Origin of the sequence: Mycobacterium hackensackense (genome assembly GCF_025822555.1) — a bacterium.
Taxonomy (GTDB): domain Bacteria; phylum Actinomycetota; class Actinomycetes; order Mycobacteriales; family Mycobacteriaceae; genus Mycobacterium; species Mycobacterium fluoranthenivorans.
The window spans coordinates 280,345-622,824 of the sequence record NZ_JACKUC010000038.1 but is presented as its reverse complement, the minus strand read 5'-3'; the positions used below and the strand labels follow the sequence as shown (position 1 = coordinate 622,824).

Below are 342,480 nucleotides of genomic sequence, written 5' to 3'. Positions count from 1 at the left end.
GGGCTGCTGGCCGGTGCGGGGTTGGCGTTGACGCCGGTGGCGGCGTTGATGTTCCGGTTCAACAATCCCGATGCGGTGATGGTGTTGTTGATGACCGCGGCGGCGTATTGCACGGTGCGGGCTCTGGAACGGCATGGCTTGCGGTGGATGGCATTGGCCGGTGTCGCGCTGGGTTTCGCGTTCCTGGCCAAGATGCTCGAAGGGCTCATGTCGATGCCTGCGGTGGGGGTGGTCTATCTGATCGCGGCGCCGGTGGCAATGCGGTCGCGGTTGGTGCACCTGCTCGGGGCGCTGGTCGCGTTCCTGGTCTCGGCGGGCTGGTACGTGCTGCTGACGCTGGCGTGGCCGGCGTCGTCGCGGCCGTATCTCGCCGGGTCCACCGACAACAACTTCATGAATCTGGTGCTGGGCTACAACGGGTTCGGCCGGGTGCTCGGGCACAACAACTACGGATTCCAGGACGAGGCGCAGATCGGCGCCTCGGCCGGTCAGGCCGTGGCACAACCGCATCACGGTATGGGTGGCTGGGGTGACCAGAAGCAGGGGCTGCCAAGGCTGTTCACCGGGGAGTTCGGCTATGAGATCGGCTGGCTGCTGGTGGGTGCGCTGCTGGCGACGGTGCTGGTGCTCGTGTCCCGTGGGCGTGCACCGCGCACCGACCGGGTGCGGGCCGGCACCATCCTGTTCGGCGGTTGGCTGCTGATCGACGGCCTGGTACTGAGCTTCATGAAAACGAATGTGCACCCGTACTACTGCATGTCACTGGCACCGGCGGTGGCCGCGATGTTCGCCATCGGGCTGCAGGAGATGTGGCGGCGCCGCGCCGGCTGGTTCGGTCGCATCGGTCTGGCCGTGCTGCTGCTGAGCACCGGTGTCTGGAGTTGGTGGATCCTGGGCCGCAACGCGAGCTGGGTGCCACCCCTGCGCTGGGTCATCCTCGGGGTGAGTGTTCTCGCCACGGCCGCGCTGCTGTGGGCGCTGGCCTCGTCCCGGCGCGGACGGGCCGCGACGGTCGCGGTGACGGTGGCCGTGTTGGGCGGGCTCGCGGGTTCGGCGGCCTACTCGGTGGCCACCATCGGCCAACCGCACACCGGCGGGGGACCGTTGGTGGGTCCGGCTCAGGCCGGTGACCGGCACGGCGGCTGGGGCCAGGACATCGACAGCCCGCAACTGGATGCCATGCTCAAGGGCACCACGACGGCGTGGTCGGCGGCGATCAACCGATCCTCGGCCGCGTCGTCGCTCGAATTGTCCAGCGGCACAGCGGTCATGGCGATCGGCGGATTCATCGGCAGCGACCCGGTGCCCACTCTGAGTCAATTCAAGGACGATGTGGCGGGCCACCAGATCACCTATTACATCCTGCCGGCCGCCAACGGTCACGGCGCCTTCGGTCGCAACGTGCACACCGATATCTCCGACTGGGTCCAGGCGCATTTCACGCCGGTCAAGGTGGGCACCGACACGGTCTATGACCTCACCGCACCGAAGGCCGGTCAGCGCTCAGACCACGGGCAGTAGCAGTCGTGACGACGAGGCGACGGTGTTCAGACTGCTGGTGCCCACACTCGCGTGCCGGAAGTTCATGATCGCGGGCACGTTCGGATCCTGATCATCGCCGGCCAGCACCAGCTGGATACGGTGCCCCTTACCGAAGCGCCGGGCGTTGGGTACCAGCGGAATTCGATATTCGACGGGCTCGCCGATCGGGACCGCGATGGGTCGGCGGCAGGGTAGCACCGGGGCTCCGGGCGTACTCGCGGCCGGGTCCACCTCACGCAGACCGGCCCGCAACCAGCCGGCCGTCACATCGGTCACCTCGCCGTCGGGTGCCACATCCTGCAGGGTGGCCAGCCAGGCCGTGTCGGCGGCGGTGGCCGACGCGATGAGCCGCAGCTCGATCTCCCCGACGACGTCCAGCTCGGCCGGCAGCTCCGGCGATGTCCAGGTGAGCAATGCCGGCGGGTCGAGCTCGCCGGCCTTGACCCGGCCGGTCCCGGCGCCCAAGGTCATGTACTCCCTTGTGCCGGGCTGCCCTTCGTCCGGGCCGAGAACGCCGTCGGCGCGCAGCGCGAATTCGGTGGCGGTCGCTGCCGGCGGCCAGGACGTGCTGGTGTGCCATTCCGCTGGCTCACCTCCGGGAAGGGCGTACCGGACGCGGTCGCCGTCGAGGATCCCGGTGTCGCGACCCTTGAGCCAGTGGTCGTACCAGGCCAGCGCCTCGGTGTGCATGCTTTCCCAGGGCCACGTCAAGCCGTATCGGTCGAGCATGCCCAGTTGCACATTCGGGTTGTGCGCCAGCGCTTTCCACGTGATGAACGTCGAGGGCAGGTGCAGCGGTACGTTCTCCCAGTCGCAGCCCAGGTAGACGGGGATGTCGATATTGCCCAGCAGCGGTGTGAGATCCCGGTCGTCCCACCATTCGTCGCGCACGGGGTGGGTGACGAACACATCCAGCCAGAGGTCATCCCAGGGGTGCGGGTCGTGCGGCAGCTTGAGCAGTTGGTGCATCAGCGTCACCGCGGCCTCGCCGTTCATGGTGCCGAACTTGCGGTGCAGCGGCGGCAGATTGAGCACCTTGCGGGCAATCTGGAGCGGCAGGCTGCGCCAGAAGTCGTCGCTGCGGGCGGCGGTCAACCCCATCATCGACAGGAACGGCGTGATGAAGGCCGAACTCACCAGGCCGTGGTGTGAGGCCGCCTCGAACAGGTCCGAGGTGACGGCCAGCGGGAAGATGGCCTTGAGGTGCGGAGGTCGCTCGACCGCGGCTTCCAGTTGGGTCATCGCGAAGTAGCTGATGCCGATCATCCCCACGTTGCCGTCACACCACGGTTGGGCCGCGGCCCATTCGACGAGGTCGTGCATATCGCGACGTTCCTGCCCGTCGAAGAAGCCGAATTCGCCACCCGATCCGCCCCTCCCGCGGACGTTGGCGATCACGTGTGCGTAGCCGCGCGATACCCAGAACGGGGTGTTGCCGGCCTCGATGAAGCCCATCGGCGCGCCGAGGTCCTGGATCTGACGTGGGTAGGGCGAGGCGGCGATCAGGGCGGGGAAGCGGCCGTCGGCGTCGGGCCGGTGTACGTCGGCCATCAAGGAGGTGCCGTCGCGGACCGGCACGCCGACGTTGATGTCGTGCCGGATGCCGTACTGCGGCTCGCTGAGATTGCGGAACGTGCGGCCGGTGGTCTGCGGCCCGTTCAGTGGGGCTTTCAGGAGGGACGTTGCCATAGTCTCACGGTACGTTGAAACTAGTCTCAACGCAACGTGAAAATATTGATAGGGTGTCGCCATGGCGAAGAAGGCGGTGCCCCCGGGGCCGCGAGACGAACGCGGCGTCCTGCAGGCGCGCATCCTGGCCGCTGCCCGCGATGCCTTCGCGGACACCGGATACGCCGGGACGACGATCCGGTCGGTGGCGCGGGCGGCCGATGTCGATCCGGCGCTGGTCTACCACTACTTCGGGTCCAAGGATCGGCTGCTGGATGCGGCGACGACACCGCCCACGCGCTGGTTGGAGAACGTCGCCAAGACCTGGGCGACACCGCTGCCCGACCTCGGTGCCGCACTGCTACGGCTGATGCTCGGCGCGTGGGCCGATGACGAGATCGGGCCCGTACTGCGCTCGGTGCTGCAGACCGCGGCCCACGAGCAGAGCACCCGGGAGAAGTTGCGTCGCGTGGTCGAAGGTCAGCTGATGGGGGTGGCGCAGCTGGGTGCCGACGAGCGCGATCGCAAGGTGCGCAGCGGCCTGGTGTCCTCGCAGATCATGGGCTTGGCGATGATGCGCTACATCTGGCAGATCGAGCCGGTGGCCACCATGACCGAGGACGAACTGGTCGCCGCCGTCGCGCCGAACCTCCAGCGCTATATCGAAGGGGAGCTGTCCAAGTAGAGTGGACAGCCGGAGTTAGACCAGAAAGAGGGCGTACCTGCATGAGCGGCCATTCCAAGTGGGCCACCACAAAGCACAAGAAGGCGATCATCGACGCCCGTCGAGGCAAGAACTTCGCCAAACTGATCAAAAACATCGAGGTGGCCGCGCGGACCGGTGGTGGTGATCCGGGTGGCAACCCGACCCTCTACGACGCCATCCAGAAGGCCAAGAAGTCCTCGGTCCCCAATGACAACATCGAGCGGGCCCGCAAGCGGGGCGCGGGTGAAGAGGCCGGCGGCGCCGACTGGCAGACCATCACCTACGAGGGCTACGGACCCAACGGTGTCGCGGTCCTGGTGGAGTGCCTGACCGACAACAAGAACCGGGCGGCCGGCGAGGTCCGGGTGGCGATGACCCGCAACGGCGGCAATATGGCCGATCCCGGTTCGGTGTCCTACCTGTTCTCCCGCAAAGGCGTGGTGACACTGGAGAAGAACGGGCTGTCCGAGGATGACGTGCTGGCCGCGGTCCTGGAGGCCGGCGCCGAGGAGATCAACGACCTGGGCGAGAGCTTCGAGATCATCTCCGAGCCCACCGACCTGGTCGCGGTGCGCACCGCGCTGCAGGACGCCGGGATCGACTACGACTCGGCCGAGTCCGGCTTCCAGCCGTCGGTGAGCGTGCAGGTCGACCTGGAGGCCGCCCGCAAGGTCCTCAAGCTCGTCGACGCGCTGGAGGACAGCGACGATGTGCAAGAGGTCTACACCAACGTCGACATCCCCGAGGATGTCGCGGCTGCGCTCGACGAGGACTAGAGCGCCTCGCTGATCGGGGTGTTGCCGCCGATCAGCTCGAACGTGCGCCCGGCGGTGCTCGGTGTGTCCAGCACCGCCAGCAGCACGGCGGCCACGTCGGCGCGGGGGACCGCGCCCCGCCCGGTCGACTCGGCGATATCCACCAGGCCGGTGCCCGGCTCGTCGGTGAGCCGGCCGGGCCGCACGATCGTCGTCTGCAACCCGGCGCGGGCCCGCACGTTCGCATCCGCCTCGGACTTGGCCCGGATGTACGCGCGGAACACCTCGTCATAGCCGGCGTCGAGGCTGCGGTCATCGGCGGAGATCGCCGATACCATCACGTACCGCGCCACCCCCGCCGCTTCCGCGGCATCGGCGAGCAGCACCGCGGCATCACGATCGACGGTCTGCTTGCGCGCGGCCCCGCTGCCCGGCCCGGCGCCGGCGGCGAACACCACCGCGTCGGCGCCGCGGACCACCTCGGCGACCTGATCGACCGACGCCTGCTCCAGATCGAGCACGGCCGGCGCAGCGCCGGCGGCCTCGAGGTCGGCGGCCTGGGACGGGTTGCGGGTGATGCCGGTGACCGTGTCACCACGTTCGGCCAGCAGGCGTTCCAGGATGAGGGCGATCTTGCCGTGTCCACCGGCGATGACGACGCGCATGCCGTCCACTGTGCCATTCGCTGACACGACGGCCGACGCACAGCAAGATGTCTCCCATGGCAGTCGTCACGGACCCCAATGGGGCGCAGTGGTCGGTGCACCGACGGTGGTGGCCGTTCCCGGACATGTCCGATGTGCTGGATCTGGACTGGTTCACCTGGTTGCTGGCCGCGCCGTTCGTACTGCTGTGGCCGTTCTGGTTGTTGTCCAAGGGGTTGGGTGCGCGGTGGCGCATCGTCATCGAACGTGGTGGGCACGAAGTGGAGACCGAACTGGTGCGCGGCTGGCGACGGTCCGGCGCGCGCATCGACGAACGTGCCCGGGAACTGGCGCAGGGCTGGCGATCAGGGCACTACACGATCTGATCCGTGCGTGTCCCTGCCCGGCGGTGACAGACCGGGCCGCTAGGCTAATCGAACACGTGTTCTGTTCGGAGAAGGGGTTGGCGTGCGGGTAATGGGAGTCGATCCCGGGCTGACGCGCTGCGGTCTGTCGGTCATCGAGACCGGGCGGGGCAGGCATGTCATCGCCCTCGATGTCGATGTGGTGCGCACGCCTGCCGACAGTCCGCTGCACAAGCGACTGCTCACCATCAGCGACACCGTCGAGTACTGGATGGACACCCATCGCCCCGATGTCATCGCCATCGAGCGGGTGTTCGCCAATCAGAACGCCAACACCGCGATGGGCACCGCCCAGGCCGGCGGGGTCATCGCGCTGGCCGCGGCCAAACGCGATATCGACGTGCACTTCCACACGCCCAGCGAGGTCAAAGCCGCCGTCACCGGAAACGGCCGGGCGGATAAGGCGCAGGTCACCACGATGGTCACCAAAATCCTTGCCCTGCAGCAGAAGCCGACCCCCGCCGACGCCGCAGATGCCCTCGCACTGGCCATCTGCCACTGTTGGCGGGCGCCGATGATCGCCCGGATGGCCGAAGCCGAGGCCAAGGCCGCCGAAGCCCGACGTACCTACCAGGCCCGACTGAAGGCGGCCCGCGCATGATCGCATCGGTACGCGGCGAGGTGATCGACATCGCCCTGGATCACGCGGTCATCGAGGCGGCGGGGGTGGGCTACAAGGTGATGGCCACCCCGTCCACACTGGCGACTCTGCGCCGTGGCGACGAGACCAGACTGATCACCGCGATGATCGTGCGCGAGGATTCGATGACGCTGTACGGGTTCGTCGACGGCGAGGCCCGGGACCTGTTCGCCACCCTGCTCGGGGTATCCGGAGTGGGTCCCAAGATCGCGCTAGCGACCCTTGCGGTCTACGACGCCCAGGCGCTGCGTCAGGCGCTCGCCGACGGCGATGTCACCGCACTCACCCGGGTTCCCGGTATCGGAAAGCGGGGCGCCGAGCGCCTGGTGCTCGAACTGCGCGACAAGATCGGCGCGGTCGCCGGGGCGGGCCCGGCCGCGGTGGGCGGGTTCGGCGTTCGCGGCCCCGTGGTGGAAGCCCTTGTCGGGCTTGGCTTTGCGGCCAAACAGGCCGAGGAGGCCACCGACAAGGTGCTCGCCGGCGACCCGGAGGCCACCACCTCCAGTGCGCTGCGCGCCGCATTGTCCATGCTCGGTAAGAAGTAGACATGGGTCGGTTCGGTGAAGACACCGAGGATCCCGACGAGCGGGAAGTCTCACCCGCGCTGACGGTCGGCGAGGGCGATGTCGACGCCAGCCTGCGGCCGCGCTCACTGGCGGAGTTCATCGGCCAGCATCGGGTCCGCGAACAGCTTCAGCTCGTCCTCGAGGGCGCCAAGAACCGCGGCGGCACACCGGATCACATCCTGCTGTCGGGGCCGCCGGGCCTGGGCAAGACCTCGCTGGCGATGATCATCGCCGCCGAGCTCGGTGCGGCGCTTCGGGTCACGTCCGGGCCCGCCCTGGAACGCGCGGGCGACCTGGCGGCGATGCTGTCCAATCTGGTCGAAGGCGATGTGCTCTTCATCGACGAGATCCACCGGATCGCCCGGCCCGCCGAGGAGATGCTCTATCTCGCGATGGAGGACTTCCGGGTGGACGTCGTCGTGGGCAAAGGTCCTGGCGCCACCTCGATTCCGCTCGACGTCGCGCCCTTCACCCTGGTCGGTGCCACCACCCGGTCCGGCGCGCTGACCGGGCCGCTACGTGACCGGTTCGGCTTCACCGCCCACATGGACTTCTACGAGCCCACGGACCTGGAGCGGGTGCTGGCCCGCTCGGCCGGAATCCTCGGCATCGAACTCGGCGCCGAGGCCGGTGCCGAGGTGGCCCGGCGCTCCCGCGGCACACCCCGGATCGCCAACCGGCTGTTGCGCCGGGTGCGTGACTACGCCGAGGTCCGGGCCGACGGCGTCATCACCCGCGATATCGCCAAGGCGGCGCTGGAGGTCTACGACGTCGACGAGCTGGGCCTGGACCGGCTGGACCGTGCGGTGCTGTCCGCACTGACCCGCAGTTTCGGCGGTGGGCCGGTCGGGGTGTCGACGCTGGCTGTCGCGGTCGGAGAGGAACCCACCACCGTGGAGGAGGTCTGCGAGCCGTTCCTGGTGCGGGCCGGGATGATCGCCCGCACCCCGCGCGGCCGGGTGGCGACCTCGCAAGCCTGGACACACCTCGGCCTCCAACCACCAGTCGCCGGTCTGGGCGGGGTCGGACTGTTTGAATAGACGACATGCTGACTGCCGGTGTGATCGTCGCGGGCCTCGCCGCGTTGCTGCACGTCTACATCTTCGTGATGGAGTCGCTGACCTGGACCTCGGCCCGCACCAGGGCGACCTTCGGTCTCACGGCCGAAGAAGCCGCCGCCACCAAGGAACTCGCGTTCAACCAGGGTTTCTACAACCTGTTCCTGGCCATCGTGTCGGGCATCGGGATCGGCGCGCTGCTGACGGGACACACCGCCGTCGGTGCGGCGCTGATCTTCGCCGGCGTCGGATCGATGTTGGCCGCCGCGCTGGTGCTGCTGGTGTCGTCGCCCGAGAAGGCGCGCGCCGCGGTCACACAGGGTGTGTTCCCGCTGATCGCGGTGGTGCTGCTGGCGGTGGGGCTGGTTTAGACGGCGGCGGGGCGTCCAGTTCGCGACAGTCGACCCGGTTGCCGCCGGCGCGTTTCGCGGTGTACATCGCCTCGTCGGCCAATTCGACGAGCCGATCCAGCAGTGACCGGATGTCACCGTCGGTGGCCGACGGGGTACACGCGGCGCCGACGCTGATGGTGACGCCGTGCGGGAGGTGGTTCACCTCGGCGCGGACCCGCTCGGCCAATGCGCGCAGGCCGCTGCCGCCGAGCGCCATGGCGATCAGGAATTCCTCGCCGCCCACCCTGGCGGTGACGGCCGACTTACCTGCGACCCGGCGAAGAGTGGCAGCCACCGCGATCAGCACCCGGTCACCGGCCGCGTGCCCCTCGGTGTCGTTGATCCGCTTGAAGTCGTCGATGTCGACGAGCACGACACCGACGCGGGAGCTGCGGTAACTACGCGCACGGGTGATCTGCTCTGCGGCGCCCCGGTAGAAACCGCGCCGGTTGTGCAGTCCGGTCAGCGCGTCGACATCGGACTGCACCGCGCCCGTGCCCAGCATCTGCACCATGATCTGTCCCACTCCGGGCACGGTGACGATGCCCACCAGCACGATGATCGCCTTGCTCACTCCGCCCAGCGGGTCGCCGAGCATGGCGATCTTGGCCGCGCAACCGGCGACGGTCGCCAGCGCGATCCCGCAGATGAGCGCCAGGTACGGACTGGTGTGGGTGAAGGCGACCAGACCGGCGATGGCCGCGAAGATGCTGCAGCCGATCAGACCGGCTTGCGGATCGGGCTCGGCCACGCAGGCGACGCCGACGCAGACCGCCGAGCCGATCGCGAACACCCGGGACTGGGTGCGGGTGGGCCATCGGCGTAGCCACATCGCCGCCATGGCGAGACACAGCCCGGTGGCGGTGACCATTACGATGACGGCGAGCGCGCCCGAAGGTCCACCACGACCGAGCTGTATCAACACCGGGATGGCACTGAGCACCGCGAGCGTCACCGCAAGAAAGATGCGAATCGGCCGTTGCTGGCCCTGTGACTCCAGATAGTCCGACAGCCAGTCGTAGTGGTCGGGTTGCCGCCACCACCTGCGTATCCAGTCCACTGTCAGCTCGTTCGTTTGCGGTTGGGGCATTCCGAACCGATAGTACGCAGCCGTTTGAGGGTTTGCTGCGACTTGCCCGATTGAGCGGCGCCAAGGGTGGGTATCCCGCTTCTGGACCGAGGAGGAGACATGACCGAAACGGTGGTTTCAGCCCGTCGCGGACGGCTGGCGATTCCGCGCAGCCGCGGCGCGGCGAGCGGATTTCTGGTGGTTCTGCTGGGGGCCTGGGGCGCGCTGGCGCCGTTCGTCGGTCCCTATCTGGACTTCGCGTACACCCCGGCCCAGGCCTGGACCTGGACCGCGGCCCGGGGTTGGCTGGAGGTGCTCCCGGGAGCGGTCGCGGTGGTGGGTGGCCTGCTGCTGCTGATGTCGGGTAACCGGGCGACGGCCATGCTCGGCGGGTGGCTGGGCGTGGCGGCCGGGGTCTGGTTCGTGGTGGGCAGGTCGTTCACCGCCACACTGGCGATCGGCGACCTCGGCACCCCGACGGCCACGCTCAATGCCCAGGGTGTGCTGCTGCTGGAATTGGCGTTCTTCACGGGGCTGGGATCGCTGATCGCGGTTCTGGCGGCGATGGCGGTGGGCCGGCTGTCGGTACGCAGCGTTCGCGACGCGAGTTACGCGCGGCGCCCGGTCGCGACCGACGTCGACGAACCGCAGGACATGCGGGAGCCGCGGCCCCGTCGCCACTTCTGGCATCGGCGCACGCCGGTGCCGCACTGATCCGCGCTCACCGCGACATGTGGACCCGGTTGCCACCGGCTCGTTTGGCGCTGTACATGGCGTCGTCGGCGGCATCCACGAGGCGGTCCAGGATGAGCTGCAACTCGTGATCCTCCGCGTCGCGGATATCCGCTGTGGCAGCCCCGATGCTGACGGTGATCGCATCCGGTAGCGCCGCCACGTCACGACGTACGTGCTCAGCCAAGACCGCTGCTCTGCTTTCGTCGAGATGGCCGGCGATGACGAACTCCTCGCCCCCGAACCGGGCTGCGACGGTATCGCGGGGGGCGTGCCTGCGCAGGATGTCGCTGACCGCCACCAGCAGTTGATCGCCGGCGGAGTGCCCGCGGGTGTCGTTGATCCGTTTGAACCCGTCGAGGTCGACGAGCACCATGCCGGTCGTGACACCGGCCTCGCGGGCCCGGGCGAACAGGTCGCAGCCCACGCGACGGAAGCCGCGCCGGTTGTACACGCCGGTGAGTGCGTCCAGATCCGATTCGGCGGCGTCGCTGCCCAGCAGGTGGACGAGTACCTGTACCGAGCACGGCACGGCGAGCACTCCGACTGTCACGACGAGAAGTTCGGCCGTGGCGCCGGCCGGATCGCCGGCCGCGGCCAGCCGGGCGGCGTTGATCGCACTGGTGACCAGTGCCAGCACGATCACGCTGACCAGAACCGGGCTGGTGTGGAAGAACGCGACGTAGCCCGCGATCGCGGCGAAGACGGCGCAGCCCAGCAGACCGGCGGCCGGATCGCGTACCAGCAGTGCGGCCGCGGCGATACAGGCGGCGGCGACCACGGCGAAGAGCCGGGACTCCCGCCGCGTCGGCCAGTGCAGCGCCCAGGGCACCGCCAGGGTGGCCGTGATCACCGTCACCCCGCTGGAAAGCGTGCGGGGCAGCCCGGCGGTCGGACCGCTCGGGCTCCAGTGCAGGAGCAGCGGTCCGGCACCCAGCAGGAGGATGACCAGCACCATCATCAGTCGCGTGGGGCCACGCAGTCCCTGTGTCGCGAGATAGCTCGACAGCCAGTCGTAGTGGTCGGGCTGGCGCCACCACGACCTCAACGCGGCGATGTAGGCCCTCATCGGTCATCCGTCGGTCAGGAGAGTGTTCCGACGGATGCTACCCACCGGCTCGGCTACGGTGTGAACACCGTCACATGCCCGGCGGTGCCGGGCGCCGGGCTCAGAGTGTGGCGAGCGCCGCGGCCAGCACGTCGAGACCTTCGTGGAGCAGGTCATCCGAGATGGCCAGCGGGGGCAGGAAACGCAGCACGTTTCCGTATGTCCCACAAGACAATACGATGACGCCCTGGGCGTGCGCGGCGGTGCACAGGGACTTGGTGAGCTCGGCGTCGGGCTCCGTCGTCCCGGCCTTGACCAGTTCGACGGCGATCATCGCGCCGCGGCCACGGACATCGCCGATGCGGTCGTCGTCGGCCTGGATCCGCCCCAGCCGCTCCTTCATCAGCGTCTCGATCTCGGCGGCGCGGGCCACCAATCCGTCGGCCTCGATGGTCGTGATGGTCGCCAGGGCCGCCGCGCATGCCACCGGATTACCGCCGTAGGTGCCGCCCAGCCCGGATACGTGCGGGGCATCCATGATCTCTGCGCGGCCGGTGACCGCCGACAGCGGAAGGCCGTCGGCGATGCCCTTGGCGGTGACGATCAGGTCGGGGTCGATGCCCTCGTGCTCGCAGGCGAACATCTTGCCGGTGCGGGCGAACCCGGTCTGCACCTCGTCGGCGATGAAGACGACATCGTTCTTGCGGCACCAGTCCAGCAGGGTGGGCAGGAAACCCTCGGCGGGCACGATGAAGCCACCCTCGCCCTGGATCGGCTCGATGATCAGCGCGGCCAGGTTGTCCGCGCCCACCTGCTTGTCGATCACACTGAGGGCACGCTTGGCGGCGAGCTCGCCGTCGGTGGCCAGTTCCTTGCCGAACTCCGCGTCACGGAACGGGTAGGACAGGGGAGCGCGGTACACCTCGGGGGCGAACGGGCCGAAGCCGTGCTTGTAGGGCATCGACTTCGCCGTCAGCGCCATCGTCAGGTTGGTGCGACCGTGATAGGCGTGGTCGAACGAGACGACCGCCTGCTTACGGGTGTAGGACCGGGCGATCTTGATCGCGTTCTCGACCGCTTCGGAACCGGAGTTGAACAATGCCGAGCGCTTGTCCCCGGCCACCGGTGTCAGCCGGTTGAGCTGCTCGCAGACGGCCACGTACTCCTCGTACGGGGTGACCATGAAGCAGGTGTGGGTGAACCGGGCGGCCTGGGCCGCCACCGCGTCGACCACGCGCGGTGACGCGTTGCCGATGGTCGTGACGGCGATGCCGGAGCCGAGGTCGATGAGCCTGTTGCCGTCGATGTCTTCGACGATGCCGCCGGCGGCGCGCGCGGCGTAGACCGGCATGGTGGTGCCGATTCCGCGGGATACCGCAGCATTCTTGCGGTCGGCCAGGGCCGATGACTTCGGCCCGGGGATGGTGGTGGCGAGATGGCGGGTCTGCTCGACGGCAGTCACGGTTGACTCCTGCTCGGTGTGCACGGCGGGGATGACACGCAATCGGAAGCCTAATCCGCCAACCGCTCACGCGGGTGAAAACAGAAGTTGAACAGCTGTGTGACTTCGGATCGAGTGTTGCACGGTCTATCTTGCCACGATTTCCGTCGTGTTGAACGCATCCGACGGTCGGTTTGCCGGCTCGGGCGCCCGCGGTGGCGCAGGCAGGGCGTCGCGGTTCCCGTCGGCGATGATGGCACACTGGGTGCGACGAGGCGCCGCGACCGAGCTCGCACAGCCATGCCCGCGCAACAATCACGAAAGACAGCCGTTTCATGGACTTGGTCGTATTCCTGCCGCTCATCCTCATCATGGGCGCCTTCATGTTCTTTGCTTCGCGTAAGCAGAAGAAAGCCATGCAGGCCACCATCGACCTGCACGAATCGCTGAGTGTCGGCGACCGGATCCACACCACGTCGGGGCTGCAGGGCACCATCACCGGCATCTCCGACGACAACATCGAGCTGGAGATCGCACCCGGTGTGATCACTACGTGGATGAAGCTTGCGGTGCGTGACCGCATCGAGGACTCCGCCGATGACGAGGAGTTCGACCATGTCGACGAGGAGTCCGGTGCCGTGGAGCTCACGGATCGTCCGGCTCCCAAGGCCGACGGCAACTGACCGCAACCGGCTCAGGCTCACCGCGTACCCTCCCCGTAACACTCGCCCCGCGTAGACCGCTTTCCAAGGAGACCCAACAACCGTGGCATCGACTTCGGCGCCGGTGCATCCTGCCCGCTATCTGGCGCTCTTTCTGATCCTCCTGGTCGGCGTCTACCTTCTCGTCTTTCTCACCGGCGACAAGCAGGCCGAGCCCAAGTTGGGCATCGACCTGCAGGGCGGCACCCGCGTCACCCTGACTGCGCGTACCCCGGACGGCTCCGAGCCGTCCCGGGAATCCCTGATGCAGGCGCAGGAGATCATCAGCTCGCGTGTGAACGGTCTCGGTGTGTCGGGCTCCGAGGTCGTCATCGACGGCAACAACCTCGTCATCACCGTCCCGGGTAACGACGGCAGCGAGGCCCGCAACCTGGGGCAGACCGCACGGCTCTACATCCGCCCGGTGATCCACGCGATCCCCGCGCAGGGCAAGGGGCAGCAGCCGCCCCAGGGCGCTCCGGGTGCACCGCCGGGAGCACCACCCGGTATGCCGCCCGGTGGTGGCTTGCCGGCGTTGGCACCGGCCGAGCCTGAAGCCCCGGTCACCGCGCCGGGCCAGGCGGGTACGCCGGCCCCGGCGGCCCCACCGGCTCAGCCGCGTCCGTATCCGCAGGAACCCGCGCCGACGCCGGCACCACCCGCACCCGGTACGCCCGCGCCGGGCGCACCAGCGCCGGGTGCACCGCCCGCGCCGGGCGCACCGGCCCCTGCGCCGCCGGGATCCAAAGCCGATCTGGCCCAACGCATCTCCGATGAGAAGCAGCTGCGCCAGAGCGCCGACCAGAGCATCCAGTTGCTGGCCCTGCAGTTTCAGGCCACCCGCTGCAATGACGAGGACGTGCTGGCGGGTAACGACGATCCGAACCTGCCGCTGGTGACCTGTTCCTCGGACCACACCACGGTGTACCTGCTCGACAAGTCGATCATGAGCGGCGAGCAGATCGAGAGCGCCAGCTCGGGGCTGGATCAGCAGCGCGGCGACTATGTGGTCGACGTGCAGTTCAAGCCGGAGGGCGCCAAGATCTGGGCGGACTTCACCGCCGCCAATGTCGGCACCCAGACCGCGTTCACGCTCGACTCCCAGGTGGTCAGCGCGCCGGAGATCCAGGAGGCGATCCCCGGTGGGCGCACCCAGATCACCGGCCGGTTCACCCAGGACTCGGCCCGGGAGCTGGCCAACGTGCTGAAATACGGCTCACTGCCGCTGTCGTTCGAGTCGTCGGAGGCCGAAACCGTCTCCGCCACACTCGGTTTGACGTCACTGCGGGCCGGCCTCATCGCCGGCGCGGTGGGGATGGCGCTGGTCCTGGCGTACGCGTTGCTGTACTACCGGGTACTCGGTCTGCTGACAGCACTGTCCCTGGTCGCTTCCGGCGCCATGGTTTTCGCACTACTGGTGCTGTTGGGCAGGTATATCAACTACACCCTGGATCTGGCCGGCATCGCCGGTTTGATCATCGGTATCGGCACCACCGCCGACTCGTTCGTGGTGTTCTTCGAACGCATCAAGGACGAGATCCGGGAGGGCCGCTCCTACCGGTCGGCGGTGCCGCGCGGTTGGGCCCGCGCCCGCAAGACGATCCTGTCGGGTAACGCGGTCACCTTCCTGGCCGCGGCCGTGCTCTACGTGCTGGCGGTCGGCCAGGTCAAGGGATTCGCGTTCACCCTCGGCCTGACGACCATCCTGGACGTGCTCGTGGTCTTCCTGGTCACGTGGCCGCTGGTGTACCTGACGACCAAATCGGCGACGCTGTCCAAGCCCGCGTTCAACGGTCTCGGCGCGGTGCAGCAGATCGCTCGCGAGCGGCGTGCCGCGCACACCACGGGACGGGGATGACACATGTCGGCCAAGCACAGCACTGACAGCACCGACCTGGAAGACTCCGGCGCCGTCGAGGCACCGGCTCTGGATTCGGCCGAGTCGTCGAACCTGCCGCAGCACAGTTTCTTCGTCCGGCTCTACACCGGCACGGGTGCGTTCGAGGTCATCGGCAAGCGCAAGATGTGGTTCATCATCAGCGGTGTCATCGTGGCGGTGGCGATCGCCGCGATGCTGCTGCGCGGCTTCACCTTCGGTATCGACTTCGAGGGCGGCACCAAGGTGTCCATGCCCGTCGACGGGGTCAAGGGCCAGGCCACCTCGGAGCAGGTCGAGACGGTCTTCAGCAAGGCCCTCGGTACCGCACCGGAGTCGGTGGTGATCGTCGGCAACGGCGCCTCGGCCACGGTGCAGATCCGCACCGAGACGCTGAGCAATGCCGATACCGAGAAGCTGCGCGTGGCACTGTTCGACGCGTTCGAGCCCAAGGGCTCGGACGGCAAGCCCAGCAAGCAGGCCATCAGCGACTCGGCGGTGTCCTCGACCTGGGGTGGCCAGATCACCAAGAAGGCGCTCATCGCGCTGGTGGTGTTCCTGGTGATCGTCTCGATCTACATCACCGTGCGCTACGAGCGGTATATGGCCATCGCGGCGCTGGCGGCCATGTTCTTCGACATCATCGTGACCGCCGGGGTGTACGCGCTGGTCGGATTCGAGGTCACCCCCGCCACCGTCATCGGTCTGCTCACGATTCTCGGTTTCTCCATCTATGACACCGTCATCGTGTTCGACAAGGTGGAGGAGAACACCCACGGGTTCGAGCACACCACTCGGCGCACCTTCGCCGAACAGGCCAACCTCGCGGTGAACCAGACGTTCATGCGGTCGATCAACACCAGCCTCATCTCGCTGCTGCCGATCCTCGCGCTCATCGTGGTGGCGGTCTGGCTGCTCGGCGTCGGCACGCTCAAGGACCTCGCGCTGGTGCAGCTGGTCGGCATCATCGTGGGTACCTACTCGTCCATCTACTTCGCGACGCCGCTGCTGGTCACGATGCGAGAGCGCACCGAGCTGGTGAGCGCACACACCAAGCGGGTGCTGCGCCGGCGCAACGCGGCGGCCAAGGCCGGCGCGGTCACCGAGGGCGCGACCGGCACGGAGATCGAGGATTCCGTCGCGGCGGATGTCGTCACCACGCCGGCTCCGGACAAGCCCGTTCCCGGGGCGCGTCCCGTCCGGCCGACCCGACCGTCGGGCAAGCGGCGTCGCTAGTGCGCGGACGGTCGATCGCACGAATCGGTGCGGCGGTTGCCGCGCTGATGCTGGTGGTCGGTACCTCGGTCGCCTGTTCGTCGGCCGAGGACCACGTCATCGACTACGCCGTCGACGGCACGCTGATCACCTACAACACCAACACGGTGGTGGGTGCCGCATCGGGCGGGCCGCAGGCGTTCGCGCGCGTGCAGACCGGGTTCACCTACCGTGGCCCCGACGGCCAGATCATCGGTGACCGCGACTACGGCAGTGTCGCGGTGGTCGGCCGCTCTCCGCTGATCCTGGACTACGAGATCAACGCCAATGCCGTGTATTCCGACGGCAAACCGATCACCTGCGACGACATGGTGCTGGCCTGGGCCGCGCAGTCGGGGCGCAACCCGGGCTTCGACGCGGCCAGCACCGCCGGGTACCGCGATGTCGCCACCGTCGACTGCGCCCCGGGTGCGAAGAAGGCCAGGGTCACGTTCGCCCCGGACCGCGGTGTCGTGGACTACGGCCAACTGTTCGGGGCCACCTCGCTGATGCCGTCCCATGTGATCGCCGACGAGCTCGGCCTCGGCGACGGCGCGGTGACGACGGCCCTGCAGACCGGTGACGCCCCGGCCATCGACCGCATCGCCAAAGCCTGGAACACGCTGTGGAATCTCGGCCCCGATATCGACCTCAAGAAGTTCCCGTCATCGGGTCCCTACAAGATCGCGTCGGTGGCCAAGGACGGCGCCGTGGTACTGACCGCGAACGACAAATGGTGGGGCGCCAAGCCCGTCGCCCAGCGGGTCACGGTGTGGCCCAGGGGAGCTGATATCCAGGACCGGGTGAACCGCGGCGCGTTCGACGTGGTGGACATCGCCACCGGTTCGTCGGGCACGCTGAACCTGCCCGCGGGTTACACCCGTACCGACACGCCGTCGGCCGGGATCGAGCAGCTGATCTTCTCCGCGCAGGGTCCGCTGGCCGCGCCGCCGGCCCGGCGTGCGCTGGCCCTGTGCACACCGCGCGACACCATCGCCCGCAACGCCGGGGTCCCGATCGCCAACGTGCGGCTCAGCCCGACCGTCGACGACGCGCTGGCGGCCGCCGAAAGTGCGGGCGAGGCAGGGCAGTTCAGCGTGGCCAACCCGGACGCCGCCCGCGCGGCCCTGAACAATCAGCCGCTGACCGTGCGAATCGGTTACCAGACCCCCAACGCCCGGATCGCCGCGACGGTCGGGGCGATCGCGCAGTCATGTGCGCCGGCGGGGATCACCGTCACCGACGAGTCCGGTGACTCCGTCGGCCCGCAGGGCTTGCGCGACAACAGCATCGACGTCCTCATCGGTAGCACGGGTGGCGCGGTCGGCAGCGGATCCACGGGATCCTCCGCGCTGGACGCCTATGATCTGCGATACGGCAACGGCAACAATCTGTCCGGGTACGCCAACGAGCGCATCGACGGCATCATCGACGCGCTCGCGGTGACCGCGGACCCTAAGGAGCTGAGCAGGCTGCTCGGCGAGGCCGGGCCGATCCTGTGGGGCGATATTCCGACCCTGCCGCTGTACCGTCAGCAGCGCACCCTGGTCACCTCGAAGCGGGTGTCGGCGGTGCAGGCCAACCCGACCCGCTGGGGTGCGGGATGGAATATGGACCGATGGGTCTTGGAATAGTGAGCAGGTTGAGTTATGTCTAGTGCCGCCGCCGTGATCGCCGAACTGACCCGCACCGTCGCCGATTTCCCGCAGCCGGGTGTCCAGTTCAAGGACCTCACCCCGGTGCTGGCCGACGCCCGCGGGTTGGCCATCGTCACCGACGCGCTGGCCGAGGCGGCCGACGGCGCCGATCTGATCGCCGGGATCGACGCCAGGGGTTTCCTGCTGGGCGCGGCCGTCGCCCTGAAGCTGGGCACCGGGGTGCTGGCCGTGCGTAAGGGCGGCAAGCTGCCGCCGCCCGTGCACGCCGAGCGGTATGAGCTCGAGTACGGGTCGGCGACGCTGGAGATCCCGGCCGACGGTATCGATATGGTCGGCCGGCGCGTTCTGGTCATCGACGATGTGCTGGCCACCGGAGGAACGCTGGCGGCGGCGGCCCGGCTGTTGGAACGCAGCGGTGCGCACGTCACCGGAGCGGCGGTGGTGCTCGAACTGACCGCCCTGCCCGGGCGTGCGGCGGTGCAGCCGTTGCGCGTCACCAGCCTGACCACGGTGTGAACGGCGTGGGGGATATCCTTTAATTTCAGGAGGTGATCATGCCCGACGAACCCGTCACAGGGCAGGCCGTCGCGGTCCCGCCACAGCCGGGGGATACCGCCGCGCTGGACACCTCCAAGACCAGCGCCTCGCGCCGGGTGCGGGCCCGGCTGGCCCGCCGGATGACGGCGCAGCGCAGCCTGGTCAACCCGGTGCTCGAGCCGCTGGTCGCGGTGCACCGCGAGTTCCATCCGAAGGCCGATCTGGCGATTCTGCAGCGCGCCTACGATGTGGCCGAGGAGCGGCATGCCGATCAGCTGCGCCGCTCCGGTGACCCGTACATCACCCACCCGCTGGCGGTGGCGAACATCCTGGCCGAGCTCGGTATGGACACCACCACCCTGGTGGCCGCGCTGCTGCACGACACCGTCGAGGACACCGGTTACTCGCTGGAGGCGCTGACCACCGACTTCGGCAGCGAGGTGGGACATCTGGTCGACGGGGTGACCAAGCTGGACAAGGTGGCCCTGGGCACCGCCGCCGAGGGCGAGACCATCCGCAAGATGATCATCGCCATGGCCCGGGATCCCCGGGTACTGGTCATCAAGGTCGCCGACCGGCTGCACAACATGCGCACGATGCGCTTCCTGCCGCCGGAGAAGCAGGCCCGCAAGGCCCGCGAGACGCTGGAAGTCATTGCCCCCCTTGCTCATCGACTCGGTATGGCGACGGTGAAGTGGGAGTTGGAGGATCTGTCGTTCGCGATCCTGCACCCGAAGCGCTACGAGGAGATCGTGCGCCTGGTGGCCGACCGGGCGCCGTCGCGGGACACGTACCTGGCCAAGGTGCGGGCCGAGATCGGTACGGCGCTGTCGGCGATGAAGATCAGCGCGAAGGTGGAGGGCCGGCCCAAGCACTACTGGTCGATCTATCAGAAGATGATCGTCAAGGGCCGCGATTTCGACGATATCCACGACCTGGTCGGCGTCCGCATCCTGTGTGACGATATGCGCGACTGTTACGCCGCGGTGGGCGTGGTGCATTCGCTCTGGCAGCCGATGGCGGGCCGGTTCAAGGACTACATCGCGCAGCCGCGCTACGGCGTGTACCAGTCTCTGCACACCACGGTGGTCGGGCCGGAAGGCAAGCCGCTGGAGGTGCAGATCCGCACCAACGAGATGCACAACACCGCCGAGTTCGGCATCGCCGCGCACTGGCGCTACAAGGAAGCCAAGGGCCGCAACGGTTTGCCCGCCGGTCACACGGCCAACGAGATCGACGAGATGGCCTGGATGCGCCAGCTCCTGGACTGGCAGCGGGAAGCCGCCGACCCGGGGGAGTTCCTGGAGTCGCTGCGTTACGACCTTGCCGTGCAGGAGATCTTCGTGTTCACCCCGAAGGGCGACGTCGTCACGCTGCCCACCGGGTCGACGCCGGTGGACTTCGCGTACGCGGTGCACACCGAGGTCGGGCACCGCTGTATCGGCGCACGGGTCAACGGCCGACTGGTGGCGCTGGAGCGCAAGCTCGAAAACGGGGACCAGGTCGAGGTTTTCACCTCCAAGGCCACCACGGCGGGACCGTCGCGCGACTGGCAGACGTTCGTGGTGTCACCGCGGGCCAAGGCCAAGATCAGGCAGTGGTTCGCCAAGGAGCGTCGCGAAGAGGCGCTGGAGGCCGGCAAGGACGGGATCGCCCGTGAGGTGCGCCGCAGCGGACTTCCGTTGCAGCGCTTGCTCAATGCCGAGTCGATGTCGTCGCTGGCCCGGGAGCTGCACTACGCCGACGTCTCGGCGCTGTACACCGCCGTCGGTGAGGGGCACATCTCGGCACGGCACGTGGTGCAGCGCCTGGTAGCCCAACTCGGTGGTGACGAAGAGGCCGAGGACGAGATCGCCGAGCGCGCCACACCGACCACCATGCAGGTGCGGCAACGCACCAGCGATGACGTCGGGGTGTCGGTGCCCGGGGCGGTCGGTGTGCTGACCAAGCTCGCGAAATGCTGCACCCCGGTGCCGGGCGACAACATCCTCGGCTTCGTCACCCGTGGTGGTGGGGTCAGCGTGCACCGCACCGACTGCACCAACGCGACGTCGCTGCAACAGCAGTCCGAACGCATCATCGAGGTGCATTGGGCACCGTCGCCGTCCTCGGTGTTCCTGGTGGCGATCCAGGTGGAGGCCCTGGACCGGCACCGGTTGCTCTCCGATGTCACCCGGGTCTTGGCCGACGAGAAGGTGAACATCCTGTCGGCGTCGGTGACGACGTCCAATGACCGGGTGGCGATCAGCCGGTTCACCTTCGAGATGGGCGATCCCAAGCATCTGGGCCACGTGCTCAACGTGGTGCGCAATGTCGAGGGTGTGTACGACGTCTACCGGGTGACTTCCGCGGCGTGAGCCGCAGTCAGGCCTGAGCGGCGTGAGCCGCAGTCAGGCCTGAGCGGCGTGAGCCGCAGCTGCTCGGCGGGTGGTCAGCGCGCCGACACCCGCCGCGCCCAGGCAGGCGAGCGCCACCGCACCGGCGAACCACGGGAACACCGCGTGCAGCTGCCACTGCGTGGCCGCCCAGCCGGCGACGATGGTGGGCACTGCCATCGCGGTGTAGGCCAGCAGATAGAACGCCGACATGGTCTCGCCGCGACGGTCGGCGGGTACCACCTCCGACAGGTGGCGCAGTGAACCGCCGAACCCGAGCCCGAAGGTGGCGCCCAGCAGCGCGGCCGCGGCGAAGACCAGCCACTGATTCCCGGTGGCGAGCACCGGAATGGTGAGGACCAGCGCCACCGCCATCCCGATATCGCCGTAGATCGCGGCCCTGTGTGCCGGCACCCGGGCAGACCACAACTGGGCCAAGGCGGCCGCGAAGGCGGTGGTGCCCACCACGACGCCGCCGAACACCACGTTGTGCACATGGGTCTGCTGGGCGGCCAGGGAGGGATACAACGACAGCAGCACGCCGAGCACCGACCAGGAGGCGGCCGCGCCCAGCGCGGCGAACCAGAAGTCGCTGCGGATGTGTGCGGGCACGGACGGGCGGGCGAGCCGGATGGGCCCACGGGTGCGGGCCAGGTGTGGTTCGCGCAGGGCGATCACCCCGATACCGACGAGGGCGACGATCGCCGCCACCACCGCGTACGGCGTGCGCATGGGGTGCGGTGCGTATTGCGCGAGGACCGACGAGCCGACGATGGCGACGGTCATCCCGATGTTGAACGCGACGCCGGACAACTGGCCCGAGCGCACCCGGTGGTGTGGCCGCAGATCCAGCAGGGCGGCGGCACCGGCGACCACGATGGAACCGACGGCGGCGCCGTGGATGACACGGGCAAGCAGGAGCATCGCCATGTTGTCGGCGATCAGGAACACGACGAGCCCGACGATCATCGCCACCAGCGCACCCAGCAGCACCGGTTTGCGTCCGATTGCGTCGGAGATCCGGCCCGACACCAGCACCGCGCCCAGTGCGGCCACCGCATAGACGGCGAAGATGACCGTGGTGGCCAGCGGGGTGAGGTGCCAGACCTCTTCGTACATCCCGTACAACGGGGCGGGCACCCCGGACACGCCCAGCGCCACGCCGCTGAGTACCAGCAGCAGGGTGTAGGCGCCCCGCTGCACTTCGACGGGTGTGGCCGCGTCCGCCGTCACGATGTCTCCTCGGGGTGGTGGTCGGCACAAGTTTCTCGTGCAACACGCGTGCCGCCGGACATCATCTCAACCAGCCGGGTGACACGGATCTCACAGGCTGCGATACTGCGACGATGCGTGCAGCCATGGCCGTACTCCTTGCTTCCCTGGCCGTCCTGGCGGCCGGCTGTGGTTCCACCATCAAGCCCGAGGGTGCCGCCGAACAGGTGGTCAAGGTGGTGTCCAAGACCGGATTCAAGCCGACCGACGTGACATGCCCGTCGGGGGTGAAGGCTGAGGTCGGCACCCAGTTCGACTGCCACTTCACCGGCCCGGACGGCAACTACACCGCGCATATGAAGATCACCAAGGTCAGCGGCGACGATGTCGAGTTCTACATCCAGTCCAAGCGGGACTGAGCCCGCGGCTCAGATGAGCTCGATGGCCTCGGCGATCGACGGCAGCACGAGGCCCGGCCGGAACGGGTAGCGGGTGATATCGGCCTCGGTGGTCGAGCCGGTGAGCACCAGGATGGTCTCCAGGCCCGCTTCGATACCGGCAACCACGTCGGTGTCCATCCGATCGCCGACCATGACGGTGGTCTCCGAATGCGCGGCGATGCGATTGAGGGCGCTGCGGAACATCATCGGGTTCGGTTTCCCGACGAAGTACGGTTCGCGTCCGGTGGCCTTGGTGATCATGGCCGCCACCGAACCGGTCGCCGGGAGCGGCCCCTGCGCCGAGGGCCCGGTCACATCCGGATTGGTGGCGATGAACCGGGCGCCGTCGCCGATCAGCCGGACCGCCTTGGTGATGGCCTCGAACGAATACGTCCGTGTCTCGCCGAGGACGACGAAATCGGGGTCGGTGTCGGTCAGGGTGTAGCCGACTTCGTGCAGCGCGGTGGTGAGGCCGGCTTCGCCGATGACATACGCCGACCCGCCGGCGAGCTGATCATCGAGAAAGGTGGCGGTGGCCAGCGCCGAGGTCCAGATCGACTCCTCGGGCACGGTCAGCCCCGACCGGCTCAGCCGCGCAGCCAGATCGCGGGGGGTGAAGATCGAATTGTTCGTGAGGACCAGGAAGGGGCGTTCCTTCTCGGTCAGCCGCGCCAGGAACTCGGCGGCACCGGGAAGGGCGTGCTCTTCCCGTACCAGGACGCCGTCCATGTCGGTCAGCCAACACTGCGCCGGTACGCGCATTCGTGCCGTGGAGTCCCCAACGCCGGCAACAGCAGCCGTGCTGCGCATGAATTTCGTTCTCCTGGTTGATATTTCCCATGCCGCCAGCCGGCGGTACAGGTATCGTCACCCCAGCCTAGCCGTCGGTCGGCTACTGCACCCGCACCGTCGTGATGTTCACCGGATCGGCCGGCTTCCCGTCGTCACCACCGCCGGCGACACCGCTCGCGGCGATCCGGTCGAGCACCGCCAGCCCGGGGGCCGCGATGGTGCCGAACGCGGTGTACGTCGGCGGCAGTTCGGAGTCCTTGTAGACCAGGAAGAACTGGCTGCCGTTGGTGCCCGGTCCGGCATTGGCCATGGCCAGGGTGCCGCGCGGATAGACCACCGGAGTCTTGGCGGCCGGATCGGTCAGCCGGTACTGGTTGGTCGGGTACTCGTTGGGGAACTGGTAGCCGGGTCCGCCCTTGCCGGTTCCGGACGGGTCACCGCACTGCAGCACGCCGAGGTCTGCGCCGACGGTCAGCCGATGGCAGGGTGTGCTGTTGAAATAGGCCTGTGCGGCCAGGCTGGCGAAGTTGTTGACCGTGCACGGCGCCTTGGCGTTGTCGAGCACCACCGGGATCACCCCGCGGTCGGTGGTGATGACCGCGTTCACCGTCGCCGGGGCGGTCGGCACCTTGCCGACGCGGGGCGGGCGCACCGGCCGCACGGCAGCCTCGGTGGTGGCCGGGTATTGGCAGTTGGCGCCGAGGTTGACCGGCGGCTGGAACGGGGGGAGCGGCTGACCGGCGGCGGGGGCGGCGGTGATGGTCGGATTCCACTCGTACCGGTCGAGCCCGTTGCGGAAATCCTGGAGCAGCAGCCGGGTCACCACGATGGTGAAGACCAGGACCAGCGTGCCGAGCACGGTCACCACATACCCGATCACCAGGCCGGCGATCGCCATGCCGCGGCCCTCTTCGCCGCTGCGCTTGATCTGCGACAGCGAGATGTGGCCGAACACGATGCCCAGCGGCGCGATCAGGAACGCACAGATCAGCGAGGCGATCGCGAGGGCGTTGGTCGGGCGCGGCGGCGGTGGATAGCCGTACGGCGGGGGATAGCCGCCGTACGGCGGGGGGACCGTCACCGACTCAGTCCAGCTGAATGGACTTCACCGTGACTTCTTGCGCGGGCTTGCCGTCTTGGCCGCCGCCCGCCACGCCGGCCTTGGCGATCTTGTCCAGCGTCTCCAGGCCGGTCTGATCGATGGTGCCGAACACGGTGTAGTTCGGCGGCAGCTGAGAGTCCTGGTACACCAGGAAGAACTGGCTGCCGTTGGTGCCCGGACCGGCGTTGGCCATGGCCAGGGTGCCGCGCGGGTACAGCACGGGCTGCTGCAGCGCCGGGTTGTCCGGCTGGTACTGGTTGGTCGGGTACTCGTTGGCGAACTGGTAGCCGGGGCCGCCGGTGCCCTGGCCGGTCGGGTCGCCGCACTGCAGGACCGCCAGCCCGCCGGTGGTCAGCCGGTGGCACGGGGTGTCGTTGAAGTACCCCTGCTGGGCCAGGCTGGCGAAGCTGTTCACCGTGCACGGGGCCTTGGCATTGTCCAGCTGCAGGCCGATATTGCCCTGATTGGTGGCCATGCTCGTGCTGATCTGCGCCGGGTCCGTCGGCACCTTGCCGGTGCGCGGCGGGTTCACCTTCTTGGCGGCCGCCTCGGTGGTCGCGGGGTACTGGCAGTTGGCGCCCAGGTCCGCGGGAGCCACGAAGGCGGGCAGCTTGCCGTCGGCGGCCGGCTGCGGGGCGGTGGAGGAACTGGGTGAGGCCGACGCCGTCGCGCTCCCGGAGTCCTTGTTGGTGTAGATGACGGTGAACACCGCGGCGGCCACGACCGCGATGACGCCTGCCACCGAGGCGATGATCGTCAACAGACGCCGCCGGCGGGCCTGCGCGGCCCGGCGTTCGAGCTGCCTGTCGAGCTTGCGCTGGGCCGTTTCGCGTCGTTGTTTGTTCGTCGGCACCGCCGCTGTCCTCCTACGTCTGGGTCACACTCGGCAACGAGTCTGCCAGGCGTAACTGAGTGCGTGTGGCGCGACCCGCGGTCGCGTAACCGCGCATGGGAAAATGGGGGCATGCTCATCACCGGGTTCCCGACCGGAGCGCTGGCGTGCAACTGCTACGTCATCGCTCCGCACGAGGGTGCCGATGCGGTGATCATCGACCCCGGACAGCGGGCGTCGCGGCCCCTACAGCAGATTCTGGACCGGCATCGGCTGACCCCGGCGGCGGTGCTGCTCACCCACGGCCACATCGATCACATGTGGTCGGCGCAGAAGGTGGCCGACACCTACGGTTGCCCGGTCTACATCCATCCGGATGACCGCGCGATGCTCACCGATCCGATCATGGATCTGGGTGTGGCGGGGAAGGCGCAATCGCTGCTGCTGGGCTTCGGCAAGCGTGCGGTGGCCGCGTTCTTCACCGAGCCCCGGCAGGTCGTCGAACTCACCGGCGACGGCGAGCTGCTGGATCTCGGTGGTATCCCGGTCACGGTGGACCACACCCCGGGGCATACCCCGGGATCGGTCGTCTTCCGTGTCGGCGCCCACGAGCGTGGCGACGGGGGGATCAGCCCGGCCTCCGCCTTCACCGGTGACACCCTGTTCAAAGGTGCGATCGGCCGTAGCGACCTGCTCGGCAGCAGCGGACGTCAACTGCTCACCTCGATCGTGACAAAACTGTTGGTGCTCGACGATGACACCGTGGTACTACCGGGACACGGTGAGAAGTCCACGATCGGGCTCGAGCGCCGCACCAACCCGTTCCTCGAAGGTTTGCGATTGTGACTGATTACTGTGGCTGATTTCAAAGCGCCCAAGGGCGTACCGGACTACCTGCCTCCCGACTCCGCGCAGTTCGTGGCGGTGCGTGACGGTCTGCTCGGGCCCGCCCGGCGGGCCGGGTACGGCGATATCGAGTTGCCGATCTTCGAGGACACCGCGTTGTTCGCCCGCGGCGTCGGCGAGTCCACCGATGTGGTGAGCAAGGAGATGTACACCTTCGCCGACCGCGGAGAGCGTTCGGTGACCCTGCGTCCCGAAGGCACCGCCGGGGTGATGCGGGCGGTCATCGAACACGGTCTGGATCGTGGCCAGCTACCCGTCAAGCTCTGCTACGCCGGGCCGTTCTTCCGCTACGAGCGTCCGCAGGCCGGCCGCTACCGGCAGTTGCAGCAGGTGGGTGTCGAGGCCATCGGTGTGGACGATCCCGCCCTGGACGCCGAGGTGATTGCCATCGCCGACGGCGGCTTCCGGTCCCTCGGACTCGAGGGGTTCCGCCTCGAGATCACCTCGCTGGGCGATGACAGCTGCCGCCCGCAGTACCGGGAGTTGCTGCAGGAGTTCCTGTTCCGGCTCGACCTCGACGAGGAGACCCGCCGCCGCGCGGAGATCAACCCGCTGCGCGTGCTCGACGACAAGCGCCCGGCGGTGCGCGAGATGACCGCCGGCGCGCCGCTGATGCTCGATCACCTCTCCGATATCGCCAAGGCGCATTTCGAGACGGTGCTGGGGCACCTGGACGCCCTCGGCGTGCCCTATGTGGTCAACCCACGGATGGTGCGCGGGCTGGACTACTACACCAAGACGACGTTCGAGTTCGTGCACGACGGCCTGGGCGCCCAGTCCGGTATCGGTGGCGGCGGCCGCTACGACGGGCTGATGCGTCAACTCGGTGGCCAGGACCTGTCCGGAATCGGGTTCGGCCTCGGGGTGGATCGCACCATGCTGGCGCTGAAGGCGGAGGGCAAGTCCGTCGGTGCGGTGGGACGCGTCGATGTCTACGGGGTCCCGCTCGGTGAGACGGCCAAACTGGAACTGGCCAAGATCGCGGCGGCGCTGCGAAACGCGGGGGCGCGCGTCGACCTGGCCTACGGTGACCGCAGCCTCAAGGGCGCGATGAAGGGTGCCGACCGTTCCGGGGCGCGCATCGCCCTGGTGGCCGGTGACCGCGATATCGAGGCCGGCACCATCGGTGTGAAGGATCTCTCCAACGGTGAGCAGAGCGATGTCGCCGCCGGTGACGTGGTGGCCGAGGTGTTGTCCCGGTTGGGCTAGGTGTGATGACAGCTAGGGCCCGAACACCGCTGCGGTGAGCACGCGGTCCAGGTTGCCGACGCTGCCGCCGAACGGGTTGCCGCGCTTGAGAATCCGCGTTCCCGTGGGGGTGACCGCCACCAGCATCGCCGAGCTGGAGGTGAGTTGTACCCGGCACTCGAACCGCACCTGGTCCAACGGTGCCACCGGCCGGCCCGCACCGTCGCGGTAGACGCGGCGGGCCCGGTCGAACACCGCGACCGGGGTGAAGGCGCTGACCGGGGCCCGTCTGCGCCTGCGGATCGCCCCGGCCGTGCCGAGCGCTCCCACGCCGGCGGTCAGGCCCACGATCAGCAGCACTGCGCTGAGGGCGAGCGGGACCTCCGCGGTGAACAGTGCGATCATCCCGAAGCCGCCACACACCAGGGTCAGGATCGCCAGGACGAACGTCGCGATCTGCCACCCGCCGCCACCGCGGTCGATCACCAGGATGTCGGGTCCGGTCTGCGCGATCACCAGACCGCCCCGGTCGGCCAGGATGTGCGGCTGCGATGGTGCGCTCACCACCACACCTTAAGGTCAGGGCATGCGAGTTCTGGTGCAACGGGTGACCTCGGCCCGCGTGGTGGTCGACGGCGAGATCGTCGGACGGATCGACCCGGAGGGGCAGGGACTGCTGGCACTGGTCGGCATCACGCATGCCGACGACACCGCACTCGCCGCGAAGATGGCCGAAAAGCTTTGGCGACTAAGGATTCTCGATGGGGAACAGGCCGCCGCCGACGTCGCCGCGCCGATCCTGGTCGTCAGTCAGTTCACCCTGTACGCCAACACCGTGAAGGGGCGCCGGCCGTCCTGGAACGCCGCGGCACCCCGGCCCGTCGCAGAACCGCTGATCCACGCGTTCGCGGATGCGCTGCGGGGCCTGGGTGCCGAGGTGAGCACCGGGGTGTTCGGCGCGGATATGGCGGTCGAGTTGGTCAACGACGGTCCGGTGACGGTGCTGCTGGAGTTGTAGCCCCGCCTGCCGGGTAGGTCGGTGCCGTCAGATTGCCACGACGGCGGTGCCGTCAGATGGCCATCGCGGCGCGGACCTCTGCTTCGGAGGCCGAGCCGCCGGTGCCCGACGAGGTGACCCGCCCGGACTCCAGGATGTAGTACTGCTGTGCGGATTCCAGCGCGAACCCGATGTGCTGCTCGACCAGCAGCACGCCGAGGTCACCGCGCGCGGTGAGTGCGGTGATCGCGGCCTCGATCTCCGCCACCACCGAGGGCTGGATGCCTTCGGTGGGCTCGTCGAGAATCAGGCACTTGGGGCCGGTGATCAGCGCGCGTGCGATGGCCAGTTGCTGGCGCTGCCCGCCGGAGAGCAGCCCGGCCCGCCGGGTGAGCAGCTCCTTGAGCGCGGGAAACAGATCGAGCTGCTCATCGATGAGAGCCTTGCCGTTCTTCCGGCCGTCGGCCACGACCTGCAGGTTCTCCGCGGTGGTGAGCTGGCCGAAGGACTGCTGGCCCTGCGGCACATAGGCCAGGCCTTTGGCGACGCGGGCACTGGGCCTCAGTTTGGTGATATCGGCGCCGTCGAAGCGCACCTTGCCCGCCGTGCATTTCAGCAGTCCGACCGCGGCCCGCAACAGGGTGGTCTTGCCCGCGCCGTTGTGCCCCATCACCGCGGCCACCCCGGCCGACGGCACCTCGATGCTGACCCCGTGGATGACCTCGGAACGGCCGTAACCGCTGTGTACGTCGATCAATTCGAGCATCAGGCGTCCTCCTCGGAGAGGCCGGCCGCGGCGGTGCCGAGGTAGACCTCCTGCACCTTCGGATTGGCCTGCACCTCGGCGACCGAGCCTTCGGCGATCACCTGGCCGCGGGCCAGCACGGTCACCGAGGTGGCGAAGGCACGCATGAAATCCATATCGTGTTCGACGACCACCACGGTGCGTTCACTGCCGATGCGGCGCAAGAGATTTCCGGTCTCTTCCCGTTCCTCATGGCTCATGCCCGCCACCGGCTCGTCGAGCAACAGCACATCGGCGTTCTGCACCAGCAGCATGCCGATCTCCAGCCACTGTTTCTGCCCGTGTGCCAGCACCCCGGCCGGCTTGTCGGCCAGGGCCGTCAGGCCCGTCGTCTCCAGGGCCTCCTCGATCGAGGGCAGGATGCCCGATCGGCGCCGCAGCAACGTCCACGGGGACCGGCCCGCCCCGGCGGCGATATCGAGGTTCTGCAGCACGGTGAGCTGCTCGAAGACCGTGGCGGTCTGGAATGTGCGTCCCACCCCGAGCCGGGCGATCTGATGGACCTTGCGGCCCAGCAGTTCCTTCCCGGACTTGCTGACCGAACCGGTGGCGGCGACGAGGCCGGTGATGGCGTCGATCACCGTGGTCTTGCCGGCGCCGTTGGGCCCGATCAGGAAACGCAAGTCACCTTGGAACAGGGTCAGGTCGACATCGCTGACGGCCTTGAACCCGTCGAAATCGACGGTCAGGCCCCGTACCTCGAGGTACTGCGTGCCCATGCCCACATTGCCGCCGGCCACCGGCTCGGTGGCGGTCTCGGCCTTGGTGTCGGTCATGTGGCGGCACCCACCTTCTCGGGTTCTGGATCCGGGGCGGGATCGGGTGTCGGTGCGGCGCGCCGGCGCTTGAGGAACACCCCGAGTCCGGCCAGACCGGCCGGGAAGAATCCGACGACGACGATGAACAGCAGCCCCTGGGCGTAGGTCCAGGCCGACGGAAACTGTTCGGAGAACGCGGTTTGCGCCCAGGCGACCCCGATGGCGCCGAGCACCGGGCCCAACAGCGTGGTGCGTCCGCCGATCGCGACACCGATCAGGAAGGCGATGGAGGGCACGATGCCGACCTGCGCCGGGGTGATGAATCCGATGATCGGTGCGAACAGGGCGCCGGCGATGCCGGCGAACAGTGCTGCCGTGGTGTACGCCACCACCTTGATATTGGCCGGGTCATAGCCCAGGAACCGGACCCGCTCCTCGCCGTCGCGGACCGCGACCAGCAGTTCGCCGTAGCGGCTCTGCATCAGCTGGCGTACCACGGCGACGACGATGAGCAGCACCGCCGCGGCGATGAAGTACAGCATTTGCCGGTTCACCGGATCGGACAGCCGGAAGCCGAAGAAGGTCCGGAAGCCGTTGAGCCCGTTGCTGCCCCCGAGGGTGGCCTGTCCGACGAGCAGGATCGCCAGGGCGGCGGCCAGGGCCTGCGAGAGGATCGCGAAGTAGGCACCCTTGACCCGGCGCTTGAACACGCCCAGACCGAGCAGTGCGGCGATGGCCGTGGGCACGATGAGGATCGCCAGCATCGTGAAGGCGGGGGAGGCGAACGGCTCCCAGTAGGCGGGCAGTTTGGGGATACCGGCGATCTGCATGAAGTCCGGGACCGTCTGCTTGCGGATCTCGGCGTCGGCGATCTTGAGATGCATACCCATCATGTAGGCACCGAGACCGAAGAAGACACCCTGTCCCAGGGTGAGCATTCCGCCACGGCCCCAGGCCAATCCGATACCGGCGGCGACGATCGCGTAGCACAGGTACTGGCCGAGCAGGCCGAGCCGGAAGCTGGACAGCACCGCCGGTGCGACGCCGAACAGCAGTGCTGCGGCCACGGCGAACCCGGCCCAGGTCTGCCAGCGGCCGATCAGTGTCCTCATACGAGACTCCTTGTCCGCACGGTGAACAGACCCTGGGGCCTGGCCTGCAGGAAGATCACGATCACCACGAACACGATGACCTTCGCCAGCGACGCGGTGGTGCTGTACTCGATGAACGAATTCAGCAGACCGAGGCTGAAGGCCGCGATGACGGTGCCCTTGATCTGGCCGAGTCCACCGACGACCACCACCAGGAAGGCATCGATCAGGTAGCTCTGCCCGGTGGTGGGGCTGGTGGACCCGATCAGGGTCAGTGCCACCCCGGCCACCCCGGCCAGACCGGAGCCGATGAAGAAGGTAGTGATATCGGTTCTGCGCGAGGAGATTCCACTGGTCTCGGCGAGATCGCGGTTCTGCACGACGGCGCGGATCCGCCGTCCCATCGGGCTGGCCTTGAGCACCACGGCCAGCACGGTGACGCACAGGACGGCCAGTACCAGGATGAAGATCCGGGTTCTGGGCACCACCGCGCCGAGGATCTCGACGCCGCCGGACAGCCAGCTGGGTGCGCCGACGTTGACCGCGGGTGCACCGAAGATGTCGCGCGCCACCTGCTGCAGGATCAGGCCCACGCCGAAGGTCACCAACAGGGTGTCCAGCGGACGGTGATACATCCGCTGGATCAGTGTGGTCTCCAGCAGAACTCCGAGCAGGCCGCCGACGACGAACCCGACCAACAGCGAGATGAGCAGTGAGGCACCGGCATTGGACACCAGTTGCTGCACCAGGTAGGCGGTGTAGCAGCCGGCCATGATGAATTCGCCGTGCGCCATATTGATGACGCCCATCTGCCCGAAGGTGAGTGACAGGCCCAGTGCAGCCAGCAACAGGATCGAGCCGAGGCTCAATCCCGTTGCCAGCTGTCCGATCAGGACATCCACGGTGCTAGTTCCCCGTCGCTTTCGCTCGCCCCGGCGCTATCCGGACAGACCGGCAGCCCAGGGGTAGGACTTGAGGTAAGGATCCGGCTTGATCGGACCCTTGGACTCCCAGATGGTGTAGATCAGGCCGTCGGGGTGGATCTCGCCGATCCGGGCGGTCTTGGTGATGTGGTGGTTCTCGCCGTCGATGGTGACCAGCCCCTCGGGGGCGTCGAAGGTCACGCCACCCGCATTGTCCTGAATGGCCTTGGTGTCGAAGGCCTTCGCCTTCTCCACCGTGTTCTTCCACAGGTACACCGAGACGTAGGCCGCCTCCATGGGGTCCGACGTCGGCTTGTTCTCGCCGTAGGCTTTCTTGTAGGCCGCGACGAACGCCTTGTTCACCGGGGTGTCGATGGTCTGGTAGTAGTTCCAGGCGGTGAGCTGTCCCTCGATGTTCTTGGCGCCGATTCCGGTGACCTCTTCCTCGGCGATGGACACCGACACCACGGGCATCTTCTGCGGGGTCAAGCCGGCGTTGGTGTACTCCTTGAAGAACGCCACGTTGGAGTCACCGTTGAGGGTGTTGAACACCGCACCGGCATTGGACGCCCGCACCTTGTTGACGATCGTGGAGAAGTCGGTCGAGCCCAGGGGGGTGTAGTCCTCGCCCTTGATCTCGATCCCGTTGGCGCCGGCGTAGGCCTTGATGATCCGGTTGGCGGTCTGCGGGAAGACGTAGTCGCTGCCCACCAGGTAGAGCGACTTGACGCCCTTCTCCTTGAGGTAGTCCAGCGCCGGCACGATCTGCTGATTGGTGGTGGCGCCCGTATAGAAGATGTTCTTGCTGGATTCCAGGCCCTCGTACTGCACCGGGTAGTACAGCAGCGAGTTGTTGCTCTCGAAGACCGGCAGCATGGCCTTGCGGCTCGACGATGTCCAACCGCCGAAGACGGCCGCGACACAGTCGTCCTTGATCAGCTTCTCGGCCTTCTGGGCGAAGACCGCGGGATCGGAGGCGCCGTCCTCGCCGACGATCTGGATCTGCTTGCCCTGCACGCCGCCCTTGGCATTGATCTCCTCGACGGCCAGTTTGATGGCGTCGCGCACCGTCACCTCGGAGATGGCCATGGTGCCCGACAGCGAGTTCAGTGAGCCGACCTTGATGGTCGAACCGGAGGTGTCCACGCAGGACGCGGCCGCTGCGGTGCTGTCGCTCTCGCTGGCCTTGCTGCCACATCCCGACAGCACGAGGGCGGTCGCTGCGACCACGCTTCCGGCTGCCAGGACCGACCTGTTGAGTCGCATCTATTGCCTTTCCATCGATTTCGCTTATCGCGAGGGAATCGCGGGCTCACGTGCACACGCGGGAGGCGTGTCGAATCGGGACGTTAGAGCTGGCAGGTTTCTGTGGAATTTCTGTATGTGACGAACAAATTAACCTGTTGGTCGATCGGTATTGGTCCGTCGTTAGCCGGGGGCGCCGAGGTGCTGATGTGGCAGTTGTAACGATCGGGTAGCGTCCGGCGATGTGACGGACATGCGAAAAGGTATGAGCAAGGTCGGAGCGGTGTTGATCTCGGGCGCGGCCCTCATGGCGACCACCGGCGTGGCACACGCCGAGCCGGCGGCGGGGCACCAAGTGCGCTACACCCTCACCTCAACTGCCCCGTATGACTTCCAGGTGCTGTATCTGACGGCCCAGCCGGCCGACAAGGCCGCCTACAACGCCGATGCCTACTCCTATGTGAAGCGCGAGACCATCAACGTCGCGCCGGACCGGCCGTTCGTTTTCGAGACCACGCTGGCCGATCCGCAGTGGGCGATCCTGCAGGTGAGCAGCACCACCAAGGGTGGGGTCGGTGCACCGAACCCGCATTGCGATGTCGCCGTCGACGGTCAGGTCATCGTGGCCCAGGATGCGCCGTACAGCGTGGTGTGCCAGGGCTCGCAGTGGTGACCCACCGCTAGCTGGGTGCCCGGCTCTGCCTTCGCCTGACGGGTGAAGTCATCGGCAAGGACCTCGCCGGCTCCGGATTCGACACCGTCGAGCACCTGCCGCACCACACCGTGAGGTGTGGACTTGGGGCCGTCGGCGAATGACGTCATACCTCGGGCTGCGGAAGGAACTCCTGCGAGGCCCATCACCGGTATTCATGATCGTCTCTGACGTTCACCACGACCTTTCCTCTGGCGTGGCCGCTTTCGACGTAGGCCAAGGCGTCGAGCGTGGAGCCGAACGGATACACCCGATCGATGACAGGACGGATGACACCCGCATCGACGAGGGTCGCCAACTCGCGTAGTTGATCCCCGTTCGCGGTCATGAACAGGAATGAGTAGGTCACCGAGCGCTGTTTCGCTTTGCGCCGCACCGAGAAACTCAGTGCGCGCATCGCCTGCACCAGCAGCCAGTTCGCCCCGAACTCACGTGCAAAGGTCGGCTCGGGCGGCCCCGCGACCGAGATGACCGCGCCGCCGGGTTTGACGACCTGAAAGGACCTGTCCAGGGTCTTACCACCCTGAGTGTCCAGGACGAGGTCATAGTCACGCAGCTCGGTGGCGAAATCCTGGGTTTTGTAGTCGATCACGATATCGGCGCCGAGCTTCCTGACCCATTCGACGTTCTGGGTGCCGGTGGTGGTCGCGACGGTGGCCCCCAGATGTTTGGCCAGCTGAATCGCGATGGTGCCCAGGCCACCGGAGCCGGCGTGGATGAGCACTTTCTGCCCTGGCCGCAACTGTGCCTTGTCGACCAACGCTTGCCAGGCGGTCAGGCTGACCAGCGGCAGCGCGGCGGCTTCGTTCATGTCTACGCCGGCCGGCTTCTTCGCTACGTCATTCTCGTTGACGGCGAGGTATTCGGCGAAGGTGCCGATCCGGTCCTGACGGGGTTTGGCGTAGACCGCGTCGCCGGGGGCAAATCGCCGCACGCGAGGACCGGTCTTGACCACGATGCCCGCCAGATCGTTTCCGAGGACGAGTGGAAGGTTGTAGGGCAGCAGCGGCTTGAGCTCGCCGTTCCTGATCTTGAGATCCAGGGGATTGACGCTGGTGGCGTGTATCTGCACGAGCACGTCATCGTCGCGCAAGTCAGGGACGGCGCGCTCGACGGCGCTGACCGTGTCCTTCTTGCCGTAGCGGGTGAGGGCGAACGCTTTCATCGGATGGCCTTCTCGGTGCAGTGGTTGGTCTGCGCCGCGGGCACGGCGCGCAAGGGGTCCTCTCGGGCGTTGTCGCTACGACTCGCCATCGGCGAGGAATGCCGCGGCGATCGGTGCGAACTGCTCGTGGTACTGGAATATGCCGCCATGTCCGGAGTTGGGATAGATGATCAATTCCGATCCCGCGATGCGCCGATGTAGATCCTCGGATAGCACCGAGGGCACCATCCGGTCGTGGTCACCGTTGGCGATCAACGTCGGCTGAGTGATCTTCGACAGATCCGACGGTCTGGATCGGCCGTACGCCTTGATCGCTTTGAGCTGGGTCTGGAAGGCGCTGATCGTGATGTCCTTGTCGCGGTCGGTGGTGCGCTCCTTGAGTCGGTCGACGAACTGCTTGCCGGCGCGCCTACCCTCGGCATCACGGTTGAAGAACAGGAACTCCTTGGGATCGGAACGTGTCAGTGTGGCCCGCAGCGTGTCCCAGTAGGTGATACCCGCAACCTTGTCGATGTCTTTGCCGCCGCGCGGTCCGGTCCCGGTCAGCACCAGCCTGCGGACCAGTTGGGGATGCTTCAGTGCCAAATCCTGAGCAATCATGCCGCCCATCGAGAACGAGAACACATCGATCCTGCTGAATCCCAACGCGGTGACGAAGGTGTAGGCATCGTCGGCAGCTTCTTCGATGGTGCCCGGCACTGACCCGCTGGACGCGCCCACGCCCTTGTTGTCGAAGGCGATCACGTGGCGGTTCTTGGCGATCGGGTCGATGATTCGTGGATCCCAATTGTCCAAGGTCGCGGCGAGGTGCACGAAGAAGACCACCGGGATGCCGCCTTTGGGACCGAGTTCACGGTAGGCATAGGTGGTGCCGTCGGCGGTCACAGTGTGCGACTGTGCCTTGGCGTAGGACGTGATGAATTCACTGATGCTGCTCATGAGGTACTCGTTTCTTCAATAGTGTGGTGATGCACGCGATTTGAGTGACCCGACTTCGGCTCAGTCGGCGAGGAACTCGAGAGCGTCAGCCACGAAGGTGAGGTGATGCTGGAATATCCCGCCGTGCCCCGAGTTCGGGTAGATCTTCAGCTCTGCGTTGGGGATTCGGCGTGCCATGTCTGCGGACAAGCTGCTCGCCACCATGAGGTCGTCATCGCCGTTGGCGACCAGGACGGGGACCGTGATCCGTGACAGGTCATCGGGAGTGGCCTTGCCGCCGTCGACGATCGCTCTGAGCTGCGCCAGCCGCGCCTGCAGCGAGACCTTCTCGTCCCGATCGAAGGTTCGCTCCTGCAGGCGGGTAAGGTATTGGGAGGCAGCACGTTTGCCTTCTGCGGTCCGGGGGAAGAACAGGTATTCGCGGGGGTCCTTCCGCGACAGGAGAGCCTTGGTGTAGGCGCCGGCGACGATTCTGCGCATCGCGTCGATTCCGCCGCCACCGCGAGGCCCGGTACCCGCCAGGATCATTCGGTGAACCAGATCGGGCGATTTGAGGGCCACCAGCTGGGCTACGCCTCCGCCGAGGGAGAACCCGATCAGATCCACCTTCGTCAAGCCGAGCGCTCGGATGAACGCGATTGCATCGTCGGCCATCTGGTCGACGTTGTCCGGGACTTTGGATCCGGTGGCCCCGACGCCTCGGTTGTCGAAAGCGATGACGCGGTGGTATGCCGCAATGCCGTCGATGACTCTCGGGTCCCAGTCGTCGAGCACAGCGGTGAAGTGATGCAGGAACACGACGGGCACGTCGGATTCGATGCCGAGTTCCCGGTATGCGAACGGCACTCCGTCGACATCGATTGTCTTGGTGGGTATGTCTTTCCAGGTGAGCATGTCAAACCTCTCGGCGTCGATGGGAGTGTGGAGTTCAGGGCGTTATCGGATCCCGCGTTTGGGACGCAGGGACGCGGATCCGTTGCGCTTGAGCATCGCGAGGGTGGTGGCAAGTCGACCGCGGTCAAGGTCAGGTTCGTTCCCGGCTCCGAGCCGGTGGAGCTGATCGGTGCTCCAGCTGATGTTGAGCACGCCGTCGAGCGCTTTGACATCGACGAATCGACTTATCAGCCTTCGCATTCCGTACTTGAGTTCGCGGGTCGGAAGAACGTCCAGCCGGCCGGACAGGATGGCTTCGGCGGCATCGGGCATGGTCACCGTCGGGCGAGCCAGGCCGACCACGTCGCAGTCTCCTGATTCGACCGCCTGCGCCATGGCCTCCCTCGACCGGAAACCGCCGGTGACCGCCAGCGGCACCTGTCCCGCCGCCGCGCGAACGGTGCGCGCGTAGTCGAGGAAGTAGGCTTCGCGGGCTCGGGTGCTGGCTGCAGTCGATCCCGACATGGCCGGCGACTCGTAATTCCCGCCGCTGATCTCGATCAGGTCGATGGCTTCTCCGGCCAGAGCGCTCACCACGTCGCGCGAATCATCTTCGGTGAATCCACCCCGTTGAAAGTCGGCCGAGTTGAGTTTCACGCTCACCGCGAATGATGGTGATACCCGGGCTCGGATACCACGGATCACGTCCAGAAGGAATCGCATCCTGCGCACACTGTCGCCACCCCACCCGTCCTCGCGCAGGTTGGTCAGCGGCGACAGGAATTGGGTGACCAGATATCCGTGTGCACCGTGGATCTGCACGCCGTCGAATCCCGCCGTTTCGCATACCTGCGCCGCGGTCACGAAACGGTCGATGATGTTCTCGATCTGCGGGCCGGTCAACGCGCGCGGCGTGGGCGAGCCAGGCAGACTCAAAGGCACGGCACTGGGGGCGACCGGTGTATGGCCGAGGGACAGCGGGTTGGATTGCCGCCCGGGATGATTGAGCTGTGCCCAGATCGGCACACCCGCGTCGTGAGTGGACTTGACCCACCGTGACAGCGCTGCGAGATCCCGGTCGTCCTCGATCACCACGTTCCCCGGTTCGCCCAACTGGGTGCGGTCGACCATCACGTTGCCGGTGATGAGCAGCCCGTAACCTCCGCGACTCCATCGGTCGTAGAGACGTACCAAACGGTCATCGGGGGCGTGGTGGCCGTCTGTCAGCGCCTCACTCATTGCGGCCTTCATGATCCGGTTGGGCAAGACCAGGCCATTGGGTAGCCGGAGCGGTTGGTGCAGGGCGTTCATCTGAGCCTCTCGACGCGACGCATTGATATTACGAGCATAATATTATGACTGTATTATCATCGTCAAGGGTGGTTCGGGACACAAGCGGAGGTGGGTTCCATGGCGCGATATGGAGCGGAACACAAGACTGAGACCCGTCGGCGCATCATCGCGGCAGCCGGCCGGCGTCTCAAGCGCGACGGTATCGACGGTTCGGGGATCGCCGCGGTGATGTCCGACGCCGACCTCACCAACGGTGCGTTCTACGCGCATTTCGGATCCAAGAATGATCTCGTCGCGAATGTCGTCACCGATCAACTCGAACGGCAGCGTGCCGCCGTCAGCGCCCTACCTGCTGATCGAGATTCGCTGGAAGGTTATATCCGGGGCTATCTGTCCATCGAACACCGGGACAATCAACCCGAGGGCTGCCCGACGGCGGCATTGCTGAGCGAAATCGGACGGTGCGACGGCATCGTCCGGGACGCCTATTCCGCTGGGGCGCAGTCGATCGTCCAGGAGATTGCCGTGCACCTCCCGGCCGCGAGGTCGGAAGTGGATCGAATGCAGAGAGCGTGGGGTCTGTTCAGCATTCTGGTCGCGTCCCTGCAACTCGCCCGAGCGATCACCGACCCCGCGGTCTCCGCCGAAGTGCTCGACGCCGGGATCAACAATGCACTTCGGATACTCGATAGTCTGGAATGACCTCGCCGGCGCAATGTGAAGGCAGTGACCTCTGCCATGCGAGGAGACTCGCCGCGCCGATGGTCTCCAGAGCCATCGCTCCTACCGCGACTGGGTGCGGTCGTCCGCGCTGTTGCCATGAACGCATGCGGGCCAGACCACCGATGAACGTGGTTGCCAACGAGAACGTCACCGTCCGCGACCGCTCGACACGGCCGAGTTGAGGCCACATCATGAGTGCCATCGCGAACTTGAACACGTTGGCATATCGAAGTGAACTGTCCACCGTGGGCGGTACATTCGGCGATCCGCCCGGTACACCCTGGGCGCCACGAACGATCTCACCGACCGCGCTGGCCATCGGGATCACCGCCACCGCCGCCAGTGTCCACTGCAGTCCTCGGCGACTCCGACCGTTGCCGGGTTGAGACACCGCGCGCTCCATGTTTGCGTTCCTCATTTCGACGTCGTGGCGGCAGCCAGGATCGCGTCACTGATCGCGGCCGGGGTGACCGCGAAGGTGAGTTTCTGGGCGCGACTGAGGGTGTCGAGCAGGTACCGACGTTTGGGATGTCTCGATGTCAGTGCGTGGTTGACCGCCTTGGTGACCCGTTTGGGGTCGGCGGCCAGCTTCTGCATACGGCCCATCAGTTTGCGGCTGCCGACCAGGTGCGAAGCGTACAGCCGGCGATGCGTCTCGGACAGTTGTTCGGTCATGCGGTCGTAGTCGTCGAGTGCGCTGCCCCACATATCGGTGCGGATCGGGCCAGGCTCGATGAGCGAGACCGGAATCTTCCATGGGCGCAACTCCATTCGCAGCGCATCGGCCAACGACTCGATCGCATACTTCGATGCGTTGTACGCGCCGGTGCCCGGAGTGGTGATCAACCCGCTGACCGAGGACATGAACACCAGCCGCCCGCCGGCTTCGCGGATTTTCGGCAGCACCGCCTGGGTCACCGCGATCTGAGAGATCACGTTGACGTCAAGCTGGTCGGTCAGGTCATCCAGCGACAATCCCTCCACCGGTCCGTTGACGATGATCCCTGCATTGTTGACGAGGCCGTTGAGACCTGCCGGCAACCGGGCGGGCAGTGCGGCGATATCGGAGCGGTCGGTGATGTCCAGCGGGATCGGATGCACGTGGGGTAATCGATTCAGACTGTGCAACGCGGCATCAGAGCGGGCGGTGGCATACACATCCCAGCCCCGCGAGCTCATGTGCTCGGTGATTGCCAGCCCGATGCCCCTCCCGGCGCCGGTAACCAAAACAGAAGGCATCTTCATCTCTTCTCTCGCTGACACGTCCGCAGCTCGGGAATGAGGGCGAAGGATCGTGCCTGCAGGCATTGATAACGACCGTTACCGTAACGCACGGTATGATAACTGCGGCAGTCTGTCAATCGACCGAGAGGCGCTGGTTGTGCGGTATCCACCGGACCACAAGGAGAAGCTCCGTGCTGTGCTGCTGGAAGCCGCAGTCCAACAAATGAAGGTCAACGGCTTCATGGGGATCGGCGTCGACGGCATCGCCGGCGCTGCCGGTGTCACCTCTGGGGCCGTCTACTCACACTTCACCAACAAGGCTGGGCTGCTCGCTGCGATCATCGAGACGTACCTGGGCCAGGTCTCCGGCGCTGCCGATTCCCCGCGGGACGACATAGACGGACTGAGAGATTTCCTGACCTACTACATCGGCAATGCGCACTGTCTCGATATCGAAAATGGTTGCGTCATGCCCGCATTGAGCGAAGATGTGGCCAGGCATCCGGCAGCCCGAGAAGTCTACGACCGTCAGGCCACGGTCTTTGCCACGCGAATCGCCAACGCTCTCGGCGGCGAGCCTCAGCAGGCTCAGCACCGCGCATGGAGCCTCGTCGCCCTGATGGTCGGTGCGGTGACGGTTTCGCGGGCAATGATTCCCGGCAGTCATGCGCAACAACAAGTACTTCAGGCGGGACTCGCCGCGGCGATGGCCATCGTCGATGGTGGCGAGGCTGATGGGCCTACCGGCGCATCGGCCATCTGACCGGCGACGGCAGGTCCGCTGATCGGATCTTTGCTCGAACGGTTCCGCCGGTGCACGGACGCGAGTAGCTTCGAAGTCGTCCATACCTATGGGCGAAGGAGCCCGCGATGGCCATCGACGAAGACAAGCTCCAGGCGTTTCTGGGTCGCGCGATAGGCGATCTCGGCGCGGCGATGAGCGCCATGCTGGTGCTGATCGGCGATGAGCTCGGGCTGTACTCGGCACTTGCCGAGGGGGCATGGTCCTCCGCCGGACTGGCCGAACGGACCGGTACCGACGAACGCTACGTGCGGGAGTGGCTGGCCAATCAGGCCGCGGGTGGTTACGTCGAGTACGACAGCGCGGCGGACACCTACCACCTCACCGAGGAACAGGCGCTGTGCCTGGCGAATCCGGACGGGCCGGTGGATCTGCCGGGCGGTTATGCGGTGGTGGAGGACCTGTTTCACGTCAAGGCGCGCGCAGTCGAGAACTTCCGCACCGGTGCGGGCATGGAGTGGGGCGAACACCATCCGTGTCTGTTCCGCGGGACTGAGCGGTTCTTCCGGGCGGGCTACCACGCCCACCTGCTGTCCTCCTGGCTGCCCGCGCTCGACGGTGTCGTGGAGAAGCTCAGGGCCGGCGCCCGGGTGGCCGATATCGGCTGCGGGCACGGCGTGACGACGATTCTCATGGCGCAGGCGTTTCCGGACTCCCGGTTCGTCGGTGTCGATTACCACGAGGCGTCGATCGCGACGGCGCGCGAGCATGCGGCGCAGGCGGGTGTCCCCAACGCGACGTTCGAGGTGGCCGATGCGACCACCTACGGCGGCGGGGAGTTCGACCTGATCGCGTTCTTCGACTGCCTGCACGATATGGCCGACCCGTCCGGCGTTGCCCGTCACGCACGGCGGTCGCTCAAGTCCGACGGCCACTGTCTGCTGGTCGAACCCTTCGCGGGGGATGTCCTGTCGGACAACCTGAATCCCGTCGGCCGGGTGTTCTACGGCGCGTCCACGCTGATCTGCGTGCCCGTCTCGCTGGCGCAGCGGGGCCCAGCGCTGGGCGCCCAGGCGGGGGAGCGCCGACTGGCCGAGGTGATGGTCCGCGACGGTGGATTCACCCGGTTCCGTCGTGCCGCCGAGACACCGTTCAACCTGGTGTTCGAGGCGCGCCCTTGACAACTGCCATCGAACAATTGTTCGATGTACCGCATGCGGTGGGACGGACAGAGCGTACGCGTCGATGACGGCGCCCTGCCCGGCCTGCAGCGGATGGGGCTGGTCCGCAGCGTGTGCACCCCGCAGTTCGACGGGATCACCTTCCACGAGGTGTTGTGCAAGTCGGCGCTGAACAAGGTGCCCGGTGCATCCATGCTTCCCTTCCGGTACACCGTCAACGGCTACCGGGGTTGCTCGCACGCCTGCCGGTACTGCTTCGCCCGGCCCACCCACGAGTACCTGGAGTTCGACTCCGGAGCCGACTTCGACACCCAGGTCGTCGTCAAGACCAACGTGGTCGCCGTGCTGCAACGTGAGCTGTCCCGGCCGTCCTGGACCCGGGAGACGGTGGCACTGGGCACCAATACCGATCCGTATCAGCGGGCCGAGGGCCGGTACGCCCTGATGCCGGGCATCCTGCGAGCGCTCGCCACCTCCGGCACCCCGTTCTCGATCCTGACCAAAGGCACCCTGCTGCGCCGTGATCTGCCGTTGATCGCCGAAGCCGCCCAACTGGTTTCGGTCAACGTGTCCCTCTCGCTGGCCATCGGGGACCCCGAGTTGCACCGGGCAGTCGAGCCGGGCACCCCGTCGCCGCAGGCGCGGCTGGGCTTGATCTCCGCGGTGCGCGAGGCCGGGCTGGACTGTCATGTGATGGTGGCGCCGGTGTTGCCGCGGCTGACCGATTCACCCGAGCACCTGGACGATCTGCTGCGCCGGATCGCCGAGGCCGGCGCCACCGGGGTGACGGTCTTCGGCCTGCATCTGCGCGGTTCGACACGGGGCTGGTTCATGCAGTGGCTGCAACGCAGCCACCCGGAGCTGGTGTCCGATTACCGCCAGCTCTACCGTCGCGGCGCGTACCTCCCGCAGGACTATCGCGACATGCTTCGTACCCGGGTCGCACCGTTGGTGGCCCGGTACGGGTTGACTGGGCGAGCGCCCATGGCGAGCGCCGGTGCCGTTTCCTCCGAAGTCGCGGCACCGGCGCACCCCACCCTGTTCTAGGTGCGCCCGCGTTTGACCTGATTGAACGGCACCCCGCGGTCGGCGGCGGCCTCGCGCGGGAAGCCGAGCACCCGTTCACCGATGACGTTGCGGGCCATCTCCGAACTGCCACCGCCCAGTGAGCCGGTCTGCCGGGACAAGTAGCGCACCCCGATATCCAGCAGGCCCGATCCCTCATCCACGACACCGGCCGCCCCGGAGATCGCCAGTGCGGTGTCGACCTCGAGTTCGGTGGTCTCCGCGTGGAACAGCCGGATCAGCGTGCCCGCGTTCGGGGGCAGCGAGCCGTTGGCGATGGACGCCGAAACATGATCGATCAGTTGACTTTTCACGGTGCGTCGGACCAATGCCCGGCCCGCGAGGTTCTGCACCATCGCGTCGTCGAGCTGTCCGGTGGCCGCCGCCAGGCCCACATGGTCGGGCGGCATCTCGTTGGCGTTCTCGGCGCCGGTGCCACTGGCGAACTCGGATCCGCCGCCGACCGCCCGGCGCTCGTGATGCAGCTGACGCGTTGCCACGGTCCAGCCGTCGTTGACCGCACCCACCACGGCCTCGTCGCCGAGCTCCAGGCCGTCGAAGAATTCTTCGCAGAATTCCTCGTTGCCGTTGACCTCGGTGATCCGGCGCATCGTGATACCCGATGCAGTCAGTGGGACCAGGAACATGGTGAGGCCCTCATGCTTGGGCACCGTCCAGTCGGTGCGGGCCAGCATCAGTCCGTAGTCGGCGGCGAAGGCGCTGGTGCTCCAGGTCTTGGCGCCGTTGATGATCCACTTGTCGCCGACGCGGTCGGCCCGGGTGAGGACCCCGGCAAGATCGGATCCGCCGCTGGGCTCGGAGAGCAGCTGGCACAGCACCTCGTCGCCGCGGATGGCGGCCGAGATGCGCGCGCGCTTCTGCTCCTCGCTGCCCATATCGAGAATGGTGGCGCCGCAGATGGTGAACGAGGGGGTGTTCAGGATCAGCGGCATCTCGTAGCAGCGGCACTCGGCGTTGAACGCCTTCTGATAGGCGTCGTCCAGACCGAGGCCGCCGTACGCGCGCGGGAAGCAGATGCCGGCGAAACCGCCTTCATAGAGCCGCTTCTGCAGGTGCCGGGCGCGTTCCCAGGACTTCTCCTCGGCGCGTACGGAGAACGGCGGGTTGTCGGGATCGATGCGCGGCATGTTCTCGGCCAGCCATGCCCTGGCGCGCACGGTGAAGTCCGCCACCGACTCGTCGGTGCCCGTCGAGATCGCCGTGTCTGTCATACGAACGCCTCCTCGGGCAGTGTGCGGCTGAGTTCGAACACGGCGCGGTGATGGTCTTCGGGGGAGCCGTACATGGCCCGGTTCAGCACCGTGCGTCGCAGATACAGATGCAGGTCGTGTTCCCAGGTCACCCCGATACCACCGTGTAGCTGCACGCAGTCCTGCAACATCATCGGCGCGCGTTCGGCGACATAGGCTTTCGCGACACTCACCAACATCGGTGCCTCCGGTGATCGCGCGCCGACGGCTTCCACCGCGCCCGCGGTGGTGGCCCGGCACGCTTCGAACCACATCTTCATATCGGCGAAACGGTGTTTGAGCGCTTGGTAGGAAGCCAGCGGCCGACCGAAACTGTGCCGGTCCAACAACCACTGGTTGGTCATCGCCAGGACGGCATCCAGGATGCCGACGATCTCGGCGCACTGCAGTATCAGGGCCACCTGGCGCTGCCGTTCGATCACCGCGCCGGTCTGCTCGGCGCTGCCGAGCACCGCGGATGCGTCGATGTCGACGCCGTCGAATTGCACTCTGGCATAGGTCTTCACCAGGTCGACGGACTTCTGCGTCGTGACGCTCACCCCGGGTGCGTCGGCGGGAACCAGGAATTGGCGCAGCGCACCGTCGGATTCGGCGACGACCAGGAACAGGTCGGCCTGCGTCCCGGCCTCGACGCGGTCCTTGACGCCGTCGATGCGATACCCGCTCTCGGTGCGGCTCGCGGTGGTGTGCGCGGACGAGGGTTCGAATGGGCGGTGTGGCTCATAGACGGCCCAGGAGGCGACCGTTTCCCCGGACACCAGCGCCTCGATGAGGTCGGTATGACCGTCCGGTGCCTCGACCAGGCCGCTGAGCACCACGCTGACCGGGTGTAGCGGACCGGGTGCGACGGTGCGTCCGGCTTGTTCGGCGACCAGGGCAAGGTCGGCCACCCCGGCGCCGGACACACTTCCGCCACCGAGTTCTTCGGGTACCAGCACGCTGGTCCAGCCGAGCTCCGCGGCTCGCTGCCACCAGCCGGGTTCGAAGGAGACGGCCCGCGCATGCAGATCGCGGACCGTGCCAAGGGATGCCTCTTTGTCCAGGAATGCCCGCGCCGTCGAGGCGAACAGCAGCTGTTCGGGGTTCGTCATCAGCCGGCGCGGAAGACCGGGTAGTCGAGGATGCGTGAGGGCATGTCCGCCTCCGGGAAGTCTAGTTATCCTGTAGTGGTAATGAAGTTACCACTTGGGTGTGGCGAGAGACACCAGCGTGGGCACCATTGCGCATCCGTATACCCGAGGTTGCCGAGGATGGTCAGCGCGGACTTCGTGAACCGTATTGTGCGATCAGCGAGAATGGCGTTACCGTTTTTGTAGAGCGAGTACGCGGGCCTGCCGCTGCCGGGAAGGACACATGACGAACTCGGACACCACAGCGGAGCGGGCGACCGACGAGGTGCAGTGGACCCTGGAAGGTCTGCTCGACCTCTTCGAGCCGGCCGCCGACGGGCCGAACCGGTTCCTGGCCCAGACCGGTCTGGCCGGCGCCGACGACCGCCAGGTCGTGGAGGGCACCCAGGTGCTGGCACAGGCGATCGTCGCGGCGGCCGCACGCTTTCCCGACAAGTCGGTGCGCTCGGTGCAGGCGGTGTTCGCCCGAGTGGTGCTGGTCGGGCCGCCGGTGCAACTCGATATCGACGTGGTGGCGGAAGGGCGCTCGACGGCGACGGCGGTGATCTCCGCCTCCCAGCACGGAAAACGGTGTATCACCGTCACCGTGCTGCTGGATGTGCCGTCCGGCGACGTCATCCGGCACCACCTGCCCAAGCCGGACGTGGCGGCCCCGGCCGACGCCAACGTCGGGCATATGCCGATGACCGGCCGCGAACTGCGGCTGGTCGATATCGTCGACGTCAACAGCCCCGACGAGGTCGGACCGCCGGAGCTGTATGCCTGGCTGCGCTACGATCCGGTTCCGCCGCGGGCCGACCTGGCCAAGGCGCTCATCGCGTATTTCACCGGACACCTGGGGATTTCGACGACCATGCGAGCACATGAGGGGATCGGCACGGCCCAGGCGCACCTGACGGTGTCCACCGCGCCGATGACCGTTTCGGTGAGCTTCCACGAACCCGTGGAGTGGAAGGGCTGGTTGTTGTACGGCCACGAGAGCACCCAGGTCGGCGCCGGGATGTCCTATGTGCGCGGCACCGTGCACACCGAGGAGGGGGAGCTGCTGGCCTCCTTCACCCAGGACGCGCTGATCCGCCCACTGCGCACCACCGATACCGACATCACGCATCAGTCGCGGTTGTAGCTCCGATCTTGCGGTGACCCTGTGGTCAGTCACCCGACTGATGGCAAATGGCCGTGCCGGCTTGAAGACTGCCACCATGACCCGATCCGCCAAGCGCAGCGCCGACCGAGTGGTCGACGTCCTGACCGACCACGGTGTCCAGTACGTCTTCGGCGTCCCGGGCGCCAAGATCGACGCCGTGTTCGATGCCCTGCTGGACGGCGGACCCGAGGTGGTGGTGTGCCGCCACGAGCAGAACGCGGTCTTCATGGCCGGTGCGATCGGCCGGCTCACCGGACGCCCCGGGGTGGTGCTGGTGACCTCCGGTCCAGGCACCGCGAACCTCGCGACCGGACTGCTGACCGCGAACACCGAGCAGGATCCGGTGGTGGCGCTGTGCGGCGCCGTCAGCCGTGGCGCCCGGCTCAAGCGCACCCATCAGTCGATGAACGCCGCCGCCATGCTGCGTACCGTGACCAAGTACACCGGCGAGGTCGATGATCCCGACGATGTCGCCGAGGCGGTCGTCACCGCATTCCGCGCCGCCACGACCGAGCCCTACGGGGCGGCCGCGGTGGTACTTCCGTCGGATGTGCTCGCGGCCGTGACGGCGTCCACGCTCGCCGGAGCCCGCCCGGTACCGGAGCTGGGCAGCGCACCCGACGGCGCGACGGGCGCTGCGGCCGAACTCATTCGCCGGGCTCGGCGCCCGGTGGTGCTGGTGGGTATCCGCGCCGCCGACCCCGGCAGTTGTGCGGCGGTGCGCGCCCTGATCTCGGCCACCGGACTTCCCGTCGTCGAGACCTTCCAGGCGGCCGGGGTGATGTCGCGGGACCTCGAGCAGCACTACGTCGGACGGGTCGGCCTGTTCCGCAATCAGCCGGGGGACGTTCTGCTCGCGCATGCCGATCTCGTCCTCGCCATCGGCTACGACGCCGTCGAGTACGACCCGGCACTGTGGAACTCCGATCCCGGCCGTGCGATCATCCACGTCGACACGGTCGGCGCCGAGATCGACGAACACTACCAACCCGTCGCCGAGCTGCGCGGATCGGTGGCCGCCACCCTGGGCCGCCTGGTACCGCAGTTGTCCGGGGTGGCGCCGTCGGAGGAGTTCACCGCCGAGTTGGCCGGGTACCGTGCCGATCTCGGGGCAGCCGACGAGGCCGCCCGCGCGACACCGGCGACCCCGGCGGGGATCGATCCCGCCAGGCTCGTCCTCGCGCTGCGCGACGGACTGGACGACGACGCCACCGTGGCATGCGATATCGGCTCGGTCTACATCCACATGGCCCGGCACTTCCGCGTCTACCAACCGCGGCACCTGCTGTTCTCCAACGGTCAGCAGACCCTCGGCGTCGGGCTGCCGTGGGCCATGGCCGCCAGCCTGGTTCGGCCCGGCACCCAGGTGGTCTCGATCTCCGGGGACGGCGGCTTCCTGTTCTCGGCCCAGGAGCTGGAGACCGCCAAGCGCCTCGGCCTGACATTCACCCATGTGGTGATGCGCGACAACTCCTACGACATGGTCGGCTTCCAGGAGGTGCTGAAGTACGGGCGCAGGTCAGGGGTTCAGCTGGCCGATTACGATATCGTGGCCTACGCCAAGGCATTCGGAGCTCGGGGTTACCGCGTGCACACGCTGGAGGAGTTCACCGCCGTGCTCGCCGAGGCCCTGAACCAGGACGGACCTACGCTGATAGACGTGCTCGTCGACTACAGCCGCAACATCGAACTTGCCGCCCACCTGCACGGCGACGTCTTCGAATGACCGACGCCCGCTCCGGTTTCTGGGACTGGGCCCGGTCGGTGGTCGAGCACCGCCGCGCCCAGTCGCCGGTGGCCCGTGCCGGGCAGCTGTACCAGACCTCGACGATGGACGCCCTGCTCGCCGGCGTCTACGACGGCGATGTCACGGTCGCAGAACTGTTGCGCCACGGCGATTTCGGCCTCGGCACGTTCAACGGGCTCGACGGTGAGATGGTCGTCCTCGACGGGACGTGCCATCACCTGCGCGCCGACGGCACCGCGGTGTCGGCCGCGCCCGACGAGCGCACACCCTTTGCCGCCGTCACCCGTTTCGGACCCGGCCGCACCGTCTCGCTCACCGAGCCCGCGAACTGGGCCGAGGTCACCGCGCGGATCGACGATCTGGTCGGCAGCGACAACGTGATGTGCGCGGTCCGGATCCGCGGTGACTTCACGGCACTGCAAACCCGCACCGTGGCCGCCCAGCACCACCCCTACCCGCCGCTGGTGGAGGCCACCGCGAGCCAGGCGAAAGCGCGGTTCACCGATGTCTCCGGCACGCTGGCCGGGTTCCGGATGCCCGAGTTCGAGCAGGGTATCTCGGTGGCCGGGTACCACCTGCATTTCCTGACCGCCGACCAGCGCCGGGGCGGGCACTGCCTGGACTTCCAGATGTCCAGCGGGACCATCGAGGTCGCTCAGCTCAGCGAGTTGCACCTGTCCGTGCCGCAGACCGAGGCGTTTCGCAGCGCGGCGCTCAACGCCGCGGACACCTCCGACCAGATCCGCCGCACCGAGGGCGGCCATTGACGCCGGCGGCGATCAGGGTCAGAAGAGTTCGCCGGTGACGTCCCAAGCGTGGTGCGCGATATCGTGCAGGTGATAGAGGGCGATGGTGGCGATGGTGAATTCGCTTCCGTTGCTGCGTAACCCGCGCCGGGACCAGGCGTCGTCGGGGACGGAGCGATAGGTGTCCGACACCGTGGTGGCGGCATCGAACAGCTCGAGCGCGACCACCGCGGGGTCCTGGGCGCCGTAGTCGTCGGCCAGCGCGGTGGCATCCTGATCCCAGTTCGGGAATCGGGGTACGTCCTCGGTGAGCATCAGCCGGACCCGGTGGGCGAAGATGCGGTGCACGTCGCGGATGTGGCAGCCGTATTCCAGGATCGACCACACATCGGGCGCCGGGCGCTGCCGCACACCGGAGCGGGTCAACCGGTCGACCCAGTGGGTGGCATCGGTGGCGATGCGCTCGGCGACGTCGGTGTGGGCCACCCGTGCCGGGTCGAATCCGCAGTCCGGACAACGGCGGTCCAGCACCCAGGTCCAGTCTTTGGTGTCCGGTGTGACCGGATCGGTGCTCATCCCAGATCGCGGGCGGCGAAGGTGTCGCACTTCTTCGGATCGCCGGTCTGATAGCCGGTGGTGAACCACTTCTGGCGTTCGGCCGAGGATCCGTGCGTCCACTGTTCGGGGTTGATCCGGCCCGTCGACGCCTTCTGGATGCGGTCGTCGCCGACGGAGGACGCCGCCGACAGTGCGTCGGCAATATCCTTGTCGCTCAACGGCTCCAGGAACGGAACGCCGGTGCTCTCCTGTCTGGTGATCGACGCGTAGTGCGCCCAGATGCCGGCGTAGCAGTCGGCCTGCAGCTCGGTGCGCACCCCGTTGCCCTCGGCACCGCCCGGGCCCTGCTGGGCGCGGCCCAGGTTGCCGAGCAGGTCCTGCACGTGGTGGCCGAACTCGTGGGCCACCACATACTCCTGGGCCAGCGGGCCGCCGCTGGAACCGAATTGGTCGACCAGCACCTGGAAGAAGTCGGTGTCGAAATAGGCCGTCTTGTCCGCCGGGCAGTAGAACGGGCCGACGTCGGTGGTGGCCGGCCCGCAACCGGTGTCCACACTGCCGGTGAACAACCGGACGTGCGGCCGGGTGTAGCCCTTCAGCAGTTGTGACCAGACCCCGTCCACCGAGTTACCGGTGGCGATGATGCGGCAGCCCAGGATGTCGTTCGCGTCGGCGCCGGTCTTGCACTGGGACACGTCGAACCCCGGGGTGACCGACTGCTGGTTCTGGGTGACCTCGTTCTGCCCGAGCACGCTGTTGGGGTCGACTCCCAGGAACATCGCCACCACCACGATCAGCAGACCGCCCAGGCCGCCGCCGATCGCGATGCCGCGGCCCGGACCGCGGCCGCCACCGCTGCTGGAGGTGGTGCTCGTATCGATCTGCATGCCTTCGTTGAAGGTCATTTCCCCCACCAACTCCCTCTGCATCGTCGGCAACCGGCTGGGCTCAGCTTCCCACACTACGATTGCGGTGTGTCTCTCGTCGCTGAACTCCCGACGATCGTGGCGACCTCGCACGGCAAGCTGCGCGGCAGCACCGAAGGCGGTGTCGGAGTGTGGCGCGGTGTCGGCTACGCCGAACAGCCGTTGGGGGAGCTGCGTTTCCAGGGGCCGGCGCCCCTGCAGCCGTGGTCGGGGGTGCGCGATGCTCTCGAGCACGGTCCGCTGCCGCCGCAGGGCCGGTCCTTCGTGGGGGGTGGCCGGGACGACCCCAAGATGCGGGATGAGGCCTGTCTCACGGTGACCGTGTGGTCGCCGGACGTGTCGGGCTCGTTGCCGGTGATGGTGTGGATCCCCGGTGGTGCGTTCGTCTACGGTGCCGGGCAGCTGCAGTTGTACAACGGGTCCAGGCTGGCCCGTAACGGCGATGTGGTGGTCGTCAACGTCACCTACCGGCTCGGGGTGTTCGGTGGCTTCGAGCTGGGCGACCTGGGCGACGGCTTCGACGACAACCTGTGCCTGCGTGACCAGATCGCTGCGCTGCAATGGGTGCGCGACAATATCGCGGCGTTCGGCGGTGACCCGCAGCGTGTCACCGTGTTCGGCGAATCCGCCGGTGCCACATCGGTATTGGCGCTGCTGGCCAGTCCGGCCGCCGAGGGATTGTTCACCAGGGCGATCGCGCAGAGTCCCGCGCTGCCGCTGATCGCCGACCGGCAGACCAGGGCGCGGCAGGCGCAGACTTTTCTCGGGGAACTCGGCGCCGACGTCGACCATCTCAAACAGCTGCCGCAGCGCCGGTTGCGCCGGGCCGCCGGTGTGGTGCAGGCGGCCAGCGCCGCCGACACGCCGACGCTGGCCTTCGGGCTCACCCATGGTGTCGACCTGCTGCCACGGCATCCCATCGAGGCGGCCCGGGCCGGCGCGGTGCACGCCATCCCGCTGATCATCGGCACCAACAGTCATGAGGCGTCGATGTTCGCGTGGGGCAAACCCCCGATGCTGCCGACCACGCTGGAGTCGATCGACGGATTCTTCGCGCGCAGGGCGCCGCACGCCCGCAACCGGGTGCTCGGTGCGTACCCGGCCTACCCGCGCCGCCGGGCACTGGTGGATTTCGGCTCCGATGCCATGTTCGGCGCCCCGACCTGGGCGTTCGCCGACGCCTACAGTGCCCATGCGCCGGTGCACATGTACCGGTTCGACCACACCACCTGGACGTTGCGTGCCCTGGGCCTGGGCGCCACGCACGGCAGCGAGATCGTGCACATTCAGCACAGCTACGGCTCCTATCTGGGCCGTAAGCTGCATCCACTGGGCCGGCGGGTGCAGCCTGCGGTCGGCCGGCGGATGCAGCGTTCGTGGCTGGAGTTCGCCAGGGGCGGGCTGGACGAGTGGCCGTTCTACGACGCGCAGCGCCGGGCCACCCGGCTGATCGGCAGCGCACGGGACGTGACGGTGGAGGACCCCGACGAACGCCGGCGTGCGGCCTGGGCCGGCGTGTACTAGCGGGCGTAACGCCGGTCGGTGTACCGGCGCAGGTTGTGCAGGAATCGCTGGAACAGCCAACCCATCACCGGGCGGCCCGCGGTCATGCCGAGACGAGCAGCGGTGCCGTTGGGCTTCATCGCCATCACCCAGGTCAGGTTGCAGCCGCCTTCGGTGGGCACCACCCAGTAGTCCTCGGCGAACGCCGCGATGCTGTTGGTCGAGGCCTGATTGAACCGGAAAGCCATATGGCTGTGCGGTTCCCAGGACAGGAACTCTTCATCGCCGATGATGCCGCCACGCATGTGGACGGTGCGGGTGGTGCCGACGCCGTACGGCTGCGGGCTGGTCCAGGTCACCTTGGTGATGACGGAGGCCCAGTGCGGCCAGGACTGCGCGTCGGAGAGCACCTCGAACACCTGCTCCGGTGTGATGGCGAGGTCGACGGTGCTGACGAAACGGAACGGTGCCTCGGAGATGAAGTCCAGATCCACGGGTTCGCACGGATACATTTTCGGCACCCGTCGACCCTATCCGGGGTGGTCCGGGGAATGCTCATCGTGTAGCGGTGTCGGGACGAGCCGATCGCACTCTCTAGACTGGCTCAGTCGTCCCACCCGTCTTCATGAGGAGTTTTAGTGCTGCGCAGCCATGCCGCCGGTTCGTTGCGGTCCACCGATGCCGGTCAGACGGTGACGCTGGCGGGCTGGGTGGCACGCCGGCGCGACCACGGCGGCGTCATCTTCATCGACCTGCGTGACGCGTCCGGGGTGTCCCAGGTGGTCTTCCGTGATGCGGCGGTGCTGGAGCAGGCGCACCGGCTGCGCGCCGAATACTGCGTCGCGGTGACCGGCACCGTCGAGGTGCGGCCCGAGGGTAACGCCAACACCGAGATCCCCACCGGTGAGATCGAGGTCAACACCACCTCGCTGACCGTGCTCGGCGAAAGCGCACCGCTGCCGTTCCAGCTCGACGAGACCGCCGGTGAGGAAGCCCGGCTGAAGTACCGGTACCTGGACCTGCGCCGGGAGGGCCCGGGCAACGCAATCCGGTTGCGCTCCAAGGTCAATGCGGCGGCCCGCAATGTGCTGGCCGAGCACGATTTCGTCGAGATCGAGACCCCGACGCTGACCCGGTCCACCCCGGAGGGCGCGCGCGATTTCCTGGTGCCGGCACGGCTGCAGCCGGGTTCCTTCTACGCCCTGCCGCAGAGCCCGCAGCTGTTCAAGCAGTTGCTCATGGTCGCCGGGATGGAGCGCTACTACCAGATCGCCCGGTGTTACCGCGATGAGGATTTCCGCGCCGACCGTCAACCGGAGTTCACCCAGCTGGACATGGAGCTCAGCTTCGTCGAGGCCGACGATGTGATCGCGGTCTCCGAGCAGGTGCTCAAGGCGGTCTGGGCGCTGATCGGCTACGACCTGCCGTTGCCGTTGCCGCGGATCGGCTATGACGAGGCGATGCGCCGTTTCGGCTCCGACAAGCCCGACCTGCGGTTCGCCGTCGAACTCGTCGAGTGCACCGACTATTTCAAGGACACGCCGTTCCGGGTGTTCCAGGCGCCCTACGTGGGTGCGGTGGTCATGCCGGGCGGGGCGTCGCAGCCGCGGCGCACGCTGGACGGCTGGCAGGAGTTCGCCAAGCAGCGTGGCCACAAGGGCTTGGCCTATGTGCTGATCGGTGAGGACGGCACGCTGAGCGGTCCGGTCGCCAAGAACCTGACCGATGCCGAGCGTGCGGGACTGGCCGCGCACGTCGGGGCGAAGCCGGGGGACTGCGTCTTCTTCGCCGCCGGCACCCCCAAGGCGGGACGCGCCCTGCTCGGTGCCACCCGGATCGAGATCGCCAAGCGGCTGGACCTGATCGACCCGACGGCGTGGGCGTTCACCTGGGTGGTGGACTGGCCGCTGTTCGAGCCCGCCGACGATGCCACCGCCTCCGGTGACGTGGCGGTCGGCTCCGGTGCCTGGACCGCGGTGCACCACGCCTTCACCGCGCCGCAGGCCCAGTCGGTGGACACCTTCGACACCGATCCCGGTACCGCGCTGGCCGACGCCTACGACATCGTGTGCAACGGCAACGAGATCGGTGGCGGCTCGATCCGTATCCACCGCCGCGACGTCCAGGAGCGGGTCTTCGCGATGATGGGCATCGATCACGCCGAGGCCCAGGACAAGTTCGGATTCCTGTTGGACGCCTTCACTTTCGGCGCCCCGCCGCACGGCGGTATCGCGTTCGGCTGGGACCGCATCACCGCGCTGCTGGCCGGGTTGGACTCCATCCGCGAGGTCATCGCGTTCCCGAAGTCCGGTGGCGGGGTGGACCCGTTGACCGATGCGCCGGCCCCGATCACCGCGGCCCAGCGCAAGGAGTCGGGAATAGACGCCAAGCCCAAGACGGCTGACTCCACACATGAGTGACATCGACAAGGAAAAGCTCGTCGCCGACCCCGCGGCCCTCGACGAGTTCAACCGCAACATCATCGAAGAATTCCGCGCGAACGCCGGCAAGGTGGCCGCGTTCGAGGGTGGCAACCTGCTGTTGCTGCACAGCATCGGCGCCAGGACCGGCCATCCGCGGGTGACGCCGCTGGCCTACCTGAGCATCGACGGCCGGATGTACATCGTGGGTTCGTACGCGGGTGCGCCGAAGGATCCCGCGTGGGTGCACAACCTGCGGGCCGATCCGCACGCCAGGATCGAGGTCGGCACCGACGCGTATGACGTAGCGGTGCGCGAGCTGCCGCTGCCCGAGCGTGACGAGATCTATCCGAAGATCGCCGCCGCGGCGGCCGCGTTCGCCGAGTATCAGGCCAAGACCAGCCGGGTCATCCCGCTGTTCGAGCTGCAGCGGGTCTGAATGCGCGCCCCGAGCAGGGGCGATGGTCCCGAACGTGGTTGCGACGGTTACCGCGTCACCCCGAAATCAAAGTTCGGGGCCCGAAACCTGCAATTGTCACGTTTGCCGTTTGCGTTCGCGCATTCCCAGTTTTCCCTTAGGGTGGCAGTAACAGTGCTGCATACGACGCCGACGAAGTAGTCGGCGGCCGACTCCCGGAATGTCTTGCTGGGTCGCTGACTACCGGGCTCGACTCACCACTTCCCATGGGGGGATTTTGGAGACTCTGTCAGAACGCGTTTTCGCTGATCGTGCGCCACAGCGCGCCGACAACACGGTGGCCTATATCGACCAGGCGTCCTATGTGGGCCTGCGCGCACTTGGTCGCGGCCCGGTCATCCAGTTCACCTGGATCTACGAGCGCGGTGTCGATCTCGACGGGTTGCGCCGGCTCTGCCGCAATCTCGGGCAGACGATCCTCGGTCGCCGGTTGGAGCGGTCCCCGCTGCCGTTCGGCAGGCACCGCTGGGTGGCGGCGCCGCCACCCGGCGATATCGAGGTGATGGCCGTCGAACGCACCCGTGAGTCCATCTGGGAATGGGTGAGCGCGCGTGCCGACAAACCGGTGGACCCCGAGACGGGGCCCGCATGGCATCTCGCGGTGCAACCACTGACCGGTGGTGGCGATGCGGTGTCGCTTGCGGTGTCGCACACCGTGTCCGATGCCGGCGGGATCATCATGTCGATCGCGGAGGCACTCGACGGCACCGCGCGCGATCTCGGCTATCCACCGCCGCGGTCGCGCTCGTTGCCCACCGCCCTGCGTCAGGATCTCGGCACGACGCTGAGCACGCTGCGCCGAGTCCCGTCGGCGGTGATCGGCGCGGCGCGGATAGCGCGTGAGCAGAAAGACGAGCTGACCGATTCGGCGAAGGCGGTCCAGCCGGTGCGCCCCCACGTCGCGGACTCGGTCACCGTGCCGACGCTGGCGGTCAACGTCGACCTCGCCGAATTCGATGCGGTGGCCTCGGCGCTCGGTGGCACCCGCAACGTCCTGTTCGCCGCGGTGGCCGCACGACTGGGCCAGCTCATCGGACGGGTGGACGGTGCGGGCCGGGCGATGTTGTCCTTCCCGGTGAGTGAGCGCTCAGAGGGTGACACCACGGGTAACGCCCTGAACACCATCACGGTGCTCGTCGACCCGGCCACCGTCCTCGACGATCTCCGCGGGCTGCGTGCCGAGATGAAGCGGGCGCTGGTCACGATGGGCGAGCGGCGCGACGCCCTGATGGCCCCGCTGCCGTTGACGCCGTTCATCCCGAAGTTCGCGGTGCGGCGCCTGGAGAAGATGGTGCTCAAGGTCGGGGGACCGATCGGCTGCTCGAATCTCGGCGATCTGCCGGATCAGCTGAACCGTCCCGACGGCACCCACGCGGACTACTTCGATGCCAGGCTGGTCGAACCCGGTGTCACCGCAGCCGATTTCGCCGGTCGTGGCGGCCTGCTCTGGCTTGCGGTGGCCTTCCTGCACGGCAGGATGTCGCTGAACATCAGGTCGTGGTCGGTCGACGGCCCGAATTCCGTTGCGGGACTGTCCGAAGCGGTGATCGGAGCGTTCGCGGAATTCGGGCTGTCGGCCGTGATCGAGCACTGACGGCGGCCGAGTACTAGAGCCGTTCGATGATGGTGGCGTTGGCCATGCCCCCACCCTCGCACATCGTCTGCAGCCCGTAGCGGCCGCCGCGTTGCTGCAGGGCATTGACCAGGGTGGTCATGATCCGCGCGCCACTGGCGCCCAGCGGGTGCCCGAGGGCGATGGCGCCGCCGTTGACGTTCACCTTGGCCAGGTCGGCACCGACCTCCGAAGCCCAGCTCAGCACGACCGGCGCGAACGCCTCGTTCACCTCGAACAGGTCGATGTCCGACAGCGCCAGTCCTGCCTTGCGCAGCACCTTCTCGGTGGCCGGGATGACGCCGGTCAGCATGTACAGCGGATCGGAACCCACGACGGTGGTGGTGTGGATCCGGGCCAGCGGTGTCAACCCCAGCCGCGCGGCGGTCGCACCGCTGGTGATCATCACCGCGGCACTGCCGTCGGACAGCGGTGACGAGTTGCCGGGGGTGATCTCCCAGGCGATCTGCGGGAAGCGCGCGGCGTACGCCTCGTTGTAGAACGCGGGCCGCAGACCGGCCAGGGTTTCCACGGTGGTGCCCGGCCGGACGATCTCGTCGGTGCTCAGCCCGGCGAGTGGGGCCAGCTCGTTGTCGAACAGGCCGGCCTTCGTCGCGGCCGCCGCCTTCTCATGGCTGCCCGCCGAGAACTCGTCCAGCTGGGCGCGCGAGAGCTGCCACTTCGCCGCGATCAGCTCCGCGCTGATGCCCTGCGGGACAAGGCCGTCCGGGTAGCGGGCCGCCATATCGAGGCCGAAGGGGTCGCTTCCGGGCAGCACCGACGAGCCCATCGGCACCCGCGACATGGACTCCACACCCGCGGCGATGACGATGTCGTAGGCGCCGGCCAGCACGCCCTGGGCGGCGAAGCTGATGGCCTGCTGGCTGCTGCCGCACTGGCGGTCCACCGTGGTACCGGGCACCGTCTCCGGGAACCCCGCGCCCAGCAGGGCGTTACGGGCGATGTTCACCGCCTGGTCGCCGACCTGGGTGACCGCGCCGGCGATGACATCGTCGACCTGAGCCGGGTCGACGCCGGTGCGGGCGATCAGCTCGCGCAGGCTGTGCGCCAGCAGATCGGCCGGCAGCACGCCGTGCAAGGCGCCGTTGGCCTTGCCCTTGCCGATCGGGGTGCGTACCGCACCGACGATCACCGCATCGCGACCTGAGTATCCGGACATGTTCGCTCTCCTCGCCACTGAGTATTGCTTTCTATACTCAGATGTAACACCTGGGTATATCTACATCAACCCAGCGGTAGAGTGATGTGCATGACAGTTCTGCAGGGAGTGCTCGCGGACCGCGATGCCTGGTCGGCGGCGGGGCATTGCCCCATCGAGAAGGCGATGGGGCTGATCGGCACCAAGTCGGCGATGTTGATCATGCGTGAGGCCTTCTACGGCACGACCCGGTTCGACGACTTCGCCCGCCGGGTCGGGATCACCAAGGCCGCCGCGTCGGCGCGGCTGTCCGAACTGGTCGACGCCGGGCTGCTGACCAAGCAGCCCTACCGGGAACCGGGGCAGCGCAGCCGGGACGAGTACGTGCTCACCGAGGCGGGCACCGACCTGATGCCCGTGGTGTGGGCGATGTTCGAGTGGGGTCGAAAACACCTCAAGGACAGCGGCCTGCGGCTCACCCACCTGGACTGCGGGTCCGACGCGGGAGTGGAGGTCCGGTGCGCGCAGGGCCACCCGGTGCCGCCGGCCGAACTCGGTATGCGGCTGGCCAGAAGGGGCACAAGCCGCACATAGCAAACGCTCACGCCATCCACCGGGATGTCATATGCTCCTCGCGGAATTCGAGATCACGTGAGCCAGGGGGGCCCAGCCGCGTGCCGATCGATCAGCCACGGCGAGAAAGGCCCCCACACCGGTATGACGCTCCCGCCTGACAATACGCTGGCCTATATGGACCAGGGCTCCTATCTCGCCCTGCGGGCGCTGGGGCGCGCCCCGGTCATCCAATACGTCTGGATCTACGACCGCAGTGTCGACCTGGCCGGTCTGCGGACCTTCCACGCCAACCTGCACGACGGTTTGCTGGGCCGTCGGCTGGAGCGGTCGGTGGTCCCGTTCGGCAGGCACCACTGGGTCCGGTCGGACAACCCGGAGAGCCTCGACATCGCAACCGTCGAGCGCAGCCGCGACGAGGTCTGGGACTACGTCGAGGAACGGGTGAACGTGCCCGTCGACCCCGAACACGGGCCGCCCTGGCATCTCGGGGTGCAACCGCTGATCGGGGGCGGCGCGGTCGTCACGCTGGTGGTGTCGCACACCGTGGCCGACGCCGGTGCGCTGATCGACTCGATCGTCGGCGCGGTCTCGGGCACCGGCCGGAACCTGAACTATCCGGCGCCGGGCGCGCGGACGCGGCGGCAGGCGTTCGGTGCCGACCTGCGCACCGCGTGTCGCGCGCTCCGGGAGGTTCCCGGCGCCCTGGCCGGCGCCGCTCGGCTGGCCCGCGAGCAGTCGGGTGAGCTGTCGGCCTCGGCGCGTTCGACGCCGACGGTGCGGGCCCGGCGGTCGGACCGCCCGGTCGGGCTGCCCATGGTGGCGGCGGCGGTCGACCAGACCGCCTGGGACGAGCGGGCCAAAGCGCTGGGCGGCACCAGCAACGTGTTGCTGACCGGTCTGGGTATCCGGGTCGGGGTGCTGATGGGGCGCGTCGGCGCCGACGGGCAGGCGATGCTGTCGTTACCGGTCAGCGAGCGGGTCGAGGGGGACACCCGGGGAAACGCCCTCAACTCGATCACCGTCCACACCGGCGCCGCGGCGGTCACCTCCGATCTCGGGGAGGTGCGGCGCGGGATCAAGACCGAACTCACCCAGTTGGCGGGGAAGCGGGAGTTGTTGCTGGCGCCCCTGCCGCTGGTGCCCTACACCCCGAAATTCCTGCTGCGCCGCCTGGAGATGGTGGCGCTCAAGGTCGGTAAGCCCATCGGGGTGTCGAACATGGCCGACCTGCCCAAGGAGGTCAACCGTCCGGACGGCTCGGAGGCGGACTTCTTCACCTCGCGGTTGGCCGAGCCCGGTCTGACCGAGGCCGATCTGGACCGGATGGGCGGCCGCATGATGCTCGCCTCGGGCAACGTGGCGGGCAAGGTGTGCCTGTCCGTGGTGGCGTGGGAGCCCGGCGCTGCGAATACCAAAGCGGCACTCGTGGAATCGGTGCGGCAGGCGCTGACGGACTTGGGTCTGAGCGCCGACGTGGAGTAGCGCCGGTGGGCGCCGGATAGCCTTCAGGCGTGCTGCAGATACGGGTGATCGCGCCGGCGGAACTGACCGAGTCGGTGCTTGAGCTCTGCCGGCACACTCCGGGCGTCGCGCATGTCGTCGTGCACCGCGGTGCCGCCGTCGAACCGGCCGGCGACCTCGTCGCCGTCGACGTGGCGCGGGAGTCGGCCGACAGGATGGTCGGCCGGCTCAAGGCGCTCGGTTTGACCGACGACGGCGCCATCACCCTGGAGGCCCTCGGCACGGTGCTGTCCAAGGCCGGGTTCAGGGCCGACGACGAGGCCGAGGGCGACGGGGCCGACGCGGTGTTGTGGGACGAGTTGCTGGCGCGCACCCGCGAGGAGTCCAGTCTGTCGGTGACCTTCCTCGCTTTTCTGTGCATCGCCTGCTTGCTGGCCGCGGTGGGTGTGCTGACAGATTCGGCGGTCACGGTCGTCGGCGCCATGGTGGTGGGTCCGGAATTCGGTCCGCTGGCCGCGTTGGCGGTGGCGCTGGTGCGGCGCCGCGCAGCCCTGGCGCGGCGGGCGGCCGCGGCGCTGTTGATCGGCTTTCCGCTGGCGATGGTCCTGACGGGTGTCGCCACCCTCGGTTTCGAGGCGCTCGGCTGGGTGGCACTGACCAGCACCCGGAACCTCGAGCAGGTCGACTTCATCTTCCAGGTGGGCCCGTTCTCCTTCGTGGTGGCGCTGCTGGCTGGAGCTGCCGGAATGCTGTCGCTGGTGTCTGCCAAATCGGCTGCCCTGGTAGGGGTTTTCATCTCGGTCACCACGGTGCCCGCCGCGGGCTTCGCGGTGGTTGCTGCCACCGTCGGCGATTGGGACATCGCGGCGTACTCGGTCTTGCAGCTGATGGTCAATCTGATCGGCATCGTGGCGGCCGGCGTCGTGGTGCTGGCAGCACACCGGAGGCTGCACGACGCGTAACCGTGCTGCGCGGGCCCCTGTGGTGTGGTGGGATTCCCGTCATGGGAATCAAGGTGGCGCTGGAGCACCGCACCAGCTACACGTTCGACAGACTCGTGGAGTTGTATCCGCATGTGGTGCGGCTGCGCCCCGCCCCGCACTCCCGCACCCCGATCGAGGCCTACTCGTTACAGGTCGAGCCGGCCGACCACTTCATCAACTGGCAGCAGGACGCCTTCGGCAACTTCCTGGCCAGGCTGGTGTTCCCGAACCGGGCCAGCAGCCTCACCATCACCGTCGGTCTGATCGCCGACCTGAAGGTGATCAACCCCTTCGACTTCTTCATCGAGGAATGGGCCGAAACGGTCCCGTTCACCTACCCGCGGGCGCTGGCCGAGGATCTCAAGCCCTACCTGCGCCCGGTCGACGAGGCCGGTGCCGGCACCGGCCCCGGTGAGCTGGTCGCAGCCTGGGTGAAGAACTTCCACGTCCCCGACGGCACGCGCACCATCGATTTTCTGGTGGCGCTCAACCGCGCCGTGAACGCCGACGTCGGCTACAGCGTCCGGATGGAGCCGGGTGTGCAGACCCCGGACCACACGCTGCGCACCGCGATCGGTTCCTGCCGCGATTCGGCGTGGCTGCTGGTGTCGATCCTGCGCCAGTTGGGCTACGCCGCGCGGTTCGTCTCCGGCTACCTGGTGCAGCTGACCTCCGATGTCGAGGCGCTCGACGGTCCGTCCGGCCCGGCCGCCGACTTCACCGATCTGCACGCCTGGACCGAGGTGTACGTGCCCGGCGCCGGGTGGATCGGCCTGGATCCCACCTCGGGTCTGTTCGCCGGGGAAGGTCACATCCCGCTGTCGGCCACGCCGCACCCGGAGTCCGCCGCGCCGATCACCGGCTCGACCGGAAAGTGCGAGACCACGCTGGAATTCTCCAACGTCGTCACCCGGGTGCACGAGGATCCGCGCGTCACGCTGCCCTACACCCCGGCCGCCTGGGCCTCGATCATCGATCTGGGGGAGAAGGTGGACGCCCGGCTGTCGGCGGGCGATGTCCGCCTGACCGTGGGCGGCGAACCGACCTTCGTCTCCATCGACAACCAGACCGATCCCGAATGGACCACCGAGGCCGACGGCCCGCACAAACGCCAGCGGGCCTCGGCGCTGGCTGCCCGGCTGAAGAAGGTGTGGGCACCGCAGGGACTGGTGCAGCGCAGCCAGGGCAAGTGGTATCCGGGAGAACCGTTGCCGCGCTGGCAGATCGGGTTGTTCTGGCGGGTCGACGGTGCGCCGCTGTGGAGCGACCCGTCGCTGCTCGCCGACCCCTGGGGCCAGACCAATCCCGAGCCGGCCCCCGACGGGGCCGACGCCGCACTGCTGGGAGCGGTCGCCGACGGGCTGACGCTGCCGGCCAGCCAGGTCCGGCCGGCCTTCGAGGATGCGCTGAGCCGGTTGGCGGGTGCGGTGCGGCTGCCCGCCGGTGACCCGGTCGACACGGCCGACGACCTGAGTGCCGACGATGCGGCGTCCCGCGCCGCGTTGCTGGCCCGCCTCGACGAATCCGTCGTCGAACCCGCCGCGCACGTGCTGCCGCTGCACCGCCGCGACGACGACTCGGGCTGGGCCAGTGCGGACTGGCAGCTGCGGCGCGGCCGCATCGTCCTGCTCGAGGGGGATTCACCGGCCGGTCTGCGCCTGCCGCTGAACGCCATCAGCTGGCATGCGCCGCGACGGACCTTCGAGGCCGACCCGCTGACCCAGGACGGCACCCTGCTACGGGGCCCAGCCCAGCAGGCCGAGGCATCCGTCGAGCCGACCGAGGATGCACCCCCCACCGCACTGGTGGCCGAGATCCGGGACGGTTTCCTCTACGTCTTCCTGCCGCCCACCGACACCCTGGAGGACTTCCTCGACCTGGTGTCACGGGTGGAAGCCGCGGCGGCGGCGATCGCATGCCCCGTGGTCATCGAGGGGTACGGGCCACCCCACGACGGCCGGCTGACGTCCATGACGGTCACCCCCGACCCGGGTGTCATCGAGGTCAACGTGGCGCCCACGGCCAGCTTCGCCGACCAGCGAGCGCAGCTGGAGACGTTGTACGAAGAAGCCCGGCTGGCGCGCCTTTCCACCGAGTCGTTCGACGTGGACGGCACCCACGGCGGCACCGGCGGTGGCAACCACATCACCCTGGGCGGCATCACCCCGGCGGACTCGCCGCTGCTGCGCCGTCCCGATCTGCTGGTGTCGCTGTTGACCTACTGGCAGCGCCACCCCTCGTTGTCCTACCTGTTCGCGGGTCGCTTCATCGGCACCACCTCGCAGGCGCCGCGGGTCGACGAGGGCCGCTCGGAATCCCTGTACGAATTGGAGATCGCGTTCGCCGAGATCGCCCGGCTGGCCGAGATCGGTGCCGCCAAACCGTGGGTGACCGACCGCGCGCTGCGGCATCTGCTCACCGATATCACCGGCAACACGCACCGGGCCGAGTTCTGCATCGACAAGCTCTACAGCCCCGACAGCCCGCGTGGCCGGCTCGGCCTGCTGGAGCTGCGCGGGTTCGAGATGCCACCGCACCACCAGATGGCCATGGTGCAGTCGCTGCTGGTGCGCTCGTTGGTGGCGTGGTTCTGGGATGAGCCGCTGCGCGCCCCGTTGATCCGGCACGGGGAGAATCTGCACGGCCGATACCTGTTGCCGCACTTCCTGATTCAGGATATCGCCGATGTCGCCGGTGATCTGCGTGCGCACGGGGTCGACTTCGACACCAGCTGGCTGGACCCGTTCACCGAGTTCCGCTTCCCGCGGATCGGCACCGCGGTGTTCGACGGCGTCGAGATCGAACTGCGGGGCGCCATCGAGCCGTGGAACGTGCTGGGGGAGGAGTCCACCGCCGGGGGCACCGCACGTTATGTCGACTCGTCGGTGGAGCGCGTGCAGGTGCGCCTGATCGGCGCGGACCGGCACCGGTACATCGTCACCGTCAACGACCAGCCGATCCCGTTGCTGGCCACCGACAAGGCCGACGTCCAGGTCGGCGGTGTGCGCTTCCGCGCCTGGCAGCCGCCCAGCGCGCTGCACCCCACCATCACCGTCGACGGGCCGCTGCGCTTCGAGCTCATCGACACCCTCACCGGTTCGTCGAAGGGTGGCTGCACCTACCACGTGGCCCATCCCGGCGGCCGCGCCTACGACAGCCCACCGGTGAACGCCGTCGAGGCCGAATCGCGCCGCGGACGCCGGTTCGAGGTGGCCGGATTCACTCCGGGCCGGCTGGATCTGTCCGATCTCCGGGAGAAGCAGGCGCGCCAGTCCACCGATATGGGTGCGCCGGGGATTCTTGACTTGCGCCGGGTGCGTACCGTTCTGCGGTAATGGTCCTTCGCGCAAACGGCTCACCGGAGCCGAATATCGGTGTGTCCGGCACCACCTCGGCTTCGACCGACGATGTGCTGGTGGGGTACCGCGCTGCCCGCGCCCAGCAGGCGTTGTTCGATGTCCGGGGCATGGCGGGCAGCGGATACGACGAGTTCGTCGACCCCGCGGGCGGCGTTCGGCCCACCTGGCGTGAACTGGCCGAGTGCGTCGGCGAGCGCGGTCGCGACGGTCTGGATCAGCTGCGCGGTATCGTCCGCGGGCTGGTCGACGACGACGGCATCACCTACGTGCACGTGGATCCGTCCTCGCCGGCGAGTGACGGCGTCTCGGTGCCGTGGCACCTGGACGCGCTGCCCCTGCTGGTGTCGGCCGCGGACTGGAACGTGCTGGAGGCGGGCCTGGTGCAGCGCTCCCGGCTGCTGGACGCCGTACTGACCGATCTGTACGGCGAACGCCGGTCCATCACCAGCGGCGTGCTGCCGCCCCAGTTGCTGTTCGCCCACCCGGGCTATGTGCGTGCGGCACACGGTATCGAGGTGCCGGGCCGCCACCAGTTGTTCCTGCACGGCTGTGATGTCAGCCGCGCCGCCGACGGCAGCTTCCGGGTGAACGCCGACTGGACCCAGGCGCCCTCGGGCGCCGGATACGCGATGGCCGGGCGGCGCGTCATCGCGCACGCCGTTCCCGATCTGTACGAGCGGGTCGGTCCGCGCCCCGCATCGCCCTGGGCGCAGGCGTTGCGACTGGCATTGATCGACGCGGCGCCTGAGACCGCCGAGGAACCGGTCGTGGTGGTGCTCAGTCCGGGTGCGCATTCCGAGACCGCCTTCGACCAGGCGTACCTGGCCACCGTGCTCGGTTTCCCGCTGGTCGAGAGTGCCGACCTGGTGGTGCGCGACGGCCGGTTGTGGATGCGTTCACTGGGCACGCTCAAACGGGTCGACGTGGTGTTGCGCCGGGTCGACGCCGAGTACGTCGACCCACTCGACCTGCGTGCCGACTCGCGGCTCGGGGTGGTCGGCCTCGTCGAGGTGCTGCGCCGCGGGGCCGTGACGGTGGTCAACACACTGGGCAGCGGTGTCCTGGAAAGCCCTGCGCTGCTTCGCTTTCTGCCCGAGCTGGCCGAACTGCTGGTCGGCGAGGTACCCCAGTTGCACAGCGGTGGGGTGTATTGGGCCGGCTATGCCAACGAGCTCTCACACATCCGGGCGAACCTGGCCACGCTGCTGATCAAACCGGTCGACGGCGGTCGCACCATCGTGGGCCCGACGCTGCCGCCGGCTCGTCGCGACGAGCTCGCTGACCGGATCGCCGCGACGCCGTGGCGATGGGTGGCACAGGAACTGCCCGAGTTCTCCTCCGCGCCCACCGATTACTACAAGGGTGGGCTGTCCGCGGCCAGTGTGGGTATGCGGCTGTTCACCGTGGCCCAGCGCGGCGGCTACGCGCCGATGATCGGCGGACTGGGATTCCTTCCGGCGCAGGGAAGTTCGGCGTACACGATGAACACCGTGGCCGCCAAGGACATCTGGGTGCGCACCCCGGACCGGGTCAGGGCGGTGCCGGCGCCGTCGATCGAGCTGCCGGTGATGACACCGAGCCCGACCCGCGCGGTGAGTTCGCCGCGCGTGCTGTCGGATCTGTTCTGGATGGGTCGCTACGCCGAGCGCGCCGAGAACATGGCGCGTCTGCTGACGGTCACGCGCGAGCGGTATCACGAATACCGCTACCGCCAGGACATGGACGGCAGCCAGTGTGTGCCGGTGCTGCTGTCCGCGATCGGTTCCATCACCGGTACCAATATCGGCGCGGGCAGTGACGATCACGAGATGATCGCCATCGCGCCCAGCACGCTGTGGGCGGTGACCGCCGACCGGCGGCGCTCCGGGTCGTTGGCGCAGGCGGTGGAACGTCTGGGCCTGGCCGCCCGCGGTGTGCGCGACCAGATGTCCAACGACACCTGGATGGTGCTGGCCTCGGTGGAGCGCGCCGTGGGACACCGGGCCGCCACCCCGCCCGAATCGCAGACCGACGGTGACGCCTACCTGGCCGCCGCGCACAGCAAGACCCTGGCCGGCATGCTGGCGCTCTCCGGGATGGCGGCCGAGTCGATGGTGCAGGACATCGGCTGGACGATGATGGACATCGGCAAGCGCATCGAGCGGGGCCTGGGCCTCACCGCGTTGCTGCGGGCCACCCTCACCGAGGTGCGCAGCCGGGACGCCGAGCAGACGGTCACCGAATCCACGCTGGTGGCCTGTGAATCGTCGGTCATCTACCGGCGCCGGATGCTGGGCCAGGTCAGCCTGGCCGCGCTGACCGAACTGGTGCTCTTCGACGGGGAGAACCCGCGATCGTTGGCCTATCAGTTCGAACGGTTGCGCGCCGGCCTGAAACGGTTGCCGTCCGCGTCGGGTGCCTCGCGCCCGGAACGGCTGGTCGAGGAGATCGCCACCCGGTTGCGTCGTATCGACCCGCTGGATCTGGAGGTGGTCGCCACGGATGGCACCCGCGCCGAACTGGCCGAGCTGCTCGACGGGATCCACGCCAGTCTGCGTGATCTGTCCAACCTCATCACCGCGTCGCATCTGTCCCTGCCCGGCGGTATGCAACCGCTGTGGGGACCCGACGAGAGGCGGGAATTACCGTGAGCTCCAGGGGTTACGAGATCACCCACCGCACCACCTACCGGTACTCCGACGTGGTGACCAGCTCCTACGGCCGGGGCTTCCTCATCCCGCGCAGTTCGTCACGGCAGCGCTGCCTGGCCCACGAACTGCTCATCGACCCGGATCCCGCCGACAGCTCCACCAGCCGCGACGCCTACGGCAATATCAGCTCCTACTTCCACGTCACCGAACGCCATCGCACGTTGACGGTCACCAGCCGCGCGGTCGTCGAGGTCGACGCGCCGCCGCCGGACTATTACACCGATGCCGCCCTACAGCTGCCGTGGGAGCAGGCGCGCCCGGTCGGGTTGGCCTGCGAATTCGCCATGGATCTGGTGCCGCCGGAGATCACCGACGAGATACGTGCTTACGCGGCACCGAGTTTCACGCCGGGGCGGCCGCTCATCGAGGTGGTGCGCGAGCTCACTTCGCGGATCTACCACGATTTCACCTACCTGCCCGGGTCCACCACGGTGTCCACCGGTGTCGCCGAGGTGCTCACCGAGCGCGAGGGCGTGTGCCAGGATTTCGCCCGGTTGGCCATCGCCTGCCTGCGCGCCAACGGGTTGGCCGCGAGCTACGTTTCGGGCTATCTGGCCACCGACCCGCCGCCGGGCAAGGAGCGGATGGTCGGGGTCGACGCCACCCATGCCTGGGCCTCGGTGTGGACACCGGGGGATCGGTGGCTCGCCTTCGATCCCACGAACAACCAATTGATCGACGAACGCTACGTCGTCGTCGGCTTCGGCCGCGATTACGCCGATGTTCCCCCGTTGCGCGGCATCATCTACACCGACTCGGAGAGTAGCGTGATAGACGTCGCGGTCGACGTCGCGCCGTACTAGGGGGAGGGTTCATGCGGGATTTCACGTGCCCGAACTGTGGTCAGCACCTGGCTTTCGAAAACTCGGTATGTTTGTCCTGCGGTGCCGCGCTGGGATTTTCGCTCGAGGACAAGGCGCTGCTGGTGATCGCGTCCGCCGAGCACAGCGGGCATGCCGGCGCGGTGGCCAGCAGCGAGTATCAGCTGTGCGCCAATCTTCATGTGGCCGAATGTAACTGGCTGGTCCGAACGGCGGGGCCGCCGCAGCTCTGTGCCTCGTGCATGCTCACCCGGACCCGGCCCAGTGACGGCGACGAAAAGGCGTTGGCATCGTTCGCGGGGGCGGAACGGGCCAAACGCCGACTGTTCGTCGAACTGTACGAGTTGCACCTGCCGGTGGTCGGGCGCGATGTCGACCCGCAGTACGGCCTGGCGTTCGATCTGCTCTCCAGTGAGCACGAGAAGGTGCTCACCGGTCACGTCAACGGCGTCATCACCCTGGATCTGGCCGAGGGCGACGATGTGCACCGCGAGCAGTTGCGTATCGAGATGTCCGAGCCGTACCGCACCCTGCTCGGGCACTTCCGCCACGAGATCGGGCACTACTACTTCTACCGGTTGGTGGGACCGTCGCCCGACTACCGGGCGCGGTTCGAGGCGCTGTTCGGCGATCCCGATGCCGACTATCAGGCCGCGCTGAACCGGCATTACAACAACGGAGCGCCGCAGGGCTGGGAGGAGACCTACGTGTCCTCCTATGCGACCATGCACCCGGCCGAGGACTGGGCCGAGACCTTCGCCCACTATCTGCACATCCGCGACACCCTGGACACCTCTGCGGCGTTCGGGTTCGCTCCGGCCAGCGCCACCTTCGATCGTAAGATGTTGGGCCCCAGTGGCTTTGACACCATCATCGAGATGTGGCTGCCGCTGGCCTGGGCGCTGAACATGGAGAACCGGTCGATGGGCAAGGACGATCTGTATCCGTTCGTGCTGCCCCCGGCTGTGCTGGAGAAGATGCGGTTCATCCATACCGTGGTCGACGAGTCGACCTCGGCCAAGCCGGCCGAGCTCAGCGCCTCGACGCGCTGAGCTCGAGCAGACTCTGGGCGGTGGCGGTGACCGCATCGGCCGCCGAACGTGGCTGCCAGCCCAGCATTTCGGTGGCCTTGGCGTGCGACACCTGTTTCGGCTCGCCGAGCAGACCGGCGAAGATCGCCAGCTCCGGACGGGTGGCGGCGACGGCACGGAAGTCGTCATCGTCGACGACGAGTTCGGGCACCTGCGCCGCGCGGTCACCCAGCCGGGAGCGAAGCGTCGCGGCGATCTCGGGCAGCGTCACCGCGGCACCGGCGCTGGCCAGGTAGCGCTGTCCGGCCGCCACCGGGCTGGCCATGGCCCGCAGGTGCAGGTCGGCCACGTCGCGGACGTCGACCACGGCGAAGGACGCCCTCGGCAGCGGTGAGGGTCGACCGCTCAGCAGCATGGCGATGATGCCGACCGAGCTGGACAGCTTCGGCCCGAGAACCGGCCCGAACACGCCCACCGGATTGATCACCGTCAGCTCGGGTGCCCCCGGCGTGGCCGCGACGAAGTCCCACGCGGCCCGTTCGGCGAGGGTCTTCGACAGCACATAGGGGCTGTTGTCGTCGGACGGGTCGGTCCAGTCGGATTCGTCGTAGACCCATCCCGCCGGTCGGGGGCTGTACCCGACGGCGGCGAAGGATGAGGTCAGCACCACGCGCCGGACACCGCCCGCCGTCGCGGCGCGCAGCACCCTCAGGGTTCCTGCACGGGCCGGCACGATGAGATCGTCGGGATCGTCGGGCTGCTGCGGGGGAAAGGGCGACGCCATGTGCAGGACGTAGGTGACACCGGCCACCGCCTCGGCCCAGCCGGTGTCCTCGGTGAGGTCGGCCGCGGCGAAACTCAGCTCGGTGGTGTCCGCGCCCGCCCTGGTGAGGGTGTCGCGCACCTCGGCTTCACCGGCGGCCGATCGCGCCGTGGTGCGCACCCGGTGTCCGGCCGCGAGCAGTTGCGCAATGGTGTGTCCGGCAAGGAATCCCGATCCGCCGGTGACCAGGGTCAGGGCCGTGGGTTCAGTCATGGTGTGTTGCCTCTTCCTCAAGTAGTCGGTTGCCCAGCGCGATGATCTCCGGGATCAGGCGTTGTTCGGCGTCGCTGTCACCGCATTGGCGGGCCGCCCACATATCAGCCTTGGCCGCGACATAGCGCCGGCGCACCTGCAGCCGCCTGATCTCGTCGCCCAGGCGCTGCGCGTGTGCGGCGAACAGCCGCTGCTGGTCGGCCGCCGAGTCGGGGCCGCCGCGCATGTTGTCCACGTAGGTCCGCATATCCCGCACCGACATCCCGGTGCCGCGCAGGCAGGCCAGTGATTCGACCGCCGTGACCAGCTCCGGCGGGTACCGGCGGTGTCCGCTGCTCGGGTCGCGGGGAACCGGGTCGAGCAGCCCGATGCGCTCGTAGTAACGCAGCGCCGACTCACTCAACCCGGTGCGCCGGGCCACCTGTTGGATGGTCAGGTCGGCGAGGACGGGGACGGCCAGGTCGATGGGCATACCTGCACTCTGCCGAACTTGAACCGCTTCAAGTCAAGTGTGGTTCGCCTCACTGGTCACGGTCCGGTGACGCGGGCATGTCGCAGCGGCGCTGCGGCGCCCGCCGTTCCTAGCATCGCGCGGGTGAGTGATCGTTACGGTTCCGACATCCTGGCCCGAAACCCGCACACCCCGAAGCGGGTTCGTTCGGTGGAACATCCCGCGGACAAGGGCCTGGTGGTCGAGGAACCGACCAGTGGGTTCGTCGGCGCGGTGGTGCGGGTCGGGAACAACCGGGTGGAGCTGGAGGACCGCCACGGCCGGGTCCGGTCCTTTCCGATGGGCCCGGGATTCCTGGTCGAGGGCAAACCCGTCATCCTGACGGTGCCGAAGGTGGTCAAGGCCCCGGTACGCACGGCATCCGGCTCGGTCGCGGTGTCCGGGGCCAAAGCCAAGGTGGCGCTGGCCAGCCGGATCTACGTCGAGGGCCGTCACGATGCCGAGCTCGTCGAGCAGGTGTGGGGCGCGGACCTGCGGATCGAGGGTGTGGTCGTCGAGTATCTGGGTGGTGTGGACGATCTGGCCGGGATCGTGGCGGAGTTCCGGCCCGGGCCCGGCCGCAAGCTCGGGGTGTTGGTCGACCACCTGGTGCAGGGATCCAAGGAATCGCGGATCGCGGACGCGGTGCGTCGTGGGCCCCATGGTGAGCACTGCCTGGTGGTGGGGCATCCGTTCATCGACATCTGGCAGGCCGTCAAACCAGAACGACTGGGCATGAAGCAGTGGCCGGTGATCCCCCGGGGCACCGACTGGAAGCACGGGATCTGCGAGGCGCTGGGCTGGCCGCACGCGACGCAGGCCGATATCGCCGGGGCCTGGCAGCGCATCCGCGGCCGGGTGCGGGACTGGAACGACCTGGAACCTGCACTGATCGGCCGGGTTGAGGAACTCATCGACTTCGTCACGGTGCAGCCCTGAGCTGCGGTCGGTGCGGCGTGGTAAGCAGAAGGCGTGTCTGACAGCCTGTTCGACGTACCGGGTGGGGAGCAGTCGTCCTCGGCCGGCATCGACGCGCCGTCGGCCGCCAGCCCGCTCGCGGTGCGGATGCGTCCCGCCACTCTCGACGATGTCGTCGGCCAGCAGCACCTGCTCAAACCGGGTTCACCGCTGCGCCGCCTGGTCGAGGGCTCCGGTGCCGCGTCGGTCATCCTGTACGGGCCGCCCGGCACCGGCAAGACCACGCTGGCGTCCCTGATCTCCGGTGCCACCGGCCGCCGGTTCGAGGCGCTCTCGGCGTTGTCGGCCGGCGTCAAGGAGGTCCGCGCCGTCATCGACAAGGCGCGCCACGCCCTCATCAGGGGCGAGCAGACGGTGTTGTTCATCGACGAGGTGCACCGGTTCTCCAAGACCCAGCAGGACGCGCTGCTGGCGGCCGTCGAGAACCGGGTGGTGCTGCTGGTCGCCGCCACCACCGAGAATCCGTCGTTCTCCGTCGTCGCGCCGTTGTTGAGCCGGTCGCTGATCCTGCAGTTGCAGCCGCTGGGCGCGGCGGATATCCGCACCGTGATCCGCCGGGCCGTCGCCGACCCGCGCGGCCTGGGCGGCGCGGTCGGGATCGACGACGACGCGGTGGAACTGCTGGTGAAGCTGTCGGCCGGCGATGCGCGCCGGGCGCTGACCGCCCTCGAAGTCGCCTCCGAGGCGGGGGAACAGATCACCGTCGCGGTGGTCGAGCAGTCGCTGGACCAGGCCGCGGTGCGCTACGACCGCGACGGGGATCAGCATTACGACGTCATCAGCGCCTTCATCAAATCGGTGCGCGGCTCCGATGTGGATGCCGCCCTGCACTACCTGGCCCGGATGCTGACGGCCGGGGAGGATCCGCGGTTCATCGCACGCCGGCTGATGATCTTGGCCAGCGAGGACGTCGGGATGGCCGATCCGACCGCCCTGCCGACCGCGGTGGCCGCGGCGCAGACCGTGGCGCTGATCGGGCTGCCCGAGGCTCAGCTGACGCTCGCCCACGCCACCGTGCACCTGGCCACCGCGCCGAAATCGAACGCCGTCACCACCGCGCTCGGGCAGGCGATGGGCGATATCCGGGCGGGCAAAGCCGGCCTGGTGCCGCCGCACCTGCGTGACGGGCACTACTCCGGGGCGTCGAAGCTGGGCAATGCGGTCGGCTACAAGTACGCCCATGACGCGCCGGGTGGTGTTGCGGCCCAACAGTATCCACCGGACGAACTGGTGGGAACCGACTACTACCGGCCCACCACGCACGGCGCCGAGCGCGAGATCACCACCCGGCTGGACAAGTTGCGCGCCATCGTGCGGCGCACCCGCTGACGGGCCGGTCAGACCAGTTCGGGCACCCTCAGGTGGGCGACGGCCAGTTCGAACTCGGCCTCGTCGACCTCGGACGCCCCGGCCGCGCGCATCGACGCCATCTTCAGCGCGGTGGCCTGGTCGCGGTTGTCCACCATGGCGTCGTGGCTGCTGAACGACACCGACGAGACCCCGCGCCCGGTGGCCCGGTCGATCATCAGGCTGGCACTGCAGAACCCGGGCAGATGCTCCACCTGCGGCAGCACCGCGCCGCGGAAATAGTCGATCCCGGCGTCGATCAGATCCAACGGCACCGACACCCAGGTGGCCCGCACACATGCCCGCCGGCTGTCGGAGCTGTGCGTGCGGTGCAGGACGGCGATCTCCCAGTTCTCCGTCCACGCGGTGCCGCCGAACTCGTTGGCCGCCTGGTTCCGCATCTGCGCCGTCTCCTCGAAACTGGAGCGCATCGCGTCCTCGGATTCCCAGGCGGTGGTGACGATGCACCGGCCGGACTCGCGGTCGACCATCAGAGACAATCCGACCCAGCCGGGCAGTTCCGGCAATGCGGTCATGACCTCGTCTCGGACGTGAGCGATGCCGGCGTCGATCTTGTCAAGGCGCGCCATCACCGTGGTAGAACGTGCGAACACGGTCCACCCCCTCTTGGTTCGGGGCAGCGCCCCGGCGGCGCCACCGGTCACCCACCACTGTCCTCCCGCGCTGCGCCACGCACAATAGTCATTGGCTGCGCACCGCGCAGGCGGTCAACACGGTTCCCGGTAGTGTTATGCGGTCGACCACCGGCCCAGCGAATGAAGGACAGCAGCACGTGCAAACACACGAGATCAGGAAACGTTTCCTCGATCATTTCGTGAAGGCGGGACACACCGAGGTGCCCAGCGCCTCGGTGATCCTCGATGACCCCAACCTGCTGTTCGTCAACGCCGGCATGGTCCAGTTCGTCCCGTACTTCCTGGGTGCCCGCACCCCGCCGTACGAGACCGCCACCAGCGTGCAGAAATGCATCCGGACCCCCGATATCGAAGAAGTCGGTATCACCACCCGGCACAACACCTTCTTCCAGATGGCGGGCAACTTCTCGTTCGGCGCCTACTTCAAGAAGGGCGCCATCGAGTTGGCCTGGTCGCTGCTGACCAACCCGGTGTCCGAAGGCGGCTACGGGTTCGACCCCGAAAAGCTCTGGGCGACAGTCTATCTCGACGACGATGAGGCGATCGGCCTGTGGCGGGAGGTCGCCGGCCTGCCGGCCGAGCGTATCCAGCGCCGCGGGATGGCCGACAACTACTGGTCGATGGGCATCCCCGGGCCGTGCGGACCCTGTTCGGAGATCTACTACGACCGTGGGCCCGAGTACGGCATCGACGGCGGTCCCGAGGCCAACGAGGACCGCTATATCGAGATCTGGAATCTCGTGTTCATGCAGAACGAGCGGGGTGAGGGCACCTCGAAGGAGAACTTCGAGATCCTCGGGCCGCTGCCGCGCAAGAACATCGACACCGGTATGGGTATCGAGCGCATCGCCTGCCTGCTGCAGAACGTGGACAACGTCTACGAGACCGATCTGGTCCGTCCCGTCATCGACGTCGTCGCCGGTATCGCGCCCCGCGGATACGGGCAGGGCAACCACGACGACGATGTGCGCTACCGGATCATCGGCGACCACAGCCGCACCGCGGCCATCATCATCGGCGACGGGGTCACCCCCGGTAACGAGGGCCGCGGTTACGTGCTGCGCCGGCTGCTGCGCCGCATCATCCGGGCGGCCAAACTGCTCGGCGTGGAACGCCCGATCATGGCCGAGCTGATGGCCACGGTGCGCGACGAGATGGGGCCGTCCTACCCGGAACTGGTGACCGATTTCGAGCGCATCAACCGCATCGCGGTGGCCGAGGAGACGGCGTTCAACCGCACCCTGGCCGCCGGGTCCCGACTGTTCGACGACGCCGCGGCGGCCACCCGGGCTGCCGGGAAGTCCACGCTGTCCGGTGACGACGCCTTCACCCTGCACGACACCTACGGCTTCCCGATCGACCTCACCCTCGAGATGGCCGCCGAGGCCGGCCTGACCGTCGACGAGGAGGGTTTCCGCGGCCTGATGGCACAGCAGCGCCAACGCGCCAAGGCCGACGCCGCTTCCCGCAAACAGGCCCATGCCGATCTGTCCGCCTACCGCGAGCTGGTGGACGCCGGCCCCACCGAGTTCACCGGATTCGACGAATTGTCCTCGCAGGCAAAGATTCTCGGCATCTTTGTGGAGGGTAAGCGGGTTCCCGTGGTGGATCACGAGAGCGCGCGGGGCCATCGGGTCGAGCTGATCCTGGACCGCACCCCGTTCTACGCCGAATCCGGCGGGCAGATCGCCGACGAGGGCGCCATCAGCGGAACCGGCTCCTCGAGCACCGCGAAAGCGGCCGTCACGGATGTGCAGAAGATCGCCAAGACGCTGTGGGCGCACCGGGTCACGGTGGAGTCCGGCGAGTTCGTCGAGGGTGACACCGTCACCGCCGAGGTCGACCCGCAGTGGCGCCACGGCGCCACCCAGGGCCACTCGGGCACGCATATGGTGCACGCCGCACTGCGGCAGATCCTGGGGCCCAACGCCGTTCAGGCCGGCTCGCTGAACCGGCCGGGCTACCTGCGGTTCGACTTCAACTGGCAGGGTGCGCTCTCGGAGGACCAGCGCACCGAGATCGAGACGGTGGCCAATGAGGCGGTGCAGGCCGACTTCGCGGTGAACACCTTCAACACCGGACTCGAGCAGGCCAAGGCCATGGGTGCGATGGCGTTGTTCGGCGAGAACTACCCCGACGAGGTGCGGGTGGTCGAGATCGGCGGACCGTTCTCGCTGGAATTGTGCGGCGGCACCCATGTGCGCAGCTCCGCCCAGATCGGTCCGGTCACGCTGCTCGGCGAATCCTCCGTCGGGTCGGGTGTGCGCCGCGTCGAGGCCTATGTCGGGCTGGAATCGTTCCGGCACCTGTCCAAGGAACGCGCCCTGATGGCCGGGCTGGCGTCCTCGCTGAAGGTGCCGTCGGAGGAGGTGCCGGCCCGCGTCGCCAATCTGGTGGAGCGGCTCAAGGTGGCCGAGAAGGAACTGGACCGGGTCCGGCTGGCCAATGCCAGGGCGGCCGCGGTGAACGCCGCCGCGGGCGCCGAGACCGTCGGCAAGGTGCGCTTGGTGGCCCAGCGGATGGCCGGCGGGATCTCCGCCGGTGACCTGCGCAGCCTGGTCGGCGATATCAAGGGCAAGCTGGGCAGCGAGCCCGGTGTCGTCGCTTTGATCGCGGAGGGCGAGGACGACTCGGTGCCGTTCGTGGTGGCGGTCAATGCCGGTGCTCAGGACCTCGGGTTGAGTGCCAACGACCTGGTGAAGCAGTTGAGTGCCGCGGTCAACGGCCGTGGGGGCGGCAAGGCCGATCTGGCACAGGGTTCCGGCAAGGGGGCGGCGGGTATCGACGCGGCATTGGCCGCGCTACGCGCAGAGATCGCCCGGAGCTGAGCCGGGTGGGAGACGATGCCGAGCGTCTGCCGGACCGGCCGGGTCCCGATGATCCCGGCCGCGGTCGCCGGCTCGGTATCGATGTCGGCACCGTCCGGATCGGTGTCGCCGTGTGCGATCCCGACGGCATCCTGGCCACCCCGCTGGAGACCGTCCGCCGCGAACGCGACGGACGTCACCTGCGCCGGCTGGTCAAACTCGCCACCGAACACGAGGCCGTCGAGGTCGTGGTCGGACTGCCGCGTACGCTCGCCGACCGGGCCGGCTCCTCGGCGCACGACGCCGTCGAGCTGGCCGACACCATCGCCGCACGGATCGCACCGACACCGGTGCGCCTCGTCGACGAGCGACTGACTACGGTGAGCGCACAACGTTCACTGCGGGATGCGGGTATCCGAGCCAAGAACCAGCGGACCATGGTCGATCAGGTTGCCGCAGTAGCAATTCTGCAGACCTGGTTGGACCAGCGCCGGTCCGGACTAGGGGTTGCCGATGACTGACGACTGGGGTACCGACCGTCACGAGCCCGTCGCGGTGGGACCGCCGCGACGGCGGATGAGCCGCGCCTCGCGGGCCCGCGCGCGCCGCATGCAGCGGCGCCGGCGGTTCTACAGCGGTATGGCGGTGGTGGTGCTCGTCGCCGTTGTGCTCGTCGTGGTGTTCCTCGGCTCACGGATGTGGCACGGCATGTTCGGGTCGAGCAGTGATTTCGCGGGTGACGGCACCGCCGACGTCGTCGTCGAGGTGCACAGCGGAGACTCGACCACCGCGATCGGCCAGACGCTGCAGCAGCAGAACGTGGTGTCCTCGGCCAAGGCGTTCGTCGAGGCCGCGTCGGGTAATCAGGCCATCGCGGCGATTCAGCCCGGCTTCTACAAGCTGCGCACCGAGATTCCCGCCTCCGGGGCGGTCACCCGGCTGGCGGACCCGAAGAACCGGGTGGGTCAGCTGGTGATCCCCGAGGGCCGGCAACTCGACGATGTCGCCGATGTGAAGACCAATGCGGTCACCGACGGCATCTTCACGCTGATCTCGAAAGCCTCCTGCGTGGATATCGACGGTGACCACAAATGTGTGCCGGCCGCGGATCTCAAGAACGTCGCCGCCACCGGGAATCTGGCGGCGCTGGCGGTGCCGGACTGGGCCACCGCGCCGGTGACGGCGATGGGCCCGGACCACCGCCGGCTGGAGGGACTGATCGCGCCGGGCAGTTGGAACGTCAACCCCTCCGGCACGCCGCAGGACATCCTCACCAGCCTGATCACGGCGAGTACCGCGCAGTACGAGGCCAACGGCCTGCTCGACGCCGCGGCCGCCACCCATCTGACGCCGTACCAGATCCTGGTGGTCGCGTCGCTGGTGCAGCGCGAGGCCAAACCGCAGGACTTCGCCAAGGTGGCCCGGGTGATCTACAACCGGCTGGCCGAACACCGCAAGCTGGAGTTCGACTCCACGGTGAACTACTCGCTGGACCGCCAGGAGGTGGCCACCACCGACGCCGATCGCGAACGCGTCACACCGTGGAACACCTATGCCTCCGAGGGGCTTCCGGCCACCCCGATCTGCTCGCCGGGACAACCCGCCCTGGCTGCGGCCGAGAACCCGGCACCGGGGGACTGGCTGTACTTCGTGACCATCGATATGCAGGGCACCACGCTGTTCACCCGCGACTACGAGCAGCACCTGGCGAATATCGAGCTGGCCAAGCACAACGGTGTCCTCGACAGTGCACGGTAGCCGGGCCGGCCGAAAAGCAGCGGTTCTCGGCTCGCCCATCGCACATTCACGCTCGCCCGATCTGCACCTGGCGGCCTACCGTGCGCTGGGGCTGACCGACTGGACCTACGAGCGCATCGAGTGCACCGCCGAGCAGCTGCCCGCCCTGGTCGCCGGTCTGGGCCCGGAGTGGGTCGGGCTGTCGGTCACCATGCCCGGCAAGTTCGCGGCGCTGCGGTTCGCCGCCGAACACACCGCGCGCGCCGCGCTCGTCGGCTCGGCCAACACCCTGGTGCGCACACCCTCGGGGTGGCGGGCCGACAACACCGATATCGACGGGGTGATCGGCGCGCTCGAGGGGTCGGGCGAGCGAAGCGACGGGGGATATGCCTTGCCCGGCGCGCGTGCGGCGGTGCTGGGCTCCGGTGGCACGGCGCCGGCCGCGGTGGTGGGCCTGGCCTCCCTCGGGGTCCGCGAGATCGCCGTCGTCGCCCGCAACGCGGACAAGGCGGCGCCGCTGGTGGCGCTCTCCGAACCCCTCGACGTGACCGTGCACTGGGTCGAACTGGGCACGCCGATCAGGGCGGATGTGGTGGTCAACACGCTGCCGGCAGAGGTCGCCGCCGCATACGCGCCCACCGTCGCGGGGGTGCCCGTGCTGCTGGACGCGATCTACGATCCGTGGCCCACCCCGCTGGCCGGCGCGGTGTCGGCGGCGGGCGGCCGGGTGATCAGCGGCCTGCACATGCTGCTGAACCAGGCTTTCGCCCAGGTGGAACAGTTCACCGGGCAGCCCGCCCCGAAAGAGGTGATGAGGCAGGCGCTGGCCGGCCTTTAGCCTCGAGAGGTGGCGGCGCTGGTGGCGGGGTGGCTGATCGCCTTGAGCGCCTTCGATATCCGGCAACGCCGGTTGCCCAATGTGCTGACCCTGCCCGGCGCCGTCGTGGTGCTGGGTGGCGCGGCGACGGCGGGCCGGGGCTGGCCTGCACTCGCCGGGGCGGCGGCGCTGACGGCGGTGTACCTGCTGGTGCACCTCGCCGCGCCGGCCGGCCTGGGCGCCGGCGACGTCAAGCTGGCGATCGGGTTGGGCGGGTTGACGGGGGCGTTCGGCCCCGACGTGTGGATTTTGGCCGCCGCGGGGGCCCCGATGCTGACCGGACTCGTGGCGCTGACCGCTCTGGCCACGGGCCGGCGTGATCCGCTGCCGCACGGGCCGTCGATGTGCGCGGCCTCCGCAGCATCGGTCGCCCTGGTGTGGGTGTAGCCCTACCGTGAGAAAGCATGTCCGTGCGCACGGCGACCGCCGATGACCTGCCCGCCATCGCCGATATCTATGCCCACTACGTCGCCACCAGTGTCGCGACGTTCGAACTCGACGCGCCCGATCTCGCCGAATGGACCGACAGGTTCTCCGCGATCGTCGAAGCCGGGTTGCCGATCGTGGTCGCTGAGCGCGACGGTGCGGTGGCCGCCTACGCCTACTGCGCGCCGTGGAAGACACGCCCGGCCTACCGGGCCACCGTCGAGGACTCGGTCTACGTCGCACCGTGGGCCATCGGGACCGGGTGCGGCGCCGAACTCCTGGCGGAGCTGCTGCACCGATGCCGCGGTGTGGGGGTGCGCGAGGTCATCGCCGTCATCGCCGATTCCGGTGATCCGGCTTCCCTCGGGCTGCACCGGCGGTTCGGGTTTCGGGACGCAGGTCGGCTGGTGCGCGTCGGGTACAAACACGAGCGCTGGATCGACACGGTGCTGCTGCAGTGGAGTGCCGGTTAACGGATTGGGTCGCGCGGATACCCGCATGGGAGAATGACACCCGTGTTGCGTTGGACTACCGCTGGTGAATCCCATGGCCGTGCCCTGGTCGCGATGGTTGAAGGCATGGTTGCGGGACTGTCCGTCACCTCCGACGATATCGGGACCCAACTGCAGCGCCGCCGCCTCGGCTACGGCCGCGGCGCGCGGATGAAGTTCGAGAAGGACCAGGTGACGGTGCTCGCCGGGGTCCGGCACGGGGTCACGCTCGGCGGTCCTATCGCCATCGAGATCGGCAACACCGAATGGCCCAAGTGGGAGACGGTGATGGCCGCCGACCCCGTCGACGCGGACCGATTGGACGGTGACGCGGCGCGCAACGCCCCGCTGACCCGCCCCCGCCCCGGCCACGCGGATTACGCGGGCATGCTCAAGTACGGCTTCGACGACGCCCGCCCGGTGCTGGAACGGGCCAGCGCCCGCGAGACCGCGGCCCGGGTGGCGGCGGGCACCGTGGCCCGCGCGTTCCTGCGCCAGGCCCTTGGTGTCGAGGTCATCTCCCATGTCATCGCCATCGGCGCCGCCAAGCCGTACGACGGCCCCTCGCCGTTGCCGCAGGATCTGGATCGGATCGACGCGAGCCCGGTCCGCGCCTTCGATGAGCAGTCCGAAGCACTCATGATCGCCGAGATCGAGGCGGCCAAGAAGGACGGCGACACCCTCGGCGGTGTGGTCGAGGTGGTGGTCACCGGTCTGCCGATCGGGCTGGGTTCGTTCACCAGCGGCGACAACCGCCTCGACAGCCAGTTGGCTGCCGCGGTGATGGGGATCCAGGCCATCAAGGGTGTCGAGATCGGCGACGGTTTCGAGACCGCGCGCCGGCGCGGCAGTGTCGCCCATGACGAGATGTACCCCGGTCCCGACGGCGTGCTGCGGTCCACCAACCGCGCGGGCGGTCTGGAGGGGGGCATGACCAACGGTCAGCCGCTGCGGGTACGCGCCGCGATGAAGCCGATCTCGACGGTGCCGCGCGCGCTGGCCACCGTCGATATGGCCACCGGCCAGGAGGCGGTGGCCATCCACCAGCGCTCCGATGTGTGCGCGGTGCCCGCCGCGGGTGTCGTGGTGGAGACCATGGTCGCGCTGGTGCTGGCCCGGGCCGCGCTGGAGAAGTTCGGCGGCGACTCGCTGGACGAGACCAAGGCCAATATCGAGAGCTACCTGGCGGCGGTCCGCGAACGCTCCGGCGGGCAGGAGCGTGGCGACACGGGGAACGCCGACGCGGGGAACGACACAGCCCCACAGGCGGGGTAACCCATGGCGCCCAAGGCTGTGTTGGTGGGGATGCCGGGTTCCGGCAAGTCCACCATCGGGCGGCGGCTGGCCAAGGCATTGCAGGTGCCGCTGCTGGACACCGATGCCAAGATCGTGGAGACCACGGGCCGCAGCATCGCCGAGATCTTCACCGAGGGCGAGCAGGAGTTCCGCCGGATCGAAGCCGACGTGGTGCGTGCGGCGCTGGCCGAACACGAGGGTGTGGTCTCGCTCGGCGGTGGCGCCATCACCACCCCGGCGGTGCGCGAAGCATTGGCCGGACACACCGTCATCTATCTGGAAATCAGTGCGGCAGAAGGCATTCGCCGCACCAGCGGCAGCGGGCGACCGCTGCTGGCCGGTGACGATCCAGGGGAGCGGTACCGCACGCTGATCGCCGAGCGGGTCCCGCTGTATCGCGAGGTGGCCACCATGCGGGTCAACACCAATCGGCGCAACCCCGGTGCCGTGGTCCGCCACATCGTCACCAGGCTGGACGGTTGCGGCCAAAATCACCGTTCACGCCGGCGCCGGCGCCCCGCGTGGCGGCGGCCCACCATCCTCAACCCGGCACCCACCACAGATGCGCCGCCCACCCCCGCGGCGCTGGCCAAACGAGCAGAGGCGCGCAATGAGTGAATCCGTGACAGATCCGGTGACCGTGGATGTCCTCGTGGACCGGCCGTACCCGGTGATCATCGGCACCGGTCTGCTCGAGGATCTGGGCCGGGTGCTGGCGGGTCGGCACAAGGTGGCGATACTGCACCAGCCCACCCTCACCCAGACCGCCGAAGCGATCCGTAAGCACTTGGAAGACAAGGGAATCGACGCGCACCGCGTCGAGATCCCGGATGCCGAAGCCGGGAAGGAACTGCCTGTCGTCGGCTATATCTGGGAGGTGCTCGGCCGTATCGGGGTGGGCCGCAAGGACGCCCTGGTGAGCCTCGGCGGCGGGGCGGCCACCGATGTCGCGGGCTTCGCGGCGGCGACCTGGCTGCGTGGGGTGGACATCGTGCACGTGCCCACCACGCTGCTCGGCATGGTCGACGCGGCCGTCGGTGGCAAGACCGGTATCAACACCGACGCGGGCAAGAACCTCGTCGGCGCCTTCCACCAGCCGCTGGCGGTGTTGGTGGATCTGGCGACCCTGCAGACGTTGCCCCGCAACGAGATCGTCGCCGGTATGGCGGAGATCGTGAAGGCCGGGTTCATCGCCGACCCGGTGATCCTGGACCTCATCGAGGCCGACCCCGAAGCCGCGATCGATCCGTCCGGATCCGTGCTGCCCGAGCTGATCCGGCGCGCGATCGCGGTCAAGGCCGAGGTGGTCGCCGCCGACGAGAAGGAATCGGCGCTACGCGAGATCCTCAACTACGGACACACCTTGGCGCACGCCATCGAACGCCGCGAGCGCTACAAGTGGCGTCACGGCGCCGCGGTGTCGGTGGGACTGATCTTCGCCGCCGAACTCGGCCGGCTCGCCGGGCGTCTCGACGATGACACCGCCGACCGTCATCGCCGGGTGCTCACCGCCCTCGGGCTCCCGGTGAGCTACGACCCCGACGCGCTGCCTCAACTGCTGGAGTACATGGCGGGGGACAAGAAGAACCGGTCCGGCATCCTGCGGTTCGTCGTGCTCGACGGCCTGGCCAAGCCGGGACGTCTGGAAGGACCCGATCCCAGCCTGCTGGTCGCGGCGTACTCGGTGGTCGGAAGCTAGTCCTTCTCGATGGCGGTGGTGGGCGCTTCGCCCGCCTCGGCGGGCGCGGGTGTCACCGCGGCGAACACGTCGGTGTCCGCGCGGTCGTCACCTTCGCGGCGGCGCTCGTACGGCGGCGCCTTGCGGTCGACGTTCCACCGGCCGATGGTCACCGCGACGACACCGGCCAGGAAGACCAGCAGGGCGGTGAACGCGGCGAACGAGGTCAGCTCACTGATCAGGTTGCCCGTGTAGACCGCCGGGTAGATCAGCCCGATGAACCAGGTGACCAGGTCGCCCAGCAGGCCGGCCACCAGACCGGCCAGCAACCAGACCATCGCCAGATCGGCGCGGCGGTCCGGGTCGGACTGCGCGTTCGCGTCGGCGCGGCCGTCGAAATACGCCCAGACCAGAGCGGGGACGGCCAGGAACAAACCGAGCGCGGGGCTGATCAGACCGGCTTGCGTCGGGAAGGCGTCGACCAGCGCACCCTGGATCAATCGCAGGACAACCACCAACGCCGCGAACACGAGTCCACGCAGCAACCACTTACTCATGAGGGCACAGCGTAGCGAGTACCGTCAGCGGTCGTGACGATTTCGCAGCGCAGGGATCGATTGAGGCAGCGGCTGGCCATCGCCAAGCTGGACGCGATACTGGTAACCGACCTGGTCAACGTGCGCTATCTGTCGGGTTTCACCGGTTCCAACGCCGCGCTGCTGATCCGTGCGGACGACGACACGCCGCTGCTGGCCACCGATGGCCGCTACGTCACGCAGGCCGCGGCGCAGGCTCCCGACGCGGAATTGGTGATCGAACGAGCCTGCGGACCGCATCTGGCCGGCCGCGCCGCCGCCACCGGTATCCACCGGCTCGGGTTCGAAAGCCATGTGGTGACCGTCGACGGGTTCGGTCTGCTGGAACGGGCCGCCGAGGGTATCGAGTTCGTCCGGGCGGCCGGCATGGTGGAACGGCTGCGCGAGATCAAGGACGCGGGGGAGATCGCGATGCTGCGACTCGCGTGCGAGGCCGCCGACGCCGCGCTGCGCGAGCTCGTCGAGGGCGGCGGGCTGCGGGCCGGGCGCACCGAGAAGGAGGTGGGCCGTGAGCTGGAGTCGCTGATGCTCGACCACGGCGCCGACGGGGTGTCCTTCGAGACGATCGTGGCCGCAGGGGCGAATTCGGCGATCCCGCACCACCGCCCGACCGATACGGTGCTGGCGCCGGGTGACTTCGTGAAAATCGACTTCGGCGCGCTGGTGGCCGGCTACCACTCGGATATGACGCGCACCTTCGTGCTGGCCCCCCTGGCCACCTGGCAGCGCGAGATCTACGACCTGGTCGCCACCGCCCAACGGGCCGGCCGCGAGGCACTGGTGTCCGGCGCCGCACTCAAGGATGTCGACACGGCATCGCGGCAGGTCATCGCCGATGCCGGGTACGCGGAGAACTTCGGGCACGGGCTCGGACACGGGGTCGGGCTGCAGATCCACGAAGCGCCGGGAATCAGCGCGTCATCCGTCGGTACACTGCTTGCTGGCGCTGCGGTGACCGTGGAGCCCGGCGTCTACCTGCCCGGCCGGGGCGGTGTCCGCATCGAGGACACCCTGGTCGTGGGCAGCCAGGACGCACCCACACCCGAGTTGCTCACCCGGTTCCCCAAGGAACTGGTCGTCGTTAACTGATCTAGGAGCTGTACAGACCGTGGCATCAACCGCCGACTTCAAGAATGGACTCGTCCTCAACCTCGAGGGCCAGTTGTGGCAGATCACCGAGTTCCAGCACGTCAAGCCAGGTAAGGGCCCGGCCTTCGTGCGTACCAAGCTCAAGAACGTGCTGACCGGCAAGGTCGTCGACAAGACGTTCAACGCCGGGGTGAAGGTCGAGACCGCGACCGTCGACCGCCGCGATGCCACCTACCTGTACCGCGACGGTGCCGACTTCGTCTTCATGGATTCGGAAGACTACGAGCAGCACCCGCTGCCCGAGGCGCTGGTCGGCCGGCTGGCCGGCTTCCTGCTCGAGGGCATGGTGGTGCAGATCGCCTTCCACGAGGGCGTACCGCTGTACCTGGAACTGCCGGTCACCGTCGAACTGGTCGTCACCCACACCGAGCCCGGTCTGCAGGGTGACCGTTCCAGTGCCGGCACCAAGCCCGCCACCGTCGAGACCGGCGCCGAACTTCAGGTTCCGCTGTTCATCAACACCGGCGACAAGCTGAAGGTCGATTCGCGTGACGGCAGCTACCTGGGAAGGGTCAATGCCTAGCCAGGGCGAGCGAAGCGCAGCGGAGCGACGGGGTGAGTGACCGCAGGGGGGATCGCGGTCGGCATCAAGCCCGCAAGCGCGCCGTCGACCTGCTCTTCGAAGCCGAGGCCCGTCACCTGACGGCCGCCGAGGTGGCCGACGGGCGCAACGCCCTGTCCCACTCGCAGGCCGATATGAATCCGCTGAACCCGTACACGGTCACGGTGGCGCGTGGCGTCACCGACAACGCCGAGCACGTCGACGAACTCATCTCGGCCCACCTGCAGGGCTGGACGCTGGACCGGCTGCCCGCCGTGGACCGCGCCATCCTGCGGGTGGCGGTGTGGGAGCTGTTGCATGCGCAGGATGTGCCGGAGCCGGTCGCCGTGGACGAGGCCGTCGAGCTGGCCAAGGAGCTGTCCACCGACGACTCACCCGGGTTCGTCAACGGGGTGCTGGGCCAGGTGATGCTGGTGACGCCGCAGATCCGGGCCGCGGCCGCGGCGCTGCGCGGGTCCCAGGAGCACTAGACGCGATGAATGCACCTCAGGACTGGGCGCCCTATATGAGCGTGCAGGACGCTGCGACGGTGTATCTGCGAGACCCCGAGCTGGCCCTGGAGCAGCTGAGGTCGGTCGTCGAATTCCCCGGTATCGCGTCGTTCATCATGTCGCGGGGCGAGAGCGAGGAGTCCTGGGGCAGCGCCCTGTGGCAGGAAGTGGTCGCCACCGACGGCCGCCGGCTGATCATGTGGCGCGCCGACGACGAGTACCGCGACGATCGCCGGCAGCTGGCGTCCTCGGTGCGGACCATCCTGTTGTCGACGATCACCGACCACATCCTGAGCACCGAGTTCGACGTGCTCGACGACGGGACCCGCAGGCTCTCGGAGGTCCGGCTGCGGATGTACACCCAACTGGTCACCCGGGCCCGCCAGACGTCGGCGACCGAGAGCGATCTGTACTGCGAGTCGTTCCGCTATACCAAGTCGGTCGGAAACGGCGGGCTGGCGCAGATGGAGCGGCTGCTGCAATTCGGCCGGGTGCTCTCGCGGTCGATGTGAGGGCCCAGCGTTCGGCTCAGCGCGATCCGAACTGCCGGTGGCGTCGCGCAGGTGGCGCAATAGCATCATCGCCGAGATTTAGGGCTGGTACGTGGCAGGTACCCGTCCCGGTACAGGCGGCGCAATCGGTTCTCGCGCGCATCGGGGCCGCTCAGCGCCCCGAAACCGGCCCCGCGGCACCCTTACGGTGGGTGGGTGCCACCAGCCCCTGAGCCCACTCCGATCCGCCGGTCCCGCGCCGACCAGGCCCGGTTGGTCGCCGATGTGCTCCGCCACCACATCCACGCCGGTGGCTATCCGGACGGATTGCCCGCCGAGAGCGAACTCGCCGCGGATTTCTCGGTGTCGCGCAACGCCATCCGCGAAGCGCTCACCGTGCTCAAGGACGAGGGGCTGATCGACCGCGGCACCAAGGTCGGCACCCACGTCGCGGTGCGCAAATACGACCACGGACTGGACGCGCTGGTCGGTCTCAAGGAGACCTTCAAGGACTACGGCGAGGTGCGCAACGAGGTCCGCGCCGTGCTGCGAATGGCCGCACCGCCGGCGGTGGCGCGCAAGCTCGCCCTGGCGCCGGGCACCCAGGTGGTCTACATCGAGCGGTTGCGCTACCTCGGTGATCTGCCACTGTCCCTGGACCTGACCTATCTGGTGCCCGATATCGGGGATCTGGTGGTCGAACACCCGCTGGAAAGCAACGACGTCTTCACGCTCATCGAGCAGGTCAGCGGCCAGCGTTTGGGCTCGGCAACCCTTGCCCTGGAGGCGATTTCGGCCGACCCGCATTCCGCGGCGACCCTGGCGGTACCCGACGGCGCGGCACTGCTGATGCTGGAACGGCTCACCAGCCTGAGTGACGGGCGTCCCGTCGACCTCGAGTACATCCGCATGCGTGGTGACCGGATCACCATGCGCGGCAATCTTTTCCGAAACTAGCCGATCAGGAGCTGACATGGCTTTGGTGAACACCCGCGTCGATGTGCCGGTGACCATCGATGAATCCCTGTGCATCGAGGGCTGCACGCTGTGCGTCGAGATCTGTCCGATGGATTCGCTGGCGATCAACCCGGACAACGGTAAGGCCTATATGCACGTGGACGAGTGCTGGTACTGCGGGCCGTGTGCCGCCCGCTGTCCCACCGGTGCCGTCACCGTCAACATGCCCTACCTCATCCGTTAGTCGCCAAAGGACCTGCCATGAAGAAATCTCTCGCGGTGCTGCTTGCTGCCCTGACACTGTCGGGGTGCTCGCTCGACTCGACCGCCAAATCCGATGATGTCGTCGACGTCGTCATCGGCTACCAGTCCAAGACCATCAACACCGTCACCGCCGGGACGCTGCTCAAGGCGCAGGGCTACCTGGAGCACCGGCTGGCCGACATTACCACCCGCACCGGCACCAAGTACCAGGTGACCTGGCAGGATTACGACACCGGAGCGCCGATCACCGCGCAGATGGTCGCCGAGAAGATCGACATCGGATCGATGGGCGATTACCCGATGCTGATCAACGGGTCCAAGACCCAAGCCAACGAGCGCGCCCGCACCGAAATCGTCTCGGTCACCGGATACAACCCCAAGGGTGCGCTGAACATGGTTGTGGTGCCACCCGATTCGACCGCCCGCACCCTGACCGATCTGGCCGGGAAGAAGGTCTCCGCCAGCGTCGGCTCGGCTGGGCACGGCACGCTGGTGCGGGCGCTCGCGCAGGCCGGTCTGGATCCCAAGACCGGTGTCGAGGTGCTCAACCAGCAGCCACAGGTCGGTGCCTCGGCGTTGGAATCCGGTCAGGTACAGGGACTTTCGCAGTTCGTGGCGTGGCCGGGCCTGTTGGTGTTCCAGGACAAGGCCAGGTTGCTCTACGATGGCGCTCAACTGAACTACCCGACGCTGCACGGAGTGGTGGTCCGGCGGGACTACGCGGGCAAGCACCCCGAGGTGCTCGACGCCTTCCTGCAGGCCCAGCTCGACGCCACCGACTTCCTCAACACCAAACCGCTGGAGGCGGCGCGGATCGTCGCCGAGGGCAGCGGACTTCCGCAGGAGGTGGTGTACCTCTACAACGGTCCGGGCGGCACCTCCTTCGACACCACGCTGAAGCCGTCCCTGATCGAGGCGCTCAAAGGTGATGTGCCGTACCTGAAATCGATCGGCGACTTCGCCGAACTCGATGTCCCCGGATTCATCGAGGACGGACCGTTGCGGGCCGCGTTCGCCGAACGCAAGCTCGACTACGACACGGCGATCAAGGCGACGAGTACCCCGGCGACGGGCGAACTCTGGCTGCAGGGCGCCGACACGACCCAGTCCGTGGCCGGCCCGACACAGCTGTTGCGCGCGGTGCGTGAGGCGCAGGCACGTGGGGCCACGGTGCGGGCCGCCTATGTGCCCGACACCGAATTGGGCACCCGCTGGTTCGCGGACAAGTCCACCTGGGTGCGCGACGGGCAGAACTACCTGCCCTTCGACACCCCGGCCGGTGCCGAGCGTTACGTCGCCGCCCACCCCGGCAGTAGCACCGTGGACTACCAGCAGGCGCTCGCGGGTGCGATATGACAGACCTGCTGACGCGGCCGAAGGCACCCGTCGCGGCGCCGCGCGGCACCGGTGGCGGTGGGGTCTGGCGGCACCGGCTGATCCAGGTGCTGTCCGTGCTGGCTGCGATCGGCCTCTGGCAGGTGTTGACCGCCAACGGGGTTCGGCTCTGGCTGCGCTTCGACACGCTGCCGACCGTCACCGAGATCGGGGCGGCGCTGGCGCACCTGCTCGGCACCGGTGAGTACTGGCTGGATCTGGGGCAGTCGCTGATCCGCATCCTCACGGGGTTCGGGCTGGCCGCGGTGGCCGGTGTCATCACCGGAATCCTGCTCGGCCGTTCGGCGCTGTTCGCCGATGTCTTCGGCCCGATCACCGAACTGCTGCGCCCGATCCCGGCGATCGCCATCGTGCCGGTGGCGATCCTGCTCTTCCCGAGCGATGAGACAGGCATCGTGGCCATCACCTTTCTGGCCGCCTATTTCCCGATCATGGTCAGCACCCGGCACGCGGTGCGGGCGTTGCCGACCATCTGGGAGGACTCGGTGCGCACGCTGGGCGGCGGGCGCTGGGACGTGCTGCGCCAGGTGGTGCTGCCCGGCATCCTGCCCGGACTGTTCGGCGGCCTCTCGGTCGGGATCGGGGTGGCGTGGATCTGCGTCATCTCCGCGGAGATGATCTCCGGCCGCCTCGGCGTGGGCTACCGCACCTGGCAGGCCTATACCGTGCTGGACTACCCGGGGGTGTTCGTCGGGATCATCACCATCGGTGCACTGGGTTTCGGCACCGCGGCGGCGATCGAGCTGATCGGGCGCCGCGCCACCCGCTGGCTGCCGCGCGGTGAGGAGAGTTCGCGATGACCACCGCCTCGGCCACCGGCCTGCTGCTCGAGCTCGACGAGGTCACGTTGTCCTACACCGGGGCGCCGGTGCTGAGTGGACTGACGCTCGCCGTGCAGCCGGGGGAGATCCTGGTGCTGACCGGCCCGTCGGGGTGCGGTAAGTCCACGGTGCTGCGGGCGCTGGCCGGCCTGCTGGTACCGGACGCCGGCCGGGTGCGCGCCGATGGCGCGCAGATCACCGGGACGTCACGTGACCGCGGCATGGTGTTCCAGGACAGCGCCCTGCTGCCGTGGCGCAGTGTGCGCTCGAATATCGAACTGGCCCTTCAACTCCGGGGCGAGCCCCGGTCGACCCGGCGGGCCCGGGCCGAGCGCTGGATCGACGAGGTCGGACTGACCGGGTTCGCCGACTACCTGCCCAAGAGCCTGTCCGGCGGCATGCGACAGCGGGTGCAACTGGCCCGCGGGCTGGCTGGCGCGCCGCGCGCGGTGATGATGGACGAACCGTTCGGGGCACTCGACGCCCAGACCCGCGCCGCCATGCAGCGGCTGCTGATCGCCACCTGGCGGGCGCATCCCACCACCATCGTGTTCGTCACCCACGATGTCGACGAGGCACTGATCCTCGGCGACCGGGTGGCGGTGTTGGGTGGCGGCGGCCTGCGCGTGCTGCAGGACATCCCCCAGCCCCGCACCGAGAAGGTCGACCGCAGCGCGTTGCGCACCGAGATCATTGAGGCATTGGACAATTCATGACCGAGATTCCCGACCTTGCCGACACCGTCCGGTTGGACTGCGATGTACTGGTGATCGGTGGTGGCACCGCGGGCACCATGGCCGCGCTGACCGCCGCCGAGAACGGTGCGCGGGTCCTGTTGCTGGAGAAGGCGCACGTGCGGCATTCGGGCGCGCTGGCGATGGGCATGGACGGGGTGAACAACGCCGTCATCCCGGGCAAGGCGGAGCCGGAGGACTACGTCGCCGAGATCACCAGGGCCAACGACGGAATCGTCAATCAGCGCACCATCTATCAGACTGCGACCCGTGGTTTCGCGATGGTGCAGCGGCTGGAACGCTACGGGGTCAAGTTCGAGAAGGACGAACACGGCGAATACGCCGTTCGCCGGGTGCATCGGTCGGGGTCCTACGTGCTGCCGATGCCGGAGGGCAAGGACGTCAAGAAGGCGCTCTACCGGGTGCTGCGGCAACGCTCGATGCGGGAGAAGATCCAGATCGAGAACAGGCTGATGCCGGTGCGGGTGCTGGTTTCGGAGGGGAGAGCCGTCGGGGCGGCCGCGCTGAACACCCGCACCGGCGAGTTCGTCGCCGTCGCCGCCAAGGCCGTCATCCTGGCCACCGGGGCCTGCGGTCGGCTCGGCCTGCCCGCCTCGGGTTATCTGTATGGCACCTACGAGAATCCGACCAACGCAGGCGACGGGTACGCGATGGCGTATCACGCCGGGGCAGAGCTCTCCGGTATCGAATGCTTCCAGGTGAACCCGCTCATCAAGGACTACAACGGGCCGGCGTGCGCGTATGTGGCCAACCCGTTCGGCGGCTATCAGGTCAACGCCGCGGGCGAGCGGTTCGTGGATTCGGACTACTGGTCCGGGCAGATGATGAGCGAGGTCCGCAGCGAGATCGAATCCGCCCGCGGCCCCATCTATCTCAAGGTGACGCACCTGCCGGACGAGACGTTGTCCGCGCTGGAGAACATCCTGCACACCACGGAGCGACCGACCCGCGGTACCTTCCACGCCAACCGCGGGCACGACTACCGTACCCACGACATCGAGATGCACATCTCCGAAATCGGCTTGTGCAGTGGGCATTCCGCGTCCGGGGTCTGGGTCGACGAGCATGCCCGCACCACCGTGCCCGGACTGTACGCCGCCGGCGACCTGGCGTGCGTGCCGCACAACTACATGATCGGTGCGTTCGTCTACGGCGATCTGGCCGGTGAGCACGCCGCGTCGACCCTGGCCGACACCGACGCGCCCGCCGAGCTGCCTGCCGATCAGCTGGCCGATGCCCACGAATTGATCTACCGCCCGCTGCGACAGCCCGACGGCCCACCGCAACCGCAGGTCGAGTACAAGTTGCGGCGCTTCGTCAACGACTATGTGGCACCACCGAAGACGGCCCCCAAACTGTCCATCGCGGTGCAGACCTTCGACCGGATGCGCGATGAGGTGGCCGGGATCGGTGCGCGCACCCCGCACGAGCTGATGCGCGCGGCGGAGGTCTCGTTCATCCGGGACTGCGCGGAGATGGCGGCCCGGTCCTCGCTGACCCGTACCGAATCGCGCTGGGGGCTCTATCACGAGCGCTCGGATGTGCCGGAGCGTGACGACCGGCAGTGGAACTACCACCTGAACCTGCGTAAGGGTGCCTCCGGGGAGATGGAGTTCCTCAAACGCCCGGTCGCCGAATACTTCGTTCCGGTGCCCGGTCTGGAGCATGTGCCGTCGGACAAGCCCGTCGTACCCGTCGAACAACCCCCGTTGTTCGGTGGGAGGGCGCCGGCATCGGTGGTGTCCCGGGTGGCGGCGGCTCCCGCACCACCACCGTCGCCACGGATCGCTGCGGTGCTGGCCCTGCAGGAGCCGACGGTCGCGGATCTGGCCGAGTTCCTCTCGGACACCGACGCCGGGGTGCGGCGTACCGCGGTGGCGACACTGGTCGAGAACCTGCCCGACGGCTACGGTGGCGCCTTGCTGGCGGCGCTGGCCGACCCCGACGCCGGCGTGCGCCACGAGGCGGCCGACGCGGCAAGGGAATTGGTGGAGGTGTTGCCTTCGCCGGAAGCCATTGCCGGACAGGTTAATTCGCCGGACGCGGTGGTACGGGCAGTGGCGTTGTATGTGACCAGCTCACGCCGGGTGCCGGCAGACTTCCGGGCCGCACTGGGCGATGGCGACCATCGGGTGCGGATCGAAGCGGTACGGGCCCTGGTGTCCGTCGACGACGCCGACGGGGTGGCGCTGGCGGCCACCGACGACAACCGCGAGGTCCGGATCACCGCGCTGAAGGGGCTCGCCACCATCGGCGCCGGTGTCGAGACGGTGCGGGCCGGCCTGATGGATGACGATCCGCTGGTCCGTGCCGCCGCCCTGAGCGCGTTGGGCAGTCTCGGCGGGGATGCCGGTGACGTCGCGTTGATCGAGCGGGCGCTGGGGGAGTCGGCCTGGCAGGTCCGCGAGGGCGCGGCGCGGGCGCTGTCCGGGGTGACGCCCGATATCGCAGTGCCGTCGCTGTCACGCACCCTGACCGATTCGCATCTGGATGTGCGCAAGGCCGCGGTGCTCAGCCTCACCCGGTGGGCGACCTCGGAGTCTGCGGCCCGGGAGGCGCTGGGGCTGGCGCTGGCGGATGCCGACGCCGATGTCCGGGCCTATGCGCGCCGGGCGCTCGATGCGGTGGGTGTCTGAGAGTGGATCGCGGCCACACCCGCACCCACACCCAAGCCGCCCGCATCAACGCCGAACGCCGCCTCAACCAACACACCCTCGACGAGAACGCCAAACCACCACCGTTCTGAACGGCGCTCAGTATTCCGGCAGCGCTATCGAATCGGCGGTGGTGAACCACTTCCGCTCGGCGATGGGCCGCAGCGGCCAGCGTTGCATCCACTTCATCACCGCGGCGGTCACCGCGATATCGCTGTTCGATTTCGGCAGGTAGCCGTCGATTCCGTTGGCCAGCGTCTGGCAGCGGTCGATATACGGACGCATCACCGTCTCGTAGCGTGCCATCGCCGCCGGAAGTGTCTCAGCGGCAAAGAGATCCGCCGGACCCAGCTCGCCGGCCAGCACGTACGCCCCGACCAGGGCCAGGCTGGTACCCATCCCGGACAGGGGTGAGGCGCAATACCCGGCGTCGCCGACCAGTGCGACGCGCCCCCGGGTGAACGAGTCCATGTGGACCTGCAGGAACGCGTCGAAGTGGAAGTCATCGGCCTCGGCCGCGGCCGCCAGCAGTTGCGGACAATGCCATTGCGCCTCCGCGAAATGGCTTCGCAGCAGGTCGATCTGGGCTTCGGTATCGCGGCGGTCGTAGTCGAGTGGACCGGACCGGAAGGCCAGCCCGGCCTTGGCCACCGCGGGATCGTGGGAGGGTCGCATCGAGGCGTTCAGGCCGGGCTCCTGGTACAGCAGGTACCAGCCGTCGAGTCCCACCGCGTCCGGGGCGCTGAACCATGCGTTGTAGCCACCGAGCGGCGTGGTGAACCGGTCTTCGGGGCCGAATACCAGGCGGCGCACGGCCGAATGCGGTCCGTCGGCCCCGACGATCAGATCCGCGGTGACGGTGCTGCCGTCACTGAGTGTGGCGGTGGTGTCGTCGATCTCGGTGATGCGGGTGCCGAACCGGTAGTCGGTTCGCGCCCTGGTGGCCTGGTAGAGCACGTCCACCAGGTCTCCGCGCAGGATCTCCAGCTTGGAGACCAGGCCGTTGCCGTGAAAAGCCGTCACCGGCATCTCGGCGCGGCGGGAGCCGTCGGTGCGGACCCAGGCGGCCCCGCGCTGATCCAGCGCCTTCGCCGATACCGCCTCGAGCAATCCCATCCGCTCGGCGACATCGTGACCGGCGCCGCGCAGGTCGACGGTCTGCCCGCCGGAACGGACCTCGGGCGCGACCTCCACCACCACGACGCGGTAGCCGGCGCCCGTCAACCAATGCGCGAGCGCAGGACCGGCGATCCCGGCGCCACTGATCAACACGGTGGGCATGGGCGGCTACAGGCCGAGTTCCTGGTACGTCCGGCGCACGAACTTCGGTTGTGCCGACTGAAGTTTCGCCATCGAGGTGTTGCCGCGCACCGCCGCGACGTCAGCGCTCAGGTCGGGGAAATTCTGGATCAGATACAGCAGGACGACATCGTTCGCCGGGTCGGCCTGCCACCAGGTTCCGTAGGCGCCCGGCCAGCCGAACGTGCCCAGCCCGCCCGGCCCGAAGAACTGCCGGGACTGATCCGGGTCGGTCACCACGGACATGCTCAGACCGAAACCGCGGCCGATCCAGAACGGGCCGCCGAGGAAGTTCTGCTGTTTCTGCTCATCGGTCAACCGGTCCGTGCGCATCAGCCGCACCGACTCCGGTGAGAGCACCCGCACGCCGTCGACGGCGCCGTCGCCCAACAGCATCCGGGCGAACTGCAGATAGTCATCGGCGGTCGACATCAGCCCGGCGCCGCCGGCGCAGAAGTCCGGCGGGGTCAGCGGGGGCGGTCCCATCACATCGTCGCGCAGCCGAGCACCCTCGCCGAGGGCGTACATGGTGGCCAGCCGGCGCCGCTGCACCAGCGTGAGCGCAAAACCGGTGTCCGCCATGCCCAATGGTGCGAAGATCCGCTCGGTGAGCAGCTCGTGCAGCGGTTTGCCCGCGATCCGTCCCAGCGCGATACCCAGTACGTCGGTGCCGTGACTGTAGGTGACCCGTTCGCCGGGCTGGTGCGCCAGCGGCAGCTGCGCCAGCTCGGCCAGCCACCGGTCCTCGTTCTGCCGGTACGACAGCCGCGCATACGACCGCGCCAGCGGGCCGGTCACCGAGAACGGGTAGGCCAGCCCGGACCGGTGGGTCATCAGGTCCTCGAACGTGATCGGCCGGCGCAGCGGCACCGTGGCGTCCACCGGCCCGTGCGGTTGGGCCAGCACCCGCACCCCGGCGAGCTCGGGCACCCAGTGCGCGATCTCGTCGCGAAGGGTGAAACGGCCCTCTTCGACCAAGGTCATCGCCGCGGCCACCGTCACCGGTTTGGTCATCGACGCGATCCGGAACACCGTGTCGCGTTGCATCGGTAACCCGGCCGCGATGTCACGATGGCCCAATTCGTTGACCTGGACCACCTCGCCGGCGTGCCACACCAGGGTGACCGCACCGGCCAGCAGCCCGGCCTCGATCGCCTCGGTGATGGAGGCGCCGTTCGCGTCGAGATTCATCCGCGTCACGATACTGGGCGGACACCGTGGGTTTGCTGTGCGGGCGATTCGAGTAGCCCGATACTTATCACTGTGCGGCGCGCCGCCGACACAGTGGAGGCATGACCGGACATATGAGCCCCCGGGAGCGTGCCCTGCGCACCCTGTCAGCGCCGTACTCACTGGGTTTGCGTTTGCGTGAGGCGGGGGTGGCCCCAGAGGTGATCTGCGACTACCTGGACGTGGAGCTGGACAACCTGGACGCTTTCTACCGGCTGGCCGATGCCAAACTCGCTGCGGCGGAGAGCCGGATCGCCGTCCCGAAGTCGGCGAAGACCCCACTGTCCGATCGCACCAACCGGTGATCAGTCGGCGGCGTTGGCAGCCGCCGCGGCTCGGGCCAGTTCGGCCAGCAGTGGCGGCACGTCATCGCGATCCACCACCACTTCGATGACGGCCATCCGGTCCCGGTGCTGCGCGGCCGCCGCCAGGGCGGCCTCCAGCTCGCCCACGGTGTGGGCGCGCACCGCCAGCGCGTCGGGTACACCGAGCGCGGCGGGCAGCTCCTGCCAGCGCCAGCCCACGATGTCGTTGTAGTACGCCTGCGGGCCGTGAATGGCCCGCTCCACGGTGTAACCGTCGTTGTTCACGACGATGATTACCGGAGCGATGCCCTCGCGGGCCATCACCCCGATCTCCTGCACCGTCAGCTGGGCCGCCCCGTCGCCGATGAGCAGCACGATCCGGCGCTCGGGGTGTGCCAGTGCCGCTCCGAGCGCGGCCGGCAGGGTGTAGCCGATCGATCCCCACAACGGCTGTCCGATGAACGTCACCCCGGCCGGTAGCCGGTGCCCGGCCATCCCGTAGAACGAGGTGCCCTGGTCTGCCAGCACCACATTGCCCGGGGTCAGGGCCTCGGACACCTTGTCCCACAGCACTTTCTGCGTGAGCGCGGTGTCTGGCCGCGGGGTCGCGGTGGGCGCCGGTACGACGGCGGCCGGTACGGCAGGCGAGGTGATACCCCGGTCGGTGAGGATGCCCGTCAGGGCCTTCAACGCGGCGTCGATATCGATCGGGGCGTACACCTGCCCGGCGACCGTCGACTGCACCGCGCCCACGTCGATGGTGCGGGCCGGATCGATCTGCTGGGAGAAGAAGCCGCTGACCATATCGGTGAACTGCACGCCGGCGGTCACCAGCACGGGCGCGTCCTCGACGGCGCGGCGCACCGGTTCGGCGCTGGCCGCTCCGGCGTAGATGCCCAGATAGCTGGGGGAGCTCTCGTCGAGCAGGCTCTTGCCCCACATCAGCGTCGCGTACGGCACGGTGTCGGCGGCCAGCAGGCCGTCGAGCGCTTCGACCGCATTGAGCCGGTGCACCAGCAGATCGGCCAGCACCGTCACCTGATGGGTGCCGATGAGCCGGCGTGCCGCCTCGGTGAACAGCGCCAGGGCCCGCGGGCTGGTGCCGTTGCCGTAATGCGCCAGCGGTGCCGACGGTGGGTCGACCGGGAAGCGGGCCACATCGGTGGCCAGCAGCAGGTACCCGGGGCGCTTGTGTTCGCGGACCTCCAGCAGCACCCGGTCGATCTCCCGGGTGGCCGTGGCCGGAATGAGATTGGCCTGGGCGCAGGTGATCTCGCGGGCCATCCGCAAGAAGTGCTCGAAATCGCCGTCGCCGAGCGAGTGATGCACCACGCGGCGGGCCCCCTGCGCGTCCTTGGACGGCGCACCCACGATGTGCACCACCGGTACATGTTCGGCGTAACTGCCGGCGACGGCGTTGGCCGCCGACAGCTCACCGACACCGAAGGTGGTGACCAGCGCCGAGATTCCGCGCAGTCGCCCGTACCCGTCGGCGGTGTAGCCGGCGTTGAGTTCATTGGCCCCGCCCACCCAGCGCACGGTGTCGTGCGCGAGCACGTGGTCGAGGAACTCAAGGTTGAAATCGCCTGGCACACCGAACACCTCGGTCACTCCGAGCTCGGCCAGCCGGTCCAGCAGATAGTCGCCCACGGTGTACTCGGTATCGGCCATCACCCGAGCCTACGCAGGAGGGCATACTGCCCGGGTGACGACTGCACACCAGGAGCCGGTGGCCGCCCCGATGAAGAAGGTGGCCTTCGCCAGCTTCGTCGGGACCGCCATCGAGTTCTACGATTTCTACCTCTACGGCACCGCCGCGGCGCTGGTGTTCCCGAAGATCTTCTTTCCCAACCTCAGTCCGACGATGGGCACCGTGTCCTCGCTGGCCACCTTCGCCGCGGCGTTCCTCTCCCGCCCGGTGGGTGCGGCGGTGTTCGGGCACTTCGGGGATCGGCTGGGCCGCAAGAAGACCCTGATCGCCACCCTGCTGATCATGGGGATCTCCACCTTCGCCGTCGGGCTGGTACCCGCGGCGTCCTCCATCGGTGTGCTGGCCCCGATCATCCTGCTCACCCTGCGGCTCTGCCAGGGTTTCGCCGTCGGCGGGGAATGGGCCGGATCGGCGCTGCTGTCCGCGGAATACGCCCCGGCCGACCAGCGCGGCAAGTACGGCATGTTCACCCAGCTCGGCGCGGGCGCCGGGCTGGCGGTGAGCAATCTGGTCTTCCTGCTCGCCAACGTCACCATCGGTGAGAAGAGCCCGGTGTTCCTGGAGTGGGGCTGGCGGGTGCCGTTCCTGTTCAGTGGGCTCCTGGTGATCGTCGCGCTCTACGTCCGGCTGAGCATCGACGAGACCCCGGTGTTCGCCGCCGAGAAAGAGAAACAGCGCGGCAGCGTCGTGCAGGCGCCGCTGAAGGAGCTGCTGCGGACCCAGAGCGCGCAGGTGCTGCTGGCGGCGGGCTGCATGGTCGGCATCTTCACCATGAGTTTCCTGGGCGGCACCTATCTGCTGAACTACGCCGCCACCAAGATCGGGCATCCGCGCAGTCTGGTCCTCACCGTCGGGGTGCTGGCCGGGGTGGCGTTGATGACCTTCACCGCCATCTCGGCAGTGCTGTGCGACCGGTACGGCCGGCGACGGATCATCCTGGCCGGCTTCCTCGTCGCGCTGCCGTGGGCATTCCTGGTGATGCCGATGATCGACACCGGCTCACCCTGGCTGTTCGCGCTGGCGATCGGCGGCATGTTCGCCATCTTCGGGACGTCCTACGGTCCCATCGCCTCGTTCCTGCCCGAGATCTTCGCCACACGGTACCGCTACACGGGCGCCGGGCTGGCCTTCAACCTGGCCGGCATCGTCGGTGGCGCGGTGCCGCCGCTGATTGCCGGGTTGCTGGTCAGCGCCTTCGGCCCCTGGTCGGTGGGGGCGCTGATGGCGGTCTTCGTGGTGGTCAGCATCGCCTCGACGGTGCTGTTGCCGGAGACGAAAGGCGCGGCGCTGATCGACGACGCGGCCTGCTAAGCTCTCCGGCAGTTCGACGTCCTTTAACGATCCGTCCCGAGAGGCGGAGAAGGAGGTCCAGGTTCACTGTGGGCAATCCTGATGCCGCACACGCAGACCGGGAATTGATGTCCGCCGCTGATGTGAGCCGGACCATATCCCGCATCGCGCACCAGATCATCGAGAAGACCGCGCTCGACGCCGCGGACGCCCCGCGCGTCATCCTGCTCGGCATCCCCACCCGCGGGGTCATCCTGGCCCGCCGGATCGCCGAGAAGGTCAACGAGTTCGCCGGCGTGGAACTGGCCCACGGCGCGCTGGACATCACGCTCTATCGGGACGACCTGAACTCCAAACCGCCGCGTCCGCTGGAGGTCACCTCCATCCCGGTCGGCGGTATCGACGGCGCCCTGGTGATCCTGGTCGACGACGTGCTCTACTCCGGGCGCTCGGTCCGCTCCGCGCTGGATGCGTTGCGCGATATCGGCCGTCCCCGGGCGGTGCAGCTGGCCGTGCTGGTCGACCGTGGCCATCGGGAACTGCCCGTCCGGGCCGACTACGTCGGAAAGAACGTCCCGACCTCCCGCAGCGAGAACGTCAAGGTTCGCCTGCAGGAGAACGACGGCTACGACGGCGTCAAGATCGCCCCGCAAGGGGGGCCCCTACGGTGATGAGCGCCCGCGCGAAGAACGGACGATTCTGGTGAGACATCTGCTTTCGGCTGCCGATCTGTCCCGGGACGAGGCGACCGCCATCCTCGACGACGCCGACCGGTTCCGCGAGGCGCTGCTGGGCCGTGAGGTGAAGAAGCTGCCGACGTTGCGCGGACGCACCGTCATCACCATGTTCTACGAGAACTCCACCCGCACCCGGGTCTCGTTCGAGGTGGCCGGTAAGTGGATGAGTGCCGATGTCATCAACGTCAGCGCCTCGGGTTCCTCGGTGTCCAAAGGTGAGTCGCTGCGCGACACCGCGCTGACCCTGCGCGCCGCGGGCGCCGACGCGTTGATCATCCGCCATCCGGCTTCCGGTGCGGCACAACAACTCTCGAAGTGGACAGTGGAACCCGACGGGACCGGTCCGAGCGTCATCAACGCCGGCGACGGCACCCACCAGCACCCCACCCAGGCGTTGTTGGACGCGCTCACCATCCGGCAGCGGCTCGGTTCCATCGAGGGCAAGCGCGTGGTGATCGTCGGCGACATCCTGCACAGCCGGGTGGCCCGCTCCAATGTCGAACTGCTGGCCACCCTCGGTGCCGAGGTGGTCCTGGTCGCCCCGCCGACGCTGCTTCCGGTAGGTGTGACGAGCTGGCCGGTCAGCATCTCCCACGAACTGGACGCCGAACTGCCCGCCGCCGACGCGGTGCTGATGCTGCGGGTGCAGGCCGAACGGATGAACGGCGGGTTTTTCCCGTCCACCCGGGAGTACTCGGTGCGTTACGGGCTGTCGGAGAAGCGGCTGGCCACGCTCGCCTCCGACGTCGTGGTGCTGCACCCCGGCCCGATGCTGCGCGGTATGGAGATCGCGCACTCGGTGGCCGACGCCCCGCAATCGGCGGTGCTGCAACAGGTTTCCAACGGTGTGCATGTCCGGATGGCGGTGCTGTTCCACCTGCTGGTGGGGGCGGAATCCGACAAGGCGGGGGTGGTTTCATGACGGTTCTGATCAAGGGTGTGCGGCTCTACGGTGAGGGCGAGCCGGTCGACGTGCTGGTCGCCGACGGACAGATCGCGCAGATCGGCGCAGGCCTGACCGCGGACGGTGCCGACATCGTCGACGCCGCCGGACAGATCCTGCTGCCCGGTTTCGTGGACCTGCACACCCATCTGCGTGAACCGGGCCGCGAATACGCCGAGGACATCGAAACCGGTTCGGCAGCAGCCGCACTGGGTGGCTACACCGCAGTCTTCGCGATGGCCAACACCGATCCGGTCGCCGACAGCGCGGTGGTCACCGACCACGTATGGCACCGCGGCCAGCAGGTCGGCCTGGTCGACGTGCACCCCGTCGGCGCGATCACCGTCGGGCTACAGGGCAAGCAGCTCACCGAGATGGGCCTGATGGCCGCCGGTGCCGGGCAGGTACGGATGTTCTCCGATGACGGTATCTGCGTCGATGATCCGCTGGTGATGCGCCGGGCCCTGGAATACGCCAGCGGACTGGGTGTGCTGATCGCCCAGCACGCCGAGGAGCCGCGGCTGACGGTGGGCGCGGTCGCCCATGAAGGTCCCCACGCCGCGAAGCTGGGCCTGGCCGGCTGGCCGCGCTCGGCCGAGGAGGCGATCGTCGCCCGCGACGCCATCCTGGCCCGCGATGCCGGCGCCCGGGTGCACATCTGCCACGCATCCACCGCGGGCACTGTCGAACTGCTGAAATGGGCCAAACAGCAAGGTATCTCGATCACCGCCGAGGTGACCCCGCATCACCTGCTGCTCGATGACGGGGTGCTGGCCGACTACGACGGCCGTAACCGGGTGAACCCGCCGCTGCGCGAGGCCAGCGATGTGGCTGCGCTGCGGCAGGCGCTGGCCGACGGCGTCATCGACTGTGTGGCCACCGACCACGCGCCGCACGCCGAACACGAGAAGTGCTGTGAGTTCTCGCACGCCCGCCCGGGCATGCTCGGGCTGCAGACCGCGCTGTCGGTCGTGGCGCAGACCATGGTCGAGCCGGGCATGCTGACCTGGCGCGATGTCGCCCGGGTGATGAGCGAGGCGCCCGCGGCGATCGTCGGCCTGGCCGATCAGGGCCGCCCGCTGGAGGTCGGCGAGCCCGCCAACCTCACCGTCGTGGACCCCGACGCCATGTGGACGGTCAGCGGACCCGCGCTGGCCAGCCGCTCGGACAACACGCCGTACGAGTCGATGACGCTGCCCGCCACGGTGACGCTGACCCTGCTGCGCGGCAAGATCACCGCGCGGGACGGGGCTGTCTCTTGAACACTCCCACACTGATCGCGTCACTGATCATGGCCGCGCTGCTCGCGGTGCTGATCGGTTTCCTGATCCGGCAGATGCTGCGCGGCTGGCTGCACCGCGCCCAGCGCCAGGCCGACCTGATCGGGGCGCTGCCGTCGCTGCCGGACACCGTGGGACCGGCGCTGATCGGGCCCACCAAGGGGCTCTATGTGGGCAGCACCCTGGTGCCGGACTGGAACGACCGGATCGCGGCAGGCATGCTCGGCTTCCGCGCAAAGGGTGCGCTGACCCGCTATCCGGAGGGAATCATGGTGCAGCGCAGCGGCACCGGGCCCATCTGGATCCCCGACGAGTCCATCGTGGTCATCCGCACGGAGCGGGCCATCACGGGTAAGGCGCTCACCCACGACGGGATCCTGGCGATCCGCTGGCGGCTGCCGTCGGGTACCGAGATCGACACCGGCTTCCGGGCCGACGACCGCAACGAGAACCTGAAATGGGTCAAGGAGGAAGCAGCGTGAGCAAAGCTCTGCTGGTACTGGAGGACGGCCGGGTGTTCACCGGCACGCCGTTCGGCGCGATCGGCGAGACGCTCGGCGAGGCGGTGTTCTCCACCGGGATGTCCGGCTATCAGGAGACGCTGACCGACCCGAGCTACCACCGACAGATCGTGGTGGCCACCGCCCCCCAGATCGGCAACACCGGCTGGAACGGCGAGGACGGCGAGAGCCGCGGCGACAAGATCTGGGTGGCCGGGTACGCCGTGCGCGACCCCTCGCCGCGGGCCTCCAACTGGCGCGCCACCGGCACCCTCGACGAGGAACTGGTGCGCCAGGGCATCGTCGGCATCGCCGGTATCGACACCCGCGCGGTGGTCCGGCATCTGCGCACCGCCGGTTCGATGAAGGCGGGCGTGTTCTCCGGCGAGGCCTTGGCCGACACCGAGACCCTCGTGGATCGGGTGCGCAGCCAGCCCTCCATGCTCGGCGCCGACCTGGCCGGCGAGGTCAGCACCCAAAGCCGTTATACGGTCGAACCCGTCGGACAGCACCGCTTCACGGTCGCCGCCATCGACCTGGGGATCAAGACCAACACCCCGCGCAACTTCGCCCGCCGTGGAGTGCGCAGCCACGTGCTGCCGTCTGCGGTCAGCTTCGACGAGATCGCCGACCTGCGCCCGGACGGGGTGTTCCTGTCCAACGGGCCCGGTGACCCGGCCACCGCCGATCACATCGTCGAGGTCACCCGGGCCGTGCTCGGCGCCGGTATCCCGTTGTTCGGCATCTGCTTCGGCAACCAGATCCTGGGCCGGGCGCTGGGCCGCTCCACGTACAAGATGACCTTCGGCCACCGCGGCATCAACATCCCGGTGATGGATCACGCGACCGGCCGGGTCGCGGTCACGGCCCAGAATCACGGGTTCGCGCTGGAGGGCGAAGCGGGCGAGGAGTTCGACACGCCGTTCGGCCGTGGCATCGTCAGCCACACGTGCGCCAACGACGGTGTCGTCGAAGGCATCAAACTCGTTGACGGCCGGGCGTTCTCGGTGCAGTACCACCCGGAGGCCGCCGCCGGGCCGCATGACGCGGAATACCTGTTCGACCAGTTCATCGACCTGATGGCTTCGGGGGAGAAGTAATGCCACGCCGTTCCGACCTCAACCACGTCCTGGTGATCGGGTCCGGCCCGATCGTCATCGGCCAGGCCTGTGAATTCGACTATTCGGGCACCCAGGCCTGCCGCGTGCTGCGCGCCGAAGGCCTGCAGGTCAGCCTCATCAACTCCAACCCGGCCACCATCATGACCGACCCGGAGTACGCGGATCACACCTATGTCGAGCCCATCACGGCGGCATTCGTCGAGAAGATCTTCGCCCAGCAGGCCGAGCGCGGTAACAAGATCGACGCCGTGCTGGCCACCCTGGGCGGGCAGACCGCGCTGAACACCGCCGTGGCGCTGTACAACGAGGGCATCCTGGAGAAGTACGGCGTCGAGATGATCGGTGCCGACTTCGACGCCATCCAGCGTGGCGAGGACCGGCAGAAGTTCAAGGACATCGTCGCCAAGGTGGGCGGGGAGTCGGCGAAGTCCAAAGTGTGTTTCACCATGGACGAGGTCCGCGAGACCGTCGCCGAGCTGGGTCTGCCCGTCGTCGTGCGGCCGTCCTTCACCATGGGTGGGCTGGGCTCCGGTATGGCCTATTCGGCCGAGGACGTCGAGCGGATGGCCGGCGACGGCCTGGCCGCCTCGCCGAGCGCGAACGTGCTCATCGAGGAATCCATCTACGGCTGGAAGGAATTCGAGCTCGAGCTGATGCGCGACCACCACGACAACGTGGTGGTGGTGTGCTCGATCGAGAACTTCGACCCGATGGGCGTGCACACCGGTGACTCGGTGACCGTCGCCCCGGCGATGACGCTGACCGACCGCGAATACCAGGTCATGCGTGACCTGGGAATCGCAATCCTGCGTGAGGTCGGCGTGGACACCGGCGGCTGCAACATCCAGTTCGCGATCAACCCGAAAGACGGCCGGCTCATCGTCATCGAGATGAACCCCCGGGTGTCGCGGTCGAGCGCGCTGGCGTCGAAGGCCACCGGATTCCCGATCGCCAAGATCGCCGCCAAGCTGGCCATCGGCTACACCCTGGACGAGATCGTCAACGACATCACCAAGGAAACCCCGGCCTGTTTCGAGCCGACCCTGGACTACGTCGTGGTGAAGGCCCCGCGGTTCGCGTTCGAGAAGTTCCCCGGCGCGGACCCGACGCTGACCACCACGATGAAATCGGTGGGCGAGGCGATGTCGCTGGGCCGCAACTTCATCGAGGCGCTCGGTAAGGTGATGCGCTCGCTGGAGACCAAGCGCGCCGGCTTCTGGACCGCACCCGACCGCGACGCCACCCTGGACGAGCTTCTGACCGATCTGCGTGTCGCGACCGACGGCCGGATGTACGTCATCGAACAGGCACTGCGCCTGGGTGGCAGCGTCGAGCAGGTCGCCGAGGCCTCCGGGGTGGACCCCTGGTTCGTCGACCAGATCGCCACCCTGGTGGCGCTGCGCGCCGAACTGGTCGATGCGCCCGTGCTGGACGAGACGCTGCTGCGCCGGGCCAAGCACAGCGGCCTGTCCGACGGCCAGATCGCCGCGCTGCGGCCGGAACTGGCCGGCGAGACCGGGGTGCGATCGCTGCGCGAACGCCTGCGCATCCACCCGGTGTACAAGACCGTCGACACCTGCGCCGCGGAGTTCGAGGCCCGCACGCCCTACCACTACAGCAGTTATGAGCTGGACCCCGCGGCCGAGACCGAGGTGGCCCCGCAGACGGAGAAGCCCAAGGTGCTGATCCTGGGCTCCGGGCCCAACCGGATCGGCCAGGGCATCGAATTCGACTACAGCTGTGTGCATGCCGCCACCACGCTGAGTGCGGCCGGTTTCGAGACCGTCATGGTCAACTGCAACCCCGAGACGGTGTCCACCGACTACGACACCGCCGACCGGCTGTACTTCGAACCGTTGACCTTCGAGGACGTCCTCGAGGTCTACTACGCCGAACAGGCCTCCGGCGCAGGTGGTCCCGGTGTGGTCGGCGTGATCGTGCAGCTGGGCGGGCAGACCCCGCTGGGGCTGGCCGAGCGGCTGGAGCGCGCCGGGGTGCCGATCGTGGGCACCAGCCCCAAGGCCATCGACCTGGCCGAGGACCGCGGCGAATTCGGCGAGGTGCTCACCAAGGCCGGGCTGCCCGCACCGCGCTTCGGCACCGCCACCAGCTTCGACCAGGCCCGCCGGATCGCCGCCGATATCGGCTACCCGGTGCTGGTGCGACCGTCCTATGTCCTCGGTGGCCGCGGGATGGAGATCGTCTACGACGAGGAGACCCTGCAGGGTTACATCGCCCGGGCCACCGAGCTGTCGCCCGAACACCCGGTGCTGGTGGACCGGTTCCTGGAGGACGCCATCGAGATCGACGTCGACGCCCTGTGCGACGGTGCCGAGGTCTATATCGGCGGCGTGATGGAGCACATCGAGGAGGCCGGTATCCACTCCGGTGACTCGGCGTGCGCGCTGCCCCCGGTGACGCTGGGCCGCCAGGACATCGAGTCGGTGCGCCGCGCCACCGAGGCGATCGCGCACGGGATCGGCGTCGTCGGGCTGCTCAACGTGCAGTACGCCCTCAAGGACGATGTGCTCTACGTCCTGGAGGCCAACCCGAGGGCGAGCCGTACCGTTCCCTTCGTCTCCAAGGCCACCGCGGTACCGCTGGCCAAGGCGTGCGCACGGATCATGCTCGGTGCCACCATCGCCCAGCTGCGGGAGGAGGGGGTGCTGGCCGCCACCGGTGACGGTGCCACCGTGTCCCCGCATGCGCCGATCGCGGTGAAGGAGGCCGTGCTGCCGTTCCACCGGTTCCGCAAGGCCGACGGTTCGCAGGTGGACTCCCTGCTCGGGCCGGAGATGAAGTCCACCGGCGAGGTGATGGGTATCGACCGCGATTTCGGCACCGCGTTCGCCAAGAGCCAGACCGCGGCCTACGGCTCGCTGCCCGCCACCGGCACGGTCTTCGTCTCGGTGGCCAACCGGGATAAGCGCTCGCTGGTGTTCCCGGTGAAGCGACTGGCCGACCTCGGCTTCCGGGTGCTGGCCACCGAGGGCACCGCGGAGATGTTGCGCCGCAACGGGATTCCCTGCGAAGTGGTCCGCAAGAACTTCGAGGAGCCGGGGGAGGGCCGGCCCGCCCTGTCCGCGGTCGACGCGATCCGCGCCGGCCAGGTGGACATGGTGATCAACACCCCCTACGGCAATTCGGGGCCGCGTATCGACGGCTACGAGATCCGGTCGGCGGCGGTGTCGGTGAACATCCCGTGCGTCACGACGGTGCAGGGCGCCTCGGCCGCCGTGCAGGGCATCGAGGCCGGCATCCGCGGTGATATCGGGGTGCGGTCGCTGCAGGAGCTGCACAGCCAGCTGGCCGAGAAATGAGCCCCTTCGGGGTGCGGCTGGCCCAGGCCGTCGCGGCGCGGGGCCCACTGTGCCCGGGCATCGACCCGCATCCCGAACTGCTCACCGCGTGGGGCCTACCCGTGAACGTGAGCGGCATCCGGGCGTTCAGCGACATCTGTGTCGAGGCGTTCGCGGGATTCGCCATCGTCAAACCACAGGTCGCGTTCTTCGAGGCCTACGGCGCGGCGGGGTTCTCGGTGCTGGAGGACACCATCGCCGGCCTACAGGCCGCGGGAGTGCTGGTGCTCGCCGATGCCAAACGCGGCGACATCGGCTCCACCATGGCCGCCTACGCGCAGGCCTGGGCCGGCGACTCGCCGCTGGCGGCGGACGCGGTGACGGCATCGCCGTATCTCGGGTTCGAGTCGCTTCGTCCCCTGCTGGACACCGCCGCGGCCCATGGCCGGGGGGTGTTCGTGCTCGCCGCGACCTCCAACCCGGAGGGGGCCGGCGTGCAGCGCGCGACGGTGGCCGGGCGCACCGTCGCGCAGTCCGTCGTCGACGCGGCCGGCGCCGAGAATCGGGCGACGGGCACCGGTTCGGTGGGGGTGGTGATCGGCGCAACGCTGACCGAGCTGCCCGATCTGACCGGGCTCGACGGACCGGTGCTGGCGCCCGGGCTGGGGGCTCAGGGCGGCCGTCCGGAGGATCTCGGCAGGCTGGGTGCCAAGGTGCTGCCCGCGGTGTCGCGTGAGGTCCTGCGTGCAGGCCCAGACGTGGCGGCGGTGCGTGCGAGCGCGGAGCGGCTGCGCGACAGCGTGGCCCATCATCTGCGCTACTTGGCCTGACGGCGGCACCGGCGGACCGCCGGTAACGGTTCGCGCACCGGTCGATCGCGGCACGGTCACGGCGGCTGGAATCCCGTCGGACCGCTCCGACACGCCGACACGCCATGACCAGCAAGAATTTCTTATCTGACCGCCAGAAACGCCGGACCGGCGACGGCGTCGCCCGCACCTGGTGAACAGGAAAAGGCCCACCCGTAACGCAATAAGCCCTGGATATGCAGGTAGATCGCGTGCAGTGACGGTGGTCGCACCGTTGCGGGAGGCAGCTGCGGCGAACGCCGGGATCAGCCCGCGCGCGCCCTACACGCTGGCCTTTTGGCCCCATCAGCCGGGGGTGGGGTTAGCTTTCGTCAGGATGCGTGGGTACGGTCGTCGTCGCTGGCTGGTTACGTAATCCAGCCGTGATGAAACAACAGATGGCGAGAGACGGAGGAACCCCGTGGCCCTTCCCCAGTTGACCGACGAACAGCGCGCGGCAGCGTTGGAGAAGGCTGCTGCCGCACGTCGAGCGCGAGCCGAGTTGAAAGACCGGCTCAAGCGCGGCGGCACCAACCTCAAGCAGGTGCTTACCGACGCCGAGACCGATGAGGTCTTGGGCAAGATGAAGGTCTCCGCGTTGCTGGAGGCTTTGCCGAAGGTGGGCAAGGTCAAGGCTCAGGAGATCATGACCGAACTGGAGATCGCCCCGACGCGCCGCCTGCGCGGCCTCGGCGATCGTCAGCGCAAGGCCCTTCTGGAGAAGTTCGACTTCTCCTGAACACGGACCTGACGAACAAATGAAGAATGGTGGGGGGTCGGGCAGCGCCGCTGTCGTGGTGCTGTCCGGCCCATCCGCCGTCGGGAAGTCCACGGTGGTGCGCTGTCTGCGCGACCGGATTCCCGACCTGTATTTCAGTGTGTCGGTCACGACACGCGCGCCGCGACCCGGTGAGGTCGACGGCGTTGACTACCGCTTTGTCTCGACCGAGCAATTCCAGAATCTGATCGACGACGGCGAGCTGCTCGAGTGGGCCGAAATCCACGGCGGATTGCACCGCTCGGGGACACCCGCAGCACCCGTGCGTGAGGCGACCAGGGCTGGTGTGCCGGTGCTGATAGAGGTCGATCTGGCCGGTGCCCGCGCCGTGAAGGCCGCGATGCCCGAGGTCACCACCGTGTTCCTCGCGCCGCCCAGCTGGGAGGCGCTGGAGGAACGGCTGATCGGCCGGGGTACCGAGAGTCCCGAGGTGCAGGCCAGGCGGTTGGCCACGGCACGAGCCGAACTGGCCGCCCAGAAGGACTTCGATGTGGTGGTCGTCAACAGTCAATTGGAGTCGGCCTGCGCGGAATTGGTATCCTTGCTGGTGGCCCACTAACCGGACCGTGCCCAGACACGTTCCCAGGTCGTCACACAGACACCAACTGCATCTTCTCTAGCACTTAAATCTCAGGACTCCGTCCTGAAAACACTCCGGGAGAACCTTCGTGAGCACGCCTGTCGAGAACATCGACGCCGCCAATGCCTATGACACACCGCTGGGCATCACCAACCCGCCCATCGATGAGCTGCTCGACCGCGCGTCGAGCAAGTACGCCCTGGTGATCTACGCCGCCAAGCGGGCCCGCCAGATCAACGACTACTACAACCAGCTCGGCGACGGCATCCTGGAGTACGTCGGCCCGCTGGTGGAGCCGGGTCTGCAGGAGAAGCCGCTGTCGATCGCCATGCGTGAGATCCACGGCGACCTGCTCGAGCACACCGAGGGCGGCGAGTAACTCACGGCGGCGGCGCGAGACATGACCGACCGCAAGCGCATCGTCGTCGGCGTCGCCGGCGGTATCGCCGCCTATAAGGCGTGCACGGTCGTCCGCCAGCTGACCGAGGCCGGGCACTCCGTCCGCGTCGTCCCCACCGCGTCGGCTCTCAAATTCGTCGGCGCCGCCACCTTCGAGGCATTGTCGGGCAACCCGGTGCATACCGGCGTGTTCGAGAACGTCGACGAGGTGCCGCACGTCCGGATCGGCCAGGAGGCCGATCTGGTGGTGGTGGCCCCGGCCACCGCCGACCTGCTGGCCCGCGCGGTCGCCGGCCGCGCGGATGACCTGCTCACCGCGACCCTGCTGACCGCGCGCTGTCCGGTGCTGTTCGCCCCGGCCATGCACACCGAGATGTGGTTCCACCCCGCCACCGTGGACAACGTGGCCACGCTGCGCAGGCGGGGCAACGTCGTGCTCGAGCCCGCCTCCGGCCGGCTCACCGGCGCCGACACCGGTCCGGGCCGGCTGCCCGAGGCCGAAGAGATCACCACCCTGGCCGGCCTGCTGCTGGAGCGCGCGGATGCCCTGCCCTACGACCTGGCCGGGGTCAAGGCACTGGTGACTGCCGGCGGCACCCGTGAACCGCTGGACCCGGTCCGGTTCATCGGCAACCGCAGCTCCGGGAAACAGGGTTATGCGATGGCCCGGGTGTTGGCCCAGCGGGGCGCCGAGGTGACCCTCATCGCCGGTAACACCACGGGCCTCATCGATCCGGCCGGTGTGCACGTGGTGCACATCGGCTCGGCCAGTCAACTGCGTGACGCAGTGTCCAAACACGCCCCGGACGCCGGCGTGCTGGTGATGGCTGCGGCCGTCGCGGATTTCCGGCCGGCGCAGGTGGCGACCGCCAAGATCAAGAAGGGTGGCGCCGGCGAGCCCAGCTCCATCGACCTGGTGCGCAACGATGACGTCCTGGCCGGTGCGGTGGCGGCCCGCACCGAAGGCCAACTGCCGAATATGCGGGCCATCGTCGGGTTCGCGGCCGAGACCGGCGATGCCAACGGCGACGTGCTGTTCCATGCGCGCACCAAACTGAAGCGCAAGGGCTGCGATCTGCTCGTGGTCAACGCCGTCGGCGACGGTAAGGCCTTCGAGGTGGACGACAACACCGGCTGGCTGCTGGCCGCCGACGGCACCGAGTCGGCCCTGCCACACGGGTCGAAGACTTTGATGGCCAGCCGTATCGTGGACGCGATCGGTGCGTTCCTGAAGACGGAGTAATCCCGCTGGCATCAACCTGCGGGTAAGGCTTGCGTCGGCCCGGGGGGTGCGGGTTGGCTGCCAGTGAGCGTGTATACGATTCGACTACCTAACTACTTGGAGGATGACACTGTGAGCGCAGGTCGGCTGTTTACCAGCGAGTCGGTCACCGAAGGACACCCCGACAAGATCTGTGACGCCATCAGCGATTCGATCCTCGACGCGTTGCTGGCCGTCGATCCCAAGTCGCGCGTGGCGGTCGAGACAGCCGTCACCACCGGCCAGGTGCATGTCATCGGTGAGGTGACCACCTCGGCCAAAGAGGCGTTCGCCGATATCAACAACATCGTGCGCGAACGCATCCTGGAGATCGGCTACGACTCCTCGGAGAAGGGCTTCGACGGCGCGACCGCCGGCGTCAACATCGGTATCGGCCGCCAGTCGCCCGATATCGCCCAGGGCGTCGACACCGCACACGAGACCCGCGTCGAGGGTGCCGGCGATCCGTTGGACCTGCAGGGTGCCGGCGACCAGGGCCTGATGTTCGGCTACGCCATCAAGGACACCCCGGAGCTCATGCCGCTGCCCATCGCGCTGGCGCACCGGTTGGCCCGCCGGCTCACCGAGGTCCGCAAGAGCGGAGTGCTGGACTACCTGCGCCCGGACGGCAAGACCCAGGTCACCGTGCAGTACGACGGCACCACCCCGGTGCGACTGGACACGGTCGTACTGTCCACCCAGCACGCCGCCGGTATCGACCTGGACAGCACCCTGGCCCCCGATATCCGGGAAAAGGTCGTCAACACCGTGCTGGCCGACCTCGATCACGCCACGCTGGACACCTCCGATTTCCGGCTGCTGGTCAACCCGACCGGCAAGTTCGTGCTCGGCGGCCCGATGGGCGACGCCGGCCTGACCGGCCGCAAGATCATCGTCGACACCTACGGCGGCTGGGCCCGTCACGGCGGTGGCGCGTTCTCGGGCAAGGATCCGTCGAAGGTGGACCGCTCGGCCGCGTACGCGATGCGCTGGGTGGCCAAGAACGTCGTCGCGGCCGGCCTCGCCGAGCGCGTCGAGGTGCAGGTCGCCTATGCGATCGGCAAGGCGGCCCCGGTCGGTCTGTTCGTCGAGACGTTCGGGTCCGAGACCGTCGACCCGGCCCGGATCGAGAAGGCCATCACCGCGGTGTTCGACCTGCGGCCCGGTGCCATCGTCCGCGACCTGGATCTGCTGCGTCCCATCTACGCACCGACCGCCGCGTACGGCCACTTCGGCCGCACCGATATCGAGCTGCCGTGGGAGCAACTGAACAAGGTCGAGGAACTGCAGGCTTCCGTCTAGCCGTCACAACGCTCGGGCTGCCACGAGTGCAGGGACGGCAACAGGGCCGTCTTCTTGTAGTGATGGTCCGTCATGCGTTTCAGGATGTCGTCGAGGACGCCGACGGCGTCCCCGACGTGCGGTCCCTTGTTCAACATCACGCACTCCGCGCGTTCGCTCATCGCGGCGTCGCTGATCTCGGCGCGGGACGGATTGCCGGTCCTGGCGAGTTGTTCGAGGACCTGGGTCGCCCAGATCACCGGCAGGTGCGCGGCTTCGCACAACCACAGGATCTCCTCCTGCAATTCGGCGAGGCGTTCGTAGCCACACTCGACGGCCAGATCGCCCCGCGCGATCATCACCCCGACGCGCGGGTGCCGCATGAGGGTGAGCAGCAGTTGCGGAAGGTGCTCGAACGCCTGGCGGGTCTCGACCTTGAGCACCACTCCCAGTGATCGGTCGCCGAGGCGCGCCAGCTCGTCGAGTAGCCGCGCGATATCGGAAGGTTCACGCACGAAGGACATCTCGACCAGATCGGCCAGCTCCACCACGGCCGCCAGGTCCGCGACGTCCTTGTCGGTCAGTGCCGGGATAGCGAGTTCGATGCCGGGGACGTTCACCCCCTTGCCGGCGCGCAGACGCGATCCGCCATCGGCGGCGTGCTCGATCTGTAGACGCAGTACCGCGGGCCCGGCGCCGACGATCCTGCCCCGTATCCGGCCGTCGTCGAGGTGCACCGTCTGTCCGGCGCACGCGTGGTCGAACAGTTCGGGCAGGGTGCAGCCGATCCGGGGAATCCCGCCGTCCAGGACGGGCGCGGGCGAGCAATCCCTGGTCAGTTCGAGGATGTCACCGCGATGCAGGACCAGGCTCTGCTCGGTAGGGGGAATATCAGCCAGCGGCGTGGCATCCTGGTCACCCTCGGCCTGCAGCATGGTCGCGGCGCCGAGGTAGGTGGTCCGCTCGACGGTGGCCACGAATCCCTCGGGCGCGCTCGGCGACCGGCCCACGGCGCTGAGCACCATCCGGCGCCTGGCGCCGCGGGTGTCAATCAGGTGCACGATGTCCCCGTCGTGGCGACGGGTGAGCCACTGTTCGCTCACCGGTAGTGACACCATGCCCGGTTCCGGTGCGGAGGTGGGGGATTCGGCTGCGGTCAACCATGCCCTCGCTACGCCGACGACCTGACCGAGGGCGTTCTTGGGGGCCTTCAGTTTCACCACCCGCGGTCCCGGCTCAAGCGGGCCGGTCCGCAGCTTGGGGCCGCCCAGGTCCATGGCGATCATGCAGGTCCGGCCGGTGCTCGTGGCCGCCTGCGCGACGTGCTGCGCCATGGCGCGCCACGCCGTCGCGTCGTCGTGCGCACAGTTGATGCGTGCCACATTCATGCCCTGCTCGACCAACCGGCGCACCAGGGGGGCGTCGGTCGCCGCCGCCGACGGCAGCGTGACCATGATCCGGGTGGTGCGATCGGCTGGGTCGGGTCCGAGCAACTCCCGCGTTCGCTGCTGCAACAGTTCCGGGCCCTGGTTGATCGGCACCCCACCCACGATCGGCTGACGCCACACGTCGTCGAGCGTGGCGCAGATCGCCGCCCTGACCAAGTGCAGGGTGGCCTCGACATGTGGTTCGCTACGGCCCAGCGACGACAGTCCGAACGACGACAGCCGGGCCTGCAGGTCGCGCAGATCGTATTGCCGTATCGCCCAGTACTGCACCATGTTTCGAGCGCTGGACTGGTACTGCGGCGCCACGTCCGCGAGCCAGTGCGACCATGTCGACTCGGCCTCGGGTAATCGTCGCAGCAGGGCGTCCACGTTGTCACGGATCTCAAGCAACTGCCGCCGGACGTTCTCGCCGTCGCTGCGCGTCTGCGGCACGGGGTCATCACCGACCATGGTGGCCACTACCGGCTGCCTGGTCCGTGTGCGGGGTTCGGTGGTGGGCATGTTTCGGCGTCATCCTTGATCTGCTGCAGCGTGGCTCGCAGGATGTGGGCCACGAATGGCCGGATGAACCACCAGTATCGCAAGAATCGGCGGCGCGAGCCGGGGTCGGTGGTCGACGTGCGGCACTCGTAACTCAACAGCGAGGCCGACTCGCCGTACGGGCGCACCGACAGGTTCGCCGCGATCTTCCCCCAACCCGATTCGGCGAAGCTGGGGAACTCCTCCGGGGCAACCGGATGCCATTCGATGACGGGTTGCCAGAATCTTCCCACCGCACCGAAGGCAAACTCGCGGTCGGGCTGCACACCGAGCACCATCCATCCCGGTAGCGCCATGTCCTCAAGTACCAAGCGGGGCAAGGGCGCAGGGCTGCGCCCCGTCCATCGGGCGGGCAGCCCGCGAATCCAGAACGACAGTGTGAGCAGCGGCGTGCGCACGGTGAGCAGGTCCAACTTCCGAACGGCGGTGAAGGTGGTTCCCGGATCCGCCTCTACCACCGTGTGTTCGGCGATCACGACGTCATAGGTGGGCATCGCCGATTCGATCAACATTCGATGGTTGTCGGCAGCGGCCACGCCGTAATCATCGACCGGGCCTGCGGGGCGTACCTAGGGTCCAAAGTCCCGATGTCGGGTGTTCTGCATCACGTATTCGAGCCCTGTGCTTTGCTGATCCCGGGTCCCCGGGAAGCGGGCTTTCTCTCGGCGAATAATGTTCAGGGACAAGTGGTTTGCCGTTCACCTGTCGTTCAGGAAAGCGCGTGGAAGAACGGCCGCCTTAGGGACTTTGGACCATAGACTCGGCGAAACCGCTCACGCATGCTGGGCGCATGAATGACACACTGCCCCGGTTACGGCTGACGGGACGACGAGCTCCGTCCGAGCACATCGACGGCGCGTGGTGGCCGACATCGAAACGCTTGGCAGACGAACTTCCCGCCCTGATGGCCGCGGTGAGTGACGCCATGCCGCACATCGCCATGGTGGGTTACCGTCGCGACGGCTGGATCGCCCCGCTGAGTCTCACGCTCGACGGCGCACACCCGGTGGAGCTGTTGGAGTTCGTCAGCAGCGAGCCGCCCACGGTGATCCTGATCGGCGAGGACGGCCACCACCTGACTTTGCGCGTCATCGATCCCGACACCGACGAGGGCCAGGCGCAGCGGTCGCTGGCCGAAATCCCCCGACGGACCGCGGATATCGCGCCGGCGGGCGGAGTACATGCACGCTCGGTCCACGAGGTGGCGAAGAAACTGGCCGAACACGAGGGCCGCAACGACCCCGCACGCGACGCCCAGATCCTGCAATGGTGCGAGGATGCCGCCGTCCAGTTCGACGAGGCCCGCATCCAGACGTTCGTGCCCATTCTGGTCGAGCACATCGTCAACAATCGGATCCACGAGGAACACCACTCGGCGACGTGGTCTAGTCGAAGATGAGGACGAGTCGGCCACGGACGCCACCCTTTTCGAGTGCACGGTGCGCCGCGGCGGCATCCGCGGCTGGGAAGGTCTGCGCCACCCGCAGGGTGATCTGACCCCGCTCGGCCAGTACGCGGAGGCCGTCGAGCTTGTCGGTTGCGTGGGCGTAGTCGGGCACCCACACGTCGCGGATCGTGATGCCGCGTTCGGGATGCAGGTCGGAGGTGCCGCGCTCGCCCGGACGACGAACGATCGCGAGTTGACCGTCGTCGCTCAGTGCGGGCAACACCTCGTCGCCCTGTATGGCCGCGTCGACGACGGCCTTCACACCTTCGGGGTGGAGGTGACGAATCCGTTCGCCGACACCCGCTCCTCGCGCCACGAGCTCGTCGGCGCCGAGTTGCGTGACGAGTTGCTCGTCGGCGGGGGCGGCATCGGCGATCACCCGGAGCCCGTCTGCCTTTGCCAGTTGGACGACGTAGCCGCCGACAGCACCGGCGGCGCCGGTGACCGCGAGGGTGTCGCCCGCCGTCAGGTGCAGTACGTCGAGTGCGCGACGGGCGGTGAGCCCGTTCATCGGCAGGGTCGCCGCCTGGGCATGAGTGCTTCGTGCGGGGGCGGCGGCCACCTGGTCGGTCTCGACGACGACGTATTCGGCGTAGGCGCCGCCGGACTCGTCGATGGGCATCAGGATCGCCATGACGCGGTCACCGATGCGGAGTTCGGTGTCGGCATTCGGCCCGATCTCGTCGAGGAACCCGGAGACCTCCATACCAGGGCGGTACGGCGGCGACAGCCTGCTGGCACGCAATGCGTCGTCGATGTCGCCGACCCGCAGCAGCGCATCGGCGGGATTGACCGTCGCCGCGTGCACCCTGATGCGAAGTTGGCCGGCGCCGGCGTGGGGCTCTTCGATGTTCACCTGCCGCAGAACCTCTGGGCCGCCGTACCGAGTGACCACCACAGCTCTCATGGCCGGATCTCCTATCCGGGGATGTCTCCCCGTTTACCTGGGACGTAGACTCAAACGGGGAACCCTCCCCAGATATTCCGCCGGCGATCACGGAGGTCAGTGTGCGTGCCGATGCCGAACGCAACCGGTCTGCCGTGCTGGCCGCTGCCGAGGCGGTCTACGCCGAACAGGGTGTGGAGGTATCGCTGAACGAGATCGCCCGGCGCGCCGGGATCGGCAACGCGACCTTGTACCGGCATTTTCCGTCGCGTGAAGCGCTGCTGTCCGAGGTCTACGCGGGGCAGCTGGAGCGCTACTGCGCCATCGCCGAGGCCGCCGCGCACGCCGACGATCCGGTGACCGCGCTGCGGGACTGCGTCACGGCCACCTGCGCGCTACAGGCGACGAACCGAGGTCTGGCCGATCTACTCGCGTCGCTGCGGCCGCTGTCGCCGCACGTCGAAGAACTCCGGGCTCGGCACTACCGTGCCATCGCCACGTTGTTCCGGCGTGCAGTGCGCAGCGGCAAGGTGCGCGTCGACGCGTCGCCCGCCGACCTGGCCGTGCTCCTGATCGCCAACGCCGGTCTGATCCACCGGACCGCCGATCACGCCCCACGGTCCAGCCCGCGGTTGGTCGCGCTGTGGTTGGCCGGTCTCGTCTCCCGCGAGAGCCTCGAGGTGCCGCCGGCCCCCACCGATCCTCAGGTCCGTCGAGCGCTGGACACTTGAGCGCAGCGGAACCGCGTGTGGTGATCCGCTTACCCGTGCAGCGCCGCCCGCAGGGCGGTGAGCCCGCGCTCGGTGGCCTCGGTCGCCGCGGGGGAGGCCAACGCCAGGCTGACGTACCCGTGCACCATCGTCGGTTCATTGCTGTGCTGCACGGGAACCCCGGCGGCGGTGAGCAGTTCGGCATATCTGCCGCCGTCGTCGCGCAGCGGGTCATGCCCGGCGGTGCCGATGAACGCCGGTGGCAGACCGGCCAGCGATGCGGCGTTGGCCGGCGCCACATCGGTGGGCAGCGCGGCCGGATCGTCGAGATCGACCCCCGGCAGATACCAACTCAGGAACGCGTCGCTGACCGCCTGGTTGAGGATGTAGGCGTCGGCGTTCTCGTGGAAGGACGGGGCGTTGCGGTCACCGACGGCGACCGGGTACCACAGCAGCTGGAACACCAGCGCCGGCCCGCCGGCGTCGCGGGCCCGTAGCGCCATCACGGCCGAGAAGTTGCCACCCGCGGAGTCACCGGCCACCGCGATGCGGGCCGGGTCACCGCCGAGCTCGGCGGCATGCTCGCCCACCCACCGCAGCGCCGCCCAGGCATCCTCGACACCCGCCGGGAACGGATGTTCCGGTGCCAGCCGGTAGTCGACCGAGACGACGATGGCCTCGGCGCCGACCGCATGGGCCCTGGCCACGTGGTCGTGGGTGTCCAGGTCGCCGATCGCCCAGCCGCCGCCGTGGTAGTACACGACCACCGGCAGATCGTCGTGCTGCTCCACCGGCGGCCAGTAGATCCGCACCGGGATATCGGTGAGCTCCCCGTATCCGACGGTGTGTTCCTCGATCCGCAGCTGTGGGAGCAGTGCCGACGGCGGTTTCACCGCACGCAGTCGCTCGCGGGCCAGCTCCACCCCGTCCTCCTGGGTGAACTCCAGGGGCACGGCATCGAGCAGGGCCTTCAGATTCGGATCGACATCGGGCCTCGTCGTGGACGTCATACGTCAGGCTAACGCGGCCCGCAGCGCGGCCAACCCGCGGTCGACGGCGTCGGTCGCGGCCGGCACCACCCCGTGATAGCCGAGGTAACCGTGCACCAGGGTCTGGGCGAGGTGGACCTCGGCGGGCACACCCGCGGACTCCAGCAGCTCGCCGAAGCGCACACCGTCGTCGCGCAGCGGGTCGTAGCCCGCGACCGCGATATAGGCGGGTGCCACCCCGGCCAGGGATTCGGCGCGGGCCGGGACCAGCGTGGCCGGTGGGTTGCGCAGGTCGGTGTCGCCGGCGTACAGCAGGGAGAACCCGCCGATATCCGCACGGCCCAGGATCGGGGCGTCGGCGTTCTCGCGGAACGAGGGGAGTGAGGTGTCCCAGGTGGTGGCCGGGTACCACAGCAGCTGCAACCGCAGCGGGATGCCGGCATCGCGGGCCAGCAGCGCCACCACGGCCGCCAGGTTGCCGCCGGCCGAATCACCGGCCACGGCAAGGCGTTCCGGATCGGCCCCGAGCTCACCGGCGTGGGCGGCTACCCATTGCGTCACCGCCCAGACATCGTCGACGGCGGCCGGATACGGATGCTCGGGGGCCAGCCGGTAGTCCACCGACACCACCATCGCGCCGGTGGCGACGGCGTGCTCGCGTGCGGTGCCGTCGTAGCTGTCCAGGTCGCCGACCACCCAGCCACCGCCGTGGAAGAAGAGGGTCACCGGCGGGCGGGAGCGGAGCGACTCGGGGATGGATACCGGCGGGCTTGCCTCTGTGCTGTCAGGCCAGTAGATCCGGACCGGCACGTCCGCGATGGTGCGGTCCTCGGTCCGCAGGTCCGGGTGCACCGGTCGGCGCGGCAACGCGCGGAACCGTTCCCGGGCCGCCTCCGGACCACCGTCCATCGTCAATTGGAACGGCACCGCTTCCAGTACCTTTTCCAGAATGGCGTCCAGGGCGGGTCTGTCGGTATCGGATTCAGGCATGGCAACACCGTACGCAGCGCGCGCGACCCGGCTGCTGTGGGTGCTGGCGCTGGTCGCGGGTGCGGGTTACGGCGTCTTTCTCGTGACGGTGGCGGCGCGGGTCCCCGCCGGCGCCGAACTGACCGGACAGTTCGCGCTGCAACCCGCGGTGAAGGCGAGCGCGGCCGTGCTGCTCGCGGCGGCGGCACTGTGGCACCCGGTCACCCGAGAGCGGCGCTGGCTGGTGCCGGCGCTGGGCTTCTCCGCGGCCGGGGACTTCCTGTTGGCACTGCCGTGGTGGCCGCCGTCGTTCGTGCTGGGCCTGGCGGCCTTCCTGCTGGCCCACATGTGCTTCCTGACCGCGTTGTACCCCTTGGCGCGGCGCAGTCCGGTGCGCTTGGCGGCCGCCGGGGCGGTGCTCGTCGCATGTGTGGCGCTGCTGGTGTGGTTCTGGCCGAGCCTGCTCGCGCAGGGGATGGCGGCACCCGTGGTGGTCTATATCGGCGTGCTGGGCGCGATGGTGTGTGCCGCGCTGCTGGCCCGGCTGCCGACGCCGTGGACGGCGCTGGGGGCGGTGTGCTTCGCGGTGTCCGACGGGATGATCGGGATCAGCAAGTTCGTGCTGGGGTCCGAGCAGTTGGCGGTGCCGATCTGGTGGGCCTACTGCGCGTCGCTGTTGTTGATCACCGCCGGCTTCTTCTTCGGCCGCGAGCGGTGATACCCGCCGAGCACGAGCCGATCGCCCGGGTGCTGCCGATGCTGTCGGTACCGCACCTGGATCGCGAGTTCGACTATCTGGTGCCCGCCGACCAGTCCGATGACGCCCAGCCCGGGGTCCGGGTCCGGGTCCGTTTCCACGGCAGGCTGGTGGACGCCTTCGTTCTCGAAAGACGTTCGGACACCGACCATTCCGGGAAACTCGGTTGGCTGGACCGGGTGGTCTCGGCCGAACCGGTGCTGACCCCGGAGGTGCGGCGGCTGGTCGACGCGGTGGCCGCCCGCTACGCGGGCACCCGGGCCGATGTGCTGCGGCTGGCGGTGCCGCCGCGCCACGCCCGGGCCGAGAAGCAGGTGACCGCCGAGCTGCCGCCGTTGGCCGAGCGGGTCATCGACGAATCCGCCTGGGAGGCGTACGGGCGCGGCGGGCAGTTCCTGGCCGCGATCCGGGAAGGCCGGGCCGCGCGTGCGGTGTGGCAGGCGCTGCCGGGGGAGATGTGGGCGCAGCGGCTCGCCGAGGCGGCCGCGGCGGCGGTGCAGGGCGGGCGCGGTGCGCTCATCGTGGTACCGGATCAGCGCGATGTGGACGCGGTGCACACCGCTGCGCTCGAACTGCTGGCCGAACCCGAGGTGGTCGCGCTGTCCGCGGGGCTCGGCCCGTCACAACGGTACCGCCGCTGGCTTTCGGTGCTGCGCGGTCAGGCCCGGCTGGTGATCGGCACCCGCAGTGCGGTGTTCGCTCCGGTCGCCGACCTCGGCCTGGTGGCCATCTGGGACGACGGTGACGACACCCTGTCCGAACCGCGAGCCCCGTACCCGCATGCCCGTGAGGTTGCCATGCTGCGCGCCCATCAACTGCGCTGCGCGGCACTGCTCGGCGGTTACGCCAGAACGGCCGAGGCGCACGCCCTGGTACGCAGCCGCTGGGCCCATGACCTGGTGGCCACCCGGGCGGTGGTGCGGGCCCGGGCCCCGCGGGTGGTCGCGGTCGACGACAGTGCATTCGACCAGGAGCGCGACCCCGCGGCGCGCACCGCGCGGGTCCCGTCGATGGCACTGAGGGCGGCCCGCACGGCGCTGGCGGCCGGGCACCCGGTACTGGTGCAGGTGCCGCGCCGCGGGTACATCCCGGCACTCGCGTGCGCCCGGTGCCGCACCGTGGCCCGCTGCCGGCACTGCACCGGGCCGATGTCACTGCCCGACCGCGACACCCACGGTGCGGTGTGCCGCTGGTGTGCCCGCACCGAACTGTCGCTGCGGTGCGTCAGTTGCGGATCGGATGCGGTGCGCGCCGTGGTGGTCGGGGCCCGCCGTACCGCCGAGGAACTGGGCCGCGCGCTGCCCGGGTCGGTGGTCATCACCTCCGGTGGCGATTCGGTGCTGTCCACGGTGCGCGAGGGCCCCGCCGTCGTCGTCGCCACACCGGGCGCCGAGCCCGTCGCCCCGGGTGGCTACGGGGCTGCGCTGCTGCTGGACGGCTGGGCGCTGCTGGGCCGCCAGGATCTGCGCGCGGCCGAGGATGCCCTGCGCCGCTGGATGGCCGCGTCCGCCCTGGTGCGCAGCCGCGCCGACGGGGGAATGGTGGCCGTCATCGCCGAGTCGGTGATTCCGACCGTGCAATCACTGATCCGCTGGGATCCCTTGGGCCATGCCGAAACCGAGCTCGAGGCCCGCACCGAGGTGGGGCTGCCGCCGGCCGTGCATCTCGCGGTGCTCGACGGGACCCCCGACGCCGTCGCCGCCCTGCTGGACGCCACCACGCTGCCCGCCGGCGCCGAACCGCTCGGACCGGTGGATCTGCCGCCGGGCGCCCGCCGGCCGCCCGGTGTCGCGGTGGACAGTCCGATCAGCCGGATGCTGGTGCGGGTGCCCCGTGACACCGGCCTGGAACTCGCCGCTGCGCTGCGCAAGGCGATCAACACGATGTCCGCCCGCCACGATCAGCAGCCGGTGCGGGTGCAGATCGACCCGCTGCACATCGGGTGATCACCGGAGGACGGCCTACTGCCGCGTGCGTGCTGGGTCACCGTCAGGCGCCGTAGTGCAACCAGATGGGCAGGCACACGTCGAGTTGTTCGATGAACTTCTCCAGACCGACCCGGTGTTCACCGAATCCGGTGGGGTCCACCCGGTACCCCGGAAAGGCGATACCGATACCGAACAGTCCCGGCGCAATGATGCCGTTGGACGCGTTGTGTTGCAGCGGTCCCCACTGCGGCGCGTCGATCCGCCGAGGCTCGAACCCCACGGTGTAGACCACCTGATCGCACTGGCCCAACAACTCGTCGAACCGCGGGTCGCCGACGTGGCAACGCTCCAGCCGCTCGGGCAGCTGCCCGTCGAGATTCTCCCGGGCCCATTGGGCCGCACGGCCTTTCAACCCGGTGTCGTCGAACAGCGTCCAGTCGCCGAACTCGACGGCGTACCGGAGCGGATGCTGGTAGAAGTTGACGATCTTGGCCACGGGTTGGCGCAGCAGATTGGGCAACACCAGCATGGTCGAATGCGACGAGCCGAACACCGCGACCGTCGCACCCTCGAGCGGCTCGGCGCCCAGCTTGTGCACGTCCACGGCCACGTCGAGCGGAATCTCCCGAACCCCTGGATAGTCCAGCCTGCGCGCGTCGGACCCGATGGCCAGCACCACATTGTCCGAGGTGAGCACCGACCCCTCGGTGTGCACCGCCCAGCGCCGCTGATGTAACTCCAGACGGGTGGCGGTGGCCTTGACGGTGACCACCCGCTCGGCCAGGCGGCCAGTGATCCATTGCAGCGGCTCGGCGACGGAACCGAGCGAACAGGTCTGGCGCGGATCGAATCCCCGGATCGCGAAATCGGGGCCCTGCCGGAACTGGAATGCCGAGCTGGCTTCCAAGAAGTGCGTGAAGCCACTCACCCGGGTGTTGCTCGAGACGACGGACCATTTGACCCCGAAATCGCCGACGGCGAATTCCGGGTCCACCCATGCGATTTCGTCAGGTGCGATACCGCTGTCGATCAGGCGGCCGACCGTGGCGATCCCGGCCGGCCCGGCTCCGATGACGGTCCACCGGAAGTGCGTCGGATGCATGATTGTGGCTCCTTCGATGCGAAGTCGGCGACTGCACTGCCGTGCTGGTCGCGTGGTGCCGTCGAGCACCACATACTCATCCTCGGATCGAGCAGCGGCCGGCGGTACGGGTGCCGGCTTTGTGGACCCACAAACGACGTTTGTGGGATGACCGCACTCAGGTCTGCATGGTGCCGATATGGCCGAGGAGATCGCGAACCGCACCGGCCGGGGGCGTGCGTCCACCGATCCAGATGGCCCGAAGGTCTCGGCGCAGATCCAGCTCGGGAATGGCCACCTCACGCAGCCGTCCGAAGGCGAGATCGTCGGCCACCGTGAGCCGGCTCATCACCGCGGGTGCCTGGCTGGCCAGCACCGCCGCACGAACGGCTGCCGCCGAGGACAGCTCCATCAGGGGAGTCACCTGGTCGGTGGGATCGTATCCGGCCCGTTGAAAGGCCGCGATGAGCGAGTCCCGGGTGCCCGATCCCGCTTCACGGCAGATCAGCGGGGTCTGTGCCAGCTCGGCGGGGGTGATTGCCCGTGTCCGCCGAGCCCATTTGTGGCCGGCGGCGACCACGACCACCAGCTCATCGCGGGCGACCACCCGGGTGCGCACTCCGGAGGGCACGGCGGGACTCTCGACGAACCCGACGTCGGCCGCGCCACCGGTGACATCGGCGATGGCGTGATCGCTGTTGGTGGCGGTCAATGTCACCTCGGGGGCGGGTGCCCCGCGTCGTACCGCCGCGGCCTGCAGTGACACCAGCCAGCGCGGCAGCAACTGCTCGGCGACCGTCTGGCTGGCCGAGATCTTGATACGGCTACGGGACTCCGCACGCAGCGAAGCCAATCCGGCATCCACGTGCGCGGCGATGTCGAGCAGTTGACGGGCCCATTCGGCCACGACCACACCGGGTGGCGTCAGCTGTGAACCGCGCGGTGTGCGGACCGCGAGCTTCACCCCGGTCTGCGCCTCCATCGACGCCAGCCGGGCCGACACGGCTTGCTGGGTCAACCCGATCTTGCGGGCCGCCGCGCCGAGGCTGCCCGTTTCGGCGATGGCCACCAGAACCTCGAATTCGGCGAGGTTTGGCATCCGCGAACTCAAAGCCATGCACTCGATGAAAGCACAGGGCGCGACATGGCGGCTGGGTGAGCTCGCGTCGGCGCGGCGAGTCACAACCAGAGTTTGTGAACCGACAGGGACCGGACCACTACTGCGGCCCCCGATATCGGCGAATCGTGAATATCGCTACCGCACAACCGATATAGGAGGAACCAGAGATGATTCTCAAAAAGAAGGCAACCATGGCAATGCTGGCACCCGTGGCCGCGGCTGTGGCGATCGCGCTCGCGCCCGTCGGCGGCGTCGGTGTCGATCCCGGTACGGCATACGGCACCAACCCGACGACCTCCACCGTGCCCACCTACCACGTGGACAACCAGGACGAGGTGGATACCTCCGGCGGATTCGTCGATCAGGCGTTCTGAGCGCCGCCCCACCCGAGACCCTGCGGCGGGGACCCGGCTGCGTCGGTAGAACCGGTTGTATGGGCAAAACGGCGCACGCCACATAAGGTAGGGCACAGCCAATGCACAGGAGGTGGGTATGGGGCGACTGTTCCGATGGTCGATCCTGTTGGTGCTCATCACGTTTGGCTTCCTGTGGCCGGTGATCTTCAGCGGCGGCGCGGGCTCGGCGACCACCGTCGACGACCCGGTGGAGATCGCCGACTACACCGCCTCCTACACGGTGGACGCCGCCGGCCGGCTCGAAGCGGTAGAGACCATCACCGGCGAGTTCCCCAGTGGCCGGCACGGCATCTTCCGCTACTGGGACGTCGCCAACCCCAACAGCCCCCGGGTACGCCAGGTGCCGCAGATCGAGTCGATCCTGATGGACGGCGAGCCCGCGCCCTACCGGATGCTGTGGGAGGACGGCGAGCGGTTCCGGGTGGCCAAGATCGGCTCGCCGGACGTCACCCTGGACTGGGGCAGGCATGTCTTCGAGATCCGCTACCACATCGACGGGGTACTGGACCCGGGAAAGGTGGGCGCGGACAAGCGTTTCGCGTCGACGACCGGCCGGCCGCTGGCCGAGACCGCCTTCTACTGGAACGTGATCGCGCCGTCCTGGAACAACATCATCCACCGGGTGAACATCACCGTGACGCTGCCGGCGAAGGTCGTCGGTGCCCAGTGCGCGGTGGGTTACGGCACCGGGCGCGAGTGCACCGATCTGACGGTGCGCGGTGACACGGTGACGCTGCGGGCCACCGGATTGCAGCCCCGCACCCCGGTCACCCTGCGTGCCGGTATCGACATGCCCACCCCGGCGCGCACCCAACTGCTGTGGCCCTATCAGTACGACCGGGTGCTCGGGCAGTCGCCGGTCCGCGTGGTCGTACTGATCGGGTTGTCGGTGCTCGCCGGTGCGGCCGCGGTGTGGGCCCACCGCGCCACGGTGGAGCCCGCACCGGGATTTCCGCTGCAGTACGCACCCCCGCCCGGCCTGGGGCCGGTGCAGTGCGAATACATCCGCACCGAGGCCGTCCCGAAAGACGGTCTGACGGCGACGCTGTTCTATCTGGCCGAGCGCAAGCTGGTGGACCTGCGCCAGGTCAACAAGAAACAGTGGAATGTCACCGGTATCGCCAAACCCGCCGAGTGGGCCGACGTGGATCAGGTGAGTGTGGCGGTCGGTTCGGCGCTCAAAGTCATCGGGCAGGGCACCGAGTTCGAGGCCAAGAAGACGGCCACGGCGGGTAAGAAGCTCACCAAGGCCAAGACCGATATGACCGAAGCCGTCCGCGAATGGGCGACCGACGACGGTCTGGTGGTCAAACGCCGGAAGGAACTGTGGGTGCGCACGGCCAACGCGGTCGCGGCGATCCTGATGGTGTGCGGTTTCTTCCGGTGGGGTTTCCCGATCACGCTGTGGGCGTTGCCGTTCGTGGTGTTCTTCCTGCTGTCGGTGCGTTCGTGGGCCGCCGGTGTCGGCAGCCGGCGCACCGAGGCCGGGCGTCAACTGTGGTCGCAGGCCGGTGGCTTTCACCGCCTGCTGGCCACGGACTCGGCCGAGACGCGTTTCGACTTCGCGGCCCGCAAGGACCTCTACACCGCCTATGTGCCGTTCGCGGTGGCCGCCGGAGTCGCGGCGCTGTGGGCGCAGAAGTATCAGACGGCGACGGGAGCGGTTGCCCCGCAGCCGGATTGGTATCACTCGTCCTCGGATTCGACGCGTGATTCGGCATCGTTCTCCGGTTCGTCGGGACCGAATTTCGACAGTTTCGAATCGGCGTTGTCCTCGTCGATCGGTGCGTACACCGCATCGCAGTCATCGTCCTCCTCGAGTGGCAGCAGTAGCAGTAGTAGCAGCTCCAGCGGGGGTGGCGGCGGCGGTGGCGGCGGAGGTGGCGGAGGCTCGTGGTGAGGAAGACATGGTGAGATTCCTGCTGATCTTGGTGCTGCTGCTCGCGGTGGCGGTGCTGATCGGATTCGTGGCGGGTTACAACAAGCTGCGCGGCGCGGATATCCGGGTGGCCGAGGCACTGTCCGGTATCGATGTCGAGTTGACCCGGCGGGCCGCCCTGATCCCCAGCCTGGTGCACATCGTCGGGTCGTTCGCCGCCCACGAGAAGGCGATCCTCGACCACGTGACAGATGCGCGCGCCGAACTGACCGCGGCCACCACCGGAACCTCGGTGACCCAGCGCAGCGCCGCCGAGCGGCACCTGGACGATGCAGTCGGTCAGGTGCTCGCGCTGGGGCAGAGCTACCCGCAGCTCAACTCGTCGAGCAACTTCCTGGATCTGCAGCGCAATCTCACCGACACCGAGAACAAGCTGGCCTTCGCCCGGCAGTACTACAACGATGCGGTGGCCACCGTGAATCGGCTCATCGCCACCATGCCGTGGATGTTCGTCGCGCCGCTGGCCGGGGTGAGCGAGCGGGAGTTCTATCAGGCGCCGCGCTAGCGGGCCCTAGACTGTCTCGGTGCGTCTCGTCTTCGCCGGTACACCGGAACCCACGCTACCGTCGCTGCGGAAGCTCATCGACTCACCTCGTCACGAGGTGGTCGCCGTGCTGACCCGCCCGGACGCGGCGGCCGGGCGGCGCGGCACCCCGGCGCCGTCGCCGGTGGCGCAACTGGCGGCCGAACACGGCATCCCCGTCCTCAAACCGGCCAAGCCCAACAGCGCTGAATTCGTCTCGGAGCTGGCCGAATTCGCGCCGGAGGCGTGTGCGGTCGTGGCCTACGGTGCCCTGCTGCGCGACGAACTGCTCGCGGTGCCCACCCACGGCTGGATCAATCTGCACTTCTCCCTGCTGCCGGCCTGGCGCGGCGCGGCGCCGGTGCAGGCCGCGATCGCCGCCGGCGACACGCTGACCGGGGCCACCACGTTCCTGATCGAACCGGCACTGGATTCCGGACCTGTGTACGGGGTGGTGACCGAGACCATCCGGCCGACCGATACGGCGGGCGACCTGCTCGACCGTCTCGCCGTCTCCGGCGCTGGTCTGCTGGAAGCCACCATGGACGGGATCGCCGACGCCACGCTGGTGCCCAAGCTGCAACCGGCCGACGGAATCACCGTGGCGCCCAAGATCACCGTCGAAGAGGCCCGGGTGCGCTGGGAACTGCCGGCCCACGTCGTGGACCGCCGGATCCGCGCCGTGACCCCCAATCCGGGCGCGTGGACCACGATCGGTGACACCCGGCTCAAGGTCGGGCCGGTGACCGTGGACCAGGACCGGCAGGGCGAGCCCCTGGCCCCCGGACAGTTCGAGGTGGGCCGCCGCGATGTGTGGGTGGGCAGCGGATCACAGGCATTGCGGCTCAGCTGGATTCAGCCGCCCGGAAAGAAACCGATGAAGGCTGCGGACTGGGCACGCGGTGCCCGGCTCGACGAGGAGACGCGCGCACAATGAGCCGGTACCACGACCAGAACAAGCCCAAGCAACGCAAGGGGCCGCCGCGCAAGCCGCTGGACCCGGCCCGGCGGGCTGCCTTCGATGTGCTGCGCGCGGTCAGCGAGCGCGACGCGTACGCCAACCTCGCCCTGCCGGCCCTGCTGCGTGAGCGCGGGCTCTCCGGCCGTGACGCGGCGTTCGCCACCGAACTCACCTACGGCACATGCCGGACCCGCGGTCTGCTCGACGCCGTGATCGCCGCCGCGGCGGCCCGGCCGGTCGACCAGATCGACCCGGTGCTGCTGGATCTGCTGCGCCTGGGTACCTATCAGCTGCTGCGCACCCGGGTTGACGCGCATGCGGCGCTGGACACCACCGTCGATCAGGCCGGCATCGAATTCGACACGGCGCGAGCCGGTTTCGTCAACGGTGTGCTGCGCACCATCTCCGAACGCGATGAGCAGTCCTGGTTGGCCGAGATCGCCCCGCCGGCGGCGTCGGATCCAGTGGGCCACGCCGCCCTGGTGCACGCCCATCCCCGCTGGGTGGCCCAGGCGTTCGTCGATGCGCTCGGCGCCGACGCCGGGGAACTGGACGAGCTGCTGGCCAGTGACGATGCGCGACCCGTCGTGCACCTGGCGGCCCGGCCCGGGGTGCTCACCGCCGCCGAGTTGGCGGCTCAGGTGGACGGCACCGTGGGCCGGTACTCGCCGTACGCGGTGTATCTGACCGGCGGCGACCCGGGTGAGCTCACGGCGCTGCGCGACCGCGCCGCCCAGGTCCAGGACGAGGGCTCACAGCTGGTGGCCCGCGCGCTGACCCTGGCCCCGCTACAGGGCGAGGACGACGGCCGCTGGCTGGATCTGTGTTCCGGGCCCGGCGGTAAGACGGCACTGCTCGCGGCCCTCGCGGGCGACCATGCCACGGTGACGGCGGTCGAACCCACGCCGCACCGCGCCGAGCTGGTCGAGCACAACACCGTCGGCCTGGGCGTGCGCGTGCTGCGCGTCGACGGCCGCGAATCCGGGCTAGAACCCGGCAGCTTCGACCGCGTGCTGGTGGACGCACCATGCACCGGGCTGGGGGCGCTGCGGCGCCGACCCGAGGCGCGGTGGCGCCGTCAACCCGGGGATGTGCCTGCGTTGGGCAAACTGCAGAAGGAGCTGCTGGCCGCGGCGATCACCTTGACTCGTCCGGGCGGGGTGGTGCTGTACGCCACCTGCTCACCGCACCTGGCCGAAACGGTGGGCGTGGTCGCCGACGCACTGCGCCGCCGGCCCGTGCAGGCGCTGGATACCCGCGAACTGTTCGAAGGGGTGGACCGCTTGGGTGACGGGCCGTACGTACAGCTGTGGCCGCACCGGCACGGCACCGACGCGATGTTCGCGGCTGCCTTGCGGGTGAACGAAGCCTGACCAGTACGCTAACCGGCATGGCAGGCCCCTCTCCCGTCGCGTCGCTCGCCCCAGCCCCGCTCATCGCGCCGTCCATTCTGTCCGCCGATTTCGCCCGGCTGGCCGACGAAGTCGCCGCGGTGGCCGGGGCGGACTGGCTGCACGTCGATGTGATGGACAACCATTTCGTCCCGAACCTGACGCTGGGCCTTCCGGTGGTGGAGAGCCTGCTCAAGGTGACCGATATCCCGATGGACTGCCATCTGATGATCGAGAACCCCGAGCGCTGGGCCCCGCCCTACGCCGAGGCGGGCGCCTACAACGTCACCTTCCACGCCGAGGCGACCGACAATCCGGTGGCGGTGGCCCGGGATATCCGCGCGGCGGGCGCCAAGGCCGGACTGAGCGTGAAGCCGGGCACCCCGATCGACCCCTATCTGGAGATCCTGCGCGATTTCGACACGCTGCTGGTGATGTCGGTCGAGCCGGGCTTCGGTGGACAGAGCTTCATCCCCGAGGTACTGGCCAAGGTCGGCATCGTGCGCCGTCTCGTGGATGCCGGGGAGCTGCGGATCGTGGTGGAGATCGACGGCGGGATCAACGCCGACACCATCGAGGCCGCCGCCGAGGCGGGCGTGGACTGTTTCGTGGCCGGTTCGGCGGTGTACAACGCCGACGATCCTGCGGAGGCGGTGCGGCGGTTGCGCGCCCAGGCGGCAGCGGCGTCGGGCCATCTGACCCTATGACGTTCGGGGCCGCCATGCGCCAGGCCATCGAGTGCTCCGAGCAGGTGAAGGGGACCACGTACCCGAATCCTCCTGTGGGCGCGGTGATCCTGGACGCCGGCGGGCAGGTGGCCGGTATCGGTGCCACCGAACCGCCAGGCGGTGCGCACGCGGAGGTGGTGGCGCTGCGAGGGGCGGGGGAGCGCGCCCGCGGCGGTACCGCGGTGGTCACCCTCGAGCCGTGCAACCACCACGGGCGAACCCCGCCGTGCGTGGACGCTCTGCTGGCCTCCGGTGTGGCCCGGGTGGTGTACGCGGTCGGCGATCCCAACCCCGAGGCGGCCGGTGGTGCCCAGCGCCTCGGTACGGCCGGTGTCGAGGTCGTCGGCGGTGTGCACGAGGCCGAGGTCGCCGCCGGCCCGCTGCGTGAGTGGCTGCACAAGCAGCGCACCGGAATGCCGCACGTCACATGGAAATTCGCGACGAGCGTGGACGGGCGCAGTGCGGCCGCCGACGGCAGCAGCCAATGGATCACCAGTGCGGCCGCGCGACTGGATGTGCACCGGCACCGCGCGGCGGTCGACGCCATCGTGGTGGGCACCGGCACCGTGTACATCGACGATCCGACCCTCACCGCCCGGCTGCCCGACGGCACCCTGGCCGAGAGCCAGCCGCTGCGTGTGGTGGTCGGCGAGCGTGAGATCTCACCGGAAGCCAATGTGCTCAACGATGATTCGCACACCATGGTGATCCGGACCCGTGATCCGCACGAGGTCATGCGGGCGTTATCGGACCGGACCGCGGTGCTGGTCGAGGGCGGACCGACGCTGGCCGGGGCGTTCCTGCGGGCCGGGGTGATCGACCGGATCCTGGCCTATGTGGCGCCGATCCTGCTGGGTGGACCGATCACCGCCGTCGACGATGTCGGCGTGCTCAGCATCGCGGGGGCCCAGCGCTGGCGGTTCGACGGCGTCGACACGATCGGCCCCGACGTACGACTAAGCCTGGTTCCCCAGGGTTCCTGACGTTCCCTTGTGAGCGACGGCACAGTTGCCGGGTCGCGGCCCCCGTGAAAATCGGCACGCCGGTACACTTTTGGCAAAGCACTGTTATCGCCGAGACGCCCAGAGTGTGAACAAGGACGGAGACCATGACTGCCCTGCAGGACTGGCTCGGTATCGCCCCGCTGGCCCAGCGCACCGTGCGGTCATTCGTTTCGGGCGCGCTCCGTGCCACCACGCCGGCAGCACCGCCGCGCCGCGAGCCCAAGGCCATGCGGCGCGGCGTCGAGCGCTGCTGACCTACTTGGCGTGCCGCGGCGCGTCGGCCACGGGTTTGCTTGATTCCGAATCGGTTTCGACCTGATCGGCATGCTCGTTGCGGCCGCTGACGAACAGTGCGAACGCGGCACCCACCACACACACCACCGCGGTGATCAGGAAGATGCTGGCGTACTGCATGGTGTACGCCTCTCTGGTCGCCTGTCCCAGGCGCGCGCCCTGCGCGATGAGGATGCCGCCGGGCGTATCGGCCTTCGGCGCCGGCAACGCGGCCAGTCGCTCCTGCAGGTACTGGTTGAACTTGTAGAGGCCCCAGGCGCTCAGCGCGGCGATGCCGATGAGCATGCCGATCATCCGGGCGACAACCACTGCCGCCGAGGCGATCCCGTGTTCGGCGGCGGGCACCACTCGCAGGGTTGCCGAGGTCAGCGGACCGATCACCAGGCCCAGTCCGAGGCCGGCCAGTGCCAGGTCGGTGCCGAAGGTCGGGAGCGCGACGAAGCCCAGATCATGATGTGCGGACAGCACATTGGTGTCCCAATGTGACACCAGCCAATAGGCGAACGCGGCGATCAGCAGACCGACGAACCCCACCGAGCGGTCGCCGATCCGGGTGGCCACCCAGCCGCCGATCAGGGCGCCGATGGGCAGGGCGCCGAGGAACCACAGCAGCAGGAACACCGCTTCGTCCTGGCTCTTGCCCAGCACACCCTGGCCGAACAGTTCGACGTTGACCAGCGTGACCATCAGGGCGGCGCCGGCGCACAACGAGGCGCCGAGGGCGGCCAGGAACGGGCGGAAGTGCACTCCCGCGGGTTCGATCAGCCGGGTCTTGGCGAACTTCTCCCAGACGAAGAAGCCGACGGCCACCACCAGGGCGGCGATCAGGACGGGCGGCCCGTAGCTGGGCAGCACCTGCTTGCCGTCGGGGGACTGGTTGTACATGCCGACGACGGCAAGGCCCAGCGCGACGGCCAGCAGCACGCCGCCGACCACGTCGATCTTCTCGGGCTCTTTGCTGCGGTCCCGCGACGGCAAGCTGAACTGGATCAGCACCATCGCGATGAGGACCAGGGGCACGTTGATCCAGAACACGTCGCGCCACGTGCTCAGCGCCCACACCACGGCCAGGCCGTAGAGCGGTCCGAGCACGCTGCCCAGTTCCTGGGCGGCGCCGATCCCGCCGAGCACGGTGGCCCGGTTGCGGGCCGACCACAGATCGGCGGCCAGGGCGAGGGTCACCGGCAACAGCGCGCCGCTGGCGGTGCCCTGGATGACCCGGCCGATGACCAGCATGGTCAGGTCGGTGGACAGCGCGGTGACCACCGACCCGACGGCGAAGCCGATCAGACTGGCCTGTAGCAGCAGCTTGCGGCCGAACCGGTCCGAGGCCCGGCCCAACAGCGGCATCGCCGCGATATAGCCCAGCAGGTACCCGGTGATGATCGGGGTGACCTGCTGAATCTGGTTCAGCGGGATGCCGATACCCGCGGGTGGGGCCGCCATGATGTCGCGGATCACCGCGATGACGACGTAGGTGTCGAGCGCTCCGAGCAGAACCGCCAGGCCGCCCGCGCCGATCGCGAGGCTGCGGTTGGTGCGGGCCGGCATCAGGCGGCGGGTTTGTCGACGGTGACGGTCTTACCCCAGTCCGACAGCGTCATCTGAATGCTCTTGCCCTCGGCGATGTCGAACTTGACCTGCTGCAGCTGGTGGTCGCCGTCCTCGCGGATCCAGGCGGTACCGGGGATCGGTCCGGTGACCTTCAGTGCCGGAGCGATCTTGTTCATGGCGTCCGCGGGCACGGTCCCGGTGATCTTCACGGCGTCGGCGCCGTTGACCGACTCACGGCCCTCGGCCTTGGCATCGGTGAAGCTGCTCAGGATGTTGGCCAACCCGTTCTCCGGGCTCAGGATCGTCGAGATGTCGTAGATGTCGGCGGCGGGCCCGAAGTTCTCCATCGCGCCACCGGCAGTGATGGCCCCGTACAGGTTTCCGTCGGACACCACGAACTTGACGTCGGACAGCTTCTGGCCGAGGAACATGATGTCGGCCTTGCCCTGCGCGGCGACCGCGGGCTTGAGGGTCATGTCACCGGTGAGGATCGTGATCGGGAGCGACTTGATGTCCCCGGTCGTCGTCAGCACCACGTGCGCGCTCGTCTGGGCGCGAGTGGTGTCGGCGGACTGCTTCAGCAGCGTCGTGGCGTCGGGGAGTGGCGCGTTGTTGGCCTTCGGTGAGGACGAGCACCCGACGAGTCCCAGCGCGGCCAGGACTACGGCCAGGAAGGGGATCAGGAAACGGAAATGGCTGGCACGGCGTTGGCGCGTCTGCATACCCAGCATCGTATAGGTGCGGCCGGGATGGCCTGGCTCTACACCGATCACATCCCACTAACCTGGTACCCATGTTCACCGGAATCGTCGAGGAACTCGGCGAGATCATCGATATCGACAACCTCGCCGATTCGGCTCGTCTGGTCATCAAGGGGCCGGTGGTGACCTCCGATGCCGGTCACGGTGACTCGATCGCCGTCAACGGGGTGTGCCTGACGGTGGTGGAGGTGCGGCCCGACGGCGCGTTCACCGCCGATGTGATGGCCGAGACCCTCAACCGGTCGAGCCTGGGCGCCATCGGTGTCGGGAGTCAGGTGAACCTGGAGCGGGCCGCCGCCGTCAACAGCCGCCTCGGCGGCCATATCGTGCAGGGCCATGTCGACGGCACCGGCCGGGTGATCTCGCGGTCGCCGTCCGAACATTGGGAGGTGGTGCGCATCGCGCTGCCGTCCGAACTGTCCCGGTATGTGGTGGAGAAGGGCTCCATCACGGTCGACGGAATCTCGCTGACGGTGTCGGGTCTCGGGAGCGGGGCGAGCGAAGCGACGGGAAATGGCACCGGGGCGAGCGAAGCGACGGGGGACTGGTTCGAGGTGTCGCTCATCCCCACCACGTTGGCATTGACCACGCTCGGCAGAGCGGCAGTGGGCACCCCGGTGAATCTCGAAGTCGACGTCATCGCGAAGTACGTCGAGAGGCTGATGTCGGCCCGATAGCGGCGGGCACGTCCCATTGCTGGTTTACACACACTCGTCACTTCAGCAACAAGAACGTGTTGCAGGACGGGGTGTCGCGACGCGGCACATGTTTTTCTCAGGAAAAGCTGTTTTTGTATTGACGCTCGTGTTAACTTTCCCGGCAGTCAATTAAGAACCCGCTGGGTATGCCGCTGTCGAAGCGACCTCACGGTGGGCGGCCGGAAGGAACACGGGTGGCGACACATCGCAAGCGTTCAGCGAAGACGAGGAAGCGTGCTAGCGAGTTCGCAGTCGCTGCATTTCTCGGACTTTCCGTCGCAGCCGCTGCTCCCGCGATCGCCTCCGCCGACACCGGCGACGCCAAGGCCCCCAGCGGGGATTCCCCGTCGGGCACGACCGGCTCGACGACCGGCACCGGCTCGACGACCGGCACCACCGGCACCACCGGCACGGGTTCTACGACCAGCACCGGCACGGGTTCCACGACGGAAGAGACCACCGGAAGCACGGGCACCACCGGTGGCAGCACGGGCGGCAGCACGACCACCGGCTCGACCACCACCGGCACCACCAAAGAAGAGACGACCACCAGCGGGTCGACCGGCTCCTCGACCACGACGTCCACCAACGGCGGGCCGACCACCACGGTGAGCAGCTCCGGCGGTGCTCACACCTCGACGTCGGGGACCTCGACCTCCTCGACGTCCACCTCGACACCCAGCACGGGCACCACGACCCCCAGCACGGGCACCACCGAGACCCCTGAGGTCCCCGCGACCACGGGAACGACGGGCACGGGAACCAGCACGACGGAAACCTCCACCGTCGAGACACCGGTCGTCACCACCCCGGTCGTCGAGACGCCCACCGTTCCCAAGTCGGACACCACACCAGGGGTGGCCGCACCGGTGGTGGCCGCGACCGAATCCGGCTCCGGCACCTCGGCCGCCAAGACCTCGTTGTTCAGCGCCGCCGCCACGCCGGTCTCGGGTGCGGTGGCCGCCACGTCGCTGGCCGACCTCGTGCCGGCGCCGCCGGACATCCCGGCGTTCCGGCCGTTCGCCGCCTTCATCGAGCAGTTCGCGAAGGCCGTCGACAAGTTCTTCCCGGCCTACCCGGACAACCCGATCCTGGCCCCTTCGCAGGTCGCCGCCGGATACGTGGTCACGCTGCAAACCCTGTTGCAGGCGACCCTGTTCAACGGCGCACCCACGCCGTTGACCGTGCCGGTCTACCTGTTCCTGGCCGCGGCCTACACGCGCTACGAGCGGCTGGCCACCAACCACCTGCCCGGCACGCCGATCATCTCCGCCGGTCCGCTGCCGGGCACGTACAAGCTCACCAGTAGCGATCCCGACGGCGATCCGCTGATCTACACGGTCGGTCTCAACCAGCAGCCCAGTGAGGGACTCATCGTGATGGGTCTGGACGGCACCTTCACCTATGTGCCGTCACCGACCGGTCTGGTCAACGGTGCGGACGTCACGTTCAAGGTGACCATCAACGACGGCCTCGGCGCCCTCGCGCATCCGATCGCGCCCGACGGTAACGACGTCGAATACCAGGTGAGCTTCCACTACGACGGCAGCCCGATCCTCGGCAACAAGGCCCCGGTCTTCGACACCGCGCCGAGCATCACCAACACCAACCACACCACCGGTGTGCTGACCGGCACGTTCCAGGCGCACGACCCCGACGGGGACACGCTCAGCTTCACCGGACTCGGGGTGCTGGGCACCGTCGACGTCGCCGAGACGCCGGACGAGAACGGCTGGTACACGTTCACCTACACGCCGTACCTCCCGCACGCCGCGGCGGGCTTGAACCTCACCGACCTGGTGACCATCACGGCCTGGGATCCGGGTCTGCTCTCGGCCTCCGAGACCTTCACCGTGCACCTGTCCAACACGGTGAACCAGGTCCCCGTCGCGAGCTACGAGAACACCGGCAGCAGCACCCTTCTGGGCACGGTGACCGGCAAGATCAACGTCGATTCCGACGACGACATCGTGCACTCCTACTCGCCGATTGCGATCACCACCAGCAAGGGCACCGTCGTCGTCAGCGCACTGACCGGTGACTACACCTACTTCGCGAACGCGGACGCCCGTGCCGCAGCCAGCGTGGTGGGCGCCCCGGATGCCGCCAAGACCGATTCCTTCACCATCACCGTCGACGATCTGCACGGCGGGACCACCGATGTGCTGGTCACGGTCACCATCCCGACCACGAACCTGGCCCCGGTGTTCGACAGCACCCCGACCGTCACCAACTCCAACACCGACACCGGGGTGCTGACCGGCACGTTCAAGGCGCATGATCCCAACGGTGACTCGCTCACCTTCACCGGTGTCGGACTTCTCGGTTCGATACACGTCGACACGACACCGGCCGCCGACGGCACCTACACGTTCACCTACACGCCGTACACCCCGCGTCTGTCGTCCGGGTTGACCGATCTGGTCACGCTCACGGCGTCGGATGGCAACGTGCTCTCCTTCGACACCACGACCTTCCAGGTTCACCTGGCGACCGTGGTGAACCACGCGCCGTTCGGTGGGGTGGCGTCCAACATCATCGCCGACAGCAACGGCATCGTCCGCGGGCAGATCACCCTGGTGACCGACGTCGACGGTGATCCCCTGAGCTACTCGATCAAGGGCGCGACGGGTGCGGATACCTCCACCTCGTACACCGGCGCGGGCGGCATCGCCCATGTGGACTCCGACGGCAGCTACACCTACATCCCGAAACTCGGTGGGGCGCTGGGCTATTACGACTCGTTCAGCGTCACGGTCAGCGACGGTCACGGTGGCACCACCGATGTGCTGGTGGGCCTGGGCGCGATCATCGCCCCCACCCCGTCACTGGACAACGTGAACATCACCAAGACCAACACCACCGCGGGTGTCACCACCGGCTCGGTGAGCCTGGGGTCGGCCTCGAACAACGGGCTGTTCACCAACTACACCGCCAGCGGCGCCGACTACGGCACCGTCACCTTCAACGGCACCAGTTACACCTACACGCGTACCGCACCCGGCCATGTCGGTGGCACCGACGACACCTTCGACGTGATGGGCACGGCCTACGGTCTGCAGATCAAGGTCGGGACCGTCACGGTCACCCCGATCATCGGTAACGCCGCACCCACCGCGGGCACCACCACCATCACCAGCTCCTCGGTGACCAACGTGCTCGGCGTGTACTGGCAGTCGAGCAACGGCAAGGTGACCCCCGCCGACGCCGATGGCGATGCCGTCTCGGTCTTGGGTGGGGTGCTGGGCAGCCAGTTGATCGGCACGAGTAACGGTGGCACGGTGACGTTCCGGGACGACGGCACCTTCACCTACACGATCGGCAAGACCTACGGCTACTACCACGGTGCGTCGGCTGACGGGGCGACGGGTAACGCGCTCAACGACACCTTCAACGTCACCGTCACCGACAGCTTCGGCGCCCACAGCACCCTTACCATCTCGATCCCCATCGAGCAGCTCAACAGCGCCCCGTCGGCGAGCGTGCCGACCAAGAACAACTCGACCGATGCCCTGGGCGTCGTGCGCGGCACCCTGAACGGTTCCGACGACGATGACGACTCACTGACCTACACCCTGGTCGGTGCGACGAACGGGTCGGTGAAGGGCAGCAACGGCGGCATCATCACGGTGTCGGGCAGCTCCTACACCTACATTCCGACGGCGGGTAAGACGACCGATACGTTCCAGGTGCTCGTCGACGACGGGCACGGCGGGACGTCGACCGCGACGGTCAGCCTCAGTGGCCTGTCCACCCCGTCACCGGTCACCCTCACCAACCCGTCCTCCGGCGTGCAGAACGTCACGCTGAACGTGCCGGGGGCCGACGCCGGCCTGCTGACCTTCAGCGTCGGAAGCCAGGGGACCAAGGGCACCGTGGTCCGCAATGCCGACGGCACCTACACCTACACCCGTACCGCGGGGCTGGGTCACACCGTCACCCCGGCGGACTCGTTCACCATCGTCGGCACCACCGCCGACGGTAAGACGGTGACGATAGCGACCGTCAATGTGGCCCCGTCGATTCCGAACAGCGCGCCGACGGCCAACGGCGTGACGGTCAGCACGTCGTCGTTGAACACGGTGGACATCGGTATCAACCGGCAGCAGACCACCACGGGCACCATCAAAGCGACGGATGCCGACGGCGACGCCGTCACCTTCGCGGCCGGCACCTACGGCACCGCCAACGGTGGGTCGGTGACCGTCTCCTCCGACGGCACGTTCACCTACAGCTCCCCGAAGAAGCTCAAGAACACGATCTTCGGTGGCGAGGATTCCTACTGGCACAACGCGGCGGTGCCGGGTGCCCCAGGGGATACGTTCACGATCGCCGCCAGCGATCAGTTCGGCGGCTCGAACACGTTGAGCTTCTCCATCCCGATCGAGAAGCTCAACAACACCCCCGATTCGAGCGTGTCGGTGGGCGGCAAGAGCACCGACGCACTGGGGGTGGTGCGTGGCACCATCAGCGGTTCCGATGACGACAGCGACTCACTGACCTACTCGCTGGTCGGTGCGACCAACGGGTCGGTGAAGGGCAGCAACGGCGGCATCGTCCAGATCAACGGCAGCTCGTTCACCTACGTCCCGACGGCGGGTAAGACGACGGACACGTTCCAGGTGCTCGTCGATGACGGCCACGGCGGAACGTCGACGGCGACCGTCAGCCTCAGCGGGCTCAGCACGCCGTCACCCGCCACGGTGACCAATACCTCGACCGGTGTGACCAAGGTGACGCTGAACGTTCCGGCCAACGACGCGTCGCTGCTGACGTTCACGGTCGGCAGCCAGGGCACGAAGGGGTCGGTGGTCAAGAACGCCGACGGCACGTTCACCTACACCCGTACGGTGACCGGTCACACCCAGACCCCGGATGACTCGTTCACCATCACGGCCACCGACGCCTCGGGCAAGTCGGTGACCATCGCGACGGTGAGCGTTGCGCCGACGGTGTCCAACGCCAACCCGGCGGCCAGCACCACGACCATCACCAGCTCGAGCCTCGATGACAACCGGGTGCTGGGGATCGGCACCTTGAAGCAGACCACCACGGGCACGCTGACGGCGACCGACTCCGACAGCGACGCGGTCACCTACACGTCCGGGTCGTACTCGACGACCAACGGTGGGACCGTGGTGATCAACTCCAACGGCACGTTCTCCTACACGATCGACAAGTCGTACTCGTACTACCACGGTGCGGCGAAGATCGGTGCCTCGGGCACTGCCGTCGCGGACTCCTTCTCGGCGACGGCCACCGACGCGTTCGGTGGCAGCACCACGTACTCGGTGTCGGTGTCGATCTATGCGGTCAACGACGTGCCGTCGCTGAGCAACGGCGTCTCGTGGTCGGGCAGTTCCTTCCTGGGGACGTACGGGTACTACACCTCGGTATCCGGCTCGGACGATGACAACGATTCGCTGACCTACACCATCACCGCGCAGCCGCAGAACGGGAGCGCGTCGTACAACTCCGGCACGCAGATCCTCAGCACCAGCGGCACCAAGGACGGCAACACCGTCACGCTGACGGTGACGGATGGCTACTACGTCACCACCAACGGCGTGGTCACGAGCACACCTTCGAGCTCCAGCAAGACCTACACGATCCACAGAGGCTTGTAAGGCTCGCAGTCGCGTTGATGCCCGCCGGTCCCTACGGACCGGCGGGCATTAAACGTCCTAGGGCGGTGGTTCATACTGAGGTGGAAATGCGAACGCTAGAAGGTGGCACCAGATGACGAGGCTCGATTCGATCGAGCGGGCAGTGGCCGACATCGCGGCGGGCAAGGCCGTCGTGGTCATCGACGACGAGGACCGCGAAAACGAGGGCGATCTGATCTTCGCCGCCGAGAAGGCCACCCCGGAGCTGGTGGCGTTCATGGTGCGCTATACCTCGGGTTACCTGTGTGTGCCGCTGGACGGCGCGGTCTGTGACCGCCTCGGCCTGCTGCCGATGTATGCGGTGAACCAGGACAAGCACGGCACGGCCTACACCGTCACCGTGGACGCCAAGCTGGGCGTCGGCACCGGTATCTCGGCATCGGACCGGGCCACCACCATGCGCGCGCTGGCCGACCCGGCCGCGGTCGCCGACGATTTCACCAAACCCGGTCACGTGGTGCCGCTGCGGGCCAAGGACGGTGGCGTGTTGCGCCGCCCCGGTCATACCGAGGCCGCCGTGGATCTGGCCCGGCTGGCCGGTCTGCAGCCGGCCGGCGCGATCTGCGAGATCGTCAGCCAGAAGGACGAGGGCGAGATGGCCCAGACCGACGAGCTGCGTATCTTCGCCGACGAACACAACCTGGCCCTGATCTCCATCGCGGACCTCATCGAGTGGCGCCGCAAGCACGAGAAGCACATCGAGCGGATCGCCGAGGCCCGCATCCCGACCCGGCACGGCGAGTTCCGGGCCGTCGGGTACACCAGCATCTACGAGGACGTCGAGCACGTCGCACTGGTGCTCGGCGATATCGCCGGACCGGAATCCGACGGCCACGACGTGCTGGTCCGGGTGCACTCGGAGTGCCTGACCGGCGACGTGTTCGGTTCCCGGCGCTGCGACTGCGGCCCGCAGCTGGACGCCGCCATGGCGACGGTGGCCCGAGAGGGCCGCGGCATCGTGCTCTACATGCGGGGCCACGAGGGCCGCGGTATCGGCCTGCTGCACAAACTGCAGGCCTACCAGCTGCAGGATGCCGGTGCCGACACCGTGGACGCCAACCTGGAGCTCGGCCTGCCCGCCGATTCCCGCGACTACGGCATCGGCGCCCAGATCCTCGTCGACCTCGGGGTGCGCTCCATGCGGCTGCTCACCAACAACCCGGCCAAGCGGGTGGGCCTGGACGGCTACGGCCTGCACATCATCGAGCGGGTGCCGCTGCCGGTGCGCGCCAACGCGGAGAACATCCGCTACCTGATGACCAAACGCGACCGGATGGGCCACGACCTGGTGGGCCTGGAGGACTACGACGAAGTGTCGCCCCCCGGCGAATTCGGTGGCGCCCTGTGAGCGGTCACGGCGTCCCCGATCTGCCCGATATCGACGCCTCGGACATCTCGCTGGCCATCGTGGCCAGCACCTGGCACACCACCATCTGCGATGCGTTGCTGGACGGGGCGGTTCGCGCCGCCGCGCAACTGGGCGCCGTGGATCCCACGATCGTGCGGGTGCTCGGCGCGATCGAGATCCCGGTGGTGGCACAGGCGCTCGCCGTCAAGTACGACGCCGTGGTCGCCCTCGGCGTGGTGATCCGTGGCGAGACACCGCATTTCGACTATGTGTGTGACGCGGTAACCCAGGGCCTGACCCGGGTGTCGCTGGACGAGTCGACCCCGGTGGCCAACGGCGTGCTCACCACCAACACCGAGGCGCAGGCACTGGACCGGGCCGGTCTGCCGAATTCCAGTGAGGACAAGGGTGCGCAGGCCGTGGCCGCCGCGCTGTCGACCGCATTGGTGTTGCGCGACATCCGGTCATGACCGCCGCCAGCGAGCGGCCGGAGGCGGATGGGGCCTGGGACCTGGTCATCACACCGCACCTGACCCCGTATTTCGTCTACCTGGCGGCATTCCTGATCGCCGCGGCGCACATCACGGTGGGCTTCCTGCTCAAGATCGGCTCCAGCGGGGTGCTGTTCCGCACCTCCGACCAGGTCGCGATGGGCGTGCTCGGAGTCCTGCTCGGTGGTGTGGTGCTGTTGTTCGCGCGGCCCCGGCTGCGTGCCGGGGCGTCCGGGATCTCGGTGCGAAACCTGCTCGGGTACAAGCTGATTCCGTGGAGCGATGTGGCGGGAGTCTCGTTCCCGTCCGGGGCCAGGTGGGCCCGGGTGGATCTGGCCGACGACGAGTACACCCCGCTGATGGCGATCCAGGCGGTGGACAAGGAACGTGCCGTGGACGCGATGGATCGGCTGCGGGCACTGCTGGAGCGCTACCGGCCCGATCTCAGCTCACGTCCAGCGACATCGTGACCTCGTCGAGCTCCCCGGCACCGCTCACGACGAAGCCCAGACTGTCGTAGACGGCGCGCGCCCGGGCATTGTCGACGTTGACGCGCAGCGTGACGTGGCGCACCCGCTGGGTGCGGGCCCAGCGCACCGCCTCGGCGACCAGGGTCCGGCCCAGGCCCTGGCCGCGCGCCGCCGGGTCCAGCCACAGCGAGTAGAGGTAGACGGCCTCGGAGCCCTGCCGCTGGGCGCCGATGAGGCCGACCGGGTGGTGGTCCACCACCACGGCGAACTGGGCGTGCGCGCGCAGGCGCCGCCGCCACTGGGCGGCGGTGAACGTCGACTCCTGGCGGAACTGGGGATCGTCGGAGCCCAGCGAGTCGGTGAGCGCGCGCAGGCGCACACCCGCGAAGGCGCGCCAATCGGTCTCGGTCAACCGGGCCACCCGTGCCTCACCCATGCGTGTGCCTGTCCCGCCGTCGCGCCTCACGCCGTCCAGTATCGCCGCTGATCGCTGCGGTAGTATCGGCATGTCGATGACTACTCTGGAGTTCGTATCAACCTCGGCTGACGGCCTATCCGAAAGCGCCACCCCGCTCGTCTCGGCAGCCGCGCTCCTCACGGGTCCCGGAACCCACCCCACGGTCACCCTTCCGGTGGTGCCCGGCCGCGCGCCCGACACCGAAGCCCTCTGGCGCTGGCTCGCCGAACCCGCGGACTTCTTCGGTATCGAGATGCCCACCATCGCGCACTTGCGGCGCGCCCTCACCGATTTCACCGATGAACTGCAGCGCCGGCACGGTCCGCGGGCCGCTGTCGTCACCGTCGTGGTCGTGGACGCACACGTCGTCGTCAGTGGCACGCCCATCAGCCCGGTCCGCACCGAGCCCGTGCACCTGGCGCGGTGCGCGATGGCGCCCCCCATGCCCTCCTGGCGACAGATGGCCGCCCGCACCACCAGCCGCGCCGCGCAGCTGCGCACCGAGCGTCAGCTCGCCGGCTCCGGTCACGCCGACGCGGTACCCGCCGATTCCGGTCACCTCGGAGTGCCGCTGTTGGGCGCGCTGGTGTGCGATACACCGGGCGGCCGCGTGGGTCTCGGCGCCGCCCGGCTGGGCCGACTGCGCGCCGCCGGACTGCTCGACACGTCGACGACACTCACCGACGTGCCGCTGGAACCGGCCGCGGTGACGCGGGCGTGGTGGGTGTCCCCGCGATACGAGACCCACCCTGTCGCCTCGATCGGGGAGCTACGATGGTGAGCACATTCCGCCCGGAATCCTTCGACGCCCTGGTGATCGAGGGCTACGACGTCGGTGCCGGCGGCGTGCTGAATCTGCACTACACCCTGCGTGGCCCGGATCCGGTCCGCTTCACCGAGGTGATCGACTTCGGCGCCGGTCTGGCGGGCGCGGCACCGCATCCGAAGCTGACCGGGCTGCTCGCCTTGACCTGTTCGCTGAGCTATTACAAGGCCGCCGCCCCGCCTAGGATCGAGATCGCTTTTCCGACAAGCGAATTCGAGAAGCACTATCTTCGGACTCTGGTCGAGGGCGGGTTGGGTGAATTCGCCTATCGCAACGAGTTGCCGGGAGCGCTGAGCCCGGAGATCATCGGACCGGATATCTCGGACACCGAGGCCACCGCGGCCACCGGGGATGTGGCGGACTCCTGGGATCCGGCGGGCACGCCGCTGGTACCGGTGGGCGGCGGCAAGGACTCGGTGGTCAGTATCGAGGCGTTCCGGCGCCACGGGGTGAAGCCGGTCCTGTTCAGCGTCAACAGGTATGACCCCATCGACCGCTGTATCGAGGTCAGCGGGCTGGACAGCGTGCACGTCCGGCGCAGAATCGACCGTGCGCTGATCGAGGCCAACGCCAACGGCGCCCACAACGGCCACGTGCCCGTCACGGCCATCAACAGTGTGATCGGTCTGATCGTGGCCGACGCCAACGGTTTCGGGCCGGTGGTGCTGTCCAATGAGCGGTCCTCCAATGTGGGCAACATCGAGTGGCTGGGCCGCGATATCAACCACCAGTGGTCCAAGAGCCTCGTCTACGAGACGCTGCTGCGGGACACGCTGTCGCATTACGGGCTGAACCCGGACAGGTACTTCTCGCTGCTGCGGGGGCTCTCCGAGTCCGAGATCGCCGACCGGTTCGCCACCTGCACCGAGTATTTCGATGTCTTCACCAGTTGCAACCGGCTGTTCGCCCTGGATCCGGCGCGCCGGGCCACCTCGTGGTGTGGGCACTGCCCGAAATGTCAGTTCGTCTTCGTGCTGCTGGCTCCCCGGCTGGGGCGGGCCCGCCTGGAGGAGATCTTCGGCGCCGACCTGTTCGACGACGACGCCCAGTACGACGGGTTCGCCGATATCCTCGGTCTCGGCGTGCACAAGCCGTTCGAATGCGTGGGGGAGTACTACGAGGCCGCCGAATCGATGCTGGCCGTGCTCGACGACGACACCTGGGCCGGCTTGACCCTTGTCGACCGGTTCGCCTCGCGCCGTACCGAATTGGAGACCGTCGCGGCCGCCGAGGCGGACCCGGCGCCCGTCGAGCACCATGTGCCGGCGCGCTATGCGAAGCTGCTCGATGACTGATCTGACGGGTCGCGTCGTCGGTATCTGGGGGCTCGGCAAAGAAGGCCTGTCCATGGCCCGCACCGCCGCCGCGCACGGGGCCGCCCGCATCGTCGCGGTGGACGACCGCGCCGGTGAGCCCGTCGACACCGGTATCGGCGGGCTGTCCGTGCATTACGGTGCGGAGTCCGTACCGCTGCTGGGCGAGACCGATATCGTGTTCGTCAGCCCCGGTGTGCCCTGGCGGAATCCGTTGTTCGAAGAGCTGCGGCGCAGCGGTCCGCCGGTGTCGAGTGCGGCCGACTGGTACCTGGCCGCGCACGGTGCGCGCACCATCGGCGTCACCGGGACCAAGGGCAAGAGCACCACGGCGGCGTTCCTGGCGCATCTGCTCGCCGGACTCGGGGTTCCGGCCGTGGCGGCGGGGAATATCGGCACCCCGTTGTCGGATCTGACGGCGCCGGACCGGGCACCGCACGACGGGCAGTGGGTGGTCGCCGAACTGTCCAGCCAGCAGTGCGCGCTGCTGCGCACGTCGCCCGCGGTGGCGGTGATCACCAACCTGTACCAGGACCATCTGGACTTTCACGGCGACATCCCGAACTATTACGCCGCCAAGGCGCGCATCTTCGAGCACGGGGCCCGGGTGCTGATCACCACACCGGAGGTGGTGGCGGCACTGGACCGGATCGGGATCACCGACCTGCCGCCGGTGCGGTTGGTGCACCCCAGCGAGGCGCGGGTTCCGCTGTCCGGCGGCGTGATGTCCTATGAACACAATGTCGCCAACGCGGCACTGGCCGCACTGGCCGCCGCCGAGGTGCTCGGGCGACCGGTCACCGACGCCGAGATCGATCACGCCGCGGGCACCTTCGCCGGCCTTCCGCACCGGCTGCAGACGGTGCGCACCACCGGAGGGATCCGGTGGGTGGACGACACGCTGGCGACCACCGGCGAAAGCGTGGTCGCCGCACTGCGCGCCATGCCGGCCGGGGCGGCGGTGGCCCTCATCGTCGGCGGGATGGACCGCGGGCTCGACTACCGGGGCCTCGATGACTACCTGTGCAGCGGCGCCCGCCGGGTGACCCTGATCCAGGGGCCGTCCAACGGCGCGCTGATCGGGACCCGGTTCGCGCAGGAGCATGCCGATCGCACGCACCCGGTGGACAGCCTGGAGGCGGCCGTCGCCGCTGCCGCCGGGCTCGGCGGTATCGACATCGTGCTGCTGTCACCCGGCGCGGCCAGCTACGACACCTACCGCAACTACGAAGCCAAGGCCGCAGCGTTCTGCGGCTACATCGACACGCTCTAACCTGGACCCGTGCCCGATCCAGCGACGTACCGGCCAGCGCCGGGTTCCATTCCGGTGGAACCCGGTGTCTACCGATTCCGGGATCCGCACGGCCGGGTGATCTACGTCGGCAAGGCCAAGAGCCTGCGCAGCCGGCTGAACTCGTATTTCGCCGATATCGCCGGGCTGGCGCCACGCACCCGGCAGATGGTGATGACGGCGGGCAGCGTCGAGTGGACCGTGGTGTCCACCGAGGTCGAAGCGCTGCAGTTGGAATACAACTGGATCAAGGAGTTCGACCCGCGGTTCAACATCCGCTACCGGGACGACAAGTCCTACCCGGTGCTGGCAGTGACCCTCAACGAGGAGTATCCGCGGTTGTTCGTCTACCGCGGCCCGCGCCGCAAGGGCGTGCGTTACTTCGGCCCGTACTCACATGCGTGGGCCATCCGCGAGACCGTCGACCTGCTCACCCGGGTTTTTCCGGCCCGTACCTGCTCGGCGGGAGTATTCAAGCGGCACAACCAGATCGACCGGCCGTGCCTGCTGGGCTACATCGACAAATGCTCGGCGCCGTGCGTCGGGCGGGTCAGCGCCGAACAGCACCGGCAGATCGTGCTGGACTTCTGCGACTTCCTGTCCGGTAAGACCGACCGGCTGGTGCGCGATATGGAGCGGCAGATGACCGCCGCGGCAGAGGATCTCGATTTCGAGCGGGCGGCCCGGCTGCGCGATGACATCGGTGCGCTCAAACGCGCGCTGGAGAAGCAGACGGTGGTGTTCGGTGACGGTACCGACGCCGACGTGGTGGCCTTCGCCGCCGACGACTTGGAAGCGGCGGTACAGGTGTTCCATGTGCGCGGCGGCCGGGTCCGCGGCCAGCGCGGCTGGGTGGTCGAGAAGACGGGTGAACCCGGGCAGTCCGGTGAGGGATACCTCGTCGAGCAGTTCCTCACCCAGTTCTACGGCGATCAGGCCGAGCTCAGCGCAGACGGCCCCGGCACTCAGGACGAGACCACCAACCCGGTGCCCAAACAGGTTCTGGTGCCGGTGCTTCCGGACAACGCCGACGAACTCGCCGACTGGCTCTCGGGTCTGCGTGGATCACGGGTGGCGCTGCGGGTCCCGGTGCGCGGTGCCAAGTTGGCGCTCGCGGAGACCGTGGGCCGCAATGCGAGAGAGGCGCTGACCCAACACAAGCTCAAACGTGCCGGCGACTTCAACGCGAGATCGGAAGCCCTGCAGAGCATTCAGGATGCGCTGGAGCTGTCCGACGCGCCGCTGCGCATCGAGTGCGTGGATATCAGCCACGTCCAGGGCACCGATGTGGTGGCCTCGCTGGTGGTGTTCGAGGACGGGCTGCCGCGCAAATCGGATTACCGGCACTATTCGATCCGGGAGGCGGCGGGCGGGGGCCGTTCCGATGATGTGGCCTCCATCGCCGAGGTGACCCGGCGCCGGTTCGCCCGGCACGTCGCCGACGCCGACGCGCCGATGGTGGCCGAGGGCAAGTCGCGCAAGTTCGCCTACCCGCCCAACCTCTACGTCGTCGACGGTGGCGCACCCCAGGTCAACGCCGCCGCCACGGTGCTCGACGAGCTCGGTATCACCGATGTCGCCGTCATCGGGCTGGCCAAACGGCTCGAAGAGGTGTGGGTGCCGTTCCAGGACGACCCGGTGATCTTCCCGCGCAGCAGCGAAGGGCTGTATCTGTTGCAGCGCATCCGTGATGAGGCCCACAGGTTCGCCATCACGTTCCACCGCAGCAAACGGTCCAAGCGGATGACGGCGTCGGCATTGGACTCGGTGCCCGGCCTGGGTGAGCACCGGCGCAAAGCACTGGTCACCCATTTCGGGTCCGTGTCGCGGCTGTCGGCGGCCAGCATCGAGGACATCACCGCGGTGCCCGGAATCGGGCTGGCCACCGCGCGCGCCGTCCTCGACGCCCTCGGCGAGGGTGCCGCGGGGTCGGGCGAAGCCGATTCCGACGCGCCAGCGGCAGTTTTCGACAATGATCGAACAGACCAAGATCAACAGGCATCGGGGTGACTGAGCAATATATGAGTGACGAATCTGGTATCGAGGTCGTCCTCGTCACCGGGCTCTCCGGTGCGGGACGCGGTACCACCGCCAAGGTGCTCGAGGACCTCGGTTGGTATGTGGCCGACAACCTGCCGCCGGAACTGATCGCCCGAATGGTCGATCTGGGGCTGGACGCCGGATCGCGGATCACCCGGCTGGCCGTCGTGATGGATGTCCGGTCGAAGGGTTTCACCGGCGATCTGGACTCGGTACGCACCGAACTGGGCACCCGGGGTATCGCACCACGGGTGTTGTTCATGGATGCCTCCGACGAGACGCTGGTGCGCCGCTACGAACAGAACCGGCGCAGTCACCCGCTTCAGGGAAACCAGACCCTGGCCGAGGGCATCACCGCCGAGCGGACGATGCTGGCGTCGGTACGGGCGGTCGCCGACCTGGTGATCGACACCTCGACACTGGCGGTGCCGGCCCTGCGCGAGAGCATCGAACGCGCCTTCGGTGAGGAGACCGTCGCCCACACCAGCATCACCGTGGAGTCGTTCGGCTACAAGTACGGCCTGCCCATGGATGCCGATACCGTGATGGACGTCCGGTTCATCCCGAACCCGCACTGGGTGGACGAATTGCGCCCGCACACCGGCCAGCACCCGGCGGTACGGGACTACGTGCTGGGCCAAGAAGGCGCCGCGGAGTTCCTGGACACCTACCATCGGCTGCTGGGAGTGGTGATCGACGGTTATCGCCGGGAGGGAAAGCGCTATATGACGGTGGCCATCGGCTGTACCGGCGGCAAGCACCGAAGCGTGGCGATCGCGGAGGCCCTGGCCGGCCGGCTGCAGGGCGGTGAGCAGTTGACGGTGCGGGTGCTGCACCGCGATCTGGGGCGCGAATGACGGCGCGTAGGCGAGCGCGCGCGAGGATCGCAGCGAGGAACGAGCGAGGACCGGAACGCGTGGGAGTCACGCGATGACGGCTCGTGTGGTGGCTCTCGGTGGCGGGCACGGTTTGTATGCCACCCTGTCCGCGGCCCGTCGGCTGACCCCGCATGTCACCGCGGTGGTCACCGTCGCCGACGACGGTGGATCCTCGGGCCGGCTGCGCAGCGAGCTGGATGTCGTGCCGCCCGGTGATCTGCGAATGGCGTTGGCGGCGTTGGCTTCTGACAGCCCGCACGGCCGGTTGTGGGCGACCATCCTGCAGCACCGGTTCGGTGGCAGCGGTGCGCTGGCGGGTCACCCGATCGGCAATCTGATGCTGGCGGGCCTCAACGAGGTGCTCACCGATCCGGTGGCCGCCCTCGACGAACTCGGCAAGATCCTCGGCCTCAAGGGCCGGGTCCTGCCGATGTGCCCGATCGCCCTGCAGATCGAGGCCGATGTCGCCGGACTGGAGACCGATCCGCGGATGTTTCGGGTGATCAGGGGTCAGGTGGCCGTCGCCACCACGGTGGGCAAGGTGCGCCGGGTGCGGCTGTTGCCGGGTGACCCGCCGGCCACCCATCAGGCGGTGGACGCGATCATGGCCGCCGACCTTGTCGTGCTCGGCCCCGGGTCGTGGTTCACGAGTGTGATCCCACACGTTCTGGTACCTCAGCTGGTCGCCGCCTTGCAGGCCACCACGGCCCGGCGCGCCCTGGTGCTCAACCTGGCGGCCGAACCGGGGGAGACGGCCGGATTCTCGGCCGAGCGGCACATCCATGTACTGGCCCAGCATGCGCCCGGGTTCACCGTGGACGAGATCGTCGTCGACGCGGCGAGGGTGCCCAGCGACCGCGAGCGCGAGCAGTTGGTGCGCACGGCGGCCCTGCTCGGTGCGGACGTGGAGTTTGCCGACGTGTCCCGGCCTGGTACACAGTTACATGACCCATCGATGCTGGCCGCCGCATTGGAGCGGGTCCGGCTGCGCGGCAGGGCATCACGTCCTGATGACAGCGATTCCACCGCTCCGCACCCGGCCCGGCCGGTCGGGGGAGCAGAGGGGCAATCGACGGTGAATGTATCGAGGGGTGACGATTCGTGGCGATGACCGCTGAGGTGAAGGACGAACTGAGCCGGCTGGTCGTGAATTCGGTGAGTGCACGCCGGGCCGAGGTCTCGTCGCTGCTGCGGTTCGCCGGTGGACTGCACATCGTGGCCGGCCGGGTGGTGGTCGAAGCCGAGGTGGATCTGGGCATCATCGCGCGGCGGCTGCGCAAGGACATCTACGACCTGTACGGCTACAACGCGGTGGTGCATGTGTTGTCGGCCAGCGGGATCCGCAAGAGCACCCGCTACGTGGTGCGGGTCGCCAAGGACGGCGAAGCCCTGGCCAGGCAGACCGGACTGCTCGACCTCCGGGGCAGACCGGTGCGCGGGCTGCCCGCCCAGGTGGTCGGCGGCAGCGTCAACGACGCCGAAGCCGCCTGGCGCGGTGCGTTTCTGGCGCACGGTTCGCTCACCGAGCCGGGCCGGTCCTCGGCGCTGGAGGTCAGCTGCCCGGGTCCGGAGGCCGCGCTGGCGCTCGTCGGTGCGGCGCGGCGGCTCGGGGTCAGTGCGAAGGCCCGCGAGGTCCGCGGTAGCGACCGGGTGGTGGTCCGTGACGGCGAGGCGATCGGGGCGCTGCTGACCCGGATGGGCGCCCAGGACACCCGGCTGACGTGGGAGGAGCGCCGGATGCGGCGCGAAGTCCGCGCCACCGCCAACCGGCTGGCCAATTTCGACGATGCCAACCTGCGCCGCTCGGCGCGCGCGGCGGTCGCCGCGGCCGCCAGGGTCGAGCGCGCCCTGCACATCCTGGGCGACACGGTGCCCGATCATCTGGCGCAGGCCGGCCGGTTGCGGGTCGAGCATCGGCAGGCGTCGCTGGAGGAACTGGGCCGGCTGGCCGAGCCGCCGATGACCAAGGATGCGGTCGCGGGCCGGATCCGGCGACTGCTCTCGATGGCCGACCGTAAGGCCAAGCAGGACGGTATCCCCGACACGGAGTCGGCGGTGACGCCGGACCTGCTCGACGACGCGTAGCGGCTAGCTCGACGCTTTCGCGGCGTGCTTGCCGCGGATGTGCTTGGTGCTCGGCTTCGCCGTGCTGGTTTTCGTGGATTTGGCCGTCTTCGTCGACGATTCTTGGGAGACAGCGCTTTTCGACGATGCCGCGGGTGTCGCCGCGTTGGCCGTGGCTGTCTTGGGTTTGGTGGCTGCGGACAACGATTTGCCCGCATTGGTCAGCGCGGTCGACACGGCGGCGGCCAACCGTGTCGCCGCCTTACCGGCATTGTCGGCCGCGGTCGTGACCCCGGTTCCAACGGCTTGTGCCGCATGTCGCAAGGCGGTCACCTGGTTGGCGACGATCTTGTCTGCGGTGGACACGACGGCCGTGGTGACCGGGTGCGCGGCGATCCAGGACTTGACGACGGCGACGGCCGCCCGCGGCGTCCATTTGCTGGTGAAGAGCCCGTAGGTGCCGCCGGAATAGTCGGAGTCGACGAGCGAGAAGATGAACGACGGTCCCACCCCGGACAGGGTGGCCCAGGTGGTGAGGAAGTCCTGGATGAACGTCGCCTGTTTCGTCTCGCCGTTGGTGCCGGTGGCGGGCTCGCCGTACTCCGTCGCCCAGATCAGCTTGAGCGCATCCCCATTGGCGTTCATCAGTGCGCGCAACGCCTTCAGTTGTTGCAGAGCCGAGTTGGCGACCGTCGCGCCTGCGGAGAACAGGCTGGTGGAGTACGGGTGGAACGACAATGCGTCGAAGAATCCGGCCGCACCGTCGGCATACATCTGGGTCAGGAAAGTCACCGGGTTGACGGTCAGTGATCCGATGGTGACGCCCGCTCCGAGAGCGCCGGCGATGACCTCCGCACTGGGGTCGACCGCCTTGATCGCGGTGTAGGCGGCCTTCAACAGCGCGGTGTACGCCGCGGCGTTCGGCGTGGGAGACCACCCTGCGAACCCGTTCGGTTCGTTCCATATCTCGTAGGCCGAGATCTTGGCGTCGCCGTTGTTGGCCGCCGCACCATAACGACTGGCCACTGCGCTGACGAAGGCCGCGTAATCGGCATCCGAGGTGGGTGCACCGTTGGGTGCCCATCCTGCGCCGCTGAATGTGGTCGCCCACTTCGGTGTGCTGGTGATCGCCGCGTCGACGGCGATCCCGTAGGAGGCCGCCGTGTCGAGGAGTTGGTCGGCCTGCGCCCAGTTGTAGCCGCCGTTGGTCGGTTCCATCTGGCGCCACGGCAGGTAGACCCGGATCTGGGTGACACCGATGGCCTGGAGTTCCTGCATCGCGGTGGTCAGTTGGTCCTTGGACATGAAGTAGAAATCGGAATCGGCGATACCCGTGGTGGACGACGACGTGTCGATGGTGGCGGTGAGTTCGACCTCCGCGCTCGTCAGCCGGGGCGGCGACGGTGTCCAGAGGCCGGCCGAGGCGCCGATCACGGCGACCGACAGCAACGGGACGAAGAGCATATTCAGTCGAGAAATTCGGTGGTCACGGCGGGTGAACATATCCCACTCCCAACGCTGTGTAAAAGGCCCTCCGAGCCGGAGTAAGCAGGACTTTAATGCACGAAAAACGGCTGTCCGGGCGACCATTCTCGGCCGCCGCCCGACAATTGACGGCGGTAGAAATTCGACAATTCTTCCGATGCCGGGCTAACGCGAATTCAGCAAATCGATTTCGATTCTCTCGACTTCCGCCGGGTAGTTGATTTCGCAACCAGACGTCGATGTTGGCGCCGGGTATCGCCGGGAGGTTCTTTGCTGGTCGTCGTCGCGGGCAAGTTACCGGTGTGTTCAGTGCGTATCCGGTCACGTGAGGACCGCGGTGCCGTGCGCTTCCGCATGACGGCCGGCCAGCGGGTCCGCGCGGAGAATCCTCGGCTTGGGTGCAGTACGGCCGCACACTGGATGTTGTGCGTGAAAACGCGGGGCTGGCAATGCAAATCGGGGCGATCAGCGCCGATACCGCAGAAGCCGGACCATCAGCATGCTGTACGCATATCCACAGGTGATATGCAGGACCTCAGCTACCGAAATTGCCGGCTCGGAAAAGTCGCCGCCGCGCAGCCTCGCCGGGACGGCGGCCGCGTGCCACTCAGACGACGATCCGGCGTTGTACTGTGTGGCGACAAACTGGACGTCCACACCATAAAGAGGCGACGGTCGCGATGAGACTGATCCTTGAGCTGATCCGCCCCTACCGGTGGCTGGTGGCCGGCATCTTCGGTGTGCTGCTGATTCAGATCGTGATGGGTCTGGCCGCGCCCTGGCCGCTGAAGGTGGTGCTCGACAGTGTGGTCGGCGATCACCCACTGCCGGGCTGGTTGCACGGGCTGCTGCAGCCGCTGCTCGGCGGCGAGGGCCGGATGCACATCGCCGGCCTGGCCGCCATCATGGTCATCGTCATCGCGGTCATCGCCGCGCTGGCCACCTACGCCGCGAACTACCTGACCGAGACGGTCGGCCAGCGCATCGGCAACGATCTGCGTACCCGGGCTTACCACCATCTGCAGCAGCTGTCGCTGAACTACTTCGACACCCACCGCGTCGGGCCGATCCTGAGCACGCTCACCGATGACGTCGACACCATCCAGGATTTCGCGTCGGCCTCCACCCTCGGTATCGCGACCGATCTGCTGACGATCCTCGGCATGCTGGTCGTGATGCTGTGGCTGCAGTGGGATTTCACCCTCGTCGCGCTCGCGGTGGCGCCACTGCTGCTGCTGTTCGTCTCCCGGATTCGCAAGGCCGTGAAGGCGGCCACCCACGAGGTCCGGCGCAGGGAATCCGACATCGTCGCGGTCGCCGAGGAAGGCCTGCAGTCCATCCGCGTGGTCAAGGCGTTCGACCGGGAGGACCTCCAGGAGCGCCAGCTCGCCCTGGCCGGCCAACAGGCGGTGGACGCGGCCCTGAACGCGCGGCGGGTGAAATCGGTGGTGTCACCGATCGTCGCCGTCGTCGTGGCCGCCTGCACCGCGCTGGTGTTGTGGCGCGGCTCGGCACTCATCCTCGCCGGGGCGATGACGGCGGGGACCCTGACCGTCTTCATCTCCTATCTGGTGTCGTTCTTCAAACCGGTTCAGGACCTCGCGAAGCTCACCAACACCATCGCGATGGCCTCGGTCGGGGTGGACCGGGTCAATGAACTGCTGACCGCCGAGACCACGGTCGAGGAGAAGCCGGACGCCGTCGAACCGTCCCGTATCAAGGGCGCCATCGCCTTCGAGCGGGTGGCGTTCAGCTACAACGCCGAAACCCCGGTGCTGCGCGATGTCACCTTCGAGGTGGCGCCGGGCCAGCTGGTGGGCGTCGTCGGACACACCGGCAGCGGGAAGTCCAGTCTGGTCAGCCTGATTCCGCGGTTCTACGACCCGAGCGTGGGTACCGTCCGGATCGACGGGGTGGACCTGCGCGACTACAAACTGCACGAACTGCGCCGCCAGATCGCCTACGTGCTGCAGGACACGGTGTTGTTCCGCGGGACGATCCGCGACAACATCGCCTTCGGCCGGCCCGACGCCGATCATGACGAGATCGTCGAGATGGCCAAACTGGCCAATGCCCACGAATTCATCTCCGAGATGCCGCAGGGTTACGACAGCGCGGTGGGGGACCGGGGACTGACCCTGTCCGGCGGTCAGCGTCAGCGCATCGGCATCGCCCGCGCGCTGATCCGCGACAGTCCGATCCTCATCCTCGATGAACCGACCGCGGCGCTGGACGCCGAGTCCGAGCATCTGGTGATGTCGGCGCTGCAGCGTTTGATGAAGGATCGTACGGTGATCACGATCGCGCACCGGCTCAGCACCATTCGCGACGCGGACAAGATCGTCGTGCTGGAAGAAGGTCGTGTGGTCGAAGAGGGCACGCACAATGACCTGCTCACCGCCGGTGGCAGATACGCCGACCTGCACCGCATCCAATACGAGGACGACACACCGTGACGCGTTCGCTGATCATCCTGCCCGACGACTCCGCGAAGCCGGTGCTCGACGCGATCCACGCGGCCACCAAGTCGGTGCGCATCAAGATGTTCGCCTTCAGCCACCGGCCGCTGCTGGAGGCGGTGGTGGCCGCGCACCGGCGCGGTGTGGACGTGAAGGTGATGCTCAATCCCGAACGGCGCGACGGCGAAACCGATAACGACGCCGCCCGGGAGACGTTGCAGCAGTTCGGGATCGAGGTACGCGAGAGCAATCCCGCCTTCGACCTGACACACGAGAAGTCGATGGTCGTCGACGATGAGCACGCCTTCGTCGAGTCGCTGAACTGGACCGAGGAGAACTTCACCCTCACCCGCGACTACGCCGTCGTCACCCCCAGCGCCTACGAGGTCGCCGAGATCATCGACTGCTTCGAAGCCGACTGGGCACGCGAGGAGTTCGATCCCGGCACCGGCGCCCACCTGATCTGGTGCCCGTCCAACGGCAGGCACCGGATCGCCGACTTCATCGATCATGCCGAGCACACTCTGTTCCTGCAGAACGAGCGCTACCAGGATCCGGTGATCATCGAGCGTCTGGTCCGGGCCGCGCACCGCGGGGTGAAGGTGCACGTGATGGCGCGGGCGGCACATCATCTCAAGGACGGCAAGCTCGTCGAGGGGGTCAGCGGTATGCGCATCCTCGACGATGTCGGCATCAAGATCCACCGGCTCAAGCACATGAAACTGCACGCCAAGATGATTCTCGCCGACCACGAGCGGGCGGTCGTCGGCTCGATCAACTTCTCACCGGGCAGCTTCGACCACCGTCGCGAGCTGGCGATCGAGGTGACCGACCATGAGATCACCAAACGGTTGAACGAAGTGGCCCATCACGATTGGAAGCACTCCGAGCGGATGGACCTCTCCGATGCCGGATTGATCGCCGACCTCACCGGCCGGGGCCGGGACCCGCACGATATCGACCAGCTCGCCCTGCACGACCCGGACGCCTGACCGTTCAGGTCAACAGCAACCAACCGACGCCGAATGCGGCGGCCAGCGACGCCACCGTCAGCGGGATGCCGAACCGCACGAACGTCGCCGTCGTGTACCCGCCCGGGCGCATCACCATCAGATTCGACTGATGGCTGAACGGGTTCAGGAACGTGAACGAGATACAGGTGCCGACCAGGATCAGCAACAGTGCGGGGTCCAGGCCGGTGCTGGCCGCGATCGTCAGCACGACGGGGGTCAGGATCGCCGCGGCGGCGGCATTGGTGACGATATTCGTCACACATGTGGTGCCCAGCGCGACCACCAGCACCACCAGCGCCGTATTGGATCCCGACAGGGCGATGATCGCCGACGAGATATGGTCGCCCAGACCGCTTCTCACCACGATCGTGCCCAGCCCGATGGAGCCGGCGATGATGGCCAGGATGTTCCAGTTGAGCGCACGCACCGCGGAGTGCGGGGTGAGCACCCCGGTGAGCACCATCATCGCCGCGCCCGCGACGGCGGCGATCTCGATGGGCGCCAACCCGAAGGAACCGGACACGATCACCGCGAGCAGGATCGCCAGGGCGATCCATGTCTTGCCGGTCTGCGGTGCTTTGTCGGTGGCCTTCTGCCACAGCGCCACCAGCGGATGACGGTCCAGGGTGTGCACCGATGCCGCGGTCACCAGGCACAGTCCGCCCGGCTGGGCGGGGGCCCGGCTGAGCCGCTCGTCGGTCTGGGCGGCGATCACCACGATGGTGCTGCCCTCACCGGCCTCGTCGACGTCCTCCTCGAGGTCGCGCACCGTCTTGTGCTCTTCGTTGGTGGCCACCGCGACCAGGTACAGCGGTTGCGGTGACTGGTTGAAACGCGGGCTGCCCCACAGCATCCGAACCCCGGCCTCGGTGGCCCGGTAGAGCATGATGTCGTCGGTCTCCAGGGCGGCATCGCCGTCGATGCGCTGCCCCTGGCGCCGGATACCGAGAAGTGCGTACTCCGCCGTGGTGTGGATCCCCAGCGCGGCGGCGGTGCGGCCGACGGCGTTGGCGCCGGCGGCCAGCGGGATCTCGGCGCGCCAGGACAGGTCGGGCGTCTCGGCGGGCGCCTCGCCGCGCAGCATCAGCGGCGCGGTCACCAGCAGGACCACCCAACCCACCAGCGCCACCGGCACCGCGATCGGCACGAACGAGAACATCGACAGGTGCACGCCCGCCGGCTCGGCCAGTGCGGCGATCAGCAGGTTCGAACTGGTGCCGATCAGCGTGGCCGAACCTGCCAGCGTGGTGGCGTGCGCGATCGGCAGCAGCACCCGGCGGGCGGGGACTCCGGATCGCTGCTGCAGTTCGGCGGCGGCCGGGATGAGCATGGCGACGATCGGCGTGGTGTTGATCAGGGCGGAGACGAACCCGACCGGGGGAATCAGCCGGCGCAGCGCCTGACCGGCCGTGTGTACGCCGTCGAGCAGCCGATACGTCACCCGTGACACCACCCCGGTGTGCAGCACGCCCTTGGCGATCACCAGCATCGCGGCCACGGTGATGACACCGGCGTTGCTCAGCCCGGCGAACAGCTCAGCGGGAGTGGCGATCCCGATCAGGCCCGCGGCGACCAGCGCGCAGATGAGCGCCAGCACCGCCGGGGCGCGGCCGGTCGTCATCGCCACCAGGGTGAGAACGACGATGACCGCCGCGACGAGTGCCATGTAGGGCATTATCGGGACCAGTCCCGGCCGTGTCCTGACCAGCCCGCACGCGGGCGAAGCAGCACTACTAGGCTGACGTGCGAGCAGTTCACCGCGATTTCCCTCGACGATCTAGGAGAGACACTGTGACCATCCGGGTAGGCGTCAACGGCTTCGGCCGAATCGGGCGCAATTTCTTCCGCGCACTGGACGCGCAGAAGACTGCGGGCAAGAACACCGACATCGAGATCATCGCGGTCAACGACCTGACCTCGAACGCCACCCTGGCGCATCTGCTCAAGTTCGACTCGATCCTGGGCCGGCTGCCCTACGACGTCACCCTCGAGGGTGAGGACACCATCGTCGTCGGCGACACCAAGATCAAGGCCCTCGAGGTCAAGGAGGGCCCGGCGGCCCTGCCCTGGGGCGACCTGGGCGTCGATATCGTCGTGGAGTCGACCGGCATCTTCACCAAGCGCGACAAGGCCCAGGGCCACCTGGATGCGGGTGCCAAGAAGGTCATCATCTCCGCGCCGGCCACCGATGAGGACATCACCATCGTGCTGGGCGTCAACGACGACAAGTACGACGGCAGCCAGAACATCATCTCCAACGCCTCGTGCACCACGAACTGCCTGGGCCCGCTGGCCAAGGTCCTCAACGACGAGTTCGGCATCGTCAAGGGCCTGATGACCACCATCCACGCGTACACCCAGGATCAGAACCTGCAGGACGGCCCGCACAGCGATCTGCGCCGCGCCCGTGCCGCCGCGATCAACATCGTGCCGACCTCGACCGGTGCGGCCAAGGCCATCGGCCTGGTGCTCCCGGAGCTCAAGGGCAAGCTCGACGGGTACGCGCTGCGGGTGCCGATCCCCACGGGTTCGGTCACCGACCTCACCGCCGAGCTGGCCAAGCCGGGCACCGCCGCCGAGATCAACGCCGCCATGAAGGCCGCCGCCGAGGGCAAGCTTAAGGGCATTCTCAAGTACTACGACGCACCGATCGTCTCCAGCGACATCGTCACCGATCCGCACAGCTCGCTGTTCGACTCGGGTCTGACCAAGGTCATCGACAACCAGGCCAAGGTCGTTTCCTGGTACGACAACGAGTGGGGCTACTCCAACCGCCTCGTGGATCTGGTGGCGCTGGTCGGTAAGTCGCTGTAATCGGGGCGAGCGAAGCGACGGGATAGAGACACAGTGGTTGCCACGCTTTCTGATCTGCTCAAAGAGGGTGTCGAAGGTCGGGGTGTGCTGGTGCGCTCCGACCTGAACGTCCCCCTCGACGACAACGGCGTCATCACCGATCCGGGGCGCATCATCGCCTCGGTGCCGACGCTGAAGGCACTGGCCGACGCCGGCGCCAAGGTGGTCGTGACCGCGCACCTGGGCCGCCCGAAGGGTGCACCGGAGGCGAAGTTCTCGCTGGCCCCGGTGGCCGCGGCGCTGGGGGAGCGGCTGGGCCGCCACGTCCAGCTCGCCGGCGATGTGGTCGGTTCTGACGCGCTGGCGCGTGCCGAAGGTTTGACCGACGGTGACGTGCTGCTGCTGGAGAACATCCGCTTCGACGCGCGGGAGACGAGCAAGGACGACGCCGAGCGGCTGGCGCTGGCCAAGGCCCTGGCCGGCCTGGTCGAGGGTGCCGACGGCACGCCGGGGGCGTTCGTCTCCGACGGTTTCGGTGTGGTGCACCGCAAGCAGGCCTCGGTGTACGACGTCGCGACCTTGCTGCCGCATTACGCGGGCACGCTGGTGGCCACCGAGGTCAAGGTGCTGCAGCAGCTGACCAGTTCGACCGAGCGGCCCTACGCGGTGGTGCTCGGTGGCTCCAAGGTGTCCGACAAGCTCGCGGTCATCGAGAACCTTGCCACCAAGGCCGACAGCATCGTCATCGGTGGCGGCATGTGCTACACCTTCCTTGCCGCGCAAGGGCTTTCGGTGGGTAACTCGCTGTGCCAGGTCGAGATGATCGACACCTGTAAGAAGCTGCTGGAGACCTACGGTGACGTGATCCACCTGCCGGTGGACATCGAGGTCGCCGACGGGTTCGCCGCGGATTCGCCGCACGAGACGGTGGCTGCCGACCAGATCCCGGACGGCCGGATGGGCCTGGACATCGGCCCGGAGTCGGTGAAGCGGTTCACCGCGCTGCTGTCGAACGCGAAGACGGTGTTCTGGAACGGCCCGATGGGTGTGTTCGAGTTCCCGGAGTTCGCCGCGGGCACCAAGGGGGTCGCCGAAGCGATCATCGGTGCCACCGCCAAGGGCGCGTTCAGCGTCGTCGGCGGCGGCGACTCGGCGGCCGCGGTGCGTCAGCTCGGCCTGCCCGAGGACGGCTTCTCGCACATCTCGACCGGCGGCGGCGCGTCGCTGGAATACCTCGAGGGCAAAACCCTGCCCGGCATCGATATCCTGAAATAGAAGTACTGGAGTCGTAGAAATATGGCACGTAAGCCGCTGATCGCCGGCAACTGGAAGATGAACCTCAATCATTTCGAGGCCATCGCGCTGGTGCAGAAGATTGCATTCGCCTTGCCGGACAAGTACTTCGACAAGGTGGATGTGACCGTCATCCCGCCGTTCACGGATCTGCGCAGTGTGCAGACCCTGGTCGACGGGGACAAGCTGCGGCTCACCTACGGTGCCCAGGACGTGTCCCAGCACGATTCCGGTGCCTACACCGGCGAGATCAGCGGTGCGTTCCTGGCCAAGCTGGGGGTCACCTTCGCCGTCGTCGGGCATTCGGAGCGGCGCACCTACCACGGCGAGTCCGACGAGTTGGTGGCCGCCAAGGCCAAGGCCGCACTCAAGCACGGGCTGACCCCGATCGTCTGTATCGGGGAACAGCTCGATGTGCGCGAGGCGGGCAACCACGTCGAGTTCAACGTGAACTCGTTGCGTGGCTCGCTGTCGGGGCTGTCGGCCGAGCAGATCAGCCAGGTGGTGATCGCCTACGAACCGGTGTGGGCGATCGGCACCGGGCGGGTCGCCAGTGCCGCCGACGCGCAGGAAGTGTGCAAGGCCATCCGCGACGAGCTGGTGACGCTGGCCTCACCGGAGATCGCCGCCGGGGTGCGGGTGCTCTACGGCGGTTCGGTCAATGCCAAGAACGTCGGTGAGATCGTCGGCCAGCCCGATGTGGACGGTGCGCTGGTCGGTGGTGCGTCCCTGGACGGCGAGCAGTTCGCCACGCTGTCCGCGATTGCGGCGGGCGGGCCCCTGCCGTGATTTCGGGCCCGGTAGGCTGACCGCCATGGAACTCGCTCTGCAGATCACCCTCGTCGTCACCAGCGTTCTGGTGGTGCTGTTGGTGCTCCTGCATCGCGCCAAGGGTGGCGGCCTGTCGACCCTGTTCGGTGGCGGTGTGCAGTCGAGCCTCTCCGGCTCGACGGTGGTGGAGAAGAACCTCGACCGGTTGACCTATTTCATCGTCGGTATCTGGGTGGTGTCCATCATCGGGATGGCGCTGCGCATCAAGTACAACGTCTGACGGCCGGCTTTCTCGGCTAGCTCGCCCATCGTCTAGCTCTCGGTCGCCAGCCGCACGCCGAAGCCCACCAGGACCAATCCGGTCAGGGTGTCCAGCCGGCGGCGGATCCGCGGGGTCTGCATCCAGTTCGCGATGGTGCCCGACGCGGCCACCAATCCCGCGCAGTAGCAGGCGGTCAGCACGATGAAGAGGCCGCCGAGGGCGAGCGTCGTCCAGCCGACCGGGTAGCCGGCCGGTACGAAGCCGGGCAGGAAGCTCACGAAGAACACCCCGACCTTGGGGTTGAGGATGTCGGTGAGAAATCCGGACATGAATCCGGGCTGCAGCAGGCCGAGCCTGGTGGTGTCCGGCCCGGTCGCTGGGCCTTCAAGCTCCGAGGCGCTCCGCCGCAGCGAGCGCAACGACTGCACACCCAGCCACACCAGGTAGCAGGCGCCGGCGATCTTGAGCGCTTCGTAACCGACCTCGCTGGCCCGCAGAAGTGCCGCCAGCCCGAATGCCGCCGCGGCGACCCACACCGTGAGGCCGCACAGCACGCCCAGTGCCGTCAGCACCCCGCCCTTGGTGCCCCCGCGCACCATGCCGCGAACCACGGCCAGGGTGTCCGGGCCGGGTAACAGCACCACGATCACCGCCGCGGCGGCGAAGGACATCACATTCATCAGCACCGGGTCAGCGTAGGACAGTGGTACCGCCAGTCTCGTCATGCACAGGCACACGCGGCCGTCGATAATCGAGCACATGGCTGACAACGGACGCGTGGAAACAGTGCTGGAACCGATCGGATCGGTGCGGCGGACCCACGTGGGCCGTGAGGCCACCGAACCGATGCGCGAGGATATTCGGCTGCTGGGTGCGATCCTCGGTGACACCGTCCGCGAGCAGCACGGCGATGTGGTGTTCGACCTGGTGGAGCGTGCCCGGGTCGGCGCGTTCCAGGTGCGCCGCTCCGAACTCGACCGGGCCGACCTGGCCGACCTGTTCGCCGGTGTCGACATCCATCTGGCGATTCCCGTCATCCGGGCCTTCACCCATTTCGCCCTGCTGGCCAATGTCGCCGAGGACATCCACCGCGAACGGCGCCGGGCCGTGCATGTCGCGGCGGGTGAGCCACCGCAGGACAGCAGTCTGGCCGCCACCTACCTCAAACTGGACGCCGCCGGCCTGGATCCGGAGCATGTCGCCGAGGCGCTGCGTGGTGCGCTGGTCTCCCCGGTGATCACCGCGCACCCCACCGAGACGCGGCGCAGGACGGTGTTCGACACCCAGCACCGGATCACCGAGCTGATGCGACTGCGGGCGCAAGGGCACACGGCCACCGCGGACGGCCGCGATATCGAGACCGAACTGCGCCGGCATATCCTCACGCTCTGGCAGACCGCGCTGATCCGCCTGTCACGGCTGAAGATCTCCGATGAGATCGAGACGGGCCTGCGCTACTACCAGTCGGCGTTCTTCGAGGTCATCCCGCAGGTCAACGCCGAGGTGCGGACCGCGCTGGAAACCCTGTTCCCCGGGGCCGACCTGCCGGCCGACCCCATCCTGCGGCCGGGCTCGTGGATCGGCGGCGACCGCGACGGCAACCCGAACGTCAACGCCGATATCGTGCGGCTGGCGACCGGGCGGGCCGCCTACACCGCGATCGCGCACTATTTCGACGAGCTCACTGCGCTGGAACAGGAACTGTCCATGTCGGCGCGGCTGGTGCACGTCACCGACGGCCTGCTGGGGCTGATCTCGATGTGCACCGAACCGGCCCGCGCGGACGAACCGTACCGCCGGGCGCTGCGGGTCATCCACGCCCGGCTCACCGCGACCGCCGCGGCCATCCTGGACGAACAGCCGGAGGCGGTGCTCGATCTGGGTCTGGAACCGTATGTGACCCCGGCCGAACTGCTCGCCGATCTGGATATCGTCGACGCGTCGCTGCGGGCCAACGGAAGCGCGGTGCTGGCCGATGACCGATTGAGCCGGTTGCGGGAAGCCGTGCGGGTCTTCGGTTTCCACCTGTCCGGGCTGGACATGCGGCAGAACTCCGAGGTGCACGAGGAGGTCGTCGCCGAATTGCTGGCATGGGCGGGCGTGCATCCCGATTACGCCTCGCTGCCGGAGGAGGAGCGGGTGGCGTTGCTGGCCGCCGAGATCGGCACGCGCCGGCCACTGATCGGCGAGGGTGCCGAACTGTCCGAGCTGGCACGCAAGGAACTCGGGATCGTCGCGGCCGCGGCGCGGGCGGTCAAGGTGTTCGGGCCGCAGGCGGTCCCCAACTACATCATCTCCATGTGCCAGTCCGTCTCCGATATGCTGGAGGCCGCGGTCCTACTCAAAGAGGCTGGGCTGCTTGATGTTTCCGGTGATCAGCCGTACGCCCCGGTGGGTGTCGTACCGCTGTTCGAGACCATCGACGACCTGCAGCGCGGGTCGGCCATCCTGGAGTCGGTGCTCGATCTGCCGGTCTACCGCGCCATGGTGACCGCGCGCGACGAGCATCAGGAGATCATGCTTGGCTACTCGGACTCGAACAAGGACGGCGGCTATCTGGCGGCCAACTGGGCGCTGTACCGGGCCGAACTCGATCTGGTCGAATCGGCCCGGAAGACCGGAATCCGGTTGCGGCTCTTCCACGGTCGCGGCGGTACCGTCGGCCGCGGCGGTGGGCCCAGCTACGACGCGATCCTGGCCCAGCCGCCCGGGGCGGTGAAGGGTTCGTTGCGGCTCACCGAGCAGGGCGAGATCATCGCCGCCAAGTACGCCGAGCCCCGCATCGCCCACCGCAATCTGGAGACGCTGCTGGCGGCGACCCTCGAGTCGACGCTGCTCGACACCGAAGGGTTGGGCGGTCTGGCCGAGGACGCCTATGCGGTACTCGACGACCTGGCTGCCCGCGCTCAGCGCGCGTACTCCGAATTGGTGCACGAGACACCGGGTTTCGTCGAGTACTTCAAGGCCTCCACACCGGTCAGTGAAATCGGGGCGCTCAACATCGGCAGCAGGCCCACCTCACGCAAGCCCACGACGGCCATCTCCGACCTGCGCGCCATCCCGTGGGTGCTGGCCTGGAGCCAGTCCAGGGTGATGCTGCCCGGCTGGTACGGCACCGGCACGGCGTTCGAGGAGTTCATCTCGGCCGAGGGCCCGCAGGACGAAGCCGCCCGCCTCGAGGTGCTGCAGGACCTCTACGAGCGGTGGCCGTTCTTCCGGACCGTGCTGTCGAACATGGCGCAGGTGCTGGCCAAATCGGATATGGGCCTGGCGGCGCGGTATTCGGAGCTCGTCGAAGACGAGGAGCTGCGGGCCCGGGTGTTCGACAAGATCCTCGCCGAGCACGACCGGACCATCCGGATGCACCGGCTCATCACCGGCCAGGACGACCTGCTGGCCGACAACGCCGCGCTGGCCCGCTCGGTGTTCAACAGGTTCCCCTACCTGGAGCCGCTGAACCACCTGCAGGTGGAACTCCTGCGGCGCCACCGGGCCGGCGATACCGAGGAGCTGGTGCAGCGCGGCATCCTGCTCACCATGAGCGGGCTGGCCACCGCGCTACGCAACTCCGGGTAGGCCCGGTGGGCCGGGCTCGCGGCTCAGAGCTTGGTGGCGGCGGCCTCGTCGAGCAGCCACACGGTCTTCTCCTTGCCGACGGCGCCGGCGGCCGGGACGTCCACGGCAGCGGCGCCGCCGAGAGCGGCGGCCACGGCGTCGGCCTTCTCGGCACCCGCGACCACCAGCCACACCTCACGGGCGCGGGCGACGGCGGGCAGCGTCAAGGTGATCCGCCGCGGTGGGGGCTTGGGGGAGTCGGTCACCGCGACCACGAGGCGGCTCGTCTCGCGCACCGCGTCGGTATCGGGGAACAACGAGTTGATATGTCCCTCACCGCCCATGCCCAGCAGGTGCACGTCGAATTCCGTGGGCAGCAGTGCTTCGTAGGCAGCCGCGGCATCCTCGATGGCATCGCCGAACTCGCCGTCGCTGGCCGCGATCGCGTGCACGTTGGCCGACGGGATGTCGATGCTCTCCAGCAACGCCTCCCGGGCCTGCTTGAAATTCCGGTCCTCGTCGGCGGCCGGCACGAAGCGTTCGTCACCCCAGTACAGCGTCACCTTGGACCAGTCGATATCGGTGCCGAATCCGACGACATGGCGCAGCAGCTTGATCCCGACGGTCCCGCCGGTCAGCACGATCGAGGCTTCGCCGCGGTTGGCGATCGCCGAGGTGATGGCGCCCACCAGCCGGGCGCCGGCCGCCGCGGCCAGCTCGTCCGGGTCGAGGTAGGTCTCGATCACGCGCTCAGACATAGTCCACCTTGTCGATTCCCTGCAGTGCTTCGAAGTAGATCTCGTCGGCGTCCAGCCGGCGCATATCCTCGGCCAGACAGTCGCGGGTCTCCCTGCGGGCCAACGGAATCTGCGCGTCCGGCCGCCCGGTGCGGGTCAGGGTTGCGGTGATGCCCTCCTGCGGGCGGCTCAGCACGATGGTCTCGCCGGCCCGGGTCAGTTCGACCTTGAGCTCGCCGACCGCGCGCGATACCGGGCAGTCCAGCCGGCCGGCCAGCCAGCCGGCCAGGATGTCCAGGGCGGGTTCGTCCTTCAGTCCCGACACCAACACCGAGGTGATGGGCTCGTACGGCGCCTGATCCAGCGTCGCGGCCAACAGCGCCCGCCAGTAGGTGATGCGGCTCCACGCCAGATCGGTGTCACCCGGGGAGTATCCGGCCAGCCGGCTCTTGATACATGCCAGCGGATCGGCGCCATTGGTGGCATCGGTGATCCGGCGGATCGCCAGTTTGCCCAGCGGATCCTCGGCCGGTTTGGCCGGCGCCAGGTCCGGCCACCAGGTCACCACGGGGGTGTCGGGCAGCAGGAACGGCATCACCACGCTGCTGGCGTGATTGGCCAGCGGACCCGAAAGGTGCAGCACGACAACCTCGTTGGCGCCTGCGTCGCGGCCCACCCGCAGCTGCGCGTCCAGCCGGGCCTCGGTGGTCAGCCGGTCGCCGGGGATGACGACGATGACCCGGCAGGGGTGTTCGCGGCTGGCGGCGTTGGCGGCCTCGATCGACTCCTCCAGCAGCGATTCGCTGTCGGGCGCGACCACCAGCGTCAGCACCCGGCCGAGGGTGATCGCACCACCCTCTTCGCGCAGTTCGACGATCTTCTTGTTGATGGCACCGGTATCGGTGTCCGGCAGATCCAGTATCACGCTAGGGACGCCTCCATTCGCGCCCGGTTCGGCGCAACATCTCGAACGCCGAATCGGGGCCCCACGTTCCGGACTCGTACGGATCCGGTTTGCCGTGGGTGGCCCAGTACTCCAGCGCGGGATCCAATATCTTCCAGGCCAATTCGACCTCGGCGTTCACCGGGAACAGCGACGGCTCGCCCAGCAGCACGTCCAGGATCAGCCGTTCGTAGGCCTCCGGGGACTCCTCGGCGAACGCCGATCCGTAGGAGAAGTCCATGCTGACATCGCGGACCTCCATGAGGTGGCCGGGAACCTTGGACCCGAACCGCAGCGTGATGCCCTCGTCGGGCTGGACCCGGATCACCAGGGCGTTCTGGCCCAGCTCATCGGTCATGGTGTTGTCGAACGGCAGATGCGGTGCCCGTTTGAACACCAACGCGATCTCGGTGACCCTGCGGCCCAACCTCTTTCCGGTGCGCAGATAGAAGGGCACACCGGCCCAGCGCCGGGTGTCGACCTCCAGCGTGATGGCCGCAAACGTCTCGGTGGTCGAGGTCTTCGAGAAACCCTCCTCGTCCAGCAGGCCGACCACCTTCTGGCCACCCTGCCAGCCCGCGGCGTACTGCCCCCGGGAGGTGGTCTCCTCCAACGGTTCCACCAACTTGGTCGCCGAGAGCACCTTGATCTTCTCGGCCTGCAGTTCGGCGGGGGAGAAGCTCACGGGCTCCTCCAGCGCCGTCAGCGCGAGCAACTGCAGCAGGTGGTTCTGGATCACGTCACGGGCCGCGCCGACCCCGTCGTAGTACCCGCCGCGCCCACCGAGGCCGATGTCCTCGGCCATAGTGATCTGCACGCTGTCGACGTAGTGCGAATTCCACACCGGTTCGAACAACTCGTTGGCGAAGCGCAGCGCCAGGATGTTCTGGACGGTCTCCTTGCCCAGGTAGTGGTCGATGCGGAACACCGACGACTCCGGGAACACGCTGTTGACCACGCCGTTGAGTTCCTCGGCGCTCTTGAGGTCATGCCCGAACGGCTTCTCGATGACGACCCGGCTCCAGCTGCCCTCCGGTTTATCGGCCAGCCCGGACTTCGACAGCTGCTCGCAGACCTGGGGGAACGCCTTCGGTGGGATCGACAGATAGAAGGCGTGATTACCGCTGGTACCGCGGTCGACGTCGAGTTGGTGCAGGGTGTCCTTGAGCCGCTCGAAGGAGGCCTCGTCATCGAAGGTGCCCTGGACGAACCGGAAGCCTTCGGCGAGGCGGTCCCACACCTCCTGACGGAACGGGGTGCGGGCGTGTTGTTTGACCGCGTCGTAGACGATCTTGCCGAAATCCTCGTCCGCCCAGTCGCGCCGGGCGAACCCGACCAGCGCGAAACTGGGCGGCAGCAGGCCGCGGTTGGCCAGGTCGTAGATGGCCGGCATCAGCTTTTTGCGGGCCAGGTCGCCCGTGACGCCGAAGATCACCACCGCACACGGCCCCGCGATGCGGGGCATGCGCTTATCGCGCTTGTCCCGCAACGGGTTACGCCATGCGGCAGCTGTGTCGGTGGCCACCGTCATTTCTTCGCAGCGTCCAGCTGTCCCTGGGTGGCCTCGAGCAACTCGCCCCAGGCCTTCTCGAATTTGTCGACGCCCTCGTCCTCGAGCACCTTGAACACGTCGGCCAGATCGATGCCGATGGCCGAGAGCTTGTCGAAGACCTCCTGCGCCGCCGCGGCGGTGCCCGAGATGGTGTCCCCGGTGACGACGCCGTGATCGGCGACGGCCTCCAGGGTCTTCTCCGGCATGGTGTTGACGGTGTTGGCGGCCACCAGCTCGGTGACGTAGAGGGTGTCGGAGTAATCCGGGTTCTTCACGCCGGTCGACGCCCACAGCGGACGCTGCACCCGCGCACCGGATTCCTTGAGCGCGCCGAATCGCTCGCCGCCGAACACCTCTTCGTAGGCGGCGTACGCCAACCGGGCGTTGGCCACCCCGGCCTGTCCGCGCAGTGCCAGCGCCTCCTCGGTGCCGATCTTCTCCAGCCGGGCGTCGATCTCGGTGTCCACCCGCGACACGAAGAACGAGGCCACCGAGTGGATCTTGGACAGGTCATGGCCCGCTTCGGCGGCGGCCTCCAGGCCGGCCAGGTAGGCGTCGATGACCGCCCGGTGGCGCTCCACCGAGAAGATCAAGGTGACGTTGACCGAGATGCCCTCGGCGATCACCGCGGTGATGGCGGGCAGGCCGGCCAACGTCGCGGGGATCTTGATCAGCAGGTTGGGCCGGTCGACGATCTTCCACAGTTCGATGGCCTGCAGGATCGTCTTGTCGGTGTCGTGCGCGAGCCGCGGGTCGACCTCGATCGAGACACGGCCGTCGACGCCGCCGGAGGCCTCGTAGGCCTTGGCCAGCACGTCGCAGGCGTTGCGCACGTCATCGGTGGTGACGGTGCGGATGGTGGCATCCACATCGGCGCCACGCTCGGCGAGTTCTTTGACCTGCGCGTCGTAGGCGGTGCCCTTGGACAGCGCGGCCTGGAAGATCGACGGGTTGGTGGTGACGCCCACCACGCTGCGGGTGTCGATCAGCTGCTGCAGGTTGCCGGTCTGCAGCCGCTCGCGGGACAGGTCGTCGAGCCATACGGAGACGCCTGCGGCGCTCAGCGCCGCGAGGTTCGGGTTCTGAGTCATGGTCTGCCTTTTCTTGTACTGGTCTAGTTATCGAGGGAGCGTTCCGCGGCGGCGACGACGGCCTCTGCGGTGAAGCCGAACTCACGGAACAGCGTCTTGTCGTCCGCGGACTCGCCGTAGTGTTCGATCGAGATGATCTCGCCGGTGTCGCCGACCAGCTTGTGCCACGGCTGGGCGATCCCCGCCTCCACCGCGACACGTGCCGACACGTCCGGCGGGAGCACCGAATCGCGGTACTCCTTGGGCTGCGACTCGAACCATTCCACGCACGGCATCGACACCACGTAGGCGACGATGTCCTTGGCCGCCAACTGTTTCTGCGCCTCCACCGCGAGCTGCAACTCCGAACCCGTCGCGATCAGGAGCACGTCGGCATCGTCGGCGGGGTTGCCACCGCCCAACACATAGCCACCCCTAGCCACCCCGTCGGAGTCGGTGCCTTCCAACACTGGGATGCCCTGTCGGGTCAGGATGAAACCCACCGGGCCGCTGCCGTTGCCGCGGGCGATGATGCTGCGCCACGCGTAGGCGGTCTCGTTCGGGTCGCCGGGGCGCACCACCGACAGATTCGGGATGGCGCGCAGGGCGGCCAGGTGCTCGATCGGCTGATGGGTGGGGCCGTCCTCACCGAGACCGATGGAGTCGTGCGTCCAGATGTAGATGGTGTCGATATCCATCAGGGACGCCAGCCGCACCGCGGGCCGCATGTAGTCCGAGAACTGCAGGAAGGTGCCGCCGAAGGCGCGGGTCGGCCCGTGCAGCACGATGCCCGACAGGATCGAGCCCATCGCGTGCTCACGGATACCGAAGTGCAGCACCCGGCCGTAGGGGTCCGCGGTGTAGTCCGACGTCGAGATCGACGGCGGCCCGAACGACTTCACCCCGTTGATCGTGGTGTTGTTGGAACCTGCGAGATCGGCTGAACCACCCCATAATTCGGGAAGCTTGGGGGCGACGTCGTTGAGCACCTTGCCGAACGCGGCACGGGTGGCGACGGCCTTGGAGCCGGGCTCCCAGTAGGTCAGGTCGGCGTCCCAGCCCTCGGGCAGTTCGTTGGCCAGCAGTCGGTCCAGCAGCTTCTTGCGCTCGGGCTCACGCTGCGCCCAGGCGTCGAAACCGACCTGCCACTTCTCGTGGGCTTCCCGGCCGCGGTCGACCAGCTTGCGGGTGTGCTCGATGACCTCCGGGCGCACCTCGAAGGTCTTGTCCGGGTCGAAGCCCAGCACCTTCTTGGTGGCGGCCACCTCGTCGGCGCCGAGTGCCGAACCGTGCACGCCACCGGTGTTCATCTTGGTGGGGGCGGGGTAGCCGATGATGGTGCGCACCGAGATGAACGACGGTTTGTCGGTGACCTTCTTGGCCTCCTCGATGGCGGCCTCGATACCGGCGACGTTCTCGCCGCCCTCGACCTCCTGGACATGCCACCCGTACGCGCGGTAGCGGGCCGCGACGTCCTCGCTCAGCGCGATATCGGTGTCGTGCTCGATGGAGATGTGGTTCTTGTCGTAGAAGACGATCAGGTTCCCCAACTGCTGGGTGCCCGCCAACGAGGAGGCCTCGCTGGTGACGCCTTCTTCGATATCGCCGTCGGAGGCGATCACATAGATGAAGTGGTCGAACGGGCTGGTACCCGGCGCGGCGTCGGGGTCGAACAGACCGCGTTCGTAGCGGGCGGCCATCGCCATGCCGACCGAGCTGGCCAGCCCCTGGCCCAACGGGCCGGTGGTGATCTCCACACCCTTGGTGTGGCGGAACTCCGGGTGCCCGGGGGTCTTGGACTTCCAGGTGCGCAGCGCCTCGATGTCGTCGAGTTCCAGGCCGAAACCGCCCAAGTACAGCTGCAGATACAGCGTCAGGCTGGAGTGTCCGCACGACAGGATGAACCGGTCGCGGCCCAACCAGTGCACATCGCTGGGGTCGTGCCGGAGCTGGCGCTGGAACAGGGTGTAGGCCAGCGGGGCCAGGCTCATCGCGGTGCCCGGATGGCCGTTGCCGACCTTCTGCACCGCATCAGCCGCGAGAACCCGCACGGTGTCGACGGCGACCGAGTCGAGGTCCGTCCAGTCGTCCGGGTGGTTGGGGCGGGTGAGGGCGGAAATCTCCTCGGTGGTGGTCACTACGCGTGCTCCTAGCGTCTGCGAGATCAGCTGCTTGTTCCTCTAAAACACCCTAGTAGGACCGACTCATCCGTGGCAGACCGGTTGGCGCAGGTTTACTTCTCCGTTCACCAGAATTGACCCTGCGGTGTCAGACCCACAGACCCGCGGTCTACCATCGTCTGTAGTAGAAGCCCGCGTAACGCTGCCCAAGGAGTTATTTGCGTGAGCATTCGCGAGCGCCGGTCAGCTAGCGAAGCGCCGAGTCGGATCCGCACCACGTTTCTGGCCTATCTGGCGCTGACCAAACCCCGCGTGATCGAGCTGCTGCTGGTCACGGCGATCCCGGCCATGTTGTTGGCCGAGCGCGGCACGGTCGATCCGTTGCTCATCCTGAACACCTTGATCGGCGGCATGATGGCCGCCGCCGGCGCCAACACCCTGAACTGTGTTGCCGACGCCGATATCGACAAGGTCATGAAGCGCACGGCGCTGCGGCCGCTGGCCCGCGCGTCGGTGCCCACCCGGCATGCGCTGATCTTCGGTCTGGTGTTGTCGGCCGGCTCGTTCGCCTGGCTGTGGTGGACCACGAACCTGCTCTCCGGCGTGCTCGGGCTCGTGACGATCGCGTTCTACGTCTTCGTCTACACGCTGTTGCTGAAGCGGCGCACCTCGCAGAACGTGGTGTGGGGCGGGGCGGCGGGCTGCATGCCGGTGATGATCGGCTGGTCTGCGGTCACCGGAACCGTGCAATGGCCCGCCCTGGTGATGTTCTTGATCATCTTCTTTTGGACGCCCCCGCACACCTGGGCGCTGGCCATGCGATACAAGGACGACTACAAGGCCGCCGGGGTGCCGATGCTGCCCGTGGTGGCCACCGAGCAGCAGGTCACCCGTCAGATCGTCATCTACACCTGGTTGACGGTGCTCACCACGTTCGCGCTGGCGCTGGCCACCGGCTGGCTGTACGCGACGGTGGCACTGGTGGCCGGAGTCTGGTTCCTGGTGATGGCACACCAGCTCTACGCCGGGGTGAAGCGTGGCGAACCGGTGAAGCCGCTGCGATTGTTCCTGCAGTCCAACAACTACCTCGCCGTGGTGTTCTGCGCGCTGGCCATCGACTCTGCTTTGGCCCTGCCGAGGGTGCTGGGCGGCTAGATTTGTTGGGGTGAGCCGACTGGTCAGCCCGGATAATTTCGCGCGCGCCGAATCCGATCTCTACTTCTCCGGTATTGCCAGGGATGGTGGTTTCAGCGCGTTCCTGCACTATCGCGAACTCTCGCCGATCGACCACCAAGTGGTCATCCGGCAGAACCGCGACACCCTGTATTCGGCGGCCATTTTCGACCTGGACGCCGGGGATGTGACGATCACCTTGCCCGACAGTGCCGGTCGGTTCATGTCGGTGCAGATCATCAATGAGGACCACTACTCCGTCGAAGTGGCCTACGCGCCGGCCACGGTCATCTTGTCCCGCGATATCGTCGGCACGCGCTATGCGCTGGCTGCCGTACGTTCCCTGATCGACCCGAACGATCCGGCCGACCTGACCGCCGTGCACGCCCTGCAGGACGCCATCGAGGTGACCCAGCCGGAGCCGGGCAGCTTCGAGATCCCGGATTGGGATCCGGTCAGCCAGAAGACGGTGCGTGAAGCGCTGATCACGCTGTCGACCACATTGACCGACTCGGCGCGTACCTTCGGCGCCAAGGACGAGGTCGATCCGGTGCACCACCTGATCGGTTCGGCCTTCGCCTGGGGCGGCAACCCGGAGCGCGACGCGCTGTATCTCACCGTGGTGCCGAAGGCCAACGACGGCGAGACAGTGCACCGGCTGGTGGTGAAAGACGTTCCGGTGGATGGCTTCTGGTCCATCACGGTGTACAACAAGGACGGCTATTTCGAGCCGAACCCGCAGAACGCGTATTCGGTGAACAACATCACAGCCGTGCCGGATGCCGACGGCTCGACGACCGTCCAGTTCGGTGGGGACGGTGCGGCCAATCTGCTGCCGATCACCGAGGGCTGGAACTACATCGTGCGCCTGTACCGTCCGCGGGCCGAGATCCTGGACGGGTCCTGGACGTTTCCGGCGGCGCAGCCCGTCTGACCCGTCAGTCGACGCCGCTGAGATCCTCGGCCGACCAGCGGACGGCAGTGACAGGCCTTGCGGTGATGACATTGGCCAGTGCGGTCTCGATGGCATGGTCATCGCGTTCTTCGGCGACCACGATCGCGGTGATCCGCACCTCGCCACCACCCACATCGGAGTCGACGTCGACCGCGGAGATGGACTGAATGGTGAAGTGCGGTTGGGTGATCGCCCCGACCACCAGGGCGCGCACCTCCCCTTCGGCTTCGACCAGACAACGCACCTCGAAGCGGTACTCGGTGGGGCCGGGTTCGGTGCCCAGTGCGCGATGCCGGTCCAGTGCCCGGCTGACCGGACGCAACAGGACGTTGGCGGCGATGACCGCTCCGGTCCCGATTCCGGCCGCGCCGTACATACCCGCGCCGACCAGCGTGCCCACCGCTGCCGATGCCCACAGGGTCGCGGCGGTGTTCAGCCCGGAGATGCTCGCACCCTGTTTGATGATCACGCCGGCGCCGAGAAACCCGATTCCGGAGGCCACCTGCGCGGCCACCCGGGTCGGATCACCGGCTCCGAACGCGTAGGCGCCCATCAGGACGAACAGCGCCGAACCCAGGCTGACCAGTGCATTGGTCCGCAGGCCCGCCATCTTCGAACGCCACTGCCGTTCCAGGCCGATGGCCGCGCCGAGGCCGGCCCCTGCGGCGATCCGCAGCGCGATGTCGAGGGTGTCGATCACGTGAGGTTGGTACCACCCACGGGTGAACGGACCGCGGCGCGGGGGTGAACCGATCGATTCAGGGCACCAGCACGATCGACCCGACCGTCTTGCGGCTCTGCAGGTCAATATGGGCGCGGGCGGCTTCGGCCAGCGGATAACGCTCGCTGACCGTCACGGCGATCGACCCGTCGGCGATGGCGCTGAGCAGTTCACCTGCCCGCCAAGAGAATTCATCGGGTGTGCGGGTGAAGTCGCCCAGTTTGGGCCGGGTCAGGAACACCGATCCGGCCGCGTTGAGCCGCTGCGGATCCACCGGCGGCACCGGACCGCTGGCGGCGCCGAACAGCGCCAGGGTGCCGCGCACCGCGAGGCTGGCCAGGCTGGCGTCGAAGGTGGTGGCTCCCACCCCGTCGTATACCGCGGCGACGCCCGCCCCGTTGGTGAGATCGCGGATCGCGGTGCCGAACTCGGTGGGATCGTCGGGATAGTCGAGCACCTCCACCGCGCCGGCCTGCCTGGACAGCGCGGCCTTCTCCGGAGTGGATGCCGTGGTGATCACCCGGGTGCCGATACTGGTCGCCCACTGGGTGAGGATCAGCCCCACCCCGCCCGCGCCGGCGTGCACCAGGATCGTGTCGTTGGGCTGTACCGGATAGACGGACTTGATCAGGTAGTGCGCCGTCATCCCTTTCAGCAGGGCCGAGGCCACCGACTCGGGCGCCACGCCGTCGGGCACATAGGCCACCCGGTCGCTCTGGGCGACGCAGAATTCGGCGTAGGCGCCGTCGGCGTCGGCGGTCACGACGCGGTCACCGACGGCCAGGGCGGCGACATCGTCACCGACGGCCGCCACGGTGCCGCACACCTCGGTTCCCACCACGAACGGGACGTCCCGCTGGTAGAGCCCGGACCGGAAGTAGGTGTCGATGAAGTTGACACCGATGGCCTCGGCCTTGATCAGGACCTGACCCGGCCCCGCAATCGGTTCGGGCTTCTCGACGTAGGTGAGGACCTCGGGCCCTCCGGTCTGGGCGACTTCGATGGCATGCATGACGCCTATCATCCTCTGGTGAAGCTGGCCCGCCCCGACGTGTTCCATCCGCGCCTCGTGTTCGCGAGCTGTCCGGCCCTGCCGAAAGGCGACAGTGACGACGACGGGCTGGTCGCGGCCCTGCGTAACCGGGGTCTGCACGTGCAGTGGAAATCCTGGGACGACCCGGCCACTCTGCAGGCCGATCTCGTGATCCTGCGCGCCACATGGGATTACGCGGACCGCCTCGACGAGTTCCTGACGTGGACCCGGCGGGTGCGTCATCTGCTCAACCCGCCCGACTTGGTGGCGTGGAGCACCGACAAGCACTACCTGCTGGACCTGCAGGCCGACGGCGTGCCGATCGTGCCCACCCGCTACTTCGGTGTGCGCGAGCCGGTGGCCGTGCCCGCCGGTGAGGTGGTGGTGAAACCCGCGGTCGGCGCCGGCTCGGCCGGGGCCCAGCGGTTCGCCGACGTGCCGGCGGCGCGGGCGCACGCGGCGGCGCTGCAGGCGCAGGGCCGGGCCGTGCTGGTTCAGCCCTACGACCCGCGGGTGGCCGCGGGGGAGACCGCGCTGGTGTTTCTGAACGGGGAACCGTCGCACGCGTTCACCAAGGGCCCGCTGCTGCCGCCGCCGGGCGGTGCGCCGGTCTTCGAGGAGACCGGCACCTTCGCGGCGGAGACGCTGTCCCCGGCCGACCCCGACGAGGAACTCTGGGATGTCGGGCACGCCGCCGTGGTGTCGGTGGCCCGCCGATTCGGGATGCGGCGCGAGGATCTGCTCTACGCGCGTGTCGACATCCTCGGCGGGGCAGACGACCCGCGACTGCTGGAACTCGAACTCGTCGAGCCGTCGCTGGGGTTCCGGCAGTTGACCGCCGAGGAGAAGGCGCGGGCCGAACGGGATTTCGCGCTGGGGATCGAATCAGCCCTGGAGCGGCTGGGTCTCGGGCCCCTGTCGCATCGTGGTATTTCGCATGGAAGCCCATAGCGCCGCGGTGGCCGCGGTGCACGCCGCCGCGAACGCCACGTGCACGGCGACCAGCGCCGCGGGCACACCCGTGTAGAACTGCACGGCGCCGATCATGCCCTGGACGGCGACCAGCACCACCAGGACGACCCACCGGATGCGCACCACCCGCGGTGCCCGCACCGCCAGCAGGCCGAACCCCAGCCCGATCAGCAGCGCCAGATAGGTCACCAGCAGCGACGAATGCACATGCACCAGGGTGGTGATCTCCACCTGCAGGCGGGGCACCACCCGGTCCAGGCTCTTGTCACCCGCGTGCGGGCCCGCGCCGGTCACCAGCGTGCCCGTCACCAGCACCAGGGACAGCACGACGGCGGACAGAAAAGTCAACTGGCGCAACGGCTGCACGACCTGCTCGGTGACCACGCCGGTGTCGGGCTCGCCGATCTTGACGTAGAGCAGCACCGCCAGCCACACCATGATCATCGATGCCAGCAGGTGGATCGCCACGGTCCACCAGAGCAGGCCGGTGAGCACGGTGATACCGCCCATCACGGCCTGCGCGACGGTCGAGGCCGGCATCAGCCAGGCGTACACCAGCACCTCACGCCGGCGCCGGGCCCGGGTGACGGCCAGCACCGCCAGCGCCGCGGTCGCCACCACGCCGAAGGTGAACATCCGGTTGGTGAACTCGACCGCCTGGTGCACCACCGCGACCTCGGCGTGCGGCACCGGGACGAAGCTGCCGGGGAAACACTGCGGCCAGGTGGGGCAGCCCAACCCCGACGCGGTGACCCGGACGATCGCCCCGGTGACCGAGATGCCGCCCTGGGTGAGGATCACCAGGAAGGCGATCAGCCGCTGCGCACGCAGATCGGGTAGGGGCAGCAGGTCGACGACTCGGAGAAACCACCGTCGGAGTGCCACGGCCCTGATCGTAGAGCAGCGCTAACTACAGGCCGTAGTAGGGGCTGGTCAGCACCAGATCGCGATCCGCCGGCCACGCTCGTCGACCTGCGGCGGGTCGGGCACGCTGTACGCCGCGCCCGCGGCGATCCGGGCGGCGCTCCACGATGCCGCCGCGGCGTCCAGCACGTCGTCGGCCGGCACATGCGCCGCCGCGCCGAGATCCTCCGGCAGCTCGATCCCGTGGTCGGCCAGCACCCGCAGCCGCGCCCGCTGCCCACGCCAGGACTTCTTGGTCCCGTCCTCGAATCCCAGGCCCATCTGCCGGAACGACAACTCCGGGTGCACCTCCCACAGTGGTGCGGCGCCGTCGTCGTACACCGTGTTGGCGTCGAGCAGTTTGGCCCGCAACCCCCAGGACTGGATGCTCATGCCCTTGCCCATCAACTGCCGGCTCAGGGCGCTGGCCGCGGCGTGGTCCGGCTGCTCCCAGCACGGCCGGGGGGCGATCTCGAACACGGTGGACCGCCGGCGACCGAGCAGGGCCCGGGCGGCGGTATCGGTGCCGCGCGTCCCGGCGGCCATCAACCCCAGCGGAATGTCCACCCCGATCGCCGCGGCATCGCCGATATCGCGGACCAGGTCGGCAAGTCGGCCGGCGACGACGATGCCGGCGTAGGCGCCGTCGCGCAACGTCACGCCGACCCAGCCGCCGCGGTAGGCATCGACGCCGGCGACCGTTGTCACGTCAGGGCCCGGCGCGGCTCAGGTGAAGCGGAACCAGCGCAGCGCGCACAGGGCGGCCACGCCGCCCCAGACGGCCAGCACGACCACGCCGAACCAGTCGACCGACAGGGTCATCGCCTGCGTCAGCGCCTCGGTGAGCGCACCCGAGGGGGTGAGGCGGGCGATCCAGGCCACCGCGTGCGGTACCAGCCCGCCCTCCAGGGTCAGCGCGCCGAGTCCGGCGAAGACGAACCACATCAGATTGCCGACGGCCAGCACGATCTCGGCCTTGCACGTCCCGCCCAGCAGCAGGCCCAGCGCGGCGAACGACGCGGTGCCCAGCGCAATGACGACGGCGCCGAGCAACAGTCCCAACACCGGCGGGCGCCAGCCCAGTGCCACACCGATGGCGCCCAGCAGGATCGACTGCAGGAACACCACCGTCACGACGGCCAGCGATTTGCCCGCGATGATGCCCCACACCGGAAGAGCCGTCGCCCCAAGGCGTTTCAACGCGCCGTACCGGCGGTCGAAGGCCACCGCGATGGCCTGGCCGGTGAACGCGGTCGAGATGACGGCCAGTGCCATGATGGCGGGCGCGAACGTCCCCGCCCGGTCCGGGCCGAACGAGCCCAGCGGCATCAACGTCAGCCCGACCAGCAGCGTGATGGGGATGAACATGGTCAGCAGCAGCTGCTCGCCGTTGCGCAACAGCAACTTCAGCTCCAGCCCGTACTGCGCGGTCAGCATCTGGCGCACACCCGCCGGACGCGGGTCCGGTGTGAAGGTGCCCGCGGCGAACCGGTTATCGGTCATGACCTCAGCTCCCGGCCGGTCAGATCGAGGAACACGTCCTCCAGGCTGCGTTGTTCGACGCGCATATCGGTGGTCAGTACGTTGACCCGGGCGCACCACGCGGTCACGGTGGCCAGCACCTGCGGATCGATGTGGCCCTCGACCAGATACTCGCCGGGCGCGGTTTCGGAGCTGCGGTACGTCTCGGGCAGCGCCGCCACCAGCAGCGACAGATCCAGTTTCGGCGGCGCGCTGAACCGCAGCTGGTTCTCGGCGCCGTTGCGGGTCAGCTCGGCGGGCGTGCCCGCGGCCACCGTGGTGCCGTGATCGATGATGACCAACCGGTCGGCCAGTTCCTCGGCCTCGGACAGGTGATGGGTGGTCAGCACCACGGTCACCCCGTCGCGGCGCAGCGCGTCGATCAACTCCCACACCACAATCCGGGCGTGCGCGTCCATCCCGGCGGTGGGTTCGTCGAGGAAGACCAGCTCGGGGCGGCCGACCACGGCGCAGGCCAGCGCGAGGCGCTGTTGTTGGCCGCCGGAGAGCCTGCGGTAGGTGGTGCGGGCGGCCTCGGTGAGTCCGAGGGTGTCCATCAGCCACTGGGGGTCCAGCGGGTTGGCGGCGTAGGAGGCGACCAGGTTGAGCATCTCACCGGCCCGCGCGGCCGGATAGCCGCCGCCGCCCTGCAGCATCACCCCGATGCGTTCGCGCACCCGGCTGTTCTCGGCGGCCGGGTCCAGGCCGAGGATCTCGATACTGCCCTCGTCGGGCCGCAGGAAACCCTCGCACATTTCGACGGTCGTGGTCTTTCCCGCGCCGTTGGGTCCCAGCAGCGCCAGCACCTCTGCGCGCTGGACGTCGAGGTCGAGCCCGGAAACCGCGGTCGTCGACCCAAACCGTTTGGTCACCCCGCGCAGGCGCACGGGCACGGGCAATCCGGTGGTCACGGGGATTCAGCGTATGCGGCGGGCCTGAGGACTCCGTCGTCGGGCATTACCCGCCACGGCAGACGCCGCCAGGTCAGCGCGATGAGCAGTACCACGATGACGGCGCTGGCCAGGACGGCGTCCACGATCTGGAACAGGGCGAAGCGATCCCCGTTGGCCGTCGGGCCGAAGATACCCACCACCAACGTGATCGCGATGGTGGACCCGCGGAATCCCGGCCGGGTGGCCCAGGTGGCCAGCGGGATGATGGCCCACAGTAGGTACCACGGCTGTACCACCGGGAAGAGCAGCACGGTGGCGCCGAGCGCCACGCCGAGGCCGCCCACGGGATGCAGCCGGCCACGGAACACGGCGAGCAGGAGCCACGTCACCAGGATTCCGATGATGATCACACCGATGCCACGGGTGAGCCCCAGCACCGCGGTGGTGTGGTCGCCCAGTCCGAGCAGGATGCCGACCTGTCCGGTGCCCAGGGCGATCAGCGTCGGCGGCGACATCCACGACCGCACCACGTTGGCGGTACCCAGGGTGGACAACCAGCCGAAGCCCAGGCCGCTGGCCCAGCCGATCACGGCCATCACGAGCAGCGAGAGGGCGCCGAGGGAGAAGCCGGCGGCCAGGAAGGACTTGACGGTGCCGCCCCACCGCCACGCCAGCGCCATCGCGACGAAGCCGATGGCCAGCAGTGAGGGCAGCTTCACCTGGGAGGACAACGCGATGAGCACGGTGCCGAAGACCAGCATGCCCAGTGGTCGCGGTGCCAACCGCCAGCTGCCGTCGCGCACCCCGTCGATACCGCGGAGGGCGAATTCGGTGCCGGCGAGCATCAGCCCCAGCATCGGTGCTTCGTTGTGGATCCCGGCGACCAGGTGCATGAACAACAGCGGGTTGCACGGTCCCAGCCACAGGGCGCCGACCTCGGTGACACCGCAGCGCCGGGCCAGCCGGGGGGTGGCCCAGACGATCAGGCCGACGCCGAGCAGCACCACCAGCCGGTGGCACAGCACCGCGGCGACGATGTTCTCGCCGGTCACGGTCGAGATTCCGCGCCCGATCCACAAGAACAGCGGACCGTAGGGCGCCGGGGTCTCGCGCCAGATGGTGGGCACCGACAGGGTGAACACGTGGTCCAGCCCGAGGCCCGGGGCCGGGCCGACCTTGTACGGGTCCAGCCCGATGCGGGCGATCTGGCTCTGCGCGAGGTAGGAGTAGACATCCCGGCTGTACATCGGTGGGGCGATGAGCAGCGGCAGGGCCCACAGCAGCAGGGTGCGGTCCAGCTGGCTGCGCGACATCCGGTGCGGTCCCAGCGCGAAGCGTCCCAGCATGAGCCAGGCCAGCGTCATCATCACCGCGCCGGTGGTGGTCATGGTCAACGAGACGGTCTGGATGCGGGAGGGCAGATTGAGCAGACGCACCCCGAACGTCGGGTCCTGTACGACGGGGCGGGCACCGGCACCGAGGGCGCCGATCGCCATGAGTACGGTGCCGGTCGCGCCGAATACCCTGGTACGACGGAGCGAGGCGACCTCGGCGTCGTTGAGCGGGGAACCGACCGTTCTCTCGTCGGCATGCCATCGGGCGACCGCCGAGCTGAAGGACCCGAGCGCGGTCATCCCAGCAGCGTAGACGGTGGCCCGGTGAGCCTTTGCACAGTTAGGGTGCCCTTGCTGGAACCGCAGGTCGAATTCCGTCACAATAGTGTTGTGAAATTAAACCCGGAGGTAGGCGGCGCCGTTGCGGCCGCGCCTGCGTCCACCGGGTTGGCAAGTCTGTCAGAAGGTCACACCCGGTCGGCCATCGTGCAGTTGCTGCTCGAAGGTCCGGTCACCGCGGGCGATATCGGCGAGCGGCTGGGTATCTCGGCCGCCGGTGTCCGTCGTCATCTCGACGCGCTGATCGACGCGGGGGACGCGCAGGCCAGTGCCGCAGAGGCCTGGCAGCACACCGGTCGTGGCCGCCCCGCCAAGCGGTACCGCATCACCGCTGCCGGACGGGCCAAGCTGGCGCACTCCTACGACGACCTGGCCGCCGCCGCCATGCGGCAGCTGCGCGAGATCGGCGGTGACGAGGCGGTACAGACCTTCGCCCGTCGGCGCATCGACGGCATCCTGGCCGACGTGGTCAACGCGCCGGCCGCCGCCGATGTGGCCGAAACGGCCGACCGGGTGGCCTCCGCACTCACCAAGGCGGGTTACCGGACCACCACCACACCGGTGGCCGGGCCGCTGTCGGGTGTGCAGATATGCCAGCATCATTGCCCGGTCTCGCATGTCGCCGAGGAGTTCCCGGAACTCTGCGATGCCGAGCGGCAGGCGTTCGCCGAGATCCTCGGCACCCATGTTCAGCGGCTGGCCACCATCGTGAACGGTGACTGCGCCTGTACCACCCACGTTCCGTTGGGGCCTGACAAGCCCGCACCAGTTCGGCCCGCAGCCCGCGCCGAATCCACCACCACACAAGGAGTGTCGCGATGACCCTCACCCCGGAACAGCTGACTCAGGAGGAGACCATTGCCTCCCTGGGTACTTACGGCTACGGCTGGTCGGACTCCGACGCCGCCGGTGCCAGCGCCCAGCGCGGACTGTCCGAGGCTGTCGTCCGCGACATCTCGGCCAAGAAGAGCGAGCCCGAGTGGATGCTCGAGATGCGGCTGAAGGCGCTGCGCACCTTCGAGAAGAAGCCCATGCCGAACTGGGGCTCCGATCTCGAGGGCATCTTCTTCGACAACATCAAGTACTTCGTGCGCTCCAGCGAGAAGCAGGCCGCGACGTGGGATGACCTGCCCGCCGACATCAAGAACACCTACGACAGGCTGGGTATCCCCGAAGCGGAGAAGCAGCGCCTGGTCTCCGGTGTCGCCGCGCAGTACGAGTCCGAGGTGGTCTACCACTCGATCCGTGAGGATCTGGAGGCCCAGGGCGTCATCTTCCTGGACACCGACACCGCGCTGAAGCAGCACCCGGAGCTGTTCAAGCAGTACTTCGGCACCGTGATCCCGGCCGGCGACAACAAGTTCTCCGCGCTGAACACCGCGGTGTGGTCCGGTGGATCGTTCATCTACGTGCCCAAGGGCGTGCACGTCGACATCCCGCTGCAGGCCTACTTCCGGATCAACACCGAGAACATGGGCCAGTTCGAGCGGACGCTGATCATCGTCGACGAGGACGCCTACGTGCACTACGTCGAGGGCTGCACCGCGCCGATCTACAAGAGCGACTCGCTGCACAGCGCCGTCGTCGAGATCATCGTCAAGCCCGGCGGCCGCTGCCGCTACACCACCATCCAGAACTGGTCGAACAACGTCTACAACCTGGTCACCAAGCGGGCCCGGGCCGAGGCCGGCGCCACCATGGAGTGGGTCGACGGCAACATCGGCTCCAAGGTCACCATGAAGTACCCGGCCGTGTGGATGACCGGTGAGCACGCCAAGGGTGAAGTGCTCTCGGTGGCGTTCGCCGGCCCGGGACAGCACCAGGACACCGGCGCCAAGATGCTGCACCTCGCGCCCAACACGTCGTCCAACATCGTGTCCAAGTCGGTCGCCCGCGGCGGTGGCCGCGCGTCCTACCGGGGCCTGGTTCAGGTCAACAAGGGCGCGCACGGGTCGCGATCATCGGTGAAATGCGATGCGCTGCTGGTTGATTCGATCAGCCGCTCGGACACGTATCCGTATGTCGACATCCGCGAGGACGATGTCACGATGGGTCACGAGGCCACCGTGTCCAAGGTCAGCGAGGATCAGCTGTTCTACCTGATGAGCCGCGGCATGACCGAGGACGAGGCGATGGCCATGGTGGTGCGCGGCTTCGTCGAGCCCATCGCCAAGGAACTGCCGATGGAGTACGCCCTGGAATTGAACCGGCTCATCGAGCTGCAGATGGAAGGCGCGGTGGGATGACCGAGCCCACAATCGCTTTGGCCGACGCCAACAAGGGACAGGCGTTCACCTCCTTCGATGTCGACGCCTTCGAGGTACCCGCCGGCCGTGACGAGATCTGGCGGTTCACCCCGCTCAAGCGGCTGCGCGGCCTGCACAACGGCACCGCCGGGGTGGACGGGAAGGCCACCGGCAGTGCGCTGATCGAGGTGTCCGAACGTCCCGGTGTCACCGTCGAGACGGTGCAGCGCGGCGACGAGCGGCTCGGCCAGGGCGGTGTGCCCGCCGACCGCGTTGCCGCACAGGCGTTCTCGGGTTTCGGTAACGCCACCGTCGTGACGGTCGGGCGCAATGTGCACGTCGACGAGCCGATCGAGATCACGGTGACCGGGCCCGGCGAGGGCGTCACCGCATACGGCCATCTGCAGATCCGGGTGGAAGAACTCGGCGAAGCGGTGGTGGTCATCGATCATCGCGGCAGCGGAACCTACGCCGACAACGTCGAGTTCGTGCTCGGTGACGCGTCCCACCTCAAGGTGGTGTCCATCGCGGACTGGGCCGATGACGCCGTGCACGTCAGCATGCATCACGCCTCACTCGGCAAGGACGCGGTGTTCCGGCATTTCGCCGTCACTCTCGGCGCCGAGGTGGCTCGCTTGACCGGACGGGTGCAGTATCGCGGCCCCGGCGGCGACGCCGAACTGCTGGGCCTGTACTTCGCCGACGACGGCCAGCACCTGGAGTCCCGGCTGCTGGTCGACCACTCCCAGCCCAACTGTCGCTCGCACGTCACGTACAAGGGTGCGCTGCAGGGGGATCCGTCCTCCGACCGGCCCGACACCCACACCGTCTGGATCGGCGACGTGCTGATCCGTGCCGAGGCCACCGGCACCGACACCTACGAGGTGAACCGCAATCTGGTGCTCACCGACGGCGCCCGCGCCGACTCGGTGCCCAACCTGGAGATCGAGACCGGCGAGATCGTCGGCGCCGGACACGCCAGTGCCACCGGACGTTTCGACGACGAGCAGCTGTTCTATCTGCGCGCCCGCGGTATCCCGGAGGACCAGGCCCGCCGGCTGGTGGTGCGCGGTTTCTTCGGCGAACTCATCGGCAAGATCTCGGTGCCCGCGGTCCGCGACCGTCTCACCACCGCCATCGAACACGAACTTGAACTGACCGAAGGACATATCCACTCATGACCACACTGGAAATCAAGGACCTGCACGTCAGCGTCGTCTCCAAGGAGGACGGAACCGACATCCCGATCCTCAAGGGTGTCGACCTCACCGTGAGCTCGGGTGAGACGCATGCGGTGATGGGCCCCAACGGATCCGGCAAGTCGACGCTGTCCTACGCCATCGCCGGCCACCCCAAGTACACCGTCACGTCGGGGTCGATCACCCTGGACGGCCAGGATGTGCTGGAGATGTCCATCGACGAGCGTGCGCGGGCCGGGCTGTTCCTGGCCATGCAGTACCCGGTCGAGGTGCCCGGCGTGTCGATGTCGAACTTCCTGCGCACCGCGGCCACCGCCGTGCGCGGTGAGGCACCCAAGCTGCGGCACTGGGTCAAAGAGGTCAAGGCCGCGATGACCGACCTCGACATCGACCCCGCGTTCGGCGAGCGCAGCGTCAACGAAGGTTTCTCCGGCGGCGAGAAGAAGCGCCACGAGATCCTGCAGCTCGGCCTGCTCAAGCCCAAGATCGCCATCCTCGACGAGACCGATTCCGGGCTGGACGTCGACGCGCTGCGCATCGTCAGCGAGGGTGTGAACCGCTACAAGGAGACCGAGCACGGCGGCGTGCTGCTGATCACGCACTACACCCGCATCCTGCGCTATATCCAGCCGCAGTTCGTGCACGTGTTCTTCGACGGGCGCATCGTCACCTCGGGCGGTCCGGAACTGGCCGATGAGCTCGAAGAGAACGGTTACGAGCGCTTCACTGCGGCCTCCGATCAGGCACACGCCGGAGCTTAGCGATGACCGCGTCAGTCGATCTGGATGTGACCAGGATCAGATCTGACTTTCCGATCCTGAGCCGGGTGATGCGCGGCGGAAACCAGTTGGCCTATCTGGATTCCGGCGCCACCTCGCAGAAGCCGTTGCAGGTGCTCGACGCCGAACGCGACTTCCTGACCACCTCCAACGGTGCGGTGCACCGTGGTGCACATCAGCTGATGGAGGAGTCCACCGACGCCTACGAGCAGGGCCGCGCCGATATCGCGGCGTTCGTCGGCGCCGACGATGACGAGCTGGTGTTCACCAAGAACGCCACCGAGTCGATCAACCTGGTGTCCTACGCGCTGGGTGACCGCCGGTTCGAGAACGCCGTCGGTCCGGGTGATGTCATCGTCACCACCGAGCTGGAACACCACGCCAACCTGATCCCGTGGCAGGAGCTGGCCCAGCGCACCGGGGCGACCCTGCGCTGGTACGGGGTCACCGATGACGGACGTATCGACCTGGACTCGCTGGAACTCGACGAGCGGGTCAAAGTGGTGGCCTTCAGCCATCATTCGAACGTGACGGGCGCGGTGGCCCCGGTTGCCGAGCTGGTCTCGCGGGCCAGGGCCGTCGGCGCGCTGACCGTGCTGGACGCCTGCCAGTCCGTGCCCCACCAGCCGGTGGACTTCCACGCGCTCGATGTCGACTACGCGGCGTTCTCCGGGCACAAGATGCTGGGGCCCACCGGTATCGGTGTCCTCTACGGCCGGCGCGAGCTGCTCGGCGCCATGCCCCCGTTTCTCACCGGCGGTTCCATGATCGAGACCGTCACGATGGCGTCCACCACCTACGCCCCGGCCCCGCAGCGGTTCGAGGCCGGCACGCCGATGACCTCGCAGGTCGTCGGATTGGCCGCCGCCGCACGGTATCTCGGCGCACTGGGGATGCCCGCGGTGACCGCGCACGAGAACGAACTGGTCGCTGCGGCGCTCGAGGGTCTGGCCACCATCCCGGCGGTGCGCATCATCGGGCCGGCCACGCTGGAACACCGGGGTTCGCCGGTGAGCTTCGTCGTCGACGGTGTGCATGCCCACGATGTCGGGCAGGTGCTCGACGACGAGGGTGTGGCAGTGCGCGTCGGGCATCACTGCGCCTGGCCGCTGCACCGGCGGTTCGGCATCGCCGCCACCGCGCGGGCCTCGTTCGCGGTGTACAACACCCACGACGAGGTCGATCGGCTGGTGGCGGGCGTCAAACGCGCGGTGGAGTTCTTTTCATGACGGCGGGCTGGAGCGAAGCGACCCGGGGCAGCAGATGAGAATGGAACAGATGTACCAGGAAGTCATCCTGGACCACTACAAGCACCCGCACCATCGTGGGCTGCGTGAGCCGTTCGGTGCGCAGGTCCATCACGTCAACCCGACGTGCGGTGACGAGGTGACCCTGCGGGTGGCGCTGTCGCAGGACGGCGAGACCGTCGAGGACATCTCCTACGACGGCCAGGGCTGTTCGATCAGCCAGGCCGCGACGTCGGTGCTCACGGATCAGGTGATCGGCCAGACCGTCGGCGACGCCCTCAAGACGGTCGCCGCGTTCACCGAGATGATCTCGTCCCGCGGCAATATCGAGGGCGATGAGGATGTGCTCGGCGACGGTATCGCGTTCGCGGGCGTATCCAAGTACCCGGCCCGGGTGAAATGCGCCCTGCTGGGCTGGATGGCTTTCAAGGCGGCGCTGGCGGAGGCCAGGCCAGGGGTTGACGCTCTGGCATTCGATGAGGTGGAGGACAAACGATGAGTGAAGCCCAGAGCGAAGAGCTGTTGCTGGCCGACGTCGAGGAGGCCATGCGCGATGTGGTCGACCCCGAGCTGGGTATCAACGTCGTGGACCTCGGCCTGGTCTACGGGCTGAACCTGGAGGAGGGGGAGACCGGCAAGGTCGCGCTCATCGACATGACGCTGACCTCGGCGGCCTGCCCGCTCACCGATGTGATCGAGGACCAGACCCGCACCGCACTGGTCGGCGCCGGACTGGTCAACGACATCAAGCTGAACTGGGTGTGGAACCCGCCGTGGGGCCCGGACAAGATCACCGACGACGGCCGCGAGCAACTGCGGGCGCTCGGCTTCACCGTCTGAGCGATCCCGTCCCGCAGGTCCTCCCTCGGTCCGAACCGTTGTTTGCTGGCGCTCGATGATCGCGTCGCGCACCGCGTCGTGCCGCGTGGTGCGTGACGCGGGTGGGGTGGGGAATGCGGTCCGAGCGGCCGGTGCCGGCCAAGGGCACGCGCGGGGCCGGCGGGGCAGTTGTTCACGTTGGTGAAACAAACACGTTGAACGACACCACGATTCGGTATTTCCGCGCGATCGGGCGGTGATGGTGGCGGCGCCGTCTCGACACCCACATTGTCGTTGACGTCAATTTGTCCGCCGACCGGATGACACGCGCTGTCCGCTGAAGATACAACAAACCAATTCTTTGCCACTTTTGTCATGCCGCGGCACACCGGCTCGGCTTAACATCCGACCACGCTCCGGCCTGCCCGGTAGCGGTTCCGGCCCGATGGCGGTCGGAGCAGGATCGGCCGGAGAGGAACCCGGGTGGTCGTCGAACCGAAGGACTTCGGCCGGTCGGTGGCCGCACCTGCTCGGGACACGGCAACGCCACGCCTGTCACCGCAGATCGGTACCAAGGTGCCGAGTGGTTTCCGTCCCGATATCGAGGGACTGCGTGCCGTTGCCGTGCTGGCCGTCGTCCTGTTCCATGCGGGCATCCCCGGATTCCGGGGTGGCTTCGTCGGGGTCGACGTCTTCTTCGTCATCTCGGGATTCCTGATCTCCGGGATGCTGTGGCGCGAGGTCGGCACGTCGGGCAAGGTCAGCCTGCGCCGGTTCTGGGGCGCCCGCGCTCGCCGGCTGCTGCCGGCCTCTGCCTTGGTGGGCGTCGTCACCATCGCCGCGTCGGCGTTCATCCTGTCGCCCCTGCAGGTGAAAACCGTCGCCGTCGATGCCATCACCAGCGCGCTCTACGTGAGCAACTACTGGTTCATCTTCTCGGGGGTCAACTACTTCGGCAAAGACAGCCTGACCACCCCGACACCGTTTCAGCACTACTGGTCGCTGGGCGTGGAAGAGCAGTTCTACCTGGTGTGGCCGGTACTGATCATCGCGACGGCCTGGTTCCTCCGGCGGGTACGACGCCGCGGGGGCCGCGACGCGTCCACACCCGCACCGGCCCCGTACGTCACGGTGCTCGCCCTGGTTGCGGTGGTGTCGTTCGCGCTATCGCTGGTGCTGACCTTCATCATGCCGCCGGCCGCCTATCTGTCCCTGCCCACCCGCGCCTGGCAATTGGCAGCCGGCGGACTGGTGGCGTTGACCGTGGTGCACTGGCAGCGGCTCGGGCGAGTGCCGGCCACGGTGATCGGCTGGACCGGACTGGGGACGCTGCTGTTCGCCTGTGTCTGGGTGAAAGGCTCGTCCGACTACCCCGGGGTGCTGGCGCTCCTTCCCACCCTGGGCACGGCTCTGGTCATCGGTGCCGGGTGCGCGCACGCCGAGCAGGGCTGCGGTCGCCTGCTGGGGCTGGCCCCGATGCGCTCGATCGGCCGCATCTCGTATTCGTGGTATCTGTGGCACTGGCCGGTGCTGGTGCTGATCCCGGCGCTGCTCGGGCACCCGGTGGGTCTGGTCACGAGACTGGCCGCGATGGCCTTCTCGGCGGTTCTGGCCGTGCTGACGTGGAAGTTCGTCGAGAATCCGCTGCGGTTCTCCGCGCGCTTCCGCGGGTCTCCGCGTAACAGCCTCGTCCTGGGTGCCGCGGTCACCGCCATAGCGGTGGCTGCGGGAGCGATCACCTTGGTGGGGACACCCGCGCCGGTCGGTCCCGGGCCGGCCGCGCGGCCATTGGTCATCGCCGCGGAGCCGACGCCGCCCGGCCTGCCGTTGCAGGTGTACGACACCGCGGTGCGCAATGTGTTCGCCCAGGTGAACGAGCAGGTCACCGCCTCGGTGGGGATGACCGCCGTGCCGTCGAATCTGAGTCCGCCGCTCACCGGCACCGCCGCCGAGGTCAAGTCGATCGTCGCCAACGGGTGCCTGCGCTCGCTGCCGTTCGACGGCAGCCAGCCCGAGTGCCTCAGCGGAAACCGGTCGTCGGAGACGACGATCGCCCTGATCGGCGACTCCCACGCCGCGATGTGGAACCCGGCATTCCGGCGGGCGGTCGATGACCGGAACTGGCGGATGCTGCTGATGGCGAAGGCCTCCTGCCCGATTGTCGACCTGCCGCTGACGGATCACCTCAACGAGATGTCGGAGGGATTGCAGCGCTGTGCGCAGTGGCGTTCCGGGATCATGGCCCGGCTGCGCGCCGACCCTCCGCAACTGGTGGTCGTGTCCGCGGTGCGAAGCTACGGCGCGCACGGCACCGCGGTGTGGGGTAAACCCGGATTCGACCCGTTCAACCCGGCCTGGATCGACGGATTGGGCGACCTGGTGCACGAGCTTCGCAGTTACGGCTCGAAGGTCCTGGTGCTGGGGCCGGAGCCGAAGCTCGCGTCGGTGGCAACCAACTGCCTGTCGGCGCACCTGGAGGACGCGAAGGCGTGCGAGGTCCCGTGGCGTGCCACCAACAACGCCGGTATCGAGGCCGAATCCTCGATGGTCCGCGGCAACGGGGGAGACTACGCGAACACCGTCGACTTGTTCTGCTCCGGCGACCGCTGCCCTCCGGTGGTCGGCAACACCATGGTGTTCTACGACGCGAGCCATCTGACGAAGGAGTACTCCCAGGCCCTGGGGCCGGCCGTGGGTGCCTTGATCGACCGGTCGCTGGCCCACGACTGATCTCGGGGATCCGGAATCTGCCGCCCGCCGGTGCTGTTGGATCACGGCATGGCCGACCTCTTCAGTCCGCTGCGCATCCAGAACCTGACGTTGCGCAACCGTTTCGCCATGGCTCCGATGACCCGCCGGGCCTCGCCCGGCGGCGTCCCCGGCGCCGATGTGGCCGACTACTACGCACGCCGGGCAGCCGGCGGGGTGGGGCTGATCATCACCGAGGGCGTGCGCATCCCGCACCCGACGGCGGGCTACCCGTCGAGCATCCCCACCCTCGACGGCGCGGACAGCCTGGCCGGCTGGCAGGCGGTCACCGGCGCCGTGCGTGCACAGGGTGCGGCGATCGCCGCCCAGCTGTGGCATCAGGGCGCCGAGCGCGACGACCGCGACGGTGTCGTCCCGGTCAGCCCGTCCGGCCTCAACAGCGTGGGGCAGGCCCGGGGTGTCGCGCTGGACGACGACGGACTGGATGCCATCCGGCAGGCCTATGCCGCGGCCGCACGCAGCGCACGTGCGGTGGGCTTCGACGCGGTGGAACTGCACGGTGCGCACGGCTACCTGCTCGACGAATTCCTCTGGGACAAGACGAATATCCGGGCGGACGCCTACGGGTCGGACCGCACCCGGTTCCCGGCCGAGGTGATCGCCGCGGTGCGTGACGCCGTCGGTCCGGACTTCCCGATCATCCTGCGGTTCTCGCAGTGGAAGGCCAACGCGTACGGCGCCAGCCTGGCCGACAGCCCCGCCGAGCTGGAGCGGATCCTGGCCCCGTTGGTCGACGCCGGCGTCGATGTCCTGCATCCGTCGACCCGCCGGCACTACCTTCCGGCGTTCGAAGGGGAGTCACCGACCCTGGCCGGCTGGACCAAGAAACTCACCGGCCTGCCCGTGATCGGCGTCGGATCCGTCGGCCTGGCCACCGAATTCAAACCCGGATCGACGAGCAGGGCCCGCATCGAACCGGCGCCGGTGGACCGCCTGCGCGAACTGTTCGACGCCGGCGAGCTCGACGTGATCGCCATCGGGCGCGCCCTGCTGGCCGACCCAGGGTGGGTGAACCGGTTGCGTGACAACACCCTTGGCGAATTCACCGGATACGACGCCGAGAGCGCACTGGCCCGGTTGCACTAGCACGCCGCGCACCAGGCGGCAAAGATGGTCGTCAGAAGTCGAGAACGGAACAACCGGACTCAGGAAAACGTTAGGACAAACGTGGGTACACGAGACATCACCGCAGCCGAATTCAAGGGCATCCTCGACGACAACGAGATCGTGATCGTCGACTTCTGGGCGTCGTGGTGTGGTCCGTGCCGCGCCTTCGCTCCGACGTACGGCGCCTCCGCCGACAAACATCCCGATGTGGTGCACGCCAAGGTCGACACCGAAGCGGAGCCCGAACTGGCCCAGGCCGCCGAGATCCAGGCGATCCCGACGCTGATGGCGTTCAAGAAGGGCCACCAGGTGTTCCGCCAGTCCGGTGCGCTGGGCCCGGCCCAACTCGACGAGTTGATCACCAAGATCAAGGAGTTCGACATCGATGAGGCGATCAGCCGCCAGGGGTGAGCCGGGCACGCGCTAGCGTGCACGTGTGACCGAGCCCACCGATTTCGTCCTCGTCGACCGACCACAGCCCGGGGTGGCGGTGGTCACCCTGAACCGGCCCGAGCGGATGAACTCGATGGCCTTCGATGTGATGGTGCCGCTGCGCGCCGTCCTGGAGGAACTCCACTACGACAACGATGTCCGGGTGGTGGTGCTCACCGGCGCCGGCCGCGGCTTCTCCTCCGGTGCGGACCACAAATCGGCGGGCTCGGTGCCGCACGTGCAGGGCGTGACCCGGCCGACGTTCGCGCTGCGGTCCATGGAGGTACTCGACGAGGTGATCCTGGCGCTGCGGCGGCTGCACCAGCCGGTGATCGCCGCCGTCAACGGCGCCGCGATCGGCGGGGGCCTGTGCCTGGCCTTGGCCTGCGATATCCGGGTCGCCGCGGCCGGGGCGTACTTCCGGGCCGCCGGGATCAACAACGGCCTGACCGCCAGCGAGCTGGGGCTGTCCTATCTGTTGCCGCGGGCCATCGGTGCGTCGCGCGCCTTCGAGATCATGCTCACCGGGCGTGACGTCGACGCCGCCGAAGCCGAGCGGATCGGCCTGGTCTCGCAAGTGGTGGCCGAGGACGAGTTGCTGGCATACTGCTACGGCATCGCCCAGCGCATCGCGGCGTTTTCCCGGCCCGGAACCGAGTTGACCAAGCGAACGCTGTGGAGTGGACTGGACGCCGGCAGCCTCGAGGGGCATATGCAGGCCGAAGGGCTGGGCCAGTTGTTCGTGCGCCTGCTCACCGCCAACTTCGAGGAAGCGGTCGCTGCGCGCGCCGAAAAGCGGGCGCCGGTGTTCACTGACGAGCGCTTGCGCGAGGAATCGACGAGCACCGACGACAAGTAAGACAAGTACGAGGAGGCAGCAGCGTGATCACCGCAACGGACCTGGAGGTCCGCGCCGGGGCGCGCACGCTGCTGTCCATCGAGGGCGCCGCGCTGCGGATCCAGCCCGGCGACCGGATCGGTCTGGTGGGGCGCAACGGTGCGGGCAAGACCACCACCATGCGCATCCTGGCCGGCGAGGGTGAGCCCTACGCGGGCAAGGTCGAATCCACCGGTGAGATCGGCTACCTCCCGCAGGATCCGCGGGAGGGCGACCTCGACGTGCTGGCCCGCGACCGGGTGCTCTCGGCCCGCGGTCTGGACACCCTGCTGTCGGATCTGGAGAAGCAGCAGACGTTGATGGCCGAGGTGGCCGATGACGACGCCCGGGACAAGGCCGTGCGCCGCTACGGTCAGCTCGAGGAGCGGTTCGCCGCGCTCGGTGGATACGCCGCCGAGAGCGAGGCGGGCCGCATCTGCGCCAGCCTCGGCCTGCCCGATCGCGTGCTGACCCAGCCGCTGCGCACCCTGTCCGGCGGCCAGCGCCGCCGGGTGGAGCTGGCCCGCATCCTGTTCGCCGCGTCCGACACCGGTTCCGGTTCGGCGACCACGCTGCTACTCGACGAGCCCACCAACCACCTCGACGCCGACTCGATCGGCTGGTTGCGCACCTTCCTGCAGAACCACACCGGCGGCCTGGTGGTGATCAGCCACGATGTGGACCTGCTCGCCGATGTGGTGAACCGGGTGTGGTTCCTGGACGCCGTACGTGGTGAGGCCGATGTCTACAACATGGGCTGGCAGAAGTACCTCGATGCCCGCTCCACCGACGAGCAGCGTCGCCGCCGCGAACGTGCCAATGCCGAGAAGAAGGCCGGCGCCTTGCGGGTCCAGGCCGCGAAGATGGGCGCCAAGGCCACCAAAGCCGTTGCCGCGCAGAATATGTTGCGCCGCGCCGAGCGGATGATCGCCGAGCTCGATGCCGAGCGGGTGGCCGACAAGGTGGCCCGCATCAAATTCCCCACACCCGCACCGTGCGGTAAGACACCGCTGGTAGCCAAGGGGTTGACCAAGACCTACGGTTCGCTGGAGATCTTCACCGGTGTCGACCTGGCCATCGATCGTGGTTCCCGCGTCGTGGTGCTGGGCCTCAACGGCGCCGGGAAGACGACGCTGTTGCGCTTGCTGGCGGGCACGGAGTCCGCCGACGCCGGTGCCCTGGAACCGGGGCACGGTCTCAAGATCGGCTACTTCGCCCAGGAGCACGACACCCTGGACAACGAGGCGACGGTCTGGGAGAACATCCGGCATGCCGCCCCGGACACCGGGGACCAGGACCTGCGAGGTCTGTTGGGCGCCTTCATGTTCACCGGGCCGCAGCTCGAACAACCGGCGGGCACGCTGTCCGGTGGCGAGAAGACCCGGCTGGCACTGGCCGGGCTGGTCGCCTCCACCGCCAATGTGCTGCTGCTCGACGAGCCCACCAACAACCTCGATCCCGCCTCCCGCGAGCAGGTGCTCGACGCACTGCGCAGCTACCAGGGTGCGGTGGTGCTGGTGACGCACGACCCGGGTGCCGCCGAGGCGCTGGACCCCCAGCGGGTGGTGCTGCTGCCCGACGGCACCGAGGACTTCTGGTCCACCGAGTATCGAGACCTCATCGAACTCGCCTGATATCGCGGCACTTTGCCCGAAATTCATACATCAGGTTTCACCGGTTCCTAGGCTGTGTACCCGCGGGATGCATTCGCTTAAGTGGGGAGACATCTGATGAACGAAAGCAGTAAGTCCCGAGACCAGGTACTCGACGACCTGCGCACCGCCTACGAGCGGGGTGCGAGTATCCGCTCACTGGTGGCGATCACCGGCCGCTCGTACGGGTCCGTGCACAGCATGTTGCGGGAGTCCGGCACCACCATGCGCAGTCGTGGCGGGCCGAACCACCGGCGTGCCATGGGCTGACCGGATCAGCCGCGCTGGCGCACCGACTCCTCGACGAGGTCCAGTACCGCGCTGAGGTTTTCGGTGGTGTCGCCGGATGCCAGCCGGGCCACCAGCCCGTCGAGCACCAGATCCAGGTAGTTCTGCAGCACCGAACCCGGCACGTCGTCGCGCAGCCGGCCCGCCTTCTTCTGCTGCCGCAACCGCTCCGAGGTCGCGGCGGACAACTCCGCCGACCGTTCCGCCCAGCCGGCATGGAAAGCCGGGTCGTTGCGCAACTTGCGGGCGATCTCCAACCGGGTGGCCAGCCAATCGAACTGCTCCGGCGCAGCGATCAACTCGCGCATCACCTGGATGAGGCCCTCGCGGGAGGCCACCTCGGCCATCCGCTCGGCGTCCTCCCGGGCCAGCTCGAAGAACAGGGTGTCCTTGTCGCGGAAGTGGTGGAAGATGGCGCCGCGCGACAGCCCGATGGTGTGTTCGAGCCGCCGCACGGTCGCCTTCTCGTACCCGTATTCCGCGAAGCACCTGCGGGCACCGTCGAGTATCTGGCGCCGGCGTGCCGTCAGATGGTCGTCGGTGACCCGCGGCATGGTGTGCGCCGCTACCTAGTTCGACTTGAGCATGTTGCGCAGCACGTACTGCAGGATGCCGCCGTTGCGGTAGTAGTCGGCCTCACCGGGGGTGTCGATGCGGACCACCGCGTCGAACTCGACCGTCTCCCCGTTTTCCTTGGTGGCCGTGACCTTGACGGTCTTCGGGGTCTTGCCCTCGTTGAGCGCGGTGATACCCGTGATGTCGAACGTCTCGGTGCCGTCCAGCTTCAGGCTCGCCGCCGACTCACCCACCGGGAACTGCAGCGGGATGACGCCCATGCCGATCAGGTTCGACCGGTGGATGCGCTCGAAGGACTCGGTGATCACCGCGCGCACACCCAGCAGCGTGGTGCCCTTGGCCGCCCAGTCCCGCGAGGAACCCGATCCGTACTCCTTGCCGCCCAGCACCACCAGTGGGATGCCGGCCGCCTGGTAGTTCACCGAGGCGTCGTAGATGAACGCCTGCGGACCGCCCGGCTGGGTGAAGTCGCGGGTGTAGCCACCGGAGACGTCATCGAGCAGCTGGTTCTTGAGCCGGATGTTGGCGAAGGTGCCGCGGATCATCACCTCGTGGTTGCCGCGCCGCGACCCCAGCGAGTTGTAGTCCTTGCGGTCCACACCGTGCGCGTCCAGGTACTGCGCGGCCGGGGTGCCCGGCTTGATCGCACCGGCCGGGCTAATGTGGTCGGTGGTCACCGAATCGCCCAGCAGGGCAAGAACTCTCGCACCGGTGATGTCCTTCACCGGCACCGGCTCGGCGGGCATGCCGTCGAAGTACGGCGCCTTGCGCACGTAGGTGGAGCTGTCGACCCACTCGAAGGTGCTGCCCTCCGGCGTCGGCAGTGCGCGCCAGCGCTCGTCGCCCTTGAACACGTCGGCGTAGGAGTCGGTGAACATATCCCGGTTGATCGAGCTGGCGATGGTCTCCTGGATCTCGGCGGCCGTGGGCCAAATGTCCTTGAGGAAGACGTCGTTGCCCTCGGTGTCCTGCCCGAGCGGATCGGTCTCGAAGTCGAAGTCCATGGTGCCCGCGATGCCGTAGGCGATCACCAGCGGCGGTGAGGCCAGGTAGTTCATCTTCACGTCGGGGGAGATGCGGCCCTCGAAGTTGCGGTTGCCCGAGAGCACTGCCGTCACCGACAGGTCGTTGTCGTTGATGGCCTTGGAGATCTCGTCGGGCAGCGGCCCGGTGTTGCCGATGCACGTGGTGCAGCCGTAGCCGCCCAGGTAGTAGCCCAGCTTCTCCAGGTACGGCCACAGGCCGGCCTTGTTGTAGTAGTCGGTGACGACCTGCGAGCCGGGCGCCATGTTGGTCTTGACCCACGGCTTGGAGGTCAGCCCCTTCTCGACGGCCTTCTTGGCCAGCAGGGCGGCACCGAGCATGACCGACGGGTTGGAGGTGTTGGTGCAGGAGGTGATGCCCGCGACCACGACCGCGCCGTGATCGAGCACGAACTCGCCGCGCTCCTCGGAGCGCACCGTGACCGGCTTGGACGGGCGGCCCGAGGCGCCGTTGGCCGCCGACGGGCGCGCGTCGACCGCCCCGTCGTCGGCGAAGGACAGCGATACGGAATCGCTGGCCGGGAAGGACTCCTCGACCGCCTCGTCCAGCTTGGTCTCCGGAGTCGGGTGGTTCTCCTCGACGTAGTTGTGGATGTCCTTGCGGAAGGCGTTCTTGGCATCGGTCAGTTCGATACGGTCCTGCGGGCGCTTGGGGCCCGAGATGGACGGCACCACGGTCGACAGGTCCAACTCGATGTACTCGGAGAAGGCCGGCTCGTGATCGGGGTCGTGCCACATGCCCTGCGTCTTGGCGTAGGCCTCCACCAGGGCCAGCTGCTCCTCGGTGCGCCCGGTCAGGCGCAGGTAGTTGATCGTCTCTTCGTCGATCGGGAAAATCGCTGCGGTGGAACCGAATTCGGGGCTCATGTTGCCCAGGGTGGCGCGGTTGGCCAGTGGCACCTCGGCCACACCCTTGCCGTAGAACTCGACGAACTTGCCGACCACGCCGTGCTTGCGCAGCATGTCGGTGGCAGTCAGCACCACGTCGGTGGCGGTCACGCCGGGCTTGATCTCACCGGTCAGCTTGAAGCCGACGACGCGCGGGATGAGCATCGAGACGGGCTGGCCCAGCATGGCCGCCTCGGCCTCGATACCGCCGACGCCCCAGCCCAGCACGCCCAGGCCGTTCTCCATCGTGGTGTGGCTGTCGGTGCCCACACAGGTGTCGGGGTAGGCCACCCCGTCGCGGACCATGGTCACGCGGGCCAGGTATTCGATGTTGACCTGGTGCACGATGCCGGTGCCCGGGGGGACGACCTTGAAGTCGTCGAACGCGCCCTGGCCCCAGCGCAGGAACTGGTAGCGCTCGCCGTTGCGTTCGTATTCGAGCTCGACGTTGCGCTCGAAGGCGCCGGCGTTGCCGAAGACGTCGAGGATGACGGAGTGGTCGATGACCATCTCGGCGGGGGAGAGCGGGTTGACCTTGTTCGGGTCGCCACCGAGGGTCGCGACGGCCTCACGCATGGTGGCCAGGTCGACGATGCAGGGCACACCGGTGAAGTCCTGCATCAGCACGCGGGCGGGGGTGAACTGGATCTCGATGCTGGGCTCGGCCGACGGATCCCAGTTCGCGATGGCCTCGATGTGCTCCTTGGTGATGTTGGCACCGTCTTCGGTGCGCAGCAGGTTCTCGGCCAGCACCTTGAGGCTGTAAGGCAGTTTCTCGGTCCCGGGTACCGCGTCCAGGCGGTAGATCTCGTAACTGTTGTCGCCCACGGTGAGGGTGTCGCGGGCCCCGAAAGAGTTCAAAGATGAATTGGCCGACGAATTGGCCGTATTTTCGTTACTCACATCAACTCCCGGCTAGTCTCGCCGCGACGGGCTGTGTCGACGGCGCCGATAATCCTAACAGTACGCTTGTCCTGGTAATCGACCCAGGGGCCCTCCCAGTCTTGTCTTCTCGCGCGCGTGCTGCCAGTCGGTTGGGTGAATTTCGCGTACCGTCTGGCACGTGACATCACCGCTCGTGCCTGCCTACATCCCACCCGACGTCTGTTCCACCGTCGGTCTCGGCTTGGCGACCCCGGTCGACCAGTGCATGACGCAGGTGCTCACCGATGTGCGCGAGGACGGGGTGAGTGCGCCCGCGTCGGCCGATCCCGCGGCACTGGCACAGGTGGTGGCCGATGCCAAGGCGCAGGGCATCGACCTCAAGCTGGTGGTGCTGCCGACGAGTCCGCCGATCGATACGCCGCTGCGCGATATCGCCACCCAGGTGGGCAAGGCCTACCCGGGATCGACCGTGCTCGCGATCAGTCCGGGGTTCGCCGGTACCTACAGTCCGGTTTATGACCGGGTCACCTTGGAAGCCGGTCAGGATCTGGCGAAAACCGGGGATGCCGTCCAATCTTCAAAGAATTTCGTGACGCAGTTGTCGACACCGGACTTTCCCTGGACGCCGTTTACCATCGCGCTGGTGCTGGGCGTAGCTGTGGCGGCAGTTGGTGTTCGTGTCCTGCAGGTTCGCGGCCGTCGCGGCGTTGCTGACGAGAAGGCTGCCGGTACCTCGCAGTAATGGCGCCTTTGACCTCGGTGAATTCGAATATCACCGTTCGGTCACGGCGCATTCAATTACATTCATGTAATTTGTTACTAAAGTTTCTTTAGCGTGAGCTGTGACGTACGGTGCAAACAGTGCTGTTGTTGCAACTGTGGTCCAAGTGGCAAATGTGACTACTGAGGTGACTGCAGAAGCGAGTGCAAGCACTGCGTGATGTGCCGTGACGTTCGCGTCGAGCCCTAGGAGACTTGAGTCCAATGAGACGCACCCCTGGCGCCTCCCGACTGTGCGGGCGAGCGTGCGCGATTCCCCTTACCCTGGGCGTGCTGCTGGCCGGGACGATGCCCCACGGGGCCATCGCCGGCGCCGAGCCGAACAGCCCGGAAGGGACCGCCGCGCTGGTCGCCGCGGTCGCCGACGCCGACCAGAAGTTGCAGGATCTCGGTGCGGCCGTGCAGACCCAACAGGAGAGCGTCAACAAGGCCCTCGTCGACGTCGCGAACGCGCGGGACAACGTCACCCTCGCCCAGCAGAAGCTCGACGAGACCCGCCGCGGTGTCACCGACGCCGACGCGCGAATCGCCGACGCCCAGAAGCGCTTCGACACCTTCGCCGCGGCGACCTACGTGAACGGGCCATCCGCGTCCTACCTGACCGCCGCCGACCCGGCGGAGGCGCTGCGCACCGCCGCGGCCGGCCAGGCGCTGGCCGTCAGCTCCGAGCAGGTGATGGCGGATCTGCAGCGGGCCCGCACTGAGCAGATCAACCGCGAGTCGGCCGCCAGGCTGGCCAAGGACGCCGCCGACAAGGCCGCGGCCGACGCCCAATCCAGCCAGGACGCCGCGGTCGCGAGCCTCACCCAGGCCAAGCAGACCTTCGGCGCCCAGCAGCAGGAATTGGACAAGCTGACCGCCGAACGCGCTGCGGCGCAAGCGAAGCTGGCTGCGGCACGGCCCCAGGCGGTATCGGCTGTGCCATCCGCCGTCGCCTCGGGCCCGCCCGCGCCGTCGGCCGGTTCCTCGCCGGACTGGGACCGGGCACCGGGCAAGAGCCCCGCCGTCGCGGATACCAGCCAGTGGGACACCACGCTGCCGATGATCCCCAGCGCGTTCGTCAGTGGTGATCCGATCCAGATCATCAACGCGGTCCTCGGCATCATGAACTCCTCGGCCCAGATGACCGCGAACATGGGCCGCACGTTCCTGCAGAAGCTGGGCCTGATCCCGACGCCCAGCGGCTACACCAACAACGGCGCCATCCCGCGGGTGTACGGACGCCAAGCCTCCGAATACGTGATCAAACGGGCCATGTCCCAGATGGGCGTGCCCTACTCGTGGGGTGGCGGGACCGCCGCCGGGCCGAGCCGCGGTATCGACTCCGGGGCCGGCACCACCGGATTCGACTGCTCCGGCCTGATCCTCTACGCCTTCGCCGGCGTGGGCATCAAGCTGCCGCACTACTCGGGTTCGCAGTACGACATGGGCCGCAAGATCCCGTCGGCGGAGATGCGGCGCGGCGATGTCATCTTCTACGGCCCCGGTGGCAGCCAACACGTCACCCTCTACCTCGGCAACGGGCAGATGCTCGAAGCCCCCTACACCGGCTCCACCGTCAAGGTCTCCCCGGTGCGAACCGGCGGTATGACCCCGTACGTCATCCGCTACATCGAATACTGATCTAGGGATCTCTGTGTTCTTCAAGCGCGCCAAAGCAATTCGACTCAAGCTGGCCGTCGCCTCGGTACTCGCCGGGACGGCGCTGGCGGTCGGCACCGTGCTCTCCGGGGCGACCGCGACGGCTGCACCCGACGACGGCGGATGGGACCCCACCCTGCCCAAGATCGTCAGTTCCGGCGCCCCCGGTGACCCGGTGGCCATGGCCAACGCCGGCTTCCAGGTCAGCAAGATCGCGTTGGAGACCACCTCCAATCTGGGCCAGCAGTTCCTCCAGACGATCGGGCTGGCACCCAAATCCGCGGCGGCCCTGCCGGGCGGCCGGGTGCGCGGCCCCGCCGCCATCGAATACGTCATCCGCCGCGGTGGCTCCCAGATGGGCGTGCCGTACTCCTGGGGTGGTGGCACCCTGACCGGTCCCGGCCCGGGTGTCGACTACGACGCCGGCAAGATGGGTTTCGACTGCTCGGGATTCACCCGGTACGCGTTCGCCGGGGTCGGGGTGCAGATCCCCAAGTACTCCGGCGACCAGTACAACTCCGGCAGGCCCATCGCACCGGCGCAGGCCAAGCGCGGCGACCTGATCTTCTACGGGCCCGGCGGCAGCCAGCATGTGACGATCTACCTGGGCGGCGGCAAGATGCTCGAAGCCTCTGGCAGCGCCGGCAGGGTGACCGTCAGCCCGGTCCGGATGGCCGGTATGTCACCGCACCTGGTGCGCATCATCGAATCCTGATCGCGGCCCACCCAACCTGAGGACAGCCTGAGCAGGGCACCCGGGGCGTCGACGGATCAGGAAGTGCCTGGAATAGTTGACGGCGGGCGTGTCGCCGCACCGGCGGCCGCCCTGGTAGTCCAGGGTTAACCAGCATGACAACGACTGTGGGAGGAAGCTAGATGACGTCACCGAGTGGGCCGCCGCAGGGCGCCGGAGGCTACCCAGGCCCGGCCCCGACGCAGGGCTACCCGCCCGGAGCGCCGACGCAGGCTTCCGCGAACGCCTCGAACAATCCGGGGCTGCAGAGCGAGGTGCACACGCTGGAGCGCGCCATCTTCGAGGTCAAGCGCATCATCGTCGGCCAGGACCAGCTGGTCGAGCGCATGCTCGTCGGGCTGCTGGCCAAGGGCCACGTGCTGCTCGAAGGTGTGCCCGGTGTCGCCAAGACGCTGGCCGTCGAGACGTTCGCCAAGGTGGTCGGCGGCACCTTCGCCCGTATCCAGTTCACCCCCGATCTGGTGCCCACCGATATCGTCGGTACCCGGATCTACCGCCAGGGCAAGGAAGAGTTCGATATCGAGCTCGGTCCGGTCGTGGTCAACTTCCTGCTCGCCGACGAGATCAACCGCGCGCCGGCCAAGGTGCAGTCGGCCCTGCTCGAGGTGATGGCCGAGCGCAAGATCTCGGTCGGTGGCAAGACCTTCCCGCTGCCCAGCCCGTTCCTGGTGATGGCCACCCAGAACCCGATCGAGCAGGAGGGTGTCTACCAGCTGCCCGAGGCGCAGCGCGACCGCTTCCTGTTCAAGCTCAACGTCGACTATCCGTCGCCGGAGGAAGAGCGCGAGATCATCTACCGGATGGGTGTGAAGCCCCCGGAGCCCAAGCAGATCCTCAACACCGGTGACCTGCTGCGCCTGCAGGAGGTGGCGGCCAACAACTTCGTGCACCACGCGCTGGTCGACTACGTGGTCCGCGTCGTCACCGCCACCCGCGAGCCGGAGAAGTTCGGTATGCCGGATGCCAAGGCGTGGATCGCCTACGGCGCCTCACCGCGCGCCTCGCTGGGGATCATCTCGGCGTCCCGGGCCCTGGCGCTGATCCGCGGGCGCGACTACGTCGTCCCGCAGGATGTCGTCGAGGTCATCCCCGACGTGCTGCGCCACCGCCTGGTCCTCACCTACGACGCGCTGGCCGACGAGGTCTCCGCGGAGACGGTGGTCAACCGCATCCTGCAGACGGTCGGGCTGCCTCAGGTGAACGCCCTTCCGCAGCAAGGGCATTCGGCACCTCCCGGAATTCCTGCCGCGGCGGCGGCCAGCGGTCGGTGACCGACTCGTCCGGCCACAACGTCGATCTGCCGTCGCTGCGACGCGGCGAGATCCGTGACCCGCAGCTCTCGGCCGCGCTGCGCAAACTCGAGCTCACGGTGCGCCGCAAGCTCGACGGGGTGCTGCACGGGGACCATCTCGGGTTGATCCCGGGCCCCGGCTCGGAAGCCGGTGAGTCCCGGATGTACCAACCCGGTGACGACGTGCGCCGGATGGACTGGTCGGTGACCGCCCGCACCACCCATCCGCACGTCCGGCAGATGATCGCCGACCGGGAGCTGGAGACCTGGCTGGTGGTCGACGTCTCGGCCAGCCTGGACTTCGGCACCGCGGGCTGCGAGAAGCGCGACCTCGCGGTGGCCGCGGCCGCCGCGATCGCCTTCCTCAACAGTGGCGGCGGCAACCGGCTCGGCGCGCTGATCTCCAACGGTGACACGCTGCGGCGCGTCCCGGCCCTGTCCGGGCGGCTGCACGAACAGGAACTGCTGCGGGCCATCGCGACCACACCCCAGGCGCCGCCCGGGGTGCGCGGTGACCTGGCCGCCACCATCGACGCATTGCGCCGTCCGGAACGCCGGCGCGGGATGGCGGTCATCATCAGCGATTTCCTCGGACCCATCGACTGGATGCGGCCACTGCGGGCCATCGCCGGCCGGCACGAGGTGCTGGGGATCGAGATCATCGATCCCCGCGACGTCGAGCTGCCCGATATCGGCGATGTGATCCTGCAGGACACCGAGACCGGGGTGACCCGCGAATTCACCATCGACGCCAAGCTGCGCGACGACTTCGCCGCGGCGGCGGCCGCACACCGCGCCGAGGTGGCCCGCACCCTGCGTCGTTGTGACGCTCCGCTGCTGACCCTGCGCACCGACCGGGACTGGATCGCCGATGTGGTCCGGTTCGTCGCCAATCGACGCCGCGGCGCACTGGCTGCGCGATGAGCGCCCGCGCTAGATAGAAGGAAATGGCAAGCCGCACATGAATTTACCGCTGCTCGGACCGATGTCGCTGACAGGTTTCGAACACAAGTGGTTCTTCCTGTTCCTGCTGGTGATCGCGGGCCTGGTCGGGCTGTACATCGTGGTGCAGAGGGCCCGCAAGAAGCGCATCCTGCGCTTCGCCAACATGGAACTGCTGGAGAAGGTGGCGCCCAAACAGCCCACCCGCTGGCGTCATCTGCCCGCGCTGCTGCTGGTGGCGTCGCTGCTGCTGTTCACCGTCGCGATGGCCGGGCCCACCCACGACGTCCGGATCCCGCGCAACCGCGCCGTGGTGATGCTGGTGATCGACGTCTCCCAGTCGATGCGCGCCACCGATGTGGCCCCCAGCCGGCTGGTCGCCGCACAGGAGGCGGCCAAGCAGTTCGCCGATCAGCTGACACCCGGTATCAACCTCGGGTTGATCGCCTACGCCGGTACCGCCACCGTGCTGGTCTCGCCGACCACCAACCGGGACGCCACCAAGAACGGCATCGACAAACTGCAGCTGGCCGACCGCACCGCCACCGGTGAGGGCATCTTCACCGCGTTGCAGGCCATCGCCACGGTCGGGGCCGTCATCGGCGGCGGTGACGAGCCGCCGCCGGCGCGCATCGTGCTGATGTCCGACGGCAAGGAGACGGTGCCGTCGAACCCGGACAACCCGAAGGGCGCCTACACCGCGGCGCGCACGGCCAAGGACCAGGGTGTGCCGATCTCGACGGTGTCGTTCGGCACGCCGTACGGCTACGTCGAGATCAACGACCAGCGCCAGCCGGTGCCGGTGGACGACGAGATGCTCAAGAAGATCGCCGACCTGTCCGGGGGAGAGGCGTTCACCGCGTCCAGCCTGGAACAGCTCAAGGCGGTGTTCACCTCGCTGCAGCAGCAGATCGGCTACGAGACCATCAAGGGTGAGGCCAGCATGGGCTGGTTGCGCCTCGGTGCGCTGGTGCTGGCGCTGTCCGCGCTGGCGGCGCTGTTGATCAACCGCAGGTTGCCCGGCTGAGTGCGATCATCGCGATTTCTACGAACAACCGGCATGACGATAGGTTTGTCGCCATGAGTGACGCCGTGATTTCAGAAGCCGCCACCCACCGCCCGGCTTTCGTGTCCCGTTCCGTGCTGGTCACCGGAGGAAACCGGGGTATCGGCCTGGCGATCGCCCAGCGGCTCGCCGAGGACGGTCACAAGGTCGCCGTCACCCACCGTGGATCCGGTGCACCGGAGGGGTTGTTCGGCGTGGTGTGCGATGTCACCGACAGCGACGCCGTCGACCGTGCCTTCAAAGAGGTCGAGGAGCACCAGGGCCCGGTCGAGGTGCTGGTGTCCAACGCCGGCATCTCCCAGGATGCCTTCCTCATGCGGATGACCGAGGAGCGCTTCGAGAACGTCATCAACGCGAACCTCACCGGGGCGTTCCGGGTGGCCCAGCGGGCCTCGCGCAGCATGCAGCGCAAACGCTTCGGCCGGATCATCTTCATCGGATCGGTCTCGGGCATGTGGGGTATCGGCAATCAGGCCAACTACGCGGCCGCCAAGGCCGGCCTGATCGGGATGGCCCGATCCATCTCGCGTGAGCTCGCCAAGGCCGGTGTCACCGCGAACGTGGTCGCCCCCGGCTATATCGACACCGAGATGACCCGGGCGCTGGACGAGCGGATCCAGGCCGGTGCCCTGGACTTCATCCCGGCCAAGCGGGTCGGCACCGCCGAAGAGGTCGCCGGTGCGGTCAGCTTCCTGGCGTCGGAGGATGCGAGCTACATCGCCGGTGCGGTGATCCCCGTCGACGGCGGCATGGGCATGGGCCACTAGAAGGCCACTCGAACTTCTCGAATTCGCGCGAACAGTAAGGACTTTCACATGTCAGGCATTCTCGAAGGCAAGCGGATCCTCGTCACGGGGATCATCACCGACAGCTCGATCGCGTTCCACATCGCCAAGGTCGCTCAGGAGGCCGGCGCCGAACTGGTGCTGACCGGGTTCGACCGGCTGAAGCTGATCCAGCGCATCGCGGACCGGTTGCCGAACCCGGCGCCGCTGCTGGAGCTCGACGTGCAGAACCAAGAGCACCTGGACTCGCTGGCCGGGCGGATCACCGAGGTCATCGGCGAGGGCAACAAGCTCGACGGTGTGGTGCACTCGATCGGCTTCATGCCGCAGACCGGTATGGGCATCAACCCGTTCTTCGACGCCCCCTACGAGGATGTCGCCAAGGGCATCCACATCTCGGCCTACTCGTACGCCTCGCTGGCCAAGGCCACCCTGCCGGTCATCAATTCCGGCGGTTCGATCGTCGGTATGGACTTCGACCCGACCCGCGCCATGCCGGCCTACAACTGGATGACGGTCGCCAAGAGTGCACTCGAATCGGTCAACCGGTTCGTCGCGCGGGAGGCCGGCCCGTTCGGGGTGCGGTCCAATCTCGTTGCGGCCGGACCGATCCGGACCCTGGCGATGGCCGCCATCGTCGGCGGCGCGCTGGGCGCCGAGGCCGGCGACCAGATGCGGCTGCTCGAAGAGGGCTGGGATCAGCGCGCACCGATCGGCTGGAACATGAAGGACCCGACGCCGGTGGCCAAGACGGTCGTCGCGCTGCTGTCGGACTGGCTGCCCGCCACCACCGGCAGCATCATCTACGCCGACGGCGGCGCCAGCACCCAGCTGCTGTAGGAACAGAATGGATTGCTCCCTTGTTTGACGCGCTGCTGCTGCTCTCCTTCGGCGGACCCGAAGGACCGGAGCAGGTCATGCCGTTCCTGGAGAACGTCACCCGAGGGCGCGGAATCCCGCGTGAGCGGCTGGCGTCGGTCGCCGAGCACTACCTGCATTTCGGGGGAGTGTCGCCGATCAACGGCATCAACCGCGCGCTGATCGAACAACTGCGGCTCCAACTACCGGGCCTGCCCGTGTATTTCGGCAACCGCAACTGGGAGCCCTATGTCGAGGACACCGTCGCGGCCATGCGCGATGACGGGGTGAGCCGGGCCGCGGTGTTCACCACCTCGGCCTGGGGCGGCTACTCCAGCTGCCGGCAGTATGTCGAGGACATCGCCCGGGGTCGGGCCGCGGCGGGGGAGCGCGCACCGGAACTGGTGAAGCTGCGGCAGTACTTCGACCACCCGCTGTTCATCGAGATGTACGCCGAATACGTCGCGGCGGCACTGGCATCCGCGTCGCCGGGGTCGCGGCTGGTCTTCACCGCGCACTCGATTCCGATCGCCGCCGACCAACGGTACGGCCCGCTGCTCTACAGCCGTCAGGTCGCCTACGCGGCGGGCCTGGTGGCGGCCGCGGCAGGCGTCGCCGACTACGACTTGGTGTGGCAGTCGCGGTCCGGGCCGCCGCAGGTGCCGTGGCTGGAACCCGATGTCGCCGACCATGTCCGGGCGCTGGCTCAACGTGGGGTCACCGCGGTCACGGTATGCCCGATCGGCTTCGTCGCCGACCATATCGAGGTGGTGTGGGATCTGGACTCCGAGCTGCGCGAGGTGACCGACGAGCTGGGCGTCGAACTGACCAGGGCGGCCACCCCCAACGCCGATCCCCGGTACGCCCGGCTGGCCGTCGAGCTGATGGCCGAGCTGCGCGACGGCCGCGAGCCGGTGCGCGTCGTGGGCCCGGATCCGGCCCCGGGCCATGGATTCAGCGTCAACGGGATACCGTGTGCGCTGACCTGCCCGCGGGATCTCTGAGTCTCAGCCCTGCCAGGCCGAGTCCAGGATCGTGCGGACGGCTGCCAGCCGTGCCGTGCGCACCACCGAGGCCAGCGGCCGCAGGGTGTCACTGGCGATCTGCATCTCCGAGGACGTCTGCAGCCCGATGGGCATCAGCCCGGAGCTGACGGTGATGATGGCGTCGACGTGCGCGGCGTTCTCCAGCACGCGCAGTGCACGTTCGGGGGCGTGTGTGGGTGCGCGGTGCAGACGGGTGGCCTCGAGCAGTTGTTCCACCATGCCCCTGGGGTCGTCCACATCGGCGGCGGTCGCGCCGGCGCGCAACGCACCGAGCGCATCGGCGGCCGAGCGCACCGCCGAGCGCAGGGAGTACTCGGCGTCACCCAGGTCGGCGTGGTCGCTCTGGGCCGCCGCGGGCACCGAGTACACCGTCCAGGCAAGGGAAATCGGATCGGGTTCGAAGTCCGGGTCGTCGAGGTCCTCGTAGTCGAACTCGGGCACCAGTCCGACCCCGTTGGCCGGATCGCGGCCGATGATGATCGCCTCCCCGACGGTGATGGCGTCGCGCTGGAACTGGGTGCCCGCGGGCAGCCCGCGGACGTCACCGGGGACGGGCAGCACCAGTGTCAGTGCCGGGCTTCCGGCCGGCGGGCCGGCCGCGGTGCGCATCGTCTGCAGCAGCGACATGGTGCCGGAGTGGAACAGGTCCGGCCAGGGCAGGCCGGTGGAGCCGGCGGCGACCGAGTCGTATGCGGTCACCGAATGCTTTGGCGCCCACTGGGATAACGCATCCAAGACGTCATCGGGCGCGGCGACCCCGGCAAGCCAGGAGTTCACCCAGACGGACAGCGAAGCACTCGGACACCACATGATGCTCGCAGTGTAATTGCCCATCGGGCATACGTCCGGATTGCCCGCGCCCGGGTCGGAAAACGCTAGGCTTCGGGGTATGCCCGCATTGATCTGGCTGGTCGCGGCACTGGCCCTTGCCGGCGCGGAAGCGTTGACGGGTGATTTCTTCCTGCTCATGCTCAGCGGCGGCGCGCTGGCCGCGACGGGTACCAGCTATCTCTTCGACTGGCCGATCTGGGCCGATGGTGCGGTATTCCTCGTGGTGTCGGTGCTGCTGGTCGTGCTGGTGCGGCCCGCGCTTCGGCGCCGATTCACCGCGGGGACCGGGCTGCCGGAGCCGGTGAAGGCGCTCGAAGGCAGGAGCGCACTCGTGCTCGACACGGTGGCTCGTCATGAAGGCCAGATCAAACTCGACGGCGAGGTCTGGACGGCCAGGCCGTTGAACGACAACGATGTCTTCGAACCCGGCGAGCACGTCACCGTCATGCACATCGACGGCGCGACCGCCGTCGTCTACAAGTCCATCTGAGCTCGGGAAGGGATCTGCCATGGAGGGTGCTGTTGCCGGCCTCGTGCTGTTGGCCGTGCTGGTGCTGTTCGCCATTGTCGTGGTGGCCAAATCGGTGGCGCTGATACCGCAGGCCGAGGCCGCGGTGATCGAGCGACTGGGCCGTTACAGCAAGACGGTGTCCGGTCAGCTGACCCTGCTGCTGCCGTTCGTCGACAAGATCCGGGCCAGGGTGGACCTGCGTGAACGGGTGGTGTCCTTCCCGCCGCAGCCGGTGATCACCGAGGACAACCTCACGGTGAACATCGACACCGTCGTGTATTTCCAGGTGACCAATCCGCAGGCCGCGGTCTACCAGATCAGCAACTACATCGTCGGTGTCGAGCAGCTCACCACCACCACACTGCGCAACGTGGTCGGCGGTATGACGCTGGAGCAGACCCTGACCTCACGCGACTCCATCAACGGGCAGCTGCGCGGGGTGCTCGACGAGGCCACCGGCCGCTGGGGTCTGCGGGTCGCCCGCGTCGAACTGCGCAGTATCGATCCGCCGCCGTCGATCCAGGAGTCGATGGAAAAGCAGATGCGCGCCGACCGCGAGAAGCGCGCCATGATCCTGATGGCCGAAGGCAGCCGGGAATCGGCGATCAAGGCGGCCGAGGGCCAGAAGCAGGCCCAGATCCTGTCGGCCGAAGGTGCCAAACAGGCCGCGATCCTGGCGGCGGAGGCGGACCGGCAATCCCGGATGCTGCGGGCCCAAGGTGAGCGTGCCGCGGCCTACCTGCAGGCGCAGGGCCAGGCCAAGGCCATCGAGAAGACGTTCGCGGCGATCAAGAACGGCCGTCCCACCCCGGAGATGCTGGCCTACCAGTACCTGCAGACCCTGCCGCAGATGGCCAAGGGCGAAGCGAACAAGGTGTGGCTGGTGCCCAGCGACTTCGGTGCGGCACTGCAGGGATTCACCAAACTGCTGGGCGCCCCGGGCGAGGACGGCGTGTTCCGCTACACGCCGTCGCCGGTGGACGACCGCCCGGCCAAATCGGACGAGGACGATGCGGCCGAGGTGGCCGACTGGTTCGACACCCAGACCGATCCGGAGATCGCCCGGGCCGTCGCGAAGGCTGAGGCCGAGGCCCGGTCGAGCACCCCGCCGCTGGGCAGCAACCCGCCTCCGGCGTCGTTGCCGCCCACCCCGCCGGCCGCCGCGGTCGACGGTCCCACCCAGCAGTTCCCCGGCCAGTTCCCCGGCGGGTCACACCGCGCGTAGCGGCATACCCGGATCGGCTGGGCGACCGGGCAAAGACCATGCGGGGCGGTTCGGCGGCCGGAGCAGGGGCTCGCGGGGCCGATCCCGGCCCGGTCACGGAGGGGTGACCGATCTATGTGGGTTCACCGAGATTTTGCTGAACGCATCGATAATTTGCCCGCGGTGACATATCTTATGATTGCTGTTTAGGGTCAAGCAGATAGTGGCCGGTATTCGGCGACCGGCGAAACAGGGGTGGCATGTCATGACGCGTATGCGCGGTGTTGTGGGCGTGTGTGCGTTGTCGGCCACTCTTTTCCTCAACGGTGCGGCGGTGGCGGTCGCCGATACCGGCAGTGACGGCGGCGGCACGTCCTCGCAGACCGGCACGAGTACCGGTGCCTCGCAGACCGGCACCGGTGCCGGTTCGGCGAACTCGACCACCAAGACCCCACGGCCGGTCGGCGGTATTGCCGGCGTCCTGCAGGACAGGGTGCGGACCACGGTCCGTGACTTCACTGGCGCCCTGGGCGTGGCGGGCGGCAAGCAGCCGGGTCCGAAGGTCACCATCTTCCCCAAGCCGCGCTCGCCGCAGCAGTCCAGCGAATCCGGTACGGCCGGCTCGACGGTGAGCCCGACGACACCCTCGACGGCGGCCGAACCGGACCCGACGACGCCGGACCCGACCGCGGCCACCACACCTGCCGCCACCGACACCACGCCGTCGTCGTCCACCACGTCGTCGACGACCACCCCGACGACCGCGGCGTCCACAGCGTCCACGGCGGCGGCCCTGACCATCCCCAAACTGAAGCCGCCGCCGGTGATCCCGATCGCGGAATCGGTGTCCGGATCCGTGCACTCCGCGGCCAACTCGGTCAAGGACGCCGTCGATGCGCTGCCCGCGCTGCTCGCCGCGCTCCCCAAGTCCACCGACCCGGTCGGCGATGTGTTGAAGACGGTGCAGTCCGTGCTGACGTCGTTGGGCAATTCGGTCACCACCATCACCGAGATCCCCAGCGATCTCACGACGCTGCTCGGGTTCCCGACCCCGACGGACCCGGTCACCACCACCGTCGCCGGCGGCGTCCGGCTGCCCGCGGTCACCGCACCCGCCGCCGTGTCGCCCATCGACCTGCTGCCCGCGCTGCTGGCACCGGCGCCCGCCGATACCACGGTCGCGGCCCCCGCCGGGCCCGCTGCACCGGCGCCCACCTTCGCGGGTACCGTCTCGGCCGGGCTCAGCCAGGACCTGGCGCCGGCCACGCCGGTGGCGCTGCACGGGGCCACCTCGGCCGGCTCGATGGCCTCGGTCCTGGAGCGTGCCGTGAGCAAGCTGCTCGTGCCGGTGTCCATCGCCGCACTCGCCGCGCTGGCGCTACCCGGTGTGGGTGGTCTGCTGGTGGTGAGCGTGCTCGGCGTGCGGATCGGCTACCGGCAGGCGAAGGCGAACTTCGTGCTTCAGGCCTCGGGGATCTCGCGGTTCGCGGGTCCGGGCCCGCTCGGGGTGGTCCGTTCGGGCTCGTTCATCGCCTTGCACACGCGCACCGCGCGTACCCGCACGGCCGCGGTGGTGCCGCTGCGGTCCGTGTCGACCGCCTTCGACCGCGCCGCCTAGTTCTGCTGCGCCTCGGCCGGATGGCCGTCGGGATCCTGTGATCGGTGGTGGTGGTGCCGATGCGCCCGGATCTCGTAGACCAGTCCGCCGATACCGAGGCTGGCGGTACACAGTGACACCAGGAACAGCAGCGGGCTGATGTTTCCGGTCAGGGCGTCGCCGAGGATCACGATCGCGGCGGTTCCCGGCGCCAGCCCGACGATCGTGGCCAGCGTGTACGGCGTCAGTCGCACGGCGGAGACGCCGGCTGCGTAGTTGAGCACCGAGAACGGCACGGCTGGAATCATCCGCATCGACAGCACCGACACCCAGCCGCGTTCGCGCAACCTGGCGTCCAGGGTGGCCATCCGGGGATGCGTGACCAACCGGTTCAGCTGCCATCCCACCGCGCGTACCAGCACCACGGCCAGCACCGCGCTCAGCGTGCTCGCCACCACCGCGATGGCCACGCCCAGCCACGGGCCGAAGAGCAGGCCGGCCGCGAGCGTGAACGCGGTGCGGGGAAAGGGGAACACCGTCACCACCACATGTGCGGCGAAGAACGCCAACGGGAACCACGGACCGGCCGAGGTCGCCCAGTCGCGGAGCTGAACGGCAGTCGGCAGCGGGACCAGCACGGCCAGTGCGACGAGAATCACAATCGTGGCCGCGATGACCAGTACCCGCCGACGGGGTAGCTGCGTCGCTGCCGACGTCACTGCGGCCCAGACCGTACGGAACGGGCTGCCTGCGGGTTTCACGTCTGCCAAGCCTACGGGGCGCCGCACGGTGCCGCCGATGACGCTACTGATCAGTAGCCTTTGCCCGCCGTACCCTGCCGTGATACCGATCATTTAGCCTCAGGTGAAAGCGGCCGGTCACAGCTGGCTAGTCTCACTAGGTCAGACAGGCTGCCCCGAGCTTCATCCCAACCCGCGATAACCCCAGGAGCCGCGAGTGTCCTCGAGCGTCATTGAATCGGATCGCGCGCGCTGGCGCTCCGGAGTGGCCGGTGTGCTGGCGAAGAGCAGCCGCAAGGATCCTGCGGAGCTGCCCGCCGAGCCCGAACGTCTGCTCGACTCGCCCACTTACGAGGGATTCCCGGTTCGTCCCCTCTACACCAGCCTGGACGGCCGTGCCGAGGCTCCGCTGCCGGGCCAGTGGCCGTTCACCCGGGGCGGCGACGCGCTGCGCGATGTGCGGGCCGGCTGGAAGGTCGCCGAAGTGTTCCCGCTGCCCGGGCAGGCCACCGCGGCCGAGGGCAACGGGGCGGTACTGGGTGCGCTCACCGACGGGGTGAGCGCGCTGGTGCTGCGGGTCGGTGCCGCCGAACTGGATCGCCTGCTCGAAGGCGTGTTCCTGGACCTGGTGCCGGTGATCCTGGACGCCGGCGCCGAGTACGCCGCCGCGGCCGCCGCGGTGCTGGCCCTCGTATCGGGCTTCGACGACGAGCAGCGCGCCAGGTTGTCGATCGACTTCGGCGCCGACCCGTTGACCGCAGCGTTGACCGGCGCCCCGTCGGCCACCCTCGACGAGGTCATCGCGACGGCGGCCAAGGCCGCCGAGTACCGGGGCGGGGTCCGGGCGATCACCGTCGACGGACCGGCCCTGCACAACCTGGGCGCCAGCGCGTCCTGGGAGCTGGCCGGCGCCATCGCGGCCGGTGTGGCCTACCTGCGTGCCCTCACCGAGGCCGGGATGCCGGCCACCGAGGCCGTCGCGCAGCTCAGCTTCCGGTTCGCCGCGGACGACGACCAGTTCCTGACGATTGCGAAACTGCGGGCCGCCCGGACCCTGTGGGCCCGGGTCGCTGAGGTGGTCGGGGCGGCCGACTGCGGTGATGCCACCCTCCACGCGGTCACCTCGTCGCCGATGATGTCCCAGCGCGACCCGTGGACGAACATGTTGCGCACCACGGTCGCCGCGTTCGCCGCCGGTGTCGGGGGTGCGGACACCGTGCTGGTGCAGACGTTCGACTCCGCGATCCCCGGCGGACTCGCCGGCACCAAGACCAGCTTCTCCCGCCGGATGGCGCGCAACACCCAGCTGCTGCTGCTGGAGGAGTCGCACCTGGGCCGGGTGCTCGATCCCGCCGGTGGTTCCTGGTTCGTCGAAGACCTCACCGCGAGCCTGGCCGAACAGGCCTGGGCGCATTTCCAGGACATCGAGAGCCGGGGCGGATTCGTCGCGGCCCGGGATCACCTGGTCGGCCAGATCGCCGACGTCCGGGACCGCAGGGCCGCCGACATCGCGCACCGCCGCAAGGCGCTCACCGGTGTCAACGAGTTCCCGAATCTCGCGGAAGCTCCTCTGCCCGAACATGATCCGGATGATTCGGTGGTGCGCTACGCCGCCGGCTTCGAGGCGCTGCGCGATCGCTCGGATGCCTACCTGCGTGCGCACGGCGCTCGGCCACAGGTGCTGCTCCTCCCATTGGGCCCACTCGCCGAGCACAACATCCGCACCACCTTCGCCGCCAACCTGCTGGCCTCCGGTGGCATCGAGGCGGTCAACCCCGGCACTGTCGACGCCGCCGGAGTGGCTGCTGCGGCGGCCGGACTCACCACCGCCGTGCTCTGCGGTACCGATGCCCGGTACGGCACCGACGCCTCCGACGTGGTGGCGGCTGCCCGCGCGGCCGGTCTGACCCGGATCTATCTCGCCGGACCGGAGAAGGCGGTCGCCGAGGCGGCAGCCAAGCCGGACGATTATCTGACCGCGAAAATCGATGCGGTCGAAGCCCTTTCGAACCTGCTCACCCGATTGGGGGCCTGAGATGACGACTTCCACCGGAATCGAGAGCTTCGCCGACGTACCCCTGCACGGTGACGGCGCCCCGGCCGTACCCACCGCGGAAGCCGTCGCCGATCTCACCGCCGCGGCAGCCGCGGCGCATGGTTACACCGCTGAGCAGCTCGTCTGGGCAACCCCGGAGGGTATCGAGGTCAAGCCGGTGTACACCGCCGAAGACCGGGCCGCGGCGACCGCCGCCGGCTACCCGCTGGACAGTTTCCCGGGTGAGCCGCCGTTCATCCGCGGCCCGTACCCGACCATGTACGTCAACCAGCCGTGGACCGTCCGGCAGTACGCGGGATTCTCCACCGCCGCCGAATCCAACGCGTTCTACCGCCGCAACCTGGCCGCCGGCCAGAAGGGCCTGTCGGTGGCCTTCGACCTGGCCACGCACCGCGGGTACGACTCCGACCATCCCCGGGTGGCCGGCGATGTCGGTATGGCCGGGGTGGCGATCGACTCGATCCTGGACATGCGCCAGCTCTTCGACGGCATCGATCTGGGCACCGTGTCGGTGTCGATGACGATGAACGGTGCCGTACTGCCGATCCTGGCGCTGTACGTGGTGGCGGCCGAGGAACAGGGGGTGCCGCCGGAGAAGCTGGCCGGGACCATCCAGAACGACATCCTCAAAGAGTTCATGGTCCGCAACACCTACATCTATCCGCCCAAGCCGTCCATGCGGATCATCTCCGACATCTTCGGGTACACCAGCGCCAAGATGCCGAAGTTCAACAGCATCTCGATCTCGGGCTATCACATCCAGGAGGCCGGGGCGACGGCCGACCTGGAGCTGGCCTACACGCTGGCCGACGGTGTCGAGTACCTCAAGGCGGGCCTGGACGCCGGCCTGGACATCGACAAGTTCGCGCCCCGGCTGTCGTTCTTCTGGGGCATCGGGATGAACTTCTTCATGGAGGTCGCCAAGCTGCGCGCGGGCCGGCTGCTGTGGAGCGAGCTGGTCTCGCAGTTCGACCCCAAGAGCTCGAAATCCCTTTCCCTGCGCACCCATTCGCAGACCTCGGGCTGGTCGCTGACCGCCCAAGATCCGTTCAACAATGTCGCCCGCACGTGTATCGAGGCGATGGCCGCGACCCAGGGGCACACCCAGTCGTTGCACACCAACGCCCTCGACGAGGCGCTGGCGTTGCCGACGGACTTCTCGGCCCGCATCGCCCGCAACACCCAGCTGCTGCTGCAGCAGGAATCCGGCACCACCCGGCCGATCGACCCGTGGGGCGGCTCGTACTACGTCGAGTGGCTCACCCACCAGCTGGCCGAGAAGGCGCGCGCGCATATCGCCGAGGTCGCCGAGCACGGCGGCATGGCGCAGGCGATCGGTGAGGGCATCCCGAAGCTGCGCATCGAGGAGGCCGCCGCCCGCACCCAGGCCCGGATCGATTCGGGTGCACAGCCCCTGATCGGGGTGAACAAGTACCAGGTCGCCGAGGATCAGGAGATCGAGGTCCTCAAGGTGGAGAACAGCCGGGTGCGGGCCGAGCAGCTGGCCAAGCTGGAGCAACTCCGCGCGGAAAGAGATGAGCGCGCGACACAATCCGCACTGGCCGAACTGACCCGTGCGGCCTCGGCTCAGGGGCCGGCCGGCGAGGACGGGCTGGGCAACAACCTGCTGGCCCTGGCCATCAACGCGGCCCGGGCGCAGGCCACTCTCGGCGAGATCTCCGATGCGCTGGAGCAGGTGTACGGCCGGCACCAGGCCGAGATCCGGACCATCGCCGGGGTGTACCGCGATGAGGTGGGAAACGGTGGCAACGTGAGCACGGCAACGGAATTGGTCGAGAAGTTCGCCGAGGCCGACGGCCGCCGGCCGCGCATCCTGGTCGCCAAGATGGGCCAGGACGGTCACGACCGCGGCCAGAAGGTGATCGCCACCGCGTTCGCCGATATCGGCTTCGACGTGGACGTCGGCTCGTTGTTCTCCACCCCGGAGGAGGTGGCCCAGCAGGCCGCCGACAACGACGTGCACGTCGTCGGGGTGTCGTCGCTGGCGGCCGGGCATCTGACGCTGGTGCCCGCGCTGCGTGACGCGCTGGCCGCGGTGGGCCGGCCCGACATCATGATCGTGGTCGGTGGGGTCATCCCGCCCGGGGACTTCGACGAGCTGTACGCCGCGGGCGCGACGGCGATCTTCCCGCCCGGCACCGTCATCGCCGAGGCGGCGATCGGGCTGCTCGGCAAGCTCGCCGAGCGGTTGGGTTACCAGCTGAGCTAGTGGTAGCCGACACCGAAGCACTCGCCGCGGCCATCCGCAGGGGCGATCGCGCCGCCCTCGCGCGGGCGATCACCCTGCTCGAATCGACCCGCACCGACCACCGCGAACAGGCGCAGCAGCTGCTGCTGGAGCTGTCCCCCGCAAGCGGGAGGTACCCCCAGCCCGAGGCCGACACCACCATCCGCGTGGGTATCACCGGTGTGCCCGGGGTGGGGAAGTCGACCACCATCGAGGCGCTGGGCATGCACCTCATCGAGCGCGGGCATCGCGTCGCCGTGCTGGCCGTCGACCCGTCGTCCACCCGCACCGGCGGATCGATTCTCGGGGACAAGACGCGGATGGCCCGGCTGGCCGTGCACCCTGACGCCTATATCCGGCCGTCGCCGACGTCGGGCACGCTGGGCGGGGTGGCCCGGGCCACCCGGGAGACCATCGTGCTGCTGGAAGCGGCCGGGTTCGACGTGATCCTGGTCGAGACGGTCGGGGTGGGCCAGTCCGAGGTGACGGTGGCCAATATGGTCGACACCTTCGTCTTCCTCACGCTGGCACGCACCGGTGATCAGCTGCAGGGCATCAAGAAGGGTGTCCTGGAGCTCGCCGACGTGGTGGTGGTGAACAAGGCGGACGGCAAGCACGCCGTGGAGGCCGCCGCGGCCGCCCGCGAGCTGACCGCCGCGCTGCGCCTCATCTATCCGCGCGAGACGCTCTGGCGCCCGCCGGTTCTCACCATGAGTGCGCTGACCGGGGACGGCCTGGCGCAGCTGTGGGACACCGTGGAGGAACACGGCAGAGTGCTCAGGCAGGCGGGGGAGTTCGAGGCCCGCCGCCGCGCTCAGCAGGTCGAGTGGACCTGGGCGATGGTGCGCGACGCCGTCCTGGACCGCGTGCTGTCGCACCCGGCGGTCCGCCGATCGCGTGCCGAGATCGAGCGCCGGGTGCGCGACGGCGAGCTGACACCGACGCTGGCAGCGCAGGAGATTCTGGACGCCGCCGACGGGCCGCGGGCCTGACTCGGGTTCGCCGCCAAGGCTTCTCGGTCGGCGCCATCGGCTACTGCGGGTATAGGATTCGGTTGCCGGTGATGACGAATTTGTGCCTGTCCCGGCAAATGAACCATCAGGTGCAGGGACAGCAAACCTAAAGCCGCCGAGATCAACGTCCCCACACCGCCAGAACTACCGACGCCAGCAACGATTACTTTCTTTGGCTAAGCGCATGCGAATGTTTGACGTCCACGGCAATATGGTGACCCGCAGCTGTCCACGGTCGTTATCCCTCGGAGGTTCCAGGCGTTGACCCAAATCTTCCTTTCCACCTGGGGACAGAACGACAACATCGGGGATTCCATCCTGCGGCGCGGTCTGCTGCGCAGTTTTCAGGAGATGGACGGGGTCGAGCTGCACGTCCACGTGGGGCGGCGCGAACCCGGGGAGTCGAATGACGAGGGATATCTGAGCGCACTGGGCCTGCGCGGTGACGAGGTCCTGTACGACCGGACGATCGACTGGCTCAGGGGTGCCTCGACCCGGGTCTTCGCCAAACGCACCATCATCGTGCTGCCGGCCGGCGAGATCGTCTATCCCAAGTTCGGTAAGCGCATGGTGGCGGCGGGCAATCTGTTGATGGCGCTGGCACCGCGAGTCCGGGGTGGCACCGCGCTGCAGGTCGGTGCCGGGGTGCGGATGTCCTCGGTGGGTGAGCAGGCGAAAGCCGGTACTCGGCGGGTCAGCGATGTGGTGGCCGTCCCGATGCTGGAACGGGTTTCGCGCCGTGCGATGGCCATGGTGGCGTGGCGGGACTCCGCCACCCGACGTTCCTTCGGGGTCGGTGACGTGCTGCCGGACTGGGCGTTCGGGGAGGGCGCCGATCCGCGACTCGGCGGCCTCGGGCCCGCCCCGGCGCAGCGCAAACTCCTGGCCGTCACCACCCGGTGGGACCGGGGGGAGCTGACCGGCGACAAGATCGCGCAGTTACACCGCTTGGCGGACCGTCACGATCTCACGCTCCAGGTGTACAGCCAGGTGCGCCGCGATCGCGAGCACACGGTGCGGCTGGCCCAGACGCTGCACCCGGGTACCGAACCCGTGCTGTTCGAGGACCAGAGCCACGCCGAGTGGGAGCATCAGGTGCGCGCGCTGCATCGCCAGTCCGCCATCGTCGCCAGTGATCGCGCGCACGCGCTGATCATCGGCGCCACCGAGGGCGCCGTCCCGGTGGCGATCTCGAATTGGACCACGGAAAAGCCGGTGCGCACCGTGCGGGCAGGCGGTATCTCGGTGCCGCTGGATTCGGATTCCTCTGTCGAATCGGTCGAGACATATGTGACTGCTCAGCTAGCGGAGCAGACCTCGATCGAGCGCCCGATCATCAATGCGCGCGAGCAAATCGCGGAAGCCCGTATCCGAATGCGGGCAATTGTGAGCAAGGCCGAATCCGCGTTGTGAGTTCGCCCGTCACCGGTGTCCGCCGTCGGTGGGCCGGGGGAGTGGCCGACGTTCGTCGCGGCCACGGGTGTACGCTTGGGAAATCAAAGATGTTGTGCCCCAATTCTTTTCGCGCCATACGAGATGTCGCGACGGGGCGACCCGGCCCGGGCCGGGACTGGCCGGAAACCGCGGGCGGATGCGGAATATGCACGACCTCACGGATAGGTAACACCTCTCGATAGTTAGCTGTGCATGCGAGTAAATTAGTTAGCTGTGACGTATGCAACAGACGGTGGGCGCAGTGTGGCGCCCCTGCACGATGTCGATGGCGCGATGCTGTCGGACCGGGTGCACGGGGCCGCCGACCCCAGCTTCGCCTGCGTGGTGCGGGCCTTCGGCCAATTGTTCGGACACCGCCACTTCGGTGGTGGCGCACTGTCGGTCTACCTGGACGGGGTCCCGGTCGTCGATGTGTGGACCGGCTGGTCCGACCGTCGGGGTCACCACCCCTGGATGGCCGACACCGGTGCGATGGTGTTCTCGGCCACCAAAGGCCTGGCCTCGACCGTCATCCACCGGCTCGTCGATCGCGGTCTCATCGACTACGACGCGCCCGTCGCCGAGTACTGGCCGGAGTTCGCGGCCAACGGTAAAGCCGCGATCACCGTCCGGGACGTCATGCGGCACCGGGCCGGGCTGTCACAGCTGGGCTCCGTCACCAAGGCCGAACTACTCGACCACGAATTGATGGAGGCGCGCGTCGCAGCCGCGCGGCCGGGCCTTTTCCACGGGCGACCGGCCTATCACGCACTCACCTACGGCTGGCTGCTGGCCGGTTTGGCCCGCGGGGCCACCGGCAGCGGCCTGCGCGAGCTCTTCCGCTCCGAGTTGGCCGCCCCGCTGGGCGTCGACGGTGTGTATCTGGGCCGTCCGCCCGCCGCAGCGCCGACCCAGCCGGCGCGGATCATCGGGCCTCAGGGTGTGTGGGAGAACCCGATCTTCAACGCGGTCGCGCCGCATATCGCCGCCCTGCCCCTGTCCGGCGGCTTCGGTGCCATGTACTTCCCGGGGATGCGGTCGATGGTCCAGGGGGACATGCCACTGCTGGACAGTGAGATGGCGTCGGCCAACGGGGTGGTCACCGCACGTGCGCTCGCCCGCGTGTACGGAGCCATCGCCAATGGCGGTGAACTCGACGGGACGCGGTTTCTGTCGCCCGCGTTGGTGGAGGGCCTCACCGGGCCGCCCAGCCTGCATCCCGACGGCGCCATGCTCATGCCGATGTCCTTTCATCTGGGCTACCACGGCCTGCCCATTCCCGGAGTGCTCCCCGGATTCGGCCATGTCGGCCTGGGCGGCTCACTGGGCTGGGCCGATCCCACTTCCGGGCTCGCCATCGGGTACGTCCACAACCGCCTGCTGACGCCGATGCTGGTCGCCGACCAGGCCGGATTCGTGGCTACCGCTGCGTTGATCCGGCGGGCGGCCGCGCAGGCGCGCAAACGGGGTTTTGCCGCGATTCCGCAGTTCGGCACGCCTTTCTCCTGCCCTGCCTCGGCGGTCGGCTAGACCGTCCGCGCGGCCGCTCCAGATTTTGCCTGGGCGTGAAACTAACTGTTCAGTAAGATCGCGGCCGAGTATTGCTGGGGCCCTGTGAGGCACCTGGTGGCGCATGTGCGCCAAGGCATCGGTGGCCGACGTCACTTCCGAACCCCGCGAGGTTTCCTGGGTGTCGTTACCCTTCGATATTCGTTACCTACTGGTGAGTTGCCATCGGCTGTGATCGAGGTAACCACGAGGTGCAAAGGGTCGGTGGCGTGGCGCGCGCCTGGGGCGGATGTTACTCGTGTTTCTGCTGCTAGGTGCCATCTGTGACGGCGTTTCGCACTGGGTGAACACTCGTTCGTCACCGGCTCGCCATGTTGCGGCAAATAATTTACGTTAGCTGCTATTATTAGCTATAGTATGTCGTGGCTAATGTCGATCCCAGCTAAGTGACGTGCGCCACATTTACTGAAACGTCAATTTCTGCGTCTCCTCGCAGGTTACGGGCGTATCCGGAAGTAGCTAGGCGATCTTGATATTGCTCGTGTAGCCTGCGCGTCGCGGCGTTTGAAACTGTAGAGTCCTTAGGGGATTTGCTCGGTTTTTAACGTCATCGTCAACGGAGACGGCTACGCTACCGACTCACCGACACGTTTCGGCACTGGGGCGGAGAAAGGATCTGGGCAGCGCAGTGCGGCGCACATGAGGCACACATGGGTCCAAGAGCCGTATCTGATGCTCGCTCGTCTTTGAGAATTACCGTCCGAAAGAGGTTGTAACCACGTGGTTGAGACACCTGTCACAGCTGTCGCCGTCATCGGTATGGCGGTTCGGTTGCCTGGCGGAATCGACTCACCCGAGCAGATGTGGCAGGCGCTGCTGCGCGGCGACGATTACGTCACCACTGTTCCGCTCGAACGCTGGGATGCCGAAGAGCACTACGACCCCGAGGTCGGGGTCCCCGGGCGCTCGGTCTCCAAGTGGGGCGCGTTCCTCGACGATGTCGCGGGCTTCGATGCCGACTTCTTCGGCATCGGCGACCGGGAAGCGACCGCAGCCGATCCGCAGCACCGTCTCCTGCTGGAAACCGCATGGGAGGCGGTGGAGCACGCCGGTATCGATCCCGCGACCCTGGACGGATCGCTGACCGGTGTGTTCATGGGTCTGACGACCAATGACTACCAACTGATCGCCGCCGATGCGCACGCCATCGAGGGGCCGTACGGCTTCACCCACAACAACTACTCCATGGCGTCCGGCCGGGTGGCCTACCACATGGGGTTGCGCGGCCCGGCGTTCACCGTCGACTCGGCATGCTCATCGGGTCTGCTGGCACTGCACATGGCCACGCGCAGTCTGCACATCGGCGAGAGCGACCTGGTGCTGGCCGGCGGCGCCCACATCATCCTCGACCCGCGCAAGTACGCCTCGGCGTCCGCGCAGGGCATGCTGTCCGGAACCGGGCGGTGCCGGGCCTTCGACGAGAACGCCGACGGCTTCGTCTTCGCCGAGGCGAGCGCCGTCCTGCTGCTGAAGCGACTGTCGGACGCCGAACGCGACGGCGACCGCATCCTGGCCGTCGTCCGGGGCACCGCCGCCAACCAGGACGGTCACACCGTCAACATCCTGACGCCCTCCAACGAGTCCCAGACGGCCGTCTACCGGGCGGCACTGGACTCGGGCGCGATCGACCCGGGCACCGTGGGCTTCGTCGAGGCACACGGCACCGGGACGCCGGTGGGCGACCCGATCGAGTTCAAGAGCCTGGCCGACGTCTACGGCGGTACCGGACCCATCGCGATCGGCTCGTTGAAGACGAACTTCGGCCACAGCCAGTCCGCGTCGGGCGTGGTGGGTGTGATCAAGAGCGTGCTGGCGCTGCAGCACGGCGTCATTCCGCCGAACCTGCACTTCACCCGGATGCCCGAGGAGATGGAACGCCTCGGCACCGAATTCTTCGTCCCCACCGAGACCACCCCGTTCCCCGACAAGGGCGGCCGTCCGCGCCGGGCGGCGGTGTCGGCGTACGGGATCTCCGGATCCAACGCGCACGCCGTGCTGGAGCAGGCGCCACAGGCCGCCGACGTGCCCGCCGCCGACGGCGCACCGGGTTCCCTTCTCTTCGCGCTGTCTTCCACCTCTGCCGACGAACTGCGGCGCACCGCGGGCCGGCTGGCCGACTGGGTGGCCGCCCACCCGGATGTGGATCTGCACGATCTCGGCTACACCCTGGCCCGTCGTCGCTCGCACCGGTCGGTGCGCACGACGGTGGTGGCCGATTCCACCGAGTCGCTGATCGCCGCGCTGCGTGAGGTCGCCGCCGGCGGAGCGCCCTACGAGGCCGCCGTCGGGGCCGATGACCGCGGCCCGGTCTGGGTCTTCTCCGGACAGGGTTCGCAGTGGGCCGGCATGGGCGCCGGCCTGCTGGCCACAGAACCGGTGTTCGCGGCCACCGTCGCCGCTTTGGAGCCCTTGATCGCCGAGGAGTCCGGCTTCTCGGTCACCGAGGCGATGTCCGCGCCCGAGACCGTCACCGGGATCGGCAAGGTCCAGCCCACCGTCTTCGCGGTACAGGTCGCCCTGGTGGCCACCCTGAAGGCCTACGGGGTGACCCCCGGTGCGGTGATCGGGCACTCGATGGGGGAGATCGCCGCCGCGGTGGCGGCCGACGTGCTGTCCCTGGAAGACGCCGTCAAGGTCATCTGCCGCCGCTCGCAGTTGATGAGCCGGGTGGCCGGCACCGGAGCGATGGCTTCGGTGGAACTGCCCGCCAAGCAGGTGCTCTCCGAACTGCAGGCCCGCGGTGTCAACGATGTCGTCCTGGCCGTGGTGGCCTCGCCGACCTCGACCGTCGTCGGCGGTGCCAAGGAGTCCGTCCTCGAGCTGGTGGCCGAGTGGGAACGCCGCGAGATCATGGCACGTGAGGTGGCCGTGGACGTCGCCTCGCACACCCCGCAGGTGGACCCGATCCTCGACGACCTCGCCGATGCCCTCGCGGACCTGGACCCGGGTGACCCGAGCGTCCCGTACTACTCGGCGACCATGTACGACCCGCGCGACCTGGTGGACTGGGATGCCGACTACTGGGTGGACAACCTGCGCCACACTGTGCGCTTCGCCGCGGCGGTGCAGGCCGCCCTGGAGGACGGCTATCGGGTGTTCAACGAGCTGTCCCCGCATCCGCTGCTGACCCACGCGGTCGACCAGACGGCCCGCTCGCTGGACATCACCTTTGCGGCGCTGGCCAGCGTCCGCCGTCAGCAGGAGCTCCCGCACGGGTTGCTGGGTGTGGTGGCCGATCTGCACAACGCCGGGGCCAAGGTGGACTTCTCGGTGCTGTACCCGACCGGTCGCCTCGTCGATGCTCCGCTACCGACGTGGACCCGGCGTCCGTTGATGCTGGTGCGCGATCCGAACGAGCTGCCCCCGGGCGGTGCCACGCTGTCGGTGCACCCCCTGCTGGGCGCCCATGTGCGGCTGCCGGAAGAGCCGGAGCGGCACGCCTGGCAGTCCGATGTGGGCACCGACACCCAGCCGTGGTTGGGCGACCACCAGGTGCACAACGTCGCCGCACTCCCGGGTGCCGCCTACTGCGAGATGGCCCTGTCGGCCGCCGCGACGGTGCTCGGCGACGGCGCCGAGGTGCACGACATCAGCTTCGACGAGATGCTGCTGCTGGAAGACCACACCGTGGTGTCGGCGGCTTCCACCGTCTCCGCGCCGGGCGCGGCCGACTTCCAGGTCGAGACCTACCACCAGGGTGAGAAGGTGCAGCGGGCGGCCGCCGTGCTGCGCGCCGGTGACGCCGAGGTGCCTGCCGGCCGTGACATCGACGCACTGCTGGCCGCTCACCCGAAGCGGCTGGACGGGGCCGAACTGCGGGTCTGGTACAGCCAGCGCGGTATCCAGTACGGACCGGCGTTCGCGGGCCTGGTGGCGGTCAACGTCAACGACGGTGAGAGCGGGCCGGACGATTCGGTGCTCGCGGAGGTGTCGCTGCCCGGGTCGATCCGGTCCCAGCAGGCCGCCTACGGCGTGCATCCCGCACTGCTGGATGCCTGCTTCCAGGCCGTCGGCGCCCATCCCGCGATCTTCGGTGACGCCTTCGGTTCGCTGCTGCTGCCGATGGGTGTGGCCAAGCTCCGCAGCTACGGTTCGACGCGCAATGTGCACTACTGCCATGCCCGGCTGACCAGTGTCACGGCCGCGACGGTCGAGGTGGATCTGGATCTGCTCGACGAAGACGGCAACGTCCTGCTCGCGGTCACCGGCCTGCGGCTGGGGAGCGGTGTGTCGGACACCGGCCGGTTGGAGCGCACCTTCAACGAGCGCTTGCTGACCATCGAGTGGGGCCAGCAGGAGCTGCCCGAGGTGGAATACGCGAATCCGGGCAGCTGGCTGCTGATCAGCACATCGGATGCCGCGGACCTGCTGGCCACCAAACTTGCCGACGCCATCAAGGCGCACGGTGTGGACGTCACCACGATGGTGTGGCCGCAGCATTCCGACCATGACGCCCAGGCTGTGCGGCTGCGTGAACTGTTGGCCTCCAACGTGTTCGGCGATGTGCTGGTGGTGACCCCGCCGCGGCGCGGCGTCACCGATCAGCAGTCCGGGGTGCGCGGCGGGGACACCGTCCGGCACCTGGTGCACATCGCCAGGGAGCTGCCCGAGGTGCCCGGTCAGGCGCCGCGCCTGCACGTCGTCACGCGCAACGCCCAGACGGTGCTGCCCGACGACTCCGCCAACCTGGACGAGGCCGGGCTGCGTGGCCTGGTGCGGGTGATCGGTACCGAACACCCGCAGCTGCGGGTCACCCAGATCGACGTCGACGACTACACCGACGCCACCCCGGTGGCGGCGCAGCTGGTGTCGGGCTCGGATGAGGACGAGACGGCGTGGCGCGGCGGAAAGTGGTTCGCGGCCCGTCTGGTGTCGGGGCCGTTGCGTCCGGAGGAGCGCCGGACCGCGGTGGTGAACCCGGCCCGCGACGGACTCCGTCTGCAGATCCGGACCCCCGGCGATATCGAGACCCTCGAGCTGGCCGCCTTCGAGCGCGTCGCTCCCGGGCCCGGTCAGATCGAGGTCGCGGTGACGGCGTCGAACCTGAACTTCGCCGACGTGCTGATCGCCTTCGGCCGGTACCCGAGCTTCGAGGGCCGCCAGCCCAAGCTCGGCGGTGACTTCGCGGGTGTCGTCACCGCGGTCGGCCCGGGCGTGGTCGGCCACAAGGTGGGCGACCGGGTCGGTGGCGTCTCCGCCGTCGGCACGTGGGCGACCTTCGTCACCTGCGACGCCAACCTGGCCGTGACACTGCCGCCCGGCCTGCCGACCAATCGGGCCGCGGCGGTGCCGAGTGCCCACGCCACCGCCTGGTACGGCCTGCACGACCTGGCCCGGATCGCCGCCGGTGACAAGGTGCTGATCCACTCCGGCACCGGTGGTGTCGGTCAGGCCGCCATCGCCATCGCGCGGGCCGCCGGTGCCGAGATCTATGCCACCGCGGGCAGCGAAGCGCGCCGGGAACTGTTGCGCGGCATGGGCATCGAGCATGTCTACGACTCGCGCAGCACGGAATTCGCCGCACAGATCCGCCGCGACACCGATGGCTACGGCGTGGATATCGTGCTGAACTCGCTGACCGGCGCGGCTCAGCGGGCCGGGCTGGAGCTGCTGTCGTTCGGCGGCCGGTTCGTCGAGATCGGCAAGCGCGATATCTACGGCGACACCCGGTTGGGTCTCTTCCCGTTCCGGCGCAACCTGTCGTTCTACGCCGTCGACCTCGCGTTGCTGTCGCTGACCAACCCGGACACGGTGCATCGCCTGCTCGAGGTCTGCTACCAGCAGATCGCCGACGGTGTCCTGCCGCTGCCGGAGACCACGCACTACCCGCTGGAGGACGGCGCCACCGCAATCCGCGTCATGGGTGCGGCCGAGCACACCGGCAAGCTCGTGCTCGACATGCCCCACGGCGGGCAGATCCAGGCGGTGGTCCCGCCGGAGGAGGCCCAGGTCCTGCGCGGCGACGGCGCCTACATCGTGACCGGCGGTCTGGGTGGGCTCGGCCTGTTCCTGGCCGAGAAGCTGGGTGCCGCGGGAGCGGGGAGGATCGTGCTCAACGGCCGGTCCGCGCCCTCGCAGCACGCCCAGGAGATCATCGACCGGATCCGGCGCGGCGGTACCGAGGTGGAGGTGTCACTCGGTGACATCGCCGAGCAGGAGACCGCCGACCGTCTGGTGGTGGCCGCCTGCGCCACCGGCCTGCCGCTGCGCGGGGTGCTGCACGGCGCAGCGGTCGTCGAGGACGCCGCCCTGCTGAACATCTCCGACGAGCTCGTCGAACGCGACTGGGCGCCGAAGGTGTACGGCGCCTGGAATCTGCACACCGCGACGGCCAAGCAGCAACTCGACTGGTTCTGCATGTTCTCGTCGGCTGCGGCACTGGTCGGGTCGCCCGGCCAGGGCGCGTACGCGGCGGCCAACAGCTGGCTGGACGCTTTCGCACACTGGCGGCGCAGCGAAGGCCTGCCCGCCACGGCCATCGCGTGGGGGCCCTGGGCGGAGATCGGCGCCGGCACCGGCCTGGCATCCGAGAGCGGCGAGGCCGCCATCGGGCCCGACGAAGGTGCGTACGCCTTTGACCGGCTGCTGCGGCACGATCGGGCCTACACCGGCTACGCTTCGTTGTCAGGGACGTCGTGGATCACCGCGTTCGCACAGAACACGCGATTCGCCGAGGCGTTCCGGTCAACCGGTCCGCGAAGCGGCGGTACCAGCAGTGCGTTCCTGGCGGAGCTGCACGATCTGCCGCGCGAAGAGTGGCCGGCCAGGATGCGCAAGATGGTCGTCGAGCAGGTCAGTTTGATTCTGCGGCGTGCGGTGGATCCCGACCGCCCGCTGACCGAATATGGTCTCGATTCCCTGGGGACTCTCGAGGTACGCACCCGCATCGAGGCGGAAACAGGTATTCGTATTGGTTCAGCAGATATCAGCACCGTTCGGGCGCTGACGGAGCGCCTCGTCGGCGCTTTGGCGCCCGACTCGCCAGTATCGGTCCCGTCGTGAGGACGGAGAGCGCATCGATGCGCACCCCGTCCGACGACGTCGTCCAGGTAGGAGACCAATAAGTGGTTGCGATGAAGCCGATACAAGAGTGGATCGGTGAACCAGGTGTGGTGATCTCTTGGCATCCGTCGCGCGCGTCGCTGGCGAAGGTGCGAGAGGCGCCGGTCAGCGATGTGCCCACCAGCTATCAGCAGGAACAGCATCTGCTTGCCTATCGCAAGCATCTGGCCGAGGGCACCGATATGGCCCGGCTCATCATCCCGGGCTGGGATGTGCCCGGGCAGTGCGATGTGCGCGCGATGACGCATGTGATCAACGCCTATCTGCGCAGGCATGACACGTTCCACAGTTGGTTCGAGTTCGCCGGCTCCGCTGGAGACCCTGAGACCGGCGAGATCATCCGGCACACCGTGACCAACCCGCGCGATATCAAGTTCGTGGCGACCGAGCACGGCGAGATGGCGGCCGCCGAATGGCGCGACCACGTGATGTCGACCCCGGACCCCTGGCAGTGGGACTGCTTCCACTTCGGTGTCATCCAGCGGGCCGACCATTTCACCATCTACATCAGCGTCGACCACGTGCACACCGATGCGATGTTCATCGGGCTGGCGTTCGTCGAGATCCACATGATGTACGACGCGCTGGTGCGCGGCGAGGCGCCGTTGCAGCTTCCCGAGGCGGGCAGCTACGCCGAGTACTGCATCGCGCAGCGCCAGTACACCGCCGATCTGACCACCGATTCCGACGAGGTACGCGGGTGGATCGACTTCCTCGAACTCAACGGCGGCACGCTGCCCGGGTTCTCGCTGCCGCTGGGCGACGCGTCGGTGACGCACTCCGGTGACGTCATCACCCTGCAGCTGCTCGATCAGGACCAGACCGACAAGTTCGAGAAGGCGTGCACCGCGGCCGGTGCGCGGTTCAGCGGCGGCGTCTTCGCCTGCGGTGCCCTGGCGCATGCGGCCCTGACCGGTGAGGACACCTACTCGGTGATCACACCGACCACGACGCGGCGCACCCAGCTCGACTTCATGACCACGGGCTGGTTCACCGGCCTGGTGCCGATCGCGGTCCCGGTGGACATCACGTCGTTCGCGGATACCGCGCTGGCGGCCCAGGCATCGTTCGACGGCGGGATGGATCTGGCGCACGTTCCGTTCGAACGCGTCCTGGAACTGGCGGCCGACGAGGGGGTTCGTCCGCCGGATCCCGGTACCCCGATGTTGTCGTTCATCGACGTCGGCATGCTGCTGCCGGGCGTCATCGAGCACTTCCAGAGCCTGGGCGGCCGGATCTACAGTGATCCCCGGTCCGCGTACCAGGTCGGCATGTGGGTGAACCGGGGGGAGAAGGAGACGACGGTGACGGTCGCCTTCCCGAACAACTCGATCGCCCGGGAGTCGGTGCTGCGCTACGTCGAGTCGATGCGCGAGGTCTACCTGCGGGTGATCGACGGACTGGTTCCGGTGGAATCCTTCACCGACACCGATGCGGCCGATCTCGACCTCAAGACCGCCTGACCGCATTTCTTCATGGAGGTGACGGTGCGATGACGCGTGCCACCACAACGCCGGGCGCCACGAGCAATCCGGACGCCGCACGACAAGACGATGTGCTCTCGTTCACCGATCAGGTGATGTTCCTGGCCCTGCGCGCCACCGGCGCGGAGTCGGTGGTCCAGGCCAACTGGATCTACGAGCATCCCATCGACTACGACGGCCTGCGTAAGTTCTTCGACGGCATGGGCTACGGGCTGATGGGCCGGTGCATCGAGCCCTCCCCGCTGCCGTTCGGGCGGCACCGCTGGGTGACGGTGCACGGACCGCAGCAGGAGCTGGAGATCGCCGAGCCACGTCCGCGTTCCGAACTCAGCGACTGGGTCGACGAGCGGACGGCGATGCCGCTGGATCCCGAGCACGGTCCGAGTTGGCATATCGGCGTGCTGCCGATGACCGACGGTTCCACCGCGGTATCGCTGACCGCCTCGCACTGCACCGGTGACGGCAGCGCCGGGGTGCTCGCCCTGCTGGAGGCGGCGCACCAGGCCCGGCTGCATCACGGCTGGAACCCGCCGAAGAGCCGGACCCGGCGACAGGCCGTCGTCGAGGATCTACGCGTCACGGTGCGCGGACTGCCCGAGCTGGGCCGCACCCTGGTCGCGGCCGCCAAACTCGCCTACGCCCGCCGCCACGAGATCTCCCGCTCCGGCGCGGTGCGGGTCGCCAAGCCGACAGGTCCCGATCACCTGGTGAAGGTGCCTGCGCTCTCGGTGTTCATCCCGACCGCGGAGTGGGACGCGCGCGCGGAAAGCCTTGGTGGAAACAGCTATTCGCTGGTGGCCGGCTTCGCCGCCAAGTTGTCCGAACGCCTGGGCCGGCACCGCGTCGAGGACGGTCTGGTGACGCTCAACGTGCCGCAGGCCGACCGGCAGTTCGGCGACACCCGCGCCAACGCGGTGAAACTGGCCGATATCGTCGTCGACCCGACCAAGGTGACCACCGACCTGTCCCACGCCCGCGCGGCACTGAAGGCGGGCATCACCGCGGCCCGCGAGGTGCCGGACGAGACGTTGCAGCTGCTGCCGCTGGTCCCGTGGGTGCCCAAACGGGCCGTGCACGCGGTGGCCGATGTGGTGTTCGGGTTCTCCGCGGATATGCCGGTGTCGTGCTCCAACATGGGCGAGCTGCCCCCCGACGTCGCCCTGGCCGACGGTACCCCGGCCGAATACATGTTCTTCCGCGGCGTCGACCGCACCATCACCCGGCACTCGCTGGAAAAGCGCGGTGGCCTGCTCACCGTGGTGGCCCTGCGCCTCAACGGCACCATCGCGCTCAGCGTCGTCGCCTACAAACCCGGCGCGGAGAACTCCAAGCCGTGGTTACGTGATGTGATCATCAGCACGCTCGCGGAATTCGGCCTGTCCGGCCCGGTCGAGTAACGGCAGATCCCAGGAGTGCAGATGGACAACCGCCTGGCCCTGTTCGACGAAGGCATGGTCCGGTCGTTGAACGCCACCGGTCGGATGCAGACGATCCAGTGTGTCTGGGTCTACGAGCGCCCTGTCGACATGGAGGGCGTGCGGCGCTTCCACCGCAATTTCGGTTACGGCATGGCCGGCCGGCGCATCGAGCGTTCGCCGTTGCCGTTCGGCCGGTATCGGTGGGTGGCCACACCGGGACCGGCGTCCCCGCTGGAGGTCAACGAGACGCCGATCCCGCGCGAGGACCTCAACGACTGGATCGATTTCCGGTCCCAGATCCACGTCGACGCCGAGGAGGGCCCGGGTTGGCATATCGCCGTCCAGCCGCTCGACGACGGCTCGACGGCGGTCTGCGTGGTGGGCACGCACTGCCTGGGTGACGGCGTCGGCGCCGCACTCGCGGTGTGGGCGGCCGTGATCGACAACAAGATCGACATCGGTTATCCCGCACCGTATTCCCGCCGCACCGGGCGCGCCATCGCGGCCGACCTGCGCGATACCGTGCGCGAGCTGCCGCAGGCGGCGCGGGCGGCGGCCAAACTGGTCAAGCTCGTCCGCGAAGGCGCCAAGAACGCCCCCGCGGATACGGGCGGGAGCACACCCGCGCCGAGGAAGAAGCCCACCGGTCCCGACGAGCCCGTCCTGGTGCCGTGGACCTCGGTCTGGATCGACCCCGCGCTCTGGGAGGAGCGGGCCCACGCCCTGGGCGGTAACACCTACGCGCTGCTGGCGGGTTTCGCGGCCCGGCTGGGCGAACGGTTGGACCGCCGCGGCCCCGACGGCAGCGTGACGTTGATGATCGCCAAGGCCGACCGCGGTGACAAGGACTATCGCGCCAACGCGATGTCGCTGACCAACGTCAAGGTCGACCCGACCCCGGTGACCAAGGATCTGAGCGCCGTGCGGGCTGCCGTGCGCGAGGCGCTCAAGACCAACGAGGAGACGCCCAATCCGCTCCTGGACGTGCTACCGCTGGTGCCTTTGCTACCGCGCAAGGCCGTCCGGCTGTTGGCCGACAGCATCGTGGGTGCCAATGACCTGCCCGTCACCTGCTCGAATATCGGTGTCATGCCCGAAGCCCTGACCTCGGTGGATGGCACCCCCGCGGACTTCACCGTGTTCCGCGGCGTCGATCAGGGACTCACCCGGCACTTCCTGGAACTCAGCGGCGGCCAGTTGGTTGTGGTTTCCGTGCTGGTAGGTGGCAAAATCAACATCGGCGTCGAGGCGTACAAGCCCGGTGCCGAAAACTCCAAGGCCCTCCTTCGGGAGCTGGTCGCCGACACCCTGGCCGAATTCGAACTCACCGGCGAGATTCGATAGCACGCCGGCCGTGCTGACTGACAGAGCGTGATGACTGATAGAGGTTTATGCCCATGACACAGAGTTCTCTCGTCGGTGTGCTGCGCGAACGCGCCAGTCTGCAGCCCGATGACCTGGCATATACCTATCTGAACTACGAGGTCGATCCCGACGGTGTCGCCATCAGCCTCACCTGGGCCCAGCTGCACCGGCGGGTGCACAGCCTGGCCTGGGAACTTCGCCAGCTCGCCGAGATCGGCGAACGCGCCGTCATCGTCGCGCCGCAGGGGCTGGAGTACGTCGTCGCGTTCCTGGCCACGCTGCAGGCCGGTCTGATCGGGGTCCCGCTGTCGGTGCCGCAGGCGGGTAAGGGTGGCCGACACGACGAGCGCATCGCCGCCGTCATCGAGGACTCGGCCCCGGCCATCCTGCTCACCACGTCGGCGGTCACCGAATCGCTGACCGAATACGCCGTCGCCATCGGCGACCGGCCCGCCCCGGCGATCGTCGAGGTCGACAAGCTGGACCTCGACGAGCGGCGTAAGAACCTCAAGTCGCGCGAAGAGTTCCCGGAGACGGCATACCTGCAGTACACCTCCGGGTCCACCCGCACCCCGGCCGGCGTGATGGTCACCAACGCCAATGTGTCGGCGAACTTCGAGCAGTTCGTGCACGACCAGTTCGGGGCGTTCGGACACATCGCGCCCGCGGGCACGACGGTGGCCATCTGGCTGCCGTTCTACCACGATATGGGCCTGCTCTTCGGGATCGGCTATCCCATCCTGGGCGGTTGGCACACCGTGTTCACCACCCCGATGGCGTTCACGGCCAAGCCGGCCCGCTGGGTGCAGATGATGGCGAGCTACCCGAATGTGCTGACCGCCGGCCCCAACTTCGCCTTCGAGCTGGCCGCGAGCCGTACCACCGATGAGGATATGGCCGGACTGGACCTCGGCGGGGTGGCCGCCCTGGTCAGCGGTGCCGAGCGGGTGCACGAGGCCACGCTGCGCCGCTTCGCAAAGCGGTTCGCCAAGTTCAACTTCAACCCCGAGGTGCTCAAGCCGTCCTACGGCCTGGCCGAGGCCACTCTCTATGTCGCCACCCGTGCGGCCGGCAGTCCGCCGAACGTGGCCGCTTTCGACGCCGACAAGCTGGCCGCTGGGCACGCCGAGCGCTGCGCGTTGGAGGACGGCACCGCGCTGGTCAGCTACGGCACGGAAACCTCACCGCTGGTGCGCATCGTCGACCCGGAGACCGGCGTGGAATGCCCGGCCGGGATCATTGGTGAGATCTGGACCTACGGCGAGAACAACTGCCTCGGCTACTGGCGCAAGCCGGAGCAGACCGAGCGGGTCTTCAAAGCCGAGATCGTCGGCCCGACCGCGGGTACGCCCGCGGGGCCGTGGTTGCGCACCGGCGACCTCGGGGTGATCTCCGAGGGTGAGCTGTTCATCGTCGGCCGGATCAAGGATCTGCTGATCGTGCGCGGCCGCAACCACTACCCGGACGACATCGAGTCCACCATCACTGAGATCACCGGGGGCCGGGTGGCCGCCTTCTCGGTCGAGGAGGACAACACCGAGCAGCTGGTGGCGATCATCGAGATCAAGAAGCGTGAGCAGATCGCCGAGGACGAGCTGGCGTCCATCAAACGCGATGTGGCGACCGCGGTTTCGGAGACACACGGGATCAGCGCCGCGGATCTGGTCTTCGTGTCGGGCGGTTCGATCCCGCTGACCACCAGCGGTAAGGTGCGCCGGTCGTCGTCGGCGGAGTTGTACCGCAATCGCCAGTTCGACCGGCTGGACGACAAAGTTCAGTCGGCCTGAGACCGTCGGGTTTCGTGACAGGGACAGACAACACCCTCGCCTATATCGACCAGACGTCGTTCCACGGACTGCAGGCCCTCGGCCGCGGACCCATCATGCAGTACACGTGGATCTACCGGCGGCCGATCGACATGGCCGGCGTGCAGCGTTTCCACCGCAACCTGGCGGGCACCCTGCTGGGCCGGCGCATCGAGTGCTCGCCCCTGCCGATCGGCAGGCATCGGTGGGTGGCCGCGGCGGAGCCGCCGGGGATCGACACCTACGCCGAGCCGCGGACCCGCGAGCAGGTGTGGGACTTCGCCGACGAGCACGTGGCCCTGCCGATCGACCCGGCGAGCGGGCCGGGGTGGCGCCTCGGGGTCCAACCCCTGACCGACGGTGGCGCCGCGCTGAGCCTGACGGCGTCGCATTCGTTGGCCGACGGTCAGGGCTTCTCGATGGCCGTCGCCGACGCCGTCAACGGGGTGGTACTGGATCTCGGCTATCCACCGCCGGGGTCGCGGCCGCGCGGCAAGGCGCTGCGTGAGGACGGCGTGCAGGTGTTGCGGGCGGTGCCGTCGATGGGACGCGCGATCGCGGCCACCGTCGCGGTCGCACGCAGTGAGCGCGCGGATCTGGCGACCTCGTTCCGGACCGCGGCGCAGCCACCGCGCGACGGTGACGACCGCCCGGTGGTGGCGCCGAACGTCACGGCTTTCGTCGATATCGATGACTGGGATCGGACCGCGAAAGCCCTTGGTGGGACCAGTAATTCACTGTTCGCCGGGCTCGCGGCGCGGCTCGGTGCCCGGCGCGGCCGGGTGGCCGCCGACGGGCTGGTCAAACTCTCCTGGCCGGTCAGTGAGCGGCAGCCGGGGGATACCCGCGCCAATGCGCTCATCGCCACGCATATGACCGCCGATCCGGCCGTGGTCACCGCCGACCTCGTGGGTGTCCGCGCGGCGATGAAACAGGCGCTGTCGGAATCCGCCGAGATGTCGGCCCGGCTGATGGGGCCGCTGCCGCTGACGCCGCTCACCCCGAAGGCGTTGGTGCGCCGCCTCGAAGCCATGGTGGTGTCGGTGAACAGCCCGATCGGCTGCTCGAACATGGGGGAGCTCGACCCCGCGGTGAACCGGCCTGACGGCACCGACGCCGACTACATCTCGCTGCGGCTGCTGGAACCGCGAATCACCTCACGCGACCTCAATCAGATGAACGGGTACCTGGGACTGGTGTCGGGCCGGCTGCACGGACGGGTCTTCGTCGCGGCGGGCGGCTGGACTGTGGGCGGCGACAACTCGCGCGCCGCGATCCGGGACGCGCTGGCCGGCGCCTTGGACGATTTCGGGCTCGCGGCGACGTTCTAGCCGGCCCGGACGGGGCGTGCCGCGTGCTCGATCAGATCGGCTGCCGAGGCCACGCTCTGCGCCGGCGTGGCCAGACCGGCGGCGAACTCGCGGGCCCGCCGGGCGACGGCCGGATCCAGCACGGTCCGCAGCGCGGCGGTGAGCGACTTCTTGTTCATCGAGGTGAACCGTTGCGAGGTACCGATTTTCAGCTTGCGCACGGCCCTCGCCCATACCGGCTGATCGGCGGACACCCACAACACCAGGGTGGGCACACCGGCTCGGGCGCCCGCGGCGGTGGTTCCGGCACCACCGTGGTGCACGACGGCCCGGCAGGCCGGGAACACCGCGGAGTGGTTCACCGCGCCGACCAGCTTGACGTGCTCGGCGGCCGCGATCTCGTCGAGTTCCCAGACGCCGGCGCTGATCAGCGCGCGTTCACCCAGTTCGGCGCAGACCTGGGTGATCATGGCGACCGCGTCGGCGGGGGACTCCACCGGCATGCTGCCGAAGCCGAAGTAGATCGGCGGGGTGCCGGCGTTGATCCAGGAGGTCACCTCCTCGTCGATGGCCGTCTCCAGGCCCAGGGTGATCGCGCCGACCAGGGGACGCGTGCCGCCCCACTCCTGCGCCAGGCCGGGGAAGAAGGTCGGGTCGTAGGCCTGGATCTCCAGCGCCCCCGCCTCGACGATGCGCCGCGCGGACCGGATGTTGGTGGCCGGCAAGCCCAGGGTGCGGCGCTGGGCGTCCTCGGCGGACTTGCCGAGTCGCCACAGGGCCCACTCGCCGACGGCGAAGCTGGGTTTGATGGCCCACGACGGTAGCGGTACCGCCAGCAGGTGGCTGTTGGGCCGGGCCGGGAAGTAGTGCAGGGCCGCCATCGGGATGTCGTAGTGCTCGGCGACGTTGGCGGCCACCTCCTGATAGGTGGTTCCGGTCAGGATGAGGTCGGCGTCGGCGGCCAGCTCGGTGAGGGTGGCGTTCATATCCGCCCACCCGTCGGTGTAGTAGGCGATGCCCTCCTTGATGGCGGCCACCGGGTTCTTCAGCTTCCAATAGTTCTGGAACGCGTCGCTTTCCACCTGCTTCTGGGAGTCGACACCATAGGCGACGGCGGGTCCCAGGCCGACCGACTCCACGAAGCCGATGAGATTGGGCGGCACGGCGATCTTGACCTCGTGACCCCGGTTGCGCAGTTCGCGCGCCACCGCGGCGCAGGGTTCGACGTCGCCGCGCGTGCCGTGGACTGCCACAACGATTCTCATGAGCGGGAAGTCTATTCGGTACCGGCGTACGCCGGGTCGGCCGATCGGGCGGTCAGCGACTGGCTCTGCTGAACCACTTCGTCTTGACCCGCCAGGAATGCGCCGAGGTCAGGGCGAAGCCCGCCGCGCACCCACAGGCGAAGATCCAGACCAGCGTGCCGCCGTCCCAGATCTGCAACGGGACGACGTAGGCGGTGACGATCCGGATGGCACAGGCCAGGATGCCGCTCGCCGAGGCGACCAGATAGACATTGGCGATGGCCCGTGACTTGGGGTCTTTACGCAGCACCAGCAGGGCGCGCACCCCATAGCCGAGCAGATAGATCAGCATGCCGCAGACCATCAGCCAGTACAGGCTGAGCCAGAAATCGGTGGGTACCTCGAAGAAGTCGGCGCGGTACACCGTGGCGCCGTTGCTCAGCGAGAAGGCGGCCAGCATCAGCGGGATGCACAGCGTGGCCGGGCGCTCGATGTACTGCTTGAACGAGCTCTGCATGGCGTGGTCGTCCTGCAACCTGCCGACGGCGTTGTAGACGATGGCCGACGCCGCGACGATGTAGCAGTCGTGCCCGATGTAGTCCTCGAGGTTCCACATACCGGTCATCGCGTGCAGCAGTTTGCCCAGGGTTTCCGAGGCCAGCGGCGACATCAGCAGAACCGCCAGGCCCTGTAACGCGATGTTGAGCGTCGCGGCAACTTCCCAGCGGCACGACCACGTGACGCGACGGATCCACAGGCTCCACGCGATACACGCCAAGGTGATCGCGATGAGGATGGTCAGTTGCATCTGTGTCGCCTTCGAGCTGAATTATTGTCAGCAAATACTACTGGTTAGAGCGGGGGCGCGTCGCCACGCGGCGTGAGTTGGGACAGTCGTGGCGGGCGGGTCTGCTGCCGGGTGCCGACCTCCTCACGGACCGCTTCCTTCACCGCGGTGACGGTGAACGGCGTCGACTCGATGTAATTCCACACCTCTTGGCGGCTCATGAGGCCGAAACGCACCTGAAGGTCGGGATAACTCAAGGTGAAGCGATCGGCGACGCGGCGAAGTTCCTCGGCGTCGGGGTAGCTGGCCTCTTTGATCCGCCGGTAGTACGTGCTGCTGGAGATACCGAGGGCGTCGTAGATGTCCTTGGCCTCGACATCACCGTCGAGCAGGTAATCGAGCAGCGCTTTGAGTTGTCGACCGTTCTCATCGGTACGTGGCACCCACCCACAATAACGGCATCCCGCTATTGGGCGCCAGCAACCAAAAAACGGGCATTAATTCCTTAATTGACACTGGCGTCACAGTTTCGGGAGTTGTGTCCCAATTTTGGGACACAGGCCGTAATGTGGTGCCCATGGTTGCTCCGCTATTCCGGAACAGAGTCGAAACCGGCGAATTTTCTCCCTCCGGCGTCGGGCGTGCACCCGATGACGTTGCCGCCGATCTGGGTGCCACCGTCATGATCACCGACTATGACGTCGACGACGCGCCGAAGCCCGATGATCTGCAGCGGATGCAGGCGCCGTTGTCGGAGGTGCTCAGCGAAGAGCTCGAAGGTGCCAGCCGGCACCTGCGCGTGCCGGCCGAGCAGATCCTGCTGGCCGCGCTGGCTCGCACCGTCCACCGCACGATCGGCAGCGGCGTGGTTGCCGTCGACCTCGTGCGTCAGTCGACGGTCGAGACCACCGTGCACGCCGTCGGGCTGAGCTGCGCGTCGCCTTCCGAGGTCGACGCGACCGAGATGCTGACCGAGGTCCGAGCCGCGATCGCGGGCGCGACCGCCCGCCACGGCGCACACCCCGAGGCCGAGGTGGCGTTCAGTTACGCCGATCCGGCACCGGCGTGTGAGGTCATCCCCGGCCTCGGCCACGCGCTGAAGCTGCGGGCGTACCGCAGCGGCGACGTGCTCAACCTGGACTGGTGGTATGACACCCGCCGGTTCGAGGAGTACACCATCGTCGAGCTCACCGAGCAGTTCCCGCTGGCGCTCATCGAGATCGCCTCGGAGGCCGTGCCGACGGCGGTCGACGCCGCCTGACGTAAACTTCTCCCATCGGCATCGATCCGGCCATCACCGGGGAGCCTTCGGAAGAAAAGCCGGTAGCGGCTCGGTAGAACCGAACGGGTGGGCCCGTCATCGCCCGCAACTGAGCGGCACATGTGTGTGGTGTGCAAGCGGGGTGGTACCGCGGCGCTCGCGCACCGGCGCGACGTTCGTCCCCGTGCCTGACATGCCTGGCACAGGAGACGACACCATATGTCCGCCAACGTGGACACCTACCCGAAGCTCACGGGCGGATCGCCGAACTTCCCGGCACTGGAAACCGATGTGCTGGCGTACTGGGCTGCCGACGGCACCTTCCGCGCCAGCCTGGACGGGCGCGCCGACGCGCCCGAGTACGTCTTCTATGACGGCCCGCCGTTCGCCAACGGCCTGCCGCACTACGGCCACCTGCTCACCGGCTACGTCAAGGACATCGTCCCGCGCTACCGGACCATGCGCGGGTACAAGGTGGAACGCCGCTTCGGCTGGGACACCCACGGTCTGCCCGCCGAGCTCGAGGTGCAGCGCCAACTCGGCATCGCCGACAAGGCCCAGATCGAGGCCATGGGTATCGGTGCCTTCAACGACGCCTGCCGCGCCTCGGTACTCAAGTACACCGACGAGTGGCGGGCCTACGTCACCCGCCAGGCCCGCTGGGTCGACTTCGACAACGACTACAAGACCCTCGATCCCGGCTTCATGGAATCGGTGATCTGGGCGTTCAAACAGCTGTGGGACAAGGGCCTGGCCTATGAGGGCAACCGGGTGTTGCCGTACTGCTGGAACGACGAGACCCCGCTGTCCAACCACGAGCTGCGGATGGACGATGACGTCTACCAGAGCAGGCAGGACCCGGCGCTGACGGTCGGGTTCCGGATCGACGACGGCGCCGGGCCCGATCTGGCCGGCTGCTACCTGCTGATCTGGACCACGACACCGTGGACACTGCCGTCCAACCAGGCCGTCGCCGTCAACCCCGAGGTCACCTACGTCGTCGTCGAGGGACCCGACGGACACCGGTACGTGCTGGCCGAGGCGCGGCTGGGCGCCTACGCGCGCGAACTCGGCGAGGAGCCGGTGGTGGTGGCGACCTACACCGGTGAACAGCTGCTGGGCCTGCGTTACGCGCCGCCGTTCCCGTACTTCGCCGATGCGGTCAACTCGTTCCAGGTGCTCGGGGCGGACTTCGTCAGCACCGAGGACGGCACCGGACTGGTGCACATGGCGCCCGCCTACGGCGAGGACGACAAGGCCACCGCCGACACCGCCGATATCGTCGCCGTCACCCCGGTGGATTCCAAAGGCCGATTCGACACGACGGTGCCCGACTACGCGGGGCTGCACGTCTTCGAGGCCAACGCGCAGATCATCCGCGACCTCAAGAACGGCACCGGCGCGGCAGCGGTCAACGGCGCGGTGCTGCTGCGCCAGGAGACCTATGACCACTCCTACCCGCACTGCTGGCGCTGCCGCAATCCACTGATCTACCGGGCGGTGTCGTCCTGGTTCATCAAGGTGACCGAGTTCCGCGACCGCATGGTCGAGCTCAACCAACAGATCACCTGGTATCCCGAACACGTCAAGGACGGCCAGTTCGGCAAGTGGCTCTCGAACGCCAGGGACTGGTCGGTCTCGCGGAACCGGTACTGGGGCAGCCCGATTCCGGTGTGGAAGTCCGACGATCCGGCGTATCCGCGTATCGATGTGTACGGCAGCCTGGACGAGCTGGAGCGCGACTTCGGCGTGCGCCCGGACAATCTGCACCGGCCCTTCATCGATGAGCTGACCCGGCCCAACCCCGACGATCCGACCGGCCGCTCGACGATGCGCCGCATCGAGGATGTCTTCGACGTGTGGTTCGACTCCGGATCGATGCCGTATGCCCAGGTGCACTACCCGTTCGAGAACAAGGACTGGTTCGAAGGCGGAGCCGGGGGAGGCCAGGACGCGCATTTCCCCGGCGATTTCATCGTCGAGTACATCGGCCAGACCCGCGGCTGGTTCTACACGATGCACGTGCTGGCCACCGCGCTGTTCGACAAGCCGGCGTTCAAAACCTGTGTGGCACACGGCATCGTGCTGGGCAATGACGGCCAGAAGATGAGCAAGTCGCTGCGCAACTACCCGGACGTGTCCGAGGTGTTCGACCGCGACGGCTCCGACGCCATGCGCTGGTTCCTGATGGCCTCGCCGATCCTGCGCGGCGGCAACCTGATCGTCACCGAACAGGGCATCCGCGAAGGGGTGCGTCAGGTGCAGCTGCCGTTCTGGAACGCCTACTCGTTCCTGACGCTGTACGCACCGCACCGCGGCACCTGGCGCACGGATTCCACCCACGTGCTGGACCGCTACATCCTGGCCAAGCTGGCCGCCCTGCGCGATGACCTCACCGCGTCGTTGGATGGCTGCGATATCTCGGGTGCCTGCGAACAGCTGCGCCAGTTCACCGAGGCGCTGACGAACTGGTATGTGCGGCGGTCACGTCAGAGGTTCTGGGCGGAAGATCCCGCCGCGATCGACACCCTGCACACCGTCCTCGAAGTGACGGCGCGGCTGGCGGCGCCGCTGCTGCCGCTGGTGTCCGAGGTCATCTGGCGGGGCCTGACGGGGGAGCGGTCGGTGCACCTGACCGACTGGCCCGAAGAAGGGCTGCTACCCGCCGACCCGGAACTGGTGGCCGCCATGGATCAGGTCCGCGAGGTGTGTTCGACGGGATCCTCGCTGCGCAAGGCCAAGAAGTTGCGGGTGCGGTTGCCGCTGCTGAAACTGACTGTGGCAGTGGAGAATCCGTCTGTTCTGGAGCCCTTCACCGATCTGATCGCCGATGAGCTGAACGTGAAGGCGGTCGAGCTCACCGACGATATCGACGCCTACGGCCGGTTCGAACTCGCGGTCAACGCGCGGGTGGCCGGACCGCGGATCGGCAAGGACGTGCAGGCCGCCATCAAGGCCGTCAAGGCCGGGCAGGGTGTGGTCAACGCCGACGGCACGCTCAGCGCCGGCCCCACCACGCTGCTGGAAGGCGAGTACACCGCCAAACTGGTTGCCGCCGAACCAGAATGGACCGCGGCGCTGCCCGACGGTGCGGGACTGGTGGTGCTCGACGGCACCGTCACGCCCGAGCTGGAGGCCGAGGGCTGGGCCAAGGACCGGATCCGGGAGCTGCAGGAGCTGCGCAAGTCCACCGGCCTGGAGGTATCCGATCGGATCGTGGTGGTGATGGCCGTGCCCGAGCAGTTCGCCGACTGGGCGGCCACCCATCGCGATCTGATCGCCGGGGAGATCCTGGCCACCAGCTTCGAGTTCGGTGCGCCGGTCGACGGTACCGAGATCGGCGACGGCGTCACGGTCGCCCTCACCAAGGCCTGATCAGCACCGCAGGGGTTCAGGGCTGGGCCACGCGGGCGCTGTGCCCGGCGAAACTCACCACATCGCCGGGCCGCAGTTGCCTGCCGCGGCGGGTGTCGACCTCGTCGTTGACGGTGACGAGCCCGTCGGCGATGACCGATTTGGCGTCCGCGCCGGTGTCGATCAGCCCGGCGAGTTTGAGGAACTGCCCCAGGCGAATCGTCTCATCGCGGATGGGCACGTCGTTCATGGGTTGTCAGCGTAACGACGTCGGAGGCTGCACCTAGCATCGACAACTGTGGAGCGCTGGGTCCTGCATCTGGACATGGACGCGTTCTTCGCGTCCGTCGAGCAGCTGACCCGGCCCACCCTGCGTGGGCGCCCGGTACTGGTGGGCGGGCTGGGTGGGCGCGGTGTGGTGGCCGGCGCGAGTTATGAGGCCCGGGTGTTCGGCGCGCGCTCGGCGATGCCGATGCACCAGGCGCGCCGGCTGGTCGGCGCCCCGGCGGTGGTGCTGCCGCCGCGTGGAGCGGTGTACGGGGTGGCCAGCGGCCGGGTTTTCGACACCGTGCGGTCGGTGGTGCCGGTGCTGGAACAGCTGTCCTTCGACGAGGCGTTCGGCGAACCGGCAGAACTGGTCGGCGCGGCGGCGAGCGAGGTCGAACGGTTCTGCGAAGCACTGCGCGCCAAGGTGCTGGACCAGACCGGGCTGGTCGCCTCGGTCGGGGCGGGCTCGGGTAAGCAGGTCGCCAAGATCGCCTCCGGTCTGGCCAAACCGGACGGTATCCGGGTCGTCGACCGCAGTGCCGAGCGGCTGCTGCTGGACGGCCTGCCGGTGCGCCGGCTGTGGGGTATCGGCCCGGTCGCCGAGGAGCGGCTCAACCGGCTCGGCATCGAGACCATCGGTGCGTTCGCCGCGCTCAGCGACGGGGAGGTCGCCGACATCCTGGGCGGTACGGTCGGCCCGGCGCTGCACCGGCTGGCCCGCGGGATCGACGATCGCCCCGTCGCCGAACGGGCCGAGGCCAAACAGATCAGCGCCGAGTCGACGTTCGCCGAGGACCTGCGGACGCTGGAGCAGTTACGCGACGCGACGGTGCCGATCGGTGAACACGCGCATCGGCGGCTGACCAAGGACGGCAGGGGTGCGCGCACCGTCACCGTGAAGCTCAAGAAGTCGGATATGAGCACCTTGACCCGCTCGGCGACGCTGCCGTACGCGACCACCGACGCGGCCACCCTGATCTCGACCGCCCGCCGGCTGCTGCTCGATCCGGTGGAGGTCGGTCCCATTCGGCTGGTCGGGGTGGGCTTTTCGGGGCTGTCCCTGGTGCAGCAGGAATCGTTGTTCCCGGACCTCGACCAGGTTCGCGACGAGATCGCCGAACACCCGGCAACCCCGGCCACCGTCGCCGCGGCGCCGACCCCCTGGCGGATCGGCGACGATGTGTCGCACCGCCGGTACGGGCACGGCTGGTTGCAGGGGGCGGGCCACGGTGTGATGACGGTCCGGTTCGAGACGCGGGCCGGCGGCCCCGGCGTCGCCCGCACCTTCGCCGAGGACGACGACGAGATCACCCGGGCCGACCCGATCGACAGCCTGGACTGGCAGCCCTACCTGACGAGCCTGCAACAGAGCACCGAATAGGCGGCCGGGCCGCATTGGACGGGCGCGTTCCCCGCCTCCGCGGCGCCGTTTGGGATGATGGACACGTGACTGACGAAAAAGCGGCTGCACCGGTGGCCCCAGACGGCGGGGCCGGCGCCGACGACACCGCCGGACCGCGCCCACGGCGGCGTCTGCGTCTGCTGTTCGTGGTCGCCGGCGTGGTGCTGGCGCTGGACATCGTCAGCAAGGTGCTCGCCGTGCACCTGCTGACGCCGGGACAGCCGGTGTCCATCATCGGGGACACCGTGACGTGGACCCTGGTGCGCAACTCCGGTGCGGCCTTCTCCATGGCCACCGGCTACACCTGGGTGCTGACCCTCGTCGCGACGGGTGTGGTGATCGGCATCGTCTGGATGGGCCGCCGGCTGGTCTCGCCGTGGTGGGCCCTGGGCCTGGGGATGATTCTCGGCGGGGCGCTGGGCAATCTGATGGACCGGTTCTTCCGTTCGCCCGGTCCGCTGCGCGGACACGTCGTGGATTTCCTGTCCATCGGTTGGTGGCCGGTGTTCAATGTCGCCGATCCCGCGGTGGTGGGTGGGGCGATCCTGCTCGTGGTGCTGTCGCTGTTCGGCTTCGACTTCGATACCGACGGCCGGCGCCAGCCGGACGGCGCATCCGATCCCGACGGCCGGCGTCAGCCGGAGGAACCGGCGAAGGAGTCGGCGCCCGTGGCGGGCGACGACGCGGACTCGCCGGAGTGACGACCCGATCGATGCCGGTGCCCGAGGGCTTGGCGGGAATGCGGGTCGACGCCGGACTGGCGCGGCTGCTCGGGCTGTCCCGCACGGCGGCCGCCGCGATCGCCGAAGAGGGCGGTGTCGAACTCGACGGGGTCGCCGCGGGGAAGTCGGACAAACTGACCGCCGGTGCCTGGCTGGAGGTGCACATACCGGATGCGCCCGCGCCGATCGAGAACACGCCCGTCGACATCGAGGGCATGACCATTCTGTACTCCGACGCCGACATCGTCGCCGTCGACAAGCCCGCGGGGGTGGCCGCGCACGCGTCGGTCGGCTGGACCGGGCCGACGGTGCTCGGTGGCCTGGCGGCGGCGGGTTACCGGATCACCACCTCGGGTGTGCACGAACGCCAGGGCATCGTGCACCGGCTGGACGCCGGTACCTCCGGCGTCATGGTGGTGGCCATCTCGGAGCGGGCGTACACCCTGCTCAAACGTGCATTCAAGGAACGCACCGTGGACAAGCGCTACCACGCCCTGGTCCAGGGACATCCCGATCCGTCCAGCGGAACCATCGACGCGCCGATCGGCAGGCACCGCGGCCACGACTGGAAGTTCGCGGTCACCGAACAGGGACGGCACAGCGTCACCCATTACGACACGGTGGAGGCTCATGTCGCGGCGAGCCTGCTGGATGTGCACCTGGAGACCGGCCGCACGCACCAGATCAGGGTGCACTTCTCGGCGCTTCATCATCCGTGCTGCGGCGACCTGACCTATGGGGCGGACCCGAAGCTGGCCAAGAAACTGGGGCTGGAGCGTCAGTGGTTGCACGCGCGGTCGCTGGCCTTCGCCCACCCCGCCGACGGCAGGTGGATAGAGATCACCAGCCCTTATCCGGCTGATCTGCAGCACGCGCTGGACGTGTTGCGTCACGAGCACTGAGGTGGCCGGGAGATCCGGAGGGCAGGAGCGAAGCGACCCGGGGAATCGATCCGGAGGGCAGGAGCGAAGCGACCCGGGGAATCGACCCGGAGGGCAGGAGCGAAGCGACCAGGGGAATCGACCCGGACTGCTCCTCGGCGCGGGGGCCTACGGAATGTGGGGACTGTTCCCCGCCTTCTTCCCGCTGCTCAAGCCCGCGGGCGCGGTCGAGATCCTCGCGCATCGCATCGTGTGGAGCCTCATCCTGCTGGCCGTGGTGATCGTGCTGGTCGGGCGGCTCGGCGAGTTGCGCACGATGTCCCGACGCACCTGGTTGTTACTGACCTGCGCGTCGGCGCTGATCGCGGCGAACTGGGCCATCTACGTGTATGCGGTGAACAACGGTCACGTCGTCGACGCGGCCCTGGGTTACTTCATCAACCCGTTGGTGACGGTGGCGCTCGGAGTGCTGATCTTCCGGGAGCGGCTCAACCGCGCGCAGCTGGTGGCGCTGGCGATCACGGTGGTCGCGGTCGTGGTGCTGACCATGGAGATCGGATCCCTGCCCTATATCGGGCTGGGTCTGGCGCTGTCCTTCGCGTTGTACGGTGCGGTGAAGAAGACGGTCGACGTCGACCCCAGGATCAGCGTCGGTGTGGAGGCGGGGCTGGCCGCCCCGTTTGCTGTGGGTTATCTGCTGATGCTTCAGTCGGCCGGTACGGGCACCTTCCTCGGGCACGGAGCGACGCACGTCGCGCTGTTGATGTGCTCCGGTGCCCTCACCGCAATCCCATTGCTGTTGTTCGCTGCTGCCGCCCAACGCCTGCCGATGGTGACGATGGGACTGCTGTTCTACCTGACGCCCCTCATGCAAATGTCGTGGGGTGTGCTGGTCGGACACGAGGCGATGCCGCCGGCACGCTGGCTCGGATTTGCACTCATCTGGGTCGCGCTGGCGGTGTTCAGCGTCGATGCTGTACTCCGTACGCGGTCAGCGCGTCGGTCGCTTGCTTCGGAGGGCAATGTATAAACAACCTGAGAAGATTGCTAGACGGCACTCGGATTCGTACCGGCGTCGTCGACTCAGCTGCTCAAACCTGTAGCCTGGTCCGCAATGTTCAAACGTCCCAAGGTGAGCGCGCACGCCTTTTTGGCGGCTAGTGGCCGGCTGATCGTCCGTCACCCGCTGCTCGTGATCGCCACGTGGGTGGTCATCGCCGGCGCGTTGTTCGCTGCGCTGCCCCCTCTGGCGACCGTTGCCGCTCAGCATCCGCCGGATTTCTGGCCCAAGGATGCCCCCGTCCTGGTCGCCGGCAAACAGATGAAGGACGCGTTCAACGAAGCCGGCGCAAGCAACATGGTGGCCGTCGTCCTCGTCAACGAGAACGGGTTGTCCGCCCAGGACGAGGCCACCTACCGCCAGCTGGTCGAACGACTGCGGGCGAAGACCGACATCGTGATCGGCACCCAGGATTTCGTCCACATCCCCGAGCTGAAGCCGGCGATGACCAGTAAGGACGGCAAGGCGTGGAACCTGCCGGTCAGCCTGAACGGCACCATGGGTACCGGCAAGGGGCAGCAGGCGTACCGGGACGCCATGAAGATCGTCAACGAGACCACGGCGGGCACCACGCTGACCCCGAGTGTCGTCGGCGCCGCCGCGACCATGCAGGACGTCACCGGGATCGCGATACGCGACCAGCACATCATCGAGCTGTCCACCGTCATCACGGTGCTGCTCATCCTGATCATCGTCTACCGCAACATCGTCGCGATGGTCATCCCGCTGCTGACCATCGGCATCTCGCTGGCCACCGCGCAGCAGGTGGTCGCCGGGCTGGGTTTGATCGGCCTCGGCCTGGGCCCGCAGACCATCATGCTCATCACCGGCATGATGATCGGCGCCGGTATCGACTATGCCGTCTTCCTGTTCAGTCGCTATCAGGAGTATCTGCGCGGGGGAATGGAGTCGGACAAGGCGGTGGTCGCCGCGCTGGTGTCCATCGGGGAGGTGATCGCCGGCTCGGCGGGCACGGTCGCGCTCACCTTCATGTCGCTGATGTTCACCCAGCTGGCCGTCTTCTCGACGATCGGGCCGGCGCTCGCGGTGACCATCTTCGTCGGGTTCCTGGCGTCGGTGACGTTGCTGCCGGCGTTCATCGTGCTGGCGGGCCGGCGTGGCTGGGTCAACCCGCGCAAGGACATCACCGGCCGGTTCTGGCGGCTGTCCGGCGTGAACATCGTGCGACGGCCCTGGCTCAACCTGATCTGCAGCCTCACCGTGCTGTTCGCGTTGGCCAGCTGTGCGCTGCTGGTCAACTTCAACTTCGACGACCGCAAGAATCTGCCGGTGAAGTCGGCGAGCAACGACGCCTACGAGACGATGAACGCGCACTTCCCGGTCAGCAACTCGATGCAGCAGTTCATCGTGATCCACTCCGATACCCAGGATCTGCGGTCACCCCGCGCGCTGGCCGATATGGAACAGATGGCCGCGCGGGTGGCTCAGCTGCCGAATATCGCGGCCGTCCGCGGGATCACCCGGCCCAACGGCGAGATGCTGACCGAGGCGCGGGCCACCCATCAGGCCGGTGAGGTCGGCGAGAAGATGGAAGAGGCCACCAATCTCATCTCGCAGAACGACAGCAATCTGACCGCCCTGACCGATGGCTCGCGTCAGCTCGCCGACGCACTCGCCAAGCTCAGGGACCAGGTGCTGCAGTCGGCCGGCCCGCTGACCACGCTGTTGAACGCGCTGGTCGAGATCGACAAGAACTACGGTGGCACCGGGACGATCAAGCGGGCCAGCGCCAGCGCGCAGGTGGTGGACGGGCTGCACAACCTCGGCAAGACGCTCGGCGTCGGCATGGAGGGCGTCATCACCAACGTGGTCTGGCTGCAGCCGACCTTGCAGGTGCTCAACTCGGTGCCGTGGTGCTCGATCGACCCGGCCTGCCGCGCCGTGCGCACCGACCTGACCAGCCTGCTCAACGCGTACCAAGACGGCACCATGGACCAGATCAGGCTGGCCGCCAGGCAGCTGGAGACCACCGACGAAGCCTCCCTGCACGACCAGTTGGCCGGTATCGATTCCAGTCTGAACACGGCGCTGACCGCGGCCGACGAGTTGAAGGCCAGCGATCCGGCGGCGCTGAAGGTCCAGCTGGAGACGCTGGTCAAGGGCGCGAACCTGCTCGCCGAGTCCAGCGACAAGCTGGCCCAGGGCGTGAAGGTGCTGGTCGATCAGACCCGGCAGATGGGCGGCGGTCTGGGGCAGGCGTCGGACTTCCTGCTGGCGATGAAGCGCGACGCGGCGGACCCGTCGATGTCGGGCTTCTACATCCCGCCGCAGATCCTCACCCGGCCGGAGTTCGAGAAGGCCGCGAAGCTGTTCATCTCACCGGACGGACACACGGCGCGCTACCTGGTGCAGACCGCGCTCGACCCGTTCGGCACGCAGGCCATGGATCAGATCGAGGACATCATCGGGGCGGCCGAAAGTGCCCGCCCCAACACGACTTTGGCCGATGCGAAAGTCACGATGGTCGGGTTCACCCGGGGCCAGAACGATATCCGCAATTACTACAACTCCGATATCCGCTACATCGTCCTGGTGACGTTGATCGTGGTGTTCTTCATTCTGGTGGTACTGCTGCGGGCCATCCTGGCGCCGCTCTACCTGGTGGTCACCGTGGTGTTGTCGTATATGTCGGCCCTGGGCATCACCGTCATCGTCTTCCAATTCATCTTGAAACAGCCGATTTTCTGGAACACCCCCGGCGTGACGTTCCTGGTGCTGGTGGCGGTGGGTGCCGACTACAACCTGTTGTTGATCTCCCGTATCCGGGAGGAGGCGCACCGAGGAATCCGGGCGGCCGTCATCCGTACGGTCGGTGCCACCGGCGGTGTCATCACCTCGGCGGGCCTGATCTTCGCGGCATCGATGCTGGCGCTGACCGTCAGCAGTATCGCGGCCATCGTGCAGACCGGTTTCATCATCGGTATCGGCCTGCTGCTCGACACCTTCCTGGTCCGCACCATCACCGTGCCCGCGATCGCGGTCCTCTTGGGCGACAAGAACTGGTGGCCGTCGGCGCCGCCCACCAAGAGGGTTTCGCTGAAGCGGAGGGCAGCCGCACCGGTGCCCGCCTACGCGGGCGCGGGCGGTCCGGGCGGTCGCGATGGGGATTGGCTCGACGACTTCGACGGGGACGATGCCGACACCGACTTCGGTCAGGCCACCGCCAATGCCTCGATGGTGACCAGGGCCTGGCGTATCCAGTAATTCACAGGTTCGGCAATTTCGCTTGCAGAGGTGCTGAGTGCGTGAGATTGTGGTGCCGTTGGTCGCCGACGAGCTGTCATATCTCGTAGCGGAGCGCTGTGATTGCCGTCTGCATGAGGGGACGGGGACGGTGACATTCTCGCTTCTGTGGATCGGCGCCGCCGTGCTCTGGGGACGGAATTACATTTCCGGTTTCTCCAGATCTCCACGCACCGTGGTGTTTTCGTCACTTTAGGGGTCGGGATCGGTGCGATCCTGGCCGTCCGCGGCCTTCACTCGAGTTTCCTGTCCCACGATGACGGCATCACCATGCTCGGCGTCACGTGCAATCAGGGTCGCTATGCCGGTGGCACTCCCACCCAGCAATGGGGGCCGGCCGGGGTGTGGCAGGACTACTGGCGACTCCGATCTCCGGGTTGCTTTGACCAGATCCGTTCGGACATGGCCAATTTCGACATCCATCCGCCGCTCTACTTCTGGGCGTTGCACCTTTGGTTCATCGCGTTCGGTGTCTCGCTTCCCAGCGCGCTGACATTGAACCTGGTGTTCATCGGGGTGACGGCCGTCCTCATCATCGCCACCTGCCGCGTGCTGTCGGTGCCGGCGCCGGTGATCTACGCCGTGGTGCTGACTTGGGCGCTGACCATGGCGACCCGTGCGGCGGACGTGGCCGTCCGTCAGTACGCGCTGCTCGGGTTGTTCGCCGCGCTGCTGTTGTTTGTGACGGTACTGTGGTTGCAGCACAATCGATTTGGCTACCTGGCCGCGATGGCGCCGGTGGTGGCGGCGGGCATCCTGACGCAGTTCTTGTTCGTGGTGCCCGCCGGGATGGTGTTCCTGGCGATCGGCACCACGCTGGTCACCGGTCGCAGGTACGGCGAACTGGCAGCGCTGGTCGCGTCCTACGCGGCGGCCGGGGCCGCGTTCATGGCCGCCGCCCCGGACTTCATCGAGTCGGTGCACCGAGGTGGTGCGCAGGCCCAGCCGTTCAGCTGGGGCGCCCTGCCGCTGCGCGCGGCCGCATCGGTCGCCGCCCTCGTCGAGACGTTCCTGCCGCTGGATCCCACCTATCACGCCGATGCGATGTCGGTGGCCGGATGGTTGATGACGGCCGCGGTGGTGATCCCGATCCTGGTCATGGTCGCGCGGTGGTGGTGGCGAAACCGGCACGATCACCACACCATCGCACTCACCAGCGAGTCGGTTCCGCTCCTCGTGTTCCTCGGTTCCTGGCTCACGATGGTCGCCTTGTTCCTGACCTTCATCGACCCGCAGCACACCATGCGTCCCCTCTATCTGTACTTCCTCACCCCGTTCCTGGCCGTCGGCCTGGCCGTCGCTGCGCAGCGGTCCGACGCCGTCATCCGCACGATCTCCGCGTTGTTCGTCTTTCAGCTCGTCGGAGTGACGATCGCCACCGCAGTGTTCGTGTATCTGCAGAACCGTGGTGAGCGTCTCGTCCCGGGCGCCAATGCCGCGATCGTCCTCGACTCGGACCGGCGCGGGGTCGTTCCGGCCACCCTTTGGCCGGTGGCGTCGACGGCGCAGATCTACGCGGCGAGCCAGGACCAGCTGCTCGCCCGCTTCCCGGACCTGTCCGGTGCCGCGACACGAGAGCTCTACTACGTCAGCAAAGTGATGCTCGGCGATACGTACGGCAATACCCTCGGCAAGCGCAAGACCCTCCTGAAGGAGTTCGCCGATCGTGGCTACGTCGTCCACTTCCTGGGGACCAGCGTCGCCATGGGCGACACCGAGGTGTATCGGCTCACCCGGGGCTGACCAGTCGCTCGCCTACACCGATCGGGTGAACACGAAGAAGTCGCAGAAGCTCGTGTTGTCCGGATCGTCCTCGGAGTACGGATAGGGATTCTGCACCCGTTCGACGAAGTCGAAATCGGGCTGATGTTCCTTGACCCATTGGGTGAAGTTGCGGTGCCGAACATGGGGCGACGACCAGGTCCGGTCTTCGTCGCTCGCGTACACCACGACGAATCGTGTTGCTGCACTGAAGAGCCGAGACATGTAGGTGTCGAAGACGGTGTCTTCGACCAAGTGGTAGATGACGTCCAGGGACAACGACAGTTCGGCCCGGTCCCGGTCGGTGACTTCGCTGGTGTGCAGGAAGCGGATCGACGGGTTGTCGGCGAACCTGCGTCTGGTGCCCGCCAGTGCCGTCTCGGACACATCGACACCGACGTATTCGCGATACGTCGCCAGGGCCAGTTGTGAGCCGTCTCCGGAGCCGAACTCGATCACCGACGAAATGTGGTTGACGGCTACGAAATCGTTCAGGAATGTCGCCTTGAAACGGGCGAGCCGGTCGTATGACCCGGCGCCTGAATTTCCGCCGTGGCGATAACGCATCTCCCAGTAGTCCTGTGAGGTGCGGAAGTGCCGTGCTCCCCATAGATTCCATTTCAGTTGATCGATTCGCTGAGCGATTCCGGGCATGCCGTGCTCCTCACTGGTGTCTGGACATTCGGTGCGTCATTGCCCACTCGTGGTGATCAATCTCACTGACGATGCGCGGACCCTAGCAACCAAAAGTTGGTTCTACCAGGAGGTTCTTGGCTCAGCGGGGGTCTGCTCGCCGTCCAGCCAATGCGTGCGGCTTTGCCGTGCAGACGCCGCTACGGCACTACCCGTTGGTGCGGGTGCGTAATGTGGCTGATGTCACATTTGCGGTAATTACCTCCGCATCGGGAGATATCCGCACGCGGTGTGCGGTGCCGTCGTGTGATGTACTGAGCGGCGAACCAGCGCGCTGCGCGTGCTGCGAAATAGTCGACCGATGGCCCCTTCTAGAGCCTGGAGTTCAGCAAATGAGAATGAGCGTGATTGGGACGGGCTACCTGGGCGCCGTTCACGCCGCGTGCATGGCACAAATCGGACATGAGGTCGTCGCCTACGACACCGATGCGTCGAAGATCGCCGCGCTGGCGACCGGCAAGTCGCCGTTCTACGAACCCGGATTCGACGAGCTGCTCACGGAGGTGCTCGGCACCGGCCGGTTGCGGTTCAGTCAATCGGTGCAGGAAGCGGTCTCGGGCGCTTCGGTGCACTTCGTCTGTGTCGGGACTCCGCAGCTGGCCGGCTCCGATGCGGCCAACATCGCCTACGTCGACAGCGCTTTCCGGTCCGTCGCCGCCAGCGCCGACTGCGATGGCCTGATCATCGGCAAGTCGACCGTCCCGGTGGGCACGGCCCAGCGTCTTGCTGCCGAGGTGGCCGATGCAGCGTCGGCCCACCACCTCGAAGTCGCGTGGAACCCGGAGTTCCTCCGGGAAGGAAAGGCGATCGAGGACACCCTGGCGCCGGATCGGCTGGTCTTCGGTGTCACGTCCGAATATGCGGAGAAGACCCTGCAGCAGGTGTACGCCTCCATCATCGAAGCGGGCACACCGCACCTGACCGCAGACCTTCCGACCTCGGAATTGGTGAAGGTGGCCGCCAATGCCTTTCTTGCCACCAAGATCTCGTTCATCAACGCGATGGCCGAGGTGTGCGAGATCGTCGACGCCGATGTGGTGATGCTCAGTCGCGCGCTCGGGTACGACGACCGGATCGGTAAACGATTCCTCAACGCGGGGTTGGGCTTCGGCGGCGGATGCCTGCCCAAGGACATCCGCGCGTTCAGCGCCCGGGCCGGTGAGCTCGGCGCCTCGGACGCGCTGCGATTCCTGCACGAGGTCGACAAGATCAACCTGCGCCGCCGCGAGAAGGCCGTCTCGGTGGCGCGCGCGGTCGTCGGTGGGGAGTTCCTCGGTAAGAGCATCGCCGTGCTGGGTGCGGCGTTCAAGCCGAACAGCGATGACGTCCGCGATTCGCCGGCACTGAACGTGGCGGCCGCGATGCACCTCAAGGGCGCCGACGTGCGCGTGCACGACCCGAAGGCCATCGCGAACGCCAAGGCGCGGTTCCCGACGCTGGGCTACTTCGACAGCGCCGAGGATGCTTGCCGCAACGCGGATCTGATCGTGCTGGCAACCGAGTGGGACGAATACTGCAATATCGATCCCGTCTCGTTCCGGTCGGTCGTCAAAGAACCGCGCCTGCTCGACACCCGGAACGCGATCGACCGCGAGTACTGGTCCAGCGCCGGGTGGCAGGTGTACTCGCTCGGCCGCGGCGGGTTGAACGGCTGATCCATGGCGGGGCAGACCATCGAGGTGATCATCCCTGTCCGGGATATGGCCGACCATCTACCGAAGCTGCTTCGGCCGCTGCTCGATCAGCTCGCCGAAGGTGACCGGGTCACCGTCGTCAACGACGCCTCGACCGATGACACCGAGGCGGTGGCACGTTCGCTGGGCGCCCACGTCGTGACGGTGACCGACAGCCGCGGCCCGTACTACGCACGGCAGCTGGCCGCGAGCAGATCGGTCGCCGACATCCTGCTGTTCATCGACGGGCGGTGCCGTCCGCTGCCCGGTCTGCTCGATGCGCACCGCGAACTCCAGAGCCGGCCGGGAGTCGTGTTGTCGTGCACCAATGTGCGCACCGTGTCCGGGCCCACGCTGGCCGCCCGCATGGCGGCCAAGATGCAACCGTTCATGCTTCCTCGCGGTGGCGGTGCGATGAAAGCCACCATCGGGATGGTGCCGCCCAAACCCGACTACTACCCGACCGCCAATCTCGGTATCGACAGGATTGCGTTCACGAAGGTGGGCGGCTTCAGGGCGATGCGCGGCGGTGGCGACCTCGATATCTGCTGGCGGATCCAGGAACAGCCACTGGGCACGATAGCGACCGACACCAGGGTCCTGATGGAGTGGGAACCGCGCACCGCGATGCGGGATCTGGGGAGCCAGTGGAAGCGCTACGGGCACAGCAACGCCTACCTGCGTTGGGTGCACCACAACGAACGCGGGCAGCAGGGCGAGCACCCGGCGCCGCAGCACTCGGCGACCGAGGCGTGGACGACGCTGCGCGCGGAATTGCGGCGGCCGTTCGGCGAGCTCGCGGCCAACGCGGTGGTCGGCTTGGCGTTCCAGTACGGCTTCGTCTCGGCGTGGCTGAAACGCTCGGAGTTCGAGATGCCGGCCACCTTCGAGGTGACGCCCTGACGGCCGTTCAGCCGTTGACTTTGCCGCCCTCGACCGCGGCTTTGTACCCGCGCACGGTGGCGGGCACGAACAGCGCCCCGATCACCACGGCCCACAGCACGGTGAACAGCATCGGCTGCCATACGTTGCCGCCGGAGGACAGCGCGCGCATCGCCGCCGCCGCCGGCGCCACCGGCTGATACTGCGCCAGGGGGCGCAGCACGGCCGGAAGCCGGTCGAGCGGGATGATCGTCGCGAAGGCCAGGCCCGTGCACAGCGTCTGCGTCCAGGTGAGGATGACCCGGCCCTGCGGCCGCAGGGCCAGCGTGATGACGATCGTGGCGAAGACGACCACGACGATGACCGGGACCAACAGGTAGACGATCAATCCCAGCCAGCCGCCGGAGAACCGGAAGCCCATCACGTATCCGGTGGCCACCACGACCGCCGACCCGGCGAAGGTGCGCACCGCCTCGGCCAGCAGCGCGCCGGTCAACGGCGCCGTCCGGTGCACCGGCATGATCCACAGCCGGGTCAGCAGACCGCTGTCCCGGTCGTAGGGCACCACCAGTCCGGCGCCGATGGCGCCGGACATGGCACCGGCCAGCGTGCACACCGGGATCAGGACGTCCAGCCCACTGTTGCCGGTGAGGCGGACCATCGACTTGCCGACCAGTGCCCCGTAGATGATGAGCAGCAGGGTGGGGAACAGCAGCGCCTGCAGCGGCACCATCGGGTAGCGGCGCCACTGGATGAAGAGCCGACCGGCGAAGACCCAACTCTCCGTGAGCAGGGAATGCCGGTGCGCTGAATCGGAAGTCATGATGTTCGCCCCTGAAGTCGCACGGCGATGGGCCCGAAGACGACCAGCAGGCCGATGCACCAGGCCAGGCTGGTGGCGAGATTGCCCGCCGTGACGTGGCCGCTGGTGAAACCGCGCAGGGTCTCGGTGATCTGCGAGATCGGCTGGTAGCGCACGAAAGTCTGCAGCCACGACGGAAAGGCGTCGACCGGTGCGAGCCCGGTCGACAGCATCACCAAGAGCAACTGCGGGACCAGCAACAGCTGGCTGGCCACCTCGGTGCGACCGGCCTTGCTGCCGGTCGCGTCCGCGCCCAGGGACAGCGCCAGGGTCAGCGTCAGCGACATCAGTACAAAGGCTGCGGCGTAACCGAATCCGCTGTTCAGCCGAAACCCGAACAGATACGCGCCCAGGAGCGCGGCGGTCAGGGCCAGCACCCCGCGGATCAGGCAGTAGGCCATCCGGGCCAACAACGGGGCGTAGGGCGAGATGGGCAGCGTGCGCATGCGGGAGCTGAGTCCGCTGGCCTTCTCCGAGGCGGCCCGGTCGGTGGTGGTGAGCGCACCGAACAGCATCGCCTGCACGACCACCGCCGGCAGGATGTACTGCGCGTAGTTCATCTGACCGGTGGTGATGACATCGCGGAGCAGAAATGTCAGGCCGATCAGCCCGGACATTGGCACCAGAACGGCGAAGACGAGATCCATCCGGCTCTTCCCGAGGATGCGGGCCGTCAGGAGTGCGAACGGCGTCACTTCGAGGTGACCGGGGAGGTGAGGTGCAGGAACACCTCGTCGAGGGAGGGCCTGCGCAGGGAGATGTCGATGAGCTCGACGCCGATCTCGTCCATCCGCCGGAACACCTCGGTCAGCGTGGCCACACCCTTGGGCGCCGGGACCGCCACCGTGGTCGCATCGGTGTCGACCTCGACCTCGTCGAAGTCGGCGAGCGCCGTGGCGATCCGCGACAGGTCGTCGGGATTGAGCGGGGTCATCTCGCAGTAGCTGGAACCGGTCTGGCGCTTGAGCTCGTCGGCGGTGCCGCTGGCGACGATCTGCCCGGCATTGAGGATGACGATGGAGTCGCTGAGGATATCGGCCTCTTCGAGGTACTGGGTGGTCAGCAGGACGGTGATGTCCTGCGCCTTCATCGAGGCCACCAGGTTCCACACATCGCGCCGGCTCCGGGGGTCCAGGCCGGTGGTCGGCTCGTCGAGAAAGAGCACCTTGGGCAGGATCACGAGTGACACGGCGATGTCGATGCGCCGCCGCATACCTCCGGAGTAGCCGCTGACCTGGCGGTCGGCCGCATGGCCCATGTCGAACTGGGTGATGAGCTCTTCGGCCCGGGCGCGGGCCTCGGCGCGGCGCAGGCCGCGCAGACGGCCGAACAAGATCAGGTTCTCCCGCCCGGTCAGCCGCGGATCGAGGGCGGCGTCCTGGCCGGTGACCCCGATGCTGCGGCGCACCTGGGCGGGCTCGGTGGCCACGTCGTAGCCCGCGACGATGGCCCGGCCCGAGCTCGGCTTGAGCAAGGTGGAGAGGATCTTGACGGTGGTCGTCTTGCCTGCGCCGTTGTGGCCCAGCAACGCGCACACGGACCCGGTGGGGACCGAAAAGCTCACGTCGCGCAGGGCGGGAACGCCACCGCCGAAAGTCTTGGCGACATTATTGAGCTCGATCACGGAGTCATACGATACAGCGGACCCGCGGTCCGCGAGTTCCGTGCCTGTGGGCCGAGCCGGGGCCCGGGAATCGGGTGAACCGACACCCGCGAAGACACGGAAGCCGACACGCCGAGAAGTGTCGGTCGGCACCAATAGACTGGCGTGCCTATGAGCTCCTCCTTCGTGCACCTGCACAACCACACCGAATACTCGATGCTCGACGGTGCGGCGAAGGTCAAACCGATGATCGCCGAGGCGCAGCGCCTCGAGATGCCCGCGATCGGGATGACCGACCACGGAAACATGTTCGGTGCCAGTGAGTTCTACAACAAGGCCACCGACGCGGGTATCAAGCCGATCATCGGCATCGAGGCGTACATCGCTCCCGGGTCCCGGTTCAACACCAAGCGCATCACCTGGGGCGACCCGGGACAGAAGGGTGACGACGTCTCGGGTAGCGGTTCCTACACCCATATGACGATGGTCGCCGAGAACGCGACCGGGCTGCGCAACCTGTTCAAGCTGTCGTCGTTGGCCTCCTTCGAGGGGCAGCTCGGCAAATGGTCGCGGATGGACGCCGAGCTGATCGCCGAGAATGCCGAGGGCATCATCGCGACCACCGGTTGCCCGTCCGGCGAGGTGCAGACCCGGCTCCGGCTCGGCCACCAGAAAGAGGCGGTCGAAGCGGCGGCCAAGTGGCAGGACATCTTCGGCAAGGACAACTTCTTCCTGGAGTTGATGGACCACGGCATCGAGATCGAGCGCCGGGTCCGCGAAGGGCTGCTCGAGATCGGCCGCAAGCTGGGCATCCGGCCGCTGGCCACCAACGACTGCCACTACGTGACGCGCGAGGCCTCGCACAACCACGAGGCCCTGCTGTGCATCCAGACCGGCAAGACGCTCTCGGATCCGGCCCGGTTCAAGTTCGACGGCGACGGCTACTACCTGAAATCCGCCGCCGATATGCGGGCGTTATGGGACCCGCAGGTTCCGGGAGCCTGTGATTCCACCCTGCTCATCGCCGAGCGGGTGCAGTCCTACGCCGACGTGTGGACCCCCCGCGACCGTATGCCGGTGTTCCCGGTGCCCGAAGGTCACGACCAGGCCAGCTGGCTGCGCCACGAGGTCCTGGCCGGTCTGAACCGCAGGTTCCCCGACGGTGTGCCGCCGGAGTACCTCGAGCGGGCCGACTATGAGATCAAGGTCATCTGCGACAAGGGCTTCCCGTCCTACTTCCTGATCGTGGCCGACCTCATCAGCTACGCCCAGTCGGTCAACATCCGGGTCGGGCCGGGCCGTGGTTCGGCGGCCGGGTCGCTGGTGGCCTACGCCATGGGCATCACCAATATCGACCCGATACCGCACGGTCTGCTGTTCGAGCGCTTCCTGAACCCGGAACGCCCGTCGGCCCCCGATATCGATATCGACTTCGACGACCGTCGCCGCGGTGAGATGGTGCGCTACGCCTCGGAACGGTGGGGCAGCGACCGGGTGGCCCAGGTCATCACCTTCGGTACCATCAAAACGAAAGCGGCACTGAAGGACTCGGCTCGTGTGCACTATGGGCAGCCCGGGTTCGCGATCGCCGACCGGATCACCAAGGCGCTGCCCCCGCCGATCATGGCCAAGGACATCTCGGTGGCCGGGATCACCGATCCCACCCATGAGCGCTACAAAGAGGCCGCCGAGGTCCGCGCCCTGATCGACACCGATCCGGACGTCCGCACCATCTACGAGACGGCGCGCGGACTGGAAGGGCTGGTCCGCAACGCCGGCGTGCACGCCTGCGCCGTCGTCATGAGTTCCGAGCCGCTCGTCGACGCCATCCCGATGTGGAAGCGGGCGCAGGACGGCGCGATCATCACCGGGTGGGACTACCCGTCGTGTGAGGCCATCGGCCTGCTGAAGATGGACTTCCTGGGCCTGCGCAACCTCACCGTCATCGGTGATGCCCTGGAGAACATCAAGGCCAACCGCGGGATCGATCTGGACATGGATCACCTTCCGCTCGATGATCCGGCCACCTACGAATTGCTTTCCCGCGGAGACACTCTGGGTGTGTTCCAGCTCGACGGCGGACCCATGCGGGACCTGCTGCGCCGGATGCAGCCCACCGGGTTCAACGATATCGTCGCCGTGTTGGCGCTCTACCGGCCCGGCCCGATGGGCATGAATGCGCACAACGACTACGCCGACCGTAAGAACGGCCGTCAGCCGATCAAGCCCATCCATCCCGAACTGGAGGAACCGCTCAAGGAGATCCTGGCCGAGACCTACGGCCTGATCGTCTACCAGGAACAGATCATGTTCATCGCCCAGAAGGTGGCCTCGTACACCATGGGCAAGGCCGACGCGCTGCGTAAGGCCATGGGCAAGAAGAAGCTTGAGGTGCTTGAGGCCGAGTACAAGGGCTTCAAGGAGGGGATGACGGCCAACGGCTTCTCCGAGGCCGCGGTGAAGGCGTTGTGGGACACCATCCTTCCCTTCGCCGGCTACGCGTTCAACAAGTCGCACGCCGCGGGCTACGGGCTGGTGTCGTTCTGGACGGCCTACCTGAAGGCGAATTACCAGGCCGAGTACATGGCCGGCCTGCTGACCTCCGTCGGCGATGACAAGGACAAGGCCGCGGTATACCTGTCGGACTGCCGCCGGCTCGGGATCACGGTGCTACCACCGGATGTCAACGAATCGGTGCACAACTTCGCCTCGGTCGGCCAGGACATCCGCTACGGCCTCGGGGGTGTGCGCAATGTCGGCGGCAACGTGGTGCAGTCGATCATCAACGGGCGTAAGGAGAAGGGGAAGTACACCGACTTCTCCGACTACCTGAACAAGATCGACATCACCGCGTGCAACAAGAAGGTGACGGAATCCCTGATCAAGGCGGGGGCGTTCGACTCACTCGGTCATCCGCGCAAGGGCCTGTTCCTGGTACATGCCGACGCCGTGGACTCGGTGCTGGGCACCAAGAAGGCCGAGGCGATCGGCCAGTTCGATCTGTTCGGCGGCGGCGACGCCGACACCGGGATCGAGTCGGTGTTCGCCATCCCGGTGCCCGACGGCGAGTGGGAGGACAAGCACAAGCTCGCCCTGGAACGCGAGATGCTGGGTCTCTACGTGTCCGGTCATCCGCTCGACGGGGTGGCGCATCTGCTGAGCGCCCAGGTCGACACCCAGATCCCGGCGATCCTGGAAGGCGATATCGCCAACGACACCCAGGTGCGCATCGGTGGCATCCTGGCTTCGGTCAACCGACGGGTCAACAAGAACGGATTGCCCTGGGCCTCGGCGCAATTGGAGGATCTCACCGGCGGTATCGAGGTGCTGTTCTTCCCGCAGACCTATTCGGCGTTCGGTGCCGATATCGCCGACGACGCCGTGGTGCTGGTCGGTGCCAAGGTGGCCATTCGCGATGACCGGATCTCGTTGATCGCCAATGACCTTGTGGTGCCGGACTTCTCGAATGCACAGGCCGACCGGCCGCTGGCGCTCAGCTTGCCCACCCGGCAGTGCACAGTGGACAAGGTCACCGCGCTCAAGCAGGTGCTGGCCCGCCATCCCGGTGTGGCACAGGTTCATCTGCGCTTGATCAGCGGGGAACGCATCACCACTCTGGAGCTGGACCAATCGCTGCGGGTGACACCCTCCTCGGCATTGATGGGCGATCTGAAGGCCCTGCTCGGCCCGGGCTGTCTGGGCGGCTGACGGCTTCCTCGGGGGAGCGAGTCTTTGCGGTGCGAAAAATTAGACGCCGTAAAGTTTGCTGTCGCAAGCAATATGCAGATATTGCCGTGGTGTCGGGGTGCTGCTAAGTTCACTCGCCATAGCTGGTGTCACTGACTGGGGAGAGTCAGGGGCGGCATGCGCCTATCGGCACGGGGGGAGCTGCAATGTCCGTACGCACCGTGCGCATCATTTTCGTTGTCACCGTGCTGTGGGTTGTGGTGCTGCAGTATGTCCTGTTTGCGCTCTGGCGCGGGGAGATATATCCCGCGTTGGCTTTGCCCGGCTTTCCGGCGAAATGCCCGGGCTGTCCGCTCGAAACCGGGGAGCCGACCGGCAAAGAACCCACACTGCGGGTTCTGTTCGCGGACGGGCACACTCAAGAGGTTCCGGTGCAGAATCTCATGCCGCCCGGACCGAAAGTGCGCCTCATGGTCGTCTTCTCCGCCTTCGAGGACGATTCCCTGCGAGAAGATCCGAACGCGGTGAACTGGTTCCGGTCGAGAATTGCCGAGCTGTTCCCCGGCGAACCGGCGGTCGGCGCGGATATCCTGTGGCGCAAGGCAACCTATAAAGCGGCCGACCCCTCGAAAACCGAGTACCAACCGCTACACACGACGCGGATCGTGTTCGGGCCTTCGAGATGAGAATCGCCGAGAGATTCGATCGATGGGTCGAGACCGGTCCGTTCACCTCGGCAGACCTGGGCATCTATCGCATCGTCTATGCGCTGTGCGCGTTGTTCACCGCACCCGATATCACCTGGCTCGGCCGGCAGCCGGACTTCCTGTTCCACGCACCGCCCGGCCCGCTGCGCCTCCTTTCCGGATTTCCCTCACCCACCACGCTTCTCGCCCTGGAAGTGCTCCGCTCGGCTGCGCTGATCCTGCTGGGGCTGGGTCTGTGGACGAAATTCGCCTCGATCGTCACGTGGCTGATGCTCTCCATCACGTACGGATTGACCTACTGCATGGGCAATATCGACCACAACATCTTGGTGGTCATCGCCCCGCTGGTGCTCGCGTTCGCCCATTGGGGAGATCGTTTCTCCCTCGATGCCCTGCGGTGTCGCAGAGACCCTCTGCCGCAACGGCAATGGCCGCTGCGGCTACTGGCGATCCTGGTGGGGTGGGCCTGGTTCGCGGCCGCGGCCACCAAACTCCTGACGGGGTGGCTGTCCTTGTCGAGCGAAGCGGCGCGGGGTTATTTCGTCATCAAGTACCTGACCGTCGGCCGGCAGGTCGGATTGTCGGACTGGGTCGCCGTCCACGATTCGCGTGTCGCTTGGGAACTTCTCGACTGGGTGACGGTGATCTTCGAGTTCTCGATCCTGCTGGCGGTGCCGTGGTGGCGCGCGTTTCGCATCACCCTGGCCATCGCGACGATCTTTCATCTGAGCGTCCTGCTGATCATGAACATCGATTTCAATGCCGCCGTGGTGGCCTACGGCGCCTTCGTGTCGTGGACCGCGGTGGCGCGCAGGACGGGCGCGACCCGGCTGTTCGCCTCGGCGTGGGCGGGGGAGCTGGGCCGCGTGCTGGGTTCCGGCCGGCGCGCGTACCCGGTGCTGGCCCTGGCCGGGGTCACCGTCGGTGCGGTGGCGTGGTTTCTCATGGTCGATCCGGTGGGCAGCATCTCGACCGGACTCATCGGCGGCACCGTGGTCATCGTGCTCGGAGCGGTGATCGGGACGGCCTATCTGGCGATCGAGGTGAAATCGATGCTCGGCATCGGGGCGCGGGACCTCACTTCAGCACGTTGACCGCACGGGCGATGACCAGGGCGATCGTCGACATCGCGACCGAGGCCTGCACGGTCATCATCAACTTGGCCCAACGCGCCAGCGGCATGGTGTCGGTGGGGGAGAAGGCCACCACGTTGGTGAAGCTGACGTACATATAGTCGACGAAGGTCGGGCGCCAGTCGGGTTTGGCCTTGTCGGGGTCCGTCATCTGCGGGAACAGGAAATCCGGGTAGGGCTGCTCGACGGCGTGCCGGGCGAACGGCCCACCGCGGTCCAGCTCCCAGTACCACAACGCGAAGGCCAGGATGTTGGTGACGAAGATGGCCCCGCCACTGCCCAGCAGGACGGCCGCGTCGTTGCTGACGTCGCCCCGCAGGATCCAGTAGTCCAGCATCACGGCGGAGGCCGTGTTGTCGACGGTGATGGCGGCGGTCAGGGCAAGGCTGCCCCAGCGGGCGGCGGTGGTGCGCCGGGACAGCCGCAGCGGGTTGATCGCCACCAGGAGGACCACCAGCATCAGTTCCATGGCCAGCAGCGGCCAGCGCGGCACCACGGTGTAGCGGTCGGGCACAGCGCGCTGCAGCACGACGGCCAGCAGGATCGCCACGAGCACCGGCAGCCGGCTCTCCGGCTCACCGGGGCGCAACCACGACGGCACATGGTGCTCGGCGCCCGAGGCGATGCGCTCCGCCCGCTTGACGAACGCTTCGGCCGGCGTCGGCGGTGTCGGTTCCATCGGATCAGTGTGGCGGCTGATCCTGGGGATCAGTGCGTAACGGCGCCGAGCACGATCCAGGTGAATGCGGCGACGGCCGCCGCGGTCAGCACCGCGGGAGCCGCGCTCGCCGAGAGTGCGCCGACGACCACCAGTGCCAGCACGCCCAGCAGCAGCGCGATCAGCTTGTACGTGGGCCAGGGCACCCCGGCGATACGTACTTCGGGTGGTGCGGTCATAAGGCAACGATAGCTCGCAACCCAGAGTTCGGACAACCGAAACCTTGGATCGGGGCCTCGTGTCGCCTGCCGTCCTGGCGCGAGCCTGCGCAAACCGGTCCCGATGGGTGATTTCCGCTGTCCGAGCTGCAGTGGCACCATGAAGCGGTGTCTGCCGAACTGAGCCAGGATTCCCGTCGAACGCCGCTGACCGTGTCAGCGGCGGATATCGATGACGCGGCTCAGCGAATTTCCGGCGTGGTCACCAAGAGCCCACTGCAATTCAGCGATCGGCTGTCGGGCATCACCGGCGCGCAGGTGTACCTCAAACGCGAAGATCTGCAGGCCGTGCGCTCCTACAAGCTGCGCGGTGCCTACAACCTGCTGATGCAGCTGACCCCCGAAGAACTGGCCGCCGGCGTGGTCTGCGCCTCGGCGGGCAATCATGCCCAGGGTTTCGCCCTGGCCTGCCGGTCCATGGGCGTACACGGCCGGGTGTACGTGCCGGCCAAGACCCCGAAGCAGAAGCGCGACCGGATCCGCTATCACGGCGGTGAGTTCATCGAACTGATCGTCGGCGGCAAGACCTTCGATCTGGCGGCCGCGGCGGCGGCCGACGACGTGGCCCGCACCGGGGCCACCCTCGTCCCGCCGTATGACGACCCGCGCACCATCGCCGGGCAGGGCACCATCGGCGCGGAGATCCTGGCCCAGCTGCCCGACGAACCCGACCTGGTCATCGTGCCGGTCGGCGGTGGCGGCTGCATCTCCGGCATCACCACCTACCTGTCCGAGCGGACCACCGCCACGGCGGTGCTCGGCGCGGAGCCGGCCGGCGCCGCGTCGATGATGGCGGCGCTGGCGGCGGGTGAACCGGTGACGCTCGAGCATGTGGACCAGTTCGTCGACGGTGCGGCCGTGGCGCGCGCGGGCACGCATACCTATGCCGCGCTGGCCGCGGCGGGGGACATGGTGTCGATCACCTCGGTGGACGAGGGCGCGGTGTGTACCGCGATGCTGGATCTCTATCAGAACGAGGGCATCATCGCCGAGCCGGCGGGCGCCCTGTCGGTCGCAGCGCTGCTTGAGGCGGGCATCGAGCCGGGGTCGACGGTGGTGTGCATCATCTCCGGCGGCAACAACGACGTGTCCCGTTACGGCGAGGTCCTGGAGCGTTCGCTCGTGCACCTCGGCCTGAAGCACTACTTCCTGGTCGACTTCCCGCAGGAACCCGGGGCGCTGCGCAACTTCCTCGACGGCGTCCTCGGTCCCAATGACGACATCACGTTGTTCGAGTACGTCAAGCGCAACAACCGGGAGACGGGCGAGGCGCTGGTGGGCATCGAGATGGGGTCGGCCACCGATCTCGACGGCCTGCTGCTGCGAATGCGCGAATCAGACTGCCACATCGAGCGTCTGGAGCCCGGTTCGCCGACCTATCGGTACCTGACCTAGGTCGCCTCGATCGTCCTACCGGGCCCACGTGCGGTGATCAGTAGAGTGTGGAGCCCTTCTTGGTCATCTCGATCAGGTCGCCGATGCCCTCGTCCTGGGCAGCCTTCAGATAACCCGGTAGGGGTTGGTTGATCTCTTGCGGGATCACGGAGTCGAGGATCAGGTCCTGCAGTTCTCGAGCCTTCGGATCCGGGCGTTTCTGGTCGGTGACCTCCAGCCGGCCGTCATCGCTGCCGTAGTCGTAGAACTCGAGCTCCTGTTCGGCGGCGGGATCGATCTGTGTGGAGCCGGTCTTCCAATGCGAGTACAGGCCGGCCTTGGCATCGGCGGTCCGCACGCCCACAACGTGGGCGGCGGCGTCTCCTCCGTGGTTGCCCCCGACCTCATCGGTGGTGTGGGCGATCCAGTGCCGCCCCGGTGCGGCCCCGTCGCGGCAGATCTCGGCCATGTCAGCGCGACCGGCCAGGTGCTGATACCGGTTGTCGGCGCGCCACTGACCGCCGCCGGTGGCGATGGTCAGCAGGAGGGGTGCCACGTCGACACTGGAGGTGAGTTGGGTGCGGCTGCCTCCGGGGTCGGGTGTGAGTCTCTTCGACGGGTCCCGCACGTAGAGCGGAATCCGGATGCCTTCTTCGTATATCCCGGAGCCCTTGGCGCGCATGCCATGTGAGCCGCCGTACTCGCCATGGTCGGCGGTGAACAGCACCACGGTGTCCGCGTCGACGTCGGGGCGGGTGGCCAAGGCGTCGAGAACCTTGCCGATCTGGACGTCGACCTGCTGCTGTAGCCACAGGTACAGGCTCAGATACTGAGTCCACTGTTCGGTGACGTCGGCACCTGCATAGGGCATCGACCCTGCAGACGTCTGCATGGCCTGTATCTGGTTGAGCTGCGCCCGTGGCTTCCCGCGCTCATGCATCAGATCGGGTGTCTCCCAGTTGGGCGGCAGCGCAGAGAATTCAACGGGGATCGGCACCGGGGCCTCCCATTTGGGCCAGAACATGATGTCATGCGGATTGACCAGCGACACCGTGGTGCACCACGGAGTTTTACCCGCGTTGTCGTGAAACCAGCTCACGAACTGGTCGGCGATCTGCCCGTCGTGTGCCAGCCCGTCCCCAGGCTTCCCATCCGGGGACGGGAACGTTCCCCCTTCGAAGCCGTAGGCGTGCAGGGCATCCGGCTGTCGATCCGGCACCCGGCCGAGATGCCACTTGCCGTACCAGTACGCCTGGTATCCCAGTTCGCGGAGCATCGAACCCCAGGTGGGGAACTTCGGGGACAACGTCGACGCCCCGACCAACTGGCAACCGGTTTGGTGCGAGTAGAGCCCGGTGACCAGCGCACCCCGAGCTGCGGTGCACACGTTCGCCGCCGTGTAATGCCGCTCGAAGAACACCGCAGCGCGCCGGATACGGGCAATGTTGGGTAACAGGACATCGAGCTTGTCCTGGGCCGGAAACCACATCGGAGAACGCATCTCGTCGACGACGATCACCAGGATGTTCGGTCGGGCGGCGGAGTTCTGAGGTACTGCCGGTTTCGGTGAGCACGACGTCAACGCAGCGGACCCGAGCGATACCGAAGCGGCCGCGACGGCCCCACCGATCAACACCCGCCGGCGATCGAACGCACGCATGGCGTCCAAGCTAGAGATTCAACCTGTCCGCGACCTGGGGACCACCGATTTCTCGGACCCGCCCTAGCCGGTGCCGCGCAGCAACGCGAACGACTGTCCCGGCAGGCGGGTGCCGGTGCCGTCCGGCGTGGGATCCTCCGATGCCAGCACCGTGGTCCCGGCCACCGGAACCGTCACCGCGTCGGTGCCCAGGTTGCAGGCCACCGCCAGCGCGCCGCGGTACATCACGATCCAGCGGGCATCCTCGTCGTAGTCGACGCGCAGATGGGTCAGCCACGGGTCGGCGAAGTCGGGTTCGTGGTGCCGCAAGGCGATCAGGCCGCGGTAGAGCTCCAGCAGGCGGGCGTGCTCGCCGGTGGACAGCTCGTCCCAGTTCAGCTTGGACCGCTCGAAGGTGCCCGGGTCCTGGGGGTCGGGGATCTCGTCGGCATCCCACCCGTGCGCGGCGAACTCGGCCTTGCGGCCCTCGGCGGTGGCCCGGCCCAACTCGGGTTCCGGGTGCGAGCTGAAGAACTGGAACGGGCTCGTCGAGCCCCACTCCTCACCCATGAACAGCATGGCGGTGTACGGAGAACCAAGTGCCAGAGCGGCTTTCACCGCGAGCTGGCCGAACGTCAGATTCTGCGACGGCCGGTCCCCGACGGCCCGATTGCCCACCTGGTCATGGGTGAGGGTGTAGGCCAGCAGTCGAGTGGCGGGGATCGTGGTGATATCCAGCGGCCGGCCGTGCCGACGATGCCGGAACGACGAGTAGGTGCCGGCGTGGAAGTAGCCGTGCGTCAGGGTCTGCGCGAGGGTCTGCAGGGAGCCGAAATCGCGGTAGTAGCCTTGCCGTTCACCCGAGACCGCGGTGTGGATGGCGTGATGGATATCGTCGTCCCACTGCGCGGTCATCCCGAGCCCGCCCCGGTCGCGCGGAGTGATCAGCCGCGGATCGTTGCGGTCGCTCTCGGCGATCAGCGACAGTGGGCGGCCCAGTTCGGTTGCCAGCGCCTCGGTTTCGCCGGCCAGCTCTTCCAGGATGTGGATCGCGGTGGTGTCCACCAGTGCGTGCACCGCGTCCAGCCGCAGACCGTCCGCACCGAAGACACGCATCCAGCGCAGCGCGCAGTCCAGGATGTAGCGGCGCACCTCGTCGGCGTCGGCGTCGGCGATATTGATCGATTCGCCCCACGGGTTGCTGCCCGTCGACAGGTAGGGCCCGAACCGCGGCAGGTAGTTGCCGGACGGTCCGAGATGGTTGAACACGGCGTCGATCAGCACGCCGAGACCGCGGGCGTGGCAGGCATCCACGAAGCGCAGCAGTCCATCCGGCCCGCCGTAGGGTTCGTGCACGGCGTACCACAGCACACCGTCGTAACCCCAGCCGTGCGTGCCGCCGAAGGCGTTGACCGGCATCACCTCGACGAAATCGACGCCGAGCCGGACCAGATGGTCCAGCTTCTCGATGGCCGCGTCGAACGTGCCCGCGGGGGTGAACGTGCCCAGATGCAGTTCGTAGATCACCGCACCTTCGACGGACCGGCCGGCCCACGGTGCCGGAGCGGCCTGCGGTTCCCACCGGGCCGACGGCGCATGCACCCCGTCGGGCTGCCGGGCCGAACGGGGATCCGGCAACACCGTCTCGTCGTCGTCGAGGACGAAACCGTAGCGGCTTGCGGGCCCGGCCGGCACGTCCGCACGCCACCAGCCGTCCGCGCCACGGGTCATCGGGTGCACTACCCCGTCGACGTCGAGGCGGACCAGTTCGGGGCGTGGCGCCCACACGGCGAAGGCGGTCATGCGGCCCGCTCCAGCAGCGACACCGGCAGTTCTCCGAACAGTTCGGCCGCCGGCACCGTGCCGGTGAACGTCCGGCCACCGATCCGGTCGGTCCAGGTCCCCGGCGGCAGCGTGAGAGTGGTCTCACCCCAACCTGTTTCGCCCAGCCGGAGGGTCCACCTGGTCACCGCCACCAGGACATCGTCACCGCGCAGGTAGGCCACCATGTGATCGGCGGCCGCTCCCTGCGCCTGGAGCGGATGGTGGCCACCGGCCAGGAAGGTGTCCGGTTTGTCGTGGCGCAGCCGCAATGCGGCGTGCACCACCCGGATCTTGGGATCGCTCCCGTCGGCCAGTGCGGCCCGGCGGGCTTCGTAATCGACGGGGCGCCGGTTGTCCGGGTCGACGAGGCTGTCATCGGGCAGTTCGGTGCCCTGGTAGACATCGGGGATACCGGGCACCGTCAGGGCCAGCAGCTTCTGACCGATCGCGTCGCTGACTCCGTGCGGGCCCAGCTGCCCGACCAGCGCGGTCAACTCGGTGGCGACGGGGCCGTCGATGATCGAGTCCAGCCAGGCGTGCACCGCAGATTCGAACTCGTCGTCGGGGTCGTTCCACGTGGTGTGCATGCCTGCCTCGCGGATCGCCTTCTCGGCGTAGGTGTGCAGCCGGGTGCGCAGCGCGTCGCTGACGTCTCCGTCGGCCGGCCACACCCCGAAGATGTTCTGCCACAGGAATGCCGCGGTCTGCTCATCGGGTGCGAGCACCACGTGCGACCACCGCCGGATCCGCTCGGACCACACCTCGGCCGCCTGGGACAGCACGCCGATGCGGGCCCTGACGTCCTCGCTGCGCTTGGTGTCGTGCGTGGAGGTGGTGACCATGGCGCGCGGCCACAGCCGGGCCCGGGTGGCGGACCGCAGATGGAATTCGGCTGCGCTCACCCCGAAGTCCTCGGGCTCACCACCGACCTCGTTGAGCGATACCAGGCGGGCGTCCCGGTAGAACAGGCAGTCCTCGACGGCTTTTGCGGTGACGGCGCCGCACAGCTGCTGGATCCGTTTGTCCGCCTCGGCCCCGCCCGCCAGGGCTGCGGCGATGATCTGCAGTGGCTCCGCGAGTTCGGTTCGGGTGGCGGCGGTTTCGGCGATCGCGACCGGACCGACCGCGGCCAGGCTCGGATAGTCGAACCGGTACACCCCGATGTGGGTGAGCAGCGCGGTGATCGCCTCGGCCAGCAGCGGGTGATCGCTGCCCACCTCGGCGACGATCACCCGGCGCAGCCGGGCCAGTTCGCTGGCCAGGGTGGTGGTGGCCGCCGCCGTCTTGAGCAGTCGGGTCTGTTCGGCGTTGTCGGCCGCGTACAACGCGGTCAGAGCCGGTGCGCCCGTGGGATCGATGAACACCCCACCCACCTCGCGCAGGGCGTCGTACCCGGTGCCGCCGTCGACCGGCAGCGCGGTGTCCAAGGGTTCGTCGGGCGCCAGGATCTTCTCGATGACGATCCACGCCCGCGGGCCGACCAGCTCGCGCAACCGCACCAGATAGCCGGCCGGGTCGGTGAGGCCGTCCGGATGATCGATGCGCAGCCCGTCGACCAGCTCGTCGGTGAACCAGCGCCGCACCTCGGCATGCGAGGCGGCGAACACCTGCGCATCTTCCTGCCGTAACCCGGCCAGTGAGGTGATCGAGAAGAACCGTCGGTAGCCGCACAGGTTGTTGCGCCAGCCGATCAGCGTGTAGTGCTGCCGCGCATACACTTCGGCGGGGGTGCCCTCGGCGGTACCCGGCGCGATCGGCCACACCCGGTCGCCCAGTCGCAGCAACCCGCCGTCGATCTGCAGGCCGTCGACATCGTCATCGGAGCCCAGCACCGGCAGCACGACGCGGCCATCGGCCAGGTCCCAGTCGATGTCGAAGAAGGATGCGAACGCCGACTTGCGGCCGTGCGTCAGTACATCCCACCACCACGGATTGTCCCGCGGCGACTCCACCCCGACGTGGTTGGGCACGATATCGACGACGAGGCCGAGCCCACGCGCCCGGGCCGCCGCCGAAAGTCGTTGCAGGCCTTCGGCTCCGCCCAGCTCAGCGGACACCGTGGTCGGGTCGGTGACATCATAGCCGTGCGTCGAACCGGCGTTGGCGGTCAGGATGGGGGACAGGTACAGGTGTGACACCCCGAGCTCGGCCAGGTAGTCCAGCAGCTTCTCGGCGTCGGCGAAGGTGAACGAATCGCCGCGCAGCTGAAGGCGATACGTCGAAAGAACGGCTGCCACGGGCCCGCTCAGCTCGTCTTCTGCAGTACCAGCAGGGACCGCGGCCGCAGCGAGATCTTCTCACCCGCCGCCGCGACGAGATCGTTGTGACCGCCGGGATCGGCGGTGTCCAGCGCGGTGGTCCACTGTTCGGCATATCCCTCCGCGGGCAGCACGAAGTCGAGCTCCTCGTCGTGGGCGTTGAAGCACAACAGGAACGAATCGTCGGTGACGCGTTCGCCGCGGGAGTTCGGTTCGGGGATGGCGTCGCCGTTGAGGAACACCGCGATGCTCTTGCCGAAGCCCGAACCCCAGTCCTCCGGCGTCATCTCGGTACCGGCCGGCGTCAGCCAGGCGATATCGCGCTCCTGCTCGGCGGTGCGGATCGGCGTCCCGTCGAAGAACCGGCGCCGGCGGAACACCGGGTGGTTCTTGCGCAGTGCGACCACCTTGCGGGTGAAGTTGAGCAGGTCGGCGTTGGTCTCACACATCGACCAGTCGATCCAGGCGATCTCGGAGTCCTGGCAGTACGCGTTGTTGTTACCGCCCTGGGTGCGGCCGATCTCGTCGCCGTGACTGATCATCGGCGTGCCCTGCGACAACATCAGGGTGCCCAGGATGTTGCGCATCTGCCGGTGCCGCAGGTCGAGGATCTCGGGGTCGTCGGTAGGACCTTCCACACCGCAGTTCCACGACCGGTTGTGGCTCTCGCCGTCGCGGTTGTCCTCGCCGTTGGCGTCGTTGTGCTTCTCGTTGTAGGACACCAGGTCGTTCAGCGTGAAGCCGTCATGACACGTGACGAAGTTGATACTCGCACTCGGGCGGCGGCCGGTCGCCTCGTAGAGATCCGAGGAACCGGTCAGCCGCGAGGCGAACTCACCGAGGGTTGCGGGCTCGCCCCGCCAGTAATCGCGCACAGTGTCCCGGTATTTCCCGTTCCACTCGGTCCACAAACCTGGGAAGTTCCCGACCTGGTAGCCGCCCTCGCCGACATCCCATGGTTCGGCGATCAGCTTGACCTGACTGATCACCGGGTCCTGCTGGACCAGGTCGAAGAACGCGCTCAATCGGTCGACGTCGTAGAACTCGCGGGCCAGCGTGGACGCCAGATCGAACCGGAAGCCGTCCACGTGCATGTCCAGCACCCAGTACCGCAGGGAATCCATGATGAGCTGCAGGGTGTGCGGGTGCCGGGCGTTGAGGCTGTTCCCGGTACCCGTGAAATCCTTGTAGAACTGCGGCTGCCCGTCGAGCAGGCGGTAGTACGCCGCGTTGTCGATGCCGCGGAAATTGATGGTCGGACCGAGGTGGTTGCCTTCGGCGGTGTGGTTGTAGACCACATCGAGGATGACCTCGATGCCGGCGTCGTGGAATGACCGCACCATCGCCTTGAACTCGGCCACGGCACCGCCGGCGTGTTGGTTGGCGGCGTACTGGTAGTGCGGCGCCAGGAAACCGAAAGTGTTGTAGCCCCAGTAGTTTCGCAGTCCGAGGTCCAGCAGCCGGTGATCGTGCAGGAACTGGTGCACCGGCATCAGCTCGATGGCGGTGACGTTCAGCGATTTGAGGTGGTCGATGATCACCGGGTGGGCCAGGCCGGCGTAGGTGCCGCGCTGCTCCTCGGGGATGCCCGGATGCAACTCGGTCATGCCCTTCACGTGTGCCTCGTAGATGACGGTCTCGTGGTAGGGCGTGTGGGGTGCCCGGTCGGATCCCCAATTGAAGAACGGGTTGATCACCACGCTGGTCATGGTGTGGCCCAGCGAGTCGACTCCCGGCGGGTGCCCGGGGATCTCCGGGTCCTCGGCGTTCAGATCATAGGAGAACAACGCCTGGCTGAAATCGAAGTCGCCGTGAAATGACTTGCCGTAGGGGTCGAGCAGCAGCTTGCTCGGATCGCAGCGGTGCCCGGACGCCGGGTCCCACGGCCCGTGCACCCGGAATCCGTAGCGCTGGCCCGGGGTGACAGTGGGCAGATAGGCATGCCACACATACCCGTCGACCTCGTCGAGCGTGATGCGTTCCTCACTGCCGTCCTTGGCGATCAGGCAGAGTTCCACCTTCTCGGCGACTTCGGAGAACAGCGAGAAGTTGGTGCCCGCACCGTCGTACGTCGCTCCGAGGGGGTAGGCGGTTCCCGGCCACACTGCGTTGACCATGTCACCACCAACCGGTCGCGGCGGCCATCTGACGCCCCAGCTCGTTCGTCATGGTCCGCATATAGGTCGTCGATATGTGGTGAGAATCGTGGTACATCAACACATTTCCCTCCACAACTCGGCAGATGTCTGGTCGGCACACCGCGTCACTCATGTCGAGTGGTTTGAGGTTCGGAAACTGCTGGACGAAATCGAGGGTCGGGTTGTGGTCGGACAGTACCTCAGAGCGCTTCATGCCGCACGAGATGGAATCGCCCCCGTCGGCGAGGCAATCCGCGGCGAAATAGGGCTTTCCGTCCCGCACCAACCACGGGGTGTCGCGCATCGCGAGCACGTTGATCCCGGCGTCGGCGAAGGCCTTCCAGATGCCGATATAGAAGCCCGGCATCACGTCACCGTCCTTGATGTTCCACGGGCGCGTCGAGGTGGTGAACACATAGTCGGGATGGTCGGCCAGCAGCTTGGGCATCACCTTCTCGTTCCACTCCCGGCAGTTCGGGTACGCCCGGTTGTCGCCCATGACCAGAGGATGCTCCTCTGTGGTCAACGGGCAACCCATCTTGAGATAGGTGACGATCTTGAAGTGGTGGATCCGGCCGAGCAGATCCAGCGCGGTGATCCAATGTTCGGCATGTGAGCCCCCGGCCAGAGCGATGGTCCGCGACGCATCCTTGTCGCCGTAGGTGCAGTTGAGAATGTCGACACTGTCGAAATCGCTGATACAGCCGTCATCGGTGGTTTCGGGCAGATCGTTCTTGGCTTCCAGCACGGTGGGGCGCATCGGCAGCTTGGGCACTTTGGCGTTGTTGATCAGCGCCCGCGCGCCGGGATAGTCGCGCGACGAGAGCCCGGAAAGCTCCTTACCGTTGGCCCGCTGCACGGTGACGTGCTCGCGCCAGGTGAACGACGTCGCCGTCAGCGCCACCCCGAGCAGGGTCACCACCGAGCCCAGCGCGATGGTCGGCCGACGCAGCCGGGTCCGCCAGGACACGGCGATCACCGGGGCCGTGCGCGCCGCCGGCGCGCGATAACGCAGGGGTGTCTCCACATAGCGCGTCGTCAGCCAGGCCAGCACCCCGGAGATCACAAGCACGACGGACCCGTCGAGCAGACCGGCATGCGACCCTCCGCTGTAGGCCAGCCAGAAGATCAACAGTGGCCAATGCCACAGATACAGCGCGTACGCCATCGACCCCAGCGAGACGAAAGGCTTGGTGGCCAGCAGCCGGTTGGGTGCGGGCAGCGGTGCGTCGCCGCGGTTGGCCGCCGAGAGGATGAACAGCACGGTGGCGCCGACGGGGACCAGCGCCCACGGCCCCGGGAACTCGCGCACCCCGTCGATGAGAGCGCCGCAGCCCACGATCGCGGCCAGTGCGAGGGTGCCGATCGCGGTGCGCAGCCACATCGGCCAGCGCACCCGCGGCACCAGCGCGCCGGCCAGCACACCCGCCGTCATCTCCCAACCGCGGGCGAAGCTGTTGTAGTACGCCGTGGCCTGATCGGCGTTGTGCGCGATGATCGCGTACACGAACGACGCGATGGTGAGTGCCCCGATGAGCACGATGAACGCCGTTCTCAGGTGCCGGCCCATGCGGTTGCGGAACAGGTACGCGAACCCGAAAACCAGCACCAGGAACGTGAGGTAGAACTGGCCCTGGACCGACATCGACCAGATGTGTTGCAGCGGGCTGACGGCCTCCCCGGCCCGCAGGTAGTTCGAGGCCGAGTCGGCCAGCTCCCAGTTCTGGTAGTAGCCCAGGCTCGCCAGGCTCTGGTCGGCAAACGTCTCCCAGCGCGTCTCGGGCTGCACCAGAATGGTGAGCACTGCGGCCGCCGCGAGCACCACGACCAGGGCCGGGAGCAGTCGCCGCACCAGTCGGATGACTTCGGGCGCCGGCCGCAACGAGGCACCCGGGCGCAGCGCGGTACGCAGCAGGCGGCCGCCGAAGAAGAACCCCGACAGAGCCAGGAAAACGTCGACACCACCGGAAACACGGCCGAACCAGACATGGAACACGGCGACCAGGGCGATGGCGACCCCACGCAGCCCGTCCAGGTCGTGCCGGTAGAAACCCGATGTGCGGGTGCCCATTTCGGCGCGTTTGGGAGCACCGGAGGTGGAACCGACATGGGAAACGGAATCAGGCCGGTGGATGGCGGGGGTCTTCATGGTCGGTGACTTAATCTACCTAAGAACCCTGCAGAGCTCAGGTCGCGGGCGCCGAGTCACAGTCGCCGAGCAAAGCGATAGTGTCGGATCTCATGTCCGCGTTGACACCGTCCGAGATCAGCGCAATCGATACCGCACATGTGTGGCACCCCTACAGCACCATCGGCGCCGGGGCGCCGGCACCGGTGGTCGCCCTGGCCGCCAAGGGCGCCTGGCTGACGCTGGTGCACGACGGGAAGCCCGTCCAGGCGCTGGACGCGATGAGTTCGTGGTGGACGGCGGTGCACGGGCACGGCCACCCGGTGCTCGACGCGGCCATCACCGCCCAGCTGGCCACGATGAACCACGTGATGTTCGGCGGGTTGACCCACGAGCCCGCGGCGCGGCTGGCTCAGCTGCTGGTCGACATCACCCCGGCCGGGCTGGAGACGGTGTTCTTCAGCGATTCCGGGTCCGTCGCGGTGGAGGTGGCCGCCAAGATGGCGCTGCAGTACTGGCGCAGTCTGGGCCGGCCCGCCAAACACCGGCTGATGACGTGGCGGGGCGGCTACCACGGCGACACCTTCACACCCATGAGCGTGTGCGACCCGGACGGCGGCATGCACGACCTGTGGACCGATGTGCTCACCCCGCAGGTCTTCGCCCCGCGGGTGCCCACCGAATACGACGTCGCCTACAGCGCCGCCTTCGAGGCGCAACTGGCCGAACACGCCGACGAACTGGCCGCGGTGATCGTCGAGCCGGTGGTGCAGGGCGCCGGCGGCATGCGCTTTCACGACCCGCGGTACCTGACCGACCTGCGTGCGGCGTGCGATCGGCACGGCGTCCTGCTGATCTTCGATGAGATCGCCACCGGTTTCGGGCGCACCGGCGCCCTGTTCGCCGCCGACCACGTCGGCGTCACACCCGACATCATGTGCGTCGGTAAAGCGCTGACCGGGGGATACGTCACACTGGCCGCCACCCTGTGCACATCGGCGCTGGCGCGGACCATCAGCTCCGGTGAGCCGGGCGCCTTGATGCACGGTCCGACGTTCATGGCCAACGCCCTGGCCTGTGCGGTCTCGGTGGCCTCGGTCGAGCTGCTGTTGGGCGGTGACTGGCAGGCCCGGGTGGCGGAGATCGAGACCGGATTGCGCAGCGGTCTGGAGCCGGCACGGGAGCTGGCCGGGGTCGCCGATGTCCGGGTGCTCGGTGCGATCGGCGTCATCGAGATGGTCGACCCAGTCGACATGGCGGTGGCGACCGAGACGGCGCTGCACCACGGGGTGTGGCTGCGCCCGTTCGGCCGGCTCGTCTACGCCATGCCGCCGTTCATCTGCACGCCCGCCGAGGTCGCCCAGATCGGTTCGGCGATGGTGGCCGTCGCGCATGCATTAACCTGAACGGTGTTCAAGTCGCGAAAGGAACCGCAGTGACGCGCACCGGACTCTCACCGCTGGCCTGGCTGGCCGACGTGGAACAGCAGCGCCGCGAGGCCGGTCTGCGGCGTGCGCTGCGGGTGCGACCGCCGGTCGGCGCCGAACTGGACCTGGCCTCCAACGATTACCTCGGGCTGTCGCAGCACCCCGCCGTTCTCGACGGTGGGGTCGAGGCGCTGCGCACCTGGGGTGCCGGTGCGGGCGGATCGCGGCTGGTCACCGGCAACACCGAACTGCACGAGGAGTTCGAGGCCGAGCTGGCCCGGTTCACCGGCGCGGAGTCGGCACTGGTGTTCTCCTCCGGCTACACCGCCAACCTCGGCGCGCTGGTGGCGCTGTCCGGCCCCGGGTCGCTGATCGTCTCCGATGCGCTGTCCCACGCCTCACTCGTGGACGCCTGCCGGCTGTCGCGGGCCCGGGTGACGGTCGCCCCGCACTGCGATGTCGCCGCCGTGGAGCGGACCCTCGCCGACCGCGCGGAGGACCGCGCCGTGGTGGTCACCGAGTCGGTGTTCTCCACCGACGGCGCGCTGGCCCCGCTGCGTGAACTGCATGACGTCTGCCGCAGGCACGGCGCGTTGTTGTTGGTCGACGAGGCGCACGGAATCGGGGTGCGCGGTAACGGCGGACAGGGCCTGCTGTACGAGACCGGCCTGGCCGGTGCCCCCGACGTGGTCATGACGACGACGCTGTCCAAGGCGCTCGGTGCGCAGGGCGGGGTGGTCCTCGGACCGGAGGCGGTGCGCGGGCACCTGATCGACGCGGCTCGTCCGTTCATCTTCGATACCGGGCTGGCGCCGGCAGCGGTGGGCGCGGCGCTGGCCGCCCTGCGGGTGCTCATCGCCGAGCCGCATCGCGCCGCGACGGTGTTGCGCCGCGCCGCCGAACTCACCCGGATCTGCGGGGTGCCCGAGGAACCCACCTCCGCGGTGGTGTCGGTCATCCTCGGCGAACCCGACGTGGCGGTGGCGGCTGCGGCGGCCTGCCTGGACCGCGGCGTACGGGTGGGCTGTTTCCGCCCCCCGTCGGTGCCCGCGGGCACGTCCCGGCTGCGGCTGACCGCGCGGGCCTCGCTCACCGATGACGAGATGGACCTGGCGCGCGCCGTGCTCACCGAGGTCCTGGCTTCGGCTCGATGAGGACCCGGTGAGCGTGCTGCTGGTGACCGGCACCGACACCGGCGTCGGCAAGACGGTGACCACCGCGGCGCTGGCGGCAGCCGCCCGGCTGGCCGGCATCGACGTCGCGGTGTGCAAGCCGGTACAGACCGGCACGATCGAGGGGGATGACGACCTCGGCGAGGTGCGCCGGCTGTCCGGGGTCATGGAGTTGCACGGCGGGTGGCGTTATCCCGAGCCGCTGGCCCCGGTCGCCGCGGCGCACCGGGCGGGTATGGACCTGCCGACCCGGGCCGAGCTGGTGGCATCGGTGCGGGCCGTGGATCGGCCCGGGCGTCTCACCCTCGTCGAGGGCGCCGGCGGGCTGCTCGTCGAGCTCGGCGCCGACGGTGTGACGCTGCGCGAGCTGGCCGTCGACCTGGGCGCCCCGGTGCTGCTTGTCGTCGCGCCGGGTCTGGGCACCCTCAACCACACCGCGCTCACGCTGGAAGCGCTTGCCGCTCATGATGTTCCGTGTGCGGGCCTGGTGATCGGCTCGTGGCCGCACGATCCCGGTGTCGCCGAATCGGGAAATCGGGAGGCGCTGGCGCCTCTCGCGCCGGTGCGCGCCGCGCTACCCGCGGGGGCCGCCACCGTCGGCGATTTCGGGGCGATCAGCGCGGCGGCGTTCGACGCGGACTGGCTCGCGAGCCTGGTCTAGCGATGGCCCATTCGGTCGAGTTGCTACTGGATCCCGAGACCGACGCTGCGATCCGCGGTGTGTGGGAGGCTCTGGCCGAGAAGGGGATCCGCAGTCAGGCCGCGCATCGCGGGCCGAGTAACCGGCCGCACGTGACGATGACGGTGTCGGCCGGGATCGCCGGAGATGTCGACCCCGAGTTGTCCGCCGCGGCAACGGCGTTGCCGCTGTCCTGCCGGATCGGCGCCCCGGTGCTGTTCGGGCGCGGACCGTTCACCCTGGCGCGGCTGGTCGTGCCGCGCGTGGAGCTGCTCGAGCTACATGCCGATATCTACCGGATCTGCCTGCCGCACATGCCTTCCGGTGCGTTCGCGCACGCGGTGCCGGGTCACTGGACGCCACATGTCACGCTGGCCAGGCGCGTCGACGCCGCGCAGCTGGACCGCGCGATGCCGTTGGCAGGCGCGGATATCGACGGGACGCTGGTGCGTCTGAGGCGCTGGGACGGTGACGCCAGGAGTGAGTACCCGATCGGCTGACGGCTAGGGCTGCGGCTCGGTGAGCCGCCCCGACACGATCGCGTTCAACGCGGCGATATGGCCCAGGTAGGCGTGCCGTCCGGCGTCGGTCAAGCGGGCCCGCACCTTGTGCCGGCTGCCCTCGAGTCGACGCTCGGTGTGCAGGTATCCGGCCTCTTCGAGGATGGTCAGCTGTTTGGACAACGCGGAATCGGACAGTCCGGCGCGTTCCTTCAGATAGCCGAACTCGGCCCAGTCGGCCGCAGCCAGGGTGGCCACCAGGGTGAGCCGGGTGCTGGGATGGATCAGTTCGTCGAAGCGCGCCGGTTCAGGCATGTGCCCACCGGCGCGTGACCCGCAGGATCTCCGGGCCACCGAACCCGACGACGGCGGCGGCCACCATCGCCGCCCAGGTGCCGGCGTGCCGGACGCCGTCGGCGTGCAGCGCGAATCCGGTGACGACGGTCAGCACGACCAGGCTGAGCAGGATGCCGATCATCACGAGCGGTATTCGCGATCCCGCGGTGGCGGCGCTGACCTGCACCCGCCCGGACCGGTGCCGGCCGCTGAGCAGGCGCGACGCCACCGTGCTGTGGCCGACCGCGAAACCCACCGTGGCGACGGTGGCCAGCCAGCCCGGGCCGAAATCGCCCAGGAGTCCGAGCCCCACCCAGGCGGCGGCCATCGCCCACCAGTAACCGCGGGGCAGCCCGACCTCCGCGGCCACCTGCCGCCGTGCTCGCTCGGCGGTCTCGAGGGCGTTGCGCGCCCCCTCCGGTGTGATCTCGTCCATGACGCCTCCCCACTTTCCTGCCTGGAAACAAGGCTCCACTTTCCCGATTGGAAAGTCAAGTGTCTCTGGAATGCTGGGGACATGGACCGTGCGGGCTTCGGCGGGGCGGCCCGAGGCGACGGTGACCGCGCCCGCACAGGATCTGGCGCTGTGGGCGTGGACGCGCGGCGGCTCGGTGTCGGTGACGGGGGAGAGCTCAGCCGAGGCGGCGTTGCGTGAGGTCGTCGCGAACGGTATGCAGTAGCCCTGAATCACCATGCGCGGCAAGGCCGTCGATCAGCACGGTGAGACCGAAGGCGAAGCGGCGTGACGGTTCGGCGGTGAGCACGGACTGGCCGTCGGGCAACGTGGCCCCTGCGGCATCCCACTGCAGCCGGGACTGTTCGTCGGCGGTGAAGCCGAGCACGTAGTAGACGACGGTGCGGGCGGCCAGTTCTGCGTCCGAGCCCGCGACTCCGGCATCCGCGGCCGCCGCCGCGAGCCGGGTGACGATCTCGGTCATCGCCGCGGATTGGCCCGCCGCCAAGCTGGCCGACACCAACTCGGCGCCGTCGGTGTGCGACAGCAGGGCATCCCGCAGTCGGTGGCAGCCGTCGGCGATCTGGTCGCGCCAGCCTGGTGGGGTGTGCGGCTCCAGGGCGGGTTGCAGAATGCGGTCGGCAACCGCCCCGAGCAGCTCCTGCTTGTTGGCGAAGTGCCAGTACAGCGCGCCCGGGCTGACGGCGAGCTCGCGCGCGAGCCTGCGCATGGTGAGGTCGGCCATCCCGAAGTTGTCCAGGATCGCCGTTGCGGCATCGATTACGTCACGTTTGTGCAGCTGCACACCGTTACTCTAACCTGAACGGTGTTCAAGAGGCTGATGGAGGCAATTCGGTGAGCGACATTCTGGTTCAGGCACGCGAGCAGGTACTCGAACGCGGCGTGGGCCTCGATCAGGACCAGACGCTGCAGGTGCTCCAGCTGCCCGACGACCAGCTCGACGAGCTGCTGGCGCTTGCGCACGAGGTGCGCATGAAGTGGTGCGGACCCGAGGTCGAGGTCGAGGGCATCATCAGCCTCAAGACCGGCGGTTGCCCCGAGGACTGCCACTTCTGTTCGCAGTCGGGCCTTTTCGCCTCGCCGGTGCGCAGTGCGTGGCTGGACATCCCGAGCCTGGTGGAGGCGGCCAAGCAGACCGCCAAGACCGGCGCCACCGAGTTCTGCATCGTGGCCGCGGTTCGCGGCCCGGACGAGCGTCTGCTGGCCCAGGTGGCCGCGGGTATCGAAGCCATCCGCAACGAGGTCGACATCCAGATCGCCTGCTCGCTGGGCATGTTGACCCAGGAGCAGGTGGACCGTCTCAAGGACATGGGTGTACATCGGTACAACCACAACCTGGAGACCGCGCAGTCGTACTTCCCCAATGTCGTCACCACCCACTCCTGGGAAGAGCGCTGGGGCACGCTGGAGATGGTGCGCGAGGCCGGCATGGAGGTCTGCTGCGGCGGCATCCTCGGGATGGGCGAGACGCTGGAGCAGCGCGCCGAGTTCGCCGCCAACCTGGCCGAGCTCAACCCGCACGAAGTGCCGTTGAACTTCCTGAACCCGCGACCCGGCACCCCGTTCGGCGATCTGGAGGTGCTGCCGGCGGCCGACGCGCTGCGGGCCGTCGCCGCGTTCCGGCTGGCGCTGCCGCGCACCATGCTGCGGTTCGCCGGTGGCCGCGAGATCACCCTCGGTGACCTGGGCGCCAAGCAGGGCATCCTCGGCGGTATCAACGCCGTGATCGTCGGCAACTACCTCACCACACTGGGCCGCCCGGCCGAATCCGATCTCGAATTGCTCGAAGATCTGCAGATGCCGATCAAAGCCCTCAACGCCACCCTGTAGAACGGGTGGTGATGATCAGCGATTCGCCCGCCCTGCCCGCGCCCGTGGGTGCCGGCAATTTCAACGTGTACACCGGCGGTCCGGCGGGCAGTGTCAGCCCGACGACGGCACAGCTCGGGCTGGAGCCACCGCGGTTCTGCGCCGAGTGCGGGCGCAGGATGATCGTGCAGGTGCGCCCCGACGGGTGGTGGGCCAAGTGTTCGCGGCACGGGCAGGCCGACTCCAAGGACCTGGACACCCGCCGATGAATGATGATGCGCCCAAGGTTTCGCGGGCTGCCGCCGCAATCCGGGTCGGCGCGGGTATCGCACTGGCCGGGGTGCCGGCCGGTGCCCTGTGGGCTTGGCTGGCACCCCCGATCGGCGGCGTGGTCGCGCTGACCAAGAGCGGCAACCGGGTGACGGCGTATCTGGGCAACGAATCCGACAACTTCTTCCTGGGCGAGTTCCTGTTCGTCGGCATCCTGACCGTGCTCACCGTGGTGGCGTCGGTGCTGGTCTGGCAGTGGCGCGCGCACCGCGGGCCGGTGCTGCTGGCGGCGCTCACCATCGGCGCGACCCTGGCGGCCGGTGCGGCCGCCGGGGTCGGCGCCGTGCTGGTGCGCTGGCGCTACGGCGTGATCGATATCGCCGCGGCGCCGGTGACCCCGGAGCACCGGATCCACTACGTGACCGAGGCGCCCGCCCTGTTCTTCGGCCATGGTCCGCTGCAGATCGCCGCGACCATCCTGGTGCCGGCGGCGGTGGGGGCACTGGTCTACACCCTGTTCGCGTTGTCGACCCCGCGCGACGACCTGGGGGCGTGGCCGCCGGTGGAGTACGCCGGGGTCTACCCGCCGATTCCCGTGCCGGTCACCCCCGGACAGGCCCCGTAACAGCACTTACGGCAGGTGGCTGCAGATCTCGCAAACGTAGCCCCCACAAATCGCGCCTCCATAGATACATTCGACTGGCTCATTGCTGTTTCCCAGCAAATCAGCCGCCGCGAAAATTATCTTGAGTGAGGTTTTGTCATGCGCATCGTGTCCTTCGGATTCCAGACCTGGGGAGTGAAGACACTTCAAGCGTTGGTCGATCTGGGACACGAGGTCGCGCTCGCGGTCACCCACCCGGCCAGCGACGACTCCTACAAGGGCATCTTCTCCGACTCGGTCGAGGAACTGGCGCAGAGCTTGGGCATCCCCGTGCACCTCACCGAGCGGGTGGACCACGAGACCATCGCGCTGGTCACGCAGGCCGAACCCGACGTCATCGTGGTCAACAGCTGGTACACCTGGATGCCGCCGGAACTCTACGAGCTCCCGCCCCACGGCACGCTGAACCTGCACGATTCGCTGCTGCCCAAGGGCACCGGATTCTCACCGGTGCTGTGGTCGCTGATCAGCGGTGAATCGCAGATCGGGCTGACCGTCCATCGGATGGACGAGAATCTGGACACCGGCGACATCCTGGTGCAGCACGCCTTGCCGATCGGGCCGAAGGACACCGGAACCGAACTGGTGGAACGCGGGATCGCGCTCATCCCAGGTGCCCTCAAAGAAGCGCTGGATGCGCTGCAATCCGGTGCCCCGCAGTGGCGCCCGCAGAACAAGGCGGAGCGGACGTACTTCCACAAGCGTTCCGAGCGGGACAGCCTGCTCGACTGGAACTGGCCGGCCGAGGTCCTGGAGCGGCTGGTCCGGGCGCTGTCGGAGCCCTATCCGCCGGCTTATGCGTTCTATCGCGGCGAGCGCATCGAGGTCCTGGAGGCGAAGCTCTCCGAGGTCCGTTACGGCGGCACCCCGGGTCGGGTGATCGTCCAGGAGGACGGCGGAGCGGTGGTCGCCGGACCCGAGGCCTACCTCGGGGGGAACCGCGGCCTGGTCATCACCCGGGTTCGTTCCTCGGACGGTACCGAGCACAGTGGGGACAAGTTCTTCCGCCGCGGCGGCTACCTCACCAGCCAGGCGTGACCCGATGCCCCTGCTGGAGTACAAGGCGACGCCGCCGTGGCTGCGGGCGGCGCGCCGGCGGCTGATCGCGATGGTGCCCATTCGCCTGATGCGGCACGTTCTCTACCTGATGATGATTCGCCGGCCCGGTGACTTCACCGAGCCGGAAACCTTCAACGAGAAGGTGAATTGGCGGATCTTCAACGACCGCCGGGACCGGATCGTCAAGGCCTGCGACAAGATGTGGATGAAGGAGATGGCCCGGCAGGCTTACCCGGGTGCGGATCTGCGCATCCCGGCCACCTACTGGTCGGGTACCGATCTGCGTGACGCCCCCGACCTGACGACGCTGCCGCCGTGGGTGCTCAAACCCAATCACAGCAGCGGGCAGGCACTGTTCGGGCCCGATCCCGGCACCGATCTGGACGGCCTGCTGGCCCGGACGGCGCAGTGGTTCGAGGAGACACCGCTGGAACTCGGCGAGTGGGGTTACAGCGAAGCCCGTCCGCTCTTCCTGCTCGAGGAACGCATCCCCACTCCCGACGGGCACCCGCCGGTGGACTACAAATTCTTCGTCTTCGAGGGCCGGATCGAGCTGATCCAGGTCAACCGTGGCCGGTTCGGGACCCGGCAGACCGCGACCTTCCTGGATGCCGATTGGCGCCGGCTGCCGGTGCGCTGGCGGATTCAGCCGGTGGCCGACGAACAGCGGCCGGTGGAACTGGACAAGATGATGGAGATCGCCGGCGTCCTCGGTGCGGACTGGGATTTCGTCCGGGTCGACCTGTACGCCGTCGACGGTGAGGTGTGGTTCGGCGAGTACACGCCGTACCCGGGCAGCGGTCTGCTGCGCTACAAGCCGATGTCCTTCGATCGCGAACAGGGGCGGCACTGGAAGCTGCCGTCGCCGGCCGAGGTGCAGCGCGGCCGGCCCTGACCGGTCAGCGGTCGAGCACCGACAGCGGGAGCCGGTGCACCGGTCGCCCGGTCAGCACCTTCGCGGTGATGACCGCCAGCCGGGCCATTCCCCGGTAGGTCGACGGGTTGAAAAGGGTGGGCCACTTGGTGCGCAGCAGGTGCTCGCCGAGGGGGCGGCCGGCGAAGCGGTCGGACAGCCAGCGCAGCGCCATGGGCGCGGACATCGGATGCAGCAGCAGGTGCTCGCAGAACATGTCGCGGTGATAGGTGACCTTCGCGCCGCCGGAGGCGTAGGTGTCGGCGAGTTCGTCGATGCCCTCGACCGAGATGATCTCGTCGTGCACGGCCTGGATGATCAGCACCGGCGGGGTGGGCACCGCGACCCCGAGCTTGATGTCGTCGAAGACATACTGCACCTCGGGCGTGGCCAAGATCTGCTCGAGCGGCTGGTCCAGCATGTCGCCCATATCGGTGCGCCACAGCCGCACGACGGCTTCGACGGTGGTCATGTGATGCAGCCGGTCGAGCAGGGCGCGGCCCTTCTCGCTGGCGTGCTCGGCGATGATCTTCTGCAGGCCGGGGTACACGTCGGCCAGGGCGGAGACGACGAGCGCGGGCAGTGCCGAGGCGAAGGTGCCGTTGAGCTTGCGGAAGGTCCGGCCCAGGTCGCCGACCGGAGAGCCGAGCACCGCGCCGACGATGTTGAGTTCGGGTGCGTAGCTTCCGCTCATCTCGGCGGCCCAGGCGCTGGCCAGACCGCCCCCGGAGTAGCCCCACAACCCGATGGGGGCTTCGGGTGCCAGGCTCAGCTGCTCGGAGCTGATGGCCGCACGCAGCCCGTCGAGGATGCGGTAGCCGGGTTCATACGGCGTGCCCCAGCTGCCGTTGACACCCTCGTGGTCGGGGACCGAGACCGCCCAGCCCTCGGCAATGGCTGCGGCGACCAGCAGCATCTCGAACTGCGGCACCGCGCCGGGTGCCACGGCGTGGCGGCGCAGCGCGTACGAGGGAAAACACCGCGAGGAGATCGCATCGATGGCGCACTGGTAGGACACCACCGGGCAGACGCGTTCGGGGCCGCGCTCGGCGGGGATCACCACGGTGGTGGCGGCAGCCTCGGGATTGCCGTTCATATCGGTGGTCCGGTAGAGCAGCTGCACGGCGCGCACCTGCTGGGGGATCAGGCCCAGGAAGGCCAGCTCGACCTCGCGGCTGCGCAACACGGTGCCCGGGGCGGCGTGTTGGAAGCCGGCGGGGGCGACATAGAAGGGGTCGTCCTTCGGCAACTGCGGACGGGCGGAGCGGTCCAGCGCCTCGTGCGGGGCGGCGCCGATCCAGTCGGCGTCCGATACGGCGGCAGAGCTGCCAAAGTCCATCCGGGCATTCTTGCTTAAGAACGGTCTAAGAATCCAGTCCGACTCACCCTGGTGGCCGCAAAGCCGCGAATTCGTCGGTGACCCGGTACCGGGCCTCGGTGAAGCGGTACAGCGCCGCCGGACGTCCTCCGCTGCGGCCCGAACGCGCCGTGGTGCCGGTCCTGGTGATGACGTTGCGGCGCTCGAGCACGCGTTGCAGGTTGGTGGCGTCCACCGGGTGCCCGAGTGCGGCGCTGTAGATGTCGCGCAGCGTCGACAGTGCGAATTCCTTTGGCGCCAAGGCGAAGCCGATGTTGGTATAGCTGAGTTTCGCGTTCAGCCGGGCGTGCGCATTGGTGACCATGGGCCCGTGGTCGAAGGCCATCGGCGGCAGGGCGGAGACCGGGTGCCAGCGGGTGTCGGGCGGTAGCTCCGGGGTGGCGGGGGAGGGCACCAGGCCGAGGAAGGTCGACGCGATGGTGCGTTCCCCGGGCACCCGTTGCGGATCGGAGAACACCGCAAGCTGCTCCAGATGGGCGAGTTCGCGCAGGTCGACCTTCTCGGCCAGTTGACGTCGAACTGAACTCGTCATGTCCTCGTCATGTCGCAGCCGTCCGCCCGGGAGCGACCATGCGCCTCGTTGCGGATCCATGGCGCGTTCCCATAAAAGCACGCTGAGCTGCGGTTTCTTGGTGGAAAGCTGGCGCACCTGGAACACGACGGCAAGCACCTCGTGGCCGGTGCTAGTATGTGACATGTTTTCGATTGTAAGTCGAAAACCTCGGTTGGCAAAAAGGAGACTGCCATGACGGTCCTGGATCGCACAGGGGCACGCACAGGGGCGTACAGCAGCGTGCTCGCCGCACGCATCACGGACGGGCCCGGTGGCTACACCGGCGTCGTGGGCGACGGCCAGTGGGCCGCCGAGATCCGCCGGCTTGCCGATCTGCGCAACGCGACGGTGCTGGCCCACAACTACCAGCTACCCGAGATCCAGGATGTGGCCGACCACGTCGGTGACTCGCTGGCCCTGTCCCGGATCGCGGCCGAGGCTCCCGAGGACACCATCGTGTTCTGCGGCGTGCACTTCATGGCCGAGACCGCCAAGATCCTGTCCCCGCAGAAATCGGTGTTGATTCCGGATCAGCGGGCCGGCTGCTCGCTGGCGGACTCGATCACCGCCGACGAACTGCGCGCCTGGAAGGACGAATTCCCGGATGCGGTGGTGGTCTCGTACGTCAACACCACCGCTGCGGTGAAGGCGCTCACCGATATCTGCTGCACCTCGTCCAACGCGGTCGAGGTGGTGGCCTCCATTCCCGAGGACCGCACCGTGCTGTTCTGCCCCGACCAGTTCCTCGGCGCGCACGTGCGCCGCGTCACCGGGCGCCAGAACCTGCACATCTGGGCCGGCGAATGCCATGTGCACGCCGGCATCAACGGTGACGAGCTGGCCGACCAGGCCCGCAGCCACCCCGACGCCGAGCTGTTCGTGCACCCCGAATGCGGTTGTGCCACATCGGCGTTGTACCTGGCCGGCGAGGGCGCGGTGCCCGAAGAGCGGGTCAAGATCCTGTCCACCGGTGGCATGCTCGACGCCGCCCGCGAGACCAAGGCGCGCCAGGTTCTGGTCGCCACCGAGGTCGGCATGCTGCACCAGCTGCGCAGGGCCGCACCGGATGTCGACTTCCTGGCGGTCAACGACCGGGCCTCGTGCACCTATATGAAGATGATCACCCCCGCGGCGCTGCTGCGTTGTCTGGTCGAGGGCGCCGACGAGGTGCATGTCGATCTGGAGACGGCGAAGCTGGCGCAGCGCAGCGTGCAGCGCATGATCGAGATCGGGCAGCCCGGCGGCGGAGAATGAACGCGGTCTCGGTCCCTGGGGGCAGGAGCGCAGCGACTCGGGGGTACAGCAGCTGCGGGGGAGTCGGGTACTGGCAACAGCGGGCTGATGTCGTCGTCATCGGGACCGGGGTGGCCGGACTGGCCGCCGCACTGGCCGCGGTACGGGCGGGCCGCAAGGTCGTCGTGCTCAGCAAGGTGGCCGAGACCGCGACGTTCTACGCCCAGGGCGGGATCGCGGTGGTGCTGCCCGACGGTGAGGACTCCGTCGAGGCCCATGTCGCCGACACGCTGGCGGCCGGTGGCGGGCTCTGTGATGTCGACGCGGTCCGTTCCATCGTGGCCGACGGCTATACCGCCGTCGCGGATCTGGTCGACGCGGGCGCGCACTTCGATGAGACCCGGCCCGGCCATTGGGCACTGACCCGCGAGGGTGGCCACACCCGCCGGCGGATCATCCACGCCGGCGGTGATGCCACCGGGGCCGAGGTGCAGCGCACCCTCGACCACGCGGCCACCCGCCTGGATATCCGGCGCAACCATGTGGCACTGCAGATCTGCCACGACGGCGATCAGGTGACCGGGGTGCTGGTGCACAGCGCCGAGGGGCCGGGTGTCGTGCATGCGCCGTCGGTCATCCTGGCCACCGGCGGATTGGGCCACCTCTATGCGGCGACCACCAACCCGGACGGCTCCACCGGCGACGGTGTGGCGCTGGCCCTGCAGGCGGGTCTGGCGGTCGCCGACCTGGAGTTCGTCCAGTTCCACCCGACGATGTTGTATTCGGGCTCCGGTTCGGGACGGGGCGGCGGGCGCCGCCCGCTGATCACCGAGGCGATCCGTGGCGAGGGCGCGATCCTGGTGGACGGTCGGGGCGAGTCGGTGACCGCCGGTGTCCATCCGATGGGTGACCTGGCGCCACGCGATGTGGTGGCGGCCGCCATCGATGCCCGGCTGCGGGCGACCGGCGATCCCTGCGTCTACCTCGATGCCACCCGGGTTTCCGATGTGGCACACAGGTTTCCGACGGTCACCGCGGCCTGCCTGGCCGCGGGTGTCGACCCGGCCCGTCAGCCCATCCCGGTGGTGCCCGGCGCCCACTACAGCTGCGGCGGCGTCGTCACCGATGTGTACGGCCGTACCGATCTACCGGGTCTGTTCGCCGCGGGCGAGGTGGCGCGCACCGGGATGCACGGCGCCAATCGGCTTGCGTCCAACAGCCTGCTGGAAGGGCTCGTCGTGGGTGGGCGTGCCGGAGCCGCCGCCGCCGCGCACGCCGCCAGTGCCGGGCCGGTACTGGCCCGCGTCTCGCAGTCCTTCCGCGCGCCCGCGCTGGACCGCGCCGAGTTGCAGCGCGCGATGAGCACGGACGCCTCCGTGGTCCGCGATGCCGACGGCCTGCAACGGCTCGTCGGCATCCTGGCCACCGCGCGGCCGCGCACCGTCGACAACCGCACGGATTTCGAGGATGTCGCCTTGACCATGACCGCACGTGCGGTGGCCGCGGCCGCCGCCGAACGCACCGAATCGCGGGGTTGTCACCACCGCGCCGATCATCCGGAAACCGATGTGGCACAGGCGAAGAGCATCACCGTCCGGGTCGATGCCGCCGGACTGCCCACGGTGAGTGCACCGGCAGGTGTGCGGTGAAACCGTCGGCCGACGAACTCGCCGAGGCCCGGGCCGTCATCGCCCGTGGTCTGGACGAGGATCTGCGCTATGGCGCCGATGTCACCACGGCGGCGACCGTTGCTGCCGACGCCACCACGGTGGCGTCGATGGCCACCCGGGAGCCGGGCGTCGTCGCGGGGGTCGATCTCGCGCTCCTGGTGCTCGACGAGGTGCTGGGGCCCGACGGGTACACCGTGCTGGACCGCGTCGAGGACGGCACCCGGCTGGCCGCCGGGCAGGCCCTGCTGACCTTGAGCGCACCCACGCGGGGGCTGTTGACCGCCGAACGGACCATGCTCAACCTGGTCTGCCATCTCTCCGGTATCTCGACCGCCACCGCGCAGTGGGTGGACGCGGTCGAGGGCACTCGCGCCAGGATCCGCGACACCCGCAAGACGTTGCCCGGCTTGCGTGCGCTGCAGAAGTACGCGGTGCGGGTCGGCGGGGGAGTCAACCACCGGATGGGCCTCGGTGATGCCGCGCTCATCAAGGACAATCACGTCGCCGCCGCCGGATCCGTACTGGCCGCGCTGAACGCGGTCCGGGCCGCCGCGCCCGATCTACCGTGCGAGGTCGAGGTCGACTCGCTGGAGCAGCTCGACGATGTGTTGGGCGCCGATGTGGAGTTGGTGCTGCTGGACAACTTCCCGGTGTGGCAGACCCAGATCGCCGTGCAGCGCCGCGACAGTCGTTCGCCGGCAACGAAACTCGAATCCTCGGGCGGTTTGTCGCTGGAGTCGGCGACCGCCTACGCGGCCACCGGGGTGGACTATCTGGCCGTCGGGGCGCTCACCCACTCGGTGCGGGTGCTCGATATCGGCTTGGATACCTGAGCGCACCTAGTCTCGGTCCAGCAGTGCCCGTGCCGCCGCCTTGGCGGCGTGCAGCGCGCTGGGCTCGCCGGCCACCCGCGACAGCAGCAGGGCGCCCTCGATCAGCGCGATGATCGTGCGCGCGGTCTGCTCGGCCTGCTCCGAGGGCCAACCGTCGGCGCGCAGGCGGTCGGCCACCGCGGTGATCCAGCTGCCGAACGCCCTCGCCGAGGCGGTCCGCACGACCGGGCTGGCCGTCACCGATTCGGTGGCGAGCGGTTCGATGGGGCAGCCGTCGCGCTCGTCGGTGCTGAGATTGGCGGCCATCACGTCCACCCAGCGGTCCACGATGTCGGCGGCCGGTTCGTCGGTCGCCAGCAGCGTGCGCAGCAGCGCGCTGATATCTCCGCCGGCCTTGTCGACCACGGCGGCCGCCAGTTCGGCCTTGCCGTCGGGGAAGTGGTGATACAGCGAACCGGCCCGGACCTCGGCCACCTCCAGGATCTGGTTGATACCGGTGGCCGAGTATCCCTGCCTGCGGAACAACACGGCCGCGGTATCCAGCAGGGCGGCTCGGCTGCGGTCGGGGCGGGGCATGGCCGCTATGCTACCGGCGATCTAGAAAGGTCGATCAAGAATGCTGGGGCGCCCGCGGGACAAAGCGGTCCCCGCCGGGCTCTAGGCCGTCACACCCCGGCGCACGAACGACAGCACCACCGCCGCGGTGGCGAACAGCCCGGAGAACACCCGATTCAGGATCGTCTGTTGGCGCGGGGTGTGCAGCCAGTCGACCAACCGCACGGCCAGGCCGGTATAGAGGCCCATCACCACGATGTCGACGATGATCATGGTCGCCCCGATGGCCAGATACTGCGGCAGCAACGCGGCGGTGGGCACCACGAACTGCGGCAGCACCGCGAGGAAGAACACCAGCCCCTTCGGATTGGTGGCGTTGACCAGGAAGCCTCGGACCGTCAGCGCCAGCCGGCCACCGTCGAAAGACTTTCCGACCTGCTCGCGCAGATCGGTGGTGGCGGTGCGCCACTGCTTGATCGCCAGGTAGGCCAGATAGGCGACGCCGATCCACTTGATCACCGTGAACGCGATGACCGAGCGGGTGACCACCGCACCCAGACCCGCGGCCACCAGCGCCAACTGCAGCATCAGCCCGATCTCCAGGCCGAAGATGCTCCAGTAGCCGCGACGCAGGCCGTGCGTCATCCCGGTCGCCATCGACTGCACCGCACCCGCTCCGGGAGACAGACTGATCGCGATCGCGGCGCCCAGGAACGCCAGCCATACCTGCCAGGTCATGGCTTCAGTCTCGCAGCCGGGGTCAAGTCGATATCAGCTGGTATCAGCTGATATCGGCGACGAACACACCCGACCGCCGGGCGACCATCCGGGCCATCCGCGGCAGCGACGGGTCGTCGGTGCCCGCCGGGAGCACCCGCGGGTTGGTGATGTGGATGTCACCGCTGAACAGGTGCACATCGGCCTCACCGGCCGCGAGCACGTTCTTCACCCAGTTGGTCTTGCCGTGGATGAGGCCGATGGCCAGCGTGTTGCCCTTACGGAAGCTGGTGACGGTCGTCTCGTACGGGGTGCCGGATTTGCGGCCCCGATGCTTGACGACGGTGAACCCCGGCAGCCGCTTCGCCAGCGGTGCGATCACCGGATTGATGTAGCGGATCTGGAAGTTCTCCAGCGCGGGCGGCACCAGCATCGGCACACCCGGTGCGTTGTTGGGATGTTCCTCGCGAGACTGCGCAGCGGACATGTCGGCTCCCCGAATTCGATTTGGCCTGCTCTGGGACAATAGACCCGTGAGTGCACCGCAACCCTTCATGGCCCGCATCGATCTGCGGGGCGCCGAGCTGTCGGCGGCCCGGCTGCGGACCGTCCTGCCCCGCGGTGGTGTCGACGTCGATGCCGTGCTGCCCAAGGTGCGGCCCATCGTCGCCGACGTCGCCGAGCGCGGTGCCGTCGCGGCCCTGGAGTACGGGGCCTCCTTCGACGGGGTGCGCCCCGAGACCGTCCGGGTGCCCGTCGGGGAACTCGCCGCGGCGCTGTCGACGTTGCCCGCCGATGTCCGCGCCGCCCTCGAGGTGGCCATCGAACGCACGCGGGCCGTGCACGCCGACCAACGCCGTACCGACACCACCACCACGCTTGCGCCGGGCGCCACCGTCACCGAGCGGTGGGTCCCGGTGGAGCGCGTCGGCCTCTACGTTCCGGGTGGCAACGCCGTCTACCCGTCCAGCGTGGTGATGAACGTGGTGCCGGCACAGGCCGCAGGGGTGGACTCGCTGGTGATCGCCAGCCCGCCCCAGGCGGACTTCGGCGGCCTGCCGCATCCGACCATCCTGGCCGCCGCCGCCCTGCTCGGTGTGGACGAGGTCTGGGCCGTCGGCGGCGCCCAAGCCGTCGCCCTGCTGGCGTACGGGGACGCCGATCACCCTCCGGTGGACATGATCACCGGCCCGGGCAATATCTATGTCACCGCCGCCAAGCGGCTCTGCCGTTCGCAGGTGGGTATCGACGCCGAGGCGGGTCCCACCGAGATCGCCATCCTGGCCGACCACACCGCCGACCCGGTGCACCTCGCGGCTGATCTGATCAGCCAGGCCGAACACGACGAGATGGCCGCCAGCGTGCTGGTCACCGACAGCGTGGCGCTGGCCGACGCCTCCGATGCCGAGGTGCTCCACCAGTTGGCCACGACCGTGCACCGCGAACGGGTGACCGCCGCCCTGACCGGCAAACAGTCGGCGATCGTGCTGGTCGACGATATCGATGCCGGTGTCACGGTGGTCAACGCCTACGCCGCCGAGCACCTGGAGATCCAGACCGTCGACGCATCCGCGGTGGCCGGCCGGATCCGTTCGGCCGGAGCGATCTTCGTCGGCGCATGGTCTCCGGTGAGCCTGGGGGACTACTGCGCCGGCTCCAATCACGTGCTGCCCACCGCGGGTTGCGCCCGGCATTCCAGCGGACTGTCGGTGCAGACCTTCCTGCGTGGGATCCATGTCGTGGAGTACGACGAGGCGGCGCTCAAAGATGTGTCAGGTCATGTGATCACGCTGTCGCAGGCGGAGAATCTGCCCGCGCACGGCGAAGCTGTGCGGCGGAGGTTCGAGAAGTGAGCACATCCGGAATCTCCCTTGACGACCTGCCGCTGCGGGAGAACCTGCGCGGCAAGTCCCCGTACGGGGCACCCCAGTTGCACGTGCCGGTGCGGCTCAACACCAATGAGAACCCGCATCCGCCGAGCCAGGCACTCATCGACGATGTCGCGGCCTCGGTACGCGACGCCGCATCGGATCTGCACCGCTATCCCGACCGCGATGTCGTCGGCCTGCGGACCGAACTGGCGGCCTATCTGACCGGTCAGACCGGGGTCCGGGTCGGCGTCGAGAACGTCTGGGCGGCAAATGGTTCCAACGAGATCCTGCAGCAGCTGTTGCAGGCTTTCGGCGGTCCGGGACGCAGCGCACTGGGATTCGTCCCGTCCTACTCGATGCACCCGATCATCTCCGACGGCACCCAGACCACCTGGCATCAGGCGGCCCGTGCCGACGACTTCGGGCTCGACACCGCCGTCGCGGTCGCCGCGGTCAAGGAATGCCGTCCGGACGTGGTGTTCCTGGCCAGCCCGAACAACCCGTCGGGCCAGAGCATCACGCTCGACGAACTGCGCCAGTTGCTCGATGTCGCCCCCGGTGTGGTCATCGTCGACGAGGCGTACGGCGAGTTCTCCAGCCAGCCCAGTGCCATCGGGTTGATCGCGCAGTACCCGGCCAAGCTCATCGTCACCCGCACCATGAGCAAGGCGTTCGCCTTCGCCGGCGGCCGGCTGGGCTATCTGGTCGCCGATCCCGCCGTCATCGAGGCACTGCTGCTGGTCCGGCTGCCGTATCACCTGTCCTCGCTGACCCAGGCCGCCGCCCGCGCCGCGCTGCGCCACGCCGAGGACACCCTGGGCAGCGTCGCACTGCTCATCGCCGAACGCGAGCGGGTGTCGAAAGGCCTGTCCGAGATGGGTTTCCGGGTGATCCCCAGCGATGCCAACTTCGTGCTCTACGGCGAGTTCGCCGATGCGCCCGCGGCCTGGCAGCGCTATCTGGACGCCGGGGTGCTCATCCGCGATGTCGGCCTGCCCGGATACCTGCGCGCCACCATCGGCCTCGCCGAGGAGAACGACGTCCTGCTCGATGTGAGCGCCGATCTCGCCGAGTCCGGTACAGCCCTGAAAACCGAAGCCCCACAAGGAGCCTCATGAGCCGCCGCGCGAAGGTCGAACGTAAGACCAAGGAGTCCGATATCACCGTCGAGATCGATCTCGACGGCACCGGGCAGGTCGACATCGACACCGGAGTGCCGTTCTTCGACCATATGCTGACCGCGCTGGGCAGCCACGCCAGCTTCGACCTGACGGTGCACGCCAAGGGCGATATCGAGATCGAAGGTCACCACACCGTCGAGGACACCGCGATCGTGCTCGGTCAGGCGCTCGGTCAGGCGCTCGGTGACAAGAAGGGCATCCGCCGTTTCGGGGACGCCTACATCCCGATGGACGAGACGCTGGCGCACGCCGCTGTCGACGTGTCCGGCCGGCCGTACTTCGTGCACACCGGCGAACCCGATTACATGGTCGAATTCACCATCGCCGGGTCCAGCACGCCGTATCACACGGTGATCAACCGGCACGTGTTCGAGTCGCTGGCCTTCAACGCCCGCATCGCCCTGCACGTGCGCACCCTCTACGGCCGCGACCCGCACCACATCACCGAGGCCGAGTACAAGGCGGTCGCCCGCGCGTTGCGCCAGGCCGTCGAATACGACCCCCGCGTCAGCGGGGTGCCGTCCACCAAGGGCACTCTGTGACGGCGATGGGCGAGCGGAGCGACGGGGAGTGAACGAGAAAAAGGTGGTGGTGCTGGACTACGGGTCCGGCAACCTGCGTTCGGCTCAGCGCGCGGTGCAGCGCACCGGTGCCGATGTCGAGGTGACCTCGGACGCCTCCGCGGCCTACGAGGCCGACGGTCTGCTGGTGCCGGGGGTCGGCGCCTACGAGGCCTGCATGGTGGGGCTGCGCGGTATCGGCGGCGAGCAGATCATCGAGAAGCGCCTGGCCGCGGGTCGTCCGGTGCTCGGGGTCTGTGTGGGCATGCAGATCCTGTTCGCCCGCGGCGTCGAGTTCGGGGTGGAGTCCGCCGGATGCGGGCAGTGGCCCGGTTCGGTCACCCGCATCGATGCCCCCGTGGTGCCGCACATGGGCTGGAATGTGGTCGACGCGCCCGCGGGCAGTACCTTGTTCCGGGGCCTGGACGCCGGCACCCGCTTCTACTTCGTGCATTCGTACGCCGCACAGGAGTGGCAGGGCCGGCCCGAGGCGCTGGTCACGTGGGCGACACACCATGTGCCGTTCATCGCGGCCGTCGAGGACGGCCCGTTGTCGGCGACACAATTTCATCCGGAGAAGAGCGGTGACGCGGGTGCGGCGCTGCTGACGAATTGGGTTGAGGGACTGTGAGTTTGATTCTTTTGCCGGCCGTCGACGTGGTCGGGGGCAAAGCGGTGCGCCTGGTGCAGGGCAAGGCCGGCAGCGAAACCGACTACGGGTCGGCGCTGGACGCGGCGCTGGCCTGGCAGCGCGACGGCGCCGAGTGGATCCACCTGGTGGACCTGGACGCCGCCTTCGGCCGTGGTTCCAACCGTGAACTGCTCGCCGAGGTGGTCGGCAAGCTCGATGTCGCCGTGGAGCTGTCCGGCGGTATCCGGGATGACGAGTCGTTGAAGGCTGCACTGGCCACCGGCTGCGCTCGGGTCAATATCGGCACCGCCGCGCTGGAGAACCCCACCTGGTGTGCCGCGGCGATCGCCGAGTACGGCGACAAGGTGGCCGTCGGACTGGATGTGCAACTGGAAGGCGGCACCTACCGCCTGCGCGGACGCGGCTGGGAGACGGACGGCGGTGACCTGTGGGAGGTGCTGGAACGGCTTGAGCGCGAAGGCTGCTCACGCTATGTCGTCACCGATGTGACCAAGGACGGCACGCTGGCCGGACCCAATCTGGAACTGCTCGGCGAGGTGGCCGACCGCAGCGGCGTCCCGGTGATCGCCTCCGGTGGCGTGTCGAGTATCGAGGATCTGACGGCCATCGCCACCCTGACGGGTCGTGGGGTCGAGGGCGCCATCGTCGGAAAAGCCTTGTATGCGGGACGTTTCACGCTGCCCGAGGCGCTGGCCGCGGTCAGCGGATAACGGTCATGGACGCCAACCGGCTGACCGCGCTGGTCGCCACCGCGACCGCGATCCTCGATGCGGCATCGGTTCAGTTCGTCGCGGGCCACCGAGCCGACTCGGCTGTTCGCAAACAGGGCAACGATTTCGCGACCGAGGTCGACCTCGCGATCGAACGCCAGGTCGTCGCGGCGCTGCAGGAGCAGACCGGCATCGGGGTGCACGGCGAGGAGTTCGGTGGCGAACCGATCGATTCCGAACTGGTGTGGGTACTCGACCCGATCGACGGCACGTTCAACTATGCGGCCGGCTCTCCGATGGCGGCCATCCTGTTGGGACTGCTGCACAACGGTGTGCCGGTCGCCGGACTGACCTGGCTGCCGTTCATGGGACAGCGTTACACGGCGCTGGCCGGCGGACCGGTGCGCGACGGCGGCGTGGTGCTGCCCCCGCTCGATGCGCCGACGCTGGCCGATTCGATCGTCGGGATCCAGACCTTCAACATCGACTCCCGTGGCCGGTTCCCCGGCCGGTACCGAGCCGAGGTGCTGGCCAACCTGAGCCGCGAGTGCTCACGGGTCCGCATGCACGGCGCCACCGGGGTGGACCTGGCCTATGTCGCCGCCGGAATCCTGAGTGCGGCGATCAGTTTCGGCCACCACATCTGGGATCACGCGGCGGGCGTGGCGCTGGTCCGGGCCGCCGGTGGTGTCGTCACCGACCTGGCCGGCGCGCCCTGGACGGCCGAGTCGAAATCGGCGCTGGCCGCCGCACCCGGTGTGCACGCCCGCATGCTGGAGATCGTCGCCTCGGCGGGCAACCCGGAGGATTACCTGTGACCAGTGATGTCGCCACCCGTGTCATTCCCTGCCTGGACGTCGACGCCGGCCGGGTGGTCAAGGGTGTGAACTTCGAGAACCTCAGGGATGCGGGCGATCCCGTCGAACTCGCGGCCGCCTACGATGCCGAGGGTGCCGACGAGCTGACCTTCCTGGATGTCACCGCGTCCTCCTCGGGGCGGTCCACCATGCTGGAGGTGGTGCGTCGCACCGCCGAGCAGGTGTTCATCCCGCTCACCGTGGGTGGTGGTGTCCGTTCGGTCGAGGATGTGGACACCCTGCTGCGCGCCGGTGCGGACAAGGTATCGGTGAACACCGCGGCCATCGCCCGCCCGGAGCTGCTGGCCGAGCTGGCACGCCAGTTCGGGTCGCAGTGCATCGTGCTCAGTGTCGACGCCCGCACGGTGCCGGACGGCGCGCCGCCGACACCGTCCGGCTGGGAGGTCACCACCCACGGTGGCCGGCGTGGCACCGGTATCGACGCCGTCGAATGGGCCAGGCGCGGAGCCGAACTCGGGGTGGGGGAGATCCTGCTGAATTCGATGGATGCCGACGGCACCAAGGCCGGTTTCGACCTGGCGATGCTGCGTGCGGTCCGCGCTGCGGTCACGGTGCCGGTGATCGCCAGCGGTGGGGCCGGGGCGGTGGAGCACTTCGCCCCCGCAGTGGCAGCCGGCGCCGACGCCGTGCTGGCGGCCAGCGTGTTCCATTTCCGGGAGCTGACGATCGGGCAGGTGAAGGCGGCGATGGCGGCCGAGGGGATAACCGTGCGATGAGCGAGCTCGATCCCGATATCGCCGCCCGGCTCAAACGCAACGCCGACGGGTTGTTCGCCGCGGTTGTTCAGGAACACGGCACCGGTGACGTGCTGATGGTCGCCTGGATGGACGACGCCGCCCTGGCCCGCACCTTGGAAACCCGTGAGGCCACCTATTTCTCGCGCTCGCGGGGCGAACAGTGGATCAAAGGCGCCACCTCGGGCCACACGCAGCACGTGCACTCGGTGCGCCTGGACTGCGACGGGGACACCGTGCTGCTGGAGGTCGACCAGGTGGGCGGTGCCTGCCACACCGGCGATCACACCTGCTTCGACGCGGATCTGCTGCTGCCGCCGCAGGGTTAGCGTCCGTTCGAGTACCCGACTACTCGGCCGCCTGATCGGGGCTGCGCCGAGAATCGGGTGATGTACGCGACGAGGAATCCGGCGCCCGCAGCGCTGACGTCACCCGTGCCGCTGGCCGCGTGGTGGGCCACCGCCACGGTGCTGGCGGCCTGGTCGCTGCGGGGCTTCCCGGCCGGCGTGGGCGTGGCGGTGATCGCCGTGGTCGCAGTGGCCGCCGGTGTGTTGGTGGTGCTGGTTCGACGCTATCCGTTGTCCGGCAACCAGATCAGGGTGGCGGCCTATGTGTGCGCCTTCGTGGCCACCCAGGCTGTCGGGGTGTTCAACGCCATCGCGGTCATGACGCCCGGCATCTCCTACACCCCGCAGGGCTTCGGTCCCCAGATCTTGATCGAGGTGTTCGGCGGCCCGGCACTGTCGGTCTGGACCTTTGTGCTGGTGCGCGCCTGGGTGATCGACAGTCGGGGGCTGTCCGAACGTCCCGCCGGCCGGAGCCGGTTCGTCAGGCTGAGCGTCGGCGGCGCCGCGGCCGCCGCTTCGCTGCTGGTGTTGTTCGCGGCGAACATCGGCTACCACACACTGATCGGGCTGGCGGCCGTCCCCGACATCGACTATCCGATGCACGCACACTCGACGGGACAGTGGTTGGTTCTCGCGCTGTCACTGGCTCTGGCGGGTGTGGCGGAGGAGCCGGTGTTCGTCGGCATCGCGGTGCTGTTGTGGCCGCGGCCGACCGGGCGCACCTTCGTTGCGGTGTGGGCGCTTACGGCATTGGCTCGTGCCGGGATTCACCTCTACTACGCCGCCGGTGCCGATGCTGCGACGGCGATTGCGGTACTTCTCGTCGTCCTGTGGTGCGGGGTGTGGTCGGGTTTCAACCTGTTCCTGGTGTACCGCACCCGGCGGTTGTGGCCGGTGATCCTGGCCCACGGCCTGCAGAACACCCTCGGATTCGCCGCGGCGCTGTCGATCTCCACTGCCGGCTCGGCCGACGAACTGCTACTCGTCGTCACCGCGGGTCTGATCCTGGGGACCATGCTCTTCATCGTGGTCGCAGTCGTGTGCTTCCTGGTGATGAGCGTGCGCCGGCTGTGGTTCGGCTTCCGGCGGACCGATCAGGTGAAGGGCAGGAACTGCCCGTTGGTCCAGACACCCCAGTGCCCGCCGGAACCCCAGTCCCACCAGACCATCGGGTGACCCTGCCAGGCTTCGGCGGGTTTGCGCGGCGCGTTGGCGGGCGCTTCCAAGGTGGGTCCGCCGGGATCCACCGGCTGGGCGCCGGCCGTGGCCAGCCCGAGGCCCAGAGACGAGCCGATGATCGCGCCTGCGGCCAGTGCGGCCGCCACTGCTGACTTGCTCATGCCGAAAGCTTAGCCAATCGAAGCGATTCCTGGGTGACGGCCCCGCCGCGACGGCGTGGTCTGCGCCGACTTGTCGGTGTGGTCGGACAGAATGGCCAGCGTGATCGATTCCGCCGGGGCCCGCAAAGCGCGCGGTGCCTTCTTCACCCCGCCGGAGATCACCCACTACCTGGCCCAGTGGGCGGTCCGCGACTCCGCGGACCGCGTCTTCGAGCCGTCGGCCGGTGAGGCGGCCTTCCTCGTCGCCGCGGCCCGGCGCCTCACCGACCTCGGTGTGGCCGCCCCGCTGCTCGACGGCGTGGAGATCCATCCGGCCAGTGCCCGCGCGGCCCGTAAGCGGGTGACCGCGGCCGGCGGCACGGCACGCATCCGCACCGCCGACTTCTTCGCCGTCGACCCGCAGCCGTCCTACACCGCGGTGATCGGCAATCCGCCCTATATCCGCTACCAGGACTTCCGGGGCCAGGCCCGCGCCCAGTCGCGGCGCGCCGCCCTGGCCGCCGGTGTCAGCCTGTCCGGTCTGGCGTCGAGCTGGGCGGCGTTCACCGTGCATGCGGCGCTGTTCCTGCGGCCCGGCGGGCGGCTGGCCCTGGTCCTGCCCGCCGAGCTGCTCAGCGTCAACTACGCCGCGCCGGTGCGCAAGTTCCTGTTCGACCGGTTCGCCACCGTCGAACTGGTGATGTTCGACGAGCAGGTGTTTCCCGAGGCCGAGGCGGATGTGGTGCTGCTGCTGGCCGACGGTTTCGACGGCGGACCCTCGGGACATGCCGTCATCCACCGGGCCCGCAACGCAAAATCGCTGACATCGGAACTGGCGCAACGGCATTGGTCACCCCGCGATCCCGCCGACAAATGGGTCAGCGGCCTGGTCGGTGCCGCGCCGGTGGAGCAGTTGCACACGCTGCACGACACCGGCAGTCTCACGACACTGGACCAGTGGGGGGACACCACCCTCGGCATGGTCACCGGCAACAATGGCTATTTCGCGCTGTCGCCGGACCGGGTACGTGAGCTCGGGTTGCGCCCCGGCGACCTGCTCCCGCTGTCGCCGCCCGGCAGTACGCACCTGCGCGGTCTCACCCTCACCGGCGCCCAACTGCGCCGGCTGGGGGAGGACGGCAAGTCGATCCACCTGTTCCGGCCCGGCGGCGCCACCTCGGCGGCGGCACAGCGGTACATCGAGGCCGGTCACGCCGCCGGTGTGCACCTGGCCTACAAGTGCCGGGTGCGCAGCCCCTGGTTCGTCGTCCCGCTGCTGGCGCCGGCACACCTGCTGCTCACCTGTATGAACGCCGACACTCCGCGCCTGGTCACCAACCGGGCGGCGGCCCATCACCTCAACTCGGTGCACGGTGTCTATCTGCGTGACGAGCTGACCGCGCTGGGGCAGGACCTGCTGCCCCTGGCCTCCCTGAATTCGGCGACGGTACTGCACGCGGAGATCGTCGGGCGTTCCTACGGTGGCGGCATTCTCAAGCTCGAGCCGCGCGAGGCCGACCGGTGGCTGGTGCCGTCCGCCGAGTTGATCGCCGCCCGTGCCGGGCAGCTCCGCGCGGCACGACGCGCGGTGGCGGGTCTGCTGGCCAAGGGCAGGTTGCTCGACGCGGTGCAGACCATCGACGGTGCGCTGGGGCTCGGTGATATGGATTCGATTCGCGCAGCGCGTGATTCGCTGGCAACCAGGCGCGCGGTAAGGTCGCGGCGTGCCCGCTGAACCGTCCACGAAAGCCACCGCATGGGCCATCTTCGACAGAATCGTCGCCGATGCGGCGCCCCACGGAGAGCACACCAGTCCCTGGCGGCGCACCGAGGACACCGTGGTGTACGAGCCCGACTTCAAGGTGCTGCGCCGGCTGCTCGGGGTGCCGCTGCATCTGGATGCGCCGTCGACCACCGGGGTGCCCGCACTGGCGCTCGATGTCTGGCTGTCCTACGAGCTGCGCCGCGCCGGTTTCGACACCAACGCGGTATGGCCGCGGGCCGTCGAGCCGCGCATCATGCCCAGTGCCATCGCCAATCTGCTGGAGGCACTTCCGATCAAGGAACGCCAGCTCATCGAGCACCGCCTGCAGCGCTCGATGAAAGGGGTGGCCGGCTCGAGCGCCAGTGTGCTCGGCAAGCACTACATGAAACAGGTCGACATCGTGATGTCGGACTGGGACACCGGGCCCGAACTGCTGATCAGCACCAAGCGGATGGACTCCAGCTTCGGGAAGAACGCCGCCAACCGCGTGGAGGAGAGCTACGGCGACGCCAAGAATCTGCGGTTGCGTCATCCACTGGCCGCGCTCGGATTCGTCTACGGTCTGCGGTCGACCATCCTGACCAGCGAGCCGGACAAGGCCGAATGGCTGATCGACCTGTTGGCCAAACTCGGCACCGAGGATGATGCGTACCACGCCGTCGCACTCATCATGATCGACTACGACGCGCCCGCCGCGGACACCACCGGGGACGAGGTCGACAGCCTCGAAAAGGCCGAACCGGACGCACTTTTCGAGATCGTCGACGTCGAGACGGCGGCCGTCGAGGAGGCGCTGGCGGCGCTGCCGAACGTCGTGATCCGCCACGACACCGTTCCGCCGGCGCTGCAACCCGCCCGCTTTCTGGCCGTCATGGTGAACCGCGTGCTGGACACGACGCCCGTCACCCGGCACCGCGAGGCGCGCCGGCGCCGCCGCGACGCGTGAAACCTGGTCAGCGCACCCGCGAGCTCGCCTTGGCGCGCGCGGTCCAGCGACCGTCCTGGAAACCCACGGTGACCGGGTGCTCGAATGCCGCTGTGACGTGTTCGGTGGTGACGGTGTCGCGGGCCGGTCCGGCGGCCACCGTGCGGCCCTGGCCGATCAGCAGGGCGTGGGTGGTGGACGTCGGCAACTCCTCGAGGTGATGGGTCACCAGGATCGAGGCCATGTCCGGATGTGAATCATCGAGCGTGTCAAGGGTTTCCAGTAACTGTTCACGGGCGGCCACGTCCAGTCCGGTGGTCGGTTCGTCGAGCAGCAGCAGGCGGGGATCGGAGATCAGGGCGCGGGCGATCAAGGTGCGACCCCGTTCGCCTTGAGACAGGGTGGGCCACACCGAGTCCGCGCGAGCCGACAGCCCGACGGTGGCGATCAACTCCTCGGCGCGGGCCACCTGCTCGGCGGTGGGCGTCCACCGCGCCGCGGTGTCGACGGTGGCGGTGATGCCGGTGAGCACCACCTCGCGCACCGTCAGCGGATACTGCAGCCGGTGCCGTGGGTTCACATGCCCGATATTGCGCCGCAGCACGGACAGGTCGGTCTGGCCCATCTGGGCGCCGAGCACCCGGACCGTTCCACTGGTCGGAAACGTCACGGCCGCACAGAAACCCAGCAGCGTGCTCTTGCCCGCGCCGTTGGGGCCCAGCAGCGCCCAGTGTTCACCGGCCTGCACCGTCAGCGAGATGCCGTCGATGATCTGTTTGCCCTCGCGGCGGAAGGTGACATCGGTGATCTCCAGGACGGGGGTCATGAGAAGGACTCCATCAGTGCGGTCAGGTGCGTTCGGCTGGCGGCCGCGGCGGCCTCGGGGGAGCGGGTGGTGATGGCCTCGGCGAGTTCCTGATGGCAGGCGTGGTCCGCGGCTTCGGATGACACGGGGGCGATCTTGAGCATGTCGATCATGGCCGTGCGCAATCTCGGCAGGAACGCGTCGAAGAGCTGGGTCAGCACCTCGTTGTGGGCTGCGGCGATGACGGCGCGGTGGAACGCCATATCGGCGTCCACGTGATCGGGCACCGATTGGCCCGGCACGCCGCGGGCGGCCAGCGCCCGGCGGATCTCCCTCAGATCGGCAGGCGTGCGCCGGGTCGCGGCGAGTGCTGCGGCTTCGGCCTCGATGGCGATGCGGGCTTCGATGACCGCGGCGATGGTGGAACGCCGCAGCACGGCGTCCCAATCCTCGCCGGCATCCAGTGCGGTGACGAACACACCCGCGCCCTGGCGGCTTTCCAGTACCCCCTTGCCGGCCAGTTCGCGGATGGCTTCGCGCAGGGTGGACCGGCCGACCCCGAGCTGCGCGGCCAGTGTCGTCTCGCCCGGTAGCCGGTGGCCGAGTGGCCATTCGCCGTCGCGGATCCGGGTCAGCAACAGCTGTGCGGCCTGGGCGGCCAAGGGGTGCCGCTGAACCTGGGTGACCATCACAACCTCTCTACTTGTCTGAGGAGTTGTGTACAGTCTAACCATCATGACGCGCCAGCTTCTCCTTAGCCGCCTCGGCAGGGCCTGACCGACCGGCCCCCTGCCGTGGGGCTGTGGTGCGCCGGTCGGATCCCTTCGACCGAACAGGAACACTCATGATCTGGAATCGTCAACAACCGTCGCCGATGCCCTGGCATCGCTACAAAGATGTCTACGAACGCGTGGAAGTGCCTCTGCAGCAGCGGCATTGGCCCGACGCCCGGCTCGCCGAATCGCCGCTGTGGGTACCGGTCGACCTGCGCGACGGCAACCAGGCGCTCGCCGAACCGATGGACCCGGCCCGCAAGAGACGGTTCTTCGAGTTGCTGGTGAGCATGGGCTACAAGGAGATCGAGGTCGGCTATCCGTCCGCCTCGCAGACCGACTACGACTTCGTCCGGCTCATCGCAGAATCGGGCATCGCCCCCGACGACGTGACGATCGTGGTGTTCACCCCCGCCCGGCGCGATCTGATCGAGCGGACCGTGGCATCGATCGACGGCATCACCGGCGATGTCGTCATCCACATGTACACCGCCACCGCACCGGTATGGCGGGACACCGTGCTCGGTAAGGATCGCGACGAACTCCGAGAGCTGATCCTGACCGGTGGACAGGACGTGCTGGAGTTGGCCGGCGACCGCCCGAACGTCCGGTTCGAGTTCTCGCCGGAGGTGTTCAACCTCACCGAGCCCGACTACGTACTCGAGATCTGCGATGCGATGACGGCACTGTGGCAAGCCTGCCCCGCCCGGCCCGTGATCCTCAATCTGCCGGCCACCGTCGAGGTCGCCACCCCGAATGTGTACGCCGACCAGATCGAGTACATGCACCGCAACCTGGCCCGCCGTGACAGCGTCATCTTGTCGGTGCATCCCCACAACGACCGGGGCACCGGTGTCGCCTGCGCCGAACTGGCGGTGCTGGCCGGGGCGCAGCGCGTGGAGGGCTGTGTGTTCGGCAACGGCGAACGCACCGGCAATGTCGACATCGCCACCTTGGCGCTGAACCTGTACGCCCAGGGTGTCGACCCGAAGATCGACTTCTCCGATATCGATGAGATCGCCCGCACCGTCGCGCACTGCACCCGGATGCCGATCCACGACCGGCATCCGTACGCCGGCGCGCTGGTGCACACCGCGTTCTCCGGTACCCATCAGGACGCCATCAAGAAAGGCTTCGCCGAGCACCGGGCCCGGGCGACCGCCGAAGGGCGTGCCGAACGTGAGATCGATTGGCGGGTGCCGTATCTGCCGATCGACCCGGCCGATATCGGCCGCACCTATGAAGCGGTCATCCGGGTCAACTCACAGTCCGGCAAGGGCGGTATCGCCTATCTGCTGTCCACCGAGTACGGGCTGGATCTGCCGCGCTGGCAGCAGCAGGACTTCGCCCGTCACGTTCAGGCGCGGACCGACGCCAGCGGTGCCGAGATGACCGCGGCCGAGTTGTTCGAACTGTTCACGGCGACCTACGGCCTCACCGTGCCCTGAGCACCTCGAGGGCTTTGTCGGCGTGGGTGTCCATGCTGAACTCGCTGGAGATCACGGCGAGGACGGTGCGATCGGTGTCGATGACGAACGTGGTCCGCTTGACCGGCATCAGCTTGCCGAGCAGGCCACGTTTCACCCCGAACCGTTCGGCGACCACACCCTCGGTGTCCGAGAGCAGGGGATAGTCGAACTTCTGCTGGTCGGCAAAGCGGGCCTGCTTGTCCACCGCGTCGGTGCTGATCCCCACCCGGGACGCGCCGACGGCGGCGAACTCACCCGCCAGATCGCGGAAGTGACAGGCCTCCTTGGTGCACCCCGGTGTCATGGCCGCCGGGTAGAAGAACAGCACCACCGGACCGTCGGCCAGCAAACCCGTCAAGCTGCGCGGCGTACCCGTCTGATCGGGAAGTTCGAACTCCGCGACGGTGTCACCCGTCTTCATGGCAGTCATGGCTGCACACGCTACTGGGCGAGGGAAGCGACGGGGGGATGTGCACGCCGACGCCGTTACCGCCGTCTGGGAGGATTGGCCCGTGCACGTACATGCCGAAACGCTCGCTTCGACCACCTCACGCGAGGACTTCCGGGCGCTGGCGGCCGAGCACCGGGTGGTCCCGGTGACCCGTAAGGTCCTCGCCGACAGCGAGACCCCGCTGTCGGCGTACCGGAAACTGGCCGCCAACCGACCCGGCACGTTCCTGCTGGAATCCGCGGAGAACGGCCGGTCCTGGTCGCGCTGGTCGTTCATCGGTGCGGGCGCGCCGTCGGCGCTGACGGTGCGCGACGGTGAGGCGGTCTGGCTGGGTGCACCCCCGCAGGGCGCCCCGTCCGGCGGGGATCCGCTGCAGGCCCTGCGCACCACGCTCGACGTGCTGGCCACCGCCCCGCTCCCGGGTCTGCCCCCGCTGTCCTCGGGACTGGTCGGTTTCTTCGCCTACGACATGGTGCGCAGGCTGGAACGGCTGCCGGAGCTGACGGTCGATGATCTGCACCTGCCCGACATGCTGCTGCTGCTGGCCACCGATATCGCCGCGGTGGATCACCACGAGGGCACCATCACCCTGATCGCCAACGCGGTGAACTGGAACGGCACCGACGAACGGGTCGACTGGGCCTACGACGATGCGGTGCGACGTCTGGACATCATGACTGCCGCGCTGGGCGAACCGCTGCCCTCGTCGGTGGCCACCTTCGCCCGGCCCACACCACAGCACCGGGCGCAGCGCACCGTCGCCGAGTACACCGCCATCGTCGACGGACTGGTCGAGGAGATCAAGGCCGGTGAGGCGTTCCAGGTGGTGCCCTCACAGCGTTTCGAGATGACGACCAGTGCCGATCCCATCGACGTGTACCGGATGCTGCGGGTGACCAACCCCAGCCCGTACATGTACCTGTTCAACGCTCCGGATGCCGAAGGAGGACTGGACTTCTCGATCGTCGGCTCCAGCCCCGAAGCCCTGGTGACGGTGCAGGACGGCAAGGCCACCACCCATCCGATCGCAGGCACCCGCTGGCGCGGGGACACCGAAGAGGAAGACGTCCTGCTGGAAAAGGAGTTGCTCGCCGACGACAAGGAGCGCGCCGAGCACCTCATGCTCGTCGACCTCGGCCGCAACGATCTGGGCCGGGTGTGCGAACCGGGCACCGTGCGGGTCGAGGACTACAGCCATATCGAGCGCTACAGCCACGTGATGCACCTGGTGTCGACGGTGACGGGGCAACTGGCTCCGGGCAGTACCGCGCTGGATGCGGTGACCGCCTGTTTCCCGGCCGGGACGCTGTCCGGCGCCCCGAAGGTGCGGGCCATGGAGCTCATCGAAGAGGTCGAGTTGACCCGCCGCGGCCTGTACGGCGGTGTGCTGGGGTACCTGGACTTCGCCGGCAACGCCGACTTCGCCATCGCCATCCGCACCGCGCTGATGCGTGACGGCACCGCTTATGTGCAGGCCGGCGGCGGCGTGGTGGCCGACTCGAACGGGCCGTACGAATACAACGAGTCCGCCAACAAGGCCAAGGCGGTGCTGGCTGCCGTCGCGGCCGCCGAGACGCTGGCCGTGCCGAATCCCGGGTCACTTAGCTCCGGCCCGCCGGTCCGATGATCCGGATCGCCCAGGCACTGCTGGCACTGGCCGCGCTGGCGCTGTGGGGGGCCTCGCGGCTGACGTGGGTGCAGGTGTCGTCGTTCGACGGTCTCGGGCAACCCAAGACGTCGACGTTGACGGGCGGGCAGTGGTCGACCGCGCTGATACCGCTGGCGCTGGTGCTGCTCGCGGCGGCCGTCGCCGCGTTGGCCGTGCGGGGCTGGGCCCTGCGGCTGCTGGCGGTGCTGGTGGCCGTCTCGAGCGCGGCGATGGCTTACCTGGGCATCAGTCTGTGGGTGGTCCGCGATATCGCCGTACGCGGCGCTGACCTCGCGCAGGTGCCCGTCGCGGCGCTCGTCGGTTCCTCGCGGCAGTACCTGGGCGCCGGCATCACCGTGGGCGCCGCAGTGCTCACCCTGGCCGCGGCCGTGCTGCTCATCCGGTCCGCGGCGACCGCGCGTGGCACCGGCACCAAATACGTCGCACCCGCCGTCCGCCGCGCGGCGGTGACCGGTGACAGCGCCGAGGACGGGATGTCGGAGCGGATGATCTGGGATGCCCTCGACGAGGGGTCCGATCCCACGGATCCGGACGCCGGTTCTGACACGAAGGGTCGGTGACGGGCCGTGCAGCGTCGGCGACTAGCCTCTAGGCAGACGAATCCGGGTGCGTCCCGGCTGACGGAAATGGACGGTGGCTCATGAGTTCGGGGAACGTGCTCGACTCCATCATCGAAGGAGTTCGCGCCGACGTTGCCGCTCGTGAAGCTGCGGTTCCGTTCGCGGACATCAAACAACGCGCCAAGGATGCACAGCCGCCGCTGGATGTGATGGCAGCGCTGCGCGCACCGGGTATCGCGGTGATCGCCGAAGTGAAGCGGGCCAGCCCGTCGCGCGGTGAGCTGGCGTCCATCGCCGACCCGGCGCAGCTGGCCAGTGCCTACGAGGCAGGCGGCGCCCGCGTCATCAGCGTGCTGACCGAAGAGCGCCGCTTCCGCGGCTCGCTCGACGACCTGGACGCGGTGCGTGCCGCGGTGTCGATTCCGGTGCTGCGCAAGGACTTCATCGTCGGGCCGTACCAGATTCACGAGGCTCGCGCCCACGGCGCCGATATGCTGTTGCTCATCGTCGCGGCGCTGGAACAGCAGGCGCTCGAGTCGATGCTGGACCGCACCGAGTCGCTGGGAATGACCGCCCTGGTCGAGGTGCACACCGAGGAAGAGGCCGACCGTGCCCTGCAGGCCGGTGCGACCCTGATCGGGGTCAACGCCCGCGACCTCAAGACCCTCGAGGTCGACCGCGACTGCTTCGCCCGGATCGCCCCCGGCCTGCCCAGCAGCGTCATCCGGGTGGCCGAGTCCGGGGTGCGTGGCACCGCCGACCTGCTGGCCTACGCCGGTGCCGGTGCCGACGCGGTGCTGGTCGGCGAAGGCCTGGTCACCAGCGGTGACCCCCGCAGCGCCGTCGCAGACCTGGTCACCGCGGGTGCCCATCCGTCCTGCCCCAAACCTGCCCGGTAGATGGCCGATATCGCCGGCCCGCAACTGCCTCGCATGAGCGCGGCGGTGGCCGAAACCACACGTCATGACCCCGACGCCAAGGGCCATTTCGGCGCCTATGGCGGACGCCTGGTGCCCGAGGCGCTGATGGCCGTCATCGAGGAAGTCACCGCCGCATACGACAAGGTGCGCCGCGATCAGTCCTTCCTCGATGAGCTCGACCGGCTGCAGCGGCACTACACCGGCCGTCCCTCGCCGCTGTACGAGGCGGCCCGCCTCGGTGAGCACGCCGGCGGCGCCCGGCTGTTCCTCAAGCGTGAGGACCTCAACCACACTGGGTCGCACAAGATCAACAATGTGCTCGGGCAGGCGCTGCTGGCCAAGCAGATGGGTAAGACCCGCGTCATCGCCGAGACCGGTGCCGGTCAGCACGGGGTCGCCACGGCGACGGCGTGCGCACTGATGGGTCTGGAGTGCGTCATCTACATGGGCGCCGTCGACACCGCGCGCCAGGCCCTCAACGTGGCCCGGATGCGGCTGCTCGGCGCGAAGGTCGTTGCGGTGGAGTCCGGTTCGAAGACGCTCAAGGACGCGATCAACGAGACGTTCCGCGACTGGGTCGCCCACGCCGACGACACCTACTACGCCTTCGGTACCGCGGCGGGGCCGCACCCGTTCCCCCTGATGGTGCGCGATTTCCAGCGGATCATCGGGTTGGAGGCGCGCGCGCAGATCCTCGAGCAGGCCGGCCGGCTTCCCGACGCGGTCACGGCGTGTGTGGGCGGTGGGTCCAACGCGATCGGCGTCTTCCACGCGTTCATCGACGATCCAGCAGTCCGGCTGATCGGTTTCGAAGCCGCCGGCGACGGGGTGGAGACCGGGCGGCATGCCGCCACCTTCACCGGTGGTTCGCCCGGCGCCTTCCAGGGCTCGTTCTCCTACCTGTTGCAGGACGAGGACGGCCAGACCATCGAATCGCATTCGATCTCTGCGGGTTTGGACTATCCCGGGGTGGGTCCGGAGCACGCGTTGCTCAAGGATGTCGGCCGTGCCGAATACCGGCCGATCACCGATACCGAGGCGATGGACGCGTTCTCGCTGCTGTGCCGTACCGAGGGCATCATTCCCGCCATCGAGTCGGCGCACGCTGTGGCCGGTGCTCTGAAACTGGGCGTGGAACTGGGCCCGTCCTCGGTGATCGTGGTGAATCTGTCGGGTCGCGGTGACAAGGATGTCGAGACCGCCGCCACATGGTTCGGGCTACTGGACGGTGATTCGTGAGCCGATTGGGGCATCTGTTCGACACGTGCCGTGCCGAGGGGCGTTCCGCACTGATCGGATACCTCCCGACCGGCTATCCGGATGTGGACACCTCGATCTCGGCGATGACCGCACTCGTCGAATCGGGTTGTGACATCGTCGAAGTCGGTGTGGCGTACTCCGATCCGGGGATGGACGGGCCGACGATCGCCAAGGCGACCGAGGTCGCGCTGGCCGGCGGCGTCCGGGTGCGTGACGCCTTGCGCGCCGTCGAGGCCATCAGCAGTGCCGGTGGGCGTGCCGTGGTGATGACGTATTGGAATCCGGTGCTGCGTTGGGGTGTGGACGCTTTTGCCCGTGACCTCGCATCGGCCGGCGGGTTGGGTTTGATCACGCCGGATCTGATTCCGGATGAGGCGGGGGACTGGGTGGCGGCGTCCGAGAAACACGATCTGGATCGCATCTTCCTGGTGGCACCCTCGTCCACCCCGGAGCGGCTGGCCGCGACCATCGAGGCCTCGCGCGGGTTCGTCTACGCCGCGTCGACGATGGGTGTGACCGGCGCGCGCGATGCGGTGTCCAACGCGGCGCCCGAGTTGGTGCAGCGGATTCGGGAGATCTCCGATATCCCCGTCGGCGTCGGGTTGGGCGTGCGCTCGCGTGCCCAGGCCGCCGAGATCGGCGCCTACGCCGACGGCGTGATCGTCGGATCGGCGCTGGTGTCCGCGCTCGACGACGGCATTCCCGCGGTGCGGGCCTTGACCGCCGAGCTTGCCGAGGGCGTGCGGCAGAGGATTCCCGCATGACAGAGACGGTTCTCGCGTACTTCCCGACTCCGGCCCAGGGCGTGTGGCATCTGGGCCCCGTGCCGATTCGCGCGTACGCGCTGTGCATCATCGCCGGGATCGTCGCCGCGCTGATCATCGGCGACCGCCGGTGGGTGGCGCGCGGTGGTGAGCAGGGCGTCATCTACGACGTCGCGCTGCTGGCGGTGCCGTTCGGCCTGGTCGGTGGCCGGCTGTATCACGTCATGACCGACTGGAAGACCTACTTCGGTGACGGCGGTGCCGGGCTCGGTGCGGCGTTCCGGATCTGGGACGGCGGTCTCGGTATCTGGGGTGCGGTGGCCCTCGGTGCGGTCGGTGCCTGGATCGCCTGCCGGATGCGCGGGATCCCGTTGCCCGCGTTCGGCGATGCGGTGGCGCCCGGCATCATCCTGGCGCAGGCGATCGGGCGGCTCGGCAACTACTTCAACCAGGAGCTGTACGGTCGGGAGACGACGCTGCCGTGGGGTCTGGAGATCTACGAGCGCCGCGACGCCAGCGGTGCGTTGAACACCTTGAACGGTGTGTCCGACGGACAGCTGGTGGCGGTGGTCCATCCGACGTTCCTGTACGAGCTGTTGTGGAACGTGCTGATCTTCGCGCTGCTGCTGTGGATCGACAAGCGCTTCAACATGGGTCACGGACGGCTGTTCGCGCTGTATGTGGCCGGATACTGCGTGGGCAGGTTCTGGGTCGAGCTGATGCGCAGCGATCCGGCGTCCATGCCCGTCGACGGCATTCGGGTGAACACGTTCACCTCGACGTTCATCTTCGTCGCGGCGGTGGTGTACATCATGGTCGCGCCCAAGGGCCGGGAGGACCCGGCGTCGCTGCGCGGCAACCAGGATGACGAGTCCCCGGTCGACGACATCCTGGCCAAGGAACTGGCAGCGGTCGGAGCGACCACCGGTGTGGTGGCGGCCGCGACCGTCGCGGGTGCCGCGGAAGCCGAAGACGCCGCCGCGGTGGGCGATACCGAGGACGCGGACATCGTCGAGGAGGCGGAAGCCGCCGACGAGGCCGAAGAGCCCGTGGATGCGGACACCCTCGAGGTGGCCGAGGAACCGGAGCCTGTTGAGGCCGCCGAGTCGGACGATGACGCTGCGCAATCTGACCTCGGCGCCGAGTTGGAAGCGGCCGCGGAGTCGCTGGCCGCCGCGACGTCGCTGGTGGCCGTCAGGTTGACGAAATCGGCTGTTGGCAAAGCTGAGTCCGAGGCTGAGCTGGCCGAAGGTGATTCGGCTGAGGACGTCGACGAGCAGACGGCAGCGGACGCTGCGGTCGAGGACGCCGAGGCCGCAGCCGACCTGCAGGGTGATTCGGCTGGCTCGGAAAGCGAAGCTCAGGAATCTGATCTCGGTGCCGAGTTGGAAGCGGCCGCGGAGTCGCTGGCCGCCGCCACGTCTCGGGCGGCTGCCGGGTCGACGAAGTCGGCCGAAGGCGATGAGCCCGAACCGGTGGTCAAGCCCGAACCGGTCACCGAAGCCGAACCTGCGGACGACGCCGCCGAGGTGAAGCCGCAACCGCCGGCCACCGCAGCACCTGCGACGGCTGAACCGCGCAAGCCCCGTTGGTGGCGCCGCAACGGTTGAGCGGCACGCCCGTTCCACACGCGACAGTGTCGCTCACGGATCGTCGCCATCGTCCCTCCTGAGGAGTTCTTCGGGGTGGAAGTGGTGGTTGGTGTGGTCTTGACCCGTGTCCAGTAGTGGCGGTGGCGTCCATTCGGCGCGGCCGGTGGTGGGGTTGATGTGGGTGCTCCAGCCGCTGGTGTAGGCCAGCCGGTTGTCGGGTCCGCAGCCCAGCACGAGGGTGTCGGCGTCGGTGTGTCCACCGGCTGACCAGTCTTGGGTGTGATTGGCCTGGCAATGGTCGGCCGGGGCCATACAGCCGGGTCGGGTGCAGCCGCGGTCGCGGGCGATCGCCACCAGCCGCTGTGCGGGGGAGGCCAGACGTTTCGTGCGCCCCAGGTAGAGCGGTTGGGCGGTGTGGCGGGCGAACAGCAGAAAGTAGTGATGGGCGTGGGCGGCCAGGCGCATCAGGTCCGGGATCGCGATCTTCACCCCGCTGCTGGTGCGGGCCACCCCGGCACGGCTTTCCAGCTCCGCCAAGGTGGTACTGATGACGACGGTGACCGGCAACCCGCCGTGGCGGCCGAGTTTCTTCGACATCAGCATCTCGCGGCACAAGGCTTTGAAGGCGTCGTGGCTGCGCCGCGCCGGGGTGCGGGTATCGCGGGCGGCGGCCTCGGCCAGGCGCTGTGACGCCTCGGGGTCGTCGGGGGTGCCGGGGTCCAGGGGGTTGGGGACGGGGTTGGCGATCGGGTTCGTATCGGCGGGGTTGTTGACTCCCGGTGCCGCCCAGCCGGATTCGATGGTCTTCCAGTAGGCGGCGGTTTCGGCGTCGAGATGGCCCGAGACTCGGTAATTGCCGTCGGCGTCCTGGGGTCCCAGCCGTAGTCCGGGTTGATGGACGGGATAGTCGGGGCCGGGGCCGTCCTGGTTGAGCAGATACAACAACTCGCCCCCGGCCGCTTTGACCGTCTCGGGTGGGTTGGTGGCCGCGAGCCCGACCAGTTGCTGCTCGAGGGCGGCGCATTGCGGTGCGCCGGTGTAGCGCTGCGCTTTGCGCAGCACCTCGCGGATCACCTCGATATGACCGAGGTTGATGGCCCCGCCGGCCAGGGCGGCCGCACACCCCGGCAGCACCGGATCCAGGGTCTGCCCGCCGATGATGTGGCGCGGTCCGAGGTCCTCGGCGTCTTTGACCCGCGCCTTGGCCGCCGACTGACTGATCCCCAACCGCAGCGCCAGGATGTCGACCCAGGATTTCCCGCCGATCTCCTTGGCGGTGGCCCGGCCCTGCAACGCGGCCAGAATCCGGTGATCGACACCGGCGCTGATCCGGGCGAGGTGCTCACGCCGGGACTGCAACTCCAACAACTCCGCGGTATCGAACCCGGTGAATCCCACCGCGGCCAGCGACTCACACGCGACGGCATAGGCATCGACAGCAGCCAACACCGCTTCACGATCCACCACCGCATCCGAAAGCATGTTCGAATGCTACGTGGCGGCGCCGACCGGGTCAGAAGTTATCCACAAGACCAAAACTTATCCACAACAACATATTTCGCCCTTGCGAAACGGTTCACGTCGTGATCTGGATCTGCCCGTCCACCTCGGCCACCGGGTAGCTGCGCACCGGATCACCGCCGGACACGTCCAGCCCGGTACACAGATCGAAGGTCGCACCGTGTAGCGGACACACCACCACGCCGTCATCGGCAAGCCCATCGGCGAGCGGGCCACCCTTGTGCGGGCAGACCGCATCCAGTGCCCGCAACGACCCGTCCCGCAGCCGGAACACCGCGATCTGGGTGTCCGCGACGGCGAACGTCCGGCCCTCCCCGGGCGGTATCTGCGACACCGGTCCGAGAATGCTCATCGGGGTCCTCGGCTCTTCGCGCAGGCGCTCATCGCGGCACTCGGCTCTTCGCGCAGGCGCTCATCGCACCGGAACCTGGGGGAGCGGCAGCAACGGAAGCGAACTCCGGAATTGACCCTCGCTCACCGGTTTCTGGCCATCCAGCCACGGATCCCGATAGGCGTCAACGGATTTCTGCATACGCGCGTCCAGGCCTTCGGCCAACCCGAGCGCATCGTCGACCACCACCGCACGGATGTGGTCGATGCCCACCCGGGGCACCCAGGCGTACGTGCGTTCCAGCCAGTTCGCGTCCTCCCGGTAGAACTGCAGGAATCGCCCGGTCAGCGTCATCACCGTCGCCGCGTCGTCGACGGTGGTCAGCAGGTCGCCCTTGCGGATATGCGCACCGGCCGCCCCACCCACGTAGATCTCCCACCGGCCGCCGTCGACCGCCACCACGCCCAGGTCCTTGCACAGGGCCTCGGCGCAGTTGCGCGGGCATCCCGTGACGGCCAACTTCATCTTCGCCGGGCTGGCCAACCCCTGGTAGCGCTCCTCCAGAGCGATGCCCAGTGCCGTGGAGTCGCCGACACCGTAGCGGCAGAAGTCGCTGCCCACACAGGTTTTCACGGTGCGGAAGCTCTTGCCGTACGCGTACCCCGACGGCATGTCCAGATCGGCCCATACCGCGGGCAGATCCTCCTTGCGGACGCCCAGCAGGTCGATACGCTGCCCCCCGGTGCACTTGATCATGGGTATCGCGTACTTGTCGGCGACATCGGCGATCTTGCGCAGCTGATCGGAGTTGGTGACGCCGCCCTTCATCTGCGGCACCACCGAGAACGTGCCGTCGCGCTGAATATTGGCGTGCACCCGGTCATTGATGAAACGCGCATCGCGCTCGTCCACGAATTCGTCGGCCCACATCATCTCCAACAGCGAGGCCAGCGCCATCTTCGAACCGGCGTCCACCCGCCCGTCGGGTGCCAGGGCGGCGAACACCGAAGACACCGAATGTAACTGGAGCTCACGCACCAGCGTCATCAACGATGCCTTGTCGTACGGGACGCCCGGCACATACCAGGACGCCGACGGATCCTCGGTGACGGCACCGCCGGCCGCCCACTCGACGATCTGGCCGACCAGTTCCTTGCAGGAGCCGCAACCTTTCCCCGCCTTGGTCTTCGCCATCACGCCCGACAGCGATGTCTCGCCGGCCTGGACGCAGGACACCAGCGCGCCCTTGGAGACCCCGTTGCAGTTGCAGACCTGCGCATCGTCGGCCAGCTCCGAAACACCCACGGCCACCTCGGGAGTCCCGATATCAAACATCAGCGACACGCGCTCCTCGGGCAGCGGCAGTCCGCTGTCGAAAGCCTGCGTCAGGAACGACACCTTGGACACATCGCCGACCAGGGTCGCGCCCACCAGCTTGCCGTCCCGGATCACGATGGTCTTGTACACCCCGTGCCGGGGTTCGGAATACTGCACGAACTCGTCGTCGGGCAGTTCGGGTGCCTTGATGCCCATCGACGCGACGTCGACGCCGGCGACCTTGAGCTTGGTCGCGGTGCGTGAACCTCGGTACGCCGCACTGGTGTCGGTGCCGGTCAGGTGGTCGGCCAGCACGGTGGCCTGCTCCCAGAGCGGCGCCACCAACCCGTACACCTGACCGCGGTGCTGGGCGCATTCGCCCACGACGTAGACATGGTCGTCGTCGACGGAGCGCATATGGTCATCGACCACGATGGCCCGCTCCACGGTCAATCCGGCGCGTTGGGCCAGGCCGACGTTGGGCCGGATGCCCGCGGCGATCACCAGCATGTCGCAGTCGATGACGCTGCCATCGGAGAACACGATCCCGGACAGCTTGCGGTTCTCGTCGACCAGGACCTCGGTGGTGCGCTTGTCGGTGTGCACGGTGATGCCGATACCTTCGACCGACCGGCGCAGGATGGCGCCGGCCGCGTCATCGAGTTGCGCATTCATCAGCGTCGGTCCGGCGTGTACGACGTCCACGGCCACACCGCGGTTCTGCAGTCCGCGCGCGGCCTCCAGGCCGAGCAGGCCACCGCCGATCACCACGGCCTTCGTCCGGTTGGCCGCCTCGTTGATCATCCCCATGCAGTCGTCCAGCGTGCGGAATCCGAACACGCCGTCGGCCAGGTTCTTGTCGTCGGCCCACAGCCCCTTCATCGGCGGGAAGAATGAGCGGCTGCCGGTGGCCAGGATCAGGTCGTCATAGCGGATGGTCGAGCCGTCGTCGGCATGCACCAGCCGGGCGTAAGTATCCAGTCGGACCACCCGCACCCCGGCCCGCAGATCGATGGCGTTCTCGGTGTACCAGTCCAGCGCGTTGAGGTAGATCTCCGCCGAGTCATCGCTGCCGGCAAGCACATTGGACAGCAGGATACGGTTGTAGTTGCCGTAGGGCTCGTCCCCGAACACGGTGATGTCGAAGATGTCGCCACCGCCGCGGGCCAGGATCTCCTCGATCGCGCGGACGCCGGCCATCCCATTGCCCACGACGACCAGCCGTCGCTTCACGGGATCTCCACCAGGCCCAGGTCCACCACAACCGTCCCGGAGATACCGGCCGGTGCCGCGACGGAGAGCTCCAGCACGGTGTCCCCGAGCAGGTCCTCCACCACCCGCAACGCCACATGGGTGGCGCCCTTGGCGGCGATGGGGAAGTACCTCATCGGGGCGCCGTCGCGGAACAGCACCACCGTGATCAGTTCGTCGGTCGAGTTGCCGCCCCGGAAGTACACCGGCTGTGCGATGGCGCCGGCGGGCACCACATACCGCAGCGAGTCGTCGATCAGTTCCGGTTTGTCAAGTCCGGCCCCTTCGAAAGCGAAGGCGCCCTGCAGGAATCGTGGTGTACTGCCATCGCTCATGCTTCAGCGAACGTAGGGGGGCTTTGTTTCGGATTCGTTTCCACGGTGCAACGGCGGTGAATACCGTTGCGCACGAAGCGTGATCCACGCGGTGTGAGTAGGTGTTGACAAGCCCGACACGGTGGTGCAATGGGTGCGGAATGGCGCGGGCCTAGCTTTTGGGCAACCAACTTTTGAGCAACCAAATCCGTACTGGGGAAGGACGCCGTGACCATGTTGACCCGCGACCGTGACATCGAGCACTGGGACGCCGAGGACGTCGACGCCTGGGAGGCCGGTGGGAAGCAGGTTGCGCGACGCAACCTCATCTGGTCCATCTTCGCCGAACACGTGGGCTTCTCGGTGTGGTCCATCTGGTCGGTGATGGTGCTCTTCATGCCGCAGAACGTGTACCACATCGACGCCGCCGGAAAGTTCTATCTGGTGGCCATCCCGACGCTGGTGGGCGCCTTCATGCGGATTCCGTACACCGTCGCACCCGCCCGGTTCGGCGGCCGTAACTGGACCGTCGTCAGTGCGCTGCTCCTGCTCATCCCGACCGTGCTCACCTGGTGGGCGATGAAGAATCCCGGGACGACGTACACCGAGTTCCTGATCATCGCGGCCTTCGCCGGTTTCGGTGGCGGTAACTTCGCGTCCTCGATGACCAATATCAACGCCTTCTACCCGCAACGGCTCAAGGGCTGGGCGCTGGGCCTGAACGCGGGTGGCGGGAACATCGGGGTGCCGGTGATCCAGCTGCTCGGCCTGCTGGTCATCGCCACCGTCGGCAACACCGCACCCGAAATCGTCTGCGCCACCTACCTTGTGCTGATCGGCCTGGCCTCGATCGGTGCCGCGCTGTTCATGGACAACCTGCGCAACCAGAAGTCGAACCTCGGCGCGATGGTCGAAGCGATGCGGTTCAAGCACTCGTGGGTGATGAGCTTCCTGTACATCGGTACGTTCGGCTCGTTCATCGGCTTCAGCTTCGCGTTCGGGCAGGTGCTGCAGATCAACTTCCTGGCCGGTGGCTCCACCGCTGCGCAGGCCTCGCTGCACGCCGCGCAGATCTCCTTCCTCGGGCCGCTGCTGGGCTCCATCTCGCGACCCATCGGCGGCAAGCTGGCCGACCGCATCGGTGGCGGCAAGATCACGCTCTACGTCTTCATCGCGATGATCTTCGCGGCCGGAGTCCTGGTGACCAGCGGCACCCTCGACGACGCGATGAAGGGCGCCCCCACCGGCGGCCAGATGGCCGCCTACGTCATCGGTTTCATCCTGCTGTTCATCCTGTCCGGGCTGGGCAACGGTTCGACCTACAAGATGATCCCGTCGATCTTCGAGGCGAAGGCCGCCGACCACGACGACTGGAGCCGTGAGGAGAAGGCGTCGTGGGCCCGACGGATGTCGGGTGCCCTGATCGGCTTCGCCGGAGCGATCGGCGCCCTCGGCGGGGTGTTCATCAACATCGTGCTGCGGGCCTCCTATGTCAGCGATGCCAAGTCGGCGACCAACGCCTTCTGGGTGTTCCTCGGCTTCTACGTGATCTGCGCGGTGGTGACCTGGTTCGTCTTCCTGCGCATCGCGCCGGTCAAGCCGAAGATCAATGAGGAGTTGCCGGAATCGGTCGCTACCGCCTGAGCTGCGGAAACTCGGCCTCACAGTGGGCTCACCGAGGGGTGGGGTCGCCTGTGAGGTCGAGTTTTCGTCGCGCTAACGTCGCCTCAAAGGAACCGGAACACTGGCAGCAGACGATGTGCACATGTCGGTGAAAACGCGGACCGCGTGCTCGTATTGCGGGGTCGGCTGCGGCATCGAAGTCACCACCAAAGCCGACCCGGTCAGCGGGCTCCCGGTGATCGCCCAGGTCAACGGGGACAAACTGCATCCGACCAACTTCGGCAGGCTGTGCACCAAGGGCGCTACCCACGCCGAGTTGATGGCCGCCACGGACGGCCGGCTGACCGCGGCGCTGGTGCGCGCCGAACGCAGCGCCGAGGCTGTCTCCACCCCGGTCGACGAGGCCGTCGCCGAGGCCGGCCGCCGGCTGCGCGCCATCATCGACGAGCACGGCCCCGATGCGGTGGCGCTCTACGTCTCGGGCCAGATGTCCATCGAAGCCCAGTACCTGGCCACCAAACTGGCCAAGGGCTACCTGCGCACCGTGCACATCGAGTCGAATTCGCGCCTGTGCATGGCCAGCGCGGGCACAGGTTACAAACAGTCCCTGGGAGCCGACGGGCCGCCCGGTTCCTACACCGACTTCGACCACGCCGACCTGTTCTTCGTCATCGGCGCGAACATGGCCGACTGCCATCCCATCCTGTTCCTGCGGATGGCCGACCGGATCAAGGCCGGCGCCAAGCTCATCGTGGTCGACCCCCGGCGCACCGCCACCGCCGACAAGGCCGACCTGTACCTGCAGATCAATCCCGGCACGGATCTCGCGCTGCTCAACGGGTTACTGCACCTACTCGTCGACAACGGCGATATCGACGAGCAGTTCATCGCCGAACACACCCAGGGCTGGGCGGACATGCCGGCGTTCCTCGCCGACTACCCACCCGCCCGGGTCGCCGCGATCACCGGTATCCCGGAGGCCGACATCCGCACGGCCGCAACCATGATCGCCGAGGCCGGCGAGTGGATGACCTGCTGGACCATGGGCCTGAACCAGAGCACACACGGCACCTGGAACACCAACGCGATCTGCAATCTGCACCTGGCCACCGGTGCCATCTGCCGTCCCGGCAGCGGCCCCATGTCGCTCACCGGCCAGCCCAATGCCATGGGCGGTCGCGAAATGGGCTACATGGGACCGGGTCTGCCGGGCCAGCGCTCCGTGCTGTCGGCCGAGGACCGTGCGTTCTGCGAGGAGCAATGGGGACTGGAGCCCGGCACCATCCGCACCGATGTCGGACCGGGCACGGTCGCGATGTTCGAGCAGGCCGCCGCGGGGGATATCAAGGCCTGCTGGATCATCTGCACCAATCCCATCGCCTCGGTGCCCAACCGCAGCACGGTGATCACCGGCCTGGAGACCGCCGAACTCGTGATCACCCAGGATCCGTATCACGACACCGCCACCAACAGGTACGCCGATATCGTGCTTCCGGCTGCCCTGTGGGCCGAGTCCGATGCCGTGATGATCAACTCCGAACGCAACCTGACCTTGTTACAGCAGTCGGTCCCGCCGCTGGGCGACGCCCGCCCGGACTGGGAGCTGATCTGCGCGGTGGCCGGATCCCTGGGTTTCGGTGACGATTTCGACTACAAGTCCAGCTCGGACATCTTCGACGAGATCCGCCGGTTCGCCAATCCGCGTACCGGTTATGACCTGCGCGGTGCCAGCTACGAGCGGCTGCGCGAGACGCCGCTGCAATGGCCGTGCCCGCCGGAGGACGCCGAGGACCGCCATCCCATCCGGTATTTGAATGACGGTGTGTCCCAGACCCTGTTCGTCGACGGCGCCGGGAACCGGCCCCGGCTGGCCTTCGCGACGCCGTCGCGCAAGGCGGTGTTCTTCGCGCGGCCGCATATGGACGCCCGGGAGTTGCCCGACGACGACTACCCCATGGTGCTCAACACCGGACGTCTGCAACACCAGTGGCACACCATGACCAAGACCGGCCGGGTCGCCAAATTGAACAAGCTCAACGGCGCGCCCTTCGTGGAGATCCACCCCGATGACGCGGCCGCGCAGGGCATCACCGAGCACTGCCAGGTGGAGTTGACCTCGCGTCGCGGGCGGGCGGTGCTGCCGCCGGTGATCACCGACCGGGTCCAGCCGGGCAGCGTGTGGGTGCCGTTCCACTGGAACGACGAGCACGGCGAACATCTGACCATCAACGCTCTCACCAACGACGCGGTGGACGCCGACTCGCTGCAGCCCGAACTCAAGGTGTGTGCGGTGGCGCTGCGCCCTGTCGCGCCGGTGCTGCCCACCGCGACGAGCCACCCGCTGGCAGAGGCACTGGGACTGCACGGTGTCGCCGTGGACCTCACCGACGACGAAAAGGTCTACGTCGCAGGATTTCTCAGCGGTCTGAGCGCCGGCCCCACCGGGACGCCGGTACTGCCCGGAACCGCACCCGTGCGCCCCGCGGCGCGATTGTGGATCGACGGTCTGCTCGCCGGCATGTACTCCCGGACCGGCGCAGCGGTGGGCGATACCGCTGTGCTGGAGGCCGTGACACCGGGCCCGCTGGTGTTGTGGGCGTCGCAGACCGGCACCGCGGAGGAGTTCGCGGCACAGGTGGCCGGCCGGCTCACCGGTGCACGGTTGGTGACGATGAACGATGTCACGCTCGACGAACTGGCGACGGCCGGCGAAATCCTGATCGTGACAAGTACCTTCGGTGACGGCGGCCCGCCGGATAACGGGGCCGACTTCTGGCAGCGCCTGGACTCGGCCGACGCGCCCGCACTGCCGGGGCTGCGCTACGCGGTGCTGGGTATCGGGGACCGGGCCTATGACAACTTCTGCGGGCACGCCAAGACGCTCGATGCCCGACTGGCCGCGCTCGGTGCCACCCGGGTGCTCGACCGCGTCGAATGTGAGGCGTACGACGACGCCCCGATGAAGGCCTGGGCCGAGCAGGTCGCCGGCATCGTCGGGGCGGATACGCCGCCGGCGCCGAGCACCCCCGTGCTGACCACGACCACGACCATATCCGGCACCGGGCCGGTGCCGCTCAGCCGGAACGCACCGTTGCTCGCGCCGCTGAGCCGCAATATCCGGCTCACCCCGGAGTCGGCACGAAAAGAGGTGCGCCAGTTCGGCTTCGACATCTCCGAACATGTCGCCGAACACGGTACGAGCTACGCGGCGGGGGACTCCCTGGGCGTGTTCGTCACCAATTCCGATGCGGCGGTGGCGTCCTGGCTCGCCTGCACCGGGCTGACCGGCAGTGAGATCGTGGAGGTCGACGGCGCCGACACCGACCTGCGCAGTGCGCTGACATCCTCCTACGACATCTGTCGCATCACCCCCAACCTGCTGCGCTTCGTCGCCGAACGCCTGCCCAAGGCAGCCAGACGGCTGCGCGGGCCCAAGGAGGAACTCGACAGGTGGCTCGGCGGGTGCAACGGCCTCGACATCGTCGAGGAGTTCAGGGTCGACGCCGAGGCGCACGAGTGGCTCGACGCCCTGGTCCGGCTCACCCCGCGGCAGTACTCGATCTGTTCGAGCCCCCTGGTCAGCCCCACCGAGGTCCAGTTGACGGTGTCCGTCGTGCGGTACCAGAGTGCGCGCGGAACACCACGGCACGGTGTCGCGTCGACCTATCTGGCCGACCGTGCACACTCCGCGCCCGTCTTCATCCAGCGTTCGCCCAACTTCCGGCCGCCTGCAGAGTCGCAGACACCGATGATCATGGTCGGCCCGGGTACCGGGATCGCGCCGTTCCGGGGCTTCCTGCAGGAGCGGCGTGCGCTCGGTCACACCGGCCGCAACTGGTTGTTCTTCGGAGACCAGCATCGCTCCGAAAACTTCTACTACCGTGACGATCTGGAGCACATGGTCGCCGACGGTCTGCTCAACCACCTGGACCTGGCGTTCTCCCGGGACCAGGCCGCGCGGATCTATGTGCAGCACAAGATGCTCGACGCCGGTGCCGAACTGTGGCGGTGGATGGAGGACGGCGCCCATTTCTACGTGTGCGGTGACGCCGCACACATGGCCAAGGATGTCGACGCGGCACTGACGACCATCATCAAGCGGCACGGCGGGCTGTCCGACGAGCAGGCCCACGACTACAAACGTGAGCTGGTCGCCGACAAGCGCTATGTCCGAGACGTGTACTGAACGGCCCCAACCCAATAGACACCTCGGCAGGCGAATAAATCCCGCGCCGTGATTGTTACTTCCACGTAACAGTGATCTATGCCCGGACCGCGAGGGCGGATCGGGGAAGGGGAGATATACCGATGAGTTGGCATCAAGGCGACGTCGTCACCGCCTGCCGGCAGATCGAGGAGATGGATGTGCCGGCCGTGCCCGAAGGCACCGAGGGCACCGTCGAGAAGACAACAGTGTTCGGCCGGCCGAAGAAGGTGTGCTTCACCGTGCGCACCATCTGGGGCAAGAAGCGGGCGTGCGTGAACGTGCACCGTGGAGACGTCGGATAACGACAGACCGGGCGGTACCTGGCCGGCAATGATGCCGGTCAGGTACTTCTCTGTGTGAGAGCGGCTTCGCCGCTCGAATCGATCTTTCGTTGTGTCCGAGGGGGGACTTGAACCCCCACGCCCGTTAATAGGGCACTAGCACCTCAAGCTAGCGCGTCTGCCATTCCGCCACTCGGACCAGCCCACCTCATCGTGTGGGGCGCTTAAGGCTAACGGATGCCCCCGGGTTGGCCCAAACCGAGTGCCGCGTCAGGTGGTAGGAAAGGGGACGTGACAAGACCCGAAGACGAAGTGGTCGATCTCGTCAGCAGCCTCATCAGGTTCGACACCTCCAATACCGGTGATCCGGACACCACCAAGGGCGAGGCCGAGTGCGCGCACTGGGTGGCCGCCCAACTCGAGGAAGTGGGCTACGAGACCGAGTACATCGAAGCGGGCGCACCGGGGCGCGGGAACGTGTTCGCCCGGCTGCCCGGCCGCGACCGCAGCCGCGGGGCGCTGCTGATCCACGGCCATCTCGACGTGGTGCCGGCCGAGCCGGCCGACTGGAGCGTGCACCCGTTCTCCGGGGCCGTCGAGAACGGTTACGTGTGGGGCCGCGGCGCGGTCGACATGAAGGACATGGTCGGGATGACGCTGGCCGTCGCCCGGCATCTCAAGCGCGAGGGCATCGTCCCGCCCCGGGATCTGGTGTTCGCATTCGTCTCCGACGAGGAGCACGGCGGCACCTACGGCTGCCAGTGGCTGGTCGACCACCGACCGGATCTGTTCGAGGGCATCACCGAGGCGATCGGGGAGGTCGGCGGGTTCTCGCTGACGGTGCCCACCAGGGACGGCGGCGAGAAGCGGCTGTACCTCATCGAGACGGCCGAGAAGGGGCTGTCCTGGATGCGTCTGGAAGCCCGCGGGCGCGCCGGGCACGGCTCGATGGTGCACGAGGACAACGCCGTCACCACCATCGCCGAAGCCGTGGCCCGGCTCGGCAAGCACGAGTTCCCGATCGTGCTCGCGCCGTCGGTGGCGGAGTTCCTCGCCGCGGTGTCCGAGGAAACCGGCTATGAGTTCGATCTCGACTCGCCGGATCTCGACGGCACCATCGCCAAGCTCGGCGGGATCGCCCGCATCGTCGGCGCCACGCTGCGCGACATGGCCAACCCGACCATGCTCAAGGCCGGCTACAAAGCCAACGTCATCCCCGCCACGGCCGAGGCCATGGTGGACTGCCGGGTCCTGCCCGGCCGCAAGGAGGCCTTCGAGCGGGAGATCGACGAGCTGATCGGGCCGAACGTCACCCGGACCTGGGAACGCGACCTTCCCTCGGTGGAGACCACCTTCGACGGCGACCTGGTCGATGCGATGAACGCCGCCCTGCTGGCGGCAGATCCGGGTGCCCGCACCGTGCCCTACATGATGTCCGGAGGGACCGACGCGAAGGCTTTCTCCCGCTTGGGTATTCGCTGTTTCGGCTTCGCGCCGCTGCGGCTGCCGCCCGATCTGGATTTCCCCGCGCTGTTCCACGGTGTCGACGAACGGGTACCCGTGGACGCACTACAGTTCGGGGCGAGAGTCCTGCACCAGTTTCTTACCAACTGCTGAAAGGCCGTGATGAGCAATTCGCCGTATGACAACCTGCCGAAGCTCCCGACGTTCACCCTGACCTCCGAGTCGGTGAGCGACGGGCAGCCACTGAACAATCAGCAGGTTAGCGGAATCATGGGCGCCGGCGGTGCGGATGTGTCGCCGCAGCTGAGCTGGTCCGGTTTCCCCGAGGAGACCCGCAGCTTCGCGGTGACGGTCTATGACCCCGACGCGCCCACCGCATCCGGGTTCTGGCACTGGGCGGTCGCCGACCTGCCGGCGAGCGTCACCTCGCTGCCCGCGGATGCCGGCAACGGCGACCCGCTGCCCGGTGGCGCCGTCACGCTGGCCAACGACGCCGGCCTCAAGCGCTTCATCGGCGCGGCCCCGCCGGCCGGGCACGGTCCGCACCGCTACTACATCGCCGTGCACGCGCTGCCGGTCGAGAGCCTCGAGCTGCCCGACGGGGCCACCCCGGCCTACCTCGGCTTCAACCTGTTCGGCAAGGCCATCGCCCGCGCCGTCATCTACGGCACCTACGAGCAGAACTAGCCGCTACCGGGTCGCCGAGCCGACCGCATCGGACAGGGACGAAAACCCGCCGGCGCGCAGGCGCTCGGCGATCCCGTCGTGGATGTGCTTGGCCCACAGCCCGCCGCCGTAGATGAACCCGGTGTAGCCCTGCAACAGCGAGGCCCCGGACACGATGCGCTCCCAGGCGTCGTCGGCGGTCTCGATGCCGCCGACGCTGATCAGCACCAGGCGGTCACCCACCCGGGCGTACAGCCGGCGCAGCACCTCCAGGGACCGGTCCTTGACCGGCGCACCCGAGACGCCGCCCGCGCCCAGTTCGGCGACACCGGGTGTGTGCAGCCCGTCCCGGGAGATCGTGGTGTTGGTGGCCACGATGCCCGCCAAACCCAATTCGACCGCCAGATCCGCGATCTCGTCGATATCGGAATCGGACAGGTCAGGGGCGATCTTGACCAGCACCGGTGTCGAGGTGGCGGCCCGGACCGCGGCCAGGATCGGACGCAGGGCCGACACCGCCTGCAGATCGCGCAGACCCGGCGTGTTGGGGGAGCTGACGTTGACCACCAGGTACGCCGCCAGCGGGCCCACCAGGCGAGCGCTCTCGGCGTAGTCCTCGACCGCGCGCTCGGGCGGGGTCACCTTTGTCTTGCCGATGTTCACCGCGATCGGTACATCGGGGGTGTGTCGGGCCAGCTGAAGCGCCAGCCGGGCGGCCCCGTCGTTGTTGAACCCCATCCTGTTGAGCAGCGCCCGGTCCTCGGGCAGGCGGAACAGCCGGGGCCGCGGATTGCCGGGCTGGGCCTGGGCCGTCACCGTGCCGACCTCGGCGTAGCCGAAGCCCAGCGGGCCCCACACCCGCAGTCCGTGGCCGTCCTTGTCGAACCCGGCGGCCAGGCCCAGCGGCCCGGGGAAATGCACCCCGAGCACCGTGCTGGCCAGGATCGGGTCACTCGGGGTGAGCCGGCGGGACAGCGCCTTGCGGCTCACGCCGAAGTAGGTGGCCGCCCGCAGGACGGCGAACACGAAGGTGTGGATACGTTCCGGATCGACGAGAAAGAACATCCGGCGCAACAAGGTGTAGATCACAGCGCCGGCTGATCCCCGAGAGCGGTTTTCTTGCGGCGCAGCAGCACCCGCCTGCTGCCGTCGGTGTAGAGCCGCACGCGGGTCAGCTCCCAGCCGCGGTATTCGGCCTCGATCGACAACCGGATCGAGGCCGACAACCGGGTCACGTCCGGGGGCAGCCGCAGCGGCACCCATTCGTACTCGTCGGACAGCTCACCGGCCCAGCCCAGGGGCATCCGACCCCGTTGGACGCCGCTCATCGGGTGGCAGCTTTCTCGATCACCTGGACACCGGCTCCCGATCCGGACACCACATACAGGGTGCCGGACGCGTCGTCGTAGGCCAGATGGTCGGGTTGCTGGACGGTTCGATAGCGCACCTTCTCCACAGGTATTCCGGTGGCCAGATCGTAACCAACGACGGTGTTGGTGGCAGTCTGTGACACCCACGCCAGTGTGCCGGATCCGGCCAGGCCGTACGGGGCGTCGTGCACCGGGTAGGCCTGGCGCAGGATCAGCGGCTCGGTCCCGTAGACCAACAGCGCACCGCCTCGGGTATCGGCGACCAACACGCGTCCGGCCGGGTCGGCGGCGATGGTGGTGGCACCCTCCCCGGCGCGTAACGCCTGTTCGGCCTTGGTGCCGTCGTCGTCCACCTCGGTCACCGAGGTCTGGCCGCGATCGAGCACCACCACCGAGTTCCCCTGCGCCACCAACCCGTCGACGCGGGCGAAGATCTTCAGGCTCGTGCTGACGGAATCGGCGGAGTTCCCGGCGCCCAGCGTCACCAGCGCGCCGTCCGCGCTGCCCAGGACCACGCGCCCGTCGGCGCGCCGGGTGATGGCGGTGAACTCGGTATCGGCCTGGCCGGCGATATCCACTCGAGACACCGCGCCGGTGGCGACATCCACGTCCTGATACCCGCCCTTGCCGGCGAGATAGACATGACCGGCACCGTCACCGATCAGCGCGTGTGCCGGAGCGGGAAGCGCCACGGTGCGGGGCGTCGCCCCGAACACCGTCAGCCGGTCGGCCGGGCCGAGCACCGTGAGCGAGGCGGTTCGGGCATCGAACACGGCGGCCAGACCCGGGGTGCCCAGTGGCCGCACGACCCCGTCCGGAGTGCCGCTCACCGGCGGCGAGACCGCCGCGGTGGCCGGCGTGATCGTCGGTGGTGGCGAATCCACGGGGCTCTTCGAGCACCCGGCGGTAATAGCGACAACCAGGGCGAATACGGCATTGATGGAAGAAACGGCAGCGGATTTCGTATGCAACGGCCCGTTCGACTCCTCATTGCGTGGCAGCAGTTGTTTCGTTTTCAATTTTCGGGCAAACATCCGCAAGGCCGGACACGGTCACCGATAGGGCGGTATGGTGCCGCTATGGCTCTCGTGCCGGACTTCCTGATTGACGATGAGTTTGCCATCGAGGACATCTCGACCGGCGTGCACGCAAGCGGTTTCGGCATGCTCGCAGGTGGTCGCAGCTTTTCCTTCCAGGTGCAGGATCGTCAGTCGCTGGTGGTCGAGGTCTACCGGCCCAGGTTGAGCGGCCCCGTCCCGCAGCAGGAGGACGTCGTCGCGACCGCCGTCCGCAGCCTCACCGACATCGACCTCTCGGACGAGCGGAGTCTGACCGCCGCCGTGCGCGACGCCGTGGCGGCCGCGGGGCCGGTCGTTCGCACAGCACGCTGACAGCACTCCCACGGTACGGTCGTCCGCGTGACTGACGTGTCGTGGCTGCAGGTGGTCGTGTTGTCGATAGTCCAGGGGCTGACCGAGTTCCTGCCCGTGTCGTCCTCCGGGCATCTCGCGATCGTCTCCGAGGCCTTCTTCGGAAAAGACGCCGGCGCCTCGTTCACCGCAGTCATCCAGATCGGTACCGAGATCGCGGTCCTCATCTACTTCGCCCGCGATATCGGCCGCATCCTCAAGGCCTGGTTCGGTGGTCTGTTCGACGCCGCCAAACGCACCCCCGACTACTGGCTGGGCTGGTGGGTGATCCTGGGCACCATCCCGATCGGGATCGCCGGCCTGGTGTTCAAGCACTACATCCGCGATGACATCCGCAACCTGTGGATCATCGCGACCGCCCTGGTGGTGTTCTCCGCGGTGATCGCCGCCGCCGAGCACTTCGGCAGGCAGACCCGCGATATCCAGCAGTTCACCTGGAAGGACAGCCTGATCGTGGGCACCTCCCAGGCGCTGGCTCTGATCCCCGGGGTGTCCCGGTCCGGCGTCACCATCAGCGCGGGGCTGTTCCTGGGGCAGAAGCGCGAAGCCGCGGCGCGATTCGGGTTCCTGCTCGCCATTCCCGCGGTGCTGGCCTCGGGGTTGTTCTCGCTGCCCGATGCGTTCCATCCCGAGGGCGCGGGGCAGAGCGCGACGGGGCTCCAGTTGCTGGTCGGCACCGTGATCGCGTTCGTGATCGGCTACGCCGCGATCGCGTGGTTCCTCAGATTCCTGGTCCGGCACAGCATGTACTGGTTCGTCGGGTACCGGATCATCGTGGGTGTGACGGTGCTGATCCTGTTGGGCACCGGTGTGATCGCCGCATGACCGTCATCCTGCTGCGGCACGGACGCTCCACCTCCAACACCGCGCACACCCTGGCCGGCCGCTCCGAGGGCGTCGACCTCGACGATCTGGGCCGGGAGCAGGCCACCGGAGTGGTCGACCGGATCGGCGCCCTGCCGGTCAAGGCGATCGTGCGCTCCCCGCTGCTGCGGTGCGCCAGCACGGTGGCGCCGCTGGCGGCCGCGCTGGATCTGGAGCCGACCGTGGACGAGCGGATATCCGAGGTCGACTACGGCACCTGGACGGGCCGCAAGATCGGCGACCTGTTCAAGGAACCGCTGTGGACGGTGGTGCAGCAGCAGCCCAGCGCGGCGGTGTTCCCCGACGGCGAAGGCCTGGCCCAGGTGCAGGCCAGGGCGGTCGCCGCGGTGCGTGAGCACGACCGCCGGCTGGCCACCGAGCATGACGGCGATGTGCTCTGGGTGGCCTGCACACACGGCGACGTGATCAAGGCGGTGCTGGCCGACGCCCTGGGCACCCATCTGGACAGCTTTCAACGCATCACCGCCGACCCGGCCTCGATGAGCGTGATCCGCTACACCGACAGCCGGCCGTTCGTGTTGCACGTCAACCACACGGGCGGCGGACTGACCGCGGCGCTGACCGCCAAGCCGGCCGCCGTCCCCGCCACGGACGCCGTCGTCGGCGGCTCCACCGACTGAGGCCGGGCCGATACCGGTATTTTGAAAGGTGCCATGCCTCGCGCAATTCATGTCTTCCGCACACCCGACCGCTTCGTGGCCGGGACCGTCGGGCATCCCGGAAACCGGACGTTCTACCTGCAGGCGGTGCACGACAAGCGGGTGATCTCGGTGATGCTGGAAAAGCAGCAGGTGGCGGTGCTCGCCGAGCGGATATCGGCCCTGCTGGTCGAGATCAACCGCCGGTTCGGCACCCCGATCCCGCCGGACACCGGGGTGGTGGACGATCTCAATCCGCTGGTCACACCCGTCGATGTCGAGTTCCGGGTGGGCACCATGGGTTTGGGTTGGGACTCCGAGGCGCAGACCGTGGTGGTCGAGCTGCTCGCGGTGTCCGAGACGGAGTTCGACGCCTCGGTGGTCCTCGACGATGCCGAGGAAGGGCCCGACGCCGTGCGGGTGTTCCTCACGCCGGAATCGGCCAGGGAGTTCGCCAATCGGTCCAACCGGGTGATCTCTGCGGGACGCCCGCCGTGTCCGCTGTGCGATGAGCCGCTGGACCCCGAGGGACACATCTGCGTACGGACCAACGGGTACCGGCGTGGCGCGTTCGGCGGAGCCGACGATGACCCCGACACCTGAGGACGAACGCGCGCACCGGGTTCTCGCGCAGGGGGAACTGACCGTCATCGGGCGGATCCGGTCGGCCAGCAATGCGACCTTCCTGTGCGAGGCCCGGCTCGACGACGACCTGGCGCACTGTGTCTACAAGCCGGTCGCCGGGGAGGCCCCGCTCTGGGACTTCCCGGACGGCACCCTGGCCGGCCGAGAGTTCGGGGCCTACCTGGTGTCCGCGGCGCTCGGTTGGAATGTGGTGCCCTACACCATCATTCGTGACGGTCCGGCAGGTCGGGGGATGGTGCAGCGCTGGGTCGACCAACCCGGAGACGCGCTGTCCGAGGAGGACGAACTCGCCCACAGCGAGGGTCCCGACCTGGTCGACCTGGTTCCGGCGGGCCGGCTTCCCCAGGGCTACCTGCCGATCCTGCAGGCCTACGACCACACCGGTGACGAGGTGACCCTGGTGCACGCCGATGACGAGCGGTTGCGCCGGATGGCGGTTTTCGACGTGGTGATCAACAATGCCGACCGCAAGGGTGGGCACATCCTGGCCGGCGTGGACGGCGGTGTCTACGGGGTCGACCACGGGGTCAGTCTGCATTCCGAGGACAAGCTTCGCACCGTGCTGTGGGGCTGGGCGGGCAAGCCGGTGGACGACGCCACCCTGGGTGTGCTCGCGCGGTTGGGCGAACAGGTGAACGAGGAACTCGGTGCACAACTCGGTGAGCACATCACCCGTCGCGAGGTGGCCGCGCTGCGCGCCAGAATCGTTGCCTTACTTGATGATCCGGTGATGCCGACGCCGGATCGGCACCGGCCGATCCCGTGGCCGGCGTTCTAGGCGCACGGTGGCGTCGGTGTCTGTTTCGGCGGCACGACATACTGAGCCGGTGAATCTTGCCGCACAGAGCGACGCCGAGGTGGCCGCCACGGTCGCCGCGGAAGCCGGCCGGCTGCTGCTCGCGGTGCGTGAGGAGATCGGTTTCTACGATCCGTACGATCTCGGCGACGCGGGGGACCGACGGGCCAACACGCTGATCCTCAAGCGGCTGCGCGAACTGCGCCCCGACGACGCGGTGCTCTCCGAGGAGGCCGCCGACAATCCGGCCCGGGTGCATGCCGACCGGGTGTGGATCGTCGACCCGGTGGACGGCACCCGTGAGTTCTCGATGCCGGGGCACGCCGACTGGGCGGTGCACATCGCGCTCTGGCAGCGCGACAGAACCGCTCCGGCGGCGACATCGGACACCGAGGCCCAGGGATCCATCACCGACGCGGCGGTGGCACTGCCCGCCGTGGGTGAGGTCTACCGCACCGACACGGTGACGCCGCCGCCCCCGCGCGCGGACGGGCCGATCCGGATCACCGCGAGTGCCTACCGCCCACCGGCGGTGCTGTGGTGGATCCGCGACCACCTCGATGTCGAGCTGGTGCGGATCGGTTCGGCCGGCGCCAAGGCGATGGCGGTGGTGCGCGGCGACGTGGACGCCTATATCCACGCCGGAGGTCAGTGGGAGTGGGACTCGGCAGCCCCGGCCGGGGTGGTGCAGGCTGCCGGGCTACACGCAACCCGGCTGGGCGGTGCGCCCTTGGTGTACAACCGCCGCGACCCCTACCTGCCCGATCTGCTGATGTGCCGGTCCGAGGTGGCCGGGGTACTGCTGGACACCATCAGATCCGCGACCTGATCCGGGAATGGAATGCCCGCCGATGTTGTCGGTATTCGTTGAGTACGGGCCGACGGGAGAGCACGCTGACCGCACACCTTAGAGTCGACGCCATGCAGTCGTGGCCGGCGCCGACCGTTCCCAAGTTGCCCGGGTCGGGCGTTCCGCTGCGGCTCTATGACACCGCCGACCAACAGGTGCGGCCGGTGTCACCGGGGGAGACCGCGACCATGTACGTCTGCGGTATCACCCCGTACGACGCAACCCATCTGGGCCATGCGGCCACCTATCTGACCTTCGATCTCATCCACCGGCTGTGGCTGGATGCCGGTCATGGCGTGCACTACGTGCAGAACATCACCGATGTCGACGACCCGCTGTTCGAGCGCGCCGCCCGGGACGGTATCGGCTGGCGCGAACTCGGCGACCGGGAGACGCAACTGTTCCGCGAGGACATGACCGCGCTGCGGGTGCTGCCGCCGCGCGACTACGTCGCCGCCACCGACACCGTCGGCGAGGTCGTCGAACTGGTGGAGAAGCTCCTGGCCTCCGGCGCGGCCTACATCGTCGACGATCCGCAGTACCGCGACATCTACTTCCGCGCCGACGCCACCGCGCAGTTCGGCTACGAGTCCGGCTACGACCGGGACACCATGCTGCGGTTCTTCACCGAACGCGGCGGGGATCCCGGCCGCGCGGGCAAGGCCGATCCGCTCGACGCGCTGCTGTGGCGCGCGCAGCGTCCCGACGAGCCGAGTTGGCCCGCCTCGTTCGGGCCGGGGCGACCCGGCTGGCATATCGAATGTGCGGCCATCGCGCTGAATCGCATCGGCAGTGGGATCGACATCCAGGGCGGCGGATCGGACCTGATCTTCCCGCACCACGAGTTCTCCGCCGCGCACGCCGAATCCGTCACGGGGGAGCGCAGATTCGCCCGGCACTACGTGCACACCGGGATGATCGGCTGGGACGGCCACAAGATGAGCAAGAGCCGCGGCAACCTGGTGCTGGTGTCGCGACTGCGCGCCGACGGGGTCGATCCGGCTGCGGTGCGGCTGGGACTGCTGGCCGGGCACTACCGCGCGGACCGGTTCTGGAGCAATGACGTCCTGGACGAGGCCGTTGCCCGGCTGGCCCGCTGGCGGGAGGCGGCCGCACTGCCGGCCGGACCCGATGCCACCGATCTGCTGGCCCGGGTGCGCCAGTACCTGGCCGATGATCTTGATACTCCCAAAGCGCTTGCTGCACTTGATGGTTGGGTCACCGACGCGCTGACCTATGGGGGCGCGGACACCGGGGCGCCGCGTCTGGTGGCCGGAATCGCCGACGCTCTGCTGGGTATCGACCTCTAGGATCCGTTACCGGCGGTACGGGGTACGTTGGTCGCATGAGTTCGTTCAGCGGCAAAGTCGTGTTCATCACCGGGGGCGCCCGCGGTATCGGCGCCGAGGTTGCCCGCCGGTTACGGGCCAAGGGCGCCCGGCTGGTGCTCACCGACCTCGATGAGGCCGCACTGGCCGAGCTGGCCGCCGAACTCGGCGGCGACACCCACGTCCTCACCGCCCTGGCCGATGTGCGGGACCTGCCCGCCATGCAACAGGCCGCCGATGCCGCCGTGGCGAAGTTCGGCGGGATCGACATCGTGCTGGCCAATGCCGGCATCGCGAGCTTCGGATCGGTGCTCCAGGTCGATCCGGAGGCCTTCAAGCGGGTCGTCGAGGTCAACGTGGTCGGGGTGTTCAACACCGTGCGGGCCACGCTGCCCGCGGTGATCGATCGACGCGGCTACGTCCTGGTGGTGTCCTCGCTGGCGGCGTTCACGTCGTCACCGGGGCTGTCGGCCTACCACGCGTCCAAGGCCGGCGCCGAGTACTTCGCCAACACCCTGCGTCTGGAGGTCGCGCATCTGGGCGTGGACGTCGGCTCGGCCCACATGAGCTGGATCGACACCCCACTGGTGCAGGACGCCAAGGCGGACCTGTCGGCGTTCCGGGAGATGCTGTCCAAGCTGCCCACCCCGCTGAATCGGACCACCACCGTGGAAGCCTGCGGCGAGGCGTTCGTGAAAGGGATCGAGGGCCGCCGTAAGCGGATCTACTGCCCGGACTGGGTGGGGGCGTTCCGCTGGATCCGGCCGTTCGTCACCACCGCGGTGGTCGAACAGCGGATCGGGGCGCTCACCCCGCAGTTGCTGCCGAAGCTGGATGCCGAGGTCGCCGCACTGGGCCGGTCGCTCAGCGCCCGCACCGAGGCGCTGGAGAAGGACTGACGGGCCCGCGCTGGTCTGTCGGCCGCTACCGGCCGCGTCTGCGCAGGTAGCGCTCGAACTCCGCCGCCAGGGCGTCCCCGTCGATCTTTCCGAGCGCCTCGTTCATGTCCACCTCGGCGTCCCCGCGCTCCTCAAGGGACTGGACGTACTCGGCGATCTCTTCGTCCTCGGCCGTCATCTCCGTGACCGCCTGCTCCCACTCCTCGGACTGGGTGATCAGATCGCCCAGCGGCACCTCGATGTCGAGGACGTCCTCCACTCGGCGCAGCAGCGCCACGGTGGCCTTCGGATTGGGCGGTTGCGAGACGTAGTGCGGCACGGCGGCCCAGAACGTGACCGCCGGGATACCGGCCTGCACACACGCGTCCTGGAACACCCCGGCGATACCGGTGGGGCCCTCGTACCGGGTCTCCTCCAGGCCGAAGAACTTCGCCGAATCGGACGAGTACGCGGCACCGGACACCGGCACCGGGCGGGTGTGCGGGGTGTCGGCGAGCAGGGCTCCCAGGATCACGACGGTGTCGACGTTGAGTTTGTCGGCGATCGCCAGCAGCTCGGCGCAGAAGGTGCGCCACCGCATGTTCGGCTCCACCCCGTGCATCAGCACGATATCCCGGTCGCTGCCGGGCGGGCGGCAGTGTGAGATCCGCATCGAGGGCCACACCAGTTCACGGGTGACGCCGTCGACCTGACGGATCACCGGGCGATTGACCTGGTAGTCGTAGTAGGCCTCATCATCGATCTCGACGATGGTCTCGGCTTCCCACATCGCATCCAGGTGTTCCAGGGCATCGCTGGCGGCATCGCCCGCATCGTTCCAGCCCTCGAAGGCCGCGACGATGATGGTGTTGCGCAAATCGGGCAGGCCATCCGACGGGGTCACACCATCAGCGTAAGCCCTGCCAGGTGTGCATGAGCGGCATCGCCCCGCCGTTGAGTTCGGGTAGACCGACTACTCTGTTGATGTGACTGCCCGTGTTGAACACTCCGATGACACCGACCTGGTCGAGGTGCTCGCGCAGCGTGTCGTGGTGGATGACGGCGCCACGGGCACCCGGTTGCAGGCGGCGGAGCTCAACCCCGATGAGATCGACGATCGCGAGGCCGGCGCCGACGCGAAATACGTTCGGTTGCAGTCTGGTTAACCAAGTGGCGACGATACTGCCGACAAGATCCGCGCGCTGTCGCTGCACGGAGCCGCGATTGCCGAGCGACTCGAAGTCGGGCTGGGCGTCCAGACGTCGATCAGGTGACGACGTAGACTTTTCTGGTCGAGAGGCGTTGCAACGGCTATCCAGGGGCCCAGGTTCCCCTGGTATCCGCCACGCTCGGCAGAGTCAAGGACGCCTTCCGTTACGGAAGGACTTCACGTGAGCGCTGACGCGAACACCTTTACGCCGAACATCCGCCCGGACTGCACCGAGGCGCTGACGGCTGCGCTGCGCGAGCGGATCATGGTGATCGACGGCGCGATGGGCACGGCGATCCAGCGGGACCGGCCGGACGAGGCCGGCTATCGCGGCGAGCGTTTCATCGAGTGGCCGACCGCCCTCCAGGGCAACAACGACCTGCTGAACCTGACGCAGCCGCAGATCATCGAGGGAATCCACCGCGAGTACCTGGAGGCGGGTGCCGACATCCTGGAGACCAACACGTTCAACGCGAACGCGGTCTCGCTGGCCGACTACGACATGCACGAGCTGGCCTACGAGCTCAACTATGCCGGTGCCGCCCTGGCCCGCAAGGCCGCCGACGAGTTCAGCACCCCGGACAAACCGCGCTACGTCGCCGGCGCCATCGGCCCGACGACGCGCACGGCGTCGATCTCGCCGGACGTCAACGATCCGGGCGCCCGCAACGTCTCCTACGACCAGCTGGTCGCCGCCTACCTCGAAGCCGTCAACGGCCTGGTGGATGGCGGGTCCGATCTGCTGATCATCGAGACGATCTTCGACTCGCTCAACGCCAAGGCGGCCGTCTTCGCCGTCGAGACGCTGTTCGAGCAGCGCGGCCGCCGCTGGCCGCTGGTCATCTCGGGCACCATCACCGATGCCTCCGGGCGGACGCTGTCCGGTCAGGTCACCGAAGCCTTCTGGAACGCGATCCGGCACGCCAGGCCGCTCGCGGTGGGACTCAACTGCGCCCTCGGCGCGCCGGAGATGCGGCCCTACATCGCCGAGGTGGCGCGCATCGCCGACACCTATGTCTCCTGCTACCCGAACGCCGGGCTGCCCAACGCCTTCGGTGAGTACGACGAGTCCCCGGAGGCCCAGGCCGGCTATATCGCGGAGTTCGCCGAGGCCGGCCTGGTCAACCTCGTCGGTGGGTGCTGCGGAACGGCGCCGCCCCATATCGCCGAGATCGCCAAGGTCGTCGAGGGCAAGCCGCCTCGGACCCTGCCCGAGATCCCGATGGCCACCCGGCTGTCGGGCCTGGAGCCGCTCAACATCACCTCCGACTCGCTGTTCGTCAACATCGGTGAGCGCACCAACATCACCGGCTCCGCCCGGTTCCGCAACCTGATCAAGGCCGAGGACTACGACACCGCGCTGTCGGTGGCTCTGCAGCAGGTCGAGGTCGGTGCGCAGGTCATCGACATCAACATGGACGAGGGCATGATCGACGGCGTCGCCGCGATGGACCGGTTCACCAAGCTGATCGCGGCCGAACCGGATATCAGCCGCGTCCCGGTGATGATCGACTCCTCCAAGTGGGAGGTCATCGAGGCGGGCCTGAAGAACGTGCAGGGCAAGCCGATCGTCAACTCGATCTCCATGAAGGAGGGCGAGGAGAAGTTCATCCGCGAGGCGCGGCTGTGCCGCAAGTACGGCGCCGCCGTCGTCGTGATGGCCTTCGACGAGCAGGGTCAGGCCGACAACCTGGAGCGCCGCAAGGAGATCTGCGGGCGCGCCTACCGGATCCTGACCGAAGAGGTCGGCTTCCCGGCCGAGGACATCATCTTCGACCCGAACTGCTTCGCGCTGGCCACCGGTATCGAGGAGCATGCGACGTACGGCATCGACTTCATCGAGGCCTGCGCCTGGATCAAGGAGAACCTGCCCGGGGTGCACATCTCCGGCGGCATCTCCAACGTGTCGTTCTCGTTCCGCGGCAACAACCCGGTTCGCGAGGCCATCCACGCGGTCTTCCTGTTCCACGCCATCAAGGCCGGCCTGGACATGGGCATCGTCAACGCCGGTGCCCTGGTGCCGTATGACTCGATCGACCCCGAGCTGCGGGACCGCATCGAGGACGTGGTGCTGAACCGTCGCGAGGACGCCGCCGAGCGGCTCCTGGAGATCGCCGAGCGGTTCAACTCCTCGGAGAAGACCGAGGACCCGAAAGCCGCCGAGTGGCGATCTCTCCCGGTCCGCGAGCGCATCACGCACGCCCTGGTCAAGGGCATCGACGCCCACGTCGACGACGACACCGAGGAACTGCGGGCCGAGATCGCCGCCGCCGGCGGGCGGCCCATCGAGGTGATCGAGGGCCCGCTGATGGACGGCATGAACGTCGTCGGCGACCTGTTCGGCGCGGGCAAGATGTTCCTGCCCCAGGTGGTGAAGTCGGCCCGGGTGATGAAGAAGGCCGTCGCCTATCTGCTGCCGTTCATCGAGGCAGAGAAAGCGGAGTCCGGAACTACCCAGGCCAAGGACACCAACGGCACCATCATCATGGCGACCGTCAAGGGCGACGTGCACGACATCGGCAAGAACATCGTCGGGGTCGTCCTGCAGTGCAACAACTTCGAGGTGATCGACCTCGGGGTGATGGTGCCGGCGGAGAAGATCCTGGCCGCGGCCAAGGAGCACAACGCCGACATCATCGGGCTGTCCGGGCTGATCACCCCGAGCCTGGACGAGATGGTCAACTTCGCCGTCGAGATGGAACGCGAGGGGCTGGCGATCCCGCTGCTGATCGGTGGCGCGACGACATCGCGCGCCCACACGGCGGTGAAGGTGGCACCGCGCCGCAGCGGCCCGGTGGTCTGGGTCAAGGACGCGTCGCGTTCGGTGCCGGTCGCCGCCGCGCTGCTGGACGACAAGCAGCGTCCGGCGCTGCTGGAGGCCACCGAGAAGGACTACGCGTCGCTGCGGGAGCGGCACGCCCAGAAGAACGAGCGGCCGATGCTCACCCTGGAGAAGGCTCGCGCCAATCGCACGCCGATCGAGTGGGACGGCTACACGCCGCCGGTGCCCGCCCAGGGTCTGGGCGTACGAGAATTTCTCGACTACGACCTCGCCGAGTTGCGCGAGTACATCGACTGGCAGCCGTTCTTCAACGCCTGGGAGATGAAGGGCCGCTTCCCCGACATCCTGAACAACCCGGTCTCGGGTGAGACGGCCCGCAAGCTGTACGACGACGCCCAGGAGATGCTCGACACCCTGATCAAGGAGAAGTGGCTGACGGCCAACGGGGTGATCGGGTTCTTCCCGGCCAACGCCGTCGGCGACGATATCGAGGTCTACACCGACGAGACCCGCACCGAGGTGCTGACCACGCTGCACAACCTGCGCCAGCAGGGCGAGCACCGCGACGGCATCCCGAACCGGAGCCTGGGGGACTTCATCGCCCCCAGAGAAACGGGTCTGGCGGACTACGTCGGCGCGTTCGCCGTCACCACGGGCCTGGGCAGCGGTGCGAAGATCGCCGAGTTCAAGGCGGCCAACGACGACTACAGCGCGATCCTGCTGGAATCGCTCGCCGACCGGTTGGCCGAGGCGTTCGCCGAACGGATGCATCAGCGGGTCCGCAAGGAGTTCTGGGGATTTCAGCCCGACGAGCAGCTGGACAACGAGGACCTCATCGCCGAGAAGTATCGGGGCATCCGTCCGGCGCCGGGCTACCCGGCCTGCCCGGAGCACACCGAGAAGGCGACGCTCTGGGAGCTGATGGATGTCAAGGAGCGCACCGGTATCGAGCTGACCGAGTCGATGGCGATGTGGCCCGGAGCGGCGGTCAGCGGCTGGTACTTCTCCCACCCGCAGTCGCAGTACTTCGTGGTCGGCCGGCTGGCCCAGGACCAGGTCGCCGACTACGCGAAGCGGAAGGGCTGGACGCTGACCGAAGCCGAACGCTGGCTGGCCCCCAACCTCGGCTACAACCCGGAGGACTGAATGCGTGCGGTGCTGAGCGCCGTCCTGTTCGATATGGACGGCACCCTGGTTGACAGCGAGAAGCTGTGGGATGTCGGGATGCACGCGTTGTACGGCCGGATGGGCGGGGTGATGACCGAGGAGTCCCGCGAGGCGACCGTCGGCGGCTCGGCCGAATCGGTGATGCTGCACACCTACCGCGATCTGGGCCTGGAGCCCGATCCGGCGGCGATCACGATGTCCATCGACTGGCTGCACGCGTATGTGGGCGAACTGTTCGAGGGCGGGCTGCCCTGGTGCGACGGTGCTCGCGAACTCCTGGATGCGCTCCACGCGGACGGGATCCCGATGGCCCTGGTCACCAACACCCGTCGTCACCTCACCGAGAAGGCGCTGGACAGCATTGGCAGGCACTACTTTTCGGTGACTGTCTGTGCCGACGAGGTGCCGCGTGGCAAACCCGCACCCGACCCCTACCGGCGGGCCGCGCACCTGCTGGGTCTACCGGCTGAGCACTGCCTGGCCGTCGAGGACTCGATCACCGGAACGGCAGCCGCCGAAGCGGCGGGCTGTCCGGTGTTGGTGGTGCCCAACGACATTGCGGTACCCACCAGTCCGCGCCGGCATCTGGTCTCGTCGCTCGTCGACGTCGATGTGGCCACCCTGCGCGATATCCACTCAGGACTCGCGACCGAAGTGGCCTGACGCCGGTCCGGTCTGTGCGATGGTGAGGGTTGCACCCATCACGCAATGCCGCGGGGAAGGACTTTTCATGTCTCATGGTCCGGTAGGGGGAGACGGCCCGTCCGTCTTCGGTGACGAGAAGTTCACCTCGGGTACCAGCGCCGTGCGTATCGCCTCGGTGGCGGCCCTGGGCGGTCTGCTGTTCGGCTACGACAGCGCCGTCATCAACGGCGCGGTGGCGTCCATCTCGCAGGACTTCAACATCGAGGGCCTCACACTGGGCAATGCGGTCGCCTCGGCGCTGCTCGGCGCCGCGGTCGGCGCCATGACCGCCGGCCGGATCGCCGACCGCATCGGACGGATCACGGTGATGAAGATCGCCGCCGTGCTGTTCTTCATCAGCGCCATCGGCACCGGGCTGGCGCCGAGCGTCTGGGTCCTGGTCGTCTTCCGCGTCATCGGCGGCATCGCCGTCGGTATCGCGTCGGTCATCGCCCCCGCCTACATCGCCGAGACGTCGCCGCCACGGATTCGAGGCCGACTCGGTTCGCTGCAACAGCTCGCCATCGTGTCCGGCATCTTCCTGTCGCTGGCGATCGACTATGTGCTGGCACAGATCGCCGGTGGCGCCAACGAGACCTTGTGGCTCGGCCTGGATGCCTGGCGCTGGATGTTCCTGGTCATGATGGTGCCCGCCGTCGTCTACGGGCTGCTGACGTTCACCATTCCCGAGTCGCCGCGTTATCTCGTTGCCAGCCATAAGATTCCGGAAGCCCGCAAGGTCTTGAGCATGCTGCTGGGCGAGAAGAACCTCGAGATCACCATCGACCGGATCAAGGAGACGCTGGAACGCGAGGACAAGCCGTCCTGGCGCGACCTGCGCAAGCCGGGCGGCGGCTTCCTCAGCCTCTACGGCATCGTGTGGGTGGGTCTGGGCCTGTCGATCTTCCAGCAGTTCGTCGGCATCAACGTGATCTTCTACTACTCCAATGTGCTCTGGGAGGCCGTCGGATTCTCCGAAGGCGACTCGTTCGTCATCACGGTGATCACCTCGGTGGTCAACATCGTCACCACTCTCATCGCGATCGCACTGGTCGACAAGATCGGACGCAAACCGCTGCTGTTGATCGGTTCGACGGGCATGGCGGTCTCGTTGATCACGATGTCGGTCATCTTCGGCACCGCGTCGCTGGACGCGGCGGGCAAGCCGTTCCTGGGGGATGTGGCCGGACCGGTGGCACTGGTCGCCGCCAACGTGTTCGTCATCGCCTTCGGCATGTCATGGGGCCCGGTCGTGTGGGTGCTGCTCGGCGAGATGTTCCCGAACCGCATCCGCGCGGCGGCGCTCGGCTTGGCCGCTGCCGGGCAGTGGGCGGCGAACTGGTTGATCACCGTCTCGTTCCCGAAGCTCAGCGACCACCTGGGCGTGGCCTACGGGTTCTACGGGCTGTGCGCGGTGCTGTCGTTCCTGTTCGTCTTCAGGTGGGTGCGGGAGACCAAGGGCGTGTCCCTGGAGGATATGCACGGCGAGGTGTTGCACGAGGCGAAGGGCTAGCGAAGCCTCACAACAACCGCAGGCCGCCGGTGACCGGGTCCAGGCGCTCGGCGGTATCCGGTCCGATGGCCGCGCAGGTGGGGGTGGGTACCCCGCCGAACTCGGTGCGGCCGGAGTCGACGATGCCGCGGGTGATCAGCCCCGCCGCCCGGGCCCTGGCCATCACCTCGGAGAGCTCTTCCGCGCTGCCGACGCCGACGCAGATCTTGGTGAAGTGGCTGTTCAGCCACTCGACGACACGCGGGTCGTCGAGGTTCTCCACCACCGCGGCAACCGCCGCGTGGGCGCCCTGAGCGACCATCTTGCCCTTGCGCATGTTCAGATCGGTGCGCATCACGATGATCTGTTTCACGGTGCCCATCATGGCCACCCCTGCAAATCGGGTGGCGCACGCATGAAAGAATCGCAGGTCGTGAAGACCTTCGACGGCCTGTTCGCCGAGCTCAGTGAGAAAGCGCAGACCCGTCCCGCGGGCAGCGGGACCGTGGCCGCGTTGGACGCCGGCGTACATGGACTCGGCAAGAAGATCCTCGAAGAAGCCGGTGAGGTCTGGCTGGCCGCCGAGCACGAGAGCGATGCGGCGCTCGCCGAGGAGATCAGCCAGCTGCTGTACTGGACCCAGGTGCTGATGCTGTCCCGCGGTCTCACGCTCGACGACGTCTACCGGAACCTCTGATGACCACTCTTCGCGCCAACGGCTCATCGGTGACGGACACGCTTCGCGTCGCCGTCCCCAACAAGGGCGCACTCAGTGAAGCGGCCGCCGAGATCCTGTCGGAGGCGGGCTACCGGCGCCGCACCGATCCCAAGGACCTCACCGTCGTCGACCCGGCGAACAATGTCGAGTTCTTCTTCCTGCGGCCCAAGGACATCGCCATCTACGTCGGGTCGGGACAGCTCGATCTCGGTATCACCGGCCGGGATCTGGCCGCCGAGTCGGACGCGCCGGTGCGCGAACGGCTGGCGCTCGGCTTCGGGTCGTCGACCTTCCGCTACGCCGCGCCCAAGGGCCGGGACTGGGCGGTCGAGGAGCTGGCGGGCAAGCGGATCGCCACCGCCTACCCCAACCTGGTCCGTAAAGACCTCGCCGACAAGGGGATCGACGCCACGGTCATCCGCCTCGACGGTGCGGTGGAGATCTCCATCCAACTCGGGGTGGCCGATGTCATCGCCGATATCGTCGGTTCCGGGCGCACACTGGGCCTGCACAATCTGGTCGCCTTCGGTGCGTCGCTGTGTGATTCCGAGGCAATCCTGATCGAACGCGCCGACACCGAACCGGATCCGGCACGTGATCAGCTGGCCGCCCGCGTGCAGGGCGTGGTGTTCGGACAGCAGTACCTGATGCTGGACTACGACTGCCCGCGCGCTGTGCTGGACCAAGCCACCGAGGTGACGCCGGGTCTGGAGTCACCGACCATTGCGCCACTGGCCGACCCGGACTGGGTCGCGGTCCGGGCGCTGGTGCCGCGGCGCGAGGTCAACGCGATCATGGACCGGCTGGCGGCCATCGGTGCCAAGGCGATCCTGGCCTCTGATATCCGGTTCTGCCGATTCTGATTCGCCCGGCCACATCGACACCGAGCGTGTTAGCGTCCCGGGTATGACGGTGGTGGTGGTTCTGCTACTCGCGTTGTTGATCGGTGTCGTCGCCGGGCTGCGGGCACTCACTCCACCCGCGGTGGTGGCCTGGGCCGGCGCGCTGGGCTGGATCTCACTCGACGGCACCTGGGCGCATTGGCTGACCCACCCGATCACCCTGACGGTGCTGACCATCCTGCTCGTCGTCGAGCTGGTCACCGATCAGCTGCCGTCCACGCCGAGCCGAAAAGTGCCGCCACAGTTCGGCGCCCGTTTGCTCACCGGTGCATTCGCCGCGGCGGTCCTGGTGACCGGAGCGATCTACCACGCCAAGACCGGCACCATCGTCTCCGGTGTCGGCGCAGGCATCATCGGGGCGGTGCTCGGCACGCTCGGCGGAGCCGAGGCCCGCACCCGGCTGGTGGCCCGCATCGGCGGACGTGACCTGCCGATCGCCCTGACCGAGGACGTGGTGGCCGTGATCGGGGGCTTCGCCGTCGCCGCCGCCGCTTCGCTGCTGTAACGCCGG

The 342,480-nt window shown here is 68.1% G+C and carries 307 protein-coding genes, 1 tRNA gene and 2 pseudogenes; 208 read left to right on the top strand and 102 right to left on the bottom strand.

Annotated elements, in window-relative coordinates; all coding sequences use genetic code 11:
- Positions 1 to 1,521: ArnT family glycosyltransferase (locus H7J86_RS31630; RefSeq protein WP_267295753.1), on the top strand; the 1,521-nt coding region annotated here is incomplete at its 5' end.
- Here the strand turns inward: H7J86_RS31630 and H7J86_RS31625 are convergent.
- Positions 1,504 to 3,231: a CocE/NonD family hydrolase gene (locus H7J86_RS31625; protein WP_267295751.1), complete on the bottom strand. Its 1,728-nt coding sequence runs from the start codon at positions 3,229 to 3,231 to the stop codon at positions 1,504 to 1,506. The genes H7J86_RS31630 and H7J86_RS31625 overlap by 18 nt on opposite strands.
- A 61-nt stretch (positions 3,232 to 3,292) precedes the next feature.
- On the opposite strand from H7J86_RS31625, the gene H7J86_RS31620 reads away from it, so the two are divergent.
- Together H7J86_RS31620 and H7J86_RS31615 are read left to right on the top strand one after the other, a co-directional pair.
- A complete protein-coding gene (locus H7J86_RS31620) occupies positions 3,293 to 3,895 on the top strand; it encodes a TetR/AcrR family transcriptional regulator (protein ID WP_187095292.1) in 603 nt (200 codons plus the stop codon).
- A 41-nt stretch (positions 3,896 to 3,936) separates the two neighbouring features.
- On the top strand, positions 3,937 to 4,692 hold the full coding sequence (locus H7J86_RS31615; protein WP_090364358.1) for a YebC/PmpR family DNA-binding transcriptional regulator: 756 nt from the start codon (positions 3,937 to 3,939) through the stop codon (positions 4,690 to 4,692).
- Here H7J86_RS31615 and H7J86_RS31610 read toward each other — a convergent pair.
- Positions 4,689 to 5,336, bottom strand: coding sequence for an NAD(P)H-binding protein (locus H7J86_RS31610; protein ID WP_267295749.1), 648 nt, complete (start codon positions 5,334 to 5,336; stop codon positions 4,689 to 4,691). The two genes, H7J86_RS31615 and H7J86_RS31610, sit on opposite strands and share 4 nt — an antisense overlap.
- A gap of 56 nt (positions 5,337 to 5,392) precedes the next feature.
- On the opposite strand from H7J86_RS31610, the gene H7J86_RS31605 reads away from it, so the two are divergent.
- From H7J86_RS31605 to H7J86_RS31585, 5 genes are all read left to right on the top strand, one after another.
- Positions 5,393 to 5,701, top strand: coding sequence for a hypothetical protein (locus H7J86_RS31605; RefSeq protein ID WP_090364359.1), 309 nt, complete (start codon positions 5,393 to 5,395; stop codon positions 5,699 to 5,701).
- A gap of 82 nt (positions 5,702 to 5,783) precedes the next feature.
- Positions 5,784 to 6,341, top strand: coding sequence for a crossover junction endodeoxyribonuclease RuvC (ruvC, locus tag H7J86_RS31600; protein WP_090364361.1), 558 nt, complete (start codon positions 5,784 to 5,786; stop codon positions 6,339 to 6,341).
- Complete coding sequence (ruvA, locus tag H7J86_RS31595) at positions 6,338 to 6,925, top strand: Holliday junction branch migration protein RuvA (RefSeq protein WP_090364362.1); 588 nt, start codon at positions 6,338 to 6,340, stop codon at positions 6,923 to 6,925. The genes ruvC and ruvA overlap by 4 nt, the downstream gene beginning before the upstream one ends.
- A 2-nt stretch (positions 6,926 to 6,927) precedes the next feature.
- Entirely contained in the window at positions 6,928 to 7,986 is a 1,059-nt protein-coding gene (gene ruvB, locus H7J86_RS31590) for a Holliday junction branch migration DNA helicase RuvB (RefSeq protein ID WP_187095294.1), read from the top strand.
- A 5-nt stretch (positions 7,987 to 7,991) separates the two neighbouring features.
- Positions 7,992 to 8,375 (top strand): DUF1304 domain-containing protein, encoded by a 384-nt coding sequence (locus H7J86_RS31585; RefSeq protein ID WP_090364365.1) that lies wholly within the window; start codon positions 7,992 to 7,994, stop codon positions 8,373 to 8,375.
- Here H7J86_RS31585 and H7J86_RS31580 read toward each other — a convergent pair.
- Positions 8,317 to 9,486 (bottom strand): GGDEF domain-containing protein, encoded by a 1,170-nt coding sequence (locus H7J86_RS31580; RefSeq protein WP_267295747.1) that lies wholly within the window; start codon positions 9,484 to 9,486, stop codon positions 8,317 to 8,319. The genes H7J86_RS31585 and H7J86_RS31580 overlap by 59 nt on opposite strands.
- A gap of 99 nt (positions 9,487 to 9,585) precedes the next feature.
- Here H7J86_RS31580 and H7J86_RS31575 point away from each other — a divergent pair, with 99 nt between their 5' ends.
- Complete coding sequence (locus tag H7J86_RS31575; RefSeq protein ID WP_267295745.1) at positions 9,586 to 10,179, top strand: hypothetical protein; 594 nt, start codon at positions 9,586 to 9,588, stop codon at positions 10,177 to 10,179.
- Positions 10,180 to 10,186: 7 nt separating this feature from the next.
- Here the strand turns inward: H7J86_RS31575 and H7J86_RS31570 are convergent, their stop codons facing one another.
- Positions 10,187 to 11,266 (bottom strand): GGDEF domain-containing protein, encoded by a 1,080-nt coding sequence (locus H7J86_RS31570; RefSeq protein WP_267295743.1) that lies wholly within the window; start codon positions 11,264 to 11,266, stop codon positions 10,187 to 10,189.
- Between the two features lie 100 nt (positions 11,267 to 11,366).
- The gene (gene gabT / locus H7J86_RS31565; RefSeq protein WP_267295741.1) at positions 11,367 to 12,707 is read right to left on the bottom strand and encodes a 4-aminobutyrate--2-oxoglutarate transaminase; all 1,341 of its coding nucleotides are present in this window, start codon (positions 12,705 to 12,707) and stop codon (positions 11,367 to 11,369) included.
- Positions 12,708 to 13,021: 314 nt separating this feature from the next.
- On the opposite strand from gabT, the gene yajC reads away from it, so the two are divergent.
- The 6 genes from yajC (at position 13,022) to H7J86_RS31535 (ending at position 21,069) form a co-directional block, all read left to right on the top strand.
- A complete protein-coding gene (gene yajC / locus H7J86_RS31560) occupies positions 13,022 to 13,369 on the top strand; it encodes a preprotein translocase subunit YajC (RefSeq protein ID WP_267295739.1) in 348 nt (115 codons plus the stop codon).
- Positions 13,370 to 13,451: 82 nt separating this feature from the next.
- Positions 13,452 to 15,245, top strand: coding sequence for a protein translocase subunit SecD (secD, locus tag H7J86_RS31555; RefSeq protein WP_090364371.1), 1,794 nt, complete (start codon positions 13,452 to 13,454; stop codon positions 15,243 to 15,245).
- A 3-nt stretch (positions 15,246 to 15,248) separates the two neighbouring features.
- Positions 15,249 to 16,499, top strand: a complete 1,251-nt coding sequence (secF, locus tag H7J86_RS31550; RefSeq protein ID WP_267295737.1) for a protein translocase subunit SecF — start codon at positions 15,249 to 15,251, stop codon at positions 16,497 to 16,499.
- A gap of 47 nt (positions 16,500 to 16,546) precedes the next feature.
- Complete coding sequence (locus H7J86_RS31545) at positions 16,547 to 18,151, top strand: ABC transporter substrate-binding protein (protein ID WP_267295798.1); 1,605 nt, start codon at positions 16,547 to 16,549, stop codon at positions 18,149 to 18,151.
- Between the two features lie 15 nt (positions 18,152 to 18,166).
- A complete protein-coding gene (locus tag H7J86_RS31540; RefSeq protein ID WP_267295735.1) occupies positions 18,167 to 18,691 on the top strand; it encodes an adenine phosphoribosyltransferase in 525 nt (174 codons plus the stop codon).
- Positions 18,692 to 18,729: 38 nt separating this feature from the next.
- Positions 18,730 to 21,069 carry a RelA/SpoT family protein gene (locus H7J86_RS31535; protein ID WP_090364477.1) on the top strand — a complete coding sequence of 780 codons (2,340 nt, stop codon included), beginning with the start codon at positions 18,730 to 18,732 and terminating at the stop codon, positions 21,067 to 21,069.
- 33 nt (positions 21,070 to 21,102) lie between these two features.
- On the opposite strand, the gene H7J86_RS31530 is transcribed toward H7J86_RS31535, so the two are convergent.
- A complete protein-coding gene (locus H7J86_RS31530) occupies positions 21,103 to 22,320 on the bottom strand; it encodes an MFS transporter (RefSeq protein ID WP_372517358.1) in 1,218 nt (405 codons plus the stop codon).
- A gap of 113 nt (positions 22,321 to 22,433) precedes the next feature.
- Between H7J86_RS31530 and H7J86_RS31525 the strand changes: the two genes are divergently transcribed.
- Positions 22,434 to 22,718, top strand: a complete 285-nt coding sequence (locus H7J86_RS31525; protein WP_090364375.1) for a DUF4333 domain-containing protein — start codon at positions 22,434 to 22,436, stop codon at positions 22,716 to 22,718.
- Between the two features lie 9 nt (positions 22,719 to 22,727).
- Here H7J86_RS31525 and H7J86_RS31520 read toward each other — a convergent pair whose 3' ends face one another.
- The 3 genes from H7J86_RS31520 to H7J86_RS31510 form a co-directional block, all read right to left on the bottom strand.
- Positions 22,728 to 23,501, bottom strand: coding sequence for an HAD-IIA family hydrolase (locus H7J86_RS31520; RefSeq protein ID WP_090364377.1), 774 nt, complete (start codon positions 23,499 to 23,501; stop codon positions 22,728 to 22,730).
- 130 nt (positions 23,502 to 23,631) lie between these two features.
- The gene (locus H7J86_RS31515) at positions 23,632 to 24,612 is read right to left on the bottom strand and encodes a peptidylprolyl isomerase (protein ID WP_267295733.1); all 981 of its coding nucleotides are present in this window, start codon (positions 24,610 to 24,612) and stop codon (positions 23,632 to 23,634) included.
- Positions 24,613 to 24,616: 4 nt separating this feature from the next.
- Positions 24,617 to 25,486, bottom strand: coding sequence for a peptidylprolyl isomerase (locus H7J86_RS31510; RefSeq protein WP_090364380.1), 870 nt, complete (start codon positions 25,484 to 25,486; stop codon positions 24,617 to 24,619).
- A 111-nt stretch (positions 25,487 to 25,597) separates the two neighbouring features.
- Between H7J86_RS31510 and H7J86_RS31505 the strand changes: the two genes are divergently transcribed.
- Both H7J86_RS31505 and hisS read left to right on the top strand, forming a co-directional pair.
- Positions 25,598 to 26,311, top strand: a complete 714-nt coding sequence (locus tag H7J86_RS31505; RefSeq protein WP_267295731.1) for an MBL fold metallo-hydrolase — start codon at positions 25,598 to 25,600, stop codon at positions 26,309 to 26,311.
- 9 nt (positions 26,312 to 26,320) lie between these two features.
- Complete coding sequence (gene hisS / locus H7J86_RS31500) at positions 26,321 to 27,580, top strand: histidine--tRNA ligase (RefSeq protein ID WP_267295729.1); 1,260 nt, start codon at positions 26,321 to 26,323, stop codon at positions 27,578 to 27,580.
- A 12-nt stretch (positions 27,581 to 27,592) separates the two neighbouring features.
- Here the strand turns inward: hisS and H7J86_RS31495 are convergent, their stop codons facing one another.
- Entirely contained in the window at positions 27,593 to 28,123 is a 531-nt protein-coding gene (locus H7J86_RS31495; protein WP_187099559.1) for a hypothetical protein, read from the bottom strand.
- A gap of 22 nt (positions 28,124 to 28,145) precedes the next feature.
- Between H7J86_RS31495 and dtd the strand changes: the two genes are divergently transcribed.
- Positions 28,146 to 28,577: a D-aminoacyl-tRNA deacylase gene (gene dtd / locus H7J86_RS31490; RefSeq protein ID WP_090364386.1), complete on the top strand. Its 432-nt coding sequence runs from the start codon at positions 28,146 to 28,148 to the stop codon at positions 28,575 to 28,577.
- Positions 28,578 to 28,629: 52 nt separating this feature from the next.
- Here the strand turns inward: dtd and urtE are convergent, their stop codons facing one another.
- Genes urtE through urtA form a run of 5 tightly spaced genes read right to left on the bottom strand, consistent with a single transcriptional unit; the run spans position 28,630 to position 33,399 of the window.
- Positions 28,630 to 29,322 carry an urea ABC transporter ATP-binding subunit UrtE gene (urtE, locus tag H7J86_RS31485; RefSeq protein WP_090364387.1) on the bottom strand — a complete coding sequence of 231 codons (693 nt, stop codon included), beginning with the start codon at positions 29,320 to 29,322 and terminating at the stop codon, positions 28,630 to 28,632.
- A complete protein-coding gene (urtD, locus tag H7J86_RS31480; RefSeq protein ID WP_267295727.1) occupies positions 29,322 to 30,137 on the bottom strand; it encodes an urea ABC transporter ATP-binding protein UrtD in 816 nt (271 codons plus the stop codon). The genes urtE and urtD overlap by 1 nt, the downstream gene beginning before the upstream one ends.
- A complete protein-coding gene (gene urtC, locus H7J86_RS31475) occupies positions 30,134 to 31,231 on the bottom strand; it encodes an urea ABC transporter permease subunit UrtC (RefSeq protein WP_090364390.1) in 1,098 nt (365 codons plus the stop codon). The genes urtD and urtC overlap by 4 nt, the downstream gene beginning before the upstream one ends.
- Positions 31,228 to 32,112, bottom strand: coding sequence for an urea ABC transporter permease subunit UrtB (gene urtB / locus H7J86_RS31470; protein WP_187095304.1), 885 nt, complete (start codon positions 32,110 to 32,112; stop codon positions 31,228 to 31,230). Before urtB ends, urtC begins: the two co-directional genes overlap by 4 nt.
- A 36-nt stretch (positions 32,113 to 32,148) precedes the next feature.
- Positions 32,149 to 33,399 (bottom strand): urea ABC transporter substrate-binding protein, encoded by a 1,251-nt coding sequence (gene urtA / locus H7J86_RS31465; protein WP_090364393.1) that lies wholly within the window; start codon positions 33,397 to 33,399, stop codon positions 32,149 to 32,151.
- Positions 33,400 to 33,631: 232 nt separating this feature from the next.
- Here urtA and H7J86_RS31460 point away from each other — a divergent pair, with 232 nt between their 5' ends.
- A complete protein-coding gene (locus H7J86_RS31460) occupies positions 33,632 to 34,051 on the top strand; it encodes an Rv2576c family protein (protein WP_090364395.1) in 420 nt (139 codons plus the stop codon).
- Positions 34,052 to 34,235: 184 nt separating this feature from the next.
- Here H7J86_RS31460 and H7J86_RS31455 read toward each other — a convergent pair whose 3' ends face one another.
- The 4 genes from H7J86_RS31455 to H7J86_RS31440 all read right to left on the bottom strand — a co-directional run bounded on the left by H7J86_RS31455 (position 34,236) and on the right by H7J86_RS31440 (position 38,378).
- On the bottom strand, positions 34,236 to 35,255 hold the full coding sequence (locus H7J86_RS31455; RefSeq protein ID WP_267295725.1) for an NADP-dependent oxidoreductase: 1,020 nt from the start codon (positions 35,253 to 35,255) through the stop codon (positions 34,236 to 34,238).
- Positions 35,256 to 35,330: 75 nt separating this feature from the next.
- Positions 35,331 to 36,194 (bottom strand): alpha/beta fold hydrolase, encoded by an 864-nt coding sequence (locus H7J86_RS31450; protein WP_187095306.1) that lies wholly within the window; start codon positions 36,192 to 36,194, stop codon positions 35,331 to 35,333.
- 60 nt (positions 36,195 to 36,254) lie between these two features.
- Positions 36,255 to 37,088 carry an alpha/beta fold hydrolase gene (locus tag H7J86_RS31445; RefSeq protein WP_090364401.1) on the bottom strand — a complete coding sequence of 278 codons (834 nt, stop codon included), beginning with the start codon at positions 37,086 to 37,088 and terminating at the stop codon, positions 36,255 to 36,257.
- Between the two features lie 42 nt (positions 37,089 to 37,130).
- A complete protein-coding gene (locus tag H7J86_RS31440; protein WP_267295724.1) occupies positions 37,131 to 38,378 on the bottom strand; it encodes an NADH:flavin oxidoreductase/NADH oxidase family protein in 1,248 nt (415 codons plus the stop codon).
- A 99-nt stretch (positions 38,379 to 38,477) separates the two neighbouring features.
- On the opposite strand from H7J86_RS31440, the gene H7J86_RS31435 reads away from it, so the two are divergent.
- The gene (locus H7J86_RS31435; RefSeq protein WP_267295722.1) at positions 38,478 to 39,062 is read left to right on the top strand and encodes a TetR/AcrR family transcriptional regulator; all 585 of its coding nucleotides are present in this window, start codon (positions 38,478 to 38,480) and stop codon (positions 39,060 to 39,062) included.
- Here the strand turns inward: H7J86_RS31435 and H7J86_RS31430 are convergent.
- Positions 39,025 to 39,486, bottom strand: a complete 462-nt coding sequence (locus H7J86_RS31430; protein WP_267295720.1) for a DUF4345 domain-containing protein — start codon at positions 39,484 to 39,486, stop codon at positions 39,025 to 39,027. The genes H7J86_RS31435 and H7J86_RS31430 overlap by 38 nt on opposite strands.
- Positions 39,487 to 39,497: 11 nt before the next feature.
- Positions 39,498 to 40,322, bottom strand: coding sequence for an SDR family oxidoreductase (locus H7J86_RS31425; RefSeq protein WP_267295718.1), 825 nt, complete (start codon positions 40,320 to 40,322; stop codon positions 39,498 to 39,500).
- A gap of 181 nt (positions 40,323 to 40,503) precedes the next feature.
- On the opposite strand from H7J86_RS31425, the gene H7J86_RS31420 reads away from it, so the two are divergent.
- The 3 genes from H7J86_RS31420 to H7J86_RS31410 all read left to right on the top strand — a co-directional run bounded on the left by H7J86_RS31420 (position 40,504) and on the right by H7J86_RS31410 (position 43,277).
- Positions 40,504 to 41,070, top strand: a complete 567-nt coding sequence (locus H7J86_RS31420; RefSeq protein ID WP_187095312.1) for a TetR/AcrR family transcriptional regulator — start codon at positions 40,504 to 40,506, stop codon at positions 41,068 to 41,070.
- A 107-nt stretch (positions 41,071 to 41,177) separates the two neighbouring features.
- Positions 41,178 to 42,230, top strand: a complete 1,053-nt coding sequence (locus H7J86_RS31415) for a class I SAM-dependent methyltransferase (protein ID WP_187095313.1) — start codon at positions 41,178 to 41,180, stop codon at positions 42,228 to 42,230.
- A gap of 33 nt (positions 42,231 to 42,263) precedes the next feature.
- A complete protein-coding gene (locus H7J86_RS31410; RefSeq protein WP_187099359.1) occupies positions 42,264 to 43,277 on the top strand; it encodes an Rv2578c family radical SAM protein in 1,014 nt (337 codons plus the stop codon).
- Here the strand turns inward: H7J86_RS31410 and H7J86_RS31405 are convergent.
- Positions 43,274 to 44,527: an acyl-CoA dehydrogenase family protein gene (locus tag H7J86_RS31405; RefSeq protein WP_267295716.1), complete on the bottom strand. Its 1,254-nt coding sequence runs from the start codon at positions 44,525 to 44,527 to the stop codon at positions 43,274 to 43,276. The genes H7J86_RS31410 and H7J86_RS31405 overlap by 4 nt on opposite strands.
- Positions 44,524 to 45,657, bottom strand: coding sequence for an acyl-CoA dehydrogenase family protein (locus H7J86_RS31400; RefSeq protein ID WP_267295714.1), 1,134 nt, complete (start codon positions 45,655 to 45,657; stop codon positions 44,524 to 44,526). The genes H7J86_RS31405 and H7J86_RS31400 overlap by 4 nt, the downstream gene beginning before the upstream one ends.
- Before the next feature lie 262 nt (positions 45,658 to 45,919).
- Between H7J86_RS31400 and H7J86_RS31395 the strand changes: the two genes are divergently transcribed.
- The 3 genes from H7J86_RS31395 to budA all read left to right on the top strand — a co-directional run bounded on the left by H7J86_RS31395 (position 45,920) and on the right by budA (position 49,357).
- Positions 45,920 to 46,822: an acyl-CoA thioesterase gene (locus H7J86_RS31395; RefSeq protein ID WP_267295712.1), complete on the top strand. Its 903-nt coding sequence runs from the start codon at positions 45,920 to 45,922 to the stop codon at positions 46,820 to 46,822.
- 76 nt (positions 46,823 to 46,898) lie between these two features.
- Positions 46,899 to 48,569 carry an acetolactate synthase AlsS gene (gene alsS, locus H7J86_RS31390; protein ID WP_267295710.1) on the top strand — a complete coding sequence of 557 codons (1,671 nt, stop codon included), beginning with the start codon at positions 46,899 to 46,901 and terminating at the stop codon, positions 48,567 to 48,569.
- Positions 48,566 to 49,357: an acetolactate decarboxylase gene (gene budA, locus H7J86_RS31385; protein ID WP_267295708.1), complete on the top strand. Its 792-nt coding sequence runs from the start codon at positions 48,566 to 48,568 to the stop codon at positions 49,355 to 49,357. The genes alsS and budA overlap by 4 nt, the downstream gene beginning before the upstream one ends.
- Before the next feature lie 18 nt (positions 49,358 to 49,375).
- Here budA and H7J86_RS31380 read toward each other — a convergent pair whose 3' ends face one another.
- Positions 49,376 to 49,912: a DinB family protein gene (locus H7J86_RS31380; protein WP_267295706.1), complete on the bottom strand. Its 537-nt coding sequence runs from the start codon at positions 49,910 to 49,912 to the stop codon at positions 49,376 to 49,378.
- Positions 49,909 to 50,799, bottom strand: coding sequence for a KPN_02809 family neutral zinc metallopeptidase (gene ypfJ, locus H7J86_RS31375; RefSeq protein ID WP_267295704.1), 891 nt, complete (start codon positions 50,797 to 50,799; stop codon positions 49,909 to 49,911). Before ypfJ ends, H7J86_RS31380 begins: the two co-directional genes overlap by 4 nt.
- A gap of 69 nt (positions 50,800 to 50,868) precedes the next feature.
- Between ypfJ and H7J86_RS31370 the strand changes: the two genes are divergently transcribed.
- On the top strand, positions 50,869 to 52,344 hold the full coding sequence (locus H7J86_RS31370) for a carboxylesterase/lipase family protein (RefSeq protein WP_267295702.1): 1,476 nt from the start codon (positions 50,869 to 50,871) through the stop codon (positions 52,342 to 52,344).
- Here the strand turns inward: H7J86_RS31370 and H7J86_RS31365 are convergent.
- Entirely contained in the window at positions 52,341 to 52,835 is a 495-nt protein-coding gene (locus H7J86_RS31365; RefSeq protein WP_090364422.1) for an SRPBCC family protein, read from the bottom strand. The two genes, H7J86_RS31370 and H7J86_RS31365, sit on opposite strands and share 4 nt — an antisense overlap.
- Positions 52,836 to 52,961: 126 nt before the next feature.
- Here H7J86_RS31365 and aspS point away from each other — a divergent pair, with 126 nt between their 5' ends.
- The 3 genes from aspS (at position 52,962) to H7J86_RS31350 (ending at position 56,815) form a co-directional block, all read left to right on the top strand.
- Positions 52,962 to 54,743 carry an aspartate--tRNA ligase gene (aspS, locus tag H7J86_RS31360; protein ID WP_090364423.1) on the top strand — a complete coding sequence of 594 codons (1,782 nt, stop codon included), beginning with the start codon at positions 52,962 to 52,964 and terminating at the stop codon, positions 54,741 to 54,743.
- Positions 54,736 to 55,182 (top strand): nitroreductase/quinone reductase family protein, encoded by a 447-nt coding sequence (locus H7J86_RS31355; protein WP_267295700.1) that lies wholly within the window; start codon positions 54,736 to 54,738, stop codon positions 55,180 to 55,182. The genes aspS and H7J86_RS31355 overlap by 8 nt, the downstream gene beginning before the upstream one ends.
- Positions 55,183 to 55,438: 256 nt before the next feature.
- Positions 55,439 to 56,815 (top strand): hypothetical protein, encoded by a 1,377-nt coding sequence (locus H7J86_RS31350; RefSeq protein WP_267295698.1) that lies wholly within the window; start codon positions 55,439 to 55,441, stop codon positions 56,813 to 56,815.
- Positions 56,816 to 56,828: 13 nt separating this feature from the next.
- On the opposite strand, the gene H7J86_RS31345 is transcribed toward H7J86_RS31350, so the two are convergent.
- On the bottom strand, positions 56,829 to 58,013 hold the full coding sequence (locus H7J86_RS31345) for a thiolase family protein (RefSeq protein WP_267295696.1): 1,185 nt from the start codon (positions 58,011 to 58,013) through the stop codon (positions 56,829 to 56,831).
- A gap of 90 nt (positions 58,014 to 58,103) precedes the next feature.
- On the opposite strand from H7J86_RS31345, the gene H7J86_RS31340 reads away from it, so the two are divergent.
- The 7 genes from H7J86_RS31340 (at position 58,104) to H7J86_RS31310 (ending at position 68,934) form a co-directional block, all read left to right on the top strand.
- Positions 58,104 to 58,586, top strand: coding sequence for a winged helix-turn-helix transcriptional regulator (locus H7J86_RS31340; RefSeq protein ID WP_267295694.1), 483 nt, complete (start codon positions 58,104 to 58,106; stop codon positions 58,584 to 58,586).
- Between the two features lie 123 nt (positions 58,587 to 58,709).
- A complete protein-coding gene (locus H7J86_RS31335; RefSeq protein ID WP_267295692.1) occupies positions 58,710 to 60,050 on the top strand; it encodes a hypothetical protein in 1,341 nt (446 codons plus the stop codon).
- 29 nt (positions 60,051 to 60,079) lie between these two features.
- The gene (locus tag H7J86_RS31330) at positions 60,080 to 60,991 is read left to right on the top strand and encodes a DUF389 domain-containing protein (RefSeq protein ID WP_090364430.1); all 912 of its coding nucleotides are present in this window, start codon (positions 60,080 to 60,082) and stop codon (positions 60,989 to 60,991) included.
- A 41-nt stretch (positions 60,992 to 61,032) separates the two neighbouring features.
- Entirely contained in the window at positions 61,033 to 64,347 is a 3,315-nt protein-coding gene (locus H7J86_RS31325) for a transglutaminase family protein (protein ID WP_267295690.1), read from the top strand.
- Complete coding sequence (locus tag H7J86_RS31320; protein ID WP_187095324.1) at positions 64,347 to 67,001, top strand: circularly permuted type 2 ATP-grasp protein; 2,655 nt, start codon at positions 64,347 to 64,349, stop codon at positions 66,999 to 67,001. The genes H7J86_RS31325 and H7J86_RS31320 overlap by 1 nt, the downstream gene beginning before the upstream one ends.
- Entirely contained in the window at positions 66,968 to 67,864 is an 897-nt protein-coding gene (locus tag H7J86_RS31315) for a transglutaminase family protein (protein WP_090364434.1), read from the top strand. Before H7J86_RS31320 ends, H7J86_RS31315 begins: the two co-directional genes overlap by 34 nt.
- An 11-nt stretch (positions 67,865 to 67,875) precedes the next feature.
- Entirely contained in the window at positions 67,876 to 68,934 is a 1,059-nt protein-coding gene (locus H7J86_RS31310; RefSeq protein WP_090364436.1) for a zinc-binding metallopeptidase family protein, read from the top strand.
- Here the strand turns inward: H7J86_RS31310 and H7J86_RS31305 are convergent.
- Both H7J86_RS31305 and H7J86_RS31300 read right to left on the bottom strand, forming a co-directional pair.
- Positions 68,915 to 69,949 carry an NAD-dependent epimerase/dehydratase family protein gene (locus H7J86_RS31305; RefSeq protein ID WP_267295688.1) on the bottom strand — a complete coding sequence of 345 codons (1,035 nt, stop codon included), beginning with the start codon at positions 69,947 to 69,949 and terminating at the stop codon, positions 68,915 to 68,917. The two genes, H7J86_RS31310 and H7J86_RS31305, sit on opposite strands and share 20 nt — an antisense overlap.
- Positions 69,942 to 70,421 (bottom strand): MerR family transcriptional regulator, encoded by a 480-nt coding sequence (locus tag H7J86_RS31300; protein ID WP_267295686.1) that lies wholly within the window; start codon positions 70,419 to 70,421, stop codon positions 69,942 to 69,944. Before H7J86_RS31300 ends, H7J86_RS31305 begins: the two co-directional genes overlap by 8 nt.
- 123 nt (positions 70,422 to 70,544) lie before the next feature.
- Between H7J86_RS31300 and H7J86_RS31295 the strand changes: the two genes are divergently transcribed.
- Positions 70,545 to 71,378, top strand: coding sequence for a DUF3097 domain-containing protein (locus tag H7J86_RS31295; RefSeq protein ID WP_267295684.1), 834 nt, complete (start codon positions 70,545 to 70,547; stop codon positions 71,376 to 71,378).
- Positions 71,379 to 71,411: 33 nt separating this feature from the next.
- The gene (locus tag H7J86_RS31290; protein WP_090364443.1) at positions 71,412 to 72,746 is read left to right on the top strand and encodes a replication-associated recombination protein A; all 1,335 of its coding nucleotides are present in this window, start codon (positions 71,412 to 71,414) and stop codon (positions 72,744 to 72,746) included.
- Between the two features lie 8 nt (positions 72,747 to 72,754).
- Here H7J86_RS31290 and H7J86_RS31285 read toward each other — a convergent pair whose 3' ends face one another.
- A complete protein-coding gene (locus H7J86_RS31285; RefSeq protein ID WP_267295682.1) occupies positions 72,755 to 73,378 on the bottom strand; it encodes a hypothetical protein in 624 nt (207 codons plus the stop codon).
- A 179-nt stretch (positions 73,379 to 73,557) separates the two neighbouring features.
- On the opposite strand from H7J86_RS31285, the gene alaS reads away from it, so the two are divergent.
- From alaS to aroB, 9 genes and pseudogenes are all read left to right on the top strand, one after another.
- Positions 73,558 to 76,248: an alanine--tRNA ligase gene (gene alaS, locus H7J86_RS31280; protein ID WP_267295680.1), complete on the top strand. Its 2,691-nt coding sequence runs from the start codon at positions 73,558 to 73,560 to the stop codon at positions 76,246 to 76,248.
- 5 nt (positions 76,249 to 76,253) lie between these two features.
- Entirely contained in the window at positions 76,254 to 76,748 is a 495-nt protein-coding gene (gene ruvX, locus H7J86_RS31275) for a Holliday junction resolvase RuvX (protein ID WP_267295678.1), read from the top strand.
- Positions 76,741 to 77,985 carry an endolytic transglycosylase MltG gene (gene mltG, locus H7J86_RS31270; RefSeq protein WP_090364448.1) on the top strand — a complete coding sequence of 415 codons (1,245 nt, stop codon included), beginning with the start codon at positions 76,741 to 76,743 and terminating at the stop codon, positions 77,983 to 77,985. Before ruvX ends, mltG begins: the two co-directional genes overlap by 8 nt.
- Positions 77,975 to 78,802 (top strand): shikimate dehydrogenase, encoded by an 828-nt coding sequence (locus H7J86_RS31265; RefSeq protein WP_372517361.1) that lies wholly within the window; start codon positions 77,975 to 77,977, stop codon positions 78,800 to 78,802. The genes mltG and H7J86_RS31265 overlap by 11 nt, the downstream gene beginning before the upstream one ends.
- Before the next feature lie 9 nt (positions 78,803 to 78,811).
- Positions 78,812 to 79,228, top strand: a complete 417-nt coding sequence (locus H7J86_RS31260) for a prepilin peptidase (RefSeq protein ID WP_267295674.1) — start codon at positions 78,812 to 78,814, stop codon at positions 79,226 to 79,228.
- Positions 79,229 to 79,245: 17 nt separating this feature from the next.
- The gene (locus tag H7J86_RS31255; protein WP_267295672.1) at positions 79,246 to 79,740 is read left to right on the top strand and encodes a GNAT family N-acetyltransferase; all 495 of its coding nucleotides are present in this window, start codon (positions 79,246 to 79,248) and stop codon (positions 79,738 to 79,740) included.
- A 42-nt stretch (positions 79,741 to 79,782) separates the two neighbouring features.
- Positions 79,783 to 81,033, top strand: coding sequence for a chorismate synthase (aroC, locus tag H7J86_RS31250; protein WP_090364452.1), 1,251 nt, complete (start codon positions 79,783 to 79,785; stop codon positions 81,031 to 81,033).
- 3 nt (positions 81,034 to 81,036) lie between these two features.
- Positions 81,037 to 81,528, top strand: a pseudogene (locus H7J86_RS31245) (shikimate kinase); the annotation flags it as partial.
- 148 nt (positions 81,529 to 81,676) lie between these two features.
- Positions 81,677 to 82,753, top strand: a complete 1,077-nt coding sequence (gene aroB, locus H7J86_RS31240; RefSeq protein WP_167159178.1) for a 3-dehydroquinate synthase — start codon at positions 81,677 to 81,679, stop codon at positions 82,751 to 82,753.
- Here aroB and H7J86_RS31235 read toward each other — a convergent pair.
- Positions 82,750 to 83,289, bottom strand: a complete 540-nt coding sequence (locus H7J86_RS31235; RefSeq protein WP_090364454.1) for a B-4DMT family transporter — start codon at positions 83,287 to 83,289, stop codon at positions 82,750 to 82,752. The two genes, aroB and H7J86_RS31235, sit on opposite strands and share 4 nt — an antisense overlap.
- Positions 83,290 to 83,322: 33 nt before the next feature.
- Between H7J86_RS31235 and H7J86_RS31230 the strand changes: the two genes are divergently transcribed.
- The 10 genes from H7J86_RS31230 (at position 83,323) to H7J86_RS31185 (ending at position 92,849) form a co-directional block, all read left to right on the top strand.
- On the top strand, positions 83,323 to 84,417 hold the full coding sequence (locus tag H7J86_RS31230; protein ID WP_267295670.1) for a M24 family metallopeptidase: 1,095 nt from the start codon (positions 83,323 to 83,325) through the stop codon (positions 84,415 to 84,417).
- Positions 84,418 to 84,436: 19 nt separating this feature from the next.
- Positions 84,437 to 85,000, top strand: coding sequence for an elongation factor P (efp, locus tag H7J86_RS31225; protein ID WP_090364458.1), 564 nt, complete (start codon positions 84,437 to 84,439; stop codon positions 84,998 to 85,000).
- A 32-nt stretch (positions 85,001 to 85,032) separates the two neighbouring features.
- Entirely contained in the window at positions 85,033 to 85,509 is a 477-nt protein-coding gene (nusB, locus tag H7J86_RS31220) for a transcription antitermination factor NusB (protein ID WP_090364459.1), read from the top strand.
- 5 nt (positions 85,510 to 85,514) lie between these two features.
- A complete protein-coding gene (locus H7J86_RS31215) occupies positions 85,515 to 86,042 on the top strand; it encodes a hypothetical protein (protein WP_187095335.1) in 528 nt (175 codons plus the stop codon).
- A gap of 195 nt (positions 86,043 to 86,237) precedes the next feature.
- Complete coding sequence (locus H7J86_RS31210; RefSeq protein ID WP_187095336.1) at positions 86,238 to 86,978, top strand: GntR family transcriptional regulator; 741 nt, start codon at positions 86,238 to 86,240, stop codon at positions 86,976 to 86,978.
- 16 nt (positions 86,979 to 86,994) lie between these two features.
- Entirely contained in the window at positions 86,995 to 87,222 is a 228-nt protein-coding gene (locus tag H7J86_RS31205; protein WP_024452855.1) for a 4Fe-4S dicluster domain-containing protein, read from the top strand.
- 17 nt (positions 87,223 to 87,239) lie between these two features.
- On the top strand, positions 87,240 to 88,598 hold the full coding sequence (locus tag H7J86_RS31200) for an ABC transporter substrate-binding protein (RefSeq protein ID WP_267295668.1): 1,359 nt from the start codon (positions 87,240 to 87,242) through the stop codon (positions 88,596 to 88,598).
- The gene (locus H7J86_RS31195) at positions 88,595 to 89,437 is read left to right on the top strand and encodes an ABC transporter permease (RefSeq protein ID WP_187095338.1); all 843 of its coding nucleotides are present in this window, start codon (positions 88,595 to 88,597) and stop codon (positions 89,435 to 89,437) included. The genes H7J86_RS31200 and H7J86_RS31195 overlap by 4 nt, the downstream gene beginning before the upstream one ends.
- Entirely contained in the window at positions 89,434 to 90,174 is a 741-nt protein-coding gene (locus H7J86_RS31190) for an ABC transporter ATP-binding protein (RefSeq protein WP_267295666.1), read from the top strand. The genes H7J86_RS31195 and H7J86_RS31190 overlap by 4 nt, the downstream gene beginning before the upstream one ends.
- Positions 90,171 to 92,849 carry a fumarate reductase/succinate dehydrogenase flavoprotein subunit gene (locus tag H7J86_RS31185; protein WP_267295664.1) on the top strand — a complete coding sequence of 893 codons (2,679 nt, stop codon included), beginning with the start codon at positions 90,171 to 90,173 and terminating at the stop codon, positions 92,847 to 92,849. The genes H7J86_RS31190 and H7J86_RS31185 overlap by 4 nt, the downstream gene beginning before the upstream one ends.
- Before the next feature lie 117 nt (positions 92,850 to 92,966).
- On the opposite strand, the gene H7J86_RS31180 is transcribed toward H7J86_RS31185, so the two are convergent.
- Together H7J86_RS31180 and H7J86_RS31175 are read right to left on the bottom strand one after the other, a co-directional pair.
- Entirely contained in the window at positions 92,967 to 94,148 is a 1,182-nt protein-coding gene (locus H7J86_RS31180) for an FAD-dependent monooxygenase (protein ID WP_267295662.1), read from the bottom strand.
- Between the two features lie 6 nt (positions 94,149 to 94,154).
- The gene (locus H7J86_RS31175) at positions 94,155 to 95,357 is read right to left on the bottom strand and encodes a serine hydrolase domain-containing protein (protein ID WP_267295660.1); all 1,203 of its coding nucleotides are present in this window, start codon (positions 95,355 to 95,357) and stop codon (positions 94,155 to 94,157) included.
- Between the two features lie 101 nt (positions 95,358 to 95,458).
- On the opposite strand from H7J86_RS31175, the gene H7J86_RS31170 reads away from it, so the two are divergent.
- Positions 95,459 to 95,701 (top strand): hypothetical protein, encoded by a 243-nt coding sequence (locus tag H7J86_RS31170; RefSeq protein ID WP_090358126.1) that lies wholly within the window; start codon positions 95,459 to 95,461, stop codon positions 95,699 to 95,701.
- Here the strand turns inward: H7J86_RS31170 and H7J86_RS31165 are convergent, their stop codons facing one another.
- Positions 95,702 to 97,372, bottom strand: coding sequence for an alpha-keto acid decarboxylase family protein (locus H7J86_RS31165; RefSeq protein ID WP_187095344.1), 1,671 nt, complete (start codon positions 97,370 to 97,372; stop codon positions 95,702 to 95,704).
- A 70-nt stretch (positions 97,373 to 97,442) separates the two neighbouring features.
- Between H7J86_RS31165 and H7J86_RS31160 the strand changes: the two genes are divergently transcribed.
- The 13 genes from H7J86_RS31160 to metK all read left to right on the top strand — a co-directional run bounded on the left by H7J86_RS31160 (position 97,443) and on the right by metK (position 111,750).
- A complete protein-coding gene (locus tag H7J86_RS31160; RefSeq protein WP_267295796.1) occupies positions 97,443 to 98,723 on the top strand; it encodes an MFS transporter in 1,281 nt (426 codons plus the stop codon).
- 68 nt (positions 98,724 to 98,791) lie between these two features.
- A complete protein-coding gene (gene pyrR, locus H7J86_RS31155; protein WP_090358124.1) occupies positions 98,792 to 99,373 on the top strand; it encodes a bifunctional pyr operon transcriptional regulator/uracil phosphoribosyltransferase PyrR in 582 nt (193 codons plus the stop codon).
- A gap of 25 nt (positions 99,374 to 99,398) precedes the next feature.
- Complete coding sequence (locus tag H7J86_RS31150; protein WP_090358271.1) at positions 99,399 to 100,361, top strand: aspartate carbamoyltransferase catalytic subunit; 963 nt, start codon at positions 99,399 to 99,401, stop codon at positions 100,359 to 100,361.
- Positions 100,358 to 101,644, top strand: a complete 1,287-nt coding sequence (locus H7J86_RS31145) for a dihydroorotase (RefSeq protein WP_267295658.1) — start codon at positions 100,358 to 100,360, stop codon at positions 101,642 to 101,644. Before H7J86_RS31150 ends, H7J86_RS31145 begins: the two co-directional genes overlap by 4 nt.
- Positions 101,641 to 102,144, top strand: coding sequence for a PH-like domain-containing protein (locus H7J86_RS31140; RefSeq protein ID WP_267295656.1), 504 nt, complete (start codon positions 101,641 to 101,643; stop codon positions 102,142 to 102,144). Before H7J86_RS31145 ends, H7J86_RS31140 begins: the two co-directional genes overlap by 4 nt.
- Entirely contained in the window at positions 102,141 to 103,262 is a 1,122-nt protein-coding gene (gene carA / locus H7J86_RS31135) for a glutamine-hydrolyzing carbamoyl-phosphate synthase small subunit (RefSeq protein WP_267295654.1), read from the top strand. The genes H7J86_RS31140 and carA overlap by 4 nt, the downstream gene beginning before the upstream one ends.
- Entirely contained in the window at positions 103,262 to 106,603 is a 3,342-nt protein-coding gene (gene carB / locus H7J86_RS31130; protein ID WP_090358117.1) for a carbamoyl-phosphate synthase large subunit, read from the top strand. Before carA ends, carB begins: the two co-directional genes overlap by 1 nt.
- Complete coding sequence (gene pyrF, locus H7J86_RS31125; RefSeq protein WP_187095348.1) at positions 106,600 to 107,412, top strand: orotidine-5'-phosphate decarboxylase; 813 nt, start codon at positions 106,600 to 106,602, stop codon at positions 107,410 to 107,412. The genes carB and pyrF overlap by 4 nt, the downstream gene beginning before the upstream one ends.
- 439 nt (positions 107,413 to 107,851) lie before the next feature.
- Positions 107,852 to 108,169: an integration host factor, actinobacterial type gene (mihF, locus tag H7J86_RS31120; protein ID WP_011894593.1), complete on the top strand. Its 318-nt coding sequence runs from the start codon at positions 107,852 to 107,854 to the stop codon at positions 108,167 to 108,169.
- Positions 108,170 to 108,188: 19 nt separating this feature from the next.
- A complete protein-coding gene (gene gmk / locus H7J86_RS31115; RefSeq protein WP_090358113.1) occupies positions 108,189 to 108,767 on the top strand; it encodes a guanylate kinase in 579 nt (192 codons plus the stop codon).
- A gap of 109 nt (positions 108,768 to 108,876) precedes the next feature.
- Entirely contained in the window at positions 108,877 to 109,167 is a 291-nt protein-coding gene (gene rpoZ / locus H7J86_RS31110; RefSeq protein WP_090358111.1) for a DNA-directed RNA polymerase subunit omega, read from the top strand.
- 21 nt (positions 109,168 to 109,188) lie between these two features.
- Positions 109,189 to 110,430: a bifunctional phosphopantothenoylcysteine decarboxylase/phosphopantothenate--cysteine ligase CoaBC gene (gene coaBC, locus H7J86_RS31105; RefSeq protein ID WP_187095349.1), complete on the top strand. Its 1,242-nt coding sequence runs from the start codon at positions 109,189 to 109,191 to the stop codon at positions 110,428 to 110,430.
- Between the two features lie 111 nt (positions 110,431 to 110,541).
- Positions 110,542 to 111,750, top strand: coding sequence for a methionine adenosyltransferase (metK, locus tag H7J86_RS31100; RefSeq protein ID WP_090358107.1), 1,209 nt, complete (start codon positions 110,542 to 110,544; stop codon positions 111,748 to 111,750).
- On the opposite strand, the gene H7J86_RS31095 is transcribed toward metK, so the two are convergent.
- Together H7J86_RS31095 and H7J86_RS31090 are read right to left on the bottom strand one after the other, a co-directional pair.
- Positions 111,747 to 113,678: a pyruvate kinase gene (locus tag H7J86_RS31095; RefSeq protein ID WP_267295652.1), complete on the bottom strand. Its 1,932-nt coding sequence runs from the start codon at positions 113,676 to 113,678 to the stop codon at positions 111,747 to 111,749. The two genes, metK and H7J86_RS31095, sit on opposite strands and share 4 nt — an antisense overlap.
- The gene (locus H7J86_RS31090) at positions 113,636 to 114,253 is read right to left on the bottom strand and encodes a hypothetical protein (RefSeq protein WP_267295650.1); all 618 of its coding nucleotides are present in this window, start codon (positions 114,251 to 114,253) and stop codon (positions 113,636 to 113,638) included. Before H7J86_RS31090 ends, H7J86_RS31095 begins: the two co-directional genes overlap by 43 nt.
- Before the next feature lie 254 nt (positions 114,254 to 114,507).
- On the opposite strand from H7J86_RS31090, the gene H7J86_RS31085 reads away from it, so the two are divergent.
- Positions 114,508 to 115,116, top strand: coding sequence for a DUF5994 family protein (locus tag H7J86_RS31085; RefSeq protein WP_267295648.1), 609 nt, complete (start codon positions 114,508 to 114,510; stop codon positions 115,114 to 115,116).
- On the opposite strand, the gene H7J86_RS31080 is transcribed toward H7J86_RS31085, so the two are convergent.
- Entirely contained in the window at positions 115,103 to 116,071 is a 969-nt protein-coding gene (locus H7J86_RS31080) for an NADP-dependent oxidoreductase (RefSeq protein ID WP_267295646.1), read from the bottom strand. The genes H7J86_RS31085 and H7J86_RS31080 overlap by 14 nt on opposite strands.
- 101 nt (positions 116,072 to 116,172) lie before the next feature.
- On the opposite strand from H7J86_RS31080, the gene H7J86_RS31075 reads away from it, so the two are divergent.
- Entirely contained in the window at positions 116,173 to 116,781 is a 609-nt protein-coding gene (locus H7J86_RS31075; RefSeq protein WP_267295644.1) for a TetR/AcrR family transcriptional regulator, read from the top strand.
- A 29-nt stretch (positions 116,782 to 116,810) separates the two neighbouring features.
- On the opposite strand, the gene H7J86_RS31070 is transcribed toward H7J86_RS31075, so the two are convergent.
- Both H7J86_RS31070 and H7J86_RS31065 read right to left on the bottom strand, forming a co-directional pair.
- On the bottom strand, positions 116,811 to 117,770 hold the full coding sequence (locus tag H7J86_RS31070; protein ID WP_267295642.1) for an alpha/beta hydrolase: 960 nt from the start codon (positions 117,768 to 117,770) through the stop codon (positions 116,811 to 116,813).
- Between the two features lie 3 nt (positions 117,771 to 117,773).
- Positions 117,774 to 118,739 carry an alpha/beta hydrolase gene (locus tag H7J86_RS31065; RefSeq protein ID WP_267295640.1) on the bottom strand — a complete coding sequence of 322 codons (966 nt, stop codon included), beginning with the start codon at positions 118,737 to 118,739 and terminating at the stop codon, positions 117,774 to 117,776.
- On the opposite strand from H7J86_RS31065, the gene H7J86_RS31060 reads away from it, so the two are divergent.
- Both H7J86_RS31060 and H7J86_RS31055 read left to right on the top strand, forming a co-directional pair.
- Positions 118,738 to 119,436: a lysoplasmalogenase gene (locus H7J86_RS31060; protein WP_267295639.1), complete on the top strand. Its 699-nt coding sequence runs from the start codon at positions 118,738 to 118,740 to the stop codon at positions 119,434 to 119,436. The genes H7J86_RS31065 and H7J86_RS31060 overlap by 2 nt on opposite strands.
- A 38-nt stretch (positions 119,437 to 119,474) precedes the next feature.
- On the top strand, positions 119,475 to 121,421 hold the full coding sequence (locus H7J86_RS31055; protein WP_267295794.1) for a primosomal protein N': 1,947 nt from the start codon (positions 119,475 to 119,477) through the stop codon (positions 121,419 to 121,421).
- Positions 121,422 to 121,464: 43 nt separating this feature from the next.
- Here the strand turns inward: H7J86_RS31055 and H7J86_RS31050 are convergent, their stop codons facing one another.
- Together H7J86_RS31050 and H7J86_RS31045 are read right to left on the bottom strand one after the other, a co-directional pair.
- Positions 121,465 to 122,505: an FAD-dependent oxidoreductase gene (locus H7J86_RS31050; protein ID WP_267295637.1), complete on the bottom strand. Its 1,041-nt coding sequence runs from the start codon at positions 122,503 to 122,505 to the stop codon at positions 121,465 to 121,467.
- Positions 122,506 to 122,662: 157 nt separating this feature from the next.
- On the bottom strand, positions 122,663 to 123,601 hold the full coding sequence (locus H7J86_RS31045; protein ID WP_267295635.1) for a LysR family transcriptional regulator: 939 nt from the start codon (positions 123,599 to 123,601) through the stop codon (positions 122,663 to 122,665).
- Positions 123,602 to 123,795: 194 nt separating this feature from the next.
- On the opposite strand from H7J86_RS31045, the gene H7J86_RS31040 reads away from it, so the two are divergent.
- From H7J86_RS31040 to H7J86_RS31005, 8 genes are all read left to right on the top strand, one after another.
- Positions 123,796 to 123,978, top strand: a complete 183-nt coding sequence (locus H7J86_RS31040) for a hypothetical protein (RefSeq protein WP_267295633.1) — start codon at positions 123,796 to 123,798, stop codon at positions 123,976 to 123,978.
- 118 nt (positions 123,979 to 124,096) lie between these two features.
- Positions 124,097 to 125,920, top strand: a complete 1,824-nt coding sequence (locus H7J86_RS31035; protein WP_267295631.1) for a DUF2207 domain-containing protein — start codon at positions 124,097 to 124,099, stop codon at positions 125,918 to 125,920.
- A 7-nt stretch (positions 125,921 to 125,927) separates the two neighbouring features.
- Positions 125,928 to 126,464: a LemA family protein gene (locus H7J86_RS31030; protein WP_267295628.1), complete on the top strand. Its 537-nt coding sequence runs from the start codon at positions 125,928 to 125,930 to the stop codon at positions 126,462 to 126,464.
- 19 nt (positions 126,465 to 126,483) lie between these two features.
- On the top strand, positions 126,484 to 127,419 hold the full coding sequence (gene fmt / locus H7J86_RS31025; protein WP_267295626.1) for a methionyl-tRNA formyltransferase: 936 nt from the start codon (positions 126,484 to 126,486) through the stop codon (positions 127,417 to 127,419).
- Positions 127,416 to 128,816 (top strand): RsmB/NOP family class I SAM-dependent RNA methyltransferase, encoded by a 1,401-nt coding sequence (locus H7J86_RS31020; protein WP_267295624.1) that lies wholly within the window; start codon positions 127,416 to 127,418, stop codon positions 128,814 to 128,816. Before fmt ends, H7J86_RS31020 begins: the two co-directional genes overlap by 4 nt.
- Positions 128,817 to 128,833: 17 nt before the next feature.
- Positions 128,834 to 129,541 (top strand): ribulose-phosphate 3-epimerase, encoded by a 708-nt coding sequence (rpe, locus tag H7J86_RS31015; protein ID WP_090358087.1) that lies wholly within the window; start codon positions 128,834 to 128,836, stop codon positions 129,539 to 129,541.
- A complete protein-coding gene (ribD, locus tag H7J86_RS31010; protein ID WP_267295622.1) occupies positions 129,538 to 130,545 on the top strand; it encodes a bifunctional diaminohydroxyphosphoribosylaminopyrimidine deaminase/5-amino-6-(5-phosphoribosylamino)uracil reductase RibD in 1,008 nt (335 codons plus the stop codon). Before rpe ends, ribD begins: the two co-directional genes overlap by 4 nt.
- A gap of 125 nt (positions 130,546 to 130,670) precedes the next feature.
- Positions 130,671 to 130,820: a hypothetical protein gene (locus H7J86_RS31005; protein WP_170847259.1), complete on the top strand. Its 150-nt coding sequence runs from the start codon at positions 130,671 to 130,673 to the stop codon at positions 130,818 to 130,820.
- Between the two features lies 1 nt (position 130,821).
- Here the strand turns inward: H7J86_RS31005 and H7J86_RS31000 are convergent, their stop codons facing one another.
- Together H7J86_RS31000 and H7J86_RS30995 are read right to left on the bottom strand one after the other, a co-directional pair.
- A complete protein-coding gene (locus tag H7J86_RS31000) occupies positions 130,822 to 132,411 on the bottom strand; it encodes an MFS transporter (protein WP_267295620.1) in 1,590 nt (529 codons plus the stop codon).
- Complete coding sequence (locus H7J86_RS30995) at positions 132,411 to 133,136, bottom strand: LppX_LprAFG lipoprotein (protein WP_090358261.1); 726 nt, start codon at positions 133,134 to 133,136, stop codon at positions 132,411 to 132,413. Before H7J86_RS30995 ends, H7J86_RS31000 begins: the two co-directional genes overlap by 1 nt.
- A 71-nt stretch (positions 133,137 to 133,207) precedes the next feature.
- Between H7J86_RS30995 and H7J86_RS30990 the strand changes: the two genes are divergently transcribed.
- Positions 133,208 to 133,852 carry a riboflavin synthase gene (locus tag H7J86_RS30990; protein WP_267295618.1) on the top strand — a complete coding sequence of 215 codons (645 nt, stop codon included), beginning with the start codon at positions 133,208 to 133,210 and terminating at the stop codon, positions 133,850 to 133,852.
- Between the two features lie 187 nt (positions 133,853 to 134,039).
- Here H7J86_RS30990 and H7J86_RS33485 read toward each other — a convergent pair whose 3' ends face one another.
- A complete protein-coding gene (locus tag H7J86_RS33485) occupies positions 134,040 to 134,480 on the bottom strand; it encodes a hypothetical protein (protein WP_267295616.1) in 441 nt (146 codons plus the stop codon).
- 21 nt (positions 134,481 to 134,501) lie between these two features.
- Entirely contained in the window at positions 134,502 to 134,840 is a 339-nt protein-coding gene (locus H7J86_RS33480) for a hypothetical protein (protein WP_267295614.1), read from the bottom strand.
- Between H7J86_RS33480 and H7J86_RS30975 the strand changes: the two genes are divergently transcribed.
- From H7J86_RS30975 to H7J86_RS30960, 4 genes are all read left to right on the top strand, one after another.
- On the top strand, positions 134,830 to 139,500 hold the full coding sequence (locus tag H7J86_RS30975) for a cadherin-like domain-containing protein (protein ID WP_267295612.1): 4,671 nt from the start codon (positions 134,830 to 134,832) through the stop codon (positions 139,498 to 139,500). The genes H7J86_RS33480 and H7J86_RS30975 overlap by 11 nt on opposite strands.
- A 112-nt stretch (positions 139,501 to 139,612) precedes the next feature.
- Entirely contained in the window at positions 139,613 to 140,887 is a 1,275-nt protein-coding gene (locus H7J86_RS30970; protein WP_090358074.1) for a bifunctional 3,4-dihydroxy-2-butanone-4-phosphate synthase/GTP cyclohydrolase II, read from the top strand.
- Entirely contained in the window at positions 140,884 to 141,357 is a 474-nt protein-coding gene (gene ribH, locus H7J86_RS30965) for a 6,7-dimethyl-8-ribityllumazine synthase (protein WP_090358072.1), read from the top strand. Before H7J86_RS30970 ends, ribH begins: the two co-directional genes overlap by 4 nt.
- Positions 141,354 to 141,848 carry a PH domain-containing protein gene (locus H7J86_RS30960; RefSeq protein ID WP_187095366.1) on the top strand — a complete coding sequence of 165 codons (495 nt, stop codon included), beginning with the start codon at positions 141,354 to 141,356 and terminating at the stop codon, positions 141,846 to 141,848. Before ribH ends, H7J86_RS30960 begins: the two co-directional genes overlap by 4 nt.
- Here H7J86_RS30960 and H7J86_RS30955 read toward each other — a convergent pair.
- The gene (locus H7J86_RS30955; protein ID WP_090358067.1) at positions 141,823 to 142,284 is read right to left on the bottom strand and encodes a GNAT family N-acetyltransferase; all 462 of its coding nucleotides are present in this window, start codon (positions 142,282 to 142,284) and stop codon (positions 141,823 to 141,825) included. The two genes, H7J86_RS30960 and H7J86_RS30955, sit on opposite strands and share 26 nt — an antisense overlap.
- A 76-nt stretch (positions 142,285 to 142,360) precedes the next feature.
- On the opposite strand from H7J86_RS30955, the gene H7J86_RS30950 reads away from it, so the two are divergent.
- From H7J86_RS30950 to whiA, 7 genes are all read left to right on the top strand, one after another.
- Complete coding sequence (locus H7J86_RS30950; RefSeq protein WP_267295610.1) at positions 142,361 to 143,086, top strand: hypothetical protein; 726 nt, start codon at positions 142,361 to 142,363, stop codon at positions 143,084 to 143,086.
- Positions 143,080 to 144,426, top strand: a complete 1,347-nt coding sequence (locus H7J86_RS30945; RefSeq protein ID WP_267295608.1) for a MurL-like N-terminal domain-containing — start codon at positions 143,080 to 143,082, stop codon at positions 144,424 to 144,426. The genes H7J86_RS30950 and H7J86_RS30945 overlap by 7 nt, the downstream gene beginning before the upstream one ends.
- Complete coding sequence (locus H7J86_RS30940; protein WP_267295607.1) at positions 144,419 to 145,717, top strand: Mur ligase family protein; 1,299 nt, start codon at positions 144,419 to 144,421, stop codon at positions 145,715 to 145,717. Before H7J86_RS30945 ends, H7J86_RS30940 begins: the two co-directional genes overlap by 8 nt.
- A 9-nt stretch (positions 145,718 to 145,726) precedes the next feature.
- Entirely contained in the window at positions 145,727 to 147,745 is a 2,019-nt protein-coding gene (gene uvrC / locus H7J86_RS30935) for an excinuclease ABC subunit UvrC (RefSeq protein WP_267295605.1), read from the top strand.
- A gap of 11 nt (positions 147,746 to 147,756) precedes the next feature.
- Complete coding sequence (rapZ, locus tag H7J86_RS30930) at positions 147,757 to 148,632, top strand: RNase adapter RapZ (RefSeq protein ID WP_090358259.1); 876 nt, start codon at positions 147,757 to 147,759, stop codon at positions 148,630 to 148,632.
- A 73-nt stretch (positions 148,633 to 148,705) separates the two neighbouring features.
- Positions 148,706 to 149,764 (top strand): gluconeogenesis factor YvcK family protein, encoded by a 1,059-nt coding sequence (locus H7J86_RS30925; protein ID WP_090358056.1) that lies wholly within the window; start codon positions 148,706 to 148,708, stop codon positions 149,762 to 149,764.
- On the top strand, positions 149,761 to 150,738 hold the full coding sequence (whiA, locus tag H7J86_RS30920) for a DNA-binding protein WhiA (protein ID WP_090358257.1): 978 nt from the start codon (positions 149,761 to 149,763) through the stop codon (positions 150,736 to 150,738). Before H7J86_RS30925 ends, whiA begins: the two co-directional genes overlap by 4 nt.
- Before the next feature lie 3 nt (positions 150,739 to 150,741).
- Here the strand turns inward: whiA and H7J86_RS30915 are convergent, their stop codons facing one another.
- Positions 150,742 to 152,181 (bottom strand): cellulase family glycosylhydrolase, encoded by a 1,440-nt coding sequence (locus tag H7J86_RS30915; RefSeq protein ID WP_267295603.1) that lies wholly within the window; start codon positions 152,179 to 152,181, stop codon positions 150,742 to 150,744.
- A 701-nt stretch (positions 152,182 to 152,882) separates the two neighbouring features.
- Here H7J86_RS30915 and H7J86_RS30910 point away from each other — a divergent pair.
- Both H7J86_RS30910 and H7J86_RS30905 read left to right on the top strand, forming a co-directional pair.
- Positions 152,883 to 154,658: an ABC transporter ATP-binding protein gene (locus H7J86_RS30910; protein ID WP_090358052.1), complete on the top strand. Its 1,776-nt coding sequence runs from the start codon at positions 152,883 to 152,885 to the stop codon at positions 154,656 to 154,658.
- A complete protein-coding gene (locus H7J86_RS30905; protein WP_267295602.1) occupies positions 154,655 to 155,653 on the top strand; it encodes a phospholipase D-like domain-containing protein in 999 nt (332 codons plus the stop codon). The genes H7J86_RS30910 and H7J86_RS30905 overlap by 4 nt, the downstream gene beginning before the upstream one ends.
- 4 nt (positions 155,654 to 155,657) lie before the next feature.
- On the opposite strand, the gene H7J86_RS30900 is transcribed toward H7J86_RS30905, so the two are convergent.
- Complete coding sequence (locus H7J86_RS30900) at positions 155,658 to 157,340, bottom strand: SLC13 family permease (RefSeq protein ID WP_267295600.1); 1,683 nt, start codon at positions 157,338 to 157,340, stop codon at positions 155,658 to 155,660.
- Positions 157,341 to 157,465: 125 nt separating this feature from the next.
- Here H7J86_RS30900 and gap point away from each other — a divergent pair, with 125 nt between their 5' ends.
- The 4 genes from gap to secG are packed head-to-tail and all read left to right on the top strand — an operon-like array spanning position 157,466 to position 160,811.
- On the top strand, positions 157,466 to 158,488 hold the full coding sequence (gene gap / locus H7J86_RS30895) for a type I glyceraldehyde-3-phosphate dehydrogenase (RefSeq protein WP_090358048.1): 1,023 nt from the start codon (positions 157,466 to 157,468) through the stop codon (positions 158,486 to 158,488).
- A 33-nt stretch (positions 158,489 to 158,521) separates the two neighbouring features.
- On the top strand, positions 158,522 to 159,742 hold the full coding sequence (locus H7J86_RS30890; RefSeq protein ID WP_090358046.1) for a phosphoglycerate kinase: 1,221 nt from the start codon (positions 158,522 to 158,524) through the stop codon (positions 159,740 to 159,742).
- A gap of 21 nt (positions 159,743 to 159,763) precedes the next feature.
- Positions 159,764 to 160,549: a triose-phosphate isomerase gene (tpiA, locus tag H7J86_RS30885; RefSeq protein WP_187095372.1), complete on the top strand. Its 786-nt coding sequence runs from the start codon at positions 159,764 to 159,766 to the stop codon at positions 160,547 to 160,549.
- 25 nt (positions 160,550 to 160,574) lie between these two features.
- Positions 160,575 to 160,811: a preprotein translocase subunit SecG gene (gene secG / locus H7J86_RS30880; protein ID WP_090358042.1), complete on the top strand. Its 237-nt coding sequence runs from the start codon at positions 160,575 to 160,577 to the stop codon at positions 160,809 to 160,811.
- Positions 160,812 to 160,843: 32 nt separating this feature from the next.
- On the opposite strand, the gene H7J86_RS30875 is transcribed toward secG, so the two are convergent.
- On the bottom strand, positions 160,844 to 161,479 hold the full coding sequence (locus H7J86_RS30875; protein WP_267295598.1) for a LysE family translocator: 636 nt from the start codon (positions 161,477 to 161,479) through the stop codon (positions 160,844 to 160,846).
- Between the two features lie 73 nt (positions 161,480 to 161,552).
- On the opposite strand from H7J86_RS30875, the gene ppc reads away from it, so the two are divergent.
- Positions 161,553 to 164,369 carry a phosphoenolpyruvate carboxylase gene (ppc, locus tag H7J86_RS30870; protein WP_267295596.1) on the top strand — a complete coding sequence of 939 codons (2,817 nt, stop codon included), beginning with the start codon at positions 161,553 to 161,555 and terminating at the stop codon, positions 164,367 to 164,369.
- Between the two features lie 23 nt (positions 164,370 to 164,392).
- Here the strand turns inward: ppc and pgl are convergent, their stop codons facing one another.
- Genes pgl through tkt form a run of 5 tightly spaced genes read right to left on the bottom strand, consistent with a single transcriptional unit; the run spans position 164,393 to position 170,788 of the window.
- The gene (pgl, locus tag H7J86_RS30865; RefSeq protein WP_267295594.1) at positions 164,393 to 165,106 is read right to left on the bottom strand and encodes a 6-phosphogluconolactonase; all 714 of its coding nucleotides are present in this window, start codon (positions 165,104 to 165,106) and stop codon (positions 164,393 to 164,395) included.
- Positions 165,099 to 166,010 carry a glucose-6-phosphate dehydrogenase assembly protein OpcA gene (opcA, locus tag H7J86_RS30860; RefSeq protein WP_090358037.1) on the bottom strand — a complete coding sequence of 304 codons (912 nt, stop codon included), beginning with the start codon at positions 166,008 to 166,010 and terminating at the stop codon, positions 165,099 to 165,101. Before opcA ends, pgl begins: the two co-directional genes overlap by 8 nt.
- A gap of 1 nt (position 166,011) precedes the next feature.
- Positions 166,012 to 167,559 carry a glucose-6-phosphate dehydrogenase gene (gene zwf / locus H7J86_RS30855; protein ID WP_090358035.1) on the bottom strand — a complete coding sequence of 516 codons (1,548 nt, stop codon included), beginning with the start codon at positions 167,557 to 167,559 and terminating at the stop codon, positions 166,012 to 166,014.
- Positions 167,556 to 168,671 (bottom strand): transaldolase, encoded by a 1,116-nt coding sequence (gene tal, locus H7J86_RS30850; protein WP_090358034.1) that lies wholly within the window; start codon positions 168,669 to 168,671, stop codon positions 167,556 to 167,558. The genes zwf and tal overlap by 4 nt, the downstream gene beginning before the upstream one ends.
- A gap of 23 nt (positions 168,672 to 168,694) precedes the next feature.
- Complete coding sequence (gene tkt / locus H7J86_RS30845) at positions 168,695 to 170,788, bottom strand: transketolase (protein ID WP_090358032.1); 2,094 nt, start codon at positions 170,786 to 170,788, stop codon at positions 168,695 to 168,697.
- Between the two features lie 204 nt (positions 170,789 to 170,992).
- Here tkt and H7J86_RS30840 point away from each other — a divergent pair, with 204 nt between their 5' ends.
- Complete coding sequence (locus H7J86_RS30840; RefSeq protein WP_090358030.1) at positions 170,993 to 171,925, top strand: heme o synthase; 933 nt, start codon at positions 170,993 to 170,995, stop codon at positions 171,923 to 171,925.
- 10 nt (positions 171,926 to 171,935) lie between these two features.
- Positions 171,936 to 172,877: a DUF1254 domain-containing protein gene (locus H7J86_RS30835; RefSeq protein ID WP_267295592.1), complete on the top strand. Its 942-nt coding sequence runs from the start codon at positions 171,936 to 171,938 to the stop codon at positions 172,875 to 172,877.
- A gap of 4 nt (positions 172,878 to 172,881) precedes the next feature.
- On the opposite strand, the gene H7J86_RS30830 is transcribed toward H7J86_RS30835, so the two are convergent.
- Together H7J86_RS30830 and H7J86_RS30825 are read right to left on the bottom strand one after the other, a co-directional pair.
- Positions 172,882 to 173,595: an MgtC/SapB family protein gene (locus H7J86_RS30830; protein WP_090358251.1), complete on the bottom strand. Its 714-nt coding sequence runs from the start codon at positions 173,593 to 173,595 to the stop codon at positions 172,882 to 172,884.
- A 61-nt stretch (positions 173,596 to 173,656) separates the two neighbouring features.
- A complete protein-coding gene (locus H7J86_RS30825; protein ID WP_267295590.1) occupies positions 173,657 to 174,631 on the bottom strand; it encodes a quinone oxidoreductase family protein in 975 nt (324 codons plus the stop codon).
- Positions 174,632 to 174,649: 18 nt separating this feature from the next.
- Between H7J86_RS30825 and H7J86_RS30820 the strand changes: the two genes are divergently transcribed.
- A complete protein-coding gene (locus tag H7J86_RS30820) occupies positions 174,650 to 175,603 on the top strand; it encodes an ATP-grasp domain-containing protein (RefSeq protein WP_267295589.1) in 954 nt (317 codons plus the stop codon).
- Here H7J86_RS30820 and H7J86_RS30815 read toward each other — a convergent pair.
- The 5 genes from H7J86_RS30815 to mptB all read right to left on the bottom strand — a co-directional run bounded on the left by H7J86_RS30815 (position 175,538) and on the right by mptB (position 180,575).
- Positions 175,538 to 176,473, bottom strand: coding sequence for a COX15/CtaA family protein (locus H7J86_RS30815; protein ID WP_267295792.1), 936 nt, complete (start codon positions 176,471 to 176,473; stop codon positions 175,538 to 175,540). The genes H7J86_RS30820 and H7J86_RS30815 overlap by 66 nt on opposite strands.
- Positions 176,474 to 176,557: 84 nt before the next feature.
- Positions 176,558 to 177,235 (bottom strand): DUF429 domain-containing protein, encoded by a 678-nt coding sequence (locus H7J86_RS30810; protein WP_267295587.1) that lies wholly within the window; start codon positions 177,233 to 177,235, stop codon positions 176,558 to 176,560.
- An 18-nt stretch (positions 177,236 to 177,253) separates the two neighbouring features.
- Entirely contained in the window at positions 177,254 to 178,030 is a 777-nt protein-coding gene (locus H7J86_RS30805; RefSeq protein WP_267295585.1) for an ABC transporter permease, read from the bottom strand.
- Positions 178,027 to 178,959 carry an ABC transporter ATP-binding protein gene (locus tag H7J86_RS30800; RefSeq protein WP_090358022.1) on the bottom strand — a complete coding sequence of 311 codons (933 nt, stop codon included), beginning with the start codon at positions 178,957 to 178,959 and terminating at the stop codon, positions 178,027 to 178,029. Before H7J86_RS30800 ends, H7J86_RS30805 begins: the two co-directional genes overlap by 4 nt.
- Entirely contained in the window at positions 178,956 to 180,575 is a 1,620-nt protein-coding gene (mptB, locus tag H7J86_RS30795; RefSeq protein ID WP_090358020.1) for a polyprenol phosphomannose-dependent alpha 1,6 mannosyltransferase MptB, read from the bottom strand. Before mptB ends, H7J86_RS30800 begins: the two co-directional genes overlap by 4 nt.
- A 90-nt stretch (positions 180,576 to 180,665) precedes the next feature.
- Here mptB and H7J86_RS30790 point away from each other — a divergent pair, with 90 nt between their 5' ends.
- From H7J86_RS30790 to H7J86_RS30730, 13 genes are all read left to right on the top strand, one after another.
- The gene (locus tag H7J86_RS30790; RefSeq protein WP_372517357.1) at positions 180,666 to 181,436 is read left to right on the top strand and encodes a helix-turn-helix transcriptional regulator; all 771 of its coding nucleotides are present in this window, start codon (positions 180,666 to 180,668) and stop codon (positions 181,434 to 181,436) included.
- Positions 181,433 to 182,860 carry a Fe-S cluster assembly protein SufB gene (gene sufB, locus H7J86_RS30785; protein WP_090358018.1) on the top strand — a complete coding sequence of 476 codons (1,428 nt, stop codon included), beginning with the start codon at positions 181,433 to 181,435 and terminating at the stop codon, positions 182,858 to 182,860. The genes H7J86_RS30790 and sufB overlap by 4 nt, the downstream gene beginning before the upstream one ends.
- Positions 182,857 to 184,041 (top strand): Fe-S cluster assembly protein SufD, encoded by a 1,185-nt coding sequence (gene sufD / locus H7J86_RS30780; protein WP_267295583.1) that lies wholly within the window; start codon positions 182,857 to 182,859, stop codon positions 184,039 to 184,041. The genes sufB and sufD overlap by 4 nt, the downstream gene beginning before the upstream one ends.
- Positions 184,038 to 184,820 carry a Fe-S cluster assembly ATPase SufC gene (gene sufC / locus H7J86_RS30775; RefSeq protein ID WP_090358014.1) on the top strand — a complete coding sequence of 261 codons (783 nt, stop codon included), beginning with the start codon at positions 184,038 to 184,040 and terminating at the stop codon, positions 184,818 to 184,820. Before sufD ends, sufC begins: the two co-directional genes overlap by 4 nt.
- Before the next feature lie 2 nt (positions 184,821 to 184,822).
- Entirely contained in the window at positions 184,823 to 186,067 is a 1,245-nt protein-coding gene (locus H7J86_RS30770; RefSeq protein WP_267295581.1) for a cysteine desulfurase, read from the top strand.
- A gap of 34 nt (positions 186,068 to 186,101) precedes the next feature.
- Positions 186,102 to 186,584: a Fe-S cluster assembly sulfur transfer protein SufU gene (sufU, locus tag H7J86_RS30765; protein WP_090358010.1), complete on the top strand. Its 483-nt coding sequence runs from the start codon at positions 186,102 to 186,104 to the stop codon at positions 186,582 to 186,584.
- Positions 186,581 to 186,925: a metal-sulfur cluster assembly factor gene (locus H7J86_RS30760; protein WP_090358008.1), complete on the top strand. Its 345-nt coding sequence runs from the start codon at positions 186,581 to 186,583 to the stop codon at positions 186,923 to 186,925. Before sufU ends, H7J86_RS30760 begins: the two co-directional genes overlap by 4 nt.
- Positions 186,926 to 187,387: 462 nt before the next feature.
- On the top strand, positions 187,388 to 189,634 hold the full coding sequence (locus H7J86_RS30755; RefSeq protein ID WP_267295580.1) for an acyltransferase family protein: 2,247 nt from the start codon (positions 187,388 to 187,390) through the stop codon (positions 189,632 to 189,634).
- Between the two features lie 48 nt (positions 189,635 to 189,682).
- Positions 189,683 to 190,759, top strand: a complete 1,077-nt coding sequence (locus H7J86_RS30750) for an oxidoreductase (RefSeq protein ID WP_267295578.1) — start codon at positions 189,683 to 189,685, stop codon at positions 190,757 to 190,759.
- 81 nt (positions 190,760 to 190,840) lie between these two features.
- Positions 190,841 to 191,191, top strand: coding sequence for a thioredoxin (gene trxA, locus H7J86_RS30745; protein ID WP_090358006.1), 351 nt, complete (start codon positions 190,841 to 190,843; stop codon positions 191,189 to 191,191).
- 25 nt (positions 191,192 to 191,216) lie between these two features.
- Entirely contained in the window at positions 191,217 to 192,071 is an 855-nt protein-coding gene (locus tag H7J86_RS30740; RefSeq protein WP_267295576.1) for an enoyl-CoA hydratase, read from the top strand.
- A 23-nt stretch (positions 192,072 to 192,094) separates the two neighbouring features.
- Positions 192,095 to 193,723 carry an ABC-F family ATP-binding cassette domain-containing protein gene (locus tag H7J86_RS30735; protein WP_090358002.1) on the top strand — a complete coding sequence of 543 codons (1,629 nt, stop codon included), beginning with the start codon at positions 192,095 to 192,097 and terminating at the stop codon, positions 193,721 to 193,723.
- A 96-nt stretch (positions 193,724 to 193,819) separates the two neighbouring features.
- The gene (locus tag H7J86_RS30730; RefSeq protein WP_090358000.1) at positions 193,820 to 194,011 is read left to right on the top strand and encodes a helix-turn-helix domain-containing protein; all 192 of its coding nucleotides are present in this window, start codon (positions 193,820 to 193,822) and stop codon (positions 194,009 to 194,011) included.
- 5 nt (positions 194,012 to 194,016) lie between these two features.
- On the opposite strand, the gene H7J86_RS30725 is transcribed toward H7J86_RS30730, so the two are convergent.
- Complete coding sequence (locus tag H7J86_RS30725) at positions 194,017 to 194,583, bottom strand: TetR/AcrR family transcriptional regulator (protein ID WP_090357998.1); 567 nt, start codon at positions 194,581 to 194,583, stop codon at positions 194,017 to 194,019.
- A gap of 15 nt (positions 194,584 to 194,598) precedes the next feature.
- A complete protein-coding gene (locus H7J86_RS30720; RefSeq protein WP_090357996.1) occupies positions 194,599 to 197,439 on the bottom strand; it encodes an aconitate hydratase in 2,841 nt (946 codons plus the stop codon).
- Between the two features lie 160 nt (positions 197,440 to 197,599).
- Here H7J86_RS30720 and H7J86_RS30715 point away from each other — a divergent pair, with 160 nt between their 5' ends.
- The 9 genes from H7J86_RS30715 (at position 197,600) to H7J86_RS30675 (ending at position 206,542) form a co-directional block, all read left to right on the top strand.
- Positions 197,600 to 198,163, top strand: coding sequence for an Rv1476 family membrane protein (locus H7J86_RS30715; RefSeq protein WP_267295574.1), 564 nt, complete (start codon positions 197,600 to 197,602; stop codon positions 198,161 to 198,163).
- Between the two features lie 242 nt (positions 198,164 to 198,405).
- Positions 198,406 to 199,824, top strand: a complete 1,419-nt coding sequence (ripA, locus tag H7J86_RS30710) for an NlpC/P60 family peptidoglycan endopeptidase RipA (protein WP_090357992.1) — start codon at positions 198,406 to 198,408, stop codon at positions 199,822 to 199,824.
- 13 nt (positions 199,825 to 199,837) lie between these two features.
- Positions 199,838 to 200,557, top strand: a complete 720-nt coding sequence (gene ripB, locus H7J86_RS30705; protein WP_372517356.1) for an NlpC/P60 family peptidoglycan endopeptidase RipB — start codon at positions 199,838 to 199,840, stop codon at positions 200,555 to 200,557.
- 161 nt (positions 200,558 to 200,718) lie between these two features.
- Entirely contained in the window at positions 200,719 to 201,867 is a 1,149-nt protein-coding gene (gene moxR1 / locus H7J86_RS30700) for a chaperone MoxR1 (protein WP_090357990.1), read from the top strand.
- Positions 201,864 to 202,811 (top strand): DUF58 domain-containing protein, encoded by a 948-nt coding sequence (locus H7J86_RS30695; RefSeq protein ID WP_090357989.1) that lies wholly within the window; start codon positions 201,864 to 201,866, stop codon positions 202,809 to 202,811. The genes moxR1 and H7J86_RS30695 overlap by 4 nt, the downstream gene beginning before the upstream one ends.
- A 37-nt stretch (positions 202,812 to 202,848) precedes the next feature.
- Complete coding sequence (locus H7J86_RS30690; RefSeq protein ID WP_187095387.1) at positions 202,849 to 203,856, top strand: VWA domain-containing protein; 1,008 nt, start codon at positions 202,849 to 202,851, stop codon at positions 203,854 to 203,856.
- Positions 203,857 to 203,909: 53 nt separating this feature from the next.
- Positions 203,910 to 204,662, top strand: a complete 753-nt coding sequence (fabG1, locus tag H7J86_RS30685) for a 3-oxoacyl-ACP reductase FabG1 (protein WP_267295572.1) — start codon at positions 203,910 to 203,912, stop codon at positions 204,660 to 204,662.
- A 48-nt stretch (positions 204,663 to 204,710) separates the two neighbouring features.
- On the top strand, positions 204,711 to 205,520 hold the full coding sequence (inhA, locus tag H7J86_RS30680; RefSeq protein WP_090357983.1) for an NADH-dependent enoyl-ACP reductase InhA: 810 nt from the start codon (positions 204,711 to 204,713) through the stop codon (positions 205,518 to 205,520).
- Positions 205,521 to 205,597: 77 nt separating this feature from the next.
- Positions 205,598 to 206,542, top strand: coding sequence for a ferrochelatase (locus H7J86_RS30675; protein ID WP_235632878.1), 945 nt, complete (start codon positions 205,598 to 205,600; stop codon positions 206,540 to 206,542).
- Positions 206,543 to 206,545: 3 nt separating this feature from the next.
- On the opposite strand, the gene H7J86_RS30670 is transcribed toward H7J86_RS30675, so the two are convergent.
- The gene (locus tag H7J86_RS30670; RefSeq protein WP_090357979.1) at positions 206,546 to 207,394 is read right to left on the bottom strand and encodes an Rv1486c family protein; all 849 of its coding nucleotides are present in this window, start codon (positions 207,392 to 207,394) and stop codon (positions 206,546 to 206,548) included.
- A gap of 79 nt (positions 207,395 to 207,473) precedes the next feature.
- Here H7J86_RS30670 and H7J86_RS30665 point away from each other — a divergent pair, with 79 nt between their 5' ends.
- The 3 genes from H7J86_RS30665 (at position 207,474) to H7J86_RS30655 (ending at position 210,748) form a co-directional block, all read left to right on the top strand.
- Positions 207,474 to 207,905, top strand: coding sequence for an NfeD family protein (locus H7J86_RS30665; protein ID WP_090357976.1), 432 nt, complete (start codon positions 207,474 to 207,476; stop codon positions 207,903 to 207,905).
- A gap of 19 nt (positions 207,906 to 207,924) precedes the next feature.
- The gene (locus H7J86_RS30660; protein ID WP_090357974.1) at positions 207,925 to 209,151 is read left to right on the top strand and encodes an SPFH domain-containing protein; all 1,227 of its coding nucleotides are present in this window, start codon (positions 207,925 to 207,927) and stop codon (positions 209,149 to 209,151) included.
- A gap of 244 nt (positions 209,152 to 209,395) precedes the next feature.
- Positions 209,396 to 210,748: a hypothetical protein gene (locus H7J86_RS30655; protein ID WP_267295571.1), complete on the top strand. Its 1,353-nt coding sequence runs from the start codon at positions 209,396 to 209,398 to the stop codon at positions 210,746 to 210,748.
- Here H7J86_RS30655 and H7J86_RS30650 read toward each other — a convergent pair.
- Positions 210,745 to 211,488: a TVP38/TMEM64 family protein gene (locus H7J86_RS30650; protein ID WP_267295570.1), complete on the bottom strand. Its 744-nt coding sequence runs from the start codon at positions 211,486 to 211,488 to the stop codon at positions 210,745 to 210,747. The two genes, H7J86_RS30655 and H7J86_RS30650, sit on opposite strands and share 4 nt — an antisense overlap.
- 196 nt (positions 211,489 to 211,684) lie before the next feature.
- On the opposite strand from H7J86_RS30650, the gene mutA reads away from it, so the two are divergent.
- The 11 genes from mutA to H7J86_RS30595 all read left to right on the top strand — a co-directional run bounded on the left by mutA (position 211,685) and on the right by H7J86_RS30595 (position 234,252).
- Positions 211,685 to 213,502, top strand: coding sequence for a methylmalonyl-CoA mutase small subunit (gene mutA, locus H7J86_RS30645; RefSeq protein WP_267295568.1), 1,818 nt, complete (start codon positions 211,685 to 211,687; stop codon positions 213,500 to 213,502).
- Position 213,503: 1 nt separating this feature from the next.
- Positions 213,504 to 215,753, top strand: coding sequence for a methylmalonyl-CoA mutase (scpA, locus tag H7J86_RS30640; protein WP_090357969.1), 2,250 nt, complete (start codon positions 213,504 to 213,506; stop codon positions 215,751 to 215,753).
- Positions 215,753 to 216,763 carry a methylmalonyl Co-A mutase-associated GTPase MeaB gene (gene meaB / locus H7J86_RS30635; RefSeq protein WP_267295566.1) on the top strand — a complete coding sequence of 337 codons (1,011 nt, stop codon included), beginning with the start codon at positions 215,753 to 215,755 and terminating at the stop codon, positions 216,761 to 216,763. Before scpA ends, meaB begins: the two co-directional genes overlap by 1 nt.
- Positions 216,764 to 217,045: 282 nt before the next feature.
- Positions 217,046 to 218,197 (top strand): hypothetical protein, encoded by a 1,152-nt coding sequence (locus H7J86_RS30630; protein ID WP_090357965.1) that lies wholly within the window; start codon positions 217,046 to 217,048, stop codon positions 218,195 to 218,197.
- Positions 218,198 to 218,452: 255 nt separating this feature from the next.
- Positions 218,453 to 219,748 (top strand): esterase/beta-lactamase LipL, encoded by a 1,296-nt coding sequence (gene lipL / locus H7J86_RS30625; RefSeq protein ID WP_372517355.1) that lies wholly within the window; start codon positions 218,453 to 218,455, stop codon positions 219,746 to 219,748.
- 759 nt (positions 219,749 to 220,507) lie between these two features.
- The gene (gene pks2 / locus H7J86_RS30620) at positions 220,508 to 226,789 is read left to right on the top strand and encodes a sulfolipid-1 biosynthesis phthioceranic/hydroxyphthioceranic acid synthase (RefSeq protein ID WP_267295564.1); all 6,282 of its coding nucleotides are present in this window, start codon (positions 220,508 to 220,510) and stop codon (positions 226,787 to 226,789) included.
- A gap of 62 nt (positions 226,790 to 226,851) precedes the next feature.
- Positions 226,852 to 228,312: a condensation domain-containing protein gene (locus tag H7J86_RS30615; RefSeq protein WP_170847255.1), complete on the top strand. Its 1,461-nt coding sequence runs from the start codon at positions 226,852 to 226,854 to the stop codon at positions 228,310 to 228,312.
- 29 nt (positions 228,313 to 228,341) lie between these two features.
- Positions 228,342 to 229,730 carry a hypothetical protein gene (locus tag H7J86_RS30610; protein WP_187095393.1) on the top strand — a complete coding sequence of 463 codons (1,389 nt, stop codon included), beginning with the start codon at positions 228,342 to 228,344 and terminating at the stop codon, positions 229,728 to 229,730.
- A gap of 21 nt (positions 229,731 to 229,751) precedes the next feature.
- The gene (locus H7J86_RS30605; RefSeq protein ID WP_267295562.1) at positions 229,752 to 231,095 is read left to right on the top strand and encodes a WS/DGAT/MGAT family O-acyltransferase; all 1,344 of its coding nucleotides are present in this window, start codon (positions 229,752 to 229,754) and stop codon (positions 231,093 to 231,095) included.
- Between the two features lie 53 nt (positions 231,096 to 231,148).
- Positions 231,149 to 232,903, top strand: coding sequence for an AMP-binding protein (locus tag H7J86_RS30600; RefSeq protein WP_267295560.1), 1,755 nt, complete (start codon positions 231,149 to 231,151; stop codon positions 232,901 to 232,903).
- Positions 232,904 to 232,917: 14 nt separating this feature from the next.
- Entirely contained in the window at positions 232,918 to 234,252 is a 1,335-nt protein-coding gene (locus H7J86_RS30595; protein ID WP_267295558.1) for a condensation domain-containing protein, read from the top strand.
- On the opposite strand, the gene H7J86_RS30590 is transcribed toward H7J86_RS30595, so the two are convergent.
- Genes H7J86_RS30590 through H7J86_RS30580 form a run of 3 tightly spaced genes read right to left on the bottom strand, consistent with a single transcriptional unit; the run spans position 234,249 to position 236,705 of the window.
- Positions 234,249 to 235,496, bottom strand: coding sequence for a glycosyltransferase (locus tag H7J86_RS30590; RefSeq protein WP_090357951.1), 1,248 nt, complete (start codon positions 235,494 to 235,496; stop codon positions 234,249 to 234,251). The genes H7J86_RS30595 and H7J86_RS30590 overlap by 4 nt on opposite strands.
- A gap of 52 nt (positions 235,497 to 235,548) precedes the next feature.
- Complete coding sequence (locus tag H7J86_RS30585; protein WP_090357949.1) at positions 235,549 to 236,283, bottom strand: hypothetical protein; 735 nt, start codon at positions 236,281 to 236,283, stop codon at positions 235,549 to 235,551.
- A 44-nt stretch (positions 236,284 to 236,327) separates the two neighbouring features.
- Positions 236,328 to 236,705, bottom strand: a complete 378-nt coding sequence (locus tag H7J86_RS30580; RefSeq protein WP_090357946.1) for a transcriptional regulator — start codon at positions 236,703 to 236,705, stop codon at positions 236,328 to 236,330.
- Between the two features lie 134 nt (positions 236,706 to 236,839).
- Between H7J86_RS30580 and H7J86_RS30575 the strand changes: the two genes are divergently transcribed.
- Both H7J86_RS30575 and ileS read left to right on the top strand, forming a co-directional pair.
- Positions 236,840 to 237,523, top strand: a complete 684-nt coding sequence (locus H7J86_RS30575; RefSeq protein WP_235683261.1) for a hypothetical protein — start codon at positions 236,840 to 236,842, stop codon at positions 237,521 to 237,523.
- Between the two features lie 219 nt (positions 237,524 to 237,742).
- Positions 237,743 to 240,898, top strand: coding sequence for an isoleucine--tRNA ligase (gene ileS / locus H7J86_RS30570; protein WP_267295556.1), 3,156 nt, complete (start codon positions 237,743 to 237,745; stop codon positions 240,896 to 240,898).
- A 16-nt stretch (positions 240,899 to 240,914) separates the two neighbouring features.
- Here the strand turns inward: ileS and H7J86_RS30565 are convergent, their stop codons facing one another.
- Positions 240,915 to 241,127, bottom strand: coding sequence for an RNA-binding S4 domain-containing protein (locus H7J86_RS30565; RefSeq protein WP_090357942.1), 213 nt, complete (start codon positions 241,125 to 241,127; stop codon positions 240,915 to 240,917).
- Between the two features lie 75 nt (positions 241,128 to 241,202).
- Between H7J86_RS30565 and H7J86_RS30560 the strand changes: the two genes are divergently transcribed.
- From H7J86_RS30560 to H7J86_RS30535, 6 genes are all read left to right on the top strand, one after another.
- The gene (locus H7J86_RS30560) at positions 241,203 to 242,525 is read left to right on the top strand and encodes a DNA polymerase IV (RefSeq protein WP_267295786.1); all 1,323 of its coding nucleotides are present in this window, start codon (positions 241,203 to 241,205) and stop codon (positions 242,523 to 242,525) included.
- A gap of 92 nt (positions 242,526 to 242,617) precedes the next feature.
- Positions 242,618 to 243,247, top strand: coding sequence for a signal peptidase II (gene lspA / locus H7J86_RS30555; RefSeq protein WP_235683687.1), 630 nt, complete (start codon positions 242,618 to 242,620; stop codon positions 243,245 to 243,247).
- On the top strand, positions 243,244 to 244,170 hold the full coding sequence (locus H7J86_RS30550; protein ID WP_090357938.1) for an RluA family pseudouridine synthase: 927 nt from the start codon (positions 243,244 to 243,246) through the stop codon (positions 244,168 to 244,170). The genes lspA and H7J86_RS30550 overlap by 4 nt, the downstream gene beginning before the upstream one ends.
- A gap of 127 nt (positions 244,171 to 244,297) precedes the next feature.
- Positions 244,298 to 245,179 (top strand): EamA family transporter RarD, encoded by an 882-nt coding sequence (gene rarD, locus H7J86_RS30545; RefSeq protein WP_267295784.1) that lies wholly within the window; start codon positions 244,298 to 244,300, stop codon positions 245,177 to 245,179.
- An 84-nt stretch (positions 245,180 to 245,263) separates the two neighbouring features.
- Positions 245,264 to 248,434, top strand: a complete 3,171-nt coding sequence (locus H7J86_RS30540; RefSeq protein WP_267295554.1) for an MMPL/RND family transporter — start codon at positions 245,264 to 245,266, stop codon at positions 248,432 to 248,434.
- A gap of 441 nt (positions 248,435 to 248,875) precedes the next feature.
- Positions 248,876 to 250,216, top strand: a complete 1,341-nt coding sequence (locus H7J86_RS30535) for a glycosyltransferase family protein (RefSeq protein WP_267295552.1) — start codon at positions 248,876 to 248,878, stop codon at positions 250,214 to 250,216.
- 12 nt (positions 250,217 to 250,228) lie between these two features.
- Here H7J86_RS30535 and H7J86_RS30530 read toward each other — a convergent pair whose 3' ends face one another.
- Entirely contained in the window at positions 250,229 to 250,888 is a 660-nt protein-coding gene (locus H7J86_RS30530) for a class I SAM-dependent methyltransferase (protein WP_267295550.1), read from the bottom strand.
- A gap of 371 nt (positions 250,889 to 251,259) precedes the next feature.
- Between H7J86_RS30530 and H7J86_RS30525 the strand changes: the two genes are divergently transcribed.
- Positions 251,260 to 252,582 (top strand): UDP-glucose dehydrogenase family protein, encoded by a 1,323-nt coding sequence (locus H7J86_RS30525; protein WP_187095404.1) that lies wholly within the window; start codon positions 251,260 to 251,262, stop codon positions 252,580 to 252,582.
- A gap of 3 nt (positions 252,583 to 252,585) precedes the next feature.
- Positions 252,586 to 253,503: a glycosyltransferase family 2 protein gene (locus H7J86_RS30520; protein ID WP_187095405.1), complete on the top strand. Its 918-nt coding sequence runs from the start codon at positions 252,586 to 252,588 to the stop codon at positions 253,501 to 253,503.
- Positions 253,504 to 253,510: 7 nt separating this feature from the next.
- Here H7J86_RS30520 and H7J86_RS30515 read toward each other — a convergent pair whose 3' ends face one another.
- The 3 genes from H7J86_RS30515 to H7J86_RS30505 are packed head-to-tail and all read right to left on the bottom strand — an operon-like array spanning position 253,511 to position 255,968.
- Complete coding sequence (locus H7J86_RS30515) at positions 253,511 to 254,305, bottom strand: ABC-2 transporter permease (RefSeq protein WP_090357923.1); 795 nt, start codon at positions 254,303 to 254,305, stop codon at positions 253,511 to 253,513.
- Positions 254,302 to 255,039 (bottom strand): ABC transporter permease, encoded by a 738-nt coding sequence (locus H7J86_RS30510; RefSeq protein ID WP_235632860.1) that lies wholly within the window; start codon positions 255,037 to 255,039, stop codon positions 254,302 to 254,304. Before H7J86_RS30510 ends, H7J86_RS30515 begins: the two co-directional genes overlap by 4 nt.
- Positions 255,036 to 255,968, bottom strand: a complete 933-nt coding sequence (locus H7J86_RS30505) for an ATP-binding cassette domain-containing protein (protein ID WP_090357921.1) — start codon at positions 255,966 to 255,968, stop codon at positions 255,036 to 255,038. Before H7J86_RS30505 ends, H7J86_RS30510 begins: the two co-directional genes overlap by 4 nt.
- A 150-nt stretch (positions 255,969 to 256,118) precedes the next feature.
- On the opposite strand from H7J86_RS30505, the gene dnaE reads away from it, so the two are divergent.
- The 3 genes from dnaE to H7J86_RS30490 all read left to right on the top strand — a co-directional run bounded on the left by dnaE (position 256,119) and on the right by H7J86_RS30490 (position 261,435).
- Entirely contained in the window at positions 256,119 to 259,655 is a 3,537-nt protein-coding gene (dnaE, locus tag H7J86_RS30500) for a DNA polymerase III subunit alpha (protein ID WP_090357920.1), read from the top strand.
- Between the two features lie 185 nt (positions 259,656 to 259,840).
- Positions 259,841 to 260,320 (top strand): hypothetical protein, encoded by a 480-nt coding sequence (locus tag H7J86_RS30495; protein ID WP_090357918.1) that lies wholly within the window; start codon positions 259,841 to 259,843, stop codon positions 260,318 to 260,320.
- Entirely contained in the window at positions 260,317 to 261,435 is a 1,119-nt protein-coding gene (locus H7J86_RS30490; RefSeq protein WP_267295548.1) for a hypothetical protein, read from the top strand. Before H7J86_RS30495 ends, H7J86_RS30490 begins: the two co-directional genes overlap by 4 nt.
- Here H7J86_RS30490 and H7J86_RS30485 read toward each other — a convergent pair.
- Positions 261,419 to 262,153, bottom strand: a complete 735-nt coding sequence (locus H7J86_RS30485) for a hypothetical protein (RefSeq protein ID WP_267295546.1) — start codon at positions 262,151 to 262,153, stop codon at positions 261,419 to 261,421. The genes H7J86_RS30490 and H7J86_RS30485 overlap by 17 nt on opposite strands.
- A gap of 29 nt (positions 262,154 to 262,182) precedes the next feature.
- Positions 262,183 to 262,371, bottom strand: a complete 189-nt coding sequence (locus tag H7J86_RS30480; protein WP_267295544.1) for a hypothetical protein — start codon at positions 262,369 to 262,371, stop codon at positions 262,183 to 262,185.
- Positions 262,372 to 262,518: 147 nt separating this feature from the next.
- On the opposite strand from H7J86_RS30480, the gene ilvA reads away from it, so the two are divergent.
- Positions 262,519 to 263,805 (top strand): threonine ammonia-lyase IlvA, encoded by a 1,287-nt coding sequence (gene ilvA / locus H7J86_RS30475; RefSeq protein ID WP_267295542.1) that lies wholly within the window; start codon positions 262,519 to 262,521, stop codon positions 263,803 to 263,805.
- A gap of 37 nt (positions 263,806 to 263,842) precedes the next feature.
- Here ilvA and H7J86_RS30470 read toward each other — a convergent pair whose 3' ends face one another.
- The 5 genes from H7J86_RS30470 to sucT form a co-directional block, all read right to left on the bottom strand.
- Positions 263,843 to 265,444: a sulfatase-like hydrolase/transferase gene (locus tag H7J86_RS30470; RefSeq protein ID WP_267295540.1), complete on the bottom strand. Its 1,602-nt coding sequence runs from the start codon at positions 265,442 to 265,444 to the stop codon at positions 263,843 to 263,845.
- Between the two features lie 63 nt (positions 265,445 to 265,507).
- The gene (gene treZ, locus H7J86_RS30465) at positions 265,508 to 267,226 is read right to left on the bottom strand and encodes a malto-oligosyltrehalose trehalohydrolase (protein WP_267295538.1); all 1,719 of its coding nucleotides are present in this window, start codon (positions 267,224 to 267,226) and stop codon (positions 265,508 to 265,510) included.
- A complete protein-coding gene (gene treY, locus H7J86_RS30460) occupies positions 267,223 to 269,484 on the bottom strand; it encodes a malto-oligosyltrehalose synthase (RefSeq protein ID WP_267295536.1) in 2,262 nt (753 codons plus the stop codon). Before treY ends, treZ begins: the two co-directional genes overlap by 4 nt.
- Before the next feature lie 8 nt (positions 269,485 to 269,492).
- Positions 269,493 to 271,622, bottom strand: coding sequence for a glycogen debranching protein GlgX (gene glgX / locus H7J86_RS30455; protein ID WP_090357904.1), 2,130 nt, complete (start codon positions 271,620 to 271,622; stop codon positions 269,493 to 269,495).
- A 1-nt stretch (position 271,623) separates the two neighbouring features.
- Complete coding sequence (sucT, locus tag H7J86_RS30450; protein ID WP_267295534.1) at positions 271,624 to 273,792, bottom strand: acetyltransferase SucT; 2,169 nt, start codon at positions 273,790 to 273,792, stop codon at positions 271,624 to 271,626.
- Positions 273,793 to 273,884: 92 nt separating this feature from the next.
- On the opposite strand from sucT, the gene H7J86_RS30445 reads away from it, so the two are divergent.
- From H7J86_RS30445 to H7J86_RS30430, 4 genes are read left to right on the top strand one after another with little or no spacing between them, the layout of a single operon-like run.
- Complete coding sequence (locus tag H7J86_RS30445; RefSeq protein WP_267295532.1) at positions 273,885 to 275,177, top strand: adenosylmethionine--8-amino-7-oxononanoate transaminase; 1,293 nt, start codon at positions 273,885 to 273,887, stop codon at positions 275,175 to 275,177.
- 29 nt (positions 275,178 to 275,206) lie between these two features.
- Positions 275,207 to 276,352 (top strand): 8-amino-7-oxononanoate synthase, encoded by a 1,146-nt coding sequence (locus H7J86_RS30440; protein ID WP_267295530.1) that lies wholly within the window; start codon positions 275,207 to 275,209, stop codon positions 276,350 to 276,352.
- Positions 276,353 to 276,359: 7 nt separating this feature from the next.
- Positions 276,360 to 277,031: a dethiobiotin synthase gene (gene bioD / locus H7J86_RS30435; protein WP_267295528.1), complete on the top strand. Its 672-nt coding sequence runs from the start codon at positions 276,360 to 276,362 to the stop codon at positions 277,029 to 277,031.
- A 2-nt stretch (positions 277,032 to 277,033) separates the two neighbouring features.
- Positions 277,034 to 277,549 (top strand): 2'-5' RNA ligase family protein, encoded by a 516-nt coding sequence (locus H7J86_RS30430; protein ID WP_267295526.1) that lies wholly within the window; start codon positions 277,034 to 277,036, stop codon positions 277,547 to 277,549.
- A gap of 3 nt (positions 277,550 to 277,552) precedes the next feature.
- On the opposite strand, the gene H7J86_RS30425 is transcribed toward H7J86_RS30430, so the two are convergent.
- Positions 277,553 to 277,864 carry a transcriptional regulator gene (locus H7J86_RS30425; RefSeq protein ID WP_267295524.1) on the bottom strand — a complete coding sequence of 104 codons (312 nt, stop codon included), beginning with the start codon at positions 277,862 to 277,864 and terminating at the stop codon, positions 277,553 to 277,555.
- The gene (locus H7J86_RS30420; protein ID WP_267295522.1) at positions 277,857 to 278,321 is read right to left on the bottom strand and encodes a hypothetical protein; all 465 of its coding nucleotides are present in this window, start codon (positions 278,319 to 278,321) and stop codon (positions 277,857 to 277,859) included. The genes H7J86_RS30425 and H7J86_RS30420 overlap by 8 nt, the downstream gene beginning before the upstream one ends.
- A 70-nt stretch (positions 278,322 to 278,391) precedes the next feature.
- Here H7J86_RS30420 and H7J86_RS30415 point away from each other — a divergent pair, with 70 nt between their 5' ends.
- Positions 278,392 to 278,565 (top strand): hypothetical protein, encoded by a 174-nt coding sequence (locus tag H7J86_RS30415; protein WP_267295520.1) that lies wholly within the window; start codon positions 278,392 to 278,394, stop codon positions 278,563 to 278,565.
- Here H7J86_RS30415 and H7J86_RS30410 read toward each other — a convergent pair.
- Positions 278,518 to 279,144 carry a TetR/AcrR family transcriptional regulator C-terminal domain-containing protein gene (locus H7J86_RS30410; RefSeq protein ID WP_267295518.1) on the bottom strand — a complete coding sequence of 209 codons (627 nt, stop codon included), beginning with the start codon at positions 279,142 to 279,144 and terminating at the stop codon, positions 278,518 to 278,520. The two genes, H7J86_RS30415 and H7J86_RS30410, sit on opposite strands and share 48 nt — an antisense overlap.
- 50 nt (positions 279,145 to 279,194) lie before the next feature.
- Here H7J86_RS30410 and bioB point away from each other — a divergent pair, with 50 nt between their 5' ends.
- The 5 genes from bioB (at position 279,195) to H7J86_RS30385 (ending at position 283,057) form a co-directional block, all read left to right on the top strand.
- Positions 279,195 to 280,190, top strand: coding sequence for a biotin synthase BioB (gene bioB, locus H7J86_RS30405; protein WP_090357888.1), 996 nt, complete (start codon positions 279,195 to 279,197; stop codon positions 280,188 to 280,190).
- 11 nt (positions 280,191 to 280,201) lie between these two features.
- Positions 280,202 to 280,438: a biotin synthase auxiliary protein BsaP gene (gene bsaP / locus H7J86_RS30400; RefSeq protein WP_267295516.1), complete on the top strand. Its 237-nt coding sequence runs from the start codon at positions 280,202 to 280,204 to the stop codon at positions 280,436 to 280,438.
- On the top strand, positions 280,435 to 281,064 hold the full coding sequence (locus H7J86_RS30395; protein ID WP_267295514.1) for a DUF2567 domain-containing protein: 630 nt from the start codon (positions 280,435 to 280,437) through the stop codon (positions 281,062 to 281,064). The genes bsaP and H7J86_RS30395 overlap by 4 nt, the downstream gene beginning before the upstream one ends.
- Before the next feature lie 138 nt (positions 281,065 to 281,202).
- A complete protein-coding gene (locus tag H7J86_RS30390) occupies positions 281,203 to 282,141 on the top strand; it encodes a methionyl-tRNA formyltransferase (RefSeq protein WP_267295512.1) in 939 nt (312 codons plus the stop codon).
- A 4-nt stretch (positions 282,142 to 282,145) separates the two neighbouring features.
- Positions 282,146 to 283,057 (top strand): ATP-grasp fold amidoligase family protein, encoded by a 912-nt coding sequence (locus tag H7J86_RS30385; RefSeq protein ID WP_267295510.1) that lies wholly within the window; start codon positions 282,146 to 282,148, stop codon positions 283,055 to 283,057.
- A gap of 4 nt (positions 283,058 to 283,061) precedes the next feature.
- Here H7J86_RS30385 and H7J86_RS30380 read toward each other — a convergent pair whose 3' ends face one another.
- Together H7J86_RS30380 and H7J86_RS30375 are read right to left on the bottom strand one after the other, a co-directional pair.
- Positions 283,062 to 284,414 carry a lipase family protein gene (locus H7J86_RS30380; RefSeq protein WP_267295508.1) on the bottom strand — a complete coding sequence of 451 codons (1,353 nt, stop codon included), beginning with the start codon at positions 284,412 to 284,414 and terminating at the stop codon, positions 283,062 to 283,064.
- Positions 284,415 to 284,457: 43 nt separating this feature from the next.
- Entirely contained in the window at positions 284,458 to 285,150 is a 693-nt protein-coding gene (locus tag H7J86_RS30375) for an NUDIX hydrolase (RefSeq protein WP_267295506.1), read from the bottom strand.
- Between the two features lie 48 nt (positions 285,151 to 285,198).
- Between H7J86_RS30375 and nadA the strand changes: the two genes are divergently transcribed.
- From nadA to nadC, 3 genes are read left to right on the top strand one after another with little or no spacing between them, the layout of a single operon-like run.
- Entirely contained in the window at positions 285,199 to 286,260 is a 1,062-nt protein-coding gene (nadA, locus tag H7J86_RS30370; protein ID WP_267295504.1) for a quinolinate synthase NadA, read from the top strand.
- Entirely contained in the window at positions 286,257 to 287,888 is a 1,632-nt protein-coding gene (locus tag H7J86_RS30365) for an L-aspartate oxidase (protein WP_267295502.1), read from the top strand. Before nadA ends, H7J86_RS30365 begins: the two co-directional genes overlap by 4 nt.
- Complete coding sequence (gene nadC / locus H7J86_RS30360) at positions 287,885 to 288,742, top strand: carboxylating nicotinate-nucleotide diphosphorylase (RefSeq protein WP_267295500.1); 858 nt, start codon at positions 287,885 to 287,887, stop codon at positions 288,740 to 288,742. Before H7J86_RS30365 ends, nadC begins: the two co-directional genes overlap by 4 nt.
- 6 nt (positions 288,743 to 288,748) lie before the next feature.
- Here the strand turns inward: nadC and H7J86_RS30355 are convergent, their stop codons facing one another.
- The 3 genes from H7J86_RS30355 to H7J86_RS30345 form a co-directional block, all read right to left on the bottom strand.
- Complete coding sequence (locus tag H7J86_RS30355; protein ID WP_267295498.1) at positions 288,749 to 289,318, bottom strand: TetR/AcrR family transcriptional regulator; 570 nt, start codon at positions 289,316 to 289,318, stop codon at positions 288,749 to 288,751.
- Between the two features lie 81 nt (positions 289,319 to 289,399).
- Positions 289,400 to 290,035, bottom strand: coding sequence for a LysE family transporter (locus H7J86_RS30350; protein WP_090357867.1), 636 nt, complete (start codon positions 290,033 to 290,035; stop codon positions 289,400 to 289,402).
- 43 nt (positions 290,036 to 290,078) lie between these two features.
- Positions 290,079 to 290,501 carry a nitroreductase family deazaflavin-dependent oxidoreductase gene (locus tag H7J86_RS30345; protein ID WP_090357866.1) on the bottom strand — a complete coding sequence of 141 codons (423 nt, stop codon included), beginning with the start codon at positions 290,499 to 290,501 and terminating at the stop codon, positions 290,079 to 290,081.
- A 67-nt stretch (positions 290,502 to 290,568) separates the two neighbouring features.
- On the opposite strand from H7J86_RS30345, the gene hisD reads away from it, so the two are divergent.
- From hisD to H7J86_RS30300, 9 genes are read left to right on the top strand one after another with little or no spacing between them, the layout of a single operon-like run.
- Entirely contained in the window at positions 290,569 to 291,867 is a 1,299-nt protein-coding gene (gene hisD / locus H7J86_RS30340) for a histidinol dehydrogenase (RefSeq protein WP_267295782.1), read from the top strand.
- Positions 291,864 to 293,003 (top strand): histidinol-phosphate transaminase, encoded by a 1,140-nt coding sequence (locus tag H7J86_RS30335; RefSeq protein WP_267295496.1) that lies wholly within the window; start codon positions 291,864 to 291,866, stop codon positions 293,001 to 293,003. Before hisD ends, H7J86_RS30335 begins: the two co-directional genes overlap by 4 nt.
- Positions 293,000 to 293,608, top strand: a complete 609-nt coding sequence (gene hisB / locus H7J86_RS30330; protein WP_090357863.1) for an imidazoleglycerol-phosphate dehydratase HisB — start codon at positions 293,000 to 293,002, stop codon at positions 293,606 to 293,608. The genes H7J86_RS30335 and hisB overlap by 4 nt, the downstream gene beginning before the upstream one ends.
- A gap of 28 nt (positions 293,609 to 293,636) precedes the next feature.
- Positions 293,637 to 294,257 (top strand): imidazole glycerol phosphate synthase subunit HisH, encoded by a 621-nt coding sequence (hisH, locus tag H7J86_RS30325; protein WP_090357861.1) that lies wholly within the window; start codon positions 293,637 to 293,639, stop codon positions 294,255 to 294,257.
- Positions 294,254 to 294,988, top strand: a complete 735-nt coding sequence (priA, locus tag H7J86_RS30320; protein WP_090357859.1) for a bifunctional 1-(5-phosphoribosyl)-5-((5-phosphoribosylamino)methylideneamino)imidazole-4-carboxamide isomerase/phosphoribosylanthranilate isomerase PriA — start codon at positions 294,254 to 294,256, stop codon at positions 294,986 to 294,988. The genes hisH and priA overlap by 4 nt, the downstream gene beginning before the upstream one ends.
- Positions 294,989 to 294,993: 5 nt before the next feature.
- Positions 294,994 to 295,806, top strand: coding sequence for an inositol monophosphatase family protein (locus H7J86_RS30315; RefSeq protein ID WP_276065902.1), 813 nt, complete (start codon positions 294,994 to 294,996; stop codon positions 295,804 to 295,806).
- On the top strand, positions 295,803 to 296,582 hold the full coding sequence (gene hisF, locus H7J86_RS30310; protein WP_267295494.1) for an imidazole glycerol phosphate synthase subunit HisF: 780 nt from the start codon (positions 295,803 to 295,805) through the stop codon (positions 296,580 to 296,582). The genes H7J86_RS30315 and hisF overlap by 4 nt, the downstream gene beginning before the upstream one ends.
- Positions 296,579 to 296,929, top strand: coding sequence for a phosphoribosyl-AMP cyclohydrolase (gene hisI, locus H7J86_RS30305; RefSeq protein ID WP_267295492.1), 351 nt, complete (start codon positions 296,579 to 296,581; stop codon positions 296,927 to 296,929). The genes hisF and hisI overlap by 4 nt, the downstream gene beginning before the upstream one ends.
- Positions 296,930 to 296,989: 60 nt before the next feature.
- Positions 296,990 to 298,123, top strand: coding sequence for a CPBP family glutamic-type intramembrane protease (locus H7J86_RS30300; protein ID WP_267295490.1), 1,134 nt, complete (start codon positions 296,990 to 296,992; stop codon positions 298,121 to 298,123).
- Here H7J86_RS30300 and H7J86_RS30295 read toward each other — a convergent pair.
- Positions 298,042 to 298,287, bottom strand: coding sequence for a hypothetical protein (locus H7J86_RS30295; protein WP_090357849.1), 246 nt, complete (start codon positions 298,285 to 298,287; stop codon positions 298,042 to 298,044). The two genes, H7J86_RS30300 and H7J86_RS30295, sit on opposite strands and share 82 nt — an antisense overlap.
- 100 nt (positions 298,288 to 298,387) lie before the next feature.
- On the opposite strand from H7J86_RS30295, the gene H7J86_RS30290 reads away from it, so the two are divergent.
- Both H7J86_RS30290 and H7J86_RS30285 read left to right on the top strand, forming a co-directional pair.
- Positions 298,388 to 300,001, top strand: coding sequence for an N-6 DNA methylase (locus H7J86_RS30290; protein ID WP_267295488.1), 1,614 nt, complete (start codon positions 298,388 to 298,390; stop codon positions 299,999 to 300,001).
- The gene (locus tag H7J86_RS30285; protein ID WP_267295486.1) at positions 299,991 to 300,977 is read left to right on the top strand and encodes a hypothetical protein; all 987 of its coding nucleotides are present in this window, start codon (positions 299,991 to 299,993) and stop codon (positions 300,975 to 300,977) included. The genes H7J86_RS30290 and H7J86_RS30285 overlap by 11 nt, the downstream gene beginning before the upstream one ends.
- Positions 300,978 to 300,984: 7 nt before the next feature.
- Here H7J86_RS30285 and H7J86_RS30280 read toward each other — a convergent pair whose 3' ends face one another.
- Entirely contained in the window at positions 300,985 to 301,782 is a 798-nt protein-coding gene (locus tag H7J86_RS30280) for an ABC transporter ATP-binding protein (RefSeq protein WP_090357845.1), read from the bottom strand.
- Positions 301,779 to 302,450: a FadR/GntR family transcriptional regulator gene (locus tag H7J86_RS30275; protein WP_090357843.1), complete on the bottom strand. Its 672-nt coding sequence runs from the start codon at positions 302,448 to 302,450 to the stop codon at positions 301,779 to 301,781. Before H7J86_RS30275 ends, H7J86_RS30280 begins: the two co-directional genes overlap by 4 nt.
- A 185-nt stretch (positions 302,451 to 302,635) precedes the next feature.
- Here H7J86_RS30275 and H7J86_RS30270 point away from each other — a divergent pair.
- A pseudogene (locus H7J86_RS30270) lies at positions 302,636 to 303,964 on the top strand (2-isopropylmalate synthase); the annotation flags it as partial.
- 4 nt (positions 303,965 to 303,968) lie between these two features.
- Here the strand turns inward: H7J86_RS30270 and H7J86_RS30265 are convergent.
- The gene (locus tag H7J86_RS30265; protein WP_170847270.1) at positions 303,969 to 304,424 is read right to left on the bottom strand and encodes a peroxiredoxin; all 456 of its coding nucleotides are present in this window, start codon (positions 304,422 to 304,424) and stop codon (positions 303,969 to 303,971) included.
- Between H7J86_RS30265 and H7J86_RS30260 the strand changes: the two genes are divergently transcribed.
- The 6 genes from H7J86_RS30260 (at position 304,423) to lgt (ending at position 311,237) form a co-directional block, all read left to right on the top strand.
- The gene (locus H7J86_RS30260) at positions 304,423 to 306,081 is read left to right on the top strand and encodes an anthranilate synthase component I (RefSeq protein ID WP_372517354.1); all 1,659 of its coding nucleotides are present in this window, start codon (positions 304,423 to 304,425) and stop codon (positions 306,079 to 306,081) included. The two genes, H7J86_RS30265 and H7J86_RS30260, sit on opposite strands and share 2 nt — an antisense overlap.
- Positions 306,078 to 306,683, top strand: coding sequence for a TIGR02234 family membrane protein (locus H7J86_RS30255; RefSeq protein WP_090357840.1), 606 nt, complete (start codon positions 306,078 to 306,080; stop codon positions 306,681 to 306,683). Before H7J86_RS30260 ends, H7J86_RS30255 begins: the two co-directional genes overlap by 4 nt.
- An 80-nt stretch (positions 306,684 to 306,763) precedes the next feature.
- Entirely contained in the window at positions 306,764 to 307,582 is an 819-nt protein-coding gene (gene trpC / locus H7J86_RS30250; protein ID WP_090357838.1) for an indole-3-glycerol phosphate synthase TrpC, read from the top strand.
- Positions 307,583 to 308,842, top strand: a complete 1,260-nt coding sequence (trpB, locus tag H7J86_RS30245; protein WP_090357837.1) for a tryptophan synthase subunit beta — start codon at positions 307,583 to 307,585, stop codon at positions 308,840 to 308,842.
- Positions 308,839 to 309,627 (top strand): tryptophan synthase subunit alpha, encoded by a 789-nt coding sequence (gene trpA / locus H7J86_RS30240; protein WP_090357835.1) that lies wholly within the window; start codon positions 308,839 to 308,841, stop codon positions 309,625 to 309,627. The genes trpB and trpA overlap by 4 nt, the downstream gene beginning before the upstream one ends.
- Positions 309,624 to 311,237, top strand: coding sequence for a prolipoprotein diacylglyceryl transferase (gene lgt, locus H7J86_RS30235; RefSeq protein ID WP_267295483.1), 1,614 nt, complete (start codon positions 309,624 to 309,626; stop codon positions 311,235 to 311,237). The genes trpA and lgt overlap by 4 nt, the downstream gene beginning before the upstream one ends.
- Before the next feature lie 33 nt (positions 311,238 to 311,270).
- Here lgt and H7J86_RS30230 read toward each other — a convergent pair whose 3' ends face one another.
- The 4 genes from H7J86_RS30230 to H7J86_RS30215 form a co-directional block, all read right to left on the bottom strand.
- Positions 311,271 to 312,701, bottom strand: a complete 1,431-nt coding sequence (locus H7J86_RS30230) for a DUF222 domain-containing protein (RefSeq protein WP_267295481.1) — start codon at positions 312,699 to 312,701, stop codon at positions 311,271 to 311,273.
- A 94-nt stretch (positions 312,702 to 312,795) separates the two neighbouring features.
- Positions 312,796 to 313,092, bottom strand: coding sequence for a Rieske (2Fe-2S) protein (locus H7J86_RS30225; RefSeq protein WP_267295479.1), 297 nt, complete (start codon positions 313,090 to 313,092; stop codon positions 312,796 to 312,798).
- Between the two features lie 60 nt (positions 313,093 to 313,152).
- Positions 313,153 to 315,621, bottom strand: a complete 2,469-nt coding sequence (gene nirB / locus H7J86_RS30220; protein WP_267295477.1) for a nitrite reductase large subunit NirB — start codon at positions 315,619 to 315,621, stop codon at positions 313,153 to 313,155.
- Entirely contained in the window at positions 315,618 to 315,974 is a 357-nt protein-coding gene (locus H7J86_RS30215) for a molybdopterin oxidoreductase (protein WP_090357829.1), read from the bottom strand. The genes nirB and H7J86_RS30215 overlap by 4 nt, the downstream gene beginning before the upstream one ends.
- A 213-nt stretch (positions 315,975 to 316,187) precedes the next feature.
- Here H7J86_RS30215 and H7J86_RS30210 point away from each other — a divergent pair, with 213 nt between their 5' ends.
- The 3 genes from H7J86_RS30210 (at position 316,188) to H7J86_RS30200 (ending at position 322,085) form a co-directional block, all read left to right on the top strand.
- Entirely contained in the window at positions 316,188 to 317,597 is a 1,410-nt protein-coding gene (locus tag H7J86_RS30210) for a nitrate/nitrite transporter (RefSeq protein WP_090358219.1), read from the top strand.
- A gap of 121 nt (positions 317,598 to 317,718) precedes the next feature.
- Positions 317,719 to 321,762 carry a bifunctional nitrate reductase/sulfite reductase flavoprotein subunit alpha gene (locus tag H7J86_RS30205; RefSeq protein WP_267295475.1) on the top strand — a complete coding sequence of 1,348 codons (4,044 nt, stop codon included), beginning with the start codon at positions 317,719 to 317,721 and terminating at the stop codon, positions 321,760 to 321,762.
- Positions 321,763 to 321,884: 122 nt separating this feature from the next.
- On the top strand, positions 321,885 to 322,085 hold the full coding sequence (locus H7J86_RS30200) for a hypothetical protein (protein ID WP_167159509.1): 201 nt from the start codon (positions 321,885 to 321,887) through the stop codon (positions 322,083 to 322,085).
- A 92-nt stretch (positions 322,086 to 322,177) separates the two neighbouring features.
- Here H7J86_RS30200 and H7J86_RS30195 read toward each other — a convergent pair.
- Positions 322,178 to 322,263: transfer RNA gene (locus H7J86_RS30195), tRNA-Leu, on the bottom strand.
- A gap of 38 nt (positions 322,264 to 322,301) precedes the next feature.
- On the opposite strand from H7J86_RS30195, the gene H7J86_RS30190 reads away from it, so the two are divergent.
- Together H7J86_RS30190 and H7J86_RS30185 are read left to right on the top strand one after the other, a co-directional pair.
- On the top strand, positions 322,302 to 323,681 hold the full coding sequence (locus tag H7J86_RS30190) for a M20/M25/M40 family metallo-hydrolase (protein ID WP_267295473.1): 1,380 nt from the start codon (positions 322,302 to 322,304) through the stop codon (positions 323,679 to 323,681).
- 9 nt (positions 323,682 to 323,690) lie between these two features.
- Positions 323,691 to 324,215, top strand: coding sequence for a YbhB/YbcL family Raf kinase inhibitor-like protein (locus tag H7J86_RS30185; protein ID WP_090357818.1), 525 nt, complete (start codon positions 323,691 to 323,693; stop codon positions 324,213 to 324,215).
- A 3-nt stretch (positions 324,216 to 324,218) separates the two neighbouring features.
- Here the strand turns inward: H7J86_RS30185 and H7J86_RS30180 are convergent, their stop codons facing one another.
- From H7J86_RS30180 to H7J86_RS30170, 3 genes are read right to left on the bottom strand one after another with little or no spacing between them, the layout of a single operon-like run.
- Complete coding sequence (locus H7J86_RS30180; protein WP_372517360.1) at positions 324,219 to 325,280, bottom strand: quinone-dependent dihydroorotate dehydrogenase; 1,062 nt, start codon at positions 325,278 to 325,280, stop codon at positions 324,219 to 324,221.
- Positions 325,280 to 325,522: a DUF5703 family protein gene (locus H7J86_RS30175; protein WP_090357815.1), complete on the bottom strand. Its 243-nt coding sequence runs from the start codon at positions 325,520 to 325,522 to the stop codon at positions 325,280 to 325,282. The genes H7J86_RS30180 and H7J86_RS30175 overlap by 1 nt, the downstream gene beginning before the upstream one ends.
- Positions 325,519 to 326,535 carry a YncE family protein gene (locus tag H7J86_RS30170; RefSeq protein ID WP_267295471.1) on the bottom strand — a complete coding sequence of 339 codons (1,017 nt, stop codon included), beginning with the start codon at positions 326,533 to 326,535 and terminating at the stop codon, positions 325,519 to 325,521. Before H7J86_RS30170 ends, H7J86_RS30175 begins: the two co-directional genes overlap by 4 nt.
- A gap of 108 nt (positions 326,536 to 326,643) precedes the next feature.
- Here H7J86_RS30170 and H7J86_RS30165 point away from each other — a divergent pair, with 108 nt between their 5' ends.
- The 8 genes from H7J86_RS30165 to H7J86_RS30130 all read left to right on the top strand — a co-directional run bounded on the left by H7J86_RS30165 (position 326,644) and on the right by H7J86_RS30130 (position 333,035).
- The gene (locus H7J86_RS30165) at positions 326,644 to 326,955 is read left to right on the top strand and encodes a hypothetical protein (protein WP_267295470.1); all 312 of its coding nucleotides are present in this window, start codon (positions 326,644 to 326,646) and stop codon (positions 326,953 to 326,955) included.
- Between the two features lie 36 nt (positions 326,956 to 326,991).
- Complete coding sequence (locus tag H7J86_RS30160) at positions 326,992 to 327,819, top strand: undecaprenyl-diphosphate phosphatase (protein WP_090357811.1); 828 nt, start codon at positions 326,992 to 326,994, stop codon at positions 327,817 to 327,819.
- The gene (locus H7J86_RS30155; RefSeq protein WP_090357809.1) at positions 327,816 to 328,499 is read left to right on the top strand and encodes a histidine phosphatase family protein; all 684 of its coding nucleotides are present in this window, start codon (positions 327,816 to 327,818) and stop codon (positions 328,497 to 328,499) included. Before H7J86_RS30160 ends, H7J86_RS30155 begins: the two co-directional genes overlap by 4 nt.
- A gap of 33 nt (positions 328,500 to 328,532) precedes the next feature.
- Positions 328,533 to 329,120 (top strand): DUF3090 domain-containing protein, encoded by a 588-nt coding sequence (locus H7J86_RS30150; RefSeq protein ID WP_167159525.1) that lies wholly within the window; start codon positions 328,533 to 328,535, stop codon positions 329,118 to 329,120.
- A complete protein-coding gene (locus H7J86_RS30145; RefSeq protein ID WP_267295468.1) occupies positions 329,104 to 329,940 on the top strand; it encodes an SCO1664 family protein in 837 nt (278 codons plus the stop codon). Before H7J86_RS30150 ends, H7J86_RS30145 begins: the two co-directional genes overlap by 17 nt.
- A 49-nt stretch (positions 329,941 to 329,989) precedes the next feature.
- The gene (locus tag H7J86_RS30140; RefSeq protein ID WP_267295466.1) at positions 329,990 to 330,787 is read left to right on the top strand and encodes a 3'(2'),5'-bisphosphate nucleotidase CysQ; all 798 of its coding nucleotides are present in this window, start codon (positions 329,990 to 329,992) and stop codon (positions 330,785 to 330,787) included.
- Positions 330,788 to 330,879: 92 nt separating this feature from the next.
- A complete protein-coding gene (mshC, locus tag H7J86_RS30135) occupies positions 330,880 to 332,118 on the top strand; it encodes a cysteine--1-D-myo-inosityl 2-amino-2-deoxy-alpha-D-glucopyranoside ligase (RefSeq protein WP_267295464.1) in 1,239 nt (412 codons plus the stop codon).
- A 35-nt stretch (positions 332,119 to 332,153) separates the two neighbouring features.
- Positions 332,154 to 333,035 carry an SDR family oxidoreductase gene (locus H7J86_RS30130; protein WP_267295462.1) on the top strand — a complete coding sequence of 294 codons (882 nt, stop codon included), beginning with the start codon at positions 332,154 to 332,156 and terminating at the stop codon, positions 333,033 to 333,035.
- 25 nt (positions 333,036 to 333,060) lie between these two features.
- Here the strand turns inward: H7J86_RS30130 and H7J86_RS30125 are convergent, their stop codons facing one another.
- Complete coding sequence (locus tag H7J86_RS30125; RefSeq protein ID WP_090357800.1) at positions 333,061 to 333,918, bottom strand: PAC2 family protein; 858 nt, start codon at positions 333,916 to 333,918, stop codon at positions 333,061 to 333,063.
- 82 nt (positions 333,919 to 334,000) lie between these two features.
- On the opposite strand from H7J86_RS30125, the gene H7J86_RS30120 reads away from it, so the two are divergent.
- The 4 genes from H7J86_RS30120 to H7J86_RS30105 all read left to right on the top strand — a co-directional run bounded on the left by H7J86_RS30120 (position 334,001) and on the right by H7J86_RS30105 (position 340,370).
- The gene (locus H7J86_RS30120) at positions 334,001 to 334,180 is read left to right on the top strand and encodes a hypothetical protein (RefSeq protein ID WP_267295460.1); all 180 of its coding nucleotides are present in this window, start codon (positions 334,001 to 334,003) and stop codon (positions 334,178 to 334,180) included.
- 309 nt (positions 334,181 to 334,489) lie between these two features.
- Entirely contained in the window at positions 334,490 to 338,152 is a 3,663-nt protein-coding gene (gene metH / locus H7J86_RS30115) for a methionine synthase (protein ID WP_267295780.1), read from the top strand.
- Positions 338,153 to 338,164: 12 nt separating this feature from the next.
- A complete protein-coding gene (locus H7J86_RS30110) occupies positions 338,165 to 338,836 on the top strand; it encodes an HAD family hydrolase (protein WP_090358215.1) in 672 nt (223 codons plus the stop codon).
- A 67-nt stretch (positions 338,837 to 338,903) separates the two neighbouring features.
- The gene (locus H7J86_RS30105; protein ID WP_090357795.1) at positions 338,904 to 340,370 is read left to right on the top strand and encodes a sugar porter family MFS transporter; all 1,467 of its coding nucleotides are present in this window, start codon (positions 338,904 to 338,906) and stop codon (positions 340,368 to 340,370) included.
- 7 nt (positions 340,371 to 340,377) lie between these two features.
- Here the strand turns inward: H7J86_RS30105 and pth2 are convergent, their stop codons facing one another.
- On the bottom strand, positions 340,378 to 340,731 hold the full coding sequence (pth2, locus tag H7J86_RS30100; protein WP_267295458.1) for an aminoacyl-tRNA hydrolase: 354 nt from the start codon (positions 340,729 to 340,731) through the stop codon (positions 340,378 to 340,380).
- Between the two features lie 33 nt (positions 340,732 to 340,764).
- On the opposite strand from pth2, the gene H7J86_RS30095 reads away from it, so the two are divergent.
- Genes H7J86_RS30095 through H7J86_RS30085 form a run of 3 tightly spaced genes read left to right on the top strand, consistent with a single transcriptional unit; the run spans position 340,765 to position 342,474 of the window.
- Positions 340,765 to 341,046 (top strand): phosphoribosyl-ATP diphosphatase, encoded by a 282-nt coding sequence (locus H7J86_RS30095; RefSeq protein ID WP_090357793.1) that lies wholly within the window; start codon positions 340,765 to 340,767, stop codon positions 341,044 to 341,046.
- Positions 341,046 to 341,930, top strand: coding sequence for an ATP phosphoribosyltransferase (gene hisG / locus H7J86_RS30090; protein WP_267295456.1), 885 nt, complete (start codon positions 341,046 to 341,048; stop codon positions 341,928 to 341,930). The genes H7J86_RS30095 and hisG overlap by 1 nt, the downstream gene beginning before the upstream one ends.
- A gap of 43 nt (positions 341,931 to 341,973) precedes the next feature.
- Positions 341,974 to 342,474, top strand: a complete 501-nt coding sequence (locus H7J86_RS30085; protein WP_267295454.1) for a DUF4126 family protein — start codon at positions 341,974 to 341,976, stop codon at positions 342,472 to 342,474.
- Positions 342,475 to 342,480: the final 6 nt, after the last annotated feature.

Coding starts and splice junctions, on each gene's coding strand:
- H7J86_RS31625 (WP_267295751.1), bottom strand. CDS start 3,231: ATGGCAACGTCCCTCCTGAAAGCCCCACTGAACGGGCCGCAGACCACC.
- H7J86_RS31620 (WP_187095292.1), top strand. CDS start 3,293: ATGGCGAAGAAGGCGGTGCCCCCGGGGCCGCGAGACGAACGCGGCGTC.
- H7J86_RS31615 (WP_090364358.1), top strand. CDS start 3,937: ATGAGCGGCCATTCCAAGTGGGCCACCACAAAGCACAAGAAGGCGATC.
- H7J86_RS31610 (WP_267295749.1), bottom strand. CDS start 5,336: ATGCGCGTCGTCATCGCCGGTGGACACGGCAAGATCGCCCTCATCCTG.
- H7J86_RS31605 (WP_090364359.1), top strand. CDS start 5,393: ATGGCAGTCGTCACGGACCCCAATGGGGCGCAGTGGTCGGTGCACCGA.
- ruvA (WP_090364362.1), top strand. CDS start 6,338: ATGATCGCATCGGTACGCGGCGAGGTGATCGACATCGCCCTGGATCAC.
- ruvB (WP_187095294.1), top strand. CDS start 6,928: ATGGGTCGGTTCGGTGAAGACACCGAGGATCCCGACGAGCGGGAAGTC.
- H7J86_RS31585 (WP_090364365.1), top strand. CDS start 7,992: ATGCTGACTGCCGGTGTGATCGTCGCGGGCCTCGCCGCGTTGCTGCAC.
- H7J86_RS31580 (WP_267295747.1), bottom strand. CDS start 9,486: ATGCCCCAACCGCAAACGAACGAGCTGACAGTGGACTGGATACGCAGG.
- H7J86_RS31575 (WP_267295745.1), top strand. CDS start 9,586: ATGACCGAAACGGTGGTTTCAGCCCGTCGCGGACGGCTGGCGATTCCG.
- H7J86_RS31570 (WP_267295743.1), bottom strand. CDS start 11,266: ATGAGGGCCTACATCGCCGCGTTGAGGTCGTGGTGGCGCCAGCCCGAC.
- yajC (WP_267295739.1), top strand. CDS start 13,022: ATGGACTTGGTCGTATTCCTGCCGCTCATCCTCATCATGGGCGCCTTC.
- secF (WP_267295737.1), top strand. CDS start 15,249: ATGTCGGCCAAGCACAGCACTGACAGCACCGACCTGGAAGACTCCGGC.
- H7J86_RS31545 (WP_267295798.1), top strand. CDS start 16,547: ATGCTGGTGGTCGGTACCTCGGTCGCCTGTTCGTCGGCCGAGGACCAC.
- H7J86_RS31540 (WP_267295735.1), top strand. CDS start 18,167: ATGTCTAGTGCCGCCGCCGTGATCGCCGAACTGACCCGCACCGTCGCC.
- H7J86_RS31535 (WP_090364477.1), top strand. CDS start 18,730: ATGCCCGACGAACCCGTCACAGGGCAGGCCGTCGCGGTCCCGCCACAG.
- H7J86_RS31525 (WP_090364375.1), top strand. CDS start 22,434: ATGCGTGCAGCCATGGCCGTACTCCTTGCTTCCCTGGCCGTCCTGGCG.
- H7J86_RS31520 (WP_090364377.1), bottom strand. CDS start 23,501: ATGCGCGTACCGGCGCAGTGTTGGCTGACCGACATGGACGGCGTCCTG.
- H7J86_RS31505 (WP_267295731.1), top strand. CDS start 25,598: ATGCTCATCACCGGGTTCCCGACCGGAGCGCTGGCGTGCAACTGCTAC.
- dtd (WP_090364386.1), top strand. CDS start 28,146: ATGCGAGTTCTGGTGCAACGGGTGACCTCGGCCCGCGTGGTGGTCGAC.
- urtE (WP_090364387.1), bottom strand. CDS start 29,322: ATGCTCGAATTGATCGACGTACACAGCGGTTACGGCCGTTCCGAGGTC.
- urtD (WP_267295727.1), bottom strand. CDS start 30,137: ATGACCGACACCAAGGCCGAGACCGCCACCGAGCCGGTGGCCGGCGGC.
- urtC (WP_090364390.1), bottom strand. CDS start 31,231: ATGAGGACACTGATCGGCCGCTGGCAGACCTGGGCCGGGTTCGCCGTG.
- urtA (WP_090364393.1), bottom strand. CDS start 33,399: ATGCGACTCAACAGGTCGGTCCTGGCAGCCGGAAGCGTGGTCGCAGCG.
- H7J86_RS31460 (WP_090364395.1), top strand. CDS start 33,632: ATGCGAAAAGGTATGAGCAAGGTCGGAGCGGTGTTGATCTCGGGCGCG.
- H7J86_RS31455 (WP_267295725.1), bottom strand. CDS start 35,255: ATGAAAGCGTTCGCCCTCACCCGCTACGGCAAGAAGGACACGGTCAGC.
- H7J86_RS31450 (WP_187095306.1), bottom strand. CDS start 36,194: ATGAGCAGCATCAGTGAATTCATCACGTCCTACGCCAAGGCACAGTCG.
- H7J86_RS31445 (WP_090364401.1), bottom strand. CDS start 37,088: ATGCTCACCTGGAAAGACATACCCACCAAGACAATCGATGTCGACGGA.
- H7J86_RS31440 (WP_267295724.1), bottom strand. CDS start 38,378: ATGAACGCCCTGCACCAACCGCTCCGGCTACCCAATGGCCTGGTCTTG.
- H7J86_RS31435 (WP_267295722.1), top strand. CDS start 38,478: ATGGCGCGATATGGAGCGGAACACAAGACTGAGACCCGTCGGCGCATC.
- H7J86_RS31430 (WP_267295720.1), bottom strand. CDS start 39,486: ATGGAGCGCGCGGTGTCTCAACCCGGCAACGGTCGGAGTCGCCGAGGA.
- H7J86_RS31425 (WP_267295718.1), bottom strand. CDS start 40,322: ATGCCTTCTGTTTTGGTTACCGGCGCCGGGAGGGGCATCGGGCTGGCA.
- H7J86_RS31415 (WP_187095313.1), top strand. CDS start 41,178: ATGGCCATCGACGAAGACAAGCTCCAGGCGTTTCTGGGTCGCGCGATA.
- H7J86_RS31410 (WP_187099359.1), top strand. CDS start 42,264: ATGCGGTGGGACGGACAGAGCGTACGCGTCGATGACGGCGCCCTGCCC.
- H7J86_RS31405 (WP_267295716.1), bottom strand. CDS start 44,527: ATGACAGACACGGCGATCTCGACGGGCACCGACGAGTCGGTGGCGGAC.
- H7J86_RS31400 (WP_267295714.1), bottom strand. CDS start 45,657: ATGACGAACCCCGAACAGCTGCTGTTCGCCTCGACGGCGCGGGCATTC.
- H7J86_RS31395 (WP_267295712.1), top strand. CDS start 45,920: ATGACGAACTCGGACACCACAGCGGAGCGGGCGACCGACGAGGTGCAG.
- alsS (WP_267295710.1), top strand. CDS start 46,899: ATGACCCGATCCGCCAAGCGCAGCGCCGACCGAGTGGTCGACGTCCTG.
- budA (WP_267295708.1), top strand. CDS start 48,566: ATGACCGACGCCCGCTCCGGTTTCTGGGACTGGGCCCGGTCGGTGGTC.
- H7J86_RS31380 (WP_267295706.1), bottom strand. CDS start 49,912: ATGAGCACCGATCCGGTCACACCGGACACCAAAGACTGGACCTGGGTG.
- ypfJ (WP_267295704.1), bottom strand. CDS start 50,799: ATGACCTTCAACGAAGGCATGCAGATCGATACGAGCACCACCTCCAGC.
- H7J86_RS31365 (WP_090364422.1), bottom strand. CDS start 52,835: ATGTATCCGTGCGAACCCGTGGATCTGGACTTCATCTCCGAGGCACCG.
- H7J86_RS31355 (WP_267295700.1), top strand. CDS start 54,736: ATGAGTGACATCGACAAGGAAAAGCTCGTCGCCGACCCCGCGGCCCTC.
- H7J86_RS31345 (WP_267295696.1), bottom strand. CDS start 58,013: ATGTCCGGATACTCAGGTCGCGATGCGGTGATCGTCGGTGCGGTACGC.
- H7J86_RS31340 (WP_267295694.1), top strand. CDS start 58,104: ATGACAGTTCTGCAGGGAGTGCTCGCGGACCGCGATGCCTGGTCGGCG.
- H7J86_RS31335 (WP_267295692.1), top strand. CDS start 58,710: ATGACGCTCCCGCCTGACAATACGCTGGCCTATATGGACCAGGGCTCC.
- H7J86_RS31325 (WP_267295690.1), top strand. CDS start 61,033: ATGGGAATCAAGGTGGCGCTGGAGCACCGCACCAGCTACACGTTCGAC.
- H7J86_RS31320 (WP_187095324.1), top strand. CDS start 64,347: ATGGTCCTTCGCGCAAACGGCTCACCGGAGCCGAATATCGGTGTGTCC.
- H7J86_RS31310 (WP_090364436.1), top strand. CDS start 67,876: ATGCGGGATTTCACGTGCCCGAACTGTGGTCAGCACCTGGCTTTCGAA.
- H7J86_RS31305 (WP_267295688.1), bottom strand. CDS start 69,949: ATGACTGAACCCACGGCCCTGACCCTGGTCACCGGCGGATCGGGATTC.
- H7J86_RS31300 (WP_267295686.1), bottom strand. CDS start 70,421: ATGCCCATCGACCTGGCCGTCCCCGTCCTCGCCGACCTGACCATCCAA.
- mltG (WP_090364448.1), top strand. CDS start 76,741: ATGACTGACGACTGGGGTACCGACCGTCACGAGCCCGTCGCGGTGGGA.
- H7J86_RS31255 (WP_267295672.1), top strand. CDS start 79,246: ATGTCCGTGCGCACGGCGACCGCCGATGACCTGCCCGCCATCGCCGAT.
- H7J86_RS31235 (WP_090364454.1), bottom strand. CDS start 83,289: ATGAGTAAGTGGTTGCTGCGTGGACTCGTGTTCGCGGCGTTGGTGGTT.
- H7J86_RS31215 (WP_187095335.1), top strand. CDS start 85,515: ATGAATGCACCTCAGGACTGGGCGCCCTATATGAGCGTGCAGGACGCT.
- H7J86_RS31205 (WP_024452855.1), top strand. CDS start 86,995: ATGGCTTTGGTGAACACCCGCGTCGATGTGCCGGTGACCATCGATGAA.
- H7J86_RS31200 (WP_267295668.1), top strand. CDS start 87,240: ATGAAGAAATCTCTCGCGGTGCTGCTTGCTGCCCTGACACTGTCGGGG.
- H7J86_RS31195 (WP_187095338.1), top strand. CDS start 88,595: ATGACAGACCTGCTGACGCGGCCGAAGGCACCCGTCGCGGCGCCGCGC.
- H7J86_RS31190 (WP_267295666.1), top strand. CDS start 89,434: ATGACCACCGCCTCGGCCACCGGCCTGCTGCTCGAGCTCGACGAGGTC.
- H7J86_RS31185 (WP_267295664.1), top strand. CDS start 90,171: ATGACCGAGATTCCCGACCTTGCCGACACCGTCCGGTTGGACTGCGAT.
- H7J86_RS31180 (WP_267295662.1), bottom strand. CDS start 94,148: ATGCCCACCGTGTTGATCAGTGGCGCCGGGATCGCCGGTCCTGCGCTC.
- H7J86_RS31175 (WP_267295660.1), bottom strand. CDS start 95,357: ATGAATCTCGACGCGAACGGCGCCTCCATCACCGAGGCGATCGAGGCC.
- H7J86_RS31170 (WP_090358126.1), top strand. CDS start 95,459: ATGACCGGACATATGAGCCCCCGGGAGCGTGCCCTGCGCACCCTGTCA.
- H7J86_RS31165 (WP_187095344.1), bottom strand. CDS start 97,372: ATGGCCGATACCGAGTACACCGTGGGCGACTATCTGCTGGACCGGCTG.
- H7J86_RS31160 (WP_267295796.1), top strand. CDS start 97,443: ATGAAGAAGGTGGCCTTCGCCAGCTTCGTCGGGACCGCCATCGAGTTC.
- H7J86_RS31145 (WP_267295658.1), top strand. CDS start 100,358: ATGACGGTTCTGATCAAGGGTGTGCGGCTCTACGGTGAGGGCGAGCCG.
- carB (WP_090358117.1), top strand. CDS start 103,262: ATGCCACGCCGTTCCGACCTCAACCACGTCCTGGTGATCGGGTCCGGC.
- pyrF (WP_187095348.1), top strand. CDS start 106,600: ATGAGCCCCTTCGGGGTGCGGCTGGCCCAGGCCGTCGCGGCGCGGGGC.
- gmk (WP_090358113.1), top strand. CDS start 108,189: ATGAAGAATGGTGGGGGGTCGGGCAGCGCCGCTGTCGTGGTGCTGTCC.
- coaBC (WP_187095349.1), top strand. CDS start 109,189: ATGACCGACCGCAAGCGCATCGTCGTCGGCGTCGCCGGCGGTATCGCC.
- H7J86_RS31095 (WP_267295652.1), bottom strand. CDS start 113,678: ATGCCCACCACCGAACCCCGCACACGGACCAGGCAGCCGGTAGTGGCC.
- H7J86_RS31085 (WP_267295648.1), top strand. CDS start 114,508: ATGAATGACACACTGCCCCGGTTACGGCTGACGGGACGACGAGCTCCG.
- H7J86_RS31080 (WP_267295646.1), bottom strand. CDS start 116,071: ATGAGAGCTGTGGTGGTCACTCGGTACGGCGGCCCAGAGGTTCTGCGG.
- H7J86_RS31070 (WP_267295642.1), bottom strand. CDS start 117,770: ATGACGTCCACGACGAGGCCCGATGTCGATCCGAATCTGAAGGCCCTG.
- H7J86_RS31060 (WP_267295639.1), top strand. CDS start 118,738: ATGGCAACACCGTACGCAGCGCGCGCGACCCGGCTGCTGTGGGTGCTG.
- H7J86_RS31065 (WP_267295640.1), bottom strand. CDS start 118,739: ATGCCTGAATCCGATACCGACAGACCCGCCCTGGACGCCATTCTGGAA.
- H7J86_RS31055 (WP_267295794.1), top strand. CDS start 119,475: ATGCTGTCGGTACCGCACCTGGATCGCGAGTTCGACTATCTGGTGCCC.
- H7J86_RS31050 (WP_267295637.1), bottom strand. CDS start 122,505: ATGCATCCGACGCACTTCCGGTGGACCGTCATCGGAGCCGGGCCGGCC.
- H7J86_RS31045 (WP_267295635.1), bottom strand. CDS start 123,601: ATGGCTTTGAGTTCGCGGATGCCAAACCTCGCCGAATTCGAGGTTCTG.
- H7J86_RS31040 (WP_267295633.1), top strand. CDS start 123,796: ATGGCAATGCTGGCACCCGTGGCCGCGGCTGTGGCGATCGCGCTCGCG.
- H7J86_RS31035 (WP_267295631.1), top strand. CDS start 124,097: ATGGGGCGACTGTTCCGATGGTCGATCCTGTTGGTGCTCATCACGTTT.
- H7J86_RS31030 (WP_267295628.1), top strand. CDS start 125,928: ATGGTGAGATTCCTGCTGATCTTGGTGCTGCTGCTCGCGGTGGCGGTG.
- H7J86_RS31020 (WP_267295624.1), top strand. CDS start 127,416: ATGAGCCGGTACCACGACCAGAACAAGCCCAAGCAACGCAAGGGGCCG.
- rpe (WP_090358087.1), top strand. CDS start 128,834: ATGGCAGGCCCCTCTCCCGTCGCGTCGCTCGCCCCAGCCCCGCTCATC.
- ribD (WP_267295622.1), top strand. CDS start 129,538: ATGACGTTCGGGGCCGCCATGCGCCAGGCCATCGAGTGCTCCGAGCAG.
- H7J86_RS31005 (WP_170847259.1), top strand. CDS start 130,671: ATGACTGCCCTGCAGGACTGGCTCGGTATCGCCCCGCTGGCCCAGCGC.
- H7J86_RS31000 (WP_267295620.1), bottom strand. CDS start 132,411: ATGCCGGCCCGCACCAACCGCAGCCTCGCGATCGGCGCGGGCGGCCTG.
- H7J86_RS30995 (WP_090358261.1), bottom strand. CDS start 133,136: ATGCAGACGCGCCAACGCCGTGCCAGCCATTTCCGTTTCCTGATCCCC.
- H7J86_RS30990 (WP_267295618.1), top strand. CDS start 133,208: ATGTTCACCGGAATCGTCGAGGAACTCGGCGAGATCATCGATATCGAC.
- H7J86_RS30970 (WP_090358074.1), top strand. CDS start 139,613: ATGACGAGGCTCGATTCGATCGAGCGGGCAGTGGCCGACATCGCGGCG.
- H7J86_RS30960 (WP_187095366.1), top strand. CDS start 141,354: ATGACCGCCGCCAGCGAGCGGCCGGAGGCGGATGGGGCCTGGGACCTG.
- H7J86_RS30955 (WP_090358067.1), bottom strand. CDS start 142,284: ATGGGTGAGGCACGGGTGGCCCGGTTGACCGAGACCGATTGGCGCGCC.
- H7J86_RS30950 (WP_267295610.1), top strand. CDS start 142,361: ATGACTACTCTGGAGTTCGTATCAACCTCGGCTGACGGCCTATCCGAA.
- H7J86_RS30945 (WP_267295608.1), top strand. CDS start 143,080: ATGGTGAGCACATTCCGCCCGGAATCCTTCGACGCCCTGGTGATCGAG.
- H7J86_RS30940 (WP_267295607.1), top strand. CDS start 144,419: ATGACTGATCTGACGGGTCGCGTCGTCGGTATCTGGGGGCTCGGCAAA.
- rapZ (WP_090358259.1), top strand. CDS start 147,757: ATGAGTGACGAATCTGGTATCGAGGTCGTCCTCGTCACCGGGCTCTCC.
- H7J86_RS30925 (WP_090358056.1), top strand. CDS start 148,706: ATGACGGCTCGTGTGGTGGCTCTCGGTGGCGGGCACGGTTTGTATGCC.
- whiA (WP_090358257.1), top strand. CDS start 149,761: ATGACCGCTGAGGTGAAGGACGAACTGAGCCGGCTGGTCGTGAATTCG.
- H7J86_RS30915 (WP_267295603.1), bottom strand. CDS start 152,181: ATGCTCTTCGTCCCGTTGCTGTCGGTCGCCGTGATCGGCGCCTCGGCC.
- H7J86_RS30910 (WP_090358052.1), top strand. CDS start 152,883: ATGAGACTGATCCTTGAGCTGATCCGCCCCTACCGGTGGCTGGTGGCC.
- H7J86_RS30900 (WP_267295600.1), bottom strand. CDS start 157,340: ATGGCACTCGTCGCGGCGGTCATCGTCGTTCTCACCCTGGTGGCGATG.
- tpiA (WP_187095372.1), top strand. CDS start 159,764: ATGGCACGTAAGCCGCTGATCGCCGGCAACTGGAAGATGAACCTCAAT.
- secG (WP_090358042.1), top strand. CDS start 160,575: ATGGAACTCGCTCTGCAGATCACCCTCGTCGTCACCAGCGTTCTGGTG.
- ppc (WP_267295596.1), top strand. CDS start 161,553: ATGGCTGACAACGGACGCGTGGAAACAGTGCTGGAACCGATCGGATCG.
- pgl (WP_267295594.1), bottom strand. CDS start 165,106: ATGTCTGAGCGCGTGATCGAGACCTACCTCGACCCGGACGAGCTGGCC.
- zwf (WP_090358035.1), bottom strand. CDS start 167,559: ATGACGGTGGCCACCGACACAGCTGCCGCATGGCGTAACCCGTTGCGG.
- tal (WP_090358034.1), bottom strand. CDS start 168,671: ATGACTCAGAACCCGAACCTCGCGGCGCTGAGCGCCGCAGGCGTCTCC.
- H7J86_RS30825 (WP_267295590.1), bottom strand. CDS start 174,631: ATGCATGCCATCGAAGTCGCCCAGACCGGAGGGCCCGAGGTCCTCACC.
- H7J86_RS30805 (WP_267295585.1), bottom strand. CDS start 178,030: ATGACCGATAACCGGTTCGCCGCGGGCACCTTCACACCGGACCCGCGT.
- mptB (WP_090358020.1), bottom strand. CDS start 180,575: ATGACCGCGCTCGGGTCCTTCAGCTCGGCGGTCGCCCGATGGCATGCC.
- sufB (WP_090358018.1), top strand. CDS start 181,433: ATGACCCTCACCCCGGAACAGCTGACTCAGGAGGAGACCATTGCCTCC.
- sufD (WP_267295583.1), top strand. CDS start 182,857: ATGACCGAGCCCACAATCGCTTTGGCCGACGCCAACAAGGGACAGGCG.
- sufC (WP_090358014.1), top strand. CDS start 184,038: ATGACCACACTGGAAATCAAGGACCTGCACGTCAGCGTCGTCTCCAAG.
- H7J86_RS30770 (WP_267295581.1), top strand. CDS start 184,823: ATGACCGCGTCAGTCGATCTGGATGTGACCAGGATCAGATCTGACTTT.
- sufU (WP_090358010.1), top strand. CDS start 186,102: ATGAGAATGGAACAGATGTACCAGGAAGTCATCCTGGACCACTACAAG.
- H7J86_RS30760 (WP_090358008.1), top strand. CDS start 186,581: ATGAGTGAAGCCCAGAGCGAAGAGCTGTTGCTGGCCGACGTCGAGGAG.
- H7J86_RS30750 (WP_267295578.1), top strand. CDS start 189,683: ATGGCCGACCTCTTCAGTCCGCTGCGCATCCAGAACCTGACGTTGCGC.
- H7J86_RS30730 (WP_090358000.1), top strand. CDS start 193,820: ATGAACGAAAGCAGTAAGTCCCGAGACCAGGTACTCGACGACCTGCGC.
- H7J86_RS30725 (WP_090357998.1), bottom strand. CDS start 194,583: ATGCCGCGGGTCACCGACGACCATCTGACGGCACGCCGGCGCCAGATA.
- ripA (WP_090357992.1), top strand. CDS start 198,406: ATGAGACGCACCCCTGGCGCCTCCCGACTGTGCGGGCGAGCGTGCGCG.
- moxR1 (WP_090357990.1), top strand. CDS start 200,719: ATGACGTCACCGAGTGGGCCGCCGCAGGGCGCCGGAGGCTACCCAGGC.
- H7J86_RS30690 (WP_187095387.1), top strand. CDS start 202,849: ATGAATTTACCGCTGCTCGGACCGATGTCGCTGACAGGTTTCGAACAC.
- fabG1 (WP_267295572.1), top strand. CDS start 203,910: ATGAGTGACGCCGTGATTTCAGAAGCCGCCACCCACCGCCCGGCTTTC.
- inhA (WP_090357983.1), top strand. CDS start 204,711: ATGTCAGGCATTCTCGAAGGCAAGCGGATCCTCGTCACGGGGATCATC.
- H7J86_RS30675 (WP_235632878.1), top strand. CDS start 205,598: ATGCCGTTCCTGGAGAACGTCACCCGAGGGCGCGGAATCCCGCGTGAG.
- H7J86_RS30670 (WP_090357979.1), bottom strand. CDS start 207,394: ATGTGGTGTCCGAGTGCTTCGCTGTCCGTCTGGGTGAACTCCTGGCTT.
- H7J86_RS30665 (WP_090357976.1), top strand. CDS start 207,474: ATGCCCGCATTGATCTGGCTGGTCGCGGCACTGGCCCTTGCCGGCGCG.
- H7J86_RS30660 (WP_090357974.1), top strand. CDS start 207,925: ATGGAGGGTGCTGTTGCCGGCCTCGTGCTGTTGGCCGTGCTGGTGCTG.
- H7J86_RS30655 (WP_267295571.1), top strand. CDS start 209,396: ATGACGCGTATGCGCGGTGTTGTGGGCGTGTGTGCGTTGTCGGCCACT.
- scpA (WP_090357969.1), top strand. CDS start 213,504: ATGACGACTTCCACCGGAATCGAGAGCTTCGCCGACGTACCCCTGCAC.
- H7J86_RS30610 (WP_187095393.1), top strand. CDS start 228,342: ATGACGCGTGCCACCACAACGCCGGGCGCCACGAGCAATCCGGACGCC.
- H7J86_RS30605 (WP_267295562.1), top strand. CDS start 229,752: ATGGACAACCGCCTGGCCCTGTTCGACGAAGGCATGGTCCGGTCGTTG.
- H7J86_RS30600 (WP_267295560.1), top strand. CDS start 231,149: ATGACACAGAGTTCTCTCGTCGGTGTGCTGCGCGAACGCGCCAGTCTG.
- H7J86_RS30590 (WP_090357951.1), bottom strand. CDS start 235,496: ATGAGAATCGTTGTGGCAGTCCACGGCACGCGCGGCGACGTCGAACCC.
- H7J86_RS30585 (WP_090357949.1), bottom strand. CDS start 236,283: ATGCAACTGACCATCCTCATCGCGATCACCTTGGCGTGTATCGCGTGG.
- H7J86_RS30575 (WP_235683261.1), top strand. CDS start 236,840: ATGGTTGCTCCGCTATTCCGGAACAGAGTCGAAACCGGCGAATTTTCT.
- ileS (WP_267295556.1), top strand. CDS start 237,743: ATGTCCGCCAACGTGGACACCTACCCGAAGCTCACGGGCGGATCGCCG.
- H7J86_RS30565 (WP_090357942.1), bottom strand. CDS start 241,127: ATGAACGACGTGCCCATCCGCGATGAGACGATTCGCCTGGGGCAGTTC.
- H7J86_RS30560 (WP_267295786.1), top strand. CDS start 241,203: ATGGACGCGTTCTTCGCGTCCGTCGAGCAGCTGACCCGGCCCACCCTG.
- H7J86_RS30540 (WP_267295554.1), top strand. CDS start 245,264: ATGTTCAAACGTCCCAAGGTGAGCGCGCACGCCTTTTTGGCGGCTAGT.
- H7J86_RS30535 (WP_267295552.1), top strand. CDS start 248,876: ATGGCCAATTTCGACATCCATCCGCCGCTCTACTTCTGGGCGTTGCAC.
- H7J86_RS30530 (WP_267295550.1), bottom strand. CDS start 250,888: ATGCCCGGAATCGCTCAGCGAATCGATCAACTGAAATGGAATCTATGG.
- H7J86_RS30525 (WP_187095404.1), top strand. CDS start 251,260: ATGAGAATGAGCGTGATTGGGACGGGCTACCTGGGCGCCGTTCACGCC.
- H7J86_RS30520 (WP_187095405.1), top strand. CDS start 252,586: ATGGCGGGGCAGACCATCGAGGTGATCATCCCTGTCCGGGATATGGCC.
- H7J86_RS30515 (WP_090357923.1), bottom strand. CDS start 254,305: ATGACTTCCGATTCAGCGCACCGGCATTCCCTGCTCACGGAGAGTTGG.
- dnaE (WP_090357920.1), top strand. CDS start 256,119: ATGAGCTCCTCCTTCGTGCACCTGCACAACCACACCGAATACTCGATG.
- H7J86_RS30495 (WP_090357918.1), top strand. CDS start 259,841: ATGTCCGTACGCACCGTGCGCATCATTTTCGTTGTCACCGTGCTGTGG.
- H7J86_RS30490 (WP_267295548.1), top strand. CDS start 260,317: ATGAGAATCGCCGAGAGATTCGATCGATGGGTCGAGACCGGTCCGTTC.
- H7J86_RS30485 (WP_267295546.1), bottom strand. CDS start 262,153: ATGGAACCGACACCGCCGACGCCGGCCGAAGCGTTCGTCAAGCGGGCG.
- H7J86_RS30480 (WP_267295544.1), bottom strand. CDS start 262,371: ATGACCGCACCACCCGAAGTACGTATCGCCGGGGTGCCCTGGCCCACG.
- H7J86_RS30470 (WP_267295540.1), bottom strand. CDS start 265,444: ATGCGTGCGTTCGATCGCCGGCGGGTGTTGATCGGTGGGGCCGTCGCG.
- treZ (WP_267295538.1), bottom strand. CDS start 267,226: ATGACCGCCTTCGCCGTGTGGGCGCCACGCCCCGAACTGGTCCGCCTC.
- glgX (WP_090357904.1), bottom strand. CDS start 271,622: ATGGTCAACGCAGTGTGGCCGGGAACCGCCTACCCCCTCGGAGCGACG.
- sucT (WP_267295534.1), bottom strand. CDS start 273,792: ATGAAGACCCCCGCCATCCACCGGCCTGATTCCGTTTCCCATGTCGGT.
- H7J86_RS30445 (WP_267295532.1), top strand. CDS start 273,885: ATGTCCGCGTTGACACCGTCCGAGATCAGCGCAATCGATACCGCACAT.
- H7J86_RS30430 (WP_267295526.1), top strand. CDS start 277,034: ATGGCCCATTCGGTCGAGTTGCTACTGGATCCCGAGACCGACGCTGCG.
- H7J86_RS30425 (WP_267295524.1), bottom strand. CDS start 277,864: ATGCCTGAACCGGCGCGCTTCGACGAACTGATCCATCCCAGCACCCGG.
- H7J86_RS30420 (WP_267295522.1), bottom strand. CDS start 278,321: ATGGACGAGATCACACCGGAGGGGGCGCGCAACGCCCTCGAGACCGCC.
- H7J86_RS30415 (WP_267295520.1), top strand. CDS start 278,392: ATGCTGGGGACATGGACCGTGCGGGCTTCGGCGGGGCGGCCCGAGGCG.
- bsaP (WP_267295516.1), top strand. CDS start 280,202: ATGATCAGCGATTCGCCCGCCCTGCCCGCGCCCGTGGGTGCCGGCAAT.
- H7J86_RS30395 (WP_267295514.1), top strand. CDS start 280,435: ATGAATGATGATGCGCCCAAGGTTTCGCGGGCTGCCGCCGCAATCCGG.
- H7J86_RS30390 (WP_267295512.1), top strand. CDS start 281,203: ATGCGCATCGTGTCCTTCGGATTCCAGACCTGGGGAGTGAAGACACTT.
- H7J86_RS30385 (WP_267295510.1), top strand. CDS start 282,146: ATGCCCCTGCTGGAGTACAAGGCGACGCCGCCGTGGCTGCGGGCGGCG.
- H7J86_RS30380 (WP_267295508.1), bottom strand. CDS start 284,414: ATGGACTTTGGCAGCTCTGCCGCCGTATCGGACGCCGACTGGATCGGC.
- H7J86_RS30375 (WP_267295506.1), bottom strand. CDS start 285,150: ATGTCACATACTAGCACCGGCCACGAGGTGCTTGCCGTCGTGTTCCAG.
- nadA (WP_267295504.1), top strand. CDS start 285,199: ATGACGGTCCTGGATCGCACAGGGGCACGCACAGGGGCGTACAGCAGC.
- H7J86_RS30365 (WP_267295502.1), top strand. CDS start 286,257: ATGAACGCGGTCTCGGTCCCTGGGGGCAGGAGCGCAGCGACTCGGGGG.
- H7J86_RS30355 (WP_267295498.1), bottom strand. CDS start 289,318: ATGCCCCGCCCCGACCGCAGCCGAGCCGCCCTGCTGGATACCGCGGCC.
- H7J86_RS30350 (WP_090357867.1), bottom strand. CDS start 290,035: ATGACCTGGCAGGTATGGCTGGCGTTCCTGGGCGCCGCGATCGCGATC.
- H7J86_RS30345 (WP_090357866.1), bottom strand. CDS start 290,501: ATGTCCGCTGCGCAGTCTCGCGAGGAACATCCCAACAACGCACCGGGT.
- hisD (WP_267295782.1), top strand. CDS start 290,569: ATGGCCCGCATCGATCTGCGGGGCGCCGAGCTGTCGGCGGCCCGGCTG.
- hisB (WP_090357863.1), top strand. CDS start 293,000: ATGAGCCGCCGCGCGAAGGTCGAACGTAAGACCAAGGAGTCCGATATC.
- H7J86_RS30315 (WP_276065902.1), top strand. CDS start 294,994: ATGGACGCCAACCGGCTGACCGCGCTGGTCGCCACCGCGACCGCGATC.
- hisI (WP_267295492.1), top strand. CDS start 296,579: ATGAGCGAGCTCGATCCCGATATCGCCGCCCGGCTCAAACGCAACGCC.
- H7J86_RS30300 (WP_267295490.1), top strand. CDS start 296,990: ATGTACGCGACGAGGAATCCGGCGCCCGCAGCGCTGACGTCACCCGTG.
- H7J86_RS30295 (WP_090357849.1), bottom strand. CDS start 298,287: ATGAGCAAGTCAGCAGTGGCGGCCGCACTGGCCGCAGGCGCGATCATC.
- H7J86_RS30280 (WP_090357845.1), bottom strand. CDS start 301,782: ATGACCCCCGTCCTGGAGATCACCGATGTCACCTTCCGCCGCGAGGGC.
- H7J86_RS30275 (WP_090357843.1), bottom strand. CDS start 302,450: ATGGTCACCCAGGTTCAGCGGCACCCCTTGGCCGCCCAGGCCGCACAG.
- H7J86_RS30260 (WP_372517354.1), top strand. CDS start 304,423: ATGGCAGTCATGGCTGCACACGCTACTGGGCGAGGGAAGCGACGGGGG.
- H7J86_RS30265 (WP_170847270.1), bottom strand. CDS start 304,424: ATGAAGACGGGTGACACCGTCGCGGAGTTCGAACTTCCCGATCAGACG.
- H7J86_RS30255 (WP_090357840.1), top strand. CDS start 306,078: ATGATCCGGATCGCCCAGGCACTGCTGGCACTGGCCGCGCTGGCGCTG.
- trpC (WP_090357838.1), top strand. CDS start 306,764: ATGAGTTCGGGGAACGTGCTCGACTCCATCATCGAAGGAGTTCGCGCC.
- trpB (WP_090357837.1), top strand. CDS start 307,583: ATGGCCGATATCGCCGGCCCGCAACTGCCTCGCATGAGCGCGGCGGTG.
- lgt (WP_267295483.1), top strand. CDS start 309,624: ATGACAGAGACGGTTCTCGCGTACTTCCCGACTCCGGCCCAGGGCGTG.
- H7J86_RS30230 (WP_267295481.1), bottom strand. CDS start 312,701: ATGCTTTCGGATGCGGTGGTGGATCGTGAAGCGGTGTTGGCTGCTGTC.
- H7J86_RS30225 (WP_267295479.1), bottom strand. CDS start 313,092: ATGAGCATTCTCGGACCGGTGTCGCAGATACCGCCCGGGGAGGGCCGG.
- H7J86_RS30215 (WP_090357829.1), bottom strand. CDS start 315,974: ATGAGCGATGGCAGTACACCACGATTCCTGCAGGGCGCCTTCGCTTTC.
- H7J86_RS30210 (WP_090358219.1), top strand. CDS start 316,188: ATGTTGACCCGCGACCGTGACATCGAGCACTGGGACGCCGAGGACGTC.
- H7J86_RS30205 (WP_267295475.1), top strand. CDS start 317,719: ATGTCGGTGAAAACGCGGACCGCGTGCTCGTATTGCGGGGTCGGCTGC.
- H7J86_RS30200 (WP_167159509.1), top strand. CDS start 321,885: ATGAGTTGGCATCAAGGCGACGTCGTCACCGCCTGCCGGCAGATCGAG.
- H7J86_RS30190 (WP_267295473.1), top strand. CDS start 322,302: ATGCCCCCGGGTTGGCCCAAACCGAGTGCCGCGTCAGGTGGTAGGAAA.
- H7J86_RS30185 (WP_090357818.1), top strand. CDS start 323,691: ATGAGCAATTCGCCGTATGACAACCTGCCGAAGCTCCCGACGTTCACC.
- H7J86_RS30175 (WP_090357815.1), bottom strand. CDS start 325,522: ATGAGCGGCGTCCAACGGGGTCGGATGCCCCTGGGCTGGGCCGGTGAG.
- H7J86_RS30165 (WP_267295470.1), top strand. CDS start 326,644: ATGGCTCTCGTGCCGGACTTCCTGATTGACGATGAGTTTGCCATCGAG.
- H7J86_RS30155 (WP_090357809.1), top strand. CDS start 327,816: ATGACCGTCATCCTGCTGCGGCACGGACGCTCCACCTCCAACACCGCG.
- H7J86_RS30150 (WP_167159525.1), top strand. CDS start 328,533: ATGCCTCGCGCAATTCATGTCTTCCGCACACCCGACCGCTTCGTGGCC.
- H7J86_RS30145 (WP_267295468.1), top strand. CDS start 329,104: ATGACCCCGACACCTGAGGACGAACGCGCGCACCGGGTTCTCGCGCAG.
- mshC (WP_267295464.1), top strand. CDS start 330,880: ATGCAGTCGTGGCCGGCGCCGACCGTTCCCAAGTTGCCCGGGTCGGGC.
- H7J86_RS30130 (WP_267295462.1), top strand. CDS start 332,154: ATGAGTTCGTTCAGCGGCAAAGTCGTGTTCATCACCGGGGGCGCCCGC.
- metH (WP_267295780.1), top strand. CDS start 334,490: ATGGTGATCGACGGCGCGATGGGCACGGCGATCCAGCGGGACCGGCCG.
- H7J86_RS30105 (WP_090357795.1), top strand. CDS start 338,904: ATGTCTCATGGTCCGGTAGGGGGAGACGGCCCGTCCGTCTTCGGTGAC.
- pth2 (WP_267295458.1), bottom strand. CDS start 340,731: ATGGGCACCGTGAAACAGATCATCGTGATGCGCACCGATCTGAACATG.
- H7J86_RS30095 (WP_090357793.1), top strand. CDS start 340,765: ATGAAAGAATCGCAGGTCGTGAAGACCTTCGACGGCCTGTTCGCCGAG.
- hisG (WP_267295456.1), top strand. CDS start 341,046: ATGACCACTCTTCGCGCCAACGGCTCATCGGTGACGGACACGCTTCGC.
- H7J86_RS30085 (WP_267295454.1), top strand. CDS start 341,974: ATGACGGTGGTGGTGGTTCTGCTACTCGCGTTGTTGATCGGTGTCGTC.